This window comes from Chryseobacterium sp. GW823-FHT05E08, from assembly GCF_058795655.1.
Map to the genome: position 1 here is coordinate 956,212 of NZ_JBXAHY010000001.1, position 331,747 is coordinate 1,287,958.

285 protein-coding genes, 2 tRNA genes and 6 pseudogenes (1 of these 293 cut by a window edge) are annotated in these 331,747 nt (G+C 34.6%); 129 read left to right on the top strand and 164 right to left on the bottom strand.

Going from position 1 to position 331,747, the window contains the following annotated elements; translation table 11 throughout:
- The 13 genes from AC1Q7L_RS04475 to AC1Q7L_RS04535 all read left to right on the top strand — a co-directional run.
- Positions 1 to 99, top strand: the end of a protein-coding gene (locus tag AC1Q7L_RS04475) for a hypothetical protein (RefSeq protein ID WP_410690223.1). It extends 189 nt beyond the left edge of the window; only the last 99 of its 288 coding nucleotides appear in the window; the start codon falls outside the window, past its left edge; its stop codon occupies positions 97 to 99.
- 20 nt (positions 100 to 119) lie between these two features.
- Positions 120 to 431, top strand: coding sequence for a hypothetical protein (locus AC1Q7L_RS04480; RefSeq protein WP_410690222.1), 312 nt, complete (start codon positions 120 to 122; stop codon positions 429 to 431).
- Between the two features lie 21 nt (positions 432 to 452).
- Complete coding sequence (locus AC1Q7L_RS04485) at positions 453 to 755, top strand: hypothetical protein (protein WP_410690221.1); 303 nt, start codon at positions 453 to 455, stop codon at positions 753 to 755.
- A gap of 22 nt (positions 756 to 777) precedes the next feature.
- Positions 778 to 1,077: a hypothetical protein gene (locus AC1Q7L_RS04490; RefSeq protein ID WP_492306566.1), complete on the top strand. Its 300-nt coding sequence runs from the start codon at positions 778 to 780 to the stop codon at positions 1,075 to 1,077.
- A 21-nt stretch (positions 1,078 to 1,098) separates the two neighbouring features.
- Positions 1,099 to 1,398 carry a hypothetical protein gene (locus AC1Q7L_RS04495; RefSeq protein ID WP_410690219.1) on the top strand — a complete coding sequence of 100 codons (300 nt, stop codon included), beginning with the start codon at positions 1,099 to 1,101 and terminating at the stop codon, positions 1,396 to 1,398.
- A gap of 20 nt (positions 1,399 to 1,418) precedes the next feature.
- Positions 1,419 to 1,709, top strand: a complete 291-nt coding sequence (locus AC1Q7L_RS04500; protein WP_410690218.1) for a hypothetical protein — start codon at positions 1,419 to 1,421, stop codon at positions 1,707 to 1,709.
- A 66-nt stretch (positions 1,710 to 1,775) separates the two neighbouring features.
- Positions 1,776 to 2,081 carry a hypothetical protein gene (locus tag AC1Q7L_RS04505; protein ID WP_492306567.1) on the top strand — a complete coding sequence of 102 codons (306 nt, stop codon included), beginning with the start codon at positions 1,776 to 1,778 and terminating at the stop codon, positions 2,079 to 2,081.
- A gap of 8 nt (positions 2,082 to 2,089) precedes the next feature.
- A complete protein-coding gene (locus AC1Q7L_RS04510; protein ID WP_410690216.1) occupies positions 2,090 to 2,476 on the top strand; it encodes a hypothetical protein in 387 nt (128 codons plus the stop codon).
- Positions 2,477 to 2,480: 4 nt separating this feature from the next.
- Positions 2,481 to 2,840 carry a thiol-disulfide oxidoreductase DCC family protein gene (locus tag AC1Q7L_RS04515; protein WP_492306568.1) on the top strand — a complete coding sequence of 120 codons (360 nt, stop codon included), beginning with the start codon at positions 2,481 to 2,483 and terminating at the stop codon, positions 2,838 to 2,840.
- Between the two features lie 30 nt (positions 2,841 to 2,870).
- Complete coding sequence (locus tag AC1Q7L_RS04520) at positions 2,871 to 3,512, top strand: hypothetical protein (RefSeq protein ID WP_410690214.1); 642 nt, start codon at positions 2,871 to 2,873, stop codon at positions 3,510 to 3,512.
- Positions 3,487 to 4,419: an HTTM domain-containing protein gene (locus AC1Q7L_RS04525; RefSeq protein WP_410690213.1), complete on the top strand. Its 933-nt coding sequence runs from the start codon at positions 3,487 to 3,489 to the stop codon at positions 4,417 to 4,419. Before AC1Q7L_RS04520 ends, AC1Q7L_RS04525 begins: the two co-directional genes overlap by 26 nt.
- Positions 4,420 to 4,426: 7 nt before the next feature.
- Positions 4,427 to 6,568, top strand: a complete 2,142-nt coding sequence (locus tag AC1Q7L_RS04530; protein WP_492306569.1) for an outer membrane beta-barrel protein — start codon at positions 4,427 to 4,429, stop codon at positions 6,566 to 6,568.
- Between the two features lie 231 nt (positions 6,569 to 6,799).
- Complete coding sequence (locus AC1Q7L_RS04535) at positions 6,800 to 9,193, top strand: hypothetical protein (RefSeq protein WP_492306570.1); 2,394 nt, start codon at positions 6,800 to 6,802, stop codon at positions 9,191 to 9,193.
- A gap of 83 nt (positions 9,194 to 9,276) precedes the next feature.
- Here AC1Q7L_RS04535 and AC1Q7L_RS04540 read toward each other — a convergent pair whose 3' ends face one another.
- The 3 genes from AC1Q7L_RS04540 to AC1Q7L_RS04550 form a co-directional block, all read right to left on the bottom strand.
- Positions 9,277 to 9,690, bottom strand: coding sequence for a hypothetical protein (locus AC1Q7L_RS04540; RefSeq protein ID WP_492306571.1), 414 nt, complete (start codon positions 9,688 to 9,690; stop codon positions 9,277 to 9,279).
- 13 nt (positions 9,691 to 9,703) lie between these two features.
- Positions 9,704 to 10,414, bottom strand: a complete 711-nt coding sequence (locus tag AC1Q7L_RS04545; RefSeq protein WP_492306572.1) for a hypothetical protein — start codon at positions 10,412 to 10,414, stop codon at positions 9,704 to 9,706.
- A gap of 611 nt (positions 10,415 to 11,025) precedes the next feature.
- Positions 11,026 to 11,844 carry an SDR family oxidoreductase gene (locus AC1Q7L_RS04550; RefSeq protein ID WP_492306573.1) on the bottom strand — a complete coding sequence of 273 codons (819 nt, stop codon included), beginning with the start codon at positions 11,842 to 11,844 and terminating at the stop codon, positions 11,026 to 11,028.
- A 152-nt stretch (positions 11,845 to 11,996) separates the two neighbouring features.
- On the opposite strand from AC1Q7L_RS04550, the gene AC1Q7L_RS04555 reads away from it, so the two are divergent.
- Positions 11,997 to 12,431: a winged helix-turn-helix transcriptional regulator gene (locus AC1Q7L_RS04555; RefSeq protein WP_492306574.1), complete on the top strand. Its 435-nt coding sequence runs from the start codon at positions 11,997 to 11,999 to the stop codon at positions 12,429 to 12,431.
- Between the two features lie 89 nt (positions 12,432 to 12,520).
- Positions 12,521 to 13,129 carry a DNA-3-methyladenine glycosylase gene (locus AC1Q7L_RS04560; protein ID WP_492306575.1) on the top strand — a complete coding sequence of 203 codons (609 nt, stop codon included), beginning with the start codon at positions 12,521 to 12,523 and terminating at the stop codon, positions 13,127 to 13,129.
- Positions 13,130 to 13,134: 5 nt separating this feature from the next.
- Here AC1Q7L_RS04560 and mug read toward each other — a convergent pair whose 3' ends face one another.
- Complete coding sequence (gene mug, locus AC1Q7L_RS04565) at positions 13,135 to 13,644, bottom strand: G/U mismatch-specific DNA glycosylase (protein ID WP_492306576.1); 510 nt, start codon at positions 13,642 to 13,644, stop codon at positions 13,135 to 13,137.
- 204 nt (positions 13,645 to 13,848) lie between these two features.
- Between mug and AC1Q7L_RS04570 the strand changes: the two genes are divergently transcribed.
- Entirely contained in the window at positions 13,849 to 16,740 is a 2,892-nt protein-coding gene (locus AC1Q7L_RS04570; RefSeq protein WP_492306577.1) for an AsmA family protein, read from the top strand.
- 166 nt (positions 16,741 to 16,906) lie between these two features.
- On the opposite strand, the gene AC1Q7L_RS04575 is transcribed toward AC1Q7L_RS04570, so the two are convergent.
- The 3 genes and pseudogenes from AC1Q7L_RS04575 to AC1Q7L_RS04585 form a co-directional block, all read right to left on the bottom strand.
- Positions 16,907 to 17,521: a hypothetical protein gene (locus AC1Q7L_RS04575; protein ID WP_492306578.1), complete on the bottom strand. Its 615-nt coding sequence runs from the start codon at positions 17,519 to 17,521 to the stop codon at positions 16,907 to 16,909.
- Between the two features lie 180 nt (positions 17,522 to 17,701).
- The gene (locus AC1Q7L_RS04580; protein WP_492306579.1) at positions 17,702 to 19,846 is read right to left on the bottom strand and encodes a catalase; all 2,145 of its coding nucleotides are present in this window, start codon (positions 19,844 to 19,846) and stop codon (positions 17,702 to 17,704) included.
- Positions 19,847 to 20,295: 449 nt separating this feature from the next.
- Positions 20,296 to 20,873: pseudogene (locus AC1Q7L_RS04585) on the bottom strand (YciE/YciF ferroxidase family protein).
- 185 nt (positions 20,874 to 21,058) lie between these two features.
- Here AC1Q7L_RS04585 and AC1Q7L_RS04590 point away from each other — a divergent pair.
- The 11 genes from AC1Q7L_RS04590 (at position 21,059) to AC1Q7L_RS04640 (ending at position 34,078) form a co-directional block, all read left to right on the top strand.
- A complete protein-coding gene (locus AC1Q7L_RS04590; protein ID WP_492306580.1) occupies positions 21,059 to 22,558 on the top strand; it encodes a serine hydrolase in 1,500 nt (499 codons plus the stop codon).
- 72 nt (positions 22,559 to 22,630) lie between these two features.
- Complete coding sequence (locus tag AC1Q7L_RS04595) at positions 22,631 to 23,755, top strand: helix-turn-helix domain-containing protein (RefSeq protein WP_492306581.1); 1,125 nt, start codon at positions 22,631 to 22,633, stop codon at positions 23,753 to 23,755.
- Between the two features lie 159 nt (positions 23,756 to 23,914).
- Positions 23,915 to 24,850: an alpha/beta fold hydrolase gene (locus AC1Q7L_RS04600; protein ID WP_492306582.1), complete on the top strand. Its 936-nt coding sequence runs from the start codon at positions 23,915 to 23,917 to the stop codon at positions 24,848 to 24,850.
- Between the two features lie 31 nt (positions 24,851 to 24,881).
- Complete coding sequence (locus AC1Q7L_RS04605) at positions 24,882 to 25,928, top strand: serine hydrolase domain-containing protein (RefSeq protein WP_492306583.1); 1,047 nt, start codon at positions 24,882 to 24,884, stop codon at positions 25,926 to 25,928.
- Between the two features lie 384 nt (positions 25,929 to 26,312).
- Positions 26,313 to 26,549: a hypothetical protein gene (locus AC1Q7L_RS04610; protein WP_492306584.1), complete on the top strand. Its 237-nt coding sequence runs from the start codon at positions 26,313 to 26,315 to the stop codon at positions 26,547 to 26,549.
- Positions 26,550 to 26,796: 247 nt separating this feature from the next.
- Positions 26,797 to 28,272: a hybrid sensor histidine kinase/response regulator gene (locus AC1Q7L_RS04615; protein ID WP_492306585.1), complete on the top strand. Its 1,476-nt coding sequence runs from the start codon at positions 26,797 to 26,799 to the stop codon at positions 28,270 to 28,272.
- Between the two features lie 5 nt (positions 28,273 to 28,277).
- Positions 28,278 to 31,886: a response regulator gene (locus AC1Q7L_RS04620; RefSeq protein ID WP_492306586.1), complete on the top strand. Its 3,609-nt coding sequence runs from the start codon at positions 28,278 to 28,280 to the stop codon at positions 31,884 to 31,886.
- A 15-nt stretch (positions 31,887 to 31,901) separates the two neighbouring features.
- Entirely contained in the window at positions 31,902 to 32,267 is a 366-nt protein-coding gene (locus AC1Q7L_RS04625) for a response regulator (protein ID WP_410690194.1), read from the top strand.
- Positions 32,268 to 33,098 (top strand): CheR family methyltransferase, encoded by an 831-nt coding sequence (locus AC1Q7L_RS04630; RefSeq protein WP_410690193.1) that lies wholly within the window; start codon positions 32,268 to 32,270, stop codon positions 33,096 to 33,098.
- A gap of 11 nt (positions 33,099 to 33,109) precedes the next feature.
- A complete protein-coding gene (locus tag AC1Q7L_RS04635) occupies positions 33,110 to 33,676 on the top strand; it encodes a chemotaxis protein CheB (protein WP_492306587.1) in 567 nt (188 codons plus the stop codon).
- 39 nt (positions 33,677 to 33,715) lie between these two features.
- Entirely contained in the window at positions 33,716 to 34,078 is a 363-nt protein-coding gene (locus AC1Q7L_RS04640; RefSeq protein ID WP_066758997.1) for a response regulator, read from the top strand.
- An 88-nt stretch (positions 34,079 to 34,166) separates the two neighbouring features.
- Here AC1Q7L_RS04640 and AC1Q7L_RS04645 read toward each other — a convergent pair whose 3' ends face one another.
- The 20 genes from AC1Q7L_RS04645 to egtD form a co-directional block, all read right to left on the bottom strand.
- Positions 34,167 to 34,454, bottom strand: coding sequence for a hypothetical protein (locus AC1Q7L_RS04645; RefSeq protein ID WP_492306588.1), 288 nt, complete (start codon positions 34,452 to 34,454; stop codon positions 34,167 to 34,169).
- Positions 34,455 to 34,572: 118 nt separating this feature from the next.
- On the bottom strand, positions 34,573 to 35,994 hold the full coding sequence (locus AC1Q7L_RS04650) for an efflux transporter outer membrane subunit (protein ID WP_492306589.1): 1,422 nt from the start codon (positions 35,992 to 35,994) through the stop codon (positions 34,573 to 34,575).
- A complete protein-coding gene (locus AC1Q7L_RS04655; protein ID WP_492306590.1) occupies positions 35,981 to 39,136 on the bottom strand; it encodes an efflux RND transporter permease subunit in 3,156 nt (1,051 codons plus the stop codon). The genes AC1Q7L_RS04650 and AC1Q7L_RS04655 overlap by 14 nt, the downstream gene beginning before the upstream one ends.
- A 3-nt stretch (positions 39,137 to 39,139) precedes the next feature.
- Positions 39,140 to 40,291, bottom strand: a complete 1,152-nt coding sequence (locus tag AC1Q7L_RS04660; protein WP_492306591.1) for an efflux RND transporter periplasmic adaptor subunit — start codon at positions 40,289 to 40,291, stop codon at positions 39,140 to 39,142.
- A 312-nt stretch (positions 40,292 to 40,603) separates the two neighbouring features.
- Complete coding sequence (locus tag AC1Q7L_RS04665; protein WP_492306592.1) at positions 40,604 to 41,899, bottom strand: cryptochrome/photolyase family protein; 1,296 nt, start codon at positions 41,897 to 41,899, stop codon at positions 40,604 to 40,606.
- Positions 41,896 to 42,579 carry a lycopene cyclase domain-containing protein gene (locus tag AC1Q7L_RS04670; RefSeq protein ID WP_492306593.1) on the bottom strand — a complete coding sequence of 228 codons (684 nt, stop codon included), beginning with the start codon at positions 42,577 to 42,579 and terminating at the stop codon, positions 41,896 to 41,898. Before AC1Q7L_RS04670 ends, AC1Q7L_RS04665 begins: the two co-directional genes overlap by 4 nt.
- 3 nt (positions 42,580 to 42,582) lie before the next feature.
- Positions 42,583 to 43,041: a sterol desaturase family protein gene (locus AC1Q7L_RS04675; RefSeq protein WP_492306594.1), complete on the bottom strand. Its 459-nt coding sequence runs from the start codon at positions 43,039 to 43,041 to the stop codon at positions 42,583 to 42,585.
- 188 nt (positions 43,042 to 43,229) lie between these two features.
- Positions 43,230 to 43,694 (bottom strand): SRPBCC family protein, encoded by a 465-nt coding sequence (locus AC1Q7L_RS04680; RefSeq protein WP_492306595.1) that lies wholly within the window; start codon positions 43,692 to 43,694, stop codon positions 43,230 to 43,232.
- A 9-nt stretch (positions 43,695 to 43,703) separates the two neighbouring features.
- Positions 43,704 to 44,540: a phytoene/squalene synthase family protein gene (locus AC1Q7L_RS04685; protein WP_492306596.1), complete on the bottom strand. Its 837-nt coding sequence runs from the start codon at positions 44,538 to 44,540 to the stop codon at positions 43,704 to 43,706.
- 2 nt (positions 44,541 to 44,542) lie between these two features.
- Complete coding sequence (gene crtID / locus AC1Q7L_RS04690; protein WP_492306597.1) at positions 44,543 to 46,015, bottom strand: bifunctional phytoene desaturase/3,4-desaturase; 1,473 nt, start codon at positions 46,013 to 46,015, stop codon at positions 44,543 to 44,545.
- 2 nt (positions 46,016 to 46,017) lie between these two features.
- Complete coding sequence (locus tag AC1Q7L_RS04695) at positions 46,018 to 46,692, bottom strand: MarR family winged helix-turn-helix transcriptional regulator (protein ID WP_492306598.1); 675 nt, start codon at positions 46,690 to 46,692, stop codon at positions 46,018 to 46,020.
- Positions 46,693 to 47,323: 631 nt separating this feature from the next.
- Positions 47,324 to 47,977 (bottom strand): LuxR C-terminal-related transcriptional regulator, encoded by a 654-nt coding sequence (locus tag AC1Q7L_RS04700; RefSeq protein WP_492306599.1) that lies wholly within the window; start codon positions 47,975 to 47,977, stop codon positions 47,324 to 47,326.
- Positions 47,961 to 49,694 (bottom strand): sensor histidine kinase, encoded by a 1,734-nt coding sequence (locus AC1Q7L_RS04705; RefSeq protein ID WP_492306600.1) that lies wholly within the window; start codon positions 49,692 to 49,694, stop codon positions 47,961 to 47,963. Before AC1Q7L_RS04705 ends, AC1Q7L_RS04700 begins: the two co-directional genes overlap by 17 nt.
- 212 nt (positions 49,695 to 49,906) lie before the next feature.
- On the bottom strand, positions 49,907 to 50,224 hold the full coding sequence (locus tag AC1Q7L_RS04710; RefSeq protein ID WP_492306601.1) for a hypothetical protein: 318 nt from the start codon (positions 50,222 to 50,224) through the stop codon (positions 49,907 to 49,909).
- Positions 50,225 to 50,308: 84 nt separating this feature from the next.
- Positions 50,309 to 51,448, bottom strand: coding sequence for a 1-acyl-sn-glycerol-3-phosphate acyltransferase (locus tag AC1Q7L_RS04715; RefSeq protein WP_492306602.1), 1,140 nt, complete (start codon positions 51,446 to 51,448; stop codon positions 50,309 to 50,311).
- Between the two features lie 340 nt (positions 51,449 to 51,788).
- Positions 51,789 to 53,225 (bottom strand): serine hydrolase, encoded by a 1,437-nt coding sequence (locus tag AC1Q7L_RS04720; protein ID WP_492306603.1) that lies wholly within the window; start codon positions 53,223 to 53,225, stop codon positions 51,789 to 51,791.
- A gap of 256 nt (positions 53,226 to 53,481) precedes the next feature.
- Positions 53,482 to 55,047 carry an ABC transporter permease/substrate-binding protein gene (locus AC1Q7L_RS04725; RefSeq protein ID WP_492306604.1) on the bottom strand — a complete coding sequence of 522 codons (1,566 nt, stop codon included), beginning with the start codon at positions 55,045 to 55,047 and terminating at the stop codon, positions 53,482 to 53,484.
- Positions 55,044 to 55,961 (bottom strand): ABC transporter ATP-binding protein, encoded by a 918-nt coding sequence (locus AC1Q7L_RS04730; protein ID WP_492306605.1) that lies wholly within the window; start codon positions 55,959 to 55,961, stop codon positions 55,044 to 55,046. The genes AC1Q7L_RS04725 and AC1Q7L_RS04730 overlap by 4 nt, the downstream gene beginning before the upstream one ends.
- Positions 55,962 to 55,970: 9 nt before the next feature.
- The gene (gene egtB / locus AC1Q7L_RS04735) at positions 55,971 to 57,143 is read right to left on the bottom strand and encodes an ergothioneine biosynthesis protein EgtB (RefSeq protein WP_492306606.1); all 1,173 of its coding nucleotides are present in this window, start codon (positions 57,141 to 57,143) and stop codon (positions 55,971 to 55,973) included.
- 20 nt (positions 57,144 to 57,163) lie between these two features.
- Positions 57,164 to 58,147: an L-histidine N(alpha)-methyltransferase gene (gene egtD, locus AC1Q7L_RS04740; protein ID WP_492306607.1), complete on the bottom strand. Its 984-nt coding sequence runs from the start codon at positions 58,145 to 58,147 to the stop codon at positions 57,164 to 57,166.
- 931 nt (positions 58,148 to 59,078) lie between these two features.
- On the opposite strand from egtD, the gene AC1Q7L_RS04745 reads away from it, so the two are divergent.
- Genes AC1Q7L_RS04745 through AC1Q7L_RS04780 form a run of 8 tightly spaced genes read left to right on the top strand, consistent with a single transcriptional unit; the run spans position 59,079 to position 76,859 of the window.
- Entirely contained in the window at positions 59,079 to 66,068 is a 6,990-nt protein-coding gene (locus tag AC1Q7L_RS04745) for an SDR family NAD(P)-dependent oxidoreductase (RefSeq protein ID WP_492306608.1), read from the top strand.
- 20 nt (positions 66,069 to 66,088) lie between these two features.
- A complete protein-coding gene (locus AC1Q7L_RS04750) occupies positions 66,089 to 70,324 on the top strand; it encodes a beta-ketoacyl synthase N-terminal-like domain-containing protein (RefSeq protein WP_492306609.1) in 4,236 nt (1,411 codons plus the stop codon).
- Positions 70,312 to 70,611 carry an acyl carrier protein gene (locus AC1Q7L_RS04755; protein ID WP_123984212.1) on the top strand — a complete coding sequence of 100 codons (300 nt, stop codon included), beginning with the start codon at positions 70,312 to 70,314 and terminating at the stop codon, positions 70,609 to 70,611. The genes AC1Q7L_RS04750 and AC1Q7L_RS04755 overlap by 13 nt, the downstream gene beginning before the upstream one ends.
- The gene (locus AC1Q7L_RS04760) at positions 70,602 to 71,393 is read left to right on the top strand and encodes an alpha/beta fold hydrolase (protein WP_492306610.1); all 792 of its coding nucleotides are present in this window, start codon (positions 70,602 to 70,604) and stop codon (positions 71,391 to 71,393) included. Before AC1Q7L_RS04755 ends, AC1Q7L_RS04760 begins: the two co-directional genes overlap by 10 nt.
- A complete protein-coding gene (locus AC1Q7L_RS04765) occupies positions 71,386 to 73,782 on the top strand; it encodes a glycosyltransferase (RefSeq protein ID WP_492306611.1) in 2,397 nt (798 codons plus the stop codon). Before AC1Q7L_RS04760 ends, AC1Q7L_RS04765 begins: the two co-directional genes overlap by 8 nt.
- A gap of 4 nt (positions 73,783 to 73,786) precedes the next feature.
- A complete protein-coding gene (locus AC1Q7L_RS04770) occupies positions 73,787 to 75,052 on the top strand; it encodes a condensation domain-containing protein (protein WP_492306612.1) in 1,266 nt (421 codons plus the stop codon).
- Positions 75,052 to 76,296 carry a condensation domain-containing protein gene (locus AC1Q7L_RS04775; protein ID WP_492329375.1) on the top strand — a complete coding sequence of 415 codons (1,245 nt, stop codon included), beginning with the start codon at positions 75,052 to 75,054 and terminating at the stop codon, positions 76,294 to 76,296. Before AC1Q7L_RS04770 ends, AC1Q7L_RS04775 begins: the two co-directional genes overlap by 1 nt.
- On the top strand, positions 76,293 to 76,859 hold the full coding sequence (locus tag AC1Q7L_RS04780) for a hypothetical protein (RefSeq protein ID WP_492306614.1): 567 nt from the start codon (positions 76,293 to 76,295) through the stop codon (positions 76,857 to 76,859). The genes AC1Q7L_RS04775 and AC1Q7L_RS04780 overlap by 4 nt, the downstream gene beginning before the upstream one ends.
- A gap of 46 nt (positions 76,860 to 76,905) precedes the next feature.
- On the opposite strand, the gene AC1Q7L_RS04785 is transcribed toward AC1Q7L_RS04780, so the two are convergent.
- Positions 76,906 to 77,178, bottom strand: coding sequence for a bacteriocin-like protein (locus AC1Q7L_RS04785; protein ID WP_410690161.1), 273 nt, complete (start codon positions 77,176 to 77,178; stop codon positions 76,906 to 76,908).
- A gap of 500 nt (positions 77,179 to 77,678) precedes the next feature.
- Between AC1Q7L_RS04785 and AC1Q7L_RS04790 the strand changes: the two genes are divergently transcribed.
- The 15 genes from AC1Q7L_RS04790 (at position 77,679) to AC1Q7L_RS04860 (ending at position 89,862) form a co-directional block, all read left to right on the top strand.
- Positions 77,679 to 78,152, top strand: coding sequence for a Dps family protein (locus AC1Q7L_RS04790; RefSeq protein ID WP_492306615.1), 474 nt, complete (start codon positions 77,679 to 77,681; stop codon positions 78,150 to 78,152).
- A gap of 66 nt (positions 78,153 to 78,218) precedes the next feature.
- The gene (locus AC1Q7L_RS04795) at positions 78,219 to 78,914 is read left to right on the top strand and encodes a LytR/AlgR family response regulator transcription factor (RefSeq protein ID WP_492306616.1); all 696 of its coding nucleotides are present in this window, start codon (positions 78,219 to 78,221) and stop codon (positions 78,912 to 78,914) included.
- 96 nt (positions 78,915 to 79,010) lie between these two features.
- Positions 79,011 to 81,197, top strand: coding sequence for a hybrid sensor histidine kinase/response regulator (locus AC1Q7L_RS04800; RefSeq protein WP_492306617.1), 2,187 nt, complete (start codon positions 79,011 to 79,013; stop codon positions 81,195 to 81,197).
- A 52-nt stretch (positions 81,198 to 81,249) separates the two neighbouring features.
- Positions 81,250 to 81,801: an antibiotic biosynthesis monooxygenase gene (locus AC1Q7L_RS04805; RefSeq protein ID WP_492306618.1), complete on the top strand. Its 552-nt coding sequence runs from the start codon at positions 81,250 to 81,252 to the stop codon at positions 81,799 to 81,801.
- A 372-nt stretch (positions 81,802 to 82,173) separates the two neighbouring features.
- Positions 82,174 to 82,731 (top strand): hypothetical protein, encoded by a 558-nt coding sequence (locus AC1Q7L_RS04810; protein ID WP_492306619.1) that lies wholly within the window; start codon positions 82,174 to 82,176, stop codon positions 82,729 to 82,731.
- A 52-nt stretch (positions 82,732 to 82,783) separates the two neighbouring features.
- Positions 82,784 to 83,242 (top strand): lipocalin-like domain-containing protein, encoded by a 459-nt coding sequence (locus tag AC1Q7L_RS04815; RefSeq protein ID WP_492306620.1) that lies wholly within the window; start codon positions 82,784 to 82,786, stop codon positions 83,240 to 83,242.
- Positions 83,243 to 83,266: 24 nt separating this feature from the next.
- Positions 83,267 to 83,941: a YoaK family protein gene (locus AC1Q7L_RS04820; RefSeq protein ID WP_492306621.1), complete on the top strand. Its 675-nt coding sequence runs from the start codon at positions 83,267 to 83,269 to the stop codon at positions 83,939 to 83,941.
- A 363-nt stretch (positions 83,942 to 84,304) separates the two neighbouring features.
- A complete protein-coding gene (locus tag AC1Q7L_RS04825) occupies positions 84,305 to 85,351 on the top strand; it encodes a cupin domain-containing protein (RefSeq protein WP_492306622.1) in 1,047 nt (348 codons plus the stop codon).
- 26 nt (positions 85,352 to 85,377) lie between these two features.
- Positions 85,378 to 86,088 (top strand): YoaK family protein, encoded by a 711-nt coding sequence (locus AC1Q7L_RS04830; RefSeq protein ID WP_492306623.1) that lies wholly within the window; start codon positions 85,378 to 85,380, stop codon positions 86,086 to 86,088.
- 4 nt (positions 86,089 to 86,092) lie between these two features.
- Positions 86,093 to 86,554, top strand: coding sequence for a redoxin domain-containing protein (locus AC1Q7L_RS04835; RefSeq protein ID WP_492306624.1), 462 nt, complete (start codon positions 86,093 to 86,095; stop codon positions 86,552 to 86,554).
- Positions 86,555 to 86,556: 2 nt separating this feature from the next.
- Entirely contained in the window at positions 86,557 to 87,075 is a 519-nt protein-coding gene (locus AC1Q7L_RS04840) for a DsbA family protein (RefSeq protein ID WP_492306625.1), read from the top strand.
- A 258-nt stretch (positions 87,076 to 87,333) separates the two neighbouring features.
- Positions 87,334 to 88,155 carry an alpha/beta fold hydrolase gene (locus AC1Q7L_RS04845; RefSeq protein WP_410690151.1) on the top strand — a complete coding sequence of 274 codons (822 nt, stop codon included), beginning with the start codon at positions 87,334 to 87,336 and terminating at the stop codon, positions 88,153 to 88,155.
- Positions 88,156 to 88,445: 290 nt separating this feature from the next.
- Complete coding sequence (locus AC1Q7L_RS04850; RefSeq protein ID WP_492306626.1) at positions 88,446 to 88,820, top strand: hypothetical protein; 375 nt, start codon at positions 88,446 to 88,448, stop codon at positions 88,818 to 88,820.
- Positions 88,821 to 88,831: 11 nt separating this feature from the next.
- Positions 88,832 to 89,353, top strand: a complete 522-nt coding sequence (locus tag AC1Q7L_RS04855; RefSeq protein ID WP_492306627.1) for a hypothetical protein — start codon at positions 88,832 to 88,834, stop codon at positions 89,351 to 89,353.
- Between the two features lie 5 nt (positions 89,354 to 89,358).
- On the top strand, positions 89,359 to 89,862 hold the full coding sequence (locus tag AC1Q7L_RS04860; RefSeq protein ID WP_492306628.1) for a hypothetical protein: 504 nt from the start codon (positions 89,359 to 89,361) through the stop codon (positions 89,860 to 89,862).
- 125 nt (positions 89,863 to 89,987) lie between these two features.
- Here the strand turns inward: AC1Q7L_RS04860 and AC1Q7L_RS04865 are convergent, their stop codons facing one another.
- The 5 genes from AC1Q7L_RS04865 to AC1Q7L_RS04885 all read right to left on the bottom strand — a co-directional run bounded on the left by AC1Q7L_RS04865 (position 89,988) and on the right by AC1Q7L_RS04885 (position 97,773).
- Positions 89,988 to 90,272, bottom strand: coding sequence for a hypothetical protein (locus tag AC1Q7L_RS04865; RefSeq protein WP_410690056.1), 285 nt, complete (start codon positions 90,270 to 90,272; stop codon positions 89,988 to 89,990).
- Between the two features lie 158 nt (positions 90,273 to 90,430).
- A complete protein-coding gene (locus AC1Q7L_RS04870) occupies positions 90,431 to 91,753 on the bottom strand; it encodes a PQQ-dependent sugar dehydrogenase (RefSeq protein ID WP_492306629.1) in 1,323 nt (440 codons plus the stop codon).
- A gap of 69 nt (positions 91,754 to 91,822) precedes the next feature.
- A complete protein-coding gene (locus tag AC1Q7L_RS04875; RefSeq protein WP_492306630.1) occupies positions 91,823 to 93,853 on the bottom strand; it encodes a TonB-dependent receptor domain-containing protein in 2,031 nt (676 codons plus the stop codon).
- Positions 93,854 to 93,907: 54 nt separating this feature from the next.
- Positions 93,908 to 94,534: a hypothetical protein gene (locus AC1Q7L_RS04880; protein ID WP_492306631.1), complete on the bottom strand. Its 627-nt coding sequence runs from the start codon at positions 94,532 to 94,534 to the stop codon at positions 93,908 to 93,910.
- A gap of 239 nt (positions 94,535 to 94,773) precedes the next feature.
- Positions 94,774 to 97,773 (bottom strand): LamG-like jellyroll fold domain-containing protein, encoded by a 3,000-nt coding sequence (locus tag AC1Q7L_RS04885; protein ID WP_492306632.1) that lies wholly within the window; start codon positions 97,771 to 97,773, stop codon positions 94,774 to 94,776.
- 316 nt (positions 97,774 to 98,089) lie between these two features.
- Between AC1Q7L_RS04885 and AC1Q7L_RS04890 the strand changes: the two genes are divergently transcribed.
- A complete protein-coding gene (locus AC1Q7L_RS04890) occupies positions 98,090 to 98,578 on the top strand; it encodes a cupin domain-containing protein (protein WP_492306633.1) in 489 nt (162 codons plus the stop codon).
- A 106-nt stretch (positions 98,579 to 98,684) separates the two neighbouring features.
- On the opposite strand, the gene AC1Q7L_RS04895 is transcribed toward AC1Q7L_RS04890, so the two are convergent.
- A complete protein-coding gene (locus tag AC1Q7L_RS04895; RefSeq protein WP_492306634.1) occupies positions 98,685 to 100,547 on the bottom strand; it encodes an amidohydrolase in 1,863 nt (620 codons plus the stop codon).
- Positions 100,548 to 101,231: 684 nt separating this feature from the next.
- On the opposite strand from AC1Q7L_RS04895, the gene AC1Q7L_RS04900 reads away from it, so the two are divergent.
- The gene (locus AC1Q7L_RS04900) at positions 101,232 to 102,167 is read left to right on the top strand and encodes a YihY/virulence factor BrkB family protein (protein ID WP_410690049.1); all 936 of its coding nucleotides are present in this window, start codon (positions 101,232 to 101,234) and stop codon (positions 102,165 to 102,167) included.
- 69 nt (positions 102,168 to 102,236) lie between these two features.
- Here AC1Q7L_RS04900 and AC1Q7L_RS04905 read toward each other — a convergent pair whose 3' ends face one another.
- Both AC1Q7L_RS04905 and AC1Q7L_RS04910 read right to left on the bottom strand, forming a co-directional pair.
- Positions 102,237 to 102,416: a bacteriocin-like protein gene (locus tag AC1Q7L_RS04905; protein WP_410690048.1), complete on the bottom strand. Its 180-nt coding sequence runs from the start codon at positions 102,414 to 102,416 to the stop codon at positions 102,237 to 102,239.
- 86 nt (positions 102,417 to 102,502) lie between these two features.
- A complete protein-coding gene (locus AC1Q7L_RS04910) occupies positions 102,503 to 103,108 on the bottom strand; it encodes an FMN-dependent NADH-azoreductase (RefSeq protein WP_492306635.1) in 606 nt (201 codons plus the stop codon).
- 114 nt (positions 103,109 to 103,222) lie between these two features.
- On the opposite strand from AC1Q7L_RS04910, the gene AC1Q7L_RS04915 reads away from it, so the two are divergent.
- On the top strand, positions 103,223 to 103,591 hold the full coding sequence (locus tag AC1Q7L_RS04915) for a winged helix-turn-helix transcriptional regulator (protein WP_410690046.1): 369 nt from the start codon (positions 103,223 to 103,225) through the stop codon (positions 103,589 to 103,591).
- Positions 103,592 to 104,182: 591 nt separating this feature from the next.
- Here AC1Q7L_RS04915 and AC1Q7L_RS04920 read toward each other — a convergent pair.
- From AC1Q7L_RS04920 to AC1Q7L_RS04930, 3 genes and pseudogenes are all read right to left on the bottom strand, one after another.
- Positions 104,183 to 105,433, bottom strand: a pseudogene (locus tag AC1Q7L_RS04920) (DNA topoisomerase); the annotation flags it as partial.
- A gap of 57 nt (positions 105,434 to 105,490) precedes the next feature.
- Positions 105,491 to 106,930 carry a DUF3945 domain-containing protein gene (locus AC1Q7L_RS04925; RefSeq protein WP_492306636.1) on the bottom strand — a complete coding sequence of 480 codons (1,440 nt, stop codon included), beginning with the start codon at positions 106,928 to 106,930 and terminating at the stop codon, positions 105,491 to 105,493.
- 99 nt (positions 106,931 to 107,029) lie between these two features.
- Positions 107,030 to 107,311: a helix-turn-helix domain-containing protein gene (locus tag AC1Q7L_RS04930; protein WP_492306637.1), complete on the bottom strand. Its 282-nt coding sequence runs from the start codon at positions 107,309 to 107,311 to the stop codon at positions 107,030 to 107,032.
- A 229-nt stretch (positions 107,312 to 107,540) separates the two neighbouring features.
- Between AC1Q7L_RS04930 and AC1Q7L_RS04935 the strand changes: the two genes are divergently transcribed.
- Positions 107,541 to 108,500 carry a lipase family protein gene (locus tag AC1Q7L_RS04935; protein ID WP_492306638.1) on the top strand — a complete coding sequence of 320 codons (960 nt, stop codon included), beginning with the start codon at positions 107,541 to 107,543 and terminating at the stop codon, positions 108,498 to 108,500.
- Positions 108,501 to 108,777: 277 nt separating this feature from the next.
- Here AC1Q7L_RS04935 and AC1Q7L_RS04940 read toward each other — a convergent pair whose 3' ends face one another.
- Positions 108,778 to 109,455, bottom strand: coding sequence for a type 1 glutamine amidotransferase domain-containing protein (locus tag AC1Q7L_RS04940; RefSeq protein WP_492306639.1), 678 nt, complete (start codon positions 109,453 to 109,455; stop codon positions 108,778 to 108,780).
- 310 nt (positions 109,456 to 109,765) lie between these two features.
- On the opposite strand from AC1Q7L_RS04940, the gene AC1Q7L_RS04945 reads away from it, so the two are divergent.
- Positions 109,766 to 109,930, top strand: coding sequence for a hypothetical protein (locus AC1Q7L_RS04945; RefSeq protein WP_492306640.1), 165 nt, complete (start codon positions 109,766 to 109,768; stop codon positions 109,928 to 109,930).
- Between the two features lie 644 nt (positions 109,931 to 110,574).
- Here the strand turns inward: AC1Q7L_RS04945 and AC1Q7L_RS04950 are convergent.
- Positions 110,575 to 110,970, bottom strand: coding sequence for a winged helix-turn-helix transcriptional regulator (locus tag AC1Q7L_RS04950; protein ID WP_492306641.1), 396 nt, complete (start codon positions 110,968 to 110,970; stop codon positions 110,575 to 110,577).
- A gap of 122 nt (positions 110,971 to 111,092) precedes the next feature.
- Between AC1Q7L_RS04950 and AC1Q7L_RS04955 the strand changes: the two genes are divergently transcribed.
- The 5 genes from AC1Q7L_RS04955 to AC1Q7L_RS04975 all read left to right on the top strand — a co-directional run bounded on the left by AC1Q7L_RS04955 (position 111,093) and on the right by AC1Q7L_RS04975 (position 114,808).
- Positions 111,093 to 111,530, top strand: a complete 438-nt coding sequence (locus tag AC1Q7L_RS04955; protein ID WP_492306642.1) for a nuclear transport factor 2 family protein — start codon at positions 111,093 to 111,095, stop codon at positions 111,528 to 111,530.
- 150 nt (positions 111,531 to 111,680) lie between these two features.
- A complete protein-coding gene (locus AC1Q7L_RS04960; RefSeq protein WP_492306643.1) occupies positions 111,681 to 112,559 on the top strand; it encodes a helix-turn-helix domain-containing protein in 879 nt (292 codons plus the stop codon).
- A gap of 84 nt (positions 112,560 to 112,643) precedes the next feature.
- Entirely contained in the window at positions 112,644 to 113,249 is a 606-nt protein-coding gene (locus tag AC1Q7L_RS04965; RefSeq protein WP_492306644.1) for a DapH/DapD/GlmU-related protein, read from the top strand.
- A 79-nt stretch (positions 113,250 to 113,328) separates the two neighbouring features.
- Entirely contained in the window at positions 113,329 to 113,745 is a 417-nt protein-coding gene (locus AC1Q7L_RS04970) for a (R)-mandelonitrile lyase (protein ID WP_492306645.1), read from the top strand.
- Between the two features lies 1 nt (position 113,746).
- Positions 113,747 to 114,808: an alpha/beta hydrolase gene (locus AC1Q7L_RS04975; protein ID WP_492306646.1), complete on the top strand. Its 1,062-nt coding sequence runs from the start codon at positions 113,747 to 113,749 to the stop codon at positions 114,806 to 114,808.
- A gap of 153 nt (positions 114,809 to 114,961) precedes the next feature.
- Here AC1Q7L_RS04975 and AC1Q7L_RS04980 read toward each other — a convergent pair whose 3' ends face one another.
- The 9 genes from AC1Q7L_RS04980 to AC1Q7L_RS05020 form a co-directional block, all read right to left on the bottom strand.
- Entirely contained in the window at positions 114,962 to 115,558 is a 597-nt protein-coding gene (locus tag AC1Q7L_RS04980) for a HEAT repeat domain-containing protein (RefSeq protein WP_492306647.1), read from the bottom strand.
- Positions 115,559 to 115,602: 44 nt separating this feature from the next.
- Positions 115,603 to 116,223 (bottom strand): GNAT family N-acetyltransferase, encoded by a 621-nt coding sequence (locus tag AC1Q7L_RS04985; protein WP_492306648.1) that lies wholly within the window; start codon positions 116,221 to 116,223, stop codon positions 115,603 to 115,605.
- Positions 116,224 to 116,333: 110 nt separating this feature from the next.
- Entirely contained in the window at positions 116,334 to 116,783 is a 450-nt protein-coding gene (locus AC1Q7L_RS04990; protein WP_492306649.1) for a GNAT family N-acetyltransferase, read from the bottom strand.
- A gap of 373 nt (positions 116,784 to 117,156) precedes the next feature.
- Entirely contained in the window at positions 117,157 to 117,936 is a 780-nt protein-coding gene (locus AC1Q7L_RS04995) for a sensor histidine kinase (protein WP_492306650.1), read from the bottom strand.
- 1,067 nt (positions 117,937 to 119,003) lie between these two features.
- Positions 119,004 to 119,429 (bottom strand): helix-turn-helix domain-containing protein, encoded by a 426-nt coding sequence (locus AC1Q7L_RS05000; RefSeq protein ID WP_492306651.1) that lies wholly within the window; start codon positions 119,427 to 119,429, stop codon positions 119,004 to 119,006.
- 358 nt (positions 119,430 to 119,787) lie between these two features.
- Positions 119,788 to 120,237 (bottom strand): hypothetical protein, encoded by a 450-nt coding sequence (locus AC1Q7L_RS05005; protein ID WP_492306652.1) that lies wholly within the window; start codon positions 120,235 to 120,237, stop codon positions 119,788 to 119,790.
- A gap of 508 nt (positions 120,238 to 120,745) precedes the next feature.
- Complete coding sequence (locus tag AC1Q7L_RS05010) at positions 120,746 to 121,201, bottom strand: hypothetical protein (RefSeq protein WP_492306653.1); 456 nt, start codon at positions 121,199 to 121,201, stop codon at positions 120,746 to 120,748.
- Positions 121,202 to 121,558: 357 nt separating this feature from the next.
- On the bottom strand, positions 121,559 to 121,726 hold the full coding sequence (locus tag AC1Q7L_RS05015; protein ID WP_492306654.1) for a bacteriocin-like protein: 168 nt from the start codon (positions 121,724 to 121,726) through the stop codon (positions 121,559 to 121,561).
- A 263-nt stretch (positions 121,727 to 121,989) separates the two neighbouring features.
- Positions 121,990 to 122,112 (bottom strand): hypothetical protein, encoded by a 123-nt coding sequence (locus tag AC1Q7L_RS05020; RefSeq protein ID WP_492306655.1) that lies wholly within the window; start codon positions 122,110 to 122,112, stop codon positions 121,990 to 121,992.
- Between the two features lie 86 nt (positions 122,113 to 122,198).
- On the opposite strand from AC1Q7L_RS05020, the gene AC1Q7L_RS05025 reads away from it, so the two are divergent.
- Together AC1Q7L_RS05025 and AC1Q7L_RS05030 are read left to right on the top strand one after the other, a co-directional pair.
- Entirely contained in the window at positions 122,199 to 122,555 is a 357-nt protein-coding gene (locus AC1Q7L_RS05025; protein WP_492306656.1) for a response regulator, read from the top strand.
- 662 nt (positions 122,556 to 123,217) lie between these two features.
- Entirely contained in the window at positions 123,218 to 123,421 is a 204-nt protein-coding gene (locus AC1Q7L_RS05030; protein ID WP_123983211.1) for a hypothetical protein, read from the top strand.
- Between the two features lie 198 nt (positions 123,422 to 123,619).
- Here the strand turns inward: AC1Q7L_RS05030 and AC1Q7L_RS05035 are convergent, their stop codons facing one another.
- From AC1Q7L_RS05035 to AC1Q7L_RS05045, 3 genes are read right to left on the bottom strand one after another with little or no spacing between them, the layout of a single operon-like run.
- Entirely contained in the window at positions 123,620 to 124,534 is a 915-nt protein-coding gene (locus AC1Q7L_RS05035; protein WP_492306657.1) for a helix-turn-helix domain-containing protein, read from the bottom strand.
- Positions 124,535 to 124,552: 18 nt separating this feature from the next.
- Positions 124,553 to 125,290 (bottom strand): SDR family oxidoreductase, encoded by a 738-nt coding sequence (locus tag AC1Q7L_RS05040; protein ID WP_492306658.1) that lies wholly within the window; start codon positions 125,288 to 125,290, stop codon positions 124,553 to 124,555.
- Positions 125,291 to 125,302: 12 nt separating this feature from the next.
- Positions 125,303 to 126,280, bottom strand: coding sequence for an aldo/keto reductase (locus AC1Q7L_RS05045; RefSeq protein ID WP_492306659.1), 978 nt, complete (start codon positions 126,278 to 126,280; stop codon positions 125,303 to 125,305).
- Positions 126,281 to 126,600: 320 nt separating this feature from the next.
- Here AC1Q7L_RS05045 and AC1Q7L_RS05050 point away from each other — a divergent pair, with 320 nt between their 5' ends.
- A complete protein-coding gene (locus AC1Q7L_RS05050; RefSeq protein ID WP_492306660.1) occupies positions 126,601 to 126,951 on the top strand; it encodes an eCIS core domain-containing protein in 351 nt (116 codons plus the stop codon).
- Between the two features lie 8 nt (positions 126,952 to 126,959).
- Here AC1Q7L_RS05050 and AC1Q7L_RS05055 read toward each other — a convergent pair whose 3' ends face one another.
- The 3 genes from AC1Q7L_RS05055 to AC1Q7L_RS05065 form a co-directional block, all read right to left on the bottom strand.
- Positions 126,960 to 127,646: a hypothetical protein gene (locus tag AC1Q7L_RS05055; RefSeq protein WP_492306661.1), complete on the bottom strand. Its 687-nt coding sequence runs from the start codon at positions 127,644 to 127,646 to the stop codon at positions 126,960 to 126,962.
- Positions 127,647 to 127,742: 96 nt separating this feature from the next.
- Entirely contained in the window at positions 127,743 to 128,354 is a 612-nt protein-coding gene (locus tag AC1Q7L_RS05060) for a YfcZ/YiiS family protein (protein ID WP_492306662.1), read from the bottom strand.
- A gap of 277 nt (positions 128,355 to 128,631) precedes the next feature.
- Complete coding sequence (locus tag AC1Q7L_RS05065; RefSeq protein WP_492306663.1) at positions 128,632 to 129,261, bottom strand: nitroreductase family protein; 630 nt, start codon at positions 129,259 to 129,261, stop codon at positions 128,632 to 128,634.
- 106 nt (positions 129,262 to 129,367) lie between these two features.
- On the opposite strand from AC1Q7L_RS05065, the gene AC1Q7L_RS05070 reads away from it, so the two are divergent.
- From AC1Q7L_RS05070 to AC1Q7L_RS05085, 4 genes are all read left to right on the top strand, one after another.
- Positions 129,368 to 129,751, top strand: a complete 384-nt coding sequence (locus AC1Q7L_RS05070) for a winged helix-turn-helix transcriptional regulator (RefSeq protein WP_492306664.1) — start codon at positions 129,368 to 129,370, stop codon at positions 129,749 to 129,751.
- A 52-nt stretch (positions 129,752 to 129,803) separates the two neighbouring features.
- Positions 129,804 to 130,697 (top strand): cation diffusion facilitator family transporter, encoded by an 894-nt coding sequence (locus tag AC1Q7L_RS05075; protein ID WP_492306665.1) that lies wholly within the window; start codon positions 129,804 to 129,806, stop codon positions 130,695 to 130,697.
- A gap of 663 nt (positions 130,698 to 131,360) precedes the next feature.
- Positions 131,361 to 131,552: a cold-shock protein gene (locus AC1Q7L_RS05080; RefSeq protein ID WP_045495812.1), complete on the top strand. Its 192-nt coding sequence runs from the start codon at positions 131,361 to 131,363 to the stop codon at positions 131,550 to 131,552.
- 89 nt (positions 131,553 to 131,641) lie between these two features.
- Positions 131,642 to 131,833: a cold-shock protein gene (locus tag AC1Q7L_RS05085; RefSeq protein WP_047400231.1), complete on the top strand. Its 192-nt coding sequence runs from the start codon at positions 131,642 to 131,644 to the stop codon at positions 131,831 to 131,833.
- A 145-nt stretch (positions 131,834 to 131,978) separates the two neighbouring features.
- Here the strand turns inward: AC1Q7L_RS05085 and AC1Q7L_RS05090 are convergent, their stop codons facing one another.
- From AC1Q7L_RS05090 to dinB, 17 genes and pseudogenes are all read right to left on the bottom strand, one after another.
- The gene (locus AC1Q7L_RS05090; protein WP_492306666.1) at positions 131,979 to 133,037 is read right to left on the bottom strand and encodes a 3-oxoacyl-ACP synthase III family protein; all 1,059 of its coding nucleotides are present in this window, start codon (positions 133,035 to 133,037) and stop codon (positions 131,979 to 131,981) included.
- A gap of 173 nt (positions 133,038 to 133,210) precedes the next feature.
- The gene (locus tag AC1Q7L_RS05095) at positions 133,211 to 134,053 is read right to left on the bottom strand and encodes a GLPGLI family protein (protein WP_492306667.1); all 843 of its coding nucleotides are present in this window, start codon (positions 134,051 to 134,053) and stop codon (positions 133,211 to 133,213) included.
- Positions 134,031 to 134,906: a hypothetical protein gene (locus AC1Q7L_RS05100; protein WP_492306668.1), complete on the bottom strand. Its 876-nt coding sequence runs from the start codon at positions 134,904 to 134,906 to the stop codon at positions 134,031 to 134,033. The genes AC1Q7L_RS05095 and AC1Q7L_RS05100 overlap by 23 nt, the downstream gene beginning before the upstream one ends.
- 25 nt (positions 134,907 to 134,931) lie before the next feature.
- The gene (locus tag AC1Q7L_RS05105) at positions 134,932 to 135,105 is read right to left on the bottom strand and encodes a bacteriocin-like protein (RefSeq protein ID WP_492306669.1); all 174 of its coding nucleotides are present in this window, start codon (positions 135,103 to 135,105) and stop codon (positions 134,932 to 134,934) included.
- A gap of 430 nt (positions 135,106 to 135,535) precedes the next feature.
- Entirely contained in the window at positions 135,536 to 137,854 is a 2,319-nt protein-coding gene (locus AC1Q7L_RS05110; protein WP_492306670.1) for a TonB-dependent receptor domain-containing protein, read from the bottom strand.
- A 488-nt stretch (positions 137,855 to 138,342) separates the two neighbouring features.
- Entirely contained in the window at positions 138,343 to 140,196 is a 1,854-nt protein-coding gene (locus AC1Q7L_RS05115) for an alkaline phosphatase family protein (RefSeq protein WP_492306671.1), read from the bottom strand.
- A gap of 83 nt (positions 140,197 to 140,279) precedes the next feature.
- Positions 140,280 to 140,948: a phosphonatase-like hydrolase gene (locus AC1Q7L_RS05120; RefSeq protein ID WP_492306672.1), complete on the bottom strand. Its 669-nt coding sequence runs from the start codon at positions 140,946 to 140,948 to the stop codon at positions 140,280 to 140,282.
- A gap of 3 nt (positions 140,949 to 140,951) precedes the next feature.
- Positions 140,952 to 142,106, bottom strand: a complete 1,155-nt coding sequence (locus tag AC1Q7L_RS05125) for a TIGR03364 family FAD-dependent oxidoreductase (protein ID WP_492306673.1) — start codon at positions 142,104 to 142,106, stop codon at positions 140,952 to 140,954.
- Positions 142,107 to 142,116: 10 nt separating this feature from the next.
- Entirely contained in the window at positions 142,117 to 143,433 is a 1,317-nt protein-coding gene (locus tag AC1Q7L_RS05130; protein WP_492306674.1) for a DUF5690 family protein, read from the bottom strand.
- Positions 143,434 to 143,437: 4 nt separating this feature from the next.
- Positions 143,438 to 146,263, bottom strand: coding sequence for a TonB-dependent receptor (locus AC1Q7L_RS05135; RefSeq protein ID WP_492306675.1), 2,826 nt, complete (start codon positions 146,261 to 146,263; stop codon positions 143,438 to 143,440).
- Positions 146,264 to 146,600: 337 nt separating this feature from the next.
- Positions 146,601 to 147,176 (bottom strand): helix-turn-helix domain-containing protein, encoded by a 576-nt coding sequence (locus AC1Q7L_RS05140; RefSeq protein ID WP_492306676.1) that lies wholly within the window; start codon positions 147,174 to 147,176, stop codon positions 146,601 to 146,603.
- A 112-nt stretch (positions 147,177 to 147,288) separates the two neighbouring features.
- Positions 147,289 to 147,597, bottom strand: a pseudogene (locus AC1Q7L_RS05145) (recombinase family protein); the annotation flags it as partial.
- Positions 147,598 to 147,811: 214 nt separating this feature from the next.
- Positions 147,812 to 148,057 carry a hypothetical protein gene (locus tag AC1Q7L_RS05150; protein ID WP_492306677.1) on the bottom strand — a complete coding sequence of 82 codons (246 nt, stop codon included), beginning with the start codon at positions 148,055 to 148,057 and terminating at the stop codon, positions 147,812 to 147,814.
- 49 nt (positions 148,058 to 148,106) lie between these two features.
- Positions 148,107 to 148,970, bottom strand: a complete 864-nt coding sequence (locus AC1Q7L_RS05155) for a lamin tail domain-containing protein (RefSeq protein ID WP_492306678.1) — start codon at positions 148,968 to 148,970, stop codon at positions 148,107 to 148,109.
- A 521-nt stretch (positions 148,971 to 149,491) separates the two neighbouring features.
- Positions 149,492 to 150,100, bottom strand: coding sequence for an alpha-ketoglutarate-dependent dioxygenase AlkB family protein (locus tag AC1Q7L_RS05160; RefSeq protein ID WP_492306679.1), 609 nt, complete (start codon positions 150,098 to 150,100; stop codon positions 149,492 to 149,494).
- A gap of 27 nt (positions 150,101 to 150,127) precedes the next feature.
- Positions 150,128 to 153,181: a DNA polymerase III subunit alpha gene (locus AC1Q7L_RS05165; protein WP_492306680.1), complete on the bottom strand. Its 3,054-nt coding sequence runs from the start codon at positions 153,179 to 153,181 to the stop codon at positions 150,128 to 150,130.
- Positions 153,182 to 153,199: 18 nt separating this feature from the next.
- Positions 153,200 to 154,348, bottom strand: a complete 1,149-nt coding sequence (dinB, locus tag AC1Q7L_RS05170) for a DNA polymerase IV (protein ID WP_492306681.1) — start codon at positions 154,346 to 154,348, stop codon at positions 153,200 to 153,202.
- 61 nt (positions 154,349 to 154,409) lie between these two features.
- Here dinB and AC1Q7L_RS05175 point away from each other — a divergent pair, with 61 nt between their 5' ends.
- The 4 genes from AC1Q7L_RS05175 to AC1Q7L_RS05190 all read left to right on the top strand — a co-directional run bounded on the left by AC1Q7L_RS05175 (position 154,410) and on the right by AC1Q7L_RS05190 (position 156,349).
- Positions 154,410 to 155,186 (top strand): XRE family transcriptional regulator, encoded by a 777-nt coding sequence (locus AC1Q7L_RS05175; RefSeq protein ID WP_492306682.1) that lies wholly within the window; start codon positions 154,410 to 154,412, stop codon positions 155,184 to 155,186.
- Positions 155,187 to 155,279: 93 nt separating this feature from the next.
- Positions 155,280 to 155,444: a hypothetical protein gene (locus AC1Q7L_RS05180; RefSeq protein WP_492306683.1), complete on the top strand. Its 165-nt coding sequence runs from the start codon at positions 155,280 to 155,282 to the stop codon at positions 155,442 to 155,444.
- Positions 155,445 to 155,481: 37 nt separating this feature from the next.
- Complete coding sequence (locus AC1Q7L_RS05185; RefSeq protein ID WP_492306684.1) at positions 155,482 to 155,853, top strand: conjugal transfer protein TraO; 372 nt, start codon at positions 155,482 to 155,484, stop codon at positions 155,851 to 155,853.
- Between the two features lie 46 nt (positions 155,854 to 155,899).
- A complete protein-coding gene (locus AC1Q7L_RS05190) occupies positions 155,900 to 156,349 on the top strand; it encodes a DUF3872 domain-containing protein (protein ID WP_492306685.1) in 450 nt (149 codons plus the stop codon).
- Positions 156,350 to 156,692: 343 nt separating this feature from the next.
- On the opposite strand, the pseudogene AC1Q7L_RS05195 reads toward AC1Q7L_RS05190, so the two are convergent.
- Positions 156,693 to 157,069: pseudogene (locus AC1Q7L_RS05195) on the bottom strand (DUF932 domain-containing protein); the annotation flags it as partial.
- A gap of 40 nt (positions 157,070 to 157,109) precedes the next feature.
- Positions 157,110 to 157,518 (bottom strand): annotated as a pseudogene (locus AC1Q7L_RS05200) (single-stranded DNA-binding protein).
- 481 nt (positions 157,519 to 157,999) lie between these two features.
- Here AC1Q7L_RS05200 and AC1Q7L_RS05205 point away from each other — a divergent pair.
- Together AC1Q7L_RS05205 and AC1Q7L_RS05210 are read left to right on the top strand one after the other, a co-directional pair.
- Complete coding sequence (locus tag AC1Q7L_RS05205; protein WP_492306686.1) at positions 158,000 to 159,280, top strand: NAD(P)/FAD-dependent oxidoreductase; 1,281 nt, start codon at positions 158,000 to 158,002, stop codon at positions 159,278 to 159,280.
- Between the two features lie 179 nt (positions 159,281 to 159,459).
- Complete coding sequence (locus AC1Q7L_RS05210) at positions 159,460 to 160,305, top strand: transporter (protein WP_492306687.1); 846 nt, start codon at positions 159,460 to 159,462, stop codon at positions 160,303 to 160,305.
- A gap of 563 nt (positions 160,306 to 160,868) precedes the next feature.
- Here the strand turns inward: AC1Q7L_RS05210 and AC1Q7L_RS05215 are convergent.
- The 4 genes from AC1Q7L_RS05215 to AC1Q7L_RS05230 all read right to left on the bottom strand — a co-directional run bounded on the left by AC1Q7L_RS05215 (position 160,869) and on the right by AC1Q7L_RS05230 (position 164,214).
- A complete protein-coding gene (locus AC1Q7L_RS05215; RefSeq protein ID WP_492306688.1) occupies positions 160,869 to 161,132 on the bottom strand; it encodes a DUF2383 domain-containing protein in 264 nt (87 codons plus the stop codon).
- A 429-nt stretch (positions 161,133 to 161,561) separates the two neighbouring features.
- The gene (locus tag AC1Q7L_RS05220; protein ID WP_492306689.1) at positions 161,562 to 162,227 is read right to left on the bottom strand and encodes a DUF6766 family protein; all 666 of its coding nucleotides are present in this window, start codon (positions 162,225 to 162,227) and stop codon (positions 161,562 to 161,564) included.
- A 36-nt stretch (positions 162,228 to 162,263) separates the two neighbouring features.
- Positions 162,264 to 163,016, bottom strand: coding sequence for an SDR family oxidoreductase (locus tag AC1Q7L_RS05225; protein ID WP_492306690.1), 753 nt, complete (start codon positions 163,014 to 163,016; stop codon positions 162,264 to 162,266).
- Positions 163,017 to 163,047: 31 nt separating this feature from the next.
- Positions 163,048 to 164,214, bottom strand: a complete 1,167-nt coding sequence (locus AC1Q7L_RS05230) for a zinc-dependent alcohol dehydrogenase (protein ID WP_492306691.1) — start codon at positions 164,212 to 164,214, stop codon at positions 163,048 to 163,050.
- A 974-nt stretch (positions 164,215 to 165,188) separates the two neighbouring features.
- Here AC1Q7L_RS05230 and AC1Q7L_RS05235 point away from each other — a divergent pair.
- On the top strand, positions 165,189 to 165,569 hold the full coding sequence (locus AC1Q7L_RS05235) for a hypothetical protein (protein WP_492306692.1): 381 nt from the start codon (positions 165,189 to 165,191) through the stop codon (positions 165,567 to 165,569).
- A gap of 63 nt (positions 165,570 to 165,632) precedes the next feature.
- On the opposite strand, the gene AC1Q7L_RS05240 is transcribed toward AC1Q7L_RS05235, so the two are convergent.
- The 3 genes from AC1Q7L_RS05240 to AC1Q7L_RS05250 form a co-directional block, all read right to left on the bottom strand.
- Entirely contained in the window at positions 165,633 to 165,911 is a 279-nt protein-coding gene (locus AC1Q7L_RS05240) for a helix-turn-helix domain-containing protein (protein ID WP_492306693.1), read from the bottom strand.
- Between the two features lie 159 nt (positions 165,912 to 166,070).
- Positions 166,071 to 166,229: a hypothetical protein gene (locus tag AC1Q7L_RS05245; RefSeq protein ID WP_492306694.1), complete on the bottom strand. Its 159-nt coding sequence runs from the start codon at positions 166,227 to 166,229 to the stop codon at positions 166,071 to 166,073.
- A 474-nt stretch (positions 166,230 to 166,703) separates the two neighbouring features.
- Positions 166,704 to 168,422: a helix-turn-helix domain-containing protein gene (locus AC1Q7L_RS05250; protein WP_492306695.1), complete on the bottom strand. Its 1,719-nt coding sequence runs from the start codon at positions 168,420 to 168,422 to the stop codon at positions 166,704 to 166,706.
- 240 nt (positions 168,423 to 168,662) lie between these two features.
- On the opposite strand from AC1Q7L_RS05250, the gene AC1Q7L_RS05255 reads away from it, so the two are divergent.
- The 5 genes and pseudogenes from AC1Q7L_RS05255 (at position 168,663) to AC1Q7L_RS05275 (ending at position 177,230) form a co-directional block, all read left to right on the top strand.
- The gene (locus AC1Q7L_RS05255; protein ID WP_492306696.1) at positions 168,663 to 174,533 is read left to right on the top strand and encodes a T9SS type A sorting domain-containing protein; all 5,871 of its coding nucleotides are present in this window, start codon (positions 168,663 to 168,665) and stop codon (positions 174,531 to 174,533) included.
- A gap of 62 nt (positions 174,534 to 174,595) precedes the next feature.
- Positions 174,596 to 174,763 (top strand): bacteriocin-like protein, encoded by a 168-nt coding sequence (locus tag AC1Q7L_RS05260; RefSeq protein WP_492306697.1) that lies wholly within the window; start codon positions 174,596 to 174,598, stop codon positions 174,761 to 174,763.
- Positions 174,764 to 175,111: 348 nt separating this feature from the next.
- Positions 175,112 to 175,969 (top strand): helix-turn-helix domain-containing protein, encoded by an 858-nt coding sequence (locus AC1Q7L_RS05265; RefSeq protein WP_492306698.1) that lies wholly within the window; start codon positions 175,112 to 175,114, stop codon positions 175,967 to 175,969.
- Positions 175,970 to 176,045: 76 nt separating this feature from the next.
- Positions 176,046 to 176,258: pseudogene (locus AC1Q7L_RS05270) on the top strand (FAD-dependent oxidoreductase); the annotation flags it as partial.
- A gap of 27 nt (positions 176,259 to 176,285) precedes the next feature.
- Positions 176,286 to 177,230: an FAD-dependent oxidoreductase gene (locus AC1Q7L_RS05275; RefSeq protein ID WP_492306812.1), complete on the top strand. Its 945-nt coding sequence runs from the start codon at positions 176,286 to 176,288 to the stop codon at positions 177,228 to 177,230.
- Positions 177,231 to 177,740: 510 nt separating this feature from the next.
- On the opposite strand, the gene AC1Q7L_RS05280 is transcribed toward AC1Q7L_RS05275, so the two are convergent.
- From AC1Q7L_RS05280 to AC1Q7L_RS05305, 6 genes are all read right to left on the bottom strand, one after another.
- Complete coding sequence (locus AC1Q7L_RS05280; RefSeq protein ID WP_492306699.1) at positions 177,741 to 178,967, bottom strand: site-specific integrase; 1,227 nt, start codon at positions 178,965 to 178,967, stop codon at positions 177,741 to 177,743.
- A gap of 253 nt (positions 178,968 to 179,220) precedes the next feature.
- A tRNA-Ser gene (locus AC1Q7L_RS05285) sits at positions 179,221 to 179,305 on the bottom strand.
- 166 nt (positions 179,306 to 179,471) lie between these two features.
- The gene (locus AC1Q7L_RS05290) at positions 179,472 to 179,666 is read right to left on the bottom strand and encodes a cold-shock protein (protein WP_054510986.1); all 195 of its coding nucleotides are present in this window, start codon (positions 179,664 to 179,666) and stop codon (positions 179,472 to 179,474) included.
- A gap of 32 nt (positions 179,667 to 179,698) precedes the next feature.
- Positions 179,699 to 180,127 (bottom strand): cold-shock protein, encoded by a 429-nt coding sequence (locus tag AC1Q7L_RS05295; protein WP_410690116.1) that lies wholly within the window; start codon positions 180,125 to 180,127, stop codon positions 179,699 to 179,701.
- A gap of 16 nt (positions 180,128 to 180,143) precedes the next feature.
- Positions 180,144 to 180,905, bottom strand: coding sequence for a DEAD/DEAH box helicase (locus tag AC1Q7L_RS05300; RefSeq protein ID WP_410690115.1), 762 nt, complete (start codon positions 180,903 to 180,905; stop codon positions 180,144 to 180,146).
- 508 nt (positions 180,906 to 181,413) lie between these two features.
- Positions 181,414 to 182,916 (bottom strand): acyl-CoA dehydrogenase family protein, encoded by a 1,503-nt coding sequence (locus AC1Q7L_RS05305; RefSeq protein ID WP_492306700.1) that lies wholly within the window; start codon positions 182,914 to 182,916, stop codon positions 181,414 to 181,416.
- 538 nt (positions 182,917 to 183,454) lie between these two features.
- Here AC1Q7L_RS05305 and AC1Q7L_RS05310 point away from each other — a divergent pair.
- The 3 genes from AC1Q7L_RS05310 to AC1Q7L_RS05320 all read left to right on the top strand — a co-directional run bounded on the left by AC1Q7L_RS05310 (position 183,455) and on the right by AC1Q7L_RS05320 (position 188,528).
- Positions 183,455 to 184,318: an NAD(P)-dependent oxidoreductase gene (locus AC1Q7L_RS05310; protein WP_492306701.1), complete on the top strand. Its 864-nt coding sequence runs from the start codon at positions 183,455 to 183,457 to the stop codon at positions 184,316 to 184,318.
- Positions 184,319 to 184,460: 142 nt separating this feature from the next.
- A complete protein-coding gene (locus AC1Q7L_RS05315; RefSeq protein WP_492306702.1) occupies positions 184,461 to 187,271 on the top strand; it encodes a TonB-dependent receptor in 2,811 nt (936 codons plus the stop codon).
- 231 nt (positions 187,272 to 187,502) lie between these two features.
- The gene (locus tag AC1Q7L_RS05320) at positions 187,503 to 188,528 is read left to right on the top strand and encodes a phytase (protein WP_492306703.1); all 1,026 of its coding nucleotides are present in this window, start codon (positions 187,503 to 187,505) and stop codon (positions 188,526 to 188,528) included.
- A 62-nt stretch (positions 188,529 to 188,590) separates the two neighbouring features.
- Here the strand turns inward: AC1Q7L_RS05320 and AC1Q7L_RS05325 are convergent, their stop codons facing one another.
- Together AC1Q7L_RS05325 and AC1Q7L_RS05330 are read right to left on the bottom strand one after the other, a co-directional pair.
- The gene (locus tag AC1Q7L_RS05325) at positions 188,591 to 189,391 is read right to left on the bottom strand and encodes a Cof-type HAD-IIB family hydrolase (protein ID WP_492306704.1); all 801 of its coding nucleotides are present in this window, start codon (positions 189,389 to 189,391) and stop codon (positions 188,591 to 188,593) included.
- Positions 189,392 to 189,680: 289 nt separating this feature from the next.
- Entirely contained in the window at positions 189,681 to 190,553 is an 873-nt protein-coding gene (locus tag AC1Q7L_RS05330) for an AraC family transcriptional regulator (RefSeq protein WP_492306705.1), read from the bottom strand.
- 143 nt (positions 190,554 to 190,696) lie between these two features.
- Here AC1Q7L_RS05330 and AC1Q7L_RS05335 point away from each other — a divergent pair, with 143 nt between their 5' ends.
- A complete protein-coding gene (locus tag AC1Q7L_RS05335) occupies positions 190,697 to 191,293 on the top strand; it encodes a hypothetical protein (RefSeq protein WP_492306706.1) in 597 nt (198 codons plus the stop codon).
- Between the two features lie 120 nt (positions 191,294 to 191,413).
- Here the strand turns inward: AC1Q7L_RS05335 and AC1Q7L_RS05340 are convergent, their stop codons facing one another.
- From AC1Q7L_RS05340 to AC1Q7L_RS05420, 17 genes are all read right to left on the bottom strand, one after another.
- Positions 191,414 to 193,450 carry an alpha-glucuronidase gene (locus tag AC1Q7L_RS05340; protein ID WP_492306707.1) on the bottom strand — a complete coding sequence of 679 codons (2,037 nt, stop codon included), beginning with the start codon at positions 193,448 to 193,450 and terminating at the stop codon, positions 191,414 to 191,416.
- Positions 193,451 to 193,631: 181 nt separating this feature from the next.
- Entirely contained in the window at positions 193,632 to 194,597 is a 966-nt protein-coding gene (locus tag AC1Q7L_RS05345) for a glycoside hydrolase family 43 protein (protein WP_492306708.1), read from the bottom strand.
- A gap of 123 nt (positions 194,598 to 194,720) precedes the next feature.
- Positions 194,721 to 195,836: an endo-1,4-beta-xylanase gene (locus AC1Q7L_RS05350; protein WP_492306709.1), complete on the bottom strand. Its 1,116-nt coding sequence runs from the start codon at positions 195,834 to 195,836 to the stop codon at positions 194,721 to 194,723.
- 82 nt (positions 195,837 to 195,918) lie between these two features.
- A complete protein-coding gene (locus tag AC1Q7L_RS05355; protein WP_492306710.1) occupies positions 195,919 to 197,361 on the bottom strand; it encodes an MFS transporter in 1,443 nt (480 codons plus the stop codon).
- 113 nt (positions 197,362 to 197,474) lie between these two features.
- Positions 197,475 to 199,379 (bottom strand): sialate O-acetylesterase, encoded by a 1,905-nt coding sequence (locus tag AC1Q7L_RS05360; RefSeq protein ID WP_492306711.1) that lies wholly within the window; start codon positions 199,377 to 199,379, stop codon positions 197,475 to 197,477.
- A gap of 61 nt (positions 199,380 to 199,440) precedes the next feature.
- The gene (locus tag AC1Q7L_RS05365) at positions 199,441 to 201,150 is read right to left on the bottom strand and encodes a GH35 family beta-galactosidase (RefSeq protein WP_492306712.1); all 1,710 of its coding nucleotides are present in this window, start codon (positions 201,148 to 201,150) and stop codon (positions 199,441 to 199,443) included.
- Positions 201,151 to 201,677: 527 nt separating this feature from the next.
- Positions 201,678 to 202,730, bottom strand: a complete 1,053-nt coding sequence (locus AC1Q7L_RS05370; RefSeq protein WP_492306713.1) for an aldose epimerase family protein — start codon at positions 202,728 to 202,730, stop codon at positions 201,678 to 201,680.
- A 48-nt stretch (positions 202,731 to 202,778) separates the two neighbouring features.
- Entirely contained in the window at positions 202,779 to 205,292 is a 2,514-nt protein-coding gene (locus AC1Q7L_RS05375; protein ID WP_492306714.1) for a glycosyl hydrolase 115 family protein, read from the bottom strand.
- A gap of 29 nt (positions 205,293 to 205,321) precedes the next feature.
- A complete protein-coding gene (locus tag AC1Q7L_RS05380; protein ID WP_492306715.1) occupies positions 205,322 to 207,016 on the bottom strand; it encodes a glycoside hydrolase family 43 protein in 1,695 nt (564 codons plus the stop codon).
- 271 nt (positions 207,017 to 207,287) lie between these two features.
- Positions 207,288 to 208,103 (bottom strand): SDR family oxidoreductase, encoded by an 816-nt coding sequence (locus AC1Q7L_RS05385; protein ID WP_492306716.1) that lies wholly within the window; start codon positions 208,101 to 208,103, stop codon positions 207,288 to 207,290.
- A 107-nt stretch (positions 208,104 to 208,210) separates the two neighbouring features.
- Positions 208,211 to 209,386 carry a mannonate dehydratase gene (gene uxuA, locus AC1Q7L_RS05390; RefSeq protein ID WP_492306717.1) on the bottom strand — a complete coding sequence of 392 codons (1,176 nt, stop codon included), beginning with the start codon at positions 209,384 to 209,386 and terminating at the stop codon, positions 208,211 to 208,213.
- Positions 209,387 to 209,645: 259 nt separating this feature from the next.
- The gene (locus AC1Q7L_RS05395) at positions 209,646 to 211,589 is read right to left on the bottom strand and encodes a RagB/SusD family nutrient uptake outer membrane protein (RefSeq protein ID WP_492306718.1); all 1,944 of its coding nucleotides are present in this window, start codon (positions 211,587 to 211,589) and stop codon (positions 209,646 to 209,648) included.
- Between the two features lie 11 nt (positions 211,590 to 211,600).
- A complete protein-coding gene (locus AC1Q7L_RS05400; protein WP_492306719.1) occupies positions 211,601 to 214,480 on the bottom strand; it encodes a SusC/RagA family TonB-linked outer membrane protein in 2,880 nt (959 codons plus the stop codon).
- A 332-nt stretch (positions 214,481 to 214,812) separates the two neighbouring features.
- Positions 214,813 to 216,141, bottom strand: a complete 1,329-nt coding sequence (gene xylA / locus AC1Q7L_RS05405; protein WP_410690093.1) for a xylose isomerase — start codon at positions 216,139 to 216,141, stop codon at positions 214,813 to 214,815.
- 111 nt (positions 216,142 to 216,252) lie between these two features.
- Positions 216,253 to 217,737: a xylulokinase gene (locus tag AC1Q7L_RS05410; protein ID WP_492306720.1), complete on the bottom strand. Its 1,485-nt coding sequence runs from the start codon at positions 217,735 to 217,737 to the stop codon at positions 216,253 to 216,255.
- A 16-nt stretch (positions 217,738 to 217,753) separates the two neighbouring features.
- On the bottom strand, positions 217,754 to 218,479 hold the full coding sequence (locus AC1Q7L_RS05415) for an NUDIX hydrolase (RefSeq protein WP_072408487.1): 726 nt from the start codon (positions 218,477 to 218,479) through the stop codon (positions 217,754 to 217,756).
- A 565-nt stretch (positions 218,480 to 219,044) separates the two neighbouring features.
- Positions 219,045 to 220,235 (bottom strand): glycoside hydrolase family 88 protein, encoded by a 1,191-nt coding sequence (locus AC1Q7L_RS05420; RefSeq protein WP_492306721.1) that lies wholly within the window; start codon positions 220,233 to 220,235, stop codon positions 219,045 to 219,047.
- A gap of 345 nt (positions 220,236 to 220,580) precedes the next feature.
- On the opposite strand from AC1Q7L_RS05420, the gene AC1Q7L_RS05425 reads away from it, so the two are divergent.
- The 5 genes from AC1Q7L_RS05425 to AC1Q7L_RS05445 all read left to right on the top strand — a co-directional run bounded on the left by AC1Q7L_RS05425 (position 220,581) and on the right by AC1Q7L_RS05445 (position 227,818).
- Entirely contained in the window at positions 220,581 to 221,024 is a 444-nt protein-coding gene (locus tag AC1Q7L_RS05425) for a sugar dehydrogenase complex small subunit (RefSeq protein ID WP_492306722.1), read from the top strand.
- Positions 221,021 to 223,111: a GMC oxidoreductase gene (locus tag AC1Q7L_RS05430; protein WP_492306723.1), complete on the top strand. Its 2,091-nt coding sequence runs from the start codon at positions 221,021 to 221,023 to the stop codon at positions 223,109 to 223,111. The genes AC1Q7L_RS05425 and AC1Q7L_RS05430 overlap by 4 nt, the downstream gene beginning before the upstream one ends.
- A 4-nt stretch (positions 223,112 to 223,115) precedes the next feature.
- The gene (locus tag AC1Q7L_RS05435) at positions 223,116 to 224,603 is read left to right on the top strand and encodes a ferritin-like domain-containing protein (RefSeq protein ID WP_492306724.1); all 1,488 of its coding nucleotides are present in this window, start codon (positions 223,116 to 223,118) and stop codon (positions 224,601 to 224,603) included.
- 236 nt (positions 224,604 to 224,839) lie between these two features.
- Positions 224,840 to 226,396, top strand: a complete 1,557-nt coding sequence (locus AC1Q7L_RS05440) for a peroxidase, FMP-type (RefSeq protein WP_492306725.1) — start codon at positions 224,840 to 224,842, stop codon at positions 226,394 to 226,396.
- Positions 226,397 to 226,780: 384 nt separating this feature from the next.
- The gene (locus AC1Q7L_RS05445) at positions 226,781 to 227,818 is read left to right on the top strand and encodes a heme-binding protein (protein ID WP_492306726.1); all 1,038 of its coding nucleotides are present in this window, start codon (positions 226,781 to 226,783) and stop codon (positions 227,816 to 227,818) included.
- Between the two features lie 10 nt (positions 227,819 to 227,828).
- Here AC1Q7L_RS05445 and AC1Q7L_RS05450 read toward each other — a convergent pair whose 3' ends face one another.
- The 3 genes from AC1Q7L_RS05450 to AC1Q7L_RS05460 all read right to left on the bottom strand — a co-directional run bounded on the left by AC1Q7L_RS05450 (position 227,829) and on the right by AC1Q7L_RS05460 (position 231,748).
- Positions 227,829 to 228,341 (bottom strand): thermonuclease family protein, encoded by a 513-nt coding sequence (locus AC1Q7L_RS05450; protein WP_492306727.1) that lies wholly within the window; start codon positions 228,339 to 228,341, stop codon positions 227,829 to 227,831.
- Positions 228,342 to 228,535: 194 nt separating this feature from the next.
- Entirely contained in the window at positions 228,536 to 230,344 is a 1,809-nt protein-coding gene (locus AC1Q7L_RS05455) for a hypothetical protein (RefSeq protein WP_492306728.1), read from the bottom strand.
- Between the two features lie 375 nt (positions 230,345 to 230,719).
- Entirely contained in the window at positions 230,720 to 231,748 is a 1,029-nt protein-coding gene (locus tag AC1Q7L_RS05460; RefSeq protein WP_066749971.1) for a rod shape-determining protein, read from the bottom strand.
- 340 nt (positions 231,749 to 232,088) lie between these two features.
- Between AC1Q7L_RS05460 and AC1Q7L_RS05465 the strand changes: the two genes are divergently transcribed.
- Positions 232,089 to 233,894: a serine hydrolase gene (locus AC1Q7L_RS05465; protein ID WP_492306729.1), complete on the top strand. Its 1,806-nt coding sequence runs from the start codon at positions 232,089 to 232,091 to the stop codon at positions 233,892 to 233,894.
- A gap of 327 nt (positions 233,895 to 234,221) precedes the next feature.
- Here AC1Q7L_RS05465 and AC1Q7L_RS05470 read toward each other — a convergent pair whose 3' ends face one another.
- From AC1Q7L_RS05470 to AC1Q7L_RS05540, 15 genes are all read right to left on the bottom strand, one after another.
- Positions 234,222 to 235,034 (bottom strand): DUF4249 domain-containing protein, encoded by an 813-nt coding sequence (locus tag AC1Q7L_RS05470; protein ID WP_492306730.1) that lies wholly within the window; start codon positions 235,032 to 235,034, stop codon positions 234,222 to 234,224.
- A gap of 3 nt (positions 235,035 to 235,037) precedes the next feature.
- Complete coding sequence (locus AC1Q7L_RS05475) at positions 235,038 to 237,374, bottom strand: TonB-dependent receptor (protein WP_492306731.1); 2,337 nt, start codon at positions 237,372 to 237,374, stop codon at positions 235,038 to 235,040.
- 367 nt (positions 237,375 to 237,741) lie between these two features.
- The gene (locus tag AC1Q7L_RS05480) at positions 237,742 to 238,632 is read right to left on the bottom strand and encodes a helix-turn-helix domain-containing protein (protein WP_492306732.1); all 891 of its coding nucleotides are present in this window, start codon (positions 238,630 to 238,632) and stop codon (positions 237,742 to 237,744) included.
- A gap of 52 nt (positions 238,633 to 238,684) precedes the next feature.
- Entirely contained in the window at positions 238,685 to 240,937 is a 2,253-nt protein-coding gene (locus tag AC1Q7L_RS05485; RefSeq protein ID WP_492306733.1) for a TonB-dependent receptor, read from the bottom strand.
- 278 nt (positions 240,938 to 241,215) lie between these two features.
- On the bottom strand, positions 241,216 to 242,106 hold the full coding sequence (locus AC1Q7L_RS05490; protein WP_492306734.1) for an urea transporter: 891 nt from the start codon (positions 242,104 to 242,106) through the stop codon (positions 241,216 to 241,218).
- 123 nt (positions 242,107 to 242,229) lie between these two features.
- Complete coding sequence (locus AC1Q7L_RS05495) at positions 242,230 to 242,931, bottom strand: hypothetical protein (RefSeq protein WP_492306735.1); 702 nt, start codon at positions 242,929 to 242,931, stop codon at positions 242,230 to 242,232.
- 13 nt (positions 242,932 to 242,944) lie between these two features.
- Entirely contained in the window at positions 242,945 to 243,730 is a 786-nt protein-coding gene (locus AC1Q7L_RS05500; protein ID WP_492306736.1) for an urease accessory protein UreD, read from the bottom strand.
- Positions 243,731 to 244,369, bottom strand: a complete 639-nt coding sequence (gene ureG / locus AC1Q7L_RS05505; protein WP_492306737.1) for an urease accessory protein UreG — start codon at positions 244,367 to 244,369, stop codon at positions 243,731 to 243,733. It abuts the gene before it with no gap.
- 160 nt (positions 244,370 to 244,529) lie between these two features.
- Complete coding sequence (locus AC1Q7L_RS05510; RefSeq protein ID WP_492306738.1) at positions 244,530 to 245,213, bottom strand: urease accessory protein UreF; 684 nt, start codon at positions 245,211 to 245,213, stop codon at positions 244,530 to 244,532.
- Between the two features lies 1 nt (position 245,214).
- Positions 245,215 to 245,727, bottom strand: coding sequence for an urease accessory protein UreE (gene ureE, locus AC1Q7L_RS05515; protein WP_492306739.1), 513 nt, complete (start codon positions 245,725 to 245,727; stop codon positions 245,215 to 245,217).
- On the bottom strand, positions 245,717 to 246,364 hold the full coding sequence (locus tag AC1Q7L_RS05520; RefSeq protein ID WP_492306740.1) for a hypothetical protein: 648 nt from the start codon (positions 246,362 to 246,364) through the stop codon (positions 245,717 to 245,719). The genes ureE and AC1Q7L_RS05520 overlap by 11 nt, the downstream gene beginning before the upstream one ends.
- An 85-nt stretch (positions 246,365 to 246,449) precedes the next feature.
- Positions 246,450 to 248,171 carry an urease subunit alpha gene (gene ureC, locus AC1Q7L_RS05525; RefSeq protein WP_410690070.1) on the bottom strand — a complete coding sequence of 574 codons (1,722 nt, stop codon included), beginning with the start codon at positions 248,169 to 248,171 and terminating at the stop codon, positions 246,450 to 246,452.
- Between the two features lies 1 nt (position 248,172).
- A complete protein-coding gene (gene ureB / locus AC1Q7L_RS05530) occupies positions 248,173 to 248,541 on the bottom strand; it encodes an urease subunit beta (RefSeq protein WP_410690069.1) in 369 nt (122 codons plus the stop codon).
- A gap of 11 nt (positions 248,542 to 248,552) precedes the next feature.
- A complete protein-coding gene (gene ureA, locus AC1Q7L_RS05535; protein ID WP_492306741.1) occupies positions 248,553 to 248,855 on the bottom strand; it encodes an urease subunit gamma in 303 nt (100 codons plus the stop codon).
- A gap of 154 nt (positions 248,856 to 249,009) precedes the next feature.
- Positions 249,010 to 249,378: a hypothetical protein gene (locus AC1Q7L_RS05540; protein ID WP_492306742.1), complete on the bottom strand. Its 369-nt coding sequence runs from the start codon at positions 249,376 to 249,378 to the stop codon at positions 249,010 to 249,012.
- Between the two features lie 369 nt (positions 249,379 to 249,747).
- Here AC1Q7L_RS05540 and AC1Q7L_RS05545 point away from each other — a divergent pair, with 369 nt between their 5' ends.
- The 4 genes from AC1Q7L_RS05545 (at position 249,748) to AC1Q7L_RS05560 (ending at position 254,277) form a co-directional block, all read left to right on the top strand.
- Positions 249,748 to 250,107, top strand: coding sequence for a prevent-host-death protein (locus AC1Q7L_RS05545; RefSeq protein WP_410690066.1), 360 nt, complete (start codon positions 249,748 to 249,750; stop codon positions 250,105 to 250,107).
- A 172-nt stretch (positions 250,108 to 250,279) separates the two neighbouring features.
- Positions 250,280 to 250,861: a hypothetical protein gene (locus AC1Q7L_RS05550; RefSeq protein WP_492306743.1), complete on the top strand. Its 582-nt coding sequence runs from the start codon at positions 250,280 to 250,282 to the stop codon at positions 250,859 to 250,861.
- Positions 250,862 to 251,313: 452 nt separating this feature from the next.
- Positions 251,314 to 252,501, top strand: a complete 1,188-nt coding sequence (locus AC1Q7L_RS05555) for an FAD-dependent oxidoreductase (RefSeq protein WP_492306744.1) — start codon at positions 251,314 to 251,316, stop codon at positions 252,499 to 252,501.
- Between the two features lie 12 nt (positions 252,502 to 252,513).
- Positions 252,514 to 254,277: a flavin monoamine oxidase family protein gene (locus AC1Q7L_RS05560; RefSeq protein ID WP_492306745.1), complete on the top strand. Its 1,764-nt coding sequence runs from the start codon at positions 252,514 to 252,516 to the stop codon at positions 254,275 to 254,277.
- A 165-nt stretch (positions 254,278 to 254,442) separates the two neighbouring features.
- Here the strand turns inward: AC1Q7L_RS05560 and AC1Q7L_RS05565 are convergent, their stop codons facing one another.
- The 9 genes from AC1Q7L_RS05565 to AC1Q7L_RS05605 all read right to left on the bottom strand — a co-directional run bounded on the left by AC1Q7L_RS05565 (position 254,443) and on the right by AC1Q7L_RS05605 (position 266,321).
- A complete protein-coding gene (locus AC1Q7L_RS05565) occupies positions 254,443 to 254,718 on the bottom strand; it encodes a hypothetical protein (protein ID WP_410690062.1) in 276 nt (91 codons plus the stop codon).
- 59 nt (positions 254,719 to 254,777) lie between these two features.
- On the bottom strand, positions 254,778 to 255,485 hold the full coding sequence (locus tag AC1Q7L_RS05570) for a hypothetical protein (protein WP_492306746.1): 708 nt from the start codon (positions 255,483 to 255,485) through the stop codon (positions 254,778 to 254,780).
- A 47-nt stretch (positions 255,486 to 255,532) separates the two neighbouring features.
- Complete coding sequence (locus tag AC1Q7L_RS05575; protein ID WP_492306747.1) at positions 255,533 to 255,868, bottom strand: helix-turn-helix domain-containing protein; 336 nt, start codon at positions 255,866 to 255,868, stop codon at positions 255,533 to 255,535.
- Positions 255,869 to 256,201: 333 nt separating this feature from the next.
- On the bottom strand, positions 256,202 to 257,632 hold the full coding sequence (locus AC1Q7L_RS05580; RefSeq protein WP_492306748.1) for a helix-turn-helix transcriptional regulator: 1,431 nt from the start codon (positions 257,630 to 257,632) through the stop codon (positions 256,202 to 256,204).
- A 1,500-nt stretch (positions 257,633 to 259,132) separates the two neighbouring features.
- Positions 259,133 to 259,873, bottom strand: a complete 741-nt coding sequence (locus tag AC1Q7L_RS05585) for a hypothetical protein (RefSeq protein WP_492306749.1) — start codon at positions 259,871 to 259,873, stop codon at positions 259,133 to 259,135.
- A 339-nt stretch (positions 259,874 to 260,212) separates the two neighbouring features.
- Positions 260,213 to 260,794: a TetR/AcrR family transcriptional regulator gene (locus tag AC1Q7L_RS05590; protein ID WP_492306750.1), complete on the bottom strand. Its 582-nt coding sequence runs from the start codon at positions 260,792 to 260,794 to the stop codon at positions 260,213 to 260,215.
- Positions 260,795 to 260,869: 75 nt separating this feature from the next.
- On the bottom strand, positions 260,870 to 261,622 hold the full coding sequence (locus AC1Q7L_RS05595; RefSeq protein ID WP_492306751.1) for an SDR family oxidoreductase: 753 nt from the start codon (positions 261,620 to 261,622) through the stop codon (positions 260,870 to 260,872).
- Between the two features lie 510 nt (positions 261,623 to 262,132).
- Complete coding sequence (locus tag AC1Q7L_RS05600; protein ID WP_492306752.1) at positions 262,133 to 264,064, bottom strand: sigma-54 dependent transcriptional regulator; 1,932 nt, start codon at positions 264,062 to 264,064, stop codon at positions 262,133 to 262,135.
- Between the two features lie 4 nt (positions 264,065 to 264,068).
- Positions 264,069 to 266,321: a tetratricopeptide repeat-containing sensor histidine kinase gene (locus tag AC1Q7L_RS05605; RefSeq protein WP_492306753.1), complete on the bottom strand. Its 2,253-nt coding sequence runs from the start codon at positions 266,319 to 266,321 to the stop codon at positions 264,069 to 264,071.
- A gap of 235 nt (positions 266,322 to 266,556) precedes the next feature.
- Here AC1Q7L_RS05605 and AC1Q7L_RS05610 point away from each other — a divergent pair, with 235 nt between their 5' ends.
- The 9 genes from AC1Q7L_RS05610 to AC1Q7L_RS05650 all read left to right on the top strand — a co-directional run bounded on the left by AC1Q7L_RS05610 (position 266,557) and on the right by AC1Q7L_RS05650 (position 276,085).
- Entirely contained in the window at positions 266,557 to 267,345 is a 789-nt protein-coding gene (locus tag AC1Q7L_RS05610) for an alpha/beta hydrolase (RefSeq protein WP_492306754.1), read from the top strand.
- Positions 267,346 to 267,379: 34 nt separating this feature from the next.
- Positions 267,380 to 268,378 carry an alpha/beta fold hydrolase gene (locus AC1Q7L_RS05615; RefSeq protein ID WP_492306755.1) on the top strand — a complete coding sequence of 333 codons (999 nt, stop codon included), beginning with the start codon at positions 267,380 to 267,382 and terminating at the stop codon, positions 268,376 to 268,378.
- A gap of 275 nt (positions 268,379 to 268,653) precedes the next feature.
- Entirely contained in the window at positions 268,654 to 270,417 is a 1,764-nt protein-coding gene (locus AC1Q7L_RS05620) for an amidohydrolase (protein WP_492306756.1), read from the top strand.
- 460 nt (positions 270,418 to 270,877) lie between these two features.
- Positions 270,878 to 271,885: an MBL fold metallo-hydrolase gene (locus tag AC1Q7L_RS05625; RefSeq protein ID WP_492306757.1), complete on the top strand. Its 1,008-nt coding sequence runs from the start codon at positions 270,878 to 270,880 to the stop codon at positions 271,883 to 271,885.
- A gap of 248 nt (positions 271,886 to 272,133) precedes the next feature.
- Positions 272,134 to 273,507 carry an alginate export family protein gene (locus AC1Q7L_RS05630; RefSeq protein ID WP_492306758.1) on the top strand — a complete coding sequence of 458 codons (1,374 nt, stop codon included), beginning with the start codon at positions 272,134 to 272,136 and terminating at the stop codon, positions 273,505 to 273,507.
- Positions 273,508 to 273,546: 39 nt separating this feature from the next.
- Positions 273,547 to 274,026 carry a nuclear transport factor 2 family protein gene (locus AC1Q7L_RS05635; RefSeq protein WP_492306759.1) on the top strand — a complete coding sequence of 160 codons (480 nt, stop codon included), beginning with the start codon at positions 273,547 to 273,549 and terminating at the stop codon, positions 274,024 to 274,026.
- Positions 274,027 to 274,093: 67 nt separating this feature from the next.
- On the top strand, positions 274,094 to 275,050 hold the full coding sequence (locus AC1Q7L_RS05640; RefSeq protein ID WP_492306760.1) for a polysaccharide deacetylase family protein: 957 nt from the start codon (positions 274,094 to 274,096) through the stop codon (positions 275,048 to 275,050).
- 59 nt (positions 275,051 to 275,109) lie between these two features.
- Positions 275,110 to 275,898 carry an alpha/beta hydrolase gene (locus AC1Q7L_RS05645; RefSeq protein ID WP_492306761.1) on the top strand — a complete coding sequence of 263 codons (789 nt, stop codon included), beginning with the start codon at positions 275,110 to 275,112 and terminating at the stop codon, positions 275,896 to 275,898.
- A 25-nt stretch (positions 275,899 to 275,923) separates the two neighbouring features.
- Positions 275,924 to 276,085: an SDR family NAD(P)-dependent oxidoreductase gene (locus AC1Q7L_RS05650; protein ID WP_492306762.1), complete on the top strand. Its 162-nt coding sequence runs from the start codon at positions 275,924 to 275,926 to the stop codon at positions 276,083 to 276,085.
- Between the two features lie 219 nt (positions 276,086 to 276,304).
- On the opposite strand, the gene AC1Q7L_RS05655 is transcribed toward AC1Q7L_RS05650, so the two are convergent.
- From AC1Q7L_RS05655 to AC1Q7L_RS05685, 7 genes are all read right to left on the bottom strand, one after another.
- A complete protein-coding gene (locus tag AC1Q7L_RS05655; RefSeq protein WP_492306763.1) occupies positions 276,305 to 276,763 on the bottom strand; it encodes a hypothetical protein in 459 nt (152 codons plus the stop codon).
- A 136-nt stretch (positions 276,764 to 276,899) separates the two neighbouring features.
- Entirely contained in the window at positions 276,900 to 277,637 is a 738-nt protein-coding gene (locus AC1Q7L_RS05660) for a hypothetical protein (RefSeq protein WP_492306764.1), read from the bottom strand.
- A 22-nt stretch (positions 277,638 to 277,659) separates the two neighbouring features.
- Entirely contained in the window at positions 277,660 to 278,676 is a 1,017-nt protein-coding gene (locus AC1Q7L_RS05665; RefSeq protein WP_492306765.1) for a bestrophin family protein, read from the bottom strand.
- Positions 278,677 to 278,682: 6 nt separating this feature from the next.
- Complete coding sequence (locus tag AC1Q7L_RS05670; protein WP_492306766.1) at positions 278,683 to 279,348, bottom strand: ion channel; 666 nt, start codon at positions 279,346 to 279,348, stop codon at positions 278,683 to 278,685.
- A gap of 2 nt (positions 279,349 to 279,350) precedes the next feature.
- Positions 279,351 to 279,671 carry a hypothetical protein gene (locus AC1Q7L_RS05675; protein ID WP_492306767.1) on the bottom strand — a complete coding sequence of 107 codons (321 nt, stop codon included), beginning with the start codon at positions 279,669 to 279,671 and terminating at the stop codon, positions 279,351 to 279,353.
- A 125-nt stretch (positions 279,672 to 279,796) separates the two neighbouring features.
- A complete protein-coding gene (locus tag AC1Q7L_RS05680; RefSeq protein ID WP_492306768.1) occupies positions 279,797 to 280,153 on the bottom strand; it encodes a DoxX family protein in 357 nt (118 codons plus the stop codon).
- Between the two features lie 102 nt (positions 280,154 to 280,255).
- Complete coding sequence (locus AC1Q7L_RS05685; protein WP_492306769.1) at positions 280,256 to 281,629, bottom strand: aldehyde dehydrogenase family protein; 1,374 nt, start codon at positions 281,627 to 281,629, stop codon at positions 280,256 to 280,258.
- Positions 281,630 to 283,183: 1,554 nt separating this feature from the next.
- Here AC1Q7L_RS05685 and AC1Q7L_RS05690 point away from each other — a divergent pair.
- The 18 genes from AC1Q7L_RS05690 to AC1Q7L_RS05775 all read left to right on the top strand — a co-directional run bounded on the left by AC1Q7L_RS05690 (position 283,184) and on the right by AC1Q7L_RS05775 (position 299,174).
- Positions 283,184 to 285,838: a sigma 54-interacting transcriptional regulator gene (locus AC1Q7L_RS05690; RefSeq protein ID WP_492306770.1), complete on the top strand. Its 2,655-nt coding sequence runs from the start codon at positions 283,184 to 283,186 to the stop codon at positions 285,836 to 285,838.
- A 509-nt stretch (positions 285,839 to 286,347) separates the two neighbouring features.
- Entirely contained in the window at positions 286,348 to 287,106 is a 759-nt protein-coding gene (locus tag AC1Q7L_RS05695) for an SDR family oxidoreductase (RefSeq protein ID WP_492306771.1), read from the top strand.
- 33 nt (positions 287,107 to 287,139) lie between these two features.
- Entirely contained in the window at positions 287,140 to 288,018 is an 879-nt protein-coding gene (locus tag AC1Q7L_RS05700) for a pirin family protein (RefSeq protein ID WP_492306772.1), read from the top strand.
- A gap of 63 nt (positions 288,019 to 288,081) precedes the next feature.
- Positions 288,082 to 288,426 (top strand): YciI family protein, encoded by a 345-nt coding sequence (locus tag AC1Q7L_RS05705; protein WP_492306773.1) that lies wholly within the window; start codon positions 288,082 to 288,084, stop codon positions 288,424 to 288,426.
- A 90-nt stretch (positions 288,427 to 288,516) separates the two neighbouring features.
- Entirely contained in the window at positions 288,517 to 289,188 is a 672-nt protein-coding gene (locus AC1Q7L_RS05710; RefSeq protein WP_492306774.1) for a succinate dehydrogenase cytochrome b subunit, read from the top strand.
- A 54-nt stretch (positions 289,189 to 289,242) separates the two neighbouring features.
- A complete protein-coding gene (locus AC1Q7L_RS05715; protein ID WP_492306775.1) occupies positions 289,243 to 289,689 on the top strand; it encodes a carboxymuconolactone decarboxylase family protein in 447 nt (148 codons plus the stop codon).
- Positions 289,690 to 289,703: 14 nt separating this feature from the next.
- On the top strand, positions 289,704 to 290,504 hold the full coding sequence (locus tag AC1Q7L_RS05720) for a bestrophin family protein (protein ID WP_492306776.1): 801 nt from the start codon (positions 289,704 to 289,706) through the stop codon (positions 290,502 to 290,504).
- A complete protein-coding gene (locus AC1Q7L_RS05725; RefSeq protein ID WP_492306777.1) occupies positions 290,505 to 290,711 on the top strand; it encodes a hypothetical protein in 207 nt (68 codons plus the stop codon).
- A gap of 89 nt (positions 290,712 to 290,800) precedes the next feature.
- Positions 290,801 to 291,709 (top strand): alpha/beta hydrolase, encoded by a 909-nt coding sequence (locus AC1Q7L_RS05730; RefSeq protein ID WP_492306778.1) that lies wholly within the window; start codon positions 290,801 to 290,803, stop codon positions 291,707 to 291,709.
- A 17-nt stretch (positions 291,710 to 291,726) separates the two neighbouring features.
- The gene (locus AC1Q7L_RS05735; protein ID WP_492306779.1) at positions 291,727 to 292,260 is read left to right on the top strand and encodes a DUF5996 family protein; all 534 of its coding nucleotides are present in this window, start codon (positions 291,727 to 291,729) and stop codon (positions 292,258 to 292,260) included.
- 7 nt (positions 292,261 to 292,267) lie between these two features.
- Complete coding sequence (locus AC1Q7L_RS05740) at positions 292,268 to 292,657, top strand: DUF5996 family protein (RefSeq protein WP_492306780.1); 390 nt, start codon at positions 292,268 to 292,270, stop codon at positions 292,655 to 292,657.
- The gene (locus AC1Q7L_RS05745) at positions 292,644 to 293,972 is read left to right on the top strand and encodes an NAD(P)/FAD-dependent oxidoreductase (protein WP_492306781.1); all 1,329 of its coding nucleotides are present in this window, start codon (positions 292,644 to 292,646) and stop codon (positions 293,970 to 293,972) included. The genes AC1Q7L_RS05740 and AC1Q7L_RS05745 overlap by 14 nt, the downstream gene beginning before the upstream one ends.
- 33 nt (positions 293,973 to 294,005) lie before the next feature.
- Complete coding sequence (locus AC1Q7L_RS05750) at positions 294,006 to 294,200, top strand: hypothetical protein (RefSeq protein WP_492306782.1); 195 nt, start codon at positions 294,006 to 294,008, stop codon at positions 294,198 to 294,200.
- A gap of 50 nt (positions 294,201 to 294,250) precedes the next feature.
- Positions 294,251 to 294,721, top strand: a complete 471-nt coding sequence (locus AC1Q7L_RS05755) for a DoxX family protein (RefSeq protein ID WP_492306783.1) — start codon at positions 294,251 to 294,253, stop codon at positions 294,719 to 294,721.
- Between the two features lie 554 nt (positions 294,722 to 295,275).
- Positions 295,276 to 296,190 (top strand): SDR family oxidoreductase, encoded by a 915-nt coding sequence (locus AC1Q7L_RS05760; protein ID WP_492306784.1) that lies wholly within the window; start codon positions 295,276 to 295,278, stop codon positions 296,188 to 296,190.
- A 1-nt stretch (position 296,191) separates the two neighbouring features.
- Positions 296,192 to 296,929 carry an SDR family oxidoreductase gene (locus tag AC1Q7L_RS05765; RefSeq protein ID WP_492306785.1) on the top strand — a complete coding sequence of 246 codons (738 nt, stop codon included), beginning with the start codon at positions 296,192 to 296,194 and terminating at the stop codon, positions 296,927 to 296,929.
- Positions 296,930 to 297,016: 87 nt separating this feature from the next.
- On the top strand, positions 297,017 to 297,928 hold the full coding sequence (locus AC1Q7L_RS05770; RefSeq protein WP_492306786.1) for a helix-turn-helix domain-containing protein: 912 nt from the start codon (positions 297,017 to 297,019) through the stop codon (positions 297,926 to 297,928).
- Between the two features lie 160 nt (positions 297,929 to 298,088).
- On the top strand, positions 298,089 to 299,174 hold the full coding sequence (locus AC1Q7L_RS05775; protein WP_492306787.1) for a hypothetical protein: 1,086 nt from the start codon (positions 298,089 to 298,091) through the stop codon (positions 299,172 to 299,174).
- Between the two features lie 232 nt (positions 299,175 to 299,406).
- On the opposite strand, the gene AC1Q7L_RS05780 is transcribed toward AC1Q7L_RS05775, so the two are convergent.
- Positions 299,407 to 300,159, bottom strand: a complete 753-nt coding sequence (locus tag AC1Q7L_RS05780) for an SDR family NAD(P)-dependent oxidoreductase (RefSeq protein ID WP_492306788.1) — start codon at positions 300,157 to 300,159, stop codon at positions 299,407 to 299,409.
- 199 nt (positions 300,160 to 300,358) lie between these two features.
- A complete protein-coding gene (locus AC1Q7L_RS05785; RefSeq protein WP_492306789.1) occupies positions 300,359 to 300,949 on the bottom strand; it encodes a Crp/Fnr family transcriptional regulator in 591 nt (196 codons plus the stop codon).
- 223 nt (positions 300,950 to 301,172) lie between these two features.
- On the opposite strand from AC1Q7L_RS05785, the gene AC1Q7L_RS05790 reads away from it, so the two are divergent.
- On the top strand, positions 301,173 to 302,012 hold the full coding sequence (locus AC1Q7L_RS05790; RefSeq protein WP_492306790.1) for a hypothetical protein: 840 nt from the start codon (positions 301,173 to 301,175) through the stop codon (positions 302,010 to 302,012).
- A gap of 264 nt (positions 302,013 to 302,276) precedes the next feature.
- Here the strand turns inward: AC1Q7L_RS05790 and AC1Q7L_RS05795 are convergent, their stop codons facing one another.
- Positions 302,277 to 302,990 carry a hypothetical protein gene (locus AC1Q7L_RS05795; RefSeq protein ID WP_492306791.1) on the bottom strand — a complete coding sequence of 238 codons (714 nt, stop codon included), beginning with the start codon at positions 302,988 to 302,990 and terminating at the stop codon, positions 302,277 to 302,279.
- 232 nt (positions 302,991 to 303,222) lie between these two features.
- Here AC1Q7L_RS05795 and AC1Q7L_RS05800 point away from each other — a divergent pair, with 232 nt between their 5' ends.
- Both AC1Q7L_RS05800 and AC1Q7L_RS05805 read left to right on the top strand, forming a co-directional pair.
- Positions 303,223 to 306,213 (top strand): sensor histidine kinase, encoded by a 2,991-nt coding sequence (locus AC1Q7L_RS05800; RefSeq protein WP_492306792.1) that lies wholly within the window; start codon positions 303,223 to 303,225, stop codon positions 306,211 to 306,213.
- Positions 306,213 to 306,839 (top strand): response regulator transcription factor, encoded by a 627-nt coding sequence (locus AC1Q7L_RS05805; protein WP_492306793.1) that lies wholly within the window; start codon positions 306,213 to 306,215, stop codon positions 306,837 to 306,839. The genes AC1Q7L_RS05800 and AC1Q7L_RS05805 overlap by 1 nt, the downstream gene beginning before the upstream one ends.
- A 56-nt stretch (positions 306,840 to 306,895) precedes the next feature.
- Here AC1Q7L_RS05805 and AC1Q7L_RS05810 read toward each other — a convergent pair whose 3' ends face one another.
- The 12 genes from AC1Q7L_RS05810 to holA form a co-directional block, all read right to left on the bottom strand.
- A complete protein-coding gene (locus AC1Q7L_RS05810; protein WP_492306794.1) occupies positions 306,896 to 307,663 on the bottom strand; it encodes a phage tail-like protein in 768 nt (255 codons plus the stop codon).
- A 29-nt stretch (positions 307,664 to 307,692) separates the two neighbouring features.
- Positions 307,693 to 308,436 (bottom strand): phage tail-like protein, encoded by a 744-nt coding sequence (locus AC1Q7L_RS05815; protein ID WP_492306795.1) that lies wholly within the window; start codon positions 308,434 to 308,436, stop codon positions 307,693 to 307,695.
- A 15-nt stretch (positions 308,437 to 308,451) separates the two neighbouring features.
- Positions 308,452 to 309,204, bottom strand: coding sequence for a phage tail-like protein (locus AC1Q7L_RS05820; protein ID WP_492306796.1), 753 nt, complete (start codon positions 309,202 to 309,204; stop codon positions 308,452 to 308,454).
- Between the two features lie 573 nt (positions 309,205 to 309,777).
- Positions 309,778 to 310,296, bottom strand: coding sequence for a DUF2911 domain-containing protein (locus AC1Q7L_RS05825; protein ID WP_492306797.1), 519 nt, complete (start codon positions 310,294 to 310,296; stop codon positions 309,778 to 309,780).
- Between the two features lie 35 nt (positions 310,297 to 310,331).
- The gene (locus AC1Q7L_RS05830) at positions 310,332 to 312,023 is read right to left on the bottom strand and encodes a sodium:solute symporter family protein (protein WP_492306798.1); all 1,692 of its coding nucleotides are present in this window, start codon (positions 312,021 to 312,023) and stop codon (positions 310,332 to 310,334) included.
- A 100-nt stretch (positions 312,024 to 312,123) separates the two neighbouring features.
- Positions 312,124 to 314,625 carry a PIG-L family deacetylase gene (locus AC1Q7L_RS05835; protein WP_492306799.1) on the bottom strand — a complete coding sequence of 834 codons (2,502 nt, stop codon included), beginning with the start codon at positions 314,623 to 314,625 and terminating at the stop codon, positions 312,124 to 312,126.
- A gap of 257 nt (positions 314,626 to 314,882) precedes the next feature.
- Positions 314,883 to 315,746 carry an SDR family oxidoreductase gene (locus AC1Q7L_RS05840; RefSeq protein ID WP_492306800.1) on the bottom strand — a complete coding sequence of 288 codons (864 nt, stop codon included), beginning with the start codon at positions 315,744 to 315,746 and terminating at the stop codon, positions 314,883 to 314,885.
- A gap of 79 nt (positions 315,747 to 315,825) precedes the next feature.
- On the bottom strand, positions 315,826 to 316,395 hold the full coding sequence (locus AC1Q7L_RS05845) for a Crp/Fnr family transcriptional regulator (RefSeq protein ID WP_492306801.1): 570 nt from the start codon (positions 316,393 to 316,395) through the stop codon (positions 315,826 to 315,828).
- A gap of 356 nt (positions 316,396 to 316,751) precedes the next feature.
- Positions 316,752 to 316,836: transfer RNA gene (locus tag AC1Q7L_RS05850), tRNA-Ser, on the bottom strand.
- A 143-nt stretch (positions 316,837 to 316,979) separates the two neighbouring features.
- On the bottom strand, positions 316,980 to 317,366 hold the full coding sequence (crcB, locus tag AC1Q7L_RS05855) for a fluoride efflux transporter CrcB (RefSeq protein WP_492306813.1): 387 nt from the start codon (positions 317,364 to 317,366) through the stop codon (positions 316,980 to 316,982).
- A 34-nt stretch (positions 317,367 to 317,400) separates the two neighbouring features.
- Complete coding sequence (gene trxB / locus AC1Q7L_RS05860; RefSeq protein ID WP_066750132.1) at positions 317,401 to 318,342, bottom strand: thioredoxin-disulfide reductase; 942 nt, start codon at positions 318,340 to 318,342, stop codon at positions 317,401 to 317,403.
- A gap of 186 nt (positions 318,343 to 318,528) precedes the next feature.
- Complete coding sequence (holA, locus tag AC1Q7L_RS05865) at positions 318,529 to 319,566, bottom strand: DNA polymerase III subunit delta (RefSeq protein WP_492306802.1); 1,038 nt, start codon at positions 319,564 to 319,566, stop codon at positions 318,529 to 318,531.
- 9 nt (positions 319,567 to 319,575) lie between these two features.
- Between holA and AC1Q7L_RS05870 the strand changes: the two genes are divergently transcribed.
- Together AC1Q7L_RS05870 and AC1Q7L_RS05875 are read left to right on the top strand one after the other, a co-directional pair.
- On the top strand, positions 319,576 to 320,004 hold the full coding sequence (locus tag AC1Q7L_RS05870) for a type I restriction enzyme HsdR N-terminal domain-containing protein (protein WP_066750135.1): 429 nt from the start codon (positions 319,576 to 319,578) through the stop codon (positions 320,002 to 320,004).
- Between the two features lie 170 nt (positions 320,005 to 320,174).
- On the top strand, positions 320,175 to 320,918 hold the full coding sequence (locus AC1Q7L_RS05875) for a dienelactone hydrolase family protein (RefSeq protein WP_492306803.1): 744 nt from the start codon (positions 320,175 to 320,177) through the stop codon (positions 320,916 to 320,918).
- A gap of 206 nt (positions 320,919 to 321,124) precedes the next feature.
- Here the strand turns inward: AC1Q7L_RS05875 and AC1Q7L_RS05880 are convergent, their stop codons facing one another.
- From AC1Q7L_RS05880 to AC1Q7L_RS05895, 4 genes are read right to left on the bottom strand one after another with little or no spacing between them, the layout of a single operon-like run.
- Positions 321,125 to 321,484, bottom strand: coding sequence for a cupin domain-containing protein (locus AC1Q7L_RS05880; RefSeq protein ID WP_492306804.1), 360 nt, complete (start codon positions 321,482 to 321,484; stop codon positions 321,125 to 321,127).
- Entirely contained in the window at positions 321,481 to 322,008 is a 528-nt protein-coding gene (locus AC1Q7L_RS05885) for a GNAT family N-acetyltransferase (protein ID WP_066750141.1), read from the bottom strand. The genes AC1Q7L_RS05880 and AC1Q7L_RS05885 overlap by 4 nt, the downstream gene beginning before the upstream one ends.
- 3 nt (positions 322,009 to 322,011) lie before the next feature.
- On the bottom strand, positions 322,012 to 322,617 hold the full coding sequence (locus AC1Q7L_RS05890) for a DUF2911 domain-containing protein (protein WP_492306805.1): 606 nt from the start codon (positions 322,615 to 322,617) through the stop codon (positions 322,012 to 322,014).
- 29 nt (positions 322,618 to 322,646) lie between these two features.
- Complete coding sequence (locus AC1Q7L_RS05895; protein ID WP_492306806.1) at positions 322,647 to 323,159, bottom strand: methylated-DNA--[protein]-cysteine S-methyltransferase; 513 nt, start codon at positions 323,157 to 323,159, stop codon at positions 322,647 to 322,649.
- A 343-nt stretch (positions 323,160 to 323,502) separates the two neighbouring features.
- Here AC1Q7L_RS05895 and AC1Q7L_RS05900 point away from each other — a divergent pair, with 343 nt between their 5' ends.
- The 3 genes from AC1Q7L_RS05900 to AC1Q7L_RS05910 all read left to right on the top strand — a co-directional run bounded on the left by AC1Q7L_RS05900 (position 323,503) and on the right by AC1Q7L_RS05910 (position 324,947).
- Positions 323,503 to 324,351 carry a pepsin/retropepsin-like aspartic protease family protein gene (locus AC1Q7L_RS05900; RefSeq protein ID WP_492306807.1) on the top strand — a complete coding sequence of 283 codons (849 nt, stop codon included), beginning with the start codon at positions 323,503 to 323,505 and terminating at the stop codon, positions 324,349 to 324,351.
- A gap of 82 nt (positions 324,352 to 324,433) precedes the next feature.
- Positions 324,434 to 324,664: a hypothetical protein gene (locus AC1Q7L_RS05905; RefSeq protein WP_066750146.1), complete on the top strand. Its 231-nt coding sequence runs from the start codon at positions 324,434 to 324,436 to the stop codon at positions 324,662 to 324,664.
- Positions 324,654 to 324,947, top strand: coding sequence for a type II toxin-antitoxin system RelE/ParE family toxin (locus AC1Q7L_RS05910; RefSeq protein WP_492306808.1), 294 nt, complete (start codon positions 324,654 to 324,656; stop codon positions 324,945 to 324,947). Before AC1Q7L_RS05905 ends, AC1Q7L_RS05910 begins: the two co-directional genes overlap by 11 nt.
- 48 nt (positions 324,948 to 324,995) lie before the next feature.
- Here AC1Q7L_RS05910 and AC1Q7L_RS05915 read toward each other — a convergent pair whose 3' ends face one another.
- The 4 genes from AC1Q7L_RS05915 to AC1Q7L_RS05930 form a co-directional block, all read right to left on the bottom strand.
- Positions 324,996 to 325,271: a hypothetical protein gene (locus AC1Q7L_RS05915; protein WP_492306809.1), complete on the bottom strand. Its 276-nt coding sequence runs from the start codon at positions 325,269 to 325,271 to the stop codon at positions 324,996 to 324,998.
- 107 nt (positions 325,272 to 325,378) lie between these two features.
- Positions 325,379 to 328,561, bottom strand: a complete 3,183-nt coding sequence (carB, locus tag AC1Q7L_RS05920) for a carbamoyl-phosphate synthase large subunit (RefSeq protein WP_492306810.1) — start codon at positions 328,559 to 328,561, stop codon at positions 325,379 to 325,381.
- Positions 328,562 to 328,724: 163 nt separating this feature from the next.
- Positions 328,725 to 329,798, bottom strand: coding sequence for a carbamoyl phosphate synthase small subunit (locus tag AC1Q7L_RS05925; protein WP_492306811.1), 1,074 nt, complete (start codon positions 329,796 to 329,798; stop codon positions 328,725 to 328,727).
- A gap of 168 nt (positions 329,799 to 329,966) precedes the next feature.
- A complete protein-coding gene (locus AC1Q7L_RS05930) occupies positions 329,967 to 330,857 on the bottom strand; it encodes an aspartate carbamoyltransferase catalytic subunit (protein ID WP_410694227.1) in 891 nt (296 codons plus the stop codon).
- A 245-nt stretch (positions 330,858 to 331,102) separates the two neighbouring features.
- On the opposite strand from AC1Q7L_RS05930, the gene AC1Q7L_RS05935 reads away from it, so the two are divergent.
- Positions 331,103 to 331,564, top strand: coding sequence for an Lrp/AsnC family transcriptional regulator (locus tag AC1Q7L_RS05935; RefSeq protein WP_066750163.1), 462 nt, complete (start codon positions 331,103 to 331,105; stop codon positions 331,562 to 331,564).
- Positions 331,565 to 331,747 lie beyond the last annotated feature (183 nt).

The window sequence follows — 331,747 nt, forward strand, 5'->3', positions numbered from 1 at the left end:
GTTACAGAAAGACAATCGCTCCTCAGAACAGGACAAAATCTTATCAAAACTCTGGAACCCGTTCCTACGATTCAGGAAATTGTAAAAAATTATCAATAAAACCTTAAAACAAATAACTTATGCAAAACTACAAAAAGCTATTATTAGCAGGACTGGCAATTGTGCCATTGGCATTATCTTCTTGGACATCATCGGAAGATCCCACTGCAAAAATGCAAAACATTAAGGATTATCCTTATTCAATGCTTACTTCTAAACAAGAGGAAATGGGAGCCGGATTTTTACAAAGTATTTTCACTGTAAAATCTAAGAAAACAGTAATTAATGTTTCAAACATGGAAACTGTAGAGATCGCTGAATCTAAAGTGAAAAGCACAACGATCGAAAATCCTACTCTTTCAATCGAAAGTATCTTAAACGATTACAAATAATATTTAAAAACAATAAAAATCATGCAAAACTACAGAAAACTATTATTCGCGGGACTGGCGATCGTTCCTTTAGCGCTTTCTTCGTGGACTTCTACAGGAAACGACACGAAATACGGAAACGGAGATGCAGGCAAATTGGCAGATTCTTCAATCGAAATCATCGGAGATACAGCTGTAAGCAGCTCTGTGACAGTAAAAACTAAAAAGAAAGTTCTTTCCGTATCTACTATCGAAGAAGTGAGCGTAGCTGAGAAAAAGGCAATCAGCGTATCGTCTATCGACACTACACTTTCTTTCAATGAGATTGTAAACAATTACAAATAACATTTAAAAACAATAAAATATTATGCAAAACTACAAAAAACTATTATTCGCAGGATTAGCGATCGTTCCAATGGCTCTTTCTTCTTGGACTTCTACTGGAAATGACATTAAATACGGAAATGGTGATCAAAACCAAGTTTCTTCTATCGATCTTATTGGTGATACGGCAGCAAGCAGCGTGGTAACTTCTAAAACTAAAAAGCACGTTTTTTCGGTATCAAGTATTGAACAAACAAACGTTGCTGAAACTAAAGTAGCTATCGTTACAACACCAACAAACCCTACTCTTTCTTTTGAAGACATGGTAAAAAATTATAAATAACCATATAAACAATAAAATATTATGCAAAACTACAGAAAATTATTATTCGCAGGATTGGCGATTGTTCCTTTAGCTCTTTCTTCTTGGACTTCTACAGGAAATGATACGAAATACGGAAACGGAGACGCTAGCAAATTAGCAGATTCTTCTATTGAGATCATCGGTGACACAGCTGTAAGCAGCTCTGTAACAGTAAGTACTAAGAAAAAAGTTTTTGCTAAAGAAACAATAGATACTAAAGATGTTGTAAGCGAAAAAGCAATCAGTACTTCTCTTGGAAAGACTATTTCTTTCGATGACGTTATCCAAAATTACAAATAACCATTAAACAATAAATTATTATGCAAAACTACAGAAAACTATTATTCGCAGGATTAGCGATCGTTCCTATGGCTCTTTCTTCTTGGACTTCTACAGGAAATGATACGAAATACGGAAACGGTGATCAGAACCAAGTATCTACTATCAATCTTATTGGTGATACTGCAGCAAGCAGCGTGGTGACTTCTAAAACTAAAAAACATGTTTTTGAAAAATCAAGCATCCAGGAAACGAATGTTGTTGAAACTAAAGTAGCAACATCTCTTGACCCAATCCTTACGTTTGACAAAGCTATCGAAAATTATAAATAATATTATTCAACTCACACATTCAGTTGAAGTTCTCAACTGAATGTGTTTTAAAAAACTTTTAAAACCATGAAAAGATCTATCTTAATCTTACCAATCGCTTTATTAACTACAATCTCTTTATTGTCATTCAACAAATCAGATGATGAAGTACAAACTGTAAAATACGATACAATCGGCAAAACTGCATCAATGGATGACGAATTGGGAGCTTTCATCAAAAGCACAGTGATCACCAACAAAAGCTTCAAGAAAGAATGTTCTGTAGATGTATGCGTAAAGAGAGATGCGGTAAGCATTTTCGAAACTAAAATTGTTTCTGCTATGGAAGAACCAACTTTAGATATCAACAGACTTATTACAAACTATAAATAACTATAGCCATGAAAAGCCTTTATTTTTACCCACTATCAATTATTTGCGGAATCCTTTTCTTTTCCTATTCATTTACAATAGAAAGAGGTAGACATACTTACCGAAACCATTGGAATATTCCGGCTGAAAAAAATCTAAAGATTAAAAATTCTTCAAAAGAAAAATTAGAGGTCGTTTTATATAATCCTTCGCTTACAGATGATCTAACATATATTACAGATAACAACGAGATCAAGAGGCTACCGAAGAATGATTCTATTAAAACGAAGATCAATTTTGCGAATGAATTTTATGTTGTCAATAATTCTGACAAGGAAAGTGTTTTCAAAATAAAAATATTGAACAATAGTGGAAGAATAAAGGCTTTTTTAAAAAAACCAAGTTCCAAAAATTAGCATTATGAAATCACTAGTAGTTTATTATGACGGTTGGTGCCCCCGATGCACCAAATTTATGAAAACCGTAAAAAAAATAGATTGGCTGCAGGCAATTGATTTTCATTCTCTCCGGGACAGAGGATCAATGAAAGGGATTGATTTTATACTGGCCGAAAAACAAATGGCCTCTTATAGCAATTCCTGGGCATACGGTTATGAGTCTATCTTCAGAATATTATCAAGATTACCATTATTATGGCTCTTCTTCCCTGTTCTTTGGCTCATGCAGGTTACGAAAATTGGTCAGGCATTATACATACAGCTTGCTGTAAACAGAAAAATAATACCGATCCACTGTGACGATAATGTCTGTAATATTTAATTATTAATTTTTTGATACAACTAATTTACCATGAAAAACTCAAAACTCTTTTTCATATTCAGTATGGTACACATTGCATTGATACTTATTGTATGTACATCCAGTACCATCGACTCTTATGAAAAATCTACATCTTTTGTGAAAAACTCTTTCACAGACGGATTAAAAGACACTAAGGAAAACATCAGAGAATTCAATTCTCTACCGATCATTCAGGAATACCAGGCTTTTGCAGGAATCAATGCAGGCTATGGATTCTTCGCACCGAACGTTGCAAGTTCTTACATTTTAAAAGTATCAGTTTATGATAAAAATAAAAAACTGGTGAAAGAATCTTATTTCCCGCCATTCAAATCTAAGGAGGGATTAAACAGATACCATACTTTACTAGGATATTTTCAGGACAGATTAACGATCCTTGAAAATAAAATGCAGAAGAAAACATCCACAGATTTTAATGAATCTGATAAATACGGTGAATTCTTAGACATCTTCATCAAAAGTATCGGAAGATATTATTACAAAGATTATGATTCTAACAAATACAACATCTCTTGTACATTATATCTGCACCATCACCCGCTTTTACAAGAAATCACAACAGCTAACAAAACTAAACCAGTACTAATTAAATTACTTGACATCGATGCTAAACCTCTTAAGAAAAACTAGATCACTTCCTGTACAATTTTATCAATTCTTCAATGAATACAGACAGGACGACAAATTGTTCTTTGCATTTTTTAGAATCTCAATGGGATTATTCTTCTTAGTGCACCTATTGTCAACGCTTACAGATTTTAACTTATTATTTACCAATCAGGGCTTAATTCCCCTGGAAATAATAGAATTCCTAGGTTCAGACCATATGCCGTCTTTCAATTTTATAATGAAACTTTTCGGCACAATGAATGTTCAGGAAAGCACGGTAGTAATGTCTTATATTATACTTTATATCGTTGCCTGCGTATCTCTGACAGTAGGATTTATGAGCAGAGTATCGGCAGTTATTATTTTAGTTCTTCATTTAATTGTATTTCAGTCTTCAAGTACTTTTATGTACGGAATAGATTTCTTTAAATCGATCGCAATGTTTTATTGCATCCTTTTTCCACTGGGAAGTTTCTATTCTGTTGATTCTAAAATATTTAAAACTAAAGAATTCAACCCTACACCATTCAGGAATTTGTTGAGAATACACTTATGCATTGTTTATTTTACTTCAGGATTAGACAAAGCTTTCGGAATTAATTGGTGGAACGGAGAATCTATCTGGAAAGCACTACATCTGCCAGGATTTCAGTCATATATCTTAGATAATAATTATGACCTATTTGTTCACTTTCCTATCATTCCAACAATCATCGGAATCTCAACCATCGCTGTAGAATTGTTTTACCCATACTTTATGTGGAAAGCAAGCACAAGAAAATACTTTATATGGATGGTAGTATCTCTACACGTAGGAATTATCATCGCAATGAACTTATATTTCTTCGGAGCATTAATGATCCTTCTCAACCTAAGCGCATTCCTAAACCTTGAGGAATCTACAAAAAAGGTTCCAGTAATAGCATAACAACATTATGAATCATTTTCAAAATAAAACAAGCAGAGCATTAATATTACTATCTTCAACGATAGTAATATTAACCTCCGCTCAACAAAAAGACACGGTAAAAAATGAAAAGAAAATTGAGGAAGTTAAAATCACTCGTTCTGCAGTAAAATTCAAGAACGGAAAAATAATTATTTCAGCAGAAAATACACCGGTAAATGATTCTAAAAACACTTGGGAATTTATAAAAAATTCAGGATATGCAGATGCTTCAGAAGACGGAATGATCAAGATCAAACAAAAATATACTACAGTGTATATTAATGACAGAAAAATTCGTCTTTCCAGCATGGAACTTAAAAGCTACCTTGAATCTATTCCAAGCAAGCTTATCAAAAACATAGAAGTAATCGGCACTCCCGACTCTTCTTATCCGGCAGATGAACAATCAATCATCAAAATAAATTTAATCAGCAGCAGTATTGAAGGTTTAAAACTGGGAATCGGATCCAGCCTAGGTTTCACTAAAAAAATGAACATGGCGGAGAATATCAACGTCAATTTCAAATCAAAAAAATTCGAATTTAATACGCTGATAAGCAGTACTCACACCAACGTTTTAAACACGGTAAACTCACAAAGAGAATACAAAAACAATATCTGGGATATCAACCAGACCTCGGATGTTCAGAGACATTCAAACATCTATTCTTTTTTAGTCAATTATTTTGCTAATAAGAAAAACAAATTCAGTCTATACGCGGAATACAACCCTGCAAACACGACAAGCAAATTGAATGCAGACAACGGACTTCCAACAAGCGACAGGCTCATCAAAAAAGACTCGATTTTTAAATATAACTCAAATTATGAAGACAGTGGGAGAAGTACTAATCTTCAGGCGAATTATCAGTTTCAAAATGATTCCGCAACCCAAAAACTTAACGTACAATTTGAATATTTAAATACAAATAAAAGAACCAATAACCGTTTCAAAAACCTTTATTATGTACACCCGGAATATGTAGACGGAAACCAGATCGATGATTCTTCTTCAAGAAATATCAACATGATTATTGCCAATGCCAATTATACCCTTCAAACTAAAAAATTAGGTACATGGTCTGTAGGTGGAAGATTATCATACAGTGACATCAATAATCCGATCAACATCACAGTAAATGATCTGCTGTCTCAGGAAGCTACACAAAATTACAGTGAAGAACAATACGCATTGTTTTTAGAAGGAAATAAAGAATTTGGAGAAAAAACATACGTAAGAGTTGGGATGAGATATGAAGGAAACGTAACCAATTTCTTTGATAATGATTTAAAATCAAGTTCATTTAAAATTGATGGTTTTTACCCTAATATTTTAGTTCAGCACAATTTTTCGGAGAATTTCCAGACAGAAATGAGCTACAAAAAAACATTGATAAGACCTGATTATTTCTTATTGAACCAATTAAGAAGAAAAAACAGTGACGACAGTACACTTTACACTTCTGGAAATATCAATTTAAGACCTCAGATCGAGCATGAAGTAGATTTTACGATGTATTATAAAAACCAAATGTTATCTGTCGGGATGAATTATTCTCCGAACTACATCAGTACACTGATCGTAAAAAGAGGAGATTATCTTGTTCAGGAATACAATAACTTTAAAATGATGACTTTGTATGCAAGTCTTGCTTTAAATAAAGTATTCAAAGAAAAATATATCGTTAAAAATTACATGAACGTAAATTATTTACCCATCATGGAGTTTGAAGGATTTGAAAAAGGAAAAACCAATTTAGCTTTTAATAACAGAACCGTTTTAGGAGTTATATTTAAGAAAGGATATGCCGCAGAAGCTTCCTATTCGTTTTCCACAGATTTTTATGACGGATTCTTCAAACACGGAAGCACAAATAATTTAAGTTTAACGATTCAGAAGAAAATTCCTCATCTTAACTTAACGACTTATGTGATGTTCACGGATATTTTAAAAGGCCAGAAAAATTATGATCAAGCAATGTACGATGTAACTTACATAAACCAAACTTATAATGATTCACAAGGTATCAGACTCGGTTTATATTGGACTTTTGGAAATCAAAAATTAAAAGAGATCAAAAAAGAAGGATCATTAACGGATGACTTAAAATCCAGAAACAGAAAGTAAATTAGTTGTCTATAAAGAAGGGGCTCGGGTTTTTATAATCTGAGCCTCTTTATTTTTATTAAAAATTGAATCAGAATACTACAGAATTAACAGCACGGCCAAAATAAAGTAACAAATTTCTTGTTTTCCCGCCTCAAATAGTTAAAATCTCCTTAAATTTTAAAATTAGAAGGTAAATATCAATTTTGGTAAGTAATTTAGCATAGCATTAAAGAATGCGCTAATATCTCTATGAAAAATATATTCTTTTTATTGCTTATTTCCGGTATGCAACCTGTACTGTCACAAACCAAACTGGAAAAAGCAATTACCAATCTTGAGAATAATTACGAACAGGAAAAAGTATACCTACTTACCGACAAATCACAATATGCAGCAGGTGACCAAATTTGGTTTAAAAGCTTTGTATTTGATGGTTACAACCGAACAGCATTGTCTACCACTCTATTTGTTGAGCTGTACGATTCTGATAAAAAATTAATCGACTGGAAAACCATTCTTCTAACCAATGGTGAAGGCAGCGGAGATTTTAAATTGAAAACAGATCTTCCGGAGCAGGTTTATTTCGTGAGAGCTTATACGCCTTATATGACCAATTTTAGTGAAGATTTTCAGGTTGTTAAAACTCTGCCAATTTATAATCCCAATTCTGCTGAATCATTAGAGATCTCTAAAAATTCTAATTGGTCTGCTAAAGCCTTTCCAGAAGGTGGAAATTTCATTAATGGAATCCCTACAAAATTTGCCGTGAGATTATCTAGCGATACTTCTTTACCCGAAAGCTGGACAGGAAAAATAATCGATTCACAAAATCCAAATGTAGCAATCACAACTTTTACATCGTTTGATAAAAATGTTGCTTCTTTTAAAATAACTCCAACTTTAGGCAAAAAATATCAAGCCATCATTCAGGATAATACAGGAAAAAAACTAACAATAGATTTACCGGAAGTTGCAAGCAGCGGTCTTAATTTAGAAGTTGTAAGCTCTAAAGATGGCGTTAAATACAGTTTAAAAGGAGTCAATTTAAAACAACAGCTCCAAAATTATAAAATTGTTGGAACCATCAATAATCATCTTGCTTATAAGGCAAATATCAATCAGCTAACTAACGAAGCTTCAAGTCTTATTCCTACTAAAATTAGTAATGGAGCTAATGTTGTTTTACAGTTAGCCATTTTTGATGAACAGGATAATTTAGTTGCAAAAAGACTTTGTTTTATCAAACCCAATAATTTAAAGGTTGAGAAAGCAGAAATTATCGGTAAAAATTTAAAGGAAACACCAAGATCTTTCAATAGTATTGATCTTTCCCCAGAGTCGTATTTTAAAAATTATACGGTTGTGGTAAGTGATGATGACGGAAGCAACAACACGGAAGATGAAAATATTCTGAGTAGTCTTTGGCTAACAGGAGATTTTACCACTAAAATAGACTCACCGGCACAATATTTTTCTAAAAATGCTAATAGTGAAGCTTTGGATGCTTTGCTTATTTCTGAAACTTGGAAAAGATTTGATTGGAATTCTGTCCTTAGCGGAGTTACACCTACCATTAAAAACAATTCTCTAAAATTTCTTTCTTATAAAGTAAAACCGATTAAGGATAATACGATACTGAAAGACGCTGCTGTAACTTTAGCATTAAGATTAGGGGAAGGCCAACCGACTGTCAGTTTATTTAAAACCGATCAAAATGGATATGTTTATTTAGACAACCTTAATTTCAATGAACCTTTGGGAGTTTCGTTATATGTAAATCCGGAAAAAGATAAAGAATCAAGTACTGATAATTTGTTTGTCACAGTGGAGCCTTTAGTAAATCCCACACAATTTAAAGGCAATTTCCCTAGTACAAAATACAAATTGGTAAAAGTTACTGAAAATAAAAAGCTCTCTACAACGATCTCCAGAGCCATCAACACTCAGAAAAACAATAAAAAAGCTGAAAATATTGATGTTCAGATTGAGGAAGTAAAATTAGTAGGAAAAAAGGTTGATCCAAAAGAAGAATTAGACAAACAGTTATCCAGTGGAATGTTTAGCTCTGTGGATGCAACAATATTTGATTTTGTAAATGAAGACCAACATACCGCATCAACCAACATTTTAGATTGGCTACAAGGAAGGGCTGCAGGTTTATCATTTCAACGAAATAACTCAGGGGAAAATGTTCCTTACATTCGAGGCAGTCAAGCCAAGTTATATTTAGATGAAACACCTACTGACGTGGGTATGATTTCAAGTCTTCCTATAAGCAATATTGCGATGGTAAAAATTGTAAAAGGATCAGGATTAATAGGCAATGCTGTAGTAATCTACACCATGAAAGGTAATCTGAAATCTAAGAATAATGTGAAAGACACGAAAAAAAATAACTTAGCTATAGTAAAAGGTTATGATAAACCATCTGAATTTCCTATTGAAATGTTAGATGATTCTACAGCTAAAGTAGAAAATGATACTAGAGAGACCCTATATTGGAATCCCAATTTATTTGACAGCGATTACGTTCCTCCAAGAATTAAATTCTATAATAACGACAGCGCAAAACAGTATAAAGTGCTTATCATAAGCTTCGATGAAGACGACAATATTCTTTATGATAACCAAATTTTAAAATAATCTATTACTTTAAATAAAAAAAATCTGTCTCAGTTGTGAGGCAGATTTTTTTATTTTGTATTGAATATTTTTAAACCAAAATTCTATTGTTCATATTTCCAAACACCCGAAATTTCTAATAAAGTCAGGCCTGGCTGTTTTTCGCCATAACTGAAAACACAGATGTATTTTGAATGACAAGACGAACAATCTGTTCCAAAATAAAGCGTTGGCAGATCATGTACCGTCAACTCTCCAAAATGTTGCATTCTGCTTGAAGTTTCAGAGACAATTTTATTATTTAATAATTCACTTTTAGATAAAACTTTGTCTTCGCTGTAAATTTGAAGAATCGGAAACCCGGATTCGTAAGGTTTTATTTCGATTGAATTTTCGGAACCGCAATTGCAACATGTAAATTTTGTTACAGCAGATGGAATAATTTCATCATTGCTAAAAAAGCTCTTTGCGACAAGAGCTTTTTCAAGAATATTTATTTTTTTTGATATTGAATACATTTCAATTTATTTATTACTGAATAACCGTCCCTGCTAAGTTATTGTATTTTCCGCTCGGACTTTTTTTGATGGTAACTTTTATATAACCTTCCTGCGCCAGTTTATTCCATGTTTTCTGATAACCGGTTGCAGGATCTATTGAGATTTTCCACATCGTTTGCTTACCTTTTCCCACCTGACCAAACCAAGGAATAACATCTGCCGTTTGAGATTTGAAAGGTAGTAAATTATTCAAAACATCAATCTCATAATAGAAATCATATTTATTTTCTTCTTGATTTAAAGCTCTTTGACTAAAAGTATAAACATATCCATTTACGATCGGACTTGTAAAACTTCCTCCCAAATTGGGAATTCCGGTTCCGGTGTAGTTACCGATAGCTCCGCTGTATCTGTCAAATTTTTGCCCCATTGTAAGAGGAACTTCGTCAACGATATTGTATCCACCGTTTGCAGGAGGCCATCCGCCATTAAGGCTATTGGTTTTAAATAAAGTTTCTAATTCGCTCCATTTACCTAATTTATACAAATCAAACGCTTGATTTCTGATTGGCTGACTTACCGTTCCGCCAGTGTCATACGTTAATGCAAATTCATCCGCATTTTTGTAGAATACATGGGTAACACCTCCCGTTTCATCAACAACTTCGTCTCTATCAGAACTACAAGAAACTGACAACAATGTGACCGATAAAAACAGGACATACTTAAAAAGATTTTTCATAATGGTATATTAATTTTATTTGAATTTTAAGAATAAAAACAGCCTCCAAATCATCGACTTCAAGGCTGTCTAACTAATGACCTTAACTAATTGAATTCTATGATATTCTAAATTATATTTTGTAAAAAGTGAAAAATTCTTGATAGGTAAATTATTAAAGTACAATTCCCTACTCAAACAATATTTCTTGAAATATGACATAATAAATTCATGATTAATTGTTTTGCTTTTGTTTAAATAATTAGAGTTTTTTCTGTTTTTGATGTGCTTCAAATCAAGCATGTTATTACATTAAATCATCATATTTAATTGGAAAAAATTGAAAAATTTTCAAACAATAGGTTTGACACAATCAGCACAATATAAATACTCTCGTTTAAGTGATAAATTTAAGTCAAAAAAATTAAATATTAATGAATATTTTAAAAATAATTTATTAATTATATTTTAAATTCAGTAATAAAGCATAATAACAATATAATTCTCACATAATTTCCTATTTGTTAAGATTTTAATAATGAAATTAAAGTGAATTTTATTCCATAAAAAAAGCCTCCAAATACAAGATTTAAAGGCTTTTACATTAAAATATAAAGAAAAATTATATGAATTTACTTCCCATGCGCAGCTACCGAAACCTCTTTCCACTCTTCAAATCCGGCAAGACGTTCCTCATAAATCTTTTTCACACTTGGATAAGCCATTTTCCCGAGCAATAATCTCAATGGAGGATTTTCTGCGTCTACCAATTTTACGATAGCATCGGCAGTAGCTTCAGGATCTCCGAAAATATCAGGCGTTGCACTTGCCATAAACGCTTCTTTTATCGGGTTATAAACATCAATAGATTCTGTCTGAGCAGCCGAAGCACCCGACCAATCTGTAGCAAAACCATTGGGTTCTACCAGAGAAATTTTAATTCCAAATCCTGAAACTTCTGTTGCTAATGTCTCACTAAAACCTTCTACAGCAAATTTTGAAGCATTATACAAACCTAAAATCGGCAATGTTATCAACCCTAAATAACTTGAAACCTGAATAATATGACCCGATTTCTGCGCTCTCATGATCGGAAGAACAGCCTGCGTCATCCATAAAGTTCCAAAAAAGTTTGTTTCCATCTGACCTCTTGCCTGCTCTTCTGTTGTTTCCTCAACCGCTCCAAAAAGTCCGTAACCCGCATTATTAATCAAAACATCAATTCTTCCGAAATGTTCGTTTGCTTTTTTTACAGTTTCAAAAGCAGCGTTACGATCTGTAACGTCCAACTGCAATGGAAATACATTTTCACCATATTGATCTATCAAGTCTTTCAGATCATTTGTATTTCTCGCTGTTGCGATAACTTTATCACCTCTTTTTAAAAATTTTTCAGCCCAGATTTTTCCAAATCCTCTTGATGCTCCTGTTATTAAAAATACTTTTGCCATTTTTTTTAATTTAATTATTAATCTTTTAATTGTATGATTGTTACGATTTGCATAAATGCTTTCAAAAACATAATTTTGTAGTTGCAAATTGCAAGTGCAAATATAAATACAATTACTTTCAATTTGCAAGTAATTTTTAATTGATTTCATAAATGAAAGATATATCACAACGTTCAACATGCCCTGTAAGCTTTTCACTCGATTTTTTTGGTGACAAATGGACTTTGCTTATTGTAAGAGATATGATCTTAAAAGGATATACAACTTTTGGAGATTTTCAGCAATCTGATGAAGGTATCGCTACGAATATACTGACCGACCGGTTAAAAATGCTGGAGAAATACGGTTTTGTAATAAAATATCCTTTAGCTGGAAAAGCCCGTACAGGATATTGCCTTACAGAAAAAGGAATAAGTCTAATTCCTGTTGTTATTGAATTGGCGATCTGGGGATCAGATTCTGACTGTACAGAAGATACTTTAAATGTTGCTCCGAAAATTGAAAAAGGCAAAGACGCTTACATTCAACAATTAAAAAAAGAGTTGACAGCAACTTTAGAAGCCAAAAAACTGTTGATTGCAAAATAGTTTTAATTAGAAACAAACCATTTTCAAAATTCAAATAAAACAATTTTTAATTATCTTTAATTTCTCTTAAAAATAATAACTGAATTAATTTGAAATTACCTTTTTCTTATTACCAAAATCCAGATGTCCTTTTTCTGGCAAAAGACCTTCTGGGCAAAGTACTTTTCACCGACATTGATGGTAAAATTACAGCTGGTATAATTGTAGAAACAGAAGCTTATTTTGGCATTCACGACAAAGCTTCTCATGCATACGGCGGAAAACGTACTGACAGAACCGAAATAGTGTATGCTCAAGGGGGGATTTCTTATGTTTATTTATGCTACGGCATTCATCACCTTTTCAACGTTGTAACTTCCGTTGAAAATGAGCCTCATGCTGTATTGATAAGAGCCATTGAACCGTTAATCGGTCAGGAAATAATGGAACTCAGAAGAAATATGCCTTCAACAAAACCTGCAATTTCATCCGGCCCGGGTTCTGCAGCAAAAGCTTTAGGAATTGACCGTTCTTTCAACAAAAAAGAACTTACCGGAGAAGAGATCTGGATTGAAGATCATAACATTAGGTATAATCCTGATGACATTGTTGCAACTCCACGTGTTGGCGTCGCGTACGCTCAGGAAGATGCTTTTTTGCCATGGCGATTTTTCGTTAAAGGCAATAAATATGTAAGTAAACCTAATAAAGTAGAATAAGAAATCTATTTTTCAAGATTTTGAATTTCAATATAAAATTTACCGTAAGAAACAACAAGATCATCAAGTGAAAATCCTCGGTTTAGACCGCTCGTATTCGGTAAAACCCAGACTTTAGCACCACAAAAATCTTCTGTTTGCAATCCCCATTCGATTTGTTTTTTTCCAGAAAAAGCTTTGTATGCAGCTTTACCAAGAAAACCAATATATTTTGGCTGAAACTTGACCATTTTTGCTTTAAAAATTTCAAGAGAATCATCAAATTCTTCCTTGGAAAGTTCGTCTGCGCGGGAAGTTGGCCTTGCAACAGCCGTCGTGAGACCATATCCAAAATCTAAAATACTGGTATCGTTTTCAGCTTCAATTTGATGAGAAGTAAAACCGGCTTCATGCAAAACTTTCCAAAAACGGTTGCTTCTTCCCGAAAAATGATGCCCATCTTCCGAAGATTTCAAACCAGGATTGATTCCGCAAAAGATAACGGTGAGATTTTTAGAGATAATATCTGTTAACATTCATTGAATTTAATCATTCAATATATCATTTTTGAATTTATGAATATGAAAAATTTCTACAATATTTTTAAAATTTTAACCTTTTAAATACATTAGATATCATTTTGGAATTTTCCATGATAAATGGCTTGATTTTAGATAAGCATTAACTTATTATCGCTATTTATATCTAAAAAACATTGATAAAATCAAAATTATCGATTTATGGAAAAGTTTAAAAAAATAATTTTGAAAATTCTAAAATGGACGGGAATTTCAATAGCCTCAATTCTATTTTTGATGTTTATTATTCCGCTTCTATTTCCCGGAACGATTTCTGAGCAGGTAAAAATATTTGCCAATCAACATCTTGCCGGAAAACTGGATTATAAAAAAACGCATCTTACATTTTTCAGACACTTTCCTTCGCTTACGGTTTCTGTAGATGACCTTATTTTACAAGGTTCAAAACCTTTTCAGAACGATACTTTATTGGCTGCAAAAGAAGTTGCTGTAGGAATTAATTTAAAAAATCTGATCTTTAATCGTGAAGTTAAGATCGATGAAATATACGTAACAGATGCTTACGCCAATGTTTTTGTAAACACAAAAGGTGAAGCAAATTACAACGTTTACATTTCAAAACCTTCATCGGCACCGAAAGACACCACAGAAGCCGGTACCTCTATAAAACTGGATCTTATAAAAATTAAAAACAGCCATGTAAAATATGTTGATCACGCTGCCAGAATTTTAGTTGATGCTAAAGGATTGAATTACACAGGAAAAGGTGGATTAAGTGAAGACATTTTTGACCTCGAAACCAATCTTGATATTGACAAAGTAGATTTCAGTCTTAACAGAATTTATTACGCAAAACAAAAGAAATTACATGCAGATCTTATTACAAGAATCAATACCAATGCTTTGACTTTTGTATTGAGAAAGAACGAATTAAGGGTGAATGATTTACCATTAAAATTCATTGGTTCCGCAAGTATTTTGAAAGACGGATACGACCTCGATATTAAAGCAGCTTCAGAAAAAACAACTATTCGTGAAATGATTTCTGTATTACCTCCACAATATTTGGATTGGGCAAAAGACACCAAAATTGAAGGAAATAGTGATTTGTATTTTAATGTAAAAGGAAGATTCAGCGAGCCAAAAAATCTTAAACCAAGAGTAAAAGTTCGACTTTTGGTTAAAAACGGATTTATCTCTAACGGAAAAGCGCCTGTTCCGATGAACAATCTTAATATGGATCTAAATATTGATCTTCCATCATTAGATACTGACCAATTGGGAATAGATCTTAAAAAATTAAGTTTCGACCTTGGCCCGAATAATAAATTTCTTGCCTATGTAAGAACAAAAGGTCTCAAAGAAATGAATGTTAATGCCAACATCAGAGGTGCTGTAAACCTTCAGACACTGCAACAGGCATTAGGATTAAAGGATATTGAAGTACGTGGTTTGATGGATACCAATATCAAAGCCAACGGAATTTTTAGTATGGATAAAAAACTGTTTCCGAAAACTAATGGATACATCAATTTGAAAAACGGTTTTGTGAAGACTAAATATTACCCCAACCCCATCCAAAATATTAATTTGGTGGCTAATATTATCAATACTGATGGAACTTTCAAGAGTCTTGGAGTGAAATTAGATCCTTTTAAGTTTGATTTTGAAGGAAATCCTGTTTTCATCAATGCTGATCTGCAAAATTTTGAAGATTTACTGTATAAAGTTAAAGCAAAAGGAGTTTTAAATATTGGCAGAATTTACAAAGTTTTTGCTAAAAAAGGCTTAGACATCAGCGGTTTAATCATGGCTGACCTTTCTCTAAACGGAAGACAGAGCTACGCAACAACTGGCCAATACAGCAAATTGGACAACAAAGGAACTTTAATTCTTAAAAATATAAAAGCCACAACAGAATATCTTCCGAAATCATTCTATATAAAAGAAGGAAATTTCCAGTTTGAGAATGAAAAAATGTGGTTCAGAAAGTTTTTTGCAACTTATGGAAAATCAGATTTTGCTTTAAATGGTTATCTTTTAAACACCATTAATTATTTTATTGAAAGAAAAGGAACTCTTCACGGAAAATTTGTAATGAATTCCAATTACATTTTGGTTGATGAATTTATGTCCTTGAAAAGTGGTGACAATACCGATAAATCAATCGAAGTAGAATATGCAAAAGTAGAAAACCCAAAGAGTAGCGGTGTTGTAATCGTTCCGAAAAACCTTGATGTTTCTCTCGAAGCAAATGCTAAAAAAGTTGAATTTAAAGGATTAGGTTTAAATCATCTTAAAGGATTAGCTTCTGTAACCAAAGGTCAGGTTTATCTTAAAAATACCTCTTTCGACATTATCGGAAGCAGAATGAATATCGATGCGCGTTATCAGGATGAATCTCCGCTGACTGCCAATTATGATGTTGCCCTTAAAGTTCAGGATTTTGATGTTCAGAGAGCATACAAAGAAATCGATATGGTTCGGGAAATGGCTACGGCAGCAAAAGACGTAAAAGGAATTGTATCGCTGGACTATAAATTAAAAGGCGATTTTGATAAAAATATGAGTCCAATTTACCCGTCATTAGAAGGTGGCGGAATTGTAAATCTCCGTGATGTTGAAGTTAAAAACCTAAAAATGCTTTCAGCTGTTGGCGATAATATTGGTTCCAAAGGTTTTGATAATCCTGATATGAAGGGGGTAAATATTGAAACTCATATTAAAAATAATTTGATTCATGTTGATAAATTCACGTTCAAGGTTTCTGTTTTAAGACCTTCAATCAGCGGAACCACAAGTTTCAACGGATTATTGGATCTACAGATCAGAGTTGGACTTCCACCTGGTGGATGGATTGGTTTTCCGATTGTTGTAACAGGAACTCATGAAAAACCGAAAATCAAGATTTTTAGCAAAAAAGGTCAGGGAATTATAGCGGCTTTGTATAATAAAAAATCAAACAAGCTGATTCGCGCAGAAAAACGTGCAGAGAAAAAAACGAAACGTCAGCACCGTAAAGATCAGGAAGCTCAAGAGCAAAAAGCTAAAAATGCAGAAAAACAGATCACTAAAAATCTAAAGAAAAAATAAAAAAAGACTGTCTGAAAATGACAGTCTTTTTTTGTAAAGTTCACAATTCAAAGAGTATAACGTTGTTTTTGTCATTCCGGAGGAATCTATATATCGTAATTAAAATAATAGTCTAGATTCCTCCGGAATGACAAAATTGATGGAAAATTTAAGCTTAAAACAAAATTTAAAAATCCAAAAACTGATCAGAAAGTCTTTTCCATTGAATTTTTGAAACACCAAACATTCCGCCAACGGCGATTGAGAAGTTTCTTATTTTATCTAAAAAATTGGCGTTCCAATTTGGACTTTCATTTCTTCCATAAACAGCTGCTTTGATAGAATTTTCACTTCTTGAGATCATGAAACTTGAAGTTGCTTCATCGGAATAAAAATGAGCAATATGACTATTTTTTTTACTTCCGGGAATTGTCGAAGGTCTGCAAATAATCAATAAATTTTCAAGTTCATTTTTATTGATATAATTTTCGCTTATTTCAATAATCTCAACCCAATCGTAACCTTTTGCTTCAAAACCTCCCGGGCCTGGAATGTCAATCCTGATAAAATCTCCAACTTTTGGAAGCCTATCAACGTAATTTCCTAGAGAATCGTAAAGTCTGAAATCGGCAAAACCTTCTCCACAATAGTTTTTCCATTGATTAACAGACAAAAATCTTTCTTTTAAAATAGCATATTGTGCAATTGTTTTTTCCGGATTATCATATTGTTTTATGCTTTCAGTATCATGAGAACCACCTTTTTTCTGCAACGGAATTCCGGGAATCTGTTTAGGTTTCATAATTAATATTTAATGATTAAAAACTGTTAGAAAATCGGTCAAGGATTATTTAACCTAAAAAAACAAAACCATCTTTCACAAATGTCCTTCGACAAAAGTTATTCAATGGCTTTGTTTGTATTTATTGATGAATTTAAAAGTTAAAAATAACTTTCAAAATCACTACTTTACTTAAAAATATTAAGCAGGATTATTTCTCTCTTTTTCAAACTCCCAAACTCTGTGATTGGCGACAGCTTTAATAAAATCAGCATCGGAATCTTTATTATCAGCAGTAATAATTGCTGGATCATCATGCTTTTTATCATTCACATGACTGGCTTTAAAGATGTCATCCGTTTCATTTCCGAAATAGATCGCTTTACAATGTTTGTAGGCTTCATTTACAAATAAAAGTGTTCCGGGCTTGTTATCTTCATTCATTAAATTGTCTGAAGACTGTTTTCCGCTACACAAATAAAGTGCATCAAAACAAACACTTGCCGTACTTGTCAGAGAATGTTTAGGTTCAAAAACAGTTCCGTCATCCGCTTTTACAGGCGCTAAACTTCCGGCAATAACCTGTACCACAGCACCTTTCGCTTCTAATTTAGACTGCAAAGATTTTACATCGGCAGCTTTTACTCCGTTTTCCATGATAAAACCAATAATTCTGCTTTCAATTTTATCTTTAACAGTATTGGCCATGCTTAATGCTTCTGAACTTTTTGTTGAAGGTTCTTTTTCAGGACTTTGTAATGTTGCAGGATCAGCATCTGCGGGAATACTTCCGTTTGGTTGCTTTAATTCAACTACTTTTACGCCTACTTTTTTAGCGACTGTTGCTGCCAAATCTTTATTAATGAAAGCCAACTGACCTACTACTCTTTCTCGAATTGCAGGAATGGTCACTTTTGAAAGTTCAAAAATAAGAGCATTCTGTAAATGCTGTTTTTCCGGAGTTGACTGACTGTTAAAAAACAATTTAGCCTGAGAATAATGGTCTACAAAACTTTCGCTTCTTGCGCGGATTTTTTTACCGTCAATTCTTTCGTTATGAGAAGAAAAACCACCGTCTTTCATCATCGCCTGAAAAGGACATCCTCCACCAATAGAATTGGGTTCGTAGCTTACTTTTCCTTTTACGATCTGCTGGCGCATGTGCCCGTCACGTTGGTTATTATGAACTTCATTTAAAGAACGGTTGATCGGGATCTCATGGAAATTTGGAGATCCTAAACGGGATAATTGAGTATCTGTATAAGAAAATAATCTTCCCTGCAACAACGGATCATTCGTAAAATCTATTCCGGGAACCAAATGTCCGGGGTGAAATGCAATCTGCTCTGTTTCAGCGAAAAAGTTGTCAGGATTTCTGTTCAATGTTAAAGTTCCGACCATTTGAACAGCAACTTCTTCTTCCGGAATTAATTTGGTAGGATCGAGCAAATCGAAATCAAATTTATGTTCATCTTCTTCAGGAATGATCTGCACTCCGAAATCCCATTCCGGAAAAGCCCCGTTCTCAATGGCTTCCCAAAGATCTCTTCTGTGAAAATCTGAATCTTTACCTGAAATTTTAGTCGCTTCATCCCAAGCTACAGAATGGACTCCCAATTTTGGTTTAAAATGGAATTTTACAAAATTAACAACTCCTTCGTCATTAATGAATTTAAAAGTGTGAACTCCAAACCCTTCCATCATTCTAAAGCTTCTCGGAATCGCTCTGTCGCTCATCGCCCACATAATCATGTGCATACTTTCGGGCATTAATGAAATAAAATCCCAAAAAGTATCGTGCGCGGAAGCAGCTTGTGGAATCGCATTATCCGGCTCAGGTTTTACGGCATGTACCAAATCAGGAAATTTCATTGCATCCTGAATGAAAAACACAGGAATATTATTTCCTACTAAATCATAATTGCCTTCTTCCGTGTAAAATTTAATGGCAAAACCTCTTACATCACGAGCCAGATCGGTGCTTCCTGCACTTCCTGCAACCGTAGAAAAACGTACAAAAACAGGTGTTTCTTTTCCTTCTTCAGATAAAAATTTTGCTTTGGTGAATTCTTTCAGGCTTTTATTTAACTTAAAAGTTCCATGAGCTCCCGATCCACGGGCATGAACGATTCTTTCCGGAATTCTCTCATGATCAAAATGAGTGATTTTCTCGCGAAGAATAAAATCTTCCAATAAACTCGGTCCGCGTTCTTCCGCTTTTAAAGAATCCTGATTGTTGTTGATTTTTAAGCCCTGATTGGTCGTCAGTTTCTGATCAGCATTGTCTGTGGTGTGATTTTGAAGCTGATCTACCTTTTCATTAGGCGGCGTTTTTGGGTCTTTCATAGTATATATTTTAGTAGTTAAGTGTGTATAATTGGTGTGTGATTTTTAATATTAAAAAAAGATCATAATCATTTGAAATAGTTGTCAAATATTAATTTCATAACGAATTGAGTATTTACACGAATTTATTAATCAAACATTTTAAATAATGATGTATAATCTACTCAAAGCTACACTTTTAATCATTCATTATTTGATAATATGGTACGTTAATTTCTTATTTTTCTAAACTCGTTTGAAATAAAATCTATGATTTATTTGTCATAAAGAAATCTGATAAAAACGATTCCTTTAAAATCAGCAAAAAAAGGCTGACAAACTCACCAAACGAAATGATTGTGATGATGAAATCTCATTAATTCGGTAATATTCAAAAACAAAAAACCTCGTTGGTACTGTTACTAACAAGGTTTCTCTATCTAAATTCTCCTCATAAAGAGGAATTTTTTCTATTTTTTAATCGCTTTACTGTTTAAAGTAACATCAGCGACTTTTGATAATAATTTATCGCAAATTTTCTCTTCATTTAACGTTGCCAGAAGGTTTTTCAAGCAAGTTTTTTCTTTAAGAACCTTTGCATAAGCTGCGAGTGTCCCATAAGTTGCGATCTCGTAATGTTCTACTTTTTGTGCCGCAGCGATGATTCCTGCATCTCTTACAGCTCCGGGCTCGGTTTCTTCCATGATGCCTTTGCCTTCGTCTATAGCCCTTGCATTGCATCGCATTTTTTAGCCTGAGCTTTTTTACCCAATGAAGCAAAACATTCTTCCAGTCTTTTTACGTGTATATGAGTTTCGGCAAGATGCAGCTCAATCGCTGATTGTAACTTTTTATCAGTTGCATTTTTATGCATTTTTGGAAGAGCTTTCGTAAGCGCTTTTTCTGCCCAATAAATATCTTTTAAAGAATCTTCAAATAAGTCTTTTAATTCTTTAGCTGCATTTTTCTTAGCAGGAATTTTCGCTTGAGTTTTTGAAGGTGCCGTTTTTTTAACCGTCGCTTTCTTAACTGGTGTTTTAGTTTTCATAATTGATATAATTTAGTGATTAATTGTAGAATTTGTGTTGTAGCTCTAACAATTATGAGACCAAAGGTGAAAAAAATTACGATTGAATTAACATCTTATTAATTTATCATCAATTTTTTAAATGTAATAAAATCATTTTCAGAATTGTCTTATTACTAAGCTAAAATTAATAACAATAAAACAAAATGAGAAAAATATTTTTTCTAATCTTACTGACTTCATTTTTCACTACCACTCTTTCGGGACAGGAATTTAATAATCTATTTTCTACACTTTCTAGAAATAATTTATTTAACGGTAGCGTTATCATTTCCAAATCAGGAGAAACCGTTTTTTCCAATTCGTATGGGTTTTCAAATATTGAAAAGAAAGAGAAAATTAATAGTGAATCTCAGTTTACTATTGCTTCTATAACAAAAACATTTACCGCAACAGCAATCCTTCAACTTAAACAGAAAAGAAAACTCGATATTGATGATTCGGTTCAGAAATATCTTCCGGATTTTCCTTATCCAAATATCACCGTTAAACAATTGTTGAATAACACTTCAGGACTGGCTCAATACTATAATTTGTTTGACACTGTCATAAAAGAACAACCGGAAAAATTAATTTCTAATCAGGATATTATCCCAACCTTTATTCGCTTCAAAACACCTCTTTCATTTGTTCCGGGAAGCAAATGGGAATACAACAACGTTAATTTTTGTCTTGCTGCCCTGATCATTGAGAAAATATCCGGAATGAGTTATGCCAATTATTTGGAGAAAAATATTTTCAACCCTACGAAAATGAAAGATTCATTTGTTCCGCTTAACAGGAAGATCAAGAAAGAAAATCAGGTAGAATTATATACGTATCCTAATTTCTATTCTACTCAACTTGTGAATATCACTACCGTAAAAAACCCTTTTCTAATCGATGAAAAAAGTAACTTTTACGGAAACGGAGGCATCGTAAGCACTGCTTTAGATTTACAAAAATACCAAAAGGCATTGTTTTCCTATCAGATTTTAGGCAAGAAAGAATTAGACGAAGCTTTTACAGCAACCATCTTGAATGATGGAAAAAAAGTAAGTTATCAAATAGACGGAAAAGAAGTAAGCTACGGTTTAGGCTGGGCAATGTACACCGATGAAAGTAACGGGAAAATTGTTTTTCATGATGGCTTTATTACCGGACTTACCAGTATCTTATTACACAACATCACTAAAAATGAAACCGTAATATTGTTATCCAGCATCGGAAACAGTCCTATTTTTCCTATATCTAATGCTGTTTTACAATTAATTGATAACAAACCTTATAAAATTCCTGTACAAAATCTATCAAGAACCTATGGAAGTTTACTGGAAAGCGGAAATAAAGAAAAAGCAGATCAGCTGATTCAAGAATATCTAAAAAATCCAAGCAGTTATGAAGCAAGCGAGATAGATTTTAACCGATTAGGCTATCAATTTCTAAGGCTTCAAAAAAATAATCTTTCTTTGCAAACCTTCTATTCGGCGACATTGATTTTCCCAAAAAGTGCCAATATATTTGATAGTTATGGAGAAGCATTGCTTCAATCCGATAAAAAAGAAGAAGCTCTGAAAATGTATCAAAAATCGGTTGAATTAAATCCTGAAAACGCCAATGCCAAAGAGATGATCAAGAAGATTGACGGACTTTTGATTAAAAAATAAGATATTTTAAAAATTTGTTCTTTATCAGTCAGTTTTCTTCACAACTTATATCCTATTTTTGCAAAAAAACTAATGGACAAATTGAATTTTCTGGAAGTTATTGCAGCGATTTCCGTTTTTATATCGCTGCTTCTTGCCGTATTTTTATTAACGGTAAAAACAGAAAGGAAACTAGAAAACAGATTATTTGCAGCGTTCCTTATCATTAATGCAATTGATATGAGCGGAATTTTTATGCATTATTTTACTGATAGTTACAACCTGAAAACTTTCAAAATGTCTGCCTATTTATTAGTAATGCCTCTTTTCTATTTGTACGTTAATGCTGTCTGTTATTCAGATTTTAGATTAAAAAGAAAGCACTTACTGCATCTTATCCCTTTCATTGTTGTCAATTTACTTTTAGTTCCAAGGCTTTATCTAGCAGAAGGTTCTCCAAAAGAATATTTTTTCAAACATATGTGGGACTCTCCTGAAATGTTTTTTTATCAAGCTATTGCAGAACTGCAGTATTTCTTTTATATCGTTGGCGTATTCATGATCCTCAAAAAATACAAGAAAATTTATCTTGAGAATTACACGAATCCCAACACTTTGCTATACAAATGGCTGTTTCAGCTTACAATGATTTTACTATTCATCCATGTATTTATTATTTTTAAAAATACAATACGATATACAGCATACAACGACCTGTTTATCTGGATACATATTGTGGCGGGAACTTCCTTTTTATTGGCTGCCTGCTGGTTTATATTGAAGGCATTAAATTATCCTGAGCTTTTTCGAAGAATTGATTCTACCTTACAACCGACAGAAGATTTTACTGAAACTCTCGAAACTGAAAATAAAATCGACGAAACAAAAAGTTTTCAGATTGAACAACTTAAAAATTTCATGACTGAAAAGGAGCCTTTTTTAGAACCTTCATTAACGATTCAGGAATTGGCAGATCAGGTGAAAATTCCGGTTCGTGATTTGTCTGTTTTAATTAACCATCACATCAATCAGCATTTTTTCGATTTCGTGAATGAATATCGCGTGAAAAAAGCAATGACCATTCTAAAAGACCCTTCAAAAAAAGAATATACCGTGTTGGAAATTTTATATGAAGTGGGTTTTAATTCAAAATCTTCGTTTCATACCTCATTCAAAAAATACACGAACCAAACGCCTACAGCTTTCAGAAATAACTGATATTTAACTAATTGTAAATACTCAAACTTCGGTTTGTAGAAAGTCGGACTCATTTCAACTGGAAAAATGAGTCCGACTTTTTTTATATGGACTTATCTCAAAACTTTCTACAGCATATTTGTATCAGAAAATTCAAAGTCAAATTAATATTTAGAAACTATGAAAAAAATAAGCCTTTTTATCCTAACTCTATTATCTGTATTTTGTTTAGCACAATTACAACCGATAAAAATTGATACTCTTTTAACCACCGAAATTGGCGGAATAAAACAAGTCATAGAAATTAAAACTGATGATGCCAACAAGCCCATCCTTTTATTTTTATCGGGCGGTCCGGGAAGCTCGATGATGAAAAATGCAGACTCTTATACCAATATTTTAAAAAATAAATTTACCATAGTTCAATGGGATCAAAGAGATGCAGGAAAAACTTTAGCCTTAAATCCTTCGCATGTTCAACCGTCAGTTGAGTTAATGGGAAAAGACACTTATGAAGTTATTGATTTTCTATTAAAGAGGTTAAATCAGAAAAAACTGTACTTATTAGGCAGCTCTTGGGGAAACGCTTTGGGTTTTTACATTGTTAGAAATCATCCGGAATTATTACATGCTTATTTTGCTGTAAATCCTGTAATCAGCCAATTAGCGAGTGAAAAAGAACTACTCAAAACATTGGAAATTCATTTTAAAGATAACCCTGTTGCCATGAAAGAATTGGAAAAAGTACATTTTCCTTTTACCAATGATGAAGAGATGTTTTATTTAAGAAAATGGCTTTTTTACAAAGACGGTAAAGAATATGTAACGACTGATGATTTCAAAAAAGGTTTTCTTCAATGGTCAAAAACATGGTCACCCGCATGGAACGAAGTGATGAAAATCGACCTTCCAAAAACTTTAAAGAAAGTCGACTGCCCAATTTATTTTTTCGTTGGTAAAAACGACATTCAAACGTTAACATCCATTACAAAAGGATATTATGAGCAATTGAAAGCACCAAAGAAAGATTTATTTTTATTTGAAAATTCAGGGCATCAAATTCATAAAGATGAAGCAGAAAAATTTCAAAATACAATCATTCAAACATTAGATTAATACAATTCCCATTAAACTATAAATTATGACAATGAAATATTTAACCCTTATTTTATTTCTTGCCCTACTTGGTTGTAAAAATGTTCAGCCAGTCAATAAACAAAATGTTGAAAATGCGATTACAAAAAATGCCAATCAGTTATTAAAAGATAAAAGATTTCATTCTGTTTCTATTGCAGTGTTTAAAGATGGAAAATCTACAATAAAACATTTTGGAGAATTAACTATTGGAAAAGGTAACAAACCAAACGATTCTACACTTTATGAATTAGCATCTGTAACTAAAACGTTTACAGGTTATATAGCCGCTAAAGCCGTACTTGATAAAAAAATAAATTTAGATGATGATATTAGAATTTATCTTGACGAACCTTATCCAAATTTAGAATTTAAAGGTGAACCTATAAGAATCAAACATCTTATCACCCATACAAGTGGATTTCCTAATATGCCTCTAAAAAGCGAAAATAAAAAGGCTTTTTTCGAAGGATTAAAACTCATCAAAATTGAAACGAAACCTGGAGAACTCTATTCCTATTCAAACACAGCTCCAGAGTTGACAGCATATATTCTTGAAAAAGTATACCAAAAATCTTTTGAGGAATTGGTCATTGAATTTATTTTGAAACCAAATAAAATGAAACAAACTAAATTTACACTCAATGAAAATGATAGAAAAAGATTGGTAAAAGGTTATAACGATAAAAACGAGTTAATGCCCAACTTCAACAGAACTTTATGGGGTGGGATTTCAGGATTGCACTCTACAACTACAGATTTAGTAAAATATATGAAATTGCAACTTGACCAATCAAATCCTATTGTAAACGAATCTCATAAAAAATTATATAAAGAAGGTTCTGATTTTTGGGAAGGCTATCATTGGTACATTATAAAAAACGATAATAAATTAGTGTATAGGCATCACGGAGGTATATATGGGATGCAAAACTGGTTTGTGATTTATCCCAAACAAAATATAGGAATATCCATATTGACAAACACCAGCTTTAATGAAACAGGAAAAATTTTAGAAAAAGTAGTTGATAACTTGTATGACGACATAAAAATAAACTAAAATAGACAGTAGTTTTTAATTTTACAATCATCCTTTGCCATAGAGAATTTAGTGACACATAATAACGGATTACTCCTTAATCTGAATCTATTTATTATTACCAACTTAAAGTGGTGAAAATACCGCAAAAGATATGCAGGATACACTAGATGAAATATTTGAAAAAATAGAAAAAAACAGCTGATTATCTGTATAAATTATTAATTAATTCCAATCCAAAAAATATCCTGCAATACTATGATTCACCTCATAATATTACAGGATATTTCTTTGTTACCTGTTTAAAAAATCAACATTACAGAATTCAACATAGAAATATTTTCATTAAAACAAGATAATTAATTGATAACGGGCTAATTTTTGATAAATAACTAAAAAAACTATATGAAATACAACGAAGCAGTACAACACAAAAAAGAATCTTTAAAAAATGCAGACGAGTCTGTATTAAAAGACTACCACATCATAATCACTCCCGCAAAAACAGATGAAAGCCAAAAGCACATTGAAGCTTTTACAAAAAATCCTGAAAAATTTGATGATGAAAGCTGTAAAAAATTCTGCTCCAACGATGATTATGAAGTCGTAAGTTTCAGAAAAGAGGAAGAAAAAGAAAATTAAGACATCACATTTTAATTATTCTAAAACTAAATGATTTTCTTGTTTATTATCTAATTTTTAGGAATATAAAACATAATTAAATTATTCTTCAAATAATCATTAATGAAAATTTTTCTAAAAATTAGATTTAAATTTTCAAACATGTGGTATGTAAGCATAAATGGTTAAAAAAATAAATGTTTTTCGGATTTTTGTGAGTATTTTTGATGCAAGAGTAAACATAATTAATTATTGATTTTTCATTCCTATGATCTTAATTGTTGATGATAACCAAAACAATCTTTATTCACTAAAAAAATTATTAGAATCTAAAGATTTTCAGGTTGATATAGCCAGTTCCGGTGAAGAAGCATTGGGAAAAGCATTAAAAAATGATTACGCTTTGATTATCCTGGACGTGCAAATGCCCGACATGGATGGTTTCGAAGTTGCGGAAACATTAGCTGATTACAGCAAAACCAAAGAAATTCCTATCATATTCTTATCTGCCGTAAATACTGAAAAAAAATTCATTACCCGTGGATACGCTTCAGGCGGAAAAGATTATGTAACAAAACCCATAGATCCCGAAATTCTTTTATTGAAAGTAAAAACTTTCTACAATCTTCAGGAGCAGAATCTTGCGATGAAAAAAACACAGCAAGGCCTGGAATTGGAAGTAAAAGGAAGAAGAGAATCTCAGGTCATTATGAAATCTCAGATCGATCATTTTCACCTGATGTTGGAATCTTTGCCACAAATCGCTTTTACATTAAATGAAGACGGAATTGTAGATTTTGTCAACAGAAAATGGCATGAATATTCCGATTCTGAACACGAATTTCCTGAAACTCATTTCGACGATCACAATATCAAAGAAGAATTTGAGCGTTGCAAAAAGAAAGGCAAAGCTCTTGAATTGGAAGTGAGAATAAAAAATATTGAATCTGGAAACTATCGTTATCATTTACTGAGAGTTACACCCGTTTATGAAGAAAATACTATAAAGAATTGGGTCGGAACATTTACTGATATTGATGATCAGAAAAAAGTAGAAAAAGAAAAAGACGAATTCCTAAGTATCGCCAGTCATGAGCTAAAAACGCCTCTGACAAGCATTAAAGCCTATGTTCAACTCTTAGATCGTAAGTTAAAATTAGATAAAGAAGGTGCAGAAGCTGGATTCATGGTTAAAGTTCAGGATCAAATAGAAAAGCTTAACACATTAATTACCGACTTGTTAGATGTTTCAAAAATTGAAAATGGAAAACTGAAAATCAACAGAAAACCTACCAATATTGGAAACGTCATCCAAAATGCAATTGACACGATATTGCAGACACACGAAGACCGTCAGGTAAAAATCGACTGGCACGGAATGAAGCCCGATATTTTAATTCCTTTGGATGAAATCCGAATCGAACAGGTTTTGATCAATTTCCTTACCAATGCCATCAAATATTCTCCACAAAATAATCAGGTGATTGTTACGACTTTCGTTGATGAAGAAGAACAAGAAGTTAAAGTAAATATCACCGATTTCGGGATCGGAATTCCGGATTTTAAACAAGATGCCGTATTTCATAAATTTTATCGTGTAGAAGAATCTTCGCTACAGTTTCAGGGAATGGGAATCGGCCTGTTCATCTGTTCCGAGATCATCAAACAACACCACGGAAACATCGGAGTATCAAGTAAAGTGGACGAAGGCTCTACATTTTATTTCACATTACCTTTAAATTAATTTTCATGCCGAAAAAAATCATAAGAAATCTTCAGTTTGGAGTTGGTTTATCTTTATTGATCTTAATTGCAAGTTCAATTGCCTCTTACATCAGCATTCAAAGGCAGATGGAACACAGAGAAAGCTTATCCCAAAGCCGTCGTTCGATTACGGCTGTAAAAGACGTTCTAGTTGCTCTTCTTGATGCAGAAACGGGAAACAGAGGATATCAGTTAACGGGAAAAGAAAATTTCTTAGAACCCTACAAACGTAGTTTAGCAGATTATCCAAAAGCTTTCGAACGTGCAAAAGCATTAGATATTAAAGATAAAAATCAGCTTGAACGTTTGAAAATTTTACAGCAAAACGTCAACAGCAACATCAACAATCTAAAGCATTTTGTAGAAAACAGACGAAAAGGCATCGTAATGACCCAGCAGCAGGTTTTGATGAGCAAAACTTATATGGATAAGTGTCGCCAGATCGTTAAAGATTTTGTGCAATATGAAGAAAATCAGCTTGCTATAAAAAATAAAGATCTTAACCGTTCTTCAGATACAACGGTATTATTTATCCTGTTTTCTGCAATAGCAGCCGTTGTTGTTACTACATTTTTCTACATAAAATTACGTGCAGACCTTATCCGCAGAGACAAGCTTGAAAAGCAGTTGAAAGCTAAAGATCTGGAAATCAGCAGACGTGTAAGTGCCATTCAGCAAGTAGCCAATAGAGTTGCCAATGGTGATTACAGCCAAAAAGCTTCTGATACTTCCCAAGATGACCTTGGAGATCTGGTTGGATCTCTTAATAATATGACGGATTCTCTTAAAAAATCTTTCGATGAGATCAATAAAAGTGATTGGCGCCAGAAAGGTCTTGCTATTTTAAATGAATCTTTAGTAGGAAATAAATCTGTAAACGAAGTTTCAAAAAAATCTTTACATCAATTAATTGAATACGGAAATTGTATCAATGGTTCGTTATATCTTTTTGATGAAGGTGTATTAAAATTAAATACAGCTTTCGGACTGGAAGACAATATGAAAAAGACCTTTGAATTGGGAGAAGGAATGGTTGGTCAAGCCTTTGTTAATGAAAAAACACAGGTTTATAACAATCTTCACGAAGAAGATTTTACGGTAACTTTTGCCAGCAGTAAAATTACAATCTACGGAATAATATTGTTGCCGATTTTGGCAGACGGACACACAATCGGAGTTTTAGAATTAGGCTCAACATCTAATTTTGAAGACGAACGCGTAGATTATTTCACAGAATGCAGCCGAAACATCGGAATTGCTCTAAGTGCCGCAAAAAGCCGTGAAAAAGAACAACAATTATTAGAAGAAACTCAAGCTCAATCGGAAGAATTACAGGTTCAACATTCTGAATTGGAGAATCTTAACACAGAATTAGAAGCTCAGACTCAAAAATTACAAGCTTCGGAGGAAGAATTGAAAGTTCAGCAGGAAGAACTAATGCAGGCCAATGCCGAATTGGAAGAACGTTCAAGATTATTGGAAGATAAAAATCACCTGATCGCCGAGCGTAACAATGAAATTCAGAAAAAAGTAGAAGAACTCGCTTTAAGCACAAAATATAAATCTGAATTTTTGGCGAATATGTCGCATGAGCTTCGAACACCATTGAATTCAATCCTGCTTCTCTCTCGTTTAATGGCTGAAAATCCTGATGAAAATTTAAATGAAGATCAAGTAGAATCGGCGAAAGTAATCCAAAGCTCAGGAAGCAGTTTATTAACCTTGATTGATGAAATTTTAGATCTTGCTAAAATCGAATCCGGTAAAATGACGTTGGAATATGAAGAAGTAATCATCGATGATATTCTAAAAGATTTAAAAAGTTTATTCAAACCAATTCTTCGTGAAAAAGGAATTGAATTTAACATCGAAATAGAAAATGATGTAGAAAAAGCTATTGAAACCGACCGTTTGCGTGTAGATCAGGTCATGAGAAATTTACTTTCAAATGCTACAAAATTTACGACGGAGGGAAGTATCAATTTAAATATCAAAAAAGATCCGAAGAACAACGATTTCATCATTTTCAGTGTAAAAGATACCGGAATCGGAATTGCAGAAGACAAGCAGAAAATCATTTTTGAAGCCTTTCAACAGGCGGATGGATCCACAAGAAGAAAATTTGGAGGAACAGGTTTAGGTCTTTCAATTAGTCGAGAAATCGCGAGATTATTAGGTGGTGAATTAATGCTTACGAGCAAAGTAAATGAAGGAAGCGAGTTTAGTTTAATCATTCCAATTAAGGCTATTTCAGAACCTATTCACCCTGAAACAGATCAACATTTAATGGAAACCATTCGTGAAGATGTTGAAGAAATTCAAAATATCCTCGAGGATGGTGAAGTTCAATATACACTTCCTGTCAATACCTTGGAAATTCCAGAAAACGTAGCTGATGACCGCGAAACCATTACTGAGGGCGACAAAGTTATTTTAATCGTTGAAGATGATATAAATTTTGCTAAAGCATTATTGAAATATGCCCGTTTGCAGGATTATAAAGGTGTCGTTTCCGTAAGAGGTGATCATGCCTTATCCACTGCTATTCAGTATCATCCGGCGGCAATTTTGCTTGACGTTCAGTTGCCTGTAAAAGACGGATGGCAGGTTATGGATGAATTAAAATCAAATCCTCAAACCAAGCATATTCCGGTTCACATGATGTCTGTTTTACATGTGAAAAAGGAAAGCTTAATGAAAGGAGCTATTGATTTCATTAATAAACCTGTGGCTTTGGATCAGATGACCGAAGTTTTCAGGAAGATTGAAGAAGCCCTAAAAAAATCCCCGCAAAAGGTTCTAATTGTTGAAGAAAATGCAAAGCATGCAAGCGCACTCTCCTACTATTTAAGTAACTTTAACATCTCATTATCAGTAGAAAACAACGTTGAAGATTGTGTTAAAGCTTTAACGGATGGTAATTCAGACTGTGTTATTTTAGATATCGGAGCAGCGAAAGGAAATCAATATCAAATCATAGAATCAATCAAAAGCTATGAAGGGTTGGAAAATCTTCCGATCATTATTTTTACCGGACATAATTTAACCCAATCAGAAGAGCTGAAAATCAAGCAGTACGCTGATTCTATCGTTGTAAAAACGGCACATTCTTACCAAAGAATTCTAGATGAAGTCGGTTTGTTTTTGCATTTGGTTGAGGAAAAAAGCAATTCAGAAACCATTAAAAATAAAGTCTTAGGCTCATTAACGGAAGTTCTGAAAGGCAAAAAAATCCTGATTACCGATGATGACGTTCGAAATATCTTTTCTCTAACAAAATCGTTGGAAAAATATAAAGTAGACGTAGTTTTAGCGATGGATGGCAAGCAGGCTTTAGAAAAAATGAAGGAAAATCCTGATATCGACGTTGTTTTGATGGATATGATGATGCCGGAAATGGATGGATATGAAACGATTAAAGAAATAAGAAAAATACCGTCACATATGCGTCTTCCGATTATTGCGATCACTGCAAAATCGATGATCGGTGACCGTGAAAAATGTATCGCTGCAGGTGCTTCAGATTATATCTCGAAACCTGTGGATATTGACCAATTATTATCGCTACTACGTGTTTGGTTATATGAAAGTTAAACAGAATAAATTCTGATGAATAAGAAAATTTTAATTGTGGACGATGATCCACGTAATATATTTGCACTGAAACTGACCTTAAAGTCAAGAGGTTATCAGATTGAAAGCTCTACAATGGCACAGGAAGCTATTCAGATCTTACAAAAAGATGACGGAATCAATGTGGTATTGATGGATATGATGATGCCCGAAATGGACGGATACGAAGCCATTAAAATCATTCGTAATACTCCATCAATCAGCAAAATAGATATTATTTCCGTGACTGCGCAGGCGATGCCGGAAGACCGCCAGAAATGTCTGGATGCCGGCGCTCAGGATTATGTATCAAAACCGATTGATGTTGATCAACTGATAACTGCCATTGAAAAATTATCGTAAATGCTGGAACCAAGTATCGTAAAAGACGAAGAAGTAGAACATTTAATTAAAGATGTTTACGGCATGTACGGATACGATTTTTCCGAATATAGCAGAGCGTCTTTCAAGCGCAGAGTAAATCGCATCTGTCTTATTGAAAGATTTACAAGTTTTGCAGAATTGAGATATACTCTCATGAATGATCCGGAATATCTAAAGCGTTTTGTAGAAGAAATTACAGTGAATGTAACAGAAATGTTCCGTGATCCTGTATTTTTTAAAACATTAAGGGAAAAAATACTTCCCCAGTTAGGAACTTATCCGCTGATCAGAATCTGGGTTGCAGGTTGTTCCACGGGTGAAGAAGCGTATTCGATGGCTATTTTACTTAAAGAAGCGAATCTTTATCATAAATCATTGATCTACGGAACAGATCTTAATCCGTCAGTCTTAGAAACAGCCAGATCAGGCGTTTTCCCGTTACAACAAATGAAATTATATTCTGAAAATTACATGTTATCAGGCGGTAAAAAAGATTTTTCAGAGTATTACACAGCGAATTATGACAGCGTAAGATTTGATAAAAGTTTACAGGAAAAACTGATTTTATCTACTCATAATTTGGTTTCAGACAGTTCTTTTAACAGCTTTCAGTTGATTATCTGCCGAAATGTGTTGATCTATTTTGACAGAGGGTTACAGGAACGTGTTTTCCGTCTTTTTGATAACAGTTTGGAAAACTTGGGTTATTTGGCTTTAGGATCTAAAGAGACGTTGAGATTTTCTAATTTAGACAAATCTTATCATCAGGTTGAAGATCAAAAAATCTGGAAAAAACTGGATCATAATTAAATACATTGATTATGAAAAGCACAAATACAGAATTAATCGTTATCGGAGGATCTGCAGGCAGTTTGCAGGTCATTCTGGAAATGATAAAAAAATTAAATATTGAATTACAATTCCCAATCGTACTCGTAGTTCACCGCAAGGCGCATTCTACAAGTATACTTCCTGTTTTATTACAGCAGTTTTCATCCATGGAAGTAGTTGAAATTGAGGATAAAACAGAAATTAAAAACAACACATTATACATCGTTCCCGCAGATTATCATTTGTTGTTTGAAAATAAAAAACTCATGTCACTGGACAGTTCAGAAAAGATGAATTATTCGCGACCATCCATTGATGTAACGTTTAAATCTGCTGCGGAAATTTACGGTGAAAATGTGATCGGAATTTTGCTGTCAGGAGCCAATGCAGATGGTGTGGAAGGCTTAGGATACATCAAAAAAAATGGTGGAAAAGTCTGGGTTCAGGATCCTGAAACGGCTGAAGTAAATTATATGCCGAAACATGCGGTTGATGAAGTTGATTATGATTTAATTATCACACCAAATAATTTGGCGAATTATATTAATCAATTATAAAAATTAAAAGAAAAAATTTAGGATTTAAATATAACTAATATGAGTAAAAAGAAAATTTTGATTTTCGATGATGATACCACTATTTTGGAGGTAATTACCATCATCTTTGAGGAGAATGGATATGAAGTCGAAATTTCAGAAACCTCTCATGATATTGTAGAAAAAGTAACAAAATTTCAGCCGGATGTTATTCTGATGGACAATTGGATCCCAAGAATTGGCGGTGTTGAAGCTACAAAACTTTTGAAAAGTCATGAAGAATTCAAGCATATTCCTGTCATTTATGTAACAGCGAACAATGATATCGTGGCTTTGGCTAAGGAAGCTCAGGCTGATGATTATGTTGGAAAACCATTTAATCTGGATGATCTGGAAGGAAAAGTGGCTAAATATTTAAGCTAAAAAATCATCCTCAAAATTCTCCCGATACAATAATAAAGTCCCTACTTATGAAGTGAGGGACTTTATTATTTTTTAGAGTTTTGCTATTTTAAGTTTTTGAGTCTGAACCTTTTAAATATTCTATTTCTTTCTTCAGATCGGTAATATTGTAATTCATATGATTAAGGTTCAAAATAAGAGCCGTTAAAAACATTTTTATTCTTGGATTACTTATAATCTTATCTGAAAATGTAGGAACAATTATTCTCGTTTTTGAAACAATATTTTTAGCTAAAATATATTCGTTAAAGAGGTTTATTTCTAAATTAAAATTCTTTTTAATACTTAAAACCAGATATTCATAAACAAGATACTTATTTTCTGTGTGGTCGATCATCTTGTGAGTTTTTATACCATAGTATAAGTAATATCTATGCCATACTTCCTTTTATTATTTTTTTGTGAAAAGTATTTAATTATTAAATTAAATCTTATTGTAAAAAGTGCATTTCCAGCTACTTCCATCCACCGCCTAAAGCCGCATAAAGATTCACAACAGCCTGAAGTTGCTGTAATTTATCTGTAACCGCACTTTGTCTCGCCGTTAAAAGACTCTGCTCCGAAGTAAGAACATCCGTATAATTGGTTGCACTTGTGTATTTTAATAATTCTTTTGTAAAATGAACTGCCTTTTCGAGATTTGCAATTTGTTCTTTGCGAGAAGATGTTTTTTCATCTACCATTTGGTATTGATACAGCGCATTAGAGACCTCCTGCCCTGCCGTAAGCAACACTTTGCTATAATTATATTCTGCAGCTTCGTAATTCGCTTCTGCTACTTTTAGCTTTTGTTTATTAAGACCATTATTAAAAATTGGCTGCGTTAAACCTCCCACAATATTAGCAAGAAAAGCCCCCGCACTGAAAAAAGATTTCAACTGTGTCGCGTACAATCCAGCTTGTCCTGTAATCGTTAAGGCTGGGTAAAATGAAGTTTTTGCAACATTTACCTGCTCAAAATAAGATTGAAGCTGTAATTCGGCTTCTTTTACATCCGGTCTGTTGGAAAGCAATTCTAAAGGCAAACCAGTTGATAATTCACTGTAAATTTGTTCATTAAAAAGGGAATCTCGTTTTATCGTTCCCGGTGTTCTTCCAAGCAATAAAGACAAGGTATTTTCTGCCTGACGAATGTTGTTTTTTATATCCGGAACAGTAGATTTTACTGCAAAATAATTGGCAGCACTTTGCACTACGGCCGCGCCTGTAACTACATCGCTGTTTTTCAAAACTTTCATTGTTTCGGTATCTTTTGAATACACTTCTAAAGACTGATTAACAATATTCAACTGCTCATCATAAGCCAATAATTGATAATAAGTAATGGCTATATTCGCCACAAGCTGTGTCTGAACCGCCTGTCTGTAGGCATCACTCGCAAGATAACTTGCATACATCGATCGTTTGGTACTTTTCAGTTTGCCCCAAATATCGGCCTGCCATGACGAAAGTGCATACAACTGATACACCTGCGAATTGGTTGCCTGATTATTAGCAGGATGATACGCTCCAGCCGAAGCATTCCCTGAAAGTGACGGTAAAAATGCCTGTTTACTTTGAACAAAATTGGCTTCTGCTGCTTTCAGATTGGCGGTTGCTGTTTTTAGGTCTAAATTATTTTCAATTCCCTCAGAAATAAGCTGTTGTAATAAAGGATCTTTAAAAATTTCTTTCCAGGAAAGGACAGCCATACTTGTTTTGTCCGTTCCCTTAACTGAATCTCCATATAAATTGTCCGGAGCCGACTGTTTATTGACATACGGTTTCGTGACATCACAACTGTAAAGCAGTGCGGAACAAGCTGTAATATATAAAATTGATTTATATTTCTTTTTCAAATGTGTCATGCTTTTCACTGTAAGATTATTTTTTATCATCAACAATCAGTTCGTCGTTTTCGTCATATTTATTAGACTTGATTTTCTCCTGTAATCCTTGGAAAATTACATACAATCCGGGGATTACAAAGATTCCGAGCAAGGTTCCGAATAGCATTCCACCAATCGAACCGATACCAATAGATCTGTTCCCGTTTGCTCCAACTCCCGTCGAAAACATCAAAGGCATCAAACCAAAAATAAAAGCTAAAGATGTCATTAAAATCGGTCGGATTCTGATTTTTGCTCCTTCCAATGCGCTCTCCAACAATCCCATTCCTTCATGTCTTTTTTCAAGGGAAAATTCTACCATCAGAATGGCATTTTTAGCCAAAAGTCCAATCAGCATAATCATACAGATCTGAACGTAAATATTATTATCAATTCCAAATAATTTCGCAAAGACAAATATTCCGCTTAATCCAACCGGTAATGAAAGAATTACAGCTAACGGAAGAATATAACTTTCATACAAAGCACTTAACAAAAGATATACAAAACAAAGACTCAATAAAAATATGATACTCGCCTGAGAACCTGAGCTTTGCTCTTCCTTACTCATTCCGCTGTATTCAAAACTGTAACCCGGCGGTAAAACCTGTGCTGCTACTTCGTTGATGGCTTCCATAGATTGCCCTGTACTGTATCCGTTATTTGGAGAACCGTTGATAGAAATCGCATTATACATGTTAAATCGGGATATAGATGAAGGGCCGAACACTTTTTTCATCGTAACATATTCCGAAATAGGACTCATTGTTCCGCTTGCAGTACGAATTTTAATATTATTCATCTGTTCAACCGTTCCTCTGTAAGGATTATCAGCCTGAAGAATAATCTGATACTGCTGTCCGAATTCTGTAAAATTGCTCACATACGAACTTCCATAGTACACATTCATCAGATTTAAAATCTCTGACGGTTGTATTCCGTTATCTTCACATTTAGCGATATTGATATCTACTTCATATTGTGGGAAATTAGGATTAAATGAAGTTGCAGCATATTGAATTTCAGGTCTTTTGGTAAGAGCATCCAGAAAATTTTGTGATACAGCATAAAAATCGCTGATACTGTGCCCTCCTCTGTCTTCGATCTGAAAAGTAAAACCACCACTCGTCCCAAAACCACTGATTGTGGGCTGTTGCATGAAATTAATAGAAGCACCACGGATATTTTTTGTTTTCTCCGTAAGTTGCTGAATAATATCTTTATCGGTAATTCCGGGACGTTCACTCCATGGAGTTAGTCGTAAAATCAGCATTCCGTAAGAACTTCCGCTTCCTCCCAACTGATTTTGACCTAATGTTGTCATCGTAGCCTTTACCTGAGGAATCGTATGAGCAATACTATCGATCTGTTTATTAATTAGTTGTACTCTCTCTTTTGTAGACGCAGCGGGCAGCGTCACATTCACGAAAACGGTTCCCATATCTTCTGCAGGAACAAAACTGGATGCCACACTTTTTATCGTAAAATAAAAGAGACCTCCAAAAGCAATGACAATCATTGCGGTGAGCCATTTTCTTTTGATTAAAAAACTGACAGCATCTGTGTATTTATGAATTACTTTTTCATAGTTTGAATTAAATCCATTTTTAATTTTCTGGAAAAAACCTTTTTTAGCTCCTTCTTCTTCATGTTTTGGAGCCCGTAAAAACATGGCTGCCAAGGCAGGACTTAACGTTAATGCATTCACCGCCGAAATCATAATAGCAATCGCTAATGTAATCCCAAATTGCTGATAAAATACTCCTGCAGAGCCTCCCAAAAAAGTAACAGGAAGAAATACAGAAGCCATAACAAGGGTGATAGAGACGATGGCAGGTGCAATTTCACCCATCGCATCAATTGCGGCTTTACGTGGAGAAGTATAGCCGTTTTCCAGCTTACTGTGAACTGCTTCTACAACAACTACGGCATCATCCACCACAATACCAATCGCCAATACCAAAGCGAATAACGTCAATAAATTAAGGCTATATCCAAATAAATACAGAAAGAAAAACGTCCCAATAATAGAAACCGGAACCGAAACTCCGTGAATAATCGTAGACCTAACGTCCTGTAAAAAGATTAAAATTACTAAAAACACCAATAAAAAACATTCGACAAGAGTATGAAGCACTTTGGAAATACTTTCATTTAAGAAGTTATTGATATTTACCAACTCCAACATTTTAATGCCAGACGGAAAGTTTTTCGAGGCATCTGCCATTACTTTTTGGGCACCCAAAATTACTTCCTGTGCATTAGAACCAGGTGTCTGGCTTATGGAAATAGCTACTCCAGGTTTACCATTAATAGAAGTCGCACTTGTGTAAGTCTGAGTTCCAAGATCAATTCTGGCAATATCTTTTAGGTATAAATATTGTCCGTTTCCAATGGATTTAACAATCACTTTTTGAAACTGATCCAATGAAACCAAAGTTCCTGAATACGTAAGATCATATTGAAAAGCCTGTCCCATATTATCACCGATCTTGCCGGGAGCCGCATTGAAACTCTGAGCATTTAATGCAGTAGTAACATCTGAAGGAACCAAACCATAAGCTGCCATTTTATCCGGCTGTAACCAAATACGCATCGCATAGGTCATCGCTCCCCCAAAAACATTGGCTCCACCGACTCCTTTTGCTCTTTGTAACTGTGGAACAATATTTATCGCGGCATAGTTTTGTAAAAATTTCTGATCATATTGCGCCCGATCACTGAATAATCCAACAATCAAAACGTTACTGCTCTGTTGTTTTCTTACTGTTACACCAGCCTGCGTCACCGCTTGCGGAAGTTTAGACAATACAGTACTTATTCTGTTCTGAACATCTACTGCAGCCTGATTTGGGTCTACACCTACCGAAAAATAGACACTTATACTTGCAGAACCTGTATTACTTGCCGAGGAAGTCATGTAACTCATTCCCTCCACTCCGTTTATTTGTTGTTCTAATGGATAAACCACACTGTTAATCAACGTCGTTGTATTCGCTCCGGGATAGGAAGCCGAAACCTGAATCGTTGGTGGAGCAATATTCGGATATTGTGCTACAGGTAGACTACTGATCCCTAAAATACCCAATACCATAATGATTACAGAAATTACTGTACTCAATACCGGTCTTCTTATAAATAATTTTAGCATGACCTATGGGTTTTTAGTTTTCATCGCACGATAAATAGCTGCCGAATTAGCAGGCGTTGGTTTTATGACAGTGCTGTCGTTGATATTTAATCCATTAAGAACCAATTTATCTCCAGCTTGAATTCCGTCTTTTATGACCACAAAATTACCGTCATCTGTTGGCGAGGTTGTTACTGCTGTACTCATGACCATATTTCCTTTCGTTAGCTTATATACAAATGATTTATCCTGCATTTGGTAAATAGCTATTTGCGGAACCAGTAACGTGTTATCCATATTTACAGGTATTCTGATCGTTGCACTTGCCCCATTTTGAATAAGACCTAATTTGTTACTGAATATCGCCTTAAAAACGGCTGTTCCTGTACTGCTATCAATACCTCCGCTGGCAGTTTCCAATCTTCCTTTTTCTGGAAAAACGGTTCCGTCTGCCATTACTAATGTTACGAGAGGCATATTTTTTAATTTTTCAGTGGTTGTACTGCCTTTCATTGTTCCAAGAAATTCCAATAACTGTTTTTCATTCAAAGAAAAATAAGCAAATACATTGGTTGTATTGGATAAAGTCGTCAATGGTTCGGTTGCCGTACTGTTTACTAAAGCACCGATTTTAAACGGAATCAAACCAATTGTTCCGCTTTGAGGACTTTTTATATAAGTATACCCTTGATTGGTCATTGCATTAGCAAGAGTCGCTTTCGCCTGTGACAAAGCCGCCTGTTCCGATTGTAAGGCATATTGTGCTGAACTTAATTGGTATTTGCTGACAATTTCCTGTTCTACCAAAGGTCTTGCTTTTTCAACATTCATCCGGGCTGTATTTACGTTGGCTTCGGCGATTTTTATGGCACCTTTGGCGGTAACAATATCCTGTTCGTACTGAGGATTTTTAATTCGAAATAATAATTGTCCTTTAGTTACGGTTGCACCTTCTGCCACATAAATATCCTGAAGATAGCCAGAAACCATAGGCTTTATTTCAACAACATTTTCGCCCTGTATGGATGCAGGATAATCGTTGTAAACTGTAACCTGTCTGGGAGCAAGTGTTAAAACCTGATAACTTTGGATAGAAGTATCCTTTGTCTTTGTTTTCTTTTCGCCACATGATAATAATATCACCGAAATCAAAAGAACAAATTTATTTTTTGTCATAATAGCGTGTTTGTATAAAATAAAATCAAGCAAAAATGCAGAATTGTTTAAAGTAACCTTAGAAACTAACAGTTGAAACTTTCATTTTATCATTATAAAAATAAGGTTTTAATAGATAATTTTCAAGAAAAATAAATAACCTTAACGTATTTTCACATAATTATTAAATGTAAATCAAAAATCATCAATATTCAAAAGGAAAAAGGCTCCATAATGAAGCCTTTTGTTTATTGTATTCTTAAAATTATTAACATTACCTTATTTTACTTCTACGTAAAACTTAGATAGAAAATAACGAACTTTTTCTTGAAATTATTCGACAATCAAACCCTCTTTATAGGTTTTTAAAGCTCTTTCTCTAGCTTGTTTGTGATCCACAATCGGTCTGTTCAACAAAGCATCCTGAGGAAGCCATTTTTTGATATATTTGAGATCTTTATCAAATTTCTTAGTCTGTTCTTCGGGATTGAAGATTCTAAAATAAGGCGCAGCATCACAGCCACAACCTGCCGCCCACTGCCAATTTCCGTTGTTGGCAGAAAGGTCATAATCTAATAATTTTTCGGCAAAATAAGCTTCGCCCCATCTCCAATCGATCAATAAATGTTTAGTAAGAAAACTCGCGACAACCATTCTCACCCGATTGTGCATAAAACCGGTCTGATTCAACTGTCGCATTCCTGCATCTACAATTGAATATCCTGTATTTCCTTCGCACCAGGCTTTGAATTCATCTTCATTATTTCTCCATTGAATATTTTCGTATTTCTTTTTAAAACATTGAGTCACAACATGTGGAAAATGAAATAAGATCTGCATGAAAAATTCTCTCCAAATCAGTTCGCTTAGCCAAACTTCATTATGTTTTTGGGCAAATTTCACACATTTTCTCACTGAAATTGTTCCGAATCTTAAAGCAATTCCCAAATGAGTTGTATGATCTAAAGCCGGAAAATCACGGTTTTTATCATAGGTATCTATAATTTTTGAATCTAAAGACGGCTTTGAAAATTCAAATTCAGTTTTTTCAAATCCGATCTCTTTAAGGCTTAGAATATTTTCGGGAGTTTTTACAGGAAGAAAGTTTTTAAAATCAATCTTAAAATCTTCAATCTCAATTTTATTGATATTTTCTTTCCATTTTTTGGAATATGGTGTGAAAACAGTGTATGGAGTTTGGTCACTTTTAAGAATATCGTTTTCTTCAAAAATAACCTGATCTTTATAAGCTGAAAATTTTACTTCTTTTGTAGCTAGAAAATCAGTTATTTTTTTGTCTCGTTTGATGGCTTGAGGTTCGTAATCACGGTTACAGAAAATGGTATCAATATCAAATTCTTCAGTCAGTTTTTCGAAAATATCAGAAGGTTTTCCATAAAATGTTTTTAAACCACTTCCATGTTCTTTTAATTTCTGATTGATTTCAGTTAAAGCCTGATGAATATAGTCTACCCTTTTGTCCTTCTTGTCACTGAGTTGATCTAAAATCTCACGGTCAAAAATAAAAATCGGAAGTACTTTCACACCCGATTGCAAAGCTTCATATAAGCCATAATTATCTTCCAGTCTCAGATCACGTCTGAACCAGAATATATTAATTTTGTTCATTTTTTTTTGAATTTTTGAAATAAAAACAGGTTCCATAATATCATTTCATAGCCATACACCGTGTCTTCTAACGGAATGGTCAACATTCTTATTCCCATGAAATTTTGGGGATTATAATTCACGATTGGAGATTCTAAACCTGTTCCTGTCAGGATTCCATTTACTGCTAAAAAACCGGGCATTAAAATCAAATAAATGAAAGATGCTTTGCCGATCCACCTTGCTTTCAACACGAAATATAGCACAAACATACTCACAGCCGTTGTAAGAAACGTCATGAATGTATAGATCTTATCGTGAAAATAAATCGCAATGATTAATGCTAAAACGATACTGATAATCACAAATATTTTTTCCGGAATCGGTTTCCAATTGAGGTTGAAAAATTTATTTAAACAGAAATAAGTAAATACACATGAAAATGGAATGCAAATAAAGAATAATATTTCTTCGATCGGTAAGTTTAAAATCCTGATTCCTAAAAGATAATGATCGTTAAACCACCACACGCCTATTTTCGTAAACCACGCGTCCCAAACTATAAAAACCAAAGCCACCAAAAATGAAGCAGAGAAAAAAGCTCCAAAATGCCTGTTGAATTTTATCTTATGATGAAACGAAAAAATAAAACAGATAAATACTGTAAAAAAATTGATTAACAGATAGGTATAGTGATGCATTTTTTACGATTTATTTCTATTAAAATACATTTTAAAATATTTAATCGGAACCCATAAAAATCCAAAACACTCTCCTCTTTCTTTTCCCGTATGCTTATGATGCTGTTTATGAGCGCGTCTGATCGACAATAAATAAGGATTTTTGGTATCTCTTAAAAACCTGATTCTTTGATGAATGAAAATATCATGAACAAAAAAATAGGCCATCCCATATAACGCAATTCCTACGGCGATATAAAAGTAGATGTTGTAATTATTAACTGTTCCATAGTACATCAAAGCGATGGTTGGAAGAGCAAAAATCAGGAAAAAGTAGTCGTTTTTTTCAACATGCCCTTCATTACTGTGATCGTGATGATCTCTGTGAAGCGACCATAAAAAACCGTGCATGATGTATTTATGAATCAGCCACGTCATGCCTTCCATGATGAAAAATGTACTTATGACAATTAGAAAATTCATGATTTTTATTTATTTAATTTTTTATTTTAACCAAAAAAAGATGATAACACTTAAGATTTATTAAGTTAACCCGTAAACTGCAAAATAAGAACACTTAAGTTTTATGAAAATCTTTGATTTTCTTCTTATGTGGACTTTTTTTAACTAAAGTGTTCTAAAGTGTCAAAAAGCTTTTGTCTCTTTTGTGGTTAGATTTTACTATTAAACATTTTGTTTAAAACTTTATTTCGGTAGCTGAAAATATGTTCCAGCTTACTTTTCACAAAAAGTTTGTGGGCTATCTCACCTAAAAATCCCATCGGTAGTTCGTAATCAACGGTATCTTTCATTAAAACACCTTTATCATTAGGAATAAATTCATGAAAATGATTCCATAATTTATACGGCCCTTTTTGCTGATAATCGGTAAAACTTTTCTGAAAATCAACTTGTTTGATCTCTGTTGTCCAGTTCATTTTAATCCCCAACAAAGGTGAAACATGGTAATCGATAATCATTCCTTCATAAATTTCATCGTCATCTGTTTTAGTGAGAACAACAAATTTCATATCTTCTGGAGTGATCTTAGACAGATTATTGGCCGAGGAGAAAAATTTCCATGCGGTTGCTAAATCACAATTCAATTGCTGCTCTTTATAAAGTCTGTGTACCATTGTAATTTTTTATAAAAATGAAGTTTTATACTGTAAATAACTGCTCATCATTAAAGAAATCTTCTTACTGTTTGAGATTCTTATCCTTTGATTAATGATTTTATGAGCCGAAGTTCTTTTGATCTTTTTGAAAAGTGAAATATAATAACGATACGCCAAATACACTCCAAATCTCGATGAATTGGGAAGTTTTTTAATTCCACTCAGGGCTTCATTAAATTCTTTTTCGATGTCTTTTTCAATATCAACTTTAATTTTATTATCGAACAAAGTAATATCTACATCCGGAAAATAACTTCGTCCCAAAATCTGATAATCGTCTTTCATGTCTCTTAAAAAATTCACCTTCTGAAAAGCTGATCCTAATTTCATTGCAAAAGGTTTAAGTCTTTCAAATTCAGCAACATTTCCTTCCACAAATATCTGAAGACACATCAAGCCCACCACTTCTGCAGAACCTAAAATATATTGTTTATAAAGATCTGAATTATAATCTACCTTCTGAAGATCCATCTGCATGCTATCCAAAAACTGACTGATTAATTTCTGATCAATATCAAACCGATGAACTGTGTCCTGAAACGACTGTAAAATAGGATTTAATGAAATTCCATCCTGCAAAGCCTGAGCGGTTTCTTCCCTGAATTTGGCAAGCAGTTTTTCTTTATCATATCCATGAAAACTGTCTACAATTTCATCAGCCAAACGCACATATCCATACACTGCATAAATCGGGTTTCTGATTTTCGGAGACAATGCCAAAATCCCCAAAGAAAAGCTTGTGCTGTACTGTTTGGTGGTTTCTTTACTTACCCGATAAGAAAGTTCATCAAATAATTTTTTCATAATTAATTAGTTTTGGTGGCTTCGATAGCTGCAATTTTTCCTGAAATAATCGACGGCGGAACACCAGGTCCCGGAACCGTAAGCTGTCCGGTGTAAAAAAGATTTTTCACTTTTTTGTTCCTGAGTGACGGTTTCAAAACTGCGGTTTGTGATAAGGTGTTGGCAAGTCCGTAAGCATTGCCTTCATAGGCATTATAATCTTCCTTAAAATCTTTAATACAATAACTTCTTTTATAATCGATCTTTGGCAATAAATTCGAAATTCCTGTATGTTTTTCCAGTCTTACGATCATTTCAAGAAAATATTTTTCTCTTTCCATTTCAGAATCTTCTATTCCGGTGGCGACAGGCATCAGAAGAAATACGTTTTCGCAATATTCTGGTGCTACATTCGGATCTGTTTTTGAAGGACAACAAGCATAAAATAATGGTTTTGAAGGCCATTTTTTATCTTCATAAATTTCTGTGGTGTGAAGGGCAAGGTCATTTTCAAAAAACAGTGTATGGTGTTTCAGATTTGGAATTTTTTCTTTAAAACCTAAATAATAAATCAAACAGGAAGGCGCAAAAGTGAGCTTTTCCCAATAGGTTTCTTTATAATTTCTAAATTCTTCAGGCAGCAATTTACTTTCTGTATGATGGTAATCTGAGGAAGCAATAATTGTATCAAAATCGATTTCTTTACCATTAACTAACAGAGAATTAGCTTTACTATTTTTAACGATAATTTGCTCTATATTTGAATTAAAATGAAATTTCACGCCTTGACTTTCAGCAATATTTTTCATCGCGTCTATCACTTTTGAAAAACCACCCATTGGGTACCAAGTCCCCAATTTGTATCCGCCGTAATTCATTAAACTATATAAAGCCGGAATATCCTTCGGAGCTGCACCAAGAAAGATAACCGGGAATTCCATCAACGTGATCAACTTCGGATTGCTGAAATATTTTCTTACAAATTTTTTAAAATTGGTTAAAAGATCAAGTTTCAACGCACTTTTTGCAATTTTTGGAGAAACAAATTCAAACCATGAATGACAAGGTTTATTTACGAATTCTTTCATTCCTACTTCATATTTGTATCGGGCATCTTCCATGAATTCATCCAGCTTTTTACCAGAACCCTTTTCTGTTTTTTCAAACAAATCCCGCATTTCGGTATAGCTGTGAGGGATATTCATTTTGCTGTCGGAGAATACCATTTCAAATTGAGGATCAAGTGGTACAAGCTTAAAAAAATCAGATGTTTTTTTACCGAAATCTTCAAAAAAAGATTCAATAATATCCGGCATCCAATACCAACTCGGGCCCATGTCGAAACTATAACCATTATCTGTGACGAATTTTCTCGCTCTGCCACCTGCTTCACTATTCTTTTCAAAGACATGAACTTCATGACCTTCTTTTGCAGAATAGGCAGCCGCCGACAATCCCGAAAACCCTGAACCAATGATGGCTATTTTCTTTCTCATTCTTAATTTTTTTCAAATGAATATTCCTGATAAACAGTGCTGATCAAATCTTTACTGTCTATATTTCGATTAAAAATGGGATAGTGAAACTTATCTAATTTGTTCAGAATACGAATGAGATCCATTTTTTCAGAATAATTTAGATTGCCTGATACAATATATGTTGCGCTTCGGATATTTTTCATTTGGTTTTCCAGCGCTTCAATTCCTTGTTCTGTAATTTTTATGAGTTTCGTTCTTTTGTCATCGTTTGAATCTGTCTGATGTACCCAACCTTGCTTGATCAATCGGGTAATAATCAGCATTCCTACAGGTTTGTCCTGAATATTTTTTTTGATGAGTTCCATTTTGGTCATTTCACCAAATGCTTTCAAATTGATCAGATAAATAAAATCTTCCTGCGTGGCAAAATCAGAGCCAGAAATAGCTGATTTAGAATAGGTTTTTGCATATCTGTTGAGATGAACCAACAAAGTACTGATCGCACTTTCCGGACTTCTTCCACTTTCTTTGCCTTCCCAATAAGGAGCTTCTGCTTCATCGTTATTAGTCATAGATTCTTTGTTATAGATCCAAGATTTGAATCCATCAACATCAGAAGAATACTGAGAATTTTTGTTTTCAGACTCAAACTGCTCCAGTAATCCTACAACGTCTTTGACAAGAGAGAAATTCATAATAATAAAATTAGAATACAAATATACTAAAATATATTTATAATAATTTATTTATAAACTAAATTTAATTATACTTTTTTATTATTTAAAATTAATTGTTCATCATTTCTTTTGAATTGAAACAAAAAAAATCCTGCTAATCTTATGATCAACAGGATTTTTCCAAAGTTTACTCTACGAAAAAAGGAGACTCTCGTCTCCTTTTTTTACTGTATACTAACCTTAGATGACCATCTCACTTCTTTATATAATCTTTGTGTTTTTTTAATAAATCAGTTTTCAAGAAGGCGGTTAAAGGTTATCATATACCCTATTTAATTTCATCACTTGCTCGATAATTTAATCTCATCACTTGTGCTCGAATATAATTCAAGTTTATTATTTGTGTCGAAATTTATTTGTGTTTAAAAAATTTACTTTTTTGAAAGTTTGAATTAAAATTAAAAAGCCAGTAAACCTTTTCAATTAATAATCCTTGTTTTCGTTTAGTATTTTTCTCTGGTACAAAGTAACAACAATGGAGAATAAAGTTATCTATAAAACACATCGATATATATCGATAAGCCTATAGATATTTATCGATAAAAATGATTTTAGAAGTAAAGAAAGTGAAGAATGGAGGGTTGAAATCCTATATTTTGTGATGGGTTTTGATGATATCAATAAGCTCAACAAGATTTTCTATTTTCAGTTTATCAAATATATTTTTCTTGATCGTACTTACTGTATTCTGCTTTATATCAAGATTATTGGCAATTTCGAGGTTACCAAACCCATCCGCATACATTTCAGCGATTTGTAATTCTCTTTTCGTTAGATGATGAAGAGGATTCATTGAATTCGGATCATTGGCGAATTTTACCAATAGATTCTGTGAAACGGCAGAAATATATTCACCTTTATTTACAATGCTAATGATAGCTTTTTGAACGTCTTCTTCTTCGCTTAATTTGCTCAGAAAACCATTGGCTCCTGCATTGATGAATTTAAGGGCATGAAGCTCTTCTTCAAGACCAGAAAAGATTAAGATTTTAATATTCGGTTTTGCATTTTTAATATCAGATAAAATATGAATGCTGTTTCCATCCGGAAAATGGGCATCGATAATAGCAATTTCTATTTCTTTTGAAGTCACTTCTTCCACCACTTTCTGTAAAGAGGAAGTATGATGAATGGTAGCATTTGGAAAAATTTCATTGATTGTAAGTGCCATCCCGTGTCGCACGATGCTGTGATCGTCTGCTAAAAGGAACGTAATTTCTTTATTTTCAATTGGTATTTCCATTGTTGTCTATATTTAAATTGATCCTGAATGTCACTTTTGCCCCCTCACCTAACTTGCTTGCGATAGATATTTCGCCATTAAAAAGTTCTATAATTTCCTTGCATAAATTCAATCCAAGTCCTGCTCCAAGGTTATCGATTTCGTTAGAAACCATTCCTTGATAATAAGGTTCAAAAATATTTTTAAGATCCGATTCTGAAATTCCTGCGCCCGTATCTCCTACTGTCGTCAGCAGTGAAATTCTATTTTTATCAATAGTCTCGGTTGACATGGTAAGATCTATTTGTCCGTTTTCCGTAAACTTGTTGGCATTTCCTAAGATATTCATAAATACCTGATTGATTTTTATATTATCTGAATATACAACCAAATCCCCAGGTATGCTATCATTTACGACAAATTTATTATTTCTGGTTTCTATATAAGGTTTGATCGCCGTTACGATAGAATTGATCTCATCTTTAAGATTAAAAACATTCTTCACCAATTTCTGATCCGCATTCTGATTTTTTGTATACTCTAAAATCTGGTTAGACTGTATCAACAACGTACTATTCGTGAATTTTATCGATTTAAGATACTCTTTTATCGTCTCGTCTTTTGTTGTTCTGTTGATTTTATCAATGAAAATATTGATGATTTTTAATGGAGATCTTAATTCATGACTTAACATTCCTAAGATTCTGTTTTTGAAGTTAAGATTGTTTTTAATTTCCTTGTTTGCAGCGTTTAATTTCCATTCGTAGATAAATGCGACTCTTGTAAAATACATGATCAAAATCGAAACAATGAACATCAGGATCATTAATCCAAGCACCAAATAAGTTCGGATCTCATTATTAATCAATTTCTGTTTGTTGTATTCTTTTTCTAAATCTGATTTGAATTCTTTGATCGCATTTCCATAGACATCTATCAGTCCGTTGCTGTAAATCAATAATTTATTAAAACTACCATAAAACTGTCTGCTATCATGCTGATCTCTAACTGTAGACAGTTGAATCTTTTTAATTTCAGTTGTATAATGTTTTTCCATAGACTTTATGGCATCCTTCATTTCTGATTTTAAGCTAGACAGATCCGCAGCTTTTTTATTCTTTAGAGTAATAACTGTACTTTCTTTTTGTACATCCACTTTACCCGCGATTGCATCCCGTAAACGTCCTACAAAACCCTTTTTCTTTATCGTGTCAGAATAAGTATGCGTCTCAATATCAATATCATCAAAATTATTTTTGACTTTAAATTTTTCAATAGTATACTGCTTATCTTCAATCTTCGGTGGCGGATTTTGGGCATATTGGTATACAGAATCGATCAATGTCTTTAGCTTCGTAATTTTCAGCGTGTCTTTTTTCTGTAAATTAAATTTGCTCTTCAGCTTTGGAGCAATATTTTCATTTTCATTGATCTTACTGAAATTATTTTTAAGCTTTGTAAGAGATTCAAAGTATAATTTTAAGTCTTTATCATCCTCGCTGATCATATATCTCTGAAGATGGTTCTGAGCGTTCATGAAATCTTTTCTTGAATTATCGGTTATTCCTTCCAATTCACGACTTTCCTTCAATTGATTTTCGATAAATTTCAGTTTTTTCTCATTGATAAATTCATTGTAAAAAAATACAGCGATAATGACCTGTATTAATAAAATACACAGAATCAATGAGTAATGAACAATCTTCCTCAACTTAAAATTTAAGAATTTATATTTCATATCTATTTATCAGCTAAATTAATTTCCCCGATTACTTAAGTTTGCTTGATATTGATTTTAACCTGAATAATAATTTCTCCAAAAACATAGTAATTGGTGTACATCATTCAATTCGCAAAGTTAAAGTAATTTTTGTCTTTTTATAATAGTAAATATCAGACAAATGCAGGGAATTTCATAATAATTTATATCAAAATAGTTATATAATCAGTTTATTGATGTCGATTTCCTTTTTGATGATAGGTAATATTTTTATTCTGACTGTTTTTAGAAATATTTACTGCATTTTCCTCATAGTGGTTAATTGAGGAATGATTTTCCAGTTCAGATTCTAACTTATTAAAACGCAGACGTTTCCCATTTTTATAAAATTGATTATCAATTGTTCTGTAAGTTTGATTTTCTTGATAGGTATTCCCATCCGGTGCAGTGAACATTTTTAATCTTTCACGTCTTTTTCTTTTAAGATTAATAAGAACCAACGTTCCTGTTGCGATTAATCCCAATGCTATTTTTACTTTATTATTCATATTAATTATTTGCTTTGAAATAAACAAATAGCCTGCCATTAAAAATGAATATTAGACGTCAATACCTTATGGATACCACATTTTTTACATCGAAAGGTTATTCTGATGGTTAATTTTATTGATCACCGGATTGGCATACATGGCCAGAAAACTCTTTTTCATATCTGCATCAGAAATATCGATACGCATTTCCATTCTTCTCTCAAACAGCATTTTTTCATTTTCTGAATAATTTTCTGAGTATTGATCGGTTTTATGAAGTAAATCATAAGCAATAAAATTCGTTGGCCAAAGCTTATAATTCTGAATAATAGAACCATCTATAATCTGTGAAATAGCCTGCAACTGTTTATTTTTGTTGTCTATTTTCGCTACAATATCATCAAATTCAGTCTCAAGAACATCACCTGCGTGTATGTGAATGCGTTTTTTTTGACCTAATACTCCACTCAGCATTGTTTTAAAATCTTCACCCGGATCTTTAATGTATTCCTCGTTTCTTGATTTTGCCATTAGATGTGGCATTTTAAGAACATCGGTAGGATCATATTCATATGAGATAGACAACGGAACAATTTTCAGTGTTTTGAAGAAATCAGTTAATGACTGATCTCCTGCCATCGCCAGCATTTTCAATACACCTTGCTGAGTGGCATCGTTTCCATCTTTAGTACGGCCTTCACGCTGTGCGATCCAGACAGAACGGTTTTCTTTGCTTAATAGATCGTAAATATATTCAGACATGATCTTTGAACTGTTCAATTGCTCACGAAGAGAAAGTCCTCTTTGTACCAAAAAGTTACGGTTCAGTTTTGCCAATACATGTAGAAATGTTTTCTGAACAAGATTATCTCCGATTGCAGAAGAAGTCATGATCAATCCACGATCCAACAGCACTAAATTAAGCAAACATGTATCTAAAACAATATCTCTGTGATTGGATATGAATAAATACGATACATTTTTATCTAAATGATCAAATCCCGACGTCGTTAATCCTTCAGAACTCTGTTTAAGAATCTGACGAACGGTCTGCGATATATATTGATGCTGAAAATCACTTATGGAATGAATATTTTTAAACTGTTCAATCCAAAATTTCTCATCTTTATCAGGGAAAGTAAAATTCATTAACGCCTTCATCATCGGATGCCTGGCAATACTTAGCAGCGCATCATTTACTTCATGGTCATAAAAAGGCCTTATATCATCAAACTTCTTCATATCATTATTTAAAAAATTACGTTTTGCAAAAGAACAAAAAATTATTGACTACGTCTGATGATGTATATCATAATTGTAATTTTATAAATTGATCGCCGAAAAAAGTTATTAAATAACCCTTTTTTATAGAAAATCTGATTAATTTTTTTTAACCACAAAAAATACAAAAGCAAGGATTGAAGGATTGAACGATTCTAAATTTAGTTGTTTTGAAAACAGAAGCCCTCAAAAGAATAAAAATCAAAGATTTTTAAAAACTAATTTGTTCTTATTTACGGTTTATTGGTAAACTTAAAATACTAATGTGTTTAATCTTTTGTGCCTTTTGTGGTTAAAATAATTATTCGCTCAACTGTTTCAAGATCGTTTTCCCGTTTTCGTTATCGGGATTTAGCTTTACTGACTTTTCATACATTTTACGGGCTTCAGCTTTATTTCCCATTTTTAATAATACTTCTCCGTAGCTGTCATAGGCGTTTGAGCTGTTAGGATATAAGTAAACGTACAATTTGAAAATCTCGTAAGCATCATTAAGTTGATTAGGTCGCGACATCAATCGGTAAGCCCAGTCATTAAGTCCAGATTCTCCGGGATTAAAGTCAGGATTATTTTTCTTTTCAGAATTTACTACATCAATCGCTTTGTTGAAACCTTGTTTTTTAAGATTTGTTCTAAGATAGGTTATAGGATCAGATTTAACAATATCAGGATTATAAACTCCGGCAAGTTCTTCCAGAAAATCTTCGGGAGTACTTCCCATCAAGTTCGTGAAGACAATTACAGCCAAATTATCATCAGGATAAACCAAAAACGCTGATCTTCCTCCGCCTGACATGCCCAAAGCTTTATGCTTGGCTCGGAATTTTGTTATTCCCCATCCCAATGCCCAAGATGTTGGCGTTCCGTCATTCATTTTGATAGGTGACCACATTTTCGTTAAGGTTCCTTTACTTTTAAACAGTTCTTGTTTTTGTAAAGAAATGATCCACTTTGCCATGTCTTCGGCAGTTGTGTTGAGGCCGGATCCCGTTCTGCTGTAATCAGGAAATACATGGTATTCATTGAAAAGTTTTTCTTTATCCAATTTTCTTCCATCTATGAAGCTTCTATTTGAATAAGTAGGCGCAAAATCATGAATAACGTCTCTTGAGTCCCCAAATACCGTATTTTTCATCCCAACGGTTTGAAATTGTTTGGTTTTAAAAAACAGACCAAAAGGTTGTCCGCTTACTTTTTCAATTATTTTTCCTAGTAAATAATAGTTAGTTTGATTATATCGAAATTGTTCTCCTGTCTTAAAATCCATTGGAAGCGCTTTAAGTTCCTCCCAAATTTGTTTTTCCGGCTTCAATGCAGCTCCGGTAAGAGGATCAAACAATCTTACAATGTCAGGAAAACCAGAAATATGGGTCATCATCTGCTCAACCGTCACCGACTGCCATTTTTCAGGAAGATCAGTCAGATACTTTGATACTGGAGCAGATAATTCTATTTTCCCCTCTTCTACCAATTGCATTACAGCAACACCCGTAAAAACTTTAGTACATGAATTAATTGGAAAAATAGTTGCATCAGTAACAGGAATATTATTCTGAATACTGGCCATTCCGTATGATTTTTTCAAAATAATTTTACCGTTTTGAACCACAGCGATCTGTAATCCCGGAATCTTCCGCTCACTCATTTCTCTTTTAATGATAGCATCAATATCTGATTCTTTTTGAGCCGATAAATAGGAAGAAAACACAGAGAAGATCAATAGAAAATAAAATTTCATAGTTAGTTTTAGTTATAAGACAACTTTGAAAATGATTCTATTACATTGATTATAAATATAATTTTTTATTTTAACCACAAAAGATGCAAAAGCTATTTGCATACCTAATTTTTGTATTATTAGAAGACAAAGTTTCTCAAAAGAATAAAAATCAAAGATTTTTAAAACTAATGTGCTCTTGTTTTGCAACTTATTGATAAACTTAAAATACTAATGTGTAATCTTTTGTGTCTTTTGTGGTTATAATAAAAAATAATCATTTCGAATCTATATAATTTTTTAAATCCGATATACTTTTAATATTCAATTCTTTAGATTGCTTTCTGCGCATCATTAATGCATAAGAATTATTGAATCCAAGTGGTTCCAGCCATTGAATTCCGTATTGTTTTTGAAATTCTGAATTAACATAATTATATGTTTCATCAGGGCTTTGACTTACCTTTTTAATCGTTTGTTCGTTTGGTTCTAATAATACCAAAAGTCCGGTTCCTGTATATTCAGGGTAAAAATCGATGGCGTCGTTCATCAAAGCATCAAAACAGATTTTGGTTCCTCCCAATCCCGTTTTTGTTTCTACTTTATAATTGGTATTGCCTTCAATTAGCATTTTGTACATTTCTGTGAGAATATATTGTTCACCGAAAATTTTTGACCCAATTCGTATTGTTCCCGAATTTCCTTTTCTTGAAATTTTATATAAATTGTTTTTAACTAAAAAATCTTTAGCAATTTTTTCTGGTGTTTGATGAAGATAATCTGATTTATAATTTAAATCCGTCATAATTGAATCATTAAATTTACCTGACAATAAATTCAATGTTTTCTCTAATTCAGGGAATTTTTCTAATGTTTTGGTTTTAATGATCGGCGCAGCGAAATAGGGTGGAAATATTTTTTTATCATCATTCAAAACATACAAATCAAAAGCTTTGATTCTACCGTCTGTAGAATACCCGCTGATGAGATCCAATTCCTTTTCATAGGCTGCTTTGTACATAATCGCATCGCTTACTACGACAGGATTTACATTCAATCTATACACAGAACGAAGACCGAGATCGCCGTCTTGTCTTCCCATAAATTCGGGCGTAAAACCGGCTTTTAGTTTATTTTCTGAAACAGAAGTCAGCAGATAAATTGCTCCGAAAATAATCAAAATCGCAGGAACAATATATTTTAATTTTTGAAATAATCGATACCCCGATTTTTGTAAAACAGCAATCGCCTGATCCAACAAAACAGCCAATAATGCTGCGGGAATTGCGCCTGCCAAAATCATATTGGTATTGTTTAATGAAATTCCGCCAAAAATAAATTCACCCAAACCGCCTGCAGCAACAAATGAAGCCAAAGTCGCAACTCCAACATTAATAACGGCTGCCGTTCTTATTCCGGCAATGATAACGGGCATCGCCAGAGGAATTTCGACTTTAAAAAGAAGCTGGGTTTTATTCATTCCCATTGCTTTTGCAGCTTCAATAACAGTCGGATTTACTTCTGTAATTCCTGTGTACGTATTTCGAATGATCGGCAAAAGAGCGTAAATCAACAAAGCTGCAATGGCAGGTGTCGCTCCTATTCCAAAAGCAGGAATCATAAACCCCAATAAAGCAATGCTCGGGATCGTCTGCAAAATTCCCGCAATGCCAAGAACAGAACTGGAAAGTTTTCTTTTTCGGGCGATCAATATTCCTAAAGGCACACCGACTACAATCGCTAAAAGCAATGATAGAAAAGTCAGCCCAAGATGTTGTGTAATCTGGGTTAATAATTTTTCGTGCTGTTCAATGATAAACTGCCAAAGACTTTGCTGCGTCATACGATCTGTAGTTTTCTGTATTCATTAAATGCTTTAATCAACATTTCGTAGTGCATTGTATTTTTATGATTCGAGCTTAATTTTTGTAAAGCATCCCAAACACTTGTATTTTCACTAAAATTAAATTCATCAAATAAGATTTCTGAATTAAAATCATCAACATCCTTTAAAGTCGCAACTTTATATTCAAGCAAAAGTCGATTTTCAGCAAAAAAATCTGCGACAAACTCATTTTTAGGCTGATAAAGCATTTCTTTTGGCGTTCCGATCTGAATAATTTTCCCTTTATCCATTAAACATACTCGATGTCCTAATTCAAAAGCTTCCTGCACATCATGTGTGACCAAAATAATGGTTTTACTTTTAAGTTCTTCCAACGATTTAAATTCCGAATGAATATCTGCTTTCGTAATATTATCTAATGCTCCGAAAGGTTCATCCATCAACAGAATCGGTGAGTTGGCGATTAATGCTCTGGCAATCCCAACCCTTTGCTGCTGACCACCGCTTAGTTCGCTCGGAAAACGGGAAAGAATATCTTCGGAAAGATGAAGTTTATTTAATAATTCTTGGGTTCTGTTTTCTGTCTTTTTTTTGTTCCATTTTAATAATTCCGGAACGACATCGATATTTTGTTTAATCGTATAATGAGGAAATAATCCGGAATGCTGCATCACAAAACCGATACCCATCCTCAACTCTTCTACTTTTTGATCACGGATATTTTTACCATCAATCAAAATATTCCCGGAATCTGATTCTATGAGACGGTTGATCATTTTCAGGGTTGTCGTTTTGCCACAACCGCTGGTTCCGAGAAGCACCAAAACTTCTTTATCATTGACTTGAAAAGAAATATTATCAACTGCCGGTTTTCCGTTAAAATTCTTTGAAACTGATTCTACTGTAATCATTGGCAAAAATTATTGGGCAAGTCTGATTCCTGTAAACTGCCATTGTAAGCTGGTCTGGAAAAAATTACGGTATGTATTTCGGCTGTGTCCAAAAGGCGTCGCTTCAGATGCACCACGTAAAACCATTTGATTGACCATAAATTTTCCATTGTATTCGCCTACTGCGCCTGCTTCTTTTTTAAAATCAGGATAAGGTAAATAAGCGGAATTTGTCCATTCCCAACGGCTTCCCCAATTGAAATGATTGGAAGCAACTTCCCACTCTGCTTCGGTTTGCAAACGCATTCCTTTCCATGATGCAAAAGCAGAAGCTTCAAAGAAATTGATGTGACAAACCGCTTCGTCAAGGTCTAATTCCTGCAAACCATTTAACGTATAATGCATCCATTTATCATCAATAAAATGCCAATATAATGGAGATTTTGCATGATTTTGCTTCACCCAATCCCAACCTTCGGCGTGCCAGTGTTTAAAATCGGAATATCCTCCTGCTTCTATAAATTGTAAATATTCTTGATTGGTAACTAGCTGATTACTAATTTCAAAATCATTCAGAAAAACTTTATGTCGTCCTAATTCATTATCAAAACAGAAACCTTCTCCTTGAAAGCCAATTTCATAAATTCCCTCTGAAAAACTGAGCATTTCTGTGTGTTCTGAATGTTCTTTTTTAGCAACATTCTCTTTTTTATAAGGTGGAAAAAGTGGATTATGACCTAAAATATATTTAATATCAGTTATTAATAATTCCTGATGTTGTTGTTCGTGATTAAGTCCAAGTTCCAGTAAAGGCTCAACAGCTTCTGTCATAAATGCACTTTGAAGAAAGGCTTCCATATGCTCATCCACATATTTTCGATACTTATAAATATCAGAAACTGACGGACGGCTCAAATTTCCACGATCGGTACGAATAACCCTCGCTCCTATTGTTTCATAATAACTGTTGAAAACAAAATTATATTGAGCATCAAAAACTTTATAATCAGGAAAATTGGGTTGAAGTATAAAAGTTTCGAAAAACCAAGTCGTATGACCGAGATGCCATTTGGGCGGACTAACGTCTACAATTGGCTGTACGACGTAATCTTCGATTTCCAAAGGCGCGCATATTTCCTCAGAATGCTTGCGAATATCTGTATATTTTTTTAATAAATCTGTTGTGATGGTATTTGGTGTCATGTTTTTTAGCTTTTAGTTCGTTATTTTACTTGCCAGACGGTATCTACAAACCATTTTTTGGAATCTTTAATTTCTCCGATCATTTTAAAACCGGATTTTCCACTCAATTCCTGTATTTTTTCGGGAGAAAACTTTTGTGAAATTTCCATGTCGATGAGTTCGTTTTCTTTAAATGAAATTTGGTCATTTCCGATGGTGACATTTTGGTCTTTTAAGCTTACCAAATAACTTTTGCAAGCTCCACTTACCGGATCGTAGGTTTGATAATGCTGAAATTCTTTCAAATCAAAATCTGCATCAAGCTCTGTATTGATTCGAGTTAAAAGATTGAGGTTAAACGCTGCGGTGATGCCTTCTTTATCGTTATAAGCGTTTAAAATAGTGTGAGGATTTTTCTTTAGATCAAAACCTATTAAAACCACATCATCTGAAGCTAAATTTTGGTTTAAATCTTTACAGAAATTTTCAGCTTCTTCAAGGCTCATATTTCCGATATTGCTTCCTAAGAACAAAATAACTTTTCTTCGAGAAGATAAAGAAGCTGCTTTTTGAAGCATTTCAAAATATTCTCCTTCCAATGGAATAATATTTAAAGTCGGAATTTCCTGGCTCAGTTTTTCATTTAATATCGAAAGAATATTTCCTGAAATATCAATCGGCATATAGCTGAAATCAGTTCCTTTTTCTACAAGATATTTAAGTAAAAAAGTAGATTTCATGGCGTCACCGGCTCCCAATTCAATTAAATCAAACGGCTCGTTGTCAGGAGTAATTAAATTGGCTAAATCCGCCGTTTTATTTTTGAATATATCCAACTCAGATTTTGTGAGATAATATTCCGGCATTGCCATAATTTTCTGAAAAAGATGATCTCCTTTTTTATTGTAAAAATATTTTGAAGATAACTTTTTAGGGTTGCCTTGTAAGCCTTCTAAGACATCAGACCGAAAACCATCTATATGATCATTTTCTACCTGAGAATCTGTATGTAACCTTAAGTTCATATTTTATATTTTGTGTGGTTTTTAGGTAACTACAACTATCTTGCCGTCAACATCACTCTTAATAAAATTTACACTCCTCTACAATATTACCAGATTAAATATAAGCCTAATTTATTAAAAAACAGTGGTTGTTTTAGATCAAATCATACAATATTGCATAGAATTTTCAGTCAATTATTTACCTTAAAAAACTTTTTAATCATTTTATTAATTGAATTTTAATTAATAAATAACAATTCTACATTGATCTTTTAATTTAAAATTTGAAATTATAACCTTTTGACTTATAAAAGATAACAATTTCATATAGATTTTTGTAATTTATTAACTCTTACTTATTGGTAGATTATATTTATGTAACATAAAAAAACAAATCTCCATTAAATGAAATATTTTATTATTTTATTTATATATTTGTTCAACATTACACAATTATAAACGATTATATTTATGTAATTATACCGATTGTATCCGCTTTTTTTTGAGAATAAAAATATAAATAACTGATTTTAACAGTATTTAGATAATTTCAAGTTCTTATTTAAGAATTAATATTAAATTATCTATTTCATTAAAAATAAAACAGGAGTTGAACTTTTTATTCTGTCGTAAAAGACAAACGATTTTTATACTTAAAGTATACGCGTCTTGTCATGAAACATATTGTTAACATTCAATAAACATCAACGAAATGAAAAACTTTGGATTAATTTCTTTTATAAGACCTGAAAACAACCTCATATGCAACAACCTCTTGGTTGATAGCAATTTTAACATTCTCCGTATTAAAATATCACTGTTAAATTAACATAATATTTAAAAATATAATAATCAGACACTTTACTTTAGCACAGCAAAAATTGTTTTTAAAGACCTGAATTTTTAACGTTTTGCTATGTAAAATCTGCTACCATTTCAATATATCAACACAATGAAAAACTTAACCATTTTTGGACTAACGCCTTTTGAAAAACCGGATGCCAACCTAATGCTTGCAATGCATCAGGCAGGTGCATTTCCCATCCTAAGTTTAGGGCACGAATTAACGACCGCACAGCAAGCACTGAATCAGCTTGAACAGGCAGATATACCTTCTTATGGTATTTGCTTTTCTAATGATAAACTTACCTCAATTCAACTTTCAGAGAAGGTGAAATTTGCAATTCTTCCGTTTGGATCTACGTTCAATTCCAACTCAGAAGTATCAATTATTTATCAGGTAACCAGCTTACAGGAAGCCAGACAAGCCGAACAATCAGGAGCAAAAGGAATTATTATAAAAGGAAATGAAGCAGGCGGATTGGTCGGCTACGAATCAACTTTTATCTTATTTCAACGCATCATTAAAGAAATCAAAACCATCCCTGTTTGGGTACAAGGAGGAATCGGACTTCATACTGCAGCAGCAGTAAAAGCATTGGGAGCAACCGGTATTGTACTGGATAGTCAACTTGCTTTATTCCCGGAAAGTTCCGTTCCAAAAGACATCAAAGATCTCTGTTCAAAACTCAATGGAACAGAAACTAAAATCATCGCCAATCATCGCGTATTGGTGAGACCTAATTCTCCTGTATTACCAGAAAATACAACCGCTGAAGAGCTTAGAAAATACTTTATAGATTTTGATATCACGAAGAGCTATATTCCAATGGGACAGGATATTTCCTTGGCAACAGACCTCTATGAAGATTTCAAAAATCTAAAGAAAATGGTTTTTGGATTTAAAGAAGCAATGTATGGTCATTTGAGACAGGCAAAAGCGCTTCAGGTTATTGCTCAAGACAATATTTTAGCTAAAAATTTAGGTTTAAAATATCCAATTGCTCAAGGACCAATGACCCGTGTGAGCGATGTTCCGGCATTCGCCAATGCCGTTGCAGAAGCTGGTGCTTTACCTTTTGTTGCTTTATCTTTATTAAAAGGTCAACAGGCGAAAGCTTTGGTAATAGATACTAAAAAATTAGCAGGCGAAAAAACATGGGGTGTGGGAATTTTAGGATTTGCCCCTCAGCAATTAAGAGAAGAACAAACATCTTATATATTAGAAGCTAAACCTCCCGTTGTATTGATTGCCGGAGGAAGACCAGCCCAAGCAAAAGTTTTCGAAAAAGCTGGAATTAAAACATTTTTACACGTTCCTTCTCCTGCTCTTTTAGATATTTTCTTAAAGGAAGGAGCTACCAATTTTATATTTGAAGGCCGTGAATGTGGCGGTCATGTGGGCCCACTTTCAAGTACGGTTCTTTGGGAAAAACAAATTGAAAGAATTTTAAAAGAAGACCATCCTGAAAACATCAGCGTATTTTTTGCAGGAGGGATTCATAATGATTTTTCTACAGCTTTCGTTTCCATCATGGCGGCTCCATTAGCAGCAAGAGGTGTAAAAGTTGGCGTATTAATAGGAACGGCTTATCTATATACTCAAGAAGCAGTTACTTGTGGAGCCATTCAGGAAGAATTCCAGGTACAGGCTTTACAGGCAGAAGAAACCGTTTTATTAGAAACCGCTCCTGGGCACGAAACCAGATGTTTAGACACTACATTTGCTCAACATTTTAATAATGAAAAAGCAAAACTGATAGCAGCCGGAACAGATAAAAAAGAAGTCTGGGAAAAGCTCGAAAAATTAAATGTCGGTCGTTTAAGAATTGCAGCAAAAGGTGTAGAACGTCAAGGCGATCAATTGGTTACCATTCCTAAAGAAGAACAACTGGATTTAGGCATGTACATGATCGGACAGGTTGCTACCATGCATGAAAAAGTTATCACCTTAGATGAACTTCATCAAAATGTAAGCATAGATAATCAGCAATATATTCAAAACGCCGCATTACCGGAAGAGCCGACATCCAACGAAAAAGCATTGGATATTGCCATTGTAGGCATGGAATGTATTTTTCCTGATGCAAAAAATTTAGAAGAATATTGGCGTAATATTATTTTAGGAAAAGACAGCGTAACAGAAGTTCCGGACGAAAGATGGAATAAAGAACTATATTATCACCCGGATTCAAATGAATCAGATGTATCTCACTCAAAATGGGGCGGATTTATTCCTAAAATTGATTTCGATCCTTTAGAATTTGGAATTCCACCACAGTCTCTTGCTGCCATTGAACCTACGCAATTGTTAACCTTATTGGTTGCCAAACGTGCGATGGAAAATGCAGGTTATGGCGACAAACATACAAATAGAGAAAATATTTCTGTAATTATTGGTGCCGAAGGTGGAAATGACCTTGCCAACAGTTACAGCTTCAGAGGATTTTATAAACAGGTTTTTGGAGAGCTTCATCAAGAAGTTAAAGAAGCATTTCCGCATACTACAGAAGATTCATTCCCTGGTATTTTAGCGAATGTTATTGCAGGAAGAATTACCAACCGTTTAGATTTAGGCGGAAGAAATTATACCGTAGACGCCGCGTGTGCTTCTTCTTTGGCAGCTCTTGAATTGGCATGTCAGGAATTGATCTTAAATAAATCAGACATGGTTCTTGCTGGTGGAGCAGATTTACACAATGGAATCAATGATTATCTCATGTTCTCCAGCACCCATGCCCTTTCCAGAAAAGGAAGATGTGCAACCTTCGACAGTGACGCAGACGGAATTGCTTTAGGTGAAGGTGTTGCAATTTTAGTACTAAAAAGATATGATGATGCCGTACGCGATGGTGACCGTATTTACTCTGTCATCAAAGGAGTTGGAGGATCTAGTGACGGTAAAGCTTTAGGTCTTACTGCTCCGAGAAAAATCGGTCAGGTAAGAGCATTGGAGCGCGCATACGCCCAAGCTGGTATTAGTCCTTCTTCTGTTGGATTGGTTGAAGCTCATGGTACAGGAACTGTTGTTGGAGACAAAACTGAATTAAGTGCATTGACGAATTTATTCAGCCGTTCAGGAGCTTTACCGGGACAGACGCATTTAGGTTCAGTTAAAACTCAGATCGGACATACCAAATGTGCTGCTGGATTGGCAGGTTTAATTAAAGCTTCACTCGCCGTCTACCATGGTGTAAAACCTCCTACCCTTCATTTACAACAACCGAATGCTTATTATAATGCTAAGACCAGCCCTTTTGCTTTCTACTCGGAAAGTGGATTATGGAGTGAGAAAAACCGTTATGCAGGAATCAGTGCTTTTGGATTTGGGGGAACTAATTTCCACGCTGTCATTGCCAATCATCCTAAACAAGACGATTCTGCGGTATTGCAATCTTGGCCTTCGGAGTTATTTGTATTCCGTGGAAACACCTATGACGAAGCTAAAATTCAATTAAATCAAATTAAATCTTTACTTGAAGTAAACGATACTATTTCATTAAAGAATATTGCTTACAGTTTAGCCGTTAGTTCAGAAAAACAAGTTCAGTTAAGCATTGTTGCAGACACCACTGAACACTTGATGATGAACATCGAGCTGGCACTTTCCGGAATTGAAAGCAAAGACACTTTCACTGTAAATAAAAGAGAAGGTAAAGTAGCATTTTTATTCCCTGGACAAGGCAGCCAGAGAATCAATATGGCTCGTGATCTCTTCGTTGCTTTTCCTGAAATGCGAAAACTAATCAATTCATATCCTGAATTGGAAAAAGTTGTTTTCCCTTCAACCACTTTTAACGAAGCAGCATTAAAACAGCAAAAAGAAACCATTAAAGATACCCGATTAGCACAACCTCTTTTAGGGATTGTTGATCTTGCCTTAGCAAAACTTCTACAATCTATTGGGATTGTTCCGGATATGTTGGCGGGTCACAGCTATGGAGAATTGCCTGCTTTATGTTTTGCAGGCGTTTTTGAAGAAGAAAAATTAGTTGATTTAAGTATCAAAAGAGCGCAATCCATTTTAGACTCAGTAGAAGGCGGTGATCCCGGAACAATGATCGCAGTAAGCTCAACAAGAGAAAATCTACAGCCTATTTTAGATACAGTTGAAGGTTGCTATCCTGTCAATTACAATGCACCAACGCAATGTGTGGTTGCAGGAAGTACAGAAGCCATCAACAAATTAATGGAAATCCTTAAACAGGAACGTATTTCTGCTAAAAAACTAGAAGTTGCGTGTGCCTTCCACAGTCCGTTATTGGCTAAATCTAAAGGTTTATACGAAACCGTTTTACAAGATGTTTCTTTCGAAGAAATGCAGATTCCGGTTTGGTCGAATACAACAGCCACAACGTATCCGACGGCAGTTTCAGAAATAAAAGAAAGATTAACCAACCACTTGGTACAGCCTGTAAGATTTGTAGAAGAGCTTCAAGCGATGTACGAAGACGGCGCAAGAATCTTTATCGAAGTGGGCCCAGGAAAAGTGTTGGCAGGATTAACGAAATCTTGTTTAGATAAAGAGCATTTAACGCTTTCTGTAGAAGACAGTAACGGTAATAAATTGACTTATCTGCTTTCTATGCTGGCTCAATATTTAGGGACGGGTCGTCATTTTAATATTGCTAAACTTTTCGAAGGTCGTAATGTTCAGGTAATTCAAATTGATCAACCTGAATTATACAAGAAAAGCCCTGCCATCTGGCGTGTAAACGGACAAGCTGCACATCCAACAAACGGATCATTGCCTGCCAATGGTGCATTACCAATCATAACTCCAATTCAAATGAACAACTTTACAAATAACCAAGCCCCTGTGATTGAAACTCAGTCTAACACTGAACGTATGTTGCAGGAATATTTAAACAGCATGCAACTTATGATACAGGCGCAACGCGATGTGATGCTTACGTTTTTGGGACAGAATCCTCAAGTAAGCCCTGCTCCTGTTTATGTTTCATCGGTTCCGACTCACTCAAACGGTCATGCACCAATCATCTCTGCTCCACTACATGATGGCGTTGAAAAAACAGTTATCATTCCGGTAAAACAAGCTCAGACAAAGGACATCAAAACATTATTGCTTCAGGTTGTAAGTGATAAAACAGGATATCCTCACGAAATGTTGGGTATGGAAATGGATTTGGAAGCTGACTTAAGTATTGATTCCATTAAAAGAGTTGAAATCATTGGTACTCTGAAAGCTGAGCTAGGTTCTTTTTCTTCAAATAATGCCAATGAAGATACTATTATGGAACAATTAGCCGGAATTAAAACATTAAGTGGTTTAGTTTCCTGGTTAACAGAATATTCAGGAGCTTCAAATACAACAGAAAAAGTTGGAGTTATCGAAACTCAGGCTTCAACTTCTCAAGCACAAGCTGGATTTTCTCTTGAAGAACTTCAGACGGCTATTTTAAATATCGTAAGCGATAAAACGGGCTATCCGAAAGAAATGTTAGGTTTAGACCTTGATTTAGAAGCAGATTTAAGCATCGATTCCATCAAACGTATGGAAATTATCGGTGATCTTAAAACGAAAATCGGTTTCGGTGGCGATATGGAACAGGCAGATGATTTAATGGAAAAATTAGCAGCGATCAAAACATTGAACGGACTGGCTTCATGGATCAACGAAATGAGCGGAAACAGCACGCCAGAACCTGAGCAAAACCCTTTGTCACGTCTTCGTTTCGACTTGACTCCTACTAACGTTTCGTTAATTGAAAATAATGAAATATTACAGGGAAAACGTTTTGCCATTACTCAAAATGAAAGCAGTCAGACATTAGCCATCAAGAACGAACTTGAAAAGCATGGCGCGATTGCAGAACTGGTAGATACAGACAAAGATCTGTCAAATTTTGACGGATTAATTATCCTTGATCTATTCTCATCTTCTGTAAAACACAACATCATCGATCACGTTGATTTAATCAAAAAAATGGATCTTGATAAAGCAAAATGGATCTATCTGATTTCCGATACGCCGGCTCATGTTCAGGAATTGACGGACACTACTCTTTTGCGTCATTATAAAGGACATCCCGGGCTTTTCAAAAGTTTAGCCCGTGAGTTTGAACAGACAAATTGCAGACTGATCAGCTTAACTTCTCCTCAACAAATCGATCAGATCGCAGAAATTGCTTTAAAAGAAATTTTATCAACCGATAAACCTTCTGAAGTGATTTATAAAAATGACCAGAGGCATAAAGTGGATATTATTCCATCGCCGTTGTCAACTGGTCTGAGTGAAGCACAAATTCAACTCGATAAAGATTCTGTTGTGTTGGTTCTTGGAGGCGCACAGGGAATTACGTCCGAACTCGCAAAACATATGTCACAGGCCTATCCATGTACTTACATTTTAGTAGGAAGATCCGAAGACCCTAGAAATCAGGCAACAAATAGAGAATTAGAAGTAATGAAAACCAAGGAAGAAATAAGAGCGTCTCTTATCAAATCCGGAACCTTCACTTCGCCCTCTGAAATCGAAAAAGAAACGATAAAAGTTTTCAAAAACAATCAGATTCTACGCACCATCCTTGATATGGAGCAATTGGGAAATACAATTGTTTACCAGTCATTAGACCTTTGTGATGAAAATGGTTTGTCTGAATTAATCAACAACATTTACGAAAAATATAATCGTTTAGACGGCGTTATTCACGGTGCTGGATTGTTGGAGGATAAATTATTCAAACAAAAAACAACAAGTTCTTTCGGACGTGTTTTCGATACTAAAGTAAAACCGCTTCGTGTGTTGGCAGAACAGCTTCGTACGGATTGTCAGTTTGTGGTATTATTTTCAAGCATCGCTTCGGTGTACGGAAATAAAGGTCAAACCGACTACGCAGCCGCAAACTCAGTTTTAGACGATTATGCGAATGCTTTAAATAAAAAATTAAAAGGAAAAGTAATCTCCATCAACTGGGGGCCTTGGAAAGGAGCCGGAATGGTTTCAGCAACCCTGGAAACAGAATATGAAAGAAGAGGAATTTCTTTAATTCCATTGGAACAAGGCAAGGAAATTTTCCTGAATGAAATAAAATACGGAACTGAAAGTCAGGTATTGATCATGTCCGGAACTAACTGGTAATCTCTGCTTTAATTGAATATATGAAAAAAACAGATGTTGCAGTAATTGGTCTGTCCTGCGTCTTTCCGGGGGCGCAGGACGCCGATACTTTTTGGCAGAATATTGTCAATAAAGTAGATTCTACCCAGCTGGCTCCAGCAGACCGAATCGATCCTGTTCATTTCAGTGACAGTACAAATCCGGTTGACCGTTTTTATTGTCAGCGTGGTGGATTTATCTCTGATTATGAATTTAACCCAACCGCTTTCGGAATTTTGCCATTAGCGGTTGAAGGGACTGAACCCGATCATTTATTAACATTGGATCTGGTTCAAAAAGCCTTAGACGATGCCGGAATTTTCAAGAAAAATATTTCGCTTGAAAAAACAGGAATCATCATCGGGAAAGGAAACTATACCGGGCCGGGCGCAACCCGAGCTATTGAAATTGTAAGAACAGGCGAACAGATTTCTTCATTGTTAAAAGAATTACTACCCGAAGTTTCTTCTGCTGATATTGAAAAAGTAAAACATGCTTTTCAGGAAAAGAAAGGACGTTTTGCAGCCGATACGGCAATGGGATTAATCCCAAATTTAGTGGCTTCATTGGTAGCAAATCGTTTTAATCTTGGAGGTGTAGCTTTTACTGTTGATGCTGCTTGTGCAAGTGCTTTATTAGCCGTTGATCATGCTGTTCAGGAACTACAAAGAGGCCGCTCCGATATTATGATTGCAGGTGGTGTTCACACTGGACAAAACGCTGCGTTCTGGAGTATTTTTGCTCAGTTGGGCGCTTTGTCCCGTCAACAGCAAATCAAACCTTTCAGCAGTGACGCAGATGGGTTATTGATTGGTGAAGGTTGTGGTTTTGTGGTCTTAAAAAGATTGGAAGATGCAGTTCGTGATCAGGATAAAATCTATTCAGTCATTAAAGGTGTCGGTATCAGCAGTGACGGAAACGGAACCAGTGTAATGAGTCCTGCGGTAAAAGGTCAGTTGAAAGCTTTGCAACAGGCTTGGGCTAATGCAGATTTAGATGAAAATCAAATCGGTTATTTGGAAGCTCACGGAACAGGAACTCCGCTTGGTGACAAGACAGAATTGCAAACCTTAGCTCAATTTTTCGGAAAAGAAGAAGGAGGTAAAATTGCCGGAATCGGTTCTGTAAAATCGAATATCGGTCACGCAATGCCTGCTGCGGGAATTGCCGGTTTAATTAAAACTTGTCTGGCTTTGCATCACGATACATTGCCACCGACTTTATACTGCGAAAATCCGACTTCGGAAATGCAAAAAACAAGATTCGAACCTATTCAGGAAGCGAAAAACTGGTCAAAAACAGGCTTACCAAAAGTAGCGGCGGTGAATGCTTTCGGATTCGGAGGAATCAATGCACATGTGGTATTGGAAGGCTATGATCTACCTAAAAAAGATAAAGTTTTAATCTTGGCCAGACCCACGCATGAAGAATTATTAACCGCTTTACAAAATAATGAAACAACGATAGGAGAAGGAAATTTCCGAGTGGCAATTTTCGAACCGACTCCTGCGAGAATTGAAAAAGCGACTAAAATTGTTGCTAAAAATAATCCGTGGCGTAACAAACAGGATATTTGGTACACGAACAATCCTTTATTACAAAACGGAGAAAAAGTTGCCTTTGTTTTCCCAGGATTAGATGGATTAGCGAAGGGTGAAGTGGAAAGTGTAAGCCGTTATTTCAACATCAATGCACCCATTGAAACGGAAGGCGAAGGTTTGTTAAATGATGCTTTAAATATCTTCAACAACTGCAGTATTCTCGATAATTCATTAAAAAAATTAGGAATTGTTCCTGATATGAATGCAGGACACAGTTTGGGAGAATGGCTCGCAGGCTACTCTTCTGAATTAGCGGAAGTAAATTCTGTAAAAGCTCTCATTGATGTTTTAAATCCCGAAACTTTTGAATTAAAAGATTCTAAATTCATCGCCATCGGAGCCGGAATTGAAACCATTAAACCTATTATCGAGGAAATTCCAAACGTTTATATTTCTAATGACAATTGCCCAAATCAGGTGATTCTTTGCGGAAGTAATTCGGCTTTGGATGAATTGGTTCCTGTTTTAAAAGCAAAACAGATATTTCATCAGATATTGCCGTTCCAGTCAGGGTTTCATTCGCCTTTTATCGCTGATAAATTAGATGTGATTTTGGCAGGAATGGAAAAAGCACAGTTCCAGCAGACGAAAATTCCATTATGGTCGGCAACAACTTTGGAACCGTATCCGGCTGATCAGGAATCTATCCGAAAGCTGAGTGCAGAACATCTTGTAGAACCCGTTCGTTTCCGTGAATTAACGGATACATTATACGAAGAAGGCGCAAGGTTTTTCATTCAGGTCGGAACTGGCGGATTAATTGGATTTATTGATGATACGTTGAAAGGAAAAGCTTTCAGTACCATTGCTTCCAGTGTTGCGACGCGTTCTGCATTGGCTCAATTTCAGAGAGTCGTTGCGGCGTTATTCGTGGAAGGAAAAACAGTTGCGCTGGACTTTTTAAATATTCAAAATCAAACCAAAAAATCATCCGGAAAAGGCATTAAACTGGAATTAGGTTCACCGATCATCCGTGATTTTGCAGCGATTAAAAATTTAGCAAAATCGATCGATACGCCGAAGCAAAAAGCTACTGCGACAGTTGCAAAAACAGGACATCCATTGGTTCAGGCATTTCAGGATAACATTTCGGATATGATTAAAATGCAGGAGGAAGTTTTAACTTTATTTCAGGATCGTCCGAAAGTTTCAATTCCGAATGTTGTGTTGCCAAAAGCTCAGGCTCCGATAAGCAAGAATTTTGAGAAAACATTGTATGTGACATTGGAAACTCACCCTTACCTCATCGACCACAGTTTGTTGAGACAGCCAAAAGGCTGGACAGAAGTTGCCGATATGGAACCTGTGATTCCGATGACGATGATTTTCGAACAGCTCGCAGAAATCGCACAACAGGAAATTGAAGGAAGCCAGGTTCATAAAATCATGAATGTAAGCGTTTTTCAATGGATGAATGTCGCAAAACCTTTCGAAAAAATAGTACAAGGAGAATGGAAATCGACAAATCATGCGTATTTGGATATTGAAAATTTCGCAAACGCTGAAGTTTTATTAACCTCAACCGCAAGACCGAACCCTACCTTCAATCTTTCCATCGGAGAAATATTACCCATTGAGAGGACTCCCGAAGAAATCTACGAGATGCACATGTTTCACGGTGAAAAATATCAGGGAATTACGGAAGTTTCAAAAGTTGGAACGAAAGGAATTATCGGAAAAATAAAAGGAAATGGAGGAAAAGGTTCGTTGTTGGATAATGCAGGACAGTTATTTGGACTTTGGTTGCAATTAACTTTAACAAAAGACAGAATTGCTTTTCCTGTAAAAATCAAAGACATTGAATTTTTTGGAGACTTGCAGGATCAGGACGGTATTTTCGAATGCACCTGCAGCCTGACTGAAATGAATGACGAATTTGCGATCGGTGATATTCTTTTAACCCAAAACGGAAAAGTCTGGTGCAAAATTTCAGGATGGCAAAACCGCCGTCTGGAAATCGATGCCGCACTTTGGAATGTTTCGATGTCGCCTTTGCACAACCGTCTTTCGGAGGAAATTGCTCCTGAAGTATTTTTCTTCCATCAAGCCTATTCAAGAGTTGCTTCTTGGGATTTTATCCTGAAAAGATATTTCAATCAAACCGAAAAAAAGCATCATCAAACATTGCTTCCAAACAAGAGGAAAAGCTATATGGTAAGCCGTGTTGCCGTGAAAGATGCGGTGAGAAATCTTCTTAAAAAGGAAAAAAATCACCCTTGCTTCCCCATTACTTTTGAAGTTGGGAAAAATGAGGTCGGAAAACCTTTCTTAATTGGAGATTCTACAAAAGACATTCATATTTCTTTAGCACATAAAGGAAAAGATGCGGTCGGAATTGCAAAAAGCGGAAAACCAGTCGGAATCGATATGGAAATCATGGAAGAAAGAAGCTCTGGATTCTACGATCTAGTCTTTACAGATAACGAATTAACCTTATTAAAAGGAAAAGATCAGGCAGAATGGACAACCAAATTCTGGGTAGCGAAAGAAGCCTACGGAAAATTCATCGGAACAGGATTGAAAGGAAACCCGAAAAACTTCGAAGTCGAGAAAATAGCAGACGATTCTTTATGGATCAATCAAACAGAAATCAAAACAATTAAACATAAAAATTATATCATAGGATGGACACTATAAACACTACAGTAAAATTAAATCACGAAGAATTATTTACCCTTTTAAAAGGTTTTATTACCGAAGTAATCGGTGAAGAATTTGTAGAAGAAATGGACATTACACCAGAAAGTTCATTCACGAAAGATCTGGAAATGGACAGCATCGAAATCGTTTCTTTTTCCGAGAAAATCAAAGCACATTTTGGTGAGCAAATCGATTTCACGGGATGGTTGTCATCCATGGATCTGGACGAGTTGATTAACCTTGATTTAAGTATGATTATCAATTACATCTACGAATGCCAATAATCTCTGTTAACGATAAAAAGGTTCATATTCAGGAACTCAACAAAGGAGCTGAACAAACTGTGGTGCTGATCCACGGGATGTTCAGCAACCTGTCTATTTATTATTTTAATATTGCTCCGATTCTGGCGAAACACTTCCATGTTGTGATGTTTGATTTGAAAAGTCACGGCATGAGCGAACGTTTTACAGACGGTTACGATCTGGAAAATATGTCTTCCGATGTCTTGGCTTTAATGGATGCTTTACATATTGAAAAAGCACATCTTGTTGGCTATAGTTTTGGAGGATTGATTTCTTTAAAAACCGCTTTAAAAGCACCAAATCGCATCGAGCAACTGGTTGTTATCGAAGCTCCCGATCCGCAAGACGAAAAAGCCAGAAATATTATTGATGAATATAGTAAAGAGTTTCTGGAGCATTATGTAGCCAATTTTACCGACACCACTAAAGTACAGATGGGCAAAAGACAGATGGAAAAAAATCATCGTATGTATGAATTTCTGTTTAATCAGACCAGTATCAAAGCGGATATGATTAAAGAAAAGCATTTCCTGAGCGAAGTTGATTTTTCGGAATTAAAACCTTCCACAATGTTGATGTACGGTGAAGATTCCAATTGCAGACCAACGGGAGAATGGCTGAATGCTCAAATCAAAAATTCTGAAATACAATTAATTCAGGGAGACCACAACATCCCGATTCAGGAACCTGTTTTGATTGCAGAAACCATCGCCCATTTTTTATCAAAATCATTAAAAACCTTATCACAAAACCATGGCTAAATTTGTATTTATAGTTCCACCACTGACAGGTCATGTGAATCCTACCTTAAGCATCGGTGCCACTCTTCTCGAAAGAGGACATCAGGTTGCATGGATAAGTCTCGACCAACAATTACAACATAAACTTCCGGAAGGCGGAGAATTATTATTGATTCAGTACGACCAAACGGATGAAGAAAAAAGAGAAAGCGAAAACTATCTCGATATTATTTCTAAAAAAGTGGTCTATGGAATCGACAGCATCAAGTTTTTGTACGAAGATGTGCTGATTCCTTTAAACAGACATTGCTATAACGGAATTATTCCTTTGTTAAAAGAATACCAACCCGATTTAGTGATTGGCGACCATCAGTTATTTGCCGCTTCCATTGCTGCGAAAAAATTAGGTTTGCCTTATGCTACAACAGTGACCGCTCCGGCTGCGATTAAAATCATGAGCGAGCTTCCGAAAGTTCATGAGTGGGAAGAAAAACAAATCCTCGCTTTACAGCAGGAATTGGGTGTTGAAGAAAACCGCGCATTAGATTGTTCGGATTTATTGACGTTGGTTTTAACCTCCCAATATTTCTTTGGCGAAATGGATTTGGAATCGAATTTCCAATTTACAGGTCCGGTTCTTACGGAACGTCGTGTTTCTTCTGAATTTAACTGGGAGAAATTCGACAGCAATTCAAGAAAAAAGATTTTAGTAAGCATCGGAACAACTTTCGACCACGAACATAAAAAAGCATTTTTCCAAAAGGTTGTGGATGCTTTTAAAGATGAAAACTTAACGGTTGTTGTAGTTTCAGATCCGCAGCTTTTTGAAGAATGGCCGGAGAACTTTATGGTCTATCAGCAAGTTCCTCAATTGGATTTGTTACCTCATTTGGACGGCGTTGTTTCTCACGGCGGTCACAATACAGTTTCTGAAACGTTATCCAACGGTTTGCCGTTGGTTGTGATTCCGATTGCGTATGACCAGTCGCATGTTGCGGGTCGTGTTGTGCGTACAGGAGCAGGCGAACGACTTAATTTTAACCGTTTTAAAGCGCATCATTTAAACGAAGCCGTACAAAATATTTTAACCAATCCTGAATATAAAAAAGCAGCCGAAACCGTTCGCGAATCTTTCGTTGAAGCCGGAGGAAGTGCAACAGCTGCCAATTTACTGGAAAAAGCCATTTCAAATTCAATTATGGAAAAACCGAAGTCTAAATTTTTATTTGTTGTCCCTCCATTTTTTGGACATATCAGTCCGACTTTGAGCGTTGGAGCGAGTTTAATTGCCCGTGGTCATGAAGTAAAATGGTTCGGAATTACGCCTTTAGACAACAAACATATTCCGGAAGGCGGAAGTTATTTTTATCCTGAACAAGATTTGATTCCGTATCAGGAGGAAATCGCCAGAATTTTAAAAAGACAGGATGATGGTCCTGCCTGTTCAGGTCCAGAAGTGATGAAACTGGCTTTGGAAGAAACCTACGTTCCTTTCGCTAAAATGATGATGCCCGGCTTGGAAACATTGACCAAAGAATGGCAACCGGATGTTATTGTAAACGATTGTATCACCTTCGGAGGAGCGCTTTTTGCTCATAAAAATAATATTCCGTGTGTAACTACAACGCCTGTTCCACCCGATGTGATGGGCGATACCGAAAACAGTGCTCCGAAAATTTTCGAATGGCAGCAGAATTTAATTAAAGAACTTCAACAAGAAGTCGGAATTGAAGATGACGGAATTTTCATTCATTCTCATCATTTGAATTTAATTTTTACTTCTCAAAAATTTGCTGATTTTGAAGAAGTTCCAACCCACATGAAATTTGTAGGACCTGTAAAAGGCCGTCCAAATCCAGCTCCTTTTGACTGGGATAAATTAAATGCTTCGACAACTCCGAAAATATTTGTTTCATTAGGAACATTATTGGTAGACATCCGAAAAGCATTTTTCGAAAAAGTCATTGCTGCGTTTGCAGACCAACCCATAACCATAATTGCCGCTACTCCACCGGAAATTTTTGAGAAATGGCCATCCAACTTTATTGTGAGCAGCTTTGTCCCTCAATCAGCTTTGATGCCTCATATGGATGCTGTAATTTGTCATGGCGGTTTCAATACCGTGAATGATACCTTCACCAACGGATTGCCAATGCTAATCACACCCATCGCTTACGATCATTTTCATATTGCAAAACTGATTGAAAAAGCAGGTTGTGGAATTAGTATCCGATATAAAAGACTGCGTGTTAATGCACTTCGCCAAACAGTTTTTGAATTATTGGAAAATCCTGCGTACAGAAATGCAGCGAAGGAAGTTCAATCTAGTTTAATTAATGCTGGAGGAAACGATCGCGCGGTAGAATTGCTGGAAAATTTTGTTGAACAATCCACTTTAGTTCCTGTGTAAGCCTATGAGACGAAAATTGTTATTTGGCGAACGAATGTTGCTTGGCGACGGAACAGAACCTTTCAACACTGTAATTCCTTTTAGATTAAAGGGAACATTTAATCTGAAAGACATTCAATATGCTTTAGAAAAAATTCAGGAAAAACATCCTTGGTTAAAGGCTGTCATCCAACATGATGAGAAAAATACTCCATGGTTTGAGGTTTCAGAAAAAGTAAAAATCCCAATTCGAATTTTAGCTAAAAAAGAAGAAAACGACTGGCTTGAAGAATCTAAAAAAGAGTGGTATAAACTATTCAATTACAAAGAACAACCGCTTATGCGATTTGTCTGGATCAAAGGCGAAGAAATTTCAGATATGATGTTTGTGTTCCATCATTGCTTATGTGATGGAGGTTCTGCCATGGCGGTTTTGGATGAATTTTTAAAATTACTGGACAATCCGAATTATGATATTGGTGTTGAACATCCAATTTTGGGAATTCATGATGTTGTTCCAAGCGAAATTCTGAACAGTAGCGGACAAAAATTTAAAGCAAAAATGATTGGAAGATTGGCTGCAACAGCGATCAAAGTCATTCCAGTTAATAAAAAAACAACTGACCGACAAAGCGATTATTTAATTAATTGGAGATTTAATAAAGAAACAAGTCAGGAATTGATTTCTTACTGTAAATCTCAGAAAGTGACAGTCAATACTTTTCTGTGTGCTACGGTTTTAAATGCATTTCAGAAAATCAGAAAGGAAAAAGCGTTTAACAAAGTTTCGTGTCCGGTTGATATCAGACGTTTTGCCAATCAGATTAAAGCCGATCATATTTTCGCTTTTGGATTGATGATTGTGGTTTCTTTAAACAAGAAATTCGGTTTTGAAGAAAATTTAAAACTGATGCAGGAATCCGTCGAGAAAAAAACATCAAAGCTCAATCCATACATCACGATGATGGTGATGGAATCTGCCCATGATGCGCTGACGAATTTCACCAAATTATTGAAAAACGGAAAATCTTCCAACGACTGTATGTTTTCAAATTTAGGACGTATTCCGATTGCCCATGAATACAAAGAATTTACCCTAGAAAATATTTTCAGTCCGTCTGTGATCGGGCCTTTGGGAAATACGACGACGATGGTAGCTTCAACATTCCGTGGAGAAATGGATTTTGCTTTCATGGGAAGCGAAGGTTATTTACCTTATGCTGAGGCCTTGTCGATTCGTGATGAGGTGATTAAAACCATAAAACAACTACAATCTTTAGCCATATCATGATGAAACGCAAATTAATGTTGGTGGAAAGAATCATGTATGTTGATTCTGAAACGCCTTTAAATGTTGTATACACCGCAAGAATCAACGGTGAAATTTCGGAAGAGAATATTAAAATTGCTTTACATAAAATTCAGCAGAAACATCCTTTGTTGAGGGTTTCAATTGATCATAAAAGTGCAAAATATCCTTTTTTTATTGAAGAAAAAGAAATTTCACCGATTCCCCTTCGCATTGTTGAAAGAAAAACCGATCAAGATTGGTTACTTGAATCTGAAAATGAATGGTACAGAATCTTTGAAGACAACAAAAAACCAATGGCTCAGCTCGTTTGGGTTAAAGGTGAAAAAACATCCGAACTTCTTTGGGTAATGCCTCATTGTCTTTGTGACGGAACAACAGGCGTTACTTTGATACGTGAACTTTTAGCTTTGCTGGACGACCCTAACGCTGAATTAAATTCTTACGAAGGCTTTGATTCTGTTAATGATTTTCTGCCTACCGATTTTAATTTAAAAAAGAAGAAACGAAAAGCCAGATTTTATTTAATGATGGCAAAACTGTTCTTTTTAATTCAATCGAAAAGCAAAAACAGGAATCATGGGAAAAATTACGCCCTTCACCGAAAATTGGATGCTTCTGTTTCCAAAAAAATAGTTGAAAAATGCAAAGCCAACGGAATTTCCGTTCATGCATTGTTGTGTTCGGCTTTCATGCAGGCTTTCAAAGAATTTCAGGGTAAAAATGCGAAAGGAAAAGTGATCAGTCCGGTGGATGTTCGTCATTTTATTCCGGAAATTAAACAGGATCATATTTTTGCGTTTGCTCCAACTGTTGAACTGTCAATGAAAAAAGGAAATCAGGATTTATTTGAAAACTCCAGACACATTAAAAAAGAACTTCTTCAAAAAATTGAAAAAATGGAAGCAAGAGAACTTTTGTGGATGGGCGAAAATATGCATCCTGTCGTTGAGCGTATGATTTCAATGCTAAAATCAAGCAAAGGAGGACATGATATTACCTTATCCAACATGGGAAGAATTGATATTCCGAATGCGTATAAAAATTTTAAAGTTGAAACCATTTTCAGTCCGACGGTTGCTTTTCCTTGGTTGAATTCAAACACTTTGGTTACAACGACTTATAATCAGGAAATGGATTTTACCTTCGTGTCTAATGAAAATTTTCTTCCAAAAGAAGAAGCAATAAAAATAAAAGATAAAGCTATTGAACTGTTGACTTCATGAAATTTAAAATAAAAAAGGCTCCACCAAAACCTATCAAAAAAACCACGCTGAATCGTTTTCTCAGGAAGCGGATGATTATTTATGTCCTCCCGAATGTGTTTTTTAATTTCATTATTGCTTATGCGAGTTTTAATGAATTGGGTTACACTCATTTTTTTGCAGGAAGTCAATGTCTGGCTCGATTAACGTTGCCGATGGCGATATTTTTACCTGTAGTTCTTACGATTGATATTATAAAAAGAGTAACCGATGCCGCCGGTCAAAACGCTATTGAATTTGCCGTTGATGATCAGCTTAATTTAAAAAAAATGATGACCAAACTGAGTATTTTGCACGGAATTATTACAGGATTATTGGTTTTGTCAAGTTTATTATTTGCACAATTGGCCTTATCAAAATATTATAAACTTGATGCCACTGCGATGGCCATTGTTGTTGGGGTTTTGGCAGGTTTGCTCTCTATTCTTTTCACCTATCTTCCCATTATAAAACTAAAAAGACATTTGTATAAACCTATGAATATTATTACTTCTGATATGACTGAAAAAAATTTTAACCCATAAAAAAACCGCTCTAAAAAGAGCGGTATACCTTATAATACAGACTATCTTAACAAGTAGATCCGCAAGCAAGAAGTTGAATGTGAATTACGCCGTTAACCGCACACTGTACTTGACACAATGTACCGCTTACAACACCACCTAAACCACCTACTGCACCACCAACACTTCCAACAACACCACCTACTACTCCGCCAACGCCACCAATTGCACCGCCAACTGCTCCACCTAGACCTCCAACTAAGCCTCCGATGTTATCAAGTAGTCCGTTACCAGAAATTGTTTTCAATTCGTTTCTGTTTAATTTTTTTAAGTTTTTCATGAATTAAATATTTATTTGATTAATACTTCACGAATATATGAATAATTATAATACACTCAAATAATTTTGAAAAAAATAATTAAATATTTTTATTATTTAATATTCGATTAACATAATTGATTATTGATACATATTCAATTCCTAGCATAATCATTTCATTTAATGAATATTAACTAAATTTTAAGATTAATAAAATACTTTTCCACAATATCACTTTATTCACATAATCGTGTCTAAAATTCAAACTATAAACATCATTTTCTATTTTATTCCTAGTATTAAAGCCTTATTTGTAAGAATAAATTTCCTTTTTCCACATAGATTTCACAAATTCTCAGTTTAAATATATTTTTAAGAGTCATAATTCAAAGAATTTTACCTTCCATTCACCGACTGTTTTTGCCTGTTCACCGAAAATGAAACAATTCCAATACGATTGTTCCAGACCTTTACATCATAAAACAAGCACTATTGCTTAAAAAACTTTAAACCTTATTATTATGAAAGCAAAAATCGGTATCACAGAAAAAAACACGGAAGCAATTGCAGAACAATTATCCAAACTATTAGCTGATGAATTTGTATTGTACACCAAAACAAGAAATGCACACTGGAACGTTACGGGTGATAATTTTCATGCGATGCATATCTTCTTTGAAAATCAATACAAACAATTGGATGAGTTGATTGATAGCGTTGCCGAACGCATGCGTAAAATCGGACATTATGCTCCCGCAACAATGAAAATCTATTTGGAACTTACCCATCTTACAGAATACAGCGACAGAACAAATGACGGCTTAGGTTTCATGAAAGATCTTTTGAGCGACCACGAAAGTATCATTGAATTTCTTAGAGGAAACATCACTCCTTTTGCTGAAGAATATAAAGATTTCGGAACCAGCGATTTTATTACAGGCCTGATGGAAACTCATGAAGAAATGGCTTGGATGATCCGTTCTTACTTCAGATAAAATTAAAAGCCAAAGTAAAAAATAAAAAGGAATAAGTATATTTGTGTAAACTATAAACTTACTATCATGAAAGCTTTGATCGTTGATGACAATGATATAGCAAGAACGACTTTGGCTCATCTCGCAAAACAGATTCCGGATCTTACCATCGTAAACGAATACTCTAATGCTATTGAAGCTTACCATTATTTACAGACCAATCCGGTAGATCTGATATTTTTGGATATCGAAATGCCTGAAATGACGGGAATTGAATTAACGAAAACTCTTTCAGGCAAGGATACCATCATCATTTTTACGTCTTCAAATAAAGAATATGCCTTGGAGGCTTTTGAACTCAATATTGCCGATTACATCTTAAAACCCATCACTCCCGCAAGATTTTTGCAGGCAATGAGTAAGGCGCAGGCAATTTTTGAGAGTAAAAAAGAGAATGTTCAGGTGAATAAAGATGAGTTTTTATTCGTCAGAGATTCAAATATTACGAGACGTTTGAAGCTGGATGATATTTTTTATGCCGAAGCAATGGGCGATTACGTAAAGTTTTACACCAAAGAAAAAATGTTTGCCATACACGGAACCATGAAATCTGCGGAAGAACGCTTACCAAAAGACCATTTTATAAGAGTTCATCGCTCCTATATTATTGCAGTCGGAAAAATTGATACCCTTCAGGATGGCGGAATTATGATCAATGGTAAATTTATTCCCGTGGCCGATGCTTACCGAAAAGCACTCAACACAAGAATGAATGTTTTTTAAAACCATTATTTACCTTTTTGATTCTGAATTCTAAATTTGATTGAACAAGCCATCAATCGTTATTACTATTTAATTATGATCAATACATTTTCTATAATGGAAAACAAACGATTTAGCTATTTTATAATTCTTACATTTATTGCAGGAACTATACTATTGATAGCTGTTCAGATCAATTCAGCTAAAAATACAAAAGCACTTATCCAAAATAACAATACGCTTCTTAACGAACTGCGTTCCAGCAATCATTTAAGAGAAATAGACCGTGATATTTTGGGTGTTGAAAGCAGAATACGAGCTTCTATCGCCACCAATGACACCACACATTTGGAAGGTATCAATCAGAAAATCAATCAGATCGAAAACTTTCTAGATTCTTTATCTAAAGACAATACAGATGCCGAAGAAGAACGTTTGATACACAGACTCAGCGTTCTTGCGATGGAGAAAAAAACAACAAAAGAAAAATTATTACATCGATATCTTTCTTTGGGAAATATGGACGATAATACGTCGATTGCGAATCCACATGCGCGAATAATTTCCAACGAAATCACTACTATCACAGCAAAAATTTACGAAAGCCGCCGATTACATATGGTGGAACTTAGTAAACGAAGCGAAGAAATGGGAAGAAAGGCCAGACTTTACGATATTTCTTTATTGATTTTATTGATATTGAGTGGCGCTGTTGTCGGTTATCACATCCTTCGTCAGTTCAAAAGACAACGATTATTGATAGAAGATTTGGATATTGCAGAAAAAAAAGCTTCCGTCGCCGCGCAGACTAAGGAAAATTTTCTTGCTAATATGAGCCATGAAATACGGACTCCGTTAAGTGGAATTTTAGGTTTTACCAATTTACTCCAAAAAAGGCCTTTGGATGCGACTTCTACAGAATTTGTATCATCAATTCAGCGGTCGGGAGAAAATTTAATGGCGATCATTAATGACATTCTTGATTTATCTAAAATTGAAGCAGGAATGATGCGCATCACACCCGGAACCTTCAGTATTAATGGATTGGTAAATTCCGTAGAAACATTTTTTCTTGAACGCGCAAAAGAAAAAGAACTGACGATTTTCAGCAAAGTAGATTCATCAATTCCAGATACGCTGACGGGCGATGCAACAAGGCTTACCCAAATTTTAGTCAATCTCATTGGGAATGCGATAAAATTTACCCATCACGGAAAAGTAGATATTGAAGTTTATAAAAAATCTCAAACTGAACACGAAATTGTTCTTGGATTTAAAATCTCCGATACCGGAATAGGAATCGATAAAGAAAAATTGAACGAAGTTTTTGAAAGATTTAACCAAGGTGAAGAATCTACCACAAGAAATTATGGCGGGACAGGTTTAGGGCTGTCTATTGTTAAAAAATTAATCCTTTTACAAGACGGTGACATCGATGTAGAAAGCGAACAGGGAAAAGGGACGACTTTCAGTTTTTATATTCCTTACGGTATTTCGGAAGAACAACTTAACACAATAACTGCTGTTAATTCTGATTATTTTAAAGATAAATCAAATGCGCCTTTGCGTGTTTTGGTGGTTGATGACAATACGATCAATCAAAGTCTGATGAAACATCTTTTACTACAATGGAATATTGATTTTGATGTTGTTTCTAATGGTTTGGAAGCTGTTCAACAACTCATAAATCAAACCTATGATTTGGTTTTGATGGATATTCAAATGCCTCAGATGGACGGTTATGCTGCCACCCAACAGATCCGTGAAGTTCTGAAATTGGATGTTCCAATCATCGCAATGACCGCACACGCACTCGCCGGCGAAAGAGAAAAATGCCTGAGCCGTGGCATGAATGAATATATCTCAAAACCTATAAAAGAGGAAGAACTTTTTAAATTAATCTCAAATTTCGGATTGGAAGAAATTCCCCAAACGGAAATAAAAATTGAAGAAATAATTCCCAGTTTTCAATACATAGATTTAACCTACATGCAGTCTATAAGCGGTGGCGATAAAACTTTTGAAAAAACCGTTACTCAGCAATTTATTGAAAATATCCCGCAACATTTGCAACAGCTTACGACAGCTTATCGGAACAATGAATTTACAACAGTAAAACTCAGAGCGCACGATCTTAAATCCAGCACAGCTATTATGGGAATTCTCCCTTTATTAGAAGAAAAACTGAATATTTTGGAAATGGCTACAGAGCAAAATGCAACATTGCAACAGGCTTTGGAAGAGGTTAAGAAGATCATCAATTTAGCACTTGAAGAAGCGAAAATTTTTGTGAAATTATTATAGAAATTAACCTTTTTGAATTAATTTATTTCAACCATCAAAAAACAAAATCATTATGGAAAATCAAGGTGCATCAGTTGTGATTACCCACCATATTTTGGATGGTAAACAGAAACAATATGAAAATTGGTTAAAGGAAATCGTTCCGCTTACCAAACATTCGGAAGGTTTTATTGATCATCAGATTGTTCGTCCAATTCCTGATCTTACCTTTGTTTACACTGTAATTATTCGATTTGACACCATCACAAATCTTAAAAAATGGATGGAATCTGACAGTCGAAAAAATTTGATTGAAAAAGCAACTCCTCTATTCAGAAAAAACGATAACTATCAAATAAAATCAGGCTTAGATTTTCTATTTAATGCTGAAAATGAAGGAAATAAAGTTCCTGTTCGATGGAAACAGTTTCTGGCAACCTGGTCTGCGATTTATCCGTTGTCTATTGTGATTCCATTAATCTTAATTCCATTGTTGAGATTTTTGAAAATCCCTGCAAATCATTATTTTGATGCTTTGATTAATTCAGGAATTGTTGTTTTTATGATGGTATTTATAGTAATGCCAAATTATACAAAACTGATTAAAAAATGGCTGTATAAATAATTGAAATTCACATAAATGAAAACATAAGTCACTGAGAAATCTCAGTGATTTTTTTGTTTTTGTTTTTGTTTTTGTTTGATTGGATTTTATCCAATCCTCTGTTAAATCGTCCCTTCGGGACTCTCTGTTCTTTTAAAATCAAAATGTATAAAATTATTCGTTCTGAATATTTTCGATCTTAAATTTCTCGCTCATTTTCAATAATAATCTAAATTTTTAGTTGATACTTTTCCGAAATGACCAATTTTATGTTTATTCAACGACATTTTCTGCCTATTCATCGAATGCCGACTGATTTTGAAACGACTTGATGGTAGATTTACATCATTAAATAATACAAACAATAATATTAACAATTAAAATTCAAACATCATGGAAATTCTACAAACAACAGAAAATGCATTATCTCACTCAACTGTAACTGCAGTTATCAATGCACCTATCGAAAAAGTTAACATCGCAGATTGGTTGTTAAACCTTCCGGACGCAGAATATCAGCGTTGCTCAACTCAGCACATTGGAGCTGCAATTTCATCAACTTACGATGGCGAACCTGTATCATTGAATGTTGAAACAATTGGAGACGCATTAATGGTACAACATTATGTTGCCGTTGAGCACAGACCTGATTACTGTCGTATGTTATCCATCTCGGATTCTATTACAAAAGGCGGACGTACAAAAGTTCAGGTTTTATGGGAACTGAAAGCCACAAAAATTGATGACAACACTTGTCTTTACACCAATGAAATTCACGCAACCGCAACGCCGGAAATGTTTGAATATCTGAAAGAACACAACGTTAACCTTGCTGATGCTGCAGCTTCCAGACAAGCCGCTTCCGACGCTCACAATCACGAAGAAACACCAAACTTCGCGAAAAGTATCGAAAATAAAGCGTTGACAGGAAAATATAATCAACCTTTCTAATAAAAAAAGATAATGAGCGTATTGAGGTACGCTCATTTTATTTATAAAGATTATGGAAGATACTTTGTTTAAAAAAATCGTAGGAACATGGATTTTAGTAGAATTAATTGAAGTCCCTGTAAACGGCGGAGAAATTACCCATCCCATGGGTGAAAATCCAAAAGGATTGATTATTTATAGTTCTGATGGTTATATGTCGGCACAAATTATGAATGCTCAACGTAAAGATTTTCATCAGGAACATTGGACAAATGCGACGCCGGAAGAATATACACAGGAAGGTTCAACTTACCTTGCCTATTCTGGTTCATTTAAAACTGATGATGAAAAACAGACTGTAAGTCATACGATGTATGTATCGCTCTTTCCAAACTGGACAGGGCAAACTCAAAACCGCATCGTTCTTTTTAAAGACGGATTTCTACACCTTGAAAGTGAGAAACCATTTACAAGTAATTCACGATTAGTGATCCATAAACTGACATGGAAAAGAGTTGGAAATTGCATTTAATTAAAAAAATAACAATATAAACCAATGAAAAGAGATGCAATTTTTTACTCATCCATTATCATGGCTTTCAGTGCAGGATTTGTAGATACAAGTACCTTTACTGTTGCGGATGGTTTGTTTTCTGCGCATATTACCGGGAATTTTGTTGTTTTTGCTTATAAATTGTCTAATCATCCTGCTATGAGTGATTTTATAAATCTTGTAAGCTTTCCTGTTTTTATCTTAGCAGTAATTTTGACCAGAAAAGTTGACAGCTGGTACAAAAATGAAAGAGGAATCTTTTCATCTATCGGCTTATATCTCATCGTAGCCGGTATTCTTGCTTTTTTTCTAAAACAATATCATATAGCGACAGGTTTTGTCTATCATTTTATGCTCATGTTAATCGTATTTTCTATGGGAATACAGAATACTGTGAATAGATTATATGTAAATTCAGCATTTGGACCAACGACTGTTATGACTGGTAATGTGACCAAAGCAATACTGGATTTTTTCTCTTATATTTCTACGCAACATACTTTTGAAAAACTGATAGAACTTAAAAAATCACTTGTTCTTTTAACGAGCTTTTTGATAGGCTGCATTTTAGGAGCTTTGATTTCTTCTGGATTTGGTTTGGTTTCTATGTTGATTCCGGGAATTTTAATAACTGTTTATTATACCGTTTTTTCAAGAAAAATTTCTTTATCTTTTTGATAATTAAAACTTATATAAATTAATAAACATAAGTCACCGAGAAATCTTGGTGATTTTTTTTGTTTAAAATAATCTTCAATTTTGATTTTTTTTCATTTTGAAGGATTCTCAACCAGAAATTTAGATTAACAATTTAGATTTCTTCGAAATGACAAATTATATGTATTTAAAATCATGTTTAAACCAATCCTACACTCAATCCTTTCATTTTAAAACATAAATGACTTCATCATCTATTCCTTTTAAATTCTCACCGACTCATTTTGCCTTTTCACCGAATGACACTTAAGAATATGATGATTCCGTGGTAGCTTTACAATAGAAATAAAGACAAACACTCATTAATCAATAAAAACTACTATTATGAAAAACGAATCATTAAGTTTCAGATACGAACTAGAAAAAAAAGAACCGCGCACCAATGATGGCGGAACTACAAGAGGAGCTTCTGTTACAGATTTCCCAGCTTCTATAGGAATTGCAGGAGTTTCTATGAGATTACAGCCGGGAAGTATGAGAGAATTACACTGGCATGCCAACGCTGCAGAATGGGCTTATGTAATTTCAGGAACTGTTCGTACAACGATCATTCATCCGGACGGACACAGTTATGTTGATAATTTTGAGCCGGGCGATGTTTGGTATTTTCCAAAAGGTTACGGGCACTCAATACAGGCAACGGGAACAGAAGAATGTCATTTTATTTTAATTTTTGACAATGGTAATTTTTCTGAAGATCATACATTCAGTGTTACAGATTTTGTTTCATGCATGCCTCCGGAAATTGTTGCTCAGAATTTAGGGTTAACCCTTCAAGAAGTTGCAGCATTACCTCAGAAAGAAGCTTATTTCGCGGCAGGAATTGTTCCGGATGAATTATCATTTAATGCAACTGCCCGTCCGGAAGAATCAGATATACAATTAACCAGTTTTCACCGTTATCCTTTACACGCACAACAACCGAGAATTGTTCCCGGAGGAGGTTTACAAAGATTGGTTACCAGCAAAGAATTTCCTATCAGCAGTACTATGTCGGGTTCAATTATAGAATTACAGCCGGGCGCTTTAAGAGAAATGCACTGGCATCCTAACGCTGACGAATGGCAATATTATATTTCCGGTCAGGCAGAAATGTCGGTTTTCTTAGCAGAAAGTACGGTGGTGACTGAGGAATTTAATGCCGGAGATGTCGGTTACGTCCCAATGGGAGCCGGACATTATATTAAAAATACAGGAGATACGGTTTGCAAAATTTTGATTGGATTTAATAGCGGAACCTATCAGTCCATTGATCTAAGCGAATGGCTGGCTGGAAACCCAAAAGACGTCGTAGTAACTAATTTTGGTTTGAAAGAAGGTGAAATAGAAAAATTCCCGACAGAGAAGGTTTTTATTCAGCCTAAAAAATAAGGACTTTCTATTTAAATCTATCATAAATGGATAAATCTGTAGCTTCAGAAAGCGCTTCTCTTTCAGATAATCAGATCAGGATACAGGAGAGATTAGCCATATTTCTTGCTTTAATTGCAGGATACATCGATGCAACAGGTCTTATTAAGTGGAAAACATACGTGTCTTTTATGAGTGGAAATACCACGCAATTAGGCGCCGCACTTTCTACCGATAAATATGGAGTTATCATCACATCGGTTACAGTTATTGCCAGTTTTTTGTTGGGAATTTATTCCGGAACCTGTTTATCATTATATAAAAGAATTAAGAACCAAATATTAACATTTTACATAGTTTCCGGAATTTTGATTTTCTATACAATAATTGCTTATTTTTATAATATTAATACCATATCCTCTATTTCAATTATCGGTTTTTCAATGGGAATTATGAATACAATCGTAACTTCTGTCGGGAACCAAAAAGTAAATACAGATTTTGTGACCGGAACATTAAACAGCCTGGCAAGAAACACCGCAATGTTGAGTATGACCAATGACAGAGCGGAAAAAAAGCAATATAAAGCCAATGCAATTCATCTTTTACTGTTATGGATAGGCTTTTTATCAGGTGCGTTTACAGCTCCTTTCCTACTTTCATTTTTAGGGAATTGGTCTTTGGGTTTTCCTGCACTCTTATTACTGATTTGCGGATTATGGATTTCAATTTTTAATATTAAACTTAAAAAAAACTAATAACATGTTACAAAAAAATGATATTGCCCCGGATTTTACATTATTTGCAACACCGGATCAAAAAATTACCCTGTCAGAGTTTAAAGGACAGAATGTGATTCTTGCATTTTATCCAGCCGACTGGAGCCCTGTTTGCAGTGACCAAATGGCTTTATATAACGAAACTTTAAAATATTTCAAAAAATATGATGCCGAGATCTTTGGAATTTCAGTGGACAGCAAATGGTGTCATTTAGCATTTTCGCAATCCAGAAACTTACATTTTCCATTGTTGGCAGATTTTGAATCTAAAGGCGAAACAGCCAGAAAATATGGAGTTTACAATGAAGAAGAAGGCGAATGCAACAGAGCCCTTTTTGTCATCAATAAAGAAGGTGTCATCGAATGGAGCTACCTCTCACCAATGGCAATAAATCCTGGTGCAGATGGAATTTTAGAAGCATTAGAATCACTTAAAACACAATAATTATGTCATTAAAACCAGCCGTCAGCAATACTGACCATACACAAGGCAATCAAGATGCCGATTTAGTTATCGTTGAATATGGAGATTATCAATGTCCATATTGTGGAGCAGCTTATCCTGTTTTAAAAGAATTGATGAATCAGTTCGGAAATCAGATCAAGTTTGTTTTTAGAAACTTCCCGTTATCCGAAATGCATCAATATGCAAGACCGGCGGCACTCGCAGCAGAAGCAGCCAATTTACAAGGGAAATTCTGGGAAATGCATGATGCGATCTATGAAAATCAGAGATATTTGAATGAAAATTTCCTGTTAGAATTGGCACAAAAATTACATTTAAATATTGATCAGTTCAAAACAGATCTTGAAAAACCGGAATTGGCCGAAAAGGTTGATGCAGATTTCGAAAGCGGAATCATCAGCGGAGTGAATGGAACTCCTTCATTTTTTGTCAATGGAAAAAAATTCGATGGCGGTGCGGAAGACCTGTTCAAGTTGTTGGACGAAAATACAGCTTCTTAAAACACCGAATCTCACGCAGCCCGACTTGAGTGGAAATCCTTTTTTGCGCCAGCAAAAAAGATTGGGAACGGAAGGCGGAAATAGCTGCCCAAATAAAAAATATACTACAAAATCAAGTTTTTAATTTTTTTTATCAAAATCGAACGATATTAAACTAGATTAACAGAGATTGAATTTCACTGTACTACATTTGCTAAAGAATTAAGACAACAAAATAATTTTAATATAAATCAATAATAACAATTAAATACAATAACAATGAGCACACTAAAATTAAAAGACGGAACAGAAATTTTTTACAAAGATCAAGGAAAAGGACAAACTTTAATGTTTCACCACGGATGGCCTTTATCATCAGATGATTGGGATGCACAGGTAATTTTCTTTTTACAGAAAGGTTACAGAGTAATCACTCACGACAGAAGAGGTCACGGACGTTCTAGCCAAGATATTTATGATCACACCATTGAACAATATGCTGCTGATGCTGCCGAATTGGTAGAATTTCTTGACCTGAAAGACGTTGTTCATATCGGACACTCTACAGGTGGTGGTGAAGTAATTCGTTACGTTAACAAATATGCGAATGGAAGAGCTAAAAAAGCAGTTTTAATCAGTGCAGTTCCACCAATTATGGTTCAAAGCGACAGTAATCCTGATGGCGTTCCAATGTCTGTTTTTGACGGAATCAGAGACCAAACTCTTAACAACAGACAACAATTTTACATTGACCTTACTTTCCCTTTCTACGGTTACAACAGAGAAGGTGCGGACGTAAAAGAAGGTGTACAGAGAAACTGGTGGAGACAAGGAATGATGGGTGGAATCGTTGCTCATTACGACGGAATTAAAGCGTTTTCTGAAACGGATTTCAGAGAAGATTTACAAGCGGTTGATATTCCTGTTTTGGTTCTTCACGGAGAAGATGACCAGATCGTACCTTACCAAAATGCAGCCCTAAAATCAATAAAATTATTGAAAAACGGAACATTAATTACTTATCCTGGTTTCCCTCACGGAATGCCGACTACTCATGCTGATGTCATCAATAAAGATCTTTTAGAATTTATACAGTCATAATTTCTATATATAAATGAGAAAAGCCTTTGAATAGCAATATTCAAGGGCTTTTTTGTTTTAATTTTTAAATTTTAGAGGAAAATATAAAATAGATATTCAATTTATGACAACTGTTGGAATTCATATCTAATCCTAAAATTAATCACTAAAACAAGACTTGTATTTTTTATTTTTGACTGAATCACCCATCTTTTCAAGTTATTATGTTAAAACATTTCATTAAAAGTAACTATATAGTGAAATATTTTATATATTCGTCAAACTAAAATTAATTCTAAAAATTAATAACTATGAAAAAAACTCTTCTTTCGGCATTCTATGCCGGCATTTTGTGTGTAGCATTCTCATGTTCAACTGAACGAGCAACTCTAGCTTCTACCGAAGAAATGAAGTCTACAGAAATGACATCTTTCGACAAAGCTCTTAAGGAAATAATGAAACCCGAAAACCGTTCAACACCTGAAGAAAAGGCTCGCCTAGGCGCACAATTGAATGACAGATCACTGGATATTTTATTTAACGCTTCTTTACAATTGGTAGGAAAAAGCAACAGCAACCCTAGCCAAGCCAGCAGAGTGGAAAAAGAAAAAGTAATTGTTCAGGCGACCAATATGTATTTTTCTAAGCTGAACACTTTAAAAGCCAATCAAAAAGCAGAAAACTAAAATCCCAGATCATGAAAAAAATATTCTTATCACTCTTTGCAATGAGTGCAATTGGTCTGCAGGCTCAAAACAAGATGAACATATTTAATTATACCTCATATAATTTATCAAATTTCTTGGTAGGATCGGATCAGACAAACAATTGTATTCCTAATATCAGCGGAACCAATTATCCGATTATGGTTCCTCCAGGTGGCGCAGTAACTTATAATGGGTATTACAACAGTCATCTTCAAAGTCCGCCAATTAATACCTGGACGGTACAAATTAACCCAACCACTACTCTTCCGCCACAGGTTCCAACATCACCATTACTTATTTCTTTAGGCTCGGTAACCAAATGGCAGATGAATAAGTTTTTTGTAGATGATCCCAGCGGTGCCCCACTGTATTACAGCGGTGCATCTATAGGAATGATTGGTTGTAATACACCTATAATTTCTACTTTATCACCTACACCAACACAGCCATTTCCATTTAATGCATTTTGGTTTGACGTAGGAAACGACACATACTTTATAATACAACCTTAAAAATTATGAAAAAAATACTAATATTCTTACCAGTTTTTATATTCTCGTTATCTTTTTCACAAGGGAAATTATATCTTCAGAATTACTCTAATTATGACCTTGTGATGCGTGTTATAGCAGGTAATACAAACAATTGCTTACCAGAAGTGGTTGCAAGTATGAATTTTCCTGCCAGTACACAGGATGTGATCGACAACTTTAATGATTCGGCTCCCTATGCAAATAATTGGTCTGTGAGGTTATCCCCAACAGGAAATCCGCTCTCCCAAGCAGTCCCTTCGGGATTACTTACTACAGTATCAAATCTTACCCGTTGGAAATTTCTTTGGTTCCATACAACATATCCGGGCACAACCAATTCAACGCCTGATATTGATTTCAATATGGCTGATCCATCTGCATTTGCTGCTTGTCCGCTATCGGGCTCAGATTTTGTTGACGGAAGTTTAACTGATGCGTTTTGGTTTTATATTCCTTCGGAAAATGCAACTTATTTAATCGTTCAGTAATATTTTCAACTTCTGAAGTAAGAAAATTTATATCATTAAATATATAATCCCTAAGATTTTGTCTTAGGGATTTTTTTATCGTTGATCTGAAAATACTATTTGAATTTGTATGAAAAATTATAATTTTAAAATGACTTTAGCTGCTCATCATAATATGAAATAGCATCATCAATAACAGAAGTTATTTTCGGGAAATTGTTATATCTATCTCCAAAAACCTCCAATCCGGTAAATTCTGTAGAAATATTGCTTGAAAAGGTACTCGTAAAATTAATCGTCCTAAGTACATGACTGACTTGGATCAAAGTATTAATTTTATTATCAATTGATAACTGCGGTGTTAGATGATGTCTTAAATCCTTAAGTTCATCCAACTGAGCTTTGGTTACCATTTTTTTGTTCTTTTTCATTAAACAAAAGTACAGCTTTTACGTAATTAATATTTACGTTTTGTATTAACAAATTGTAACATAAAGCCCAAAATTACTTGTTAAAATTCGTTGTTTTAAAAAGTTAAAAGGATATTATAAAAAAAGCAACCTTAATAAGTTGCTTTTCCATTTTCAGATTATTTTTTAGTGTAAGAAACTCTCCAGACAATTCCGCTTACGTCGTCGGCTACGAGTAAAGATCCATCAGCGATTTGAAGAACGCCGACAGGCCTTCCATAAACATCACCCTTCGCTTCATCAGCTATAAAACCTGTAAGAAATGGCTGATAAGAACCTGAAGCTTTTCCATTTTTAAAAGGGACAAAAGCAACCTGATATCCAACCAATGATGAACGATTCCAAGAACCGTGCTGTCCGATAAAAGCTCCATTTTTATAATTTTCCGGAAACTGAGTTCCTGTATAAAATGTTAACCCTAAAGATGCTGTGTGGCTTCCCAAAGGTACATCAGGAACAATGGTTTTTGCTACCAAATCAGGTTTTTCGCCTTTTCTTCGTGGATCTTCGTTTTTCCCATAATAAGCGTATGGCCAACCGTAAAATGCATTTTGTTTCACACTTGTAAGATAATCAGGAACCAATTCATCACCCAATTCGTCTCTTTCATTCACAACAGTCCATAAAGCTCCGGTAGCAGGATTCCAGCTCATACCGACAGGATTTCTAAGTCCGGCCGCATAGATTTTCTCACCGCTTCCATCAGGATTTACCTCCAGAATATTAGCTCTTCTTACCTCTTTATCCATTCCGTTTTCGCCGACATTACTGCCTGATCCAACAGAGATATAAATTTTAGACTGATCTTTATTCGCAATTAAATTTCTTGTCCAGTGGTTATTATAACCTCCTGCCGGCAGGTTCACGATCTTTTTTCCAGGTTTTGTTATTTTTGTATCTCCTGATTTGTAAGGATAAACATACAGTCCATCGGTATTGGCCACATAAAACTGATCTTTAATAATCAGCATTCCATAAGGTTGATTGAGTCCGGCTAAAAATACAGAAGACGATTCCGGAATACCATCTTTGTTGGCATCACGGTAGAGGATAATTGTGTTAGCAGATTTTCCGGCAACCTCAGCATCACTTTTTCCACTGATGTCGTTTTTAACTTTCTCTGTCGCAGTACGTTCAGAATTGGAGAGTACCACGAAGATATCTCCATTTTCTGCCTGAATCATATTTCTCGGACTTTTAATATTTTCAGCAAAACGAGTTACGGTAAAACCTTCAGGAGCAGTCGGCTTTTTGTCTTTGCCCCATCCGATAACATTACTGAATTTGTTTTTGGAGTTTTTTTCATCAGGTGGGGGTAATTTTAAAGTATCGGTTTTTGTGACAACTTCATTGGCTTGTCCACCTTCCCCGGACTTGTTTTTATTATCCTTACAACTGAAAAAAAACAATGCAACTGCAGGTAAAAAAAGATAATTTTTCATATTTTTATTGAGATTTGATGATTAAGAAATACTATAAATACAAATATTAGACCTCCACAGCCTTTTGAATTAAAACTTCGCCTCAACACCCAACACAAAATTTCTTTTTGCGGCAGGATTATAATAACGGTTTCCGAACGCATTAATATCAAAACCTAACACATAATCTGTATTATAAAGATTTTGAATTTGAAGGTATAAATTCAGTCTTGTTTTATCAACATTTACAGGAAATCTGAATTGGATATTTCCAACTAAATTAGATTCAGACCAAACAGAATTGGCATCATTCAAAGGCATTTTTGAGGTGTAAAAGTGGGAATAATCAACAGAAAGCTTTCTGAAAAAAGTAAAATTCACCAAAGAATTAATGGTTGTTTTTGGAACTCCGGTCAATTCATTTCCTGAAAAATCATTATCATTTTGCTGATAATTTTGAAATTTAAAATTGTAAAAACTTCCCGAAAAACGAAATTTAAATCGACTGAAAAAATCATTTTTCAAATCAAAACTTTTAGATTCCAAAAGAACTTCAATACCTTTTTGCACCGTTTCTCCTGCATTTACAAAATATTCCTGTCCAGCTTCATTTTGTCTCCTCACAATCGCATCTTTCAGTCGGAAATCAAAATAATTACCTTCCACAAAAAGAGAATTCCCAAACTGTTTTCTGATTCCGATTTCTTTATTCCAGCCATATTCCGGGCTTAAATTGGCATTAAATTCCTGAGTCGATGAACGGATTTCTTCATTCGTCGGCGCAGAATTCCCCTTCCCTATTTTCCCGCGGACTGAAAAGCCTTTTCCTAAAAGATAGGTCAAACCAAAATTAGGAAGCCATTGATTTTTAAACGCTACTTTTCCGTTTTCTGATATCGGATAAATTCGTTCCCAATCATAAGAATTTGAGTTTAAACTGATGGAAATATCGGTAAATAATTTTTCATTAAAATTTAGCTTCTGAGAAAGAAAATAAAATCCTGAAGTGTTCTTAATTTGATCAAAATTTTGCGGTTTGCCCTCAAAACCTTTATTATTGTCATAGTTTTTAACCAAAATATCATTAATTCCGCCCTCAAAACCAAATCTGTAGGCTAAAGAAATTGTACTCCAATTTTTTTCAAAATTCAGGTGAGTTCGTATTGCAAAATTCTTTTCAAAACGGTTTTCGAAATTGGTAATAAACGGGTTTTCAAAATCTACATATGAACCCTGAATTAAAATAAAATGAGAGAAATTCTGATTGAACTGATATTCGTTTGAAAGACCTGCCAGAAACATTTTATTACGAATTCCGGCCTCTTGTTCTTTTGAACCCGGAATTGTTGCAGTTCCCGGCCTTGACTGCTTTCTGTTGGTTTGCATCTGCTGCAAAGTAAGCCCGCCCGGCGTTTGGTAATCCAGATCGGAATAAATGGCTACCGCTTTAAGCGACCCTTTTTCTGAATACTGAAAATTATCTTTAATGAAAATCTGCTTCCGTTGCATTTTAGATTGTTCTCTGTAGGAATCGGTCTGATAATAATTTTGAAAAACTTCAAAAAAATGCTTTCCCACTTTCTTTGACACATCAAAACTTTGGTTAAAGGTTCCATAACTTCCAATCGACAGATTTGCAGAAAGATTGTCGGAATCTTTGGTTTGAAGAAGAACAGTTCCGCCTGTCACAGATCCGTAATCTCCGCTTTCAGGACCTTTATAGATTTCCATTCTATCTATTAGTTCCGGTGAAATGACGTTAAAATATGTATTGCCCGAAGCATCTGACAGAATAAAATCATCGAGGTAAACTTTGACATTACGAACGCCAAAAGGTGACCTCAACGTGCTTCCGCGAAGAGAAATCCTATAACTTCCCGGCGACCGTTCCTCCATTCTTGCTCCCGGAATTTGGTTGATAGATTCCAGCATTCTTTCGGGCGTATTTTGAGACAGTAAATTTTCTGAAACTACTGAAACTGATTTCGTTGAAGAAATAAAACTTGCAGGTTTCTTGTACGCATCAATTTTCACCTCCGAAATCAATGTCGCCGAATCTCTTTTTTGAGAAAATAAAATTGAAGCAGAAAAGATTGGTAAGAAAAGATATAGTTTTGTCATTGGATAGTGTTATGCAAAAACTGTTCTTTTTTCTTTGGGTTGGGGTTATTAAAATTAGTAAATCTTACGTGTTGTTGCGCTATTTAAAAATTCAATCTCATAATTCTGCTCATTTACAACTTCTGAATATAGATTCATTAGATTTAAGTTAATTTCATAATGGTCAAGTATCTGCTTGTTTTTAAGATGAAATTTTCTTGTTAAGCGCGCGATATACCAGAAAACAATGACCAATAGGGCAAGAAGTATTTGTAAAGCAATAAGTGAATAATCAAAAACCTGTTCTACTAATTTCTGACGTAAATCCTCACGTATTTTTTGAGTTGAAATGGTCTTGGATATTTTCTGATCCGTAGCAGAAGTTTGCGAAACTGTGATTTCAGAATGTGTTCCAAAATTATCATTTAAAAATCCTGTAACAATCTGATCATAATGCTCATCGAAATATTTTTGGTAAACATCTTCACTCGTAAAAGTACTTATCAAAAGCAAAAAAGCTATCGAAGCAAGAAAAATAAAAACTACTCTTTTTAGAACGTAGTAAAAATTATGATACCATTTTACAGGCTTTTGAGCTTTCATTCGCGCCAAAACATCCTGAGCACCACGAATTTCGTTTTCAATGTATATTTTACTCTTTTTCTTAGCATCAATATATGCGCTAATCTCAATATTATTCATCAATTTGTTGGTTATTAGTTTTTTCTGATGTATTTATCTTACAACATTAGTTTTCAAATATATAAAAAAAATTGTTTTGCAATTATGGCAATATGTGATTAATGAAAATGAGAAGAGAATGTTTTGTTAACAGGAATTTGAGTTTTTTTTATTGATTTCATACTATTATCCAACTTCAACAAAAAAAATCCTTTCAAAAAATTTGAAAGGATTTTTCATAAGTATAAATCAGCTAATTTCTATTTAACAATAATCTTAAAATTACTATTCAAATTTTCTCCTGAAACATTCAATATATAATTTCCTGATACTTTTCTATCGGAAATATTTAAATTAAAAATTCCGTTTCCGTTTGAATTTATTTTTTCTTTAACAACAACTCTTCCTGTCATATCCATAATTGTCGCTGTTAAGCTTGATTTTTTATATTCCGGAAGTTTAATGAAAATCTGATCTTTCACAGGATTTGGATAGACAGATCCCACATTTTTGCTGATACTGAATTCCGCATTACCCAATACCGCCTCATTGTACAAAGCAGATATTTCCGTTGGAGATAATGCATAATTGTACATTTTAAGCTCATCAAATGCACCTTTGTAAGGAGCCGGAGCATTGGCAGTTGACAAAAATTCAAGTTCACCGATGTTTCCGATGATCAGATCGCTTGCTTCACCAATACCTGTTACTGCAGTTTCGTCTCCTTCAGCACTTAAAATTCCATTGGTATAAATTCTCATTTTGTGTGCTGTAATATCTCTCTGGATCACAACATGAACCCAGTTGTTGGTAAAATAATTGGCAATTGGGGATGTGATTTCTTTTTTTGTAACGTCATCATCGATAGCATATCGCAGCTGACCGCCTTTGATCTCAACATTAAAACGTTTACCGGTCGCACCTGTTGTCGTATTCTTGGTGAATGAACCTTTACATAATACATAAAGACTTGTCGCCGAAGACGATGGAATCATGCTTACCGGAGCTTTCATCCAATAAGAAACGGTAAAAGAATTCGTATTAAATAAGATCTGATCCTGATGTGGAATACTCGCTATGTACGGCGTATTCGGTGAAGTCGCCAGATCAAGGGCATAATTTTCTCTTCCGGGAACTCTTACACTTGCATTATCATAAGCTACATTTAATGTTCCATTATTGGCGAAAGATGTTAAATCTGCAATCTGTTCACCTGCTGAAGGCGCTTCCATGAATGGCCAGTTTCCGACAATACTTTGTGTTATTGCACGGAAATTCCACACATTTCCTGTTGCAAGACCGAGCGTATTGTTTGCATCAATTCTCCAATAGTAGTTGGTTGCCGGATTTAAATTCGTAAGCTGATACGATGGTGTAGCAGAATAAGGTACCGTAGCGATATTGGTTAAATTTTGAGGATTTGTTCCAAAATAAACTGTATAGTTTGTGGTGTTTGCACTGCCTGTCCATTTTAAAAGCAGATTACCATTGTTCAGCTCAACGCCAGTATTACCATTTGCCGGAGTCGGGTTCGCTGCCTGTGTTGGAGCTGCCGGAATTGGCGGTGTAGTAACTGTATTTGAAGTATAAACAGAAGATTCTGTCGAATTTATAGCTTTAACTCTGTAATAATATTGAGTGTTAGGTGTTAAACCAGTTTCATTATAACTCGTTGTATTCGCAGGAAGTATTGCAATGACTGAAAAAGTTGTTCCATCGGGAGAACGCTCTAATACATAATTGGTTTCATTAGCAGCATTATCATTCCAGTTAACTGTTAAAGAACTTGAAGGTGTAGATCCCGTTGTAGCTGCATTTGTGAAATTCAAATTCGATGGCGGAATAATAAAATCCGGAGCCGGTGTATTTGTTAAATTATTAATATAAACTTCAATGTTCAAATATGGAGCATATGTTGTGCTTACATTTAAAGCATCAAAAACATTTGGATTCAATCCGTTGGCAGTTTCCCACGCATCCGGCATCCCGTCATTATCTGTATCTAAAGGAGCCGGAGCACCGTAAACATGTCCTGCACCTCCATTGGTAAAACCAAATTGTGTCGTTAAATCAGTTTGTACATAAACATAAGTCGCAGTTGTTCCTTTCGATTGTAAATCTGAAACTATTAAATTATCTACCTGATCACGTCTCGGATACGAAGCTCCTACCTTTGCAACAATATTATCGAATGCAGTTTGCGCCGTTACTGTCGTGTTTTTCATCGGATAATCATACGGAGCCGCCATGATTGCGTTGGCATCTCCTACAGGATATCCTATTAAGTCTTGAGGAACTAAAGTTCCGTCCAAAACCCCGTTTCTATTGTTATCAAAATAATTTCCGGAACCATATAAATTGAAATTGGCATTTCCTACGCTAAAAGGTGTGGTTACCGTAGTATTTGTATTTGGACCTCCGATAAAATAATTGTTGATAATATTCGCATAAGAAGCTCCTGCCGAATCTCCGCCCATAATGTAAGCTTCTCCGGATTGAGTGTGTCCATACGTATTTCCGTAATTCCCCCAATTGTAAACAACATTGTTTACAAACTCATTAATCCCTTTTATTTTATTATTTCGGGTTTTATTACAGATGTATAAATTTCCAATTAAACTAATCTTTCCGCCTGGAGGAGGTTGCATTAATCCTCCCGCAGAGTGATTGTGGCGATGCATTCCCTGTCCTATAATAGAATTCTGAATCGTTATATTATCCGGACTCGTCCCATTACCATCCCAGTTAACAGAAAATACTTCGTCTGTACCCCAGGTAAAAGTCATGTGATCTAAAATGATATTGGCACCATTAGCTATCCCTGAAGCATCCTGATTTTGAGATGTCCCACCATAACGAAGACGAAGAAATCTCGCAATCGTATTGTTAGCTCCTGAAAATGAAACCCTTGGCCCTAAAAACACAATTCCTTCTCCCGGAGCGGTTTGTCCGGCAATAGTAGTATTAGCAGGCACAGCAACTATTGACTGTAAATTAACAATACCTCCCACTTTAAAGATAACAAATCTACCCGGCTGACTTACTGCGTCACGGAACGAACCCGGTCCACTGTCATTTAAATTGGTAACCAGATAAATTTGAGGATTTGCGACTCCTCTCGCTCCTGTGGTATATCTACCAAAACCGGTAGCTTCCGGAAACGCTAATGTTTGAGCATCCAGACCAACAGTGGAGAATGCCAATCCACAAAACAGTAAAGATTTAAGTGATTGCTTAAATAGTAAAGTTCTATTTTTCATAAGTATTAATTTTGTGTTAACCAATCTACCTACAAACCCAAATATGAGCATCCTGCTCCATCCTGCCGACCTCCTATCTATCAATTAATTACGATAAATCCACAAAAAAGGCATAATATTTCTCTTAATAATGAAACAAATAAAACTTCATAAATATTTAAACTTGACTCCAAAATTGAGCTCTGAATTTTATTTATTTAAATATAACATCTCAAGTATTCTATAATGTGATGTACATCACGCAGACAAGAGGGAAATGTTAACTTACTTTGCCCTATACTCAAGAAAAATAAAAATCTTATAAATTAAATATCTCATGAAAAAAATAAACAAACTATCATTCATCTTATTTTTAATGATATTCTTTTCAAAAACAATTGTACAAGCCCAGGGTTTGGCAACTAATAAATTGGACAGCATCTTTCCTGAAGACATCAAATGGTCATCATTTCCTGCATTTCCAAAGTCGGCAGGTCTTTCAGTATTGATTGGCGATCCTACAAAAGCGGGACTCTATACAGTAAGAGTAAAAGTACCTGCAGGATTAAAGCTTGAACCGCATATTCACCCGGAAGACCGTATTTATACAGTGATATCAGGGGTATTTTATATTGGAATTGGAAATAAATTCGAAGACTCAAAGTTGAAGGCATATCCTCCGGGAAGTGTACTTGTACTCCCCGCAAATACTCCCCATTTTCATTGGGCAAAATCGGGGGATTATATTACACAGGTTACTGCAATCGGACCGTTGGGAATAAGTTATTTAGATCCAAAAGATGATCCCAGAAATAAAAAAGACTGAAAAAATTCACTCAATTATTCAAAAATAAATATCCCCTGCCTGAGCAAGGGATATTTTTTAACAGATGCCTTAAAAGTCATCCTTATTTTAACTATACTTTTCTTTATTATGATTCTGGAGTATAAACAAGCACACCGCCCAACCATGTTTCCAATACCGGAATGTTTCTCATTTTCATATATTGTGAAGATTCAGTAGTCATTGAAAGCGGATCTTCTCCTAAGATAACGAAATCCGCAAAGTAACCTTTATCTAATGAGCCAACCCACTGATCTGCATAACATTGCCATGCAGCATCATACGTAACAGCAATCAATGCCTGCTCGGGAGTAAGACATTCGGCTTTATTTAATACTTCTTTAGTTTCCTTATGCTTTTCCATAATTCTTGTAATGGATTGTTCCATCATTCTCAAAGGGCCTAATGGACTTACCTCATTGTCGCTATGAAGGGTAATTCTCATGCCGACTGCAAGAGTTGAACCACAAAGATCAAGCATTTGCGCCTTCTCTTCACCGAATATTACTTTACTAAAAGCATATCCCCAATACCCTACATGTCCGATAAGGAAACTTGGCGAAACACCCATTTGCAGCATTTGGGTAATCTGACTGCTTGTTAGAAGCGAGCAGTGTTCTATACGGTTTCGAAGCTCTGGTCCTCTGTATTGAGCAAGCGCACTTTGATAAGCATTTATAGCAAATGATACCGCCTGGTCTCCATTGGCATGCACCATCAGAGGCCAGCCTTTGCCCGCAACCACTGTATTAATTAATTTATCATAATTTGGCGGAATCGTAGTTGCAGGAATCCCTGATTGCGGAAAATTGAATATCCCAATATTATCAGCAGGATTGCATATATAAGGCGTACTCTGATAACCGGTTAACCCTTGGTTTGAACCATCCGAAACTACTTTAACATGCCCATAATATACCGACTCGTAATTAACTGGCGGTGTGTAAGTTCCCAAACCATCAGCTTCCGACTGATTAGCACAAAGTAATGCTCCACCCGTTCTTACTAACTCCGTATTACTGCCCAAGTAGGTAGTCAACAGTTTTTCAAAATTACTGTTCAGTCCTGCATCATACATAAAAGTAACTCCCCTTGAATTTGCCAATTGAAAAAGCTCTGTAAGATAGGTATCAATATCTTGAGCCATAGCAATAACCTGTTCTTTTATTACTTTCAATGCCGGTGTCATTTCCAAACTTTCCTGAAGCTGGCCATTGGTTGCACTTATATAATCAGCTGCTGATTTATACTTTAAATGCAGTTCAAGATTGTGATCATACACATAAGTTAGTGCCTTGGTGTTTAAATAAAGCGTATGCATAGAAGCACTTAATAACATCATAGGTATATCCGAATTAATGCCGTCAAGCACTGTATTATCGATAGTTACCAATTCTTTTACCCCATTATTATCTACAAAAGGCATCAGCGATGGATCTAATCCCCTGCCTAAAATAACATATCCGGACTTTGTAGGAAGATTACCGTTGATCGCTTTTCCAACAGTAGTCAAATCGTATTCTTCCAGTAAGTCTTGTTCTTTAAAAGGGCTCACGTCTATCCAAGCGGTCATCATTGCTGTCGGAACGATGTGAACGTGTGGCTCTATCAGACCTGGAAGTAAAGTTTGTGTGCCTGTTAATTTTTTTGGTGTAAATCCATGATGGTTTTTAATCATAAATTCTTCCACTTTAAGATGGCTTCCGGCAATAACAACATTTCCATTGGCTATCCCGATAGCTTCAACTGTATCTGTTGAACCGCCAATCATTGGTCGGATCGTTCCTCCGCTGATCAAAAGTGACTGAGGTTGTTGTTGGGCATTTTGTGCCGATTTAGACTTCATTTTTCCCAAATTTTCGGGACTGAAAAGTTCTTCTTTAAGAATTTCTAAAACAGGATTGTTGCAGGCGCAATGTGTGCAGCCATGAGCGTGTGTGTGGTTTTCCATAGGATTGATTTGGTTGATTTAGTTTTAAGTCTTTGTTGTATTTAATATTTTTTAATTTGTTTTATTGACATAGTAAGACAAGCCTATCATCGGATGAGGCTTATTTTTCAATTGAAATAAAATAGGATTATATGTAAAGTATTACGATTACGTAGATATTGGGATATAAATCGTTGTCATTGTATTTTCGGGTATTAGTTTAGGTGTTAAAAATATAAAAAAAATCCATTCATTACACTTTTTATCACACAATATTGAATATTTATTTTACATTAAATATTTAATTCACATTATGTTTACAATTATAATAATGATATTAAATTTTCAATCTTATACAAAACCCCACTATTAAGGGATTTAATCTCACTATTATTTTAATTAGTCTAAAAAAACTCACGAAGCTTATTATTTAAAAATTTGCTCTAAGAATAAAATTTAAGATAGTAATAGCAACTTCATGTGGTATCTTATAATTGAATTTTAATGTTTATTCATATCAAAACAGCGTACATAAAATCCAAATACTAGAAAATTGGCAAAAACATTGCTACGTTTTAAATATTCAGATTAAATATATTTATGTATCCTCTGAGTCTTTTATGTCAATAAAAACGCAGTACAATTACTGGATAAGTTCATCGCTAGACGATTTGATTTTATAACCATTACTTAAAAATAAAAAATATGATAAGCAATATAAAGTTCTTCTGGGAGGTCTTAAAAGAAACCTTTACAGAATGGAATAAATCTACCGCCTCGGAAAATTCGGCAAGTCTGGCTTATTATGCTATATTTTCAATTCCCGGACTTCTTATTATCATTATCTGGATAGCCGGATATTTCTTCGGACAGGAAGCAATTCAGGGTGAGATTAGTCATCAGATCAGCGGTCTGATGGGTGCTGAAGCCGCCAAAAGCGTTGAGGGCATGGTGAGCGGAGCATTAATTGATAAAGAGAATATCATCATGAAGGTCGTCGGAATCGGATCACTTGTTTTCGGTTCTACTACTCTATTTTTTCAGTTGCAGAAATCATTAAACAACTTATGGGATGTAGAAGCAGCCCCTAAAAAAGCCTGGGAAAAATTTATCCTGGACAGAGCTAACTCATTGGGAATGATCCTTATATTAGGTTTTTTGTTGATGGTCACCATGATACTATCTTCTGCCATAAGTTTATTCAGCAATTTCATAACAAGATATTTTGGACTGGAAACGTATTTACTTTTTGAAATTATTAATTTCATCATCGCTTTTGCGGTTGTTATGCTTTTGTTTGCCTTGATGTTTAAAATGTTACCTGATGCCGAAATTAGCTGGAAACCTGTCTGGAGAGGTGCATTTCTTACTGCTATTCTTTTTACCTTCGGTAAATTTTTGCTGAATTTATATTTTAATGAATTTAAACCTACTTCAACATTTGGAACTGCAGGAACGGTTATTTTGATCATGTTGTGGATCAATTATTCTTGTATGCTTGTATTTTTTGGCGTTGAATTCACAAAAGTCTACAGTTATAAGAAAGGTTATAAAATCGTTCCTTCAAAATATGCTAAATGGAGCAATGCTAAGCTGTACGAGGAAAATTCTAGTTCCGCTCTATCAGACCATAAAGTGTAAAAAATTCCACTTTTTTAAATAATAAAGACTACTTCAACAGTAGCCTTTATATTTGAATTTAGTTTTTCTTTAGTCTATAGATATGGGTCCAATAGGACAAGCCTGTCCCAAAGGGATACATACCCCATTACATCTATAAGTAGTGTGTGGATTACATGGACAATCCTTAGGTGGAATATTAGCACAGTTAACAATTCCTCCATTTAAGGATCTTAATTCAATGCGTGAAAGTTTCTTTAAATTTTTCATAGTAATTCGTTTTTTAGTGAATTACTAATATACTAAAAAAATTGATATTATATTGATTCTCTTTACTTTGAAATATATTTTAATAATTAATCAATCTGAATGCTGTCAATTGCTTTCTTCATTGCATAATCTTTCAAGTCGGGAACTTTAAGTCCTTCAGCACGAATAACCGTAACGTCTGTCATTCCTAAAAAGCCAAGGAAAGCCTTTAAATAAGGCGCAACAAAATCATTAGCTTTACCAGGACCTTCAGAATAAACACCTCCGGAAGACATTGCGACATACACTTTTTTCCCCGTCACTTTCCCCATCGGAAGTCCATTTTCTCCATAACCAAAAGTAATACCGGGTCTGGTAATATGATCGATCCAAGCTTTTAATGAGGTATGAATGGTGAAATTAATCAATGGAGCTCCAATCACGATGATATCGGATGACATTAACTGTTTAACCAATTCATCAGACAGGCGAATAGATTCTTTTTCATCTTCGTTCAGTTTTTCTGAAGGAGTAAAAAGTGTGTGCAGAACTTTTGGAGTCAGATGTGGCATTTCCATTTCTACCAGATTCAATTCTTCAAGTTCATTTTCAGGATATTTTTCCTGTATTTTTTCGATAATAGCATTGCCAAGTTTAATGCTGTATGATTCTTTGCCTAGCAGGCTCGACTTCAAATGAAGGATACGTTTCATAAAATTTTATTTAATAATTTTAACAAGACAAAGTTATGACCGCTAAGTATACATTAGTAATCAGTTACCCAAAGGATAGCGGTTACTTTTAGGAAAGTCCTTATCTTTGTTGTAATGGAAATCACTGAAAATAAAACCCTTCCGACCAAAACAGAATGTGACGGTTCTCTTAAAAACGTCATCGATGCAATGTATGTTCTTAGCGGAAGATGGAAATTGCCTCTGATACTTTGTCTGGTACAGTCACCAAAGCGTTTTAATGAAATTCAAAAAGAAATGGGCAGTATATCTCCAAAAGTTTTATCTAATGAACTGAAAGATTTAGAGCTTAATTTCTTTATAGAGCGCAAAGTATTTCCCACTACCCCGGTCAGTATTATTTACGAAGCCACAGAATATACGCATACATTAAAAAATGTGCTGGCAGAGCTAAGTATTTGGGGTGAGACACATCGAAATAAAATCAAACAGACTGGATTCTAAACTTCGCCTATGTAGACTAAAGTACAAATAAGGCTTTTTATAAATTTTCGAATATTTACTAATCTTAATATTTTTTTGAAACTTTAAGGTTTTAAATAATCTGTGCATACGGTTACATTTTTTAAAGTAATAAAAACAAGAAAATTTCATGAATTTACATATGTTATAAATCATATGAATCATGAATTCCTCTCATGCCCCGTGTAATGGGAAGCGAGATAATTTTAATATTTTATGAATAGTAATTCACAACCCATAATTAAGAATTACTCCATTTATTCGTTAAAAATATCCTTATTTTTGCGCTGCTAAATTCCTTTTATTCATTATAAAAAAGATTAATTACTTATATAATCTTATAAAAATATAATGGTAAAGTACCTGTACCCGTTTATTCTATTATTGTTTATTTTGGTCCCTGCACAGAATAAAAATAATTTCGATCACATTTGTATAAAAACTCACGTGGAAACTTCTATGCAATCAATGCCTAAGGCATTTAAAGTTGCAGATTCTCTTTACAAATCTTCAAAAACTCCTTTAAATAAAGCAAAAAGCTTACTTCTTACAGCCAGTTTATATCAACAGATATACTTTAAGCGTAATATGACTGACTTGTTTGCTGCAATGTTCTGAAAGGGATTCCAGTAAACGGAATGCGATCATATCATAGATGGCTTTCTCGGTTGCAGTGAGTGCAGACGGTATTTTTGTGGTGATCAACAGTCCGTGATGGTCGGTAACCTTGAGGTTATTCACCATCCTTTTGTTGAAGCTGCCAAATTTGAGGGTTGAAATGGCGGGTTTGAATTGATCGGTTGTGTTTAAGATTCTGACCAGCTCCGGGATTTCCGTCCAGAGGTCTTCAGGAATGTATTTGCTTCCGGTTCGTGGATACGTGATGAATCTCTTTTCGTAAAGTGATTGTGCGGTCTGCAAAACCTCATCAGCTGATAGACCTAACTTTCTGTTGGCTTCCTTCTGAAGTTCTGTCAGATCAAAAAGAAGAGGTGATGGTTCTTTTACAGTTTGGATTGAGACATTCTCTACAGAGACTCTGCTCTCTCTTTCTATGGATCTTAGGATCTGCTCTGCCTGTTTTTTGTCTTCCCATTGTTCGGTTGACTGGCTGATGAAATCCAAATATTCTTTTCGGTGCTTTAACTGGATCTTGAAGTATTTCTTTTGGGTAAAATTGTAATGGTCTTCATATCTTTTGCATATCAAAGCCAGTGTCGGGGTCTGTACCCTTCCTAAAGAAAATACATCTTGGTTAGCAGCAATACTCAATGCCTGGGTGGCATTGATTCCTACCAGCCAGTCGGCTTCGCTTCTGGCTTTTGCTGCCTCATACAAGCCGTCGAATACAGAGCCTGGTTGAAGTTTTTTGAAACCGTCTTGTATTGCTTTTTCAGTCAGAGAACTGATCCACAGCCTTTCGAAAGGTTTGGTGCATTTAAGATAGTGGTAGACATATCGGAAGATGAGCTCTCCTTCCCTTCCTGCATCGGTGGCTACAATGATGCTCTCGCATCGATAGATGATATTTTTTATTATTTTTAGCTGTTTGAGTGCGGAAGGATCAGGTTGATAGCCTTTTTGGTTTTGCTTTTTGATGGGTCTTGGGATCAACAGGAATGGATAAGGAAAGATAGGCAAAGAGGCTTTATCAAAGCCTCTTATACCATAATCCTCCGGCATTCCCAATGACACCAAATGACCTAATGCCCAGGTTATGCAGTAACCGTTGCCTTCCAGGTAACCGTCTTTTCTTTCGTTGGCATTTAACAATTGGGCGATCTCTCTTGCGACACTGGGTTTTTCTGCGATAATGGCTTTCATAGGATTGGATTTATTATGATTGGAATTGTTTTTGTGATTGTAATTGTAAGTCTTGGATTACATCTTGTGCCCTTTGGACCTGGTCGGTTTCTTCTGCTGGGCTTCCTGCTGTTTGTTGGCAGGTTGTTGCTGTTTGGATTCTAATGGTTCTTTGATGTTCTTGGTAGCTTCATTGGTCTTGCCATCTGAATTGACCGCCTTCTGGGTTTTATGGTCTTCTGAAGGCTGGGCTTTTTCTTTCAATTTGTTGGGGTTGGTAAAAGAAAAGTCCGTTTTAGATGTTTCCTTATTGAAGGTGATATAGCCTTGATAGGCTTTTCCTTTGCCGTCGACAAGACCGTCAACATACACCGTCTGCCCTGCTTTGAACTTTTCATATTGTGCATCATCAAGCTCCTTACCTCGGAATACTTTCGGGGCTTCCCCGCCTTTGGATTGATTTTGCTGACTGGATGGGTTCTGCTGTTGTGATTGCTGGTTCTGGTTGAAGATGAATTCAACATAGCGCTTGTCTGCATTGAATTGTACGGTCGCATCGAACAACTCTCCTTTTTTGGAGGTCATTCCTTCCAGATAAAGCGGCTTCCCTTCCAACAATGTTTGTTTTTGGTGGTCGTCAAGCTTGATGCCTTTGATCTCATCAGGGATCTTCATATACTCTGCCCTGTAAGCGACCAGCTCATTGGTCAGCCGGTCACGGCTGATGACGGATGGGATGACCTCATCGGTCTTGGGATTGACCAGATCGACAACTCTGCCCATATTTCCGCTTTCTTTAAGGTTCTTTTTGTCTTCGTCGGTGAACTCGTGACCGAGAAACTTGAGGTTGTAGTTTGGCTCTTTGCGGATGCCGTGCAGGTTAACGGAAACATCTCCGTTGTCTGCGGTTTGAAGTGATAGCCGTACATCCATCTTGCTGACCGCTGTTCCCAGATTGATGGTAATGGGAATTAAGGTATTGGTCTTGAAGCCTCTAAGAAGAGGATCCAAAGCATTCATTTTTTCAAGCTTTTCCTTGTTAAGCCCGAATTTTTCCATCGTCTTCCAGTCGATCTGTTCCGGCTGGAAACGGTATTCCTGAGTTTCTGTGTTGTTTTCCATTGTATTCTGATTTTTTATTGGGTTTGTATTTTTTGGTAAGACTTGATATTCTTTCAGCTTTTCCTTTTCTTCAGGGGATGCCTGATCGACATATTGCTGAAGGTCTTGTGCGGTTTTAACGGCATCATATTCCGAAACCTTGAAGAAATTAAAATGCGAAGGGTTTTTAAGCTGCCGGTAGAAATTGGAAAAGAAGTTGGAGAAGAGATCGCCGTACTTGTCAACCCGGATCAACTGGTCGTTGTCCCTCTTCTCATCTGGCGGGAACTTTTGAAGGTTTCCATCTTTGTCCACCCCCTTGACCATCTCAACAGCATTGGTGCTGATATTCAGAACAAGCAGTGTGTCTGACACCGGCTTGATTTTATTCGTTTCATTTTGTACTGCTTCTTCCATTACGATCAATTTTAATGAGACGAAAATAAATGCACTTTTGGTCGATAGTCAGGAATTGGTACTATAGATATTTCTTTGGCTGTTAATGTCTCTGTCCTCTTATGAACTTAGACATTCTCTGATAAGCTGATGGACATCGGACAGCTTGTAATAGATCTTGCCACTGATGGTGTAATAGGGCAGCTTTTTATTGGTACGGTAGCGTTGCAACGATCTGGAGCTGATCTTTAGGAGTTGCAGCACATCCTGATTGTCAAGCAATACCTCGCCGTCAATCTCAATAAATCTGGTCTGGCTGGATGACACTTGCTCTTTCAGGATGTCAAATCGTTCCATGATCCTTTCCATCCATGCTATAAATTCTGTTCTTTCGATATTCATAACGTGATTTTTTGATGTTAATAATGATTTGAACAGTTGATCAACTTTTATTGGGGTAAAGTTGGAAATTGAACATCACATAAAATCACTACCTTTTCGTAGTACCGAAAAGATTTATATCGCTGAACTTATTTAATTTAAATATAACACACTGATTATTAATTTTTTGTACATTTATATTGAACCAAAAAACTAACCCATGAAAAAACTATTCTTCCTATTTCTCGCTATGGCGGGTCTTTCTCCAGGTCAGGATGTCCTGCTCTCGGATATCAATCCATCCAATTTTAATCAGGATTTCTCAGAATACGATCAAAAGACGGTATTGTTTTGTGCGCAGATTTCTGAAGTTGCCTATTGGAATGAGCGCAATATTGAAATTCTCAAGCAACAGGTCAATCAGAATTATCCGGAAAACAAAATCAGTTATACCTTAATTGATGATTCATATGGTATACATCACAACCAGGTTTTGCTATGGGCGAACAAGGACTTTATGGTGATTGCATTCAGAGGTACCGAACCTTCTGTTCTTAAAGACTGGCTCACGGACTCAAAATATTGGAATTATGAAAATTCAAAAGGTTTTAATGATGAGTTGTCCAATATGCCGGCAGGACACGGTGGATTCAGAAGGTCTCTGATGCGTTTGATGCAAAAGGAAAATTTGGTTGAGAAGATCAAAAAGAAAATTATGGAAGTGAATCCACAAGCTGATATGAGAACTTTTCCTATCTATTTAACAGGTCATTCTCTTGGTGCGGCCTTAGCGCAGTTATTTATTCTTCCACTCCAATATCATCAGCTTAATTTTAAAGGTGCTTATCATTTTGCACCACCTTTGGCTGTTACCTGTCAGATCAATGCTGAATTGCGGGAGAAATATGGTTCTATCGTCTATGATATCGTTAACTATAAAGACTATGTGCCCAGAGCAGGTCGTAATGGAACAGCACATTTCGGAAAGTTTTATCGGATCTGTAATGATGGCTATGTTTATAAAGAACAGGAAGCCTATGTCAAATTTAGGTTCTCCGAATATTTCACTGAATTTAAGTTACACGCTTTGCAGAGTCATATTGATCTGCTCAGAAAAGATGAAAATACGGCTTCATTAATCAAAGATCGTTCAGTGGGTCATTTTCCTTGTATGGAGTTCAAGGGAAAAGTAAGGGAATTATGTCAATAGTTAGCTGATCTTTTATTTAAAAAAAATAATAACCGGTTCCCTACTATATAGCCATAATGGTCATAAAAAAATCCCCAAATAATATGGGGATAAAAACTAATAACCATGAAAACCTCTTAAAAGTATTTCCTCTACAAAATTATGGAAACTAAATACATTTGAAGGTGAATGGTGGTGTTAATTGTATTTTAAAAAAGATCTGATTATCCTAATTTTTCCTAAAAAGAATAGAATTATTTTACAGTCGAACATCAAGGTCTGATCCTTTGGAAAAAAACTAAATCAGCTTCAAAAGTTCCTTAGCCACCTTTTCAGATGAAGCAGGATTTTGTCCTGTGATCAGTCTTCCGTCAACCACAGCGTAAGGTGCCCAATCTTCAACTTTACTGTATGATCCACCATTCTGTTTCAGCGTATCTTCAACCAGAAACGGAACTATTTCTGTAAGTTGTACAGCCTCTTCTTCGGTATTAGTAAATCCCGTGACATTTTTACCCTTTACCAGATACTCACCGTCTATTTTTACATCCTTCAAAACTCCGGGTGCGTGGCAAACGAATGCTACAGGTTTATCGTTGGTATAAAAATCTACAATAAGGTCTTGTGAAACCTTGTCTTCAGCCAGATCCCACAAAGGACCGTGTCCTCCTGGATAAAATACGGCATCAAAGTCTTCACTTTTGACTTCGGATAATTTGTGGGTGTTTTTTAATTTTTCCTTTAAAACCTCATCACTGTCCATTCTGCGTGTAGCATCCGTTTGAGATGATGGATCTTCACTTTTCGGATCAATTGGAGGCTGACCACCCTTTGGAGATGCCAATGTTATTTCGATTCCTTTATCTGACAATGCATAATAAGGAGCCGCTAATTCTTCAGTCCAAAATCCGGTCTTTAAACCTGTATTCCCTAATTCATCGTGGCTCGTAAGCACGAATAAAACTTTTTTGCTCATTTTTATATTTCTTTATATTATTACTCAAAGTTAAAAAGTATATGTCTTCTGATAACAGGATCTGAATCACTAATTTGATGTGATCCAAATCACGTTTTCCCTATAAGACTTTTTAAACATATGCTATTGCTATCAGATAAAAATCTATGCCGATAATGATCAAGCAAGTACAATTAGTCAATAATTTATTAAAATACGTTGAACCTACATTATACAGCAATATTATTTTTAATATTTACGGAAACCCATAACACATTCTTTCAGGCTTGAACTATCTTTACTTATGTTTAACCAAAAATTAATAAAAAAAATGAACAAAGTAGAATCGATCAAACCAGGTCCAAAGCCGGATAAACCGGACGGAACGCCGGACAGGAGAAGAAGGGTCACGCCAGAATCACAACCGCAGCACCCTGCATTGAAACCTCACATTCACAAGCCCGGTGAAAAAAAGTCCAATTATTCATTAAATTAAATCAATTAATCATCATGAAAAAACTTATCTCCTTAATAACAGTGCTCTTGTTGCTGATCTCGTTCCAATCTTTAAAAGCACAAAAGAGGTACTCAGGCAGCAAGCATTCGTCAAGCCACAGCGGAACCTATAAAAGTGGAAAAGGAAGTTCCCATAAAGGAGGCACTTATAAAAATTCAAAAACAGGGAACAGATACGGTAAACATAAATAAACTGTAATTTTACTGTTAATTGCCGGCCTCAATATTTATTGGGGCTTTTTCTTTTCCAATTTTATCATTTAGGGAACGATCTTTTATTAAGCCAGGCTAGACATCTTAATTCATTTATTAATTTGGCTATGCTTTTATTAGGGATTTTAAAATGTTTCTAAGATATCTTTATCCCGTTAAGTCTTTCTATATTTGCTTAACATTAAAATAGTAAATCATAATGTTAGAACAATTTGGAAATTTATCAAAACTGTCTCAAAAAAAATATTGAGATCCATGCGGCAGGCGATCTGGATGATAGACCGTGGGGTCAGAAAGAGTTCTCATTACTGGATCCGGACAGTAACCTGATTACATTTGGGCAGGCGTTGTAAAATGATGGCAGCAGAAAAATAATTAGGACTTAATTAAAAGTCTTAATTATTTTTAAAACTATTTCTCTGACTTGCCGGATGACATTTCAGCCTTGACTTTCTCACGATGCTGCATTCCCCATTTTGTCATCGCCGCGACCACTTCTTCCAAAGTGTAGCTATAAGGAAGCAGTTCATATTCTATTGTCACCGGATATCCATTTTCTACTTTTTTGATGATAAAACCGTTCATTTCAAGTTCCTTCAATTCACTTGAAAGAACTCTGGCCGAAATTCCCGATACCTGTCTTTGAATCTCTGTAAATCGTTTGTTGCCTCTTCCCATGGCGATGATAATCATCAGTTTCCATTTGCCTCCAATCGCATACAAAGCATCTGACATAGCCATTAAAACTTTATGGCATTCCTCTGTAAATGCTTTATTATCTATTTGATTTTCTTCTTTTTCTGCCATAGCTTTATTTTAATTAGTTCATAACCTTTAGGTAACGACTAATAAATTGTAAGCAAATATAATATAATTTTGTCAACAGTAATGACAGAAAGTAATTTTAAAATTCATTAAACAACAAAATTATGACAGTAGAAATTTTAAAGGCAAAGGAAGACCTAAGAAACCTTATCGATGATTATGCTTACTTGAGCGACGAATGGAAAATCTCCGAAGTCATGGATCTATTCACGCCCGATGTAACGTATAAGGTACATATGAATGGTGCTCTGGTAGCAGACGTTTCAGGAAGAGAAAATATGGAACGGGATTTCAATCTTCACGCTTCACAAGTGAAAACGTATTTTACTCTCAACGGGCAGCATACTGTAAAGATTGAAAACGAAAGTGCCACCGGTATTTCCTTCGCCCAGATCAAAATGATCAGAGAAGCTGAAGGAAAAGATATTTTGACCGACTATAGTGTAAAATATGAAGACCTCTATGTGAAGCAAAATGAAAAATGGCTGATAAAAGACCGCGTGGCTCATTTCCTGATTATAGAATCAAGGTCAATTTCTTGATCTTCCACGCTCATTTAAAAGTAAAGCCTTGCAACAAAAATTGTTGCAAGGCTTTACGCCGATATATAATTATAAACGTTCAGGAATTGCCAATATTTCAACTAATATCATATTCGATATAAGTATATTTGAATTTTTTAACTTTACTAAATGAAAGAAAAGGTGAAGAGAGTCATTTCAGAGTTCAATAATGAACTGAAACTTCAGGGTTTTAAGGCATTCCAAATAGAACAGGACAGTGCTGACACAAGAACCTACAGCAGAAAAGAATTTTATAAGATCTGCCTGACAACAGGCGAAAGCAAGATCCACTATTCAGATAAAACCTATGAGCAGGAAGGTACGATCCTTTTTTTTGGCAATCCGCATATTCCCTACTCTTGGGAAACTATTTCGACAACTTATGTGGGTTATACTATTCTTTTCTCGGAAGAATTCTTTAAAAATTCTGAACGTTCAGAAAGCCTGCAACAATCTTCCTTCTTTAAAATTGGAGGAACGCCAGTTCTGAAAATTACGGAAGAGCAAAGAACTTTTCTTAATACCATTTTTCGGAAAATGATTGCAGAGCAGGATAGTGAGTATGTATTCAAAGATGAATTGATCCGCAATTACATCAGTCTTATTATTCACGAATCTCTGAAGATGGAGCCTTCTGAAAATTATGAGCAGAACAAGAATGCATCTTCCAGACTTACATCTGTTTTCATGGAATTGCTGGAAAGACAATTTCCGATCGAGACTACTTCAAGTCCCCTAAAATTAAGAACAGCACAGCATTACTCACAACATCTGAACGTGCACATCAATTATCTGAATCGTGCCGTAAAAGAAGTGACAGGAAAATCTACAACAACACATATTACAGAACGAATCGTCACCGAAGCAAAAGCCCTTTTACAGCATACAGATTGGAGCATTTCAGAAATTGCCTACGCACTGGGCTTTGACTACCCCACTTATTTTAATAATTTCTTTAAAAAACAAACAGGGACTAATCCTAAATCTTTTCGATTGAGCGAAGTTTGAATTTCTTAATCTTTGGTTTGATAATCATTACTGCTTTGCCTGCAGCTAAGCCTAACTTTGTATCTGGAAATCAAAGCCAATACAATGTCACATTCAAACAACATTTCAGATTCTTATATCTTTCAAAGAGATATTTTTGATCGGCTTTTAGCTGGTGAAACTATTCTTCCCAACGATCCGCAAATTGGCAGGTTGAGAGAGGAAGCTTTTGCTGTAAAGGCATTGCTCGTTCAAATGAATAAATCTTTAAATCCTGATGAAATTACGGAGCTGCTAAGTGAGATTTTAGATAAAAAAGTTCAGGACGTTGCCATTTTCACGCCTGTTTACATCAATTACGGAAAGAACATTCATATCGGCAAAAATGTCTTCATCAATTTCGACTGTACTTTTCTTGCATTAGGTGGAATTACAATTGAAGACGATGTTTTAATTGGACCAAAAGTCAATCTTATCACAGAAAATCATCCATTAAATTCCAATGAAAGAAAAGGATTGATTGCTAAATCAATTCTCATCAAAAAAAATGCCTGGATCGGTGCTAATGCAACGATTTTACCTGGTGTAACGATTGGTGAAAATGCAGTTGTTGCAGCCGGAGCGGTAGTTTCAAAAGATGTTCCGGATAATACAATTGTCGGTGGAATTCCTGCTAAAACTATTAAAGAAATTAATAATGATTCAATTTAAATCTAATTATAAAACTGGTTTGCTATTCGCTTTTTTGACTATAGCAACCTTATCGTGTAACTCCAAAAATCAAGAAAAAATGGACAATGAAAAGACAACATCTCTTTTCCCGAAAGGAGATAAATTACCTAATGACTGGTTTACAGGTGACGCTTTTTTATCTCATTTAGTCGCAAAGGATAAAAACAACGAGTTTTCTGCAGGAGCCGTCACCTTCGAAGTCGGTGCAAGAACCAACTGGCATACTCATCCGAAAGGTCAGGTTTTAATTGTAACAGAAGGTTCGGGATTTTATCAGGAAAAAGGACAGCCTGCAAGAGTGCTCAGGAAAGGTGATGTAGTCAATATCCCTGAAAATGTGGAGCATTGGCACGGCGCGTCAGCAAAGACATCGATGACGCACATTGCGATTACCAATTTTAAAGATGATGTGCAGGTCAACTGGCTTCAACCCGTATCGGATTTGGAATTTAATGAAGTTAATAACCACAAGTAATATGAAAAAACTTACATTCATCATTGCCGCGGCTTTATTGTCTTTAGGTCAAATATCAGCGCAAACAAAACAGAAATCTTCCAATAAAAATTCAGAAAGAATGAATACATCGAAAGAACATTATACATTTAAGCTTAGTGAAAAAGTAACCCGTCAGAAAGTAACTTTTAAGAACCGTTATGGTATTACTTTGAGTGGTGATTTGTATGTTCCAAAAAATATTGGAATTGAAAAATTATCTGCTTTAGCAATCAGTGGACCTTTTGGAGCAGTGAAACAACAGTCATCAGGATTGTACGCCAATCAAATGGCAGAAAGAGGATTTGCAGTTGTAACATTTGACCCATCCTACACCGGAGAAAGCGGTGGCGAGCCAAGAAATGTAGCATCACCTGAAATCAATACCGAAGACTTCAGTGCTGCAGTTGATTTCTTAGGATTACAGAAAAATGTAGATAGAAATAAAATTGGAATTATCGGAATTTGTGGGTTTGGAGGTTTTGCATTAAATGCAACTGCGGTTGATAAACGAGTTAAGGCAGTTGCCACGACGAGCCTATATGATATGACAAGGGTGATGTCAAAAGGTTATAATGATTCTGTAACACCTGAACAAAGAATCAAAACATTAAATGATTTAGGTAAGCAACGCTGGAAAGATGCCGAAAATGGAAAGCCGGCGGATGGACCAAGAAATTTGCCTGAAAGTTTGAAAGGCGATGAACCTCAGTTTGTAAAGGAATATTTTGATTATTACAGAACGCCACGTGGTTTTCAAGTCAATTCTGTGAATTCAAATGGTGCATGGTTAGTGACTAATCCACTCTCATTTATGAATATGCCTATTTTAAGTTATGTGAAGGAAATTTCGCCAAGACCAATGTTATTAATTGCAGGTGAAAATGCCCATTCAAAATATTTCAGTGAGGATATTTTCAAAGATGCAAATGAACCGAAGGAATTGATGATTATTCCGAATGCCGTACATGTAGATTTGTATGACAGAGTGGATGTAATTCCATTTGATAAATTGGAAGCATTTTTCAAAGCCAACTTAAAATAGTAAGGAAAAATCCTTAGAAACAGCAAGAGGTCTTCATGAAGATATAAGTATGACACAAAGAAAACCTTATCCGCAGGAACAGGAAATTAATTTACCGAGGCATAAAATGGAATTGTAATCTAAGATGACGCTATCCCCATTTTATACCCGATTCTATTTGTAGATCAGTTTTTTAATAAATACGATTTTTTTGTCCGCCGAATTCCAACCCGAAACTTCATTGTCCACCAGGTCTTTATGTTTCCTGCTAATATCTCGTAAAGAGTTGCCGATTGATCTTCTTAAATATTCGCTATCAGTCGATCTGGAACTTGCGATCAGCTGAATGGCAACTTCCGGATTATCTTTGAAATATGGTCTGTTGGTCCAGATTCTCAAACCTTCAATGACCGCTCTTGTAATATTGGGGTTCTGATCGTTGATCCAATTCCTGATCTTGGGAAGTGATCTCTCATATCCGTTAGATTCACAGTAATAGTCAAATGCCTTGGCAAGCATTTCCTGTACCCTCCAGTTGTCATCCGTCGCAACTCTGGTCTCCAATATTTCAAGTGCCTTTGCACTTACGACTGATAGTTGTCCCAATATATAAGTGGCTAACATTCGGATCTGATAAGCATTATCATCCAGCAGTTTTATTGCAAATTCCAAATGACCGGTGGAAGTATCTTTTAAAATATTATCCCCAGCTTCAATGATGTGTTTGAAGCCATGTTCAATGCTTTTTAATTTTTCAATGATTGCATCCATTTATTTTTCATGTAAATAATTGATTTCAACATTTTAAAAATACTTTACAAGACATTTGCATGTAATTTCCAAAAACTTATTTTTTTTCTTGTTAAAAATCCCAATTTCTCATACAACCCTATTGCATTAACATTATTATCGGCGACATGCAGGTAAGGAATTTTGGATTCGTTGAAGATCTTATTGCTCGCGTGGACGATGAGCTGTTTTGCATAACCTTTTCCTGTATGTTCAGGATGGGTAACGATTGCACTTAGTTCAGTATAGCCATCCATTTTCATCCGCTCTCCGGCAACGGCAATCAGCTGATGACTTTTGTAGATACCATAATAACTTCCCAGATCAGCTGTCTTATTTTTGAAATAACCCGGCTGCACAAGATTAACAAGCTTAAACAGGTCATCTCTATGTATTTCTGTCTGAAGTTCAATAATATTTTCTTGAATGTCAATGTCAATTTGCTTATCAAGAACCATTTGATTACAGACCAATTCACTTTCTACCCGAACTTTATCATTGATATCAGGTCTATTTCCTATTACATAAAAACTATCAGTAAGAGAGGCGTAGGTTGCAATTCCTGATTCTGTCTGGTTATCGTTCAACGCACCACCGAAAGGACAATAATCAGGGTCGTAAAATTTTATTTGCTCATAGTCAACCACGAAATCTTTATGGCTTTCATTTAAGGAATACCACGCCGGATTATCCAGTTTATTTATTTTCATTTTTAATATAATACTTTCTGTTAAAAAAATAATTGATTACATCACTTTCATACTTCTATTTGATAAATTCTCGATTCCTCTTCCCACGGATGATAGCCCTGTCCTATATACTCAAATCCGTATTTCTCATAATAACCGGTATGGTCGGTACATAAATTTAAATATTTAAATCCGTACAATTTTGTATCTTCTTTGGCTTTTTCAATCAATAAGGAACCGTAGCCATTTCCTCTCTGCTCTTCATCTATAAAAATTGCACAGATCCAGGGGTAGAGATCCATTCTACTGATAAAATCATTGGTTATCAGTCCTGCACAACCGATTATCTTTTCGTCTTTTTCCAATAGATACCACTGAGGTAATGATTGTGCTGCATCTAAACTGTTAGAAATGCAATCTTCATAAATTACCGGTGAAATTTCAGGCCAGCTTTCTTGAAGATACGTTATTGCTCTATCTTTATATTCCGGGGTTTGTCTTATTGATATGATCTTCATTAAAATTTATTTTTTTCACATTAATTTCTCTTACAATAGTTTATTATATTTTTTTACGATTAAATTCTCAACCAAAATATGATAAGTCATACAAAAGCAATATTTTACGCATCAACAATAGATACAACAGTTTTAAAGATAAATAATATCAAATAATTATGCAAATTGAACGTGTATTTTATTTCCCCTTATTATTCACTTATCTCATTGAATGACAATACTTTTACACTTTCCACATAACAATCACTCAGGTTATAAAAAATAATTTAGCCGTATAATGTTATTTAAGTTCATAAAAATTCCTTTTTCCAATTTAATTTTAGTCTCAGATTTCAGTTCGATGATCCAATCAGATGTTGTGACTATTTCGTTGTTAACTTGAACTGCAAGTTTTTGGAATAGCAATAACAACATCAAGCCCTCCCATTTGATTCCTTCTAAAATCAGTGTTTCCTGCGTGTATTTTTACAATTTGTTGCACAATATAAAGTCCGAATCCATGCTGCTTTTGATTGAATAAATTACTGTTTGACAGATATTTCGATCGCGTTTTTAATGCTATGATTTCCTCTGATGTCATTCCTATTCCATCATCAGTGACACAAAATAAGACATATTCCTTTTCATTGGAAATCACAAATGTGATTTTACAGCCACCAGGATTATGTTTTATGCAGTTATACAGCAAATTATTGATAGCTCTTTGCAGCAGATGGATGTCCGCAATTAATTTAATAGACTCAAGGCTTTTATCAAAAGACAGCTTAATGGGAAAGGTATCCGGGATTCCGTTATTTAAAAATTGGGCAAGTATATCCCGACCAAAGATCAGAGGCTGCACCTTATGAATGGGTTTGAGTTTTACACCGTCTTCCAAACTTGTAATCAAGTTTAAATCATTGACCAAATCACGCAATGCTATGCTCTGGTATTTAATTAATGATGCTTTCTGCTGGACATCTTTGGGGAGTGACGGGTTGGTTTCGATGCTTTCCGCATATCCGAGAATCACTGTCAATGGGGTCCTTATGTCGTGGGAAATGCCCATGAGCCAGTTTTCCTGAGCTGTAGTACGCCTTTTAAGTAAATCAGAAGTTTTATTTAACTGATGCGCAACATCTGAGAACGGCCCTTTCTCATTTAAATCGATCAACTTTCCAGATGCCAGGGACTGAATGCCGGAAGATATTAGAAACTGCAATCAATGATCTGCGGTCAATATAAAGATAAAACAGAAAAAGAACCAGCAGGTCACATAATATAACTATTATTACAAAACCCTGTAAAGTATTAAATTCAGAATAAGGAACCATATAGGCCGATTTCCAGAAACTATTCCTGGGAGAACCTACTACTAATAACCCATCAGGTTTTTTGCTTATTCAAATATTGCCAAATTATTTATATAATGTTACTGACGTTTTCTGATTTCCATTTCCTTAATTTCCTCGTTTGTGTGATTATCAAAGATTTTAGCATAGCGATAAAAAGTTGCTCTTGTTAATCCTAATGCCTCATAAATTTCTTCAGGTGTTTCGGTATAATCTTTATATAATTATTTAAAACTAATATACAGAAAATCTGAAAACGGCATAAAATTTGAAAAATGAAAATAAATCACATCCACTATATATCTTTCAAATTACTTCCCTGACTGCGGTCGGGGATTTTTATTTTTTTATTTTCAGGAAATTAAAATATCGTTTATCTTTACAAATATCTCTTGATAGAGATATTTTTTCATCATTTGTGTTAACCTCTCGCCCCTGAGAGGTTTTTTATTTAAATTTTAATTGTAGTACTTAAACTTATTTTTGATTTAGCATACTATGATTTTCCATAATCATCAAAGTTTATAGATCTTTAACCTCTCTAAAAAGAGAGGTTTTTAAGTTGTATTAAAGTCAAGTCAGATAGTCTTAAAAACTAGGAAAGTTCGGCCTTTCATTTCGGGAGTTTTTTTATTTATAAAATACTTTAAATTAGAAATCAATAAACCCTTCAAAAAATAAATCCTGTCGTAACCTAGTAGAAAAATAAAGCTATGGCAGATTTAGGCTTCAAACCACAATGGGGCAAAATGTCCACTAGCCCTTATAAACTGATCGTTTTGTGAGATTTAAGATTACTAAAAATAATTTTATGAATTTTAAAACCAATTTTCTTATTTAAAAAAATTATTATTAAAAATTATCTATCCCTTTGAATCAACGTTTTTTATTAATCAATATTATTATTTTTCTGTAACCAACGGTGTAGTGTACTCTTTGGTATTGAATATTCTCTAATTATTTCACTCTGAGTCATTTCACCAGAAAGTATTCTTCTAAGAATAAAATCTTTAATTTCCTGAGTATATATGTTTTTTCTGAAATAAGGAATTTTTTCAGATTTATTATGATTTTTATTAACTGCTGAAGGTGGTGCATATAAGATAAGATGCGAACTGTAAATTCTAAAAAAATCATATTCTAATAGTTTACACCATCTTAACAAAAGTTCAGTATCCATAGATTTATTAGCATACAATTCTTCAACGACACTTTCTTCTTTATCCAAAAAATTACAGATTCTCTCTATTGAAATCTCTTGTTCTGCAACTCTTTCTTTAATGAGTTCTCCTAAATGTATCTCTTTGTATAACATTTGTTAGATATTTATTATTAAAACGATACCTTAAAAGTAAAAAAAAGTAAAATATCATTGTTATTTTTTTTATTACTAAAAAATTGGTAGAATTTTTAATATTTATCGTTAAAAATTTTATTTGAAATAGATAAAAAAGGAATCCTTTTTTTAGATTTATTAAGGCTATTACCGACGTTCTGGAGCTTGGCATGGTTGCAGACTTCGTAGCCGAGTATTTATGGTTAAGATAAAATTTCTTGCGAAATGTAGAGGTAAATTTACCAGAAATCGAAATCTTGCCAAACTGCTTTTAGTGGCTGGCTATCTTATTGTGCCTGATTAAAAGCACTTCATTGTCGACCGAGCACTAAAGCAATTAAAAGACAGAAACTTTCAAGAACCGCGTCACCCGGACATAATTTAAACCTGATTTTGTGTGCTGTGGCTTTTTCTGTCCTTGGTATGCAGTCGTTGATAATATATAAAGTCCAAAGATTATTTGTAAAACTATTTTATAATCATCAGAATTGCCAAATCTTTCAAATGTCAACCAGTTTGTATTTATTAGTATATCTGAAACAATGATTAAATTAGAAATTATTAAAGCTGGAACAATACTTTTTAAAACTAAGATAATAGCTAAAAAATCTAAGAAAGTTAACGATACCCAATATATGTTTTTCCACGTAGGCACATTTTTATTAAGTATTAAGCCATGATTTAATAAGTCCAATACATGAGTAGTTGTCCCAATGGCAAAACCTAAAACATAGATTGCTAGCAATATTTTTATTGTCTTAGGATATTCTAAAAAGTCTATTTTCAATTATTTTCGTTTTTTTAGTCAAAAGTCTTAATGTCTAGTCGGTAACAAATTGTAATTCTGCTTTAAGATCATAGCCTTCTGTTATATAATTAGGATTTAAGTCGATTGACTCTAACATTTTAGTAAGCCTTGAATCATCTAATCTTTTCATAGATAGTACGAACCGTTTTGCCAAATCCTTAAATGAGTAAATAAGCTGTTTTCATATCCGGGTTATCACTTGGTGAGCATTGCCCAAGCGGAAAACTTTTTACTTCTTCTGAAAACGTATTTATTCTATCTAAAAGTTTTGACATTTATCAGCAGCTTTAAATTTAATGAGTTTAATTACGATAAACCTTTTGTATAATTTTTTGTGATTTAGTTTGTAATATAAAGTTGTGATGCTTGCTCAAGAAATAGATTTAGAAGCAACGAAAATGGTTATGGTAATTTTTTATATTTGCCGGGATAATTTTATCAAGATTTTCTATTTTTTCAAATAAATCTTCTAAATAGCTGCAGATTTTTATTCTGTTTTGTATAAAGTCAAAGTTTGTTCGAAATTTTCGTCATTAATTGCTTCTGGCCTTTTTCCATCAAAATTCAAAACCATTAACATTTTCGTGTGATTAACTGGAATTATAATACCAAGAATTCTACCTTTTTCAATATTATTCTTGAGTGCAATAATATCAATTTGAATTGGACTTATTTTCGTATTTATTACATATTTCATTTCTCCTTTTTCGCCATCATTTGGCCCGCCTCGAATTATGAAATTTTTCCCATCAATTTTTTCCCCGTTTATAGTCATCGAAATATATCCATCTTTTGTAAAAATTGTCTTACTTTCATTACTCCAAAAGTCAGTTAAATTCCAATTTCCTATTAAGTCAAGTTCGACTTCTTGAGCGGAAACATCCATATTCAGGATCAAAACAAATAAGAAAAATATTTTTAATATTATTTTATTAAGCTTCATGTATTACCGTTTTGTGAGATTTAAGATTGTTTACAATCGTTAAGTGGTGTATCAAATATTTCTTTATTATTAGCTTAAAATCCGAAGCAGCCATTGACCTTGCAAAAGATACTGAACAATTATTTTCAGAAATAATTTTTAAAAGCATAATCTGTGCGCTATCGCCAAGTCTCTCTTCACTTTTAATGATTTTTTAAAAGATCAAAAGCAACCTCTCCACTCTTTGATTCAATACAAAAACTTTGACATAAGTTCCATAACTGATGATATCCATCATATCGTTTCTTTGAGATTCTAAATGTGTCGCAAATGTAAAATTATTTAAGAGAGGTGATGAAGAACTTTTTTAAAATTTAATTATCCTTCTACCGGTATTTCTGGTACTATAATATAGCATTCTGCATTAATTGGGACACATACTTCAGCTTCAGGACAATAGTAATTCCCAGGAAGACATTTTGAAATAGATGCCGCTCCTTCAATTGCTTTCAGTTCTTTTCTTGACAGAATTTTTAAATTTTTCATAATAATAGAATTTGGTTTAAATATATAATTTTCTAATTTTTATATACTCTAAGTTAGTAAAACATTTATATCATGAAATTTAATTTATTAAATATTTTACAGAATTAAAATCGTTTATTGAAATTAATTTTTAATTAAACTTATTTTCTTTATTTTCTACTCTATAACAGCTGAAGAAAATGTATATAATAATCCCAAATATTTTTTTTTAAACAATAAAAAAAATGTTCTCTGTTTTTAAACAGAGAACATTGGAAATTAGTTTAATTATAATGTACAGAATGACTCATTGCAGAACCTATTGATGCATCGGCAGCACCAAAGACAACTTCGACAGGGCCACCTAGAATTCCGCCAAGAACTCCCCCAACCCAATCATTGCCCATAGTACGAATCAAATTGATTTTCCTATTTCCAGCACTAGAAATGCTTTATATTCTTTTTCATAAATTTACGTCATATACTGACAATTATGAAAAAAAAAGTTGTCCTTATTCAGGATAATGTAGATATACTGGATATCATGGATCATGTATTGACGGACGAAGGTTATGATGTTACATCATCATTGACAATTGACCCCATTGATAATATTGAGGAGATTGAACCTGATGTAGTGATTGTAGATGATAATATTAAGGGAAAGAAGAAAGGATCCGAGGTAATTGAAGATTTAAAATCTAATTCGGAAACGGAAGATCTATCAGCAGTGCTAACTTCTACATCTCCCGATGTACCAAAAAAAGCAAAGCAATGCAATGCTGATGACTATATTGAAAAACCATTTGATATTGATCAAATGCTAGAAGTAGTAAAGAAAAACGTTTAATTTATACGATTACGATTCTATAAATTGAATTGATCATTTACAAAAATTACAAAATTTACTGTATGGTAATTAGGAAGTCATACTTTGAAGAATTAATACGTCCTTTCAGGAATGTTTCAAACAAAATTTAAATTGCATTTTAAAGATTTTTTGGTTTTAATTCCCGCAATATTTTATAAAATTGGAAAACTTAAATTAGCAAAAGTATTAATAGAAACGAAAAAATACGACAATATAAAGGAGTTATCATCTGATCTTAATTTTGGTAAATCTGGTATAGATCCTCATCACATTGTAAATTATTAATGTGTAAGGATTACCATTTTATAATACATTATAATATTAAATAATTAGCTAGAATTACTATCTCTACCTTATAATACAAACCAACACTAAATAATGAAAACTACTTTATTTTCTATTTAACTATTGATAATACAAAGATTATTAAATTATTTTCATTAGTAATCTAAATAGTGTCTTAATACGATCATAAAAAGATATTATCATCATCTTGTCTTTTCTATTTAATATTTCTTGGACAAAATTTAACTTTGAAATATTTAATTCGATATTATCTACTTTATTTTAGTTTTATTTTATATTAAATCATTTATTTAGGAATTATTCTTATCTTTCAAATCGAATTAAGAACAATTACTATGAAAAAATTAACAAGAGAAAAATTAAAATCAACTTTTGCAGCGGGCGGTGTAGGCGGTAGTACTGGCGTAGGTTTAGAGCCGACAGATCCAACAGGACCAGCGTGTGGAGGATCGCATTGTCCCAATAACGATTACATTTGCTGCTATCATCAAACAGGAAGCTATTGTACAAGCAGATATTGCGACATTAAAGTCAACTAACAAAGATCCCTCATTGAGAGGGATTTTTTATTCTTTATCTTAACCCCAAACTCAATTTTCCTTTCATGTTCAAAATAGGTTCATCATAAAGCACTGCATTGTCTAGAACCCAATTACAGATTTGTTTATTGAAGCAATGAGTTCTCTACTCACGAATCTGATAAAATATGAAAATGAAGAACACCAAATAATGATATTCTAATTAAACGACTTCCTGAACTCCAACGGCGAAACTTTTGTTTTGGTCTTGAAAAGTTTGCTGAAAGATTGTGAATGTTCAAAGCCCAATTCATAAGCAATTTCTGAAATGGAAAGAGTTGTCGTTGATAATTTTTCTTTGGCTTTTTCTATGATCGAATTCTGAATGTACTGCTGGGTGTTTAGTCCTGTTAATGAAGTCAGCATATCACTCAAATAACGCTGTGAAAGCTTTAATTCTGTACTGATGTATTTCACGGATGGCAAACCGTTTTTCAGACTATTTTTTTCTTCAAAATAGCGGTTTAAAAGGGTATCCAAAGTTGTTATGATATCATGATTGATAGCTTTTCTCGTCAAAAATTGCCTGTTGTAAAAACGATTGCTGTAATTCAACAGCAATTCTATTTGCGACACCAAAACATCCTGACTGAAACTATCAATATTATTGTCTAATTCATTGCCTATTGTAGCAAATAAATTGGCGATGATTTCTTTTTCCTTTGCTGATAAAAATAAGGCTTCAGAAACATCATAAGAGAAAAATCCAAATTGATTGATTGCTTTTCCTAATGGATAATTCCGGATAAAATCCGGATGAAAATACAACGCAATCCCTTCATAGCTTTCTATCTCTTCCGGTGGAAAAACAATTTGTTTTGGCTTCAGAAATGCCAATCCACCTTCTTCAAAATCATAATAGCCTTGTCCGTATTTTATATGTCCTGTGAAGGTAGGCTTAAAGGAAATTTTATAAAAATCAAGACTTACTTTTTGTCCTTTTGGAAACATTTCAATCGAAACATTATTGTAATCAACCAATGCAATCAATGGATGCAATGGCGCAGGAAATCCTAACACCCGCACCAATTGCGAGATACTATTAATTTGATTGATGATAGATGGTTGCTGCATTTTCTTTTACGAATGTAATCAATTTTGTTTTGAGGGACGAATAACAATGTCGCCAATTTCAACGTCGCCAGGCTGGCTTATGGCATAAATTACAGCATTGGCAATGGCAATGGGATTTATGGCAATTTGTTCCATTCCTTTTTGAATGGCTGTTTTCATTTCTTTATTTTTAATGCTGTTCGCAAAATCTGTTTTCACAAATCCCGGCGAAATACCCGTAATCCGAATGCTTCCATCTGATTCCTGACGAAATGCCTCTGCAATCGTACGAATAGCATTTTTAGTTCCTGCATAAATGCCCTGCATGGGGACAATCTTTATTCCAGAAGTTGAAATGATATTGACGATATGTCCGGACTGTTGTTTTTTAAAAATTGGAATCGCTGCCGCCATTCCATACAAAACACCTTTGAGGTTAATGTCGATCATTTCTTCCCAACCGTCAATATCCAATTCATCAATGCGGCTTAACTGACTGACCCCTGCATTGTTCACAATGACATCTAATTTTCCATATTGCTCAACCGCCGTATTGACCAATCTAAATAGATCAGCTTTATTCTTCACATCGATTTTAGTACAGATGGCAATGCCACCTCTACTTTTTATTTCTTCAACAAGTTGTTGCAATTGTTCTTCTCGTCTTGCACCCAAAACAACCTTTGCACCGTTTTTCGCTAATTCTGTGGCGATGGCTTTACCCATTCCACTGCTGGCGCCTGTAATAGCGACAACTTTTCCTTTAATATTCTGCATCGTTGTTTGTTTTTATTTGTCTATCTGTTTTTCCAAAAATTCCGGATAGCGTTCACCCACAAGGGTAATTCCATTTACTGTTGAGTCAATTTTTGCCAATTCCCCGGCTGTTAATACAATATTTGTACTTCCAATATTTTCTTCTAAACGATGTAATTTTGTAGTCCCGGGGATGGGTACTATCCAAGGCTTTTGGGCTAAAAGCCAAGCCAATGCTAATTGTCCGGTGGTCATATTTTTTTGTTGAGCAATTTCAGAAAGCGCTTCCACTAAAATAAAATTGGCCTTTATATTTTCTTCGGTGAAACGAGGAATAATATTTCTGCGGTCGACATCCTCTAGTTTTTTATTGATGATACCTGTGAGGAAGCCTTTGCCCAAAGGACTGAACGGAACGAAACCAATTCCTAACTCTTCTAAAGTTGATATGATTTCATTTTCCGGCTCACGCCAAAACAAAGAGTATTCGCTTTGCAATGCTGATACAGATTGAACTGAATGTGCTTTTTGAATCGTTGTAGCACTTGCTTCCGACAAACCGAAATATTTTACTTTGCCCTCTTGTATCAGGTCTTTTACGGTTCCTGCAACATCTTCTATAGGAACATTGGGGTCAACTCTATGTTGATACAACAAATCTATATAATCTGTCTTTAATCTTTTTAAAGATGCTTCGGTTACGGCTCTAATCGTTTCGGGCCTGCTGTCTAAACCTACTGCCGGGCTGGCATCTTTACAACCAAATTTTGTAGCGATTACAACGTCTTTTCTATAAGGTTGTAATCCTTCGCCAACAAGCTCTTCGTTGGTGTAAGGTCCGTAAGCTTCTGCAGTATCAAAAAATGTAACACCTCTTTCAACTGCGTTATGTAGTAGTGTGATGGCCTCTTTTTTATCAAGACCTTTGCCGTCTAAAAAGTTTAAACCCATACAGCCAAAGCCTAATGCGGAAACTTCTAATCCGTTATTTCCTAATTTTCTCTTTTGCATATTTCTTTTTTAAATTGTTTCTAAAATTGAATTTAATCTCAAGTACAAAATTCTGGATTGCTGCTCTATAAAAAGTAGCTCAATTGGTAATTGTTGTAGTTCAATTTTCAAACGTTTTAAATACTAAAAAAGCTCTCATCATCAATCTACTATAAATTATTTTGCAACGATAACGGAGGTTAACGACTGTATCTTGAAGTTTTTGAATAGGTATCAGATTTTAATATTCAGAAAAACTCTAATTGGTTCTATTTATTTGAATTAAATAAAATGTTCTTTCTATATTTATAGTGATGAAAATAGGTTTACATTCGATTCAAATGAAAAAAAGTACTACCGGTTTGCCTGATAATTTAAAATCAGGGATAGAAAGTCTCTCTGGTCATTCTATGGATGACGTAAAAGTACACAATAATAGCTCTGCTCCTGACCAGCTACAATCACATGCATACGCCGAGGGCACGAACATTCATCTTGATCCCGACCATCAGAAACACCTACCTCATGAAGCGTGGCATATTGTACAACAAAAGGAAGAGAGAATAAAACCTACTTCACCTTCAGAAACTGAGGTAAATATCAACGATGGCCAAAAATTAGAAAATGAGGCCGATATAATGGGAACAAAAGCATTGCAAATGAAACCTGACATCAATAAAAGCAGTCAATAGGTATGCGCTTATTTCACATAATCGTTCAGGTAAAATGAATCCTTGCCATCATCTTTTTCTTTTTCGTCCACAAAATTTCTGTAGGTGTATTTTTTTCCTTTATGCTCAGACTTGTTTTTCTCCCGAAGATAATCTCCGTAATATTGAAAGCCTCCTGAAATAAAATAGTCGTTCAGCAATTGATCTCCGGCAGCCACAACATATAAACTACTGGATTTGAATTTTTCATTATTGTATTTTCCTGTATTGTTGGTCTCGAACAGATAAAGATTATTCCCGGTATTCCAAACTCTGTATGAAAATTCCGCATCCCTGTAATAAAAATCAGTTTTCCCTAATTTATTTTGCAACAACTTCTCAAATTCCTCTGCTTTTTTAGTCGTTTTTATTTCCAGCCTGTAGGCATTCACCTTATTTGATGTCCTGTTCTCGTAGAAAGACACATAATTATTGGATAATATGGAGGTTTCCTGTTTGTTAAGAGTTCCCGAAAAGGAATACCCTGAGAATTGCAGCAATGCCGCATCAGTACTATTATAAACAATAACACCTGACAGATCACTGTTTTTATCCAGTTCATATTTTTTCTCTATGGCCGATATGTCTATCGGAAAGGATAATTGACCAAGATCAAAATTATTGGTCTGGCAAAACATCAGCAGAGGGAAAAAAATGAGAATGAGGATACTTTTCATTATATATTTAATTTGGTTTGATATAGCGACTTGGCTCTTAAAATAATTCTTTCAGGAATGAAACTAATATAATAATTGAGTACAGATCAATAGTTATCACTTCGTTTGATTTTGATCCTTTTTTTTAATCTCACTGACAAGTTTATCAAGAAATCTTTGTTGTTCTCCATCTTCCTTAAAAAAACGCTGATAGGCCACACTGCAATCTGAAATATCAGCAATATTTTTTGTGTTAAAAGTCCAGTCATCCTCGTCATTGACCAAAACACCTAATTCCCCACTACAACTTTGCCACATCTCTGAAAACTTAGTTTTTTTGTATTCACTTAATTGACCAAAATCTGCATTAACAGTAAATCCTTTCATTTCAGGATTGGAAAATTTTGTAATCATGTACACGGGCACTCCACCCCAGTCGATCGTCTTTCCTTTTGGCAACTCTATACCGGTGAGCTTTTTTTCATTCATTATTTTTTCCTGTCTGCCTTCCTTAAAAAAATGTTCTTCATAAGTCAGTTTTGTTCCTTTGGGTACTCCTATATTTTTGACAGTTACAGGCACAGTGGTAATAAAATAAGGATAATCAGGTGCCCTGCTTCCATTGGGATTTCCCATACTGCTCAATCCATCAAGTACGATGAGTCCTCCGATCACTAATACAGCGATCAGCGACAAAACTCCTATAATAATGTAATTTCTTTTTCTCATTTATTCTTTAAAGTTGGGCTTTGATTGGTGAATCTATGTAAATAATCAACAACCGCAATCTCCATCATTGCATTCAGGCTAATTTAACTCATTTTTCATACCACAAAAGAATTATTTTGGTACTCTCGTATTCTGAAAAGTAGCGTAAGAAGTTTTGTAACTATCAAAAAGTAATAGTTTACCGAATAGAACTATCAAAAAACAAAAGCCCAGACAATGTCTGGGCTTTTGTTTTTTGATAAGACTTTAAATATTAAATCATTCCACTTGTAATTTACTAATTTATTTTGGTAGAAAATTCATTGATCGGCAATCTGGCTTTTGGAGCCGATGCCAGAAAATCATTCACAGCATCCCGATACCCCAATGACATGATGACGGAGGCATGAAGACCTTTTTCCGAAAGACCTAAAACTTCATCAAACAATTTCGGATCAAACCCTTCCATAGGTGTTGCATCCACTTTAAGTTCTGCTGCCGCAATCAAAGCTGTTCCCAAACCGATATACGCTTGTTTGTCCGACCAGATTTTATTTTGTTCTGGCGTCTGGGTAGAGAAATAATCTATCAACGTATCTTTCAGTATCTTCAACCCTCCTTTTTCCAAATCTCTTTGTTGTTCAATCATCACAACATATTCTGTGATGTAATCAGTGGTTATTTCATTGAATCCTGCAAAAACCAACAAATGGGAAGAAGCGTTGATCTGTGCATTGAATGAACCTTCTCCTAATCTTTGTCTTACCTCCGGATTGGTAATCACAAACAATCGGTAAGGCTGTATTCCACAGGACGACGCGGTTAGATTGACGGCTTCGATAATCCGGTCGATTTTATCTTCGCTAACTGATTCCTCTGAGTATTTCTTAACCGCATACCGCCATTGTAAATTTTTGATTAGATCCATTTTTTGTTGTTTATAAATTAGATCGGCAAAGTTATATTTTCAATGTGTACCTTTGTAACTAAGTGACAAAAAGTTATAGTGACAAACAGGTAACCAAGTGAACGGTATGGAACAGGAATTTGATTTGGTAAAAGATTGCAGCCAAAAAATATTGGCAATCAGTGATACAATGGAAATTTTAAACGGAAAATGGAAAATGTCCATCATTGCATGCTTATGTTATAAGCCGATGAGGTACTCTGAATTACTGAAAGAGGTCAAAGGTATTTCCGGAAAGATGCTCAGCCGTGAGTTGAAAGACCTGGAGATCAATGAATTGATTAACCGTCATGTACTGAACACAGCGCCTGTTGCTGTCGAATACCAGATTACCGACTATGGAAAATCACTTAAACAATTGACCAATACGATTGCAGACTGGGGATTTATTCATAGACAACGTATTATTTCCGGTATGAAGTCCAAAACTGAAAAGCAAATTGTAAAATGATTTTTACACACGCCGAACTATTAAAATAATCTTCTACCTACACTCATAATAAATGGCCAACAATCATAAATCAATTTACAGTGCACTTGCAGCCAACCTGCTGATTGCCTTAACAAAGTTTATTGCCGGAGTATTTACCAACAGTTCTTCCATGATCTCTGAGGGGATCCACTCAACTGTTGATACCACCAACCAGCTGTTGCTTTTATATGGGTTGAAAAGAAGTAAGAAAGCAGCTGATGAATCTCATCCCTTCGGATATGGCAAGGAACTCTATTTCTGGTCTTTTGTCGTTTCTATCTTAATATTTGGCCTAGGTGGAGCACTGTCTATTTACCAGGGAATTTCTCACATCATAGAACCTGAAGTGATGAGAGATCCGTTCTGGAACTATATTGTTTTGGTACTCTCTTTAATTTTCGAAGGAACTTCCCTATTTATCGCCGTCAAAGAATTTAACAAGACCCGTAATGGTATGAAATGGTGGGATGCGATCATCAAAAGTAAGGATCCCGCAAGCTTTCTCGTTGTTTTCGAAGACGGTGCGGCAGTAGCAGGATTAATCGTTGTGATGGTATTGATGGGGATCAGCCATTCATTCCATATTCCTGAATTGGACGGCCTTGCATCGGTTATTGTAGGACTCATACTGGTATTTGTTTCTTTTATCCTGGCCAGGGAAAGCAGAAGTTTACTGATGGGAGAAGGCATAGCTCCTGAAACAAGAGAAAAGATCGCAAAACTTGCGGAGAAAGATGTTGCTGTGGTTAGAACAAAAAATATACTGTCAACTTACCAGTCACCGGAGGAAGTTGTATTGATGCTCATTATTGATTTTGAAGACCATCTGGATACAGAAGAGATCACCGAGGCCATACAGCGAATTCGAGAGCATATAAAAAATGAATTTCCATTGGTAAGATTTGTTATTATTCAGCCTGAATAAATTATAATTGAAAACCTGCTACAACCACATTAGGATGTTGGTTTCGATCCGCTTCAGAGAAAAGGACAAATTTTAGTCAGACGGTATCAGTCACAATTTTTTTATAATGTAAAAAATCAGTCATTATTTGGTTTTTATATTGAAGTGAACATTATAATAAAAGTTAAAATCATGCCATAAAAGACTCTATTCAATATAATATTAACAAGTAAAATCAATTTCTTTTAAGATACTGTCCTATATTGCAATTTTGGTATTGAAAAAAAATCTACACAGACGTCATACTATTGATTTAGCTATCCATTGTTACTTATTATATTTATGTTAATTAGTATCAGCAAAAAATAAAAAATAGAAAATCGCTTGTTTTCAATAAATTATGTGTACATTTGTAAAATAATCAGGCTCCTGCCGACGCTTCTTCTGAAATTTTTGAACTTACAACTCCCTATCAGTCTTCGCTTTTACAGCCGCTAATTTTGTCATCAATTTAACAGGTGCAGTACCATTTCATCTTGAATATTTCAAGATTCTAAAAAATACCAACATCATTTCTTGTTCACAAATCGATTTATTACAGTTTTGACGTAATTATCAATCCTGTAATGGCAATAGCCAAAAATAATTTATCCCGTAAATACAACAATTTTATAATACAATACAATGCAACAAGGAACAGTAAAATTCTTTAATGAAACTAAAGGATTTGGTTTTATCTCACCTTCAAATGGAGGTCCAGATGTCTTCGTACATACTTCAGGTTTAGTTAATGATATTCGTGAAAACGATGTCGTAACATTTGACGTGCAAAACGGAGCAAAAGGCGTTAACGCAGTTAACGTAAAAATAGCTTAAATTAAAAACTGTTTTGATTAATCATCATCACAGGTATGGCAACAGCCAAAAATTTATCAGTAAATACAACAATTTTATAATACAATACAATGCAACAAGGAACAGTAAAATTCTTTAACGATGCCAAAGGATTTGGTTTTATTACACCTTCAAATGGAGGTCCAGATGTTTTCGTACATACTTCAGGTTTAGTTAATGATATTCGTGAAAATGATGTCGTAACATATGACGTACAAAACGGTAACAAAGGCGTTAACGCAGTTAACGTTAAAATTGCTTAAATTAAGAAGAAAGCTTATAATAGCTTTTTTCTCAATATAATAATTAGCAGAGAACTATAAACGTTCTCTGCTATTTTTTTACAATAAGGGAAAGTAATTATAATTTTTAATATTAATTAATAAAATATTTAAGTGCAATTTTAGATTAAAATTTATATACTAAAGCATTGATATTCATACCGGCCCCAACTGAAGCAAATAATACGATATCATTCTCATTGATATCATGATCCTGAAGTTCGTTATTTAAAATCATTGAGAGTAAAGTTGGTATTGTTGCAACACTGCTATTCCCTAGTTTATTAATGGTCATAGGCATAATATCTTTAGGTATCGATGTATCGTATAATTTGTAAAAACGCTTTACAATTTCTTCATCCATTTTCTCATTAGCCTGGTGAATAATAATTTTGCTCAATTCGTTTATCTTATATCCGCTTTCGTCAAGACATTTTTTCATAGCTTCAGGTACATGCAAAAGAGCAAATTCATATATTTTTCTTCCAGTCATTTTAATGAATTTCGTATCTGATAAGCTTTCCATATTATTAGATTTTCCAAAATACAGATAATCTTTCTCTTTGAAAGTATGAGAAGCCGAAACATGAGATTTAACACCAGCATCTTCCTCTGTAGCCTTAATAACTACAGCACCCGCCCCATCTGCGTAAATCATACTGTCCCGATCATGAGTATCAGCAACACGAGATAAGGTTTCTGCTCCTATAACCAAACAAGTTTTAGCAATACCGGCTTTAATAAATGCATTGGCTTGTATTACCCCTTCAATCCATCCGGGGCATCCGAATATCACATCATAAGCAACACAGTAATTATTTTTAATTCCCAATTGATGTTTAACTCTTGATGCTAAGCTGGGAACTGCATCAGATTGAGTTTCCCCATAAGGAACATCACCAAAATTATGAGCAAATATGATATAATCTAATGTCTCCTGATTTATATGAGCGTTTTGTATCGCAGCTTTTGCGGCGATAAGTCCTAGATCTGAAGTAACTAATTCCTTAGATGCATACCGTCTTTCCTCTATCCCGGTGATCTCTTTGAGCTTTTCTGCAATTACAGCATTATCCTGCTCTAACTTATTGCTATTTTCATCAAAAAAAAGATTTTCATTAAAAAATGCATTGTCAATAACCTCTAAGGGTATATAGCTTCCAACACCAATTATTTTACTTGTCATGTAATTTAATTTTATAATCGTTTTGTGAGATTAAAATGAGGACTGTCAACGAAAAATAAGCTTTGTACTTTAAGTAAAAAATATATCTGAATTTTTTTTTAATCTGAAGATGTATAAAAATTAACAATCTGATGAGATTTATCTTGGTATTTTGCGAAAAAATATACAATATTTTAAAATGTTATAATTGGAATGTCCTTATCTGGATAGTTATTAAATTGATTAAATATTTTATTTAAATATTCATTTGTTGCATTATAGTTTTTGTCTTTAACACCGTTAAATTCATAACTAAAACCATCTCCTAAATCATTTTTGAAGTTAATATTATGAGCTGCAGGATCTTTTATAAAGTCATTTATATTCTTCATTAGCTTCTCTTTTCTTATGTTTTCTTTGATACCTTTTATTTCAGGCTGATTTCCTAATTTTTTAATTTCAATTAATTCAAAATTATAATTTCCATCTATCGACTTGGCTTTAATTACTAGACCAGGTAATCCCGAAAAAATATAAGGACCATCATTTATTGGAATATCACTTGTATATAAAATGTGCCATTTTCTTTTTCCGAAATCAGCGAATGCTTCATTTGCATTATAATTTTTATATTTACCATACTTTTTTAGATCATAAAAATTAACCTTATCTTCTTTATACCAATAATTGAATTGATTAAAATTACCACCCATGGTACAATAATCTTTTGAAAAATCTTTGAATACTTTTATTCTTAAAAAAGAATTTTTAATTGAAGACACTCCCTTATAGTCGAATTTACTGACTAAAGAATCAATTTTTTCTTTATTTAGGCTATAAAATATACTTTGATGGCCAATTATCTTTAAAGCCATATATTCTTTGACTAATGAATCTTTCTCCTTTACTGGCTTAAATTGTACTTCATATGTGATCTGATAGTTTTGTGCGGATAAGTAGCTGCATGATGACAAAATAATAAGTAAATAGAATATAAACTTTCTCATTGTATATTTATTGATCGTTGAACTTTTCATTTAAGACCTTTTCATAATAATCTTTCTGAGGGTCATTAATATGATCGAAATAACGGTATTTGTTAACAAAATAATATTTTTGACAACTTTTTGGAAAGTATTGGTTTATATTATCAAAATCAGTATGCTCAACAATTGTATAAGTCGGAAATTGGGCAGATACTATGTCTTTATTTTTTACTAATATCTCTAAAACGTTATATTGAAATACAGTATTGCAGCTGAATTGTGTAATATCTGAATCAATATATTTTTTATAATAATAGTTAATAGCTTCTTTACTGAAATTTTTATCCTTTAAACTAATAACAGCAGAAAAAATTGTATAAAGCCAGTTATATTTTATATAGTTTTTTATTTTTTTTGTAGAATTAGTATCTTCAGGAGATAGAACTATAGATGTTAAATTTACTTTCTTTAAAATATCTGAAAGAAACAACTCTGAATTTATTTTTAAAGGGCTTAAATTCTTTTTTTCACTTACCAGTAAATATTCCTTCATTTTTCCATAGGTATCCACATTTAATTTTTCGTTGAGATATTGATGAATATCGGCCTGATCTCCTGTATAAAAAATTGTATTATTTTTTACATTTAGAATCAATTTTTCTGAAGGTTCAAGGTATATTGCCAAAGATCTATCCAGATTTTGTGTCCCATTGATTAAAATTCTGGTCATTATCCCCGAGAATTCCTTTTTATCCCCATCCTTTAATATCAGCTCTGTCTTATTATTTTTTATAGTAATTTCTTCAGTATTATTATTAATGATAGTAAGTTTTTGAGATGATATTGCTGAAGAATAAAGTAAGAGGATATAGAATATCCTCTTATCTAAAAATGACTGTTTCATTTTGCGAAGTGCAAATTGAAAAATTCTAATTATTTCGATAGTCATCGCACTTATTGAAGCAATCTACAGCATTATCAGCGATAATATCGATCGGTGGTTTTCCTGATCCTGATGAACTGCAATGGCAATTAGTCTGAGGACCTGTTCCTCCAAAAACATTTTTTAATTGCTCCTTTGTAATTTGTTTTAATTTTTTCATGATTAATAGAACTTTTATTGTTGTGGGATAAAAGTAATAATTATTTTCAATTTGGAAGCATTAATTGAGAAAAATATTCATCATTATGTGAATTATAAATTATTATACATTCCAATAGCAGTCTATCTAAGGTTTTTGTATTTCTACTAATAGTGTATTAAATGGATTTTTCATAAGATTTACAATATTTTTATAATTTTAAGAGTAATTACTATTTAATATGAATAGTTTACATGGTAAACAAAGTAATTTATCGTTTTTTGAGATTTTAATAACAACTATAACGTTTGGGGATTTCTGCAGGCGGGCTAAAAATACAAAAACTTTCTACTTACTAAAAACTTTATTAATCGCTAAAATCTTCGATGAAAACTTCATACCCGCTTGTAGAAATAATTTGTTATCTGTATCCGCTTTTTTGGTCGCTCTCTTAAATCCTGTCAACGGTTTCATTAATTTGCTTCTCTTTGTATTCTGAATTTGAAACTTTTCCAAAGTTGCACTTTATTCCAACAGAAAAAGTTGGCGTATTTCCATAAAAACTACCTTTCGTTATAATTTTGTCATAACTTAATTTTTGGACAAATGTATTTTGATTGAAAACATCATTATACCGCAAAGTAAAATCAAAATTTGATATCGATTTCGTTAATCCCAGATTTACCAGAACCATTTCATTGTACTCATAAATTCCCTGAGTTCTTTCTGTGATCCAGGAACCATCTACAAGAAATTTGAAGCCTTTGCCTAATTTTATAGTGTTGTTTGTATAAAGATAGAGATACGGCGTGGATTGATTTACAACCGCAAGACTGTCTTCTGTTTTGGAATAATTTAAGGATAAACTATTTTGAGAAGTTAAAAATTTATACTCAAAGGGAACATCCAGTCCTAAACTCACTCCACTTTCTTTGTCAAAATTTTTGGTTGTAAACTGTGAGATGTTTTTGGTTTCGTCATAAAAAAGTCCGAAGCCAATTGGATTTTTAATTTGATATACAGATGCATTTATTGCCCATTTCTTAATATTGATACTTGCGGAAATCTCATTGGTATAAGACGGCAAAAGATCCGGATTTCCCTGATATTCAACATAAGGACTACTGTATAAGCCACCCGAAGCCAGATCGCTGTAACCCGGTCTATCAATACTTCTTTTAAAGTTTAGTGTATAAACGTAATTCTCATTTTGTTTGAAGGATAATTCTGCACTCGGAAACCAATCGACATAATGTCTGGAAATATTCGTCTCATTTAAGATCTGGTTAAAGCCATTTGCGGAAGTTATTTCCAAACGAATACCGCCCTTAAAACTCAATTTTTCTTTTTCACCTGAAAACTCTGCGTAAGAAGCCAAATTTTCTTCATAAAAAAAATATTTAAAATATTCAGAAGGATTTAAGTTTCTATAATCTGTGAGATTATCGGTTGTAGCATCTGCTTTTGTAAAACTTCCGCCAATTCCCAATTGGTAGTTTTCCTTTATTTTTTTCTCGATGTCAATCCTTCCCGAATAAGCATTCACGGCATATTTTTGTTTTCTGAACTGGCTAAAACTGTACCCTGAATTATCAATTTCGTTGTAAAAATCCAGATCTACGTTATTGCTTTCCCTCGTATATTGCAAACCTGTGAAAATAGTAGCGTTTATAGACTTTAATTGCTTATTATAATTAAAAATAGAATTGATCGTAGCTCTCTTTCTGTCCTGCGGATTTAATGTTACTATTTGAGATTTCAGTCCGTTAATTTCATAGTTTGTTACCGTATTATTATCACCTTTATCGGGCCTTAAATTTCCATTTATGGTAAATGTTAAGTTATCTCCGTCGTTTAATTCGTGATACAAACTTGCGCCTAAAATGACTTGCGGACGATTGGTAATGGACGTAATAATGTAGTCTGACTTAATATTTTTGCCGGGAACAGTATAATCAAAACCATTGCTTTCCCAATGTTGTATTTGATTATACGCAGCATTTAATTTCCATTCGGTTTTATTTTTTTTTTGCTGAAAATTGGCTGAAAAATTATTGCTGAAACGTTTGTTAAATACAGCAGTTTCGTTCAGCGTTAATTTATAGCCTTCCTTTTTACTGTTTTTCAAAATCACTTTAACTACCGCTTTTCCTTCTGCTTCATATTTTGCGGAGGGATTTCTAATGATTTCGACAGATTTAATTTCATCAACAGATACAGCAGACAAAACATTAAAATCAACTTTTTGGTTGTCGATATATAAAAGCGGAATGCCTTTGCCTACCATCGACAAACCTTCTCCATCTGCATCTACGTAGATAAAAGGCAATTTGCCCAATAAATCTGTGGATGTTGAAACTTTACTTAAAGAGGAATTGGCGATGTCTATTTCAATATTTCCATTTTGAACCTTAAAAGGATTTCTACTTCGCGAAATTTGAACTTCTTCTATATTTGAAATTTTTTCATTCAATTTTATATTTAAATTAAGATCTGATGAGAGTTCAAAAATGGGCTCATTTTGCGTAATCCCGTTTAATACTATTTGCAAAAAGTATTGAGCAGGTTTCAGTCGTGTAAATTCAAAACTTCCCTCTTGCGAAATTGTTGTTTTGACAAGTTCTTTATTTGCCGTAAAAAGATATACTTCTGCTAAGACAATATTATTTTGTTCAGTGTCAGTGATATTGCCATTTATTTTGAAACTTCCCTGTTGTGAAAAAATACTCAGGCTCAGAAATAAAGTGAAAACTTTTATTAATTTAAACATTGTTGAAAATGAATTTTTTAATTGGAAAATTATTTTTTTGCTTTAAAAGAAGACAATTAAAAGCAGTACATTATTACATCCGACTCTGGCTTTTTTTTGTGCGGTTGCAAATAACGTTTCGCCGCTTCAGGAAGTTGTCGATGAAAGCGAACTCAGTATTCTCTGCCAAGATAATATTTCTTCGTGAACTACAATTTCCGGTTACCAAAAACTCTGCAATTCTTGAAGCGGTAGCTTTCCATGAATCATTTATATCATATTCATGTCCACGCGCTTGTGAATTATGAAAGTTAATTACAATTTGCTCAACAAGGTTCATTTTTTCATCGTTTTGTGAGACTAAATTGATAATTAAAAAGACCAAAAAAAAATATTGAAGTTCAAAATTACAATGGAAACGGATCAATATTCAAATTATATATTTTTTTGGTAAAAAAAAGTACAGACCAAAATTCGGTCTGTACTCCAAAAATTAATTATTCTAACTATTAGTTTTTGATAAAAGTTTTCTGTGTTCTTTTTAAACCTTCTTTCACCACCACAAAGTAGGTTGCATTGGAAAGGTTTGAAATATTTAGTTTTTCATTGTAATCACCCGTTGATGACTGTGCATCTTTATTGAAAACTATTTTACCTGAAAAATCAATAATCTGCAGGTTGATTCTATTTTCAGTAGATTTAAATTTCACGGTCAGTTCGTTTTTAGCAGGATTGGGATAAATTGCAAGATCAGAATTGCTTTTTACCTGTTCAGTAACCGCTAAATTTCCAAGGTCACATGCAGGAATTCTGTTTGTTCCGTCAATGCCCCATGAAGTCATTACCGGAATACAAAGCCAGTTGAGTACAGTTGGGAAATGGTCGGTTTGCCTTGGTGTATTCAGATAATTCTGGATAGTAAAGGTTTCTGATGTCTGAAGATTTCTTGTAGGTGAACCTGTAATTGTCGCATTATTACCCAAAGGTCCTGAATCTGTCAAAGTATTTCCTGATGCTTCAGTCATTTTGTAGTTCGCCAAAAGATTAGCGTAGAAAGGATGCGAGCTTGTTACATCCTGATTAGCCCACTGTACAATGGCTTCATTAGATAGTTTTGCATTCCAGATTCTTACATCTTTGTATGATGCAGCGAGGTTGACACCATAAGTATTCGTACCGTCCTGATTGATGGTTATTGGTAAATTAGAAGTGATGTCTCCAATGTTATTCATTTTTCCTACAGTTACTGGAACTCCGTCGTCATACATGGTGGCAAGGCCGTCTCTGTCGAAAGTTACAGCGATATGTTTCCACTGGCTGGTCACCAGTTTTCCTCCGGTCAGATCCAGTCTGTTGCTGCCGTCACCAATATTCATCTTAAAGGTCTGTCCTGAATATCCTGAAATGACAAAACCTTTGTTGTAGCCATTATTCCAGTTTTTATTTCCGATAAATACCGGGTCGCTGGTATAACTTGCATTCGGCTTTATCCAAAATTCAATCGTAAAATCCTGTGTGGCTCCGAAATTAAAGCCGCTCTGCACAGATGGCTTCGCATAGGTTCCTGCAGGGAAATTCAGACGGTTATAGGTTGGTGTATTTTGAACTTGGGTTTTGCTGATCTGTTGAGGAACAAACGAAGGATTGGAATAAATTGAAAAAATATCTCGTTCCGTAAGATTTCCTCCACCATGTGAGCTGCCCTCTCCACCGTGATCAGTGGTAACTACCACCAGCCAGTGTTCGTTGTTGTACGTGCTTCTGTTTTTCATTGCAGTGAGAATCTCACCGATGTAGGTATCGGTAGTCTGAATTGAGTTTACATATTGAGTTGATGTGGAAGAAAAACCGTATGAATGTCCTGCGCCATCCACATCGTCAAAGTCAACAAACAGTACATCAGGATTATCGTTCTGAAGGGCGTTGACTGCTGCATTTTTTACCGCAAGATCAGTGGAGAAGTTGGTTTTGATATCTGCGGTATTGATAATATTGTTATTTATAGGTGCCCAGTGAGCTAATGAGATGGTTCTTAAACTGGAATTGTATGTTTCAATTCTTGTTAAAAAATCACGGTAATTAACGTAGTTGGGATTGGTGAAATTGTTGTCCGGAACGTTGTGCTTATCGACGCCAACCCCTGTCAGCATAGAGCTCCAGCCGTTGCCGCTGATGGTGGGTGCAAGTGTAATGGCATCTAAAGAATAAATTGCAGTCGGCAATAATCCCTGGATGTTTGGAGTGTTTGATGACATCATCACGTCAGGCCTGCAACCGTCTATCCCGATAAACAGTACTTTTTTGGTCTGTGCGCTCATCAATGCACCGGTTATGACCAATAGAGAAAGAAGTTTTGTTTTCATAATAACTATTTTAAAGATTTAATTTTTGAAATTGATTTAAAACTGACTACAGAATTACTTCCGTAATCAGTTTTTTGAAGTAATTAAAAAAGAATATGTTCAGTTTCTGAAAGGTTGTTTAAAATATGATCGGGCAATGCCAATTCAAGTTGTGCTCTGGTTTGTGCACCGCTCAGAACGGCAATGGTCATTCCGCAACCTGCGTTTTTTCCTTCTTGGATGTCTATGCCAGAATCTCCCGCTTTTAAAACCTTTTTCGGATCTGTAATTCCAAATTTTTTCATCGCAAGGATAATCATTTCAGGGCTCGGTCTGCTTTCGGAAACATCATCAGCAGTAATCAGAGCGTCGTAGTGAACATTAATTTTCCAATTGAGTTTTGTGAGCAATTGACTGGCAATTTTATGAGTGTACCCAGTATTTAAAACCACTTTTTTACCTTTAGATTTCGCTTTCAACAAAAATTCTTCAACTCCAACAATAGGTTTTACGTTGAGATCGTTATAAACAAGAGCCAGTTCATCAGAGAAGTTTTCGAATATTGCTTCGGTATCTGCTGTATTTCCACCGATGTTTTCGAGTAAGTTTTTAATGGCTTCTGCTTTTTCCATTCCGGCACATATTTCAAGCACTTTATCTAAAGTTACTTCATAGCCGTAGTCATTCACGGCCTTTGTAAGCGTTTTATATACTACGTTATCTTCATCGATTGTTGTTCCGGCCATATCCAGAACCAATAATTGTATGTTCATTTTTTAAGAAAAAATTGTATTGATATTAAATTTTGAGTAACCACCGCTTCCGGTCATTCCTTTTCCGCCGATGCCTGTTACGATATGAATGTTGGGCGAAACATTGTGCTCGAAAATATCTTTGGTTTTACACTGAGAATAAATTCCGAACCACCTTCTCTGAATTTCGTAGGTTGGCAAATCGATAATTTTTTTAGCTTTATTAATCATACATTCGTCGATGTCCATATTTAAATCATAACCGAGATCATCAGCATTTTTGGCGTCCGCATATTCGTGAGAGTCACCGATGATTACCGAACCGTCCAAAGCCTGTTTAAATAAAATATGAATCCCGAATTTTTTCTCAAAAGAGTTTTTGTCTTCTTTTTCTTTGATGGATTTAAAAGATGCACATTCACTGAAAGACTCATATCTTCTGATGGACAGCCCTGTAAGTATATTTCCCGGCAGTGAATAAATTCCTTGAGGCTTAGTCTGAAGCATCTGCAGTTTGCTGACTTCGAGATCACTTTCATTAAAAACCTCAGGATACATAGTTTTAAACTCGTGTCCTCCACAGATGATAATTTTTGAAGAATTAATTTTCTTTCCGTCTGCAGTGGTAACGGTACAATGAGAATTATTTTCAGTGGTTTCTACAACAGTGGTATTGTAAAATATATCCAGGCCTTCCTGAGTATTCAGATACTGATGAAGCTTGAAAATCATCTCGCCAGAATCCACTGAGATCTCCTGTGGAAAGAACAGTCCCCCTTTACAGTAATCAGATCTCAAGCCGTCGAATTTCTGGATGCACTCGCTTTTCGAAAGAATGATTGATTCGTAATCATTATTTTTGTTGATCTGAGCCAGTTCTTCAATCAGTTGCAGTTCTTCATGATTAGAAGCGATATAGACCGAACCATTTTGTCTTACGGTAAGATCCGCTTTGGACTGTAAATCTTTGTAAATGTTTAAACTTTCCTTTCCAAAATTCTGCCATTTGATATCCATTCCTGACGGAACTACCTGTCCAAAATTTCTGACGGTAGCTCCCTGTGGGACAGAATTTCTTTCCAGAATCGCTACTTTAAGGTTTTTCTGTAATGCGTGGTACGCATGGAATGTTCCTAAAATTCCACCGCCTACAACGATTAGATCATATTGAGTATTCATATGTATTATTTTAAATTTTAAAAGCGTCGAAACGAATTGCCTGTGATGTCTCTTCGTCTTCAGCATTTGATTTTGATTGAGACTTTTTTTGAAATGCAAAAAAAGCAATGAGCGAAAAAAGCAAAACGACAGCGGCGATGATGTAATTAAGATGAATATAAAACTGAAGCCACGACCGGTCCTGTGATCCTAAATTTTTCAGAAACAGAACGGAAACACTTCCTAAATATCCAAATGCGTCAACGAAATAGATAAAGAATCCTACATTTCCTTTAATCTTAAAAGCAGCAATCATTCTGTCAAAATAAATTCCGTTAAAAGGAATATAACAGAGATACATCCCAAAACCTGATACCGTCATCCATAAAAATGGAGAAATGATGTTGCCCTGAAATAAAATCGTGGAGAATGCTACCAAAATAATTCCGCCAAAAAGAATGTAATGATAGTAAGCAAAGGCTTTTCTGTTGTTTTTTACCTTGACCATGAAACCGAGAATCAGTAGAACCATTATAGAAATTGGAATTTCGGTTAAGGTAAAGACAGAACTGTCTGCAGAACCGCTCATCTCGTCCCAAATCTCACGGCTGAAGTTGTCGCGGAAATCCCTTAAAACAGTAAGACCAATGTAAAGGATTGTAATGCTAATCAATGGAAGGAAAAATTTTCTGACCAAAGATATTCTTTCCTCTTCACTCAGTGGTTTTCTTTCTTTTTTCAGAACGATATCTTCTTCATTCGGTGCGGGAATTTTATTGAGTAAAACTGCAAAAATGATCAAAGGAATTATAAAGATTAACCCTGTTGCAAAAGGCATCCAGAATTCTGAGATTCCGAAACTGTCCATCAGGAATTTACCGGCAGATTTTACAACTCCTGAGGAAACTACGAAGCTTGAGCAGAGAAACAAGCCAATAATTTCAGTGGTTTTTCTTCCTTCAATATAGGAGAAGACAATTCCCCAGATCATTCCCAGCGGAATCCCGTTGATGAACATGAATAAAATATTGTATGGTGCGGGAACGACTGCAAATCCCAATAAAGCAAGCTCGGCAACCCCGATAAAAATCAGAAGAAAAAGGATTCGTTTCTGAGGTTTCAGTTCTGAAATGAATTTAATTCCGATAAATTTTGAAATAAAATACCCGACTGCCTGTGCTATGATGATTAAAATTTTATAATCGAAACCAAAAAATTCAAGATTACTGAATGAAGCTACAGCAAAAGGTTTTCTGAACGCATACATGCAGAAGTAAACCCCGAAAGCAGCGATGGCCGCTTTCAGAGTTACATTCAGTGTACTGTTTTTTGAAGGAGAAGTAATCATCGTTTTAGAAATTAAGTTTTACTCCGATATTTCCTCTTACACCATAATATTCTACCTGTTCAGGTCTTTGCTCGTCTTTTCCGAAATGATAGATTAACGGTTTGTTCAGAATGTTGTTGACATCGGCAAAAACAGTGATATGCTTATTGATTTGATAAGAAGTTCCGAAGTCAAGATTGCTGTATTTTCCGTAGTAAGAATCATAAAGATCTTCTTCAGCATATTCTACTGCAAATTTTCCCTTGTGGTTGTAAGCCAGTCTGGCATTGAATCCTTTTTTCTCGAAGAACAACTGGATATTATACAGTTCTTTCGCCTGATAAGGAAGTTTCACCATTCTTCCGCTTGGTTTTTCCATTTCAGATGTCATGAAGGTAGCATTCAGCTGAGTTCCGAAATACTGAAGAAATCCTGGCAAGAAGTCAAACCTTCTGTTGATTCCCAATTCGATTCCGCCTAACCATGCTGCCTTACCGTTGTTGGGAGCACTGAACTGTACACCATTGATTCCATTATAATTTCGAATGAAAGAATCTTGGAAAATTGGGTCAGTAATTGATTTATAGAAAACGCCACCGCTTAAAATCCCAACATTGGAGAAGTAATATTCACCCATTAAATCAAGGTTGATAGAGTAAGTCGGGTTCAGGTTCGGATTTCCACCTTTAAACTCGTTGTCTGCTTCAATGTAAGTTCCTCCTGGAGTAAGATCGCCGAAATTAGGTCTTGAAAAAGTACGGGTTGCAGCAAAACGTAAATTGGTCTTATCGTTGATCATATACTTTAAATGCAACATCGGTAATACGGCAAGGTAATTTTTGACATTTTCTACCGGCGTCAGAACATCGTCAACCACATTAAATCCTTTTACTTTGGTATGGGTATTTGATAACCTGATACCACCTAAAATGGTAATCTGATCATTGATTTTATACGTTCCCATTCCGTAGGCATCGGCATGTTTTTCAAAAACATCGAAATTTCTTCCTAATGCTTTGTTGTATTCCAGTGCCTCAGAATCGGTTTTGTTGATGGTTAAATTTCCCTGATTCTGAAACCAGAACTGATCCATCCCGCCTGTAGAAAGTACCGGACCGAAAGTGTTTCCGATATTCGTATTCATCTCGTTCAGGTAATTAGCAGCTCCTGGTTGAGTGGTGATATCCTGACTGAAATCTGACAGCAAAGGAGCTGTTCCGTTTGACCAGTTATAGAAAATATCAGAAAAGCGGGCGTTTCGTTCTTTATCGCGGTATTTTAATCCGTATTTTAAATTTAATTTGTCTGAAACATTGATTTCATGGTTGAAACCTGCTACAATTTTATCTTTCTCCTGAACGTACACTTTATAAAATTCCAGATCAGTGAATCTCATTTGAGAAGCATCCATTTTAAAATCTGGGTTGCTGTAAAAACCAAATAATGCATCAGGATCTTTGTAGTCCAATTTTCCACCATCTGCTTTCCAGTAAGCTCTCGGCCCATTTCCTTTATCTGAAATATAATTTGGATTAATTCCGACACCGTTTTGTGTGTATTTAATAACATAGTAAGAGTTATTCTGCTTATCCGGAATATTACCGTATTTAAAAAGATTGTTGTAGTACGAAAGATCCCAGTCAATTTTGCTTTTATTAAACTGATGATTTCCACCCAAAGAAACTGAAGTCAGTTCTGTAATCAGTAAATTGTGAATGTTCTGAAGCTCAACTCTCGCCGTGTTGTTAGCAGCACTGAATTTATCAAATCTTACTCTGTGTTTGTAATGCGTTTCATCATCAGAAAGTGTTCCATACATTCCTTTCAGATACAAGGTACTTTTCGGAGACAACACATATTCTAAAGCAGCATTTGCTCCTGTAGTTTTTCTTACCCCATTATAATCACGAAGCTCCATTCTGAAAACTCCTTCGTCGCCGCTTCTTCTTGCTTCGAAATTATCCGTTGACCAGTTTCTGATGAAGTGTGAAAAATTAACAAGATATCCGAACTTTTTGTCTTTCGTTCTTCCTCCATAGAGCAATCCAAGGTTGTAAACGCCTTTGTCTGATTTTGCATTGTAACCTGTTCCCAATGTTCCTCTGAATTCCGTTTTCATTGGTGGAGTTTTGGTGATGAAATTTACACCGCCGCCTATTCCGTCTGCTTCCATATCAGGAGTAAAAGATTTGTTGACGTGAACATAAGAAATCAATTCTGTTGGGAAAAAGTCAAATGCTGTCGCTCTGGAAGTGGTCTCTTCTTCAGCCGTTGGAAGTCTGTTTCCATTGATTGTTGTAGAAGCCCAAAATGGTGGAAGTCCTCTCAGAGAAACAAATCTTCCTTCGCCCTGATCACGCTCGATGGAAACACCCTGAACTCTCTGTACAGTTTCCGCGGCATTTCTGTCCGGTAGTTTTCCGATACCGTCTGAGGCAATGACGTTTGAAATATTGATTGCGTTTTTCTGCATATTTAATGCACGCGCTTCACTATTTTTCAAAGATCCGGTGACTACAACTTCATCAATATTTTTCTGTTTCTGAAACATCGAAATAATTCCCAAATCAAGTGACTGATCTGACATCAAATCAACTATCATATTTTGAGGTTCATAACCGATGTATATAAATTGTAAATCGTAGTGACCAGGTTTGAGATCATTGACAGAGAATTTTCCATCAACATCTGTGATTACAATTTTTGAGCTTCCATTGATTTTCACTGCTGCTCCCGGAAGTGGCTGATTGTTATCTGAAACCGTTCCGGTGACGATTTGTTTTTGAGCCGACACAAATATGGTACAGCAGGCAAAAAGAGGAAAAATAGATTTTTTTATAATTGCTCCCATTGTTTACATATATTAAATTTCTATTGCAAAACAACTTAATAATTTTAATATATGTAAAATTTTGATATTAATTTATATTTAATAAATAATAGATAATTATTAACTCAATCTTACGGATCTACGACACTTAGTGCATTGAAATCTTGCTACTAAAATGTTTTAAAACATTGTTTAAAAGGGAGTTATTTATATAAATGAAAAATGAATTGCTTGTGAGCAATTCATTCTGTTTGATCTCCTAATGTGGAATTTATGTTAACATTCTTAAATATGTAGAAAACCAAATTTTACTATTTGTAAACTTTTACATTCAAAATGATAAAAAATATGTGATTTTTTAGTCTTTGTCTGAGTAGAAATAAAGCACGAGCATCATACAATCTTCATCGGAAATACTGACCGGAACGTGTGGTAATTTTCCATTGAAATAAAGCGAGTCACCTTCCTGAAGCTCAATTTCTTCATTATCAATGATGTATTTTACTTTACCTTTTAAAATATATTTAAATTCCCAGGCATCCGTAATTACTTTATCTCTTTTAGAATTGGGTTCCAAGGTCAATAAAACTGCTTCAAAGCCTAATGAATGAAGACTTTTGCTGAAAATATGCATGTATTTAAAACCTTCAGCTTCCACTTCTTTTTCTATAACCTGTTGATTTTCTTTAGGTACAAAAATGAATTTAGCATTAGATTTTTTCTCAACGCCTTCAAAAAAATAACTGGCATCAATATCCAAAGACTGTATCAGTTCAAGTAAAACAGGCAGTGATGGAATTGTCCTTCCATTCTCGATTCTTGAAACCAAACCATTACTCACATGAGCTTTTGATGCAAGATCGTTGATGGTAAGATTGTTTTTCTTTCGAATATCTTTCAGTCTTTTTCCAATACCTATTAGAAAGTCACTCATAATATTTACTGTTTCAGGCTTTTTTATTTATATTGACTGTAAAAATAACAAATAAATAAAATCTGAGTGTAAAAAATGTTACAAATAGTAAACATTTTTTAAATTAAATATTTTAAAAGTAATTATTTTTAATTCCCATTTTTTTTATTTCTTCATCTGTATGATGATCAAGAATTTTAGCATACCTATAGAATGTTGCCCTAGTCAATCCAAAAGGCTCATAAATATCTTCCGGACGCTTAGTGACATCCTTATATATATTAAGTAGAAGTAACAGTTTGGAAATTGTTTCTTTAGTATACCCCTTCGGTCTTCCTCCTAACCTTCCCCTTGCTCTAGCAGATTGTAGGCCAGCATTGGTTCTCTCCCGGATCAACTCACGCTCATATTCAGACAATGAAGCCATTAAATTTAAGAAAAGTCGACCATTATTAGAATTCTATATTTACCCATTATCAATTTTTACTACATTTCCTCTTTCTAGTTCATAAGACCTATTCACAGGCTTACCATTTTTTGAAAAAGGTGTTGTTATTGTTCTATTAAATACTTGGAAAGTTCTGAGGAGTCCATTTGTTTTTACAGTTTTTCTTTCAATTATTTGATTTGTATGCTTTATGCACCCTTTCCCAACATCAATTAATTTTATTTTCCGCCTCTTTTATTGCAATATCATGATGTACAGTTTTTTCATCATTCATATAGTCTTTGTGCCCAGATAGATAAGCATCTTGCTCATCTACTTCACGTCCAAAAATACTAAATTTACTATATGAAACTGTCTCTTTTCCAAAACTATTTACGTCATCTATATTCATATAAACAAACTCTCCTTCTTTATTTCTATTTGCTATAGGAGCACCAATATCACTCTCAGACAAAAGAAACAGCTGTCTGTGACAGCTGTTTTTATATTATTGTATTAAATAATTAATCTTTCAAAATCTTTTTGGAAACCAATTTATTATTGATGGTTCCTGTAACAATATAAGGTCCTTTCTGTAATTCTGCAATATTAAGCCTATTGTTATTATCGCTTGAATTGAGCTTTACAAGGTTTCCTGAAAGAGTATAAATTTTCACATCCTTCACATCAACATCAAAAATAATTTCATCATTATTTACAAACGTATTCTTAATGAAATTGTTACTGTTGTGACTACTGGATAAATCACTCACTGCCAAAGTTCCAGAGGACGATTGAGGATTTGGCAGCGTTGCGGTAAAATCTACAAAATTACTATTTGTGTCGCCAGCCGTTCTACTAATTGAGTTTAAAATTGTAGGCGATGGGGCTGCTGCAGATCCTTCATACTGATTGGCAAGCCCATATCCAACAAAGTCTAAAACATTTGTTGCCGTCGGTCCTGTAACCTGTGTTGAATTACTTGCTAAAGCAACTTTACCCGAGGTAAGCGCAAGACCGACACCGACACCAATATTGACAGAACCATCAAATCCTAACACAACATTAACAATAAGATTGGGATTAATCAAATTGATAATGCCTCCTAGACCATCACCACCTTGTTGAATTAAATAAGTCTGTCCAGAACCGAGACTGATTGGCGGAATATTATAATATTGTGTAAAACCACCGGTAGCAGAACCGTATTGTAGTGTTGCGCCGTTAAGAGAGGCGGTCGTACTTCCAATATTTTTTAATTCTATAAAATCATTTGTAATCGCTGCACCTAAAATACCACCACCAGTGTAGATTTCATTAATAACAATCTGTGCATTAGAAAATGCTGCTATCGAAACAAATCCGATAAGGGTAAAAAATTTTTTCATAATGTAATATTTTATTGGTTATTATAATTTATACAAAATTAATACCATATCGATAACTATATACCACATTAATTGAAATATATTTACAAAATATAAAGTATTTATAATTATACAATATTTTATTTATGATTTCGATCATATAATCATATATTTTAATACTTAGTAGGATTACAATATACCTTAACGATATTTTTAGAATTATAGTGGAAATATTGAATAAAAATACCTTTCGGCATTCCTGACACATCTTATGTAAATTTCATATAATATCCTATGTTTAAAAAGATACCACAAAAATCACGATTTAATGATTTAAACATTGGTATGGCATACAATTTGAAATTAAAATTTCACCATCACATAAATATATTTCATTCTGAAAAGTTTAAAATTTACCTCCCATTGCCCCGGGAGGTATTTTTTTTAAGTCATTTAGAAAAGCTTTAAAAAATAAATGAATTTTGATTGGAGCTATAATGAAAAGAATTTAACATCCATATAATAAAAAATGAAAAAAATATCTAACTCTCCATCAACAACCTAAATGTCAAATTAATCCGCTCTTTCATAGGTACCGTAGACTTCGCAATCCTATGTTCCCAATTTTCCTGCAACCCCCCTTTCATGATGAGTAGCGAGCCGTGAGGAAGCGGAAGACTATATTTACTTTGATGATGGTCTTTTTTCCTGAAATCAAAATTTCTGGTCTGCCCTAAACTGATTGATGCAATAACCGGACGTTTTCCATATCGGCTTTCTTTATCTCTATGCCAGGCTACTGAATCATTCTGATTTCTGTAAAGATTCAGCAGGACTCCATTAAACTTGCAGCCAAATTCTTTTTCGATTTTTTCTTTTAAGGATAAAAGTTCAGGCGTCCATGGGTTTGTTGACTTGTTTTCTTTTTCAGATTCATTGTATTTTAAATCGCCATACCACGCTGTTAGCCGGGGAGTAAGCACAACTTTATCATACATTTTCTGAGTTCGCTGTTCCCATGGAGCGGTATTCAATAAACAATTTCTAAGTAGATCCGCTTCTTCCTTGCTTAGAAAACGCTCTCTGTATTCCAAAAGTTCTTTTGGAAACTCATAAAATTCTTCTGCATCAATTAAACTCAACTGGTTCATTATTTTTATTATAAAATTTACAAATTGTTACTGTAACTTATGTCGTGGCAATCCTATCTCATGAGCTTGTGGATAGGGTTTTCTATGGGTCATGCTTACATCTTCCTTAATCTGCCGGTGGATATCATACTGTTTTTCTTTATCATAAGCATAACGGGGATCTGGAATCATGGGCATCTTCGCCATCTTATGAATGGTAATGGTTGGAAAATGATAATCTACTTCTACTGTTCCCAAGAGCAAATAACATCCTCCTCCCTGAAAATCATATTGTTTCAGACTATCCGGAAAATGGGCGGTGTCAAAATATTCTCCCTTCGCATCAATCCAGGTTCCAAAGTACATGGTCCCTTTTTTAGTCGGAACATGTTTTCTTGAAATCAGGTAAGCCAGCATCTTCACTTGTCTTTTATGAAATATCAATACATCTTTTACAAAAACCGAGCCTCTGTATTGGGTCTGCAGCAGATCAAACGGGCTGCATGAAACTGGAAATCCTATCAACTCAATTTCATCAAAAGCATCTTCAAAAGGTTCTCTTTTCAATTGAGGCAGTTTAAATTCCTGAACGGGTTCTTCAATGAGCATGAGCCCTCTGTTTTCGGGTTTAAAGTTGACCAGTAAGATTCTTGCTTCCACGAGGAGTTCATTTTTAGGCTTTCCCGTCAACCGAAATGCCCCGATAAAAATTAGAATCTGAACTGTTTCAATACCGATAGGAACACGTCTGATAAAGTCTTCCAATGATTTATACGCACCATTTCTCTCCCGCTCCTGAACAATGCCGTGGGCAATTCTTGTTTCGAGTCCTTCCAACAGCATGAGCCCCAGATAAATATCCTTGCCTTGGAGTGTCGTCTGATATTCGCTGGTATTAACACAAGGCGTCTGGATATTTCCACCAGACATTTTTGCTTCATGAATATAGACCTCCGTGCGATAAAAGCCTCCCTGGTTATTAATAACCGAAACCATAAATTCCAACGGATAATATACCTTTAAGTACAGACTCTGATAGCTTTCTACTGCGTATGATGCAGAATGCGCTTTGCAGAAAGAATATCCCGCGAAGGATTCAATCTGCCTGTAAGCTTCGGCTGTCATTACCTCTGAATGTCCTTTTTCTTTACAGGATGCAAAGAAATTGGCTTTTACTTCTCTGAGCTTTTCAATCGAACGTCCTTTTCCACTCATGGCCCTGCGGAGAATATCCCCATCTGCCAAGGACAGTCCCCCAAAATATTGGGCAATTTTGATTACATCTTCCTGATACACCATAATCCCGTAAGTTTCTTTTAGATTCTCTTCGAATACCGAATGAAAATATTCAAACTGATTAGGATGGTTATGCCTGAAAATATATTCCCGCATCATTCCGCTCTGTGCCACACCAGGTCTAATAATGGAGGAAGCAGCAACAAGAGTTCTGTAATTATCACATTTCAGTCTTCTTAAAAGCCCACGCATAGCTGGGGATTCTATATAGAAACAACCAATGGTTTTTCCTATCGCCAGATATTCATTGGCTTTCTCCTCATCTTTGGACAAGGAAGTGTCTCTGATATCCACCGTAATTCCTCTTGTTTTTTTGATAAGCTCTACCGTATCATTAATGGTTCCTAATCCTCTCTGAGAAAGAATATCAAATTTCTCGAGTCCGATGTCTTCGGCGACATTCATATCAAACTGAACAATCGGAAACCCTTTGGGTGGCATTTCGAGTGCCGTATAATGGGTAATCGGTTCTTCAGAAATCAGGATTCCACAGGAATGCATGCTTCGCTGGTTAGGAAACTTTTCCAATAGTTTCCCATATTGATGAACGGATTGTACAACAGCATTCTGATCATGCTCTACAATAGGTTTCTTGGCCAGATCATCCAATTCCTCCTTAGGCAAGCCAAATACCTTCCCCACTTCTCTGAAAATGGATTTGTATTTAAATTCTACATTGGTTCCACAAAAAGCCACATGTTCTTTCCCATACCGGTCGAAAATATACTTCAGTATTGTGTCTCTGTTCTGCCAGCTCCAGTCAATATCAAAATCAGGCGGAGACTTTCGGTTAAGATTTAAAAAACGTTCAAAATACAGGTCCAGTTCCAACGGGCAGATATCGGTTATACCTAAACAGTAACTGACTATGGAATTGGCACCACTTCCCCGACCGACGTGCATAAACCCCATACTATTGCTGTAACAGATAATATCCCAAGTTATTAAAAAGTAAGAACAGAAATTAAGTTCATCGATAACTTTCAATTCTTTTTCCACTCTTTTTTTAGCTACTTCATGCTGATGTCCATACCGTTTTTCCAGCCCTGAATAAGCCAGCCTTCGGAGCAGCTTAACATCATCGGCTTTTGATTTTGTATAGCACTGCTTGTTCCTGACTTTTTTAAAATCAAATTCAAAACTGCATTGCGCTAATATATCTTTTGCTCTTTGAACAATCTCCGGATATCTTTCAAATGTTTCTACTATCTCCTGCTCACTTATCAAATACTCTGATATTCTGCAAACGTCTTTTTTGGTTAATTTGGATAATAAAGTATTGTTATCAATTGCCCTGAGAATTTTGTGGAGTTCGTATTCCTCGTTGGTCATAAAAGTGACAGGATGCAGAACGAGCATTTTAGGAATCAGTTTCTGATATTCCGGTCTGATTAAAAAATTAAGTTCGTCTATTCTGACACCTACAAACTCATTTTCCTTCAACTTAGCAGGAATATTACTCATCGGATAGACGATAAATACATTCTTAAATTCCGGCGCTGTATCCTGAAGTTCTTTTCCTTCACAGTTATGATTTGTAATAATGGAATTAGCCTCACCTATTCCTGAAAATTCTTTAGCTACAATAATATACAGCAGTTTACCCTCCTTTCGGAATTCAATTCCTGCTATAGGTTTAATACCAAAATCTTCACATTCTTTCTTGAAATCATAAATACCCGTAACGGTATTGATATCCGTTAAGACCAATTCTTTAATCCCTAGCTCATAAGCCTGCTTTACCAATTCTTTTATGGATAAGGTTCCATAACGAAGGCTGTGAAAAGAATGACAATTCAAAAACATGGTTGAAAATTTAAAGTTCTATTTTTCAAAATCAAAGCCTGAGGCCCTACCGACTGCATCAATACCGAAACGGTTCTTGATATAATCCATGGTCTGATACAGACTCATCTGCTCCTCAGTATCTTCAAACAGATTCATCTGATGGTTCCCATGAACAAGTCCTGTAAAACGTAATCCCACCAAACGAAGTCTCATTCTTCTGGTGTATACTTTATTAAACAGTTCTAAGGCTACTCTAGACAAGCTATTATCCGCAGAAGTATAGGAAACCTTGCACTGTTTGGTTTCCGTATCGAAATTCGCATAGCGGATCTTTACGACCACTGTCGACGTCAGCCATTTTTCTTTTCGTAACTGATAGGATAATTGTTCAGCCATCCCTGATATCAATCTTTTCAACTCCAAAATATCCATTGTATCATTGGTAAAAGTTCTTTCCGTTGAAATGGATTTTCTTTCAGAATAAGGAACTACAGGATTTTCATCAATCCCGTTGGCTTTTTTCCAAAGTTCCTTTCCATTCAATCCAATCATCTGTTGCAAGACCAAGACGGGCATTTCGGACAACGTATGAATAGTACGGATTCCTATTCTTGACAGGAGCTGAAAAGTTTTATCCCCCACCATCGGAATCTTTTTAATAGATAATGGATTTAAAAAAGGCTGTATTTCCAATTCTTTAATTTCCAATCTTCCTATGGGTTTCGATTCGCCCGTTCCAATTTTTGAAACTGTTTTATTAGTTGACAAAGCAAAACTTATTGGAAGCCCTGTTTCTTTAGTTACTGCTGAAGCGATTTCTTTCGTCCACTGATAACAACCGAAAAATTGATCCATTCCGGAAAGATCGAGATAAAACTCATCGATGCTTGCCTTTTCCATTACCGGAACTTTTCCCTGAATCACTTCTGTTACCAAATGAGATAAATTAGAATACAGTTCATGGTCGCCCCGAATCACTTTTGCATCCGGACATAGTCGGAGTGCCATTCGAATCGGCATGGCAGAACGTACCCCAAACATTCTTGCTTCATAGGAACATGATGCCACCACTCCACGGTCACCTCCCCCTATGATGAGTGGGATTCCGTCAAGTTGAGAGTTATTACGCCTCTCACAGGATACAAAGAAGGTATCCAGATCCATATGTACAATCGCTCGGTTCACATTACAAAACTAGATACTATTTGTATCATTTTTCGTATATTTGCAGATACAATTTGTATCAATGTCAATTTTTTCAGAAAACATCAGGTTTTTAAGGACTCAGAAAAATTTATCACAGCAGGAGCTTGCTGATAAAATTTTAATGAGCAGGGTTCGGTATTCAAAATATGAGGATGGACGTTCGGAAGCTCCCTATGAGTTGCTCATTAGAATGTCAAAATATTTTAATTTGAGTATTGACCTGCTTCTTACTGTGGATATCAGGAAATACCCGCTGGAAGATATATTAAAACTTCCAGATAATAGGATCGTTTTGCCTGTGGTGGTAGATCAATTAGGCAACAACAGCATTGAAATTGTTCCGCAGAAAGCCTCTATGGGGTATTTATCCGGTTACAGCGATCCAGAATATATTGAAAACTTACAGAGAATCTCATTACCTTTTTTAACTAACGGTAAATACAGAGCTTTTCCTGCCCAAGGTGACTCTATGCCTCCTTTCAAAGACGGTTCTTACATCATTGGAAAGTATATAGAAAATATTGAGGATCTGAAACCCAGTAAAAGTTATGTCTTTGTCACCTTAAATGACGGTATTTCTTATAAAAGATTCACTTCTTTCAATAAAAAATCAATAACAGTAGCCGCAGATAATTCCTTCTACAAACCTTATGATATTCCTTTAGGAGAAGTTGTTGAAATCTGGCAATATGCTTCAGGAATATTTCCTGAAGATTTTGAACCCGACAGGCTTGAAAATTATGATCTAAAAGAAATGTTCCTTGAAATCAGAAAAGATATTCAGGGACTCGATGAAAAGATTTCAAAGACCAATTAAAAAACAACGTATAATCATTTATTATAATCTATGATCATCTCTTATTAAGATTTTCAAAACTTACCTGGCCGTCTGGCACAATATGATTTTGTGATGGCTCACGGACGCTTAATCAGTGAAAGGATTACTCCTCAATCAAAATATGTTCTGTACGAAGTTTCGAGTTTTTCGGTGGAACTTATTTATAACATCCCTCATGATAAAATTATCGGAATGAATATTTTTGATAATAAATCTTCCTATCTGAATGGATATTAGATTCTCCACTAATCCATAAAAAATCCTGTTTTAAGGGTTGGTTATTTTCTCCAAGAAAGGAAACTACACCCTCTACAGTTTAGAATACAGCAAAAACTTAGTACAATATACATCAGTAAAGATTCCAATTGAAAATTACACTGCCGAGATCGGTTACAGCTTCAACATATGGGCAGACCGAACAAAAAGTGTTATGATCAATACATCCATATCAGCAATCGGAGGATATGAATATATCAATAAAGGAGACGAACTGCTGTACGACGGTGCAAAATTGCTCAATGGTTCCTCTCTTATTTATGGAGTGGGCACAAAGTTTACTATTGAAACTTATGTTTCAGACCACATTACCATCATTGCTTCAGGTAGAGCAAAGCTTCTTATGAAAACTGCAGAAGATCAACTATAATTATCTATAGGGGCCGGAATTCGTATCAATCTCTAAAAAAATTATTATGAAAAAATTAATCAATTTCAGTAAATGTATTTTTTATGCTTTGGCAACCCTTCTTTTAATCGAATTATGTTTTTCATCATGCTCAGGAGATGAGCTAGAAATAATACAGAATTTCCCTTTTGAAATACAGGCTATGCCGGTTCCAAAGTATATTGCTAGCGGTGAGACCATAGAGATAAGGTGTCGTATTTCAGCGAGTGGAAGCTACAGCGGAACTCAATATTTGATCCGATACTTTCAGTCGGAAGGAAAAGGCAGTTTACGAATCTTTAACGATCCACCGTTGATACCAAATGATTTATATCCATTACAAGAAAAAGAGTTCAGATTGTATTACACCTCAGAATCAGCAGTTCCTCAGAGTTTTGATATTTGGATTGCTGATAATATGGGGAACGAACAAAAGCGCAGTTTTCAATTTAATCCTCAAAATGCAGAAACACCATAAACAGTTTCAAAATAAAAAATTGTACTTAATTTGGCTATTTCATCGGAAATAGCCTTTTATATTTTCTCGAATAATAGGTGTGAATCGCTCACATAAAAAACCTCAACATTTTTGATGAATACAAAACATGTGTTGTTCCTATTAAAGTTGTCGCATTAATTAAAGGTTGCAAAAAAGATAATTCCGACAACCAGTCGGTTTTTTTTAAGAAACATTCAATCATCAGCAAAAAGGAAATTTTGATGAATTGTCAACAATTTTTAAAAATACTGTTGAGGATGCTTTCGCCTATACGATGATAATCAGGTAGTTTTGCCATGATAAAAATTCTTTCCCCAGCTCATGCAGTCTCATATAGAATACCTTTTCCACTCCCTACCATAGAATCAAAAAAGAAAAGGCCTCCCGGTTTTGTACAATTTGGTAATCTTTTCCAACTACATCTAAAACCGTATTGTTATTTGTTCTAATAATGGCGAAGTAGTTGGGAACTTCCAGTTCTCAGTCAGTCATTTTGATTCCGTTGCTATTTTCAATAATTTCTAAACCCTTTATAAACAATAGAGACCTTTCTACCTCATAGTCAAGCCGGCAAATTTGATAGCATGTTCACTTGTTGGATATTCTTTTACAATCTCTCCCAAGTTGTGCCATGCTTTTTCCTTTGCGCTGAAATGATTATTTGCCTGTTTTGTTGTCGAAATTTAAAGTATGCACCATGATATTAGTACTAAAAATGTTAAAATTGTTTTTGATTGATTTAAAATGGGAAATCATCATCCTTATCACTTTCACTAGATTTGTATTTTCCAATCTCTTTTTTAGCTGTTTTGTTGGAAACAGTAGAATTACTTTCTGTTCTTTTACCACTGCCGTGAACTTTGATTTGTGAGGTATGGAAATTTAAATCCGCATGTGATTCTCCATCTTTTCCGATCCATGCAGAGGTTTAGGTTCTTCCGCTTAATTCCACCAAAGTACATTTGGTTAAAAAATCTGCGACTTTTGGGAAATCCAATAGGCGCATTCAAAGTAGGCAGTTTGTTCAATTCGTTCGCCTTGTTTATTGCAATAACTGTCGTTAGTAGCAATTGAAAAATTGACTATTTTTTTTCATTGGTCAAGATTCGCACTTCCGCATTTCTTGTCAGTCTTCCGATAATGTTCATAATCATTAAGTTTAAGATTGTATATTTTGAATTGTTTTCAATCCTCTTACCCGTCCATTCTCTGAAAGCCCCCTTAGCTTTGCTGAATATTTTTCAAAAGAAAAACCGGAAAAAAGAAAGCAGATAATATTAGCGGACAAGGGGGAAAACAAAAGGAAACGGAATAATTGGAGGGGTACCTTTAGGGAGGAAACCGTTTATGCCGTAGTCTTTTGGCTGGCAGAAGAATGGGCTGGCCACTATACCTTAGCTGTCTTTTTACCGGTTGATATTGAAATAATACAAACACATTTGAACATCATATTTATACAAACTAAATATTTAAGATTTAATAGATATCTTTTTTTAAGCGTCAAATAAATGTGCGAAAAAAAAAATTGCTTTTAAGTATTTTAGAATAAGTACCACAAAACTACTTTTTTGTCAAATTGGTCTTATTATTGGATTTCCTTTGTTACACCTATCAAAAAAATGTCCTGTTATGAAAAAACATATTATTGTCATAGGGGGAGGCTTTGCCGGTATTAATTTCATCAAAACCATTGCTCGATCCAATAAGTTTAACATTACATTGGTTGACCGAAATAATTACCATTTCTTTCCTCCCTTAATTTATCAGGTGGCTACTGCATTTATTGAGCCATCACATATAAGTTATCCTTTCAGAAAGTTATTCTCAGATTATAATAATGTTCATTATCATATGGGCAGTTTTCTTAGAATTGATACAGAACTTCAGATAGTTGAGACTGATAACGGTAAAATAACTTATGATCATGTGATTTTTGCATTGGGTACAGAAACTAATTTTTTTGGTTTGGATAATGTACAACAGTTTGCGCTTCCTATGAAAACGATTCATGAAGCCTTATATATTAAAAATCATTTACTGTTGAATCTTGAAAAGGCTTCCAGAAATGAAGACGAAAAAAAAGCAGAACGATTACAGAATATCGTAATTGCGGGCGGTGGTCCTACCGGAGTTGAACTGGCAGGGATGATCGCAGAAATGGGTGCTTTTATTGCAGAGAAAGAATATCCTGAAATTGAACTGAACCTCTCCCATCTTTATCTTATCGACGCACTACCCTCTTTGCTGGCTCCAATGAGTGATGTTGCAAAAAAAACAGCCTATGAAAATCTAAAGAGACTTGGCGTTAATATTCTTCTGAATGTTTCGGTAAAAGATTATCTTGAGGGAAATGTACTATTATCAGACGGCAGAAAAATAAAAACAGAAACATTGATTTGGACTTCCGGTGTAATAGGCCGTGAAGTTACAGGGATTCCCGGAAACTGTATTGGGAAAGGAAGAAGATTATTAGTGGATGAATATAATAGGGTTTTAGGTTTTGAAAACATCTGGGCATTGGGTGATATCTGTCTGCAGGTAACAGACAAAAAATATCCTAAAGGGCATCCTCAAGTTGCTCAAGTTGCCATTCAACAAGCAAAACTAGCAGCTAAAAATTTTAGAAGATTATATGATCACAATTCTTTACAGCCTTTTATTTATAAAGATAAAGGCAGCATGGCGATTATTTCAAAATACAAAGCCGTTGTTGATCTGCCTCAATTTTCTTATACCGGATTTTTTGCATGGCTTACGTGGCTTTTTATCCATATTATTCCTCTAACAGGATTTAGAAACAGAATAAGGCTGGCTATAGAATGGTTCAGATTATTTATCACCAATAATCCTTCCATACGCATGATTTTGCAGCCCGGAAAAAATGATCAAAAAGATAAAATTAACTTTTAAAAGGTATATACCAAAGATTGGACATCAGCTTACTCCTTCAAAATACACCAAATGGAGTCCGCAAACAGCGCCTAAGGAAGATTCCAAAAATATGGCCGCTGGGTGTCAGCACCTTCTGATATAACCATGAAGGATTAATGATTTAAAACCCTTTTCGAAAAATATTAAAATTAAAAACCATGAATATCTGTCAAAGTTTTTTTAAACTGATTGTTGCTCTTATATTCCTGCCCTTTATTTGCAGTGGACAACAAGAAACCAATCAAAAATACTCTCTTTTTAATCCTGTTCCGCGCGCTCTTATGAGAGAAATGGAAACTGACCGCCCTGATGTGACTGAATCTCCTTATACGGTAGATGCAGGACATTTCCAGTATGAAACGGACTTAGTAAGACTAATCAAGGAAAGATCTGATGTACAGGAGATAAGTACAGTACTCATCAATCAGGCCAATCTTAAAATTGGAATTACGGGTAGTACAGCGATACAAATTGGTTTTCAATCCTATGGCTGGCAAAAGGAAATAGAGATTGGGTCAGGTGATATAGAAAAGAGTAACGGCATCGGTGATGTAACGTTGAGAATTAAACAGAACCTAATAGGAAATAACAGCGGAAACTTTGCAATGGCTATATTACCCTATGTCAAATTTCCTTCTTCGAAATATGATAAGGAAAGTCGCTTTGAAGGTGGTTTGATTGTACCGATGTCTTACAAATTGCCTAATGAATGGAAATTGGGAGTTCAAGTGGAAGTTGATAGGCTGAAAGATCTGGATCAACCGGCAATGCATACTGAGTTTTTACAGACGCTAACTATCAGTCATCCATTATCTAAAGGGATTGACGGGATAGCAGAAACGTATTACACTTACGATTTTAAGGCCCATCAATTCTCTAATTATATCAATGCAGCTATTCAAATAGAAGTGGCAAGTGATTTTAAATTGGATGCCGGGATTAATTATGGGATACAAGATACCGCAGCAAAACATTATTTCATTGGTGCATCTTATCGTCATTGAAGTGAATAACAGTAAAATTTGTTTAAGGCTTGGAGTAACTGATAGAATGATTTAGCTTTTAATTGGAATAAAATATTAAAAAATCTATTAAAATTGAAATTTTATTAACAAGTTAACGAGTCAAACATTTTTAAAAACTTTAGTATAAATATTTTAAAACAAATTAATGACAAATAGCATCATTATTTACTATTTAAAGATTTTGGTAAACAAATTGCATAATAATAGCTATAAACAATTAAAATTAACAACTATGAATATTTCCTACTACGATTTTCAAAATCTACCTGATAAACAAACTCAATGTGATATAGTATTTAATCAGGGACGCATAATGAACGAAAGGATTATTAACAATTTAAAATATTCACTGTATGAGGTTTCTAGCTTTTCAGTTGAAATTGTTTATAATACAATAAATAATAAAATTGCCGGACTGACCATTTTTCAAAACAGATCCGCATACTCCAATTAGAGAAACTTTTACATTAGTTGTTTCTATATAACCTGTCAATAAAAAAAGAGAGTTTTAAACTCTCTTTTTTTATATCTTGAATAGGATATTAATTTCTATCTTCTAAATTTTCAAATTTATTATAAGAAGATTTTAAATGATGCAGTTGATCTGATACTACTCTCGAACTCTCGATGCATAGATCTCCGCTATCCAATGCATCTTGATAAGCTTTAATAGCTGCATTTTCTCCGAACACAACATTTTCTAATGTTGATTCATCTTTATCTACGGCAAAAGAATTTTTAACGTCGATCCAGGCTCTGTGCAAAGATCCCGCAGTACTTGTAGTATTATCAGCCTCCTCTTTCATTAATTAATTTAATTAAATCGTTTTTTATTACCTGAGACTGTGATACCATTTGGTCGTAATCATTTCTCAAAGTGGAATGCGTATCCCAAACTTTATCTTCAACCTTTGAAAATCCCTCAATCCTTGTCGTTTGTAATGTTCAGTAAATCATTAAGTATTGATACTGTTTTTTCGTTGCTCATACTATTTATTTTTAATGGTGTACAAAGTACTTCACAATATACGTGCCCATTATAAGGCATTAAGGATTATTTGTGAAAAATTATAATTAATTATGCTTTAAATAAGAATATATTCAAGCATTATAAATTTTTTAGTTTTTTATATTCATTATCACATCTTCATATTTGTTTCTTTATTTGTTGATGTTTGTTTTAGTAATAATTTTAGTATCATAAATATGAGCGTAATGTAAACGTAGACATTATTTTAATCTAAATTGTCATCATGAGGAGCGTCTACAGGTTTAGATTGTGGAGACCCTTTTTCCCGGAACCAAATCGAAAGAATGACTAAAGAAGCCACTGCTAAAAATTCGCTCTGCCAGTTCTGGAAAGATTCAAACCAAAACTGTGAATCCACAATATATTGTTTCCAGCTAAAGACTGATAGATTTTTCTCAATCTGTTCTTCATTGTAATTATTAAGACTTCCGATAAAATGGAAAATAAAACTCAATAAAAATAAAATACCTAGCGAAATTGAAAGTGAATGTTTATAAAAAGATAAAATAAAACCACCCTTTTTCACTGCCCAAGGTGCTTTTTTATGAGCAACAGGTTCTTTGTCAACATCCTCTTTTTCAGTTAACGATTTAGATTCAGCAGACCCTTTTTGCCGTAAAATAACCGTAAGTAACACATACATCCCCATTTGTAAGAACTCACTTTCCCAATTCTCAAATGTAGCCTGCATAAAATGTGGGCTTAAGAAATATCTGTATAATGTCAATGGTGGGATTTTGAGCTCTGCCAGTTCACTATTTTTAACATGCCATCCTGTAATAAGCTGGCAAAACAGAAATATCAGGAATAAGCTGACCACTACGATGCTTAGTCCATTTTTATATAAAAAACTATTCTTAGAAATCGCCATTATTCATTTATTAATGTGTGAATTTTAATCTTTGTTTTAACCATTTACAATCAATCCTCCGTTAGGATGCAGCACCTGACCAGTCATTTGTACTGATGCGTCTGTTGCCAGAAACAGAAAACTGGATGCAATCTCCTCAGTAGTAGCATTTCGTTCCAATGGAGGTTTATTTTGATTTTCCTCTTCTTCATTAAACGTTTTTTCAGTCAGCGGTGTTGCTACAGGGCCAGGAGCTACAGCGTTAACACGAATACCTTTAGGTTTTGCCTGTAAAGCCAGAGACCGAGTAAATGACACGATAGCACCTTTGGTAGCAGAATAATCCAACAATTCCGAATGCCCTTGATAAGCAACAGCAGATGTTGTATTAATAATACTTGCTCCTTCTTTTAAATGACGAAACGCCGCTTTTGTTAATAAAATCAATCCTATAATATTTGAATTAAAAATCTCTCTAATATTATCTTCTTTAAGATCTTCAATACTTTCAGCAGGAAATTGGGTACCTGCATTATTAATCAAAATATCTAATTTTCCAAACTCTGAAATAAAATTTTCAATTGTTTGAACGCAGAATGTAGAATTATTGATATCTCCTGAAAAAATCATACACCTTCTCCCCAAATCTTTAATTTCATTTTTTGTCATTTCAGCATTTTCATGATCTGTATGATAAATAATGCCAATATCAGCACCTTCTTTCGCGAAAAGCAAAGCTGTTGCCTTACCGATACCACTATCGGCACCGGTAATTAAAACAGTTTTATTTTTTAGCTCTAAATCTTTCATATCATTGTTTATTTATACTATTTAAATACAATTATTTCCAAGGATCCAAGACCACTTTCACACAGCCATCCTCTTTTTTATGAAAGATTTCATACCCTTTTGCTACCTCATCTAAAGACAGTCTGTGAGTAATAATATCATCTAGCTTTACCTGTCCGGTTTCTACATATTTTAAAAGTTTATCTATAATAGCATGTACCGGTGACTGACCTGCCTTTAACGTGATCCCTTTATCAAAAATCTGTCCCAGTTTAAAATTATCATAATGCACAGGATAAACACCAAGCACAGAAACAATACCGCCTCGTCTTACGCCGCTTAGACACGCTTCTAGAACTTTAATTGATCCCTTTTCAAAATTGATCAATGCTTTGGCTTTATCCAAGAAACTTCTTTCAGGTTCAAAACCTACAGCATCAATACAAAGGTCAGCTCCTCTTCCATCCGTCAAGTCTCTGATTTCTTCAACAGTCTGCTCGGCATCCTTCCATAAAATCGTTTCGCATCCTGTAAGTTTTCTAATTTGGTCTAATCTGTATTGTACTGTATCGATAACAATTACTTTTTTAGCATTGTAAAGAATTGCACTTTTTACGGCCATGGATCCTACAGGCCCGGCACCGAATATAGCGACGGTCTCTCCCCCCTTCAAGTCTCCCCACATAACGCCTGTATATCCTGTAGGAAAAATATCTGTAAGAAATAATACCTGTGCATCTGTAAGATTTTCAGGGACTTTTCTAGGTCCAAAATTCGCAAACGGAACCCTTACATATTGCGCCTGTCCGCCGTTATACCCTCCATAAAGATCGGTGTATCCGAACATTCCGCCGCCTTTTTCTGTCAGGATTCCACCTTCTGGTCCGTAATGTTCAGGATTACTGTTTTCACATGCTCCGGGAAGATGATGCTCACAAAAATAGCATCCTCCACAAGCAATCGGGAATGGTACAACTACCCTATCCCCTTTTTTAAGATGAGTAATATTTTTTCCGACATCTTCAATAATACCCATAAATTCATGACCCATTACCATCGGTTTTAACTGTGGCATACCGCCTGAGTACATGTGAAGATCACTTCCGCAAATAGCGGTTGATGTAACTTTCAGAATGATATCATTTTGATCTTCAATTGTAGGATCTTCAATAGTGTCACAGGTAATTTTACCCGGTGCGTGAAAAACTGCTGCTTTCATAATTTTAATATTTTAGATTATTGGTGATTATTTATATTTTTTACATCTAATTAGGATCATTACTCTATTTTCTCAATTGCCAAAGTCTGTAATTGGTGACAGTTTTAACCTAAAGCTGATCTACATTTTTATCAGGTGCTGTTTTAGATGATTCATAATACAATATAACTGAGTGATAAGCATAGTGCATAATTCCGATTTATATTACATTACAAAAAGCAAACCATAAATATTATTTAATACATTTAATTTCAATTAATTTATTGAATAAAAATCAATATAAACTCAACAACTAAACTAACATAATAAAAATAATATCAATTGATTATAAATAAAACAACACCATCTAGCAACATAAATTAGTATGCTACCAAATGGTGTTGTAAATCATATAAATATGGATACGCCTTCACTCTAATTTGAAAACGAACTATAAAATATGTACGAGAATTTATTTTTTACTACTTCCTACAGAATCTGTATGATGAGAGCAACTATCTAGAGACTTTCACAGTATCACTACGTAGTAGGCATTTCTGAAGATACTGTATCAGTTATTATTGTATCTGGAGCGTTTTTCTCGATTACTTTTTTATTCTTAGTACAGCTCAACACTAATAACCTAATCCTAGAATTGTTAAAAAGCCATTTTTCATATATATTATTAATGGTATACTCAAAAATAAGATAAAAGAAAACCCACTGTATATGACCCGAATCATATATAAATCAAGGATATAATATTGGTTTTGGCATAATTAATAAAAAAAATTATTACTACAAATAATCCTTGCTTGTAATTAATATCGGAAATTATAAAATTAAGCTAAACATATTTAAATTCAATAAATTAGTAAGCTGTATAGACTAAATACGATTTATTTTTTTTTATTTTTTTCAAAATGATTAAAAATAACTACTCATGATGGCATAACTTCTGATAATAATAAATACATCTAAAAATCATAAAATATATGTCGATTAAAATCAAAGTAGCATTTTGCAAGAAATGTAAAGGCTACAGTAGTGCCACACCAATAGAAAAAAAACACAATCATCACCCTGAAATTATTGATCATTATTTCTACCATGGAGAACCTTATTTTACTTTAGATCATGATACATTTGAGAATCACATTCAATATGAAAATATAGAAGTCAAATTAATAAGTTTTCCCGAGCATGTTAAAGCAGATCATCTATACTGTAGCTGTTTAAAAAAGGCAGTCATTTTACAAGAATTTGAAGTAATCGAAAAACTCGAAACTGATATTTATTTTAAAGATCTTTATAAATTTTATAATATTCAGTCAAATAATGCTACTTCAGTATATATAGGTCAAAGATATCTTTGACCTATATATACTACGGTTTGATAAATTAGCAGGCTATTATTATTTTCAAAAAAATTATCCTTATCAATAATAGATTTTAGTGTTATTAATTTTAATAAGTTTTTGTCTTTCCATCTTCTTAAGGGTTCTTATCACTGTTTCAACTCTAAGTCCGGTTAATGAAGCCAATTTCTGTCTTGTATACGGGACCAAATAACTATATTTTTCTTCAAATCCAAAGTATTTCTTTAGATAGTCTAATAATTTTTGGAGTTTTATTAAAGGATCAAGTATGGTAAGAAAAACTGAGATAATATATCTGAAATGTAACCGGTCAGCCGTGTATCGATTTAGGTCTAACATCAATTCAGGTTTTTTGAGCAAAATTTTAAAAAAAATATTTTTCTCAATCTTTATAATTTCAGTGGTAGTAAAAGCAACTGCATTGACAGCATATTTATTATCAGTATATAAATAACTCTCCCCTATGCAATGACCGTCATAAGGAAATCCATGAACGAATTATTTTCCATTTCCCATAAAATTATTGATCTTCACTGTACCGCATTTTATCTGAAAATAATATTTTGCAGCAGTTCCTTCCTTGAAAATAAAATCATCAGAATTATATGTTTCCAACTTAGCTCCGTACGAAAATAATAAATCTTCACATATCACCATCTTATTATTGATTTAGTAAGTAAAAATACTGAAAACATAGGCTATCAAACAACTTTACGGATACCACACAAATTAGATTTACTGCAAAATAATATAACCTTTCCGCTTTAATGAATAATTTTATGATTTACAATAAAATACTTTAGATAGATATAATGTTGAATATTATCAGTAGAACAACGAGCTACCAACCTTTTCTTATTATTATCTATTTAATTAAGAATTATTACTAATTTTTGATAATAATTAAGCATTTTATAAATTAAAAAATCATTTTTAATTATTTTTTTTCATGATGCAAAGTACTGATATTTCGATATAAAAGCCTTTAGAATATAGATCGAAATATATCGACAAACACATAGATATTTATCGATTAGATGTTCACCTAAAATTAAAATATAAGAGTTATTTCAAAGCAATACAATCATCGTTGTTATGAATCGATTCCTACAGGAATGTTGTCTCCTACCGTTATTTTACTGCACTATTATTTAGTTCTTTAATATAGTCAGATGGTGTCATTTGTGTCCTCGCTTTAAATGCTTTAATGAATGTTGTAGGACTTTTATATCCAAATTCTTCAGATATACTTTGAATGGTGTACTTACGAAGTGTTTGATTTTCCTGCAAATCTTTTAGCAAGTAATTTATCCTAAGATCATTTACATATTCGGAAAAAGATATTCCTTTATGTTCATTTATTATTTTAGATAAATAGGCAGTGTTAGTATTAAGCGTTTTAGCAATACTGATAAGTTTAAAATCGTTTGATAGAAATTTTTTCTCCGATTCCAGTATCTCAAGATTCTTGAGAACTCTGTTAATAAGCTCATCTTCAAGCACCATTAAATTTTTGCTATTTTCAACGGTTATCTGAACGCTCTGTTTTTCATCTTCTTTTTTCTGAAACTCTGTAAAAATCATCTTCTTTTTATTATAACGATATTTGAAGTAAAAAATAATAACAACAGCAATTAGTATTATACAGATTATTAATAAAAAGGTATATTTCTTATTTTCTTTTATCGTTTTCTCAGAAATAGATTTAATTTCTTGCTGTTCATATTTCCCTAAAAAACTAGTACCGGAAGTATTCTGAATATTTTTTTTCTCTATTTCAACAAGACTTAATTTAGCAAATTTGTATGCGTTTTTATTATCTTTTATATTTTCATAATTGATGCTTAGCAAATGATATATTTTTAGCTTGTTTTCATAACTACATTTTGAAGAAGATTTCTCGTTATACAGCTTTTTGATGTAATAAAAAGCAGAGTCCGGTTTTTTAATGAAAGTATATATTTCTGCTTTTCCCAACCAAATTATCTCTCGAGATAAGTTTTTATTCATTATTACAGAATCCTTTTCGCATTTGTTATAAAGTAACAATGAAGGTGCATATTGTTTTTTTAGTAATTTGAGATTAGCTTGCCTGCTTATTAGTAAAGCTTTGGAGTATAGAGAAAAATTTGAAAGACTTTTCATTTTTTCATAAGCATTTTCGTAACTATATTGGGCAGAATCTAAAAGTTTACTCTCACCAACATCTTTATACCATTTAACAAATGTATCTCCTTTCGTATTGTAGGCTGCAGCTATTTCTCCATTTTTAAGAAAGCTGCTGTAAAGAGAGTTTTTTACATCAAATCTGATATCTTTTAAATGTGTATTCAAAAGCTCAATACTTTTTGTATAATTTCCTAATTCGGAATAGGCAACAGCTAAAAAAATTATTTGTTTTTTCTTATACACTGGGCTCATCCCTTTTGAAAAATAATTTAAATACTTAAGTCCCTGCAAGATATTTCCCGATCTTTTCTCAATATAAAACAATCTTGTTATGGCAATATGTTTTAATCCTTCATAATCTGGAATCTGAAGTGTATTTCGACTATTTTCGATCTGATTTAGTGAAGATAAAATTGCATTTTTTGCTTCCGAATACTTCCCTTTCTTATACAATACGGAAGCAGAATCGACCTTAATTAATAAATGATATCGTAATGGATATTTAGAAATTCTTTTAAATTTTAAATTCTCGTCATTTAATTTAAAATGTACCAATTCCCACTGATCTTTCTTAATTAAGCTATCAATTTCTAATGACGTCTTTTGGAAAAATGAGTTTTGGGAAAAAATCCTTATAGATATAAAGAAAAGTATATAAAATATCTTTTTTGCTGGAATCATTTGCGTGTTAAAATATTTCAAATTTAGTTCAAATTATTCGCACAAAACAAATAAATATAAAAAATAATATTATAAAACAAGTAAATTCCATACAACAGCACAACGTTACAACAACTAGATTATCAATAATTTATAAATATTAAAATCAAACAATATTTTCAAATTTATAAATCTGATTACTATGTTCTTTTGAACAGCATAGTATTTAGATAGGTTTGTGTATTCAATTAAAAAACATCTATGAAAAAAATTATTATTTTTTTTGGATTATTGTTAATCATGCATATCCATGCACAAAGTCCATTATCAAAATTCACTGCAACAGTTGTAGGAACAAATACTGTTAATTTTTCAAATACGAGTAGTGGAAGCCCAAATTCTGTTTTATGGGAGTTTACAGGAGGTAGTCCTTCTACATCTACAGATCCCAATCCCTCTGTTTCCTATTTGGCAGCGGGAATATATACGGCAAAACTTACTGTAAGCAATGCTTCAGGAAATTCCGTGTCTACAAGAACGATAAAAATTTCGGCAGGAAATATTATTGATTTATCATCCGGTAAATATGATGACGGAACAATAATGGCCGATGGTGTAGCTGATTCGGACTGGACATATACACATCCTAGCGGCGCAATTACAACTCCTGTAGCAAGATATGCTGCAACTGCAGCAGGATGGTCTTCTGCTTCTACAGGAGGAATCGCTGGTGTTACAAGCTGGATTACAGGTAATAATGTAGATAGTGGATATCATTTATATGATAGCAAGCAATTTACGATTCCGGAAAATGTTGCGGATGCGGTTCTTAACCTTCGCTCGCTATCATTCGTAAGAAACTGGACCTATCTAGAAAAATTGAATGCTGATGGCAGTATTACGGAAACACAGGTCACCGCAACCACTTTTATGAGTGATGGTGCTAAAGGCTGGCTGAATTCCAGAAGTCCGGAAGTTATAAATTATGCTTTAGCGCCCGGCAAATATTTTATTAGAGTAAAAGTATATACCAATAGCGCGGCACAAAGACAGGCAACAGATATCAATGCTAATATTTCATTCGGAAAAGCTATCACAGTTTCTCCTATATTGGATTTTTCAGCTTCAGCTCAAACAATCTGTAACGGAAGCAGTGTACAATTGACAACTAACCCGAATCCATCGGGAGCAATAAGTAATAATTGGAAATTTGATGATGGAGCAAACGTACTGACATCCAATCAAAGCAACCCTTCGGTCTCATTTACCAATGCAGGAGCCCATTATGCTGAGCTTATCTCTGATTTTGGAGATTATATGCTTTCTTCATTAAAAATAAATAATTTTATACAGAGCTCTGCTACACCTTCTGCACCTATCGCTTCTTTAAGTCAGTCCGGTTGTTCTGCTTCATCAGGTTCTGTTGTATTAAGTAACCTTCCTGCAGGATCTTCATACAATATCAGTAAAAATGGTACTGTAATTTTAACAGATCAAACAGGAACTACACAAAATATTTCGAATTTATCTCCAGGAACTTATACCTTCGCGGTTATCGATTTAGCAACAGGTTGCGTTTCTTTAAATTCAGACAGCGTAACTATTGCACCAGCTGCAAATCCTACTTTATCAATAGGTAGCGTTGTTCAACCAACATGTTCTAATGGAGGAAGTATAACCGTAAATAGTTTGCCAATTACAGGATGGTCCTTAAAAGCAGCTAGTACTGATTATACCTATTCTGCAAGTGGCACAGACAGCAATTATACATTTACGGGTCTACAGGCGGGAACATACTCTGTTTCGGTGACCACATCGGGTGGTTGTACGGCAACTGCCTCTCCAAATGTAGTATTGAATTCTCCTGTACTACCTACCTTTACAACCCAGGTAACTCAGGCTACCTGTACAACTACGGGAAGTATTACTGTAACTGCTACACCTTTAACAGCTACAACACAGTATAGTTTTGATAATGGACAAACCTACCAAACATCAAATTCAAAAACTGGCCTGTTGGGTGGAGAATATATTGTTTTAGTAAAAGATATAGCAAATGAATGTACATCATTACCTAAAACAGTAACGATAGGGTCTACACTTTCAATAGGTTCGCCAAGCAGTACTATTTGTAAAACTGCAAATTCGGTAAGCACATTACAGCTTTCTCTTAGCAGTACAGCTACCGGTACATGGTCTGTAACGATTTCGCCTACTACAGCAGGAATCAGTATTTCTAATGCTGGTCTTTTAACTGTGGCAGCAGCGACTAATCCAACCGCTAAAGTTACTGCGACAGTCAAGTTTACTTCAGCTACGTGTGGTACAATTACAAAAGATATCAATATATATCCAACATATGCAGCTACTTTTAGTCAATTGCCTGCTACTATTTGTTATGGTGCAATTCCTACTATCAATGGGGCTTCTACAACCATTTTACCAAATACCGTATCAGTAACTGTAAATGGGGTAACGCAATCTATGACAGGAACTTGGTATCCTGCTTCTATTGATAATAAAATCACTACTATCTATACTTTTACACCTTCAAATAATACATTTAATAATCCTTGTATTAGTTTTAACCATACTATTACAATAACTCAAAATATGAGTTTAATTGCCGGAGGTCTAAATGCAACAGTAAGAACGGGAGCTATCAATGAAATAGCAAGGTTTAATATGCCTACTTCTGCAGTTTTTTCGGGAACTGTTACTAATTCATCGGGGACTATTACAAATATTTCGAGTGATGCCAATTTCTATTTTGGTACCATATCAGAACTTGTAGGATATACCCGTATCATAAGAACAAAAGCAACTGCTATTCCCGGTGATTATACTATACAATTCACTTGTGTACAAAACGGATGTACTGCTACAGAAACGCTAAAAATAAAGATTTTAGCATCTGATCAACCTATATGGGCGTATGCACCAAATAGCTATATTTTTACAGGAAAAGATGATTCAGGAGCTGAAGCAGACGGTATAAAAATACCTGTAAAGAAAGCTTTTGAAATGTGGAAAGACAATATGGATCAAACAATTTCTTTCAATAATGCAATCCCAAGTACGGCAGTGTTATCTGCATATGTATATTGGGAAGATGTTTCAGGCTTAGTAAAATCAGCAGGTGATTATAAGCTGGAAATGGAAGGAACAGGTGATGCTTCTAAAATTAAAGTATTAATAGATAAATCTAAAGGGAAAGGAAATGCATTAATTGCCCTTCATGCAGGTGCAAATGGTAATAACACAGACCCTATTTATTGGAGTTGGCATATTTGGAAGACAGACAATCCCACTTTAAACGGAAGTACCTATCGATCTAGCGGATCAGAAACCAGAAAAAACATTGCAGGAGGAACAGAAGCTATTCCGGCTTCTGACTGGAAATGGATGGACAGAAACTTAGGCGCAACCAATGCCGAGTTTTTAGGAAATGACTGGAACAAATCTTCAGGTCTTATGTATCAGTGGGGAAGAAAAGATCCTATCCCTCCTCTTACTTATAAAGACGGAACAGCGTATGAAGTATACGGAGAAGTAGGCAGACTTATTGCTACTAATTTCCAGCAAAATGCTTCACCATACGGATGGATTGTTAGACCTAATAATAACTCTACGAATCACTCAGAAGTGGTTAAGAATTTAAAATATGCAACTCAGAATCCTGCACAACTTATTACATATATCAGTAGGTTGAACGAAACCTGGTTTTCGGATCAGGAATATAAATCTGTAGGGTCCAATGAAGCTACAAGAGTATCTTGGGATTTATGGGCAGATAATAGAACTGGCTTCTTTTCAAATGCAACAGCAACTGCTACGACGTATAGTGTTGACGGATATTCATATGAATTAAAATCTCCGTTTGACCCTTGCCCTTGCGGATGGAGAATCCCGTCACATTTAGGAGGAGCTACTATTAATAACAATCTTAATCCTTTTGGAAGATCAAATAGTGGAGTAAATGATGACACTGATGCAGCTAAAGCTTCATTTTATTTGAATACTCCAACTACATTTTTAGAAAAGGTTAAAGTATATCCTCAAATTGGATTTGATTTTAGAAATCAAACTACAGCTTCGGGTGGAAGTACAGACAGAAATATGGGATTATTCCCGATAACAGGAGCGTTTGTATTTGTAGGCCCCAATGAATTAAGCGATTACTACCACAGTACACCAATGGTAAACTATGTCAATTGGCTTTCTACCGGTGGAGCACCTACTTCTACTTATTCTCCATGGAACGGAACCCGAGGTTTTGGTTTGGTATCAGATTATCATACCACACCTGAAAATGCAGCGTATAAAATCAGTGTTAATCAGACATCTCCCACCAAAGGAGCAGGTACTGTAAGATGTATGAGAGATCCATATTATAATAGTACATTTGCCGCTGTAGATTTTAATGCTTTTAAAACAGATTTTATTGCAGCAACTTCTGTACAATATCCTGTTGAAACAGTTAAGGCATGGACTAAAGAAGCCAACAGTTATATTATAAAAACAACTGAAAACTCTAAAACCTTTAATTCAAGAAAGGCATATGCAATGCATCAGGTATATACTTCTGCAAATAACGATTTTCCTTCCGGAACACCTTCATTAGAAGTTTACTGGACAACCAATCCTCTCTTAATAGAAAGTCTTAATTTATCTTCAGGTTCTACAATTGAGAATAGCTTATTGACTATTAACAGAAAATCAGGTGAATATGGTAATGCAGTTGTTGCAATGCATGTTGGTGAAACAGGTACAACTTCTGATCCTGTTATATGGAGCTGGCATATTTGGGCTCCTGAAACCGACCCTTCAGAATTACCGGCATATACCACTGAAACACCGGCGCCAAGTTCTGCAGGACAAGTTATTAATCCTCCTTATAATTTAATTGCACCACAATTAAAAACCATTTTTATGGACAGAAACTTAGGAGCTTTGGTTGCTTTTCCAACAGTCACAGATAATGTAGATGATATTGTTTATAAAAAATCTATAGGATTACATTACCAATGGGGAAGAAAAGATCCGTTACCTACATTTTTGGATCAGGATATGATTTATAAGGGAAGTAATACGATTAATTCAAGTCAATTCCTAAGTAGTTTTATAAGCAAATATTCTCAGTATTCTTCGCTAACGGGAATCGGAGCATCAGACAAACGTTATATTAAAACTCAGAAAATATTAGGATATTCAGCAGCTAATCCTTTAACATTCATGTATAATGATTCTTCTGCAGCTACAGACTGGCTTACTAATGATAAAGGAGCTGCTAATGACAGATGGGGACATGCTAGCGAAAAATCGCCTTTTGATCCTTGTCCGGATGGATGGAGAATCCCAGATTTTTCTTTTAATATCAGCTCTTTACAAAAAGGAACTTCACCTTGGTATCTTGGCGATATTGTGGATCCTTTAAATCCTTCCAAAAAAGGAGTTTTACAGATTTGGGACACCAATGGAAGCAACCCGACAATAGCAAATGCGGCATCAAATGTTTATAATGGAAAAATAATAAAAACATCAGATAACAAATGGGCAGGATGGATTTTTAATGATGCAACCATTAATTACAAAATTGGAAATTACCCTATTTCCGGTATTCGTAATCTGAGTGGAGTTTCTACAAGTGTGAACGAAATGGGAGTTTGGGCTGCTTCATCAGAAGCCGGTATAGCCAACGCATTTTCAACACGTCTTCAGAAGATGCAGACAGGACAATATTATGAGATACAATTAGGAATGTCATGTCGTTGTGCAAAAATCCAGTACAATGCCACAACAGGTAAAGAAATCGGAAGATACGATCCAAATGCGATACCTGTGACACCAAATACAGGAAAACAAGCAGTCAATACTTTTGCTAAAAAAGAAATTGAGCAAAAAGTAAATTCTGACAAACTTGTAGTGTATCCAAATCCGGTAAGTACGGTATTATACATTAACGCAAAAGATACTAAAGACTATTATTATCAAATTTATAACATGTCTGGACAATTAGTAAAAACCGGAAAGTTTGAAAATAAACAGACTGATGTTTCTTCGCTAATTTCAGGAGCTTATCTTATAAGAATTAATGATTCTGAAGCAATGGTAAAAATTATTAAGAAATAATGTTTTACGAAAATTTAAAACTTAGCCTTTTTATATAATATTAATTTTAAAATTTTATCAAAATGAAAAATTTCAAGAAAATTTCAAGAAGTGAATTAAAATCAATCAATGGAGGAATCTACAATTGTGCAAACATTCCACCGACAGATTGCCCTTGCAACCCCCATACACAATACAGATGTAATGGAGTATGTATTCCATTAGGTAATGCGTGTTATAAGCCTGGCTAATTAAAAAAGTACAAGAAAAGTTAAGCCTCATGTAAAATGAGGTTTAATTTGGTTTAAACGAACTAAATAATACTACAAAAGTATTCGAAGATACGCTCATCTCGATAAAAAACAAAATGGCAATACTTGTATTTAAGTAGCGCCATTTTTTATTACAAATTTTCTTTGACTTAAATCAATATCGTCAAATATGTAGACTGTAAATTATTATTAGCTAACATATTAAACAGCAACAATATACTTGAATACACCAAATTATATTTTCAATTAATTATTATTCCAACCATTGATATAGAAAATCCAGAAGCACTGTTATGTAAATATGAGAAAACTTTGTAATTTTAAACAATGTCTAGAAAGAGTGAAAATATTCCTGTCAATATCCTACACGAAGAAAGCTGTGGGGGAATTATGTTGATGAGGAATTCATTCAATGGATCACCCAATTTTGAAGAAGTAGAACGATCCCATCGAGATAGTGGCTATACCTTTATCATACAAGAGGAAGGAACCACAAGTATTGAGATAGATTTTCAAACTTATGATCTTCAGACATCTTCAATCATTTTTATTCATCCCGATCAAGTGCACCGTCTGATAGCTTTTAATCAAGCGCTCATAAGTACCTGGATTGTCACAAAAGAAAATCTAAGACCCGAACATCTTAACATGTTAGAGGATCTGGTTCCGATTACTCCTCTAATAATAGATGAAACATCACTGTCTCTCCTTTTGGGAGTTTTCAATCTTTGTATGAGGATATCCGAAAGAAAATCCGAAAAACTTTACCACACTGTTCTTAAAGAAAGTTGTAATACACTTGTAACTTTATTTGCATCACAATATTTATCCCAGAAAAGATCAGCAGGTCAGCATAGCAGATTTGAAATCATAACCAAAGAGTTTCGGAAAGTTTTAGAAGCTAACTTTAGAAAAACGACCTCGCCTTCCGAATATGCTTCGCTTCTTCATATTTCAACATCGTACTTAAACGAATGCGTTAAGGCTACAACTGGAAAACCTGTGACATCACATGTCCAACAACGAATTATATTGGAAGCCAAGCGTATGCTCTTTCATTCAAGCAAGTCTGTCAAGGAAATCGCAGGGGATTTAGGTTATGATGATTATTCATATTTTATTCGGCTGTTTGTGAAAGTTGTCGGTCTCACGCCTGCTGCTTTCCGTGAATTAAACCGTGAATAATCCTATACTTACTTCCTTTTGATATTGTAGCGATCTTGAAATGGATGTTCCTTTGCATATCAAAAAAGATATCAAAATGGAAACTTCAAAGGAAATAAATTTATTAACAGGCAAAAAAGTTGCGATTGTTGGCGGTGGTCCCGGTGGACTGACACTCGCAAAGCTCCTGCAACAAAAAGGTGTAAATGTTCAAGTATACGAGCGGGATAAAAGCCAGTCTTCTCGTGTACAGGGTGCCATAGTTGACCTACATTTCGATTCAGGACTCAAGGCAATCAATGCTGCAGGTCTATTAAAAGAATTTGCCACAAACTATATGCCCGGCGCTGATAAATATCGTTTGCTTGATATTAAAGGCAATATTCTATTAGACAATGGGAATCAGAAAGGGACAGCGGATTTTGGCAATGAGCATTTCAGACCTGAAATCGACAGGGGAAAATTACGCGATATTCTGCTAGACGCATTACTGCCAGACACCGTAATATGGGATAGCCAGTTTGTAAACATGCTCAAAATTAAAACCGGATGGGAGCTTCATTTCAAAAATGGAAATACAGCATTTGCAGATATTATAATAGGATCAGATGGATACCGTTCTCTGGTTCGTCCTATCCTAACAGATATTAAAGCTTTATATTCCGGCGCTACGATTATACAGGGAGAAATAGATCAACCACAGACTCAATGCCCCGACATGTTCCAATTGGTCAATCAAGCCAACCTCATGGCAATGGGGGCAGGCTCAACGATTGCTGTGCAGCCACGTGGCGACGGAGGTCTAACTTTTTATGCTGCATCGATGTACCCCGAAGACTGGGGAGAAACAAATGGAATTGATTTCAATGATGCCGGAGCAGTACGCAGCTATCTGATCGATCATTTCAAAGAATGGAACGAGGTCTTTTTTACCCTTTTTGAAGCTTGTCAAAATTTTGTACTCCGTCCACTCAATTATTTTCCGATGGAACAAAAATGGAGTTCAAGATCAGATCTTACACTTATAGGCGATGCAGCACATCTAATGCCCCCTAATGGCGAAGGAGTGAATTTAGCCATGTTGGATGCTCTAGATTTAAGCGAATGTCTTACAGATAACACATTTAAGGATCTTCAAACAGCAATTGCAACTTATGAAAAAATTATGTTCGAACGGTCTACAAGTTTATCTCAGGAAACAGTGGAAGGAATAGCCGACTTTGCATCTCCGACAGACAAATCGATAGAGGAATTTATAAAAATGATGTCTGAAGATAAATAAACCTTATAGAACTGATGTAGCTTATTTTCGTGAATTGAATATTACAATTCTATTACTTCTGTGGAAGCTGATAAAAGAAATTTGGCTTTGCAGATAAGGGATATTCTGGTTGCGAGATTAAAGAAAAGCAGCCTAAAAAATATCTAGTAAATTATTTTTCTCAATATAAAACTTTAAAAAATTTTCACTTGCTTAAAAAAAAGATAATATTAGTACTAATAATTGTAAAATTCGTCTAAATATTCTACAAAGTGTTTCGATACTAGTTTAGCAGGCACAAGACAGGCATAGCCAACTAAATACTTACTGTTCAAATACTGATTATTATTAATTTTTAAATTAAATTGCAATACACAAAAACTAAAAGATATTATTTTAATAAGAATGGGGTTTGTAATTCCTGTTTAATTTGACTTAATCGAACCAAATCATCTATAAAAGTGTTTGAAGATACGCTCGTTAAGTTCCCAATGCGAGATTACATTCAATATCTCCATCACTATTTTAATTTCAATTAAACTCACTATTCTCAAGTTTACTTCTTAAAACCGACATATCATCGCTCACTTTCTTATCCAAAATTTTAGCATAGTGCTGTGTTGTTTTTATATTAGTGTGGCCAAGCATTTTACTTACACTTTCAATCGGAACGCCATTAGACAATGTAACTGTAGTAGCAAATGTATGCCTTGCGATATGAAATGTCAACTCTTTATTGATTCCACAAACACTCGCAATTTCTTTGAGATAAGAATTCATAGTCTGATTACTTACAACAGGAAATAGAACATTTGAGTTTACACACTGCGGATGGTTCTCATATCTTAAAACAAGCTCTTTAGCTACAGGTAATAGCGGAACTCTGGTTGAGGTGTCTGTTTTTTGACGACGTGTGAATATCCATTTTTCGCCATCAATCCCGATATTGATGTGAGACTTTGTCAATTTCTTCACATCAACATAAGCTAAACCGGTATAACAGCAGAAAAGAAAAACATCCCTTACTTGTGTCAATCTATCGGAAACAAATTCTTTTTCATACATCGTCTGGATTTCTTCTCTAGATAGAAATGGACGTTCTACAGCTTTGAGCTTTGCTTTATAACCAAGAAAGGGGTCTTTGGAGAGCCATCCATTTGCCATGCATAATCGAATGATCTTTTTAAAATTCTTGATGTACTTTACCGCAGTATTGTTTGCGCATTTACGAACACTACGAAGCCAAAAATCATAATCCATTATGAAGGCGTGGTCGATCTTTGTAATGTCAATATCCGAGGTTTTATATTTCCAGATTAGGAATTCCTGCGTATGCTTTAACGATGTTTTATAACGCTCCAATGTTCCGGCGGCAAAATCCTGACCTACCAGTGCTTCAACTTTATCATTGTGATCCTGAAATATAGGAATGAGCATTCGTGTGGAAACATCTGTTCCAAGCAGTTTAGATTTTAAACCTTCTGATGTTACAAAGTCTTCTTCTTTCAGCATCTGGTAGTGAGAATCGTAAACTTGTTGTTCCAAAGTTTTAAGATAGACATTAAGCGTTTTCGCCTCCTGAGAGTTGCCAACCGCTTTATGTGCTTTAACATCCCATTTCTGTGGGTCGATGTACCTTTTAGCGGCAATGTCCGCTGCCTTGCCATCTATCGTGATTCGTAAGTAAATGGGAGCAGTTCCGTTTGCTCTGATTTTATTCTTTTTTATAAAGAATAACAGGTTGAATGTTTTGTTCATAGTGTGGTAACTTTAATTGTTAATAATTTAGTTTTTATTACCACTTTCTGCAAGATGTACAATCGTTAGACTGCCTATTGGTCGGGTTTCCCTGAGTTTTTCGTGACCCATTTTCAAATTTTCACGATGGGTCACTGAATAGGTCATATAAATCGTGACCTATTTTGATTTTTTTTGATACTAGCGCTAAAACAAAAAACGCTGTAAACATTGATTTTTACAGCGTTTTAGCTTATTTTAGTTTCTCAACCAGCGGAGAGAGAGGGATTCGAACCCCCGGACCTGTTACAGTCAATAGTTTTCAAGACTATCGCAATCGACCACTCTGCCATCTCTCCTTTAAACTCCGATTATATCGTTGTTTTTGGTGGTGCAAATATATAATGTTTTTTGATTCTGACAAAATATTTTCAAGATAAAATTAAAAAAATATTAACTTTCACCTAAAAACAAAAATAAAGCCCCAAAAAGGGGCTTTACCTGAATCGATATATTAATTGAAAATTAAGCTAAAGTTACATTTACTGCATTTAGTCCTTTTTCACCTTTTTGTACATCAAAAACCACTTTGTCATTCTCACGAATTGTTCTTGTCTTTAATCCTGAAGAGTGTACAAAAATGTCTTGTCCTCCGTCTGCTGGAGAGATAAATCCGAAACCTTTTGTTTCGTTAAAAAATTTTACTGTGCCTTGTTGCATTGTATTTGTATTAAAAATTGTTGTTTTATTATTTATTTTACAAGTTCGATATTGATAGCCGAAAATCCTTTTGGAGATCTTTCTTTTTCAAATGAAACTTTATTTCCTTTTTTTACTTGATGTATACAGTTGTTACTGTGGAAAAATACATTCTCTTTACTATTGTCTTCGGTAATAAATCCGTAACCTTTTTCACTGAAAAACGTAACGATACCTGTTTTTCTTAACTCCTCTACAGGAATAGGAGCTGCTCCTAACTGAATATCTTCAGGGTTAATCTCCATTCTTTCTTCTGGAGGTGTGGTAGTAAGTCTACCATATGAATCAACATAAGTAAGCATATCGTCAAGACCTTTTCCTTTGTTATTATTTGTCTTACGATCTTCGCGTCTTAACGCTTTTTCTTTTTGTTTTTGAATTTTTTTCTTGAAATTTTCCTTTTTAGAGAAAGAATCTGCCATAAATTTTTTTAATATTTTAATTACTGTACTGAAATGTCTGTTTACCTTGCTTACTTACCGGCAATGTAAAACCTGTCTGCTTTTGGATGTTTTTAAGATCCATACGTTCATTTTCTTCAAATGAACTTGTTTTCCCTTTCACTCCTGCTTTTGCTGATACTATGATCTCAACAGGATTGTTTAGAATAGTACTTGCAAAGCTTCGGATATTATCCGACATGGTTGCTGAAAATAATAATGTTTGTCTTTTCTGCGAAATCAGTTTAACTACTTTTTTCACATCATTTACAAAACCCATTTCAAGCATTGTGTCTGTATCATCCAAAATCAATATCTCGATTTTGGAAAGATCAATATGTCTCTGACTCGTTAACTCCAATAATCTCCCCGGCGTTGCAACAAGAACATCTACTGTTTTTCTCAAAGCTGCTAGCTGTCCTCCCAATGAAACGCCTTCATAAATAGAAAGCTGAGATAATGGAAGATATTTGCTATGCAATTTAAGATTTTCTTCGATTTCCGTTACCAACTCACGAGTCGGTGTTAATATTAAAGTTCGGATTTCTTTATGTTCCGGAGCTCTTTTTTTTAATAATTGAAGAACAGGCATTGCAAAAGCTGCAGTTTTCCCTGTTCCTGACGGTGAACAGCCCATGATATCTTTACCTGCCAAAATATGTGGAATAGCACTACTTTGTATCTCTGTAGGTTGTGAATATCCCGTTTCTGTAACGGCACGAATTATTGGATTTATTAAATTTAAATTTTTAAAATTCATTCATGGGGTTTTGCCGGATCTCCCGACGTTATATAAGATCAAATACGTTTTAAGGAATTTAAAATTATCATCTTTTTTGAGAATAATTGGAAGAGAAAAATCAACTTTCTTTTATTCATCCATTTTTTTGCTTTCATCAATATTATTGAATTCTGCAATAACTTTCTATGTCCTTTTCATCGGGCACTTCTACAAACTCTCAATTTTTAAAACTGATCAATCTGTTTGTAATAATTTTTAAAAAGGATAAAGCTTTAAGGAATGGTTTCCTAATTGTTTTCGGTAATTTGAATTCAGTTGGCAAGTTATAAAACCGGCGGCTGAAAGAGCAAAAACTGAAAGAAGAAAATGGTTAATTCTAATCTGTAACAGAAAGCAAAAGGCAAAAGCCTAATTATTAATTATTGTACAAATATACAACAAATAAACTGAATAACTGCTATTTTAATTAATTGATTATCAAAAATATATTAAACCTCATTACTTATCTTCCAGTTTTCCGAACTATTTACGAAAACTTCATCCAATCACTTTTATCGTTATTATGTTCTACAATATTTAAGTTCTGGTGTTGATTCATCGAGCTAAGAAGTGTTACAATATCCTGTCTCACAACCTCTACAGCACTATCTGTAAGTTCCTGGCTGAATCCTGAGTTATTTAATTCCAACAAATCATTCACCGTAACTACTCTAGCCAAAACTTTTCCAAGATCGATCATTTTACGCTGAGAAAGCGCTGTATTAATATTGAAATCCAGTTCTTTAGCATATAATTTAATCGAATTATTGGTCAATTCATTAATAGCAAGATATTCGGCAAAATTTTCAACCTTTTTCTTCTTCATATCTTTTAAAATTCCTTCCGAAATTTGGGTGTAAAGCATCTCATTAGAACCTTCAAAGATCTGAAAAGGTCGGCTATCCATAATTCCGCGCCCTCCGATGTGGGTTGTTCTGTAACCTTTTCCACCCGAAAGCTGAACAAGTACCTGAGCAGATTCCTGCATCATATCTGTCACCAAAGCTTTCATACTGTTCGCATGAGCACCGCTTCCGGAAACATCATGATCAATCCCGCTTACTTTACAACTTTTCGCACACATTGCAGAACAAAGTGTGAAAAACGTCTGCATTCTCGTCAATTGATATTGAACCTGATCTAAAGCATAAAGATTAGAAGCACCCACTACCCTTTCCTGACAGTGTTTTGTAGCTTCATCCAACATTCTTTTAAGGAAACCCATCCCCATCCCGGGAAACTGTAGTCGACTGCGGTGAAGTGTGTCGAGCATCATTTTCAGTCCTGTTGTTTCAGGGGTTAATTTATTGTATTGCGGAACTCGGATATCAATTTTATTTAATCCATAAGGAATCATGTACAATCCCGGATTGTCGTAATATTCTAAAACTTCAATATTTTGTTCTCTATAATGCGTATTAGCAATGAAAAAATCTACGTCTCTTGACAATTTTCCTTCAGCATTTGCATTTCTTGAGGTGATTAACCAATAATTTGCCAACCCCGTCAATCCCTGCCAGTGTTTTGTTCCTTTTATATGGTATTCATTATCTATTAATGTATTCTGGGTTTTCATATTTAACGCATCACTTCCATATTCCGGCTCAGTGATCATTAAACCTCCCATTGCACCATGATCAAGGAAATTTTTAAAAATATCAGCTTTTACAAGATCGTTTCCGTATTTGGCTACAGGTTCCAGGAAAAGGGCAATATTAATCCCAAATGTTAATGATAGCGAAAGCGATTCATAAGAAGCAGCGGATAAAATACCCAAACACTCTTTCACCTTTACTCCTCTCCCTCCAAATTCTTCCGGAATGGCTACCGATAATGGTTTCAGATTCATTATTTCTTTCCAAACATGTGGTGGAAGACCTCTTGAAAGGCTTAGCTTATCAATATTTTCTTTTTGAAAAAGATTGTGAAGAGAAGTTGAAAAACCGTTGAGAAACTCCGAATAAGGTGTTTCAGATGCGGATCCATTCATAATAGATTTGAAATTTAGCGCTGTATGCCATCTATACAACAATATAATAAAGCGAAGCGAATGGCAACAACAACTTAATAATCAAATATCAGCAGCTTCACGTAACGTAAATATTTTTCTAAGGTACAACTAAATAAATTGCTTACCTTACATACTGCGTGAAATTTTCATTAAAAAATCAGAAAAGGAAGAATAAAAAAATTCCCCAAAAACAGGGGAACGGAAAATAAATTATAATAAGGTATAAATTTGAATATATAAAAATGATGTGGTGTTCCTTATTAAAATATTATTTCGAGCCTAAAGGTAGACCAATAAAATTAAGCTCAACTATAGATTATTAAAAAGAAAAAGTTATTAGCACGCCTAAAACATTGATATTTTCATAGATTTTAACAGGATCGTTTTAAATTTAGATATCAAACTCATCCATCGGTTTAAACAATCAATCCCATCGAAACAAAACGTTTTACAGATTAAAAAAAAATAAAGAAATTTGTGTTATCAATAGTTTTCAAATAAATAAAAATCAACAATAATGCAGACTCAGCCAGTAATTGCCCTAATTTCCCCAGGAGATATGGGAACTCAAATAGCAAAAGCGCTTATAAAAAATAACTTTAAAGTAATTACTGCCGGAGAAGGAAGATCTCAAAAAACGCTACAAAACACTCAGGATGCAGGGATCGAAGATGCTGGTTCACTTCAAAATACAATCGAACAAGCTGATGTAATTCTTTCCCTTACAAGTCCGGAAGGAAGTTTGAAACTTGCTGAAAACATTGTTTCATGTTTAAAAAATACTTCAAACCGTCCGCTTTATATTGATTTAAATTCTAACACTCCCGCAATGGCTTTGTCCGTTGAAGAATTACTTTCATCAATAAGCATCCAATTTGTTAACGGCGCTGTCATGGGAGCTTCCAAAGATATTCCTGAAACTGGAGTTTTGGTTATAAGCGGAACTCATAGACAGCTTTTCATAGATCTTTTTGGAAAAGTTTTCAAAATAAAAGATGCCGGTGAAAAAACAGAAGCTGCATCAGCCTACAAACTTTTATTTTCGATGGTGAATAAAGGAATAAATGCTTTATTTTTTGAAACAATGACCGCTGCTGCCCACTTCGGAATCCTTGATGAACTGAATGAAAGTCTTCAGGATTTCCTGCCCGGAACGTATCAGGATCTTATAAAAACTACCCCAACTTATCCACAACATATTTTTAGGAGAATCGATGAAATGAATGGCTTGACCGAAATGCTTAAAAGTGAAAACTTACCCAACATTATCGCCTTAGGAACTGCCGAAACATTCGAAAGAGTGTATCAATCAAACATTTTTGAAAATGAAAAGCCAAAAGGTGTCATAGAAACTTTTCAGAATTTTAAAAAATTACCCTAAACTTAACTAATAAATTATAAGTTAACATATGATGAACATTAGCTTTCTGTTCATAATTTATTAAAACAATCGTAACCTTCACTTCAAAGCATTTTCTTTCGAACCCTTTAATTTTGCTCGAATTTAAATCTAAGAAAAGAAAGTGAAGAAAATTTTTACATCCGTTTTGCTTTGTGCATCAATTTATTTTTATGCTCAATCAGGTACCGTTTCAGGAAATATCAATGATGATTCTAAAATTGCATTGCCTGGAGCGAAAATTTCTCTGTCACCGGGAAATATCTACACTACTTCCGATGAACACGGAAACTTTGTTTTTCTAAATGTTCCTGCGGGAAATTATTCTATGAAAATAGATTATTTAGGTTATGGAATTCATGAATATACTGTTTCTGTAGAATCTGATAAAAATACCCAGCAAAATATCGTTTTTGCAAGAAAAGAAACAACAATTGAAGAAGTTGTGGTTGCAGGAGCAACGCTTAAAAATCAGGCTAGAGCATTAAATAAGCAAAAGAATAACGCAAATATCACCAACGTTATTTCATCCGATCAGATCGGGCGTTTTCCGGATGCCAATATTGGTGATGCTTTGAAGCGTGTTCCGGGAATTACCATTCAAAATGATCAGGGTGAAGCCAGAAATTTAATTATCCGAGGTCTTGCTCCAAACTTGAATTCCGTGACGTTGAACGGCGACAGAATTCCGTCTGCTGAAGGTGATAACCGTAATGTTCAGATGGATTTGATTCCTTCTGACATGATCGCCACCATTGAGGTAAATAAAACACTGACACCCGACATGGATGCCGATGCCATCGGAGGTTCCGTTAATTTGATCACCAGAGCTTCCCCGAACGGACAAAGAATTTCGGCAACATTGGCGGGAGGTTACAGTCCGATCCGCGAAAAAGGAAATTATACAGCCGGATTGGTCTATGGAGACCGTTTTTTAAACAAAAAATTAGGCGCCGTATTCAGTTTTTCATATAATAACAACAATTTTGGTTCAGATAATATCGAACCGACATGGGCAATTGCCGATGATGCTGCAAAAACCGCTTACATCAGCAAAATGGGAGTTCGTTATTACAACGAGCACCGTATCAGACACAGTTTTGATTTGAATTTGGATTATGAATTTAATTCTAAAAACAAAATCTACGCTTCTGCCATGTATAATTTCAGAAATGATAAGGAAAATCGCTATGCTTTAGGTTATAAAATAAAACCAATTTACAACGATGATGAAAGTGAAATTACAGGTTGGAAAGGCAGTATCACAAGACAAAATAAAGGTGGAGATTTCAACAATGACAACACCCGTCTTGAAAGACAAAAAGTCCAAAATTATGCTTTGAGAGGAGAACATCTTCTTGGTACAAAAATAGATTTGGATTGGTCAATGAACTATGCAACGGCAAGCGAAAAGAAGCCTCACGAACGTTATATCGAATTTGAAAATGACGGTCTTACCTTTTCTTCCAATTTCAGCGATCCACGAAGACCGATGATTACACCAATTACTCCCGACAATCTTGGAAATTATGAGTTAAGTGATCTTTCTGACTCAAATAGCTTCACTCAGGAAAAGGAATTTGGCGGAAAAGTTAATGTACGTTTTCCGTTTTCTGTAATTGAAGATCAAAAAGGTAGAATTCGTGTAGGTGCACGTTTGCGTTTGAAGGAAAAAGAAAGAGAAAATGATTATTTTGCTTTCGAACCGATCAATGATATGGGAAGTTTGCTGTCTGTTCCAACAACTAATTTTGACGGACACAATTTTCAGCCGGGAAATTACGTTCCGGGAACTTTCGCAGCAGCTCCGTATTTGGGTGGATTAGATCTATTTAACCCAAATTTATTTAATTCAGAATCGAAACCTGAAGAATTTCTTTCCGGAAACTACAAGGCGAAAGAAAATATTTACGCAGGATATATTCGTTGGGATCAGGATTTCAGCGATAAATTTTCAATGATCGTTGGAGCGCGTATCGAAAGTACAAAAATCGATTACACCGGGAATTACGTGTTGGACGAAGAAGATTTGGTAGGAAAAATCAACAATACCAATACATATACGAATGTACTTCCGAATTTATCATTTAAATATGTTCCGGTTCAGAATTTGGTGCTTCGTGCAGCGTTTACAACTGCTTTGGCGCGCCCGAATTATTACGCATTGGTTCCTTATTTAAATGTAATTTCAGGTGATGAATCCATTTCTGCAGGAAATCCGAATTTGAAGGCAACGTACGCTTACAACTTCGATTTTATGGCTGAAAAATACTTTAAATCAGTCGGAATCCTTTCAGGAGGTGTATTTTACAAGAATTTAAAGGATTTTATTTACACGTATTCGAGAAGAAATTATTCTGGCGCAGATTTTTCTCAAGATTTTGCAGGACAATCGAACCCAATTCCAGCAGGTGAAAATAAATGGAGTTTCACTCAACAAAGAAATGGTGAAAATGTAGACCTTTTCGGTTTTGAAGTTGCTTTGCAAAGACAATTGGACTTCATTCCGGGAGCATTTTGGAAAGGTTTGGGAGTATATGTAAATTATACTTACACGCATTCAAAAGCAAAAGGAATCACGAATGAAGACGGCGTTGAAAGAACCGATGTCGGACTTCCGGGAACTGCTCCGCATATGTTCAACGGATCGCTTTCTTGGGAAAACAAGCGTTTTTCAGCAAGAGTTTCTATGAATTATGCTTCTCATTATATTGATGAATTGGGCGGAAATGCTTTTGAAGACCGTTATTATGACAATCAATTATTCCTTGATGCGAATGCTTCTTTCAAAATTACGAGCCAGTTGAGAATTTTTGCTGAAGCTAATAATTTGACGAATCAGCCGTTGAGATATTATCAGGGAATTCAGGACAGAACCGCGCAGGTTGAATATTACAGACCGAAATTTAATATGGGTGTGAAGTTTGATTTTTAATTAAACTTAAAGAAAAATAGTAACCACAAAAGTTGTTATTAAACACTTTAGAACACTTAAGTTTTAAAAGTTTATTACTTTGAAAATACAAAAAGATCACATAAGATGAAAATCTTTGATTTTCAAAAAGCTTAAGTGTTCTTCTATGCATAATTCTGTTAACTTAAATAAACTTAAGTGTTAAAAAATCTTTTGCACCTTTTGTGGTTAAAAATAAATTATATCAATTCAATGAAAAAAATAAATTACATCATAGCTCTTTCCATTTTGCCGTTTGTGGTAAATTGTGTCGGGCAACATCAATTAGGAAAAAAATTACAACCGACTGCGATTACAGAAACGGTTTTGTATGACACCGACGATCCCGCAATCTGGATCAATCCTCAGGATGCATCAAAAAGTATTATCATCGGAACAGATAAAGATACGAATGGCGGTCTGTACGCTTTCGATTTAGACGGAAAAATTATCAATAAAGTTTTAGGTTTAAAACGTCCGAACAATGTCGATCTGGAATATGGATTTAATCTAAACGGAAAAAAAATCGATTTTGCTGCCGTGACCGAAAGAGAAACTAACAAGGTAAAATTATACTCGCTTCCCGATTTAAAAGAAGTTGGAGAATTCTCCGTTTTTGATGGCGAAACAGAGCGCGGACCGATGGGAATTTCAATTTATAAAAACCCGCAAACAGAAGAAATTTTCGTGATTGCAGGAAGGAAATCCGGACCGAGCGACGGCTATCTTTGGCAATATAAATTATCTGAAAAAGACGGAAAAATCACAGGTGAAGTTGTCAGAAAATTCGGAAAATACAGTGGTTTGAAAGAAATTGAAAGCATCGCTGTAGATGATGAAATGGGCTACATTTATTATTCCGATGAAATGTTTGGTGTTCATCAATATTACGCTGATCCGGCAAAAGGAAATGAAGAACTTTCGGTTTTCGGAAAAGGCGATTTCAAATCTGATGTGGAAGGCATTTCCATCTATCCTACTTCTGTAAACACCGGATATATCTTGGTTTCTAATCAGCAGAAAGATACTTTTAATGTGTATTTAAGAGAAAATCCGGCAAAAGGCATGATTGCAGAAATTCCTGTTTCTACAAGCGAAAGTGACGGTTCGGAAGTTACAAACGTCAATCTCGGATCAAAATTTCCAAAAGGAATGTTTGTTGCGATGAGCAACGGCAGAGTTTTCCATATTTACGATTGGCGAATCGTTGAAGAAAGGATTAAAGCTAATATGAAATAACAAAAAAACAGGATGCAGAGACATCCTGTTTTTTATTTATATTTAAAAATTACTTGAAAATTTTAATTATTATTCAAATAACTTTTAATTGTTTCCAACACTCCAAAATTATCATTAGAACAAGCTTCAAAACTTGCCACTTCTTTCACGGAAGGATGCGCATTTTTCATGGCATAGGAATAATGTGCTTTTTTAAGCATCTCAATATCATTCATATAATCTCCAAAAACCATGGTTTGTTCGGGAGTGATATTCAATACTTTCTGAAGTTGCTCCAAGGCATTTCCTTTGTTGATATTTTTATTCATAATATCCAGCCAGTACTGACCTGATACCACGACTTCAAGATTATACTTTTCAAATTGCTTTAAATAAGGATATAAATGCTCTTCTGAACCCTCAGGGTGATAAACGGCTATTTTAAAAATACTGTCATCCAAAGCCTGCGTTAAATCTTCAACTCTTTGATTTCCTGTGTAAAATTGTGAAATGTAATCTATAAAACCTTGATTATCTGCTTCGTAATATGCTCTTTTCTTCCCCGACAACACAGCTGTTGCGCCAGGAATAGTACGAATCGTACTGATGATCTCAGCAACATATTCCGAACCTAATTTATCTGCAAATAATTCTTCATTTTTGTAGACCATATAGCCTCCGTTTTCTGCAATAAAGGCCATTTCGTTCTCGATATCTCCAAAATATTTGGTGATTCCCAACATCTGTCTTCCACTCGCAGGAACGAATAAAATATTTCTTTTTTTCAGTTCTTCATAAATTTCAGGAAATTCCGGACTTACTTCGTGTGAAGAGTTCAGGAACGTTCCGTCCATATCGGTTACAATTAATTTAATATCTTTCATAATGCTAATCTATCGGCAGATTTCAGGTATAAAACTACTGAATTCATTTTTAAAATTTTAATTTCTAAGCGCATTTATTCTTTTTTTTATGATAAAATTTTGGGTTGGAGAATCGCAAAGGCGCAAAGGGTAAAAAAATACCATTTTAAAGGCGCAAGGATTTTATCTGCGATAAAATTTGTAATGTTTATACTAAAGGTTTGCTGAAAATCTTCGATTTTCTTGCGCCTTAAATTTTACATCAATTTATTCTCATTCTTTGCGCCTTTGCGATTCTCCAACCCAAAATTTATTCCATAAAAAAATTAAACTCTTTTCTATATTGTGACGGGCTTTTCTGAATATATTCTTTAAATGTTTTATTAAAATAACTGAAATTATTAAAACCCGATTCAAAACAAACTTCAGTAATGCTCATTGGTTTTTCCGCCAACAGTTTTAATGAATGAGTAATCCGATATTCATTGACAAATTGAGTGAAAGTTTTGTTGGTGATCTTTTTAAAATAACGGCAGAAAGACGGGACTCTCATATTCGCCAGTTCAGAAATTTCTTCCAATGTAATTTGTTCCTTAAAATGATCTTTCACGTAATTGAAAATAAGATTGATCCTTTCATTATCCTCAACCTGTGTTTGAAGGTAATATTTTCCCGCATTCAAAATCCTGTAATCCTGTGTGGAAGCCAATGCATCTAATATTTCTATAAACTTAACAAGCCTTTCCAAAGAAGAAGATTCGTGCATTTCCACGATCTTTTTTCCAATGATTTTTTTGATATTTTCTGAAAAAACAATTCCGGCTTTTGACCTTTCAAGCAATTGGGCAATTCTGTGCATTTCAGGCAGTTCCCAAATGGTTTCACCTAAAAAATCAGGTTTAAACTGAATCACCATTTCATAATCATTATTCGTATTTTCATTGGTCATTCCACAGTGCGGCAAATTGCTTCCCATCAACACAAGATCACCATCCGAAAAGTAGGAAATATTACTCCCGATCTGCCTTTTTCCGGAACCTCCGCAGACAAAAATTAACTCAACCTCAGGATGATAATGCCATACATGAGATTTGATATTTTCGTTCTGAAAAAACTTCAAACTTGTGAAACTGCTTCCAATATTGGGTTTCACCGCTTCAAAGGCTGGATGTGAATGTTTCATTTTAACAAATTAATTCATGCACAAAATTAACAATTAATTTTTAATTAAATAATTTTAAGGTTAATATAGCATATAAATATGAAAATTGTATTGTAGATTAAGCCAATTGCCTGTTATACATTTGCAGTATAAAGCTTATCATTATGAATAAATTATTAAAATCTGCTTTTCTCGTAGGGTCTCTATTTATCTCAGCTAGCTTGATGAGTAAAGACAGGGATTTTTCTCTTTCAATTAAAACAACAGAAGCAAAAACCATCAGTTTTGATGTTCTGAATGGAAAAAACATATCCTTAGTTATCTATAATGATGCTTACGGAGAATTATTTTCTGAAAAATTGGAAAGTGAAAATAATGTAACAAAATCTTATGATCTGAAAGACCTGGAATCCGGAACTTATTATCTGGTGGCAGAATCTGATCAGAAAATTGAAAAATATAAAATAAACATCAGTTATAACAACACAGTTGAGATTGAAAAAACTCCATTTTCAGAAATTAATAAACCTGAATACACGATTTCAGGGAATATGGCACAACTTCATCTTTCGGGTTTGAAAAACAGCGCAACTATTTCTGTATCTGATTTTGCAGGAAATGTTTATTACAATGCAACAAAAAATGCAGCTAACGGAGAACTTAATATGACCTTTGATCTTGATCCTAAAACTTCTGACAGATATATCATCAGTGTTGAGGAAAAAGGAAATGTTTTTAATAAAATAGTTACTCTTAACTAAAATTAAGAGGATTCCTTTATTTTTCGTATTTATATTGGAATTAAAATTTTACGTACAATTCAATTTATTGAGGCAACTTTTCTTTTTTAAATCACGAAGAATGAGTTGCCTTAATTTTTTTTAATTATGATGTTTAAGATCTAGTTTTATCTTTTTCAGATCATCCAGTTCATGAACAGGTCTTTCAATATCGTACGGAATCGGCATTTTTGAAAACGTCTGAAAATATAGTAGACAAGCATCTTTCCACCAAACAGCGTCTTTCGACTGAATTTTTAGTTTTGACTGAACTTGTTTAAATCGTTCAGCATCTACATAAGGTTCCATTTTATCCCAAATTTTCTGATATTCTCGAACATTTTTCACGCCTGAATCATATTTAAAACACAATTCTTCCCATAACGTTTTCCCATTTTTCATTTGATAACTCCACGGAACATGATGAAACCAAAGAAGAAGATTTTCAGGACAGGTTTCTACATTTCCAAAGGTAGTATTTAATGGTGAAAAATATTGTGAAACGGCGTTGCTACCTGATTTTGTTCTGTCGAATCCTACTCCATTTTCATCGGCTTTGTGATAATAAACCGGCATCCAATCTGGTCTTCCCCCCGGAATATTTCCCCAAGGTTCAGGTCCGTAATGATGATCGAATGCAAAAATATGGTGCAAACCGAGCGGCATCATATAATCTACCGCAGTTTCTCTTGACGAAAGTATCATTTCTTTGACAGGATTTACAAATTTTTGATTATCTGTGAAAGTCATTTTAAGCCATTCATCAGCGATTTGTTCTGAACTTAATTCATTATTCCATGCTAATCTTCCGAAAGCATACCAATTGGCTTGTGCAAAGATATTTCCTGTCCAATTCGTATCTTCACCGATGTTAGCAACGCCAGCAATGGCCGTTATTTTATTATTTCTTAAACTTCCGTCTGTAATTTTGGCTACGGTTGAGCCTTTTCCATCTGCATAAGTATCACTTTCCAGCGTTTCTTTAAACAAAGGCGCCAGAAAAACCATGTGATTTGAAAATCCTAAATATTCCTGTGTAATCTGAAATTCAGCCATTTCTGAAGTCTTTTTCAATGCTCCAAATAAGGGATTAAATGGTTCACGAGGTTGAAAATCAATCGGCCCGTTTTTGATTTGAACAATGACATTATCCCTAAATTTTCCGTCTAAGGGAAGAAATTCCAAATAAGCCTGTTTTGCCCGATCTTCTTTGCTAGGACTGTACACAAAAGCCCGCCACATGACAATTCCACCAAAAGGCTTCAAGACATCGGCCATCATATTGGCGCCATCTGCATGAGTTCTTCCGTAATCTTGTGGTCCTGGTTGCCCTTCCGAATTGGCTTTCACTAAAAAACCTCCAAAATCAGGAATTAATTTATAGATTTCTGATGTTTTATCTTTCCACCAATTCTGAACATTTTTATTTAACGGATCTGAATTTTCCAGTCCGCCCAATACCTTTGGAGAAGAAAAGTTAACCGATAAATACACTTTAATTCCATACGGTCTGAAAATGCCTGCCAGAACTTTTACCTTTTGAAGATAATCTCTTCGGAGCATATTTGGGGAAGCATTTACATTGTTTAAAACAACAGAATTAATTCCTATTGAAGCATTTGCTTTTGCATATTCTTCGTATCTAGGCGAAATTTTATTAGGTAAATCTTCCCATTTCCAAAGCGACTTTCCCGCGTAACCTCTTTCTACACTTCCATCCAGATTATCCCAATGGTTCAGAATTCTTACATCATAAGATGGTTTTTCTGTTATGTTTAAATTATTGATATTGGATTTTGTCTGTTGAAGTCGGAGAATATGATACACCCCGTACAATAAACCACTTTCTTTACCCGCAGAAATAATGATTTTATCTGAATTTGACTTGATGATATAGCCGTCTTTCAAATGTTTCAAAGATTTTTCCGTGCGAAGTTCTACTGCCTGACCTTGCCAATACGTTGTTAATTCCTTTTTGGCAATTTCAAGCGTTGGATTTTTACCTTTTGAAATAATTTTATCCGCTGAAATTCCGTTTTTAACATTTGGAAAGCGAAGCCATAGTTGACTGCCATCTTCTGCGAAAAAGCTTAATGGAAATAAAAGAAAAACGATAATATAAACACGGAAATTTTGCATTGCTAAATATTTGAAATTGGTTGAATTATTATTGGGGCATCAAGTTTAAGTTTTGGCTAAAGCCAATTTGAATGTCTTTCTTTGTTTAAACGGGATAAAGCCCGTTTCTATTGATATTTACGCCATAGGTTTCACCTAAGTCTATTGATATTGAACCCTTCGGGTTCTGTGGAATTGGTAATTATTCCAGACCTTCAATTGTTTTGAAAGTTCCGTCTTCGTTGTATTCCAGTTCAACGACTTTCATGCTTCGAAGCCATGTTCTTCCGCCACTTAGAACAGAGTCGTGGAAAAACAAATACCATTTTCCTTTAAACTCAACAATGCTGTGATGGGTTGTCCAGCCTACAACCGGAGTCAAGATTACGCCTTGGTACGTAAATGGGCCGTAAGGATTATCTCCAATCGCGTAACACAAAAGATGAGTGTCTCCCGTGGAATAGGAGAAGTAATATTTGTCATTGTATTTATGCATCCAAGACGCTTCAAAAAATCGATTTTCATCTCCATGAAGTAAAGGATTTCCATTTTTATCAAGAATTAAAATATCTTTCGGCTCTTCCGCAAATTCCAACATATCGTCACTTAATAAAGCTACTTTTGAAGGAATTGCAGGTTCATTTTCATTAGGAATTACTGCAGATTCTAATGCTTTGTTATTTCTGTAGCGTTGTAATTGTCCGCCCCAGATTCCACCGAAATACATATAGTGTTTCCCGCCTTCTTCAAAAATACACGGATCAATGCTGTAACTTCCCATCATCGGATGTTTTTCAGGAATGAAAGGTCCGTAAGGTGTATCACTCACCGCTACTCCGATTCGAAAAATATCATTTTTATCTTTTAATGGAAAATACATATAATATTTCCCGTTTTTAAAAGCCACATCACAATCCCACAACTGTCGACCCGACCAAGGAATATCTTTTATCGAAAGGGCAACGCCATGATCTGTGATTTCACCGTTTTCAATATCATCCAAAGAAAAAACATGGTAGTCATTCATGTCGAAATGATCACCGTTGTCATTTTCTTCGATTCCGCTTTCTCGGTCGTGGGATGGATAAATGTAGAGTTTTCCTTCAAAAACATGAACGGATGGGTCTGCCATGAAGTCTTTTGGGAATAGGTATTTTGATTTGTTCATTTTTAAAGTTTTATCTTTTTAGTGTCTTTTTTTAACGCAAAGGGCGCAAAAATTTTTATTAATATTGAGAATATTTTAAGTTCACAAAGGCGTTTCACTTAGCTAAGAGCGCAAATTTTAATTCTATTTAATTTCCGTTGATAGTTTTATAATTTTTTCGACAATAGGTTTTGCTTTGTACTGATGGTCAAACAATAAGGGATAATCTGTTCTGCCTTTTATAGGAAAATCATTTTTCCAGGATTGAGCATCTGTCAAGCCCCATAATGTTACTCTTCTAATGTCTTTTTTGTGTTTTAGAAATAATTGGAAGAAATCCAGATATCTTTTTTCCCATTTTGCTTGTACATCAGCAGGAAGACCTTTTTTGTAGGGATTCATTTTTTCATCATACTCTACTTTGTCCGCAATATTTGCGGAAGTTCCCCAAGGTGAAGGAAGCGCACTGATGTCTAACTCCGTAATATTGACTTTTACTCCACTTTCGGAATAAGCAGCAATCGCTTTTTCATATTCATCAATCGTAGGAGAATCCAATCCAATATGAGCTTGCATTCCTACTCCATCGATTCGGATTCCTTTTGATTTTAAATTTTTCACTAATTGAGTGACTATTTTCACCTTATCTGGATACCATTCATTATAATCATTGTAATATAATTCTGCACCAGGATCGGCTTCCTGAGCATATTGAAAGGCTAAAGGAATAAATTCTTCACCCAAAATTTCGTAAAACTTAGATTTTCGGTAAGAACCGTCTTCCATAATGGCTTCATTCACTACATCCCAGCCTTTTACTCTTCCTTTATAGCGGGAAACAATGTTTGTAATGTGGTTTTTCATTCTCTGTTTTAAAACTTCAGGAGAAACATTTTTACCGTTTTTATCAACGAAAAACCAATCCGGAGCCTGAGAATGCCAAATCAAAGTATGTCCGATAATGAACATGTTGTTTTTCTCTCCAAATTCAACAAATTTATCTGCATCATCAAAGAAAAACTGTCCTTCCTGAGGTTGTAAATACATACTTTTCATGCAGTTTTCAGCCACAATAGAACTGAATTGATTTTTGATAATCTCTACTGATTTTTGATCCGTTCCGTGAATCTGTTCCAAATTCATCGCCGTTCCAATATAGAATTTATCATGGAAAGCTTTTCTTAAGGAAGTATCAGCCTTTTGAGCATAAAAACTTGAAGCTGCAAACGTTATTAATCCTAATATAATAATGCGTTTCATTGTATTTCGTTTTTTATCAAACCTAACAGGTTTTGAAAACCTGTTAGGTTTAGGTTACGTTTAATCTGAATTTAATTAGAAATTATTTTCTTCTTTCAGCTAAATCTTTTTCAATTTGCACTTCCATTTTTTTATTGATTTTATAAAAGAAAAGCAGTCCACATGCAAGGAAAAAAGGAATAGCGGGGAATATACTCACCAACATTTTAGCACCTGTTGCAACCGTTTCAGGCTGAATGATATTTTGATTTCCTTTTGTAGAAATATAACCGTATTTCCCAATAATTAAAGCGACTAATGAGCTTCCGATGCTCAACCCTACTTTTAATCCAACCATCATCGCAGAGAAAATAATGGCGGTTGCTCTTCTTTTATTTTTCCATTCCGAATAATCGGCTACATCGGCGATCATTGCCCATAAAATAGGCGTACTGATTCCGTAGAAGAAGCCGTGTACGATTTGTGATAAAAACATCATTCCAACTGCTTTTGGTGGAAATAAAATAAATATCAAAACGAATAATGTTGAGATAAACAAAGATGCCATAAACACGTCTCTTTTCCCGTATTTATCGGCAAATCTTTTAGAAAATGTAATTCCCACGATCATCATAATGATTCCGCCTGCGTTGAATAAACCAAATCCTGCAGATTTTGCATTTTCACCAAAAAAATTCATTCCAATAGAATCAAAAAATGAAGTAATTGGAGAAATAAAATTCTTCAAACTCGCTTCATCCACATAATTATTAAAGTAATAGACATACGAACCTCCTTTCATCGCTAACGTAATGAATATCAAAGCCGTAACCGTTAGCATAATTATCCAAGGTTTATTTTTAGATAAATCTTTTAAATCGTCTTTTAAGTTTGATTTCTGATCAGCATTCGGAACTACTCTTTCTTTTGTAGTGAAAAAAGTAATCAATAACATTACACTTCCGATAATGGCTAACCATGTCATCACAACCTCAATTCCTGCTGCTTTATCGCCATTTCCAATTGATAAAATAATCGGCAACATGAAAACCTGAACAAAAAACTGTGAAAACATCACCGCTACAAAACGATAAGACGAAATACTATTTCTTTCGCTCATATCACCTGTAATAACGCCACTTAACGCCGAATAAGGCAAATTATTTGAAGCATACAAAAGCAATAATATGGAATACGTAACCGCAGCGTAAATGATTTTCCCTTTATACGAGAAATCCGGTGTACTGAAAGCCAACATTGCCGCCACGCCAAGCGGAACAGCCGTAAACAAGATCCACGGACGGAATTTCCCCCATTTTGTCTGTGTTCGGTCTGCCAACGCACCAATCAGCGGATTGAAACCAAAACCCGCGACCAATCCCACAATCAACGTAATGACTGAAGCATCTTCAGCTTTTAAGCCATAAATATCAGTATAAAAATACGCCAGATAGGTTACCAAGGTCTGAAACACCAGATTGGCAGCCAGATCACCTAAGCTGTATCCTATTTTTTCGGCGACCGATATTTTTTGTGAATTGTTCATATAAATTTAGATTTTAGACAATAGAAGTTAGATATTAGACTAAAAAATAGTCCGTTAAAATCTAAAGTCTATTTTGTTTATATATTTTATTGATTCGATTTTATTTCTGCTAATTATTCTGTTGTGAAAGGAGATGCGGGTAAACTGTTTTTATTTTTCAGATTTCCTTTCGGATTGTCTGCCCAAGCGTATCGAACTGCGATTGGATCTTTAATTTCATCATTCCAAACGATGATTTTATTGCCTCCTATTTTTGCTTGTGCCCATTTGAAAATTCCGTCTTTACCTTTGATAGCAAAACCTTTTAATTCTGAAACCTTAGAAAAATCATCTGTCCCTTTTTTGAATGAAAGAATGATTTTATTTCCATCAATTTTCATGGATTCATAAACAGGACTGTCTGCGATAATTTTGTTGTCAAAAAGTGTTTTCTGAGCTTGTAACGACAATCTTTTCCCGACCTCTTTTTTGTTTAAAGGATGTATATCATTCCATTCGCCAATATCGATGGTAACGGCAAGTCCGGTCTTTGGAATGGTTTGGGAAACTTTTCTTTGCTGTTCTCTTAATTCTGCCCAATTGCTTTCTGTAGGTTCAGATTTTGATTCCATAAAATTGGCTAATTGAACAATGAAAAAAGGTAAGTTTTTCTGATTCCATTTGCTTCGCCAATCTAAAATCATGGTTGATAATAAATCCTGATATTCCTGAGGTTTTGTCGTATTGCTCTCACCCTGATACCATAAAATTGCTTTTATCGAATATTGAATTAATGGATTTAACATCGCATTGTATAATCCAGTTGGTTTCCATCTAATGAAGGTTTGTCCAGGCGCCGATCGGTTCATGATGGCTCCAATTTTGTATTTCCATTCTCCTTTTAAATCAATTTTTTCTGAGCCGATTTGTAAAAAGTAATCTTTGTCTTTTATAAATTCTCCTTTACCGCTTCCGTTGGTAATTCGAACTGCAATGATGTTTTTACCTTCCTTTAAAACTCCCGCAGGAATATCGTACCAGCGTGGAGGATATTCGTAAGTAACATTTCCTACTTTTTTTCCATTAATATAAGTTACATCAGCATCTTTGATTCTTCCTAAATTCAGAAATACGGTGTTTTTTTCAGCTCCTTTTGGAAGATAAATTTCTTTTCTAAACCAAATACTTCCATCAAACGGTTTTTCCAACTCTTCCCAAGAACCGGGAACATTCATTTTTTTCCATTCTGAATCATTCAATTCTGGTTTTTCCCAATGATTAGCGATTCCGGTATCAAGTTGATCTAATTCTGCATACCAATTATTGCTCAAGCTTTTTTCAGCAGATTCGGTTTGAGAAATTAATTCATCATTTTTCCACTTTTGAGCTTCCATAAGATATTCGGGATATTTTTTAAGTGAAGCTTCATCCATCCAAGCCTGAATTGGAGAACCGCCCAAACTCGAGTTAATAATTCCCACCGGAATTTTATTATATTGATACATTTCTTTTGCGAAAAAATAGGCAACCGCAGAAAAATTTTGAATGCTTTGAGAATTGGTTTCTTCCCAAATTCCAACGTCTAAATCATTCTGAGCGATTTTAAAATCATACTTTTGAGGAACCGTAAAAAAGCGAATATTGCTATTATTGGCATTCTGTAATTCCTGCGGATACAACGTTTTTACCCTTCGCATCGGAAGTTCCATATTAGACTGACCAGAGCAGAGATACACATCTCCGATCAAAATATTTTTCACGGTAATTTCATTGATGCTCATGGTAAAAGGTCCACCAGATTTCATTTCAGGAAGCATGATTTTCCAGTTTCCCAAATTATCAGCAACCGTATTATATTTTTTATTTTGAAAATTGACTTCAACTTTTTCTCCAATATCAGCTTGTCCCCAAATCTTTAGTTTTTGGTCGCGCTGTAAAACCATTCCGTCTGAAACTAAGGTGGGAAGTTTGATTTTTGCATCAACAAAACAAATGCTGATGAAGAAAAATATAATGTTGAAAAGTTTAATCTTATTCATTGTTTTTTCTTTTTAATAGGATTTTATCCTATTCTTTGTTAAATCGTTCCTTTGGGACTCTTTATTGATATTCATACAATTTCACATGAAGAATTTGGAAATCATCAACGCTGATACGAACGTGTCTTCCTTGGTGTGTCTGATCACCGTTTAGTCTTCTTATTGGACTCAATTTTCCGTTTTCATCAATGCTGATTTCGTCTACAGGGCCAATTCCTACTCTTTTTCCGCCACCCCAAATATTTTGAGCCTGATTTTTTCCGCCTTGAGCCGCGAAACCATCTTCACCCAAATCTTTAGTTTGAATTTCTTTTTTCTCGTTTTCCTTTTCAAATTCCACGACAATTCCACTTCCTGCAATGATGAATTCATCTTTTGCCAGTCTTAAAATTAATCCTCCGCCTTCTGGCCAGATGCTTCCATCTTTTGCTCGAGCATCCCACGGAAGACTAAAGAAATGTTTTGCCGTAATTTTTAAGTCATCATAACTGATGATACGTTCTGTATTTTTTTGATCAAACAACAATCCTTTTGACTGTCCTTGCCCTTGATATTTCGTCAGAATCGGCACCAATTGTTTTAATTTTGAATAGGCTTCAGAAAGTCTTTTGCTTCCTGATTCAGAATTATTTTCGATCGAAAATGGACTGTATCCAATCGCATCATGTTCCCCAAAAGCATAGAAAGCCTGCACCCCGTTATTTTGAGTCATTTTGATCTCAGGAACAAACAACGGATTGTTGTGAAGCCTGTATTTTGCAGACCAGCTCGTAAAATCTCCATCATATAAATCCGGAGAAAGCATATCTATACTCGGCGCTCCGGCATGCCAAATATCAATTAAATGTGCCAGCGGCCCACCTGCAGGGTACTCTCCCGGAAGTCTGTTTCTGCTGTTCATTGCTGCATTGACATACAACGGAATATTATGAATGGAACGAGCCGTTTTTGCTAAATTTTCTACATATTGAGCGTAAGAATAAGCGGTAAACAGTTCATCTGTATACACATCATTTCCGAAGATTTCCTGCCAGTTTCCTTTGGTTTTAAAACCTTGTTTACCCCATTTTTCAATCAGTGAAGAATGAAGTTCTTTTTTATTTTTAGTTAAAAATTTTATCAGATTTTCAGAAACCTGCGAATTAAATATTTTATCAGCTTCTTCAGAATAATCGCGAGCACCTTCCAACATTCCGATTTCGTTTTCAACCTGAACCATAATTACCGTTCCCTGCGTTTTATCAACCACAGAAATATGCTTTATTAATTCACCAAAAACTTTGTTATCAGCTTTCAAAACATTTTCAGAAAAAGAGCTCGCAATCTCCATCGGCTTTCCTGCTTTTGAATAGGCTCTCGGGTATTTTTTGTAGTCTTTTTTAAACCAAAGCGGAGCATAACAGCTCATCGAATTTTTATAAGAGCCAAACCATAAAAAGACAACTTTAAGATTATTTTTTCTTGCCTGATCGATTGTTTTATCCATTAAACTAAAATCAAATTTTCCTTCTTCCGGCTCAATCAAATCCCAATAAGCAGGAACTAAAACAGTGTTCAATCCCATTTCCTGAAGCTTTGGAAAATCTCGTTCAATATCCTGAAAAGATGATGCGGAAGAATTTCCCAACTCGCCACCTAAAATCAAAAATGGTTTTTTATCCACGACAAGCTGTGTCGCAGTTCCTTTTTTCTGCAAACGAGGAATTTCCTGCGCCTGTGTGAAAAACGAAAGAAAAATTCCGGAAAGGATAAAAGCTTTATTTATATTCATAATTAGGGATATTTGATCTTAATGACTATTTTATTAAATTCATCAAAAAATTAAATAATACTTAAAAACATTTTCTAATATTCATTTTAATTAAATAAATATTTCAAGTTTTTTAAAAATAAAAGAAAGTATCTATATATAAAACTGTTTTTGTAATGTGAATATTTTTGCAGTCAAATTCTAGAAATAAATCATCAAAAAAATTCATAAATAACGTCTGACTTATCATTAAAAATAAGATTAGACCAAACATTTAAAAACCTTAATTCTGCATTGGAAAATACATTCACAAATATTTTAAACTTCGAGTTCAAAATTTAATAGAACAGCTTATCATATTTTTAACAATAACCGTCATCAATTTGAGCTTTAAAGTGACTCAATTAGCGGAGAATAACTTTAACATTAATTTAACATTTATTTCACGTCATTTTAATCGATTTCAAGCAAAATTTTCAATGATCGTTCTGTTAAAAATCCCTGAAAACCGATACTGCAAGTCCGAAATTCAGAGGTTTAATATTATATTATTTTACTGAAAATTGATAAACAGTTTTTGTTGAATATATTTCTCCCGGTTTAAGCTCAACAGAGGGAAAAGAATTCCTGTTTGGAGAGTCCGGAAAATGCTGTGTTTCCAGACAAATTCCTGTCCGTGGGTTATTTTTTCCACCCGTTTTTGTTTCAAATTTTCCATCCAAAAAATTCCCTGAATAAACCTGAATTCCCGGCTGATCCGTCAATACATCTAGCTTTCTGCCTGTTTCGGGATGATAAAGCGAACCTGCCGATCTCATTCCATTTCCGTTCAAAACCCAGCAATGATCATAACCATTTGCTCGTTGCAACTGTTCATTATTATCATTAATATCTTTTCCGATTTCTTTAAAATTTTTGAAGCCAAAAGGAGTTCCTACAACATTTTTTAAATCATTTTCCGGAATAGACGATTTGTTAATGGGAATAAATTGATCGGCATCAAGCTGAAGCTCATGATCCAAAATTTCTCGTGAAAAATCCCCCGAAAGATTGAAATAAGAATGATGCGTCAAATTGACAATCGTAGGCTGATCAGTCATTGCTTCATAAGAAATTTCGAATGCATTTTGATCTGTTAAAGTGTAAAAAACAGTCGTCGTAAGTTCTCCCGGATAGCCTTCTTCACCATCTTCACTGATGTATGAAAGTTTCAATGTTTGAGAATTTGGGAATATTTCAGCATTCCAAACTTTTGAAAAAAATCCTTGACCTCCGCCATGAAGATGATTTTCACCATTATTTTTATTTAGATTAAAAATTTTTCCATTTAAACTAAATTTTCCGTGCGCAATTCTGTTGGCAAATCTTCCGATAATTGCTCCGAAAAAGTAAGAATTTTCATTAAAATAATCTTCAGGATTTACAAAACCTAAAACTACATCTTTATAATTTCCTTTTCTGTCAGGAGCTGTAAGTGAAACGACGATTCCACCGTAATTAATAATCTCGGCTTTCATTCCATTTTTATTGGTCAAAGTGTATTTCTTTATTTGGTCGCCATTTTTTGTTATTCCAAAATCTGAAACTTTAATTTTTTCCATTTTTTGAGTGATTCTTGGTAATTTTTTATTTAGATATTGAATTTTATTTTAATTGCTACTTTCGGGAGCACCCAGATATGAAGACTTCAATCCGCCTGTATTAATCAGGATTTTTTCTAAAACAATTCCAGCTTCCAAAACCTTAAAACGCAAAGTATGTCTACCAGATTTAGTTATATTATGTTTCGTAGCAGATTTTATAATATGCTCTGACTGCCATTGTCCCAATTCGCCGCGATAATGTTCATTAAAATTGACAATCTGCGGTTTTTCTCCATCAAACGAAATTTCATATCGAAGTCCTTTGTTATTATTAAAATTGAGCGTTGGAGCGAGTAATAATTGAACCTCAAAAGTTCCTGTTGAAGAGAAATCAACATCATATTCCAGATAGATATTTTCATTTTCTTTTGGATTAATATTTTGAGGAAAAGTGGTAATTCCGGACAACGTTTTTCCAAAATCGGGAATGATTTTCCACTGAATTCTATCTGAATTATTCTGACGTGAAAAATTTTCAGCTTCAATGGAAATATATCCGTCCTTTTCCTTAAACACTTTATTCTTTACGCTTTTGGAAACATAAACAACTTCAGGCATCGTATTTTTATCCGGCTGTTGCCAATTTGTGTAACCAATTCTTGTTTGATCCATCATATGCTGCCATTTTCCACCAGAAATTTTATTGTTGTATTTATCTTGTAAAATAGAATCATATTCAAAGTTTTTCTTCGCTTTATCTGCAAAATCATTAGCTTTTATATCTTTTTTAGAGGCTAGCTGATGGTTTTTTGCCACATTAAAATAAAGCTCATACAAATTACTGCAGGCATCGATCGGATAAAGAACCAATTGAAAATAAGCATCTTTATATTCATTAGGAATCTCATTATACAACCTGTTTGCATCGAGCGATAATTTTTGATAATCATTCACAACCGTTTCAAACTCATTATAATTTTCAAGGCTATAAGTTTCAGAATTTAAGGTTTCTGGGGTTACACGACGATTGTATTTTGCGTATAAATTGATCATTCTAGCGATTTCTTTAGAATATTTTTCGCCAAATTGTTCTGAACTCCACTTTTCAGTGTATTCTAATAAATTATCTGAGTTGAATTGTTTAGGATTCCAAGCCATATCCATAAAGAAATTGATGGGAAATTCCATAGGCTTTAAATCTCCTACATTTACCACCCACAACTTATTTACTTCATGTTCGTAAGTCAAATTCATTTGCTCCCAAACTCTTTGGATTGGGCTGATATTGATCCATTTCGAATTTCTCGGTCCGCCCACATAATCAAAATGATAATACATGCCGTAACCGCCTTTGTGTAAAGGTTTAGATAGGTTCGGGAGCTTTCGGACATTCCCCCAATTGTCATCACAGAATAATAAAATTACATCATCCGGAACGCGCATTCCTTCATCATAATAATCCTGAACTTCTTTATATAAAGCCCAAACCTGAGGTGTTTTTTCTGCTTTTTTTCCTGTAACTTTTTCTATGATTTTTCGTTGATCCTTTACAATATTCTCCAAAAGCGAAATATTGGTTTTATCTCCCATTGCTTCATCTCCGTCACCACGCATTCCAACTGTGACAAGTTTTTCCCAGTTTTTGCTTCGTTCGATTCCTGATTTCCAGAATTGTTGAAGAACTTCTGAATTTTTAGTGTAATCCCAAATATTCGGTAAATTATTCTTTTTGATGTATCGATGCCAATCGGTTTGTGCCAACGCCATTGGCTCGTGATGTGAAGTTCCAATGATAATTCCCATTTCATCAGCCAATATTCCGTTTTCGGGATCATCGTCATAGAAAGCTTTTCCCCACATTGCAGGCCAAATGTAATTTCCTTTTAAGCGAAGAATTAATTCAAAAACTTTTTCGTAAAATTTAGAATTAATTCCTCCAAAAGTTGCTCTAGCCCAACTTCCTAGTGAAGGTTCTTCATCATTTAGGAAAATTCCGCGATATTCTACGGCAGGCTCATCGTCTGTGTAAATTCCTTTTTTAAAATAGATATTTTCCTTTTGCTTAACGGGAACATCCGCCCAATAATACCACGGAGAAACACCGATTTGCTTTGAAAATTCATAAATTCCGTAAATAGTTCCACGCTTGTCACTTCCTGCGATAACGATCATTTCTGAAACGCCGTTGAAATCTTTTATATTCTGAATGATAAATTTTTCACGTTTACCTTTTAGTTCATTTTCATTAATTTTTTTCTTTTTGATCAATTCATCAATCACCGAATTTGTTCCGACAGTTCCGATGATAATTAAGGGAGATTGAGAAGTTGAAATTTGATTTAAAAGATTGGGAGAATCACCCGTTACTTTTTGAAAATCAGTCTGAAGATTATTAATGGCTCTTAAAATTCCTTTATCAATTCCTTTGTTTGAATAGAATGAAATTTTTGTCGATTTATCTTTCAACAGAATAGTTTCTGAACTTTTTTCTGTGGTGATAAATGGCTGTGTAGATTTTATCTTAATTCCAAAGAATAAAATAAAAACCAACATTGTGATTGACTTAAATAAAGAATTCATACTATTTAATTTGTGAATTAATAAAAAAACTAAGGCTGAATATCATTCGATAAAGTTGAGTACAAACCAATCAAACTGCCTGTAAAACCACCAGCAACATCCGTTGATAATATGTCACCCGAAACCTTTCCGCCTAGATTGATGAAATTATTTCCGTCCAAAGAATAATTAAATTGATAATCATCACCTTGAGCAATTACCTGAAGCTTTATATTTTTCGAAACTGAAATTTTTTCACTTTTGAGAAGAGTAGAATTTCCTTTTTCTGTTCTTTCCAATACCAAATAGAAGTCTTTATCTTTTTTTGTCAATCCAAAAACATAATTAAAATTTTCACTTTGATAGCAAGTAATTCCGGCTAAATCTTTTCCTGATTTTGGTTTAAAATCTAAATTTACCGTTGCTTCAAAAGAAGTGTGCTGTTGCCTATGAAATAATGCAGAAACAGGAGCTTTAGCCTTAATATTAGTTGTGAAAGAATTAATTTTCACTCCATTTTTAGTCACATTTACAAAATTTTCTCTTGAACCTCGCATGGCAATCCATCGGTCATCCAATTTACTGTTTAAATGATCTGAAAAAGTGAAATTTCCGTTCGGGAAAAATCCGTTTTGACCTGTTTGGTTTTTAACTCCGTTTGGCATTTTTACTTTGGGCTTCATCGGAACCAAACCGTTTTGGAAAACAGGATATGTTCCACTCCAATCTACGGGAAGAATAAAGGTTTCGCGACCCGTATTTACACGATTTTTTTCGTTGGGACGGATGGCAAGAAATACACAGTAATACTTTCCATCAGGAGTTTCTACTAAATCTGCATGACCCGCCCAATCTACTTTATCTTTTCTGTCTTTGGGGAAATATCTCTGAGTCAAAATAGGATTATTTTCAGCAGGAATAAACGGACCTTTCGGGCTGTTGCTCATAAAAATTACTTCACTGTGATTGCCTCCTGTTCCGCCTTCCGCGCACATCAGAAAATATTTCCCATTCTTTTTGTAAAGATGCGGCCCTTCGATCCAGATTGGCTTTTGAGTGATATCTACTCCACCATTGACGATAATTTTATCGCTTCCGGCAATAACCTGGTCTTTTTCCAAATCATAGTCCCAAATTTTGATCACGCGGTGACCACTGTATTGTTCTGCTCCCTTTGGTGGCGCGTCATTATGAACGATGTACGCTTTTCCATCATCATCAAAGAAAATGGAAGGATCAATCCCATCAAAATTTAGTTTTTGAACTTCACTCCATCCTTTTTTTGGATCTTTAGTTTTTACCATCATATTTCCGATTCCGTTCGCAATCTGAGTGGTAACCATATAAAAAGTGTCGTTATATTGATTATATTTGATATCAGGAGCATAAATTCCCTCAGAAAATCCAGCTTTTTCTACTTTCAATTGAGAAGGCCGATCCAACACATGACCAATTTGCTTCCAATTCACCAAATCATTAGAATGAAAAATCGGAACACCCGGAAACATTGAAAATGAAGAATTTACCAAGTAATAATCGTTTCCTTTTCTCGTTATACTTGGATCAGGATAGCAACCCTGAAGAATTGGAGAATAGAATTCATCTTCTTTGAGAGGATTATCGTTGTATATTTTGTCGTTTCCTTTGTAAATAAAATCTGAGAAAATTTGTGCTGAAAAGTTTTTAGAAGAAAATAAAGCTAAGATAACAATCAAAGCAGATTTACTTAAAGCTAATTGATTCATATATTATTATAGTTTTTATAAATTCTTTTCTAAGTTCTTTTGTCTTGAAACAAAATGAACCAAAAATTCAAGACTGGAATCTTCCGCTAAAAATTAAAATTTACTCCTAAAATTCCCAACACTCGTGCGGATTTTACATTTGTTCTTCGTAAAAACATTTTGTCCCGCACTCAAACAGTGGGAATTTTTTAACGGATTAAATTTGAATTTTCTTAATGCTCCAGCTTCCTAGGTCATTTTTTGTAACTATATAAAATTGATTGTGATTAATTTACACCCCGCTGAAAGCACTGAAACCACCATCAACAGGCAATAAAGCACCTGTAATAAAACTTGCAGCATCCGAACAAAGGAACTGTACAGCTCCGTTCAATTCTTCAGCATCTCCGAAACGTCCCATTGGCGTTTTTGCGATGACTTTTTTGCTTCGATCCGTTAAAGAACCGTCTGGATTTAATAAAATTGCGCGGTTTTGATCTCCAATAAAAAATCCCGGAGCAATCGCATTTACGCGGATTTTATCCCCAAATTTCAATGCTACATCCGAAGCCAACCATTGCGTAAAATTGGTAATCGCTGATTTTGCAGCAGAATATCCCGCTACCCTCGTAATAGCAGAATACGCTGCCATCGAAGAAATATTAACGATACTTCCGCTTCCCTGTTCTGCCATCACTTTTCCGAAAACATAGCTTGGATAGACGGTTCCGTTGATGTTGAGATTGGTTACCTCATCCCATCCATCCAAATTCTGATCGAAAAATGACTGATCGGGAGAAAGTGTAGCCGTAGGAATATTTCCACCCGCAATGTTGAGCAGGATATCTATTTTACCATATTTTTCAAGGATCTTTTTTGATGCTGATTCAAGGCTTTCGATATTCATGACATTGGCTTCAACGGCAAATGCATCACCGCCAGATTGGGTTAATTCTTTAACTCTAGCATCTAATGTTTCCTGATTTCTTCCCAAAGCCACAACTTTTGCACCTGCTTTAATGAAACTTTTGGCAAGAGTTCCACCTAAAACGCCGGAAGCTCCTGTGATGATGGCGACTTTGTTCTTTATGCTGAATATTTCGTTCATTGCTCTATAGTTGTTGGTTGATAGTTAATGGTTGATGATTTTTTGATCTTATGAATTTGATAGGATTGCATCCTATCCTTTGTTAAGTCGTCCCTTTCGGGACTTTCCTAGTTTGATTTTATTTCGGTTTTTACGGCTGCCATTACGCCTTCGATTTGTCCTAGAGCAAGCATTCTTCCTAAAAATGAATAGCCGGGATTGTAGCCTTTATCAATATCATCGGTTAATAATCGACCATGATCGATACGCATAGGTAAGGTTGGATTTTCTTTTTCAAATATTCTAATTACATCGATGATTTTTCCTCTGCCTTCTAAATGATGGGCTTCAATAAAATCTCCGTTTTCGAAAACATTGGTGCTTCTGAGGTGAACGAATTTTGTTCGGGAAGCATATTTTTGAGCCAATTTTGGAACGTCGTTTTGCAATCCGGCGCTTAGAGAACCTGTGCAGAACGTCAATCCGTTATGGGGATTGTCGACGGCATTTAAAAACCAGTCGATGTCTTCTTCGCAAGTCACGATTCTTGGTAAACCTAGTAATGAAAACGGTGGATCATCGGGATGTACGCACATTTGGATATTCCATTTTTCACAGACAGGCATTATTTTTTCTAGGAAATATTTCATGTTTTGACGAAGCTGATCTTTATCAATTCCGTCATATAAAGCCAATAAACTTTTAAAAATAGCTACCGGATTTTGATCTCCTTCTTTGATATTTCCATTGACGAAGCCTTGCGTTTTAACAATGATTGAATCAATTAAATCGCTTTTTTCTTCCTCTGTGATGGTCTTTTTTAATTCTTCAACTTTACTAAGAATTTCAGAAGTGTAATCTTTTTCGGCTCCTTCTCTTTCTAAAATGTAAATTTCAAAATAAGCGAATTTGGCCTTATCAAAATATAAAGATGACGAACCATCTTCCCATTGATGATAAAGATCGGTACGCGCCCAATCTAAGACAGGCATAAAGTTGTAACAGACGGTTGTAACGCCTACTTTTCCGAGATTTTCGAGACTTTTGATGTAATTTTCGATCAGCTGATCTCTGTTTTCTCCTCCATATTTGATGGATTCGCTTACGGGAAGGCTTTCTACGACCGACCAGCGAAGTCCGAAACTTTCGATATAGTTTTTATATTCATTAATGGCTTCCAAAGACCAAATTTCTCCATTTGAAACGTCATGAAGCGCTGAAACAATGCCTTGAACACCGATCTGACGAAGCATATTTAATTTAATCTTATCCTTTTTACCAAACCAACGCCATGTTTTTTCCATAATTTTTGATTTTCAATTTTATCTAAATCTTTTTTTGAATATCTGCTTTATTTTTTTTAACGCAAAGAGACACAAAGATTTCTTTGAATTGCTTTATGTTTTTAAGTTCGCAAAGGCGTTCTACTCAGCAAAGTTTACAATAATAATCCTTTGTAAATATTCGTTATTTTTAAGCATCTTATTCATTAAACAAAGCAGGCGGGCCGAATCGCCTACTTTGTTGCTGATATGAATGTAAAAATTTTATTTTAAAATCTATCTAATATCCCGGATTTTGATAAGCCGCCAATTCTGAAGAACTCATATCCATGGCATCCATCTGTCCTTGGGGAATTGGTCTTAAATACAAATAATTCGGTATGTTTCTGGTGTACGTCTGAGCGGTATGATTTCCAACTGCGGTTCCTCCGATGCTGTATGTTTTGGCAATATCACTCCATCTTTGAGTTCGTACCAAATCAAACCATCTGTAGCCTTCGCCATAATATTCTCTTGATCTTTCAGCTAAAATATAATCTATAGTTATCGTTGAAGGCGTTGCAGCGATCATTGCACCACTGTTATCTTCCACTTTTGCTACATTTCCGTTGTTGTCCCAACGCCATTTTCCGGCTCTTGCTCTGATCACATTAAGCAAATCTCTTGGACTCATTGCTCCCGAGGCACCTTTTACCGCTGCTTCTGCTGCTATGAAATAGAATTCTGAGAATTTTGCAACAGGAAACGGACGTGTAATTCCTCCGTTTGGTTGTCCAAGACCAGTTCCGTTGTCGGTTCTGTAGGTTCCTATTTTCCAAAGATTTGGATAAGCGTATCTGCTGATTCCGCTTGGTGCAATTACATAATCTGCTCTTCCCGGAAGAACTCCTGCGCCGACGTTGCTTTTGTAGACTGAATTAGAATAATCAATGGTTTGAGCAGGGTCATCATTTAAAAATGTAAGAATCGCGCTTCCCGGTTGTACTGGTAATCCATTAGCATTGTACAATGTCGGCGTTGAAATTCCGGCTTTGTTCCAATTTCCGCGGAAAGTTGTTACAAAAGTACCGTCATATCTTGAATCCTGAGTTTTATTGGCAAATGTATTTTTCACCACTTCAATGGTTGGAGCCATTGTTTTCCAAGGCCTTCCGTATGCTTGGGCAGCCTCTCTCTGTACAGTTCTTACAGGAGAACCTGTCCATAATGGGCTTTGAGAACTTTCAAGGAACGTGTAATCCCAAGTCGTCATCCAAACGGCAAAATTTCCCGGAGAAGCGCCTGTGTTGTATGAATGGCTTGATCCATCATAATATTCGCTTGATTCTGTGTGATCTGCATAGAGAAGCATTTCTTTATTTCTATCATTCTGAGCTAAATTCACATCGTAATATGTTGACTGTAAACCGTATGCTCCCGGTGCATTGATACCTTGCAAAGCAATATCATAAGCTTGTTGGAAATACCATTGCGCATTATGACCGTTGGGATCTACTCTATCCGTCTGAGGATAGGTTGGAATTCCGTTTGGATTTTGAAGCCACCATCCATAAGTAAGATAAGCTTTAGCCAAAAACAATCTTGCCACAGTTTTCGTAACTCCGCCTGTAACGCGAGCTCCTACAGGTAAATCCTGAACAGCTTTTATTAAATCAGGAAATATTACTTTAGTATAAACCTCAGAAACCGTATTTCTTTTTGAACCTCTGAAAGTACTGATGTTAAAAGCCAATTCTCCTGAACCTAAGTCTAATGGAACTCCTCCAAATGTCTGAGCTAACATAAAATAATCAAATGCTCTGAAAAATCTTGCTTCTGCAATAATTGCATCCGAGACACCAACTCCTGAACCTTTTTGGATCACTCCGTTGGCGGTATTGATATTTCTGAAAGCATTATTCCACAAAACATCGGCACGGCTGGAAGATGGGGTTAAATTTCCCGCTCCGGACATGTCCATATCCTTGAAATTATTGTCTCCGGCGTGACCGTAAGTGTATTCGTCGGTTCCTGTTTCGCAGGCATTTAACCAATATCCGTTTCCGTAAATGTATCGTAAATGAGCGTACATTGAGGTAACTCCTCCTAAAACTCCGGATTCTGTCTCAAAGTATTGCGGTGTATAAATATTTCTCGGTTCTTCTTCCAATATATCTGAACAGCTTGAAAGTACTACGGTGCATAGCAAAATTTTTGCGGCTGTATTTATTCTGAACTTTTTCATTTGATTAATTTTTAGAATGTTAAGTTTAAACCAATCATATAGTTTCTAAGAGACGGTGTGTTGGTTCCGATGGTTAAGAATCTTGATGGAATCTCGTTGCTGACTGCCTGATTTTCGTTCCCGTAGGAATTCGTTTCCGGATCCATTCCTGAAGCCTTATGATAAGGAGAGAAAAATACAAATGGATTGGTTATTGTTGTATACACCCTCATTTTGCTGATTCCCGCTTTTTTGAACACTCCCTGCGTAAAATTATATCCTAAAGTAATTGTTCTGATCTTAAGATATGAAGCATCAAAATAAGCCAAAGTACTTCCATATCTCGGATTATTATTGCTTTGATAATGTCCCGGTCTTGGGTAATAGGCATCGGTATTTTCGGGAGTCCAGTAATCAACGTCTACGTTGTTTCTTCTTCCGCTTAACATATTCAGATAACTTGTATTTCCGTACAATGTGCTGATCAAAATACCTCCACTTTTGAAAGCTCCAACAATGCTCAGATCAAAGTTTTTGTATGCCAGTCTTGTATTAAATCCACCCTGAAAATCAGGATCTGTATTTAAAATCTGTCTGTCTTCAGCGTTGATAGCTCTCACAGGCGATCCATCAGGATTATAAGCTCCTGTGTATAGCACTTTAATGGAACCGATTGCTTCTCCCGGAATATTGGTAGGTTCCAAAATATTCATATAAGGATCACCTGCCTGCCACAATCCGGTATACTGATAATCATAAATTGAATTGATCGAACTTCCCACAAACCACCAATTGGCAACATCTCTTGTAGCTCCCGAAGATAATGAGGTGATTTTATTTTTGTTTGAATAGAAATTAACCCCAAAATCCCATGAAAAACCATTTGGATTGCTGATAATCGCTCCATTTAATGATATTTCAATTCCTTTATTGCTTGTAGATCCTACATTTCCTGTGTAGCTTCCTACTCCTGAAGTTGCCGGTAATTTAACATCTAACAATAAATTTTTAGTATTCGTCGTATAATATTCTACTGTACCTGTTAATCTATTGCCGAACAGTCCAAAATCCAACCCATAATTAAGCGTTTCCGAAAACTCCCAACCCAATTTTGAATTTGGTAGCGTAGAAACATAAGTTCCGATAGCATTGGTATTTCCGAAGTTATATGGTTCTGTTGTCAAACGTCCAAAAGTAGAATAAGGAGCTACAGCCTGATTCGAAGTTTCTCCATATCCGAAACGCAGCTTTAAATTATTAATAACTTTTGAATCTTTTAAGAAATTTTCTTTAGCAACATTCCAACCCGCGGAGAATGCATTATAAATGTTCCATTGATATCCCGGCGCCAATACTGAAGAAGCATCTCCTCTGATGGAAGCCGTAAACATATATTTTCCGTCATATTCGTACATTACACGTCCCATCCAGGATTTAAGACCTCTTTTGTAATACCCTTGATTATCTGGATTAATGGTAATTTCACCCTGAGCATGACCAAGATTGTAAAACTGAAACTGATCCGTCGGAATGTCTCTTGCCGTGATATATGAACTGTTAAATGTTCTTTGCTCCTGAGACTGTAAAGCGACTACATTCACTTTATGTTTGCTTGCAAAAGTTCTGTCGTACGTTAAGATATTTTCGTTTACCCAATGCGTCAATAAAGAATTTCCGATAGAAGCTGTTGATAAATTATTAGGCTCTGAACTGAAAACTCCTTCTCCTGTGTAGCTTCCTGTGTTTGTAGTTTTAAAGTTTAAACCAACATTTGTTCTTAATGTCAAACCTTTCACCCACGGAATTTTAAATTCACCGAAGAAATTATTGTAAGAACTGAAAGAAATTGCTTTATCAATCCATGCATCACCTAAATTTTCGATACCGTCTCTTGTGTACACATATTGAGTATCTGCAGACATCACAATACGCTCTTTTTGACTTCCATCTGCTCTGTAAGGATTCGCAACAGGAGTTGAGCTCAATGTATTATAAAGCCCAAGATTACTGCCTTTATTCACTGTATAAGCATTGTTTGTCGTGATCCCAACCCGGAAATATTTACCCAAATCCTGATCAAGGCTTCCTCTTAGATTAAATCTTTCAAAATTTTGTCCGGGAAGAACAGATTGTTCGTTGTAATAACTCATTCCAAAGTTGTATGAGCTTTTTTCCGTACCTCCGGAAATACCTATATCGTGATTGGTAACAATTCCGTTTTTATACATTAAATCCTGCCAATCTGTATTGGTATCTCTGGATTCATCGGCTCCATATTGCGTGAAAAGTCCTGCATCATCACGAAGTTTCATGAATTTCTGCGCATCCATCATCGGATATTTAGAAAAAACAGACGTAATTCCTGTGTACGTATTATAAGTAAAAGTTGCTCTTTGGTTTTTTCTGCCTGTTTTAGTTGTAATTAAAATTACTCCATTCGCTCCTCTCGACCCATAAATTGCCGTTGCAGACGCATCTTTCAAGATATCCATACTCTGAATATCGTTCGGACTGATATCTGCCAATGATCCCGGAAAAGGAATTCCGTCCAAAACAATTAACGGATCATTATCTGCCGTCAGAGAGCGCGTTCCTCTGATTCTTATCTGCATCGGAGCTCCAGGTTTACTGGAAGTCTGGGCAATATCAACTCCGGCTATTCTCCCCTGCAGTGCCTGGCTGACATTCGCAGAAGGCACTTCTCTCATCACATCACCTTTCACAGAAGCTACAGACCCCGTTACGGATTCTTTTCTCTGTTTTCCATATCCTATTATAACAACCTCATCTATCTTCTTCTCTTTTTCAACAGTATCTTTTTTAACCTGGGAATACACTAAGCCAGAAGGCAACAAAGCCATTGCAAAAAACAATGCAGCCTTATTTGTTTTGGCAAAATAAAATCGGTTCATAATTATTATTTTTAAAAATTAGGGTTGAATAAAAGGGCTGTTAATAGACTTTTTTAAACTTTTTTATTTTAACCACAAATCGAAGATTCGACGGAGTCAAAAGACACAAAAGATTAACTTACTGCATTTTAAGTTTATCGATAAACTGCAAATAAGAACACATAAGATTAAAAAATCTTCGATTTTCATTCTTTTGATTAACTGTTGTTTTCTAATAATTTAAAACAGTTAGCTATTCAAATAGCTTTTGTGGTTAAATTTTAATAGTTTAAATAGGCTCACTTATTATAATTTGTAAAGATCCTTAGTGTTTAGCAGCCTTTTTACTGATATTAGATATACATGTTCACGATCGCTTCAAACAATTCCTGTTTTCCGCTTTTTGGCTGAGGTTCGCCTGTTTCGTGGGCAATTCTCTGAAGATCTTCCAATGTAAGATTTCCGGTTTCGAACGCTTTTCCGTTTCCGTTGTCGAAAGAAGAATAACGGTCTGTTCTTAATTTTTTATAATCTGAATTTTCAAGAATATCTGCAGCAGCCAAAAGTCCTTTTGCAAAAACATCCATTCCTGAAATATGAGAGATAAATAAATCTTCCGGATCTGTAGAATTTCTTCTGATTTTTGCATCAAAATTTACTCCACCATTTCCTAAACCTCCCGCCGGAAGAAGCACCAACCAAGCCTGAACCATATCGTAATAATCAATCGGGAACTGATCTGTATCCCAGCCATTCTGATAATCTCCACGGTTTGCATCGATACTTCCTAAAAGTCCTGCATCAACAGCAGCCTGAAGTTCATGTTCGAAAGTATGACCTGCCAAGGTTGCATGGTTGACTTCGATATTTAATTTAAAATCTTTATCTAAACCGTAATGTCTTAAAAATCCGATCACCGTTTCAGAATCGTAGTCGTACTGGTGTTTTGTAGGCTCCATCGGTTTTGGTTCGATCAGGAAAGTCCCTTTGAAACCTTGCTGACGCGCATAATCACGAGACATTGTAAGGAAACGTGCCAAATGATCTTTTTCACGCTTCATATCTGTGTTTAAAAGGCTCATATAACCTTCTCTTCCGCCCCAGAAAACGTAATTTTCTCCGCCAAGAGCAATCGTTGCATCGATAGAATTTTTAACCTGAGTTCCGGCACATGCAACTACATCAAAATTGGGGTTGGTAGAAGCTCCGTTCATGTATCTTTCATGTGTAAAAACGTTGGCTGTTCCCCATAAAAGCTTGATTCCTGTTTCCTGTTGCTTTTGTTTTGCATATTCAACAATAGTTTGAAGATTTTTTTCGTAATCTTTCCAATTGTTGGCAGGATCTACCAAATCAATATCGTGGAAACAGTAATATTGAAAGCCTATTTTAGACATAAATTCAAAACCTGCATCCATCTTTTGCATTGCTCTTGAAACTGCATCACTTCCTGCATCCCAAGGGTGGTGAATCGTTGGTCCTCCAAATGGATCGCTTCCGTTTGCACATAGCGTGTGCCACCAAGCCATTGCAAAACGCGTCCAGTCTTTCATAGGTTTTCCCATGATGATTTTTTCTGCGTCATAATAGCGAAATGCCATTGGATTTCTGCTTTCTTTACCTTCAAATTTGATTTTGTCTATTCCCGGAAAATATTCCTTTGTACCTGTTAAAGTGCTCATATATATTTGTTTTAAGTTTTAATTAAATTTTAAAATTTTGCGTAAGAATTCCCTGCTCACTGATCTGGAAAAGGTCAGTAAGTACAATGGAAAACTCCGTTGTAAGGTGGATTATACTATTTCGTTAAGATGTCTCGTCCATCTTGAGTAGGCTTCTAAATATTGATCTCTTTTTTCGTGTTCAGGCTCGATGACGGCAATTTTTTCGAGGGAAGAAAAGGCTTCTTTAGAATCGGCGTAGAATCCTATTCCCATTCCTGCGGCTCTTGCAGCACCTACCGCTCCGTCAGTGTCATAAAGTTCAATCACCGCATTGCTCACACTGGAAAGCGTTTGACGGAAAATCGAACTTAAAAACATATTGGCATTTCCTGCACGAATTACCTGAATATCCATACCGATATTTCTCATGATATCCATTCCATATTCGTAGGAAAATACGATTCCTTCCTGTGCTGCGCGAAGAATATCTCCTTTTGAGTGAATGTTAAAATTAATTCCGTGCATCGAACAGCTTGTATCTTTATTTTCTAATACTCTTTCTGCTCCGTTTCCGAAAGGAATGATGCTTAAACCCTTAGAACCGATGGGTGAAAGTGAAGCCAAATCGTTCATATCTCCATAAGAAGACAATGAGGTCGCAAAATTGTGTTTTAACCAAGAATTTAGAATTCCGGTGCCGTTGATGCATAATAAAACACCCAATCTGGTCTGTTCAGGAGTATAATTGACGTGTGCAAAAGTATTTACTCTTGATAATTTATCATATTCAAGCTGATCTAAAACCCCATAAACTACGCCTGAAGTTCCTGCTGTAGAAGCAATTTCCCCCGGATTGAAGACATTTAATGACAAGGCATTATTCGGTTGATCTCCCGCTCTGTAAGAAATCGGCGTTCTTTCTTTTAAGCCTAATTCCTGAGCAGCTGTGGCTGAAACAGTCGCCTGAATCCCAAAAGTTGGGATAATTTCAGGGAAAAAGCTTTTCGGAATTCCGTAATAATTGATGACATCTTCTGAAATACAATTGTTTTTAAAATCCCAGAAAATTCCCTCAGACAAACCTTCAATGGTCATCCCTATTTCACCGGAAAGTCTCATGGCGATGTAATCTCCCGGAAGCATTATTTTATCTATTTTTTCGAAAATTTCAGGTTCATTTTCTTTAACCCAGGCCAATTTTGACGCGGTAAAATTTCCCGGAGAATTCAATAAATGCGATAAACATTTCTCTTCTCCAATTTCCTTGAAAGCCTTTTCTCCATACGGAACAGCGCGGCTGTCGCACCAGATAATCGAAGGTCTTAAAAGGTTTTGATCTTTATCTACCAAAATCAAACCGTGCATCTGCCACGTAATACCAATTCCTTTAATATCTTCTGCATTGATGCCGGATTCATGCATGACAGCTTCGTGAGCCAGCTTTAAATTCAACCACCAATCCGTGGGATTTTGCTCTGCCCAACCGGGATTTACAGCAGTGATTTTCATCTCTTTTTTAGGAGAAAAATCTGATGCAATAATTTTTCCGCTGGATGCCTCAATGAGACAAACTTTTACAGAAGAACTGCCAATGTCATATCCTAGTAAATACATAATTTCAAAAAAGGTATTATTTTATTAGTCTGGTATTGTTTTTCTTATAAATTTTAGCATCAAATCTGTAATATCTTGCAGCGCGATGCGAAACATTGGTTTCTATCTCTTCCAGCGGGATAATGTAACTGAACGATGAAATCTTCTTGTGAAAATTTTTAATGTCAATTCGTTTTTCACTTAAAGCGCTGTATAATTGATACAGCTGTCTTATCGTGAATCTTTTCGGTAACAATTCAAAAATAATTGAGAAGTCAGATTCAATCCATTTTCTGATCTCAATTAAAGATTCACTGATGATTTTATTATGATCAAATGGCAACGACGGAACTTCATCAATCGGATGCCAATCTACCGTATCGTATTTTGTACTGTTAATCTTGTGGTCGATCTTGCAGAGAGAAAGATAAGCCACCGTTATAATCCTATCAATGTGATGTTTATACTCTGTATCCATCCACTTTATATCATCCTGATTACTAGCCCGTAACGGATCTGCAAAGCATTTAAACTGCTTAAGAACCATTTTCTTAATGCCAGTTAATTCATGAAGCACACGTTGAGCTGCATCATCTACATCTTCGTCGCTAAGTATTAAACTACCCGGCAACTTTCTTTGTCTTTCTGCAGGCACATCGTCCATGCGACGCTGTACCAATAAAATGTTCAGTCGATTTTCAAGGTCGAAACCAAAAACAACACAGTCGACAGAAACATAAGTATGAATAAAATTCGGAATCATTTCTATGTTAACATTTACGTAACATGACAAATATAAAAATTCAATCGAGATAAAAAAATAAAATTATCACTACCTACTGCTTATCAACCTATTACATATCTATTTCTTATGATAACAATACCATCAAAAATATGATAAGGTTATCGTAAATAGGATGATATATTTTTACAAAGAGATTCAGAAATAGACATTTAGATTAAAATAAATCAGGAATAAAATAAATGGATATTATCATTAAAAATATGATAAGAAAATCAAGAAATTATTTTATTTTTTTTGAAAATATTTTCATAATAATCCACTTTTTGCTATAAAAATGACAGTAAATGATGGAAAAATTTCACCATTTTTATTATCAAAGCTTAGAATTTTATCAAAACGAGAAAATAATAGAATGAAGAATTGGATAAAACAACTTATTTAAGAATATAAGTTTAACAGTGAATAGATACTTTTAATAATAGATGATTTTTTAACGCTAAGGTCGCAAAGTTTTTTTTAATAATTGAGAATATTTTTCGTTCGTAAAGTCGTTTCACTCAGCAAAGTTGATATTTATAAAATTTTACAAATACCAATCTTTGTATCTTTTCAGAGCTTCCAGAAAATAATAATCTGCATAGATTAACGGAACATCAATCTCAGAGTTCAACGGCAATCCGCCTGTGCTGTGCATTAATAAGAAACCTCCGTTTTCGCCTAATTTTGCCTGATATTTTTCGTTTGATAAACTTGTCAGGATTTTTCGGGCAACATTTATGTAATTTTTCTTTTCATCACCTTTTGTATATTGTCCTAATTCTAATAATGCGGAAGAAATAATTGCCGCCGCAGAAGCATCTCTCGGAACATTGGGAATTTTTGGATCATTAAAATCCCAATACGGAATTTTATCTTCCGGTAAAGTGGGATTATTGAGAATAAATTTCGCAATATTTTGAGCTTGGCTTAAATATTTTTCATCTTTTGTGAATCTATACATCATCGTATACCCATACAAAGCCCAACCCTGCCCTCTTGCCCAAGCCGAAGAATCGGAATATCCCTGAAATGTTTTTTTGCTTAAAACTTTCCCTGTATTCACATCATAATCAATGACATGATACGAACTGTAATCAGTACGAAAATGGTTTTTCATCGTTGTATTAGCATGGGCAATCGCAATTTCTTCCGTCTTTTTGTTCCCTCCGTTTTGTGAAGCCCAAACTAACATTTCAAGGTTCATCATATTATCAATGATAACAGGACCTTTGAAATCTGCCATTTTATCCCAAGACAAAATTGCCTGCATTCCCGGACGAAATCTTGTAGAAAGTGACTCTGCCGAAGTGAGAATAATATCTTTATATACCGGATTTTTTGTAATTCTGTACGCATTTCCAAAACTACAAAACATCATAAAACCAAGATCATGATCTCGGGTAAAGGTCTTGTTTGATTCTATCAGATTTAAAGTTCTTTCTGCTTCTTTTTTGATTTCAGGATCTTTGGTTTGTTCATAGATCATCCACAACGAACCCGGATAAAAACCAGAGCACCACCAACTGATATCTTTTGTAATCACCTTTCTGTCAGATGCTTTGTATGATTGTGGCATTTTATCTTGCGAAATGCCTTTCATTAAATATTTATATTGCTTTTCAGCAAATTGAAATTCGTCCTGAATCAGTTTTGACACCTGCTTTTTACTGCTTTGCGCTGTAACTGCAACACTCAATATTGTGAAAAATGTAATAGATATTTTATGTAAAGTCATTTTTTATGAAATTATGGACAATTTAATTAATTTTTATAAAATCTTAATTGAAAATAAATCTTATTTAGTCTAAAAATAAAATTTATTATGTTAACATATTTAATCTCTACAAAGTGATAAATTATGTAATTTTAATACAGAAAAAATTCAATTCAAGCCTTATCTAGACTGATTTTAAATAACATTGAGAAGATACAAATTAAGTAGAAATACTGAAATTAAAACAAATTCAACTCTTTAATTTTGAATAAACAAAAACTGATAATTATGGCAAATGAGCAATGCTACAAAACATAAAATGATAACTGTCATTTAAAAAACTTTAACCATCAAAATTTAAACGAAATGATTATTAACAAAATCCTCAACGTCGATGATTACTACTACGACGTGTTTATGGCGATTTCAGGAACTCTTACCGGATTTTCTGCGAACGAGCTGCAATCTACCGGTTTGGCGGAGACTTATTACAAGCATATTTTAGGTCAGATCGAAACCGCAACATTCTTAGAATTTCTGAACGTTTCAAAATCTATCCTTGAAAATTCTTTCAGTCAGGATCAATTGAGAAATGCCATTCAATCCGAAATTATGGCAGATCCGGGAATGCAGGATATGTCGAACAATATCATCACAATGTGGTATTTGGGAACTTGGGAAGGCGCTTATGTGAATGAATTATCATACAAAGAAAGTTTGGTTTGGAGCGTTATGCACGCCCATCCACCGGGAGCAAAACAACCTGGTTTCAAATCTTGGGCGGTTCAACCTGTAAACAGCAACTCATGAGCAATATAGAATTCAAAAAAGATGTGATCATCGTTGGAACGGGGATCGCAGGATCATTGATCGCCAAACTTTTAACCGATCATGTTTTTGACACAGAAAAAGGCAAAATGGTTTACCGTGCAGAAGTTGATAATCCTGAAAATGTAAGAGAATTATCAATTTTAATGTACGAAGCCGGACTGGAAGCTGGATTAGAGCTGGACTCATCGTCATCATTGACAACCTACAACGAATATATCCGTAAATTTTACATGGAGGAAGCCAAAGTTCCGAATTCTCCTTATCCGAATTTAAAACAGGCTCCATCACCGGATGTTTTGGATATGGAAAAAATCATTCCGCCGTTTCCGGATAAAAAAGGATATTTGGTGCAGTTTGGGCCGATGCCGTTTGCGAGTGATGCCATCAGAATCGGTGGCGGAACAACGCTTCACTGGCTGGGAACAACTCCAAGAATGCTTCCGAATGACTTCAGATTAACTGAAAAATATGGTATTGAAATCAATAAACCTGATTCTCAGATTAAAACCCCTATCAACTGGCCAATTGATTACGATGCTTTAAAACCATATTACGAAATGGCTGAATTTGAAATCGGTGTTTCAGGAAATGTGGCGGCGCAGGAATATCCGATTTCGGAAAGTATGGAAGAGTATTATGGTAAAGACTATGTTTTTCCGATGGATGAAATTCCTCAAAGTTATATGGATCAGAAGATTATCAATGGTCTTACAGGAACCAGTGTTCAATTAAATTTTGAAGAATTTCCGTTAACGATGGTTCCGTCTCCTCAGGGAAGAAATTCTACTCCAAATCCTGCTTATGGAAAAGCAAAAATCATCAAAGCAAATTCTACAGATTCGGGATACAAATTATCATTAAATAATATTGAAAACGAAGAGTACAAAGCGCTAGGCTCTGTCTGGAATCCTTACATGGGAGAACGTTGCGAAGGAAATGCTTCGTGCGTTCCGATCTGTCCGGTTCAGGCAAAATACAATGCCTTGAAAACGTTGAAAAAAGCGTTATATAAATTCAATAAAAACGAAAATCTTCAAAAACATAAATTCATTAGCGTTCAGGCGCAGAGTGTTGTGTACAAATTGAGTGTTGATCAGGCAGATCAGGAAAAAATTTCAAAAATTCATTTAAGAAGATATATTTCTAAAGAAAAAACTGATTTTGTGGAAGAAGTTGTTGACACGTCAGATTCAATTGTGATTCTTGCAGCCAATGCTTTTGAAAATCCAAAAATTTTATTGAATTCAAAATATACCGTAATCGAAAACGGACAAAAAGTTGAAAAAACCGTTGCAAACCGAAGCGATCAGGTAGGAAGAAACTTAATGGATCACATGGTAATGCTGACTTGGGGATTGTTTCCGGAACCCATTTACTCGTACAGAGGTCCTGGTTCTACGACCAATATTTCGTCTTTCCGTGACGGAAATTTCAGAAGTGAATTTTCTGCGTGGATTTCTCCACTAGACAATTGGGGATGGAGCTGGCCGGCATTTTCTCCGGGATCAGATCTTTCAGAATTTTTGGGACAGGGTCTTTTTGGAGCTGAATTAAAAGAAGCGTTGGCTTACAGACTTTCAAGACAGGTTTTATTCCATTTTGAGATCGAGCAATTACCGAATCCTAACAACAGAGTGACCATCAATGATCAATATCTGGATGCTTTGGGAATTCCGCGCCCTGTCATTAATTATGAACTGACGGAATACGAAATGAAAGCAATGGAACAGGCAAAATTAGCTTCGGATCAAATGTTTAAAAGGTTGAATATCGAAGATTTCACCAAATATACCGAAGCAGACAAAAACACTTTCATCTACAACAACGTAAGATATTCTTACAACGGAGCGGGTCATATCGTAGGAACTCACAGAATGGGCGACAATGCGGATGATTCTGTTACCAACAGTTATTGCAAATCTTGGGATCACCCGAATTTATACATCGTTGGCGCAGGAAATATGACGACTTTGGGAACTTCGAACCCTACTTTAACATTATCAGCATTCACAATTCGTTCGGTAGAATCTATTTTGAGTGATTTAGAAAACAAATTTAAAAACTGAAACCATGAGACAAAGACTTATCAATAAAGCAGAACCAGAACAGATTTTATTAAAAGGTGCTTTATCCGGCAAAAATACCCTTGTTGAAGAGGCAATTTCTTTACATTCTTTATTATTTGACACAAAAATCAGCAAAGAAGATTGGCTGGAAGGTTTGAAATATCACAGTAAAACTTTAACCAATTTATTATTAAATAATCAGATCAAAGAATTTAATGATTACTTGAGTTCTCAGTTCGGATCAGTGTTGCAGGAGATCAGTGTAGACAAATTAGATACAAAAATGACTCCTTCATCTAAAAAAAGTAGTCTAGAAAACATGAATTACCGTTCTGTTTTACAAGACCTTTTGCAGACGGCAATTCTTATTGAGCACTCAACAATTCCGCCTTATCTTACAGCTTTGTATTCTATTAAAGATGGGACAAATTTATTGGCTTCACAAATCATCAGAAGTGTTGCCGTAGAAGAAATGCTTCACATGATCATGGTTTGTAATGTGATGAATGCTGTGAATATTCAACCTTCCGTCAACAGACCTCAAAACTATCCTACTTATCCGATGAAATTACCGATGAACGTTGATTTCTTCGTAGGATTGGAAACGTTTTCTACGAATAGTATCGCCACATTTATCGCCATTGAAAGTCCGAGCAGTCCTTTGGTTAAAGCTCCGGTATATGATCATATTGAAGAAAATCAGTCATTGCTTAAAAGTGCTTCAGTAGAAGAAAATAACTTCTGGACTTTAGAAAATATGAAAGGTTTCATCATGGAAAATGTTCACACGATTGGTGAATATTATGATGTTTTGTTCTTTTATATTGTTGTTTTCCAAATCATTGCTTATTACAAAGCCAACGGGAAATTACCTCAAACTTTTGAAGAATTAAATACAGGCGGAATCTTCACAGGAAATCCGGCAAAACAGATCCGTCCGGAACAATATTACGGAAGTGGCGGAAAATTACACGCCGTTGAAGCTCTAGCAGGAGTAATTGCTGTTTTCCAAGAGATTAAAGGTCAGGGAGAGGGTGCTGACGACACCGTTTTTGATGTTGATCCTTCCCAGTTTGAAGAAGGAATGGAATTGGCGCATTATTTTAGGTTTAAAGAAATTTTCCATGAACATTATTATTTAGATGGAAACTATAAACCTTTTATGGATGAAAACGGAATGATGCCTGTCACTACTCCACCTGTTGGAAAAGCACTGCCTGTAGATTGGAATGCTGCTTATCCGATGAAACCAAACCCGAAAATGGCAGATTATCAGTCGAATCCGCAATTGTATGCGCAGGGAAAAGCATTTAATCAAACATATAAAAATTTATTGGATGCGATTCAGGCTGCTGTAGAAGGGGATGCAAAAGAATTAGAAAAATCAATCATGTATATGTATGCTTTAAAAGAGCAGGCGATTGGATTGATGAGCCAACCGTTGGATTCTCAATACAATGCAGGGCCAACTTTTGAATATCCTACAACTTAATTTTTTTTTAAATTTTAACCACAAAAGAAACAAAAGATTAACACTTAAGTTATTTAAGTTCATTTATTTATCTGCAAATAAGAGCACATAAGTTTTTAAAAATCTTTGATTTTTATTCTAGGATGAACTTTTGATTTCTAAATAACTGTTTTAACAAATCAATAAGAGCTTTTGCATCTTTTGCGGTTAAGTTTTAAAACAACTTCATTAATTAATAACCATAAAAACAATATATCATGTTAAAAAGAGAAAAGGAAAGTCCTGAAAAAGGGAGTGAATTCTTAAGAGCACCACAACCAAGTCAGGATCAGCAAGGTTATCTTGCCAAGTTAATGAAAGGATACTCGAAACTTTTGATCGACGATCCGGTAACCCCTTTTAGAGAAGAAAATTTACAGGACATTGCGAATGATGTAAAGTATGGTGTTTTAGAAGCATTAAATGGAACATGGGTAAGTTATAATGCCAATTACAATAAAAATATCGACCGTCCATCATTAGGAAGTGGAATTCACACGACGATTATGCCTTCTCCAGGAACCAATCAAAATACAATTCCAGGAAAATTTAGTTTTGATACTGAAGAATATATTGAAAAATTAACATTCGAAATCGTTCCCGGTGGTGTCCGTAACCGTGGTGGTGCAACGGAATTATTTTGTGGTGCTGTAAAATACGATCAAACCATTAAAAGTGTAAATAAAGTAGACGGAAATCCAAATTTACAATATGCCGGAATTCACGAAGAAAACGGAATGTATCTTTGGTTAAGCGACGTTTACAATTACGCTGCAACTGAAGAAACCATCAAAAGAGACCGTGGAATTCACGCTTTTTCTAATGAAGATTTTGAAAAATATGGATATAAAGGAGAATACAGAAACGAACCTTTGGTTGAAGTAAAAGATGAAAACGGTAACTCTTCATACATTCTTTTGAGCCAATTAAAAGAGGGACAGCAATATTATCAAATCATCCCTGCACAGGAAATAAAGCCAATGGATGGAGTTAAAGGACCTTATTTTATTCCGGATTATTCGATCTCAAGAAGTGGAGTTATCCCTCACGGAAGCACGATTACAGTATTGGGAGATATTACACCTGAAAGTAAAGATAATAAAGTATATTACCTTAGAGACGGCGCTCCGCAATTCCCTACCGGTCTTGCTACTTGGAATCCTCCTCATCTTGCTATCTCACCAACTATGGGAGGTGCGGGAGGTGCTATTAACCTTGACGAACCGGCTCCGGCATGGGTTCACCAGACTTTAACGGATGAAACCGACCCTGGTTCAAACAAAATTTATACGCAGAGAATATTGGCAAATGAGCTATATCCTTACTGTGTAAGACCGGATATGAGATTAAGAGACACATTGAGCGGACAAAATGTTGCCAATTATGTACTTGTTCAGTTATCATCAAAAATGCAAACCGGAGCGCAAGGCGGAATTCTAAACGTTCCTTTTGTTAATCGTTTTGTACCGACAGTGGAAATAGATTTTAATCTTTGGATCGAAACTGTAATTGAAGATGGAAAAGAAATTCTTCAGTTACAATACGAACAAATTATATTTTTCGAATTTGATTTTGGAAACGATGGTGGTACAACAAGCTGGCCACACATTCAGGTGAATACGCTTCGTAAAATCGAGGATATTCCTGCAGATCAGAGAAAAATAATCGAACAGGAATTTTTCAATGCACCTCCTGCAATGAATATGACAACAACTGCCGCAGTTTCTGAGCGTATTGCCAATCCACCTTCAGGATGTCCTTATCATAAAGAATAAAATTTTGATTTAATCTTATCAATTCAAATAAACTCTACTCAACCTTATAGGTTTCAGAAACCTATAAGGTTTTAAATCAAAAAATTAAACTTTATTTTTTATTAGAAGCTTTATCCTGCTTTTCACTATATCTTTTTAGTTACGGCCTCCGCTTCGCTCCGGCCGCAACCAAAAAGGATGTCGTTGCAATCAGGGCTATGGCTGTAGTCGTTTATTTAAATATCCACGAAGCTTGTCATCCTGTAGGGGATCTAAATATAGTATTAGAAAAGTTTAGAAAGATTCGAGTCTAGATGCTACAAACATACTGGAAAGCGTAGCTAAAAATATAAGTTTAAAACAAATTAAAAAACTAAAACTAATTAACCTTAAAAACTAAAAATTATGAATCTAGAAAGCAAAATGAGAGGATTAACATTAGGAGCACAAGTCCTTCCTCTTGAAAAAGTTTCTGCCTCAGATCTTGGCGCTTTGGCTCCACTTGTAGGAACCTGGAAAAACGTTGACGTTCCTGCAACATCTATTTCAGCGGGTTGGAATACCATTTCTGTTCCCGGACAGGATAAAGGATTTGTTTTTGAAGTCATTCCTTACAAGGAAACATTGACTTTCAATCCCGTTGTTGTACAGGCCGGAAATCGTGGCCCTGTCGTGAACGGACAGCAAGTAGAACAAATGATCTTCGGTCTTTTGTATGAGCAGCAAATTATAAGCGCTTGTGACAGTAGTTTTTGTAACGAGCGTGGTTTTCCTGCAGGATCAACGATTCATGTTGAGACAGGATTATTTTTAAATTTAGGTCAGCCAAACGGAGGGTATACGATTGCCCGTATGTCAACTATTCCTCACGGAAATTCATTATTGGCTCTTGGAAGCTCAGTTGAAGTGGGTAATCCGGGAACAGACTTTTTTAGTCCGGCTTCTTCAATTCCAACTTTATTGAATGGTGACAGAATAACACAACTTGGTTATTCAGATCAGATTATTGGGAATCCACAGTTTGCACCATTCAATCAGGTCAACCCAAATGCATTCCTTGAATCTACATTGGAAGCTTTAGTAGGAACAGGCGGAGTGAGTAATATGACTGTTATTCAAATGTCTACCGACACACCGGAAGCCAACGGAGGAATTTTGAATATTCCGTTTATCCAGACTAATGTCAATGCTACCAAAATGGATGCAACTTTCTGGATTGAAGATATTGTAGACAGTGCAGGAAATCCTAGTCAGGTATTGCAATATTCGCAGACCATCAATCTTGTTTTCCCTGCTACAGGATCTGCACAGCCTGTTAATTGGCCTCACGTTACGGTCAATTCTATGGTAAAAGTACCTGAAACCATGCAACTGCAACAAAAATTTCAAAGTTTAGATGTAATGGAAGGATTAGATGTGACGCAAGGACTTACAGAAAGTTAATTTTTAAATACTAAACCTCCGGATTTAATTCGGAGGTTTTTATTTTTAATTTAGCAGCTTTCGATTTTTCTTTCTTTATTTTTCTGAAATCCCAAGGTGATATTGCATTTTTATCTGCCCATAAACCTCGCTTCTTTTTCTTTGCTAAAATTTCATATTCTTTTAACTGAAGATTTTTAGAATCTTTAAAATACCACCATCCATAGCCGGATTTAATGATTTCCGCAGAAAGATATTTGTCATCATCATAAAATATTTTGGCGATCGTTCTTCGATATCTGTCTTTTTTGATTCTGTAAAATACAACCTCTTTTCCAAAGACTTTTGAACTCGTAAATTGTTTTGCATTGTTGCCAAAAGGCTGTTTCTTTTCGGGACAATCTACCTCTGCCAAACGTAATGTTTCCTGAGTTTTATCTGCTAATAAAGCAACAACAGTATCTCCGTCTTTTATGCCGATAATTTTTGCCTTGATTTGAGAAAACACCCACATAGACGCAAAAAATAGCAGTACACACATCATTTTTTTCATGAGTGCAATGATAAGAACTTTAAATGGAAAATTCAAAAACCTTCAAATTAAAATTTGAAGGTTTTGTTTATTAATTATTATTTTTTTTAACGCAAAGTCTGCAAAGCTTTTTTTAACCAATGATTCTGCTGATTTTAAGTTCGCAAAGGCGTTTCACTTAGCAAAGTTCACAAAAAATTTCATTATTACTTTTCAAATATTGGAAGTTCAATTCCTGAAAGCATCATTTTATAGTGTTGAAGCTGATTATTAATTGTATTTAATTCTGATTGAAAGAAATTTGATTGACTAAACAAGTTTTCATAATACGAAATTCCCTCAAAAAGATTTTCTTTAAATGTTTTCCATTTTTTATCCTGAGATTTTGTCACTGTTCCCGAGAAATCGGCAATTTCTTTTTTCAGATGATCGACGTACATTTTCAGTTCATTAATGAACATATTTGGGCGATCATTATCGGAAAGAATATTGGTGTTCCCATAAATATGTTGTACCATCTGCGAAAGAGAAACTTCTTTATCGAAAAAAGCAAGATTAGGCCCCGGACAAATCACCACACCTTGTTTTTCTCCTTTTATTTCTAACTTTTGCTCCATGTAAGCAGCGTTCACCAATCCGACACATAAACATGCCTTTTCCGTGATCTCATCTTTTCTTTTTTGAAATTGCTCTGGCGTTATCTCTTTCTTTTCGATTTCTAAATTTTCAAGTTTAATATCCTGATATTTTTTCGAAGCGGTACAAATTCCTTCAGCTGAAAACTCTTTACTCAGCGCCAATAATTTTTTAGGACACGAACTTCCATAGCGGTTTTTGCTATTTTTGTTTTGTCTAAAAATTTCGTTGGAAGTTCCTTTTACCGTATTGAAAGGCACTCCCAAAGGCGAAAGATTACTTAAATAAAAATCATTTTCTTTGGATTTTAAAAGCAAATTTCGGGTTTCATCATCCACTGAAGTCGCTTCCGGAACAAGCAAAAACGGAGAACCCCAACCAACACTGTTTACATCATAAGTTTTCAGAAGAAAATCATGTTCTTCTGAGGTTCCTACTCCACCCTGAACGGTAATTTTCATTTCCAAAGGCTCAGAAACTGTAATTTTCCCTTTTTGTTGTAAGGCATTGAGCATTAATGAATGCGCAGAATCAATTAGTTCGTTTTTCTTTTGTTTGAATTCTTCCATGATCGGACCGAGCAATAAACCTTCAGTAGCAAAAGCGTGACCGCCACAATTCAAACCGGATTCTATTCTGTACTCAGAAACCCAAAGTCCTTTTTTAGCCAAAAAATTCCCCTGAATCATGGCAGAACGGAAATCACTCACTTTTAAGATAATTTTCTTTTTCAGAAAACCATTTTCATCAGGAAAAAAGTCATCAAATTCTTCGATATAACTGTACAAACGAGGATTCATCCCCGCGGAAAGTACTACTGATGAAGATAATTTACTGTTGGCAAAACCGCGTAAAGAAGCGTGAGCATCATTATAAATAACAGGTAATTGCTCATTTTTTTTGAAGTTATCTTTATCAACTTTCGTCATGATATTGACATCTATACTCCCGGGAGCAAGATTTTTTTCAATAAAATGTTTAATTGAAGACGTAAAACTTTCCTTTTGATTCAGAAGATTTTGCAACCCGTTTTTCAGCTCTGATGTGTTGGGAAGCATATCCACAAAGTTCATTAAAGCGGTTTTGTTTTTCGCAATTTCTTCTTTGAAAGTATCAAACTTTTCATTGACGATATCATCCACCATGTCCAGATAAGCAGTAATTCTTTTGGCACGGTAGTCGTCTATTTTTGTTGAAATACTTGAATAATTCAAATTGAATTTTTCATTATAAAAGTTTTTCATTTTCTCTATAATTTCATCATCAATTATAGAAACAACGGAAGAAATTCCGTATTGTGCGACACGGATAGGACTGTCTATCGTATACGCTAATCCCATCACAGGAATATGGAAATTGTGTAAAGGTTTTTTGATCATTTTTATATTCATTAAAATAATTCTTGGCCTCTAAATTCCCATCAACTAATTCACTGTAAAAATATCAGTTTAAAATTAATTATGCATTAAATAATAATTGAATTTCTTGAAAATATGCTTAAAATCATTCTCTATACTATTTTAATGCAAAGAGCGCAAGGTTTTTTTTGACTACTAGCTGTTTTTAAATTCGCAAGGGCGTTTGACTACGTCGAATCTTCGATTTCACTCAGCTAGGAGACATATGAATATAAACCCCAACTTTAGTCAGGGTTTATATTTTTTATTATAATTAAAATAAACCTTTAATAGCGTGTCGATACCTGTTAATAATCAAATAAAAACAGTGCAAATCGAAAATAAGTTCTTAAAAAATTAACTGCTCATTAAAAATCTAAACTTATTGATGTTTTTAAGCGCGATTCCTGTTCCACGAACAACTGCTCTTAAAGGATCTTCAGCAACACATACAGGCAGTCCTGTTTTTTTGTGTAGTCTGTCTGCCAATCCGTTTAATAAAGCACCACCTCCGGCAAGATAAATACCTGTTTTGTAGATATCTGCAGCCAATTCCGGCGGAGTAAGAGAAAGTGTTTCCATTACAGCATCTTCAATTCTCATGATAGATTTATCCAGAGCTTTGAAGATCTCTTTATAATTGATCATGATCTCTTTTGGCTTACCCGTAATCAGATCTCTTCCCTGTACAGGAATGTCTTCTAAAGGATAATCCAGTTCCTCCAGTGCAGAACCTATTTCAATTTTAATTCTTTCGGCAGTTCGCTCTCCAATATATAAGTTATGATATGATCTTAAAAAGTAAGAAATATCATTGGTAAATACATCACCAGCAATTTTTAAAGATTTGTCACAAACAATTCCTCCGAGCGCAACAACAGCGATTTCGGTAGTTCCCCCACCTATATCAACAATCATATTTCCTTCAGGACTCTGTACATCAATTCCAGCTCCAATAGCGGCTGCCATTGGTTCATAGATCAACTTTACTTCTTTGGCATTTACCTTCAATGCAGAGTCTTTAACGGCTCTTTTTTCAACCTCGGTGATTCCGGAAGGAATACAAATAACAATTCTAAGCGCAGGCTGAATAAACCTGCCTCTGATTCCCGGAATTTGTTTGATGAATTCCTTGATCATATGTTCCGAAGCGTGAAAATCGGCAATAACTCCATCTTTTAAGGGACGGATTGTTTTAATATTTTCGTGGGTTTTCCCTTGCATTAATTTGGCTTGTTCACCAACTGCAATGGGCTTTCCTGTTGTTCTGTCTATAGCGACAATGGAGGGCTGATCAATAACAATCTTGTTATTATGTATGATTAGTGTATTAGCGGTTCCAAGATCCATTGCGATCTCCTGCGTAAACATATCAAATAACCCCATTTTATCGTTCTTTTATTATATTGCAAAGTACGGCTTTCTGTACGGATATAGATGTCGGGGAAATTGGCAATTGGAGTTAAAGTTGTGTTAATCTTTTTTTAATATCTGATTTTTAATAATGCTAATTTTTAATGCAAAGTTTGTTGAAATTTTCATTTTAAGTTATATCAATTCATTCATGAATGTATTTTATCTCTTATAATTCACTTTATTATTTTTAATTTCTAAAATATAACTTACACGACGGTAAATAATTATCAATTATTGAAATAACACAGAAAACATTTTATCTGATATTCATAAAACTTATCTATTTTTAGCCCATCAAATTAAAAATAGAATGAAGGCTAAAACTCCTTTTTACATTGCTCTCGTTTTCGGAATGATGGCAACTCCTTTTTCGGCACAAACAGACTCTCAATTAAAAAATGAAATATCTAAAGTAGAATCAGGATTGATGCCTGTTGTTCGGTTTGAAGGTGAACCTCTCTGGACTTTAGAATCCCGAATGAAATATTACAATGTTCCCGGAGTGAGCATCGCTGTCATTAAAAATTCTAAAGTAATATGGAGTAAAACCTACGGATTTGCAGATGTAGAATCTAAAACTCCTGTGAATTCCAACACGCTATTTCAGGCGGCATCTATGAGTAAACCAGTGAGTGCTTATGCTGTGCTAAAAGAAGTGGAAATGGGAAAAATTGATCCAAATGCAGATGTAAATTCTTATCTGAAATCATGGAAAGTTCCTGAAAATGAATTCACAAAGCAAAAGAAAGTAAGTCTCAAAAATATTGTCAGTCATACTGCAGGTTTTACGGTGAGCGGATTTGCGGGTTACGAAGTTGGCCAACCTATTCCGACATTAGTTCAGGTTTTAAATGGACAAAGTCCAGCCAATTCTCCCGCTGTCGTTGTTGATAAACTTCCCGGAACACCTTTTCGTTATGCCGGTGGTGGATATTGTGTGTTACAACAAATGTTGATAGACCTTGAAGGAAAAGATTTCGCCTCAATATTAACTGAAAAAGTACTTTCTCCTCTGAATATGAAAAACAGCACTTTTTCTCAACCTTTATCGGAAACTCAGGCTCAGTTTGCTGCTACAGCTTATAATGAAAACGGAATTAAAGTTCAAGGAAAATACCATGTTTATCCTGAATTGGCCGCAGCAGGTTTGTGGACAACAGCAGAAGATTATGCAAAGTTTGTGATTGATATTCAAAATACGCTGAGCAATAAAAGCCAGACAGTTATTTCTAAAAAAACAGCCGAGGAATTTACAACTCCATTTATTGATCCATTCATGGGATTAGGTATTTTTCTTGAAAATAGAAATGGTAAGGTCTACTTCACTCACGGTGGTTGGAATGAGGGGTTTTCCAGCAAATCTATAGGAAATAAAACCAGCGGTGACGGAATTGTAGTTTTAACGAATACCAACAAACCTGCATTTATTGAAGAACTTATCCGATCGGTTGCAAACGTTTATCAGTGGCCGAATTACGTGAATTCAATTAATAAAATCCTAACTACTACCGAAAAAGATTTTAACAACAATATTGGTCGCTACAAATCTGATAAGTATGGTTTTTATAAAGTTTATCAGGAGAATGGAAAGCTAATGGCCATCAATAATACGGAAACTCCAACAGAACTTATTAAAGTAGGTGAAGACACTTTTGCAATTCGGGATTGGGATTTTCAATTTAAATTTATAAAAAATAGGAAAACAGGAAAAAGGGAATTGATACAAATTCTGGGGGACAAAACCATAAGATCTAAAAATCCACAAATGAGTGCTAATGAAAAGACGCCACTAGAGCTTATTTTGGAAGGAAATTTTGATAAAGGTTTACAATTATATCAAAAAGCAAAATCTGAGGACATCAATCACAACCTACTTTCGGAAGGATATTTGAATGGAGTCGGTTATGCTCTTCTTCAACAAAAACAACCCAACAAAGCCATTGATATTTTCCGAGTGAATACTCTACTCTATCCTAAAAGTGAAAATGTGTACGATAGTCTAGGAGAAGCTTATCTGGGAGCCGGACAAAAGGAAAAAGCCAAACAGAATTATCAAAAAGTATTGGAAATAAATCCTAAAAATGAAAATGCCACTAAGGTTTTAAAAACATTATAAAAGAAATTGCCTTCATTATTTTGGAGGCATTTTTTGTTTTAGAACTTTTAATTCAGATTAAAATAAACCGATTTGAACTTTTTATTTAAACCACAAAAGATACAAAAGCTATAATTGAACTTTTTAAAATTTAGCCATTTTGAAAACAAAAGCCCTCAAAAGATAAAAATCAAAGATTTTTAAAAGCTTATGTGTTCTTGTTTACAGTTCATTATGAACTTAAATAAGTAATATATTCAGTCTTTTGTGCCTTTTGTGGTTTAAACAAGTTCAATAAAAAAATCCCGACTTTCGCCAGGATTTCATTAAGTTTTTCTCAAAATATTTCTACTCAATCACAATACTTCTATTACTAACCGTATGCGCTGAAAAATATCCTAAAGCTCCGTTATTAATATTGCTAGGAGGATTGGAAGGCGTAACACCTCCACCGGGGCCACCATCTCCAGAAATCTGAAGAAGAGCGCTATAATAAGTAAAAATATTATTGTCGATACTCTGCATTTCAACATGAATGGTATCTCCTGCCACAACTAAAACATCGTCCGGTTCATCGCCATCATCGTTGGGAAGAAACAGAGGACGTTGATTCGGCAATCCGTTATTCACGTTATCTGAAAAAACTTCGAATGTCTTTTTAGGTTTGTCATTAACGGTAAAATTAAAAAGATAACGGTTCCCTAATGCCTGAGGATCAGTAAAAACAGGTAAAAGGGTGTATGTTGTTGTCCCTCCAAACACAAAAGAATCCTGCGTTAATCCATCAAAATTCACTTCTTGAGGCATCGTACTTTGGGCAGTATATTCTTTTCCTTCTGCCTGAATTTTCAATGTATAAGTTCTTCCCACTACTCCGCTGAAAGCTGTGGTTTTATATTTTCCATCGCTAACATATTGCAATGTTTCGGTCTGACCTGTATTATCGCTTAAAACAACCTGAGCATTGGTAACTGCAGGATATTGATTGTTTTCTGTAAAAGCCACAGATTTTGTTATTCTCACAAAATATGGACCAGGTTGATTGGTGATATTAGCTTCTATGACAATGTTTCCAGCCTTGTTGTCTAGATCTAAATCGATTTCTTTTTCGCAAGACGTTAATAAAAACAGGGATAATATGATAAAAAATGTATTCTTCATGATTTAAAATTTGAAATTGTAAGTGATGTTTGGTACCCAACGGAATAACGAAGTCTGCATAGCGCGGGTCGTCCCTGGATTGTTCGGATTATCTTCAAAAGTAATCGTGTAGGCATTTTCACGACCGTACACATTGTAAATTCCGAATGACCAAGAGCCTTTGAAACGTTTTGTAGATTCCGGTTCATAGGTTGCGCTCAGATCCATTCTGTGATAGGCAGGCATTCTGTCGGCATTTCGGTTACTGTATTGGAAAATTGTTTGTCCGTTCAGTTCATATTTTCCGGTTGGGAAAGTCACCGCATTTCCTGTGCTGTAAAGGAATAATCCTGAAAGTGACCATTTTTTACTCAATTCATAGGTTGCAACGATAGAAAGATCGTGGGTTTTATCCATTCTGGCGTTGTACCATTCGTTATCGTTGATTCCGTCTATTTTTCTTTCTGTTTTTGATAAAGTATAGGAAATCCAGCCCGTTAGTTTACCGCTTTTCTTTTTAGCAATTAATTCTAAACCATAGGCTCTCCCTTTACCGAAAAGTAATTCACTTTCAACGTCTGCAGCGGTATCAAATGAGATCTGAGCCCCATTTTTAAAATCGATCTGATTTTGCATTGATTTGTAATACACCTCAGCATTAATCTCATAATTATTGTTATTGAAATTTCTGCTGTAGCCTAAACTTACCTGATCTGCAATTTCAGGCTTTACGCTGTAACTGCTTCCAATCCATTGATCTGTAGGATTTCCGCTGCTGCTGTTGCTCAACAAATGTAAATTCTGTGTGTTCCTAGAATACCCTCCTTTTACACTGCTCACCTCATTAATTCGGTAATTTGCCGTAATACGAGGTTCAAGATTTACATATGTTTTTCCAAATTTTCCTTTTTCTAAAAACCTGCTGTCTGTGAGAACTCCGTTTTCATAACTATTAAACGTGTCACCACCTAAAACACTGAAACCGGAAAGTCTTAACCCATAATTAACCGTTAATTTTTCGGTTGCTTTAAAATCATCATTGATATAGACTGCATTTTCCCATGAAGATCTCGGATTTCTAGGAAAACTGCTCACACTCGTACCCGAAGCACTGCTTGGCGTAATCGTATGATAGATAGACTGTAAACCAAAACGAACCGAATGTTTATTTCCTGCAAACCATGTGAAATCCTGTTTAAGATTCCAGTCTTCAATCTGAGAATCTAGTCCGAATGTATTGTCGTTGCTTTGTAAGCTTACTTTATAGTTGTAGTTGCTGTAAATTAAAGACGTATTGGAGAATAATTTACTATTAATAATGCTGTTCCAACGAAGTGTGGCCGTCGTATTTCCCCAATCTGTTGAAAAAGTATCGCCTAATCCCAAAACATCTCTTCCAAAATATCCTGATAAATAAAGACGGTTATTTTCATTAACCTGATAATTTGCTTTAAGATTTAAATCATAAAAATACAGTTTGCTGTCTTTAAAATCGTCGGTTGATTTCAAAAATAAATCAGCATATGTTCTTCTTCCGGAAACAATGAATGATGATTTTTCCTTTTGAATCGGGCCTTCAACGCTCAATCTGCTGCTTATTAAACCGATTCCTCCGTTGACGTTGTAATCTTTATTATTTCCGTCCTTCATTTTAACATCCATCACTGAAGAAAGACGTCCGCCGTACTGTGCGGGGCTGTTTCCTTTGATGATACTTGCATCTTTTAAGGCATCACTGTTAAATGTACTGAAAAATCCAAGTAAGTGGGAAGCATTATAAACAGGCGCCTCATCCAACAATATTAAATTCTGATCGGTAGCACCTCCTCTTACACTGAATCCACTGCTTCCTTCACCATTACTTTTAATTCCCGGTAAAAGCTGAATCGTCTTCATTACATCTTTTTCACCAAATAAAACAGGTAGTTTTTCTATATTTTTGATGCTCAATGTTTCCGTACCCATTTGAGCGGTTGAAAGATTTTTATCTTTTTTAACCCCAGAAATAATAACCTCATCGATATTGGCAGTTCTTTCCTGTTTTTCTTCCTGAATTAAGGGAAGATCCAATTTAATATTTTGATCAACTTTTATATTCTGTTCAAAATCTTTGTAACCCGGATAAGAAATAATCATTCTGTAATTCCCCTCCGGCAGGGATAAAGAATAGAATCCGTATTCATTGGCTACCACATTGATGGATGGATCTTCAGCCACTTTTACGGTCACTCCGATCAGTAATTCGCCGTTTTTCTGGTCTTTTACAGTTCCGCTTACCGAGTATTTCTGCTGGGCTACAGCTAAAGTACTGAAACAGAGCGCAGCCGAAGCAGCCGCGATTTTAAAAAAAGATGTTTGCATTCAGTTTATTATTTAATGTAGTAGATTTTTTAAATATTAAAAAAGTTTATTGATGTTAATTAAATGAATGAAATAGGAAATCAATTGAGCAAAAAACATTCATTTTTTCTCATTAACAGGCCTATTTTAGAATATTTCACTGCAAAGATAAATATCAACTTGAAATAAAAACTCTTTGATGTCGAAATTATTGTCTTAGTGTGAATAAAAAACTAAATATTAAATTCTATGGTGATGTTTTTTCTTCAATTTTTGGATCTTTTATTGATTGATTGTAAATAAAAAAGCCTTTAAATATTACTATTTAAAGACTTTATATCTTAAACTCATCAACTTTCGAAAAAGAAGAATATTAATTAGAATTAACTTAGGAAACAATCATTTTATCTTTCAAGAATTCTGTTCTGTAATCTTTAGGAGTAATTCCTGTAATTTTCTTAAAAAGTTGGGTAAAATGGGAAGCTGTATGGAAATTAAGCTCATAAGCGATCTCCGCTATATCTTTACTTGAATGCAATAAGGCTTTGCTGTAATTAATATCCATTTCGTTAATCCATTGTTTGGGTGACTTTTGGGTTACATTTTTGATACATTTTGTGAGATAATTTTCTGTAACAGACAGTTTATCGGCATAAAAAGCAACTCTTTTTTCGCCTACGTGATATTTAAACAAAATTTCCCGAAACTGAAGAGATAATTCCATTGGACGACTGGCTGATCTATGATGATTATTGGAATCTGTACTTAAAATTTTAACTAAAATAAGATGAAGCATAGTAATAATTACTTCATTCAAATTCAATCCATTAAGCCATAATTCCTGTTCCATAATGGTAAGAAGCTGGGTGATTGTTCCGTACGTAAGCGTATCCAGATTCAGAAAAGGAGGCATGAAAAAGATGCTGGTTTTATGCTTTGGCAATTCCTGTTCAGATAAAATATTATTTTCGTAGGCTAAGAAAAACCCTTCAGCATCATCTGATAATTCGATGGTTGCCGTAATCGTTCCTTGTTTTATAAAAATAACTCCACTTTTTTCGGCCTGAAACTCTTGATTATCCAAATACTGCTTGATATGACCATTCGTAATAAAAATGATAAAGTTAAAAGTCGTTCGGTAAGGAATAACAGGCATGAGAATCCCTTTTAGGTAATCTTCAAGCCTGTAAAGCTGTATATCTGCGTTGTTAGACAGTATTTTCTCTGTAATGTTCGGGAGAAAAAGCTTCTTATATTGAAAATTGGAAAGTACTTCCATATCAGTTAATTATCATATCTAGCGTTATACAAATTTAATGCTGAAATTCTATTTAAAACTTATAAAATACACCCATTTTTATTCCGAAAGGAATTCCTGGAGTGTAGGTAATGTCTGTGATAGGTTCGGCTTCATTTTTTAATTGGGTTTCTGTAGCAAACTGGGCTTCGTTCCACTTTACATTGAAAAGATTGTTGATCTGTAGGTTTGCTCCCCATTTTGCACGATTGTAAGAAAGTACAAGATCATTCACAAAATAGGCTTTTGTGCGGAGGCTATTATCTTCAACGGCTGGTCGATCGCCCAAATAACGATATTGTAAACCAAGAGAAAAACCATTCAGAAAATCCCAATTTACGGAACCTGTGCTCGTTATTACCGGAGCCAACGGAACATAATCCTCTCCTTTTTTCTCGTCAACAAATCGGGCGTGAGAATAATTGATATCAGCATTCAAATACAGATTTTCCAACGGTTGAAAACGAATTCCCAAATCTGCTCCATACCGTCTTGATCTTCCGGAAGGTTCTACTACAGCATCATCTCCCACATACACAAATTCCTGCTGTAAAGCTAGATACCAGATGGTTGGTGTAATAATTAATGACTTGAAAGGATGTAACCTAACTCCAAGATCTCCGCCGATAGAATACGGTAAAGTTTTCGCATCTTTTTCCTGAACAACCACCCTCATGTCATTAGAATGGAATCCCATTCCTGTTTTCAGGAACCACATAATCTTATCATTGGCGGCGTAAGAGAAATTAAGTTTTGGACTTAATCTTGTTCCCTCAGATGATTGTCCGGAAGGCAGTTGCTCATAATCCAACAAATTATGCATGTTGAAAATGAAATGATCTACTCTTAAGGCAGGATTAATCGTCCATTTTCCTGTTTTCCAAATCAATCCTGAATAGGCATGAAGATTGGTTTCTGTTCCATTCACATCAGCCATTTTATCTAACAATAAATCTCTGTGATAAACATGATTAAGCTGCAATGTATTAATATCATCATTTCGGAATCCTACTCCCGATATCCAGTTTAATGAGCTGTTTGGCAGAGAAAAACTTTTGGTATATTTAATTTCAGTTCCGTATATATTTCTGCCGTCTTTCTGCTCGATTTCGTCGCCGTGATCTTTATCTTTTAAATAAAATGTAAAATCAGAATACAGGTTAAAATTATACTTAGAATACCATGCCATCGCTTCAATTTGTTCAGATGGAGAAATGATATGTTTGTAATTCATCTGAAGATTGGTTCGTGAAGTACTTCCACCTTCTGTAGGATCAATGCTTCCCCAGCGGTCAATAATCCCTTCATTTACGGCACGTTCAGGGATTTGTCCGGACGCATTCCATGAAGAATTGAATGTTGAAAACTGAATATTAAAATAATCTTTATCAGTAATCCATTGGTTGTATTTTCCGAAAATATTGACTCTGTTGAAGTTTTGTTTTACATCAAACGAACCATCAGTATAATTGTATTCCGCGGCTACGTAAGCATTTTGCCTTTTATTCGGATCATTAATGATATTGAACATTCCCAACATCCTTTTTGAATTAAAAGAACCTCCTTCCAGCTTTACCATGCTGTTTTTCAGTTTATCATATGTCTGAAAATCTACGTAACCGGCAGTATCAAAATCTCCTCGATCCATGTAGTAAGCTCCTTTTCCAAAATCGATATTATTAACGGTTTCAGGAATGATAAAATGCAGATCTGAATATCCCTGTCCATGAGCATGAGAGACAATATTCACGGGCATTCCGTCTACATTTACACTGACATCGGTTCCGTGATCGGCATCAAACCCTCTTAAAAAAAGCTGTTCCGCTTTTCCTCCTCCTGCATGTTGAGCGATGAACAATCCCGGAACTTTTCGTAACAAATCCTGAGCAGAATTTACAGGAAATTTATTCAAATCAACCTTTGTGATTGCCGAAAGAAACGAGCTATGATTAATCTCTACTTCAGAGATCTGAAAAAGCTTATGCTGAAGAAAAACAACTTTATTTTTATCTTCATCACTATTAATCACCAATTTAACCTCATCATAACCGTTATGACTTACTACCAAAGTATCCGGGAATGACTGAACATTAAATTTAAATGATCCATCAGATCCCGAATGTGTATGATCATTTCCATGATTGTATTTTATCAAAGCATCATTAATCGGAAATTTATCGTCTGCATCTTTAATAAATGATTGCTTTTCTGAGGTTTTTTCCTGCGCCAGAACGATTCCGTTCATCATTAAGGCCAAAAAAGCAACCATTATTTGAGTTCTCTTCATTGATATTCTTTTTGAATGATTTTAAAACATGCTTAAACTTTTATTTTTTAACCACAAAAGGGACAAAAGCTATTTGAATACATAACTTCTGTTTAATTATCAGAAAACAAAGTTCTCAAAAGAATAAAAATCAAAGATTTTTAAAACTAATGTGTTCTTTATTTATGGTCTATTAATTAACTTAAAATACTAATGTGTTAATCTTTTGTATCTTTTGACTCCGTCGAATCTTCGATTTGTGGTTAATAAAAATTTAAACAAGCCCATTATGAGATATTTTAGTTTTCTTTTTTAGAGATAAAAATTTTCTGAATTAATAAAGTAATCCATGTTCCTGCTACAAACGGAAAAGTAAGCACTCCGCCGACTTCAGTAAGAACATGATTATCAATTAATAAATCATCGATTCCGACTGTAATTAATACAGATACAAGCACCCATAATCCATCCATTTTTTTGAAACCTGAAAAAACAATGGCAGAAAGCACGGCATTAAAACCGAATAATCCCATATGAACTTCTTCAACAGATTCTCCATTCACATGAGAAATATAAGCTCCCAAAACAGAGCCTGCAAAACCATATAAAGCGGCGGCGGGTGAACTGATGAAAACGGCTAAAAAGAAAATTATTCCTGATAATATTCCACCCTGAAAAATAACTTCTCCGAAACCATTAATTGGAGTTATTACCTCATCATAATCAAGATTTTCGGCTTTCGCACTGATTAATTCTGATGGCGGAATATGCGTAAAATGATGCAGCACAAAAACACTTACCCAAATGATAATGATAAATGGAAAAGTAAAAACCGGAATCTTTTTAGCAATAAAAAAATGCTGAATAATTGCTGCCAATGCTCCACCCAAAATAATAAGAATCCAGATTAAAATGGTTATCTGAAATATGAAAGATAAAGCAACTCCCACCAAGGCAGCACTGAAGCCGTATAATCCTGCATTTATTTCGGATTTATCATAATTCAGCTTCATTGCGGTGAATGTTCCGACACTTGTGGACAAGAGAACAGCAATACCGCTTTCCCAACTTCCCATAAAAATCCCGATAAGGAACAGAAGGCCTGTCCATCTGTTTTCCTGAAGCATAATTTGCCCGATTCCTTTTAAAATATGATCAATAAAAGGGAATTTTTCAAAAATTTTATTCATAGTTTTAATTTATAAATGATTAGACGAAGGTTGTGAATTGTGAATAGTCAATTTGGCTTTGCCAGTGAATGATATGACAAGCGAAGCGAATTCACTATTGACTTTTGACTATTACCCCATTCGCTACCAGCCTAAAAAGACCATTCCTATACCGCATATCGTAACTACTGCTCCACTTATCACGCCCATGTAACGTTCCAGTTTTTCGGTATTGAATAAGGTTGAATATCCGTATCTTCCGAGCAAAACCATCCCCAACATCGTTGCAACTGTTGTTAATGTAAACGGAAGTACCAATGCCAGAATTTCAGTTACAGAACGGTTTAATCCTGAATAAAAAAGAAGCGGAGTAAGCGGTTCGCTCGGTCCCATCACGAAGATCATGAACAGGACAAATGGCGTTACTTTTATTCTGCTTTGTGGCATTACTATTTCGGTGTGATTGTGCTCGTACACGTAAACATCATCTCCCAATACATCAAAATGTTTGTGAGGCTTATTTCTTGCTGCCTGAATCAATCCATAAATAAGATAAGCAATCCCAAATATGAGCAATGCCCACCCCGAAATATTCCCTCTGATGTCCTGAAACCATGCAAACTGATTAAGCTGCCATCCAAGAAAAACTCCGATCGCGCCTATCACTAAAGAACTCAAAACATGACCAAAACCACAGGCAATTGTCAGCAAAATGGTTCGGCTTCTGCTCCATTTTTTTGATTTAGATAAAACAATAAATGGCAGATAATGATCCGGCCCCGTTGCGGTATGGATAAAACTTATAGAGATGGCACTTAGCATTAATGCCCAAATAGTTGCATTCATTTCTTTATTTTATTTATTCTAATTCCCAAAGGATATCCTGAACTTTAAGGAAAAAATTATACATGATTTCTCCTCCATTTCCCAATGCTCTAATGATAAATCCGTTATCTTCCATTGCTGAAATACCGATTTCCATTTCATGTTGGGATTCTATTTGAGTGTAGATGATTTCGATCAAATCATTTTTATTTACATCCTTTTTTGTACTGTAAAAAATAAGAGTTCCTTGATGAGTATATTCTTCCAGATTTCCGATGCTTTTAATAGGAATTAAATCAGGTTGAATCAGCACGTTATCTTTCACCATTAATTTATCTTTATGGTAAATTTCTGTGAGATTCTGGAATTTTTTAAGCTTAAAAAGTTCCCCGTAATGCTTTCGTCCACAAGTGATGATCTCCGCCATAATTACCTGACTGTTTTCACCAATATTGATGTTTGCCTTACTTTTAAAATTCGAATCTTCATGCGGAACCACAGGGTGCGGAACATAGGCAAAAGAGGTATTATCTTCCATGGAAATATTCAACTGCTGAACGGCTTCATCTTTCATATTGAATAATCTTTGATACGACTGCGACTGAAGTTGTAACGCAGAACCTTTTTCCAACTCAATATCCAACTGATAGCGGTCACCGTCCAGAATTCCGGGAGAAGAACTCATCACGATCTGATACAGTTTGTTATCATTTTTCCTTTGTCCGACAGAAACAACACGGAAAGGAGGTGATACAAAAAGATCTTTCACGTAGGATTTTCCGGCTTTGTGTCCGGCTATGATATGTAAGCGACTATCCATTTATCTTACAAGATTCGGTTCTTCGATTTCTTCCAATAAGGCGTATTTTTTTACCCAACCGATCACTTTTTCAAGACCTTCATCAGTTTTAAGGTTGGTAAATACGAAAGGAGTTCCGTTTCTCATTCTTCTGGCATCATTCTCCATCACTTCAAGGCTTGCGCCTACGTGAGGAGCTAAATCTATTTTATTGATAATCAATAAATCAGATCTCGTAATACCGGGACCTCCTTTTCTTGGAATTTTTTCACCTTCCGCTACATCAATAATAAAAATTGTAACGTCCGCAAGGTCAGGACTGAATGTTGCAGAAAGATTATCACCTCCACTTTCAATAAATATCAATTCGATCTCCGGAAAACGCGCTGCCAATTCATCTACCGCTTCCAAATTCATACTTGCATCTTCACGAATGGCTGTGTGAGGGCAACCGCCTGTTTCTACTCCGATAATTCTGTCGTGAGGAAGAAGACTGTTTTTAGCCATAAATTCTGCATCTTCTTTGGTGTAAATATCATTGGTAATTACCCCAAGATCATATGTTCCGTATAATTTTCTGCTTAATCTTTCCAATAAAGCTGTTTTTCCTGAACCAACTGGTCCGGCTACTCCTACTTTTATATATTTTCTATTTTCCATTTTAAATTGCTTCTGTTTTTTATTTTTATCGCAAAGCCCGCAAGGATTTTTTTGATTTTAGTTATGAATATTTTTAAGTTCGCAAGGGCGTTCCACTCAGCGAAGAAGTGAATTGTGAATGGTCAATAAGTCAATTTTACATACATTGACAATTCACTTTTTAAGACATATAAAGTCTTGAATACAGTCTTTCATGCTGCATACAACGAATATCGAAAGAGGTGTTACAAAGACCTACTAAATCTCTGTCGAGTTCTATGGTTTCCTGAGCTGTTTTTTCCAGTATTGAATATAATTTGAACAGAATATCCTGTCCGTCGAGCTGTCCAAGCGGAACTAATTTTACTGCATTTGTGATTATTCCCGCCGAAGAAGTGTAGTAAAATCCGAAAAGTGCTTCCTGTAGAGGAATTCCTAATAAACTCGCATACATTCCGAAGACGATGCTGTAATGAGAACTTGCTTCACGATTTTGAACTGCCTTTTCATAAGCTTCCATCAACTCAAAATTTTCATGTCTTTTGAATATTTTGATTAAACGCAAACCTAATTTTTGACTTGCCTGACGAATTTCTTTCGGACATTTCAATGCATTACATTCCTGATCCAGATTTAAAATTGTTTTTAAATCTTGAGATTCTGTAGCTTCATATGCCAGTTTTACAAAAGCTCCGTCGTTATATTTCAGATTATATTTGAGCATATTTTCTACAAATTCCTGCGCGGTTTCTCTGTTGTGTACAATTCTTTTTTGCACAAAAGTTTCCAGTCCGTTGGAATGCGTGTAACCTCCAATCGGTAAGGTTGGATCTGAAATATGTAATAAGCTGGCTAAAAATTTCATGTTATTCATCTTTTGGAGCTGCCATTTTTAAAATTTTAGTAAAAATTGATGAACCTAGGCTTCCGTGTCCGTGAGGTTCTACATTCGATTTGAGAAGATTCAACAACTTTACAGTTTGTTTTTCAGGTTTAAAACCACTTACTTCCAACCATCTGTACATCGGCATTTCAAAAGGCAATAACACTTTATTTTCCTGTATAAAAAGCGGAATATGTTTGTTCCCAATTTCATAGCAAACCGTTCCCATTTCTAGCATAGAATCCGGAGAAATTACAATTGCTTCTGTCTCCAAAATATTGACAACAATTAGCTTTTCTTGGTTTTCGAAAAGAATATCACCTTCTCTGAGACGTTGACCCTCCCTAAGAAATTTAATCGCAATATCTTCTCCCTGACGTGTTTTTTTACGTTGAATTCTTTTTGTAGATTCAAACCATTCCAGATCAAGATAATCTATTGATTTTCCGACAACAGACTTATCTGAAATGTTGCCTAAAGTTTCGTTAATTATCATCTTTCTTAGCTTTTTTTCTGAAATCAAAATTCTTAGAAATCCCTACTCCGAATGTCGAACCGCTAATTCCTGCAACATAAGTTTTCGTCCAGCCTTCTTTTGCCTTGGTCTGCAACATAGAAAGCTCTGCAAATTTGAATTTGAGTGCCCAACCGCCGCCTAGAACAATTCCGATCAAAGGATAAGCGCGAAGACGGTATCCATTAAAGTTTTCCATTGATTGTGCAGTTCCTGAAACCTGTTGTCCCCAAACGTAATGAGCATCAATCTGAGCAATCAGTAAAAAATATTTTCCGAGCGTTAATGATGGGCTGTACCAAATTCCGGCTTCATTTTGTTTGTAAACTACACTATGATCTACAGCATTTTGTGAGTAAGCATAATTTACCCCGATAACGTCATTGTTATTGATAAAATACCCCAATCCAATCGGCGCACTTGAAACTGTACTACTTGTGCTTGAAGGCGTTGTAATTTTTGAATAATCTAATGAACCGTAAACCATGAACTGTCCTTTTGGGCCATCTTCATCGCTTTTCATTCTCATTCCACCCAAAAGTTGTGCATTTGTTTTTACTGAAAACATTGATAATCCAACTATTGCAAAAGAAAAAATGGTTTTATTAAAGTTTCTCATTCTTAATTTTAATTCTGTTATTATTTAAATTTTTCTTTGAGATAAACCTTATAGGTTTTTAGAGCCTATAAGGTTTGTTTTATTTTTAAAATAAATAATATAACTGTGTTAATGGCAGTTTGTCTGCAGGCTCACATGTAATATGCACTCCATCAACTGTTACTTTATAGTTTTCAGGATTTACCTCAATTACCGGAGTTTTATCATTATGAATAAGGTCTTTCTTTGAAATATTTCTGCAATTCTTTACAGGAAGAATCATTTTTTCTAATTTATATTCAGCAATTGTTCCGTTATCAATTGAAATCTGAGAAACGAAATTGGCACAAGTTCCATATTTAGCACGACCATGAGCTCCAAACATATTTCTGTAAATAACAGGTTGCGGAGTTGGGATCGAAGCATTAGGATCACCCATTTTTGCAGCAATTACAAAACCTCCTTTTACGATCATTTCAGGTTTTACTCCAAATAATGCAGGTTTCCAAATCACTAAATCGGCTAATTTCCCCGCTTCGATTGAACCAACATATTCTGAAATTCCGTGAGCAATAGCCGGATTGATGGTATATTTCGCCACATAACGTTTCGCACGGAAATTATCATGAGCTGTATTTTCATCTTCTTCCAGCTGTCCGCGTTGATCTTTCATTTTACTCGCTGTCTGCCATGTTCTGGTAATTACTTCGCCTGGTCTTCCCATCGCCTGAGAATCAGAACTCATGATACTGAACACTCCGATATCGTGAAGAATATCTTCCGCAGCAATCGTTTCCGGACGGATTCGTGAATCTGCAAACGCTACATCTTCAGGAATATTTTTACTTAAATGGTGACAAACCATTAACATATCCAAATGCTCATCAATTGTGTTGATTGTATAAGGACGCGTTGGGTTTGTTGAAGCAGGTAAAACGTTTGGATACATCGCTGCTTTGATGATATCCGGAGCATGGCCACCTCCAGCACCTTCTGTATGGAAAGTGTGAATTACTCTGCCATTAATCGCTCTCATCGTGTCCTCCAAAAAGCCACTTTCATTTAAAGTATCGGTATGGATTGCCACCTGAACATCATATTTATCCGCAACTTTTAACGCTGCATCAATCGTTGCAGGAGTCGCTCCCCAATCTTCATGAATTTTTACGCCTAATGCTCCAGCTTCAACTTGTTCTTCAATCGGTTCTTCTGCAGAACAGTTTCCTTTTCCGAAAAAGCCTAAATTCATAGGATATTCTTCTGCTGCTTCCAACATTTTCTGCATGTTGAATTTCCCCGGAGTAACGGTTGTTGCGTTCGTTCCGTCATTTGGGCCTGTTCCGCCTCCGATCATTGTCGTAATTCCGCTGTAAAGAGATGTTTCTATTTGTTGCGGACAAATAAAGTGAATGTGCGTATCAATGCCTCCTGCGGTTACGATGTATCCTTTACCACCATGAACTTCCGTTGATGCTCCAATGATCATGTTTGGAGTTACACCGTCCATTGTGTCAGGGTTTCCGGCTTTACCGATTCCGACAATTTTGCCGTCTTTAATTCCGATATCTGCTTTTACAATTCCCCAATGATCGATGATCGTTGCTCCTGTGATACAAAGGTCTAGAACACCTTCCGCTCTTTTTGCGGTAACGTTTTGTCCCATTCCGTCACGAACGGTTTTTCCACCTCCGAAAACGGCTTCATCGCCATAGTGAGTAAAATCTTTTTCGATCTCAATGATTAATTCTGTATCGCCCAATCTAATTCTGTCTCCTGCTGTTGGACCTAATATATTGGCGTATTGTTTTCTGTCTACGTTTAAACTCATGTTACAGATTTTTAAAATTTAATTGATTGGCTTTAGCTAAGCTTTCCTCTTTTTGAGTCGCTGAATCTACAGATCCGTCAACAAGATTATTGAAGCCCATTGCTTTTTTATTTCCTCCTATTTCTACAAGCTCTACTTCTTTTTCCTCTCCCGGCTCGAAACGAACGGCTGTACTCGCAACGATATTTAACCTCTTTCCGAAAGCTTTTTCTCTGTCAAAGCTCATTGCTTTATTCACTTCAAAAAAATGAAAATGAGATCCTATCTGGATAGGGCGGTCTCCCGTATTGATCACTTTTATTTTTACCGTTTCTCTGCCTTCATTGCAGATGATGGTGCCTTCTTTTACAAAAATTTCTCCTGGTATCATAATAGTTAGGATTAACGAATTGGGTTATGTACTGTAACTAACTTAGTTCCATCCGGAAAAGTAGCTTCGATCTGAACATCATGGATCATATCTGCCACGCCCGGCATCACATCATCAATAGTAAGAATCTGTGCGCCTTCCTGCATGAGTTCTGCCACTCTTTTACCGTCTCTGGCTCCTTCCAGTAAAAAGTGACTGATTAAAGCAATGGATTCAGGGTAGTTTAGTTTAAGACCTCTTGCCTTTCTTTTCAGAGCAACTTCGCCCGCCATATAAAGCATTAGCTTCTCTGTTTCTCTTGGTGTTAAATGCATAAATGTTTTTATTTAAAAATTGGACATATGTTATCTTGTCTGCCTTAATGAAAAAGCAAATCAGAGTATCGAAAAAATTGAAATTGGACATACGAATCCCTTATCCGATATGGAATACGGACTCATTGGAATTAGTTATGATTAAAAAAAGAAATTAGCAGCCAGGTATCTGCAAAGAATGGTAAAGTATATACCTGGGTAAAGTAATAAATGAATAGTTTTGAGCAATAACAGGCTCAGAAGAAGAATTCTGAATTCTAAATACATTAGCAATCCATCTTTCTAAAAAGACCTCAACATCAAGAATTGATTTATCCCGATCTTCTAATGCAAATTCATCCTGAATATCTGATAAATTATAAACATCAACCTCAGTTTGCGTATTTGCTTTCTGTAAAAACTTACCTTGATTATTGTTGATAGAAAAAGAATGCTTTTCACTTTTAAAAAAGTGAAAACCTGTACATAATACCGCAAAAAGGAACGCGATATGCAGCAGTAAGATTCTATTTTTTCTTTTCATCATTATAACTGTAAAATTATAACAATGAAAATTTTATGACTATCAAAAAGGTTATTTAAAATGTTCAAAATCGTGACAAAATATAGACATCAGATTTTCAATTTTAATGAATATTTTTCACATCAACATAAATAAGTATAATATCATTTATTTTTAAAACACTTTATTGATAATGCTTTTCAAAGATTTTAATTAAATAAATTACTTAATTATTCACTTTTAAAAAACAGATTAAGAAAGGTTCATGATTGCTATTGTAAGAGTTATTTTTTGTTTATCCTAAAGTCTATACAAATTTTCAATGATTTAAATTAGATATTTTATTTTGTTTTTTTTTTACTTCTGCCTAAATTTGTAAAAAATAAATTAATGAATTATAAACTTGAGCTCAATACGCAGGAACCTAACTCTAATATTGTTTTCAATACAATCGTATTCGAGTCATTCAAGGTTAACATAGTTGAAAGATATGTGGGGAAAATGCGTTTTGCTCCAAAATTATGTCATGCTTTGTTTAAAATCAGGACTTTGGATAATCAACTCATTGAAACGAGAGACGGAAATGTAAGGGTAAAAATTAAAGATGATAATTTCGAAACTTATCAGAGATTAATCAATGTGCTTAATTCTTACGACTATAAGAATAAACTAATCAACAGAAAAGATGCAGATCAAGATTATGTTCACTTTATTTTAGGATTGGTGATTTCTAATTATGATCTTAACTAAATCTTTTTTTATTTCATAAAATTATTCAGAATAATATTGTTTTGGAGAACAGAAGTAGAGTAAAACTCTGTTCCCAAAACAAAGTTGATTTACTACAGTAAAGATCAACTTTCTTTAACAGATGTTTTCAGAAAGCACAAAATGATGAAATAATTTCATGTATCTTAAAGTCATGAAAAATATAGTTTTGATTTCTTCACTTCTTGCCGGAATTCTTACTTATTCGCAGGAAAAACAGCATTCTTTTGTGCAAGTACGAGAAGAGTTAGGCGATCTTAATAAAGATGGCTTGAAGGATAAAGTGACCGTTTCGATGGACACTATTGATGCTGAACAGCCTCTAAAACTAGAAATATTTTTCCTACAGCCGAATAAAAAATTTAAATTAATTGTTTCTTCAACAGAAATAATGAATCCTCAATATCCAAACGGAAAATATGGAGGAGATCAAGTTCCGGATGTTTTTATTGAGGACGGTTATTTTATTTTCTATTCTGAAATTAAGGATGTTAAAAATCAATATAAATTCCTTTTCAATAACGGAAAATTTGAATTAATCAATCTTTCAAAAGTACGTTGGGACGGCAAAAATACAACTACCGAAACTGAATTTGACCTTTTAAAAGGATCAAGAATCGAAATATCCCAATTATTAGGTTCAGATAAAATCATCAATAAAGGCGAAAAGAAAATCAACTTAAAGCCGTTGCCTACCATTCAAACTCTCAGAAAGTTTGATAATCAATTGGAGTAAAGTTATTTAAAATTGATTTGATTGGTACATCGCAAAGGCGCAAAGTATAACTAAAATACTGTTTTAAGGCGCAAGGATTTTATCTGCGATAAAATTTGTCATGTTTACATCTAATGCTTATCGAAAATCTTCGATTTTCTCGCGCCTTAAAATCTGCATACAGATCAAAAACCCTTGCGGCTTTGCCATTCCTCCAACAAAAAGCATTTTCCTTTTTCATCTTTTCTCATGCATTCTTTCTGCATAACTTCATTAAGTATTTCTACTTAAAGTTGTAATTCATTATTTCTACTCTACCACATTTTCAGCCTTCTTTGTTACTTTGAAATACATAGTAAAGACAACAATAATGTGCTTGAAATCCCCTGCACATGAGGATTTAAATTCAATCTTTAAAATATTGTATTCTTTACTTGTTTCAAAAACAGCATAAAACCTAAAAACAAATAACCATGAATACTGAAAACTACGACGTAATCGTTATTGGCGGAGGAGCGATAGGTCTGGCAACTGCGTACCATCTCGGCAAACGCAAGGCAAAGACGTTGGTTCTTGAGCAGTTTACTTTTGTGAATCAACTTGGAAGTTCAGCAGGAGTATCTCGCCAATTCCGAATCCCATATCCCGACGAATATATGGTGCAAATGGCTTTGGATGCACAACCTTATTGGGATGAATTAGAAAAAGAAACCGAAACTTCACTACTTGACAAAGTGGGTACGCTTTGGTTTGGAGATCCTGAAGTTCATTCTACTGAAGGAAATATCGCTGAAGCTGAAAAAGCTCTCAAAGCTTTAAATGTTCCTTACACGACCTTAACTGCAAAGGAAATTGAAGATCAATATCATTTTAGAAATTTACCTGAAAATTATACGGGATTATTCCAGCCGGATGGTGCCAGCATCAATTTTAAAGCTACGATTGAAACGCTTTTAAGTTTATGTAAAAAAGAAGAAACAGTTGAATTGAGAGAAGATTCGCCAGTATTAGAAATCAAACAAAAAGGTGAACTCTTTGAAATCACAACTCCTAACGGAATTTATATTGCTAAAAAATTAGCGATTATTCCTGGGCCGTACATTAACAGTGTAATTAACTTATTAGATTTTAAAATAGAAGCCACGTATTGGAATATGTCTTCCGCTTATTTCAAAAAAATAGATCCTAGCATACAATATCCAACATGGTTTGTTTTCCAGAATCCTGTAGGAAAAAACGGGAATGAATTTTATGGTTTCCCATCGGTATCTTGGGATCATCCGGAATATATTCGTGTGGCGCCTGATTTTGTTATTAATCCCTTAGAAGAACCTAGTGACAGAACTTTAATTCCAAATCCACAAGAACTTGCCTACACTTCTGAATGGATAAAAGAGCACATGACAGGCCTAAGTATAGAACCTGAATATACTTCAACATGTCTTATTGCTTTGAGTACGATACCCAACAAAGAATTGTTGATTGATTTTGCCCCAAAGTACGTCCCCAATTATAAAAACATTGTGGTTTACGCCACCGGATGGGCTGCAAAATTCACCCCTTTCTTAGGGAAAATTATGTCTGATCTTGCCTTGGACGGACATACGGATTTTGATATTTCTCATTTCCAGTTAGGACGTAAATTCTTTAAAGCCATTTAAAACTATTACACCATGAATAAAAACACCCCATTAAATCCAGGAATGCATCCTGATTTAAAAATTGAAGTCGCTATTATCGGTGCCGGAACTTCCGGATTATACACCGCTTACCGTTTAGTAACGGATAAAAAATTCACTGCCGACCAAGTACAAATTTTCGATATGAATAATAAGCTTGGCGGAAGGCTGGAATCAGTCGTTATGCCCGGAATGAATTTCTGGGGCGAATTGGGAGGTATGCGTTACCTGACCTCTCAGGAAATTGTAACGACATTAATTGAAGGTTATCCTCTTTCTGAAGCAAATCCGGACAAGCGTATTCCCGTTTTGAAAGATAAAATGACGCCTGTTCCATTTCCGATGGGTGATCCTACAAAATTATTAATGTATCTTAGAAAAGAACGTTTCAAACAAGATGCGTGGGATGTGGCTCAAAAAGAAGGTAAAAAACTGGAAACCCGATATTATTTGAACGATGATGATTATGGTTTTAGTTCAGATCAGTTATTTAATAAAATCATTTATGATGTTTTAATGGCAGATCCTTGGGTAGCTAAAAAATACGGAGATAAGATCATTAAAGGTGATACGATCTACGATTACAGCTTTAAATTAACAAGCAAAGACTGGGATGATATCAAACCTAAATTGGTCTATAATTTCCCAAATTCTCCTTACGATCAGCGTAAAGTGAATGATTTAGGATTTTGGAATTTAATTAAAGATCAAGTTTCGCAGGAAGGATATGAATTTGTAGCCAATGCGGGTGGATATTACTCAAATACAATCAATTGGAACTCTGCGGAAGCGTTTCCTTATATGGTTGGGGATTTCTCTGCCGGAACAATTTACAAAACCATAGAAGAAGGTTATGACAGCATCGCTTATGCAGTCGCCAATTCTTATATGGAGCATGATAGAGCCTGTATTTGGTCTGAAAATAAGCTACTTACTTTCACAAAAGAGCATTCTTTAAAAGATACTCATAAATATCAACTGACTTTTCTTAATCTAAAAACCAACACAACTTGGAATGTCTATGCAAACAAGCTGATTCTTGCCATGCCGAGAAAATCTCTGGAGCTTTTGGATCAGAATAATTTCTTTTTTGATATTAATGAAAATTCAGTGATCAATAAAAATATCCGTTCGGTGATTATGGAACCTGCGTTTAAAATTTTAATGGGCTTCCAATATCCTTGGTGGAAAGAATTAAAAATTGATTCCGGACATTCTATCACAGATTTACCGATGAGACAATGTTATTATTTCGGAACAGATCCTGAAACCAATAACTCAATGCTGTTGGGAAGTTACGGAGATATGGAAACCGAGACTTTCTGGAAAGCATTAACCGATGACAAGTTACTTTTTGAAGTAAAACCTGCCAAATCTGCATCATTAAAAGAACTGCATCAATTAGATGATGTTCAGGCTACTCAATTAATGGTGGATGAATTAATGAATCAGCTTAGAGAACTTCACGGTCCGGATATAACGATTCCAGATCCTTATGTAACTTATTTTAAAGATTGGACAGATGAACCTTTCGGCGCAGGATATCACGCATGGAAAGCCGGATATTCAGTTGAAAATGTGATGCCTTACATGAGAAAACCTGTTGCTGATGAGCAGATTCATATTATTGGAGAAGCCTATTCTGATCAGCAAGGTTGGGTGGAAGGCGCTTTTTGTGAAGCCGAAAAAATGCTTCAGGAACATTTTGGAATGCATCGTCCGATTTGGCTGAGCCCTGATTATTATTTAGGATGGTAGATTAAAAAAGATCAATTATAAAATAAATGAATCCAGCCCATAATTAAATATGAGCTGGATTCTTCCTAAAAAAAAATCTGTTTTTACCAACTAACAGAAATTGGAACACTATAAAACAAAACCCCTCCAGACTTTTATGTCTGAAGAGGAAATCTTTTCAAATTTTTAGTTTTGTCCGCCAGTACCTCCTGTCGGGTTTGAAGGAGTTGTAGGACAGCTTTTTGAATAAACTGCTTTTGTACTACTTAGGGGACAACAAAGAAAATATTTTGTTGTTACTTTATAGGTAACTGTACAAGATCCTTCTTTCTCTGTTACATAAGATATTTTATAACAAAAGAAGTTTGCTTCTTCTGGTTCTGCAAATTTTACTGTGTTTGCGCTCATCATTGAAGTACTGAATGTTGCAAGTAACATACCTGCCAAAATAGTTTTTTTCATCGTAAATTGAAATTTAAAAATTAATAATTAGTTTAAAATATTTTTTGCAAAAAAATTTTCTAGTATAAAGCCACGGCCTGGAACTTCGTTCCCTGGCCTCCTCCACCTTGTCGACATGTGATGTATGGGTTGCAAGTACCCTCCAGTTTAATCGTGTGAGTTCCGGCATTGAGTTTTACAAAAGCACTGCCTGTATTAAAGAAAATACCTTTAAGAGCTTCTGCACTGGTGCCTGTTCCGGTACCTACAGAAGAATTGGTATATATATTTGTAGATTTTACTACAATAACATTATCAACCACCAAATGTGTTCTCAGCATTTTGGAGCCTCCATCTGTAGGCGCTACAGAAGTACCATATTTAAAGACATCCCAGATAGGTACAGCAAAATTAATCTGTACCAAAGCATCTTTTGTAAGAGTAATTGTCTGACTTTGGATCATACCAGGTGTTCTGGCATCATCTCCGTTAGGATTACTGTCGCTAATTCCGACGTCTGTAATTGGAGTAAGATCAAACAGAACTTCATAAGAATTAGATGTAATAGCATTTACCGGTACAGATTTTAATGCTCCATTGGCATCTGCCACTACTATTTTATCTACAGTGGAATTAAAAGTATTGGGCAGAAGGTTTCTTACCCTAGCTGTTCCATTAACGTCTAATGTGTTTGTAGGAGTGCTTGTGTTTACACCTACCAGTCCGGTCTGTGCATTGATCATTACTGATGCTATGGCAACAGCAACAGTGAAACATTTTTTTTTCATTTGTAAGATTTATAATTGTGTTAATTTGTGTTTTTGAATGAATTTAATTATGGTATTGAAGAAAATAGTTTCTTCCACTTAGCGATCGTATTTCGGCTTAGTTGAAAATGTAGTGATAATTGAGAATTATTAAGTTTATTTTTAATCTGATATTCCAAAATTTCATGAATTGCAGAGATATCATAAGATTTATGCCTTTGATTTGATATCGAAACTTCTTTATTTTTAACATCAAATAATAAGGAATTAAGTTTTATAATATCTAAAAATGATAATTCCTGCTTGCTCAATATCGAATTACACTGTTCTTTTTTTTCCGGATATTTTCTTGCGATAATATCATTGTAAATTTTTTTGTAATCCGGTGATCCTACCTTTTGCATCATGTGTTTTTTAAAGCTTACTTAATTTTAAAATCTGATTCTGATTTTGCCTAAATTGTCTTTATCCCTATTTGACATTTTATTGAAAAAATTAATCCAAGAAATAATCATCTTGGTATTATTTTTTGACAGTGCAAATTTGCCCTTTCCATTTTTCTTACCAAAAAAAACACATGTTACTTGGCTATGACAATCAAGAAAAAAATGAATGAGATGCTTATGTGACATCTATCAAAACCTATGACAATCTTGTAATAGCCACATGTAACAATTTAAATATCAACTAATTAAATTCAATGAATTATTAATAAAGAAACTTTAGAAAATAAAATTTTATTTATTATTGATGTTTTTCATCCAGATATAAATATCCTCGTCCGACGATATTTTTAATTTTTTTCGCAATCTGTTCTTTCTGGTTTGTATAGATTGAGGCTGCACAAATGTGTACGTTGCTATATCTTTAGTAGAAAAATTTAGAAATAATAATGCACAAAACTTTAATTCTGTATTGATGAGTTGAGGTTCAATTTCCAATAATTTCGGGAAAAACTCAGGATAAACTTCCTGAAATCTTGTAAGAAACTCAGGATCATTGTTTTTAGCCAATTGTACCACTTCCTCAAAAGCAACGTTCAGTTTTTGACTTAATTCTTTTGTTTCCTGTACTTTTACATCCAAAATTTTATTTTTTTTGTGCATTCTTTTTAAAACCAAAAGAATAAAAATAATCAAGCCTAAAATTCCAACCCAGATACTGTAGAGTAAAAATTTATTTTTTTCTTTGATTTTATTTTCCTTTTTTGTGACCAGCTCTTTTACCGTATTTTCAATTTCGGGTTGTTTAGCGCTTATTAAACTGTCAGTAATCAAAGTATATTTTTGATGATATTCTCTGGCAGAATTTTCATCTCCGGCTAACTTATAAACTTTGGAAACAGCGTCATAAAGCCATTGTACCTGTATCACATTTTTACCTTTTTTAGATAATTGGATAGCTTTCTGATAATTAACAATGGCCGAATCATACTCCTTTTTATATTCATTAATTAAGCCTTTTATCTTATATAACTTAAAATTACTGTTTCCGAGTATTTTTATTGATTGAGCTTCCAATGGTTTAAGTTTCATTTCTGCTGAATCAAATCGTTTTTCTTCAAGATCAATTTCGATTAATGCCAAAGAATACCATAATAACATGGCTTTTAGTTTGGGCGTTAATTTTTTTTCATGTCGTAAAATATCAGTGCCTTTCTGAATATAGAATTTGGATGAATCTAATTGATTTCTAGTCTTATATACCGTTCCTATTTCACAAAAAGCATAAGATTTATGGTATATTCTTACCGAATCGATCGGAACTTCGTCAGACAATATGGTGATTTCTTTAAACTCAGAAATAGCTTCCTGATAAAGTCCCATATTAAAATAGTTAAATCCCAACGTATTTTTAACTAAAATCTGAAAGTCGGAATTATTCTGAGCATATTCGGTATTTTCTGCCAGTTTTAAAAATTCCATCCCTTTTTTGTAATTCTTTGCGTATGAATAACCGTTAGAGAGATTTAAATATCCTACTGCAATTCCTTTGGGATAGCTGATTGTTTTAGACTCTTTCAGTAAGAGCATATTTTTTTTAATGTACTCATCGTACTTGCCTTCTCTGGCTAAAATTTCGGTTTTATCGAACTCCAAGTCAATGTATTTCGTCGAAATTTGCTGTCCAGACAATAGAATGGAAAAAAATAAAATAAAAAGTTTCATTTTGTGTTAATTATTTATAAATATAAAAGTAAAATATTCCTAAATAGTGATTAAAATTTAAATTATTATACTAAATTAACAATATTATCATTATGTTTTGAGTAAATAATTTAAAATTTTGTTTACATATTTCAAAAAAATCATAATTGATTTATTTTGGGGGCAATAATAAAAATTTACATGTTATAAATTCGTTTAAATACATATTACACAGGTATGACATTTTGAGTTTTTAACATTTTTGAGTATTTTTTTCTCTCTAAAAACAATACTCTTTCTCAATCAAATAACAATAAATGATTATTCTCTTCTATAAATAATAAAGCAAAGAGGTTGTGTCACATATAAGTAAAGCCCTATTTTTTGTATTTTCTTAAAATAAATACCTAAAATTGAACGTTCCTGTTTTTTAAATTCTTAGTAAAAAAACAAAAAGCTAAAATCCATATAAACAAACACAATAACGATTAAAAAACTACCTATCAACATATTACAAACATGTAACATCCGTGTCATACGTGATAATTTGCAAAACCTAGTCTTCTGATGTAATATTGCCGAGTCAAATTTTATAAATATTGGGTAAAAAAATTTGAAGATTCTAAACACACAAATAAGTCGAAAATTAGTTATACAGGGTAATACTGCCCTGTATAAAATGAGGAGACAAAAAGAAGAATTAAAATTAATTTCGTGTTATCTGAAACTTCATATTTACTTGATAATGAAATAACTATTCATCATCTTTTATTTTTCAACTATGCTTTTTAAGAATATTCATATCGGCAAATTAGTACAAACAAGAGTCCGTGAAACAGATTTTTCTGTAGAAAGAATTATCAATTTTTTACAATGCAATGAAGAAGATCTTGAAAAGATGTATAATAGCACTTCTCTGGACTCAGAAACACTTCTAAAATGGAGTAAATTATTAAAATATGATTTCTTTAGGATCTATTCACAACACCTTCTATTATATTCCCCTCCCTCCTCTGTTACCTGTAATGAAATAAAGAATCAGAAAACTGAACTGCCGGAATTTAGAAAAAACATTTACACCGTTGAAATTATAGACTTCATTTTAGATCTATTAAGAACTAATGAAAAATCTAAACAACAAATAATAAGTGAATATAAAATACCTAAAACGACACTTTATAAATGGTTAAAAAAATATTAGCGGAAAAATTTAACCCGATTGGCTAATATGAATAATTGATAAACAAGTTTTTTATTATTTGATTCGGTGGGTATGATAATATTCTACTACTCACCGAATTGCTTTTTTCCAAGTTAAAATTTTACAATTTTAATTATATTTTTAATATAAAAAGCCTTTAAATATTACTATTTAAAGGCTTTTGATTTTATTTAGTTTCTTAACTTGCAAAAAGAAGGATTTGAATTTATCTCCTTAAATACTGATTAAATCTATATTTAATACATCACCGCGATTTTCTGCAAAAATTAATTGGTTTTATTTACTATTTATTTATCGGCTTATTTCAATCGTCTTACAGATACCTGCGTAACGGGACCTGAACCTGTAGAACCTGTGCTTAAATATTTAAGTGTGTAATCTTGCGTATTTATAGCTCTAAACGAATAGGTACTTGCTGCCAACATCGGAATTGAGGTAATTAAAGTATATGTTTGTAATCCGGCTGTAGGCGCTACATAAGCATCATTTACCCTTGCTACCCATAATCCCGTAGTATTGTTCCATATACCAATAACCGGGGAAGTTCCATTGGTGGTAGAAATCTGCACATTCATATTAATCTGATAAACCCCGTCAGCAGATACTTTAAAAGAATTGGTTGTAGCCGTTCCTGCATAAAGATTTTCATTATCAATAATTTCATTATTGAGATTACCAATGGGATTAGCTACCGTAGCTCCGGGAGAGCCAACGGCTGTAAAGTCAGCAGTCATTTGCACAGTAATTTCCTGTGCAACTAAAAACTGTCCATTAACAGCTATAACCGTCCCTGTTGATGTTGGTACACCTGCTAAAGTTTGCCATGAAGGTGCAGCACCTGGCCCATTTGATTTTAAGACCTGACCAATAAGGCCTGGCGAACCTGCAGTATTGCTATTACCCCCAACACTAAGTTCATTTGTAATTTGTAACGCACCATTCACATGAAGACTTTTTTGAGGGGTCGATGTTCCAATTCCCACTTGAGCATAAGTTATAGAATATATTGAAAGGATCAGTAAAAAAAATATTTTTTTCATTTTTAGTATATTTTAATGTAAAAAAGCAATTTTAATTAATTTTTTACGTCGCAAAGTACCGATATTTTGATTTAAAATAACTTAAAACACACATCGAAATATATCGATAAACACGTAGATATTTATCTATATAATACTGCTAATTTCGTATTGGACATATTTTGTTCTTAACTTTTTGTCTATCCTATTTTACTATTCGCCGACTTATCTTTTTCATGAAAATCAATGCATGTTTTTAATATATTTCAACAAAAAAAGCCTTCAAATAGTAATATTTAAAGGCTTTTGTTATTTTCTCAACTACAATGTAATTGAAGATTTTTGTTAATTATCTTTATTTTAAAGTATCGATAATATAGCTTTCACGATATCATCATAAACTTGTTTATCTTTTTCTCCGGTTCGGGCTAAAACCCTGATTCCGGAATAATTATTAAAGATAAATCTTGCTAAAACTTTGGCGTCCATTTTTTTAGAAATATGTCCTAAATCCTGACCTTTTTGAACTGCATTTGTAAAAATTTCTTCCATGGTTTTGGCGTTGTTTTGTACAATTTTCGCAATTTCTTGGTCGTGCATAGCAAGTTCAACCGAAGAATTGACCATAAAACATCCTTTTGTGATTCTATCTTCTAAACTTTCAATAATTGCCTGTTTAAAAATATCTTGCAGGGTTTCTTTTATATTTTCAGACGTTTCAAAAAGATCTATAATCTGATCCTGGGATTGTTTTTGGTACTTCTTTAAAGATTGTACAAATAGTTTCTGCTTATCTCCAAAAGTATCGTACAAACTCGAACGACTTAAACCAAGATGTGTTACCAAATCCTGCGCGGAAGTTCCATTATAACCTTTATGCCAGAAAATCTCGATTGCTTTGTCTAAAGCTTTATCTTCATTAAATTCTTTTGTTCTTGCCATGATCTTCAAAATTATATTTCTTTACAAAGATAATAAAATAACGGAACATTCATTCCGAAATTTTAGAAAAAATTTTTAGACTACTGGATTTACAGTCAACCCACCATCAACAACGATTTCTGTTCCTGTAATAAATGATGCATCATCTGAAGCAAGGAAACTCACTGTTTTTGCAATTTCACTAGCCTGTCCGAAACGTTTCAATAAAATTTTCTCTCCTAAAACTGCTCCAAAACCTTCAACTTCTTCTTTTGCTAATCCTAATTTACCATAAAGCGGAGTTTCAACAGGACCAGGAGATACTGCATTTACTCTGATTTTTCTTGGCGCTAATTCTGTAGCGAAAACACGGTTTAAAGATAGTACTGCTGCTTTGCTTGCGGCGTAAACACTTGAGTTAGGCATACCAACATGTGCATTGATTGAAGTATTAAAGATAATTGAAGCTCCATCATTCAGGATAGGCAATAATTTTTGAACAGTAAAGTAAACTCCTTTCACGTTTGCATTCATGATGCTGTCGTAATGTTCTTCTGATGCTGAATCTACAGGTGCAAAAGCAGCGATTCCGGCGTTTAAAAATACAATATCAACTTTTCCAAATTGAGAAGAAACTTGTTCAACTAAACTGTCGATTGATTTTAAATCTGTTTGATCGGCTCTGATTCCGGTTACATTTAATTCTGTTTCAGCTTGTTTTAGAGATTCTTGGTTTCTTCCAGTTATAATTACTTTTGCCCCCTTAGCTGATAATTCTGCTGCTGTTGCTAATCCGATTCCGCTATTTCCTCCTGTTACGATAGCTACTTTGTTTTCTAAATTTTTCATTTCTTAAATTGTTTTGAATTATTAATTATTAAATTTTGATAGGACAAAGATATGATAACGGAACGATCGTTCCGTTATTTACAATGTTAAATTTTTGTTAAATTTTATTTCGCCTTTTATTTGAATCAAAAAAACTGTTTTTAAAAGAATATTTTTTCGGGTATGTTTGTCATCCTGAAAGGATCTAAATATAGTATTAGAAGGCTGCTTGGAAAAGCTCGTGCTTGGATTCTTTCAGAATGACAAATATTGCGGGTCTAAACCTCACAAGTTTTAAAAACCTGTGAGGTTTATTTTCTATAACAATCGCAAATTCCTAGCCCTGATCGCAGCATTTGTTTGAGCTCATTTTTTGTATTAGGTTTCGACGCGGTGGCAAAGCCACCGCGTCGAAACCTAATACAAAAAATGGCGAGTGCGGAGAGCAGGAAATAGCTCCTTAAAAATAATCCGGTGCCATTCGAAACAGTAAAATACCTTCAAATAAGAAAAATAAAAGTGCAGATACTTTTAATAATGATTTCGTTTAATGCCCAATTTCAGCATTTTGGAAGCAAGCGTTGTAGGGGGAACTCCAAGAATTTTGGCAGCACCATCCTCACCTCTTATTCTGCCACCGCATTTATTCAGGATATTGAGAATATGGATTCTTTCGTTCTCTTCAATGGTTTTGTCTTGCAAAAGATCTTCGTCTTTATCATTATTTTTTATATTAATGGCTACAGGTAACGGAATTATATTGATACTATCTCCTTTCGTTAAAATGACACTTCGCTCTATAAGATTTTCCAGTTCACGGATATTTCCCGGCCAGTTATAGGTGAGCAGACTTTTTATTGAATCCGCGGATAAATTCAGTTCATTCTTTTTTAATTTTTCACAATATTTTTTGATGAAATGCTGAGCCAAAATGCCGATATCTTCCTTACGATCCCTTAATGCAGGCAATTCCAGTGGGAAAACACATAATCTGTAGTATAAATCAAGGCGAAATTTTCCTTCGGCAACTTCTTTTTCGAGATTACGGTTCGTTGCTGCGATAATTCGGATATCAACTTTTATAGATTTGTGGCTTCCGATACGTTCTATCTCCTTTTCTTGCAAAACGCGTAATAATTTCACCTGAATTTCTAAAGGGATTTCTCCTATCTCATCCAGAAATAAAGTTCCGTTGTGTGCCTGTTCAAATTTCCCGATATGTTGGTTAATTGCTCCCGTGAAAGAACCTTTTTCGTGTCCAAAAAGTTCTGTTTCAATTAAACTTGCAGGTAATGATGCGCAATTTATTTTAATTAAAGGCTGATCTTTTCTTGAAGACAAATTATGAATTGCATTGGCTATTTTTTCCTTACCTGTACCACTTTCTCCTGTTATTAATACGGTCGTATCAGTAGGTGCGACCTGACTTATAAAATCAAAAACGCTAAGAAGTAAGGGACTTTTACCAATAATTCCTTCAAAACCATTTCCTGATGAATTTAAAGTTACAATATCCTTTACATTATCATTTTGTCTGGCAATTATATTTTCTACATTGTAGATAAAATTATCCTGCAATCTTTTACAAATTTCCAGATGTTTTTCGTCAAAAACTAATGGATTTTTACTGTAAAATGAAAAAATAAATTTCCCTTTTTTACTGATTGATAAAGGAATTGGCAAGCTAAGATTAGATTTCATTCCAAGATAGTTTGCCGTAATTTTATGTAATGTAGGTTCCGCTATTTTCTTTTGAAAATCTTTACCATTGTACATGCAGATGTTATCTTCGGTGATTGTGTTTTTTAAAATCGTTTCTAATTCATGAAGTTTTAATTCAGTTAATTCTTGGAATCCGTTCAAAGTAATTTTTTGATATTCATTAAAACCTGTTCTCAAAAATCCGAAAATTATATTGTCAATCCCTTCATCCGTAATATAGGTAGAAATCATCAAATCAAACGGGATAATTGGCTGTAAGGCCGTACACATTTGATATAAATATTCATCCCAAGTTCCAAAATTCGAAACTAGATTTTTAAGCTGTCTCTGAAAAAGCTGTTCTTTTCTTACAGAAGATTCGATGTTATATTTTTGATGATATCCTGCAATCTGCATCATGATCAAAAGATCTTTTTCACGAAATGGTTTTACCAAAAAACCATACGGATGAGAAGCTTTTGCCTCACTTAGAATATCTTCACTCGAATTGGCCGACAAATAAATGAAACCAATATTTTCTTCTTTTAAAAATTTAGCCAGATCAAGACCCGTTTCTTTTCCCATCAGGAAAATATCCAAGAGCACAAGACCCGGTCTTTCTTTTAGAATGTTTTCTTTTGCGTCGTTTACACTTCGTGCAATTCCCAAAATCGGATAACCAGCGTTTTTCAGCATCAATCTTAAATGATTGGCTTCTACAAAATTATCTTCAACAATTAGGATTTTTGTGCTTGTGTCCATTTCTTTAAATTGTAAAAATTAGTTCGATTTTTGTTCCTGATTCATTGCAGATTTTAAAATCAGCCAAAATATCTTCGCTCAGTCCTTTCATTAGTTTTAATCCTAAAGATTTGCTGTTTTCAGGACTAATTGTTTCGGGAATTCCTATCCCATCATCCCAGATCGTCAGGTGAAATTTCTCATTTTCCTGTTTCAAAATGATGGTTACAACACCCTGCCTGTTTTCAGGAAAAGCATATTTTATGGAATTGGTTACCGCTTCATTTAAAATTAAACCTATCGGAACAGAATGTGACAGCGGAAAATCTACCTTTTCAATATCAAGTGAAAATCGGATTTGCTTTCTAACATCAAATGAATCAGATAAATAATAGGTAAGATCTAAAATATACGATGGCATATCAATCATCGAAAGATTTTCGGACTGATACAATTTATCATGAATCATCGACATCGATTCTACCCTTCTCTGACTTTCTAAATTAGCATCAATCGCTTCATTGCCCTGCAAATATTCGTTTTGGCTTGCCAATAATCCGACTACCATGTGCAGATTATTTTTTACCCTGTGATGGATTTCCCGAAGCAACCACTCTTTTTCAGTAATTGCATTTTTTAATGAAATATTACTTTGTCTGATCTGATCTTGCTGTTCTTTAAGAATAAGATTATTTTTTTGTTTTGATTGATAAGCCCTGTACAGAAAATAAATAAAAGCCAAAAGAATAACAAAACCTCCAAACATGATATTTCGGATCAAAGATGCTTTCTCGAGGTTACTATTTTGTAGGATAGATTCACTTTTTAGATTGGTGATGTACTTGTCTTTTTTTTCAGTTTCATATAATATGTTCAGCTTATTAATTTCATTTGATTTTTTTTCATCAAAATATCTCTTTCTAAACCTCACATATTCTTTGTAATGCATCAATGCAGGCTCTAATCTTCCTTTCGCTGAATCAATTTTATATTCCCAAAGATTATAATCAGCATAATAACTGTCTTTATTGAGCTTTTTGCAGACATTGAGGTGTAATTTATTGTAATAAATTGCCTTTTCGTAGTCTTTTAAAGCTAAATTTAAGTCAATTAAAGTAGTGTAAACCAACACTAAGACATCATAATCCTGAACTTCTTCAATATTGGAAATTATTTTCGCCTGATATGGCAACGCTTTTTCATACTGCTTTTTGTGAACATATATTCTGATTAATATACAATCGAGTTTAAAGGAATTTGTAGTTCCGATTTTTGGATATTGCTTCTTTATGTCTGTAATTAATGTTAACGCCTTATTATACTGTCCGGTTTTAAGCAAAGTGCGGGAAATATTGCCGACAATCGCTCTGATATCTTCAATACTGTTGAAATCCTGAGCAACTTTTAATGATTTCTCGTAATACTGTAACGCGTTACTATAATCGTTCATTTCTTCGTAAGCCAAACCAATTCTATTATAAATTACATATAGAAACGATTTTTTCTCACCTAATTTTTCGGCGGTATTCAGAGCCAGAAAACCATACTTTAATCCTTCTTTATAATCTCCTAAAAATATGTAGGCCGCGCCCATGAGATCATAAATGTTGTCTAGCTTTTTATAATGACTTTGCTGATATAAGGTTAGCGCTTTCTTTAGACAGTTCAGTGCTTCCTTTCCATTTCCAATTAAAAGATAAATATCGCCCGTTTCTTTATAACAGTCTCCCAAACGTTTTTTGTTGTTGGCTTTTGCGAAATACGTACCCGCTTTTTGAAGATAAAAAATACGATCCTCATAACTCATTCCCATCAGCGTTTTACTAGACCAGATCATCACCCAAGATTCTCCGAGTAAATTATATTCATTACTGTTACTCAGAATATTTATCGCCGCAGATGCATGTGAATAACTTTTATCGAAATGATTATCATGCTGCTCCAGCATAGAAAGCATGAGGTAAGAAGCACCCAAGCCCTTTCTATACTTGAGCATTTTGCTGATCGTAAAAGCTTGTTTTGTGTAAGTTATCGATTTTGCAACGGGCTCGATATTGTATTTATCTCTTTCGTAATAATAATTGCTTAAAGCCAACAGTAAATCGACTTTTTCTTTATCATCTTCTTTTAATTTCAAGCGTTGTTCTGCTCGAAGAACCTCTTCATTATTATTAAAACTACTTTGCGCACCTATAAATAACGGAGCTAAAACGAAAGCACACGTAAGGATAAACCTGTGTAAAAATAAGTATCGCAGTATTAGTTTTTGAGGTACCATATTTAAGGTAGAAATATTAGACTAATTTACGACTTAATCACCTGCAACGTATCTGTTAATCAGAAAAAAATCACATTTTTTATAAAACGAAAATACACTACTTTTTTTCGTTTTACGACGAAATATAGTTGGATGAAAATTTTCGTTTTCATGTTAAATATTTGATTATCAAAAAATTATAAAACGCGCCCGATTTTTGTCTGTTTTTAAAGCATAACAACCAAATCACTCAAATATGCAAACAGATAATCGAAAAACGATCCTTTTTATAACAGGAGCATTCGTCAGTAATGAATCCTGGAACGAATGGAAAGATTTTTATGAAAGTAAAGGATATAAAACCATCGCTCCGGCCTGGCCTTTTAAAGACGCTTCGCCCGAAGTTCTCAGAAAACGTCATCCGGATCCGGAGGTAGCTTCTATCCGATTAACTCAACTCATTGAACATTATGAAAAAATTGCAAAATCACTTAATGAAAAACCTATTATTATTGGTCATTCAATCGGCGGTTTAATTGCCCAGATTTTAAATCAAAAAGGATTGGCTTCTGCTACTGTTGCGATTCATTCAGTTCCTCCGCAAGGTATTATGACTTTTAAGTTTTCTTTTTTAAAAGCAGGTTGGGGACCGCTCGGATTTTTTACCTCTACAAAAAAAACTTTTTTCATGAGTTTTTCACAGTGGCAATATGCATTTGCAAACGGTCTTCCTCTTGAATGGCAGGAAAAAGGTTATCAACAATTGGCAATTCCGGAATCTAAGCTTGTTGTTCGAGATACAATAACCTCAGTCGCAAAAGTCGATTTTAATGCGCCACATCATCCAATACTATTCATTGCTGGTGATAATGATCATACCATTCCGCATCAATTGAATCATGATAACTATAAAAAATACACCGATAAAGATTCGGTTACCGATTATAAAGTTTTTCCCGGCAGAAATCATTTTGTTTTAGGACAACCCGGCTGGCAGGAAATCGCAGTTTATATTTTAGAATGGATACAAAAACAGAAAAATTAAATAAAATTATTAACAATTTTTAAAATCAAATACTATGAAAACAATCTACAAAATTGGACAAAGAAACAGAATGTTTCTTTTAAGCCTACTACCGGTTATCTTTTTACTGCTGACCTCCTTTAATAAAAAAGAAGCGCCTTCAAAATCTGAAACATCTCAAACAGTTGGTATCGATGACCCAAAACCGGCAAATCCGCCTGCTAATTTTAAACATCAAACCGCTTTAGTAAATGGTGTAAAAATTCATTATGTAATTGGAGGAAAAGGAGATCCGCTTGTTTTGATTCACGGTTTTGGACAAAACTGGTACATGTGGAACCGTCTTCTTCCTGAACTTTCAAAACATTTCACCGTTATCGCACCCGATTTAAGAGGTGTTGGCGAATCTGACAAGCCAGAAGGTGGTTATGATAAAAAAACAATGGCAAAAGACATTCATGAACTGGTAAAAAAACTGGGTTATAATAATATCAATCTTGCCGGACACGATATAGGACTGATGGTCGCCTACGCTTACGCTGCACAATACGGAAACGAAGTAAAAAAAATAGCGTTAATGGATGCTTTACTTCCCGGAATAGAGCCAGTTTGGTCACAAGTTTCGGCTTCAGCTTGGTGGTTCGGATTTTTTGCATGGCCAGCTTCAGGAGATATTGTTAAAGGAAGAGAAAAAGAGTTTTTAACTAATTTTTGGCCAATGGTTGGACACGTAAAAGATCCTTTTACAGCAGATGAAACTGCTGAATTCGTAAGAGCTTATGCTGTTAAAGATGGCGCAAAATCAACTTTTAAATGGTTTGGAAATTTCCCTCAGGACGGAAAAGACAATTTGGAATTTGCAAAAACAAAACTAAAAATGCCTTTACTGGCAATGGGCGGTGAATATTTTGCAGCGGCCTTCCTAAAAGATCATTCCCTATTAGTAGCTGAAAATGTTACAGAATCTAAAATTGCAGGTGCGGGACATTGGTTAGTTCAGGAAAATACAGCTCAGGTTCAGAAAGATTTATTGGCATTTTTTCTTGCGAAATAAATATCACATAAAAAATTTTTTAAACTTTTATTTTTACCACAAAAGAAACAAAATATTGACACTTAAGTTATTTTAAGCTGATTATAAAACTGCTCAAAAGAACACATAAGTTTTTAAAAATCTCTGATTTTTATTCTTTGCAAAACTTTTGCTTACTCAATAATTGAACTCTATAAATCAATAATATCTTTTGATTCTTTTGTGGTAAAAAATTATTCAATTTTCAACAAATTTCTCTTCAATAAAAATTTAAAAGACCAATTAAATCTAAAAAAATGAAACGAATACTTTTACTCCCATTATTTTTCTTTGGTCTGTTGATACAGTCTCAGGAAAAAGCAGACCTGATTGTTTATAACGGAAAAATTGCAACCATGCAGAAATCAGGTGAATTTGTTCAGGCCATTGCAACAAAAGACGGAATTATTCTCGCAACAGGAACTTCAAAAAGCATTTTAGACACTTATAAAACGACATCAACTAAAACCATTGATGCTAAAGGAAAAACGGTTGTTCCGGGCTTAAATGACAGTCATATTCATGTGATCCGTGAAGGCTTAAATTACAATTCTGAACTACGTTGGGACGGTGTAAAAACTCTAAAAAGAGCTATGGAAATGCTGAAAGAACAGGCTGCCAGAACCCCGAAAGGAGTTTGGATTAAAGTAATCGGCGGCTGGAATGAATTCGGATTTGAGGAAAAAAGACAACCCACAATTGACGAGATAAATGCCGCAGTTCCAGACAAACCAGTCTTCATAACCTATTTATATGGCAAAGCATTTTTAAACAAAAAAGGAATCGAAGTTCTGGGTTATACGAAAGACACTCATTACGAAGGAAGTGTTCTGGAACAGGATAAAAACGGAAACTTAACAGGATTAATGTTCGCCAAAGAAACTCCGAAAGCCATTTATACAACGTTAGGATTAACAACAAAATTAGCTCCTGAGGAAAGAATTAACAGTTCTCTTCAATTTAACAGAGAACTGAACCGATTTGGTTTGACCTCCGTTATTGATGCTGCGGGAGGTTCACAAAATTTCCCTGCAGATTATGCAACTTCGATGGAATTGGCGAAACAGGGCAAGTTGAATCTTAGGATTTCCTATTATTTGTTCGCGCAACAGAAAGGAAAAGAACTTCAGGATTATGAAAAATGGGTTGCCGAAACGGTAATCAATAAAAATGACAATCTTTTGGTTGCCAATGGCTATACCGAAGAAGGTGCAGGAGAAAATATTGTAGCTTCGGCAGCGGATTTTGAAAACTTTTTAGAGCCTAGAATTGTTCTTTCAGATGAAATGGAGCAAGATTTAGAGCCAATCATTAGACTCTTGGTTAAAAACAGATGGCCGTTTCGTCTTCATGCGACTTACGGCGAATCGATCGACCGAATGCTGAATGTTTTTGAAAAAGTGAATAAAGACATTCCATTTAATGGTCTAAGATGGTTTTTTGATCATGCTGAAACTATTACCCCTCAAGAATTAGAAAGAGTTAAAAAACTTAATGGCGGAATCGCTGTACAATTCAGAATGTATTTTCAGGGAGAACTGTATGAAAAAATGTACGGAGCTCCAAAAACTCAACTCCCTCCTATCAAAAAAATGATGGAAATGGGAATCCCAGTTGGGATGGGAACCGATGCAACCCGAATTTCTACTTACAATCCTTGGATGGCAATGCATTGGCTGATTACAGGAAAAACATTAGGCGGAATGCAGTTCTGGCCAAAAGATCAGGTTTTGGATAAGTTTACTGCCCTTCAATTGTACACTTCCGGAAGCGCTTGGTTTTCCGGTGAAGAGAAAGACAAAGGAAAATTAATCAAAGGAATGTATGCCGATTTCTCGATTTTATCTGAGGATTATTTCAATATTTCAAATGATAAGGTCAGAAATATAGAATCAGATTTAACGATTGTCAATGGAAAAATTGTTTATGGTGCGAGAGATTTTAAATCACTAGATCCTCCAATTGATCCTGTAATTCCGGAATGGTCGCCTGTGAAATATTTTGGTGGATATTCTAAGTAATTATTAAGCCAAAATGCCAATATTGTATCCCAATAAAGACGTTTTGAAGTCCTTTAAACGAGGTCTTTTAATGATCCGGAGAGGGTATGATATTAATCTGTATAGGTTTCGGAATAGTAATTTGGAGTCTTTTAATTATCCAAGCAGGTTGAAAACTCCTCTGTATAGGTTTCTAAATGGTTCGACGAGGTCTTTTAACCATTGCTAGGAGCTTTATACGTAGACGGATAGGTTTCACACTTGTTAGAACATATAAATAACCTCACAGAACAGGTACGAAACCTCGTCCGATCTTTAATAAACCTCATCGGACAGGATATATAACGTATCGGAACCTATAATTAACGTATCCGGATGATTTCAGAACGTATATTTTGGGGTTCGGAACGTCAAGATATGATCGTTTTAATGATCTTCAATAAAGAATATAAAATCTGAAAAAACTCAAAAAAAATCCCTTATGAAAACTCAAAATATAATTTCAATATTAATATTGCTCTTTTTCGGCAATATAGCGAATGCACAGTTTGCAATGCCCGATCATGTTCCGATTTGGGATGCTAATAAAGTGACTTTAAAACTGCATAAAATCTCAGAAAATGTGTACGCAGTTTCACCGAATACAACTGAAACTGAAACGACAAAAGGTATTCCACAGGCTACTTCAGCAGGATTTATTGTTGGTGATAAAGGCGTTTTGCTGATCGAAACGATGTTGAGCAAAGGATTGTATGATCAGCTTTATAAATTGATACGATCTGTGACAACTAAGCCAATCGTTTATGCCATAAATACAAGTGATCACGGCGATCACTGTTTTGGAAATTATTTGCTTCCAAAAGAGACGATTATCATTCAAAATGAATTCTGTAAAGAAAATTTGGCTAAAAATTATGACAATATTAAAAAATTCATGATTGGGCTGTTCGGGAGCAATCGCGGTATTGAAGAAAGTGTGTATCGTCCTGCAGATGTTACGATTGCAGTAAATCAAACGATGAAAATCGATATGGGAAAAGGAAATATTGTTGAAATCATTAATGTTGGAACCGCACAGTCTCCAGCCGATCTTTTTGTCTATCTAAAATCTTCGTCGGGAAATGTCTTGTGGGCAGGAAATCCTTTTATTGCAGAGAGTCCGGCTATTCCATGGTTGTTTGACGGTTATTTTTTAGAACCTGTTAAAAACCTCAACAAAATCTATAATATGATTTCTGATAAAGATATTGTAGTTCCCGGACACGGCAGAATTACCAACAAAGCAGGAATTAAATATACGATTGATTACGTAGCAGCTTTACAGACCAATGTAGAAAATGCCGTAAAAAAAGGGCTGACTTTAGAACAGACAAAAACATCTGTCACGATGAAAGAATTTGATAAAGGATACGAACTTTTCAATTGGCTGCATTTTAATTTCAATATTCCGAATGCGTACAAAGACATCAAGGAAAATGGTGTTAAATAATATTTTAATCATAAATGTTTAAACTTTTTATTTAACCGCAAAAGTTACAAAAGATTTGGATTTTTTTATTAAAGTTTATTATAGAATCTCTTTAATAAGAACACATAAGCTTTTAAAAATCAAAGATTTTTATTCTTTGGGAAGCTTTGATTATCTAAGCTGTTTATCCCGAATATCTTTTGTCTCTTTTGCGGTTACATTCAAATTAAGTTTAAAATAAAAAATGGCTAATCTTTAAAAATTCAATCATGAAAAATATAATTCTAACATTAGCTTTATTGATTCCTTTTTCAGGTTTTGCGCAGGAATTTCCGAACTTAAAATCGACCCGGCAGGATGAAGATTACAGTTTTCTGAAAAATGATACCATCAAAGATAATTGGTATAAAAAGATGAAATTTTTGCCATTAAATGCTTCAAAAAATACGTATTTAAGTTTCGGTGGCGATATAAGATTTCAATATTTCTATGCTAAAAATGAAAATTGGGGCGATGGAGATCAGGATAAAGACGGTTATGTTTTATCGAGATATTTATTTCATTCCGATCTGCATGTTGGAAAATATTTCAGGGCGTTTGTTCAGCTGCAAAGCAGTGTGGTTGGCGGAAGAATCGACCCGAGTCCTGTAGATGCGAATCCGCTTGAAGTTCATCAGGCTTTTGCAGATTTTAATTTTATCAATGAAAAAAGTAAAAAATTAATTCTGAGAGCCGGAAGACAGGAGCTTTCGTACGGATCTCAGCGTTTGGTTGCGTTACGGGATGGCCCCAATAACAGACAATCTTTTGATGGTTTGAAATTAATGACCGGAAAAGAAAATATGTCGGCAGATTTCTTTTTCACGCATTATGTAGTTGCGCGAGACGGTATTTTCGATGATAAATCTAATCAGGATCGACAGTTTTGGGGTAGTTATTTTGTATTTAATAAAGTTCCATTGATTAAAAATATTGATGTTTATTATTTAGGATATAAAAGAGCCAAAGCCAATTTCGATGATGCAACGGGAAAGGAAATCCGCCATTCATTAGGAACGAGAATTTGGGGTAAATCCGGAAACTGGCGCTACGACGGAGAAGCGGTTTATCAGTTCGGTGATGTTGCAGACAAAAACATCAACGCATGGACAGCTTCCATTAATGGAGGATATCGTTTTAATTCAATAAAATTTCATCCTGAAATAGGTTTTAAAACTGAATTAATAAGCGGAGACAAAACCAAGGGTGATTCGAAATTACAGACCTTCAATCCGTTGTTTCCGAGAGGTGCTTATTTTGGACTAGCTTCTGTAATTGGGCCTTCCAATCTTATTGATATTCATCCTTCTATCAGCTTTGAAATCACTAAAAACATCGACTGGATCATCGATTACGACATGTTTTGGAGATACAGCGGAAATGACGGAATTTATGCACCGAACACGTCTCTAATTTATCCCGGAAATACCACCACCAAAAAGAAAATCGGGAATCAGCTGGAGACGGAAATTGTCTGGGAACCGAATCCATTTCTTTATTTCAGATTGGAAGCAACCTGGTTTCAGGCTAAAGATTATATCGAAGCTTCTGGAATGGGAAAAAATATATTCTTTACGGGAATTACGACGCAGATTCGTTTTTAAAGATTCAATAAAATAATCAAAACTAAAAACCCAACAGTCATGAAAACGATACAATTAATTATAATCATACTATTTCTTGGTTTTTCTGCACAAATACAGGCACAAAATTATTCCGATGAGGAAATCAAAACCAAACAAACTGCAGAAAAGTTTTTTGAATATGTAGGATCAAAAGATCCGGAAAAAATATCTTCCATAATCTCGGAAAAAGTAGACTGGTATATCTTCGAATCTAAATATATGCCGTGGACAGGCCATCGTACCAAGAGAGCCGAAGTTGCGGAACTTTTCAAAACCCTCTTTACTTATTTTGTTGAAGGATCTGATAAGTTTGAAGCCCAATCTTTTTTATTGAGAGGAAATGAAGTGGCCGTTTTCGGGTTTGTTGAAAGAACGGTAAAGAAAACCGGAAAGCATTTTAAAATGCCATTTGCCATGCATATGACGATTAAAGATCAACTTATCAGTCAGTTTGCGATGTACGAAGAAACTTTGATTATCGAAAAAGCATTTCAATAAATTTATTTGCTCCCGCTTTGTTTCAATCCATTAAATCAATAACCTTAACTCAAAAAAATTAATCAATATGAGCAATCGAAGAGATTTCATCAAGAAAAGCAGTTTGATTGGGGTTGCAGGACTTGTAGATCCAGTCACTACATTTGCAGCGCCTGTACAGATAAATCAGAATCCTGAAACAAAAGTAGAAAACTCCAAATGGGCAGATGGTTCCCGTTTGATTGTTTCTGTTTCCATGCAATTTGAAGCCGGTGGTCAGCCCGACAATGCGGAAAGTCCGTTTCCACGAAATATGGAAAAAGGATATATAGATTTACCCTCCTCCACTTGGTATGAATACGGATACAAAGAAGGAATTCCGCGGATGCTTGATAATTGGGATCAACTTGGAATTAAAGTAACATCTCATATGGTAGGAACTGCGGTATTGAAAAATCCGGCTCTGGCAAAGGAAATTGTTGACAGAGGTCATGAAGCCGCTGCTCACGGAATGAGCTGGAATTCACAGTACAATTTATCATACGAAGACGAGAAGAAATTTATAAAAGATGGTGTTGATGCTATCAAAAAGACAACAGGTTTTACTCCTGTCGGATACAATGCAAACTGGCTTCGAAGAGGTGAAAATACTTTAAAAATTTTGCAGGAGCTTGGTTTTAAATATCATATTGATGATCTCAGTCGTGATGAGCCGTTCATTATCAAGGTAAACAATAAAGATTTTGTGGTTGTACCTTATACTATTCGATGTAATGATATTGTTTTAATAGAAGGTAAAAATTTTTCTATAGATCAGTTTATCAATCAGGTAAAAGCAGAATTTGATCAATTATACAAAGAAAGTGCAAACAAAAGAAGACAACTATCAATCAGTTTTCATGATCGTATTGGCGGTACACCTCAAATGGTAAAAATTACGGCAGATTTAATAAAATATATTCAGGAGCATAAAGGAGTTTCTTTTAAACGCAAAGATGAAATTGCAGAAATGGCATTACACGATAAAACCATCATTAGGGAATAAATATCGTTGAAATGTAACTCAATCAAAAACTCAAAAATTAATATTTAAATACTATTATTATGAAAAATATTTTAAAAATAAGAAAATCAGCAGGTTCACATTGGTTCACTTGGTTGATTATGATCGTATTTTTTGCTTCATTTAATATATTAAACGCACAGCAAAAAGTAAAAAATATTGTATTGGTACATGGTGCTTTTGCAGATGGATCCGGCTGGGAAGGTGTATATAAAATATTGGTCAAACACGGATACAATGTAAGTGTTGTCGGAAATCCAAATACCGGACTCGCAGACGATGCTGAAGCAACCAGAAGAGTTTTAGAACGTCAGAACGGCCCTGCAATTTTGGTAGGACATTCTTATGGCGGAGCTATCATTACTGAAGCCGGATTAGAAAAAAATGTAGCCGGACTTGTTTTTGTAGCAGCCTTCGTTCCTGATACAGGAGAATCATTGATGCAGCTTGCACAATCTGGCCCGCCATCTCCCAACTCTGGTATTCTTCCTCCTCAAAGTGGATTTTTATGGTATGATAAAGCAAAATTTCATTCAGGTTTTTGTGCTGATCTTAGTGCTGAAAAAGCCGCCTTTATGTTTGACTCGCAAGTTCCTGTATCTGTTTCAGCTTTTCAGGCAACGATTACTAAAGCAGCATGGAAAACAAAACCAAGCTGGTATGTTGTTGCTTCACAAGATCAAACCATTCCACCAGACGGTCAAAGATTTATGGCTAAACGCGCCAATGCAAAAGTTACCGAAATTAAAGGAAGTCACGTCGTATTTATTTCCCAACCGGCGGCAGTAGCAGCTGTAATTGAGGAAGCCGCAAATGGAGCTTTAAAATAAGGTATTAATTATACATAAATATCAAATGAAAAATCAAGAAAAAACATGGTTTATCACGGGAGCTTCTCAAGGTATCGGACTTATTTTAGTAAAACAGTTACTGGAAAAAGAATATAATGTTGCTGCAACAGCCCGAAATATTGAAACGCTAAATATGGATTTGCTAATTATAAAATTGATTCGCTGAAAAATGAAATCGAAGCCAATAAAGAACTTACTTTTTCAACAGATTTTAAGGAATAATTTACGCTTTTACCATTTATAACAACGCCAATAAATTCTATTGGCGTTGTTTTATATTGGAGAGGAGTGTCTTTATTTATTAAATATTTTTCTAACAATCAATAGGCTATTTTAAAGAACAGACGAGTCATTTTCATCTAATTTATATATTATACTATTTTGTTTATATATTATACTCTTTTGCGTTTTGGAGCGATTGCTTCAGTTCAGCTACCTGTCCTTTGCTAAGTCCTGCTATCTTGCAGTAGAGTATTTTTGTTTTCTGCTCTTGAGGCCTTATAATAAGTTTCAGAGATGTGGTGAATAATCCTTTGCGGATGCTAAATCCGACCAACATATCAATAGGAAATTCTATAGGTTTTACTGATGGGTTTATTTTCCAGAAATAAGGCTGCTTTATAGAAATGAACTGCAAAGAGTTTTCATATTCAAAAAGTTTTAGTTTTAAAAATATATAAAAAACGATAATAAAAGCCACTGCACAGATCAAAGAAAATTGCAGGTGTAATGATAAAGGTTTTAAAAATAATAGTATAAATCCTCCAAAAAACAATAACATTAAAAGAATTATCAATATTCTGGTGTAAAAAACGATGTTTTTTTTGTTGTTTATTTTTTTCATCATCTGAGTTAAAAAGAACCCCTTTTAGAAAAATTTCTACCATTATACTTATATTTAATCCTAAAAATAATAAGGGGTTTAAGGCTTAATTGATTATAAAAATAGGATCAACATACATTTTTGACCCTTGTTTTACTTACTGATAATATTCTTCCATTAAACTCTTCCGTTGCTTTGTTTCGAGATTAATGTATTCTAATTTTTTATACTCACAAAAAGATCCCATATCTCTATCGCCATTGATAAAAACGGCTCCTACTAAGATTACATATTTACAAGGATAGTTAGTTTCTTTTACCAACACTTCTATCCTTTCATCAATGGCTTCATACATCACTTCCGTAGCTTCAAATATTTGATTTTCTGCATTTAAGATTCGATTTTTCTGATGAAGGAAGATCTGCTCAATGGTATTCATCTGAAAGTCCAGTGAAGTGATATTTCCTTCAATAATTTCTCCTGCCAAAAGTTTTCCCAATGCTCCTTTAGCAGCACCACAACACGCCGAATTACCATTCTGCCCTATTCTGCTTATTTCGCCAATAGTTCCATCTTTGGTAACCCCGATATGTGGCGCATAAAATACGATCACTGCCCCATCTTCCGGAACGTGATGTGCAAATGCATTCATTCCCGTGATTCCGGCAAATGGAAAACCATCAAGACCTCCCAAATGAAAAGGCCCCAACATCTCGTAAGCTCTTGGCGGATATTGGATGGCATTCACATCATCACAACACATACTGTCGGCATGCATTAATTGGTTCGGTTTTAAGCCGATATGTTTTTCAATCGTGTCTAACAGGCGATTAACCGTATCGATGGATGTTAATGCTTTCGGATACCATTTTCTAACGGATTCTAAGTGTTCCATAATTTTGTTTGTGTTTATTTATTTACATTAAAATATTATTCTGTGCAGCAATCGCCGGTGGCAAATCTTTTTCGCCCAGCATTTCTCTTAAATCAATTTCTATATTTCTGCTTATCTGTGTAATAGGAACATCGTTGGCGTTTCCTTCAAACGGGTTTTCGGTACTTTCGCCTATTTGTTCTAAAACCAAGAAAACCCAACCTAAAATCATACTGAAAGGAATAGTAAGCCAGATAATATTTTCACCAAATTTTTCGATAAGCTTTGAAAATTCACTAAGGAAACCAAATGGTAACAGGATACAAAACAGGTTAGTAAAATATAAATTGATGCTCGAAAACTGCCTCGGATAGGGAAAATTTTTAATACGTTCGCATTTTCCCTGCTGGTCATATAATTCTTTTAGCTGATTTTCCAGAGCAACATAATTGTAATCGGATATATTGCCTTCTTCGTTAAGCTTTTTTAGCTCAGAAGATTGTAAAGCAATGATTTGCGTTGCACGGTTTTTTGTTGATAGAATATATTGAAGCTCTTCCTTACTGAGAAAACTCTTTAGCTCTTCATCTAAATTACTTTCCCATTCAGGTACTTTGTAATATTTGAGATATTCACGGTTGTAACTTTTTGTTTTTATATTTTCCCAGCTTTTAATTTCTCGAAGCTGAAAACGCAATGCAGTAAGCCACGCAAAATGACGGTAAATAATCTGTTGATGTAATTGTTTTTCATGAACTTTATCTTCTGAACGGATAAAATCTTTTGTCATAATTCCAAAAGCCCTACTGTTATTGATAATAGCACCATAAACCTTTCGCGCTTCCCACGTACGGTTGTAAGTCTGAGTATTTTTGAAACCGGAAATAAATGCAGTCGCAGTTCCCAACAAAGCCACCGGAACCCAGGGAATCGCCAGCCATTTCCAATCAAGAAAATAAAATAGAAGCGTCGGAATTATACTTAATATCAACATTTTATAAATCTTAACCCTTGTCCAGGGAATAAAATGTCTGAGTTTGTAATGAGAACTTATATTCATATTAATTTAATTTTTTGAAGAGAATTTACTAATTAAAATTCCCACTAAAACAACTGTGTAAAACTGCCCTGCAACACCAATAAAAGCTGTAACAAGTTTGGTAATGTGATGATTGGGCGTGATGTCTCCAAAACCAATACTGGTAAAGGTTATAGAGCAAAAATAGACCAGGTCTGTAAATATACTTGCTGGTGACAAAGTATCTATTTCTTTAAAAGACAGCGGATTATAATATTCAAATGTTTGTAATAAGAAAACTGAAATCTCTATCAATAAAAAATAACCACACGCAGATGCTGAAATAATATCACTATTAATATATCCCGGCTTCAATAAAAACCGAAGCAGTTCTAAAAACAGGAATGCAAAAAAGACTACATAATTGATATTGAGAAAGGTAAAATACCAATGTACATCCTTGAAAAAAGGAATTCCTATAGGCAAAAGCAGTACGACAATGAAATGAAGATTTCTGAACCAATGTCTCCAGCTGTGTTTTCCTGTAAACATAAAAATACTTCCCAATCCCAACATTAGCATGTTGATTGGCCAGACAATTCGGGTATAGAAATCGAGATCAGTGATGAAAATACCTACGAACAGGTGCTGAATCAGTGCAAAAAGTAATAATTCGTATTTTTTACTTTGTAAAAATATTTTTGCTGTCTCCACTTCTAATTTGCCTGTCCAATATCTAATCTGTCAAACTTTCCATCAGCATTCTGATGAAATTTGAAAAATACAGGAAAAGTACCCCAATGTCCTGCTTTGAAGTTTCCTTTGATATCTTTTCCATCATTTCCTACGATATCAATTGTTAGAAAAATCTCTACTCCGCAGGCTTCCTTTACAAAGCTTTGAAAGTTACGAGAACTTCCATCATCAGTCATCGTTGCATCTGCAGTAAAGTAAGATAGAAAAGTTTTGCTGTCACCATTTTGCCAAGCATCGAAAGCGGCTTTTACGGTTTTGTTTGTAAGTTTGTTTGTGTCCATATTTTGTGTTTTTTTAATTGTTTCTGCTTTTTGAGTTTTTGATTGTCCACAGGCTGTAAGTGAGAGACTAACAGCAAGAAACGTCATGATTGGAAGCGTTATTTTAATCATTGAAAATTTACTGTTTATAATGGGCCATTTTTAAGTGGATGCTGTAGGTAAATGATGATCAGATTCAATAAAAGAAATGGTAATTCTATTGCCACGCCTTTCAAATCTCTGTCAACCAAATGAAAACAGATAATCAATAAAATTCCTGCTGCCATTAAAAAATTGCCCCAAACAAAGGTTTTTGGGAAAATAATCAGCAGACTGCTCAGCATTGTTACTGCTCCAATGATCATCAAACCTGTTTTATTGATATTCCATTTCCCGAACATTTCTATCATCTCGGGTTTTCCTGAGAACATCGCCCATCCTTGTTTTAAGCCCATAAATATGGCGACAAGCATTAATGCAGAATTAATAATTTTTAGTATCATATTGTATTTTTTTAATAGTTCACGCCAATAGTTGCAGTATATAAGTTGCCTTGTCTAAATGTCGCGATTATCGTTTATCAATCGCTTCTTCTCATTTCATATTTATCCAAAAACACTTAAATTTTTCGCAATATCCTTGCCTTCATACGGTGGGAAAACATCCAATTCCAAATCGGGATTTCCTATCAGCATCGCTTTTGTATTACTTAAAACATCAAAACCAGCCTTGCCATAATATTTACCCATTCCGGCATAACCAACACCTCCAAAAGGTAAACTGTCTATCCAGCAGTGCAGATTGGTCTGGTTGATACAACCACCACCAAAAGATACAGAATTTAAGAAATAATCTATATTCTGTTGATTTTTACTAAAGAAATAAGCAGCCAGAGACTTCGGTTTACGCTTAATAATTTCTACAATTTCTTTTAAATCATTGTAAACCAAAATCGGAAATACAGGTCCGAAAATTTCCTGTTGCATCGCCGGATCTTCCCAAGTGCTCGGATATAAAATGGTTGGTTCCACATATCTGGCTTTTATGTCATATCTTCCTCCTAAAACTACTTTTTCGGGGATAATATAAGAAGCGACTCTTTCGGTATCGTGTTCACTTATCATTCTTGCAAAATCAGGACTTTGACTTGGGTCTTCACCATACATTTTTACAACAGAAGCTTTCAGTTTATTCAGAAATTCATCAGCAATACTTTTGTGTACATATACGTAACCCGGAGCAATGCACCATTGACCGGAGATCGCCATATGTCCCCAAGCAATACGGTCTGCAGCAATGTCTAGATTTGCAGTTTCATCAACGACTGTCGGGTTTTGACCGCCCAATTCCAAAACTATTGGTGTAAGATTTTCAGCAGCAGCACGCATTACGACTTTGCCAACAGCAGAACTTCCCGTAAAGAAGATAAAATCGAAAGGCAACTCTAATAATGCTGTGATTTCCTCTCTTCCTCCGGTAACAATATTTACAGCTTCAGGTTCAAAATATTTTGGAATAAGATCCTGAAAAAGAGCCGCAACTGTAGGTGTTGTATTTGCCGGTTTAAGAATAACGGGATTTCCTGCTGCCAAAGCTGCTATGGCAGGGTCGAGCAATAATAAAATTGGCGCATTGAAGGGACCAATGACTAAAGTTACCCCAAAAGGTTCTTTGTAAATAATACCTCTGTTCCCCGTTTCTTCCAATCCTTTTGGTATGGCAACCGACTCGGGAGTCATTAATTGTTTAAGATTTTCTTTATAATATTTTATATTTCCTAATGGAACTGTAATTTCGAATAATTGCTCAAAAGGAGGTTTATTAAAATCGGTTTTCAGAGCCTGACAAAATGTTTCCTGATTTTCAGTAAGCATTTTCTCTAACCTGTTGAGCTGATCCATCCGCCACTCATAAGTTTTGGAAACATCGGTATAGAAAAACTCTTTTTGTGTGTCGAAAAGTGATTGGTATTTATTCATGTCTTTTTATTTAATAGTATAAATTTCTGAATGGCAATTTTTTAATGATATTTATTTAAACAGATAATATTCTACTTTTCATTTTCTTTGGATAAAATAAATTACTTTTCTTCATTGCGTCTTGTGTCGGCATTCTATAAATTATTTCACATTTTAAATACTTACAAAAATCAACAATGGAAACCATATTTGTGTGGTGAACTTTTCAGATGTTGTAAGGATTTCGGAATTTCTTTTGTTGTTTTTCCTTAACCTAAAAAGAGTAAAGATTGTGAATTATATAGTCTGGGTCAACATTATGATTCGTAGATTAAATATATCATCGCCCAAAATCATTCACAAAAAAGTATTCATATTACTCCTTAAATAACTGTTATTCTATTGGAAAAATTATCTAAATTTGAAGAAGAGTGAGAATGAAGATGTAGTCGTTTTTATTCGGCTCTCTCTTATTAACACTCCAAAATATTTCTCATCAATTAGAGATCAATAAGCGTTTCAATACTATCATAAATATAATAATATTCATTTATAAAGATTTTCAGTATAGAAAGTACAAAGTCAGCAATTTAATAGAAGCTTGTTGATTTATATCGGGTATTTTGATTGATTTTTAACTCTTTTTGATGTAATTTTTTAATTAAAAACGTTAGATAGAGATGTAGATTGATGAAATTCTTACCAATACTTATCTCTGTAATTCAAAAATAATTATTGAACATTTCTTTTTTAATTAAGCTATCGACTTCTAATGACGTCTTTTGGGAAAATGAAATAAAAATAATAATTAGAAGCTTAATGCTTGGGGTATACAAAATGCAAAGTGTTATTTTCGTTTTTTAACGATTTAAAATTCTAATACAAATTTTACTATAAATCAACGCTTTAGCAAAAAAATGTAGTAAACTACATGAAAAATATCGTGAATAACAAGAGATGATTTATTTATATCGAAGTGAAAATTTTTAAAATTATTCTTATTTTTCACCCTTGTATGCTTATCTGTTTTTCATTTATCTAATCTAAAAAGCATAGAAAATCATTAATTATTATTGGAAATCATGAAAATATTTCATCAGAAAATGAAAGCGAACATGTTATCATTCCAGAGGAAGGCGGTGCAGCAGAAGATTCAATTTTCAGCGATTTTGGAAAACCTCTTTTGTAGCTAATGTATACAATCCTTTTATTCCGTCTTTTCTTTCAAATGAATTCGTCACCCACTCGAAAAATTCTGTAGATATTATACCATTGATGATAACTTAAATTTTACTAGCGATTAATAGAAGTCCACAACTCCCTCATACTAAGAATAATTCTATTGTAAATAAAGTATCTCGATTGATATTTTCATCAAAATTGAACACTTTTTTTCTCAATTTAAGGATTGAGTTGTTGATTATAATTTTTTGTGTAAAAAAACAATTCAGAATATTTAACTCAGTCAACAATCTTTTGTTTTTATTAATAATAGAATAATGAGTAAATTAATTAAATTTACATTATTGGAGTAATTCACTAAGAATATAAATAGCTTGATTTCAATTTATATAAATGAAAAAAGTAAAGAATCTAGATTCGAATATTGAACAATTTGATCTTATTGCTGAAGAAATCAACAATGATTTTTTTAAAAATGAAAGACAGATCCTCCTAGAATTAGGTAAAGACCTTACCAAAGTAAGAGAAAAAAATGACCTCATCATGCTTTTTTCTAAACGGGTAAAAAGTTTGTTTTATTTCACTCATACTATTGTAACTCTTATTGACGAAAAAGATGATACTTACTGGCCATTTCTTTTGAACACGGATGCTTCTCCGATTAGAGAGCATTCTTTTTATGATAATTTAGTAGCATCCCGTTTTAAATTACACGAACCTTTTATTGATAGTATTATTGCTAATGACGGTCCAAAATCTTTTATTCTGAAGGATGTGATGGATTTGCCTGAAAGTCCGGTTTTTTTACGAATAAATTATGAAGGCGGTATAAAGGAAGTTCTTATGACTACATTATGGAATGCGGATAAGCCTATAGGTTTTCTACATATTTATTCTGATAAATCTGAAAGTTTTACGCAACAATTTAGGGAAATTATAAAGGGAATAACACCACAACTATCTGTAGCAGTTTCTAATATTATAAAAAATGAAGAGCTTGAAAAAAAGGAAATTGAAAAATCATTCCTGTTAGACTTTGGTTATGAAATAGCAACTGTAAGAAGTAAAAATGAGCTTGAACAGACCGTTAAGGCAGCTCTAAAAAAAATAAACAACATTAATGGTTTTGTAGTACGGAAAATAAATGATGATGGTACAACAATGAGCACTTACATCCATGATGATAGTATCATTCCACCCGATGATCCTATATTGATTGGTGTCGGCAGTGAAACCTTCCCTATCAATGACGGTCTGCAAAGTCGCGTACTCGACAGCTATATTCCTTTGCTATTTAGCGTAGACATTGAAATAGAAAGAGGTGTCACATCAGCTTATTTGCATTTTTGGAAACGCATTGGTTATAAAATGATGGCCGGTATAGCATTACGAAACGGCGAGACAAACCTGGGTATTTTGTGGCTGGGTATTGATGAAATTAATATTTCTCTGCTACAGGGTATATGTGCCCAAATCTCCACTGCTATGGCAAATATCATGGCAAATGAGGCATTGGAAAAAAGAAATCATGAACAATCGGTACTCCTTCAATTTAGTAATGAAATCGCAGGTGCCAGAACTAAAACTGATTTACAGGATGCTATCATTAATGTTTTACGAGATGCTTTAGACACCAAACTGGCAATGATACATACTTTTGATGATGACGGAATTGGCTTGACTCCTTACATGTCAGACACCAGCCTTTTTAAAGATGCAATGCCAAGTCATGACGAACGTATTTCTATAAAACTGACTGTAGAAGAACCTTACACAGCTAAAGTAGTCAACAGCACTGAACCTGTGGTTTTTAATGTGGAAGAAGAATTACGAACCACCAATTCTTTATTTGCACAATTATGGAAGAAAGTAGGTTTCAAGAATACTTATGCAGCTTTACTGAAAGTTGGAAATATTAAAATAGGTACCCTATGGTTATTGGCAGACTCCTTAAATCTTGCTATCGTAAAAGGTATCTGTTCACAAGTTTCTGTTGCAATCGCAAATATTCAGGCTAATGAAAAATTATTTCAATACAAACAGCAGCTTGAGCAGGAAAACACCTATCTGAAAGAACAGATCACCAATATTTACAATTTCTCTGAAATCATAGGTAATGGTCCTAAAATGCAGAAAGTGTATCAGTTAATGTCACTGGTTGCCGATTCAAATTCTACCGTTTTGATATTAGGTGAGACAGGAACGGGTAAAGAACTTATCGCACGTGCTTTACATAATGCTTCATCCAGAAAAGAAAAACTCATGATAAAGGTAAACTGTGCTGCAATGCCTGCAAACCTTATAGAGAGTGAACTCTTCGGGCATGAAAAAGGAGCTTTTACCGGAGCTACAGAAAGGCGCATCGGGAAATTTGAACTGGCCAATAACAGTACCTTATTTTTAGATGAAATTGGTGAAATGCCACTTGAAGCACAGGTCAAGTTATTGCGTGTCTTGCAGGAAAGAGAGTTAGAACGTATTGGCGGCAAAGAAACTATAAAAGTAAATGTTCGCATTATCACTGCTACAAACAGAGATCTGGAAGAAGAAGTAAATGCGGGACGTTTTCGCTCAGATCTTTTTTATAGATTGAATGTTTTCCCGATTGTTCTGCCCTCACTTAGAGAAAGAATGGAAGATCTGGAAGCTCTCGCCAACTTTTTCGTAGCCAAATACAACAAAAATACAGGGAAAAATATTACACGGATCTCCCCTAAAGCAATGCAGCAGCTGCAAAGTTATTTATGGCCCGGAAATATACGTGAGCTGGAACATCTGATTGAACGAAGTGTATTGATGACTACAGGAAATCTCTTACGCGAAGTTTATCTTCCTAAAAAATCAGAAACAGCTTCAGCTGCCAACGAGAATATATCCGGTCAATCTCTTGAAGAAATGGAACGTACTTTTATTATCAACGCTCTCAAGCGATGCAAAGGAAAAATATCCGGTGCTGGCGGTGCTGCCGAAGTATTAGAAATTCCTGGCAACACATTACATTCTAAAATGAAAAAACTTAATATTGGTAAAGCTGATTATTTTAATTGATAATTAAATTTTAAAAATAAACTTGTCTAAACTTTTTATTTTAACCACAAAAGAAGCAAAAGATTAAACATATTATTTTATTAAAGTTCATAATTAACAGTAAATAAGAACACATAAGTTTTTAAAAATCTTCTTGTATTGAGCGGAGTCGAAATATTATTCTTTTGAGGGCTTTTGCTTTCAAAATGGCTCAATCATTACTTTTGTCTCTTTTGTGGTTAAAATAAAAATTCAAACAGACTTAATATATAATCCCATTGTTCTAAAAAAGCAGTGGGATTTTTATTTGTTTAAAAAGGAATTATGCAATAGCAATCAATACTTAAAATTCAATGATGTTTCACTAAATAAAATGAATACTAAAATGAATTCACTAAATACAGTGAAATTTAATTTTCATAAAACAATATAATATTTTGATAACCAAATAATTAAATCAATGGCAAGCCAATTGACTTATAGATAGTAAGAAACACTATCGTTTCATTATAACATTAAAACTTTACAATATGAAAATTTTAGTAATTGGAGGATCAGGATTAATTGGTACAAAAACAGTAAATAATCTTCGTCAACTTGGACACAATGTCATTTCAGCGTCACCTTCAACAGGTATTAACACAATTACCGGCGAAGGACTTGCCGAAGCAGTATCGGGATGCGACGTGGTTATAGATTTAGCAAACTCCCCATCATTCGCAGATAATGACGTGATGGAATTTTTCGAAACTTCAGGCCGTAACTTATTAGCTGCCGAAATCAATGCAAGTGTTAAGCATCATATCGCTTTATCTGTAGTTGGTACAGATCGTTTACAAAAAAGTGGGTATTTCAGAGCTAAACAAGCTCAGGAAGATTTGATAAAAAAATCAGGAGTTCCTTATACTATCATTCACTCTACTCAGTTTATGGAATTTCTTGGTAGCATCGTTGCCTCAGCTCGTGCAGAAGGAAGCGTAAAATTATCTACCGCAAAAATTCAGCCCATTGCAGCCGAAGACGTTGCTGCTATCGTTGCAGAAATTGCTCTTACTGAACCAATCAACACTATTGTAGAAATTGGTGGTCCGGAAAGATTCAGCTTATCTGGTCTTGTACAAAACTACCTTTCTAAAACCAAAGATTCACTTGAAGTAATAGAAGATAATGAGGCGTTGTATTTCGGTTCTCCACTCGATGATCTTACTCTTGTCCCTAAAGATGATGCAAGACTGGGAACATTAACTTTTGAAGAATGGTTTCCTAACCGTCCTCAGCCGAAAGCATAACTGTCATCTAAACAATATTTAAAATTAATCATCATGAAAAAATTACAATTATCAGAGGTCATTACGCCTCCTGTTCAGGGCAATGATGAATTTTTTGCAAGAAAAGTTAGAGCAAAAGATTTTAATGGCTTAATGGATCCTATCATTGGTTTTGACCATTTTGAGCTGACTAAAGATATATTTGGACCTCATCCACACGCAGGAATGGCAGCTTTAAGCTATGTGTTTGAAGATTCTGCACCCTACCAAAGTATAGATTCTCTTGGTAACAATATTACGGTAACCCCCGGAAGTCTTCTCTGGACTTGGGCAGGAAGCGGTGTTGTTCATTCAGAATATCCTGTACCGGATGGCGCTTCTGTAGAAGGATTGCAATTATTTGTAAATATTCCCGGAAGCAAAAAACATCTTAAACCACAAAGCGTATTCATAGATCAATCTCAAATGCCTGAAATTAAAAAAGACGGTGTATTAGTAAGAGTTGTTTGCGGAGAAACAGAGAATATTGTAAATCCGATAACAACACCAGAACCACTTACTTTACTTCACATTTTTATTGAAGCTGAGACAGAATTTTCCCACACAATTCCGGTTGGATGGTCAGGTACAGTCTTCGCCATTGAAGGACATTTTGACCTGATCACTAATGAGCAAACCACAGAACTGGAAGAAGGCAGTGCCCTTGCTATGGGACAGTCAGACCATGATGAGACCATTACTCTTAAAGGAATAGCTAACAGTCAACTACTATTTATTTCCGGAAAACCGCTTTATGAGGAAGTTTTCACAAAAGGTGCGATGGCTATGGAAAGTAATGAATCCTTAAATGCTGCACTAGAAGATTATAATTCAGGTAAAATGGGCTTTATTAAGATGGAAGGTGACAATCGTATCGTAGTAGCTCCTATTTAAAGGCAATCAAACAATTTTTCGAAAACAATTTCAATTTTTTATAAACAATTAAAAACAATTATTATGCAAGATTTTTTATTAGTAATCCGTAGGGATATTACAAGCGCAAACCCAACTCCAACAGCTGATCAAATGAAAGAAGCAATGAAACCTTACCAGGAATGGGTAGCAGGAATCGCTGGTCAGGACAAATTGGTTGGTACCCCAAAACGTTGGGATGCTGATGGAAGGGTGATTACAAGTACAGAGGTTACAAATGGACCTTTTGGAACAGGTACAGATTCTATTGGAGGATTATTCCTTATCAAATCTGAAAATTATGAGGAAGCCGTTGCTTTGGCACAAGGTTGCCCGATCATTAAATACGGAGCTACAGTGGAGGTTCGTATGGCAATACCGGTAGCTTAAATTTAATAAGCATGCTTTCCGATTCTATAAAAAGAAAGCATGCTTTTTCTTCCACGAATACATTTTTTTTAAACTTAAAACTATAATATCATGAAATGGTCGCTCGGTTTTTTCACAAGTTCAATAGGCAGAAAAGTAACAATGTCGCTTACTGGGCTATTCCTTATCAGTTTTCTGTTGGTTCATATGACAATAAATGCTCTAATTTTCGTTAACGACGGTGGTAAGACATTTACAATTGGGGCTCACTTTATGGCCACAAATCCAGTCATTAGAACAATAGAAATTTTACTGATAGTGGGTTTTCTACTTCATATTATTCAAGGTTTATTAATATGGAAAAAGAACCGGAATGCAAGACCAATAAAGTATGCATATAAAACCGAAACCCCAAATGTGACCTGGTACAGCCGAAGTATGGCACTTTTGGGCACTCTACTTTTATTATTTTTAGTGATACATACTTCAAATTTTTGGATACCCAACAGAATCAATCAGTTCCAGACAGGAGAAGAATTGCCATTATACAAAATGATGATCGAAAAGTTTCAAAATCCTTTGGAAGTGATCATTTATACTTTTGGATGCTTTACCTTATTCTGGCACTTGTATCATGGATTTAAAAGTGCTCTTGTATCACTAGGCATCTATCATTCAGGATGGAACCCTCTCCTATCACTTTTATGTAATATTTTTTCTGTTACCGTTCCTTTGGTTTTGGTAATGATGCCAATCTCAATTTATGTAGGATGGCTTAAATAAGACGCTATTATTTTATTTAAATTTTAAAAACAAAAAACTATAAATATTCAAATTATGAAAACAAGACTTTTAATCGGAAAAGTATATCCAAAAGGTTTTCAGGCTCTCAATGCGCTTGATCAAACCATCAAAGATTCGGATATAGATAAATGGCATCAAGAATTAATCAAAATACGGGCTTCTCATTTAAATGGCTGTGCATTTTGCTTAGATAAACATACACAAGATGCATTGAAACTGGGTATTGAACCAAGAACAATTGCCTTGGTGAACGTATGGAAAGAAGCTTTAAGCCATTTTACAAAAGAGGAACAATTAATTTTAGAAATCACTGAACAGATTACGAATATCGGTAAATCCGGACTTTCAAATAAGTTATTTGAAAAAAGCATTACAACGTTCGGGGAATCGCTTACGGCTCAAATTATCATGGCTGCAACGGTAATTAACGCATGGAACCGCATTGGTGTCGGTCTAAAAATGGAGCCTGAATTTGAATAGTTTAGAAAATAATTATGTACATCGGAAAATCATATAAACTCTTAGAATTCGTAGTCTGGACTAGAAAAAGTATCTATTTACTACTGATTATTAATATTATTCCGGTAGTTCTTTACGAAATAGTCGGGCTTAAATGGATTGCAATTTCATGGACGATCGTTAGTCTCCTAGGAACAGCCGCTGCATTTATTGTCGGTTTCAAAAATACGCAAACATATAACCGTACGCTGGAAGCGCAACAAATTTGGATCTCGATTTTGAATGCCAGCAGATCTTGGGGCGGAACTTGTAAAGATTTTATTGAAGATAGAGAAATACTCAATATTTTAATATACAGACATTTGGCTTGGCTGACGGCTTTACGTTACGAAATGAGAGAATTCCAGATTTGGGAGTCATCTAATAAGCTTCATAACAAAGAATATCAGAGATTTTATACCATTCCGGAACGAGAAATACCGCTAGAAAAAGAATTATCAAAATATCTGAATAATGAAGAACTTCAATACATCATGTCCGTTCAAAGTAAGCCTACACAGATTATTTCTTTGCAAGGAGATACGATTTCAAAATTGTATAAAACTCAGCAAATCGCCATTTTACAGTTCGTTGATATGGAACGCAGTATGAAAGAATTCTTTGTACTTCAGGGGAAAAGTGAACAGATTAAAAATTTTCCTTATCCAAGACAATATGCGATCATCAACTCGTTACTCGTTAACTTTTTCTGCATCTTACTTCCTTTTGGAATGCTTAAAGAATTCGACAAACTAAACGAAAATATTGACGGAATAATGAAAGGCAATATGGTATGATTGCTCATTCCCTTCAGCATCCTGATTGCATGGATTTATAAAGCTTTAGGGCAAGTTGGCGAAAGTACCGAAAATCCTTTTGAAGGCAATGCTAATGATGTTCCCATTTCTCACATTTCGCGTATTATAGAGATTGATTTGCGTGAAATGATAGGCGAAAAAAATCTTCCGCCAATGCTGAAACCTCAACATGATATCATTTCATAGACTCATTTCTAAATTATTATAGCCTAAAATAATGAGCTTTTAAAGAAATTTCTCAGATTCTTTATACAATCAGCCAAAAAACAAAAATTATGACAATACAGAATGAAAATTCAGACGGAAATTATTTTCCTCTTAGCCACGCTTTTGGAGAATTCCAAACTCAGGAAGAATTAGATACAGAATATGATGTTGAAAAAGCAGTACTTGAATTTCCTAAATATATAGACCTCTATCAATCTGAAAGTTTAAAAACACGCAACGAAATTTCGGTTTATGAAAACGTTCAATATGGGCAAACATTGATGGAAAGATTAAATGTCTATTCTGCGGAACAACCGGACGCCCCCGTTTTGATATTCGTACACGGCGGTTATTGGAAATTAGGTGTTGGTGAAGATTATGATTTTGTTGCTTCCGGTTTACACAAAGCAGGCTTCACAGTTGTTATTATTTCTTATGGACTTGCACCAAAAATCAGCATTCCGGAAATGGTTCGCCAGATTAGAGATTCTATTGCATGGACTGCTAAAAACATTCTTGATTTTAATGGAAATCCCAATCGCATTTTTATTGCCGGACATTCGGCTGGTGCCCATCTCGCGACGATGGCAGCTTTTACAGATTGGCAGGAATACGGACTTGGTAAAAATACAGTTAAAGGAATTCTAGCCATCAGTGGGCTGTACGATTTGGAACCGGTATCGCAGACTTTTGTACAGCCAACGGTAAGAATTACGGCAGAGCAAATTTTATATTTAAGTCCGATTCGTCTTATTCGTCCGAGCAATATTCCCATAATAGTTTCTTGGGGTGGCTTAGAAACCCAAGCTTTTATCAAACAATCTTCCAATTTTATTGATGCATGGCTAAAAGTTGGTAACAAAGGCCAAAAACTGATTGTTGAGAAAGCGCATCACTTTAATATTCTCGAAGAATTTTCAGAAAACGGTCTTTTTACCAAAGCAATTACAGAATTAGCTGCAAAAAATTCAGATTAATAATTAAAAACTTACTTATGAAAAACATTTGGCCTGCACTGTCTTACAAAGATGGAAAAGCAACATACGAAACATTGCAATTGTACACACAGGTTTTAGGAAAAATTAAACTGGCAATGCTTCCCTGGGCAAATCATTCATGGAATACCACTTTGCACATTACCACTTTTGGTCTCAGCACCCAAACAATTCCTTATCAAGATTTTAATTTTCAAATAGATCTGGATTTTGTCACCCATAAATTAAAAATATCTACAAGCAAAGGAGAAACGATGCAATTTGCACTTTACAATCTCTCTGTAGCAGACTTTTACAAACAAGTTTTTGATTTGCTTCACGAATTAAATATTGATGTAAATATCATGACGACTCCATCGGAAATTGAAAACCCGATTCCGTTTGAAAAGGATGAAATTCATGCTACCTATAATCCTATTCATGCGAACAATCTGCATCACGCACTTCTTCATATACACTCCGTTTTGATGATCTTTAGGAAAGATTTTACCGGAAAAGCAAGTCCGATTCACTTTTTTTTGGGGCGGATTTGATTTATCATTGGCCTTTTTTTCAGGAGAAAAAGCACCTCATCATCCGGGAAAAATACAGGGACTTCCAGATTGGGTTCTTCAGGATGCTTTCAGTCACGAATTAATGGATTTCGGATTTTGGAGCGGTACAGAAACAGTGCCGGAACCTTCATTTTACTGTTATATTTATCCTGAACCTGAGCTTTTCCACGCCGGAGAAATTTTACCTGAACAAGCTTATTATCATAAAGAAATCGGACAGTTTTTACTGCCGTATTCAGCGGTACAAGAATCTGATCATCCAAATGAATTGCTGCTTGAATTTTTGAAAAGTGCTTACAAATTAGGTTCAAATCTAGCCAATTGGAGTGATGATCTATATACAGCCGATAAAAATTACAAAAATGAGTACAACTAAAAAAAATATCGTAGTAATTGGTGGTGGTTTTGCAGGATTAAATTTTACAAGAAAACTTTTCAACAATAAATTCTATACTATTACTATTGTTGATAAAAACAATTACAATTATTTTACTCCACTTTTATATCAGGTTGCTACAGGATTTCTTGAAGCTGGAAATATAAGCTATCCTTTTCGAAAGTTATTTCGAGGTAAAAATATAAATTTCAGAATGTCGGGTGTTGATTTTATTGATACCAAAAATAATGACTTATATCTGAATGACGGCGGTACATTACCTTATGATTATCTGGTTTTTGCAGCAGGATCTAAAACAAATTTCTTTGGAAATGAATCTATTCAGAAAAAATCTCATTCGTTAAAAGGTATCGATGATGCTTTATATATGCGAAATGAATTAATAAAAACTCTGGAAAAAGCTTCCATTGAAAAAGATCCTCAGGAAAGACAAAAACTTTTAACAATCGTAATTGCCGGAGGCGGACCTACAGGTGTTGAAGTTGCCGGAATGCTCGCCGAAATGAAACATTATATCATTGGTAAAGAATATCCTGATTTAGATATTAAAACTGCTGAAATACATGTGGTAGACGGAGCCGGAAATTTACTTGAACCTATGAGTGACAAAACCCATGTTGCTGCCTGTAAAGAACTGGATCGATTAGGAATAAAGGTAAAATTGAATACACTTGTAGAAAATTATATCGATGATCAGGTCGTATTATCAAATGGTGAAATAATAGAAGCAAAAACCCTTATTTGGGCTGCCGGAGTTACAGCAAATACATTCAAAGGTATTCCGGCGGAAAGTCTTGGCAGAGGAAAAAGAATGCTTACAGACGAGTACAATTTGGTGAAAGGATTTGAAAATATTTACGCAATTGGTGATATTTCCCTGCAAACCAATGACAGCAATTATCCAAATGGACATCCACAACTTGCTCAACCGGCAATACAACAGGGAAAAATGTTGGCAAAAAATCTATTGGCTTTGGCAAAAGGAAAGCCGATGCAGGAATTTATATATTTTGACCGCGGCGATATGGCCATCATAGGAAGAAAATTTGCTGTGGCCGATCTTTTCAAGCATAAACTTCATATTGGTGGTTTAGCTGGCTTACTGGCTTGGCTCTTTATTCATGTAATGTCGCTTGTGAATTATAACAATATCATTAAAACTTTATACAATTGGTTGATTGCATATTTAACTCGAGATCAGGCATTGCGAATGATTTTCCGATCCGGAAATCGAGAAAGTGAAATTGAAGAACATCAGGTTGTTGCTAAAATTTATGAATCATCTAAAAATTAATAAATCTATTTTTTAATCTTAAAACTTAATACTATGAAAACTTTTTTTTCAAAAATAAATGATATTTTTTCCTGGAACAACCATACTCCAGAATTCAAACATACAGAAGACACCGCTGAAGGCGATGAAGGAATTGATGATTTTTCTATGGAAGAACCACCAGTAATTTCAGAGAACAATGAAGAAATTGATAATTTTAAGCAAAAGGAAGATTCAGAAGAAAATTAGAGAAATTTTGATGATCGTAAAATATTTTTAATAAGATAAAACCTCTAAAAATGAACAAGTTATTTGATATAATTCAAACTGAGAATAATTACGTGTATCTTATTCTTAGACTTGCTGCAGGGATAATCATTTTTCCTTACGGAATGCAAAAATTGTTTGGCTGGTTTGATGATCTTGGTGGAGGTATTGGTATTAAAGAAACTCTTTTACAGATGAAGGCAAAAAAAATCCCTGTTTTTATTACCTGGATGATCATAGCAGGACAGTCTTTGGGTAGCATTGCTCTAATAATTGGGTGTTTTGGCAGAATTGCCGCAATGGGTAATTTTATTATTTTTTCGGGTGCATTATTTATGCATCTTCCAGATGGCTGGACACTGAACTGGCTCAAAAAAAAGAAAGGCGAAGGTATTGAATATTTTGTATTGCTGTTAACAATTTTATTAATTATTGTCTTTAAAGGAAGTGGCGCTTTTTCTGTCGATTACTGGTTGATTTCTTCTAAATTTATAACCGGATGAATAGATAAATCTTATTAGTTAAGATGTTAAGATTTACACTTTTTTCACAAATTGTCCCGTCCTAAAATAAGTTGACAACAAATCGATTTATTTTAGGACGGGACAAACATAGAAAAATAAAAACCTGTGATTTATAGAGCTTCAGCCGATATTGAGGTTGGTATATTTAAATATAGTATCACCTAAATTATTCTCAAAAAACAATCATATCACTTCGCCTAAAAGTATAAAGAGTGCAATTATTGTAGTTGTTACTCCTAAGGGTAATTACCAAAAATACAAAAGGTTGTATTGAAGCTTAAAGGAGGAAGTGTAACTTATTAAATATCGGTTAATCTCTTTTATTGATTGAAAATATAACTTCAATGTACCAATTATTGCTTACTTCACAGTATAATTAAGCTACATATTCAAATCCGGAATAGAAATATCGAATCTCTCTTACTAGAAGTTTTTTTTCACTTGAATTCCCCCGTTTCGGTTAATCAATTCCCCGATTCTGTTATTTCTGTTTTTCTTGGTTGATGCAATTTTGTAGTATTAAAAGATAAGACATGAAAATTGTAATAACAGGTTCTTTAGGGAACATAGGAAAACCTCTCACTCAATTATTAGTTGAAAAAGGACATCAGGTAACTGTGATCAGCAGCAAACCAGAACGAAAATCTGCAATAGAAGAATTGGGTGTGATCCCTGCAATCGGAAGTATTCAGGATGCAAAATTTTTAACTGAAACATTTACCGGAGCTGATGCCGTATATCTTATGGAAGCTTGGGAAGGAATAGGCAGCTTATTCGATAAGGATATTGATTTTTTAGAAGAATTTAAAAAAATAGCACACAATTATGTAGAAGCTGTCCAGCAATCGGGTGTTACTCGAATTATTCATTTGAGCAGTGTTGGAGCGCATTCAGATCAAGGTACAGGAAGTCTTTTGGTTCATTATAACGTAGAAAAAATTCTGAAAACACTACCCGAAAATGTATCGATCAAGTTTATACGTCCAGTGGGCTTTTTTAGTAATGTTTACCGATGGTTGCCAATGATTCAAGCTCAGGGAGCTATCGTACAAAGCTATGGTGGAGATCGTAAAGAACCTTGGGTTTCTCCCTATGATATTGCATCAACGATTGCTGACGAAATGGGAAAACCTTTCCTTGGTAAAACGGTTCATTACGTAGCGAGTGATGAAGTTTCACCAAACGAAATTGCCCAGGCTTTAGGAAAATCTATCGGTAATTCAGATTTAAAATGGAAAGTAATTTCTTCTCAAGAATTATTAAACCAAATGCTTTCGGCAGGGATTAATGAATGGATTGCGAACGGAATGATAGCAATGCAGCAAGCACAGGAAAATGGAAGTCTATACGAAGATTTTTATCTCAATAAACCTGAATTAGGTAAAGTAAAATTGGCAGATTTCGCGAAAGAATTTGCGGAAGTGTATAACAATAAAATAAATTCATAAAATGAAAAAAGCATTAATAACAGGAGCTAACAAAGGAATTGGATTTGAAACTGCCAAAAAGCTTTTAGAAAACGGATATTTTGTTTTCATAGGAAGCCGAAATCTAGAGAATGGAAAATCGGCGGTACAACAACTTAATAAAGCTGGATTTGAAAATGTGGAAGCTATTCAGTTAGATGTAACGGACATTATATCTGTAGAAAATGCCAGAAAAGAAATTGGAAATAAAACTGAAGTATTGGATGTCCTGATTAACAACGCAGGAATCAACGGAGGCTTTCCACAAGCGGCCTTAGAAGCCGGAGCCGAAGCATTTCAAAAAGTAATGGATACCAATTTATATGGTGTTGTAAGGGTAACTCAGGCTTTTATTGATTTGCTTAAAAAATCAGATCAGCCGAGAATTGTTAATGTATCATCCAGCGGTTGTTCACTTACCTTACATTGTGATCCGGATTGGATATATTACAGTCACAAAGCGGCTGTATATCCCGCTTCCAAAGCAGCCATGAATATGTACACCATTAATCTGGCGTATGAATTGCGCGACACTGCTTTCAAAGTAAATGCAGTTTGCCCGGGATTTGTAGCGACAGATTTCAACGGTCACAGAGGTACTGGAACAGTTCAGGAAGGAGGAATCAGGATCGCTAAATATGCTATGATCGGGGAAGACGGGCCAACCGGAAAGTTCATCAGTGAAGAATATAATCCTGAAACCGGAGAGACACCTTGGTAATAAATTCAGTATTTTTGTTAGGTAGAGTACTAAGAATAAGAAAAAATTCTGAGTGTTTTATCCAACAGCTAAATAAGTCTTAAAAAGATGAGAAGTAAACAACAAAAGCTGCATAAATTTCAGTCATTATCAAAGTTTCATCAGATGTTTGGTTTACCAAAACCTGAACATCCGCTGGTAAGTTTTATCCGTCTCGAAGATATGATTATGCCATCGGAAACCTTGCCTGATTATCTGGTTTTAGATTTTTACAAGATTGCTTATAAAGATACTATCGGGAGAGCTAAATATGGGCAACACCATTACAACTTTGGCGAAGGCGGTTTGGTTTTTACTGCTCCCGGCCAATTATTTGAAAAACCTAAAAGCAAAAAAGGCAAAGGCAGTATCTTGCTGGTGCATCCGGATTTTTTCCTTTCATATCCTTTATCTAAAAAAATCAAACAGTATGGATTTTTTTCCTATGCTACCGATGAAGCGTTGCATTTATCCGAGAAGGAAAAAGAGACGATTTTCTCCGTATTTAAAATTATTGATGAAGAACTCAATAGCAGAATAGATGATTTTAGCCACGATGTTATTATTTCGCAGATTGATTTATTGCTGAATTACAGCAGTCGGTTCTACAAAAGGCAATTTATTACACATAAAGCTGTTAATGATGATTTAATTCAACAATTTGACGAGCTTTTAGATAATTATTTTAACCAAGAAGAAACATTGCAAAAAGGAATACCTTCTGTGCTTTATGTTGCTGAACAATTAAATGTTTCCGCAAGCTATTTAAGTGATATGCTACGTTCGTTAACAGGATTAAATACACAACAGCATATTCACAATAAATTGATTGAAAATGCAAAAGAAATCTTATCTACAACCAATCTTTCGGTATCCGAAATAGCATATCAGATGGGATTTGATTACCCTCAATCATTCAGCAGATTATTTAAAAGTAAAACCAATTTGACGCCTTTGCAATTCAGGGAATCATTTAATTGAGATTAATACACATGTTCAACAATTTGTAAAAAATGAATCGAAAGATAAAAAATCAGCTATTTTTGAAATGAATAAAATGAATACTATTATTTCCTTTTTTTTTATATTTCTGGCTTTCCAGATTTCTTTTTCACAACAAAAAATTGTGCTAAAATTAAAAATGAAATCTTCTTCAAAAGTAAATGTAAATGTAGCTCCACTCAAATATAATAAGCACATGGCATTTAGCTTTACGCTGGATGATGGATATCGATCTGCATTTACTTGTGCTTATCCATTATTAAACGGAGGAACGGTAAGCTCATCTATTCCAGACGAATACCATAGTGATTCTGGTGGTGATGGACAAATTTCCAGTGGCTTGTTTTATACAGATGGTTGCGGAAATAAAATACCTTTCAGATTAGCCATCGCTTTGAATGCTGGAATTGTCTATGATCAACCCGATAACCGCGCACGTTTATCATGGCAGGAAGTTACCCAACTTTATAATTCCGGTTGGGATATCCTGAATCATGGATATTATCATAAAACAGAGCACGGTACAAATTTCAATAATGAAGTTGCAGAAAATATCAGGGAGGTTAAAACAAAACTCGGATTTACTATGACGCAGTTTGTCGTTCCTGGTGGAAAGCATGATCCCGGTTATGAGCATGATTATGAAAACGATGCATTTTCAGCAGGAGCATTTTCTGTTGCATCTTATGTAGGACAAGGTCCTGTAATAACTGTCGGACAATCAGTTGACTTGAAAAATATGATTTATGCCCGTGATTTATTGAGCAGTAATAAAGACAGCCTTAACCTACATACTATTGGCAAACAGTTAGATAAAATGGAATCTTTAATGCAACAACCTCAGCCTGTTTGGTATAATGCATTTACACACAGCGTAGGTAATCAAAATCTCTGGACAATAAGCTTGCTGTATCCGGAATTCAAATACTTTATGACCAGTCTTTACGAACGATATGGCGAAAAAGGAAGCGACAAAATCTGGATGGCTCCCTGGCAACAGGTTTATGAATATATCTGGCTTAAAGACCGTGTTAAAACTAAAGTTGAACAACACGGAAATAATGTTAAAATTACTATAGAAGTTCCAGAAATTCCATCTGATTTTAGGCATAAAGCCATTTCATTGGAAGTAAAAACTACATCGACATTCAAAGTAGTTAAATCTGCAATCAATAGTACTGATAATGGTAACAGCAAACACAATTTAATAAACATTGAATTATAAAAGATTTTCATTGCAATCCTTAACGCTGATTTACTTTTAATAAACAATTTAATTAATGATTTAAAAATCGTGAATTCAAATTTTTATCCAACTTAAAATTATTTATTTACTGAACATTATAAAATATCCTGATATGTAAGTTTACTGATACAAACAATGGTGCCATTTGAACTGAAAAAACACCATTGTATAACCAACTAATCAAGTTTCCGACATTGAAGATGAATGTAGATTACTTCACAAGATAAGTCATTCCTCCGTCAACAAGCAGTTCAGCACCGAGCATAAAAGAAGAATCGTCGGAAGCCAAAAACACAGCTGCACTTCCGATATCAGAAGGTTGTCCTATCCTACCAGCGGGCACGGCTTCGGCGAATTGTTGCTTTACCGCATCAACTTGTTCGGCAGGAATAAACTTTTCAAATGCAGGAGTATCCGTTGTACCCGGTGTAATAACGTTGGCTCTTATTTTTCTGTCTAAAAGGTCTGTAGAAAATCCTTTTGCCAGATAAATTACAGCAGATTTCGCAGCGCCATAAAGTGTGAAAGAAGAATAAGCACGATGTGCAGCATTTGATCCGATAAGAATAACAGAACTACCGTCATTCAGATAATGTAAAGCTTTTTGGACTGTAAAATAAACGGCTTTCAGGTTTAAATTCATTAATTTATCATAGTCTTCTTCAGTGGTAGTTGCCACAGTTCCTACGCTTCCTGCACCTGCATTGGCAACCAAAATATCAATTTTTCCAAATTTCTCCGCTGTTATTTTAAATACCCTTTCAAGATCTTCAAATTTCGTCACATCTGCATTTACGGAAATAAAGCCATCTCCAAGAAGTGCTACTGCATTGTCTAAAGTTTCCTGATTTCTGCCGACAATCGCGCCTGTTGCCCCTTCATTTTTTAATGCCTCTGCAATACCAAGACCTATACCGCTATTTCCGCCGGTAATAACTGCCACTTTGTTTTTTAATTTACTCATAATTGTACATTTTAAAATTCTCAGATATTCTGTTCTGAATTATAGTACAAAGATATTTCCGCAGCATAAATGCACTCTTGATCTCAATCATTAAATGTACTTGATCTAAATCAATTTAAATATTTGAAACAGTATAATAATTATTTCACGGAAAGTAAAAAATGGAAAAGTAAAAACAGATGAGAAAACAAGATTAGCTTTATTTTGAATTTAATTTTTTCCGCAGCCTACTCAAGGTTTCAGGAGATAAACCTAAATAGGAAGCAATCGCATTTTGCGGAAACCGTTGTAGAAAGTGCGGGTAATTATTGCTAAAATCGGCATAACGTTCTTCAGCGGTATAACGAATTATGGTCTGCATTCTTTTTTGATTCGCAATCGCATTGTTTTGCTTGATGACCTCCATCATCGCAGAAAATGCCGGGATTGGTTTAAAAAATTCTTCCACCTGAGCATTGGTAACCTGTAAAACTTCAAGGTCTTCCATTGCTTCTATGTTATAGTTACTTGGTGTAAGATGATAAAAACTTTCAAAATCTGCAAGCCACCAATTTTCGATACTTAATTTTAGAATATTTTCATTTCCTTCTTCATCCACAGAAAATGTTTTGGCAGACCCTTTTACGATAAATCCGGTGTACTTGCATACATCGCCTTCCTGCAGAAAATATTGTTTTTTTCTGAACCTTCTGGGTGTCATATGAGCCTCAATGATCAATTTTTCACCCTCAGAAAGTATTTCTCCGGACAGTTTTTGAATGTAGTCGTAAAAAGCTTCAAAATTGGACATTTACAAGTATCTATTTGTTTGCAATTTACTAAAACGCCATTTAAAAAAAAATCCTCTTTATTGAGTTTTCTGCAATTGACTAAGTTTTGCAAATTCCAATGAGTTTGTGAATAAGGTCTTCTATTGGTCACTTATCAACTTTTAACAATTTATCTTCCAACTCTTTTAGAGAAATTCTTACATTTGGTTAATACCAATAACCTTAAAAATCCAAATATACAATATGAAAGCTATCCAATACTTTTTTCTTTTACTGTTTCCCGTCTTATATCTTTCTCAGGCTAACCCCGACAAATACATCATTGATGAAGATGGTATTACAGGCGAGAAAATAGAACAAACCAAAACATATGACGAAAATGTAAATTCCAACAATATCATATATTCAGTTGGTAGAAAATTCACTTACTCTTATTACTATCAAAATAAGAAAGATGAAAAATTTTTAATAAAAAAAGGAAAAGAAATTTTACAGCCTGAAGGTTATACAATATCAGATTGGGAGTTTGTCGATATTCAAAAACAAGACAATTTAACAATTGATAAGCTATTATTACAAGCTAGTTCAGGAAACCCATTTGCAAATATTCCGGGGTATAATCAAACAGCCATCAGTTATGAGTACATCATGAAGAATGGTGAGCCATTTACCCTGGAAACTACAGGTGCTGTTGAGAACGAAATGAATGTATGGATTCATCCTCCGAGAGGGAGTTTTTTCGAAATTTTAGAATTAAATCCATTTCCTTACATAAAAGCACCATACAAAATAGGAACAAAATGGAATTGGAAGTTGGATATCGGAGATCATTGGTCGGACAAAAGATGGCTGGAGTGGAAAGGCTCTATTGAAAATATGTATGAATACGAAATTGTAGGAAAGAAAAACATATCGACCAAACTTGGAAATTTAGAATGCTTTATAATTAATGCCAAAGCTAAAAGCAGAATCGGAGTAACAGAACTACTTTCTTATTTTAATCCTGTCTTTGGTTTTGTAAGACTCGAATACAAAAATATTGACGAAAGTAAAACAATTCTTGAGCTCGAAAAGGTTGAATAATAAACTATACCATTGACGATATAACTTTTGGATCATAAATAGCAGTTATTTTTGAAATTAGAAGTCAAAAATAAAATTAACTGATTTTTATAATAGTATCGAACTGCAAATTAAAAAAAGTCTGCTCATATGAACAGACTTTACCATAACCTAATTAAAATTAAAGAATTAAGCAGACATATGGGAAGTCTCCTAATAATTTTATATAGACATTTGCATTTTTAATTATAATGAAAAGTGAGGGGAAATTTCATTATGATTTTATTAATTTGAACCTAAACTTGTAATGGTGAAAGTTGCACCTTGTGCAATAGTGTAAGATTCATCATCATTTGAATTACATCCAGAGCAATGTCTTGAACCAAAGGTAATGACAGAACCTGCATTTAAGAATATAGTAACCGAACCTCCTCGGTAAGAAGCAGTTGCCGCCTGAATATTACTAACAGAAGTGAGTGTCCAAAATTGTGCTCCATTATTAATATTTATAAGCCAGTTTGACGCATTAGCAGCTTTATTACTGGAAATACCTCCAGCTAAAGCAAATTGATAAAATCCATCTTTCCCTACAGCTACAGTATATGTATTTGTAGAAGGATTCCAACCACCATCATTGGTAAAAACCTGAGAAAAAGCCCATTTATTATATACATTGTCTGCTACTGCAGGTTGTGCCACAGCCGCTCTTCCGGAAGCGACCACTCTGGGAATAAAAGACGTTGTAGTTTGGTTTGCCGCCATAGAAACCCAAGTTGTACCGTCACTGTAAAACATTTGCTTTGTTGTATTATCATATTTCATCGCTCCGGCTCCGGCGACAACTGCTGTTTGGTTGGTGTTTCCGAAAGCTATGGCAGAATTTCCCGTTGCTGATCTTGCATCAAGGTTTACAGCAGGATTTGAATTTCCCACCCCCACCTGCGCAGAAGATATTCCGAACACAGCGAATGAGAAAAGTAGTAGAAATTTGTTTTTCATAATTATTGATTTTTTTGTTTTTATTAAAATTTAATTTTTAAACACGTTTTTAATTATCATTTAAAATTTTTAATTAAAAACATATTTAATTCTGTAAATTTAATTGCAATAAAAACTCTGGCTAAATTTTTTCTGTGGAGAAAAAACTATCATTTGTAGAAAAAATTCTACAAAAATTAAAAATTATGTTAAATGTTCATTGTAAATTTGCAGCCGGATATATCACCAGCAAATGAGGAAATTTTTACTTTTATTCTCCCTTCTACTCATTTCCACGGTTTTTGGTCAGCAGTATTCTTCCACATGGTACAATACTGATAACGGTATGCCTCAAAACAGTATTAAAGATATTGTAAAAGACAAATATGGATTTATCTGGATCTGCACAGACGGCGGAATTTTAAGATATGACGGGCAAACTTTCAACAATTATAAAAACCTTAAGCTTACCAATTTCAGTTTTTCAAATTTTTTAGGAAATGTAAAATCGGATCATATTGTATTACACAATTCTGGGCAGTTTCAATATCTTATTATAAAGGATAGAAAAATTACGATTACCTATAAAAAATCTCCGTTATTAAAAGATGTAACGGAAAGGACTATTTTTAGAAATAAAGATTACATTAATTCTAATAAAAACAATTCTCATAATACCTTAGAATACGGGTTTATCAAGCTTCAGAAAGGAACTTATTTCTTTGACAGTAAAAGTATTATTTACAGGAAAAATTCAGGAAAAGAAAAAATAGTTCCGATCGAGTTTAATCAGGAAGATCAGAAAAATCTTTTTCGCTTTGGCGAATCTTTGTTTTTAAGGGATATTAAAAATAAAAGAATTTTAAAATTTTCTGAGGAAAATATTTTTGTATTTAAATCTGATAATTCTTTGTATCATGATCCTTCAAGTAAGATTTTCTGGCAAGATGTGAATCAACAGAATTTTATTATTAATAAAGGAAAAATTTATCTATCCCAACTTGAAAACGGAAGTCTGAAAACCACCCCAATTCTCGAACTGAAAAATAATGATATTGACATTTCCATGATTTACAGCTTGTTGTATGACAAGGAAAATAATACCATGTACATTGGAACATTGAATAAAGGATTGAATATCATTAAAATACCTTCATTTTCTACCCCAAAAGTAGATCCTACCTTAGAAAACAGGGTACAATATTCGGTGCTTCCTTTTGGAAAAGATAAAATTATCAATTTTCAGGGAAGAGTTTATGACAAAAATTCTTTGATTAAAGATTATCATTTTAATACAGTTGATGAATGGTGTCTTGTTTACGATGAAAGCAATAATATTCTTTATCCAAAGAGTGGAAAACTTTACAGAAGATTTGCTAAATACAATTATGAAAAGCCTGATTCTGTAGACATTGGTAAAAATAATAAAGCCATAGCCATATTTAAAGACAAAGACTTTTATCTATTAAAGCTGGAAGATGCGACACAATTTTATCTGAAAATTTACTCAGATGGTAAATTACAGAATCTTCTTGGGAGTTTTGCTTTCAAATCGGAAATAAGCACTTCAATAGCAATTAATAAAGATGAATTTCTCGTAGGTTGTGACGATAAGTTATACATTACATCGTTATCTAAAAAAACAATAAAAAAATTAAATATTCCCAATCTTTCCTTAAAAAGTACGATTGTAACAGAAGGCGGAAATATTTGGATCCTTACCAGAGGAAAGGGCCTGTTTCTTTATAAAAACAACAAATTTACCCAAATGCCTTTCGACGAAGGCGGTTATTTATCTTATGCCAATAATCTTATAAAGGATTCAAAAGGATATTTGTGGATCTCAAGTAATAACGGATTATTTAAAATTCCTGAAAATACGCTTCTTGAGTATGCAAAAAATAGTACAACAAAGGTTATTTACTATCGCTATACCAAAGAAGACGGTTTTAATATTAATGAATTCAATGGTACAGTTAATTCCTTTACAAAGCTGGATGATGGAGATTATGTCGTTCCTTCCATGGACGGTTATGTATTCTTTGATCCTTTTAAAGTTCCCTCTTATTATCCAAAAGCTGAAAATATTTATATAGAAAGAGCAAAATCAAAAGCTGCAGATTACATTTATTTTAAAGACACTCTGAATCTTGAAAATGATTTTAATTTAGCTTCAGTTTATATCGATATTCCTTATTATTCCAACAACGATAATCTTTATATTGAAACCAGCCTTCAACAAGATGACCAACCTGAAAAATGGCAAAGGCTGAAGGATAAGGAATTTACATTAAGCCACCTTTCTCCGGGAAATTATACTTTAAAAGTAAGAGTTTTGATTTCGCCAGACGGACAATTTGCTTACAAAAAAATATTCATCAATGTTCCGGCGCTTTTTTATCAGACCATTTGGTTCAGGCTTTTGATTTCAATTTTGTTTCTGGGTTTAATACTATTCATTATTCTTTTAAGGACAAGAATTTTAACAACTAAAAACAAACAATTAAAGAAAATTGTGCATCAGAAAAATGATGAATTGAAAACCACGCAGCATCAACTTAAAAATGAATCTGAATATCAGAAAAATCTTATTCAGACCATTAATCATGATATTACAACACCGATAAAATATCTTTCAGCGATGTCTCAAAAATTATCGGAAACAGAGAATCCGAAACTACAAAAACAGTATTTTGATACCATCTATAAATCTTCGGAAGAGCTTTATAAATTTACTTTAAATCTTAAAAATTATACCGAATTATTCAATAATGAAAGTTTGAAATATCAGGAAAAATTCTATTCCATTTTTGATATTTTGGAAACAAAAAGAAAATTATTTGAGGAAATTGCTTCTCAAAGAGGTACCACAATTATTAATAATTCTTCAAAAAATATTAAATTGAACTTCAATGAAAATATTTTAGCTGCTATTATTCATAATTTGTTGGATAATGCGGTAAAAAATACTTCAGGAGGAAACATTATTTTGAATGCGAGAGAAGAAAACAATTCTACGATCATCAACATTTCAGATTCCGGAAAAGGGATGAATGACAAGCTGTTGGAATATTACAATAACTTAATGAATGATATTGAAAACAAGCCTTCTTCATTTAAAAATCATGGACTTGGACTTCATCTTGTGATCCAGCTTCTGAAAAAATTAGATGGAAAAATAAGTTTTAACAATAATATTCCGGCAGGAACCCAAGTGGAAATAATCATACAAAACCTGAGCTAATGCAGAAAAAAATACTCATTGCTGATGATCATTACGTGGTAAGAATGGGAGCTTCTTTACTTTTACATTCAACTTACGAAGATCTGGAAATAGACTTTACCGAAAACTATGAAAATGTAAAGGAAAAGATTTCTGAAACCCGCTATGACCTTCTCATGCTGGACATCGATATGCCCGGAAGTATTTATCTCAACATGATAAAAGAGCTTAAAAATATAGATCCAGATTTAAAAATCATGATGTTTTCCGCTTATGATGAAAAAACAGCTTTGCAATATATTAATGAAGGCGCAGATGGTTATCTTAATAAACAACTAAGTGAAAATGTTGTGGAAGCTGTCACACTTATTTTCAGGCAGGGATATTACTATTCTCAGGAACTTGCCCGTCTTCTCATTTATAACAGAAAGGAAATAAAACCTTTGGAAAATTTATCCAAAAGAGAATTACAGATTTTTAAATTACTTGCAGAAGGCAACGGAAATCTTGAAATCTCCAATGAATTAGATCTTAAAATGTCGACCGTAAGCACTTTCAAAAAAAGAATTTACGAAAAGTTGGAAGTAAAAAGCATTGTAGAACTTATTAAACTTCATGAAAAATATAGTTTGGGAGAAATAAAATAACAAAGAGCTTCATAAATGAAGCTCTTAAAATCAAATCAATATATAAACGAAAATCATTACAGATTTCCTAAATATTGCCAAATAACTTCCTGCTGATTAATTTTGGTTCCTGTATCACAGGTATAACTATTTCCCAGAATCCACTGGAAATATCCTGACGAATCTCCTGCATTGAGAAAAACTACAGAAGAATAGGAAACATTTCTATTCGCATACCCAGACGGCTCCCCTCTGAAAGCAAAAGAGAATCTTATATCATTGGAATTGGTTCCGCCCAAATACGCCAAAACAGGGTTGTATTGCAACACCTGAGCTGTAATTCCCGTACTGATCGTGAATTTGTAGAATCCTGTTTTATCCGCTACAATAGAACCGTCATCTCCAATATTCGCATCTTTGGAATTTAATGCAAACGGAGCTCCGTTAAGATTGATACAAGACGTACCGATTGTTGTTTTTCTTCCTTTTGCAAATACTTCAGGCAAGGTAATAAATGTATTAATTTTCACATCATCCATCATATCCTGCCATTGCGTTCCGTTGAAAACATAGGGAATATCTGCATAAACTTTAATATTATCTGCTGTAGAAACATCACTGTTATTTGTATTATAAATGACTAATCCTGCGGCGGGATTTGGTATTGTTGCAATATCTGTTTTCGAGATCAGTGCTGCATGTGGCAAGATTAATCCTTTATTTGCACTTGCCAGTTCCAGTGCTGCAGAAGGATGAGGATTTGCCGTTCCTATGCCGACTTGAGAAAACATTAAAGAAGCAGTCAGAATAAAGATAAAGCTGAGGTTTTTATTTAATTTTGTCATGATTTCAATTCTTTAAAACTTTTATAAATTTATTCTCCCATATAGATCCATACAACCTGTTGTTCACCAATTTGATCATCCGCAACACAAGTTCCGCCCAAATCCCAGGTAAAGCCTTCCGATGTCTGCCCCTGATTAAGATACACCGAACCCGAAAAATTATTAGACTGCCAACCTCTTGCCCCTGTAGATCCTAATTGGAAAGCATACGTTAACATTCCCGGATATATTGCAGGATTATAAGATCTTCTGAGCATAAACTGTTTAATATTAATAGACCAATAATAATATCCACTTCTTCCCGCAGTAAGCGCGCCAGTGAAAGATACTGTGTTTCCACCTACAGCATTTAGATTCGTCAGTGCAAAATTAGCTGTTGAAATACCTGTACAAGAAGTATCTGTTGTCGTTTTCTTACCGATGGCAACCACACTTGGGAATAAAAAGCTTTGTGAATTGGTGTTGTTTTCTAATAATTCCTGCCACGAATTTCCGTCAAATTTATATAAAGTTCCTTCTGTGATTTGAGCATTTCCTGCCCCCACAGTTGCAGAAGCAATAATTAAAGTTCCTCTTTTAGGATTGGGAATTGTTGTAATATCATTTCTCGACTGTAAAGGAACTTTATTGATCAAAAAACCTTTATTTGTTGAACCAATATCCAGTAAAGTTGATGGATGTGGAGTTGTTGTATTAATTCCAACTTGAGAATATATATTTACAATACCTGTAACGCTCATTAATAATGTAAAAAGAAGTTTTTTATTTTTCATTTTTTCTTATTTTAATTATAATGTACCTCCGATAAATTCCCAAATTACACTCTGTTCCTTTATACTTCCTGTCGATCCGCAAGTATTACCTGTACCAAAAGTCCATTGCCATGGTGGGGTCACTTGTCCTTGTACTAAATATACAATTCCTGATGTGGCAGCTCCCTGATCACTCACCCCACTTCCTCTGAATTTATACGTAAAAGCTTCTAAACCTACTGCAAAAATAAATGGAGCAGTATTGTAAGCCTGATCAGGATTTGCCTGCATATATTGTTTGCTGTACACAGAAAAACTGTAATATCCGGTTTGTGGAGCTGTGAATGCTCCTGCATTTGTAAGTAGCGCTGGGTTACTAATCTGATCGAGAGAAAAATTGGCAGTATTAACTCCGTTACAACCTGTTACAGTTGTTTTTTTTCCGAATGCAACAACTTTGGGTACATTTCCGGTAAGAGTTTCATCCTTTGTACTGAGTTTTTTCCAAATGGTTCCATTGAATTTATATATACTTCCAGCTGTTACAGCATTAATTCCTGTTCCTGCATTTGCTGTCGTGAAAACCATTAATCCGATTGCCGGATTTGGAATTGTCAAAATATCGGTCGTAGATCGTAAAGCTACGGCTGGAAGTTTCAAACCACCTGCTTTAGAAGACTGGCTCAAATCTAAAATGGCAGACGGATCAGGCGTTGCTGTATTAATTCCGACCTGCGCGCTGGCGAGTCCAAAAGCTGTTATTAATAATGAAAAATAAAATCTAGTCATGTTATTGTTTTTACATCCTTACTTTGATTCAAAATATTCTCTTTTTCAAAATTGAGATAAACAAAGAGCCTTTTTCCAAACAAATGGAAAAGACTCCGGTTTTCTCTTGATAAAAATTTGTGTCATTAGTTTTACGCCTGATTTTAGGAATGGGAAGTATTTTTTTTCAGAGCGAAATTATGACGGTTTTGGGGTTTAATTAGAATAGAATCTGTAGGAAGAAAACTATGGTTTGTAGAATAAATACTACAAAAATTTTAGGTTTTGATTGAAAAATAGGATTTCAAAGTTTGCAACTTATTTAAGTCATTATATAATCTCTAAAGAATATAAGAATTTTGTCACAACAAAAGGTATAAACTCCATCTTGAAGTTTATGGGATTTAAATTATTTTATAAGTCGAGTTTGTAATATATACTTAATTTGGTTTAAGCAAATTAAATCATCGATAAAACTGTCTGTATAAACGTTTGTCAAAATCACTGGCGTTTACAGTAATATTTAATACAATATCAAAATTTTAAACAAAAAAAATCCCGAATTAACGGGATTTTAATTTCTTATATTTAAATTTATTTTATCTCTACAGGAACTGAGATTTTATCCCAATCCATTGTGAATCCATTATTGTTTACTTTATAAACTAAGGTTTCCTGTTTTGCTGGTAAAGCTTTTGTTTTTACATCAACACGTAAAGCATCTTTAGCTTCTTCGTATTTATAAGCACCCCATTGTTTTGACTCTTTGTTGAAAACTGCAGTCCAAGTTCCGCTTTCTTTAGGAATTAAGAAAAAGCTATATTTACCTGCAGGAAGTTTTTTACCCTGAACGGTAATATCCTTGCTGGTCTCGAAAGTAGTGGCTTCATTAGCACCTGCACGCCAGACTTTATCATAAGCTACTAAATCACCCCAGATTTTACGTTCCTTAACGGATGGGCTGCTATAAGCTATTGTAACGGTTGCATCTTTAATTTTTCCCGTTGCAGTAGCTGCAGGACTGGCAGGCTTTTTAGTATCCTGTGCAAAGGCATTCACTGAAACCGTCATTGCAGCAAAAAGTACAGTAGCAGATTTAATCATTGTTTTCATACTATTTTTATTTATTTGTTTTTATTATTGTTCGTTTACGAATTTACGGCTTTCGGCTTATAAAACAGTAATCCGATTGCAGAAAATATAATGACTGCAGCTACCCCTATTACGTTAAGCCAAAGGAAAGAAACGATATCAAACTGATAAACGGCAATAACCGCAATTTCCGATAAAATGGCAGCAATAAATACATTCGAACCAGTGATTTTTTTATAGTAAAATGCGACCAGAAAAATCCCCAATATCGGACCGTAGAAAAGAGATCCTAATACATTAACGGCTTCAATAAGGGAACCCATTTGAGTGGCAAACATCGCGACACCGATTGAGAAAACACCCCAAGCTAAAGTATGCAGGCGACTGTACCTCAACTCAGTGGCATCGTCAAGAGTTTCTTTTTTAAATATCAAATGAACATCTTTTAAGGAGCAGGCGGCAAGGGAATTCAGCGCTGCTGAAATTGAACCCCAGCTGGCCAGAAAAATAACGGCAAACAGTAAACCGATCATTCCTACAGGCAAAGTATTTTTTACAAAATACAGGAAAATGTAATTCGTATCCGTTTTCTCGGCATTATAGTTTGAATGATTGATCGCTTCCTCTACCCTGCCGTGAAGCTCTTTTACCTGGGTCTGTGTGCTTTTAAAATCGTGAATTGTTTTGTTAAGTTGTGGAGAATTATTCTCTTTTAACTTTAAAATTTCTTTCGATTCTGCATTAAATTTAATTTGTAAATCCCGATGCTCTTTTTCAAAAACCGCAGCCTGTTCAGGTTTTGTTTCCTTTAAATGTTGGTAAGAGCGTTCGTTAAAATAAATCGGAGCTGGTTTTAGAGAAAAGAAAGCGAAAAGCAAAGCACCAATCAGAAGAATAGCAAACTGCATCGGAATTTTAACCAATCCGTTCAACAGCAAGCCCATTTTCGCATTGGTATTGTCTTTCGCAGTAATATACCTCCCAACCTGACTCTGGTCAGTCCCAAAGTAAGACAATGCCAGAAAAAAACCGCCAATCAATCCGCTCCAGATATTGTATTTATCTTTCCAGTCGAATTCTGTGGTGATTACATTGAGCTTTCCGGATTTCCCAGCGAGATAAAGTGCATCATTAAAACCAATTCCATTCGGCATATTTTGAATAAGTAAATACCCTGCAAAAGCCATTGTTCCCAGAATAATGAGAAACTGTAATTTTTGGGTGTGAGCGATCGCTTTTGCTCCTCCAACATAGGTATAAATCAACAAAATACCACCTGTCAAAACATTCGTTAAGTAAATATTCCAGTTTAAAACGCTTGATAAGATGATACTCGGAGCATAAATGCTGATTCCCGTTGATAAACCTCTGGAAAAAAGAAAAAGCAATGAAGTGAGTACCCTTGTTTTTTTATCAAAACGGTTTTCTAAATATTCATAGGCGGTGTACACATTTAAGCGTTGAAAAATTGGGATGAAAGTGATACAGATCACAATCATCGCCAAAGGCAGACCAAAGTAATACTGCACGAAACGCATCCCATCTGTATAAGCCTGACCCGGAGCCGAAAGAAATGTAATCGCACTTGCCTGAGTCGCCATAATACCTATCAACACAATGTACCAGGGCATTTTATTATCCGCTTTCAGGTAGGATTCGTTGCTTTTTTGGCCACGACCGATGAATACGCCGTAAACCACCACTGCAACCAGTGTAACAATAAGAACTGTCCAATCTATCGTACTCATGCCCAGAATTTAGTGAAGAAATAATAAAATGCGATCTGAACTACTAATGCAGCTGCTAATAGTATGTACCAGGTATTCCAATTTTTAAGTTGCTTGTTCATTAGTTTTTCTGTGCAGATAAAAAGTTTAAAAATAATCTTGCCGCACCAACATTTCCCGCAGGTAATTGTCTGAAAAATGCCAACGGTGTATAAATAAAATTACCCTTCCCATATTTGGCATATAAAGTTGATCCCTGCAAAGGTTCTTCTCCAGTATCGTGCATTTCAAACAGCGGTTCATACGCTGCATCCCATTTTTCGGGGAAATAGGCACCACGCTCCTGTACCCAACCTTTAAAATCATCCGCAGTAATTTTGTTCGGAAAGTTCAGTAATTTATGATTTGGATTTAAAAATTTAACCTCAGCATTTTCTTCAGTAACCCGCTTATTAGCAATAGTAAAATTGTACATTCCCAATTGGTTAACGGTCGTATCCTGATTCGTGTTATACTGCATCACCAAATTACCTCCGGCTTTTACATAAGACCATAAAAAAGGCATCCAGCGACCCAGTTTTTTCTCCGTATTATTGGCACGAACACCAAGTACGATAGCGTCATACTGTGACAGCTTGTTTTGATTAATGTTTCCGTTGGATTGATCTAAGTTGCCATAAAAATCTTCGTCTTTCAAAACATCTACCTGAATTCCTGCAATACGTAAAAACTCTGGAATGAAATCTCTTGCACCTTGTACATAACCCACCTTTTTAACCTTAGACTGAATATCACCTTTCATTACAACTACATTGGCAGGTGTAAAATACTGTAAGGAAGGCAAATGAGGGTATTGAATTAATACCTGTTTTTTGTTATAAGTGACTCCATCTGCAACAAAATTGGCATCCAATTGTAACTGATTTGATTTTATTGAAGCAAGTTTAGTTTTTGGAATAACATAATCAACAGAAAAATCTTTTCCATTAAGTGATTTTAAATCTCCTCCACCTAATCGTTCTCCATTATATAACAAGTTTATTTTTCCATTATTAAACTGTTTATTTGAATTAACCTTAAAATTTAAATTCAAATGCAAATCTTCATTTTCTTTAACTAAATAAAGCGGTTGTGTAAATTTCAGTTCCAATGCAGGAACAATACGCAAGGCTTCAACTACATCACCACGCACCGGGTCTAATTTCTTGAAAGATAAAGGAAGTTTAACCTGAAACTTTTCCGAACCGATTTTTAAACCAAGCAAAACATTCAGTGGTGATTCTGCCTCAGGCAAACCGATTAAAGTATCATTTGGAACAGAGAAAGTGGCCGCGTCTTTGGCTTGTTTTGCCAACCAGTAAGGTTCTGTGAGTGATGCATCTGCAGGAATCTGAATGTCGTGCTGAATGGTAATTAAAGAATCTTTTGACAGTTTTCTATTGAAATTTTCTGACTGACTTAACCATTTTACATCTTCTAAAACGACTGAATTTTCAGCCCTTGAAATCATATTTAATCTGAAATTATAATGATCTCCGGCAACAGCTTCAGCCTGATTGGTAACAGCTTCGCCCATAAATCCGGCACAGCTTAGAATTATGTTGTCGAGAGATTTAAGTTTATCGCTTTTTAGGTCTACATCTTTAAGAGCAGCAACCTTTTTTCGTAAAACAAGCAAAGCTGGCAAACTACGGTCTGGCTCGTTGAAATTGAAAGCGGAAATAATTTTATTTAATGATTGATCAATATCAGCGTTTCCTTGTGAAGTCCAGGTTTTAGTTATTCCATCAAAAAGTGTTGTTTTTGCAGGCTCGCCGATAACATTAGAAAAATATTCAGTTTTAATCCCGGCTACGGATTGTGTTCCCGCACCCTGGCTTTTATGCAAACTTCTGCTTAATCCTGCCAATTCACCATAGCCCATTCCCAATTGTGCATCATATTGCCCAACCGTGACTTTCAGTTGATTTTCTGCAGTCGTATTGTTTTTACCAAATCTGAAAGTATTCCAAAGTACGCGTTTTGGCTGCCATACATTAACATATTTTAGTTGATCTGGGAAAGCATTTTTATCTCCTGCCAGCTTAAAAGCTTTTTCCGCAACCACAGCCGAAGCCGCATGTTGTCCGTGTCCTGCCGCAGCAGTAGGCGGAAAACGACAAATAATAACATCAGGACGGAATTTTCGGATTACCCAAACTACATCAGTTATAATACTATTTTCATCCCATTGTTTAAAGGTATCAGTCGTATTTTTAGAGAACCCGAAATCAATCGCACGGGTAAAAAACTGTTGGGCGCCGTCTAATTTTCTTGCCTCCAAAAGCTCATGCGTTCTGATTAAACCCAATGCAGCACCTTGTTCTGTGCCTAATAAATTCTGACCACCATCACCTCTGGTTAAAGACAAATAGCCCGTCTCTACATTTTGGTCGTTGATTAACCAGGAGAGTAACCCCGTATTTTCATCATCGGGATGAGCCGCAAGGTATAAAACTTTAGGCAGGTGTTTCAGTGTTTTGAGTTCGCGGTAAATTTCAGATGATTTAGATGGCCGAACTTGTTGAGCCGAAAAAACCGTATACAAGCCAAGAATAAATACAGTGCTTACTTTTTTGAACATATGAATTTGATTTGCGGGGCAAATATAAGTAAATCGGTTTTATTTCGATATTAAAAGGAAAAAGCAATCAGCAACTCTGAATATTCTATTGTATTCTTCTTAAAATCTTTATGTTAAGGTATAAGATCATCAAACGAAATTAGTATCAACTATATTAATTTTGATTGTTTTTAATATTTAAAATTAAAGACAAAAGACGCTAACATTTAAGTAGCGCCTTTTTTAAAGTTGATCGATTATATTTATCCGTCCAAGGATTAGTCTAATAATTCACCCATTCCGAACACGGTTAAACCTTTACCAAACTGTTCTGCAACGGCTTCATTGGCGGCATTAATATATTCTCCTGTTATAGGATCAACAACGGTTCTCAGAGGTCTTTTGCCTTTTTCGGTAGCAATAAGTTTTACAATGGCATCTGCAACATCCTGAGGATTGGTTTGATGACTCTGAATAAGTCCGCCAAGTGCAGCCATCATTTTATTAGGAATATCTGCAATGGCGCCATATCCTTCAAATACAGCCTGATCTGAAGCATAAGTTGTTTTTTGCGACATTTCAGTTGGAAAAGCTCCCGGTTCCAGAATGGCAACATCTATTCCCAGACGTTTCACTTCGTAATGTAAACCTTCGCTCAGTCCTTCCAGACCAAACTTCGACGCTGCATACACTGTTGCAAAAGGAAAAGAAACCCTTCCAAATCCACTGGTCACATTAATGATCAACCCATCCTCCTGTTTACGCATGGCCGGCAACACCTGTTTAATGAATCTCCAAGGCGCAAAAACATTCACATCGAACATTGCCTGAACATCAGCAGTTGTAAAGCTTTCAGCCACGCCATGCATTGAAAATCCTGCGTTATTTACGAGTACATCGATAGAACCTTCTTTAGCAATAATAGTTTCTATAGCTTGATTTACGCTTTTGTCATCAGTAAGTGTAACGTCTAAAACAGTTATGTTTTCAACTGCTGAGAGTGCTTTTGCTTTATCTGCATTTTTGCCCTCGGTATCTCTCATTGTTGCGTAAACCTTATGACCTAATGCTGCGACGCTGTGTGCAGCCAGCCAACCAAAACCACTATTTGTACCTGTAATCAATACTATTTTTTTGCTCATCTTTTTATTTTTTAAATGATTAATGCAAAGGTTGATCAACTCAGGTCAAAAACATTTACCATTTGGTAAAAAGCAACATTTAACGAATATTTTTTCTAATTCTACTGAGAGATTGTTGGGTAATTCCTAGATAAGAGGCCACATGCGAAAGCGGAACACGGTTGACAAGCCCCGGAAATTGATTAATAAACGATAAATAGCGTGTTGTAGCATCCTCAGATACCAGCGGGCTCCTCCTTTCTAAAGCTTTCATCAGACAGTTTTTGACGATAAGATTCTCTATATCTTTCCAGCCGACGATGGTATTTCCAATCTCATCCCAATTCTTTTTTGAAAAGACAAGCAGCTCGCAATCTGTTATAGCCTGAATATATTCCGAAGCAACCATTTGCGCCTCAAATTTTTGCTGATCCGAGACGAAATTATTTTCATCAACAAAAGAATGCGTAATCTCTTCGCTTTTATTGTTGTAATAACAGAATCGGGTTACTCCTTTTAGAAGAAATCCAACATATCGGGGAATTTTGCCGGCCTCAGAAAAATATTCATCCTTGCGAAGCTTCATTGTTTCGGCCTTGCTCAATATCAGTTCGATCTGCTGACTGTTCAGATTACCGAACTGTAATATGTAATTGACAAATTCTTCCATTGCACAAATTTCGGATTTATTGAGTAAAACATATTTACCATATGGTAAAAAAAATTCTTTGGATTAAATCAGATCATTTAATCTCTGCTTTTGAATTGCTATAAAGTTTACAATATCATAAACTAAAAGAAATTCTATCAATAAAAGTGTTTGAAGATAATTTGCAAGATGTATAATTGTTAGACTCCTTATTTATTGGTCGAGTTTCCAGAGATTTCAGTGACCTATTTTGATATTTTCACGATAGGTCACTTTTAATATGGCCTTTTTTGATTTTCTTTGATACGAGCGCAAAACAAAAAATGCTGTAAAACATATATTTTACAGCATTTTATACTATTTTAATTTAATAGTTGCGGAGAGAGAGGGATTCGAACCCCCGGACCTGTTACAGTCAATAGTTTTCAAGACTATCGCAATCGACCACTCTGCCATCTCTCCTTAAACTCCGATTGTATCGTTGTTTTCAGTGGTGCAAATATAGAAAGTTTTTCAATTCTGTCAAAACATTTTCGAAAGAATTTCATTCAAAAAACAATAATCACCTAGAAATCAACTTAATTATTTTTCGTAAACATCGACTATTACAGTGAAGTTTGAATTTTCATCCCAAAAATTACAGCTCCAAATCCTAAAATCAGACTTAATAAAACATATAAAGATAAGATTCCGTACTGTTGATTTTGCCACAAAGAGAAATTTTCTACAGAGAAAGTAGAAAAAGTAGTGTATCCTCCGCAAAGTCCCGTAATTAAAAGAAACTTTAACGAGTTGTCATTCTTCACAAAATAAGAAGTCAGGAAACCAATAAGAAGGCAACCTGTGATATTGACCAAAAAAGTGCCCATCGGAAATGAATTTATATTCCAAAGTTTTTGAGTATAGTTGGATATCAAATATCTCAACATACTCCCTAAACCACCACCTATAAATATGTAGAAAAGATTTCTCATCGTAAAAAACAAACGCACCAAAAAGGTGCGTTTTATATTTTAAAATTAACTATTAATGTAATTCAGCCAAATATTTTTCAGCATCCATCGCAGACATACATCCGCTTCCAGCAGCTGTAATCGCTTGTCTGTAGATATGATCCTGAACATCTCCGGCAGCAAATACTCCAGGAAGATTGGTTCTTGTAGACCCTTTTTCAGTTACTATATATCCATTTTCATCAAGATCTATTTGTCCTGCAAAAATATCTGTATTTGGTTTGTGACCGATCGCGATAAAAATTCCGTGAACATCAACTGTAGATTTTTCTTGAGTTTGGTTATTGATGGCAACCGCTCTTTCTACCAAGTTATTTTCACCTTCAATACCAATCAATTCGTGGAAAAACTTTACTTCAATATTTGGTGTATTCTGAACTCTGTGAATCATTGCTTTTGACGCTCTGAACTCCCCTTTTCTCACCAACATCGTAACTTTATTTACCAATTTGGCAAGGTAAGTCGCTTCTTCAGCTGCTGTATCTCCCGCTCCTACTACCACAACATCTTTTCCTCTGTAGAAAAATCCGTCACACGTAGCACATGCAGAAACTCCTCCTCCATTGTATTTTTTCTCGTCATCAAGACCTAAGTATTTCGCTGTAGCCCCTGTTGAAATAATTACTGTTTTAGCAAAAATCTCTTTGGTTCCGGCATATAATTTATGAACTCCTCCAACTTCTTTAGAAAATTCAACTTTAGTGATCATTTCGTAATGAACTTTAGTATCAAATCTTTCAGCTTGTTTTTGCAAATCCATCATCATTTCCGGACCTGTAATCCCTGCCGGATATCCTGGAAAGTTATCAACTTCTGTGGTTGTCGTTAATTGTCCGCCCGGCTCCAAACCTGTGTATAATTCAGGTTTTAAGTCTGCTCTTGCTGCATAAATTGCCGCTGTGAAACCAGAAGGTCCAGATCCAACGATCACACAATCTAAAATGTTTTGCTCCATAATTTGCTTTTCAAAAGATTTAAAAATTTCCGACTGCTAATTTCGGAATTTTTAATATTTAATTAAAGTTATTTTAATGATACTTGTCAATATTTAATATGTCGAATTTCGATAGTTGATGGTTGATCGTTTTTGGTTAATAGATTTTAATATCCATCAACTGAAAACTAACAACAAGCAACAAAATCAAACTTTCATCTTAATCTTATCAACATTGATAATCTTGTAAACCAATTCTTTGATCAATTCCGCCTCGCTCATATTTACAGCTCCAAGTCCTTTTCCTTTCATATCAAATTCTCTCAAAATTGAGATCACTCTTGTAGCATGTTTTAAAGGATATAACCTTGCACTTTCGGCGTAATCTTTAACAAAATAAGGATTAATTCCCATTTGTGAAGCAATAACCTGTGGCGGCTGACCAGCCATTGTATTGTAAATAATAACATTAGAAAAGTAGCTGTACAAATTGGCCAACATCATTACAAAAGGATTATTTTTAGGATTTTTACCCATAAAATGAGCAATTTTAAAAGCTGCATTGGCATTTTTTGTTCCTAAAGCTTTCTGTAATTCAAAGACATTGTATTCTTTACTGATTCCGATGTGGTTTTCAATAATTGTTCCGTCAAGAACTTCTCCTTCTTTAAGGATTATTTTTAATTTATTTAATTCATTGGCAATTCTGGAAAGATCATTTCCAAGGTATTCTGCCAAAAGTTGAGAAATATTGGGGGCTGTTTTTATTTTTAATTTAAGACATTCATCGGCGATCCATTTTGGGAGATTATTTTCCCTGATAGATTCACTCAGAAAAAGTGCTTTTGCTTTATCTAAAGCTTTCGTAACCTTTTTTCGACTGTCTAACTTCTTGTGCTTATGAGCAAAAACCAAAACCGTTGACAGAACAGGATTTTCAACATAGGCTTCTAAAGCTCTTCCCTCTTCTTCATTTAACTTAAGATCCTGTGCTTCTTTTACGATAATTACCTGCTTGTCTCCCATCATCGGAAACTGTCTGGCCAACGAAAGAATTTCCTGATAAGTAGTATCTTTTCCGTAAGTAACCGTTTGGTTGAAAGCCTTTTCATCTTCTTCCAAAAAGTCGTGTTCAAGAGCTTTTACCGCTAAATCAATAAAATAAGGTTCATCTCCGTGGAAAAAATAAATAGGTAAAACTTCTTTATTTTTAATATTTTTGAGGATTAAATCTAATTCTTTCATCTTACTATAATGGAACTCCCAAAACTGAATTTTCAGGAAACTTTTGATTTTAAATTCAAGAAAGACAAAGATAAGTTTTTTATTTATGATGTCGTTCGTAAAACTTACCTTTTGCTCACCCCCGAAGAATGGGTACGTCAGCATTGGATACATTATTATCTCACCGTAAAATCCTATTCTGTATCGGCTTTAATTACTGAAAAAAAGATCGTTTTAAACGGTTTAACCAAAAGAATTGACCTTTTAGTTACTGAAAAAGCACAGCCTAAAATTTTAATTGAATGCAAGGCTCCATCTATTAAATTAACGGAAAAAACATTTGAACAAACCGCAAGATACAACTCCATTATCGGAGCAACAGAAATTGTTTTGACGAATGGTTTGCAACACATTAATGCGTATTATGAAAACGGCGAGTATCAGTTTTATAAAGCTTAATATTTTATAACACTCTATTAATCGATGTTGTAAGTTATTTTTATTAATTTAGATGAAGTTTCTTTTCAAACACTAATATCACGAATTTTTAGCACTAAAAACACAAATTATAATAGTGATATTTGTGAAAATATTAGTACAATTTGTATTAAATAATTAAATTACAAAATATGATACGTTCAATATTATTAACAGCCTCTCTAATGGCTTCAGGAATAGTTTTTAGTCAAAATCTCAAAACAGTTTCATATCAGGATGGTGCGCAAAAACTGAATGGTTTGGTAACTTCCAATGCGGGTAAAAAACTTCCCGGAGTTCTAATTCTTCCAGCTTGGAAAGGCATTGATAATGAAGCAAAAACTACCGCTGCTGAATTAGAAAAACAAGGCTATATTGCTTTTGTAGCTGACATTTACGGTGAAGGAAATATTCCGGCAGACAATACGGCTGCGGGGAAAACAGCGGGATATTACAAACAAAATTACGAAGCTTACCAGAAAAGAATTTCCTTGGCTTTAGAACAATTGAAGAAAAACGGAGCAATTTCAAATAAAATTGCTGTGATCGGTTATTGCTTTGGTGGAACGGGAGCTTTGGAATCTGCCAGAGGAAGTCTGCCTGTTGTGGGAGTGGTTTCTATTCACGGAAGTATTGGAAAAGATCAAACCAGAAAAAATGGAGCAATTTCCACTAAAATTTTAGTTGAAAATCCTGCGGATGATAAAGGTGTAACTCCAGAAGATTACAATAATTTGGTTAAAGAAATGAATGACGGCAATGCGGATTGGCAAATCATCACTTATGCGCACTCAAAACATACTTTTACAGATCCAAAGTCACCTGATTACAATGAAGTAATGGCCAAAAGAGCTTGGAATCATACGTTGATGTTTTTGAAGGAGATTTTGAAATAAATTTTAAATATAAAAATGCTTCGACTACACCCAGCATGACATCGCTAAAAAATTAACGCTAAATAAACTGTTAATATTAGAAATGTCATGCTGGGTGTAGTCGAAGCATTTTTATAAAATATTGTGTAGATTGAATAACAACGAGAATGTTTTATACTCAAACTCTAAAACACTCTTATTCTAAAGCCCTACCACCCTCAAACACACTACTCTTCCCTGTTCACCAAATCCATTGCAAAAGCAGGAAGACAAATGGCAACATATTCGCAAGGTTCAGAAAACGGATTGCTGTAACGTACTCTCGCTCCTTTTTCTACTAAAATGCTTTGTCCTTTTTCGAGGATAACAATTTCGCCATCGATTTCAAATTGTTTTTTACCTGAAATAATTACGGTAAATTCGTCAAATTGAGGAGTCTGATGCGGTTCACTCCAATCCGGCGGAGCAACCATATGAGCAATTGAAATATTTGAATTCTGGGTAGAATTTCCCCAATGTTCTTCAATTAATTTCCCGTCTGTGGTCGGAACTACAAAGGGTGATTTTTGGATTTTAAATTTTTTCATGACCAATTTTCTTTTTTAATTTCATAAACAAAATTAGTTCTCGTAGGTTCTCCGAAATAGGCAACTTCCTCTTCCGCAATCTTTTCGCCTCCAAGTCTTCCCAAAGCAATCTGCGAACGGAAATTCTCTTTACCAATATGGAAAAACACTTTGTCCACAAACTGGAAAATATAATCCAGCATTAATTTTTTGATCTTCGGATTGATTCCTTTTCCCCAAGATTTTGTCCCGTAAAAAGTATATCCAACAAAAATGCCATTTTTATTTTCATCAAAATCATAATAACGGGTACTTCCCAAAACATCTCCAGAACTTTTATCTATAATTTTAAAAGCACCTTTGCTTTCTATCGCACCTTTGAAAAAGTTTTCAAAAACTTCTCTCTGATAACGATCTTTATTGGGATGCTGTTCCCAAACTTTAGGATCAGAAGCCACTTCGTATAAAGATTCAAAATCCCCTTGCTGTAAGGGGATTAATTGATATTCTTGATTTTCTAAAATAGGTTGAATAGAAAAATCCATCTCTTAGCTTTTTGTTTTTGCAGCGTCTGATTCAATTTTCTTGATTTCTTTCAGCTTTTCAGCAATTTTGGTTACTGCGTCTGGTTTTGCTGGTTTTAAAGCAACTTCTGCCTGAGCAAGATCCCATTTGATCACTAAATTCCCAGAATTTTCATCCGTTGGATTTAATGTAATTTCAAACCACTCTTGTTTGTCTGCCAATTTATTAACAGGTACTGTAACATCTACAACATCCTGTTTTGCGTCATAAGTATAAGCACCCCATTGTTGGAAATCTTTGTTTAAGATCACTTTCCATTCTTTTTCTGTCGGAACGATGAACAATCCATAAGTTCCTGCAGGAACGATTTTTCCTCCAAAGTTAACCGACTGTCCGAATGTGATTTTTGTAGAAGAGTTTGCTCCCGCTCTCCAAACTTGTCCGTAAGGAACCAATTCTCCAAAGATCTTACGTCCTTTCACTCCCGGTCTTCCGTAGTCGATGGTGATTTTAGACATTGAGAATTGTTGCTCTACCTGCTGACGCGGACTTGCTGCCGGTACCGAGTAGTCTTGTGCAAAACTGAAAGCTGAAGCTGATATGCAAAGTGCAAATAGTAACTTTTTCACGTGTAAATTTTTGTTTAAAAATACGAAAATCAAAACAAAATAGCCTTCTCTAATTCTAATAATTTTTGTTTTCTCCAGATTCCTCCTGCGTATCCTACCAGTTCGCCGTTTGAGCCAATCACTCGGTGACAAGGAATTAAAATGGCTATTTTATTGATTCCGTTGGCAGTTCCTACGGCGCGAATTGCTTTTACATTTCCTAAAAATTCAGATTGTTGTTTGTAGGTTCTCATTTCGCCGAAAGGAATTTCTGTTAACAGTCTCCAAACTTTTGTCTGAAATTCGGTTCCTGTTGTGAATAAAGGAATTTCAAATTTTTCTCTTTTCCCTTCAAAATATTCTTTCAACTCTTCTTCTAATTGATTGAAATGGTGATGATCTCCTTCTACAATTTCGGCATTTAAAACCTTAGTTAAAGATTTAAACTTTTTATCTAAATTTTTTCCATCCGTAAATTCTAGCAAGCAAATTCCACCGTCAACAGCACAGGCATACATTTCGCCAAGAGGTGTTTCTATTATTTTGCGATATATATTTTTCATCGAATTAAAATTAATAAAATTCTGGCATTTCTTATTTGTTTATTTTGAATCTATAATTTTTTGTTTTAAAACTTGTTTAAACTTTTTATTTTAACCACAAAAGAGACAAAAGCCATGATTGAATGATCTATAATTTAGCTGTTTTGAAAACAAAAGCTCTCAAAAAAATAAAAATCAAAGATTTTTAAAGCTAATGTGGTCTTATTTGCGGTTTATTGGTACCTTAAAATATTAATGTGGTTATCTTTTGTGGTTAAAATAAAAAGTTTAATCAGGTTCTTAAATTTCAAAAATAAAAGGTAATTTACTTCCTTTAAAACATCAACTCATATTTAAATCATCTATGTTCAAAAAAGCAAGTTTTCTCGTTCTTCTTTTCATCAGTTTTTTACTTGTAAAAGCTCAGGAAAAAATTCCGTTTAGAATAACAAAACATAACAATATCATTGTAAAAACTTTGGTGAACGATAAAGATTCTCTGGATCTGATGTTTCAAATCGCTATGGAAGATGCTTCGATCTCTCCTGAACGCAAAAGAAAAGCCGATCATATTGTTTTTAAAGATGAAATCAGTGAAAATAATACCGTAAAAATCGGAAAATTAACCAAGAAAAATATCCAATTTTTTGATAATGAATTGACTGGTCATGAAGCCGATGGAAAAATTGGAACAGGAATTTTCAAAGGAAAAGCTTTTACAATTGATTATGATAACAATCAGTTTCTTATTTATGATAAAATGCCTGATTTGAAAGGCTACGAATCAACACCTTTACTTTCTGAAAACGGACAGTTTTATATTGTTGCAGATAACGTTATTGGCGGGAAGCAAGAAGAAGTTTATTTTCTTTTACAATCCGGTTATTCAGGCGGAATTCTTTACAGCAATGAGCTTGCAGACGGAAAAGAATTAGACAAAAAATTAACCGTAACAGGCGAAAAAACATTAAAAAATTCTGCAGGAAAAAGCATCGTGACCAAACAGGGAATTTTGCCCTTTTTAAAGTTAGGAAACATTGTATTGAAAAATGTTTCGGCAGGATTTTTTGCGGGTGATCTTAAAACTCAAAAAACAAATTATTTCGGAGCCGATTTGCTGAGAAGATTTAACTGGATTTTTGATGCAGAAAGGAAAACAGCTTATTTTAAACCTAGTAAGTATTTTTCTGAGCCTTATTACAAGATTAAATAATTTCTTTTGTCTTGAAATAAATTGTAATCTTACTCATATAAAAAAACAATAAATATTTATAAATTTGTTTAAAACAAAAGAGATGGAATCTGTTACTTTAAAAAACATTAATGAAATACTGAAAGATGCTCCCGAAAGCACTTTAGAAAGGGTTTTAGGCTATATTGAAGGTATTTTAGAGGATAAAAGCAGTGAATTTAAACTTTCCGAAGAACAAAAAGAAAGTCTAAAAAAAATTAAGCAAAGGTCTTATAATCAGCACACCGAAATTGATACTTTTCTCAATGAAATGAGTTCAAAATATGGGATATAAGATCATTATTTCGGATGAAGCAAAAATTGATATAGAACATTCTTATCTCTATTATAAGACCAAAGTAAATAAAAAAGTTGCTGATCAATTTTTCAAAGAATTTAAATCTTCATTGAAAATAATTTCTAAAAATCCATTTTTCAAAATTTGGTTTGATGATTTCCATGGCAAACCAATGAAAAAATATCCTTTTCTAATTTTTTACATTGTTGATAGAGAAAATCTAACAATTGTTGTAGCAAGAGTTTTTCATACTTCTCAAAGTCCTGAAAAATATCCATGATAATCTAGAGATTCTTCATGATTTACAGTTTATTAATATAGCGTTATTTTACTTTTCTGAAATATAATCATATCCTATTTCTTTAGTTCCTAAAAAATCTTGCTTAGATATTCTCTTAATTAAAATTCCGTCTTGATCAAGTTCTTTCAAGATTTGCTTTAAATTTAACAATACAGACTTATTTTTAATAATGAAAGAATGTTCAATAATAGGAAAACCGAGATTCTTTAAAATACTCGTTGGTGTTATGACATATTTCTTTTTTGCCTGTTGAATCTTTATGATCTCAATTATTTGAGCTTTGTCAAGTTCTTCTAAGTTCACAATATTGTTAATTTATGAATATCTAAATTAATCATTTTTCTTCATTTAAAAACAAAAATCCCCGCAAGAAAACTTACAGGGATTAAATTTATATTTTAGTTTCGAAATTACATCGTCTCCATTTTGAAACTCATGCTTTCAATCACTTTCAGGATTGCTTCAACCGTATCCATTGATGTTAAACAAGGTACACCGTTTTCAACACTCATTCTTCTGATCTGGAAACCGTCTCTTTCAGACTGTTTTCCTTTCGTCATCGTGTTGACAACATACTGAACTTTTCCTTTTTGGATAAGATCAATTAAGTTAACGCTGTCCTCTCCGATTTTGTATCCGATCTTACAAGGAATTCCTTGTTCTGCAAAGAATTTCGCAGTTCCTTCCGTTGCCCAGATTCTGAAACCAACTTCATGGAATCTTGCTGCCAAATCAGCCGCCTCCTGCTTGTGTTTATCAGCTACTGTGAACAAAATAGATCCGTGCATCGGAACTTTTCTTCCTGCTGCAACCAATCCTTTATAAAGCGCTTTTTCCAACGTTGTGTCTTTCCCCATAACCTCTCCTGTAGACTTCATTTCTGGGCCTAGAGAGATATCAACCTTCGTTAATTTAGAGAAAGAAAACACAGGAACTTTTACATAAACTCCTTCTTTGTTTGGAACCAATCCGTTTTTGTAACCTAAATCTTTCAGTTTCTGACCTAAAATTGCTTTTGTAGCAAGATTTGCCATCGGAACTTCCGTGATTTTAGATAAGAAAGGAACTGTTCTTGACGAACGTGGATTTACTTCGATCACGTAAACATTACCATCAAGTAAAACATATTGGATATTCATTAATCCGATCACATTCAATCCTTTAGCTAGTCTTTGCGTGTAATCTACCAAAGTATCGATTTCTGCCTGAGTAACATTCTGTGGCGGATAAACTGCGATTGAGTCTCCTGAGTGAACTCCGGCTCTTTCGATATGCTCCATAATTCCTGGAATCACCACTGTTTCACCGTCGCAGATTGCGTCTACTTCAACTTCTTTTCCTGTGATATAACGGTCAACTAGAACCGGCTGATCAGGACTTGCATCTACTGCAAACTCCATATAGTGAGCTAATTCTGCTTCAGTATAAACAATTTCCATTGCTCTACCTCCTAAAACGTAGCTTGGACGAACTAACACCGGATATCCGATTTCGTTAGCAATTTTTATTGCTTCTTCTTTTGAAGTTGAAGTTTTTCCTAAAGGCTGAGGAATCCCCATTTCCTGAAGTGCTTTTTCAAACTTATCTCTGTTTTCAGCCCTGTCAAGATCTTCCAATGAAGTTCCTAGGATTTTTACTCCGTAACTTGCTAATTTATCAGCTAAGTTGATCGCTGTCTGACCTCCGAACTGAACCACAACTCCCATTGGTTTTTCAAGATCGATGATGCTCATTACATCTTCTTCCGTCAAAGGTTCGAAGTATAATTTATCTGAAATTGAGAAGTCTGTAGAAACTGTTTCTGGGTTATTATTAATGATAATCGCTTCATAACCCAATTCTTTGATTGCCCAAACCGAGTGAACCGTTGCGTAATCAAACTCAACTCCCTGCCCGATTCTGATTGGCCCTGAACCTAAAACGATGATCTTTTCTTTATCTGTAACGATACTTTCGTTTTCCTCTTCGTAAGTTCCGTAGAAATATGGTGTTTCGCTTTCAAACTCAGCAGCACAAGTGTCTACCATTTTGTAAACCGGAATTACGCCATTTTCTTTTCTAAAGTTATACACTTCTCTTTGAGTAGACTCCCATAAGTGAGCGATATTCTGATCTGAGAATCCTAATTTTTTAGCTTTAATTAAAATTTCTTTGTCGAATTTATGAGCAGCGATTGTTTTTTCGAAATCAACTAATTTCTTTAATTTCCAGATGAAGAATTTATCAATTTTGCTCCATTCTACGATTTGTTCCCAGTCGTAACCTCTTCTTAAAGCATCACAAATGATGAACAATCTTTCGTCATCACAAACTCTGATTCTTCTTTCGATATCTTCGTCTGTTAAAGCTGCAGCCTGTTTTGTTTTTAAACCTAAATGTCTCAAACCTGTTTCCAGAGAACGAACTGCTTTCTGTAAAGACTCTTCGAAGTTTCTTCCGATTGCCATTACTTCTCCCGTTGCTTTCATCTGAGTGGACAATCTTCTGTCCGCCGTTTCGAATTTATCGAATGGGAATCTTGGAAATTTAGTTACTACATAATCCAAAGCCGGCTCGAAACAAGCGTAAGTCTTACCTGTAACCGGATTCATGATTTCGTCTAACGTTAATCCAACTGCGATTTTAGCAGCAATTTTAGCGATCGGATATCCTGTCGCTTTTGATGCTAAAGCTGATGAACGAGAAACTCTCGGGTTAACTTCGATGATATAATATTCGAATGAATGTGGGTCTAAAGCCAACTGTACATTACATCCTCCTTCGATTCCTAATGCTCTGATGATTTTTAATGAAGCATTTCTCAATAATTGATACTCTCTGTCAGAAAGTGTCTGAGATGGCGCCACAACGATTGAGTCACCTGTGTGAACTCCAACCGGATCTATATTTTCCATGTTACAAACCACAATCGCGTTGTCGTTTGCATCACGCATTACTTCGTATTCAATTTCTTTGAAACCTGCAATTGATCTTTCGATAAGACATTGTGTAACAGGGCTATATTTTAGACCTAATTCTGCAATTTCTTTTAATTCGACTTCATTTGAAGCGATTCCACCTCCTGTTCCACCCATTGTGAAGGCAGGACGAACGATCACAGGATAACCAATTTCTTCAGCAAAGCTTAATGCTCCTTCAACCGTTGTTACGATGTCAGATTCAGGAACGGGTTCATTTAGTTCTCTCATCAATTCACGGAACAAATCTCTGTCTTCCGCTCTGTTGATCGCAGAAAGTGTAGTTCCAAGAACCTCAACTTTACATTCTTCAAGAATCCCTGATTTTTCCAATTCTACCGCCATGTTCAGACCTGTTTGTCCACCAAGTGTTGGTAAAAGTGCATCCGGACGCTCTTTCCTGATGATGTGACTTACAAACTGAAGTGAAATCGGCTCGATATATACTTTATCAGCAATTTCAACATCCGTCATAATCGTTGCAGGGTTTGAATTAATCAAAATTACCTTGTACCCTTCTTCTCTCAAAGACAGACAAGCCTGCGTTCCTGCGTAATCAAATTCTGCTGCCTGACCAATGATAATAGGTCCTGAACCGATTACTAAAATTGTTTTTATATCTGTACGTTTTGCCATTTTCTAATTTAAGATATTAGATGCTAGAAGTTAGATGTTAGACTTTTAGCACTGTTTTAGTTAGATTTAATTTTACATATTGTCATTTCATAAGAATCCAAATTTTATTTGTAGAGATTCTTCACTTCGCTTTTGCTTCGTTCAAAATGACAAACTGAGTGTCTTACTTTTTAAAATCCTCCATCAAAGTGATGAAATCATCAAACAAGTAGTTCGCATCTTCTGGTCCTGGACTTGCTTCCGGGTGATACTGAACTGAGAAACAAGGGTGAATTTTATGTTTCAAACCTTCGTTTGTTCTGTCGTTCAATGCGATGTGTGTTTCAATTAAATCTGTCTCTTTCAAACTTTCCTGGTCAACAGCGTAACCGTGGTTTTGAGAAGTAATTGCCACTTTGTTTTTTTCTAAATCTAAAACTGGGTGATTTCCTCCTCTGTGACCGAATTTTAACTTGAAAGTTTTCGCTCCACAAGCCAATCCTATTAATTGATGTCCTAAACAAATTCCGAAGATTGGAACTTTTCCTAATAATCCACGGATCATTTCCAACGCTTGTTGATTGTCTTCAGGGTCACCGGGCCCGTTTGACAACATAATTCCGTCCGGATCCATTAATAAAATCTCTTCTGCTGTTGTATCGTGAGAAACCACTGTGATGTCGCAGTTTCTTTGAGATAATTCTCTGATAATCCCTAATTTAGATCCAAAATCGACCAACACAACCTTCAAACCTCTACCCGGATTTGCATAAGAAGTTTTTGTCGAAACTGTTTCTACCTGATTTGTTGGGAAAGTTGTTCCTTTTAATTCTGCTACAACTGCATTTTCGTCAGCATCAGCATTTACAATTTTTCCTTTTACTACTCCAGAATTACGAAGAATTCTTGTCAGTCTTCTTGTATCAATTCCTGAAATTCCCGAAAGGTTTTTCTTTTTAAATAATTCATCTAAAGTAATCTGAGTACGGAAATTTGAAGGCAAATCACAAACTTCTTTTACAATAAGACCTTTGATAGCCGGCTCGATACTCTCATAATCATCCCTATTAATCCCATAGTTTCCGATTAGCGGATAAGTCATACAAACAATCTGACCGCAATATGATGGATCAGAAATCAATTCTTGATAACCCGTCATTCCAGTATTGAAAACCACCTCTCCTGCAGTCTCCAATTCTGTTCCGAAACCTTCTCCATGAAACACTTCACCGGATTCCAGTATTAACTTTTTCTTCATTTTTTAAATTAGATATTAGATTTTAGAAGTTAGAAGTCAGACTTCTGCATTCTGTTATTTTATTTATTTTTTTTCCTATTTATTTCCACGGGTTTCACCCGTGGCTATTGATATTTCGCCCTTTCGGGGCTCACCAACTTTTCTTTAATCTTTAAACTTGGCTCTTTTTTATTTAAAAGTATGTCCTTCTTTTTCTAAGGCTTCTTTTAAAATGGCCATTCTTGCGAAAACACCGTTCTGCATTTGTTTGAAAACCCTTGAACGTTCGCATTCTACTAAGTCTGTATCAATCTCCACACCTCTGTTAATCGGAGCCGGGTGCATGATAATCGCTTCTTTTTTCATCGCTTTTTCTCTTTCTTTCGTCAAACCATATTTTCTGTGGTAATCTGAAGCAGAGAAACTCATTTTTGCATCGTGTCTTTCGTGTTGGATTCTTAGCAACATTAAAACATCAACATCTTTTATCATTTCATCTACAGAAAGATATGTTCCGTTGATTAAAGCTCCCTCATCAAACCAATCTTCCGGCCCTGAGAAGTAAACTTTTGCACCTAATCTTCTTAAAGCTTCAGCATTTGAATTGGCAACTCGGCTGTGTTTTACATCTCCTACGATTCCGACTTTTAAGCCTTCAAATTTTCCGAATTCCTGGAAAATAGTCATCAAATCCAACATACACTGTGAAGGGTGATTTCCAGTTCCGTCTCCTCCGTTGATAACAGGAATCTTAATGTTTGCTAACTCATCAAAATATCTGTCTTTCTTATCTCTTATCACGACAAGGTTTACTCCAAGACTTTCAATTGTTTTTACCGTGTCATACAAACTTTCTCCTTTGTTTACCGAACTGTGAGATGCATCGAAAGGAACCACTTGTAATCCTAGTTTTCTTTCGGCAATATCAAAACTTGTTTTCGTTCTCGTACTGTCTTCAAAAAAGAGGTTTGAGCAAAAAACTTCTCCTTCAATTTTGGCAGTTTTTCCATTCGCAAAAGCCATCGCTTCAGCCAGTATACTGTTGATTCTCTCGGTGCTTAGTTCTGTAATCGTAAACATAATATCTTAAATTTTTTACAAAAAAAAAGCGAAGAAAATATCTTCGCTTACTATAAATAAAATATCGTAAAGGGCGTCTACGCCCGGTAATTCTAATGATATAAATACTGTGTTATTCATTAGGTGCAAAGATACTATAAATTTTGAAACTGACAAAATCAAAGTTTCAAATAAATTAAAAAACTTTAATCATTCTTTACTTTCCATTTTTAAATACTATTTTTGTTAAAACTCAAACCTTGTTTATGGACTTAAAAGACAAAATGATTCTCAGCATCATTCAGGAGGACTCTACTTATTCTGTGAAAGACATTTCAGAAAAGATTGGTCTTACCTTTACTCCGACTTATGAAAGAATCAAACAGCTAGAGAAACAGGGAATTATTGAGAAGTATGTAGGTCTCTTGAACCGCGAAAAATTGGGTTTAAATATTGTTGTTTATTGTAATGTCCGTCTGAAAGAACAATCCAAAAAAGTTTTGGAAACGTTCGAGAAAAACATCATGCAGCACGATGAAGTTCAGGAAATTATCAGTCTTTCTGGCGAATACGATTATATGCTAAAAATCATTGCAAAGGACATTAATTCTTATAATGAATTTGCGGTCAATATTATTTCAAACATTCCGAATATTGGACAATATCATAGTTCTATTGTGCTTCATGAGGTTAAAAAATCTACTAAGTTTAAGATTGATTTAGGCTAAAATTTCATTTAAATCAAACCTTTCTTAATAAATTAAAGATGCTTCGACTTCGCTCAGCATGACAACGCTACAAATGAATCGCTAATAAAAACGGTTAGTATTAGAGATGTCATGCTGATTTCTATGACAAAACCAAGTTATTTGTATAATTTTCTTCATAGGGCTTTTGTTGTTTAATAACCG

Coding starts and splice junctions, on each gene's coding strand:
- AC1Q7L_RS05075 (WP_492306665.1), top strand. CDS start 129,804: ATGGCCAACAATCATAAATCAATTTACAGTGCACTTGCAGCCAACCTG.
- AC1Q7L_RS05645 (WP_492306761.1), top strand. CDS start 275,110: ATGAAAAATATTTTAAAAATAAGAAAATCAGCAGGTTCACATTGGTTC.
- AC1Q7L_RS04670 (WP_492306593.1), bottom strand. CDS start 42,579: ATGCATCACTATACCTATCTGTTAATCAATTTTTTTACAGTATTTATC.
- AC1Q7L_RS04485 (WP_410690221.1), top strand. CDS start 453: ATGCAAAACTACAGAAAACTATTATTCGCGGGACTGGCGATCGTTCCT.
- AC1Q7L_RS05055 (WP_492306661.1), bottom strand. CDS start 127,646: ATGAAAAGTATCCTCATTCTCATTTTTTTCCCTCTGCTGATGTTTTGC.
- ureG (WP_492306737.1), bottom strand. CDS start 244,369: ATGGAAAATAGAAAATATATAAAAGTAGGAGTAGCCGGACCAGTTGGT.
- AC1Q7L_RS04780 (WP_492306614.1), top strand. CDS start 76,293: ATGAAATTTAAAATAAAAAAGGCTCCACCAAAACCTATCAAAAAAACC.
- AC1Q7L_RS05560 (WP_492306745.1), top strand. CDS start 252,514: ATGAATAAAAACACCCCATTAAATCCAGGAATGCATCCTGATTTAAAA.
- AC1Q7L_RS04725 (WP_492306604.1), bottom strand. CDS start 55,047: ATGACGCAGCAAAGTCTTTGGCAGTTTATCATTGAACAGCACGAAAAA.
- AC1Q7L_RS05425 (WP_492306722.1), top strand. CDS start 220,581: ATGATTATTAACAAAATCCTCAACGTCGATGATTACTACTACGACGTG.
- AC1Q7L_RS05035 (WP_492306657.1), bottom strand. CDS start 124,534: ATGCAGCAACCATCTATCATCAATCAAATTAATAGTATCTCGCAATTG.
- AC1Q7L_RS05820 (WP_492306796.1), bottom strand. CDS start 309,204: ATGACTAGATTTTATTTTTCATTATTAATAACAGCTTTTGGACTCGCC.
- AC1Q7L_RS04860 (WP_492306628.1), top strand. CDS start 89,359: ATGAAAAAAATACTAATATTCTTACCAGTTTTTATATTCTCGTTATCT.
- AC1Q7L_RS05930 (WP_410694227.1), bottom strand. CDS start 330,857: ATGTTTACGATTACAGAACTAAGCACCGAGAGAATCAACAGTATACTG.
- AC1Q7L_RS04975 (WP_492306646.1), top strand. CDS start 113,747: ATGAAAAAACTTACATTCATCATTGCCGCGGCTTTATTGTCTTTAGGT.
- AC1Q7L_RS05320 (WP_492306703.1), top strand. CDS start 187,503: ATGAAAAAAATAAATTACATCATAGCTCTTTCCATTTTGCCGTTTGTG.
- ureB (WP_410690069.1), bottom strand. CDS start 248,541: ATGATACCAGGAGAAATTTTTGTAAAAGAAGGCACCATCATCTGCAAT.
- AC1Q7L_RS05455 (WP_492306728.1), bottom strand. CDS start 230,344: ATGATCAAAAAACCTTTACACAATTTCCATATTCCTGTGATGGGATTA.
- AC1Q7L_RS05880 (WP_492306804.1), bottom strand. CDS start 321,484: ATGAAAAAATTTAAAATCCAAAAATCACCCTTTGTAGTTCCGACCACA.
- AC1Q7L_RS04830 (WP_492306623.1), top strand. CDS start 85,378: ATGGATAAATCTGTAGCTTCAGAAAGCGCTTCTCTTTCAGATAATCAG.
- AC1Q7L_RS05275 (WP_492306812.1), top strand. CDS start 176,286: ATGCCCGGCGCTGATAAATATCGTTTGCTTGATATTAAAGGCAATATT.
- AC1Q7L_RS05010 (WP_492306653.1), bottom strand. CDS start 121,201: ATGAAGCTTAATAAAATAATATTAAAAATATTTTTCTTATTTGTTTTG.
- AC1Q7L_RS04505 (WP_492306567.1), top strand. CDS start 1,776: ATGAAAAGATCTATCTTAATCTTACCAATCGCTTTATTAACTACAATC.
- AC1Q7L_RS05720 (WP_492306776.1), top strand. CDS start 289,704: ATGTACATCGGAAAATCATATAAACTCTTAGAATTCGTAGTCTGGACT.
- AC1Q7L_RS04770 (WP_492306612.1), top strand. CDS start 73,787: ATGAGACGAAAATTGTTATTTGGCGAACGAATGTTGCTTGGCGACGGA.
- AC1Q7L_RS05700 (WP_492306772.1), top strand. CDS start 287,140: ATGAAAAAATTACAATTATCAGAGGTCATTACGCCTCCTGTTCAGGGC.
- AC1Q7L_RS05310 (WP_492306701.1), top strand. CDS start 183,455: ATGCAGACTCAGCCAGTAATTGCCCTAATTTCCCCAGGAGATATGGGA.
- AC1Q7L_RS04905 (WP_410690048.1), bottom strand. CDS start 102,416: ATGAAAAATTTAAAGAAACTTTCACGCATTGAATTAAGATCCTTAAAT.
- AC1Q7L_RS04660 (WP_492306591.1), bottom strand. CDS start 40,291: ATGACAAAAAATAAATTTGTTCTTTTGATTTCGGTGATATTATTATCA.
- AC1Q7L_RS05355 (WP_492306710.1), bottom strand. CDS start 197,361: ATGAACAATTCACAAAAAATATCGGTCGCCGAAAAAATAGGATACAGC.
- AC1Q7L_RS04715 (WP_492306602.1), bottom strand. CDS start 51,448: ATGAAGAAGTTTGATGATATAAGGCCTTTTTATGACCATGAAGTAAAT.
- carB (WP_492306810.1), bottom strand. CDS start 328,561: ATGGCAAAACGTACAGATATAAAAACAATTTTAGTAATCGGTTCAGGA.
- AC1Q7L_RS04500 (WP_410690218.1), top strand. CDS start 1,419: ATGCAAAACTACAGAAAACTATTATTCGCAGGATTAGCGATCGTTCCT.
- AC1Q7L_RS04990 (WP_492306649.1), bottom strand. CDS start 116,783: ATGAAGATCATATCAATAAGACAAACCCCGGAATATAAAGATAGAGCA.
- AC1Q7L_RS05175 (WP_492306682.1), top strand. CDS start 154,410: ATGTCAATTTTTTCAGAAAACATCAGGTTTTTAAGGACTCAGAAAAAT.
- AC1Q7L_RS05790 (WP_492306790.1), top strand. CDS start 301,173: ATGAAAGCTATCCAATACTTTTTTCTTTTACTGTTTCCCGTCTTATAT.
- AC1Q7L_RS05635 (WP_492306759.1), top strand. CDS start 273,547: ATGAAAACGATACAATTAATTATAATCATACTATTTCTTGGTTTTTCT.
- AC1Q7L_RS05330 (WP_492306705.1), bottom strand. CDS start 190,553: ATGAAACATTCACATCCAGCCTTTGAAGCGGTGAAACCCAATATTGGA.
- AC1Q7L_RS05090 (WP_492306666.1), bottom strand. CDS start 133,037: ATGACAAGTAAAATAATTGGTGTTGGAAGCTATATACCCTTAGAGGTT.
- AC1Q7L_RS05775 (WP_492306787.1), top strand. CDS start 298,089: ATGAAATCTTCTTCAAAAGTAAATGTAAATGTAGCTCCACTCAAATAT.
- AC1Q7L_RS05845 (WP_492306801.1), bottom strand. CDS start 316,395: ATGGAAGAATTTGTCAATTACATATTACAGTTCGGTAATCTGAACAGT.
- AC1Q7L_RS04625 (WP_410690194.1), top strand. CDS start 31,902: ATGAATAAGAAAATTTTAATTGTGGACGATGATCCACGTAATATATTT.
- AC1Q7L_RS05160 (WP_492306679.1), bottom strand. CDS start 150,100: ATGAACCAGTTGAGTTTAATTGATGCAGAAGAATTTTATGAGTTTCCA.
- AC1Q7L_RS04600 (WP_492306582.1), top strand. CDS start 23,915: ATGAAAAAAATAAGCCTTTTTATCCTAACTCTATTATCTGTATTTTGT.
- AC1Q7L_RS04650 (WP_492306589.1), bottom strand. CDS start 35,994: ATGATAAAAAATAATCTTACAGTGAAAAGCATGACACATTTGAAAAAG.
- AC1Q7L_RS04870 (WP_492306629.1), bottom strand. CDS start 91,753: ATGAAAAATTATCTTTTTTTACCTGCAGTTGCATTGTTTTTTTTCAGT.
- AC1Q7L_RS05495 (WP_492306735.1), bottom strand. CDS start 242,931: ATGAATGCAACTATTTGGGCATTAATGCTAAGTGCCATCTCTATAAGT.
- AC1Q7L_RS04790 (WP_492306615.1), top strand. CDS start 77,679: ATGAAAGCAAAAATCGGTATCACAGAAAAAAACACGGAAGCAATTGCA.
- AC1Q7L_RS04855 (WP_492306627.1), top strand. CDS start 88,832: ATGAAAAAAATATTCTTATCACTCTTTGCAATGAGTGCAATTGGTCTG.
- AC1Q7L_RS05430 (WP_492306723.1), top strand. CDS start 221,021: ATGAGCAATATAGAATTCAAAAAAGATGTGATCATCGTTGGAACGGGG.
- AC1Q7L_RS05835 (WP_492306799.1), bottom strand. CDS start 314,625: ATGTTCAAAAAAGTAAGCACTGTATTTATTCTTGGCTTGTATACGGTT.
- AC1Q7L_RS04755 (WP_123984212.1), top strand. CDS start 70,312: ATGGACACTATAAACACTACAGTAAAATTAAATCACGAAGAATTATTT.
- AC1Q7L_RS04490 (WP_492306566.1), top strand. CDS start 778: ATGCAAAACTACAAAAAACTATTATTCGCAGGATTAGCGATCGTTCCA.
- AC1Q7L_RS05800 (WP_492306792.1), top strand. CDS start 303,223: ATGAGGAAATTTTTACTTTTATTCTCCCTTCTACTCATTTCCACGGTT.
- AC1Q7L_RS04785 (WP_410690161.1), bottom strand. CDS start 77,178: ATGAAAAACTTAAAAAAATTAAACAGAAACGAATTGAAAACAATTTCT.
- AC1Q7L_RS05705 (WP_492306773.1), top strand. CDS start 288,082: ATGCAAGATTTTTTATTAGTAATCCGTAGGGATATTACAAGCGCAAAC.
- AC1Q7L_RS05745 (WP_492306781.1), top strand. CDS start 292,644: ATGAGTACAACTAAAAAAAATATCGTAGTAATTGGTGGTGGTTTTGCA.
- AC1Q7L_RS04760 (WP_492306610.1), top strand. CDS start 70,602: ATGCCAATAATCTCTGTTAACGATAAAAAGGTTCATATTCAGGAACTC.
- AC1Q7L_RS04960 (WP_492306643.1), top strand. CDS start 111,681: ATGAAAGAAAAGGTGAAGAGAGTCATTTCAGAGTTCAATAATGAACTG.
- AC1Q7L_RS04880 (WP_492306631.1), bottom strand. CDS start 94,534: ATGAATAATATTGAGATTAGCGCATATATTGATGCTAAGAAAAAGAGT.
- AC1Q7L_RS05250 (WP_492306695.1), bottom strand. CDS start 168,422: ATGATTCCAGCAAAAAAGATATTTTATATACTTTTCTTTATATCTATA.
- AC1Q7L_RS05765 (WP_492306785.1), top strand. CDS start 296,192: ATGAAAAAAGCATTAATAACAGGAGCTAACAAAGGAATTGGATTTGAA.
- AC1Q7L_RS04900 (WP_410690049.1), top strand. CDS start 101,232: ATGATAAGCAATATAAAGTTCTTCTGGGAGGTCTTAAAAGAAACCTTT.
- AC1Q7L_RS04750 (WP_492306609.1), top strand. CDS start 66,089: ATGAAAAAAACAGATGTTGCAGTAATTGGTCTGTCCTGCGTCTTTCCG.
- AC1Q7L_RS05230 (WP_492306691.1), bottom strand. CDS start 164,214: ATGAAAGCAGCAGTTTTTCACGCACCGGGTAAAATTACCTGTGACACT.
- AC1Q7L_RS05100 (WP_492306668.1), bottom strand. CDS start 134,906: ATGAAACAGTCATTTTTAGATAAGAGGATATTCTATATCCTCTTACTT.
- AC1Q7L_RS05480 (WP_492306732.1), bottom strand. CDS start 238,632: ATGGAAGTACTTTCCAATTTTCAATATAAGAAGCTTTTTCTCCCGAAC.
- AC1Q7L_RS05875 (WP_492306803.1), top strand. CDS start 320,175: ATGATACGTTCAATATTATTAACAGCCTCTCTAATGGCTTCAGGAATA.
- AC1Q7L_RS04955 (WP_492306642.1), top strand. CDS start 111,093: ATGACAGTAGAAATTTTAAAGGCAAAGGAAGACCTAAGAAACCTTATC.
- AC1Q7L_RS05620 (WP_492306756.1), top strand. CDS start 268,654: ATGAAACGAATACTTTTACTCCCATTATTTTTCTTTGGTCTGTTGATA.
- AC1Q7L_RS04570 (WP_492306577.1), top strand. CDS start 13,849: ATGGAAAAGTTTAAAAAAATAATTTTGAAAATTCTAAAATGGACGGGA.
- AC1Q7L_RS05785 (WP_492306789.1), bottom strand. CDS start 300,949: ATGTCCAATTTTGAAGCTTTTTACGACTACATTCAAAAACTGTCCGGA.
- AC1Q7L_RS05715 (WP_492306775.1), top strand. CDS start 289,243: ATGAAAACAAGACTTTTAATCGGAAAAGTATATCCAAAAGGTTTTCAG.
- AC1Q7L_RS05545 (WP_410690066.1), top strand. CDS start 249,748: ATGAATTATAAACTTGAGCTCAATACGCAGGAACCTAACTCTAATATT.
- AC1Q7L_RS04540 (WP_492306571.1), bottom strand. CDS start 9,690: ATGTATTCAATATCAAAAAAAATAAATATTCTTGAAAAAGCTCTTGTC.
- AC1Q7L_RS05830 (WP_492306798.1), bottom strand. CDS start 312,023: ATGAGTACGATAGATTGGACAGTTCTTATTGTTACACTGGTTGCAGTG.
- AC1Q7L_RS05910 (WP_492306808.1), top strand. CDS start 324,654: ATGGGATATAAGATCATTATTTCGGATGAAGCAAAAATTGATATAGAA.
- AC1Q7L_RS05350 (WP_492306709.1), bottom strand. CDS start 195,836: ATGAAACGCATTATTATATTAGGATTAATAACGTTTGCAGCTTCAAGT.
- AC1Q7L_RS04820 (WP_492306621.1), top strand. CDS start 83,267: ATGAAAAGAGATGCAATTTTTTACTCATCCATTATCATGGCTTTCAGT.
- AC1Q7L_RS05025 (WP_492306656.1), top strand. CDS start 122,199: ATGAAAAAAAAAGTTGTCCTTATTCAGGATAATGTAGATATACTGGAT.
- AC1Q7L_RS05415 (WP_072408487.1), bottom strand. CDS start 218,479: ATGATTCCGAATTTTATTCATACTTATGTTTCTGTCGACTGTGTTGTT.
- AC1Q7L_RS04495 (WP_410690219.1), top strand. CDS start 1,099: ATGCAAAACTACAGAAAATTATTATTCGCAGGATTGGCGATTGTTCCT.
- AC1Q7L_RS04890 (WP_492306633.1), top strand. CDS start 98,090: ATGAAAAAAATAAACAAACTATCATTCATCTTATTTTTAATGATATTC.
- AC1Q7L_RS05625 (WP_492306757.1), top strand. CDS start 270,878: ATGAAAACTCAAAATATAATTTCAATATTAATATTGCTCTTTTTCGGC.
- AC1Q7L_RS05245 (WP_492306694.1), bottom strand. CDS start 166,229: ATGGTGATATGTGAAGATTTATTATTTTCGTACGGAGCTAAGTTGGAA.
- AC1Q7L_RS05685 (WP_492306769.1), bottom strand. CDS start 281,629: ATGAATAAATACCAATCACTTTTCGACACACAAAAAGAGTTTTTCTAT.
- trxB (WP_066750132.1), bottom strand. CDS start 318,342: ATGGAGCAAAACATTTTAGATTGTGTGATCGTTGGATCTGGACCTTCT.
- AC1Q7L_RS05360 (WP_492306711.1), bottom strand. CDS start 199,379: ATGAATAAGATTAAACTTTTCAACATTATATTTTTCTTCATCAGCATT.
- AC1Q7L_RS05380 (WP_492306715.1), bottom strand. CDS start 207,016: ATGAATCAATTAGCTTTAAGTAAATCTGCTTTGATTGTTATCTTAGCT.
- AC1Q7L_RS04840 (WP_492306625.1), top strand. CDS start 86,557: ATGTCATTAAAACCAGCCGTCAGCAATACTGACCATACACAAGGCAAT.
- mug (WP_492306576.1), bottom strand. CDS start 13,644: ATGTTAACAGATATTATCTCTAAAAATCTCACCGTTATCTTTTGCGGA.
- AC1Q7L_RS04940 (WP_492306639.1), bottom strand. CDS start 109,455: ATGAGCAAAAAAGTTTTATTCGTGCTTACGAGCCACGATGAATTAGGG.
- AC1Q7L_RS05130 (WP_492306674.1), bottom strand. CDS start 143,433: ATGATTACTTCTCCTTCAAAAAACAGTACACTGAATGTAACTCTGAAA.
- AC1Q7L_RS04945 (WP_492306640.1), top strand. CDS start 109,766: ATGAACAAAGTAGAATCGATCAAACCAGGTCCAAAGCCGGATAAACCG.
- AC1Q7L_RS05385 (WP_492306716.1), bottom strand. CDS start 208,103: ATGAACGAAATATTCAGCATAAAGAACAAAGTCGCCATCATCACAGGA.
- AC1Q7L_RS04630 (WP_410690193.1), top strand. CDS start 32,268: ATGCTGGAACCAAGTATCGTAAAAGACGAAGAAGTAGAACATTTAATT.
- AC1Q7L_RS05300 (WP_410690115.1), bottom strand. CDS start 180,905: ATGAATTTTAAAAATTTAAATTTAATAAATCCAATAATTCGTGCCGTT.
- AC1Q7L_RS04575 (WP_492306578.1), bottom strand. CDS start 17,521: ATGAAACCTAAACAGATTCCCGGAATTCCGTTGCAGAAAAAAGGTGGT.
- AC1Q7L_RS05155 (WP_492306678.1), bottom strand. CDS start 148,970: ATGAAAAAATTTTTTACCCTTATCGGATTTGTTTCGATAGCAGCATTT.
- AC1Q7L_RS04515 (WP_492306568.1), top strand. CDS start 2,481: ATGAAATCACTAGTAGTTTATTATGACGGTTGGTGCCCCCGATGCACC.
- AC1Q7L_RS05475 (WP_492306731.1), bottom strand. CDS start 237,374: ATGCAAACATCTTTTTTTAAAATCGCGGCTGCTTCGGCTGCGCTCTGT.
- AC1Q7L_RS04930 (WP_492306637.1), bottom strand. CDS start 107,311: ATGAATATCGAAAGAACAGAATTTATAGCATGGATGGAAAGGATCATG.
- AC1Q7L_RS05665 (WP_492306765.1), bottom strand. CDS start 278,676: ATGAATATAAGTTCTCATTACAAACTCAGACATTTTATTCCCTGGACA.
- ureC (WP_410690070.1), bottom strand. CDS start 248,171: ATGAGTTTAAACGTAGACAGAAAACAATACGCCAATATATTAGGTCCA.
- AC1Q7L_RS05420 (WP_492306721.1), bottom strand. CDS start 220,235: ATGACTTTACATAAAATATCTATTACATTTTTCACAATATTGAGTGTT.
- AC1Q7L_RS05400 (WP_492306719.1), bottom strand. CDS start 214,480: ATGAACCGATTTTATTTTGCCAAAACAAATAAGGCTGCATTGTTTTTT.
- AC1Q7L_RS04680 (WP_492306595.1), bottom strand. CDS start 43,694: ATGGTACACAGACTTTATAAAGAGCAGCAATTGAATTGTGATTTAGCA.
- AC1Q7L_RS04965 (WP_492306644.1), top strand. CDS start 112,644: ATGTCACATTCAAACAACATTTCAGATTCTTATATCTTTCAAAGAGAT.
- AC1Q7L_RS05080 (WP_045495812.1), top strand. CDS start 131,361: ATGCAACAAGGAACAGTAAAATTCTTTAATGAAACTAAAGGATTTGGT.
- AC1Q7L_RS05280 (WP_492306699.1), bottom strand. CDS start 178,967: ATGAACAAAACATTCAACCTGTTATTCTTTATAAAAAAGAATAAAATC.
- AC1Q7L_RS04665 (WP_492306592.1), bottom strand. CDS start 41,899: ATGAACAAAATTAATATATTCTGGTTCAGACGTGATCTGAGACTGGAA.
- ureE (WP_492306739.1), bottom strand. CDS start 245,727: ATGATAATTAACGAAACTTTAGGCAACATTTCAGATAAGTCTGTTGTC.
- AC1Q7L_RS04895 (WP_492306634.1), bottom strand. CDS start 100,547: ATGGAAAACCACACACACGCTCATGGCTGCACACATTGCGCCTGCAAC.
- AC1Q7L_RS05640 (WP_492306760.1), top strand. CDS start 274,094: ATGAGCAATCGAAGAGATTTCATCAAGAAAAGCAGTTTGATTGGGGTT.
- AC1Q7L_RS05570 (WP_492306746.1), bottom strand. CDS start 255,485: ATGAAAAAAAAATGTTTCACTGTTGCTGTTGCCATAGCATCAGTAATG.
- AC1Q7L_RS04550 (WP_492306573.1), bottom strand. CDS start 11,844: ATGGCAAAAGTATTTTTAATAACAGGAGCATCAAGAGGATTTGGAAAA.
- AC1Q7L_RS05030 (WP_123983211.1), top strand. CDS start 123,218: ATGAAAAAATTAACAAGAGAAAAATTAAAATCAACTTTTGCAGCGGGC.
- AC1Q7L_RS05690 (WP_492306770.1), top strand. CDS start 283,184: ATGAAAAAAGTAAAGAATCTAGATTCGAATATTGAACAATTTGATCTT.
- AC1Q7L_RS05345 (WP_492306708.1), bottom strand. CDS start 194,597: ATGAACAAATCAAAATACCTATTCCCAAAAGACTTCATGGCAGACCCA.
- AC1Q7L_RS04535 (WP_492306570.1), top strand. CDS start 6,800: ATGAAAAATATATTCTTTTTATTGCTTATTTCCGGTATGCAACCTGTA.
- AC1Q7L_RS05065 (WP_492306663.1), bottom strand. CDS start 129,261: ATGGATCTAATCAAAAATTTACAATGGCGGTATGCGGTTAAGAAATAC.
- egtD (WP_492306607.1), bottom strand. CDS start 58,147: ATGAACTTAAGGTTACATACAGATTCTCAGGTAGAAAATGATCATATA.
- AC1Q7L_RS04745 (WP_492306608.1), top strand. CDS start 59,079: ATGAAAAACTTAACCATTTTTGGACTAACGCCTTTTGAAAAACCGGAT.
- AC1Q7L_RS04605 (WP_492306583.1), top strand. CDS start 24,882: ATGAAATATTTAACCCTTATTTTATTTCTTGCCCTACTTGGTTGTAAA.
- AC1Q7L_RS04525 (WP_410690213.1), top strand. CDS start 3,487: ATGCTAAACCTCTTAAGAAAAACTAGATCACTTCCTGTACAATTTTAT.
- AC1Q7L_RS04775 (WP_492329375.1), top strand. CDS start 75,052: ATGAAACGCAAATTAATGTTGGTGGAAAGAATCATGTATGTTGATTCT.
- AC1Q7L_RS04805 (WP_492306618.1), top strand. CDS start 81,250: ATGGAAAATCAAGGTGCATCAGTTGTGATTACCCACCATATTTTGGAT.
- AC1Q7L_RS04685 (WP_492306596.1), bottom strand. CDS start 44,540: ATGAAAAAATTATTTGATGAACTTTCTTATCGGGTAAGTAAAGAAACC.
- AC1Q7L_RS05610 (WP_492306754.1), top strand. CDS start 266,557: ATGCAAACAGATAATCGAAAAACGATCCTTTTTATAACAGGAGCATTC.
- AC1Q7L_RS04580 (WP_492306579.1), bottom strand. CDS start 19,846: ATGAAAGACCCAAAAACGCCGCCTAATGAAAAGGTAGATCAGCTTCAA.
- AC1Q7L_RS04720 (WP_492306603.1), bottom strand. CDS start 53,225: ATGAAATTTTATTTTCTATTGATCTTCTCTGTGTTTTCTTCCTATTTA.
- AC1Q7L_RS05460 (WP_066749971.1), bottom strand. CDS start 231,748: ATGGGGTTATTTGATATGTTTACGCAGGAGATCGCAATGGATCTTGGA.
- AC1Q7L_RS05140 (WP_492306676.1), bottom strand. CDS start 147,176: ATGAGTGACTTTCTAATAGGTATTGGAAAAAGACTGAAAGATATTCGA.
- AC1Q7L_RS04915 (WP_410690046.1), top strand. CDS start 103,223: ATGGAAATCACTGAAAATAAAACCCTTCCGACCAAAACAGAATGTGAC.
- AC1Q7L_RS04970 (WP_492306645.1), top strand. CDS start 113,329: ATGGACAATGAAAAGACAACATCTCTTTTCCCGAAAGGAGATAAATTA.
- AC1Q7L_RS05885 (WP_066750141.1), bottom strand. CDS start 322,008: ATGGATTTTTCTATTCAACCTATTTTAGAAAATCAAGAATATCAATTA.
- AC1Q7L_RS05085 (WP_047400231.1), top strand. CDS start 131,642: ATGCAACAAGGAACAGTAAAATTCTTTAACGATGCCAAAGGATTTGGT.
- egtB (WP_492306606.1), bottom strand. CDS start 57,143: ATGACACCAAATACCATCACAACAGATTTATTAAAAAAATATACAGAT.
- AC1Q7L_RS05565 (WP_410690062.1), bottom strand. CDS start 254,718: ATGAAAAAAACTATTTTGGCAGGTATGTTACTTGCAACATTCAGTACT.
- AC1Q7L_RS04510 (WP_410690216.1), top strand. CDS start 2,090: ATGAAAAGCCTTTATTTTTACCCACTATCAATTATTTGCGGAATCCTT.
- AC1Q7L_RS05520 (WP_492306740.1), bottom strand. CDS start 246,364: ATGAGAAACTTTAATAAAACCATTTTTTCTTTTGCAATAGTTGGATTA.
- AC1Q7L_RS05605 (WP_492306753.1), bottom strand. CDS start 266,321: ATGGTACCTCAAAAACTAATACTGCGATACTTATTTTTACACAGGTTT.
- AC1Q7L_RS04815 (WP_492306620.1), top strand. CDS start 82,784: ATGGAAGATACTTTGTTTAAAAAAATCGTAGGAACATGGATTTTAGTA.
- AC1Q7L_RS05060 (WP_492306662.1), bottom strand. CDS start 128,354: ATGAGAAAAAGAAATTACATTATTATAGGAGTTTTGTCGCTGATCGCT.
- AC1Q7L_RS05015 (WP_492306654.1), bottom strand. CDS start 121,726: ATGAAAAATTTAAAAATTCTGTCAAGAAAAGAACTGAAAGCAATTGAA.
- AC1Q7L_RS05500 (WP_492306736.1), bottom strand. CDS start 243,730: ATGGATAGTCGCTTACATATCATAGCCGGACACAAAGCCGGAAAATCC.
- AC1Q7L_RS05760 (WP_492306784.1), top strand. CDS start 295,276: ATGAAAATTGTAATAACAGGTTCTTTAGGGAACATAGGAAAACCTCTC.
- AC1Q7L_RS04810 (WP_492306619.1), top strand. CDS start 82,174: ATGGAAATTCTACAAACAACAGAAAATGCATTATCTCACTCAACTGTA.
- AC1Q7L_RS04610 (WP_492306584.1), top strand. CDS start 26,313: ATGAAATACAACGAAGCAGTACAACACAAAAAAGAATCTTTAAAAAAT.
- AC1Q7L_RS05260 (WP_492306697.1), top strand. CDS start 174,596: ATGAAAAATTTCAAGAAAATTTCAAGAAGTGAATTAAAATCAATCAAT.
- AC1Q7L_RS04695 (WP_492306598.1), bottom strand. CDS start 46,692: ATGAATTTCTCTCTTGTCAAAGACGTTGTAGGATTACTGGAGCAGTTT.
- AC1Q7L_RS05210 (WP_492306687.1), top strand. CDS start 159,460: ATGAATATCTGTCAAAGTTTTTTTAAACTGATTGTTGCTCTTATATTC.
- AC1Q7L_RS04520 (WP_410690214.1), top strand. CDS start 2,871: ATGAAAAACTCAAAACTCTTTTTCATATTCAGTATGGTACACATTGCA.
- AC1Q7L_RS04800 (WP_492306617.1), top strand. CDS start 79,011: ATGGAAAACAAACGATTTAGCTATTTTATAATTCTTACATTTATTGCA.
- AC1Q7L_RS04615 (WP_492306585.1), top strand. CDS start 26,797: ATGATCTTAATTGTTGATGATAACCAAAACAATCTTTATTCACTAAAA.
- AC1Q7L_RS05045 (WP_492306659.1), bottom strand. CDS start 126,280: ATGCAAAAGAGAAAATTAGGAAATAACGGATTAGAAGTTTCCGCATTA.
- AC1Q7L_RS05190 (WP_492306685.1), top strand. CDS start 155,900: ATGAAAAAATTAATCAATTTCAGTAAATGTATTTTTTATGCTTTGGCA.
- AC1Q7L_RS05780 (WP_492306788.1), bottom strand. CDS start 300,159: ATGAGTAAATTAAAAAACAAAGTGGCAGTTATTACCGGCGGAAATAGC.
- AC1Q7L_RS04705 (WP_492306600.1), bottom strand. CDS start 49,694: ATGAAATATAAATTCTTAAATTTTAAGTTGAGGAAGATTGTTCATTAC.
- xylA (WP_410690093.1), bottom strand. CDS start 216,141: ATGAGCACTTTAACAGGTACAAAGGAATATTTTCCGGGAATAGACAAA.
- AC1Q7L_RS05870 (WP_066750135.1), top strand. CDS start 319,576: ATGGAACTCCCAAAACTGAATTTTCAGGAAACTTTTGATTTTAAATTC.
- AC1Q7L_RS05675 (WP_492306767.1), bottom strand. CDS start 279,671: ATGGACACAAACAAACTTACAAACAAAACCGTAAAAGCCGCTTTCGAT.
- AC1Q7L_RS05710 (WP_492306774.1), top strand. CDS start 288,517: ATGAAATGGTCGCTCGGTTTTTTCACAAGTTCAATAGGCAGAAAAGTA.
- AC1Q7L_RS05240 (WP_492306693.1), bottom strand. CDS start 165,911: ATGTTAGACCTAAATCGATACACGGCTGACCGGTTACATTTCAGATAT.
- AC1Q7L_RS05485 (WP_492306733.1), bottom strand. CDS start 240,937: ATGAAGAGAACTCAAATAATGGTTGCTTTTTTGGCCTTAATGATGAAC.
- AC1Q7L_RS04730 (WP_492306605.1), bottom strand. CDS start 55,961: ATGATTACAGTAGAATCAGTTTCAAAGAATTTTAACGGAAAACCGGCA.
- AC1Q7L_RS05020 (WP_492306655.1), bottom strand. CDS start 122,112: ATGGGCAATGATTGGGTTGGGGGAGTTCTTGGCGGAATTCTAGGTGGC.
- AC1Q7L_RS05935 (WP_066750163.1), top strand. CDS start 331,103: ATGGACTTAAAAGACAAAATGATTCTCAGCATCATTCAGGAGGACTCT.
- AC1Q7L_RS05335 (WP_492306706.1), top strand. CDS start 190,697: ATGAATAAATTATTAAAATCTGCTTTTCTCGTAGGGTCTCTATTTATC.
- AC1Q7L_RS05435 (WP_492306724.1), top strand. CDS start 223,116: ATGAGACAAAGACTTATCAATAAAGCAGAACCAGAACAGATTTTATTA.
- AC1Q7L_RS05905 (WP_066750146.1), top strand. CDS start 324,434: ATGGAATCTGTTACTTTAAAAAACATTAATGAAATACTGAAAGATGCT.
- AC1Q7L_RS04635 (WP_492306587.1), top strand. CDS start 33,110: ATGAAAAGCACAAATACAGAATTAATCGTTATCGGAGGATCTGCAGGC.
- AC1Q7L_RS05730 (WP_492306778.1), top strand. CDS start 290,801: ATGACAATACAGAATGAAAATTCAGACGGAAATTATTTTCCTCTTAGC.
- uxuA (WP_492306717.1), bottom strand. CDS start 209,386: ATGGAAAAAACATGGCGTTGGTTTGGTAAAAAGGATAAGATTAAATTA.
- AC1Q7L_RS05550 (WP_492306743.1), top strand. CDS start 250,280: ATGAAAAATATAGTTTTGATTTCTTCACTTCTTGCCGGAATTCTTACT.
- AC1Q7L_RS05235 (WP_492306692.1), top strand. CDS start 165,189: ATGTCGATTAAAATCAAAGTAGCATTTTGCAAGAAATGTAAAGGCTAC.
- AC1Q7L_RS04835 (WP_492306624.1), top strand. CDS start 86,093: ATGTTACAAAAAAATGATATTGCCCCGGATTTTACATTATTTGCAACA.
- AC1Q7L_RS05000 (WP_492306651.1), bottom strand. CDS start 119,429: ATGTTATACAAAGAGATACATTTAGGAGAACTCATTAAAGAAAGAGTT.
- AC1Q7L_RS05445 (WP_492306726.1), top strand. CDS start 226,781: ATGAATCTAGAAAGCAAAATGAGAGGATTAACATTAGGAGCACAAGTC.
- AC1Q7L_RS04795 (WP_492306616.1), top strand. CDS start 78,219: ATGAAAGCTTTGATCGTTGATGACAATGATATAGCAAGAACGACTTTG.
- AC1Q7L_RS05825 (WP_492306797.1), bottom strand. CDS start 310,296: ATGAAAACAATGATTAAATCTGCTACTGTACTTTTTGCTGCAATGACG.
- AC1Q7L_RS04675 (WP_492306594.1), bottom strand. CDS start 43,041: ATGAATTTTCTAATTGTCATAAGTACATTTTTCATCATGGAAGGCATG.
- AC1Q7L_RS05590 (WP_492306750.1), bottom strand. CDS start 260,794: ATGGCAAGAACAAAAGAATTTAATGAAGATAAAGCTTTAGACAAAGCA.
- AC1Q7L_RS05650 (WP_492306762.1), top strand. CDS start 275,924: ATGAAAAATCAAGAAAAAACATGGTTTATCACGGGAGCTTCTCAAGGT.
- AC1Q7L_RS04910 (WP_492306635.1), bottom strand. CDS start 103,108: ATGAAACGTATCCTTCATTTGAAGTCGAGCCTGCTAGGCAAAGAATCA.
- AC1Q7L_RS05205 (WP_492306686.1), top strand. CDS start 158,000: ATGAAAAAACATATTATTGTCATAGGGGGAGGCTTTGCCGGTATTAAT.
- AC1Q7L_RS04595 (WP_492306581.1), top strand. CDS start 22,631: ATGGACAAATTGAATTTTCTGGAAGTTATTGCAGCGATTTCCGTTTTT.
- AC1Q7L_RS04645 (WP_492306588.1), bottom strand. CDS start 34,454: ATGATCGACCACACAGAAAATAAGTATCTTGTTTATGAATATCTGGTT.
- AC1Q7L_RS05815 (WP_492306795.1), bottom strand. CDS start 308,436: ATGAAAAATAAAAAACTTCTTTTTACATTATTAATGAGCGTTACAGGT.
- AC1Q7L_RS04950 (WP_492306641.1), bottom strand. CDS start 110,970: ATGGCAGAAAAAGAAGAAAATCAAATAGATAATAAAGCATTTACAGAG.
- AC1Q7L_RS04850 (WP_492306626.1), top strand. CDS start 88,446: ATGAAAAAAACTCTTCTTTCGGCATTCTATGCCGGCATTTTGTGTGTA.
- crtID (WP_492306597.1), bottom strand. CDS start 46,015: ATGAGAAAGAAAATAGCCATCATTGGTTCAGGGTTTTCGGGATTGTCG.
- AC1Q7L_RS05255 (WP_492306696.1), top strand. CDS start 168,663: ATGAAAAAAATTATTATTTTTTTTGGATTATTGTTAATCATGCATATC.
- AC1Q7L_RS05735 (WP_492306779.1), top strand. CDS start 291,727: ATGAAAAACATTTGGCCTGCACTGTCTTACAAAGATGGAAAAGCAACA.
- AC1Q7L_RS04530 (WP_492306569.1), top strand. CDS start 4,427: ATGAATCATTTTCAAAATAAAACAAGCAGAGCATTAATATTACTATCT.
- AC1Q7L_RS05805 (WP_492306793.1), top strand. CDS start 306,213: ATGCAGAAAAAAATACTCATTGCTGATGATCATTACGTGGTAAGAATG.
- ureA (WP_492306741.1), bottom strand. CDS start 248,855: ATGCATTTAACACCAAGAGAAACAGAGAAGCTAATGCTTTATATGGCG.
- AC1Q7L_RS05305 (WP_492306700.1), bottom strand. CDS start 182,916: ATGAATGGATCCGCATCTGAAACACCTTATTCGGAGTTTCTCAACGGT.
- AC1Q7L_RS04845 (WP_410690151.1), top strand. CDS start 87,334: ATGAGCACACTAAAATTAAAAGACGGAACAGAAATTTTTTACAAAGAT.
- AC1Q7L_RS05630 (WP_492306758.1), top strand. CDS start 272,134: ATGAAAAATATAATTCTAACATTAGCTTTATTGATTCCTTTTTCAGGT.
- AC1Q7L_RS05125 (WP_492306673.1), bottom strand. CDS start 142,106: ATGAATACTCAATATGATCTAATCGTTGTAGGCGGTGGAATTTTAGGA.
- AC1Q7L_RS05555 (WP_492306744.1), top strand. CDS start 251,314: ATGAATACTGAAAACTACGACGTAATCGTTATTGGCGGAGGAGCGATA.
- AC1Q7L_RS05115 (WP_492306671.1), bottom strand. CDS start 140,196: ATGAAAACAAAACTTCTTTCTCTATTGGTCATAACCGGTGCATTGATG.
- AC1Q7L_RS05900 (WP_492306807.1), top strand. CDS start 323,503: ATGTTCAAAAAAGCAAGTTTTCTCGTTCTTCTTTTCATCAGTTTTTTA.
- AC1Q7L_RS05105 (WP_492306669.1), bottom strand. CDS start 135,105: ATGAAAAAATTAAAACAAATTACAAAGGAGCAATTAAAAAATGTTTTT.
- AC1Q7L_RS05050 (WP_492306660.1), top strand. CDS start 126,601: ATGAAAAAAAGTACTACCGGTTTGCCTGATAATTTAAAATCAGGGATA.
- AC1Q7L_RS05580 (WP_492306748.1), bottom strand. CDS start 257,632: ATGAAACTTTTTATTTTATTTTTTTCCATTCTATTGTCTGGACAGCAA.
- AC1Q7L_RS04935 (WP_492306638.1), top strand. CDS start 107,541: ATGGCGGGTCTTTCTCCAGGTCAGGATGTCCTGCTCTCGGATATCAAT.
- AC1Q7L_RS05575 (WP_492306747.1), bottom strand. CDS start 255,868: ATGCAAAAGGTAGGATCACCGGATTACAAAAAAATTTACAATGATATT.
- AC1Q7L_RS05215 (WP_492306688.1), bottom strand. CDS start 161,132: ATGAAAGAGGAGGCTGATAATACTACAAGTACTGCGGGATCTTTGCAC.
- AC1Q7L_RS04925 (WP_492306636.1), bottom strand. CDS start 106,930: ATGGAAGAAGCAGTACAAAATGAAACGAATAAAATCAAGCCGGTGTCA.
- AC1Q7L_RS05095 (WP_492306667.1), bottom strand. CDS start 134,053: ATGAAAAGTTCAACGATCAATAAATATACAATGAGAAAGTTTATATTC.
- AC1Q7L_RS05370 (WP_492306713.1), bottom strand. CDS start 202,730: ATGGAAAAAATTAAAGTTTCAGATTTTGGAATAACAAAAAATGGCGAC.
- AC1Q7L_RS04480 (WP_410690222.1), top strand. CDS start 120: ATGCAAAACTACAAAAAGCTATTATTAGCAGGACTGGCAATTGTGCCA.
- AC1Q7L_RS05340 (WP_492306707.1), bottom strand. CDS start 193,450: ATGCAAAATTTCCGTGTTTATATTATCGTTTTTCTTTTATTTCCATTA.
- AC1Q7L_RS05225 (WP_492306690.1), bottom strand. CDS start 163,016: ATGAAAGATTTAGAGCTAAAAAATAAAACTGTTTTAATTACCGGTGCC.
- AC1Q7L_RS05295 (WP_410690116.1), bottom strand. CDS start 180,127: ATGGCAGATTCTTTCTCTAAAAAGGAAAATTTCAAGAAAAAAATTCAA.
- holA (WP_492306802.1), bottom strand. CDS start 319,566: ATGAAAGAATTAGATTTAATCCTCAAAAATATTAAAAATAAAGAAGTT.
- AC1Q7L_RS04700 (WP_492306599.1), bottom strand. CDS start 47,977: ATGGAAATACCAATTGAAAATAAAGAAATTACGTTCCTTTTAGCAGAC.
- AC1Q7L_RS04885 (WP_492306632.1), bottom strand. CDS start 97,773: ATGAAAAATAGAACTTTACTATTTAAGCAATCACTTAAATCTTTACTG.
- AC1Q7L_RS04710 (WP_492306601.1), bottom strand. CDS start 50,224: ATGAATAATAAAGTAAAAATAGCATTGGGATTAATCGCAACAGGAACG.
- AC1Q7L_RS05680 (WP_492306768.1), bottom strand. CDS start 280,153: ATGATACTAAAAATTATTAATTCTGCATTAATGCTTGTCGCCATATTT.
- AC1Q7L_RS05540 (WP_492306742.1), bottom strand. CDS start 249,378: ATGAAAAGAAAAAATAGAATCTTACTGCTGCATATCGCGTTCCTTTTT.
- AC1Q7L_RS05135 (WP_492306675.1), bottom strand. CDS start 146,263: ATGGGAGCAATTATAAAAAAATCTATTTTTCCTCTTTTTGCCTGCTGT.
- AC1Q7L_RS05290 (WP_054510986.1), bottom strand. CDS start 179,666: ATGCAACAAGGCACAGTAAAATTTTTTAACGAAACAAAAGGTTTCGGA.
- AC1Q7L_RS05840 (WP_492306800.1), bottom strand. CDS start 315,746: ATGAGCAAAAAAATAGTATTGATTACAGGTACAAATAGTGGTTTTGGT.
- AC1Q7L_RS05110 (WP_492306670.1), bottom strand. CDS start 137,854: ATGTTTAAATTAATAAAAGTTTTCACTTTATTTCTGAGCCTGAGTATT.
- AC1Q7L_RS05655 (WP_492306763.1), bottom strand. CDS start 276,763: ATGAAAAAAATAAACAACAAAAAAAACATCGTTTTTTACACCAGAATA.
- AC1Q7L_RS05120 (WP_492306672.1), bottom strand. CDS start 140,948: ATGAACATACAATTATTGGTTCTGGATATGGCCGGAACAACAATCGAT.
- AC1Q7L_RS05595 (WP_492306751.1), bottom strand. CDS start 261,622: ATGAAAAATTTAGAAAACAAAGTAGCTATCGTAACAGGAGGAAATAGC.
- AC1Q7L_RS05810 (WP_492306794.1), bottom strand. CDS start 307,663: ATGACAAAATTAAATAAAAACCTCAGCTTTATCTTTATTCTGACTGCT.
- AC1Q7L_RS04555 (WP_492306574.1), top strand. CDS start 11,997: ATGAAAGATATATCACAACGTTCAACATGCCCTGTAAGCTTTTCACTC.
- AC1Q7L_RS05040 (WP_492306658.1), bottom strand. CDS start 125,290: ATGCAGAATATTAAAGGAAAAGTTGTCGCTATTACAGGCGCCAGCAGT.
- AC1Q7L_RS05925 (WP_492306811.1), bottom strand. CDS start 329,798: ATGAAGAAAAAGTTAATACTGGAATCCGGTGAAGTGTTTCATGGAGAA.
- AC1Q7L_RS04655 (WP_492306590.1), bottom strand. CDS start 39,136: ATGCTAAAATTATTTATAAGAAGACCGGTATTGAGTACAGTAATTTCT.
- AC1Q7L_RS04640 (WP_066758997.1), top strand. CDS start 33,716: ATGAGTAAAAAGAAAATTTTGATTTTCGATGATGATACCACTATTTTG.
- AC1Q7L_RS05755 (WP_492306783.1), top strand. CDS start 294,251: ATGAACAAGTTATTTGATATAATTCAAACTGAGAATAATTACGTGTAT.
- AC1Q7L_RS05440 (WP_492306725.1), top strand. CDS start 224,840: ATGTTAAAAAGAGAAAAGGAAAGTCCTGAAAAAGGGAGTGAATTCTTA.
- AC1Q7L_RS05510 (WP_492306738.1), bottom strand. CDS start 245,213: ATGAAATTTTTAGCCAGCTTATTACATATTTCAGATCCAACCTTACCG.
- AC1Q7L_RS05365 (WP_492306712.1), bottom strand. CDS start 201,150: ATGAATATAAATAAAGCTTTTATCCTTTCCGGAATTTTTCTTTCGTTT.
- AC1Q7L_RS05660 (WP_492306764.1), bottom strand. CDS start 277,637: ATGGAACACTTAGAATCCGTTAGAAAATGGTATCCGAAAGCATTAACA.
- AC1Q7L_RS05795 (WP_492306791.1), bottom strand. CDS start 302,990: ATGAAAAACAAATTTCTACTACTTTTCTCATTCGCTGTGTTCGGAATA.
- AC1Q7L_RS05375 (WP_492306714.1), bottom strand. CDS start 205,292: ATGAATTCTTTATTTAAGTCAATCACAATGTTGGTTTTTATTTTATTC.
- AC1Q7L_RS05410 (WP_492306720.1), bottom strand. CDS start 217,737: ATGTATTTACTAGGATATGACATTGGCAGTTCTTCTGTAAAAGTTTGT.
- AC1Q7L_RS05450 (WP_492306727.1), bottom strand. CDS start 228,341: ATGATGTGTGTACTGCTATTTTTTGCGTCTATGTGGGTGTTTTCTCAA.
- AC1Q7L_RS05615 (WP_492306755.1), top strand. CDS start 267,380: ATGAAAACAATCTACAAAATTGGACAAAGAAACAGAATGTTTCTTTTA.
- AC1Q7L_RS05490 (WP_492306734.1), bottom strand. CDS start 242,106: ATGAATAAAATTTTTGAAAAATTCCCTTTTATTGATCATATTTTAAAA.
- AC1Q7L_RS04620 (WP_492306586.1), top strand. CDS start 28,278: ATGCCGAAAAAAATCATAAGAAATCTTCAGTTTGGAGTTGGTTTATCT.
- AC1Q7L_RS04765 (WP_492306611.1), top strand. CDS start 71,386: ATGGCTAAATTTGTATTTATAGTTCCACCACTGACAGGTCATGTGAAT.
- AC1Q7L_RS04865 (WP_410690056.1), bottom strand. CDS start 90,272: ATGAAAAAGAACAAAAAAATGGTAACCAAAGCTCAGTTGGATGAACTT.
- AC1Q7L_RS05220 (WP_492306689.1), bottom strand. CDS start 162,227: ATGGCGATTTCTAAGAATAGTTTTTTATATAAAAATGGACTAAGCATC.
- AC1Q7L_RS04545 (WP_492306572.1), bottom strand. CDS start 10,414: ATGAAAAATCTTTTTAAGTATGTCCTGTTTTTATCGGTCACATTGTTG.
- AC1Q7L_RS05600 (WP_492306752.1), bottom strand. CDS start 264,064: ATGGACACAAGCACAAAAATCCTAATTGTTGAAGATAATTTTGTAGAA.
- AC1Q7L_RS04980 (WP_492306647.1), bottom strand. CDS start 115,558: ATGGATGCAATCATTGAAAAATTAAAAAGCATTGAACATGGCTTCAAA.
- AC1Q7L_RS05395 (WP_492306718.1), bottom strand. CDS start 211,589: ATGAAAAAGTTCAGAATAAATACAGCCGCAAAAATTTTGCTATGCACC.
- AC1Q7L_RS05070 (WP_492306664.1), top strand. CDS start 129,368: ATGGAACAGGAATTTGATTTGGTAAAAGATTGCAGCCAAAAAATATTG.
- AC1Q7L_RS05895 (WP_492306806.1), bottom strand. CDS start 323,159: ATGAAAAATATATATCGCAAAATAATAGAAACACCTCTTGGCGAAATG.
- AC1Q7L_RS05470 (WP_492306730.1), bottom strand. CDS start 235,034: ATGAAGAATACATTTTTTATCATATTATCCCTGTTTTTATTAACGTCT.
- AC1Q7L_RS05265 (WP_492306698.1), top strand. CDS start 175,112: ATGTCTAGAAAGAGTGAAAATATTCCTGTCAATATCCTACACGAAGAA.
- AC1Q7L_RS05770 (WP_492306786.1), top strand. CDS start 297,017: ATGAGAAGTAAACAACAAAAGCTGCATAAATTTCAGTCATTATCAAAG.
- AC1Q7L_RS04825 (WP_492306622.1), top strand. CDS start 84,305: ATGAAAAACGAATCATTAAGTTTCAGATACGAACTAGAAAAAAAAGAA.
- AC1Q7L_RS05585 (WP_492306749.1), bottom strand. CDS start 259,873: ATGAAAAAAATATTTTTTTTACTGATCCTTTCAATATATTCTATAACT.
- AC1Q7L_RS05180 (WP_492306683.1), top strand. CDS start 155,280: ATGGCTCACGGACGCTTAATCAGTGAAAGGATTACTCCTCAATCAAAA.
- AC1Q7L_RS05325 (WP_492306704.1), bottom strand. CDS start 189,391: ATGAAAGATATTAAATTAATTGTAACCGATATGGACGGAACGTTCCTG.
- AC1Q7L_RS04590 (WP_492306580.1), top strand. CDS start 21,059: ATGAGAAAAATATTTTTTCTAATCTTACTGACTTCATTTTTCACTACC.
- AC1Q7L_RS05465 (WP_492306729.1), top strand. CDS start 232,089: ATGAAGGCTAAAACTCCTTTTTACATTGCTCTCGTTTTCGGAATGATG.
- AC1Q7L_RS05165 (WP_492306680.1), bottom strand. CDS start 153,181: ATGTTTTTGAATTGTCATTCTTTTCACAGCCTTCGTTATGGAACCTTA.
- AC1Q7L_RS05750 (WP_492306782.1), top strand. CDS start 294,006: ATGAAAACTTTTTTTTCAAAAATAAATGATATTTTTTCCTGGAACAAC.
- AC1Q7L_RS05695 (WP_492306771.1), top strand. CDS start 286,348: ATGAAAATTTTAGTAATTGGAGGATCAGGATTAATTGGTACAAAAACA.
- AC1Q7L_RS04875 (WP_492306630.1), bottom strand. CDS start 93,853: ATGACAAAACTATATCTTTTCTTACCAATCTTTTCTGCTTCAATTTTA.